This is a genomic window from Bacillus sp. FSL K6-0069, assembly GCF_038007785.1.
In the GTDB taxonomy this organism is placed as follows: domain Bacteria; phylum Bacillota; class Bacilli; order Bacillales; family Bacillaceae_G; genus Bacillus_A; species Bacillus_A mobilis.
Genome location: NZ_JBBOXN010000001.1, coordinates 995,686 through 1,457,058 on the forward strand (window position 1 = coordinate 995,686; position 461,373 = coordinate 1,457,058).

A 461,373-nucleotide genomic window follows, 5' to 3' on the forward strand; every position below is an offset into this window, starting at 1 on the left:
CCTAAGAAAAAAGTAGAGTTTGAAATAAAATCAGACGCTGAAAATGGGATCGAGTTGCCAATTTCCAACAACGTGAAAACTACATCTGTTTCAGGAACGAAGATTTGGAATGACAATAATAACAAGTTTGGCAAACGCCCAGAAAGCATCAAGGTTCAATTGCTTCAAAATGGAACAGAATTTAAAACAGAAGAAGTAAAAGCAGATAAAGAAGGAAACTGGACATTTAGCTTTAAAGATTTACCGAAGTACGATGGCCAAGGAAAAGAGTACGAGTACACAGTAAGTGAAGTAAAAGTGAAAGACTATGAAACAAAAGTAGAAGGAACGACGATTACGAATACTTACAAGAATACAGAAACAACAGAAGTAAATGGTAAGAAAGTATGGGAAGACTACGACAATAAGTTTGGTACACGCCCAGGAAGTATCAAGGTTCAACTGCTTCAAAATGGAACAGAGTTTAAAACGCAAGAAGTGAAAGCAGATAAAGAAGGAAACTGGACATTTAGCTTTAAAGATTTACCGAAGTACGATGGCCAAGGAAAAGAGTACGAGTACACAGTAGATGAAGTAAAAGTGAAAGACTATGAAACAAAAGTAGAAGGAACGACGATTACGAATATTTACAAGAATACAGAAACAACAGAAGTAAATGGTAAGAAAGTATGGGAAGACTACGACAATAAGTTTGGTACACGCCCAGGAAGTATCAAGGTTCAACTGCTTCAAAATGGAACAGAGTTTAAAACGCAAGAAGTGAAAGCAGATGAAAAAGGCAACTGGACGTTCAGTTTCAAAGATCTACCGAAGTACGATGAACAAGGAAAAGAGTACGAGTACACAGTAGATGAAGTAAAAGTGAAAGACTATGAAACAAAAGTAGAAGGAACGACGATTACGAATATTTACAAGAATACAGAAACAACAGAAGTAAGTGGTAAGAAAGTATGGGAAGACTACGACAATAAGTTTGGTACACGCCCAGGAAGTATCAAGGTTCAACTGTTTCAAAATGGAACAGAGTTTAAAACGCAAGAAGTGAAAGCAGATGAAAAAGGCAACTGGACGTTCAGTTTCAAAGATCTACCGAAGTACGATGAACAAGGAAAAGAGTACGAGTACACAGTAGATGAAGTAAAAGTGAAAGACTATGAAACAAAAGTAGAAGGAACGACGATTACGAATATTTACAAGAATACAGAAACAACAGAAGTAAGTGGTAAGAAAGTATGGGAAGACTACGACAATAAGTTTGGTACACGCCCAGGAAGTATCAAGGTTCAACTGTTTCAAAATGGAACAGAGTTTAAAACGCAAGAAGTGAAAGCAGATGAAAAAGGCAACTGGACGTTCAGTTTCAAAGATCTACCGAAGTACGATGAACAAGGAAAAGAGTACGAGTACACAGTAGATGAAGTAAAAGTGAAAGACTATGAAACAAAAGTAGAAGGAACGACGATTACGAATATTTACAAGAATACAGAAACAACAGAAGTAAGTGGTAAGAAAGTATGGGAAGACTACGACAATAAATTCAACACACGTCCAGGAAGCATCAAAGTACAATTGCTTCAAGGTGATAAAGTAATACAAGATACAAAGGTGGAAGCAGATAAAGAAGGTAATTGGAACTTCAGCTTCAAAGATCTACCGAAGTATGATGGACAAGGAAACGAAATTAAATACACAGTAAGTGAAGTAAAAGTTGACGGCTACGAGACAAAAGTAGAAGGAACAACAATCACGAACACGTACAAAAACACAGAAACAACAGAAGTAAGTGGTAAGAAAGTATGGGAAGACTACGACAATAAATTCAACACACGTCCAGGAAGCATCAAGGTACAATTGCTTCAAGGTGATAAAGTAATACAAGATACAAAGGTGGAAGCAGATAAAGAAGGAAACTGGACATTCAGCTTTAAAGATTTACCGAAGTATGATGGCCAAGGAAAAGAGTTTGAGTACACAGTAAGTGAAGTAAAAGTGAAAGACTATGAAACAAAAGTAGAAGGAACGACGATTACGAACACGTACAAAAATACAGAAACAACAGAAGTAAATGGTAAGAAAGTATGGGAAGACTACGACAATAAATTCAACACACGTCCAGAAAGCATTAAGGTACAATTGCTTCAAAATGGAACAGAATTTAAAACAGGAGAAGTAAAAGCAGATAAAGAAGGAAACTGGAACTTTAGCTTTAAAGATCTACCGAAGTACGATGAACAAGGAAAAGAGTACGAGTACACAGTAGATGAAGTAAAAGTGAAAGACTATGAAACAAAAGTAGAAGGAACAACGATTACGAACACGTACAAGAATACAGAAACAACAGAAGTAAGTGGTAAGAAAGTATGGAATGATAACGATGCAATAGATCGCCCAGCATCCATCAAAGTAGACTTATTACAGAATGGAAAAGTTATTGAAACGAAAGAAGTAAGCGTGGGAACAAACTGGAAGTACACGTTTGAAAAACTACAAGTGTATGATGCGAACGGATTAGCTTATAAGTATGAAGTGAAAGAACAACCAGTAGCGGGATATAAATCCGAAGTGAATGGTTATGACATCACAAATACAAAAATCAAGGACGAACAACATACAGATCCAAAAGATCCAAGCACAGATCCAAAAGATCCAAGCACAGATCCAAAAGATCCAAGCACAGATCCAAAAGATCCAAGTACAGATCCGAAAGATCCAAGTACAGATCCGAAAGATCCAAGCACAGATCCGAAAGATCCAAGCACAGATCCAAAAAATCCAAGTACAGATCCGAAAGATCCAAGCACAGATCAAAATGCAAATACAGAAAAAAATAGCGATTCAAAAGCCCCGCCTATTACAGAAAATGATAAGCCGACATTACTTCCTAACACAGGAGGAACATCTACAGAAAGTATTTCAATTCTTGTAGGTATGGTATTATTCGGTTTAGGGGGAATTCTATTCGCTCGACAACGAATCAAACAATAAAGAAATTTAGATTATTCACTGTAATTTAAGCTGTAGATTGTTATAGTTAGTTTATTAGAAAACTTCTTAGGCATGGACTCGGTATTTTACCGGGAGCATGCCTTTTATTTTTGTCTTAATTATTTCGTGTTTAAATGGAAGGCGTTTTTTATAAAATCACGATGAAAAATTTGTATTTTAAGAGCAACATGTGAAATGTAATAGGGTAAATACATTCACTATCTTAGTTGATGGTTTTATAATATTGAATTACAGGATTGTTTGCTTTAACAATTCAACGAGGACTTTTAGCTGTTTCTGTTTTTACGACTTGTATATAGAAAAAAAGAAATAGGGAAAATATCAGTTTCTGCAGTGTTCTTTCGTACTTGATTTTTGCTCTTGTATAACGATTCAAATGTAATTATATCAATGAAATAAAACGGTTAATTCAATGGATGAGTTTGGTGAAAATAGTAATGGAATTTGTTAAAAATGTCTTCTATATATTTTATTCTTCAAATAACTCCTGCTTCTCCACTCTAAATGATTTCACCTCATTCTAAAAAAAAATGTAGTTAAAAGTTTGGAACCAGATAATGAATAAGGCACATAAAGAAAAGGTACCTATATATAGGTACCTTTTCTAATAGTTTTTTAGCAGAAACAACTACATCCGATAATGATTAATAGAATAAATAATACAACTAGTAAAGCAAATCCTCCAGCGAAACCGCAGCCTTCGCCGCAACTACCACCATATCCCATAACAATAGTGCCTCCTTTAGATAAAAGGGTAAAACTAGGGTTCATTCCATGGATTTTAACGGGTTCACTTTACCTTATGTTTTAAAGAATGAATTGAGCAGGTCCTTTTGAAAATATAGAAAAGACGCCATTAGGCGCCTTCCTGTTAGGTAGATAAGACTTTAGTTTTCCAATCTAAAGAAATTTTGTATCAGCTCTTTGTGAGTATATCATAATATCCGATTGATTTATTATGCATTGTTACATACTTTTCTAACTCCCTCTATTTTCTATTTGATAAAATAAAATCCCAATATTACCAAAAGTTAAATAAATATTTCTACATATTCAAGATATTTACATAATTTACAAAAGTGATACAGTTGAGTTGTAAGCTATAAAAACTATTAAAGGGGGATTTATTATGTTTAAGAAATTAGTAGTAGGGCTATTGGCAACTGGTATTGCATTAACAGGAGGAATTGGGGCAGCTTCAGCTGATATACAAAAAGATGTGAGCTCTCCGAAGCAAGCAACATGCTCAATTCCTTATGAGTATTCTAATGGTAAATTCAAAAGAACTCTTTATTACTCAAATGGAGTATATGCTAATAGTTTTAATGAAAATGTTTGTGGTGGAACGATTACGTGGTATTTAAAACATGTTCAAAATGGAGTTGCTTTTTACGAAGGTAATTTAAAATAGTAGATTTTTTGAACCTCATTTATTGAGGTTCTTTTATTTTTAGTTTTTAAACTGATCCTCCATAAAAAAAGACACCTAAAGGTGCCTTTCTCCGACTTGAACCACGCTCATTTAATATAAACCTATCCGTATTATCCCTTTGTTATACATGTAAACACATCCTATAAAACAGAATCATCTATATACACCAGATTGTTAGTTTACAAAATACAAGAGATTTGAGATCAGTATTAGAGTGACGCCACACCTTCTGCAATGATTGATATGTTACGCCTTTCAAAAGAATCTGCTTTATAGAATGTATCCACAATTTATATTTTACTACATGTAATATTTATTTTGTGTAATTATTATAACTATGTATAATTGCATAAAGTTTATAAAAAAATGAGAGCATAATTTGGTATTGCTATCTCATTGCACAAAAGGGAATTTGTATCAAAATAATAGCATATTCTTAAAGTTTTTATATTGAGAAATAAAGAAAAGACACCCAAAGGTGCCTTCCTCCGACTTGAACCATCCTAATTTTAATAATATGTATTGAACTCCTATCAAAATCTTTTTTACATGTTAAGTAATATCGATCATCGAGAAAAAAGAAAAGGGGCTTTAAAATGAAAAGAATCATAAGCAGTTCAATTGGATTAATAATTACGGTCATACTATTAAATGGAGTAAATGCTCCAACAGACCAATCAAAGGTTAATACAACAAACGTTATACAATATACGCATGGAGAGCCGTGGGGCTGATGGAATATTGAAGTATAAAGAGTTATTAGATCAAAGTGAAGAAAAAGTAATTATTAGGTATATAGATGAAACGCTCAAATGAGCGTTTTTTTTATTTTATAATCAGATGTTTTATGTTCATATGTACCGCAGTAAAAGCTTATTCCTGACTTAAAAAAAGAGCCTCCACCGGAATGGTATTTGTATTAACTACAACCACATCTATCAAGAAAATTAGGTTTTTTCCACATGAAGGACATCTCGATTCTAGTATTTTATTCTTCAAATATCTCCGGCTTCTCCACTCTAAATGATTTCACCTCACCGCACTCTAAACAAAATGTAGTTAATAGTTTGGAACGTTTTCCCACTGAAAAGAGCCTACTAGAATCATCTTCACAAACATATGCATGATAAGCAAATCCAACTCTTCCTTCTTTAAATGTAGTAGAACCACAATTCTCGCATCGTTTATTTTTCATGCTACGAACACCTCTTTTGCTGTATTTTTAAGATAGAAGTAAAGCAACTTGGTTATACATGATGTTTTCGACATGATACAACATAGCCCTTTATATATTCGTAAGTAAAACAACATAATACCCCTATAACAATATGATTTTTTATATATCATTTAATGTATATCGGAAAAATAAGTATTAAAATATTGATTTTTATTATTCTGATGATTATAATAAATAAAAATCAAACAATTCTTATGTTGAGAAGTGGAGGGACAGGCCCTATGAAACTTCGGCAACCTCGTTTTAGACGAAAGGTGCCAAATCCTGCAGGTGAAAAAACACCTGAAAGATAAGAGCGGTTCACTTAGTCAAGAAGGCTACTCTTATTTCGATAAGAGTAGCTTTTTTTATGGCTAAAAGATAAAGGGGGAATAGGTAGTGGAGTACGGTTTTTGGTTACCGATTTTTGGGGGATGGCTTCGAAATGTAGATGATGAATCTATGCCGCCTACGTTTGAGTATGCAAAACAAACAGCGCAAGCAGCAGAACAATTAGGTTTTTCAACAACACTGATTGCAGAATTAAATTTAAATGATATAAAAGGTGTTTCAGCACCAAGTTTAGAGGCGTGGACAACTGCAGCAGCACTTGCAGCAGTGACAGATAAATTAGAGATTATGACAGCTGTAAGACCTGGATTCCACAATCCAGCAGTTACAGCGAAAATGGCAGCGAATATCGATCAATTAAGTAATGGTCGTTTTACATTAAATGTAGTTTCAGCATGGTGGGAAGAAGAAGCGAAACAGTACGGCGGAGTATTTACCGCGCACGATGAAAGATATGATCGTACAGAGGAATTTGTAACAGTTTTGAAGGGGCTTTGGAAGGAAGACGAGTTTTCTTATAAAGGGAACTTTTATGAGATTCAGCATACAAATTTAAGTCCAAAACCTGTGCAAAAACAAGGCATTAAGCTTTATGCAGGTGGTGAGAGTGAGCGAGGAAAAGAGGTCATTGTAAATCACGCGGATGCATATGTAATGCACGGTGGAACAGTGGAAGAAGTATCTGTGAAAATAGAAGATATGAAGAATCGTAGAAAGAAAGTTACAGAGGAGCCATTACAGTCATTCGGGCTTGCCGCTTACGTTATTTGTCGTGATACAGAAGAAGAGGCATTAGAAGAATGGAGACGCATAACGGATGTGAAAGACGATGCGTTAGGTTATGCGGGTTACCAAGATTTTGTGAGTAAATCGCAGTTGGAACAGCAAGTGAAGCTCAATGATTATTCCGTATCGAATCGCGGGTTACGTCCTAATTTAATCGGAACACCAGAACAAATTGCAGAAAGGATACTTGCTTTTGAAAAAGTGGGTGTGACGTTATTACTTTTACAATTTTCGCCACAGCTTGAAGAGATGAAACGATTTTCTGAAAAAGTGATGCCATTAGTTGAAGTGAAAAGAAAGGAATTGATTACAAATGAGTAAAATTTACATATTACATGAGAATAAGGAATGGACGGATCATTTAGTGAAAAGGCTGGAAGAACTGGAGTTACCGTATGAGGAATGGCTTTTAAATGAAGGAACACTTTCATTAGAACAAGAACCTCCAAAAGGTGTATTTTATAGCCGTATGAGTGCTTCTTCACATACGAGAGGGCATCGATATGCACCTGAATTAACTGAAGGTGTTCTTGCTTGGCTAGAGGGATACGGGCGCACAGTATTTAATGGATCACGTGCATTACGTCTTGAAGTAAGTAAATTGAATCAATACGCAGCATTAAGAAAATTTGGGATACAAGTGCCGAAAACAATTGGTGCTGTGGGCCGTGATCATATAGTAAAAGCAGCAAAAGTGTTAGGGGAAGTACCATTCATTACAAAGCATAACCGTGCAGGTAAAGGCCTTGGTGTTCAACTGTTTCATTCCATTGATGCTTTAGAACAATATTTGGATAGTCCGGCGTTTGAAGAGCCCATTGATGGAATTACTTTAATCCAGCAATATATTGAAGCGCCAGAGCCATATATTACACGTTGTGAGTTTGTAGGCGGTCAGTTTGTATATGCAGTTAAAGTAGATACATCAGAAGGGTTTGAGCTTTGTCCAGCAGATGCATGTTCGATTCAAGATGCTTTTTGCCCAGTGGGAGAAGAGAGTAAGACAGAAGCGCCAACAAAATTTGAAATTATATCAGACTTCCACGAGCCAATTATTGAACAATACAAAGAATTTTTGAAAGAAAATGAAATAACTGTTGCTGGTATTGAATTTATTCGCAGTGCGGATGGAACAATTTATACGTATGATATTAATACGAACACAAACTATAATTCTGACGCAGAGTCTGTAGCGAATCAATTTGGTATGCTTGAACTTGCCACATTCCTTGGAAGAGAATTAGAGAAACAAGTAGAGTCAGTTAAATAAGATATACGTTTCTAGTGAAAACCTTTGTTACAGTAATCGTGGTCGTATGACTAAGTTTAGGCTATCCAGATTCAGGTGTGCATGCGTTTGAAGTGATCTTTGCGGAGCAAAATAGTCCCAAATTCTTTTCGCTAAAAGTTCATGTCTTAAATTGATTTATCCCGCGTTAACGGACAGTAAAACTCCCACCTCAAAATTCAGTTGGAGCAAAGAAGTTAGGTGGGAGATCAACTGTCCGTAAACGTCCGATTGGTTCAACTAATAATCAGTGGGGGAGGAACAAAACCCCCACTGATTAAAGTTTCACTTTATTAAATAGAAATAATTAGTGGTAATATAAAGTGTTTTTTACCTAATAAACCTTTTGAATTCTAAATATTAACTCCAAAGTAATTCATTTCATAAATTTTAATTTTTCGCTAACACTGTTATTATTATTATTATTATTCCAATAAGTGTTGTGTTAATTAGTTATTTTCTGATAATATCTCTGTGTGTTTTACTCTAATAATTATAAAAAGGTGGTGTTTTCTTTATGTCAAACATGTTTCATAAAATTGGTGATGCGATTGAAAGGAGTATGTATTTTAAATCTTGTTTTTATATCTTAACAGGAGCTCTGCTTATTTATATTGGTTACATTGTAGGTAAGTGGGTGGGTTCTGCTGTATTTTAAAGTGAAAAAATTTTATTTAATCAAGAAAAAAGAATTTTTTCAAAAGGTGTATCAATATAAAATAAATATTAATTAAACGTAATATAAATGAATTAAGAATAGTATATATTATTCTTAATTCAGTATTAAATAAAGAAATGCCTAATTTAGCAGTATTAAGTAATGAGGAATTAAAAAACATTGATGTTTATGGTGTCTACAGCAGTTTTTTTACTGGTCACTTTACTGTGTATTACGTTATATTTTAAAACACACGATAAACGTTTTATGTATCATTATTTTTAACTTTTTTTGTTATTGGTACTTTTTCATAATTAAATGTCCAGTGGTTTATCGTAAACTAAATTCAGAAGAGCGTATATAAGAGAGAAAAGGCATTCATAAGAATGCCTTTTCTTTATCAATAGCCCGAGGAGAAGAGAATATACAGATTTTGATGTGGTACTTCTTGAGCAAATAGTTGTAATTCATTAGATACAGAAATAGACATACAAAAACAACATCTTTCCTATGATTCTACAGAAAGAATAGCGTATTTTTCATTTTGGGCATTTCTTTTTATTAGCTTGATAGCGTTGTGACAGTACCCCATGCCCGTCAAGCTAAGATTTTAAGATACCCCTAAACGAAAAATACACATTACTTGTTTCTATCATTGCTAGTATTTGTTGTGGGAGAAATTAGCTCAACAACATGGGCATGTATAGTGACCTCTAATAAGGTATTTTATTTAAAAATGCAGTCTATTTTTTCTCTATCGTAATCTAGAATCCAATTATTATATTTTTCATAAATACCTTGGATAGAATCAATTGAAGCCGCTATTAAATCCGCGCCTCTATCATCGTAAATATGAAAAATAGTACCTTTTTTGATATTTATAAAAAAGACATCATGAAGAATCTTCGGTTTTATTCCCATATCTTGATTACAAATTGCTTTTATCATTGTTGCATATTTAATATCAGATACTTTACATGTAAGAACAAACCTATGTGTTTTATATTTACCTTCCTCATCATCTTCCGGAAAAAGATAAGGGACTGTTATCCCATTTAATTTATACAAAACTTTTTTAGTTTTAATATAAGGAGAAAATACTTTTAGTTTATGTTTGAAAACTGATTTATTTCCAAAATCATCTATATTAGATACAATAATAATTTCATCTTCAGGAGCATGTAAGGCATTAAATAAACTAACTGCTCTTTCGTATACCTTTAGTAAATATGGACTTTTTGCATAGGCATGTTTTACTTCATAATTTATACCTAACTCGAATCTAATTCCAATCTTCCAATTATAAAACAACGACGGTTTTAACTCCAATTTAGGGAAATGTTCATTCATATAATCTTTTAGTAGCATATTTGCACCTCATTTCATTCTATATTTCTATAATAAAACATAGTAATAGGGAGAAAGCAGGTAACCTCCAGATTACCTACTTTTTCTAAAATAATTAATCTCTAAGAATTTTTCCATTTTTATCTAAAGTCGCTATTCTTTTCCCTGCTTTATTTAATAATTTGTAAAAGCTTCCACCGTGAGGATTATTACCTCGGTCTCTAACAATCATCCAACCTGATTTAGGATCTTTTAATCTTCCAGCAGTTTTAATTGTAAATTTCGATAGATTTACAGATTGTTGGCCTAATCTTATAGCAGCAGGTACTATTCGTAATATTGCCAAAACAATCGCTGGAATTACCGGTGCTAGGTACATTACATGATCTTGAACAACTTCAACTTCATTCGGATCAATATTTGCCATAACTTCTTCATAAGTTAGTTCTACTTCATTAGTGTAATTATATTCATCAGCATATCCTTTCGTAGGGGCTAATGACGTAATACCTAATGATAAAACTGAAGCCATAAGTATAGATTTGATAAATTTTTTCATTTGTATTCCCTCCAATTACTTTTTTTACTATATATCCAAATATTAATTTTAATAGAATTTAATTGCAAGTCTAGTTATCTATGTATTTTTTTGTTATGATCAACATGTAAATAATTGTAAATTTAACCAAGTTTATGATTATGAATGTTCAGAAAACTTTAAGTTTTAAACCTTACCTTTAGTAGGGGGGAATTATCTTTTTCTTATACTTGGCTTCACCATACATGCCAACCAACCTAAGGTTTTGTATTCCTCCCAAAATGAAATTGTTCTTACTCTACAGTTAATTATTCGGAAAAGTTAGCTCTTTTTTTACAAATTAGCACACATTTTCGTTCCTCGAATACATTTTATTCTTTGAATGTATCTGGTTTTTCAACTCTGAATGATTTTACCTCACCGCATTCTAAACAGGATGTGGTTAATAGCTTAGAACGTTTCCCTTCTGAAAAGAACCTACTAGAATCATTTTCACAAACATATGCATGATAAGCAGACCCAACCCTTTCTTCTTTAAATGTAGTAGAACCACAATTCTCGTATCGTTTATTTTTCATGCTACTAAAACCTCATTTGATTGATATTTATTTTGCTGTGTTTTTAAGATAGAAGTAAAGCAAATTGGTTATAAATGATGTTTTCGAGATGATAAGACCCCTTTATATATTCGTAAGTAAAACAACATAATATTAATACGGAAAAATATACTAATATGAGTTTTTGCATATTTCAAAAATTAGTGTATCCCTCAAAAAGTTTTAATTGTATAATATGTTTTGTCATATTATTTTAGATTTTTCGACAAAAAATAACATAAATAGAGAACGAATTGGGAGAAGGAATTATGTACACAAAACTATTAAAATCAATTACATCATTATCACTTATTGGTGGTGCTTTACTGTATACAAATGGCAGTGATGTGAGAGCTGCTGAGGCGGTTGTTTTTTCTGATGTGCCTACATCGCATTGGTCATATTCGGCGATTAAAGATTTAGCGAGTAAAAATATTATTTCCGGTTATGGAAATGGGATATTTGGTTTTGGAGATGTTGCAACGAGGGAGCAAGTTGCAGCTTTAGTGTACCGGGTTATGCTTCCGAATAAACAAGGTGGAACGTTTAGTAGCAATAATGCTCTTTATGTATTAAAGGACGGATCTAAGTTTAATAATCCTTATGGCGATATTAATCAAAACTCTACGATGTTTCCTGAGGAAATTTTAATGTTAACGAATGCAGGGGTATTTAAAGGGGATGAGAAAGGGAATTTTAGACCGAAAGATCCTGTGAATCGTGCAGAAATGGCACAAATTCTAACAAACGCTTTCCATCTTTCTGCGAAACAAAAGCATACATTTAATGATGTTCCAAGCGGTTATTGGGGTGAAAATGCAATTAGTGCGGTGCAATCAAACGGGATTGCTTCTGGTACAGGCGAAGGGAAATTTGAACCAACTAGTACGGTAAAACGTGAACAATATGCGCAGTTTTTATATAATACTTTGAAATATAAACAACCTGAAGTTGCGGTGCAAGATACAGGAGATGCAGCATTATTAGCGGCATTCAAAGATGAAGTGCAAAAGCGTATTAATGCGTATGAAACGAATATTACACTTCCATATAAAACGAAAAATAGTAATACAAAAGAAGTGATGAATACACTTTTTAACGCTTATAAAGAAGTGGCAAGTAAAAATGAGTATACAAATAATAATAGATCGAACGTTTCATATGGACTTTCTGGATCACCTGGTAATTATACGTTTACGTTAAAGATTACATACCGTGAAACGAAGGAACAAACGGAATATGTAATGAAGCAAGCAAAGGCGATTGTTTCTTCAATTACGCAAGTTGGAATGGATGACCACGAAAAAGTGAAGGCGATTCATGATTATGTCGTAAAGCATATTTCTTATGATACGTCTTATAAAGCTTATACAGCATATGAAGCACTCGTAAATCGTTCTGCGGTTTGCCAAGGTTACGCACTATTAACCTATCAATTATTAAAAGAAGCTGGAATTGAGAATCATTTTGTAGTAGGAACTGGAGACGGTCAGCCTCACGCTTGGAACTTAGTGAAAATCGAAAACAAATGGTATCACCTTGATACAACATTCGATGATCCAGTTCCAGATGAACAAGGCCGCGTAACGTATTCTTATTTCAACTTATCAGATGAGCAAATCGCAAGAAATCATGAGTGGAACCGCGGGGACTATCCGCAAGCTACAACAAATTATTATAGTACATTAACAAATAAAATTGCGGCAGGAGGTACGAAGATCCCTGCATATCAGCAAATTTTAAAAGATACAAAGTTAAATTATTTAGGAAATGAATACATCGCAAATAACTATAATGAATTCAAAAATAAAATGCAGCAACGTTATAACGAAAAGTCACCAAAGATTGAAATTCTCTATAAACAATCAATGGATGGTGCATTGCAAGATGTGAAAAAAGTAATTGGAGAAATCGGTTATCCGCAAGGAGCAAGCCGTGTTTCTTATAAAGCTGAACCGTATAATGCGAAAGAAGGATATTCTTTAGTGACGATTACGTTTATGTAAAAAAGCAACCTAGATTCCATGTTGGATCTAGGTTGTTTTTTTAACTTAATTTGACATATATAGTCTAACTGTATAAAATCAAACTATACAGTTTAACTATATAGTTTAGCTATATATTTATCGTTACATTGGAGGTCTTTATGAATAGAGATAAAAATTTACCATTAACGGAAACAACGTATTACGTTCTTTTAGCGTTATTAGAGCCAGCTCATGGATATTTAATTATGCAAAAGGTGGAGGAACTGAGTAATCATCAAGTGAAAATCGCAGCGGGTACATTGTATGGTGCGGTTGAAAATTTATTAAAACAAGGGTTAATAGAATCGGTAAAAAGTGAAGATAAACGAAGAAAAGTGTATGTCATTACGGAACGCGGGAAAGAAGTATTGCACTTAGACTTTATGAGAATGCAGCACATTATTGAGGTTACAAAGAGTTTATTACACGTATAGTTAGGGGGAAAACGATGATGTGGAGATTGAAATTCTTTTTAGACTTTGAGAAAGAGGAAAAATGGTTAGAAGAGATGGCTTTGAAAGGCTATCAACTAGAGAGCAATACATTCGGTTATACATTTAGATATACAGAGCCGGAAGATGCGACGATTAGAATAGACCATAGAGTATTTAGTAGAAAAAGTGAATTTATTAATTACTGCACGCTATTTGAAGATAGTGGATGGGAGCATATAGCTGGTAATCGGTGGACAGGTACGTACTATTTTAAAAAGATAAATGAAGAAAGTGAAGATGACATTTTCTCAGATCAAATGTCACGAGCGGGGAAGTATAAACGTCTATCTAAAACATTTTTAGAATTAGCGATCTGTTATTTGCCGATAGTATTCCTATTTATGTTTAATGACACGATTCATTTAGGAGCACTTGTAAATCCGAAAGAACTATATTTGACGCCAGGACTATGGGATAAGCAAGGTGTATCATTTCTATGGTCATTCTTATTTGAAACGCCATTTGCATTGATGAGAGGCTTTGCATGTTTGTTTATCCCTGCTGCAATTGTTATGTATTTAGTTTGCTCGTATAAAGCAAATCGGTTGTATGAAGAGAGAAGATGATAGAAGGGATCTCTTTAAAGCTGACGCTTTGTGGGGATTTTTTTGAGTTTGTAAATGGTATCTTTTTAAAATGGGTAAAGGAAAAGGATGTTTTATAGAGCATGCCTACAATTTAGAATTTACTACATGCATTGTTGTAAATATGTATAATTACATAAAAATTCAAAGGAAAAGAGAGTATACTTTCTTATTGTGTAATAAAGATAAGGCCCGCCTACGGAAATAGGCGGGCCCTTTTTTCATGTATAAAGAAAAGGTATATTCTAAGATGTCTTCTTAAAGAAATCCTTCATCATTTTCGCATCTTTCATGTTCACTGTCACACCTTCAACTTTATCTTTCTTCTCATCTTTAGCAATCGTAATTTGCTCCTTATTATCAGCCCATACAAGAAACTCTTCTTTCGCGTCATCTTTATATGTAACGGTAATAGTAGAATGCACAGACTCTCTCTTTTTTTGATCTAATGTAATTGATTTAGGAGTGCCTTTTTGAACTGCTGAAACGATTGATTGTATCATTTCTTCGTTATCTGTTTGAGATTTTGAAACGTTGTTATTTTTTGTGCTAAGTATTTCGATATCTGTAATATTTGCGGAGTTTAATTGAAAGGCATTTTGTTTCTGTTCTTGTTTAGTTTGTGGAGATTTGTCTGTAGCTGAGGTACTTGCACAGCCTATTAAAGCGAAAGATAGAGCGGTTAGAGCGCATATAGATATGATTTTTTTCATAGTATCCCTCCTTATGTTTAATTATAACAATTTTCTGTTGATTTAGGTAGTTATTGTAAGTAGATTTATTCTACTAGTTTTAGGATAGAAAAAATTCACATAACTTTTTTCATATTTTATGTTTAACATTTCGAAAATGGGTGTACTACATATAATATAACAAATAATTCATTTTAAAGGAGGAAGTTAAAGATGGAAACGAAGTATAGTAAACCTTTTGTATATGAATTTATTACGGAGAAAGAGGTCATGAATGCGGCGAATGATCTAGTGAAGAAAGGAATAGACCAAAAGGATATTTACGTATTAACACATGAGAAAGAAAGGACAGATAGAATCGCAGACAATGCAGATGTGAATACAATTGGGATAAAAGAGGAGGGACTTGGGACAAGCATTATTAACGTCTTTCAAAAAACGGGAGATCAGTTAAGAAATAAGATGCAAGAGTTAGGGCTTAATGAGGAAGAAGCTAACTTTTATGAAGAAAAACTGGATGAAGGAAAAATCTTGTTATTCGTTAAGGATTTAGAAAGAGTCGGTGAATGGTTACAAGAAAGAAGATGCATGTATACTCTTTAAATCTATAAATCTATTACGAAAAGGAGATTGTAAATATGAGTGAGAGCGGGCTAAAAGAACAAATTACGGGTAAGGTTGAAAAGACAAAGGGACAAGTAAAAGAAGGAATTGGTGAAGTTACAGATGATAGAGAGCTGAAAAATGAAGGGAAGTGGGAGAAGACAAAAGGAACGATAAAAGAAAAAGTCGGAAAAGTGAAACAAAAGATAAGTGATGGGTTGGATCATAAAGAATAATACATGTTCATCAAGCTTTGGTTACATACCAAAGCTTGATGAATCCAATATAAAACGAATATAGGAGGTTTAATTGTGGGACTTATTATTACGTGTATTGTAGGTGGACTTATTGGTGCGTTAGCTGGAATGATTACAGGAAAAGACTTCCCTTTAGGTATAGTTGGTAATGTGATTGCTGGATTAATCGGATCTTGGGTAGGTAGTGCGTTATTTGGTCACTGGGGTCCTGAATGGGGAGGCATTTTCGTTCTTCCAGCGTTATTAGGTGCAATCGTCTTTATTTTAATCGTTACATTCTTTTCTAGAATGCTGCGGAAAGCGTAAGTATGAGAATGAATGGTAATCTTAAGTTTATTATATATAGCTATAAAGTGAATGAACTGATAAATATACATAAAAAAGCATCCAATTAAACTAATTTGGATGCTTTCTTTATGTAATCTGCATAGGAATGAGTGGAGGATGAAGAACCCCCCACTCATTAAAATTATACTTTCTATTATGTATTAAACCATCGATACCTTTTTACAATTATTTATTCTTACAACTTGCCTTGGTTCTATATGAGATAAGTCCTCATCATTACCTATATCAACTACAATTGTATTCGTTAGTATGTTAATAATGGAACCAACTAATTTTGTAGCATGATCGTGTCGATAAGAAAATTGAACGAAATCTCCCTTTTTAAAGTTGTGCTCTTCCATAGATAGATCCCCCTAAAAATAATGTTTATACATTATACATACACAAATTTACAAGGTTTAAACATTTTGTAGTATTTTTTAAGTGTTAAGCTGAGAAAGATATAGAAAATTTATTTATAATTAAAATTAAAAAATATGTTTAAAACTAATTTTTATGGGTAATTAAATAGTAATAGTTTGAGATAAGGGGGCGGAAATGATGAATTTGGCAGTAAATATTTTGCAAAATGATTTAGGTTATACAGTACAACTTAATGGTGAGATTGATGCGTATACGGCATCAGATTTAAAAAATAAGATCATGCCTATTGCAAGCGAAAAAGAGGTTTATATTGTAGTAGATTTTAATGAGGTAGAGTATATGGATAGTACAGGTTTAGGTGTGTTTATAGCTCTATTAAAAGCAATTAAGAAAAATGATGGCAAACTAGAATTTATTGGTGTATCTAAAAGGTTAAAAAGATTATTTGATATTACAGGGTTAACAGAAATATTAAATTTGAATTCCGATTTTGAAAAAGTAGAAAGAAGGTGACTAGGGATGATGGAGAAATTTGAAAAGATAGAAATGAAAATTCCTGCAAAGGCAGAATATGTGGCTATTATTCGTCTAACAATGGCTGGTGTTGCGAATCGAATGGGCTTTGCTTATGACGATATAGAAGATATGAAAATTGCTATTAGTGAAGCTTGTACAAACATTGTGCAACATGCATATAAAGAAGACGTTGGAGAAATTACAATTGTCTTTGGTTTATATGAAGATCGATTAGAAATTATGGTCGCGGATAATGGGGTTAGCTTTGATTTCAGCACTTTAAAAAGGAAAGTTGGTCCGTATGATATTAATAAACCAGTAGAACATTTGCCGGAAAATGGTTTAGGTTTATATTTAATCAATACGTTAATGGATGATATACAAATTATGCATGATGAGGGCATGACAGTTTTAATGACAAAATATATACAAAGAGAGCAGGTGGAGAATGATGGAAATCCAATCTCAACCTACAAATCTTGCTAAAGAAGATGTTATTAAACTAATTGCAGACTTCCAACAAAACCAATGTGATGAAGCACAGGAAAGATTAGTTAATCACTATAAAAATCTCGTACATTCCATTGCATATCGCTATTCAAAAGGTGGACCGATGCATGAGGATATTATACAAGTAGGGATGTTAGGGCTCTTAGGCGCAATAAGAAGGTATGATTATTCGATAGGAAATGCTTTTGAGCCGTTTGCAATACCTACGATAGTAGGAGAAATAAAGAAGTATTTACGTGATAAAACTTGGGGCATTCATGTTCCAAGGCGAATTAAAGATTTAGGCGGGAAGATTAAACTTGCGATAGAGGAGCTAACAGATCGTTTGCAGCGTTCACCTAAGATTATAGAGATTGCGGATCATTTAGGACTATCCGAAGAGGAAGTGCTAGAAATTATGGATGCGAAAAATAATTATAGAGTATCTTCTTTAGATGATGTAGTCGAAAATTCATCTGATGGAAGTTCGGTAGCGAGAATTGAATCTGTAGGTGAAGTAGAGCAAGGATATGAAGAGACAGAAAGGCGTCTCGTTTTAAAGGATATTTTTAACGTATTAAATGATACGGAAAAGAGTGTTATTCATTATATATTTGGAGAAAATTTAAATCAAAAGGATACAGGGGAACGGTTAGGTATTTCACAAATGCACGTTTCTCGTATTAAAAGACAAGCGATAAGTAAATTGAAGCAAGCGGCATTTTTAGATACATAAAAATTTTAAATAATGATGTTTAAAACATGAGAAAAGGGGTAGTTATTAAGTATAGGAGGAGATATTAAAATGTCACACGATGTGAAAGAACTAATCGAAGGATTGAATGAAGATTTAGCAGGAGAATACTCGGCAATTATTATGTATAACCATAATGCAGCTACAGTTTCTGGTATATATAGACAAGTTTTAAAACCTTTCTTTGAATCTGAAATTAGTGATGAACAAGGACATGCCCTATATTTAGCGGAGAAAATTAAGACGTTAGGTGGTACACCTACTACGATCCCTTTACCAGTGAAACAAGTAGAAGATGTTAGAGAAATGTTAGAAGAAGCTAGACAATCAGAATATGAAACAATTAAGCGCTATGAAACGAGAAAAGAACAGGCAGCGAAATTAAATATGACAGAGTTAGTTGTAAAGTTAGAAGATATGATCGCAGATGAAACAAATCATATGGAAGAATTAGATCGTCTTTTAAGTGACAAAGCAATGGTGTTAAATTAATTTATAGAGTGAAAGAACAAACTCTCATTTCTAGGGGGTTTGTTCTTTTGCTGTATAAATATGTTTGAGTAGGAAATTTTCATTTTGTAACTGAGTATGCAATACTAGAAAAATAGAAAATGATAATCGATTTACATTTTAAATAAGAAAAGGGGAAATAACTTGTGTCCATTTTAATTGTCGATGATAATCCGGTTAACATCTTTGTAATTGAAAAAATTTTAAAACAAGCCGGATATCAGGATCTTGTATCGCTTAATTCTGCACAAGAGCTTTTCGAATACATCCATTTTGGAAAAGATTCTTCCAGGCATAATGAAATTGATTTAATACTATTAGATATTATGATGCCTGAAATTGATGGACTTGAAGTTTGTAGGCGATTACAAAACGAGGAGAAGTTTAAAGATATTCCTATTATTTTTGTAACAGCTTTAGAAGACGCGAATAAATTAGCTGAAGCGCTTGATATAGGCGCAATGGATTATATTACGAAACCGATAAATAAAGTTGAATTGTTAGCGCGTATGCGTGTAGCATTACGCTTGAAATCGGAATTAAATTGGCATAAAGAACAAGAAGAAAACCTTCGTAATGAACTAGATTTAGCTACACAAGTACAAAGAAACTTATTAAGTAGCCCATTACGAGAAGATCATATAAAAATTGAAGCAAGTTACTTACCTTCATTCAAACTAGCTGGAGATATGTATTATTGGTATAAAATCGATGAAAACCGCTACGGTATTATATTATTAGATGTGATGGGACATGGTATATCTGCTTCATTAGTTTGTATGTTTATTTCGTCTGTATTACGTGAAACGATTAAATGTTTAATCGATCCGGAACTTGTCATTAAAGACTTAAATAAATATATGACTCTTTTACATAATGAGAATGACAATATTCCATATTATTTTACAGCGATATACTTAGTAGTTGATACAGAAAAAAGAACCATTGAATATGTAAATGCAGGACATCCTGCTGGATATGTTTTAGTTGATGAAGAGAATGTAGTGGAACTAAATCGCGGGAGTTGTGCGGTAGGATTTTTTGATGAAATAAAAGTTGAAAAGACAGTTATATCTTTTGAGAAGAACGCTCAAATCGTATTGTTTACAGATGGTGTTCTTGAAGCAATTGCACATGATGAATTTGAGTCTGAAGAGAAATTATGTGCTTTTACAGAAAGAAAATGGGGAGATTTAGAAGAAGAGATAGCAGGGTTTTATAAGGAAGAACAGAAGAAAGCACAATCAGATGATATGTGCCTCATTATGATACAAACGAATGCGAAATAAAAAGCGTATGAAATCCAAACAGAGGATTTCATACGCTTTTATTGTATTTTTTGATAGATTTGTTCGTTCGGATTAAATTGGATATAATGCGGCATTATATGTGAAAAACGAAGAGTTTCTTTATTTCCTAAACATAGGAATCCATTGTGACCTAAACTTTCATAAAATAGTTGCTGTACTTGGTTTTGAAGTTCACTCGTAAAGTAAATTAAAACGTTACGGCAAAGTATAATATGAAATTCATTAAAAGATTGATCTGTTACTAAATTATGCTGCGCAAAAATAATGTTTTGTAAAAGAGAAGGATTAAAATAAGCGAAACGATTATCTGTTGAATAATAGTTAGAAAATGCTTGTGTACCGCCAGCTTGTAAATAGTTTTTCGTATAAGTTTGCATTTTATTTAACGGAAGGATAGCTTGTTTTGCTTTTTCTAACACATTTGTATTCATATCTGTTGCGTAAATAACAGCTTTTTCACTTAATCCCTCTTCATGAAGTAAGATGGACATGGATAATACTTCTTCACCAGTTGCACATCCGGCGTGCCAAATTCTAATTTCAGGATACTTTTTTAATTCAGGAATCACATGCTCTCTGAGCGCTTTAAAAAAGTTAGGGTTACGGAACATTTCAGTTACATTAATGGAGAAATCATTTAATAACTGTTCTAAAAACCCTTCCTCATGAATTACTTTTTCAATTAACCTTGAAATGGTTGGGATATTAGAGAGCTGCATTCTATTACAAATTCTTCTATAAATAGATGTGCGAGCATATTGGCGAAAATCGAAGCCAGATAGTTTAAATACCGCTTCCAATAGTAATTCAATTTCTAAGTTCGTACGCTTATCCATATCTACAGATGGATCAAAATTATAATACTTATTTTCCACTTAAACTAAACCTCACTTATTTTATTAACCATACACTCATTACTGAATAGAGTTGATGTAAATTTAATGGTTTACTTATATAATCTGAAGCGCCAGCAGATAAACATTTTTCTTTATCATTTGGCATTGCTTTAGCAGTTAATGCGATAATAGGTATTTCATGTAACCCTAAGTTCATTCGGATATGTTCCATCGTTTCATAACCGTCCATATTCGGCATCATAATATCCATTAAAATAAGGTCAATATTTGTATTGTTTTTTAGTATTTCTAAACACTCTATGCCGTTTTGTGCAGTAATAATGTTGGCATGTTGTTTTTTTAATGCATTTTGTAATGCAAATATATTTCGATGATCATCATCGACAATTAAAATAGTTTTCTCTTGGAAGACGTTATTTGTTTCTGGCGTCACGATAGTTTCCTCAACAACTTCAGCAGGAACAACATCTTCTATCGTTGCTGCAACTTCTAAATTGGATATTTGTATATCAGTTAACCCATTTGGAAGGTTAGGAATATATACGGTAAAAGTACTGCCTTCTCCTACATTACTCTCTAACGTAATCCAACCACCTAACAATCTAGCAAACTCTTTACAAATAGATAACCCTAAGCCTGTACCACCATATTTCCGAATTGTTGCGCCATCTGCCTGTTGAAAGGCTTCGAAAATAAGTTGATGCTGTTCTTTTGCGATACCAATACCAGTATCTTTTACCGAAATTGTCATCCAATCATTACTTATAGACTGCATATCATGGCTTAAATTCGTTGTTTCTATCGAATTGAAATGTAAAGAGACGGATCCTTTTTCCGTGAATTTAAATGCATTGGATAATAAGTTTTTAATAATTTGTTCAATCCGTTTTGCATCTGTATAAAACAAATCAGGAATAATATCACTGTCTTCAATCGTAAATTCGACATTTTTTTGTGCAGCTATATGTAAAAAGTTTTGCTGCATATTTGCTGCCATATCACTTATGTTCGTTGCTTCAAAAATGATGTCTAGTTTGCCGGCTTCTACTTTAGATAAATCTAGTATGTCATTAATTAAAGTAAGTAAATCTTTCCCTGATGAATGAATAACGGTTGCTAATTCAATTTCATCGTCGGATAAATGATTATCATGATTTTCTTTTAACATTTCAGATAATAGTAAAATACTATTTAACGGTGTGCGTAATTCATGTGACATATTTGCTAGGAATTCAGATTTGTATTTTGAGCTACGTAATAACTCACTTGCTTTTTCTTCTAATTCTGATTTAGTAATTTGTAAGTCAGCTGTCTTCTGCTCCGCCTCTTCCGTTCTAGACTCTAGTTGTTCATTCGTTGTTCTTAATTCTTCGGCTTGCATTTGTAGTTCTTCAGCTTGTGTTTGCAATTCTTCTGATTGAACTTGCAACTCTTCTGTCATTGCTTGTGATTCATGTAAAAGAGTTTGAATTCGCATACGTCCCATAATACTATGGATTGTTAAACCGAGGTTATCAACAGTTTGTTGAATTAAATCTTGATGTAAATCTGAAATGTCAGTTACACTTACTAACTCCATTACTGCAATCACTTCATCTTCAAATAAGATAGGGATAACTAGTAGGTTTTGAGGGCGTATTTCTAATAAGCCGCTAGTGACATAACGAAATTCTTCTGGTATTTCTCTAAGAATAAAGCTTTGCTTTTCTAAAGCACATTGCCCAATTAAACCTTCACCCATTTTAATGGATTGTTTCCCAACATCAGAACCTTGATCGGCGAAAGAAGCTTTCTTCACATAGTAGACAGTGTCTTCAATTTCTTCACGAACATAAAATGCACCGCAAGAAGTTTGCGTTTTTTGTATAATGCCACTAAGAATTTTGTTACCTAACATTTCGATAGAAGATACACCTTGATACTTTAAAATTAACTCTGCAAGCTCGGTTTGTAACCATTCTCTTTTCGATATTTCGTCTAGTAGATGATTCGTTGTATGAGCCAGATCTTTTATTTCATCATGAGTGTTTACATGAATTCTTTCAGTAATTTTTTCTTTAGAAGAAATGGATTTAATAGCTTGAATTACATTTTTAATCGTTTTTGTAATGGAATTCGAAATATAAAGTGAAATGATAATAGAAATACAAGAAAGTAAGAACAATAAACTGTATAACCAAATCTCTAATTTATTATTTTCAGTATCTAATTGTGCAGCTCTTTTTTTCGTTAGTTGCTCCTCAACACTACGGAAGTTCGTTACCTGCGATTGTAGTGACTGAATTTGAGTCGTATCGATTGCTTGTACGTTATTACTATTGCTATTTGTAATAAGTGGGTGAATCTCTTTATTAATCCAACTAGTAATGTTTTCATTAATCTGCTTTAACTTTTCTTGCTGAGAGGGGTTATCCTCTAATAGAGCAAAAAGATCTTGATAATCTTTTTCGTAATCCTTTTCCACAGCATTAAGGGATTGAACGTAATTTGCATCATTAGAAGTGATAAATCCTTTCGCTTTATTTTCAATTGTTAGCAATTCTTTCTCCACTTGATTCGTTAAATTAAGAACTTTAAAATCGTGATCAATAATAAAATTACGAGATTTTTGTAAACTGGAAATCTCATTGTTTAGCATAATGAAAGAAATAAGTAAGAACAAAATGATAACTAAATAACCAGCCATAATTTTGTAGCGAATACTAAATTTTGCTTTCGAGTTCATTAAAAATTCCTACCTTCAAGGTTATTAAGAGTTTTCAATCATAAAGAATAAAAAACGTAATATATATTATATCAGTTTTCTTAAGGCCAAACTAGAAATCCCCCTATTGTATTAGGGGGTCTCTTTTTGAATTGAGGAAATCATTTTGAAATATAAAACTATATATAAAAAGTAACAATCGAGGGAATAGGGGGGATAACAAAATTTTTAAGAAGGAAAGAGTGTTCTTAAAGCTTTTTTTGCATCTATTCCTTCAAAGACAAATAATACAAGTTCTTTCTTTTTGACAGTAAGGAAAAAAGATACTAATGTGCTTAAGTTTTTAATGGAAGTAAGTGTTCCGTGTTTACCTATAAATAAAGTTGTTTGAAATGTTGTCATTAAAGCATAAAAATGATGAATCTGCGTTATTGTAGGTGTTTCATTATAAAGAATAGTAGTAGATTGGATTGCATTCATCGAAATATTCCTTTCCGTATAGTAAGCATAACAATATAAACATACCCGTTTTAAAAAATGTTAAACATATAAATAAGAAAAAATATAATTATAGTTTTTTATGTTTAGAAAGGGTTACGAAGGGTATACATAAACTACAAAGAGATTGACTGAAGATGAATTGTAAGATTTCTAGTCTATAAAAATATACTTTTACTTTAAATAAAAAGGAGTCTGGTATACATGAATGAACTGATGATTGATATTACATTTGATTTAATTTACTTGTTAAGTAGTTCGCTTGTACTGCTTTTACTATTCGCTTTTTTCATAAATGGTTATGTTAATAAGAAGATTAGTGTATACAGAAATGAAGAAAGATAAAGATCCATGATATAAAACTTTAGGAGGTTAATAGTTATGAATGTAGATAGAAAAATAGTAGGTGTTTTTAGAACAATCGATGATGCGGCATTCGTTATTAATGAATTAAGTGATAAAGGATATCCAGCTGATAATATTTCAGCTATTGCAAAGGATCAAAAGGAAATTGAACATCTGGAAGAAAAATCGGGTGAAAAAGTGAATCATGAAACCGCACATAAAGCGGATATCTTTTCAGCGACAGGACTTGTGGCAGGAGGAGTAGCAGGCGGACTCGGAGGTTTATTAACAGGTCTTGGTGTACTTGCCATTTCTGGAATGGGTCCAATCGTAGCGGCAGGACCTATCGCAGCAGCTATTGGAGGAGCCGGTATTGGCGGAGGAGCTGGAAGTTTAATAGGAGCATTTATCGGCTTAGGAATCCCTGAGGAACATGCTAAGAAATATGAAGAATACATTTATGATGGAAATATATTAATTTTAGTAGATGCAAAATTAGATGATAAGTTAGAAATTTATAAAATATTTGATAAACATAATGCTTATAACTCCGATTTCTTTAAATAATATGTACGTCACATATTAAACATAGTGAATATCGTTTTTTGATCTTACAACTTTGGCGCGACCGAGGAGTCGTATGACTATAAGAGAGGAAGGGCTTATAGTAAAAGATCAAGTTTAAGAGAGAAGGGGTGTCTTATCGTGATTGTAAAAATATTAAAGGATAGTAGTAATAGCTTCCTTTGTACAGTTCAAAACAAAAATGGAGAGAAGTATGTGAAGAAATGGTTTCGTAAACAGAAAAACAAGAAAGAATTAGGGCGACCAACTTTTAAAGAAGTAGAAAAGGATTGGAAAGAAAATAGAGAATCATTTATGTATCCAAATGTAAAAGCGCTTTCTTAAACATAATGGGCGTTTTATTCTTACAAAATTGTCACACTCCTGTAAGGTAATTCAATAGATTAGATACTTTTTCCATGGCATAATAAAGACATAAGAAAGCTTATTCAAACTACAACTTATTAGGAGAGTGTCAGTCATGATTGTAACAACAACGTCTGGAATTCAAGGTAAAGAAATTATTGAGTATATCGATATTGTAAATGGTGAAGCTATTATGGGTGCAAATATTGTCCGCGATTTATTCGCTTCTGTTCGTGATGTTGTCGGTGGTCGTGCTGGTTCTTACGAAAGCAAGCTAAAAGAAGCTCGTGATATCGCAATGGATGAAATGAAAGAACTTGCAAAACAAAAAGGTGCGAACGCTATCGTTGGTATTGACGTAGATTACGAGGTTGTTCGTGATGGAATGTTAATGGTTGCTGTAAGTGGTACAGCTGTACGTATATAAGTAAAAAAACAGGCTCACCCCTTGAAGCTTATGCTTTGAGGGGATTTTTTTGTTTTATGACTAACGTTGACAAGAAATTATAATTACATATGTTCAAAGTGGGCAAAACGTTATTGTAAAAAATGCTAGGATTGCTCCTAGCATTTCGTGAGGGGGTATTGCACGGGAATTTAGATAATAAGCAGACACACTTGCTTATTTCAAATGTAGTATATATTGTTTTCAAAGGGAAAAGTAAGAAATACAACAATCTTTATATATGTTTAACGAAGGTGCTAATTATATGACAAATAATAAAATTGTTATTTAAGGTAAGAAAAGGTGTATAGGATGTGGAAGGTAAGGTGATAGCATTGATGCAAAAATAAAGGACAGTACATATTGTATATGACTACTATGTACTGTCCTAATTATTCTTTTTGGATTACGAAAAATTATCTCCTGTCTTACTATAAATTTCATAGGCGAAATAACCAAATAAATAGCCTATTCCAGATCCTAAACTAACTGAAAGCAGGGAGAAGTCCGGGAAAAACATGCCGAAAATCAAACTGATTATACAGCCGACAAGCATTCCTATAGGTATGAGACTATCTAATAAATTTTGAGCTTCTTTTGATTTTTTCTTACCTAATGTTCCTTCGTTATATTTACGTTCCATTCTTTTCATTACAAATACTACAATTCCACCAACTATTACAACAGGCGTGATTGCCGAAATGAACCACATGTTAGAAGCTCCTTTCGTTTTTTAATAAATTATACCATATATTAACATTTTTAATTTAAGCGGAGACAAGATCTTTTGCAGTTCTTTTCTTTTTGTTCATGACTAAAGTTAATAGGAATAAAATGAAGCTTAAAAGTGCCATTATAATAAAAACTTGCGTATAACCATTAAAGTAGTCACGAGCGATTCCTGCTAGGACAGGAATGAATCCGCCCATAATATATCCTCCTGACTGCATCATAGCAGTCCATGCACTCGCATCTTCTGAAGTTTTTGTTTCATATAGCGGCAGCATGAGAGCGAGTGGAAATACGCCGCCGAGCCCGATACCTAGTAGGATAGAAGGGATCCATGGTGTAGTTAGTGGGTAAATCATAAGCGATAAACCTACGAGTACAAAGGATATGCTCCCTAACAACCAAAGTGTTCTGTTTTTATAAATATCCGCTAATGTTGGAATTAAAAAGCTACATATCATTTGAATGAATGTAAAAACAGTTATAAGAGTACCCGCTTGTTCGCTACTCACACCCATACTTTGATTTGCTGGCGCAAGCCAAGTCGTAATGGAATAAAAGATTCCTGATTGTAGTCCGAAAAAGATTGTGAATAACCATGCTTTTTTATTTCTTAAAGGTAAGTTATTATTCCTTTTATCTTGTGTACTCATATGCTTTTTCCGTTTCATAACAGGATACCAAAATATAATGGCGATAATAGTAAGTACACCCCAAAAAGCGAGTGCCATATTCCAAGATCCTTTTAATACATGTTGTAAAGGAATCGTTAACCCTGCACTTAAAGAAGCACCAGTTCCCATACCTACTGAATATATGCCAATCATTAAGCCAATTTTCGTAGGGAATTTTTCTTTAATAAAACCTGATAGTAACGGACCTGCAAGTGCAATTCCAATACCGATAAATAAAGAGCTCGCGAATAATGTGGCAATGGAAAAGGTAAAAGCTCTCATACATGTTGCAAATCCAATTAAAATAAGACAAGTCATAATTGATTTTTCTGCCCCGTATTTCCTAATTACCTTCCCAGTCAGTAAGGCGAATGTCCCCATACAAAAAACAGGAATAGCTGTTAAAAAACTAACGGAAAAATTGCTTATGTGTAAGTCTTGTCGGATTGTTTCTAATACAGGTGAAACAGATGTAATTCCGATACGTAAATTAATGGAAACAAAAAATAGTGCTAGTATATACAAATAAGTTCGTTCTTGATGTTTCAATTTCATTTTCTCCTCTCTTAAACATCAGACGTTATTGAGTATATCATCTGATGTTTGTGTGTAATAGATAAGGAGCTTATTTCAGCTCCAAATTTTGAACAGCGTATGTTCGTGCCTCTTCAGTATTTTGTTTTAAAATCGCTTGGAATAACTTTTCATGAATGTCAGAGTTATCTTCATAGTTCGCTGTATTTAATATGAATTGGCTTAAAATGTGGCGAAGGGCAGGTACGAAAGATTGATACAAATCAAGTAGAACTTCGTTTTTGCTCGCCTTTGCAATGGCTAGATGAAACTGAATGTCTGCATCTATGTATGCTACATAATTTCCTTCTTGAAGGGCATTTTTTCTTTTACTCAAATGTCCTTTTAAGTATAAAAGATCCTCGTCACTTCGGCGTTGTGCCGCTAACATTGCTACTTCTTTATCTAACATATTTCGTGCTTCATACACATGATGTATATTAGCTGCTTGCAGTCGTTTTTCAAATGAATCTTGCGTTGTATTGAGTGAGACAATACGAGTACCTTGCCCTTGTCGAACTTCTAATATGCCAGCATGTACTAATATCTTTATGCTTTCTCGCAGCGTTGAACGTCCTACTCCTAACTCTTCCATTAATTGCGGTTCTGTAGGGAGGCGATCGCCAACTTCATACTCGCCAGAAAAGATTTTCTCTTGTAGACGTTCTAGCACTTCATCGACTAATTTCCGACGAGAAACTTTTGAAAAAGATTTCTTTTCGTTCATATTCATCTGCTCATCTCCTGTTATATTCATTTTTATGATAACCAATTTAAGTTCGGTTGACAATGTTATTTTTAGACAATGTAAGTATGGAGCAGAATGAGACTGTTGATATTTGAAAATTAAGAAATATGTTAAAATGTTGTAGATGAAAAGGTGAAGGGGGAACTTAAAGTTGGAATTTAATGTTGGAATATGTAATGAAATTAATGAGAGAATACAAGGAATAAAAGATGAAAGCGAAAAAGTGAATACAATCTTTTCTTGGTTAAATGAAGAGTTTGAATGGGTACAAACTGACTACGTGGAAAGGACAGTAGAAGAGATTTTAGCAAAAAGAGCAGGGAATTGTGCAGAACAGGCAAAGGTAGTTGAAAAAGTATTAACTCATATAGGAATAGAAACTAGGTGGATCTTGGAAATAAATTCTCATTCCGAAAGTATGGAAAGACAAAACTTTTCGCTTAATTTAATTGAAAAACATGGGGATTTCTATTCGATATTTGGTTGGAATCATAACGATCATAGGTGGCTCGAGTACTACAACAATAATCTCAAACAATGGATTCCTATTGATACAGCATTTGGTGTTTTGGATATCAATCATTGGTTAGAAAAGAGAATGAGTTTTACTAGAGAATCTATACCAACGACACAAAAAATAATCCCTTTTTGTATTGTTGCCTTAAGCGCAAAAAGGGATGTATCAGAGATATTATCAAACTTCTATCTTATTGATCAATTTGATAAATTTTATAATGGAACGTTAAGCGAAACAACAGTATGGGAGGAATGGAGATTAGTAATTAATAAACTAACCGAAGTAGGAATAGAAACCTATAGCGGACATAGGAACCTCCATAAATATCAAAATGAAATAAAACGTTTTACCAATTTGTATCTTAAATTAAAACAAGGAGTTTTAACGAATACTGTTATTTAAACGTATACGTTTCCTTTACATTCAATAACTCGTCAAAAACACTTTCCCTTTCGTTTTCTCAGCAGACTGCACGACATCAACCGCCGCTTTCACATCCGCTAAGTCATACGTAGAATGTACCGTCATAAAACGTAATTGCTTATTTTCCACTAAGCGAATTAAGTGACGAAACGTTTCTTGCCATTTATATGGTGAAGCTTCTTTATTCCAATGTCGTAAATGAAATATGTTCGCGTGTACTTTTGCTTTCGTGACAATCTCTGCCCAGTTCACTTGTATTCCTGATAGAAGACCGATCGTTAAAAAGTGCCCGTTTGGACGTAAGGAGAAAGCTAGTGCATTTCCATCTGGTCCTCCGATAGAGTCAATAGCAGCATCTGCACCAATCCCGTTTGTTAATTCCATAACGGTTTCATAAAGCGGGGCAGTGGAGGTGTCAATTACATACTCGGCACCAAGGCGCAGTAACTCTTCTGTATGCTTATTATTTCTTGTAACAGCAATTAATCGGAAGTTTAAAATTTGTGATAACTGCGCAAATAGATGTCCAATAGCGGATCCGCAAGCATTCACTAATAAAACGTCATTACTCTGTAAGTTTAACGTTTCTGTACAAGTAACCCACGCCGTAAGAGGATTAATATACATTTGTGCTGCTGTAAAATCATCGATAGAATCCGGAATAGGGACTACAAAATCAGCTGACGTCTTCACATACTCCTGCCAAGTACCTTCTCCGCGTAACGGTAAAACACGTTTACCAATAAGGTCTCTCGTAACGCCCGCGCCAACATCTTGCACAATACCGACACCTTCATAACCAGGTATGTTAGGTAACGGAATTCTATGAGCGTACGCTCCGGTAATGGGAATTAAGTCAGATGGATTAATCGGTCTAACTAACATACGGACTAAAACTTCATTATCTTTTAATGGCTCTATATTTTTATATTCGACTTGTAATACATCTTTTGGGTTGCCGAACTCATGAAATTGAATGTGTTTTCCGTGCAAGATAAAAGTGCCCCCTTAGTTTGATAGGGTTAATTATAGCATTTTTGGTTTGAGTGATTATTTCGTTATCAAAAAATAAAAGGGAACAGAAATTCGTTGTTTATCTACTTGGTAAAATCGATTTCTCCTGAATACATAGTAATATAAGAAAAAACGCTCTTGTGAGCGTCTTTTTCTAATTTGAGATAGATGTATCAGTATTGTTCTACTAGGTTACATAGTTCTCGTATAAAGTTTTCTCACACAAATGATCTGTGTATCAATTTGTTTTTGATATACAGATCATTTGTATGATAATTATTATAGATAATTGCTGAATGATAACCTTACATGAATGCCTTTAAAAGTTCTTGAACTAATGGAATTACTCCACCTACAAATTTTAAAACTGCCATTGCGATTTCCATATGAGTGCCTCCTTTTTTAATGGTAAGATGCAATAAATCTTTATACGCTTATTATAGTAAGCGTTTACAATTATATCAATGCATTTCGATATGCAATATTTCATATTTGTATTCTGTAATGGGGATGGGAAAAAGCCCCACTAATTAAAGTTTCACTTTATCAAAATGTAAGCTGCATCTTGTATAATATAATGGTGGAGGTCGAATATGAAAAAAATAAATTCAAATATAGATGTGGATACAAATGTATTGGAAGCGGTATTTATTCCAAGAAGGTTTATTGTTTTATGGATTACACTCGTATATATAGCTTCAATGCTTTTAGAATTTCGTAATAATATTCTCTCAATGGATAGTTTCTTCTTCACAATAATTATTGTTATTCATACTATCTTTCATTGGTATGCAAGTTCATTAAAGAATAGACAATTGTTGTATTTCTTTTTTGTACAACTCTTCATTGTGTTTCTTGCTGCATTTATTGTACCAAATGGTTCAATAGCTATTTTTGTTGGATTAACCCCTATTTTAATTGCCCAAAGTTTATATGTTTATAACAATATATTTAAAGTAATGGCAGTTTTTACTCTTATGTATTCCATATTTTGTATTGCGATTAGTATGAATTATGGTGTGAATAAAGTAGCTATTCTTATCTCTATGTTCCTTTTAGTACTAGCAATTATTATTCCTTTTTCTTATATTAATAAGCAGCAATATGATGCACGTAATCGTATACAGAGCTACATTCAAGAGTTAGAGTCTGCATATATGAGAGTAGAAGAGTTGACATTAGCTAATGAAAGGCAGCGAATGGCAAGGGATTTACATGATACATTAGCGCAAGGTGTAGCGAGCTTAATTATGCAATTGGAAGCAATAGACGCCCATATGCAAAAAGGGAATATAGGACGATCTCAAGAGATTATGAAACAAACTATGATAAGAGCGAGACAAACTTTACATGATGCAAGGTTGGTTATTGATGATTTGCGTCATACTACCAATTCATTTAATAAAGCAGTAGAGGAAGAAGTTCAACGTTTTTCTGAGGCTACGTCTATACAAGTGAGATTTACTATTCAAAGCCCTCCGCATATTTCAAGCTTAGTAAAGGAACATTGTTTATATGTGATTAGTGAATGCTTAACGAATATCGCAAAACATTCGCAGGCAACAGATGTAAATTTAAAAGTTGAATATATCGATAACCTTGAAAAACTTACTATTGAAGTTGAAGATAATGGAATGGGCTTTGACACTGGATCTATCGGTAAGAATCCTGGGCATTATGGATTAATTGGCTTAAATGAGCGAGTTCGATTGATTAATGGAGAAATACATATATTGAGTGAAAAGATGAAGGGTACGAAAGTGTGTATTCAAGTACCTATCAATAATGAAGGAGATAGCCATGAAGTATAACGTATTAATTGTGGATGATCATTTCGTTGTAAGAGAAGGTCTGAAATTAATAATAGAAACGAGTGATTCATTTCAAATTATAGGTGAGGCCGCAAACGGAGAAGAAGCCCTTTCTTTCATAGAAAAAAAGAAACCTGATGTTATTTTAATGGATTTAAATATGCCTAAAATGAGTGGTTTAGAAACAATTGAGGCTTTAAATAAAAAACAAAATCATACGCCGATTATTATATTAACTACTTATAACGAAGATGAATTAATGTTAAAGGGAATTGAGCTAGGAGCAAAAGGATATTTGCTAAAAGATACGGATCGTGAGAATTTGTTTCGAACATTGGAAGCGGCTATTCGAGGTGAGATTTTACTACAACCCAATATTATGGAAAAGATAGTGAATTATAAAAGGAAAGAAGTATATGCTGATAAGGTTGAAGAAAATAACTTAACAGAAAAAGAATTGTTTGTGTTGAAAGCTATTGCGCGTGGAAATAAGAATAAAGAAATTGCATTCGATATGGGAATAGCTGAGCGAACAGTAAAAGCGTATTTAACAAATATATACAATAAATTAGGTGTTAATTCAAGGTCAGAAGCAGTAGCTGTATCTATTGAAAGGAAGTTAATTCATTTTTAAAACATTATATATGCCCAATCGTACATTATAGGCTTGCCCTTTTGTACGATTTTTTTATTATTTTCTCATGTTATGCTTTAGAAAGTATGAGAGATTTAAGAACGCTCTAATTGCATTACACAGACGTTTTTAATGTGGGAAAGGAAGAAGAATAATTAAATGGCAACTTTGTTTTTAATTTCTGTAGTAATTTTCTTTATTTGGCTGCAAAGCAAACAAACAAAATTAAACTGGATACATATTATTACTTTTCTCATGATGATAGGGATTATTACTTATACGGCGCCGCAACCAATGAATAGAGATTTACAAGCAGAGTTATTGGCAGTTACGCTTTTTTCTTTCGCTATTGGTGTTTGGCAAGGTGGAGGAATTACAGTTTGTTATGAGGATGGAATTTTATATATTACAAATGGAAAACAGTATTCCATTTCATGGATTCTTTTAATAATCGGCAACATAATTATTATTAACACATTTGAAGGTGAATTTACATTTAATGGATTGTGGATTGTTTCGTGTAGTGTTGCCATTGCATCTGGGGTGAAAAATAGTATTCTATGTATTCTATACAAATTAACAGTGCGAAATTGAATGGAAAAAGGATATTTTTTTATATTAATATAAAAATTAATGCTGTAAGTTCATCGAAAGATTGTAGTTGATAAAAACGGGAAAGAAGAATGGGGGAGTTAGCGTAGATGTTTCTACCTATTACTATATTTGATAGGTTTATTTGGCTGGGGAATGTTGCTTCCTCTTCAGAAAAGATTAACCGGAATCTGGCGTTTTCGAGGGCTGAAGAAAGTAATGTTAATTTGTGTAAAAAGAAATGTATAGGTTCAATTCATAATATGCATCAAAAAATAACGATAGCTTCTGTGGAATATGGTCATAATTTTGTGTTGGGTCGTGCAGAACCTCATTCAACAATTGTCATAACAAGTGGTGGTATATATGTTGGAAGCGGACGGGTTAATAAGTATGGGGAATTTAAAGTAAGTACGAATGATTATCTAGAAAGAGATTTGGTAATAGAGATTCAGTTGATAATGGGTGGTTTTTATCAAGAGAGTATAACGGTAAAGATAGAACGTTAAGATAGGATTATTTCTTTTTTTCCACTATATAAAAAGGAAGCAACCGTAGTTGCTTCCTACATCAATTAAGCCGAAGCTCTCTTCATTCTCTCAAGTAAACTAGATAACACATGCGTACGATATGATTCTAGTTTTTTACCTTCATAAGTACGAATACCTAATTTTTTAAGTTCTTTTACATACCAACCTTTGCTTCCGAAATACATGTGATCGCTCCCCTTCAACTTTGTTTTTATTTGTTCTGATTGTACTTGGAGGTACAGGTAATATAATGAAGGAAATGAATTTCGCGCGAAAATGGTTAACTTTGTTGCAAAAGACATATATACTAAGGATAGTATATAACGAGGTGGGCAAGACGTGATTATAGAGAAGCACGAAATTCAAATTGACCAAATTACGAGCGGTAAAGTGAATATCTTTACTTTCTATAGAAATAGAAAGCAAGTTGATGATCATTTTTTACGATTGCAAGAACCATCGCTTACAGCAAACTACTTCTTCCATTTTCATTTTGATGCAGAGAGCTTGCATCTACTGCAGGAAGAGTTTCCGAGCGTATATCCGTACAACGGTAGTGAAACGATTCACGACTGGACGGAAAAGATGAAAGCAGAATTGCAACATCAGATCCAAACAGGAAAATGGAATAAGCGCGTACGTATCGGTAATCGCATTCTAGATGTGGTGTTTACGTGGTGTGACGAAGATATAGTAGAGTAAAAAGAAGCGGATGACGCTTCTTTTTTTAGCGCTGGAATAAAACGAGCTTACCTGCAGAAGATGTGCAGCGATGCGTTTTTTCATACAATCCTTTTTCTTGTAAAATAGATTCACCTTTTGCTTTCGCTTCTTTTTCAGTTGCCGCCTCGAATGATTCGTCTAATGCTTTTGAACCATCTTTTTCAAAGACTGTTAGAACGTATACTCCCATGAAAATCCCCTCCAATAATAAAAATCAGAATCTTATAACTATTTTGGCATAAATCACTAGAATATGCAAAGAAATATATGACATTGCGTGTTAAAATAAAGGGGAAGTTTTATGGGCACTAGATTTACTATTCGTAGTAAAGTACGGAAAAAGAAAGGATCGTTATTTGTGAAACAAGTGAAGTTTATACATGCGGCTGATTTGCATTTGGATAGTCCGTTTAAAGGGATGGAGATGAATGTACCGCAGTCTGTTTGGGAGAGAATGAAGCAGAGTACGTTTGAATCGTTCGAACGTATTGTTGATAAAGCGATTCAAGAGCGCGTTGATTTCGTATTGCTAGCCGGGGATTTGTATGATGCGGAGACGAGGAGTTTGAGAGCGCAAGTGTTTGTGCGCGAGCAAATGAAGAGACTTTCGCAGTACGATATCCCTGTTTTTATTATTCACGGTAACCACGATCATTTAGGGGGAAGCTGGGCAGCAATTGAGTTTCCGGAAAATGTTCATGTGTTTACGGAGCCTTATGTAGAAGAGAAATCATTTTATAAAAATGGTGAATTGTTAGCTTCTATTTACGGGTTTAGTTATTTGCAGCAAGCGGTAACGGATAATATGACAGCGCAGTATACGAAAATGAGTGATGCGCCTTTTCATATTGGTATGCTTCACGGAAGTGTGGAAGGAGATGCAGAGCATAATCGTTATGCACCGTTTCAAATTCGTGAGCTGAAAGAAAAGCAGTTTGATTATTGGGCTCTTGGTCATATACATAAACGTGAAATTTTATCAGAAGAGCCGTGCATTATTTATCCAGGTAATATACAAGGACGTCATCGTAAGGAAATGGGCGAAAAGGGCGCGTACCTGATTGAACTTACGAAACAAGGAACGCAATGTTCATTTTTCCATACGGCAGATGTTTTGTGGGATGAGATAGAAGTGAGTATCGATGGGCTTGAAACTGTCGATGAACTTATGACTGTGATATCAAGTGCGATGAGTGAATGCCGAAGAGAAGAGGAAGGGACATTATTAACTGTCATATTTACAGGACAGGGACCACTTTCTCCTTATTTACGTGATGAAAAACGTGTGGAAGAGATTTTTCATATTTTAGCAGCTGGAGAAGAGCGAAAAGATTTTGTATACGCGATGAAGTGGAAAAATGAGACGGTTTCGTTTGCGGAAATCGAGCGTTTGAAAGAGGAAAATCATTTCGTCGGTAGTGTGCTAAAGGAGTTAGAAGCTTTCACCAATATGGACGGCGTGTTGCGCACGATTTGGACATCTCCTGTAGCGCGTAATAGTATTGAATCTTTTACAGAAGAAGAGAAGAAAGAGATTCAAAAGGAAGCCGAAAATATTATTTTAGAGCAATTATTCCAGCAAGAGAGGGATAAGAAATGAGAATTGAAAAACTCCATATTTATGGGTACGGAAAATTAGAAAATGTGGAAATGGATCTGTCAATGTTGATGGTGTTGTACGGTGAAAATGAAGCAGGGAAATCGACAATTCGTTCATTTATGAAAAGTATTTTATTCGGTTTTCCAACGAGAGGACAGCGCCGTTATGAGCCGAAAGAAGGCGGCAAGTACGGCGGTGCGATGACTGTGCAAACAGAGAAGTACGGCCGTTTGAAAATTGAACGATTGCCAAAGACGGCAGCTGGCGAGGTGACCGTTTATTTTGAAGACGGGAAAACGGGCGGCGAAGAAATTTTACACGACATATTAAGCGGGATGAATGAAAACTTATTTGAATCGGTTTTTTCATTTGATATGCACGGTCTTCAAAATATTCATCAGCTTGGTGAAGCGGATATCGGAAATTATTTATTTTCAGCAAGCGCAGTCGGAAGTGATGCGTTATTACAGCTAGATAAAAAGCTAGAAAAAGAAATGGATCAGCGCTTTAAACCGAGCGGGCGTAAGCCAGAGATTAATGTATCACTGCAAGAAATGAAGAAGCTTGAAGAGAAGATGAAAGAATGGCAAGGGAAAATTGGCACGTATGAAAAACAGGTTGAGCAGTTAAAAGAAAGTGAAGAGAAGCTTGCTACTGTTCGCTTGGAAAAAGAGAGTGCAGAAAAACGAAAGCAAGATTATGAAATATTAGCAGCGCTTGAACCTCTCGTTATTGAAAAGCGTGCGCACGAGAAAGTGTTAGAAAACGAGAACGGGCAGTTTCCTGTAAACGGAATGGCGCGTTATGAAGCGATTAAGGCGAAGATGGAGCCGCTCCAATTACAAGTTGATTCACTCCATAAAAAAATAGAGAATGTGCAATTGGAAATGGAATCGATTCAAATAGATGAAGCGTTTTTGCAAAAAGAAAGTTATGTAGAAGAACTTCGTATGCAGCACATGTCTTATGAAAATGCACGACAAGAAATGCGCGATATGACAGGAACGATTACGAATATAAAAGAAGAGCTGACAGAATTAGAGCAACAAATCGGTGCTACGTTTGAAAGAGAAACAGTTCTTTCGTTTGATATGAGTTTGGCAACGAAAGAGTTAATTACGCAAACAGTGCAAAAGGCGCGTGAATTAGAAACGCAAAAAGCACAACTTGATGATCGTTTTAAAGTAGCGCAGGATCAATTAGAAGAACAAGAAGAAAATATAAGACAGATTAAGAAGCAAATGCTAGCGGATGAAGAGCGAAGTGCGTTAGCTGAGAAAGAGAAGTCGTTCCAAGATGCGGCGTTTATCGGCATGGGCGCAGAGAGAATGAAGCGTAAGTACGAGGAAAAAGCAGGAGCGGCTATGCAAAAGAAAAAGCAGTGGCAAAGCATTTGTCTTCTGTTACTTCTTATTAACACAGTCGTTTTATTTACAAGCTTATTTATAGATAACCGCCCGCTTTTATTTATTAGTGTCATTATTTTTGTAGGGATTGTTCTTGCACTTGTTTTATATAAAGATCCATCGAGTGGATTACAAGAAGAACTGCTTACTCTTCAGCAAAGTGCTGGCGGGAGACAAAGTGAAGAAGCGATGTCTGTGCGCTATGAGTTAGAAAAAGATGAAGAGATTCGGAAGTTATTTGAGCGTGAGTCTTATAAGTTGCAGCAAATGGAGCGAGCGTATGATAAAGTCGTTTCATCGTATGAGGAATGGGAGCGAGAAACGTTCCGCATTAGCGAACAAGTAAATGTGTATAAAATGCGCTATACGTTCCCTGAATTTTATACGTATGCGCACATATTACCAGCGTTTGAACGTATGGAAAAGATGCAGCAATTATATCGTGATTTAGAGAAGAAAAGTGAGCGCAAATCTTCATTGTATGAAATGATTTCGCATTTTGAACATAAACTAGAAACTGTTATCGGTAGTGCGGAGTATAGTAAGCTGCACGAGGCGCAAAGCCGTATGCAAAATGAGAAAGAAAAACGCCAAACTTGTAAGCAGCTAAAAGAGAAGCTTGCGGAATGGCAAGAAGAATATGCGTTCATGCAAGAGCAATTGAAACAACTGTTAGTAGAACGAGATAGTTTATGGCATATCGCACATTCTACAGATGAAGAGATGTTTTTAGAAGCAGGTAAATTTGCGGAAAAACGTGAAGATGCTGAGAAGCAAGTAGGGCGTTTATTACCGCAAATTGATCTATTAGAACAGCGTTTAACGAGTTTATCATTAGCTGAACATTATGAGGCTGACGGTTATGATGAGAAATTAAAGCAAGAAATGACAGCCGCGCAAAACTGTCTTACGAAGGAAAAAGAACTGACAGAGCGCATTACGAAGCATCGTATGGAAATTGCGAATTTAGAAGAAGGAAGTACGTACGGTGATTTAATGCACGAGTGGGAAATGAAAAAAGCGCAAGTGCGTGAACAAGTGAAGAAGTGGGCTGCGTATGCGGCCGCAAAGACAGTGTTAACGAAAACGAAGCAATATTATCACGAAGTACATCTTCCTCGTATTTTACAAAAATCAGAAGAGTACTTTGTGTACTTAACGGGCGGACGATATAGTAAAATCTTTTCACCGTCAGAGGCAGAGCCGTTCATTGTCGAGCGTAACGACGGTATACGTTTTTACAGTCATGAGCTAAGCCAAGCGACAGCGGAGCAGTTATATTTATCGTTACGATTTGCATTAGCGAAAACATTTGAGCATGATTATCCGTTTATTATTGATGATAGTTTCGTGCATTTTGATGCGGTAAGGACGAATCGTACGATTGAACTAATAAAGGAAATTGCGAAAGACAGACAAGTCATCTTCTTTACATGTCATGCGCATTTACTAACATATTTTACAGAAAAACAGATTATAAAATTAGTGCGTAAGCGTAAAGAAAATGAGTTGTAGTGTGCTATACTAAAAGTAACTGATATGGTGGAGGAATTCGAATGAAAAAGAAAATTGCAGAATATGAAGTTGGTGAACAAGTCGATGTTTTCTTGTTAATTAAAACAGCGACAAAAGGTCTAGCAAGCAATGGAAAGCCGTTTTTAACAGTAATCTTACAAGATCCAAGTGGAGATATTGAAGCGAAGCTATGGGACGTATCACCAGAAGTTGAGAAACAATATGTAGCGGAAACAATCGTTAAAGTAGCTGGTGACATTCTAAACTACAAAGGACGTATTCAATTACGTGTGAAACAAATCCGAGTTGCGAATGAAAATGAAGTAACGGACATCTCAGACTTCGTAGAAAAAGCGCCAGTGAAAAAAGAAGATATGGTCGAGAAAATTACGCAATACATATTCGAAATGAGAAATCCAAACATTCAACGTCTAACAAGACATTTATTAAATAAGCATCAAAATGAATTTTTAGAATATCCAGCAGCGACAAAGAATCATCACGAATTCGTATCTGGATTAGCTTATCACGTCGTATCGATGCTTGATTTAGCGAAAGCTATTTCAGCTCTATACCCATCTTTAGATAAAGACTTACTATATGCAGGCGTTATTTTACATGACCTTGGTAAAGTAATCGAATTATCTGGCCCAATTTCTACAACGTATACGTTAGAAGGAAATTTACTAGGCCATATTTCTATTATGGTGAACGAAATTGGTAAAGCAGCAGATGAGCTGAACATCGATGCAGAAGAAGTATTAATTCTTCAACACATCGTCCTTTCTCACCACGGAAAAGCAGAATGGGGTAGCCCAAAACCACCATTAGTGAAAGAAGCAGAAATTCTGCATTACATCGATAACTTAGATGCAAAAATGAACATGATGGACCGTGCATTAGGACGCACAAAACCAGGCGAATACACAGAGCGTGTCTTTGCACTTGATAATCGTTCGTTCTATAAACCGACGTTCCATAATTAATAATGTGAATAAAGTGGCCTCATTAAGTGTTAATACGCTTAGTGGGGCTGTTGTATAATGATAATAAAGTTATTGAATTTTGATTATTAAAAAGCTAAGAGCCTTACTACATTCTACGTAGCAAGGCTCTTTAAAGTTGTTTCAAATTACATCCATCTGTTCGTTCAAGTGTAACTATTCACAATTATTTGATATTATACAGGTGAATAGAAAGATAAATTAAAATTTAGTTTCGTAGTTGTAAAAGGAGGTTATTTATCCGACATTAACGGGCAGTAAAACTCCCACCTCAAAATTTGGCTGGAGCAAAGAAGTTAGGTGGGGGTCGGGCTGCCCGTAAACGTCCGATTGGTGAGGGCTGATTATAAGTTCACTTTATATTATTCTCTTATAATTTTCCAAAAAGGAGAGTTTATGAAAAAGATTATTGTTTTTGTATTAACGATATTTATATTATTCTCAAGATTTGCAACACAAAGTTATGCGTTGTCAGATTCGCAATCTGCGGCAATACAAGCGTTGCTAGATGATGCCTGTCGTATATCAGGTGTGCCGGGAATGTCAATCTCAATACTTGCTGATGATGAAGTGTTCTACTTTTCTTCAGGGTATGCAGACCGTGAAAAGGGGTTGTCTGCAAGTGAAAATACACTCTATGAGTTAGCCTCGGTCAGTAAAGCTTTTACCGGTATGGGTATTATGCTATTGGAAGAGCAAGGGCTGCTCTCAATGACTGACCCTGTCCAAAAATATTTACCTTGGTTTACATTAAAGTATCAAGGGAAACCTGTTGATATGCAAAATCTCACACTAAATAACTTTCTTCACCATACCAGTGGTCTAACAAATATTAGGCATCTTCAAAATATTCCACAAGGCAATACACCGGATATGTTGCAAAAGACTGTGGAAATGCTCGTGGATGCTGAATTGGCGTTCCCTCCCGGTGAACAGTATAACTATGGAACCGTTAATTATGACGTATTGGGTTTGGTTATTGAGATTGTGTCGCGACAAAGCTATGAAGACTTTATGAAGGAACAGGTATTTCAGCCGTTAGGTCTTCACCAGACGTATGTTTATAAAGAAGATGCTCAAGCCACTGGACAGTTGGCACAGGGCTACCGTTCTTCCTTTTTTATGACAACTCCATTTAAAGCTCCGGATTATGCTGGGAATAAACCCGCAGGCTACATCATTTCTAATACAAAAGATATGGCGCGTTGGATGGGCATACAGATGGGTATCGTGCAGGACATACCCGAAATATTTCACACGGTTATCGAAAAATCACATAGGGGTGATATGTCTGTTTCGGCTGTCAACGGTATGTATTATGCGGCAGGCTGGTCCGTAAACGCCGAACAAACGATTATAGAACACACTGGGGGCAATCCAAATTTCAGAACCGAAGTAGTCATACTGCCAAATGAACGAACAGCCGTCTCCTTGCTGAGCAACGGCACAAATACCAATACAAACATGGTACTAAAAGTTAAAGATATATTAGAAGGCAATCTAACTCAGTCATATGAAATAAGCGGCACACAGCTTTTGGATATCATTTTGTCGTCTATCACAATTATTCTTTGCCTATTGGCCGTTTTGCTATTTCTCTTAGGATTACGCAGAAGGAAAACGAATAATCAGCAGCCAATGACAAAAAAGAGAATAACCGTAACAGTTATTTTCCTGACCGCTACGATTGCCCTGGGTATACTGTGCTGTGCTTTCGATTGGTCAACAATACTTATGTGGCAAACATATAGTCTTCTTACAGCTTTGATTTCGTCAGCATTATTAACAGCAAGCATTACATGGTTTGTGTACACTCACCGATAAAATACCTCGCTCCTAAGATAAGCATAATGTTAAGTAATTAAATTTCGATTTATCCCGCTTTAATGAGCAGTAAGACCACATCTCCAAATTCAGCGAAAGCAAAGAAGTTAGGTGGGAGTCGGTCTGTCCGTAAACGTCCGATTGGTGAAGGCTAATAATCAGTGGGGGATGAAGAAAACCCCCACTGATTAAAGTTTCACTTTATTAAGAATGACATAAAATAGTTAAGAAGTACGCATGGGTTTAAAGAAGAGTTAGTAAAACATAGCTTGCCACTAGAATGGGAGTATATCAACTTTTTAGTTGAGTAACGCCAGTTTCAGAAAAAATATGTTAAGCAAAAAATACAATAAGCTGTCCATATGGGCAGCTTAGTTACATAATTCTCGATATTGGAAGTTGATCCTGTAGCGCTCTTTCTCGTAATTCACTATGTTTTCCAAAGAAAATAGCGAAAGGCAAGGCGATGAATACATTTACAAAATGACAAAACTGTAAGAATACACGAATGTTTGTAAGAAAGTTCGATGTTTTCCTTTTTCTTTTTTTATTATAGTGAAAAAGAAGAAAGAAATATTCTCTTATTTAGGAAAGGAAGATAATAATGATTGATCTATTAAATAAATGGATGTTAGAAAGTACAGGCAATTTCAATATCGTTGTAGGACTTACAGCACTTCTATTTTTGGGTTCAGTAATTGCACTTATTATTATTTACAAAAAAATTGGTAAACCAGATGAAAGAACAAATGCTATTTATTTAAAAATTACTTCTCGTATGTTTACTATTCAAATTCTAATGAATGCTATATTTATTTCTTTAGTTGGTAAAGATATTGAAAATTTCCGTCAAATCTTTATATTATTTGAAGCTTTTGTATTCTTTATTGGAGCTATTTATTCGTTTAAATTATATAAACAGGAATACAAATAATTCACTTATAAGAGACAATAAAAAAACAGTAGTGTATAAAATGAACTGCACCCCAATTGTTAGACACAGTCTAACAATTGGGGTGCAGTTCATTTTATTGTTCATTTTCAAAGGTAAACTTTTCATTTTTAGTTAACTGTATATTCTATACATATGAGGTTAACGTAACGTCTTATTCTCGGAAGTTATTCTACATTGTTCTTAAATAAACTTAATATTTGTTGAGCATCTGTATCCCTTATTATGTAATGTTCTAGATTTTTTTGTTCTTCATTATCTTGACGAGCAATTATAACTTTTTTATCCTCTAGCCAAATTAAATATGTTTCATTGGAACCATCTTGGTAATTTACATTCATTTGATAATCAATATTTGCTTTGGCCTCATCATCTAGCAAAAGAGGAATAACTCTTTCTCGATCCTTATCTATTCCTGTATGTTCCATGGATTTAATAATTTGATCAAACTGTAGATTTATAACTGCTTTTTTATTTTTTACCTTAGTGGATATAAGCTCAATGTTCTTTATTTCCTTTCCTTGAAAGAAAATAGGTTTACGATTTTCCTCTTGTTGTATGGAGGCAGTTTTTACTTTTGGTTGTTCAGTAGTAGATGTACTACCAGTGTTTGTCTCAGTCGAACAAGCGGATAGATATAGGAATAATGATAAGGTCAGTAATGATATATTTTTATTCATAAATTAACTCCTTTCTTTTATAGATAACATTCCTTTTCAACATGTAATAAACCTTTTTAAAGGGGAGAAGTTGTCTACTCTTCGTATGAATACTTTATCCCGCGTTAATGGACAGTAAAACCCCCACTGATTATTAGCCTTCACTTTATCATTCTCCAGTTCAAAATGTTATCCAATAAAAAAATATCTCGAATTTGAGATAAATTACTTGCTTTTTAATCACTTGAGATGTAAAGTGATAGTGACGAGAGTGATTGAGTCATATGAAAAACATATACTCAATTGCTTTCGATTGAAAAACGAAGTAACTTATTCAGTAAAAACTAAGATGAATTTACAAAAACATAATGAGAATAAATTGAAAAGCTAAGAAGCATATTATTTTTTAGGTATCACTTGACTAGTAAAATGAAACGGAGGAATTATCAATGTATGAAATTAAAGGGCATCATCACATTTCAATGGTTACAAAAAACGGAAGTGAGAATAATCATTTTTATAAAAACGTGCTTGGTTTACGCCGTGTGAAAATGACGGTAAACCAAGATGATCCATCCATGTATCATTTATTTTACGGAGATAAAACAGGAAGTCCAGGTACGGAACTATCATTTTTTGAAATGCCTTTAGTAGGAAAAACGTACCGCGGTACGAATGCAATTACGCGAATCGGATTACTCGTTCCTTCAGAGGAAAGTTTACATTACTGGAAAGAACGATTTGAGAAATTTGGTGTGAAACATAGTGAAATCACAACATATGCAAATCGTCCTGCTTTGCAATTTGAGGATGCGGAAGGTCTTCGTCTCGTGCTACTCGTTTCAAATGGAGAAAAAGTGGAGCACTGGGAAACGTGGGAGAAATCAGAAGTTCCTGCAAAGCATCAAATTCAAGGAATGGGTTCTGTGGAAATGACAGTGCGTAGACTTGATAAACTGGCGAGTACACTTACAGACATATTTGGTTATACAGAAGTTAGCCGAAATGACGAAGAAGCGATTTTCCAATCTATTAAAGGAGAAGCCTTTGGAGAAATCGTTGTGAAATATTTAGATGGTCCTACTGAAAAGCCGGGCCGCGGTAGCATTCACCATTTAGCGATTCGTGTAAAAAACGATGCAGAGCTAGCTTATTGGGAAGAACAGGTAATACAAAAAGGTTTCCATTCTTCAGGCATTATCGACCGTTTCTACTTTAAAAGCTTATACTTCCGCGAATCAAACGGAATCTTATTTGAAATTGCGACAGATGGACCAGGATTTACAGTTGATGGAGATGTAGAGCATTTAGGAGAAAAGCTGGATTTACCGCCGTTCTTAGAAGATCAGCGAGCAGAAATTGAAGCGAAATTAGCACCTATTGAAGAGAAATAATAGAAGAGAAAATAAAATTTAAAACCATTGGAGGAATATAAAATGAACCAATTAAAAGGAATTCACCACGTTACAGCAATTACAAGTAGTGCAGAAAAGAACTATGAGTTTTTCACTCACGTTTTAGGAATGCGTTTAGTTAAAAAAACAGTAAACCAAGATGATGTTCAAACGTACCATTTATTCTTTGCAGATGATAAAGGTAGTGCAGGAACAGATATGACATTCTTTGACTTCCCAGGTATTCCAAAAGGAGTACATGGTACAAATGAAATTTCAAAAACTTCATTCCGCGTTCCAACTGATGCAGCACTAGCGTATTGGGTGAACCGTTTTGACCGTCTTGAAGTGGAGCATACAGGAATTAAAGAGCAATTTGGTAAGAAAACTCTTTCGTTCGTTGACTTTGATGATCAACACTATCAATTAATCTCAGATGAACTTGATAACGGGATAGAATCAGGTACACCGTGGCAAAACGGTCCAGTTCCATTAGAATATGCAATTACTGGCTTAGGACCTGTATTTATTCGTATCGCAAACTTTAGTTTCTTTAAAGAAGTGTTAGAGAAAGTTCTATTATTTAAAGAGATTGCGCAAGAAGGAGAATTCTATTTATTTGAAGTAAACGAAGGCGGAAACGGTGCTTCTGTTATTGTGGAACATAATACGGTTCTTCCAGAAGCAAGACAAGGTTTTGGTACAGTGCACCATGCTGCATTCCGCGTAGAAAATCGTGCTGTATTAGAAGAATGGATTGAGAGAATCGGTAGCGTTGGCCTTCCGTCATCTGGATATGTAGATCGTCACTTCTTCGAGTCATTATACGCAAGAGTAGCACCGCAAATTTTATTTGAATTTGCAACAGACGGCCCAGGATTTATGGGAGATGAGCCATACGAAACACTTGGCGAAAAATTATCTTTACCTCCGTTCCTAGAGCCAAAACGTGAAGAAATCGAAAAATTAGTTCGTCCAATTGATACAGTAAGAAGCACGAAGGAATTTATTAAAGAGTAACAATAGAGATAGTAAGTAGGAGAGCAAGTAGTTTTAGCTGATCGCTGGAACTGCTTGCTTTTTTTATTTTCGCTTTATAAGTATTTTGCTAAAATGAATGTAAAACTGATGGAGGAATAGAATGACGAAAATAAGTGGGTATACTTGTAGATGCTGCGGTACATATCATGAAGAAGTTCCAACTAGCTATGGATCAGCAGCTCCTTTTTATTATTATGACGCTGAACCTGAAGAGCGAGAAGATAGATTTGAAATGAATGATGATTTATGCGTAATGGATGGAGAACATTTTTTCATTCGAGGAAGTATTGAAATTCCTATCATTGGTACAGATGAACATTTCATATGGGGTGTATGGGTTTCATTAAGTGAAGCAAATTTTGATAAGGTGAATGAATGCTGGGATAAACAAGAACTGTTAGAGCCGATGTTTGGGTGGCTTTCAACGGATTTACCATATGAGTTGGAAACAGTAAGCTTAAAAACGATGGTCCATCCAAGAGCCGATGGCATTCGTCCTTATATTGAACTAGAGCCGACAGACCATCCTCTAGCAGTGGAGTTTAGAGAAGGAATAACGCTGGAACGGGTACAAGAAATAGCGGAACAACTGTGTGTAAATAACGAGGATGATGAAAATTAAGAGTGGAAACAAAGTGTACTATTTCATAAACCTGTACTGGTTTTAAGGTATCCATAATGTGATCTAAATTAACTTGGATGTAATAAGATTGTTTTTATGGTTCTACTAATTCGGAAGTATTCAGGAAATCCATTTTTGATATATACTCTATTGTTTAACTTGAGCCGAGATATAATAAGAATCATGAAGCATTGTACTTAAAGTAACCTTAGTTCAGGTATTCGCTGAGCTAAGGTTATTTTTATTTGTAATTTCTTGCAACCATTTTAAAGCATATACAGTCTAATAGTTATATAAAACATAAATGGTAGATTTCTAAGGGGGAATTTAAAATGGAGCTGCTTATAAAGCTGGCTCAAAAAGGTGATGAGGAAGCCTTTATTGAGGCCATTGATATATTAATGCCACAAATGTATAAGGTGGCAAAAGCACGCTTGAAAAATGAAGAAGATATAGGGGATGCAATACAGGAAACGATTTTGTCTGCTTTTACGAATTTAAAAAAGGTAAAAGAACCAGGTTATTTTAAAACATGGATTACGAAAATATTAATGAATAAATGTAATGATATAGTGCGAAAAAATAAGGTTTTATATGTGGATGATTATGGGAAGGTGCAGGGAGATCAAGTCGTAAAAGAAAATATTGAACAAAAGCTTGAATTTGATAATATGCTTAGTTATTTAAGTGTGGAGTATCGATTAGTAATCGTACTCTATTATGTAAATAAATTTAAAACAAAAGAAATTGCAGAGATTTTAAATGAAAAAGAAGGAACGATTAAATCAAGACTACATAGAGCGAGGCAACAGTTAAAAGAATATTATTTAAAAGAAGACTGGGAGAGTATAAACAATGGGGGGAATTTAAAATGAATGATCAATTCGAGCATAAATTAGAGGAAGCATTAAATGATGATGTAACAATTCCTACTAGTGTTTTGAAGAAAAAAGAACTTGCTTTTGAAGCAATTAGAAAAAGTAAAAAACAAAAACAAACATCCTCTCATAAAAAAATATTGGCAGCAATGATAGCGGGGCTAACGATTGTTGGGGCAAGTGTCGGAGTTGGTGTGTATGGTGATTCAACATTAGCTGTGGTAAAGGAATTCTTCTTTGTGAAAGATCAGGGAGTTCAAAAAGCCGCAGACAATGGATATACGCAAAAAGTAGATGAGAATAATGTGATGAAAGATAATGGTGTTACAATCCAAGTTAAAAATGTACTGTATGATAAATCTAAAATAGCAGTTTCCTTACAATTGAAATTTGAAGATAAAAGTATAATAAGTAAAGTGACAGATTTAAGAATGAAGTATGATTTAACAGATGATAAAGGGCGATATATAGAGAAGGCAGAACATACAGAAGAGTTAACAAATGAAAATAGTAAGATGTTGGCAGGTAGTGAATGGAGTATTCAGGCAGGTGAAGAAGAGGGGGAAATAACTTATAATTTAATATTCCATCCTATGAATTCAATTGATACTATTGATAGTTTAAACTTTAATATTAGTTCTATATCTTTATTTGCGCCATTAGAAAATAAAGATGTTTCTTACAGGACAGAAGCAGAATCTCAATCAAATACTGTAAAAGAAAATATAGAAGATTGGCATAAGAATGGTATGCAACTTAATAAGGAGATTCAAGGGAAGTGGCAAGGGGGAATAAAATTAGACTCGAAGTTTAAAGGAAATCAAGAGATTCATTTCGTCCCTAAACAACAACCGGAGTCTGTAAGAATAGTGTCTGCAGAAGTACTACCAACAGGGACGAGTATTACATTTGAACGTGATACTTTTGGAGATGAGGAAGAAATAAAGCGTCAGATAAAAACAATTGATAGTGTAATTCTTATGGATGAAAAAGGGAAAACATATAAGTCAACGTTGAAGGGGTACTCAAGTGTTGGGGATAATGGGAAAACAATTAAAGTGAAAACGTTTGATGTTACTACTTTTGATAATGTGAATCATTTTAAAGTGTTAGTAAAAGATGGTGATGGAAAAGATGTTGTAATCGATTTAGTTCGTGAAGAGAAAAAATAAAGTGTACGATAAAAAACGCAAACTTCTAATCAAAGGAAGATTGCGTTTTTTAGTAACTAAAAGAAGTAAGGGACACCAAGTATAGTGACAACAAGCCTTTTTTCGGATAGGCAATAGTCCGGCCAATTAATTCGGTGATGAAAAGGAAGGTAGCACCAAACAGTGCTGAGCAACCAATTTTTGATGATTCATTCCAAAATATTAGCTCGCACGAACCAGGCTGCCCGTTAACGCAGATAAAATAATTGACTTACTTTAAATATGTAACTATAATAGTTACGAAATAACCATCACTAATGGCAGTGAGTAATATTTTTTTAATATAATTGTAACTATTGTGGTTACAATTAAAATTAATCATAAAACAACCAAATAATGTAAAAACTTTAAATAGCAACAAGAGAAAGGAGACGGGAATGTTGAAACGGTTTAAGTTTTATTTAGTTAGCGGTATTGTGCTCGTTTTGTTAATCGTATGTAACTTCGTTGATAAGCCAATTGCGAAGGTTGAAGAAGTGAAAGATACTGTTATGATGAAGCTGAATACGAAAGAGAGTATGGCGCAGATTGATGGACAGACGATTTATTTTAAGCAAATTGGCGTAGGGAAACCGCCGTTACTTATGCTGCACGGGTTTGGTGGTTCTTCAGATGGATTTAGTGATATTTATCCGGAACTTGTAAAGGACCACACGATTATAGCGGTTGATATTTTAGGATTTGGACGTTCTTCGAAGCCGGTTGATTTTCAGTATTCGTTTCCTGCGCAAGTGAATTTATATTATAAGTTAATGAAGAAACTCGGATACGATCAATTCGCAGTACTTGGTCATTCGATGGGCGGAGAAATGTCTCTAAATTTAGCGTATTTATATCCGGATGCAGTAACGCATCTCATTTTAGCGGATTCTACAGGAATAGAGTCTTTCCAGCAAAAAGAAAGTTATGAAGTGCCGCCGCTATCAACAGACTTACAAACTGTAACAGAGATTACGGATTATAATAAAAGTGCAGTGAAAAATAGTCGCGACGATAAAGAGCATTATGATCAGCTTACGAAAATGAGAGAGCGCCGCATCGCGATGGAAGCAGACAAAATTAAGGTGCCGACTTTAATTATATGGGGACGTCACGATAAGAGCGTTTCTTGGAAAAATGGTGAACTGTATCATCAGCTATTTACGAATAGTACGTTTCATATCATTGAAAAAGGATACCACGCACCGTTTCGTCAGGAACCAATCGAATTTATGGAATATGTACAAGCGTTCTTCGCGAAGAATCCACAATAAATTTTAAGCATAAATCCACTTCTTTCCTCATACAGTGAAACTAATAAGGCTTGTCTAAGGAAAGGAATGAAGTACAGTGGAAACTTTACCATGGTGGGTGTATCTTGTAATCGTAGGGATCGTATTAAGTGGCTACATGGTTTTATATACTTCAAAAAAAGAGCAAGAGATGGATAATGAGTTTATCGAAAAAGAAGGCGAAGTATATATGAAGCGTTTAGAAGAAGAGCGAGAGAAGCGGAATCAGGATAGTGATAAGGATTCGGTTTTGCTTTAATAGAAATTTTGAAAGGCTATCACCTAGTAGAATTTTATATCTAGGTGATAGCCTTTTTTTGCTGGAGGAGCAGTATATGTTCATCAAGCTAAGTTTATATAAGTTGAATTTTACATGTATACGAGATTCATCATGAACCTTTATTGATGGTATTTATATATATGTTTCCTCATAAGAATGGAACTAGCGCAGTATCTACAGGGGGGATTAACAATGCATAGGGATGAAACATCATTACATCCTGATACGGGTGTTACGTCTGTAATGTTTGTTGAACGTTCATTAAATGAAATTCGTTTTTGGTCTAGAATCATGAAGGAGCATTCCTTTTTTCTTCGCCTGGGGTTTAGATGCGAGGATACGCAACTAATCGAAGAGGCTAATCAATTTTATCGATTGTTTGAACATATTGAACAAATAGCGCATTCCTATACAAATGAAACAGATCCTGAGCAAATAAAAAGATTTAATTCAGAAGTACAACAAGCCGCGACTAATATTTGGGGATTTAAACGAAAAATTTTAGGATTAATTCTCACATGTAAATTGCCAGGACAAAATAACTTTCCACTTTTAGTTGACCATACAAGTAGGGAAGCTGATTATTTTAGAAAACGTTTAATACAATTAAATGAAGGTAAATTAGATGCTCTTCCTGATGCCATTATTAAAGAAAATGTTTTCTTTTTAAGGATTATGGCAGACCACGCTAAATTTATTGGTCATCTTCTTGATCCATCGGAAAGAAAGCTTGTAGATACAGCTCGGAATTTTAGTAATGATTTTGATGAATTGATGTATCAAGCAATTGACTTAGAATCTATGAAGCCACAATCCCAAACAGTCCCTCTTTTAGATCAATTTTTAGATCAAAATCGTGTGTCGGTTACATCTCTTCGGGATTTTAAGAAAACAGCACGTGATTTAATTGAGCAATGTAAAATAAAGAGTATCATTCATCCATTATTAGCAGATCATGTTTTCCGTGAAGCTGATAGATTTCTTGAAATCATTGATATGTATGATGTTCACCTTACAAATATTCAATCCCAACCTAGATATTAGAAGATAAGGAAAGATACTATTTTATTTTCAGTTGAGAAGTTAACAATTTATTGTAAGCTTCTTTTCTTTTTGATGAAAATGTTTAAAAATGAAACTTTACGTTATTCTTTCTGGAGAATGATAAGAAAGGATGGCGTATTTTTTATGCTTAATCTAGTCATCCGTTCATTGTATTATTGTTCGGGAAATTATTATAGAAGAAAAGTATATAAAACCAGCGTGATATAAAGTATGAAATAGCGCCATTTCAACATGTAACGCACAAGTTGCACAGCCAACGCAACGATAATTCGCTTTACTCTTCATCAGTTATTTGACCATACTAGACGTAGAGAGGTGATAAACACAGTATGATTTTTAGTGAACGCTTAAAACAAGAACGAGAAAAACGAAATTGGTCGCAACATGATTTGGCTGAAAAAATTCATGTAAGCAGGCAGTCTGTTTCAAAATGGGAGACGGGAAAGAACTATCCGAGCATTGAAATTATTATTCATTTAAGCGATCTGTTCGGTATTACGATTGATGAGTTGCTAAGGAGTGATGAAGAGTTGACGCAAAAAGTAATTAACGATAGCAAACAATTAGCATATCCAAAATGGAAGGTGTTTTTCGATAGTATATTCATGCTAGGAGTATTTTTGTTTCTTACTAAAATCGTTGTATGGACGTTAAATAAGTTTGCAGGAGCGAGCATTACAATTGTAGCGGACGCGCCGTATGTAATGAATTTTTTACCCCTCATCTTAATGGTTGTAGGTGGTATCGGATCTGATAAGTTGAAGAAAATATATAGATAGAGGAAATAATTCCCCCGCACTAGCTGTTCTTTCTACTCAAATTGTGTACTATAAAGGATAGGATGACATAAAGAAGGGGACATTTAGAATGGAATTTCATGAACAGAAGATTTTGCCGGCAGTGAGGCAAATTAAAGATTTGGAAAAGCTATTACATAGTTCGTATGAGTATATCGTTATTTTAGATATTCATGTCGGTCAATTGAAGAGCGTCGTGTCACTTGCGAAGCAATATTGTAAAAAGGTGTTTTTACATGTGGATTTAATTCATGGCTTGCAGAGTGATGGGCATGCGACGGAGTATTTATGCCAAGAGTTTAGACCGTACGGGTTACTTTCGACAAAGGCGAGTGTCATTATGAAGGCGAAGCAAAAGGGTGTTGTTTCCATTCAACGCATCTTTTTAATTGATTCTAGCGCGATGGAAAAGAGCTGTAATTTGCTAGAAAAGACGAAGCCGGATTATATAGAGGTGCTTCCTGGTGCGCTAACGGATGTGATTGCTGAAGTGAAAGAGCGTACGGGTGTCCCGATTTTAGCGGGTGGTTTCATTCGTACTGTGGAAGATGTTGAAAGAGCTTTAAATGCTGGTGCGACAGCGATTACGACATCAAAACGCGAACTATGGAAACATTACCAAAAAAAGTGACGAAAATGTGAATATTTACGTTGACACCGCTTTCATAAGAGGTTAACATTATAGACAAGTTAATAAACGTGACGGAGAAAAGTAGAGATCCACATTTCATTGTTTCTATATAAATTTATATAGAAGCGTGCAAAGCTGTGGGTCTTTTTCTTTTTACAAAAACGAATGGCCATTCATTTTACCTCTATCACATTTGGAAGCGTTTAAATTGATTGTGGAGGGATACTATGTCAGCATTTTTAGGAGAGTTAGTAGGGACTGCGTTGTTAATCTTACTTGGTGGCGGCGTTTGCGCTGGTGTAAGTTTAAAGAAATCGTTTGCGAAAGATTCTGGTTGGATTGTTATTACAATGGGCTGGGGCTTAGCAGTTGCTATGGCAGCGTATGCAGTTGGATCAATTAGTGGGGCACATTTGAATCCGGCTTTAACGATAGGATTAGCATTTAAGGGAGCGTTCCCATGGAGTGACGTACCAGGTTATATCGCAGCACAAATGATTGGGGCAATTATCGGGGCAGTTCTTGTATATTTACATTACTTACCACACTGGAAAGAAACAGAAGATCCAGGAACAAAATTAGGTGTATTTGCAACAGGTCCAGCAATTCCGAACACATTTGCAAACCTTTTAAGTGAAATGATTGGAACATTCGTTTTAGTATTTGGTATATTAGCAATTGGAGCAAATAAATTTGCAGATGGTTTAAATCCATTTATCGTAGGTTTCTTAATCGTAAGTATTGGTTTATCATTAGGTGGAACAACAGGATACGCGATTAACCCGGCTCGTGATTTAGGTCCGCGTATCGCACACTTCTTCCTTCCGATTGCAGGAAAAGGCGGTTCAAACTGGAAGTATGCATGGATTCCAGTAGTTGGTCCAATTTTAGGTGGATCACTTGCAGGATTATTCCATCAAGTTGTATTTGAAGGAAAACAAAATGTAGCACTTATTTATGTGATTATTGCAACTGTGATTGTACTAGCAATCTCTTATATGACAAGTAAAAAAAGTGAAAGCAATACAAATAGTAGAAAAGTAGCATAGGGGGAAACCGATATGAAAAAATATATTCTTTCTTTAGACCAAGGAACAACTAGCTCACGCGCAATTCTGTTCAATAAAAAAGGTGAAATTGTTCATTCAGCTCAAAAAGAGTTTACACAACATTTTCCAAAGCCAGGTTGGGTAGAGCATAATGCACAAGAAATTTGGGGATCTATTTTAGCGGTTATCGCAACTTGCTTAAGCGAAGCAGATGTAAAACCAGAACAAATCGCTGGTATCGGTATTACGAACCAACGTGAAACAGCAGTTGTTTGGGAGAAAACGACTGGAAAACCAATTTACAACGCAATCGTATGGCAATCTCGTCAAACAGTTGAAATTTGTGATGAGTTAAAAGAAAAAGGTTATAGCGAAACAGTTCGCGAAAAAACAGGTCTTTTAATTGACGCATACTTCTCTGGTACGAAAGTAAAATGGATTTTAGATAACGTTGAAGGTGCAAGAGAAAAAGCAGAAAACGGCGATCTATTATTCGGAACAATTGATACGTGGCTTGTATGGAAATTGTCTGGCGGTAAAGCGCACGTAACAGATTACTCAAATGCATCACGTACATTAATGTTTAACATTCACGACTTACAGTGGGATGATGAGCTTCTAGATATGTTAACAGTGCCAAAGAGCATGCTTCCAGAAGTACGCCCATCATCTGAAATTTATGGCGAAACAATTGACTATCACTTCTTCGGTCAAAATGTACCGATTGCAGGTGTAGCTGGTGACCAACAAGCAGCATTATTTGGACAAGCTTGTTTCGGTGAAGGTATGGCGAAGAACACTTACGGAACTGGTTGCTTCATGTTAATGAACACAGGTGAAAAAGCAGTAGCTTCTGAGCATGGCCTATTAACAACAATTGCATGGGGAATAGATGGTAAAGTGAACTACGCATTAGAAGGAAGTATTTTCGTAGCTGGTTCGGCAATTCAATGGTTACGTGACGGAATGCGCATGTTTAAAGATGCAAGTGAGAGTGAAGTGTACGCATCACGCGTTGCATCAACGGAAGGTGTATACGTTGTACCAGCATTCGTAGGTTTAGGTACACCGTACTGGGATAGTGAAGTACGCGGCGCTATGTTTGGTGTAACGCGCGGTACGACGAAAGAGCACTTCATTCGTGCAACACTAGAATCTTTAGCTTACCAAACGAAAGATGTATTATGCGCAATGGAAGCAGATTCAGGTATTGAACTGAACACATTACGCGTAGATGGCGGAGCTGTTAAAAATAACTTCTTAATGAAGTTCCAAAGTGATATTTTAGATGTTCCTGTAGAGCGTCCAGTGATCAATGAAACGACAGCTTTAGGTGCAGCATACTTAGCTGGTCTTGCGGTTGGATATTGGAAAAACCAAGATGAAATTAAAGAACAGTGGCATATGGACAAACGCTTTGAACCAACGATGGAAGCGGAAACAAGCGAAGAGCTATATGCTGGATGGAAAAAAGCAATTGAAGCAACAAAAGCTTTCAAATAATCATAAACAGTGTTATAATGGTGACAAGTTAATAATTCGGTAGGAGATTTGGAGAGACCACAACGCGCTATAGAGGCGAAATCTATAGCGGAGTTTGTGGTCTCTTTTTTCGTTATCAAAGGGAGGAATTACCATGAAATTTTCAAGTAAACAACGTAAAGACGTATTAAACGGAGTAAATAAACAAGAGTTAGATGTGATCGTAATTGGTGGAGGTATTACTGGTTCTGGTATTGCATTAGATGGGGCAACACGCGGGTTATCAACAATTGTGTTTGAAATGCAGGACTTTGCAGCAGGTACATCAAGTCGTTCAACGAAACTTGTACACGGTGGTCTACGTTATTTAAAACAACTTGAAGTGAAAATGGTAGCAGAGGTGGGGAAAGAGCGTGCGATCGTATATGAGAACGGTCCCCATGTAACAACACCAGAGTGGATGTTACTTCCGTTCCATACAGGCGGTACGTTCGGATCATTCAGTACATCAATTGGTCTTCGTGTATACGACTTCTTAGCAGGCGTAAAACGAAGCGAGCGCAGAAAAATGTTTAACCGTGAAGAAACATTAAACAAAGAGCCTCTTGTAAAACAAGAAGGATTAAAAGGCGGCGGTTACTACGTAGAATATCGTACAGACGATGCGCGTCTTACAATTGAAGTAATGAAAGAAGCAATTGAACGCGGTGCAAAAGCTGTTAACTACGCAAAAGTAGACAGTTTCTTATATAAAGATGGAAAAGTATGCGGTGTGCGTGTAATCGATTTACTAGATGGAGAAGTATATGAAGTGTACGGTAAGAAAATTGTAAACGCAGCTGGTCCTTGGGTAGATACACTTCGTGAAAAAGATAACTCGAAAAAAGGAAAAGTACTTCAGTTATCAAAAGGTGTTCACTTAGTCATTGATCAAAAACGTTTCCCATTAGGGCAAGCAATTTACTTCGATACACCAGATAAACGTATGGTGTTCGCGATTCCTCGCGGCGGAAAAACATACGTAGGTACAACAGATACGTTCTATGATAAAGACGCAGCTGTACCGCACATGACAACAGAAGATCGCACATACATCATTAATGCGATTAACTACATGTTCCCAAGCGTAAAAATTACGGAAAAAGACATTGAGTCAAGCTGGGCTGGTGTACGTCCGTTAATTTATGAAGAAGGTAAGAATGCATCTGAAATTTCTCGTAAAGATGAAATTTGGACTTCTGAATCTGGTTTAATTACAATCGCAGGTGGTAAATTAACAGGATACCGCAAAATGGCTGAAATGGTAGTAGACTACGTAACGAATCTATTACAAAAAGAAGGTCATAGTGCATATCCGAAGAGCGACACGAAACATATGCCAATCTCTGGTGGACATGTAAGTGGTTCACAAGGATTCCCAGCATTCGTTGCGAAAAAAGCAGGCGAAGGTACGAAATACGGTTTAACGACAGCACAAGCAGAAGAATTCGCGAAATTCTACGGCTCTAACGTAGACGTACTATTCGACTTAGCGAAAAAACATAAAGACGAAGCGAAAGAATACAACATGCCGCTAGACGTTCTAATCCCACTTGTATACGCAATGGATTACGAAATGACAGCAAAACCAGTTGACTTCTTCGTACGCCGCAGAGGCGCTGTATTCTTCAATATCCACTGGGTATACGAGTGGAAAGAAGCAGTAATCAACTACATGGCTGCGAAACTAGGCTGGAGCAAAGAAGAGCAAATGAAATACACTGCTGAATTAGAAAAAGCATTAACAGACGCTGTCATTCCTGTAGATCAACAAGAGCAGGCAGCTGCATTAGCATAAAATAGAAAACCGCCTGAAGGGGAGCCTTTAGGTGGTTTTTTTTTTTTTTTTTTTTTTTTGTGTGGTTTATTTCTCCAACTATGTTGCATAACGACATATGTTGTTATACGATGTATGTAAGGTGGTGGTATTGTTGGACAAAGAAATCTTGAAGGGAAGTATAGATATTTTATTACTTTCTATCATTGCAAAACGTGATACATATGGATATGAAATAGCTCAAAGTTTAAAGGATGCAAGTGAAGATTTGTATAGTATGGGGCAGGGAACTTTGTATCCAGCTTTAAAGCGATTAGAAAAAAAGGAATTTCTTGAATCTTATTGGAATCAATCTGAGAATGGGATGAAAAGGAAATTTTATACTATTACAAGTAAAGGGAAAAAAGAATTGCAGAAGAAAGTGAACTCTTGGGAGCGTGTAACATCATTAATTCAAGCTTGTCAGAAAGGAGTTATTTATGAGTGAATTTGATGAGTATATTAAGTCCATTTTAGCTTATTCAGAACTTAGTAATATTGAACAGGATGAGCTATTTCTAGAAATATATGATCACTTGAACAGCTTGAAAGAAGAATATATGGAACAAGGTATGAATGAAAAAGAAGCGGTGTATAAAGCGATTCAAAGTTTTGGCGAATCAAAAGTCATTGGTTTAGGGATTAATCAATCGGTATACGAAGTTCCTAGACCATTAAAGATATTATTAAAAATTTTATGTATTCCTTATATAATGATTTGTTTTATTGTCTTTTTAGGAACATTTATTTCGACTTCTACATTTGACTCTATTCGTAGTTTGACAGGTGGAACTGTCTATCATCCGATTGAATTTTGGCAGCAATTTTTACATATATCTGACTTAGAAACGTTATTACAACTTTTTGGAATAACACTTTGGCAAATTAAAGATTTTATTGCGCATCCGGGTCTGTGGGGGAACTCAACTTATTGGTTAATCGTTTTACAACATATAATATTGTTAGTTCCATTTGGATTTTTTGTTCCAGTATTGATTAATAAAGTGACTAATTATAAGAAGGCTTGTAAGTGGTATGTTATGACCTTTCTTGTTTGGGAGTTATTACATTTACTAACTTTATCTGATGTTTTTGATGTGTGGCGGATTGCTATAAATATGCTCGGTGCATCGATAGGATATCTTTTATTTATAAGCATGATACAAATGGATAATAAATTTAGGGCTATGCGCAAGAAGATATTTGAAAATTAACTTGCTATCGTGTAGTTAAAATTATATGAATTTAGCTTGATGATAATAGAGTATCACTGAAAACATAGGTACTATATAGTGAGAGGATTTTTATATTCGTAATAGGTGTTGTTTTTTGGTTATTGATACTGCTATGAAACGGGTGCATGATCCGTCTTTATTGGTGCTATAAATGATGATAAATACACAGCTGAACTAGAAAAAGCATTAACAGACGCTGTAATTCCTGTAGATCAACAAGAACAGGCAGCTCGTTAGCGTAAAATAGAAACCACCTGAAGGGGAGCCTTTAGGTGGTTTCTATTGTATCGCATTTTAATTTGTCTAGTTTTGAAGTTTATTTTTTCTTCTTAATAGACAACTTTGTAACAAATGGATGGTGATCTAGTTGAGCATTTGAAATGAATTTATTTAAGCAATTATCATTTTCAGAAACATATGTAGTGAATTTGGTTTCATCATCAGTTAACTTATGAAGTCTATTAAATACAGTTTCTAATTTATATAATCTTTTATCTTTAATTGTATAGTCATTAATTCCGTGTTTATACTCAGATAAAATGGATATGAAAGAATTATCTATCTTATTCCGTTTTAAACGAGAAATTGTAAATGGATTGGGTCTTTTAGTGTAAGAATCATGAAAAAATTTTTCAATGTATGTCATGCCGCGCCTACAGTCCTCGGTAGTTTCATTTTTAATATAATAATCTTTTTGAATTTTCTTGCCCTCTGGATTGATATAACAATAATCAATTTTAATAATATATGATTCTTTTCTATAGTGTTTGCTTCTGTTAATCCCGTTGTTGGAAAAATAAATCTGGATATGGCAATTATTTACAGATGGATCTTCTTTATCTATCTTTAATGAAATAGTATTAGGTTTGTCTTTTAAGGAAAAAGGTCTAAATTCACATATAGGAAAGATTAATTGATACCTTTTATGCAATAGTATTTTCTGTTCTGTGTTATAAGCTTTACGGTGGAACATCAACTCAGTTCTTTTTTGAGATACTATGTGCTCAAGTTTTTTTTCTTTTTGTTTGAATAGGCCTATGTTTTTTAGGAAGCTCATAATAGGTCCTGTAGGTCGTTGGTTTAATAAATCTTCATATTGTTCTTTGACCATTAGGTAATCTTTATGGCGTGCATCCAATTCTTGAACTGCATGTATTTCATTTTCGAGATTATAACGGCTGAATACTTGGTGAATATTAGAATTTACCTCTTTGCATTTTAATAGGGTTGCATTATCTAATTCTTCTGTTCTCTTTAATAAGGGAATAATATCCCTACTAAATGCATGTTCAAAATTGAATTGTGTAAATCCATATTCATAATAAGAATATATATTATCTATATCCTTCTGACATAGGTCTAAAAAATTACTTATTTCTAATTTAGTTAATCTATCTCGTTTAAATTTAAACTTAATATTAGCAAGAAAAGAATTTAATTGATTAAAACCAGAAAATGAGGGTAATAACTTTTGGAAGTATTCTTGTTCCTTTCTTTTTAAATCCGTTTCATCAGCCTCTTCTAAAATAATCATACGAAAGTCTTGTAATGTACAGTTGTTTTCTAGCATATATTTGAAAATTTTACAGGCTTTAAATTTCCCTTCGTAGTATGATTCGAACTCGGAGAAGAAGTATTCATAATACGTTTCATAAGAAAGTCTATTTAAAGACAGTATTTCGCAGAGATGCTCTTTATATCTTCTTTGTATATCTTTCGACTGTCCTATGTATATCGGAACAAATTTATCACTATCGAAGTTATCTATATATATCATATATATGCCGGTAACTTTATACTTCGTTTCGGGTGTAACCTCTCTATATGCATTATCTTGTATAAGTTGTTTTACTCGTTCCTTTACATGATCTATTGTTATTGTGTTACTTGCCACGATGTACCTCCCAAATAAAGCATTAATAATTTTATTTATTAAGTTTATCAGTTTTTTAACAGGTAACGTATGTTTTATATTATTTGTTTTGAATTAATCCATATTATGAGTGGAAAATCTCGATAAAGTAGTGAGAAGGAGGAGAGTTTCTAAATATTTGAATTACCGCATCGGTATCTTACAAGCCTTTGGAAACCGCATATGGAAGAGGAGTCGACTAAAGGAGTTCTCTTTTTAATTTAGCTGAGGGTATACCTTGCTAAAAGAAAAGCTTTCGGGTGCTGGTTTTGATAAAATATTTATGACAATCCAGAACGGCTAGAACACTACGATAAAACCCTTATTACAAACTTAAAAAGCGCCTTGGGAGAGAAGCGCTCTTTAAGTGAATGTATTGTAACGACATTCGGTTTATTATATGTAAGTTACTGAGGAAGTGTTTTATAAAAAACGTTATTGCCATCCGTATTTTTTATAAATTTATAAAACTTTTCCATACAGTGCGTCGTCTAATATATGGGAAGGAGGAAATGATGTGGATGAATTAACGGTAGAAGCGTTTGAAATAGAAGATAAGGAACTCCTTATCGATGAAATTATGAACAAGTATGGACAAGAAGTCCTGCAGCTTGTGTATTCATATGTAAATAATAAAGAAATCGCTGAGGATGTAACACAAGATATATTTGTGAAATGTTATAAATCTCTTCATACATACAAAGGGAAGTCGAATGTGAAAACGTGGTTATGGAGAATTGCGATTAATCAATGTAAGGACTATATAAAAAGTTGGTATAACAAAAAGGTGATTGTGACAGAGGATGAATTTGCTTATATGGGGGTTCAAAATGATAGTGTCGAACAAACTGTCATTCAAAATGTGGAGGACCGTGAGCTCGCTTCTGCAGTAATGGATTTACCGATAAAATACCGAGAAGTCATTTATCTATTTTATTATGAAGAATTATCAATTAAAGAGATTGCTATTGTAATAGACGTGAAAGAAAACACGATAAAAACGAGACTGAAAAAAGCGAAGGAGCTTTTGAAGAAAGGATTGGAGGAATAATCAAATGGAAGATCGATTAAAAGGCCTGCGAAAATCAATGAAGAATACAACGTTTAAACATTTGAGTTTTTCTGATCAACATCGAAAGCGGGTGCGCGAAAAAATCAATGCTTCAAACGAGAAGGAAGAGGATATCTCGTTAGCAATTTTACAACTCCTCAGTAATGAAAAAACAGGGTACGAATTGTCACAGCTACTACGAGGGAGAGGGATTCGAAAATTTGAAGGAAATGAAGGGTTTTTATATACCGTATTACATCGTCTAGAACAGAATCATTTTATCCAATCAAGTTGGGATCATGAAGGAGCGAAATATTATCAACTGAATGATAAAGGAAGAAAGATGCTGCGAAAGGCAGAAAAAAACGCTACGAAGGTACAATTTATATTAAAAGGCTTAGTACAGGAGTGAGGCGAAATTGAATAAAAAAGGAGATCGTTTTGTAAGCGAGGTTACGAATCATATTAAATCAAAAGAAGCAAAGAGCTTTGTAGCAACTGAACTAGATTTTCACTTAAAACAGGCAAAGAACACATGGATAGAAAAAGGATTAAGTGAGGAAGTTGCTGAAAATAAAGCGGTGGAACAAATGGGGAGTCCGATTAAACTTGGCCAGGAACTTAATAAACTGCATAAGCCAAAGGTGGACTGGTTCTTACTTATTTTATTAGTGGCTGCTATGGGGTTAGGGTTTTTGCCAATAATCGCTCTTGGGCATACGAACGATTTATTAATGAACAAAGTAATTTTTGTGATTCTCGGCATTGTAACGGCTGTTGGGATCATGCTACTTGATTACCGGAAGCTAGAGAGACTCGGGTGGCTATTTTATATAATTGGAATACTTATCTTGTTAGCTATAAAATGTTTTCCGACTGGTTACGTGATTGGGGAAGCAGTAATAAAAATTGGCCCCATCAAAATTGACTGTTTAATGACGATACCATTCTTTTTTCTAGCTTGGGCTTCTTTTTTCAATAATAGTAGGTTAAAATTTGTGCATCTTTTCATGTTGTACGTATTTTCTTTATATCTATTTCTAACTATATCAATTCTTTTACCAATTTTCATCTACACTACGATGGTATTCGTTATGCTTTGGTGGAGTAAGCTAGGAAAGAAAACGGCATGGCTCATTACAATGTTACCAATTTTTCTCTTTATTATTAGGGATTTATTTTCCTGGTCTGCCGTAAAAGAATACCGGATAGCTAGAATTTTAGGACTTATAAACCCAGCGCATGATCAATTTGATTTACGTTTACAAGAGGCGATGTCTTCAGCAGGTTGGTTTGGTACATATGGAAATATAAAGTCTATCCCCGCTACCCATACTGATTTTGTATTTGTGAGTTTGACTTACTATTATGGATATGTGCTTGCGTTAATTATTGTCTTAATTCTTTCTCTTTTTGCAGTAAGAATAATGAACATAGCTTATAGAATAAATGATGGTTATGGTAAATTGCTCCTCGTTGGTGGAGTGACTCTTTTTGTAATCCATTTTATTTGTAACGTTGGCATGATCCTCGGGATATTACCACGTTTTTCTATATCATTACCTTTTATTAGTTATGGATTAGTACCAACTCTGTTTCATGCATTTATAATGGGAATCGTGTTAAGTGTATATCGGCGTAAAGATATGCCGTTTAGAATGAGAAAAACACCTTGATGATTGAAGTGAACCCCGAAAACGGGACATCCATCAAAACGCCTAAACCATCTGTTCCTTATATTTTTTAGGGGATAGATGGTTTTATTTTTCTGGAATCCTCACAGCTTTTCTATACCTATAATGTAACGGTTCTAACTTAGTGATAAAATTCATAATATCTTCAAAATCCTTCCATTTATTCTCTATATAGATATTAGGTCGTTGTGCTATAATATATTCGGAATTAACTGAATAATGAGGAAGAAGGGGTTGTTGTGGAAACAAAGCTTTTAGAAACAGAGAAAAAATTTGATTCGAAGTCTCTCTTGGCTTTAGGGTTATTGATGATTACCGGAATTACATATCAGTTCTTAGGAAATGTTTTGGGAGATGCTATACCTAATGTATTAGGAATGATTCTTGAAGCTCTATGGAATCTTGTATTATGTGGAATTATTGGATACTATTTTTTAGGGAAAATATCGTTAGAGCAATTTAAACATTTTAAATTTAAGACATTGCTTTGGGGTTTACCTTTAGTAGTTATCGTAGGTGTAGGTTCCGGCGCTATATTCAATTACATTTTTGAACCAGCAACTAAAAATTCTGTTGCAGAAGTAATAAGTATTTCTATGATTTTATTCCGCGTACCATTTATGCTTATGGGCGAAGAGTTGCTTTGTACGAATGGAATTCTTGCATTACAAAAATTAGGGTTGAAATTCGGAACAGCATCAATCATATGTAGTGTCTTGTTCGCTTTATGGCATATTCCAGCTTATGGATTTGTGCCAATGCAGTTATTAATAACTATAATTCCAATTAGATTGGCACTAAATTATGTATGGAAAAAATCCAATAGTGTTTGGGTAAGTTGGATTTGCCATTATATTTATGATAGTTTAGCATTTATACAATTTTTTCTAAAATAAAAAATTCGAGTTTCGTGTGAACAGAAGTACATGTAAATATATTACTGCAAAATAAAACAAGTATGACCTCATCTAATATTTAGATGAGGTCATACTTGTTTAAAAAAAGAAACACCTTGATTCGCATCAAGGTGTAATAACTTCAAAACTCTCCGAATCAGCCCCAAGTATAAAAGGACTAACCTCGCCAACGCTATAAAGTTGTAATTCATGCATTGCGCGCGTACAAGCTGTGTAGAACAATCTACGAACGCTCTCATCACTATATACATCTTTAGAAGCATCGTAAATAATAACAGCATCAAATTCGATACCTTTCGCTAAGTAAGCAGGGATCACGACAATGCCTTGCTCATACTCGGCTGAGTTACTTTTCACAAGTTTAATATTTTCGATATGACGAAGAGCTTCGTAGGCAGCGGCGCTTTCAGCTGCAGATTTACATATAATTGCGATCGTATTGTGCTGCTCTTTTTGTAGGTCAGCAACTTTGGCAGTAATATGCTCGTGCAGCTGGCTGTCATTCGATACTTTCGTCACTGTAGGTTTCTCGCCGTCACGTTCAAAGGCGTGAATGTTCTTTCCTTCCGGTACGAGAGCACGTGTAAATTCAATAATTGGTTTTGTTGAGCGATAGCTACGAGTTAAGTTGATGCCGTTCGTTTCATCTGGTCCGTATAAGCTAGTAAGTGTGTTGAAATTCACTGCTTCACTCGCGTGGGCAAATATCGCTTGGTTAAAGTCTCCGAGTACAGTCATTCTTGCAGCAGGGAAGAGACGTTTTAAAAACTCAAATTGAAACGGTGAGTAATCTTGCGCTTCGTCTACGAGTACGTGTTTAATCGATCTATTCGTTTGGAAGCCTTCAATTAATTCTTTTAAAAGTAAAAATGGCGTTGCATCCTCGTAATATAGCTTTCCTTCATCAAGCATGTTTACTGTTAAGGAGCAAATGTCATCCCACTCTTTCGGTTTTTCCCCAGTAACCCATGATGCATCTGTGAAGAGTTGTTTATATATGCCTGTGAAATTGATGAAACGCAATGTTTGAACGCCTTTACGAAGTGGCTTCAATTTTTTACGGACAATCATACGTCCAAGTACTTTCGTTTCTTTCTCAAAATCATGAAAGGAGTTGTCGTCAAACTCGCCTTTTTTCTGTAAATATTTATAAGCCTTTTGGTATTCATCTTTACTAAGTAATTCAATTTCTTCTTCTACCCAAGGCTTTTTCAGTTCTGCTTTTTCAATTGCATCTATTTGTTTATTTAGCCAATCCGTTAACTTTTCAATTCGATTATGGAAGCGGAGGGAGGAGTCAGTGTTGTAAAACTGCTCAGTAATTTCTTTAGCAGAAACAATTAGCTTTCCTCTAAATTTCATTCCTCTAAATAGCATGCCTGAAGATTCAAGAGATTGTCTATACGCTCGAATCATCTCAAAAAATTGAGTAGATGCTTTAAATCGAATGCTCGCATTTCTTGTTTTATAGGTAGGGCTATCCGTTTCCGTTAACATATATTCTAATTGTTCATAAGGATCTTCAACGTCAAATGACTTGCTTAGTCTATGGTTTAAATATTCTTGGAATGTCACTTGCTGCATATTTTCTTCACCGAGTTCAGGTAGTACGTTAGATACGTAGCTGTTGAACATAGAGTTAGGGGAGAAGAGAATAATTTGATCAGCTTTTAACCATTCGCGATATTTATATAGTAAGTAGGCGATTCGTTGCAGGGCAGCTGACGTTTTACCACTACCAGCAGCTCCTTGCACGATAAGGAGTCGGCCTTCATCATGACGAATAATTTCATTTTGCTCGCGCTGAATTGTAGCAACGATGCTCTGCATATGTTTGTTCGTACCTTTTCCGAGCGCTTGTTGCAAGATTTCATCACCAATTGTAAGGCTCGTATCGAACATAGAATCAATCTCGCCATTTTGAATAATATATTGTAATTTTTTCTCCACATTACCGTGGATTACGCCGCCTGGTGTACTGTATTCAGCAGGTCCTGGTGGATAATCGTAGTACACACTCGAGATAGGTGCGCGCCAGTCATATATAAGAAAGTTTTCTCCGCTTGCATCAGTAAGTGTAGCGACGCCGATATAAATTTGATCCGCAGCAGATTCTCCTTCTTCTTTGAAATCAATTCGTCCGAAATAAGGTGCTTTATGCATACGTCTTAATGCGGCAAGTCGATTAAAGGTGTGCTTATGGGTAATTTGTGTGACAGCTAGTGACTGAGCTTGTTGTCTTAAGTTGATAACTGTTTCAAGATAATCATCGAAAGTATCAGTATTCACTTTCACGTCATCCCAAAAGTGTTTACGAATATGGATTACTTCTGCCCGGCGTCTGCCAGTTTCGTTTTCCAGTTTATTAATTTGCTCCGTAATCGTTTCTATTACGGTATCCAATCGTTTTTGCTCTAAATCAAGTTTTTTGTTCATACGTAAGCACTCCTTTAAAAGTGAAAAATAGAGGTTGACTGAAGATGTGTTTTGGTGTACAATTAAGATACGGATAAATACGTTCTGTATATTTTCGAAAACGTGTTTCTGTACTAATTTAACATAGTTTTTTCATTTAATCAATGACAATAAGATAAACCTTGGTTCCGTATGTGATGGAATCAAGGTTTTTTTGTGTAGATTATAGTCTGTTTCAGTTCGATTTTTAGCGTCTATTAGTTAAAAGGGGGAGAACCAAAAATCAATTTTGCGGTGGAACATATTCTCCGGTTGTTACATGAAAACCAGCAGCTTTCATTTTTGTCTGTTCTTTATTCCAGCCTATTACTAACATTAGGGGAATGTTCATCTTAGTGTCTTTTTTTAGCATGAAATTATAACCTTTTGCCCAATCTTTACCGGGATGGATACTACCGATTTTTAATGCTTTTTTTAGTAAATGGGGAGAATCGTAGTGAATATCTTCTAACTTTATAAACTCTTCTCTAGGATAAGGTGAATCACCATCTCGGGTGATATCTTGCGCTTCAGCAATTTTCCCCTCATAGATTGTGATTAAAAATAGCTTGTTCGTATCTGGCACTCCGAAATCAATATTCCAGTACTTTCTTTTACCGTTACTCCCAATTGACTTCTCGGGTTTATCTTTGTCTATATTAACCGCCTGTAAAAATTGAGCATTTTTATTCCATTTAAGTGCAGAGGGGTATGCCAACTCAATCGCTTGTTTTACTGATAATTCTTGATGCGCAGAGACTTCTAATGTATCTTTAACTGATTTTTTTGTAGAATGAGCAGATGTTTTCTCGGCGGTTCCAATAGAAAATATTATAAGTAAGAGGAAAAAGATTATTTTTTTCATTTCCGTACTCCTTTTTTAGATATATTCTTACCAAGCCTTTTTCATTTATCCTGTTGCTCGCAAATAGGAGGATAAAAATTACAAAATAAAAAAGCTCGGGCCGAAGCCCAAGCTTTTTTCACTTCATTATTTCTTTTCGTCTTTTTTAGCGTCAGCTTTTTGCTCTTTGAAAAGATCTTTTAAATCTTTATCGTCAACTTTTACGTCAGCTTTTTTGATTTCTTTCATCATAAGATCATTCATGAATTCGCCGTCTTGTGCTTTCTTCTGAACGATTTCTTTTTTGATGTCATCTTTAGATTGTTCGAAAGATTTTTCTGGTTCTTTAATGTCTGTTACTTTAATGATGTGGTAACCGAATTGTGATTTCACAGGCTCGCTTACTTCATCTTTTTTCAGTTTATAAGCAGCATCTTCGAATTCTTTAACCATTTTACCAGCGCCGAAGAATCCTAAGTCTCCACCTTTTTCTTTTGAACCAGTGTCTTCAGAGTATTGTTTTGCTAACTCTTCGAAAGATTTACCTTGTCCAAGTTCTTCTTTAACTTTTTTAGCAGTCGCTTCATCTTTTACAAGAATGTGGCTTGCTTTAATTTCAGGCTTGTAGTTATCTTTTAATTCTTTATCAGTGATTGTTTTCTCGATAGCTTTTTCTTGCGCTAATTGAGCACGCACACCAGTTTTTAAAGTTTCTTCTTTAATACCTTGTTGTTTTAATAGTGTATCAAATTGATCACCGTATTGTTTTTTCATTTCATCGAACTTTTTGTCTACTTCTTTGTCTTCAACTTTGTAGTTTTTAATAAGTACTTTTTCCATAACCATGTTGTTTAGTACTTGTTTACCAGCTTGTGTTTTCATTTGCTCGTAGAACTCGTCTTTTGTAATGTCACCAGCTTTAGATGTAACAATTTTGTCTGATGATGATGTTCCACATGCTGATAATGCGATTACACTTGTTGCGGCTAAGGCAAGCATAGCTTTCTTCATTCGATAAACACTCCTACTATTATGTATTTTTAATTTATCCTACCCAATGAATTTTAGTTCATAAGAGCCCGATTAAGTCTCACTGATACTTTTGCTTTTTGTATTGGTAAAGCGCGCTTAACAGGGCTTACCGAGGCTTTAGGATAAAGTTAAGATGCGTGTCATTTATTTCATAGTATAAGCAATATGTACAAAATTTAATATATCATATTTCGACTCGATTTCATATTGATAAAGAAAATTTAACCAGTATGTGTCAGATTTTGAAGGTGTTCCATATTGGGCGCATGCCGCATATACAGAAAAGAGGAGGGGATGGGGATGAATTCTCAACTTATTTTATTACTTGTACTGTTTATTTTATTGGTTATAGTAGGTATAATTTGCTTATAGAGGAAAAAAGTGAGGAAGGGGCTTCCTTCCTCACTTTCCATGAAATATAATTTCTATATAACTAGAAATTAATAAAATTGTTATACATACATTAATAACCCGAAAGACACCGGGTTGGCGGCTCGCAGCTATTTGTTTTCGTTCACACAGTGTATGTGTCATAAAATTCGTGTAAAATATAACAAGAAGTGCGAATGCGACAAAAACAACTGTTATAAGTGTCATGAGGCGAGACCTCCTTTTGGCTAAAATACATATACTTTATATATTGTATCATACGATATTTTGTTCGTGTTATAAAATTCAGAAATAGAAGACTTTGTGTTAGAAAGTGAGGGAGAAAATGGACGTTGTTAGAAGATTAGAACAAGCTGAATACTACGTAGACCTACTATTTAAAATGATTGATGAAGAAAAGTGTCCATTTTATTCTTTAATCATAAAGAAAAAAGCTCGCAAAAAAGATATTGAACATATACTAAATCTTTGTGAAATACTGAACGAGCAATATGTAGTGGAGAAAGCAGAAGGGCTTCTGTTGTTCGATGCGCTGTTAGATCAATTTGAAAAAGCGCTTCCACATCAGCTCGAAGTACACGAAACTGCGGAAGCGCTAGCAAAACAAGGTTTATTTAACCCGCTTATGAATGAATTCTTAAGCATGATTGCGAAAAAATAAATAGATTACTTCTTAACTAACTTCTGATCGGTTTCCGTAAAGTTCTCCTCAATATTCTCTAATGATTTCTCAAAAATATCGATGAAGTCTTGTCCGTAAATGTTACGCAAGATAGCGATAAGTTCGATATTTTCTGGGAACTTACCATAGAAATTACGAAGTGCAAGAGCCCCATTAAATACAGAGTTATTTTCAGGATCATACTCCTCCATTAAGCGAAGTAGTAATTCTTCCCCTTTGTCTGTAATCTCAATGTACGTATTTCGTTTATCATCTTCTTTTTTCGAGAATACAAGATAGCCGCGTTCTTCCAGCTTTTTCGAGAAGTTAAACGCCGTTGATACGTGCATAACTCCAAACTTAGCAATCTCAGAAATAGAAGCCCCTTTTAAATGATAAGCGATTGATAAAATATGATGCTCATTAATGTTTAAATCGTAAGGCTTAATCCACTGTTGCCAATCTTTCTCTACACATTTCCATAACGCTTTCGATAATTGAGCAATGCGTTGGCTGAAAATCATTGCTTCTTTTACCGAGTAATCTTTTTCTCCACTTTTCATTTACTCACCCACTTTAACATTCTTTTTCATTACTATCTATTATGCCAGTAAAATAAAAATTAATAAAGTCTTTTTGTGAGAATTGTGAAAATTTTTTGGAAAAATGACATTCTATACAAATCATGCATAACTATGGAAGCGTTTTATGAGTCGTGAATACATGCGTTGTCCATACATGTTAAGTGATAACATATATTGTAAATGCATAAAAACACGGCATATCTGTGTGATATGCCGTGTTAAGGTCAATTTATATAAAAAATATTTGTTATATGCAAAAAACTAAGCAGGAATTTGTTTACGCTTTTTCCGGAACAGCTTCTTGTAGTTTCTCAATTGATTTTTGAATGTCCAAAATCTCTTTCTCAATATGGCGTTTGTTTTGAGAAATGTCTTGCTTCCAGTTCGAAAGCGTGTCTTGCATATCGTCTTTTAATTCTTGAAACACTTCTTTACCTTCTGAAGCAGTTTCAACGATTTGACGTTTTAATAATTTTGTATCAGCTGTAATATCAGCTAAAGTCTTTTTAATATCAGTTCCTTTTTCTTTCAGCTTACCGCGCATAGCTTTACCAGAAGAAGGAGTAGAGAAAAGAACGGCTAGTCCAGCAACTGCTCCGCCGCAAATGACACCTGTAATAAAGGATTTAGCTTTTGACATAAAAGGAAACCTCCTTATTTTTTGTTCGTATTCATGATGTGAAAACATATGCATATCTTTAAGACAAGGGAAAAAAGTGTGCAGTGCACAGTCCCTGGCATCTTGAGTGGAGAAACAAGCCGTGCAATATGTAATCACTTTAGGAAAGTGGCTTGTTATGTATTACTTCTTATTATAGTGTCACTATTTCACACTATTTGCAATTGTACTTGCGATGTTTTGTAAATTTTCCATTGTGTATTCATTTTGATGTGATTTCCAAACAGCACCGAAACCATCGTTTTCACCGTAGCGTGGAATTAAATGAAGGTGGAAGTGGAACACAGTTTGTCCAGCTTTTTCACCGTTATTGTTAAGTAGGTTAAAGCCAACTGGATTAAACTCTGCTTTAATCGCATTTGCGATTTTCGGAACGACAGAAAAAATGTGTGATGCGATTTCTGGCGTTAACGCAAAAATGTCTTGTTTGTGAACTTTTGGAATAACAAGGGTATGTCCTTTTGTTACTTGACTAATATCTAAAAATGCAAGCACATGTTCATCTTCGTATACTTTTGAGCAAGGGATTTGCCCATCAATAATTTTACAAAAAATACAATTGTCCGCTGTATGATTCATTGATCTCATCCTTTCAAATATCCTTAGCCGTATTTTATCATAATTACATAAGAGAACAAACACGAAAAACAGGAAGCTGACTCAGCTTCCTGTTTTCTGAAGAGGGATTGAAAAAGCATTATCGTAATTTACGTTTCGCAGACACCTCATTTATTTAAGAAATGCACGGTAAATCGGCTAAAGTTTCTGCCGTAGACACCCCATTTTCAAGTGAAATGAATTGCAATCTTTATAAAGGGAAATTGTTTATTTTTTAAAACAGTATATGCTCTTTCGGAGACACCCCGTTTCTAAAATGAAACAAATGATCTGGTTATGTGTAAATTTCTTTGTCCAACATGGACACCCCATTTCATGATGACTTCACTATGTTGTTGTACTCATCAATTGGTGGTTGCTTTTTCAATGTGTTCCTTCTTCCTTAATTATGATGTCCGCTTTCGTAAAAATATATGCGAACAAATTTAAATTTTTTTTGAGGGCATCGATACTATGTAGTGCAGCGCTATTTTTGGTAAGATGAATATAGAATGAATACTAATGAAGAAAGTGGTGTCGTATGAGCGAGTTATTGCGTGTAGAAAATGTTACAGGAGGATATACGAAACGACCTGTACTAAAAGATGTTTCGTTCTCTGTGAATAAAGGCGAACTTGTCGGCTTAATCGGTTTAAATGGAGCGGGTAAAAGTACGACGATTAAACATATTATCGGTTTAATGGAACCGAAAAAAGGAACTGTCACAATTAATGGAAAAACAATTCGTGATGATATGACAGCGTACCGTTCTAGTTTTTCGTTCATCCCAGAAACACCAGTATTATATGACGAGCTAACGCTAGAAGAACATTTGAAGTTAACAGCGATGGCGTACGGTGTCGATGAAAAACAATACGAAGAACGTGTAGGACAACTATTACAAGAATTTCGTATGAAAAATCGTTTAAAATGGTTTCCATCTCATTTTTCAAAAGGGATGAAACAAAAAGTAATGATTATGAGTGCGTTTTTAGTGGAGCCATCTCTTTACATTGTGGACGAACCATTCGTTGGACTTGATCCGTTAGCGATTCAATCACTCCTTCAAATGATGGATCAAATGAAAAAGAGTGGCGCAGGTATTTTAATGAGTACACATATTTTAGCGACGGCAGAGCGTTATTGTGATTCATTCATTATTTTGCATCAAGGTGAAGTAAGAGCGATGGGAACATTATCTGAACTGCAATCACAGTTTAATATGCCAGGTGCAACGTTAGATGATATTTATATTGCATTAACGAAGGAAGAAGATTATGAATAGCACAGTATTATGGAAAGAACGATTTCGTCACTTTCTAAAAGAAGTTCGTACATATAGTAAATACGTATTTAATGATCATTTGAAATTTATTTTCGTATTTATCATCGGCGCAGGAGCGTATTATTACCAGCAATGGTTACAAACGTTAACAGCTTCGTTTCCGGCGGCGCTCGTTATGGCAGTGTTACTCGGTCTCGTATTAACGGCCGGATCCATTCAAACGTTATTAAAAGAAGCGGATCTCGTTTACTTACTGCCAGTTGAAGAAAAGTTAAAACCATACTTCACAAAGGCATTTCTCTTTACGTTTATGATTCAGTTATACATAATCGCAATCGTAGCGGCAGCGCTTGCCCCGTTATACTTCCAGCAAATGAAGCAAACAGGAGCGGCTTACATATGGATTGTACTCGCGTTTGTCATCGTAAAAGCGTGGAACTTATTCGTTGCATGGGAAAAGTCATTTTTAACAGATCAAAATATACAAAGAGCTGATTGGTTCATTCGTTTTATTTTAAACGGCTTATTTGTATACTTCCTTGTAGAACGTACTTCCGTTATGTTTATTGGCGGAACCGTCCTTCTCATGGTGTTATACCTCGTAGTACTGCATCAAATGGTGAAGGGAAAGCCACTAAACTGGGAGTATTTAATTTCTGAAGAAGGTAAGAAAATGATGCTGCTGTACCGCATCGCGAACATGTTCGTTGACGTACCAGCATTAAAAGAAAGAGTAGCACGTAGAAAATGGCTTGATTTCATTCTTTCAATGATCGGTGAAAAGCGTACCTATTTATATTTATATACGAGAACGTTTTTACGATCTGGTAACTATTTCGGCTTATATGTGCGTTTGCTCGCTCTTGGCGGAGTTATTCTTTACTTCATTCCGTTTTTATATGGACGATTTATCGTAAGTTTTATCTTCCTATACTTAATCGGTTATCAGCTCTTAACTTTATGGAAACATCACCGAATGAAGATTTGGCTTGATTTGTATCCGGTCGGGGGAGAAGAGAAGAAGAAAGATTTTCTTGTCTTATTAAATGCAATCCTTATTATCGGTAGCGTGATATTTACAGTTATATTTGCCCTTGCGACGAAAGATTTCATGATGACGGGAATTTTATTAGTCGTAAGCATAGTATTTAGTATCGGTTTCGTTTATCAATACGGGGCGAAACGTATTGAGCGTTTAAATTGAAGGGAATGAACCTATGATTACATATGAAGAGAAGGTTATAAAAGAATTGGAGCAGTGGAAAGCTACATTCATGAAAGATTCTTCTATGATGACACGGTTCTCTAAGAAAGTGCAGACGAAAGTACAACAGCTTATTCCGGCGAAAGTGCAAAAAGTATTAACAGAAACGATTCGGATGATGGTGCAAACGATTAGTGCTGGATCAAACTTTATAAAGCCGAAATTAAAAGAGACGAACTGGTCATTGCAAAGAAGAGACGATGAAGTACGTAAAAAAATGGATGAGTACAAAAAAATAGCAGCGGCAGAAGGAGCAGGGACGGGAGCTGGCGGTATTCTCCTCGGTCTTGCTGACTTTCCGCTTCTACTAGGCATTAAAATTAAATTTTTATTTGATGCAGCAACGTTGTACGGATTTGATACGAGTAACAAAGAAGAGCGCCTTTTTATCCTTCACGTTTTTCAGCTTGCCTTTTCCAGTGACGACCACCGAAAAGAAATATGGAAAGCAATCGAAACGTGGGATACAGAAGAAGAAAATCATATGGACTGGGAAAAGTTCCAAACAGAGTACCGAGACTATATCGATTTAGCAAAAATGCTTCAGCTCGTACCAATAATCGGTGCTCCGGTCGGCGCGTATGCGAACTATCAATTACTGCAAAGACTCGGAGAAGTGACGATGAATTGTTATCGTATGCGATTACTGAATAGAAATTAAAAAGAAAGCACTCTACATGTGTAATGTAGGGTGCTTTTTGTTATTTTTATTCATAATTTTCATCTTTTTACCAATAATATACAAATGGAGTTACTTTACTGTATTTAGGGGTGCAAATATGAAAGTATCAATATTTATCACTTGTGTGGCAGATGTTTTTTATCCAGAGGTCGGAAGTGATGTCGTCGAAATTCTTGAAGATTTAGGGTGTGAAGTGGATTTTCCTAAAAGCCAAACTTGTTGCGGACAACCTGCTTATAATAGCGGGTACGTGAAAGAAACGAAAACAGCGGCAAAACATATGATTGAAACCTTTGCTCATTCAGAGTATGTTGTGGCACCATCGGGTTCGTGCGCGATGATGGTTCATGAGTTTTCTACCTTATTTTCTGACAGTGAAATGGAATGGAAGAAAAAAGCGGAGGAGCTTGCGAAGAAAACGTATGAATTTACACAATTTCTCGTTGAAGTATTAGGGAAAGAAGACTTAGGTGCGGTGCTTCATAAAAAAGCAACAGTTCATACATCTTGTCATATGAGCCGATTAATGGGAATTAAAGAACCACCGCAAAAATTATTAAAGTGTGTCAAAGGACTGGAAGTAGTTTCGCTATCGCATAATTATGATTGCTGCGGATTTGGAGGGACATTTTCAGTAAAGATGCCAGAAATCTCTGAACAAATGGTCGATGAAAAAGTAAAGCATATTATGGAAACCGGTGCAGAGGTGTTAATTGGGATGGATTGTAGCTGCTTAATGAATATAAAAGGACGTTTAACACGCCAGGGCTATCCAATTGATGTAAAACATATTGCTCAAGTATTAAATGAGGACCGAAAATAAGAGGGGGATATACAGATGGGAATGAGAATTGGGAACGATCCCTTTCATAAGCGTACTGCAACCGGCATTGGCGATCCATTTATGCGGCAGGCTGTTAGGAAAGCGCAAGATGGTCTTAGGGGCAAGAAATTAAAAGCGACTGAGAGTCTTGGGAATTGGGAAGAATGGCGAGCTTTAGGAGAAGAAATTCGAAAGCATACATTAGAAAATCTTGATTATTATTTATATGAGCTAAGTGAAAATATTGAGAAAAACGGTGGTTTTGTTTATTTTGCCAAGACGGCAGAAGACGCAAGGGAATATGTAAAAGAAATTGTAAAAAAGAAAAACGCGAAAAAAATTGTGAAATCAAAATCGATGGTAACGGAAGAAATCAGTTTAAATGAAGCAATTGAAGAAGCTGGAGCGGAAGTGTTAGAAACAGATCTTGCTGAATTTATTCTACAAGTGAACGACCACGATCCGCCGTCACATATTGTTGTTCCGTGCCTCCACAAAGATAAAGAACACATTTGTGAAATATTTAAAACAAAGTTAAATTACACTGGCACATCTGACCCTACGGAAATGGCGAGGTTTGTAAGAGGCTATTTACGTGATGATTTCTTTGCAGCGGATATAGGAGTGACTGGATGTAACTTTGCGGTTGCAGAGTCCGGGTCCATTTCTATCGTGGCAAACGAAGGAAACGCAAGACTGACTACGACACTTCCGAAAACGTTAATTACCGTTATGGGGATGGAGCGTATTGTGCCAACATGGGAAGAGCTTGATGTGTTAGTAACACTTCTATGCCGAAGTTCTGTAGGACAAAAGTTAACGAGTTATATTACCGGATTAACGGAGCCTGGCGGGGCAGATGGACCTGAGGAATTTCATTTAGTCATTGTGGATAATGGCCGTTCTGATATTGTAGGGACAGAATTCCAAAGTGTACTGCAGTGTATTCGCTGCGCAGCATGTATTAATGTGTGTCCTGTATACAGGCATATTGGCGGACATGCATATGGCTCTATTTATCCAGGACCAATTGGAGCTGTGTTAACACCGCTTTTAGGGGGATATGATGAATATAAGGATTTACCTTATGCATCTAGTCTTTGTGGTGCTTGTACAGAAGCATGTCCAGTGAAAATCCCGTTACACGACTTATTAATTAAACATCGCAGCCGCATTGTAGAAGAAAAACGATCACCTGTAGCTTGGAACGCGGCGATGAAAGGTTTCGAAAAAGTAGTGAAGAGTCCTAGCTTATTTTCTTTTGCGGCGAAGAGCGCTCCGTATGCATTAAAACCTCTTGCGAAAGGTGATAAAATCGAGCGCGGCATTGGGCCGTTAAAAGCGTGGACGGATGCGAGAGATTTCCCAGTTCCGAAAAAACAACCGTTTCGAAAGTGGTTTGAAAAACACGTAAAGGAGAACGATGATGGCCATCCAAAATCGTGAAGAATTTTTACTCCAGTTATCAGAAAAGCTTGGTAGAAAACGTCCTGAAGCAGTGGAAAAACCGAAATGGTCTTTTGCCCCGCAGTGGACTGTTTTTGACGGACTCGCGCAAGACGAACTTGTATTACAGTTAATAGAGCACTGCGAAGTCATTCATACAGAAGTAAAGCGAACAACGAAAGAAAATCTTGTTGAATCATTGGGGTCTTTACTAAAAGAATGGAATATTACATCCGCTATGTATGCGAACGATGAGCGTTTTCATGAATACGGTCTTACGCCACTTTTCAAAAATGAAGGTGCAACACATTTTCGTATGTGGGGATCGGATCAGAAAGAAGAGGACATAGCATTTGCGAAAGCTGCTGACCTTGGTATTACGTTCAGCGATATGACCTTGGCAGAATCAGGAACCGTCGTACTATTTAATGACGGGTTAAAAGGAAGACATGTTAGCCTTCTTCCGGAGTCGTACATTGCAATTGTTCCTAAAAGTACGATCGTACCAAGATTAACCCAAGCTGCAAAACAAATCCATGATCAAAATGAAGCGGGGGAAAAACTACCCGCTTGTGTAAATTTCGTTTCTGGTCCATCAAATAGCGCAGATATTGAAATGAACCTTGTCGTAGGTGTACATGGTCCAATCCGAACAGCGTATATTATTGTGGATGATCAATAATGAAAATAGAAAGCACTGGCCGCTAATACAACCAGTGCTTTTCTTACTGATGAAAGTTAAAGACCAATCCCACTATAGCCGACTCCAGCTACGATTAATATGATAAAGAGCACAATGAGTATGATATAACCGCTACTAACGCCCTTACCATCTTGTCCAGCTTCACCGCCGCCAGTGCCACCACTACCGCCTTTACCGCCAAGTGCCATATGTATGTCCTCCTTATTGTTATATGTTGCTTTTACTTTATATTTTCTGCATTTACCAAAAAAAACCTTTTGCAATGTTAACTAACTTGCAAATCATTTCGTTTCATTTTATAATTTACTTACCGACCGGTAAGTAAAAAAAGTGAGGTACAGTATGACAAAGAATTTACAAACATCGCAAAACATTGTAGAGGCATCATTTAAACTTATGGCAGAGCATGGCATTGAGAAGATGAGCCTTTCTATGATTGCGAAAGAGGTAGGTATTTCAAAACCGGCTATTTATTATCATTTTTCTTCTAAAGAAGCGCTAGTTGATTTTTTATTTGAAGAAATTTTCTCTGGGTATCATTTCGTGAGTTATTTCGATAAAGGACAATATACGAAAGAAAACTTTGCAGAAAAGTTAATTGCCGATGGGTTACATATGCTCTCTGAGTATGAAGGGCAAGAAGGAATATTACGTGTTATAAATGAATTTATCGTAACTGCATCGCGAAATGAAAAGTATCAGAAACGTTTATTTGAAATACAAGAAGATTTCTTAAATGGTTTCCACGATTTATTGAAGAAAGGTGTGGAACTTGACGTTGTGTCACAACATGCAACAGAAGAAAATGCTCATACGTTAGCGCTCGTAATCGATAATATGAGTAATTACATGCTCATGGGATTCCAGTTAAAGTATAAAGAGATTTGGATTCGAAATGTGAAAAACGTAATGAAGGAGGAATAAAAGTGAAAATGCAAAAAAACTGGTGGCTCGGTTTTCTTGGATTCATTGGGATTTATAAAATACCAGGTATGATTGAAGCTTTTCAAGCGGATGGAAGTTGGATGAAGTTAATAGGGTTTATTTGGCTACTTTGGTTCGGATATTTTATTCCTGAGAAGAAAGATAAAGAAGAATAAATACTAATTTTCTGTAAAGTTATGTAAAATATAATTTGAGAGTATTCATATATTAGATTACTAGATTTGGAGTGGTTACATGGATCCATTGAAAAATGAAATTCACCCTGACATGGTCAAGGTGTGGAAAGTTCGTGCTGTAATGGAAGAAGGGATCGGTATTCTCGTCATTTTAGCTTACCTTTTCCTCATGATAAAGTTTGATTGGTGGGCGTGGATTTTGTACGTGTTAATCGGGTTAACGGTTGCACTAGCGCCACTGGAGTACTTCGTATTCCCGAAACTTCGTCAGCGCTATTATAGCTATCAACTAAATGAAGAAGAACTTGAAATTCAGCACGGTCTTTTCGTCGTAAAGCGTGTATTAGTACCGATGATTCGTGTACAGCACGTTACGATTGAACAAGGGCCGATTATGAGAAAATATGGCTTAGCACAATTACACATTTCAACAGCGGCAACTTCTCACAGCATCCCAGGCTTAACGATGTATGAAGCAGAAATGTTGAAAACGAAAATCGCAGAATTGGCGAAAGTGAGTGATGAGGATGTATAAGAGGCAGCATCCAATCACGATGTTATTAGAATTAAAAATAACAGACTTTATACCACTCATTATTTTCATGTTTAGCTTAAATGGAAAATTCCCGTTTTGGTATTTAATTCCCGCTGCATTCGGTTTACTCACCGTCTTTTCAGCGTTTGAAAAATGGTACTACACAACATATTGGGTTGAAAATAACGTATTACATGTGAAACAAGGGCTCTTTGTGAAGAAGGAGAGCTACTTAAATAAAGAACGTGTGCAAACAATTAATACAAGTTCTAACGTGTTATATCAAATGCTTGGCTTAAAGAAAATTCAAATCGAAACAGCTGGTGGGGGCGACGATGCAGAAGTTAGCTTAGCTGGTATTACAGCAGAAGAAGCAACAGAGCTTATTGCATTGCTAAACGAGCCAACTCCAGAAGTGAAAGCAGAAGAAACGTTAGACGAAGCAGTAGAACATACAGTAGAAAAAGAAATTGTTACAGAGGAAAAACAATCGACAGAATACAAGTTAACTTGGAAAGAGATTTTATTAGCGTCTGTTACATCTGGTCAGTTTGGACTATTATTCTCGTTAATCTTTTTCGTGTACCACCAAGTAGATGAGTACATTCCGAAATGGATAGAGAATGGCGTAAAGTCGTATGTAATGAAACATGATATATATGGCTGGATTTTCATGGTAGCCATTTTGATCGTCCTTTCGTGGATTATATCGACAATCGGTTATGCGCTAAAACATGGAGATTTCACAGTGAATCGAAGGAATGACGAAGTCCGCATTTCGCAAGGATTACTTGAGAAAAAAGAACTCGTCCTAAAATTGCACCGTATTCAAGGTATTACGATAAAAGAAAGTATGTTACGTCAGCCATTTGGTTATTGTGCTGTGCAAGTAGAAGTGATTCAAAGTAAAGGAATGGGTGACGAAAAAGAAAAAGTTACACTGCATCCTATCATTCGAAAAGATCGCGTACAACAGTTACTCGCACATTTACAACTACCATATGAACTGAATACAAACATTATTTCATTACCAAAAGCAGCATTACGCCGCTATCTCATTGATAGTCTCATCTTTTTCGCAATGCTAGCAATCCCGCTTATTGGAATAAGTATATACTCTGAAAAGCACTTCATCATGTGGGCATTAATTCCACTTGCGATCCTCATCTTTATACTGGGATACGCAACATTTAAAACAAATGGTTACGGTGTAAACGCAGAGCAAATTACGCTTGTATATCGCAGCGTCGGAAAATATACAGGACTTGTTAGAAGAAGACACGTCCAATCAATGGAAAAGACACAATCATATTTCCAGCGCCGTGCAAATCTATGTACGTATAAGTTCTCTAACGCATCATCGAATTATAAACTAGAGCATACGAGAGTAGAAGATGCGAAGAGAATGCAGGATTGGTATAAGAAGAAATTAAGTGAGAATTAAATAGAATGGCTCGTCTTTTGCGGAAGATGGGCTATTTTTTTATATAAAAATAATGAATAATATATGGGGAAGGAAAAGCGAGGTGAATGAGAGTGAGCAAATTTTTAATACCGTATTCATTTTCTATATTAAGTTTCTTTATTTCAGTAACGGCACTTGATTTATTTGATAGGATGGGAAGAAATGATGAGATGACTTCGCCGAACATAATTGGAAAGATAATTCAATCTACTGCGCAAATGGGAGTCCTTACATTGTATTTCGGAGTGCCAATTATTTTAGGTGGCTGTCTACTTGGGGAACTATTGTTTAGAGGTATCATTTTACGTTTTAAACTAAGCTATATTATATCTTTATTATTATATTTACTTTTAGCTGTTAGTATTGTTTCCGTAACGGTTGGAATTCCAACTACATATGAAGATTCTAATACTACTTTCATGGTAATAACTATGATTTGTGCTGTTACATTCTTTATGGGGCGGAATATATGGGAGAAAAAACAAGTTAACAATGGAGTGAAATAATGAAATACACATGTCCATGCTGCGGATATAAAACAATAGAAGAAGAACCACCAGGTACATATGAGATTTGCAATATATGTTATTGGGAAGATGATGAGGTCCAGTTTAACGATCCTGACTTTGAAGGCGGGGCGAATGAAGTCTCGTTAAGACAAGCACAGAAAAACTTTATTGCATTTGGTGCTTGTGAGGAAGCTTTTGTGAAATCAGTTAGAAAGCCGACTAGTGAAGATGTGAAGGATGCTAGTTGGAAGCAAGTTTGATAAGTAAAATGTCAGTGATATTTTAAAATGGATTAATCCAGGAAAAAATCCTGTTATTATTCAAACTCCTGAAAATGAACTGGCAAATTATTAATTTGATACTCTAAAAAATATAATTTATACGGCATTATTTAAAGCCTACTTTCATTAGCAGGCTTTTTGGTTAATCTCAAACGCTAATGGATTATTTCATTAAAAACTTGGATTTACGATACGTTAGGCGGGTTTCATAAATGGTTGTTTGTAGTTTTTGAGACTAATAAATAAATTGTTTAATACATAGGGATTAACGTGAATAAAATAAAAGGTCAATTTCTTTTCATGTAAAGAAGTTGGCTTTTTTATTTAGCTTTGCTTAGCGTAAGGGATTTTTGTTTCAGAGTATTTATTTTTCAACTTGATGATAATGAGGAGAGATACCTGTATGCTTTTTAAGGATTGGAACCTGATTATTGCCTGAAAATATAGACTGGGGAAAATAATGTAAAAAAACTATTGTATGTTTTAAAGTCTTATGTTACATTTGTGTTACAGAAAAGTTACAAAATGTAACTTATGTTACGGATTGTTTTCTTTTGTTTTTCAGTGTGTTACAAAGTGAGGATATGTAAAGCTAAAAAAATAGCAACCTAAAAATAGTTTTTCTATGTGTATAAGAGTGTGTGTAGTAAAGAGTCTGGTGAGATCTTTACGCACATTATTAAAATTCCTTTCTGTCTTTAAAAGAAGAAGAAAACCAACTACCAACTATTTAGGAGTTTTAAGTAATGATAGTAAATGAAATGTACTTCCTTTCCCACACACAAAGTACATCTTTATTTTCAGTCTAATTACTACACAGACTTTTATACATATGCTGTTATTTATTGTTTTAGGGATATATAGGAGGAGAAAAAATGAAAAAGTTATTAATGGTAATTGGACTTACGTTTTTAATGTTAGCTGGATGTAGCAATGGGAATTTTGACCAAGTAATGGATGAAGGAAAGACCGCGTTAACGAATAAAGAATATAAAAATGCCTTATCATCATTTGAAAAAGCGCTAGGTGAGAAAAAAGATGATTCAGATGCAATGATGCTTGTAGAACAAACGAAAATAATGATAGAAGCAATGAAGTTAAAAGAAGAAACAAAGGTAGAAGAATCAATCAAGTCATTTGAAAAAGTAGAGAACATGAAGAATGGAAATGCTACGCTTGTAAAACAAGCAAAGGAAGAACGCACAGCATTACTAGCCATCTTAGAGCAAAACAAGAAGTATAGCGAGCAACTGACGAAAAGTGAAGAGTTAATAAGTAAGAAAAATTATGCAGAAGCGAAAGAGATATTAAATAAGCTAGTTGCAGAAACAAAAGATAACAAAAAACTTGAAGAATATAATAAAAAAGCGGTAGGATTAGTTACTAAAATAAATGAAGAAGAAAAAACGGCAAAGAATGAAGCAGCAGCGAAAGCACAAAAAACAAATGTAGTAACGAATCAAAAGGTAGCAACAGAAAAGACTCAAAAAACTGAGGCAGAAAAAAATCAAAAGGTAGCAACAGAAAAGAACCAAAAAACTGAGGTAGAAAAAAATCAGAAGGTAGTAACAGAAAAGAACGGCAAAACTGAGACAGAAAAGAACCAAAAAGTAGAAACAGGAAAGAATCAAAATGCATTTACTTTTGAGAAAGCGAAAGAATATATTAAAAATGAATATAAAGAAGACTATGATTACACTCTAGAAAATACGCAAGTAGAGAATGGAAAGAAATATTATCAAATAAGAGTGCATACGACATATAAAGTAGAAGGTGCAGGTGGACCAGGATTTACTGGTGTATTTAAAGTATTCGAAGATGGTACAATCGTTGAACTGCACTAAATTGATGGAAAGTACACGATGAATCTGTACCCTTTGTAAAGGACATTTTGAGAAAAGGTTATCAATATAAAGAGGATGATTTCTGTATTCAACAGAGGTCATCTTTTTTTATTTCCATTGGTATTTATAATGATTGTAATACGTCATGTAGGAAATTTAAATGGAAGCATCGTTCATCCTAGAGATGTGCTGAAACTTGAAATTGTATCTAATTCAGCTTTTATTATGGTTGCTTATAATCATCTAAGCTTCTATCGATAAAAAGCTTGCAGAAATTATAAATGTATCATTTAAAGTGAGTAATCAAAATTGTGAAATTTATATAATTATATAAAATAATGGTATGATTATTAAGTTAGAAGAGATATTCATAATAGTAGGGGAGAGAGAGTTATGAAGCTTAGAGTTTTAGGAATTATATGTTCATGTTTTATTTTATTAGCTGCATGTGGGGATAAGACAGCTGAAAAGGCAATAGAACAAGGGAAATTGGCACTAGCTAATAAGGAGTATGACAAGGCGTTGGCATCATTTAGTTTAGCATTAGATGAAAAAAGTGACGAAGCAAAGGTTTTGCATACACAAACTAAAAAATGGATGGATGCAATGAAGGCAAAGGATGAGCAGAAATGGGATGAAGCGAATAAGCTTTTTGGAGAAGTAGTGGAAACTAAAGGTGGTATAAGCTCCCTTAAAGAAGATGCTAAAAAAATGAAAGGCGAGCTAAAGTCTAATAAGGACACCTTGGATACGTACAATAACAAATTATCTCAAGCGCAAGAACTAATAAATAATAAATCTTTAGATGAGGCTAAGCAACTATTAAGTACTGTTCAGCAAGAAACAGCAACAAATGAGAAATTAAAAGATCATAATCAAAAAGTTACGCAATTAATGGCGACAGTGGATATGGAACTTACAAAAATAGAGAGTGAAAAGAACCAAAAAGAAGCTGAAGAAAAAAAGCAGGCTGAAGAGAAAAAGCAAGTTGAAGAGAAAAAGCGTGCTGAAGAAGCAAAACAAGTTGATATAAAAAGTGATGAGGAAGCAATACCTTATGTAAGGAAAGCGTTAGAGAAATATTTAGCAGGTAATCCATTAAGTAAAGCGGATGTAAGAATTATGCCAGATTCAGGTATGAATACAGAACAAGGCTACGGTGGTAGAATATATGAGAATAAGGAAACTCATATAACACATATTGTAGATTATCATGTTAAATTTAATGGTTCTGTTACATTAATGACAACAGCTGGAGAAACGTACCAATATTAGTTAAAACTCCAACTATCATAGGAGTGACTAGTCTGCGTAATGTTAAATTAATAGCTGTTAAAATTGTTCTTTCAATTTTAACAGCTATTTTTATTTAGTTATATTTTGAGGGTATCTTTTCAAGTTTTGTTAGCATAAAAAAAAGGCATCTAGCAAAAGTACTAGATGCAAATAAAAACACAAGGGAAGATAAATATCCTCCCGTTTCCCGTAAGTAATTATATCAAAAAATTTATAAAAAACTAGCTTTATTTTTTATATACTATATGTGTAAAGCTATGAAATGATAAGATTACACTGTTTTCATAGTGTTTTATTAAAAAAAGGAGTTACGTATATGATTAATTTTAAACCAGAAAATTTGAATCAACTATTAAAAATAACGTTAATTAGTGCGAATAAATCTTATGATGCGATTAAAGACTATGAATTTACAGGAGAAGCAGTAGTATTCCGTATAGATTTCGAATATATTGACGTTTCTTTAATGATTGTAGATATATTAGGAAGATCAGCTTCTAAATTTAACATTTTGCCATACGCCCGTCCGAATACGAATGAAATAGATTATATTCAGTTTCATGTGTATGCGATTAATGAAGGGAATTTTAAAGAAATGATTGATACGATGTAAAAACTATAATTTTACAAAATTGTATATAAAACCTTAATTTCTGCTAATATATAATTAATAAATTCATATAATTGGAGTGATGAGATGCAGCCGTTAGAAAGGGAGATTCATTCTAATATGCTGAAAGTGTGGAGAATTCATGCTTTAATTGGGGCGGCAGTTATACTAGCAGTCGTAATTGCATATTTCTTTTTTATGATCAATTTTAATTGGTGGGGTTGGTTGTTTGGTTTGTTAGTAACAGGTGCTATTATATTTATCCCGCTTGATTATTTCGTCTTTCCAAATTTACGTCAACGCTATTATAGTTACAGATTAAATGAAGAAGAGATTGAGATTCAAAAAGGAATGTTCGTTGTAAAACGTGTACTTATTCCGATGATGCGCGTGCAGCACGTAACGATTGAACAAGGACCAATTATGAGAAAGTATAATTTAGCAGAATTACATATTTCAACAGCAGCAACTTCTCATAGTATTCCAGGCTTAACGAAAGAAGAAGCAGAGCAGCTGAAAAGACAAATTGGAGAACTTGCGAAAGTGAGTGATGAGGATGTATAAGAGGCAACATCCGATCACGATTTTATTAGGTATTCGAGTTGCGACTTTGTTACCTTTTATTTTTCTTGTTCTATTTAAATCAGATGGTCAAGTAGAACCTTGGTATTTCTTTCATCTCGTTCTTTTGGCCATAATATTTATTATGGCAATTTTCTCAGCTATAAAATGGTATTTCAAAGTGTACTGGGTTGAAAATAATATTGTACATATAAAGCACGGTGTGTTCGTTAAGAAGGAAAGTTACTTAAATAAAGAACGTGTGCAAAATATTAGTACGTCTTCTAACATCATTTATCAAGTGCTTGGACTGACGAAGTTAAACATAGAAGTAGCTGGCGGCGGTACTGAACCGGAAGTGATGTTAGCTGGCATTAGAGAAAGTGAAGCGAAGGAACTGATTTCTTTATTACATAAAGAGAGAAGTGTTGTGACTGAAGAAGAGCCCGCGACAGCAGAAAATAAGACAATTTATCAGTTAACAGCGAAAGAAATTTTATTCGCCTCTATTACATCTGGTAGATTCGGATTAGTATTTTCTATGTTAGTCATCATTTACACAGAGTTTAATGAATTTCTTCCAAAATGGCTCATCAATAAAGTAGAAGCGTATGTGATGGATAACGGTGTATATGAATTAATTGTTATGGCTGCGATTTTAATGGCGGTTTCGTGGGTCGTTTCGACAGCTGGTTATGCGTTAAAATATGCGAACTTTAAAATTGAGCGAAACAGAAATGAAATTCGCATCGTGCAAGGGTTATTTGATAAAAAAGAGTTTGTTTTAAAACTACACCGCATTCAAGCAATTACGGTGAAAGAAGGAATTCTCCGTCAGCCGTTCGGTTATTGCTCTGTCGAAGTGGAAGTTATTCAAAGTATAGAAGCAGCAGGGCAGGAAGTGATGTTACATCCTTTTATGAAAAAGAAAGATGTCCAGCAGTTACTTACATATTTGCAGTTACCGTATGAAATGGAAGAGGAAATCGTTCATTTACCGAAGGCCGCATTACGCCGTTACATAATAATGGGCTGGATTACAAGTGCTGTACTCGCAGTGCCAATTGCCGGTGCGAGTATATATTTTAAGCAAAATATGGCGTTATTCACGTTAATACCACTATTTATCATATTTACGTTACTCTCATACGCCCGGTATACAAGTGGTGGATATATGATACGAGACAATCAGTTAGTCATGGTATACCGTGGCCTTGCGAAATATACGGGGATCATGCGCAGAAGGCATGTCCAAGCAGTAGGATACAATCAATCGTATTTTCAAAAGAAAGACGAGTTATGTACAGCTGCCGTATCAGTGGCGGGGCATAGATATAAAGTGAAGCATATGCGAAAAAAAGACGCGCTTCGTATATATAATTGGTACAAAAAAAAAGGAAACACCGGTGCGTAATGGTGTTTCCTTTTTTGTGTCGTGATTTGTCGATAAGTCGATATATTCGAAAAATCGCCGATATAATTTCATGTACCGCAGCCTTGGAGCAACCACAGCACAAAACCCCTTAAACTAACACATCAAAAGTAGTCACAAATGACGGACGAGAGAAAATACTTTTTTGCTGTTCCGCATGTGGATGTGCTTGACCTTGTCCTTCTGCTTGTGCAGGGCGTTTTTTGTGAGCGTTTTCGAATGAACGTGATTCTGTCCAGTCTTTAAAGTTTTGCTCTGTTTCCCACATTGTTAAGATGACATATGTATCGTTACTTAATGGGCGTAGAACGCGAATTGCTTGGAAGCCTGGTTCGTTTTCGATAAGGCCTGCGCGGTTTTTAAAACGGTTTTCAAATACTGGGCGACCTTCGTCTGTGACAGAAATGTTGTTACAAACGATATAACCAGGTTGTCCTTTAAATTCGCCAACAGCGTCTAGTACGTCATAGCTAAGTGAGCCTTCTACAGATTCTTCTGTATTTTCTTTATAAAACATATCTTTTTCATTATTTTTTGCAGTGAAATGTGCTTGTTCTAGAGGTGTTTCGTATGAAATAATAGCCTTCATTTTAATGCCCCCTTAATTGTTTGTTTCTATTATATCAACTCTCTTAAAAAACTTCGAAGATTATATACATAAAGATACTTCTTTTTCAAATAATAAATGTACCATCATTTGGAAAGAAGGCCGATGTATGAAGAAAGTAAAGTGGACTTTATTAGGTGGATTAGCAACGCTTGTATTAGCGATTGTACTTTATAAACTTATTGTGTTAGCTGGTGGCTATATGATGGATGAAAAGCAGCTCGTTTTCCATTCTTCATCACGTATCGTTGACCAGAAAGGGAAAGAAATTACGAAATTATATGTAGAAAATAGAGACCTCGTACCAGTCGAGCAAATTCCAAAGCATGTCCAGCAGGCGTTTGTTGCGGTAGAGGATTCTCGTTTTTATGAACATCAAGGAATTGATTACCCGTCTATATTCCGTGCTCTTTATAAAGATACGTTAGCTGGAGATAAGGTTGAAGGCGGTAGTACGATTACGCAGCAACTTGCTAAAAACGTTTTTTTAACTCGTGAAAAAACAGTTACGCGCAAGTTGAAGGAAGTCGCAATTTCTCTTCAATTAGAGCAAAAATATACGAAGCAACAAATTCTTGAAATGTATATGAATCATATTTATTTTGGTCATGGGGCTTACGGTATTCAAGCTGCAGCAAAGTTGTATTTTAATAAAAATGTAGAAGATTTAACAGTAGAAGAGGGCGCAATGCTTGCAGGTCTTCCGAAGTCGCCAAACGGATATTCACCGTATTTCTCTCCAGAGAAAAGTAAGGAGCGCCGCGATCTCGTATTGTCACTTATGCATAAACAAGGCTATTTGACTGCCGAAGAAAGTGTACGTTATCAAGGGAAGACGATTGCGCTATATAAAAACTTAGATGAGAATGAGCTCGCATATATGCCGTATATTGATATGGTTATAGATGAAGCAGCTCGTTTATATGGATTGTCTCATCAAGAAGTACTCCGCGGAGGATATACGTTTGTCGTTCCGATGGATGAAAAGATTCAAAAGGTAGCGTATAACCAGTTTCAAGATGCACGGAATTTCCCTGGTAAAGAAGAGGGGGCGCAAGGTGCTTTTTTATTAATGGATAATCGTACGGGCGGAATTAAAGCGGCGATTGGCGGAAGAAAGTACGTCCCGAGAGGTTTTAATCGTGTTTTCGCAAAAAGACAGCCAGGTTCTGTGCTTAAACCACTTATTGTCTATGCACCAGCACTTGAAACGAAAAAGTATAATCCGTATTCTTTATTAACGAATGAAAGAAATTCATTTGAAGGCTATGAACCTCGAAATTACAACCATGCGTATTCGAAAGAAATGACGATGTACGATGCGATTTTAGAGTCAGCAAATGTACCAGCAGTTTCTTTATTAAATGAATTAGGGGTAGAAGAAGGAAAGCAATATTTAGAGAAAGGTAATGTTCATATTGCTGATACTGGGTTAAGTACAGCGCTTGGCGGATTGAAAAACGGTGTTTCAACATTTGAACTTGTGAAAATGTATCGTGCGTTTTTAGCAAATGGCGCTATTATTGAGCCGCACGTGATTGATAAAGTGTTCAATAGACACGGCGCAGTTATTGGAGAATCACCAAAAGTGGAAACGAAAATTTTCTCAAAACAAACGGCATGGTATATGACGAAAATGCTTGAAGGAGTTGTGAAGGAAGGGACAGCGAAAGCCGGTGTATATACCGGGGCGTTAGCTGGGAAAACAGGCACAACTTCCTTACCAAATGACGATAATGGAGCGAGAGATATGTGGTTCGTTGGCTATACACCAAATTTAGTAGGCGCTGTTTGGATTGGTTATGACCGTACGGATAAAGAGCATCAGTTGCAAGGAGAAAGTGCGTCAGCAACGAAATTGTTTAAGAAAATTTTAACGAAGGCAAATGTAGAACAGAAAGAGCAGTTTATGAAACCAGAAGGTGTGGAAACAATCGGTGCTCCAATTCGGCTGCGCAAAATTGAAGATGTGAAAATGAAATTAGCTTTTAGCCCTTTCGGTTTATTTAAAGCGAAATTAAGCTGGACACCACTTCCAGATGATAGAATTATGTATCGTATTTATAGAGTAGAAAACGGAGTCCATACGCATGTAGCAACTGTAAATGGTGCCGGGGAATATGAAGAAAAGTTCGTGAACATCTTTTCAAAACCGAGTTTTTACGTTGTGCCATATAACACACAAACGAATCGCGAAGGAGAAAAGTCAAAAGTAGCTAAACCATAGTTTTTCTCTGTGTTATAATAAGAATGTTGTGAAAATAGTAAGCGTTTTTAAGAATGTTTGTGTCAATTTAATGAACAACGTACATAATATTATGCATTTTGTTTTTACAAGCTGTATAGTAAAAAAAGATAAATATCGGAATAGAACGTATTTAGAGCAAAAGCATTGGCAAGGAAGGGAGCAAGGGTCTTGGTAAGAAATATAAATGAGACATTTTTAAAAGCATGTAGGGGGGAACGTACTGATTATGTACCAGCATGGTATATGCGTCAAGCAGGTCGTTCACAGCCGGAATATAGAAAGATAAAAGAAAAGTATTCTTTATTTGAAATTACACATAATCCAGAGTTATGTGCTTACGTTACAAAGTTGCCAGTTGATCAATATAACGTAGACGCAGCAATTCTTTATAAAGATATTATGTCACCACTACCTGCAATTGGTGTGGATGTAGAAATTAAATCAGGTATTGGCCCAGTTATTGATAATCCAATCCGTTCTTTACAAGACGTAGAAAAATTAGGGGAAATCAGTCCAGAAGATGACGTACCGTACATATTAGATACGATTCGTTTATTAACGACAGAAATGCTAGACGTACCGTTAATCGGCTTTTCAGGAGCACCATTTACATTAGCGAGCTATATGATTGAGGGCGGTCCATCTCGTAATTATCATAATACGAAAGCGTTCATGTATGCAGAGCCGAAAGCTTGGTTCGCTTTAATGGATAAGCTAGCAGATATGGTTATTACATATTTAAAAGCGCAAATTAACGCGGGAGCAAAAGCAGTTCAAATTTTTGATTCTTGGGTTGGAACAGTAAATGTAGCAGATTACCGCGTATTTATTAAACCAGCAATGGAGCGTATTTTTGCAGAAGTTCGTACGATGGGTGTTCCAATGATTATGCACGGCGTAGGAGCTGCACACTTAGTAAATGAATGGCACGACTTACCGCTTGATGTAGTAGGCTTAGATTGGCGCTTACCGATCGAAGAGGCACGCGCGCGTGGTGTTCATAAGGCGGTACAAGGTAATATGGATCCTTCATTCTTACTTGCGCCATGGTCTGTAATTGAAGAACATGTAAAAGGTATTTTAGATCAAGGGATGAAACAGCCAGGTTATATCTTTAACTTAGGACATGGTGTATTCCCGGAAGTAAATCCAGATACATTAAAACGTTTAACTACATTTATTCATGAATACTCTAAAGGGCAGTTAGCGAAGTAAAGGAGAATTGCTGTATGAAAAAGAAAATTGGTTTGCTTGTAATGGCATACGGAACGCCATATAAAGAAGAAGATATTGAACGTTACTATACACATATTCGTAGAGGAAGAAAGCCAAGTCCTGAAATGCTAGAAGATTTAACAGAGCGTTACCGTGCAATTGGTGGTATTTCTCCTTTAGCTACTATTACATTAGAGCAAGCTAAAAAGTTAGAGAAGCGTTTAAATGAAGTACAAGATGAAGTCGAGTATCATATGTATCTTGGCTTAAAACATATCGAACCGTTCATTGAAGATGCAGTGAAAGATATGCATAACGACGGTATACAAGATGCAATCGCACTTGTTCTTGCGCCGCACTATTCTACATTTAGCGTGAAATCGTATGTAGGACGAGCACAAGAAGAAGCAGAGAAACTTGGAAACTTAACAATTCACGGCATTGATAGCTGGTATAAAGAACCGAAATTCATCCAGTACTGGGTTGATGCAGTGAAAGGTATATATAACGGTATGTCAGAAGCAGAGCGTGAAAAAGCAGTATTAATCATATCTGCACATAGCTTACCAGAAAAAATTATTGCAATGGGCGATCCATATCCAGACCAATTAAATGAAACAGCTGACTATATTGCAAGAGGTGCTGAAGTAGCAAACTATGCAGTAGGTTGGCAAAGTGCAGGAAACACACCAGATCCTTGGATTGGTCCAGATGTACAAGATTTAACGAGAGAATTAAATGAAAAGTACGGTTATACTTCATTCGTATACGCACCAGTTGGATTTGTTGCGGAACATTTAGAAGTTCTATATGACAACGACTTTGAGTGTAAAGTTGTAACAGATGAAATTGGCGCGAAATATTATCGTCCAGAAATGCCAAATGCATCGGACGCATTTATTGACTCTTTAACAGACGTTGTATTAAAGAAAAAAGAATCTGTAATGTAAGAAGAAAGGGGGAGCCTGCTTGAGGAAAAAAGTTGTGATCGTCGGCGGAGGCATCACTGGATTAACAGCAATGTATAACTTACAAAAAAATATTCATGAAAAAAACTTGCCGATTGATACATTACTGATAGAAGCATCGGGTAAACTTGGCGGAAAAATTCAAACCGTTCGAAAAGATGGATTTACAATTGAGCGCGGACCGGATTCTTTCTTAGCACGAAAAGAAAGTGCAGCTAGATTAGTGAAAGAATTAGGTCTTGGCGATGAACTTGTAAATAATCAAGCCGGTCAATCATTTATCCTCGTAAACAATCGGTTACATAAAATGCCGAATGGATCAATGATGGGAATTCCAACGCAAATTACGCCGTTTCTATTTTCCGGGCTGTTCTCCCCAATTGGTAAACTAAGAGCTGGTTTTGATCTATTAATGCCGAGGTCAAAGCCAGTATCTGACCAATCACTCGGACAATTTTTCAGACATCGTCTTGGAAACGAAGTGGTTGAAAACTTAATAGAACCGTTACTATCGGGTATTTATGCAGGGGATATTGATGAAATGAGCTTAATGTCAACATTCCCGCAAATGTATCAGATTGAGCAGAAACATCGCAGTATTTCACTCGGTATGCGTACGCTCGCTCCGAAAGAAGAGAAAGCTGAACCGAAAAAGGGAATGTTCCAAACAGTGAAAACAGGTTTAGAATCTATCGTAAAATCTCTCGAAGCAAAGATGCATGAAGGTACGATAATAAAGGGAACTCGCATTGAAAAAGTTGCAAAACAGGGTGATGGTTATACAATTACTCTTAGTAACGGAAAAGAAATAGAAGCGGACGCCATCGTAGTGGCAACTTCGCATAAAGTATTGCCGTCCATGTTTGCTCAGTACAAGCAGTTTCGTTTCTTCCGTAATATTCCATCCACATCCGTTGCGAATGTGGCACTTGCTTTCCAAAAGTCTGCAATCCAGCGCGATATTAATGGTACAGGATTTGTCGTATCACGAAATAGCGATTACACCATTACAGCATGTACGTGGACGCATAAAAAATGGCCACATACAACGCCAGAAGGAAAAACGCTTCTTCGTTGTTACGTTGGACGACCTGGTGATGAAGCAGTTGTAGAACAAACAGAAGAGGAACTCGTTCAGCTCGTACTAGAAGACTTGCGAAAGACGATGGATATTACAGAGGATCCAGAATTTACAGTCGTAAGCCGCTGGAAAGAAGCAATGCCCCAATATACAGTAGGTCATAACGAGCGAATGAAGAAACTCACGACATTTATGGAGAAAGAGTTGCCAGGTATATACTTGGCAGGTAGTTCTTACGCTGGTTCTGGTCTTCCGGACTGTATTGATCAAGGTGAGAAAGCCGCAAAGCGTGTACTCTCTCATTTGGAGAAAGTAATGGATACTGAATTAATCGCGCAATAAAGTGAAACGCCTTCAATTATATTGAAGGCGTTTTGTTACTTATTCACCAATAAACATATATAAGTTATTTGGCTTTATAACAGCATCCCCTGCATAAATAATCCACTCTGTTAAGTTATCAAAATCTAACTGATAACTATTTCCTTCACTCATATCTTTTATAAAATATGGTTCATTAATGAGTATTCCTTGAATGAAATCTTCCGTAATTTCTTGCATTTCAAACCACATATGTTCACTTTTTCCTTCTTCGTAGGAGACACCAAACTTAGCGAGGAAACGAAAATCTTCATTCGATTGTTCAATGTGAAAAATGTTACTGAAATACCCGAAAGTATTCTTCGCATTGTAAGCCATACGATCGGTTTCACTATTTGTTTTATAGAACATGAGCCCTGTAGCTTCCTCGTGTTCTTGGAAAAAGCTTTCAATATATTCTTCTGAAGTATTAAATTTGAATAAGAGAACGGATGGAGATTGATGGTATTCATCTCGGTCATCCATACCGCCAAGAAATACGTTTTGCGCATCTATTGGTTGTAGTTTTACTTCTTCATCCTCAATTGAAGATAATTGATCCATACTCGTTTTATGCCCAATATAAGATAATCCTTTTTCCCATGGAACAGCTACTGTATGTATAGAACCTTGCTGACTATGCGCGATAACGATAGGCTCATTCATAGGGACTTGTCCATTTTCAACGGCGTTATTAGCAAACGTTTGAAAAAGATCGCCAATACCGTAGTAGGAAGAAATGCGATTTGGAATAATTAATTCTATTTCTGTTACGCCTGCTCTTAAAAGGCCATGTGTATGAAACCAATATTGCGTAGGCTCACCGTCTTTACCGTCTTCATAAACAGAATGAATAACGTATAAATCAGGAATGTCAGGCAACAATTCATTTTCAACGTGATATTCAATATAGCTTCTAGATATCACTTTCATTGCGGCACTTGAATCGATTACAAATAACAAGTCTGGAGCTAGGTTCCATAAAAACTGTAACTGCTGGAAAAAGCAGTCCAGCACATCGCCTACAAATAGCGTACGAGTGAAAATTTCAGTACCATAAGCAGCATCTTCAAAATGACGATCTACGATTGTAGAATCTTGTCTATTGTACATTTTATATTCTTCTGGGTCATTTGCCTCATCAATATGCAGTTCATACGGTATGATTGTTTCATCCATATGCAACTCAACAATAATGCTTGTCTCATCACTATAAACAATTTTCAATTCGTCAACTTTAGTAGCGATCGTTTCTAACCGCTGTTTTAACTGCTCAATTGTAATTCTAGTTGGTATAACGGCAATCATATCTGAAAAATGACGTTCTAATGTTCCATTCATAGCTGCGCGGTATGTTTCTGTTTGCACTTCCATCCAATCACTCCTATTCAAATGAATCCATTTTACATGCCAATAAAATTTCGATATTTTCTGTTTTCTCTCTCTAACATTATAGAGTGCATTCTTAGAAGGTGTAAAATTATTATTTTGTATTATAGTTTGAAAGCTTGTAAATTAAATAAATTTTTTGTAAAACTTGTCGAAGTATGGTTCTATATAACGAATCATTTGTTATGATAGACATGTTGGAAAAATATGAAATAGAGAGAGGAAAATGGCTGTGAAGAAATTGTTAAGTGTCTTTTTATCATTTATACTATTGCTTTCATTTACTGGAACTTTAGTACAAGCAGAAGAAACGACTTCTATGTCAGTAGAAAAAGCAATTCAAGTATTTAAGCAGCAAGGTAAAACGAAGGGGATAGTGGAAGGATATATTGTCGGATATACGCAAAGTCCTTCTAAATACACGAAAGATCCGGCTAAGTTTGATGATACAAACGTAGCAATTGCGGATTCGCCAAATGAAACGAATCCAGACAAAATCATGCCTGTTCAGTTGCCAAAAGGCGATGTGAGATCGGCAGTAAATGTGAAAGATCATCCTGAAAATATCGGGAAGAAAGTTAGTTTAACAGGGACGCTTGAATTATATTTTAGTAGTCCAGGTTTAAAATCAGTAACAGCTCATAAGTTTCAAGGGGAAGGACAAAACCGTGTTAGCGATGTAGTAGCTTCACCAGGTGGCGGAGAAGTTGCGAAGGGAACAGCGGTAACATTAACAACGAATACAGAAGGAGCAACAATCTACTATACGTTAGATGGCTCTAATCCTACAAATAAGGGTGTTCGTTATAACGGACAAATTGTAGTGGATGAAAATAGTGTAATTAAAGCAATCGCAGAGAAAGAAGGGCTTACTTCTTCAGCGATTTCAACATTTTCATTTATTATCGTAAATAATGAGCCAGTACGTATTCATGATATTCAAGGAAAATCACATATTTCTCCTTACAAAGGGAAGAAAGTATACAATGTGGAAGGCGTTGTAACAACGCTTGATAAAAATGGTTTTTATATAGAAGATAATCAGCCGGATAATGATCCAGCTACTTCAGAAGGTATTTATGTGTACAAAAAAGATGCGAATGTAGCGGTAGGGGACCTAATTCAAGTTGATGGAGAAGTAGAAGAATATGTTGGTCCAGGATATGCAGAAAGGTTTGACACAGATTTAACGACGACGGAAATTAAGGCGAGCCGCGTTGCTGTAATTGCAAAAGATCAACCTTTACCAGCACCGATTGTACTTGGAGAAAACGGTGTGAAAATCCCAGATCAAATTATCGATAATGATGCATTCGGTTTATTTGATCCAAATGAAGATGCAATCGACTTTTATGAAAGTATAGAAGGTATGCGCGTTACGATGCCAACGCCAAAAATTATTGCACCTCAGAAAAACGGAAATTTATATGTAACAGTAGAAAATGGCGGAAATAAAGTCGTAACAAAATACGGCACACCTGTATTAGATGACAATCAATTAAACCCAGAGCGTCTTTCTGTCAAAGTACCTCGTGATTATGTGGCAAAAGTAGGAGATACTTTCACTGGAGATATAACAGGTGTAGTCGGATATGATTACGGTTCGTTCCGCGTTTCGCCAATAACGGAATTACCATCTGTAGTGGACGGTGGATTTAAGCAAGTAGGGGCGAATATTCAGCCTCGTCTTGATAAGTTAACAGTTGCTACATATAACATTGAAAACTTCTCGGCGAATAAAAAAGAAACAACAGACGAAAAGGTAAAAGCGTTAGCGTATTCTATTAAATACAATTTAAAAATGCCAGATATTATCGGTGTAGAGGAAATGCAAGATAATAATGGATCAATTAATGACGGTACAACAGAGGCTTCATTAAGCGCAAAACGTATCATTGATGCAGTTCTAGAAATTCGCGGGCCAAAGTATGAGTATGTAGAAATTGCTCCGCATAATAATCTAGACGGAGGAGCACCAGGAGCGAATATTCGCGTCGGTTTCTTCTACAACCCATCACGCGTGAAATTAGCAGCAGTACCGAAGTTACTTGATAAAAATGTTGTTCGTATTGGAGACGAAAACCCATTATTTGAAAGTACACGTAAACCGCTTGCGGCAGAATTTACGTTCCAAGGACAAAACGTTGTTGTCGTTACAAATCACTTAAACTCAAAAATAGGAGATGCAACGCCATTTGGAAAAGTGCAGCCGCTCGTATTAAAGAGTGAAGAAAAACGAATTCAGTTAGCGCAAGAAGTAAATCAATTCGTACAAGGAATTCAGAAAAAGAACACGAATGCACCAGTTGTTGTGTTAGGGGATATGAACGATTTTGAGTTTGCTAAACCATTAAAAGCACTAGAAGGAACAAACTTAAAAAATATGTTAAACACAGTGCCGAAAGAGAACCGCTACACGTACATTCATGAAGGAAATGCACAAGTGTTAGATCATATTTTAGTAACAAACAACATCGCACCACACACAATTGTAGACCCAGTGCACTTAAACTCAAACATTATGAAAGAGCACGGACGTGTAAGTGACCATGATCCAGTACTTGCTCAAATTGATTTGAAGAAAGCTTCTTAAATGAGGGGAACGCTTAGGCAACTAAGCGTTCTTTTTTGTTTTTGTAGGGTCATAGAATGGTATAAAGAGGTGATTCCTTTTTATGTAATCTAGTGATAAAATTAATTGAACATTCAGTCTTTGTGAGGAGGGCAACGATGCCAGCACAAATAAATGGAAAATTAATGAATCAGTTAGCGATTTTATTTAGTATAATCGTCATGTTCCAATTTGTAGCAGATGTAACAGGACTTACTCAAAATTTAGATATCACGTATAACTTAATACATACAGCATCGTCCTATATAACATTTAGTTTGGCAGTCATTTTTACTTTAATAGGTGCAAGAAGAGAATTAAGTAAATATGCAATTATTTTATTATGTTCAGTTGTAGGTATTAAAGCGATTTATTTTGCGTTGTTCGTTATTTTATGGGGATTGGCAGGGACACCGTAAAGGGGGATGGTTACATGATAATAAGAGCGTAATTCTCTAAGCTAGCTTAGGGAATTACGCTCTTATTCGTTCAATGAATTAGTCTGAAATTGCTTGAAACGCTTTTCTACACCGATCTCTTTTTTGCAGTCTTCTTCTATATTTTTTTCTATCCCGCTTTACTCCTTGTATATACATGAATAAGCTAACGAGAAGGAAGAAGGTACATTGCATCGTTAAAATGTACGGTGACATGCCTTGTAATGGTTGCTTTGGGTCATATAAATGAAAAGGTGCTCCGCCTATTGTAGGGAATATTGTATTTAGCAGGACGTACGGAATGGAGGCAACTGCAAATGGAAAGAGAATCGCCATATAGTCTTTTTGTGACCATACAGATGCAGCCAGTCCTAAAAGGGCCATTAAACCTGCAAATAAAAAATTAATTCCGATATATACAGTAATGTAAGCGAGAGGTGCATCTAAATATAGGTTTGCGAACATCCCATCATCATTTATGATACCTGAACCAGCCGTAGGTGCTCCGTCTGGAATGGTTAATTTGCAAAATAATAGCGATAAGACGAATGGAAGTGTATAAAGAAATCCTCCGCAAAAAAACGTAACGATATATTTCGTTACTGAATAAGGAAATATAGAAATCCCTTTACTCACGAACGGTTTAAAACCATCTGATTTATCTGAATTGTAGCTTGTACTAAAGGGGAAACTCGCAATAACTGGCATTAATAGTAAATAAACATCCATTTCATTATCGCGAAATCCAATCCATTTTATATCTGTTGATATAGGACCATTCGCTGCGTCTCCTAAATAACGAATGACATAGTAATAGTGATAAATACAAATAAGAACGAATCCACTAAACATCATAATTAAAGAAATACGACTACAAAAAGCTTGCTTTATATTTAAACGAAGCGCACGCATCATGACTGAAAAAGCCTCCACTATTTTGATAAACTTGTCTATTTTCTATATTACTATTAAATGTAAAGATTTTCTTGTTTTTTTTATTTGATTATTTGAAAAAAGGGGAATTCGTTGTCGTTAAGTAAGGTTTAACAGAAATTGTATTTTCTAAAATATGGTTGACAATTAAGTATTACATTTGTAATCTTAATTGTAGATTACAAATGTAATACGAAGGAGTGAAATATATTATGACAAATCAATTACCTAAAATATCTGAAGCTGAATTAGAAATTATGAAAGTACTTTGGTCTAATTCTCCACAAACAGCGAATGAAATTATAGAAGAACTAGAAGATGCAATGGACTGGAAACCGAAAACAATTCGCACATTAATTAATCGGTTAGTACAAAAGGAAGCCGTTTCTTACCATCAAGATAAAGGGCGTATGTATGCTTATTATCCGTTAGTATCACAAGATAATTATTTACAAGTTGAAACGAAATCTTTGCTAAAGCGTTTTTGCGGCGCAGCGTTCAAGCCATTACTTGTTAATTTCTTAAAAGAGGAAAAATTGTCTTCAGATGATATTAATGAACTGAAACGCATTTTAGATGAAAAGACAGAGGAGAATAAGAGGAAGGATAGATAACGATGATAGACATGCTTATAAATGTATACCTTCCTCATTTATTTGATTGGCTTATAGAAACGTCACTTATGGCCAGTATATTAGTTGGATTTATTTTATGTATAAAAGTGCTATTTAGAAATAAGTTAACGCCCCGGTGGCAATATATGCTGTGGATCGTACTAATGATACGACTCCTTTTACCATGGTCACCGGATAGTTCCTATAGCATTTATTCACTCCTTTCGTATAGTTCTAGTGTGTCGGAAGTGATTCAAAAAAATACATCTTCACCTGAGAATACAGTGAATAACGAGATGAAACAGACAGTGGAATTAGAAACAAATTCTGAAACTGTGATAAAGAATAGTGAACCTGAAGTAAACGTGAGTGCGGAACAACAGACTACACTTTCTTTATACAAAATTGCTCTATATGTTTGGTTAGCTGGAGTAATCGTATTAGCAGTCATCACGTTTATTACAAATAGACGTTTATATTCTTACATAAAGAAACAACCAGATATTACGGATGAACAGGTCGTTACAGCGTTTAATCGCTGTAAGCAGTCTATGAAAATGAAGAAGGCAGTTTCATTACGCCTTGCAGGAAAGATTGCGAGTCCAACTGTGTTTAGTTTCTTCCGCCCGAAAGTATTACTATCAAAAAAACATATGAAAGCATTAAATGAGCAACAATTACAATATGTCTTTTACCATGAGTTAGCTCATATTAAAAGAAGCGATGTAGCTGTAAATTGGATTATGTACAGTTTAATCTTATTAAATTGGTTCAATCCAATTCTTTGGTACGCCTATTTCTGTATGAGAGAAGATCAAGAATTAGCCTGCGATGCATATGCGCTTACGTTTATAGATAAAGAGGAGCAAATTGCATACGGTCATACAATTATTACCCTTTTAGAACACTATTCCTATCAAGTACCAAGCCTAGCAAATTTAAGCAGAAATAAACGAACACTAAAAAGGAGAATCGTTATGATTAAAAAGTTCCAAAAGAAATCGTATCGTCTGTCTTTACTTGGCGTTATTGCTATAGCAGTTATAGCAGGGGGATTCTTATTGAATGCAAGGATAACCGAGGGAGATGAAAGACAGAAGGAAAAGGTTGTAGAAAACAAGCAATCTAAAGCGGCATTTGAAAAAGCGATAGAAACAGTATATGGTACACCAGAGAATGCAAGTAGAGAATGGGGTATGTCGATAAAGTCATATAAAAGAGATACAGATTTTTTGTATTTGGCAGAAAAGAATTTTACAAAAAAAGAATTTGAACAATATGTCCAATTATTTAAAGAGGCTAGGGAAATTCAGAAAAAAGCAATGGTTAAGAAAAATGTGCCTGAGAATTATGATGGAGATACAAAGGAAATGAATCTTAAACGCTTGAATAAACCTGATCAAGAAAGACTAGCTAGTATTCAGAAGAAATTAAAACCTTTTGATGATAAATTGCAGAAGTCTTTAACATATACTATGGAAGAAGCAAAAGAACATGTACCGTATCAAATTAAGAAGCCAACTTATATACCTGAAGGTTATGAATTAAAGAGAGAATGGGCTGATTCATATTTTGGAAGAGATGTAGAATTAGTTATTAAATCAGAATATACAAAAGGAAAATATGGTTTTACAATTTACCAGTCAAGGATGTATATGGATGGTAATGTTAATGGTGGCAAGGATCCACTACACTACATGATGCCTGGAGACGAGAATCTAGAAAGTTATAGTTTAGACGGGAAAGAAATGGTCTATAATAAATATTCTCAAGGAGAGAGTAAGTTAAAAGGACTCAAAATGTTTGTACCAGCACAAGGTAAGAATAGTGATTATCAAATTGTCATAGTAAATGATATTTTTACAAGAGATACAAAGATATACGAAGAGATAATTGATGATGATCTAACTAAGAAAGAGATGGAGAAAATATTACTTTCTATGTCAAAATAAAAGACAGTGTTCTTAAAACTTTTGTTTTAAGAACACTGTCTATTTTATTGAATTTCTAGTGGGATCTAGCCAGCAATTATTATGAATATATTCTTGCTTTCCATATAAGCATTCTTTTTGATACACTATGGACAGTATGATATACACTGACTGGAATTTTTTATACTGGAAATAATAAAAAAGAGAACTTGTATAGAATGTAAGCGTGTGGTAATATCAAAGATGTACTGATTGACTATATTATCCAATTGGTCATTTTTGGAGGTGACGATGTGGCGATAGATCGAAAACGTTCTATTATTGAAGCTGCAACAAAGTCTTTTTCAGCGTTCGGTTATAAAGCAACAACGATGGATCAAGTAGCGAAGTTAGCGAATGTAGGAAAAGGAACGATTTATACTTTTTTCAAAAATAAAGAAGAGCTATTTGGCGAAATTATTTCTAATTTAATTACAGAAATGAAGCAAGTTGCAGAAAATGCAATTCGTTCAGATGTTTCATTTTTTGAAAATGTACATAGAGCATTATATAGCATATTAGAATTCAGAAAAGAACATCAGCTCATGATTAAGTTAATTCAAGAAGAGCGCGATATGGGAACGAAAGAAGTACAAGAAGTGATGCAACAAGTAGATGTGGAAATCGTTTCTGTCATTCAATCGTATTTAAAGATTGCGATTGAAAAAGGTGAGATTAGCAAATGTGATCCAGAAATTACAGCATTTATTATGCTTCGCTTATACGTATCGCTTATTTTTGATTGGGAAAAAAATCATGAACCGCTAGAAAAAGAAAAAATTGCAGAATTATTTGAACTTTATTTATTAAAAGGATTGTCAAACTAAGATAATCCTTTTATTATTATAAAAAGTGACCATTTGAACGAATTGGTCATACATTTATTTTAGGGAGGGATAATAGAAATATTCACTTCATATGAAGGAACAGTTGCATAGTATAAATTCGGGGATAAGGCATATGTATGAATAGGTATAGCCTTTTTATTCGGGAGAAAATGACCGAATGAACAATTCGGTCATTCAGAAAAGGGGGAGAAATGATGAAATGGAATCAGTTACTTCGTAAAGAGTTTACTGAAATTATAAAAAGTAAAAAAATATTAATTCCAATTATCGCGGTTTTATTCGTACCAATTTTATATGCAGGTATGTTTTTATGGGCCTTTTGGGATCCATATAAACAGTTAGATGATTTGCCAGTGGCGGTAGTCAATTTAGATAAAGGTGCAGTATTTGATGGGAAACCAATTGAGGTCGGCAAAGGGCTCGTTGATAACTTAAAAGATAATACAAGTTTCAAATGGGAATTTGTAAGTGAAAAAGAAGCGAAAAAAGGAATGGAAGGTAGAAAGTATTACATGTTAGTACGCATTCCAGATGACTTCTCAAGTAACGCTACAACGTTATTAAAAGATGATCCAAAACCATTAAACTTAGAATATATTCCAAACGAAAGCTTAAACTTCTTATCTTCACAAATTGGCGGAACAGCCATTGAAAAAATTAAAGGTGAAGTATCAAGTACGTTAACGAAAACATATGCAGAGAAAATGTTTGATTCCATTCAAGACGTCTCAAAAGGATTAGCAGATGGGGCGGAAGGAGCAAATAAACTACACGACGGATCAAGTGAGCTACGTGATGGTTCAAGTAAAGTGACGGATGGCCTTCATACACTTCAAGGGAAGTCTGGAGAGATGAAGGATGGAGTTGGGAAATTAGCAGATGGATCTAATAAATTAGTAGATGGATCAGGCAAAGTAACAAACGGTTTAAATACGCTAAATAGCAAAACAGGTGAAATGCAGAATGGTGTAGGGAAATTACAAGATGGATCTCAGAAAGTAACAGCGGGTTTAAATACGTTAAATGACAAAACAAGTGAGATGCAAGTTGGTGTAGAGAAACTATTTGATGGATCAGGGAAAGTGACAGTGGGTTTAAATACATTAAATAGTAAAACAGGTGAAATGCAGAATGGTATAGGGAAATTACAAGATGGATCTGGAAAGGTGACAGCGGGTTTAAATACATTAAATAGCAAAACAAATGAAATGCAAAAAGGAATTAGCGAATTACGTGATGGATCTGAGAAAGTGACCGATGGTTTGAACAAATTAGTAAGTAAATCGGATGAATTAAAAACAGGAACAACCGATTTATCAAATGGTATGGGAGAACTTGTTGGAGGACAAAGTAGATTAGAGAAAGGGTCTCAAGAGATTCAAAAGGGTTTGCAGGAGTTAAATAGTAACGTACAAAATGCTGTTACAGGACTAGAGGAAATGCAGTCAAAAGTTCCGTCTACATTAAATAAAGTAAATGAGAAAATAAATGGGGCTGGAGAAAGCGTAAATCAATTAAATGAAATGACGCAGTCAACAGCAGGAGATGCAAAAACTGCAGCGCAAGATGTAGCGAGTTTGCAAAAACAAATTGAGAACTTGCCAAAAGAATATCAAGAACAGTTGCAACCATTTATAACAAATGTGGTAAAAAGTACAGCGGCAGTTCAGCAAAAAGCTACCGGCGTAGCAGGTGGAACAAATAAGTTAAACGACGAAGTGAAACAATTAAAAGGCGAAATACATGAATCAACAAATGGAATGCATAACAAACTACCGAATCCAGAAGGGTTTAAAGCTCTAACGGATGGTATTAAGAAACTAACGAACGCACAAAATGAATTTGTTAGTAATTTTCATGGGTTTGGTGAAGGTTTAGGTAAGGTAAAATTAGGTACTGATAAATTGAAAAACGGATCCGGCCAATTGATTGATGGTGCAAATCAATTAGTAGATGGATCTGGGAAGGTAACAGACGGATTAGGCGCATTATCTGTAGGAGCAAACCAAATGGCAGGTGGAATAAATCAATTAGCGGACGGTTCAAATCAAGTAACAGGTGGTTTAGGCACATTATCTGTAGGTGCAAGTCAAATGACCGGTGGAATAAATCAATTAGCAGAAGGTTCAAGCCAAGTAACAGGTGGTTTAGGCACATTATCTACAGGCGCAAGCCAAATGGCAGGTGGAGTAAATCAATTAGCAGAAGGTTCAAGCCAAGTAACAGGTGGTTTAGGATCATTATCTGTAGGAGCAAACCAAATGGCAGGTGGAGTAAATCAATTAGCAGATGGATCTAATCAAGTAACAACTGGCTTAGGTACTCTAAATGGTGGTCTAAATAAAATGTCAACAGGCTCAACCCAGCTAATCGACGGCGTAAATAAACTAGCAGACGGCTCTGGAAAAGTAACAGATGGCCTCGTAAAAGTAAACGATGGTTCAGGGGAACTTGCTGAGAAACTTGGCGAAGGAGCAGAAAAAACTGGTGAAGTAAAAGGAACCGATAAAACGTACGATATGTTTGCAAGTCCTGTAAAAGTGAAGACGGAGAAAATGGCGGAAGTTCCTAACTACGGAACTGGATTTACACCGTACTTCTTATCACTCGGTTTATTTGTTGGGGCATTACTATTATCTATTGTTTATCCATTACGTGATACAGTTGGCGTTCCGAAATCAGGATTTAGCTGGTTTATTAGTAAGTTCGGCGTGTTATTATCAGTCGGTATTATTCAAGCAATAGTAGCAGATGTTATATTGCTATTCGGATTAGGTGTAGAAGTACAAAGTATTCCGTATTTCATACTCTTTAGCATCGTTACAAGTTTAGCGTTTATCGCATTAATTCAATGTTTAGTAACAGCATTTGGTGATGCGGGGCGTTTCATCGCCATCATCACATTAATTATTCAGCTTACAACAAGTGCTGGAACATTCCCATTAGAATTGATTCCGAAGTTTTTACAGCCATTCAATGCTTGGTTGCCGATGACATATTCTGTATCCGGATTGAAAGCAGTCGTATCAAGCGGAGACTTTAACTTCATGTGGCAAAACATAGGAGTACTCATGATTTTCATCGTTGTGTTATCACTTGGAACAATTGCATCCTTAACTTGGATGCACAAACGACAATTTAGAAATATTGCTGAAAATCAATCAGTTGAAGCATAAATAAGGAACATAAAAAAGCACCGAAATGGTGCTTTTTTTATTAGTTTTGTTTTATTGGTTGAGAAAGTTCATTTGTTTTTCTGTTTTTACGGAACAAGTATATAACAATACTTATAAGAATAATTGTAGCTACAATCCACACAAATGGACCATATTTTTCAGCAAAAGTATATAGTTTCATATTACTAGCAATGTCCTCTTTTGTTTTTCCTATTAGAATTTCAGAACCACTATACCCTTCAAGGGTATCCCCCTTTTTTATGCCAAAAATAAGAGTGTCTGATTTGTTTTCTATTCCCGTATATCGGTATCCTTTACTTTTAATTGTTAATTGAGTATCATCCTTTTTTAGTGAGTAATCTTCAATGGAAATATCTTTTCCTGACAGTGTAATTGGTTCCATCGAAAAACGGATTTCTTTTAATGCAGGAAGAACCTCATTGTTTAGTAAGAGCTGCTTTGCAATATGTTGCTCTGTATCAATGTTTATCCAATTTGTTTTTCGTCGTTTATACGTATTAATTTCAAGGAGTGCGAATTCTTTATTTTGAAGTTTTTCCTCTGTAATAGGTTGCGCAGTAGTTAATGCTCCTTTTAATAAAATCACACCGTCTTTTGCAGATTGAAATGAAGAGACTTCTTTCGTTTCTTTTAATGTATTGATAGCACTTCTATAATCTTCTTTTCCTAAAAGAACAGCTCCTGTATGTACGGTTAAAATAAGATATAGAATACTTAATACTATAATAGCTTTTTTCACTATGTACCCTCCAAAGTATGTATAAGTTAATTGTAACATAATTTACCATTTTAATTTATTAATTTGAATAATAGGTTGCAAATGTAAAAGTGGTAAGTCAGTTTAAAGAAAGCGTGGATGAGAGTAGTAAAAATGAAAAGGAAGTTTAGGTATAAGAAAGGTGTATAACTGCACTTAAAGTGGATAAAATATTTTTTTCATTACGTAATAGTTATTTTGTATTCTCTAATATCATCCTTTTTTATTTGTAATACATTCTCTATAAAGATATTATTATATCGAGAAAGACCATACACCAAATATGCAACATTGCATATTTGGTGTATGGTCTTTTGAATATTACTCATCGTTGTTATTACTTCCAAAGGAGCATCTTTTCTTTAGTTCGCTTACAAATCTTTCGGGATCTTTCGGTGAGATTTTTACACTTCCCAAAACCCCCGATGTGTAAAAAATCTCATAACAATCTTTCGAAGAGAGAATACGATACCCAACTAAAATGTTATCTGTTTTTGAGATTTTCGTTATATGACCGTACGGAATCTTACTCCGAAATGGGCCACCTTTTATGAATAAGTAATCTTCATAGAATGTATATGTAATTGAAAAGGAGCACCATAATAGGAAACCAGAAGATAGAAAGAAAATAGATAGTAGAATGTATGCATCTGTTGTAGTAGCCTCATCATCAAATATGAGAGGAAGTATTGTTACAGCGCCAGTGGTGAAAATAGCGAAACTGATGATAGATAAGAAGAATGTATCCATTTTAGAGTGAAATGTCATTTGTAACCCTCCTTCTCCTTAATTTTACCATATTTCATATGTAGGGCTAAATAAAAGGACAGGAATTGCAACCATTTGAACAGAAGTATAGTACATAGGAGCTGATATGATGAAAGGAAATCTTACTTTTTATTTTATCTTAAATCCGCTAATCATCTTTCTTGTTTACGCCCTTTCACCTATCTTGTTTCATAAAGAAAGATATATAAATATGAAAGATGCACTAGGAATAATTTTAGTTTACTATGTGCTAATTAGCGGGTATTACCTTATGGATGTTATAAGTGAGAGAATGAAGAAGAATAGTAAGGACAAACAATAAATTTGTATTATATAAAAACCGATGGGGGATAACAACATGACCGAAAATGAAATCAAATTCAGAGATACGACGATTCGTAACTTTTTCGATAAAGAGGACCGTCTAAAATCGATTCCAGGTCAAAAGAAGAAAAAACTAGTATTGTTAGAGCATTTAATTAGCAAATTAAATGCTGAAAATCAATATACGGAAAAAGAAATTAATACATTCATAAAACAATATCACGATGATTTTTGTACAATTAGACGCGAGTTTATTGTACACGGGTTTATGGATCGAGAGGATAATATGTACCATATAAACGGGAGAGAAGTGTGGACGAAGTGGGAGGAGTTAAAATAAAAAAGCTCTGTTATGGAAAACAGAGCTTTTTATTATTTATTCGGATGTAAAATTTTAAAATCGTAGGCGTAAATGGATTTACCACCTTTAACAGATGTAATAATTTGATTCATATCTTTAATTTTAGTAGTTTTAATTTTTTTACCGGTTAATAGAGAGTACGTTTCTATAGAATATTTATGTTCTTGTTTTTCATTATAACGTAATACATATAATTGATCGTCTTCAAAATATGTTTGTTCATTATATCTAACGCCATCGGTTACATGGTAATCAATTTTGAATTTAAGATTGACTGCATATGTTTCTGTATTAAAAGTTATGACATCACCTAGTCCATTTATAAAAAATAATTCATTGTTATGTAGATAAGCGGAATTATTTTTTGTAAATGGTATGGAAGCTGTGGAATTCTCCTCGGAAGAAAGTAAAATTAAATCTTGTTTTAATGATTTTTTATCAATGCGTAATAAATATACTTTTCCTTTAATTGAATTATCATTCTCAATTAAAATCGTATAATAAAAATTTGAGTCACTTAAAATAGATGAGTAACTAGAATACGACATGTTTTTATCAAGATTAATTGTTGTAACATCTTCAAGATTCATAGTTGAATCATTAAATAATAATTTTTTTAAACTATGCTCATTTTTATCTATATCTTGAGTTAAAACTAAAACTTCATCTGTATTAACGCCAGAACTAATAAGATAATGAGGGATATTTCCTTTATGAATTTGCTTTTGATTACCATAAATTACATTTGAATCATAATTGCCAGTAGTGGAGTTACTGCCTGAATTGTAAATGTTAACAAATAAGTCTTGTTTTTTTAAATATATCCTTTGATCTCCTGTATGTTGGTATTTCATTTTATAATTTTTAAAATCTTCTCCAATAAATTTAATATTATCTTTACTTTCTAGTACGATTTCTTTTTTGTTATCAGATACACCTATTCCTCCGAGTTCTAAACCATTCATTTTATATCCATGTGCTTTTTCATTTTTATCGATGAATATCGCATAACTAATCCCTCTACCATCCATATCTTGATCGGCAGTCGAAGAGAGATAAATGACAGCTTGTTTATCTTTCAAAAAATCTTTTTTCTCAATATCTTCTTCAGATATTGAATTTACATTACTGTTTTTAAAGAAGAAAAAGTAGATGAGTGCTGCAATTAAAATTATGCTTAGAATAAGAACGATTATTTTTTTCACTGTTATGAGCTCCTTTTATAAGAAGAAGTGCAACAAATATAGTTGTTGCACTTTTTCTTCAGTATTAAATATTACGAATTGTTGAGGTTTGTTTTGCGTCACGAACATCTCGTGGATATACACCAGCACCGCCATCTTTATCTAAATCTAGTCCGCCATGAAGTTGATAAGCAGACCAAATTAGTTTAGAACAGTTTTTGGCCCCGTAATGGGTTGTACTTCTATTTGTAGCAAAATTATAAGAATATGAATCTTTACCTACACGATCTTTTGCCCACCATGCCGCATCATTTTTGTTTTGCCAAGATGTATTTACGGATTTTACTACCGCATCTCCTTTATCTACTTTACGGGATGTAGTACTAATTGTACGAACGCCATCATTTGGTACAGATTCTACGATTGTATTTGAACTATAATACATACCAACATGTCCATGATTTAAGTATGCAGTGTATGAACCCGTATAGAAGAAATCCCCCATATTGCTGTTCCCTACTGAAACTGTACCACCACTAGCTCCTAAAGTATTCATTTTTTTACTTGCTTCTTTTTTGCCTTGTTCTTCATCTGCTTTTAGCTCTTTATAAATCTGTTCAGAAACAGCTTCTTTTGTATTCCCAGTGTTGTTTGCTAATTCTTTAATACTAGATATTAGCTCTTGTGTACTTACATCGGGCTGCATCTTTTTGATTTCATTTAAGTAAGGTAAATCATCACTTTTTGCAAAAGAAGCAGTAGGTACAACCACAGCAGAAGTTAATAACCCCATTGTTAACGTTAGTGCATGTAGCTTTTTCGTAATCCATCCCCTTTGTGTAATTTATTTTTTTGGGAATTTTACCTGTATTTTATTTAAATGGTAAAATTCTCCTTAATGATAAGTGATAGTTTTATAGCTGTAAATCGCATTTTAGTAATTAATTGTTGAAAAAGTTTGGTTTGTAATAGGTTTGAAAAATAAGGATATTATGTTTTTAAGTGTAGATAAATTATATGGAAATGTATAATACAGTTTGTGTGAATATTTGTCTAAGGAATTAAAGGAGGGAACGATTATGGGGGGCTTTATAAAAATTATTCTTTAGTCGTACCATTTGTTATATTTCCTACGTTTCTTTGTTGAGAAATAAAAATAGTACTTTATTTGAACCCTCACTTTCAGTAATGTATATAATTGTCTCAATTCAGTTTTTCAACGTGGGCTCTTACAAATTAGTAGTTTACTTCTTATAGTTCCGCTTTAATAGTAACGATTAAAAAGATGACCAGGTAAATATCTGAGCCATCTTTAAAACATGTTATTCTTCCTCCCACTATATTTGTGGGAGGATTCCATTTTCATTTTATGAGAAATTATGAAATTGCGTTCTCTAATCGCTCTTTCTGACGAAGATGATGTGCGAAATGCATAGAAATAAGCTGGAACCATTCTGCTGCATGTAAGTAACCAAGCCCAGGATGTTCGACTTTACAATCACTTGGGATAGAAGAAAGTGTTGGCTCAATGTCTTTAACAATTGTAATTAATTCTAGAAGCTGTTTCTGTACGTCTTCTTTATTAGATGGGTTTTCAGGCGTATATCCAGGATGATCTGGTAATTTGATTTTTATGTCTGGGAAAGCTCCTATCATATATACCTTTTCTCCCATATCCGTTTTTTTATTAGTTGCAGAAGGCGCTTCAGTTCTGCATTTCGCGATTGCATCTAACTGCATGCGTGTAGCTGAAATTAAGTGATTATACATTTGACCGAGAGACCATTCCTCATGAGAAGGCTTCATCCTAAATTGTTCTATAGAGTACTTTTCTAATTCCTCTATGTAGTACGTTGCTAACTCTTCAAATTTCTTCATATCACTAACTCCTTTTTATGAAAATGTATTTGTTACTCCCTACTATAAAGAAGTAATGCTGACAACATTATGTCAGTAGTGAAATGCAACAATTAAAGTTTTAACATTTTCTTTGCTTCATCACGGATTTTCTCAGATAGAACATTTGGCTCAAGTACTTGCACTTGGCTTCCCCAGCTTAATACCCATTGAAATACTTCGTCTATGTTTCTCGATTTCAAAAAGACGTGAAAACCATTGTCTCTATGCTCGTATGAATCTATGAAGAAGTATCGTGATTCAATAATTTTATGTGCAATATGGGCTGGGAATAATAAATGAATCATCACAGTACGGTTGCTTTCAGGCTGATATTCTTGCAAAGAAAAGTCTTCGGGTTTTGTAAAGAATTCTTGTTCTCGCTGTAATTCCTCCATTCGATCTAAGCGGAAATTACGTATTTGTTCTCGCAGTAAACAATGGGCAACGACATACCAAATTCCTGAAATATTGACTAAGCCGTAAGGATGAACGGTCCGTTTTATTTTTGTAGTTTCTCTTGGTTTACGATAAGAAAAAGAGATAGCCTGTTCTTTTTGGATAGATTCTTGCAACAGGATAAGTTGTTTTTCAAGGTTTTCTTGTTCAGATTGTTTGTATGAAAATATAGGAGAAAGGAAACGGAAAGTCCCTCGTAACTCTCGGGCTTTCTTTTGTTGATCAGTAGGGAGGACAACCTCAAGTTTCTCTTTTGCCGATTTTACATGTACAGAGAATGAAGAAGTGAAAGTTTTCTCGATATAATCACCGCCTAATAAAAGAGTAACAGCCTCTTCAGACGTAAGCTGAATGGGTGGTAAGAAATAACCATCCATTAATGAATAACCTTGGCCAGGCATGGCGAAAAGTGGGACGCCAGATTCACCAAGTGCATCCATATCTCTATAAATCGTTCTTATACTTGTCTCAAATTTTTCAGCTAAGCTTTGTGCGGTAACAGTTTGTCTTCTTTGTAATTCAATTAATATAGCTAATAAACGATCCGTCCGATTCATGAAATATCCCCCTGTATCTTTTATAAATATGCCTACTGTAAACTTCTAAAAGCAGTATAAATTCTCCTCCCATTAACAGACTTTTCCCTATGTATAATATTAATATAGTAAAATCATAACAACCCATATTGCAGTTTCCAATAATATACTATATAATCAATTTAAGAAAACGTTTTCATGCAAAGGGGGAGAATTTCGTGTCGACTATAGAGGACGTGGCGAAATTAGCGGGGTTATCAAGGACAACGGTTTCTAGGGTGATTAACAATCATCCATATGTTTCAGATGAGAAGAAAAAAAGGGTTCAATTAGCAATGAAGCATTTAGGCTTTGTTCCTAATTCTGCGGCGAGAAGGCTTCGTAAACAAAAGACGGAAACAATTGCGGTGCTAGTTCCAAGGATTACAAATCCTTTCTTCAGTAGATTTATCGAAGCAATCGAGATTGCTGCTTCTGAACATAAATATAAACTGATTATTTGTCAAACAAGATATTTACCGGAAAAAGAGATGGAGTATTTACAATTATTATCTACGAAACAAGTAGATGGGATTATTCTATGTTCACTAGAAAATCCGTGGGAAGATGTAGAGCCATACTTACAGCACGGTCCAATCGTGTTATGTAATGAATATATTGAGGAAGCAAATGTTCCAACAGTGAAGTTTGATCATGCACAAGGAGCATACATAGCTGCTAAGCATGTGTTAGAACAAGGATATCGTAATCTTATTTTTTGCCGTGGAAACGAAACCAAGGTGGTTAGCCAACAGCGAAAAATGGGTTTTTTACGTGCCATAACAGAGAAGAGCCGCCAAGTAGAAGCGATCGATTTTCTTGAAAACGCTTTCTCTTGGGACGATGGAAAGAGAATATTCCATGAAGTATTAAAAGACAAAAAAAATCCTACCGCGATTTTGGCAGGAGGCGACGAGGTTGCAGCTGGAATTATTTCAGAGGCAAAACGCCATGACTGGAGCATTCCAGATGATCTCGCTGTTATCGGTTTTGATAATCAAATATTATCACAGATTACAGAGCCAGGTATTACGACAATTGAACAGCCAATCGATGAGATGGCCCGAAAAGTTGTCGACCTGATGATGGATAAAATCCATACGAAAAATTATCGACAAAAAGAATTGTATGAGTTTGAACTGGAGCTCTTGGTGAAAGGTTCAACGATGAAGAAGGATACGATGTTATTAGCCTAGTAGACTATGTCTGCTAGGTTTTTTTATGTTCATAAACTACTATTCTTCGTGAACGCAGTCATCACATTTGTTATGGTATGCTTCGTGTTGCTCATCAATTTCTTTCCCACAGTGCGCACAAGTTTTCGTCGGTAAATTTCTGAAAAACTCCATTGGTTGATCGATCATGTCAATCCCTCCATTTCCATTTCTTACTATCATTGTATTAGTACAAAAAATAAAAGTCAACAACTGTTTTATAACAAAATTGAAAATTAATGAAAAAGTTTAGGAAATGGATTATAGTTAACAATGTAGGATGTAAGTGAAACATGCATTCCTACTCGGTTTTAGAAAGGATGGATACATATGAAAATGACTGTTGTCGGCTTTTGGGGCGGCTTTCCAGAAGCGGGAGAAGCAACGTCGGGGTATTTGTTTGAACACGATGGTTTTCGTTTACTTGTAGACTGTGGTAGTGGTGTACTAGCACAGCTTCAAAAATATATAACACCATCTGATATAGATGCAGTTGTACTTTCGCATTATCATCATGATCATGTTGCAGACATTGGGGTATTGCAATATGCGAGATTAATTATGAGCGGGGCGAAGGGGCAACTACCGGAATTACCAATATACGGTCATACGTTTGACGAGAATGGATTCCATTCTTTAACGCATGAACCACATACGAAAGGAATCGCGTACAACCCAGAAGAAACACTTCCAGTTGGACCGTTCTCGATTTCATTCTTAAAAACTGTTCATCCTGTTACATGCTTTGCGATGCGTATTACAGCTGGTAGTGACGCTGTAGTATATAGCGCAGATTCCAGTTATATTCCTGAATTCATTCCATTCACAAAAGATGCTGACCTTTTCATTTGTGAGTGTAATATGTATGCACATCAAGAAGCGGCAAAAGCAGGGCATATGAATAGTACAGAAGTAGCAAGTATTGCGAAAGATGCAAATGTAAAAGAACTTTTATTAACGCACTTACCGCATACAGGCAACACATCTGATTTAGTAGCAGAAGCAAAACAAATTTTCAGTGGCCATATTACGCTAGCGCATAGTGGCTACGTATGGAACTCATGAGGTGATATGATGTTATTTATTGATAATAAAGGAATTACAGATCCTAGAATAAACTTAGCAATTGAAGAATATTGTGTGAAGAATTTAGATATTAACGAAACATATTTACTGTTCTACATTAACGAACCTTCTATTATCATTGGTAAAAACCAAAACACAGTAGAAGAAATTAATGCAGATTACGTAAAAGAACAAGGTATTCATGTTGTTCGTCGTCTATCAGGCGGAGGCGCAGTATATCATGATTTAGGAAACTTAAACTTCAGCTTTATTACGAAAGATGATGGAGACAGTTTCAGCAACTTTAAAAAATTCACAGAGCCTGTAACGAAAGCGCTTGGTAAATTAGGCGTAAATGCAGAACTAAGTGGTCGTAACGACATTTTAGCTGAAGGTAGAAAAATTTCAGGTAACGCGCAGTTCTCAACGAAAGGTCGTATGTTCAGTCACGGTACGTTATTATTTGACTCTGAAATCGATCACGTCGTATCTGCGTTAAAAGTAAAAATGGATAAGATCCAATCAAAAGGAATCAAATCAATCCGTAGCCGCGTTGCGAACATTACAGAGTTCTTAAACGAAAAAATGACGACAGAAGAGTTTAGACAACTTCTTCTAGAAACAATTTTCGAAGGGGAAACAGAAATTCCAACGTACGAATTAACAGAAAATGATTGGAAAGAAATCCATAAACTATCTGAAGAGCGCTACCAAAATTGGGATTGGAACTACGGAAAATCTCCGAAGTTCAACTTACAACATTCACACCGCTTCCCAGTTGGACAAGTTGATGTTCGTCTTGAAGTGAAAAAAGGAACAGTAACAGAATGTAAAATTTACGGTGACTTCTTCGGTTCACTAGATGTACATGACATTGAAAAGCGTCTAACAGGTGTACAATTTGATAAAGATGCATTCACTGCAGCTTTAGAAGGCGTAGATATCGTACGCTATTTCGGTAATATTACAACAGAAGATTTCTTACATTTATTCTTCTAAAAATGAGGGAGGCTACCGTAATGGGCAGCCTCTTTTTTTACGTAGATTGTCACGTTTTGTCGGTAAGTCGATATATTTTAAAAATCGCTGATATATTTCGAGTTGCGGTTGATATATTCGAAAAATCATCGATATAATTTCATTCACCATAAAATCACAGTACATTTGCCCCTCGTAAAGGAATATATATATTCAAAGGAGGCGGTTCGAAATGAAAAGAGTAATGTACGTTGTATTACTGCTCAGCTTCGTCATCGGAATGACAGCCTGTAACGATGAAACATCCTCAAGTCGTACACTTTTATCTATTGGAAAGCCAGCGAAGGATCATGTCATATATTTTACACATACAGATAACAAACGAAAGATAGATGATATACAAACTATGTTTCAAGATAAGAAATGGAAAAGAAATGAAAAGTTTAGTACAGTGAATAAAGCGCCAGATCTTGTCTTGTCGATAGATGAGGCCAATAACGGGTTACCGACATTATATGTTACATTGTTCTTTCATGAAAATGGAGCGGATGCAATCAACTTATATGGGGAGCATACGAGCTTGAATAAAGAGGAACTAAAAAAACTTAGCGAAAAGCTGAGTGCATATTATCCTGAAATGATTTTAGCCTTCGTTTCATCATTTGCTAACAAATGAAATTACCTTATACTTCCAAAGAGAGTCAACAGGAGGTGATCGTTGTATATGCAGTTAATGGAATATCACTTGCCACTTTAATTTTCTTTTAATATAATTAATTTAGAATTTTTAAATATTCTAAATTTTATAAAGGTGGGGTTTGTGTGAATCTCGTTCAATCTTTGGCTGAAACGGCGAAAAAGAAGGGGGATAAACCGGCTTATATATTTATGGATCAGTCGGTCTCGTATGACCAATTAAACAAAATGGTCACAAGGTTTTCTGGCAATTTAGCAGCAATGGGCATTGGAAAAGGGGACAATGTCGCATTAGTTGTTGGAAACTCACCACATTTTTTGGTCGGTTTATACGGAACAATGAAAGCTGGAGCAACTGTTATTCCAGTTAATCCAATTTATACAGCAGACGAAATGCATTACATTTTACAAAATGGAGATGTAAAAACAATCATCGTACTCGACGTCCTTCTACCTGTTATACAATCTCTTACAACAAGACTTCCTTCACTTGAAAACATCATCATATGCGAAACCTCATCAGATTTTAACCATACAGAAACCGAAAAAATGAAAACGTTTACTAGGATGGTAGGGGCTGGAGATTTAACTTACGAAGGCCCAGAGTTAGATGAAGAAGATGTAGCGGTTATTCTGTACACTTCAGGCACAACTGGAAAACCGAAAGGCGCTATGTTAACACATAAAAATTTATATAGTAATGCGAACGATGTGGCGTCGTATTTACAATTTACGGCTGCGGATCGCGTCGTTGCGGCACTGCCGATGTTCCATGTATTTTGTTTAACAGTGGCGGTCAATGCACCGATTGTGAACGGGGCGACTATTTTAATGTTACCGAAATTTAGCCCGAAAGAAGTGTTCCGTATTTGTCGTACGTATGAGCCAACGATTTTTGCTGGTGTACCGACAATGTACAATTATTTATATTTATTCGAAGAAGCAAGCGCAGAAGATGTGAAGACGCTTCGCCTTTGTATTTCAGGTGGTGCATCCATGCCTGTTGCTCTTCTGCAAAACTTTGAAAAACGTTTTGACGTTATCGTTTCAGAAGGATACGGTTTATCAGAAGCATCACCAGTTACTTGTTTTAACCCGCTAGATCGTCCGCGTAAACCAGGGTCGATTGGTACAAATATTTGGCATGTAGAAAATAAAATTGTGAACGAACTTGGGGAAGAAGTACCTGTTGGCGCAGTCGGTGAATTAATTGTTCGCGGACCTAACGTTATGAAAGGATACTATAACGCGCCAGAAGATACAGCAGCGACATTGAAAGACGGCTGGTTATATACAGGAGACTTAGCGAAAATGGATGAAGAAGGTTACTTCTATATCGTTGATCGCAAAAAGGATATCGTCTTAGTTGGCGGTTATAACGTATACCCTCGTGAAGTAGAGGAAGTATTATATACACACGAAGCCGTAGCGGAAGTTGTCGTAATTGGTGTTCCTGATGAAAACTTAGGAGAAGCAGTACGAGCTTACGTCGTTTTGAAACAAGCTCAAGTAACAGAAGAAGAACTGATGCATTATTGCACGTTACATTTAGCAAAATATAAAGTGCCAATGAGTATCGAATTTTTAACAGAATTGCCGAAGAATACGACGGGTAAATTGTTAAGAAGAGCGTTAAAAGAGAAAGCGATGCAAGTATAAAAATAGGGGCAACCATCTTGATGAAGAGGGTTGCCTTTGCATTTTTTAGAATTGATTAAGCTATAATCCCATATATTTAAAACGTAATATGACTAATAAGGAGGAGAGATACGTGGAACAAAAGGAATTACGTTTACGGAGAGTTCAATATCTTATTTGTGACATTATGGATGAAATGAACGCGGAAAGTAAGAAGAAAAACTTAGAAATACTGCAGCAAGTCATTGATCATCTTTCAGGTGCGATAGGTGATTTAGTTGATCCATCAAGCTCGTATTCTATCGATTATTTAGAACGGAAAGTTCATACGGCACATTATTTACTATTTAAAAATGAACGAAAGGCATATTTGTGTAGGAAATGATATTTTTTATGCTTTATTGATAATTATTATCAATTAGGTGGTTTTGTTGCGTTTATTCATATAAAAGTAGCTGATACATACGATGTTATTTTTAAAACTTATAAAGAGCAAACAAATGAAAATATGAAACTACCAAAAGAATTTGCTGACTTAAACAATCATTGGGGTGCGAAATACGCCAATATTTTAATCCAAGAAAACATTTCCATTGGAACAGATAATGGCTGGGCTCCAGATAAAGCGGTAAGTCGCGCGGAAGCAGCGCAATTTATTGCGAAGACGGATAAGTTAAAGAAATAAATTGAAACTGTAATCAGTGAGGGACGATCCTCACTGATTTTTATTTAGGAAGAAAAAACGAAATCCAAGTTGACACATATGAATTACGGAATTAAAATGAAAAGAAATCGAATAGAATAAAATACATGAGAAGCTAATCAGATAAACTGAAGGCGCACAATGTTCACTTTTGTGAATATATTGTGTGCCTTTTTCTATTATATAAACTAAGGGGGCTTAACAATGAAAAAGTGGGGTAAGACAGCGTTTATGAAAAGTACAGGTATTGTATTATCAGCAGTTGTGCTTTTATCAGGGTGTGGTTCGGCAACATCCACTAGTAATTCTGAAGGAAGTGGAGATAAAAAAACAGTTGAGCTGTTAAATGTTTCGTATGATCCAACTAGGGAATTATATCAAGACTTCAATAAAGAATTTGCGAAGTATTGGAAAGAGAAGAATGGGCAAACGGTAAATGTAAAACAATCACACGGAGGATCTGGAAGTCAGGCGCGTTCTGTTATTGATGGTTTAGAAGCCGATGTTGTTACGTTAGCGCTTGCTTATGATATTGATGCGATTAGCAAGAAGAAACTGTTAGCAGAAGACTGGCAGAAGCGATTTGCGGATAATTCAACTCCGTACACATCAACAATTGTATTTTTAGTGCGAAAGGGAAACCCGAAAGGAATTAAAGACTGGGATGATTTAACGAAAAAAGGTGTGTCTGTCATTACGCCTAATCCGAAAACATCAGGCGGAGCACGTTGGAACTATTTAGCCGCGTGGGGATACGCACTGAAAAAATATAATAATAGTGAAGATAAGGCGAAAGAGTTTGTTGGTCAAATTTATAAAAACGTGGAAGTACTTGATTCAGGAGCACGCGGAGCAACGACAACATTTGTTGAAAAAGGAATTGGAGACGTATTAATTGCGTGGGAAAATGAAGCGTTGTTATCACAAAAAGAACTTGGAAAAGATAAATTTGAAATTGTAACCCCTTCTATTAGTGTACTTGCGGAACCACCAGTAGCGGTTGTAGATAAAGTCGTTGATAAAAAAGGAACGAAAAAAGTAGCAGAAGGATATTTGGAATATTTGTACTCAGAAAAAGGGCAGGAAATTGCGGCGAAAAACTTTTATCGTCCTCGTAATGAAAAAGTAGCAGAAAAATACGCATCTCAATTTCCAAAGATTCAATTATTTACAGTAGATGAACTATTTGGTGGCTGGAAAAAAGCACAGGAAAAACACTTTAATGACGGCGGCGTATTCGATAAAATGTATCAAAAATAATGAGCGCTGCTAAAGGGGTATGAGGTGAAAGAAGATGAGAAAGAAACGTGTTTTACCAGGGTTTGGATTATCTCTTGGGTTTACAATGCTGTATATGAGTTTATTCGTACTTATACCACTTTCTATCGTATTTATTCAAACTTCACAGTTAGGTTGGAAGAAGTTTGTAGAGGTTATAACGAACGAGCGTGTGTTACATTCCTATCAAGTTAGCTTGACAACTTCATTTGCAGCGGCCGTTGTAAATGCCATTTTCGGCTTATTAATTGCTTGGGTACTCGTTCGATACACATTTCCAGGGAAACGACTATTAGATGGACTCATTGATTTACCGTTTGCCCTGCCTACAGCTGTAGCTGGTATTACACTTACCACTTTATATGCGGAAAATGGCTGGATTGGAAAAATATTAAGTGTGTTTCATATAAAAGTAGCATTCACACAATTTGGAATAATCGTTGCACTTACTTTTATCGGTTTACCATTTGTCGTTCGGATGGTGCAACCGGTACTGCAAAATATTGATAAAGAAATAGAAGAAGCGGCCTCGAGTTTAGGGGCATCACGCTTTCAAATATTTGTGAAAATCATTTTACCAGAAATCTTTCCCGCTCTTCTGGCGGGTTTTTCACTCGCATTTGCACGAGCATTAGGAGAATACGGATCTGTCGTTTTTATCGCAGGGAATATGCCGATGAAAACAGAAATCGCACCACTGATGATTATGACAAAACTAGAACAATATGATTATGCGGGCGCAACAGCTGTAGCGACTGTCATGCTTATTATTTCTCTCCTTTTCCTTCTTCTTATCAATATGATTCAAAGCTGGAGTAGAAGGCATGAACTGAAAAGCGAATAGGAGGGGAGAAAATGGAACCAACATTACTAGAAAAGAAAATAGTAAAAAGCAAATCACCTAAAAAAGAATCTAGGTTTGTACCAATTGTATTTATTACGACTACAGTTTTATTTTTATCTCTCTTTCTATTATTGCCGCTCATCACGATTTTTCTAAAGGCTTTTGAACGAGGGATTGATGTATACGTTGCAGCCGTAACAGATCAAGAAGCATTTTCGGCAATTCGGTTAACGCTTCTCGTTGCATGTATCGTCGTACCACTTAATACGATATTCGGGATAGCGGCTGCGTGGCTTATTACCAAATTTCAGTTTAAAGGAAAACAAATATTGCTTTCTCTTATTGAATTGCCATTTGCTGTGTCACCAGTTATCGCAGGATTAGTATTCGTTTTACTCTTCACACCGAGGGGGGCTCTGGGTGAATGGTTACTCGAACATGGAGTGAAACTCATTTTCTCTGTTCCAGGGATTATTATCGCAACAATCTTTGTAACATTCCCATTCGTTGCACGTGAATTAATTCCAATTATGCAAGCGCAAGGGAAAAGTGAAGAAGAGGCAGCGCTATCACTTGGCGCAAGCGGCTGGAAAATGTTTTGGCGCGTTACACTTCCAAATATAAAATGGGGTCTTTTATACGGCATGATCCTATGTAATGCCCGTGCTATCGGTGAGTTCGGAGCAGTTTCTGTTGTATCAGGTCACGTACGCGGCGTTACGAATACGATGCCGCTTCACATTGAAATTTTGTACAATGAATATCAATTTTCAGCAGCGTTCGCTGTGGCGACTTTAATGTCACTCATCGCTGTTCTTACGCTCGTTATAAAAAACTGGATTGAATGGAGAATGGAAAAACGACAATAAGGGGGGATTATGGTGAGTATTCAAATTCAAAATGTATCAAAGCAATATGGTACATTTCAGGCGCTAACAGATATTCATTTGGATATTCCAAAAGGCGAACTTGTCGCCTTATTAGGCCCGTCAGGTTCTGGGAAAACGACGTTATTACGAATTATTGCCGGATTAGAAGAAGCGGATGGCGGGTCTGTATCATTTGATGGGGAAGACTTAACGAGCATTCATGTGAAAAATCGGCAAGTTGGCTTCGTCTTCCAGCATTATGCGCTCTTTAAACATATGAATGTATTTGAAAATGTCGCTTTCGGCTTAAAGGTAAGAAAGAAAAGCTTAAGACCGTCAGCAGAGGTGATAGAAGAAAAAGTAACAGAACTATTGAAACTAGTAAAAATGGACGGTTTCGCCAAACGTTACCCAGCGCAACTATCTGGCGGACAACGACAGCGTATCGCACTAGCACGGGCACTTGCAGTTGAACCGAAAATTTTATTACTCGATGAACCGTTCGGTGCACTTGATGCAAAAGTGAGAAAAGAATTACGAAGATGGCTTCGGAAACTACATGACGAATTTCAAATTACGAGCGTATTCGTAACGCATGATCAAGAAGAAGCACTAGACGTTGCGGACCGCATCGTTGTAATGAATGAAGGGCGCATTGAACAAATGGGAACACCGGAAGAAGTATATGAAAACCCAGCAAGCCCATTCGTGTATGATTTTTTAGGGAATGTAAATTTATTTCACGGCCGCGTCCATAAAGGTAAGCTGAATGTAGGCTCAGTGGAACTAGAAGCACCAGAGCATAAGCACGTTTCAAACGTAGACGGAGTAGCTTACGTAAGGCCGCATCACTTATCCATCTCTCGTACGAAACAAAGCGTAGATGCAATCCCTGCAAAAGTATCATACTCTCACGCAGTTGGACCTGTCGTATATGTAGAATTAAAACGAGACGGAACAGATGAGTATTTAGAAGCAGAAATAAGTAAAGAACAGTTCAAACAGCTCAGCATTCAAGCGGGTGATGTTGTATACGTACAGCCGAAAGAAGTGAAGGTGTTTATTCCAGAGGATTTTGTTATTTAAGAGAGTTAAAATCAACAATCTATATTAATAAGAGGAAGCCTCCTAAAATATATTTTGGGAGGCTTCCTCTTTTGTTTGTAGTAACAACCTTTTCTTATATGAAATATAACAAGGAGAGGGCTGTCGTGTTCTAACAGTTATTAAGGAATATATTCTTAATACCTTCTATAAATAAAGGTATTACAGTTAAGGGAGGCACATTTACACCAGGAATATGAAGCTAAGTGTATTAGCTTCATTGAATGCTAGAACAAAATTGAAAGTGAAAATAAAAAGTTAGTTAAATAATGTTCATATTATGTCCCTAGCAAACAATAATAGATGCAATTATTGTTAATATTTAAATATATAACAAAAACAATTATCTGTCATGGTATTTATAAAATTGTTGTTAAATTGTCGGATTTTGTGCACGAAATCTTCAAAATTTAAAAACTACATTTACTTTACTCTTTCGTTTGTTTACATTGTGATATGTAACATTATATATGTTAAGAATATTTCAGCGAGGTGAGTTTATGGAAGCAAAGAAATGGTATAGGTACTTAATCCAACTGATCGTAGTTGCATTAATCATTACCTCCGTACCACTGAATGGATTGGCAGAAACGGCACCACCGTTTACACCATCTCCAAATTCAGAACAAAGTCCAGAAACAGAAAAGAAAGAGGAAAAGGAGTTACCAGCTCCACATCCAGATCAGTTAAAGAAGGATAAGGATAAAGCTAAAGCACAGACAAATCCGACTGAGATTGTAGAAGAAAGAACGGAAACAGAGAAAGTTTTCGATAATAATGATGGTACGTATACGAAAAAGGTATATACGGAACCGATTCATGTTGAGAAGAATGGAAAGTTAGAAGAGGTTTCAACGAAATTAGTAGAAGCACCAAATGAAAAGATTGTAACGGAAAACACAAAATTAGAACCAGAATTTGAAAAATCAGCACAAGATGGAAAATACGTTCAATTTAAAGTGAAAGATCATAATATTCAGTACAAATTAATGAGTGCAAATGGTGAAAAAGGTGAAGTGAAGCCGTCACCAGTTACTGCAACTCATGAAAATAATACAGTATGGTATAAAGGGATTTTCCCGAATATTGATTTAAAGAGTACGACGTTTAATGAAAATGTAAAAGAAGATTTTGTATTACGCGAGTATACAGGACATCATATTTTTACGTTTGCATTAGAAACAGATTTAACACCGAGCTTACAGGAAGATGGTTCAATCGACTTCCAAGATGAGAAAAAAGAAAAAGTCTTCACATTACCGAAACCGTATATGAACGATTCAAATGTGAATCAACAATCAGGTGAGGCTGTAACTTCAGATGCGGTTCGTTACAGTATTGAGAAGACAGATGAAAAAACATATACATTAACTGTTACCGCAGACCCGCAGTGGTTACAAGCACCAGAGCGAAAATATCCGGTATATGTAGATCCTTCTGTTGAACTAGGTAACTTTGAAAATGCTTACGCTGCAAGTGCCTATCCAACTGTCAATTATTCAGGAGGAAAACTTTGGGATTCCGGTCAAAATGCCTACACGTTAAAAGTAGGGTATTATGATGGATCATCTGGAACAAACTTTGCATTTGTTAAACCAAATGTTTCAAATTTAAAAGGTGCAAAGATTGAAGGTGCAACATTCCATGCCTATACAGTTTGGCATTATTATGCGAATCAACCAAATGGTGTTTGGTTAGATGAAGTTACAGGTAGCTGGAATATTGGCGGAGTGAACTGGAATAATAAACCGAACTCTGCAAATATTGCGCATGCTGATGTAACAAGAGGACAATGGGCAAAGTTTAATGTAACAAATACAGTAAAAGCATGGGTGGAAGGCACAAAACAAAATAACGGCTTTAAGCTACATGCAAATGGTAATGGTCAAAACCATTGGAAGAAGTTTATTGCAGCTGAAAACGGAAAAAATGCACCGTACTTGGAAGTGAAATATTCATACGCAAAACCGAATAAACCGAGAGTACAAACTTATTCAAACGGTAGTGGTAGTAGTTCAGGCCACTTAAATGTACAATGGGATGCTGTTCCAGGAGCGGATGGTTATAAAGTAGCAATATTTAATGGACATGGATATGATGAGATCGAAGTTGGAAATGTAACAAGTTGGACAACAAAAGATAAAAAAATATTCCCAACGCCAGAAGAGATTGCACAAGGCCGTTATTGGGTGCATGATGACGGAAAAGGTGCAGAAGCACCAGTCAATCCAGGACCAATTTATAAAAATGCATTTTTAGATAAAAGTCCGTATGGAGATTATAGTGGTGCACGTGGATATTGGGTTCGTATTATAGCTACCTACCCAACTGGTGAGGATAGTCCACTTTCTGATGAAGCAATTGTTTATATTCCATTGGAACAAGTAAAAAAGCCAGATGGTTCGGCCTATATCAATGCGACAGATCAAACAACTGGTTATGTAACATTGAAATGGGATGCAGTACCAGAAGCAGCAGGGTATAAGGTTTGGATTTATAACGGAAAAGATTACGAAGCGTTCGATGTAGGAAGTAAAACAAATTGGACAACGCAAAACGAGAAAATTTGGCCGACGAAAGATGAAATTGCGAAAGGTCAATATTTACTTCATCATGATAAAAAGGGAACAGAATTAGCGGTAGATCCATCACCTGTGTATAAGAATTCTGGTGGAATCTATACTGGTTTTAAAAATTACTGGTTCCGTGTAACAGCGTATAGTAAAGCCGGACATGCTGAAAGTGAAATTTCACATGAATTTGTACCTAAATTTGCTCAAGACTTTGGGTTTATAGGGATGCTTGATTATTGGGCATCTATTCCGGTTTTAAATGGACAGGTAAATGCTACAAATGGTAACTTTATCATGAGTGAGAAAGACATTACGTTATCAGGGCGCGGACCAGATGTATCAGTGGAAAGAACATATAATAGCCAAAGTAAAAAAGTAGGTTTATTTGGTACAGGTTGGTCTAGCGGATTAGAAGAAAGAATTTTGGCTGAAGGAAATGGAAACCTACTATTAATTTCAGCAGACGGAGCAAATATCACATTTACTAAAACCGGAGATAATAAGTATCAAGCTCCTACTGGTGTATATTTGGAAATTAAGCAAGTAACAGGCGGATATGAAATAAAAGATAAAGACCAAACGGTTACTTTCTATAAATCTGGAGATGCACAGGGACGTATTGAGTATACAAAAGATAAATACGGAAATACGACGACTTATGAGTATGATGGTGAATCACGTTTATCAAAAGTAAAGAATGCTTCTGGTAAAGAGTTATTAGTACAATATGATGGAAATAATAAAAAAGCAGCAAGAATAATCGGTCCAGATAACAAGACGATTACATTTAAGTATGATGGGGATTTACTCGTTTCTTCTACAACTCCAGAAGGAAAAGTATATAAATATGGATATGATAATGGACTGCTAACATCTATTTATGATCCGCAACATACCGATGCAAAGCCATATAAAACATCGTATGCATATGAGAATAATAGATTAGTAAAAATAACGGACCCATTAGGGAAAGCTACGACACTAGCATATAATACAGGTTCGAAGGAAGTTACATTAACGAATCCTAAAGGACGTAAGACTGTTTATACGTATAACGATGCTGGTAATCCAGTAAAAACAGTTGAAGATGTGGGGCGTCTGAATTTAACGACGACATATGAATATAGTGCAAATAATCTAGTCAAAACAACAACTCCTAAAAATCAAACAGAAACAGCGACCTATGACGGAAATGGAAATGTAACTTCTATTACTGATGAAATGGGTACTGAGAAGTTTGAGTACAATAAAGATAATGGGATTGTTAAAGCAACAGATAATGAGAATCGCGAAACAACAGTTGCTTATAAGGCTGCAAATACAGAAGTATCAGAAACAGACCAAGCGGCTCATACATCTTCTTTCACACAGCATGATAAATACGGTAATCCAATTGAAACAAGTAAAGAGTTAGGAACTGGGGAAAACTTGATTCAAAATCCGAGCTTCGAGATAAATGGCACGGATAAATGGGTACCAGTAAATCACAATAATTCTGGTTCTATCGCAAAAGATGCAACACCAGCTCCAGGAGGTCTTGGAGGAGAGTCATCACTTAAGATTACAACGAAAGCAACAAGTAATGAGTGGGGTTATACCGCAGCAATTCAAGAAGTAACACTAGAACCAAATACAACTTACACATTAAGTGGTATGGTGAAAACGGATTTATCTAACGGTGCTGCTTTCTTCAATGTACAGTCATTAAATGAAAACGGTGCTGGTATAGATGGTGGTTGGAACGATAATCGTCACAATAAAGTTGAAGGAACTAGGGATTGGGTTAACCGTCAAGTTACTTTTAAAACAACAGAGAAAACGAGAAAAGTAAAAATCTATTTACAAGTAGAAAATGGTGGTTCTTCTACGAGTGGTTCTGCATGGTTTGACAAGATACAATTGGAAAAGGGAGACGTTTCTTCTAGTTTTAATCCAATTACAAATAGTAGTTTAGAGAATATGACGGAGAAGGGTTGTATTCCAGGCTGGATCCGCGGAGATGGAACAAGTTGTGATCCAAAAGATACGTCCCATGAGCAAAGCTTTACAGGGGATTCGTCTATTGTAATAGAGCGTAGTCAATATGGTGGATCCGATGTTGGATATGCTACATGGGTGAATTTAAATCAGAAAACAGCAGCCCCTCTAACAGTAACAGGGATGTCTAAATCTGAAAATGTAGAAAATGATGCATCTGATAAGCTTTCGAAAGATTACTCTATTTGGGCAGATATATACTATCAAGACGGTAGTGGAGAGAATTATCAAGCAAAATTTCCAAGTGGTACAAATGATTGGAATCGTAGTGCCGTATTGATTCCAGCGAAAAAACCGATTAAAAACGTAGCAGTGTATGTTCTCTTTAGAAAAAATAACAAAGGAAAAGTTTGGTTCGATAATATTCGTTTACTAGAAGGTAACGCCCTTATTAAAAACGAGTACGACAACGACGGAAATGTTGTTGCAACGTATGATGAAGAAGGACAGAAGAACAGCTTCACATACGATGCATCAGGAAACAAAAAGAGCGAAACAGATGAAAAAGGAAATACAAAACTATATGATTACAACAAAGATAATCTATTAACAAAGGTTACATTAAAAAATGGTACCTCTGTAAATTATCGTTATGATCATAATGGAAACACAACAGAGAAATCTGTCATGTTTGGTGGGAAAACACAAACACACAAATATGAATATGATGTAGATAATAAAAATACAGTGTATATCGATGCGTTGAACCGTCGTATTGAAAATACGTACGATGAAAATGCAAACAAGATTAAAACAAAAATGCCAAACGGCTCTATTTTAGAATCTGTATATGATACAGCAGACCGTGTCATTGGTGAAAAACGCAATGGAAAAGATTCGTTTACATTTGAACGTGATCAAAATGGACAAGTTACGAAAGTGAAAGATCATGTCAATGGCGTAGAACGCACGAAAACATACGACAAGGCTGACCGCGTCACAAGCGCAACAGATAGCCGAGGCGGAAAAATTGACTGGGCATATCACGATAAAGCAAACAGTAAGACAGAAAAATTAAAAGAACAAACAGTAACGCAAGGTGGATATACAAATAAAGTATCGTATGACTACAACACGTTAGATCAAAACATTCGTGTGACAGACGGTTCTCAAACGTATCGATTTGATTATGACGATCAAGGAAATGTTCGTACGTATACAGCTGGTAATGGTTCCGGTTCGACATTCAACTATGACCATGCGAACAAAATTAAAGATTTAGTAGTAGGTACATCAAACAGTATTCTTCTATCTGAACGATATGAATATGACCAAGCGGGTAACCGTACGAAGATTAAACATGAAGGTGCGGGCGGAAAAGTAACGGAAACAAACTTTGTATATGACCCGATCAACCAACTATTAAATGAAGCATTGCCAAACGGAACAAGTAAATCTTACACATATGATGGATTTGGAAACCGTACGAGTGTTAAAGTTGTAGAGAATGGTAAAGAAACAAAGTCTATAGCGGCAACATTCAATGAAGGAAATCAACTTGTAAAATTCGGAAACGAATCGTTAACGTATGATGCGAATGGAAATCGTACATCAGATGGAAAGTACAAGTATACATGGAATGAAGATGACCAAATTGTAGCCATCACAAAACAAGGTGAAAGCAATGCCTTCGCAACGTATAAGTATGATGAAGATAATCGTCGTATTGAAAAGAGTGTAAATGGTCAAGTAACGCGCTACTTCTATGATGGAGATAGCATTAATCCGTTGTACGAGACGGATGGTAGTGGGACTGTACTTCGTCAATATGTATACTCTATGGATGGCGCACGTTTGGCAATGAAATCAAAAGGACAAACGTTATACTATCACTATAATCCTCGTGGTGATGTCGTTGCGATGACAGATCAAAATAGAGAAGTTGTAGCAACATATGAATATGATGCATGGGGTAACGTATTAAAGAGCGACGCAAAAGGTATCGCAGCAGAAAATCCATTTGGATATGCGGGATACATGTATGATAAAGAAATTGGCATGTATTACTTGATCGCGCGTTACTATAATCCAGACCATGGTGTGTTCTTATCGGTGGATCCTGATCCGGGTGACGAAGATGATCCGGTTACAATGAATGGGTATACTTATGGTGATAATAATCCGGCAATGATGACTGATCCAGATGGACATGCACCTTGGTTGGCTATAAATGCTGGTTTTGCAGCTTATGATGGGTATAAAGCTTATAAGTCTGGCGCAAGCAAAAAAGTAATTTTAAGAAAGGCTGCGTTAGGATTTGTAGGCGGTGGTAGACTCAAATACGCTGGAAAACTTACAAAAGCAATTGGAGGAGGTAGTTTTAATAGTGTAAATAAATTGAAAGGTACAAAATATGTAGGACACCATATGCCTCAAAATGCTTATAATAAGAGTATAGGTGTAAGTAGAGGTAAGGGACCAGCATTACTTATGACAAAGGCTGACCATAAGTTAACAAGAAGCTTTGCCGGTAAAGGAAAGGCTACCATGAGAATAGATAAAGGGTTAAATGCTAGGCAAAGATTGGCAAGAGATGTTTGGGATGTTAAACGTCAATTTGGAAGAAAATACAATTATGGTTTAAAGCAAACTGTAAGCTACGGACAAAAGTTATATCCTAAAAAAGGGAGATAACTAAATTTAAATTATAATAGTATTTCACAAATAATGGTTTGTGAAATACTATTATGTATCCTATAAAATAGGAGTTAAAAATAAGAATGGATAGCAAATCTTTTTATAAAGTAGGTGTTATGCGTATGGAAAGTATAGGTTTTAGAGTAAGATACGGTAAGGATAAACATAATCATTATTTTGGTGGAGAAACATGGGATATGCCTATATGTCCGCAATGTAATGAACAGGCACATCAAATATTTACTTTTGATTTAAACGATTTTCGATTAGAGGAACTTAGAACGAAAGAACTAACAGAATTGCCGTTAATCACTTGTTTAAATTGTTCCTTATATGAAGATGTACAAAATTTTAAAATAAATATAACGGAACGCTCTATACATACTATTAATCAAAGTGAGATGTTTGATTGGAAATATGAATTAATTGATAAGATACCAGTTCCTTTGCCGAAATATGATATGAAATTAATAACCATGGAGCATTATGATGTTCCCGGTGATGAAGATGAATATGACCAAGCTTTAGATGCTATAGGATCAGATTATATTTGCAGAATATTAGGAGAGCCTATATATATAGACGATTCTATAGAGGCAAATTGTCCTTGTTGCTCTAAAAGTATGAAATATGTGGCTATGGTGGCCGGAGAAGATTATGGGAATGAAGGGGAACTTACAGGAGGAATAAGCTTTCAAATAGGAGAGAGTTATTTATACTTTTACCTATGCAAAGAATGTCTAATCATACAAACTTCAATACAGAGCACTTAAGTTTGTTCCGCAGCCTTGTAGGTTTTATTTTAATTTAAAGGCAAGACACATAATTTATAAATTACGCTTTTGAAATTAGGCTGTTTGGAATTAAGAGTTTTAATAATTAATGGCAGGGTGAACTGTGTTTTTACATATTGAGTAAAAAAGAATTTGTATAAAAAATGAGCTGTAGTTTTACCTAGAATCATAAAAAAATATTCTAAAGGATTGTAAAGGAGTGTTTCTTACAGTGGAATCACAAATTATAATAGGAATACCTGGTCTATGGAAAAACAGGACAGAATTAGTACAAGAATTTGTTAGTAAAAGTATGGGATATATTTTAGCAGGTAACATCATACATCATATTGAGAAAGATATTGCTTTTGAAATTGATGTATATGATCACGATCCATCTTTAAGAGAAGCTTTTTTATATGCAAGTGGCGGTCGTTTTGACGAGGACTTACTTAGCAAGTTAGAGGAACATACTTATACAGTATATATTATTGCAAATGTGCAAAATATGCAGGAGTTAAAAGAAGTTATTGATGTAGGAAACGGCTTGTTAAATGCAGGCGGACTTGCTTTAAAAATTGAAACAACTGGTGTAGCGTATTCTAAAGATGAATGGCAGGAGCTTGTAGAAAATAAGGAGATATTCCCCATTTATTCGCATGTTGTAACTTTAATTGGAGATGAAGATGGTTATTATTCATGTGGAATGCAAGCATTCACTCTACCAGATGTAATTATACAAGGAGAGATAGAACCAGAAGCGGCTGGCGATTTATTAAATGATTTTAATTTATATAATATAGTCGAGCAGCCCGAATTAAGAGATGGAGATACAATTAGTTTTACGGAAAACTCCCCCGTGTATCGACTGTCTTACTCCACAGATTATCGCTATGAGCAAGAGGATCCATTCCATAATCCATGTGGATTATGGAAGTTGGAATTGGCTTAAGTGTATTAAAACTTAATCATAGAAACAGCTCAGTAGTCTAAGGAGACCTAATAAATATTATTAGGTCTCCTTTTTGAGGAGTATAAATTATCATGGTAGATAATCCATACGAATATATACATGTGGGATAAAGAAATCAGCATGTATTACTTATTACCCGTTACTATAATCCAGACCATGGTGTGGATTATCGATGGATCCTGATCCGGGTGATGAAGATGATCCGATTACAGTGAATGGGTATACGTACGGTGATAATAATCCGGTGATGAAAGTTGATCCAGATGGTCATGCACCTTGGTTACTTATTAATGCAGCTATAGGGGGATACAGTGCTTATCAGGCTTATAAGTCTGGGAAAAGTCGGAAAGAAATTTTATTAGCTGGTGCTGTTGGTTTTGTTGGTGGCGGAAAAGGAAAACTTGCAGCTAAGGTTGGTAAGAGCTTTAATACAGCTTATACTAGAAGAAAGGCTGTAAAACTTGCTTGGCAGCCGAAAATTGGTGGTCTTTCTGATGAGGAAGAATATTTTCAACCGTTTGATTTGTATAGCTTTCAACAACTATATGCTTCTAAAAAAATTCCTGATTCATATTTTGTCTTTGCAGATTCAATGGATTTGGGCACAATATATGCTATTAGCGAAGAGAATAGAGTATTAGAATTACATTTAAGAAATAAGAAAATTTTAAGAGATCTAGGAACCATGGATGAGTGGTTAGATTTATTATTAGAAGAGGCAATACGAATATAAGTAAATTTAATGAACGACTAAGATGGTACAATTAAAACGAGATTCAGCTGAAGAGAATTAATTTGTGAAATTTTGTTATAAAATAATAATCAGTGGGGGTTTTCTCCACTGATTATTATTTTACGTTATTAGTAGTATGAGAAAGGATGGTTTTCTTGAATTATCATAGTAAAATAAAACAGCTTTTAGAGTGTGTAAATTGTTTAGAAGGTAATGAAATTGAGTTAGATTGCGACGGAGAAGAAATTACAATAGAGTTATTTAATAGTGAAGAAATAGAAGAAGGACAGATTGGGTTCCGTATTACCGATAGTGGGGAAAGTTTAATAAGTGATGAAGAAGGATCTTGACAAGAAGGTTGGATTGTAATTGGCTTAGATTCATATATAGGAGATCCTATTTTTGTAGACACTAAAGATATAGAGTGTGCAGTGTACACAGCTGAACATGGAGAGGGTATTTGGACTCCCGTACTTGTAGCAGAAAGTATAGAACAGGTAATTCAAGTGGTTAAGGAGAAATAAATTGCTGAAGAAGGTATCTCAAAAGGTCATTAAAAATGCTCTTTTGGAGACACCTTCTTTCTTTATATAAATAGATTTTTATTGGCTATGAAATCATAAGAATAAACATTGTTTAATCACTATAATCCTTACATTGATGTTGTTGCAATGATAGATCAAAATAGAGAGGCTGTAGTTAATGAATGAAGATGCATGGATAATGTTTTGAAAAGTGATACAAAAGGTATCGTAGTAGATAGTATATCTTTATATAATGAAATTCGCTCATTACGAAGAACAGGGAATTAGGCACATAAAAAGACCTTTTCCATAAAGTGAAAAAAGGTCTTTTCATGTTACGGAAAGAACGAAAGGATTTTGTTATTTACATAAAAACCGAACCTCCATCTAAATGGCGGTTCGGTTTTCTTTATTTTTTCTCAACTAATTTCTTATTCTTCCAATCTAGTGTGAACAATTTATTAAATGTTTTTTGATCAACATCTTTTACGTTGTTTCCAACCCAGTTTGCAGTTCCGAATGTGTAGCCTGGACGAAGTTGGTAGTCGTCGGCGTGTTTTGTATAAGCGACTTGTAAGTTAGATTGGTCTGTATTTTTTTCAGAGATAACAACAGCAATCATACCAGGAGAGAAGCCGCTATTTGTTAACGCTGGTAGTTGATCCATCGGTATTAAATTACCTTTTGCATCAGATTCATATAAGTATGTGCGAGAGTACATGAACAGTTGGTTTCCGTATAAAGAATGGTAGGAATCACGTGTGTAAATACCCCAGTTTTGATTGTTATATCCGTTAAAGAATACGTTCCATTTTACGTTTTTATTTGTTTGGTCAATTAAATTTGTTTTATAACTTGTTTGTTTATAGCTTACAGAGTCAGACCAAGTTACTTGGCCAGTTGCACCCGCTTCAGCACTAGGGCCATTTGGTGTTACAGAAGCTTTAACAGAACCGCCAAGTTGATAAGATACACTAGATGTTACAGTCGTTTCTTCTACAGCATTTGTAGGTGCTACGTTAAAGAAACGAGCGCTATTATCTTGAAGATTAAAGGCAATATCATATTGTGAAGGATAGCGTAATGTTGCACTAGCACCAGGGATTGGGTAGTTATCAATAGGCGCACTACTTATAGTAGGATTTGCTTTTATAAAACTACCAGTTGTATTAATAACAGCAATCTGTTTATCAGCACTTGGATCATCGATAAAAGTGACCTTTAAAGACATTGTCATATTGTCAGCTTGATCATTATTAAATGTATTATAGCTCGTATGTGTTTTTGCATTTTGTCCGATATCTGTTACAACTTGTGACGTCGTGTGAGCGTAAGCAGCAGGTGTTGAAAGTGCTAAAGCGCTACTAGCAAAAACAGCAGATAATGCTAAACATTTTAAATATGTTTTAGAACGTTTAATACAATCACTCCCTTTTATTTTTGTCGATATATGTCGTATTTCGTTTATATCGTAACATGAAAATAAAACGGAAGGGATGGTTATGCATAATTGCATAGGTGAGTTTTGGATAATAAAATTTTATGAATCCTTATCAAGGGAATCGCTGCTGTATTGTTTATATATTCCTCTTCATCAATTCCCCAACTTGCATCGCAACATACTCAACATCATTATCAATTTCATCCAATACGTAAGATTCCAAAATGCCCATGACAGCTGTTCCTAAAAATTTTAAAACGATATGTTTATCGATGTTTTTATTTACTGACGTATTCGTGTTTAGTTTTTTTTCTAGTTCTCCCATGATGAATGTTAGGAACTTTTTCTGAAATGATAATGTGCTATTGCTTCTAAATAACGATGCGAAAAATGGTTTGTGTTCTTTGAAGTATTCAAACCATATGACAGTTCCTTCTATATAACCTTTTGTTTGTTTTATATCGCATATTTCTCTTAATTGATTTAAATGGTCGTCCACAATTTTGTCTAATAAATTGTATTTATCTAGGTAGTGTAAGTAGAAAGTTTTTCTTCCGATGTTCGCTTTTTCTGTAATGTTTTTTACTGTAATTTCGTCAAAGCCATCTTCAATTAACATTTCGATAAATGCGGATTGAATGGCGTTTTGTGATTTTATAATTCTTCTATCGATTTTCTCCATATGATGTTCCTCCGTTATTGATACACATATTTCGTTATGTGTGTATTATCACCCAAATGCGTAAATGTGGTCATTGAAACAAGTGGTTGCTCGTTTTATTATAAATATACACGTGAGTATTAACTCTCACAAGTGTAAATTTATAATAAAGTAAGGGTGGTTTTATATATGGCAGTTACGAAGAGAAATGTACGTTTTTATGCAAGAGGATTACAAGTTGCAGGTATTTTAAATATTCCTGTAGGTGCTGAGGAAAAGAAACAAAATGCAGCGATTGTTTGTGTGCATCCAGGTAGTAGCTGTAAAGATCAAACAGCAGGATTATATGCGGAGAAATTAGCAGAACAAGGTTATGTAACGCTTGTGTTTGATGCATCGTATCAAGGTGAAAGTGAAGGTGCACCGAGATATATGGAAGAACCAGCTGCACGCGTTGAAGATATTCGCTCAGCAGTAGATTATGTAACTACTCTTCCTTATGTAGATGAAGAACGTATCGGTGTGTTAGGTGTTTGTGCAGGCGGTGGTTATGCGGTAAATGCTGCAATGACAGAGCGCCGTATTAAAGCAGTTGGCACAGTTGTTGGTGCAAATATCGGCCGATTAAATCGTGAAGCTGATCCAATTGGGGTGTTAGAGGCGATTGGTAAACAACGTACTGCTGAAGCACGCGGAGCAGAGGCAATGATTACGAACTGGATTCCTAAAAATAAGGAGGAATTAAAGGCAGCAAGTATGACGGATATAGATATTGTAGAAGCAGTTGAGTATTATACAACACCGCGAGGGCAAAGTGTTAACTCTCCAAATAAGTTAAACTTTACGAGCATGGGATCGGTAATTGGTTTTGATGCGTTCCATTTAGCAGATACATTATTAACACAGCCGTTGCAAATTATTGTCGGCAGTAAGCAAGGTGCATTCAGTTCTTATAAAGATGGTCATGAGCTGTATGAGAAAGCAGCTTCAGAGAAAAAAGATTTACTTGTTGTGGAAGGGGCGAGTCATTACGATTTATACGACCAACCAGAACCAGTAAAAATTGCAGTTGAAAAATTAACAAGTTTCTATAACGAAAATCTGTAAAAGTAATTTTGTTTTGAATTGCACCTCTAATTGTTAGGTTTGCATCTAGCAGTTAGAGGTTTTTATTATGAAGATTGCTGTGCTTAATATTTACGTTAAACGTGCATAACAAGATATAATAGAAGAAATCAAGAAGGAGGCTGGCTGTGAAAAATCTTCGTTATTTCAATATATTTACTATGTTAATTGTATACACACTACTCATGTTTTACATCGGCTGGAACGGGTGGGTTTGGCTTCATACGGTGTTCGGCTGGGAATCTTGGGGATATTACGCTTTCGTAGTCGGTTTTATTTCATATGCGTACATTCTTGTGCAAGTGTTTAAGTTTTTGCCATTTCTACGAACGGTCGGTTCAATTTGGTTTGCGGTCATACAATACGCGCTTATGTTGTTGCCACTTGCTGATATTACAGTTTTCCTTCTACAGTTTGGGGTGGAGAAAGAGACGGCAATTATTTGGATAGGAACGGCCGTGTTACTTGCGTTCATCTTTATTTTTGCATATGGGGTATTCAACGCATATAGCCCAGTAGTAAGAAAATATGAGGTGCACATACCGAAAAAGGTAGAGGGACGTAAAAGCTTACGCATTGCGATGGCTTCGGATATGCATTTCGGTAAATTATCGGGCGTTGCGCATTTAAAAAGACTTGTCCGTCATGTAAATGAGATGGAGCCTGATATTATTTTACTGCCAGGAGATATTATCGATGATCATCCAGGTGTGTTCATTCAAAAAAATATGGGACCAATTATGAAACAAATGAAAGCCCCACTAGGCGTATATGGTGTGTTAGGAAACCATGAATATTACGGACGAGCGGTTCCGGAATTTTTACAAGAGATGGATAAGATTGATATTCGTATTCTGTTAGATGAAGTGATTACAATTGAAGATGATTTTTATATCGTTGGAAGAAGAGATAAAACAGAGCGAGATCGCCAAAGTTTTGAAAGTTTAATGAGTACGGTAAATAAATCTATGCCTGTTATTGCAATGGATCACCAACCATTTGAGTTGAAACAAGCAGCGGATACTGGCGTCGATTTACTATTATCCGGTCATACGCACCGCGGACAAATGGCGCCGAATCATATTGTAACGAGAAGAATGTACGAATTAGACTGGGGATACGCACAAAAAGGTGCATTCCACGCGATTGTTTCTTCTGGTTTCGGATTCTGGGGACCACCGCTTCGACTTGGAAGTAGATCTGAGATTGTGCAGGTGGAAGTTACGTTTGAGTAGTGTTATAAAATTTTACTTATTTAGAAGTAGAATCACATACGCAGTAAGCTGAAATTTTCATCCGTTACTAGGATTTGAATTGTAAAAAAAGGATTATACATGACTCATATGTATAATCCTTTTTTGTTTCGCAATCGCGCCCGTTACTTGAATAAAATTTCAATTAGTTGTAGTGGATGTGCATTAATTAGTCCATGGACAATAATAATTGCCCATACTTTACGATAACGTGCCCACAAATATCCAAGGAATAGACCTACGATACCAAGGTTCACAATAACTGTAGCGGTATCAATATCCCAATGACCAGAGCCGTGTAATGCAATATGCCAGCTCGCCCATAACAATGAGGTAAGAAGAATAGCCGGCCAAGTGCCTAGTAATAATTCCAAACGTGTTTGCAACCAAACCCTATAAAAAAACTCTTCCAGTACACTATTTATAAGAAAGCCTACAAGTAAAATTAATATTAAAACCATGGGTTCCATTTTAGCCGAAACAAATGGTGTAGAGAATGTAGAAAAGAAGTTGAAGTATCCCCATATTATAATGACAATAAGTGGTGTAAAACGATACCATTTATGATTCTCTATTGATTTCATAGATTTTAGTTTCTCTTTTTGGGGATTACTTTTATAAAACAAAAGAAGCATGAATGGCGTGAATAATAATAAAATGATTTTAAATATCATAAACCAAAATTGTAATGCCATCCCTTCAAAATTCGTGGTGAGAAGACTAATTGTGAAGAGGGATCCGCTCAAGAACAAGACAATAGCTTGAATCTTGATGCGCCTTTGTTCAAACTGTTGAAGAGGATTATAGTTTTTATGATGAAACGGTAAGAAACGGATAAGGAGTATACCGATCATAACAGGGACCCACTTGTGCCAAAAAGGCACCGTACCCGTATGATCACCACTATAACGAATATTTGTTTCGCCAATCCATATAAGCCAAAGGGATGAAAGCAAAATGACAAGTACACATAATCCACCAATTAACTTCCCCATTTTTGGAAAATAACTGTCCATAGATTCCCGACCTTTCGTACTATAACTGTAAAACTAGTTTTTTCTAAAATCATACGTATCCGTCTCTACATGTAATTTATGTTTATTAATCATTACTGTATGATTGTCTAACCACTGTGCAGTTGCATCTTCTTCACGATAATTCCAGTATATATTTTTCGTGTTCATAAATTTTTTATTATTTGCTACAAGCTCTCCTCGTATAGCAAAACTAGTCGTTGCGCCGCCGTTATGCCTGTATATATGTAAAGTATACGTTTTATCTGGGGATTGTATGGATTGAATCTGTTCACCGCCTGAAAGCCCAGATAAAGTGAAGAATTTCCAATATCCTAAACTAATTAATACAATAATGATGAATAGAATGGTGAAGAAAATCTTTTTCATGCTCCCCCTCTTTCCCTTAATAGCTATACCTGTATTAAATCAAAATAGAATAAAACTGGCAATGTTATCCTTTTTATTCACCAGGATATGTCCGTTTCTATTTCTATCGTTCTGTTCATGATTTGGAATGAAAGTCCCCATATTTTTCGATAAAAAAAGGCTCCATATAAGGAGCGCTCAATAAAAATAAATGAATTAAAAGAAATAACAGACATGTATAATATACAATAATAATAACTAGATATCAATATATTTAAATTTATCATTTTTATTGATGTCGATTTCATAAAAAAGGTACGATTAGAAGACTCTGCTGAAATAAAGTGAAACTTTAATCAGTGGGGGGGTTCTTCATCCCCCACTGATTATTAGTTGAACCAATCGGATTTTTATGGGCAGCCCGACCCCCATCTAACTTCTTTGCCTTCGCTGAATTTTGAGATGGGGTCTTACTGCCCATTAAAGCGGGATAAAGGGGGATTATAAGTGGTTATATCAGATGTTATATACGGTGAGTTTAAAGTAGATCAAGTAGTAGAAGAATTAATTTTAAGCAAGCCTGTGCAAAGGTTGAAAGGCATCCATCAAAACGGTGCAAGTTATTTAATGAGCGAGAAATGGAATGTAACGCGCTTTGATCATTCAGTTGGTGTTATGTTGTTAGTGAAAAAACTAGGTGGTTCAGTAGAAGAACAAATTGCAGGTTTACTGCATGACGTATCACATACTGCTTTTTCCCACGTGATTGATTACGTTTTTCATAATGAGGGTGAAAGTTATCATGAAGAGATATTTAGTTCTGTCGTGAAAAACTCAGAAATTCCAGCGATCCTTGCGAAGTATGGTTATAACTATGAAGATATTTTATTAGATGATTCGAAGTGGACATTACTGGAAAGGTCAGCACCAGAATTATGTGCAGACCGAGTGGATTATACGTTACGAGATATGTATACATATGGGTATGTTTCTTTAGAAGAAGTTCACAGTTTTTTAGAAGATGTCATCGCTGTAGATGGGAAAATGGTTGTTCAAAGTGTCGAAATGGCAGAATGGTTTACAGAAACGTATTATAAAGAAGTAATCGATTTCTTTATGAACCCAATGAATATTTACGGAAACGACATGTTAGCTAAGACGTTAAAGTTAGCTCTTCATAAAAAGGTTATTCATGCAGATGATTTCCTTCTTGAAGATGAGTCGCTTATTTCAAAATTGCAGCAATGTAACGATCGAGAAGTACATGCTTTATTAAGTAAAGTCCATCCAAATGTAAAAGTAATAGAAGATAGAAACGATTATGATTTGTATCAGAAAAATAAAGTCCGACTCATTGATCCGCCATTACTTCATGAAGGTGAAGTTGTTTCATCGTCTGTCGTATCAGAAAACATAAGGCAGATGAGCGAAATTGCTTATGAAAAAGCGGTGAGAGGGATGTATGTGAAAGTGATTTCGAATTAACAGAAAGAAGGTATCATCACATAAGATGATACCTTCTTTCTATTTATCTAATATCTTCCACTCATTTCCCCAGTCCTTCATCGCGTCAAAAATAGGACGGAGTGTTTCCCCTTTTTTTGTTAGTGAATATTCCACGTGAGGTGGCATAGTTGAATAAATTGTTCTCTTTATAATATTTTCTTGTTCAAGTTCTTTTAAGCGAAGAGAGAGTGTGCGTGGGCTAATGCCACTTAGACGTCTTTCAAGCTCAGCAAAACGTTTAGGACCATAAAATAAATCTCTTAAAATTAAGAAAGTCCACTTTCCACCTATTACAGACATTGTTTTTTCAATGGGGCATTTTAATAAAATCTCTTCATTTACATTTTCCATATAAACGCTCCTTACTATATAAAAGTATAGGTACTATATATAAAATCAGTACTTTTATAATTAAAGTACTTTCTTTATTATAGTTCTAAAGGAATATATAGGTAAATTACTAGTTTTTGAGAGGGGAGTTAGCAAGTGAATGGAGTGGCTAGTAGAAATTTAGATGTTCAAACAAAAGAGAAATCAGGTATCGTCATTTTAATAACTTTGGCAATGGGTTTTATTATGGCAACATTAGACGTAACGGTAGTAAATGTTGCAGTGGTGAATATTCAAGAAACATTAGGACTGACATTATATAGTTCAACATGGATTGTCGACGGATATATTTTATCTTTTGCGGCATTATTACTCGCTGGAGGGGCATTGGCTAACCAATATGGAGCAAAAAATATGTATATGGTTGGTTTAATCAATTTTGTATTCGCATCTTTTTTATGTGCGATGGCCACAAATGGGAACACCCTCATTATCGGCCGATTACTTCAAGGCGTTGGAGCGGCTTTATTTATGCCAAGTTCACTTAGTTTATTAGTAGTATCATTTCCGGATGAAAAGAAGAGAGCTAAGATGTTTGGTATATGGTCGGCAATTGTATCTATTGCTTCTGGTACGGGCCCTTTTATTGGTGGCATTTTAGTAAATACATTTGGCTGGCGAAGCATTTTTATTATAAACCTTCCAATCGGGATGGTCGGTATTTTAATGGCCTTTGTAATTATTCCAAATGTTTTATCGAAACAGGAGAAAATAAATGTAGCAAATCATTTAATCGGTATAATTACAATAACATTATTGGCGTTTACTCTAATTGAAGGTCCAAGTTATGGATGGTCCTCGTTTCAAATATTAGGAGGAGTAGTGGGAACGGTATTGACTGCTATTCTCTTTGTTTATGCAGAACGAAAATCAAAAAACTCGGTTGTACCAAGAGTATTGTTCCAGAACGAGACGTTTTCCTCAGCAAATATAGTTGGATTTCTATTAAACTTTGCTTTATTTGGCGGCATATTTATGTTTGGGCTCTTTTTGCAAAAAGCATATGGAGCAAGCCCGTTTGTAGCAGGACTACAACTATTGCCAATGATGAGTGTATTTGTTATTGGAAATTTATTATTTGCGAAAATGGTGACTAAGTTTGGTTCAAAGTTGCTATTATTTATAGCGTTATTTATAGCTAGTATAGGATCTTTATTATTAATGCTTGTAGTAAATAATGTGAGTTATATAGGAATTGCATTCATATACAGTATTGTTAATCTTGGAATCGGTATAGCAGTGCCTGCCATGACTACCATCGTAATGAAATCTGCCGGTCGTGAAAATGGAAATATGGCCGGGGCAACTTTAAATGTAAATCGTCAAATTGGTGCATTAGTTGGTATAGCAATTATGGGAATCATTCTAAATGAATCATCAAGTTGGTACAGTGGAGCAAGCTATAGTTTTTTAGTTATTGGGCTTTCCTATCTATGTGCCGCATTTTTAGTTTGGAAGTTTGTGGAGAGGAAATAAAATAGAAAAAGGAGAGCATCATTTTTAGATGCTCTCCTTTTCTCATTAATAATCAAACCAATTCCAAACCTCAATATCTCCAAGAGTCGCATAACGAACGTGCGACGAGTTTTGTAATTTTAATAACTCTTTCGACGGGCCAGTAATGACCATGCCGTATACTTTAACGCCGTTATCTTTTACATACTGATAGCGCTTATCTAAGTTCAGGTCTTTTTCACGAGTCCGAGTAGCTTCACTCACAGTTTTTTTATGTTCAGAAAGAATGCGCATCATTTCGATTACTTCATCTTCTTTTGTTTTCGGTTGCTCTGCTTCACTATCAGGAAGGTCTATATGTTCTCGAAATCCGATAATCTCTCCGCTATGCAAGATAAAATCGTCTTCATTTATTCTTTCTTGTCCTGTGTCTAAAGCGTACCATAAAGGAGTTGGCGGCATTTCTTGTGCTTCAAATGCGCTATATAGAATTGATTCGACTTCTTGTAACGTATAAGGTTTGTCAAAAGATATCGCTACTTCTGCAACGGTTCCCTCATGTATTTTTCCAAGTGTATCCCAAACTTTTTTAGATGATTTTTTCAAAGAAGCTTCTTCCTTAATTTTTGGATGAACAAAGGAAAGTTTTTTTGAATAGGCTCTGTTTTCCCAAGATGGATTTTTGACAGTAACAGACGATAAGAAACTACGTGTTGTTACTGTACCAATTGGAAATTCTTTTTTACCGATTGTTTTATAGAAATTCATTTCGTTTTCTGTACGGAAAAAGGGTTTAACCTTCGTACTTTCTCCAACGGAACGACTATTTGGCATTGTTGCTTCTAGTGCGAGTGCTGGAATCTCATCTACTTCAGCTAATTTTTTCATATTATAGAAGTAAAAAGATGATGAAAAATGACCAACAAAATAGATTGCTATACAAACAGCAAGGACAAAACTAACGGTTTGCCAACGCTGTTTCCATTTTATTTTCCAAAACGGGACTTTAAGATTTTGTGGAGGTAGCCTTTTCTTTATTGGTTCACTCTTCGAAAGCAACTCATCTAAGTAAACTTCACACTCTTCACATGTCTCAATATGACTCTCTAACAGTTCTTGTTCATCATGCGTGAGCGTTCCGTTTTCGTACTTCTCCCATAGTTTTTTAAACTCTGTACAACCCATCCTGATCACTCCTTTATGCTTTTCGTTTCTTTTCGTCCCCTGTGTAATTCAATTTTCACTTTCGCTAGTGTGAGACCAGTCATTTCGGCTATTTCCTTATACGAGAATCCGTAGTAATCTCGTAGTAGCAGGACATTTCGTCTTTCAAGGGGAAGGGATGATAAGCTGTCTAACCAACTAGCAATCTCGTGTTTTATAAAATAAGAGTGCTCTGTACTTGGTACGTTTGGTAAATGGAATTCTTCAACTGTCGTTGTTTTATATCTTTTTTCTTTTCGATACCAATCGATAAAGGCGTTGTAGGCAATCGTAAATAACCACGGCCTAATCTCTTCTCCTTTATAATAATCAATATGGACGAGCATTCGGTAAAATGTTTCTTGCATGAGATCTTCCGCGTAGTGGGAATCTCCGGTTAGGGAGAGAAGATAGCGAAATAAGTCGTGCATATGCTCGGAGTAAATGTCTTCTAATGACTGTTTGCGTTTCACTACATTTCCCTCCCTTCATACATAACAACGAAATACATATAAAAAAGTTACAATTTTTTATGGAATTATAGTAAAAAACGTCAAGAATTGGATAGGATTCTCTTTTATCATAATACATATAAGGCGGGTGAACAGAGATGGAAAGCTATGAAACACAAATTCAAAGGTCAATTGATTATATTGAAGAAGATGTCATGGAAAAACAGACGCTGCGTAATTTAGCACGTATTGCAGGTTTTTCTGAGTCGCATTTTCATCGTGTATTTCAGGCGTTAGTAGGCGATACAGTAATGGAGTATGTTCGAAAGAGGAGGTTAGCCCGGGCAGCTTATCAACTTTCTCATACGGATGAAAAAGTTATTGATATCGCGTTTGAGCATGGCTTTCAATCTCATGAAACGTTCACGAGAGCCTTTAAAAAATTATTTCAAATGACACCGAGTGAATATCGAAAACAAGAAATTGAAACACCGATGTATTACAGTGTGAATGTAAAGCAAAGAAAATTAAATCCGTATTTAGGAGGCATACAAATGGAATATCGTATTGTAAATAAACCAGAATTTTTAGTGGCGGGTTATGAACTGAAGACGACAAGTAAAGAAGGGAAAAACCATCAAGACATCCCAGCATTTTGGCAAGAATATTTACAGAAAGATCTTGGAACAACGATTCCGAATCGTAAAGATACGAGTCAATGGGTAGAGCTTGGATTATGTACTGATTTTAATTTAGAAACAGGGGACTTCACTTATATAATTGGAATGGAAGTTACAGGCTTTGAAAATGTACCAAATGAAGTTGCGAAGCGTACTTTCCCGGCAGCGACATACGCCGTGTTTACAACACCGAAAGTTCCTCATGAAGAGATGGTATCGTCTATTCACCAAACGTGGAATGCCGTATTCTCAGAATGGTTCCCGCATTCAGGATACGAACATTGCGGCGTTAATGAATTTGAACTATACGATGAGCGTTCCCATGCAGATAAAAGTGAGTTCGCTCAAATTGAACTTTGGATACCGGTGAAGAAAAAATAATAGAGTGAGAGCGAGTCATTGAGAAATGGTTCGCTTTTTTATAAAGGGGGAAATGGGAAGATGTTCAAAAAACTAGAATGTGTATCTATACATACGAAGGATATAGAAAAATCCGTTTCTTTTTATAAAGAAATGGGAATGAAGCAAAACTGGGTTATAGAGAGAGAATTAGAAGAAGGGGTTATTTGGACGTTAATAGGATTGAAGTTTCCAGATGAGAAAAGTTCGTAGTTAGTAATAAGCAATCATCCGGATATTAATTTTATAGAAGTCGAAGTATTAGTAGAAGATGTGCAACAAACGTATGAAAGTTTAAAAGATAATAAAGATGTAAAATGGATTCGCGAACCATTTCCAACAGAATCAGGACATGTTGCGGTAATGGAAGCACCTGATGAGAATGTGTTTGTATTGGTAGGAAAATAGCTGAAATATGGAGTGACCTTTCATAGTGAGTTGTGAAAGGTTATTTTTATGAGTGGATTGTTAAATTTGTATTGTTTTATCTGTAATACATTTGAAAATGGTAAAATAAAATAGCAATTAAATATTGCGGGTGGAAGGTTATGCCCTTTCTTCATTTGGTGAAGAAAGGAGGTGTAATCGTATGGAATTTCTTTTGCAAATTTTGTTGGAAATCACAAAAACTATAGCTAGAGAAGGTATAGTTATGGGATTTAAGAAATTAACGGCAAAAAAGCGCAAAAAGAAGACCACCCGTCTGCCTGCGAAGCGTGGGAAGTCTTCTAAGCGCAAATAAGCTTTAGTTGCAACCTTCCACCTTGCGGTAATTAGTTGCAGTGACGGGGTGTTGGAAGCACCTCGTCTACTTCATTTTATGCAAAACTTAGTTAGTTTATACTTCTATTTATAGTATAACAGTTTAGAAATGTATTTGTTAATAGTTTTATTTTTGCTTTGTATAGTAGTAGGTTATTATTGTCGATATATCTAGAAAATCGCCAATATAATTTCATATACCGCCGAACTATCGCAATAAGCAAGAATAAAAGGCGAGTAACATAATTTCATTTACCATCAAACTCCCTCATAAGAAAAGACGCCACATAGCGCCTATTCTACGAATGAAACGGGAACACAAGTATAATCGTCGTTCCTTTTCCAAGTTCGCTATCAATCGAAATCGTTCCGTTATGAGCATGAACGAGCTGTTTCGTAATGGCGAGGCCAAGTCCTGTTCCAATGTTACTTTCTTCTGTATTTGTTCCTCTGTAATAGCGCTCAAAGAGAAGCTCTTTCGTTTTATCATCCATTCCTTTTCCGTTATCTGAAATAGAGAGTGTAAATGAAGTAGCGTTTTGGGAAAGTTTTACGCTGACATTTGTCGTTTCATTATTATGTTTTACAGCGTTTACGAGTAAGTTTTCGATAATACGCTGGAACCATTTTTCTTCAATGAAATATTGAATTTTGTTTGAGCTTGGTACGAATTCAATATTTTGATTTTGAAGTGTCGGATTATTAATGAATTGTAATAATACTTTTTGGACGAATTGATTCATTTCAATATTTACGTGCTGCGCAGGAAGACTGTTATTTTTTAATTGATACGTTAAACTTAAGTCATCAATTAATGTCGTCATATATTGAGATTTCTCTTTCATAACGCTGCCAAATTGTTGAATGTCACGATCAGTCCAGTTGTACTGCTGTGATTCTAGTAATAATGCGTAGCCATATATAGAGCTAAGTGGCGTTTTTAAATCATGCGTGAGACCGGTAATCCATTCTTCACGTGTTTGCTGCAATACTTGCCTCATTGCATCATTTTTTTTAAGTGTAATAGAAAGATGCTCTAGTGAATTTGTCACATCACTAAATAAGCGGAATGACCATTTTTCTTTACCGGATCGCCGGAACCTGACAGGTTTCCCTTTTTTACTAACAGGTTCTTCGTACTTTCCACCAGCTATATTCTTAAGCCAGCGCATCGCATGCAATAACGGTTTTCCAAATTTATTACCGTACCAAATAGAAAGAATGACTAAATAAACAAATACGATAAGCAGGATTAATCCGCATCCGATTAGAAACTTTTTAGCAAATACATCTTCTATTTCATCATCTGGGTAGTAGTGCTCATTTTTGGCAGTTACAACGAGAAGATGATTGCTATTTGTGTCGTAAAAGCTAGACGTGTTTTCTTTATGATTCCACGGTTCTTTTGCGTTAAGAGCAGCTTGTATGGCAGAAAACGTTTTTTTCTTTCCATCTGGATAGGAGAATACTTCTTCGCCGCCACTATTAAAGATTTGAAGCGTTGCTTTTTCTTTAGAAAGTAACTGTTTTTCTTCTTCTGTTAATGTGAATGTATCCGTAGATACAGAAGGGTGCTCTTTCTGGATTGATTTCAGTAATTCATTGCTTTTTAACGTACCGCCGTAAATAACAAGTACGTTTTTTTCTTCTAATTCAATTTCCCAATATGTAAATGTATAAGGGCTTTCTATGTGATTCTGTATATATGAGAATAAAGATGTTTTCGTATAAGATGTCGGTACGTCATTTGGCGTATTAAAGTGATAGAGAACTTTTCCGTTTTCCTCTACAACTTGAATCCAATCATTTTTCTCTTTAATTAAGTCTTTTACTTCAGCTTTTAATGAAATATCGCCATCTTCTGAAGAAATATATCTTGCAATCACAAAATTATCAGAGTCTGGAATGTTCGGTTCGTATGAAGTACTCGTAACAAGAAAAATTAAATAAGTGAAAGCAGCTACTACAGCAATTAGTAGTGTAACCAAAACAAATACGTGTTGCATAATAAACTGGATAATAAGTCGTTTATTAAAGTTCATATCGTCAACCTACTTTGTAATGAACTTATAGCCAAGTCCGCGAACAGTTTTTATATATTCTGGTTTACTTGGATCTTGTTCAATTTTTTCACGTAGTTTTCGAATGTGGACCATAACGGTATTGTCATCGCCATTGTAGGCAGGTGCTCCCCAAACTTTTTCGTATATTTCTTCCTTCGAAAATACGTAGTTCGGATTCTCGCAAAAGAAGAGTAATAGCTGAAATAGCTGGGCGGAACATTCGACAACCTGTCCACCTACTGTAAGTTCTGCGGAATATCGATCAATTTCAAATCTGCCAAATGAACTGGAGTGTGCTTTTTGTTCATTGGGTACTGCTTGTTTCATATGTCTACGGAGTTGTGCTTTCATACGAGCTACTACTTCAAGTGGATTAAATGGCTTCGTAATATAATCATCTGCACCATGTGAAAATCCGGATATTTTATCTAAATCAGATGTTTTAGCTGTGAGGAAGAAGATAGGGCAATCTGTTTTTTGGCGAATGATCGGACAAATATCAAAACCAGATTGTCCAGGAAGCATGACATCTAAAATAATTAAATCGTAATCGTTTTGCTCAGTGAGAGATAACGCTATTTCAGCGGATGTTGCAGTTGTAATATGAGAAAAACCTTCTTTTTCAAGAATGGTAGTTAGTAATTGTAAAATTGCTGTTTCATCATCAACGAGCAAAATATTTGCTTCATACATAAAAATCCCTCCTAATTTCCTCGAATATCATATCATCTTTCTATAACTTATGGAATTTTTAAGGAAATTTTAAGGTTTTCTTTCGCAAAAAATTAAGAATCAAATGATATGATAAAAGTAACATAGGGGAGGAGATGAGTGTGAATCCGTTTCAAACGATGCGAGCTAGATATTTTTTAATTGTATTTGCACTATTAACTTTAGTTGCAAGAGCCAGTAATGAATTGATAGAAAATACATTTCATATGCAAAATTCTACTTTTATAAATATTCTTATATTCTATATCCTTCCGATTACGTGGATTTATTATGAGTATAGAAAACACCGTGTTTCCTTTTCATTATTTATTAATAAAAATGAAACATTTAACCTGGTGCAAGTTTTATACATCGCACTTATGTTAGGCGTGTTTAGTTACGGATATCTTATTTTGTACATGTATAGCTTTGCATGGATTACACCAGAATTTATTATGAACGCGTTACGTGAACCGATTATAGATAGCACAGGGGGATTTGTATATCAGTTTATTATGGTCGTATTCATCGCACCAATTATTGGTGAGTTTGTTTTTCGGGGATTTTTGCTGCAACGCTTTGCAGCAAAATGGGGAACGAGTATAGCAATCATTGTAGTAGCGATGTTGTTTGCGTTGTTACATGTTGATTTCCTAGGTGCAGTAGTATTTAGCGTTGTACTATCAATCGTATATATTCGTACGAATAGTTTACTTATGCCAATTGCGATTCACATGTTAAACAATGCGTTTGTAATCGGTGCATCTTTTTTAATAAATAAAGAAGAGATAATGAGTTTTGCAGATTTCTCAAATTATACGACGTTCTTTCCAGGACTTATTATTTTTATAACGGGATTAAACTTAGTACTCATCTTTTTATTTGTTAACCGCAAATATTGGAGTAAAGAAATGCCAGCTATATATGTAGAGCAGGAAAAGAGTTTTTCAGACGTAGTGGAGGGTAAGTAAGATGAAGAAAACGTTTGAAAAAATATTGAAAGAAATTATAGAGTCTACGTCTCTTACAGATATGTGTGATAAAAGCGTTTGTCATTGGGTACAACCTGTAGTAGATACGATTGTGTTTCCAGAGTATTACTTATTTTCTAGTACTCATTTAAAAGAAAATATTATTTCTCTTCTTATTGTGTTAGGGGTTTTGCTACTATTTGGTCTAATTGTAGAAGAAATGATGAAGCGCATCTTCAGAAGGAATAAAGAGAAGTATGTGTGGGTTCATAAAGTATTCGAGAAAGTAATAGTGGCTTTCCTTTTGTTTTATAGTATGAAAACAATCATTTACTTTATAGCTTTGAAACATCATTAATTCGAAATTTGAAAGGGATGTATAAAATTATATGAATGAAACAATATCATCAAATAAGTTTTTTTATTTGATTGTGCTTAGCATAGTGTTGATAACGACAGTCAATGTTATTCTTCGCTGGGAGGAAGCTTATTTCTTTATGTATTTAGCACTCCATTTGTTAGGAATATTATGTATAAGCGGCGGAATAGTTGCTGAAAAAAAGAGTGAAGAAAGCGTTAATTATATGTGTGTGACCGGTCTTATTTTACTTTTAGCAGTGCAAGGTATTATGAAATATAGTTCTTTTTCTCTGCAAGATTTTAGTTTATTAGTGGATGTACTTCCTTAAGGGGGACACGTTATGTTATCTAAGAAGCAAATAGGATACGTACTAGTTTTAATTGGATTTTTTACGCTTATTGTAACGACTTTGTTTTTTCAAGACTATGAATATATACGCTATATAAAAGGCGCTGGTTTAATATGTTGGGTTGTAAGTACGTTTCTTATCCCAGAGTATGAACCGAAGAAAGTGTCTAAAGGTAGGTAAAACTCTTCTTTTTGTAGAAGAGTTTTTTTATATAAATAGAAGATTCTCGAGCAATTCGCGTAATAAGCTTGTTCTAATTTAGCATGTACGAACTTACAATAATAATAGACAGGCAGCATAGAGGAGGGAATAGCGTGAGGAAGGTTATTGGGTGGTCGCTTTTTTTGTACGTTGGGTTTGCGGTGCTTATATATTGGTATTTATTTGGATGGAATCATGAACTGATTCCGGACATGTATAAAGGAACAAAGGCAGATCCAGAAACGTTTATGAATGCAAGGGAGCTTACGCTAAGCCAAGATTATTCGCGCGTGAAAAATTTACTGTACTTTTTAGCGACGCCTCTGGAATGGATTATTTTATTATTTGTACTTGTGCTCGGTGTTTCAAGAAAGTTTGAGAAATGGTCGAAGGAAACGACGAAAATAAGTGTCCTGCAAGTTGCGATTTATTTCTTTTATTTATCATTACTCACAACAGTTCTTGCCCTGCCGATGCAATGGATTAGCCGAAAAGTGTCCGTTGATTACGGCATTTCAACGCAAAGTACACAAAGCTGGATAAAAGATCACGTTATCGGTTTTTGGGAAAGTTATGCGACGATGTTAATTGTAGTTACCGTTCTATTATGGCTTATCCGTAAATTCCCGAAGAGATGGTGGCTAGCAGGCTGGGCGCTCTCTGTACCATTTACAATCTTTTTAACATTTATACAGCCTGTTGTAATTGATCCACTGTATAACGACTTTTCGACGCTAAAAAATAAAGAATTAGAAACGAAAATCTTAGCGATAGCAGACAAAGCTGACATTCCTGCTAAACACGTGTATGAAGTAAATATGTCAGAGAAAACGAATGCGTTAAATGCATATGTAACAGGAATTGGCCCTAACGCCCGTATTGTAATGTGGGATACAACGCTTAAGCAATTAAAAGATAAAGAGATTTTATTTATAATGGCCCATGAAATGGGGCATTATGTTATGAAACATATATATTGGGGTGTTGCGAGTTATGTGTTGCTATCGTTTATAGGGATGTTTCTCATTAGCCGTATTATAAATATGTGCATTCGAAAATGGGGAGATACGCTGCAAATTTCAAAAGTAGCATGTTTCTCAATTTTACCTTTATTTTTCTTAATTTCTTCTGTACTCTCTTTTGCATCACAGCCAGCAACAAACTATGTTTCTCGTATAGAAGAACGAGCGGCAGATCAATATGCTTTAGATATGACGAAAGATGGGGCATCTGGTGTAAAAACGTTTCAATATTTATCAAAAACGAGTTTAAGCCAAGTAAATCCGCCTGCATTAGTGAAGTTTTTCTTATACACACATCCACCAATTTTTGAAAGAATTCATACGTTTGAACAATATGAAAAAGAAAAGAAGCAGTAGTGTACTGCTTCTTTTTGTGTCAATAAAATGAAATTTTAAAATGTAAAGGAGTTCACAAAGAGATTGTAGAATTTTTAATATATAGCACCTTAGATGTGACAGCTTCCTTTTTGAAATAAGAAAGAAGGAGGTATAAAGCAGAAAGGTAGTCGAAATGTTTCTTCTAGAAGATTTGCATTTTATCTTACATTCACCAACAAATTAATACTCCTGAAATAATGAAGTTCATTTTATTTGAAGATACTTCATATGTAGTATGGATAACTTCGTATTATCTATTATTTTTCTATTTAACATAAAATAGAAATAGGGAGAGAGGACAATGAAGAAAAAAATATTGGGTGTAATGATGATTGCGACAATGGTAGGCGGTATATTTGCAGGAACGAATGTGGCCCCTGTAAAAGCGGAAGAATATCCGGAAATGATCGTATTTGATGATGTTCCATACGGATTTTGGGCATATGATGCTATTTTAGATTTAGCTTATAATAAAATAATAGTTGGATACGGAAATGGAAAGTATGGTGTTGGAGATCTTACAACACGTGAACAAGTGGCTGGAGTTATTTACAAAACACTTGAAATGAAAGACGAAGGGGCAATAGCGAATCCATACAAAGATATTTCCAGCAGTTCAACTGCTTTCCAAAAGGAAATTTTAGCGTTAACAAAACGTGGCGTTTTTAAAGGTGATGCGAACGGAAACTTTAGACCGAAAGCACCAATTACTCGAGCTGAAATGGCAGTAGTAATTCAAAAGGCATATACTTTCGAAGCAAAACAAAAGCACACATTTAAAGATGTACCAAAAGGACATTGGGCAGAAGAGGCAATTAGTGCACTGCAATCTAATCAAGTTGTGACAGGGACTGGAAAAGGGATATATGAATTAAATCGCCCTGTACCGAGAGAACAATATGCTCAGTTTATAAACAATGCGATTATTCATTATCATTTGAAAGAGGATTGGAAATAGAGTGAAACAAAAAGCACAAATAGAACGATTTGTGCTTTTTGTTTGTTTATAAGAGAATTATTATTCGGTTTTATGTATTTTTATTATTATACATAAGCTTTATAATCACCCCCGTAAAAAAGACATGATGTGTAATATGATTCACAAAAACGCCACGAAATCTGTCGAAAAATCTATTGTCACTATACCATTTGTTATGTATATTTTTAAAAAAACATATACATATTGGGGAGATAATTTGATGAGCAAAAAATTATTAAAAACAGTTACGGCATTAACAATTATGGGTGGGGTGTTATTCTCAGCAGAGAGTAACAATGTAAAAGCGGAAAGTGCACCGTTACAAAATACAAATCCAATTGTATTTAAAGATGTACCAAAAGGACATTGGTCAGAAGAGGCAATTCATAATTTAGCGGCAAACGAAATTATTTTTGGATATGGGGATGGAATTTTCGGTTTTGGAGATGACGTAACACGTGAGCAAGTTGCAGCTTTAATTTATCGTGTGTTTGATATAGAAGAACAAGATGAATATGAAAACCCATATGGGGATATCGATGAAAACTCGACAAACTTTATTGAAGAGATATTAGCTTTAACGGAACTAGAAATTTTCATAGGAGACGAGCATGGGAACTTTAGACCGAAAGCAACGTTAACGCGTTCAGAAATGGCGCAAGTTCTTACGAATGCTTTTGACTTACAAGCAAAGGGATCTCATACATTTAACGATGTTTCAGCAAATTCATGGGCAACGAATGCAATTAGTGCGATACAAACAAATGGTATTACGGCGGGAATCGGAGAGAATAAATTTGGTCCGTCTATGAAAGTAACAAGAGAACAATACGCTCAGTTTTTATATAAAGCAATGTTGCATAATCCTGAAGAAGAACAGCAATACAGTTCAACTAATTAAAATGGAATTCTAAAAAGGTCATTGTTGTATAACAGTGGCCTGTTTTGTATGGAATAAAGTGCGAAAGAAAGGCATTTTGAAAAAAACGAAATGAATTTTCAAAAAAAAACTTCCTTTTCTGAAGATTTGTTATATAATATAAAACATAAAATCAAATCTGTTATAAAACAGTTTAAGAAGGGGATGCTAATATGTCGACGCAAACTTCACGGGTTACATTACCCGGAGAAATGTTACCAGCGTACAACGAAATATTGACACCTGAGGCGCTTAGTTTTTTGAAGGAATTACATGAAAATTTCAATGAGCGCCGCATAGAACTTTTACAAAAGCGTGCGGAGAAACAAAAGAGAATTGATGCAGGAGAGTTTCCGAAGTTTTTAGAAGAAACAAAGCGCATACGTGAAGCGGATTGGACAATTGCCAAGTTGCCAAAAGATTTAGAGGATCGCCGCGTAGAGATTACTGGACCAGTAGATAGAAAGATGGTTATTAATGCTTTAAATTCAGGAGCACATCTTTTTATGGCAGACTTTGAAGATTCGAATTCACCAACTTGGGAGAATGCAATTGAAGGCCAAATAAACTTACGAGATGCAGTTCAGGGAACGATTTCACATAAAAATGAAAACGGCAAAGAGTATCGTTTAAATAGTAAAACAGCAGTATTAATTGTGCGCCCAAGAGGATGGCATTTAGAAGAAAAACATATGCAAGTTGACGGGAAGAATATGTCTGGTAGCTTAGTAGATTTTGGAATTTATTTTTTCCATAATGCGAAAGCTCTTTTAGCAAAAGGAAGCGGTCCATACTTTTACTTACCGAAACTGGAAAGTCATTTAGAAGCAAGGTTATGGAATGATGTTTTCGTATTTGCTCAAAAATATATCGGTATTCCAAACGGAACAATTAAAGCAACGGTACTACTGGAAACGATTCACGCTTCGTTTGAAATGGATGAAATTTTGTATGAACTTAAAGATCATTCTGCTGGGTTAAATTGCGGAAGATGGGATTATATTTTCAGCTTTCTAAAGAGTTTCCGTAATCATAATAAATTTTTACTTCCAGATAGAGCGCAAGTCACGATGACGGCACCGTTTATGCGCGCGTATTCTTTGAAAGTTATTCAAACGTGTCACCGCCGTAATGCACCAGCTATTGGAGGAATGGCAGCGCAAATTCCGATTAAAAACAATCCAGAAGCAAATGAAGCAGCTTTTGAAAAAGTGCGTGCAGATAAGGAGCGCGAAGCTTTAGACGGCCATGACGGGACTTGGGTTGCCCACCCGGGACTTGTACCAGTCGCGATGGAAGTATTTAATCACATTATGAAAACACCGAATCAAATTTTTAGAAAACGTGAAGAAATACATGTTACAGAAAAGGATTTATTAGAAGTACCAGTGGGAACGATTACAGAAGAGGGACTTCGCCTAAATATTAGCGTAGGCATTCAATATATCGCATCTTGGTTAAGTGGACGGGGAGCAGCACCAATTTATAACTTAATGGAAGATGCGGCAACAGCGGAAATTTCTAGAGCACAAGTATGGCAATGGATTCGCCATGAAGGTGGAAAGCTAAATGACGGTCGTAATATTACGCTTGAACTGATGGAAGAGCTAAAAGAAGAAGAGCTAGCAAAAATAGAAAGAGAGATTGGTAAAGAAGCCTTTAAGAAAGGGAGATTCCAAGAGGCGACAACGTTGTTTACAAATCTCGTTCGGAATGATGAATTCGTACCATTTTTAACATTACCAGGTTATGAAATTTTATAAAAATTGAAAAGGGGATGGAACAAATGAAAAACGAAAGAATCGAGAAATTACAAGAGAGCTGGGAATTAGATACGCGTTGGAAAGGGGTCACACGTCCATATTCGGCAGAAGATGTAATTCGCCTGCGCGGATCGATTGATATTGAACATACATTAGCGCGCCGCGGTGCTGAAAAGCTTTGGTCATCGCTTCATACGGAAGATTACATTAACGCACTTGGCGCATTAACAGGGAACCAAGCGATGCAGCAAGTAAAAGCTGGACTAAAAGCAATTTATTTAAGTGGGTGGCAAGTAGCAGCAGATGCGAACCTTTCTGGACATATGTATCCAGACCAAAGTTTATATCCAGCGAACAGCGTACCTGCTGTAGTAAAACGAATTAATCAAACGCTGCAACGTGCGGATCAAATTCAGCATATGGAAGGAAGCGATGATACAGATTATTTCGTACCGATTGTAGCAGATGCAGAAGCAGGATTTGGCGGACAATTAAACGTATTCGAACTGATGAAAGGTATGATTGAAGCAGGTGCATCAGGTGTGCACTTTGAAGATCAATTATCCTCAGAGAAAAAATGCGGCCATTTAGGCGGAAAAGTATTATTACCGACGCAAACTGCGGTGCGTAATTTAATTTCGGCACGCCTTGCAGCAGACGTAATGGGAGTACCAACCATTATTGTTGCAAGAACAGATGCGGATGCAGCAGATTTAATTACGAGCGATATTGATCCAGTTGATAAAGCATTTATTACAGGAGAAAGAACTCCAGAAGGATTTTACCGTACGAAAGCGGGTCTTGATCAAGCAATTGCACGTGGTTTAGCATACGCTCCTTATGCAGACCTCGTTTGGTGTGAAACGTCTGAACCGAATTTAGAAGATGCAAAACGATTTGCAGACGCAATTCATAAAGAGCATCCAGGGAAATTACTTGCATATAACTGTTCACCTTCATTCAACTGGAAACAAAAACTAGATGAGAAAACAATTGCGAGTTTCCAAAAAGAAATCGCATCTTACGGTTATAAGTTCCAGTTCGTAACACTTGCTGGATTCCACTCATTAAACTACGGCATGTTTGAATTAGCACGTGGCTATAAAGAGCGCGGCATGGCAGCGTACTCTGAACTACAACAAGCAGAATTCGCAGCAGAAAAACACGGCTACTCCGCAACACGTCACCAACGCGAAGTAGGAACAGGTTACTTTGATGAAGTAGCACAAGTTATTACAGGCGGTACTTCATCAACGACAGCGCTAAAAGGATCTACAGAAGAAGCACAGTTTACAAAATAAAGTGAAGGGGCCCCTTTTAAAGGGTGCCCCTTATTATTTTCGAAACGATTCGAGAGTAAATGAAAATATATCGACGATTATTTCAATATATCGACGATTCGACAAAGGATATCGACTTACCGACAAAAAAAGACAATATGATTACATCCACTCAGCTCCATGATCACGAATAAACGCCATATCTTTTTCATAATGCTCTAAATGTCCTTCATCAATCATTCTTTGGAAATTCACATCGCCTTCTTGTGCTTTTCTTTTCATATATGTACATAACGCTTCTAATCGTAGTAACACCATTCCTAAGTAATCTTCGTCCATACTTTTACCATAGGACTGGACAAACAATTGCACTCTTTCTTTCATACGATCAGCATGTTGTGCTGATTCATAATGAACTGCCTCGCCTGATTCTGTATAATACACTCTACTTAAAGGCACACAAGTATAAAGTGTATAAGCGATATCCCAAATTCTTGGACCAGGAGCAGCAACATCGAAATCAATAATGCCTACTGGTTTTTCTTGATTAAAAATAATATTGTATATGGCAAAATCGTTATGGCATACAACTTCAATATTATTTGGAGTACAATCCATCGGTTTCCAATCATCTAATAAAGGAAAATCACTTACAGCATCATGGTACAGGCGAAGCATCTTTGCTATTTCTTTTAAAACATCATTAGACCGCATATATGCTTTTAACGGATAATTCCCAGCTTCTCCTTCAATAAAGGATAAAATTTCTCTATCTTTTTCATCTACACCTAAAAACTTTGGAGCATGATGAAACCCTTTGTTTTCTAAGTGTTGTAATAATGTATGAATGTTTGCACTACCTGGCTTTAATTCTCGCCGAACAGTATTTTTAGAACGATACACATTTGATACATTTCCCCCTGTAAGCTTTTCTTCGTTGGCGTAGTTTGACATATAATCCCCTCCAATATAATTATATTGTAACACTTCAGAACAAAGGTGTAATCGCATTCAAATGATGTGTGTGTTCATTTTAAAGTGAAATCCACACATACTAAAATCAATTATTTACGAATGTACAATCCAGTTGATTTGTCAGTTATTTTCAAAAAAAGATTGTACATTTCATTTTAAGTATGCTATGATGAAGTCAGTTGAATAGTTAAATTAAGCAATCCATATATTATCAAGTGCCGAAAAACGAACGAGAAAAAGTATGTGAGAACTAGTTTATGTTTCGTGTTTGATAATGTGTGGATTCTTTTTTTAGACAGGAAGACTAAAATAAATTGTGTTTTCTTTAGGAGGAAATAATTATGGCAGTAACAGGACAAGTAAAATGGTTTAACAACGAAAAAGGATTCGGTTTCATCGAAGTTCCAGGCGAAAACGATGTATTCGTACATTTCTCTGCAATCGAAACTGAAGGTTTCAAATCTTTAGAAGAAGGTCAAAAAGTTAGCTTCGAAATCGAAGAAGGTAACCGTGGACCTCAAGCTAAAAACGTAATCAAACTATAATTTTATAGTTTATTATGGAAAAAAGGGATGGCTGCTGCCATCCCTTTTTTTGTTATAATATACGATGGAATAGTATACAAAACGAAGAAGAGTAAAAGGCTTTCCAAAATGGAAGGCCTTTTACTCTTCTATTCCAATCTGTTTCTTTTCGCGTTTCTTACACTCAGGGCATTTCGATTTTCGAAAAGGCTTTACGAAGAATAGTAGAATGAAAAATAAGCCGAATATAATGCTGGATGAGTTTTTCACGATCACAATGCTGCTATTTTTCATTTGAATCGTTGGTTGAATTTCTTTTTCTTCCATAGTGGACCTCCATATATTGGATTTATCTTTTAATTATAGCAAAGTTAATTGTCGTAATGATGCGAAATGAGGAAGCAGTTGTAAATATTTATAGATAGTATAAATACATTTTGTATCGGTTTTTTATTTAAAAATCACTATATAATTATTTTATAATTTAAAAGATGTTTGATAAATGATAAAGTATTGTAAAAAAGCGGAATCTGTAAACCATTTCCTTTTCATAGATGCTAAAATTATATATGCAGCTGCTAATATAAATGGAAAAAAGGAGACAGTAGAATATGGAAAGTAAAGTAGAACGTTATGTTGAAAACTATGTGGTAAATAAAAATACAATGGCCTTACTTCCTGTTATTCTAAGTGAGAAGAAAATTGTTACACGAGTTGTTGAGAGGGAAGATTCCTTTTTCGTATTTCAAAAGCCTCTAGATATTATAGAAAGAAGTTGCCGCAAGCATGGTTCTAGTTTCTTAGGCAGAAAAGAAGGAACGAAAGAGTTAACTCATATTACACATAAAGCACCGATTGCGATTAGTCCGACAGATCAACTTTATTTTTTCCCCACTTATTCATACTCTAGAAAAGAGTGCGCTTGGTTGTCTCATTTTTATATTGAAAGTAATAAAGAGTCAAAGGACGGAAATGTTATTGTTAGATTTATAAATGGCTTTGCTGTGAAATTAGAAATATCAAAAAGTAGTTTTGAAAATCAACTAAATCGTACGGCAAAATTGCGTACTGAATATGAAGATCGTAGGAAAAAACAAGGGAGCCCCTGTTTTAAAGAGATAGATCAAAGGGAGGAATCAACATTGAGGCCAGCTTATGAGAAAGTGTATTTTGTTAGAGAAGAGGATGTATGAGAGGAAAAGGATGGGGTGACTCATCCTTTTTTGATTTTATCCCGCTTTAATGGGCAGTAAGACCCCCACCTCAAAATTCAGCGAAAGCAAAGAAGTTAGGTGGGGGGCGGGCTGCCCATTAAAGTCCGATTGGTGAGGGCTAATAGTCAGTGGCGGATGAAGAAAACCCCCACTGATTAAAGTTTCACTTTATTATATATATCGTCACGCTGTAAGCTTCATAAAAAAAGAAAATTCGGAAGGTTTTGTTCTTTAGTGGTTTGGAATAGTGTAAAATTACATTAACAGTGTAATTTTACTTCATATATTTATTGCACTGTTAATATATATCATTTTACATTAGTGGCATACATGATATTGCTTACCTTATTGTATAAAAAGGAGATGGTATGTTGAAAAGGACTATGTTATTTTGGGCGCAATATATTCTTGTTTTGCCTATACTATTGCTTACCTTTATGTTTACTGGTTTTGTTGGTAGTCAGTTAATGATAGGGGCTGACAAACAATATTTTATTTTTACGCCTCAAAATGCAACAGAATATAGTCAAATTAGTGAAATTGATAAATTCCTATTTTCTTTTTCAATTCAACCAGCTGTCACCATAGTATTTCTACTGTCGATCGTGTATGTACTGACACTTCTTGTTTTTCAAATTATGGAATGCAAGAAGCAAAGAAAGATATTACACAGCTTGCAATATATGATTCTTATCCCAATTTTTCTTTACGTGTGGTTAGGAACGATGAAGTTTTCCGCAGTTGATTTAACGTGGATAGATAATTGGAAAGATTATCTTATATTCACTCCTGCAACTATAACGAATGAGCAAGATATATATATGATTGATAAGTTTCTATACAAATTTCGAATGTTACCTATTGGGAGTACAGTATTAATACTATCTTTTATATACATGTTGATCCTAATTGTGATTGACAGTGTACGTTTGTTGAAAAAATGTAAGAAATAGCAAATAGAAAAGGATCATTGTTTGAAGGTAAATGATCCGCTGCTACTTATTTTTGTATAGGTAGAAATAACCCTACATGCAGTAGGATTATTCTTATGAAAAAGATTAATTATTACTTTCTCTATTTTCTTCTTTTTTATAATAATCATTGAGTGATAATCTGGGCACATTGTCTAAACTGACTTCATATCTTGTCGAATATTGATAGATTATCATAGCATAATAATGAAGGAATTCTAATGAAAGATATGGAAACTTAATAATTACATCTCCATATGTCGTATCTACCATTTCCTCTTTCATATAAGCGATGATACAGTAGAGGTAGTACTTAGAGTAAAGGGGTAAAGTGTAGAATGGATTTTCAGACAATCAAAGAGTATTTTTCACCAGAAAATATGGATCATATTGTTGAAAGTTATAAAGCGTTCGGACCACTTCTTGGTATTGGTTTACCGATGATAGAAGCGTTGATTCCGGCATTGCCACTCATCGTATTTGTACTGGCGAATGCTGTTGCATTTGGATTTTGGCTCGGTTTTCTTTATTCTTGGCTTGGATCAGTAATAGGTGCTTTACTTGTGTTTTTCATTATCCGCCATTTTGGCCGAAGTCGTTTCTTTTCTTTTGTAAATAAGCATGAGAGAGTACGGAAGGCAATGGGATGGATTGAAAGGAAAGGGTTCGCGCCGATTTTCGTTATATTTTGTTTTCCGTTTACACCGTCTGCGCTTATAAATGTTGTTGCTGGTTTATCTCGCATTAGTATAAAACAGTTTGGCCTTGCGCTCGCATTCGGAAAGCTTGTGATGATTTTTATTTTAACGTATATCGGTCATGATTTAATGTCATTTATTCATAATCCGGTGAAATCAGTCATTGTAGTGATTGGTATTTTTATTTTATGGTATGTCGGCAAGAAAATTGAAGTAAAGTTGGAACTACATTAAGAATAGTCTTCTTTGTAAAGGAAAGCTTCATTATTAAAGGATAAGGGGAGAAGCGGATGAAGAAAACTTTGAAAAAAGAAGGCATAGAGTGGATACGAACAATTTTAATTGGTGTATTATTAGCTGTATTTTTTCGAACGTTTTTCTTTTCAACGTACGTTGTAGAGGGGAAGTCAATGATGCCGACATTGCAAGATGGCAATATGCTCGTTGTAAATAAGGTGAGTTATCAAGTGGGGGACTTGAACAGGTTTGATGTTGTTGTGTTTCATGCGAATAAAAAAGAGGACTATGTAAAACGAATTATCGGTTTACCTGGGGATCAAATTGAATATAAGCATGATAAACTGTATATAAACGGACAATTCGTGGATGAACCTTATTTAGAGACGTATAAGAAAGAGATAAATGGACGACAACTAACAGGTGATTTTAAACTAGAAGAGTTGACGAAAGAAAAGTCGGTGCCACCTGGATATATTTTTGTAGTAGGCGATAACCGTCTCGGAAGCTGGGATAGTAGACACTTTGGATTTGTAAAAGCTGATACAGTTGTCGGTAAAGTTGATTTACGATATTGGCCAATTAAAGAGGTGCAAACGAATTTTTCAAAAGGTTGATATAATAGGTAGAAGTATAGTAAAAGACAAACTACTCCGTTTGTCTTTTTTCGTGTCCTATAATACAATTATAGTAGCAAACTAACGTTCGTTATGTAAGTGAAAGGTGGGGTTACATGTCACTTCGATTTGTGATTGGTAGAGCGGGAAGTGGAAAAAGTACACTTTGTTTACACGAAGTGCAAGAAGAGTTAAAGCAACGTCCAAGAGGGGAAACAATATTATATCTTGTGCCAGAACAGATGACATTCCAAACGCAGCAGGCGTTAATTGGTAGTGAGGATGTTAGAGGTTCTATTCGGGCACAAGTTTTTAGTTTTTCACGGTTAGCGTGGAAGGTGCTGCAAGAAGTTGGCGGAGCGAGTCGTCTTCATATTGATGAAGCGGGCGTACATATGTTACTTCGTAAAATTGTAGAGTCTCGTAAAGATGGATTATCAGTGTTCCAAAAAGCAGCGGAGCAAAACGGTTTCTTTGAACATCTTGGTAGTATGATTGCGGAGTTTAAACGTTATAACGTGACGCCATCTAACGTATATGAAATGTGGCAACAATTAGATGCACATAGTAGCAGTGCCGAACAAAAGTTATTAGCGAATAAAGTGTATGATCTACAACTATTATATGATGATTTTGAACGTGCTTTAATCGGAAAATATTTAGATTCAGAAGACTACCTGCAATTGCTAGTGGAAAAGCTTCCGCAATCTGAATATGTAAATGGGGCTGAAATTTATATAGATGGATTCCATTCGTTCTCACCGCAAGAACTAGAAATTGTAAGACAGCTTATGATTTGCGGAGCGAGAGTTACGATCACGTTAACGATAGATGAAAAAACGTTAGCGCAGCCAGTAAATGAACTAGATTTATTTTATGAAACGACATTAACGTATGAAAAAATAAAGCAAGTAGCACGTGAAGAGAAGATAGAAATTGAAAAAACGATTCCACTTATGGAACAACCACGTTTTCATTCGCAAGCATTAGCGCATTTAGAAACGCATTATGAAGCGCGTCCGAATGAAAAGTTTTACGGGGAAGCAAGTGTAACGATTCATACAGCAGCGAATTTACGAGCTGAAGTAGAAGGTGTTGCCCGTGAAATTCGTAGACTTGTGGCGGATGAAGACTACCGTTACCGAGATATTGCGGTTCTTCTTCGTAATGGAGAAAGTTATTACGATGTGATGCGAACGTTATTTACAGATTATAATATCCCGCACTTCATCGATGAAAAACGCCCGATGTCACATCATCCGCTAGTAGAATGTATTCGTTCTGCACTAGAGATTATTAGCGGGAATTGGCGTTATGATGCAGTGTTTCGCTGCGTGAAAACAGAGCTTTTATATCCATTAGACGTAAGAAAAGAAACGATGCGCGAAGAGATGGATGAGTTTGAAAACTACTGTTTAGCGTACGGTGTACAAGGGAAGAGATGGACTTCAGAAGATCCGTGGATGTATCGCCGCTATCGTTCTCTTGACGATACAGACGGGATGATTACAGACAGTGAACGTGAAATGGAAGAGAAAATAAATCGACTACGCGACGTTGTAAGAACGCCTGTTATTCGTATGCAAAAAAGATTGAAGCGTGCGGGAACAGTTATGCAAATGTGCGAAGCTGTTTACTTATTTTTAGAAGAGCTGGACGTTCCGAAAAAACTAGAAGCATTACGTGTTCGTGCAGAAGAGAGCGGAGATTTCTTATTTGCGACAGATCATGAGCAAGTATGGGAAGAAGTAATGAGTCTTCTTGATACGTTCGTTGAAATGCTAGGCGAAGAGAAAATGTCACTTTCTATGTTCACAGACGTTATGTCGACAGGTCTTGAGGCGCTTCAATTCGCAAACATTCCGCCGTCATTAGACCAAGTGTTAATTGCGAATATTGATCGTTCTAGATTATCAAATGTGAAAGCAACATTTGTCATTGGCGTGAATGAAGGAGTAATTCCAGCAGCACCTATGGATGAAGGTATGCTGTCTGATGAAGAAAGAGATGTTCTTAGTGCTGCAGGTATCGAATTAGCACCAACGACGAGACAAACTTTATTAGAAGAACAGTTCGTTATGTACCAAATGGTAACGAGAGCGACTGAGAAATTATATATTTCTTGTCCGCTAGCAGATGAAGAAGGAAAGACGTTACTTGCGTCTAGCTTTATTAAGAAAATAAAAAGAATGTTCCCTGATGTGAAAGATACATTTATTACGAATGACGTAAATGATTTATCACGTTCGGAACAAATTTCATACGTAGCAACGCCAGAAGTAACGTTGTCATATGTAATGCAGCAACTTCAAACGTGGAAGCGATACGGATTTGAAGGGAATTTAGACTTTTGGTGGGACGTATATAACTTCTACGTTACTTCAGATGAATGGAAGCAAAAAAGTAGCCGCGTATTATCAAGCCTATTTTACCGAAATCGTGCGCAAAAGCTAAGTTCAGTTGTAAGTAGAGATTTATACGGAGACACAATAAAAGGAAGCGTCTCTCGTATGGAACTATTTAACCGTTGCGCATATGCTCATTTCGCGCAGCACGGTTTATCATTAAGAGAGCGTGATATTTTCAAGCTGGATGCACCGGATATTGGCGAGCTATTCCATGCAGCGCTGAAGAGAATTGCAGACAGGCTATTACGTGAAAACCGTACTTGGGCGGATTTATCAATAAAAGAGTGTGAGCATCTTTCTGCTGTAGTAATAGAAGAGATTGCACCGTTATTACAAAGACAAATTTTATTAAGTTCAAACCGTCATTTCTATTTAAAGCAAAAACTACAACAAATCATTTTCCGTACCTCAATCATTCTTCGTGAGCACGCGAAATCAAGTGGTTTCGTACCAGTTGATTTAGAAGTGCCATTCGGTATGGGCGGTACAGGATCACTTCCGCCAATGGAATTCTCATTACCAAATGGTGTGAAGATGGAAGTAGTTGGCCGTATTGACCGTGTTGATAAGGCAGAAGATGAAAGTGGTACGTTCCTACGTATTATTGACTATAAATCAAGCTCAAAAGCATTAGACTTAACGGAAGTGTATTACGGATTGGCACTTCAAATGTTAACGTATTTAGATGTTGTTACTTCAAATGCACATACGTGGATGAAAAAAGGTGGCACGGCTTCACCTGCTGGTGTACTGTACTTCCATATTCATAACCCGATTGTTGAGATGAAGGGTGATGCATCTGAAGCGGAAATTGAGAAAGAAATTTTAAAGAAATTTAAAATGAAAGGACTCGTGCTAGGCGATGCTGATGTTGTTCGTTTAATGGATAACAAACTTTCAACAGGAAGCTCTGATATTATTTCTGCGGGTCTGAAAAAAGATGGTAGCTTTAGTGCGCGTTCGAGCATTGCAAGTGAACAAGAGTTTAACGTATTGCAAAAATACGTACACCATACGTTTGAAAATATCGGAAAAGATATTACAGAAGGCGTTATCGATATTGCTCCTTACAAAAAGGGGAATAAAGCGGCATGTACGTTCTGTAACTTCAAATCTGTTTGTCAGTTCGATGAATCACTTGAAGATAATCAATTCCGTACGCTAAAAGATATGAAAGATAGCGAAGCGATGGAGAAAATTAGAGAGGAGGTTGGCGGAGAATGATTGAAAATTGGCCTAAAAAACCAGAAGGTAGTCAGTGGACAGATGACCAGTGGAAAGCAGTTGTAGCGAACGGACGTGATATTTTAGTCGCAGCAGCAGCTGGATCAGGGAAAACAGCAGTATTAGTTGAACGTATTATTAAAAAGATTATAAGTGAAGAAAATCCAGTCGATGTCGACCGCCTGCTCGTAGTAACATTTACGAATGCAGCGGCGCAAGAGATGAAAAATAGAATTGGGGAAGCGTTAGAAAAAGTATTAATTGATGAGCCAAGCTCTCAGCACGTAAGAAAGCAGCTGAGCTTATTAAATAAAGCATCTATTTCGACGATCCATTCCTTTTGTTTACAAGTAATTAGAGGATACTACTACATGCTTGATGTTGATCCTCGTTTCCGCATTGCGAATCAAACAGAAAATGAATTATTAAAAGAAGAAGTATTAGATGACATATTAGAAGCAGAGTATGGAATTGAAGATAATACGATATTCTTTGAACTCGTTGATCGTTATACGAGTGATCGTAGTGATGATGACTTACAGCGTATGATTTTAGCGCTTCATACAGAATCAAGAGCGCATCCAAATCCGGAAAAATGGCTTGATAAATTAGTAGAAGCATACGACGTAGAAGGAAAGACAATTGAAGATTTAGTGTATGCTTCTTACTTATTAGAAGATGTGAAATTCCAGCTTGAAACAGCGGAACAACATATTCGTAAAGCGACTGAACTCGCAATGCTTCCTGACGGCCCGGCGCCTCGCGTTGAAACCTTGCAAGCTGATGCGGTTTTACTTGGAACGTTATCATTAGCTGCTCGTAAATCGTGGACAAGTGTGTATGAGGCGATGAAAAACGTATCGTGGCAAACGTTAAAGCGTATTAAGAAAAGTGATTACAACGAGGATGTTGTAAAACAAGTAGATTCTCTTCGTAATAAAGCGAAAGATGAAGTGAAGAAATTACAAGAAGAGTTATTTAGCCGCAAACCTGAAAGTTTCTTACGAGATTTTCAAGATATGCATCCTGTATTAGAAAAACTCGTACAGCTTGTAAAAGTATTTACAGAGCGCTTCCAAGCGATGAAGCGAGATAAAGGAATGGTCGATTTCACCGATTTAGAGCATTTCTGTTTACAAATTTTAAGTGAACAAAGTGAAAACGGTGAAATGAAGCCATCAGCAGTAGCGCTTCAATATCGTAATAAATTTGCTGAAGTACTAGTCGATGAATATCAAGATACGAACTTTGTACAGGAATCTATTATTAAATTCGTAACGAAAGATTCTGAGAGTGAAGGAAACTTATTCATGGTAGGTGACGTGAAGCAGTCGATTTATCGTTTCCGACTAGCAGAGCCAGGTTTATTCTTAGGAAAGTATAAACGCTTCACACAAGAAGGATCGGGCGGCGGAATGAAGATCGACTTAGCGAAAAACTTCCGTAGTCGTCATGAAGTGTTAGCAGGTACGAACTTTATCTTCAAACAAATTATGGGCGAAGAAGTCGGAGAAATCGACTACGATGCAGACGCTGAATTAAAGTTAGGTGCTAGCTATCCAGAAGGTGAAGATGTAGCGGCAGAACTACTATGCATTCAGCGAACGGAAGAAGAAGTGCAAGAAGGTGAAGAAGGTGCAGAAGTAGAAAAAGCGCAACTTGAAGCTCGCCTTATGGCGCAGCGCATTAAAGCGATGGTTGATTCAGGTTATGAAGTGTATGACCGTAAAAATAATAGTATGCGCCCTGTACAATACCGCGATTTCGTTATTTTACTTCGCTCGATGCCGTGGGCGCCGCAAATTATGGAAGAGTTAAAGCTGCAAGGAATTCCAGTATACGCTGATCTTGCGACTGGTTACTTTGAAGCGACAGAAGTAAATATTATGATGAACGTATTCCGCGTGATTGATAATCCGATGCAAGATATTCCGCTTGCAGCTGTGCTTCGTTCACCAATCGTTGGATTAAATGATGAAGAACTTGCGACGCTTCGTGCTCACGGAAAGAAAGGTTCGTTTTATGAAGTCATGAGCTCATTCTTAAAAGGGGCACCGCTTGAGGAAGAACAAGAACTACATGATAAATTAGAGTGGTTCTATAATTTACTGCAAGGATGGCGTGAATTCGCGCGCCAACAGTCACTTTCTGATTTAATTTGGAAAGTATACGGTGAGACAGGTTATTACGACTTTGTTGGCGGTTTACCAGCTGGAAAGCAAAGGCAAGCAAACCTACGTGTACTTTATGACCGCGCAAGACAATATGAAGCAACATCGTTTAGAGGATTATTCCGCTTCTTACGCTTTATTGAGCGTATTTTAGAACGCGGTGACGATATGGGTACGGCGAGAGCTTTAGGTGAACAAGAAGATGTCGTTCGTATTATGACGATTCATAAAAGTAAAGGATTAGAGTTCCCAGTCGTGTTTGTTGCGGGGCTTGGTCGTCGTTTTAATACACAGGACTTAATGAAACGCTTCTTACTTCATAAAGACTTCGGTTTCGGTTCGCAATTTATCGATCCTCGTAAACGTATTAAATATACGACATTATCGCAACTAGCAATTAAGCGTAAAATGAAAATGGAGTTAATCGCGGAAGAAATGCGCGTATTATACGTAGCGTTAACGCGTGCAAAAGAGAAGTTAATTTTAATCGGAACGGTTAAGGATGCAAATAAGGAAATGGAAAAATGGCTTGATGCGAGGGAGCATAGTGAATGGTTATTACCAGATCATATACGTGCCGGAGCGTCTTGTTATTTAGACTGGATTGCACCTTCATTATATAGACATCGTGATAGTGAAATGCTTCTTGAATTAGGACAAGGGAGTATTCCAGGTGAAATTTATGACTATGACACGAGCTGGAAAGTCGAAGTTGTAGACGGTAGCACGTTACTTGCGCCAGAACCGGTTCAAGAAGAGAAACAAGAATTACTAGAAGCACTTCGTGAGAAAAAAGCTGTTCCTCTGCAAAGTGAACGAAAAGAAGAAGTGTACGATAGATTAATGTGGAAGTACGGATATGAGGAAGCTACATCTCACCGTGCGAAACAATCTGTTACGGAAATAAAGAGAAATTATCAATCTGAAGAAGGTAGCGATAATGCCTTTATTAAAAAAATGCGTGCGCCAATTAAAACACGTCCTCGTTTTATGGAGAAAAAAGGATTAACATACGCTGAAAGAGGTACGGCAGTTCATGCTGTCATGCAACATGTTGATTTGAAGAAGCCGATTACAGAAGAAGTAATTCGGGAGCAAATTAGTGGCATGGTTAATAAAGAACTATTAACATTCGAACAAGCCGAAGAAATAGCAATCGAAAAAGTCATTTCATTCTTTGACAGTGACCTAGGTAAAAGGGTATTAGCGGCGAAAAGTGTTGAGCGTGAAGTACCATTTACGATGATGCTTGCAGCAGAAGAAGCATATCAAGATTGGCAAGGGCAGAGCGGGGAATCAATTCTTGTCCAAGGGGTTATCGACTGTATGATTGAAGAGGAAGACGGCATTACGTTAATCGACTTTAAAACAGATACGATTGAAGGGAAATTCCCAGGCGGATTCGAGCAAGCGAAGCCAATTTTAGAAGATCGATACAAAGTACAGCTTTCGTTATATGCAAAGGCACTTGAGAAAAGCTTGCAACACCCAGTGAAAGAGAAATGTTTATACTTCTTTGATGGCAATCATGTTGTCGAAATTGAAGAATAGAGGGACTTGAAAATGGCAACGGAAAAAACGTTAAGAACGTGTGAAAAAGGACATGAATACTATAAAAGTAGTGACTGTCCAACTTGCCCGACTTGTGAGAAAGAGAGAACGCCGAAAGAAGGTTTTCTCTCTCTTCTATCAGCACCAGCAAGACGGGCATTAGAACATCATGGCATTCACACTGTAGAAGAACTCTCACGATATAGTGAAAAAGAAATTTCGAAATTGCATGGGATGGGACCTGCATCTATGCCGAAGCTTAGAAAGGCTTTGGAGGAAGCTGGGTTATCATTTAAATAAAAAGATAACTTCCTTAGTCCTTATAAAAAACGTACCGTTGCATGCTTCTTAAAACGGGACGCAAAAGAGAAGAGTAGTGCAAAGACTACTCTTCTTTTTTCTCTTGTTTTTCAATTTCTCGGTTACAGATTTCTCAGGATCTTTTATAAGTTTCCTAAGTTCTCCAGAACGTCCAAAATCATCTTCAAAATTCTCTGTAGTACTAATATGGGCTATAAACCATAATTTCACATCTTTATTTATATAACCTTTCAATCTAGGAACACCCATTGGACTAACATCCCGTTTTGTAAATGTAATCGTTTTTACATCCTTAATATTATAATGTATATACTTTTCGACTCTTTCTTCTTGCACTTTCCAAAGCTTTTCTTCTTGTTCTTTATGTTTTAAGTATTCCATAGTAAAATACCCTCCTGCTATAATGAAAATAACAAATGTAAAAATTACCAATTTATTTTTCATAGGATATCCCCTTGAGTTTGAATATAGTTAAAATATACCATGAAACGAGTTGGGACCTAATTTGCTGCACCAAATATTTATCGTTTGCTTAGTGATATAGCAAAAAAAACGGGCTATAGGACGCAAAAAAGAAGAGTAGTGCAAAGACTACTCTTCTCTTTTCTCTTGTTTTTCAATTTCAGATACAGATTTTGCTGGTTTTTTTATCAATTCATCTAATTCTCCAGAACATGTGAATTTGTCTTCAAAGTTTTCGGTCGTGCTTATACGTGCTATAAAATCTAATTTTTCATCATTGTTTATATAACCTTTTAATCTAGGAACACCCATCGGACTTACACTGTGTTCCTTAAATGTAATTGTTTTTACATCCTTAATATTATAATGTATATACTTTTCTACTCTTGCTTCTTGCACTTTCCAAAACTTTTCTTCTTGTTCTTTATGTTTTAAGTATTCCATAGTAAAATACCCTCCTGCTATAATGAAAATAACAAATGTAAAAATTACCAATTTATTTTTCATAGGATATCCCCTTGAATTTGAGTATAGTTAAAATATACCATGAAATGAGTTGGAACATATGAATGAATTTAAAAAGAATCCAATTGCGACAGATGAAGATTATTTTGAGCTATCAGATCAAGTTTATGATGACGAAATTTTAAAAAAGGGAGCAAAAATAACAGGATTTAATGGTCGGGAATGGAAAATTATAGAAACGATAGATGCAGATAAAGAGAAAATAAAAAACGGATTGCAAGCAATCGCTGTAGTGCCTGCAGAAGAATATAAACTAAATAAAAAATATTACGAAAATATAATCTATTCATTCCGTGGAACAGAGTTCGGGAAATTTGATGGAGACTTGTCTACAGACACATTTCAGATTTCAGCTGGGATGAAAAAAAACTTAGGTATGGTAGATGGAAAGGTACAAAATCTACCTACATCATTTGATAGTGCGCTAGAATTTGTAGATAAAGTGAATAAAAAATATGAACCAACTTCTGTTCATACTACCGGACACAGTAAAGGGGCCGCAGAAGCTCAATATGTAGCTGCAGAGAGGAATTTCTATACAACAACATTTGCTGCACCAAATATTTATCGCTTACTTAGTGATAAAGCAAAAAAACGGGTAGATGAAGGTGTCATGGAAAATAAGGCCGTAGATTATACACATAAAAAAGATGCTGTAGGAAATTTTGAACAGTTCGGAGCACCTATGATTGGTAAACAATTTACAACAAAAAGTAATGGAGTAGATAGAGTTCTTGCAGTGTTATTTATGGGGGAACATCCTATGAAGACTTTTAAAGATATGTTCCGTAAAAATGGTAGTGTCCGATTAGAGTTAGAGCCTGATGAAATTATGAAACATGCAAGAGAATTACAACAATTAGGCGATGTATTATCTACTGTAATTAGAAATATAGAGGAGTTTCAACAAAAAGAAGCGGAGGGAATCTCACAATTAAAAAGAAAATTAAAATATGAAACACAACCAGGTGGGAAATATCATCTTTTAGCAGAATATGAAATAGACGATGCAATTCGAGAAGTCGCAAAAACAACTCAAAATGGCCAAGAATGTTTTTATAATGTACAACTTGCAGAAGAATTAATACATAATTTAAAAAAGAAACAAAGAGAATTACAACAGTTTGGGGAAGATATTATCTATGCAGCTAATTCATTAAGAGACAAAGATGGTCAATTAAATAAAAATTTCAAAGGATTAGTAAGGTGAGGGTTGAAAAATGAATTTCATTGAAGAAATAAGAAAAATAGAAAGTCAAATTGCTAATACAACAGGGGACTTAGCCAATCAAATGATTGATGAATTACAAGCCACTAAAAAACAACTCGAAAGACAAATGGAGCGCGTAATGCTAAAAACAGAGGTAGACTTGAAATCGTTAGATATTATAAAGGAAGACAACCTTACTTTACAAAAAAATATTAGGGAATTTCACGTTCTACAAACTAGTATCCGTAATATAGCATCAAAATTAGAAGGAAGTTTTGAAAGTAAAACAGGTACTGCAATACAAGAAGTATTAAAAAAATATGAAAAAGAAACAGCCCATAATCTATTAAATCAATATGTTCAACTATCAAATAGTTGTGGGAAAAGATGACGTATTTTTCTTGATCATCCTAGTCCAGTGCTTAGCAGGTTCTGTTAAGATATGAGTAAGAATGAGGCGCGGTTTGTACTAGAGACCAACGGAGCAACTTCCGGGGGCTTCATGAAATATGAATCAAGGAGTTTTTGTTTGAGTATGCCAAACAATACGGGGTTTTATTCAAAAATCAAAAAAAGTGTCTCTGATGCCAAAGGCAGCGGAGACACTTTTTTTACTGTCTACCTATAGAGGTACTGCAAAGGAACACCTCTTTTTTTACGCTGTTCCAATCTGATCTTGATCGGCCACATCAGAATCAAACGTATTTGTTGCACTAACGCCGCTAAAAGTATTCACGACAAATCCAACATTGGAAGCTCCGGATCCATTATAAGCTTTCGTATTTTCTTTCGGAGATACGTTATAAAAATCCCCTAAATTAAAAGAACCATTACTGTTTTGAACGACGAGATTTCCAACAACGGAAGGCATACCATCCACCTACTTTACTAAGCTTTTTAATTACTATATGAATTATGGAGCGGAAGGTTCATCAGTAATATATTGGCGGATTTGCATAATACGAGAGTTATTGAAAGCATAATCAACATTTCCGATTTGAAAGCAACCAGAATTTAAAAGTGTTCGTAATTCAACGTCATTCACTTCAATAAAAGGACATTCATTGACAATGTTTAATTTTACATCTGTCGTTCGTTTTGGGATTGTGACGTGTTCATCTGTAAAAATTTCAAATGCATCTAAGCGACCTTCGCCTTTTATATAACAAGGAATTTCCCGGTGGACGGCAAGAGCCCTACTTTTTAACTCCATTTGATTTGCATCTCCAACTTGGAACACGGCAGTAATCCCTAAAGAAATAATAGAAACATTTTGGACAACAGACACATGATGTAACATAATTTCTCAGTCTCCTTAACCTGGAGTAGGAGGGACATCTGTTACTAACGGTACAAACGGCCCCTCTGTTACAGTTTCAAATGGTGTATCAAGAATAGAAGATAGAATGAGGAGGTTCGCATCCCCAATTAAAAAGAGTGCAGATGACGATACACCGTTCATTTTAATCTGGCCGACCTTTAATTCACGATTTACAACGTTAAGATTCATACATACTTACTCCTTTCGGAAATTGCCCGGTATGTGTTGAATAAAAGAGAGGAAGGCTTTGTCGATATCATGTTTCATTGCTTGAATAATAATATCTCGTAAATAGTCTGGGTCTGTTGAAATTCCTTCATATGATTGCGCTTGTGTTAAATAATAAGGAAGTCTATGCTCCATCTGTTTTTTTATGTCATCAACCATCATTTGTCGATACATTTCATCGAGCGGCGTTCTCTCTTCTTGTTCAAAATGGAGAATTCGATTATATGCTTCTTCATCTAAGTAACGATGCATTTCTTGAAGAATCCCTTGGTAAAAGTCTGGATTTGTGTCAGTCTCAGGATTAACCTTCAAAGTTTCTGTATCTACTTGGAAATCTTCAATTTGCTGTCCTTTTGCTGAAAATGGGTTTAAACCAATATTTAAAGTGCCATTTAAGTTTTCTACTTTTAATTGATCGAATTTGTATTCCACTTTTCCTACAGAAGAGGAGGGGCGATTTTTTAATTCGTTAAGCTCTTTTTGGAGCTGACGCACTTGTTCTTCTAAATTCAGAATGGCTGCTTGTTGTGTTTGAAGAGCTTGCTGAAGTTGGTGTAAGTAAGTATATATATCTTGATTCATTTGTGAAACCTCCTTTTCAATAGGGAGGGTAAATATATTCCTGCTATATATTTATGACAAGGATGTCTTAAGAAGAACTAGTTGATGGTTTGATAGAAATAATTTGTCCTTTCGCCTGTAATGGGCGAAGGGGTTCTGTAAATCCGCCAGTATTAGAGAACTTAGATAGAGCTTTAATACTTCCAGCAGTACCAATTTGAAATACAGAAGAGGTTGTAATGCTATCAATTTTAATGCTGTTAATGATGATGCTTTGGTTTACGTAAAAATTCAATGCAATCGCCTCCTCTAAGTTGAACCAATTATCGCTTGATCAATTACATCGGAGTCATTAACAGTCGTTGCGCTTTGATAATTGTAGACAGAAACGTTATCTCCAACATTAAAAGAGCCGGCCCCGGCGAAAGCGCGTGAATAACTAATAGGCCTAATCGCAAATACATCTCCAATATGAAAAATACCACTTGATCCAATATTGACGATACGAATATGTCCGACCATAGCTGGCATACAAAACACCTTTCGTTTTTAAAATTTTCTTTTCTACTATTGTATGGGCGTTTTCAATAAAATGTGTGTTTTTTTGAAATAAAAGAAACACACGCGTTATTGCGTGTGTGTATCGAGTGTTTGATTAGGGTGAAAATCCGTATGTACATGCCAAATTGCATTTAAGAGCCTGTCCAGTTCTTGGCTACAATCTACTGTTTTTTGAGAAGTCATTCCATAGCGTTCAGCAAAATAAATCATTTTTTCACGTTTTTTTTCAATCGCTTGCTCAAACATTGAAATCGGCTCCATCTCTAAATGAAATTTTTAGTATATATGTAGTACATATTATACAAAAACCCCATAAAAAAGAAATGCTTTCGCTAAAAAAAGTAAATTTTCTACATTTTATGTCAAATGTAAAGGGGTAACAAATAGGATAGGAGAAGAATATTGTAAAAATTAGCGTGCATGAGAAGGTTTTTTTCTTACGGATGCGAATACAATTAAAGGGTAACTAACTGTTACGATTTATTTAACCAATTATAACCAAAGTTAATTAAATATATCAGTAAGCCCAGCTAGTCAAGTGATTGGCCAGTAGTGAGGTTTAACTGCAGGCAATCCCTAAAGCTGATTGAACTACAACGTGGCTAGAAATGGTAAGCGTGAATGTTGCGAGAGTAGAAAAATCAATCAGATGATTAAGGAGTTGACTTCTGATGATATTGGCGAAGAAAGTCAGACTGATTCCAACGCCTGAACAAGAAAAAGTGCTTAGAAATCATGCCGGTGCTGCAAGGTTCGCTTATAACTATTGTAAAAGAATGAGTGATAGATACTATAAGCTATTTGGAAAATCTGTTTCACAGTTAGCTTTACAAAAACGATTTACAAAGATCAAGAAGCGAAAGAGATATGAGTGGTTAAAAGACATCAATGCACAAGTTCCCAAACAGGCTTCAAAAGATTTTGATACGGCGAGAAAACATTCGTTCAAAAAGTACAAAAATGGTTATCACACTTCTTATAAATCCAAAAAAGATGTAATCCAAGGATTTTATGCCAATTATGAAAGACTGATTATGGGAAAGAAAGTAGTTCATATTCAGTCTATTGGAGAAGTGAAAACAAGCCAACAACTACCAAGAAATAAAAAACCATCCAATCCAAGAGTTACCTTTGATGGTCGTCACTGGTGGATTAGTGTAGGGTTCCAAGAAGACTTTGAATCACAAGAACTAACGAAAGAGTCGATTGGTGTGGATGTTGGTTTAAAAGAGCTGTTTGTAGCTTCTAATGGTACGAAAGAACGAAATATAAACAAAGATGCTAAGGTTAAAAAACTTTTGAAAAGGAAAAAGTCAGCACAAAGAGATATGTCTAGGAGATTTAAAAAAGGTGTAAAAATTCAATCTGCCGGATATGAAAAAGCGAAAGCTGAGCACCTGCGGTTATCTAGGAAAATTATGAATATCCGAAATAACCATATCCATCAAGCAACAGCTAACTTGGTGAAAACCAAACCAATGAGGATTGTTGTGGAAGACTTATCTATCTCAAACCTGTTAAAAAACAAAAAACTATCGAAAGCATTTTCATTTCAAAAATTAAACTTCTTCTTTCAATGTTTATCATACAAGTGCGAGAAGTACGGCATTGAATATGTAAAGGCTGATAAATGGTTCGCTTCAAGCAAGATTTGCTCATGTTGCGGAGTTAAATATGACCATTCAGTTCAACCAGAAGGACAGTGGAGTTTAAAGATTCGTGAATGGTGTTGTGCTTCGTGCAATAGCGATCACGATAGGGATGTAAATGCTGCGATAAATTTATCAAGATGGGTAAAATTAAATGCTTGATAATAGGAGGTAACGATACTGCCTCGTGTGGAGTGTAATACCCCTCGTCCCTTTGGGGCTGCGAGAACACGATGAAGCACTAACTTGTGTAAATTTGATTGAATTGTATAGATTTAGTTAAATTTATCGTATCGGTATGAGTTTTAGGATGGAGAGTGGAAATATTGCGTTTGGTAACGGCAAAAAAAGATGAAAAGGTATTTGTAGGTATTGTGGATGAAGAAGAAAAAAAGGTATTGCACTTAAGAGAAGCACAAAGGCAAAAGGGGGAAAAGGTTACAATCCCCATTACAATGCTAGAGTATATTGAAAGAGGGACCACATGCTTTGAGAAAGTATGTGAAATTGTAAATTGGGCAAAAGAGCATGGAGAAACCGCGTATTATCCGTTAACTGAGGTGAAAATATTAGCACCGATTCCAAGACCAAGGAAGAATATTCTTTGCGTTGGAAAAAACTATCGTGAGCATGCGATAGAAATGGGCGGAGTAGAATCCATTCCGGAAAATATAATGATCTTTACGAAAGCGCCAACGACAGTTATTGGCATGGATGAAAAAATTAATAGTCATCCCCACGCAACGAATGAACTAGACTATGAAGGAGAACTAGCTATCATTATCGGTAAGCGAGGGAAACAAATAAAAAAAGAAAAAGCGCTTGAGCATGTGTTTGGTTACACCATTATAAATGATATAACTGCTCGCGACATTCAAAGGAAGCATAAACAATTTTTCCTTGGAAAAAGTTTCGATACATTTTGTCCGATGGGACCGTATCTAATTCATAAATCAATGATTGAAACGCCAAATGCGTTACACATTGAAACGGTAGTAAACGGGGAAGTAAGGCAAACTTCAAATACAAATAAAATGATTTTTTCAATAGAAGAAATTATTTCAACGATAAGTAAAGGCATGACGTTAGAACCAGGAGATATTATCGCAACAGGAACGCCGGCTGGAGTCGGAAAAGGTTTCACACCACCGAAGTTTTTGCATGCTGGTGATGAAGTTGTCATTACAGTAGAAGGAATTGGTACTTTGCGAAATGTAGTGAAATGAAAAAAGAGCTATCTTATCGAAGATAGCTCTTTTTTATGGTCTTGGGTTATAGAGGTAATCAATAATAGAAAAAATGTAAAGACCAATGAATGCAAGTGTACAAATGCCAAATAGTATAACGGTAAGTGCACTTTTTTCTCGTCCAAAACCAATGATGGTAAGAATAACAGCAGTCCAAAATGATGCTTTCAGTAGTGTGAATGTAGTAGAAGTTGAGTAGTTAATAAGCAATGTTGTGGAAAGTAGGAAGCCAAAGAATGTAACTAAAATAAAAGATGTCGCCAAATAGTTAATGTGTTTGCCGTACCTTAATAACATATCGAATCTCCTTTACAATTTTAAAAGGCAGAAAATTACAACTTTATTTTAGTATAAATCAATATAAAAAGAAAGAGGTTGTCCCAACATGTAGGACAACCTCTCTATTATTACGATAATACCGCTTTAATTTTTTGGAATGCCCACTCTAAATCTTCTTCAGAGATTACTAGAGGTGGTGCGATACGAATCACATTTTCGTGTGTTTCTTTACATAATAGACCAGCTGCTTTTAGTTGTTCACAGTAAGGACGAGCTGGCTCGTTTAATTCGATACCGATGAATAAACCTTTACCACGAACTTCAGTGATCATTGGGTTATCAATCTCTTTTAATTGCCCAACTAATTTTTCACCTAATTGAAGAGAACGCTCTGTTAATTTTTCTTCTTCTAACACTTCAAGAGCTGCGATAGAAACAGCACATGCAAGTGGGTTACCACCGAATGTAGAACCGTGAGAACCTGGCTCGAATACGCCTAAAATGTCGCGGTTTGCTGCTACGCAAGAGATTGGGAATACGCCGCCGCCAAGTGCTTTACCAAGTATGTACATGTCAGGAGTTACATTGTCCCAATCACAAGCAAATACTTTACCAGTACGGCCTAAACCTGTTTGGATTTCATCTGCTACAAATAAAACGTTTTCTTTTTTACATACTTCAAGAGCTTCTTTTAAGTAACCAGCTGGTGGGATGTTAATTCCTGCTTCACCTTGGATAGGCTCTAAAATGAATGCAGCTGTATTTGGTGTAATAGCAGCTTTTAACGCTTCTAAATCACCGTAAGGAATTACGATAATGCCAGGAAGCATTGGACCGAATCCACGCTTGTACTCTTCGTTTGAAGACATAGAAACAGCACCCATTGTACGGCCGTGGAAGTTATCTTCACAAACGATAATTTCAGCACGATTTGCTTCTACTTTCTTCACATCATAAGCCCAGCGGCGAGCTGTTTTAATTGCAGTTTCAACAGCTTCTGCACCTGTATTCATTGGAAGTACCATTTCTTTATTAGTTAGTTTCGCAACTTTTTCGTACCAAGGACCCAATTGATCGCTATGGAAAGCACGAGAAGTTAACGTAACACGATTAGCTTGGTCAATTAAAGCGTTAATAATTTTTGGGTGACGATGACCTTGGTTTACTGCAGAATATGCACTTAATAAGTCCATATAGCGGTTTCCTTCAGGATCTTCTACCCAAACGCCTTCTGCTTTAGAAATAACGATTGGAAGTGGGTGATAGTTATTTGCCCCGTATGTGTCTGTAAGTTCGATAATATCCTTAGTTTGAATCATGATTGTTCCCCCTTTTGTTATTACAAGAAGTTTGTAAATACTCTAAATATTATATCATTTAAATGTAAAAAAGCGAAACATTTCCTGAAAATAAATGAACATGTTATCATATAGAGTGAAAAAGTGTGAAAAGAGGAGGTAAGGGATACGATGGTACATATGCATATTACAGCATGGGCGTTAGGTTTAATTTTATTCTTCGTTGCGTATTCACTTTATTCAGCAGGGAGAAAAGGTAAAGGTGTACATATGGGGCTTCGTCTAGTGTATATCTTCATTATTGTGACAGGATTCATGTTGTACATGAGTATTGTGAAGACAGCAACAGGTAGCATGCACATGTGGTACGGCATGAAAATGTTAGCTGGTATTTTAGTTATCGGTGGAATGGAAATGGTTCTTGTAAAAATGAGCAAAAACAAACCAACAGGGGCGGTTTGGGGCTTATTTATTGTTGCGTTAGTAGCGGTAATATACTTAGGACTAAAATTACCACTTGGCTGGTACGTATTTAAATAAAAATAAAACCACCTTATAATCTCAAATATTTGGGAGATAAGGTGGTTTTTTTATTTTATGTCGCATCGATATGCAACTCTTCTCCGTTTGCTTTCGTAAAACGAAACATGTTTTTATTTGACGTAGCGTGACGAACGAAAGGATGCTGCAATGTACAAATCATTTCTTCGTTATCGAACAAAAGAATATTTACTCCTTCGCGCGTTTCCTCTTTCGGTAAGAAAGATAAATAATTATGACAATACATGCAATCATATAAAGAGTAGTGAAGGGATTGTAATGATTCCGTTAATAACGTAAAGACAGAGTCAGGTAATTCCTCAAGCCATTCTGTATAGCTAAGAAGTAATTTCTTTCGAATTCGTATCATTTCCCCGTTTTGCAGGTGGTGCTGTTCGTTTGCAATTTGTAATACATCTTGTTCATAGAAACGAGCTGGTAGCCAGTTGTTGTTATATAAAATCTCAAAACCATCTTCGGCAATATCTTCTAATAAAAATGCTTCATCATTTTCATCATCAAAGAATACCCATTCATTGTTTATATATTCTACATTACCGACTGTATGAGCGCGAGGCTGGTTATATAAAATATGGTTACGTTGTATCATACACGATTTCTCCTTTATGAAAAGTAGTTATTTCTGTTATAGACAGTTCGTGCATTCTTTATAACTAGACACATCTAGACATAGGTGGGCATACAATAAAACACGTTTTACTGAGTGAAAATGCTATTCCATATGTGGATAGTAGGTTATCGTCAAGTTTTTCGTTTTTTTTGATCCGCACCTTGTAGGGTGGGGATTACTGCTCGTTTAGGAAAAGAAATAGGATGGAAGGATGATTTATATGTGCGGGATTACAGGATGGGTGGATTATAAACGCTCATTAGAAGGAGAACGGGACGTCGTTACGAAGATGGCTGAGACGTTAGCAAAACGTGGCCCAGATGATAATAAAGTTTGGATTAAAGGCAATGTAGCATTTGGGCATAAACGGTTAATCGTTGTGGACCCTGAGGGCGGGAAACAACCGATGACTTGTTTAAAAGATGAAACGAATTATGCAATTTGTTATAACGGTGAACTGTATAACACAGAGGATATTCGAAAGGAATTATTAAGAAGAGGATATACGTTCAAAGGGCATTCTGATACGGAGGTGCTATTAGCGTCGTATATGGAATGGAAAGAAGAATGTGTCGATCATTTAAACGGTATATATGCGTTTGCCGTATGGGATGAACAGAAAGAACAAGTATTTATTGCGCGAGATCGATTAGGTGTAAAACCGCTATTTTATAAATACGATAGTGGACGATTACTATTTGGTTCAGAGTTGAAAGCGATACTGGCTCATCCAGATGTGAAGGCGGAAGTAACGTTAGAAGGGTTATCCGAAATATTCGGTCTTGGACCATCTAGAACGCCTGGTCATGGTATTTATGCTGGTATAAAAGAATTACGTCCAGGTCATGCGATGACATTTTCAAAGAACGGTTTATGTATATGGAGATATTGGAATGTGGAAAGTAAAAAACATGAAGACTCCTTTGAAGAAACAGTAGAGAAAACGCGCTTTTTATTACAAGATGCGATTACAAGGCAGCTCGTTTCTGATGTACCACTATGCACTTTTCTATCAGGCGGTGTAGATTCGAGCGCTATTACAGCAATTGCTGCGAAAGAATATGCAAGGTCAGGAAAAGGGCAATTACACACATATTCTGTTGATTATGAAGATAATGATAAATACTTTAAAGCGAATGCGTTTCAGCCCAATTCAGATGCGCCATTTATTCATTTGATGACGGAGACGTTTCAAACAATCCACCATCGTTGCGTCATTTCAAATGAACAATTAGCACAGTATTTAACAGAAGCAGTACTCGTTCGTGATTTGCCTGGTATGGCAGATATCGATTCGTCATTATTATGGTTTTGCCGTGAAATTAAACAAGATTTTGTCGTCGGTTTATCTGGGGAATGCGCAGATGAAATATTTGGTGGTTATCCGTGGTTTTATAGAGAAGATGATTTACAATCGAGTGCCTTTCCGTGGATGCGCTCTACAGAAGCACGTGAACAACTGCTAAAGAAAGAATGGAGAAATAAATTAAATTTACAACAATATGTACAGCAGCGTTATGAAGAATCCATTCAAGAAGTTCCTATTTTAGAGGGAGAAAGCCCAATTGAAGCGAAGAGACGACAACTATTTTACTTGAACATGGTATGGTTTATGACAACATTATTAGACAGAAAAGACCGTATGAGTATGGGGGCAAGCTTAGAAGTACGCGTTCCATTTGCGGATCACCGACTTGTCGAATATGCGTGGAATATTCCTTGGGAAATGAAAATGTATAAAAACCGCGAAAAAGGTCTATTGCGTAAAGCGTTAGAAGGGTTACTTCCAAATGACATCTTATATAGAAAGAAGAGCCCATATCCGAAAACGCATAATCCGCACTATACGAAAGCAGTAACAGTATGGCTACAAGATTTATTAACGGATAAAGGATCAATTTTGCACGAGTTATTTGATAAAGAGCAATTGAGCGGCTTGATTGAGTCAGGTGGCAGTGCATTTCAATCGCCTTGGTTCGGTCAATTAATGACTGGGCCTCAGCTTTTAGCTCATTTAGCGCAAATTCACGTTTGGTTTAAAGAATATGGGGTAAATATTAAGGAATAGAAGAAAAGCGACTTACTTTTATGTAAGTCGCTTTTTATTAAATAAAGTGTCAAATAAAATTCAAAATTATATTAGAAATAATACTTATTTATAATAATTATTTTGACGTACTTATTATTAATTGTTATAATTGGAAACAAATGTTCTTGAAAAAGATTCTCATTTATCCCGCTTTAATGGGCAGTAAGACCCCCATCTCAAAATGCAGCGAAAGCAAAGAATTTAGGTGGGGGTCGGGCTGTCCATTAAAGTCCGATTGGTTCAACTAATAATCAGTGGGGGATGAAGACCCCCCACACTGATTAAAGTTTCACTTTATAAAATTGAGGTGTTATATAGATGACAAAGAAAAAAATAGGTTTACTCGTAATGGCGTATGGAACGCCCGAATCATTAGATGATGTAGAAGCGTACTATACACATATTCGCCACGGGCGTAAGCCTTCAGAAGAAGCACTCCAAGACTTAATCGGGCGCTATAAAGCGATTGGTGGAATTTCGCCACTTGCAAAAATTACGAAAGAGCAGGCGCATAAATTAACAGATTCAATGAATAATATATTTACAGAGTATGAATTTACTTGTTATTTAGGATTAAAACATATAGCTCCATTTATAGAAGATGCAGTTGAAGAGATGGAGCGTGATGGAATTGAGCAGGCGATTAGTATCGTATTAGCACCGCATTATTCTACATTTAGTATTAAAGCGTATAATGACCGTGCTATTCGTCTTTCGGAAGAAATCGGTGGTCCTTTTATTGAACCGATTGAACAATGGTACGATGAACCGAAATTTATTTCGTATTGGGCAGAGCAAATAAAAGAAACATTTACAAAGATTGAAAACAAAGAAAAAGCTGTGGTAATTTTTTCAGCACATAGTTTACCAGAGAAAATTATTGCAGCAGGAGACCCTTATGTGGAGCAATTGCAACATACAGCGGATTTAATCGCAGCAGCTGCAAATATTCAAAACTATACAATTGGTTGGCAAAGTGCCGGAAATACAACGGATCCATGGATTGGACCGGATGTACAAGATTTAACGAGAGATTTATTTGAAGAGCATGGATATGAATCTTTCATATATTGCCCAGTAGGCTTTGTGGCAGAGCATTTAGAAGTTTTATATGACAATGATTATGAATGTAAAGTTGTAACTGATGAATTAAACGTGGCATATTTTAGACCAAATATGCCAAATTCACAACCTGTATTCATCGATTGCTTAGCTGAAATTGTTTCCAAGAAAATGAAGGAAATAGTTGACAAGAACTTAGTTTTGAATAATAATTAGTTTATAATAATTTTAAATAAATAATAATTCCTAAAAGATAAAGAGGAGGATCCCCCTGATGAATCCAAATAATCGCTTAACAACAAACCAAGGTGCTCCGGTTGGAGATAACCAAAATTCTCGTACGGCTGGTCGCCGTGGACCGGTATTATTAGAAGACTATCATTTAGTAGAAAAACTGGCGCACTTTGATCGTGAACGTATTCCAGAACGCGTTGTACATGCACGTGGTGCAGGTGCTCACGGTGTATTCGTAACGAAAAACAGCATGAAGCAATATACAAAGGCAGCATTTTTACAAAATGAAGGAACTGAAACGCCTGTATTTGTTCGTTTCTCAACGGTTATTCATGGTCAAGGTTCTCCAGAAACAGCTCGTGACCCACGCGGATTCGCTGTTAAATTTTATACAGAAGAAGGAAATTACGATATTGTAGGTAACCATTTACCGGTCTTCTTCATTCGTGATGCAATTAAATTCCCTGATATGGTGCATTCTTTAAAACCAGCACCTGATACAAATATTCAAACGCCAGATCGTTACTGGGATTTCATGACGTTAAGTCCAGAATCTACACATATGATGACATGGGTGTTCTCTGATTACGGTACGCCAGCAAGCTATCGCGAAATGGAAGGTTTCGGTGTCCATTCATTTAAATGGATTAATGCAGAAGGTAAAATCGTCTACATTAAATATCACTGGAAACCACAGCAAAGTGTACGTAACTTAAGCGCAAAAGAAGTGCAAGAAGTACAAGGAAAAGACTTCAACCATGCAACTCGTGACTTGTTCGATGCAATCGAAAAAGGAAATTATCCGAAGTGGGATTTACACGTACAAGTGATGCAACTAGAAGAAACGGATTCTTTAGATTTCGATCCATTAGATCCGACGAAAGTTTGGCCAGAAGATCGCTTCCCATTAATTGAAGTAGGGACAATGACGTTAAATCGTAACCCGAAAAACTTCTTCGCAGAAGTAGAACAAGTGGCGTTCTCTCCAAGTGCAACTGTAAATGGTATTGAACCATCTGAAGATAAATTATTGCAAGGTCGTTTATTCTCTTATCCAGATACACAGCGTTACCGTCTTGGAGCAAATTATTTACAAATTCCAGTAAACTGCCCGTACGCAGCTGTTCATAATCAACAACGTGATGGTGCGATGCAAATGAATCAAAATCCATCTACAATTAACTACGAACCGAGCCGTCATACTGAAAATCCAGTTGAAGACCCGACTTACCGCGATTCAACTATGAAAGTAGAAGGCTACGTATCTCGTGAAAAAATTGACAAACCAAATGATTTCAAACAAGCAGGTGAGCGTTACCGTTCATTCTCTAAAGAAGAGCAAGATAACTTAATTGCAAACTTAACAAATGACTTAAAAGACGTAAATGAGCGCACGAAATTACTAGCTGTTTGTAACTTCTTCCGTGCAGATCAAGAGTACGGAATGCGTTTAGCGCAGTCTTTAAATGTTGATATTACGCAATATGTAGGGAATGCTCCGAAATAAATAGGAAAAGACGACTGTTTAACAGTCGTCTTTTTTGTGTAAAAGATGTTTTACATGCGGAGCGAAAGATGTTAAATTGTTATCAAATAAGTTTTACATATAAGAGGTGTATTTTGATGGATGTTTTGATTTTTATTATTGCGTTAAGCGTCTTTTTATTTGTAGTGTTTGCTATTATAAAAATGTTTATAGCAATTGGGAAACAAGGTGATGAGCGTGCTACGTTTATAAAAAATAAAGCGATGGCTGAGACGTTTCAAATTGCGATGGGGCTAATGGTACTTGAGATGATCCCGTTTATTTATCATCGTTTTAATGAAACGGTAGGAACGCCGTTTAATCCAGTTCGCTTTTTAGCTGTAATAGCGATTGCATTTCTTATTATTTTAAGTACGAATAAAAGAAAGTACGGCGATTCGTAAGTTACGCCGGGGCAGGGTATTTTTCGGGTTCATTATGTCGGAATTTGTTGATAAATCGATATGTTGTGTCGAAGCGTCGATATATTGAAAAAATCGTTGATATATCCGGAGAATCGCCGATATATTCACTGTAATACTAGGTGGGGTATACCGCCAACAAGTACAATAAAAAGAGATGCAATCTACTACCAATAGATTGCATCTCTTTTTTTAGTTCACCCGCTCCGTATACTCATAAGCTTTCTCCCCGTGCATCGAAATATCAAGTCCCATATGTTCTTCGTGTTCGTCTACCCGAACAGGGAGGAAGAAGTTGATTGCTTTAATAATGGCATACGTCATGATGATCGTGAATGCATATGTTGCGCCGATTGCTACAAGTTGTTTAAACAGTAAAGCCGCGTTTCCGTAAAATAATCCGTTAGCGCCATCACTGTTTACCGTAGTAGTTGCAAATAGTCCTGTCGCAATGCCACCCCAAGTTCCGCCGATGCCGTGGCATCCGAATGCATCAAGTGTATCATCGTATCCGAATTTTGTTTTTAAGAAAAAGACTGCTCCGAAGCATAATACGCCGCCAATTGCTCCGATAAGAAGAGCTGAGAAAGGTGTAACGAACCCGCAAGCTGGTGTAATAGCGACTAGACCGGAAACAACTCCGCAAGCAGCTCCCATCGCAGTCGGTTTTGATTGGAAGAACCATTCTGAAAGCATCCAAGTTAATGCGGAGGCAGCTGCGGCTATATTTGTATTAATAAATGCGGTTAAAGCTACATCATTTAAAGATAATGCACTTCCGACGTTAAAACCGAACCAGCCGAACCATAGTAAGCCTGCGCCTAACATCGTAAATGGTAAATGGTGAGGAGACGAACCGTTTATGTTTTTTCGTTTTCCGAGAAAAATAGCTAATACAAGGCCAGCCACGCCAGATGTAATATGAACGACATTACCACCAGCGAAGTCTAACGCGCCAAGCTCTCTAAGCCACCCGCCAACGCCCCATACCCAATGAGCGACAGGATTGTAAACGATTGTTGTCCATAGAAGGATGAAAATAAGGAAAGCGGAAAATCGCATTCTTTCGGCGAATGCACCTGAAATTAAAGCAGGAGTTAAAATGGCGAACATGAGTTGGAACATCATAAATAAGTTGTGAGGAATAGTAGATGAGTAGTCTGGATTTGGTGCGTAGGTAACGCCGTTTAAACCGAACCAATCGAGTGTACCGATAAGTCCGTGCCAATCTGGTCCGAATGATAAAGAATAGCCGATCACAATCCACTGAATCGAAACGATAGCCATTGCGCTATAACTATGCATTGTCGTACTGAGTACGTTTTTACTGCGAACCATGCCCCCATAAAAAAGTGCCAATCCTGGTGTCATTAACATGACCATTACTGTCGTTACAAACATAAAAACCGTATCTCCTGTATTCATTCTCTCTCCTCCTATAATGTTAGAAAAAATAACATCAACTTGTTATGTTTTATATCATATTCGAAATGAAACGTAAAATCAACTAAAAATTCAGAAAACTTTATACTTCATGTCAGGAAATCTGACATGAAGTATTTTACGGAGAAAGAAATCAACGTATGCGATTCGTCCGAATAATTGGTATAATATTCTTACAATTAAAAAACATGGGGGATGCGTGTGAGGAAAATACGGACTAGGAAACTATTCATTTGTTTTTGTTTAGCTGTCGTTTTGTTTGTACCAATACATACGTTTGCGGATGAAAAAAGAGAGTGGCGAGACGAAGTTATCTATTCCATTATGATTGATCGCTTCAATAATGGAGAACCGAAAAATGACAAACAGTTAGAAGTTGGCAATTTGGAAGGATATCAGGGTGGAGATATAAGAGGGATTATAAAAAGACTGGATTACATAAAAGAAATGGGCTTTACCGCTGTTATGCTTTCTCCGCTTTTTGAAAGTGGAACGTATGATGGGTTAGATGTGCGTAATTTTCAAAAGGTAAATGAACATTTCGGAACAGAAAATGATGTGAAAGAACTTGTACAAAAAGCGCACGCAAAAGGAATGAAAGTTGTACTTCAATTTCCACTTGGGGAAAATGAACAACAAGTCATCGAGGCGATGAAATGGTGGGCTAAAGAAGTTGATTTGGATGGAAGTTATGTGATACATAGTGAAAAAAAGTCGGATGCTTTTTGGGATGGCGTACAAAAAGACATGCAAGCGATAAAGAAAGATTTTCGTATTATGACAGAGGGAGATAGTGAGTATAACAAAAAAATAGTAGAATCGTTTTCGAAAGCGGATGTATCGGTGAAACCTTTATATGATGTGAGTAAAAAAGACGGGGAATCAATTATATTTTTAGATAATCAAGATACAAAAAGATATGCTCGTATTGCAAAAGAGCATATGAATTATCCGCCATCTCGTTTGAAACTAGCTCTCACATATTTATTAACATCACCGGGTATTCCGAATTTTTATTACGGGACTGAAATTGCATTAGATGGAGGAGATACTCCGGATAATAGACGATTAATGGATTTCAAATCAGATGAAAAATTTATGCAGCACATAACGAAACTGGGTGAACTTAGACAAACGAGATCATCTCTACGACGCGGTACGTTTGAACTTTTGTATGATAAAGATGGAATGAGTATACTAAAACGAAAGTATAAAGATGAAGTCACATTAGTAGCGATTAATAATACGAAAGAAACACAAAAAGTGGCTGTACCTGTAAGTACGATTGGTGAAAAACAAGAATTAAGAGGATTGTTAGAAGATGAAATTATAAGAGAAGAAAACGGAAAGTTTTATCTCGTTTTAAAGCGTGAAGAATCAAATGTGTATAAAGTTAACGGGGAAACAGGCGTGAATTGGTTATTTATCTCCTTAATAGTCGGTGTGAATGTATTATTTATTGCGTTTTTAGTTGCGGTTAAAAAGAGACGGAAATGAGTATCGGATGTGTTGTTCTTAATAAGTACGAAAATAGGCTAAGGAGAAGATTGTCTCCCTAGCCTGTTTTTGTGTGGAGTGAAACCCTCTCCTCGAAATTCAGTTGAGCAAAGAAGTGAAAAGACATTGAGAACAAACAATAATTGCAACTATACTGATTTTACATTACATTACATTAAAGGGTGAAAAATATTCTGATACTCATTGAGGGCTATATTTGAGGAGGAACAATGGAATTTTACGATTTGGGTATTACCATTAAAGAACTTAGAATGAAAAAGAATATATCACAATCTGAATTGTGTCATGGAATATGTTCACAAAGTCAAATTAGTAAAATAGAAAAAGGTATGATTTATCCATCTAGTATATTGTTATATCAGTTATCTGAAAGACTTGGTATTGATCCAAATAATATTTTCGCACTAACTCAAAACAAAAAACTAAAATATGTAGAAAATGTAAAGTATGTAATGAGAGATTGTACAAAACAAAAACAATATAATGAACTTTACGAAATAGTGAAACAAGAGAAAAACGAAAATAATTTCCAGTTAAAAGAAGATAAACAATTTCTAATATGGCATGAAGCAATTGCTATATTTTATGTAAATAAATCAATAAAAACTGCTTTAAATCTTTTACATAGTGCGTTAAAACTAACTGTAACGAATGGTAATTTTTTATCAGAAAGAGAAATAGATATTATGCAGTCAATGGCTATATTTCATTGGGCAAATAAAGAATATGAAAAGAGTATTACTATATTAAGAAGATGTTTAACTAATTTTAATAAGTTAGATTTTCCTAGGGATAAAGAGATTAAATTAAAAATTATTTTTAATTTAGCAAAAATTTTAGGTCATGCAAATCAACATGAAGAGGCAATAAAATACAATGATATGGGTATTACATTAGCTATTAATTTAAACACTTTATATTTATTAGGTGAATTATATTATGGAAAAGCTTGGAACATGCTAAAACAAAAACAATATAATGAAGAAGATGTAGCTGATAACATGAAAAAAGCATTATTTATATTTGAACTAACAGAAAAAGAAAATCTAATAAAAATAGTTAAAGAAAATTATTTTGAAAATCAAAATAAAAAAATTACTCATAATTTCTGATGAACATCGTATTATTTTCTATAAAAAAAGGCATCTTATGGTGTCTTTTTTTATGACTTATACTATTAAATTGCATTATATATGTTTCTTATACCAAGCTTTGTTGATGTATTTACACTTCGCAGGTGTTGAAGTTTTAGACTTATCATTAAGCGTATCCATATTATTAGAACATCCTGCAATATGTAGGCAGAATGTAGTTAATAAAAAACATAGTATTAATTTCTTCAAATAACCACTTCTAACTCTTTTTTAATTAACATTTTTTCATAAAATAAATTCCTTACTAATTTTACATCACATGAAAGGGTGGAAAATATTCTTATACTCATAAATTGTTACATTTGAGTGGGGCGGGAGGTTTTTTCCTCGATTTTCAAAAGGGCCTTCTTGATTTATGCATAATAATCAAATCCCCATTCTAATTATCCGATTGCGATGTAATATTCTCCCTACACGCTAAAAAGAAAAACATCCTCTACACAGAGGATGTTTTTCTTTTTAGCGGTAGTTAATGAACTGTACGTCAATCGGTAAGTCAGCGCTACGAACTGCTGCGATAACTGCTTGTAAGTCATCACGGCTTTTCGCTGTAACACGTACTTGGTCATCTTGTACTTGTGTTTTTACTTTTAATTTCATCTCTTTAATGATGTTGTTAATTTTTTTAGCGTTATCTTTATCGATACCTTGTTGAAGTGTTGCGCGTTGGCGAACAGTGTTACCAGTCGCAGCTTCAACTTTTCCGTAATCCAAGTTTTTAATTGGAACGTTACGCTTTACAAGTTTAGCAATTAGAACGTCTTTTACTTGGTCTAATTTGAACTCATCGTCAGAAGTTAAAACTAGTACTTCTTTTTCTAATTTAATATCACTTTTACTTCCTTTAAAGTCATATCGGTTTTGGATTTCCTTTAATGCGATGTTAATTGCGTTTGTTACTTCAGGTAATTCTACTTTCGAAACGATGTCAAAAGAACTCTCTTTTGCCATAGTTAGCACCTCCAAATAAATTTCTAATCTTTTTATGTACTGTACATACTAAAGTATAGCTGAAAACGAGCTTAGACTTAAGTGTTTTCATACTTATAATCATGTAACCTCATTTTATTATAGTGAATTTTGGGCAGTTGGACAAATAAAGGGGAAATCGTGTTATAATTAACTTTTGTTTGGAATGATAAAAAAGATAATTTTATCCCGCATTAACGGGCATTCAGTTAGAGCAAAGAAGTTAAGTGGGAGATCCACTGCCGTAAACGCCCGATTGGTGAGGGTTGATAATCAGTGGGAAGGAACAAAACCCCCACTGATTAAAGTTTCACTTTATATAGAGAAGGGAATTAAAAAATATGTATTTACAATTAGGAGCGATTGAACAGGTAACTGTTTTACGCGAAACGGAAATCGGATATATGGTTGGGAATGAAGAAGAAGAAATTTTCCTACATAAAAACGAATTAGTTGGAGAAATTGAAGAAGGCGATAAGATTGATGTATTCTTATACCTTGATCATCAAAATCGTGTTTCAGCAACAATGAAGGAGCCACTTATTACGACTTTTGATTGGAACTGGGTAAAAGTTGTAGAAGTTATCCCTAGTTTAGGTGTGTTTGTTGATATTGGTGTATCAAAAGATATACTAATCCCAGCTGATGAGTTCCCGATTTACATGCCAGTATGGCCAGAGGTTGGAGACGAATTATATTGTACGTTAAAACTAACGAATCGTGATCGTCTTATTGCTCTTCCGGCAAGAGATAGTGATATGCAAGAAATTATCGTAGATGCGACACCATCTATGCGTAATAAAAACGTAAATGGACGTGTGTATCGTTCACTTCAAGTTGGTTCATTCATACTAACTGATGAGCATTTCCGTGCTTTCTTACACCATACTGAAAGAAAAGAACAAGTACGTATCGGTGAACGTGTAACGGGCCGTATTATTGACGTAAAAGATGATGGTACAATTAACATTTCACTTCTTCCTCGTAAAGAAGAAGGAATGGAAGATGATGCTGCTGTAATTTATGCATATATGGAAGAACGAGGCGGAGCAATGCCGTTTTGGGATAAGAGCCACCCAGAAGACATTAAAGAACGCTTCAACATGAGTAAAGCTGCATTTAAGCGCGCGCTTGGTAAGTTGATGAAAGAAGAAAAGATTTATCAAGAAGAAGGCTGGACGTACTTTAAGAAGTAAATGAAATAAAAAGCACCGTCTTATTTTGTCATAAAAAATAAGACGGTGCTTTTTTTAATTTCCTTGCTCATGCGCAAGAGTAAACGTATCTTCCAAGTCACTATCATTTATTTTAATATTTGCCTTTTTTAATTCCTTTTGTATTAATTTGTGACTGAATGTAGGGTCGGCCATACGTTCTGCTTCCAAGTTTTTACGGATGGAGTCTTTCACTTCATCGTAAGGTTGTAAATCTTTTTTACCAGTTAGTTTAATAATGTGATAGCCATTTGGTGATTTGACGGGTTCACTAATTTGGTCGATTTTTAGCTTGTAGGCAGTTGTTTCAAATTCAGGTGTCATTGTACCGGAATGGAAGTATCCAAGGTCTCCGCCTTTATCTTTTGATAGTAGATCTTGCGATTCTTGTTTTGCTAATTCTTCAAATGAAGCACCAGCATCTAATTTTTTCTTTATTTCTTTCGCTTCATTTTCGTCACTTACTAAAATGTGACTCGCTTTAATTTCTGGCTTATAGTGATCTTTCACGTCTTTTTCTGTAACACTTTTCTTAATCGCTTCATTCATAGCAAGTTTGAACTTGATTTGATTTTTGAAATCAGCTTCATCTTTTAAACGATTGTTTTCTAGTACAGTTGCGAATTGATCGCCATATTGCTTTTTCGCTTTTTGTACTTCTTTATTTACATCATCGTCAGATACTTTATATTTTTTCGTGATAACGTCTTGCGCCATCATTTCGTATAACATGTCTTTTCCGTAACGATCTTTCAACTGCTTTTCGAAGTCGCTCTTCGTAATGGCTGAGTCTGTTGCCGTAGCGACTGTAGCTGAGCTGTTTTTTTGTCCACAAGCAGCTAGCATTAATATACTTATTAGTGCAGTAATAATGAAAATGTGTTTCCCTCTCATGCCAACACCTCATCCGAATATGTTATCGCTATTGTAGAATATAGAAGTGAACATGAAGTGAATTTTCAATGTTTTTTCCTGTGAAATGTAAAAAAAGTACATCAACAATACTGTTGATGTACGATGGAATCAAAGGTGATCGGTCTTTTTAGAATAGGCACGTTTACCTTGCTGAATATTTTTTTGTTCTTGCTCATTTTTTTGCGTACGCTTTGCATTATTATCGCGTGCTTTTTTGTCGTTATCGCTCGTATGTGGCATATGTATCAACTCCATTTCTAAACGTTGTACGTTTATCATTTCCTTTTTCGTAAAGACTATGTATAGCAGTGCATTCATGAATAATAAGGGTGGATTAGAAATGGATTTGAAGTTGAATTATACCGAACTTATAAAGAAGTTAATCGTTGTAATCGTCGCAGGTTTGTTAAATGCGATTGGAATGAATTTATTTTTGACGCCGGCGAAAGTGTACGCGAGTGGATTTGCTGGGTTGTCTCAATTGTTATCGCAAATATTAGGTGACTTTTTATCTATTCACATATCAACGGGGGTATTGTTTAGTTTGTTTAATATTCCTGTCGTTATTTTAGCGTGGAAGAAGGTTGGAAAGGCCTTTACTTTCTTTAGTTTTCTTTGCGTTATCTTTATGACTTTGTTTTTAGAAATTATTCCAGTTAGAGCGGTTTCAAACGACATCATATTGAATGCGATTTTTGGCGGGATTATTTCAGCAATCGGGGTAGGTATGGCGTTGAAGTGGGGGGCTTCTACAGGTGGTTTAGATATTATCGCCATGATTTTATCTAAAATAAAAGACAAGCCCGTTGGTACATATTTTTTCTTCTTTAATGCACTAATTATTATCGCTGCTGGCTATGTGTATGGCTGGGAAAAAGCGTTATATACTTTGGTGACTTTGTATGTATCAACGCGAATTATCGATGCGATTCATACGCGGCATGTGAAGATTACAGCATTAATCGTTACGAAGAATGGGACAGATGTACGAAAGGCGATTCATTCACGCTTAGTGAGGGGGATTACAACTATCCCAGCAACAGGTGCTTATACAAATGAAAATAAGGAAATGTTAATGATTGTTATTACTCGTTATGAACTGTATGAATTAGAGAGGGTTATTAAACAAGTGGACCCAGGTGCATTTACCAATGTACTGCAAACGGTCGGGGTGTTTGGATTGTTCCGAAAAGATTAAAGAGGACCAAAGCTGGTCCTCTTTTTTAATGCAAATTCGTAATGTTTTGCAACTGCTCCTGCATTTCACGTAGCTGAACCTTTTCAGCTGTTGAAGAGTTCGCATAAGCAGAATGCAAAGCGTTTTTTGCTCTATATACGAGATCTTGTTGCTCAGCACCGCTTGAACAAGTTACGGCGTTTGCAACAGCATCTCTAGCTTGTTGGAATAGTAAGTTCCCCATTTAAACCCCTCCAAAAGAAGAGTTACTTCTCGCTTTTTCTGCCTCAGCTAATGTACCACGGTACGGGAATCTTGCATCATGCTTCATAACAGCATCGGCTCCTTGTTGGATAAAACGTTTTGATTTGTTCTTTTTACCCATTCGAAAAACCCCCTTTATTTAGCTGAAAACAATCGACGCGCTGACTTGTGCGTCTAATAATAGTATGAGCGTTTGGCGAGAAACTATAAGCAGGGAATTTTTAGATTACAACCCAAGTACCTCTTCTAAATATAGTGCAATACCATCTTCTTCATTCGTTAACGTCGTATGGTTTGCGAGTGATTTTAATTCAGGAATAGCATTACCCATTGCGATGCCGTGACCAGCAAATTCAATCATTTCAAAGTCGTTATCTTCATCACCGAAAGCGATAATTCGCTCTTGTGGAATGTTGTAATGACTAGAAATTTTTTGTAATCCGACAGCTTTATTTAACCCGCTTTTTACAATTTCAATAATCGGCCAAGGTGCGCCCCATTTTCTATGATCGATTACTTCAGCATGCATATCAGTTAAATGTTGACGAATTGCGCTAGAATGTTCGTCATGTGCGTCAATTAATAAGCAAGTTGGATGATCGTTTAAAGTATTTAATAAGTCTCCTGTAAAAATCTTTGGAGAACCGAATTCGAAAATATGTTTTTTATCTTCATCAATTTCACGAACATACACATCGTCCATTACTTCAGCGTATATATTTTTTACACCAAAATCAAAGCAAGCTCGGACAATTTCTTGGGCTGTTGCTAGCTCAAGAGGAGAGTGATGTGTTCCCCATTTTGAATCAAGAGGATGATGTACGTAAGCACCGTTAAAGTTTACGATGGGTGTATTCAGACCAAGTTCTTTATAGTAATCAAAACTAGCACGGAATGGACGCCCTGTTGAAATAACGACAATATGTCCTTGTTCCTTTGCTTTTGTAATTGTATGTTTCGTTCGAGTGGAAATTATTTTGTTGTCTGTCAATAAAGTGCCGTCTAAGTCTAATGCGATTAAATGTTGTTTATTCATAATTTCACCTCTTATAATAATTTTTTTGTTTCTATCTGTATTTCCGTTTTTAATATGCAGAAATAAGAGGTTAAGCTGGGTGAGAACACCGAAGATGGAAACTTCACTATATATCCATCTTACGTCGCAAAGCGCTACGGTGTCTACTATTTCTCGCTGGAAATTAAGAAAAGTCAACGTCTTTTTAGAAAGTTCAAACAAAGTTTCTTTCATTATGTACAAATTGTGAAAAGGGTTACATTGCTCGTGTGAGGAAGCTTATAATGAACATGTAATCTTCTCGTATATGTTTGACTCTCCTTTGAAACTGGCCTATAGTAGGTTGGTTTCTTTTTTTTCTACAAATAGGAACGAAATTCCTTCCTAAGCTTGTGTCATTCATGTATATGTACAAGAATGAAATGTAGTACTTGTTTCCTAAACATGACAGAAAAGCTTTCTTTGAAAATGGATATACTAATGAGGCAAAGACGTCATGGAAGGAGAATGGAAATGGGACAAAATCGCAGGTTTCGTTCTGGACAAAAAGCGCCAAATGATGGGATTTATGTAGAGATTGGTGAAACAGGAAGTATGGTAAAAGATCCGCAAATGGTGAAATTAACTGCCGGTGAAAAGTTTCCAGATAACACAAATCATAACCGTCAGTGGACATATAAAAGAAGACCGTAACAGAAGCCGCAATCATTATTGCGGCTTTTTTGTTATGGGGCATTGTGTAATTACATTTACCTTAACTTTTTAACTTGTATAATGAATGCACTCATTTTCTTTTTTCAATAATAAGTTTGAAAATACATAAGCAAAATTATTGTATAAAAAAGTCAGTTGGCGTATAATCAAATCAAAGGTCAAAGAAAGTCAAACATTTGGAGGACTGTAAAGATGGACTTAAATCAAATGACAACAAAAACACAAGAGGCGATTATGAGTGCCCAATCTTTAGCGGTATCTCATCATCATCAAGAAGTAGATACTGTTCATCTCTTGTTTACATTATTAGAAGAGCAAGATGGGTTAGCAGTGCGTATTTTTCAAAAAATGAATGTCGATATAGAAGCGTTAAAACAAGGAGTAGAAAGTTTAATTAAGAAAAAGCCTTCTGTAACAGGAAGCGGTGCAGAAGCAGGTAAATTATATATAACAGGTGCTCTGCAACAACTGCTTGTAAGAGCAGGAAAAGAAGCAGAGAAATTGCAAGATGACTATATTTCAGTTGAACATGTACTGCTTGCTTTTTCTGAAGAAAAAGGCGATATAAATCAATTACTTACAAGATTTCATATTACGAAAGATAACTTATTACAGTCTTTAATGACAGTTCGGGGGAATCAAAGAGTGACTAGTCAAAATCCAGAAGCAACTTATGAAGCGTTAGAAAAATATGGCCGTGATTTAGTGGCGGAAGTAAGAGCGGGGAAAATTGACCCTGTTATCGGCCGTGATAGTGAAATTCGTCGCGTAATTCGCATTCTTTCACGTAAAACGAAAAACAACCCGGTTTTAATTGGTGAGCCAGGTGTTGGTAAAACAGCAATCGTCGAAGGATTAGCGCAGCGTATTGTGAAAAAGGATGTACCAGAAGGGTTAAAAGATAGAACAATCTTTGCATTAGATATGAGTGCGCTTGTAGCTGGAGCAAAATTCCGTGGTGAGTTTGAAGAGCGCCTGCAAGCTGTATTAAATGAAATTAAAAAGAGTGAAGGCCGCATCTTATTATTCATTGATGAACTTCATACAATCGTCGGCGCTGGTAAAACAGAAGGTGCGATGGACGCAGGAAATATGTTAAAGCCGATGCTTGCGCGTGGTGAACTGCATTGTATCGGGGCGACAACATTAGATGAATATCGTAAATATATTGAGAAAGATCCAGCGCTAGAAAGACGTTTCCAACAAGTATTAGCAGAAGAACCAACTGTTGAAGATACAATTTCCATTTTACGTGGTTTAAAAGAGCGTTTTGAAATTTATCATGGTGTAAATATTCATGACCGCGCGATTGTAGCAGCATCTGTTTTATCAGATCGATATATTTCGGATCGTTTTTTACCAGATAAGGCAATTGATCTTGTTGACGAAGCATGTGCAACGATTCGAACAGAGATTGATTCTATGCCAACAGAATTAGATGAAGTAACGCGCCGCATTATGCAGCTGGAAATTGAAGAAGCAGCTCTTGGAAAAGAGAAGGACTTTGGTAGCCAAGAACGTCTAAAAACGTTGCAACGTGAATTATCGGATTTAAAAGAAGTTGCAAGTGGTATGAGAGCGAAATGGGAGAAAGAAAAAGAAGATATTCACAAAGTTCGTAACTTACGTGAACATTTAGAGCGTCTGCGCCGTGAATTAGAAGAAGCAGAAGGTAATTACGATTTAAATAAAGCAGCGGAACTTCGACATGGGAAAATTCCTGCAATTGAAAAAGAGTTAAAAGAAGCAGAAGAAATGGGCGCACATAATAAACAAGAAAATCGTTTATTACGTGAGGAAGTAAGTGAAGAAGAGATTGCTGATATTGTTTCACGCTGGACTGGTATTCCGGTCGTAAAACTCGTTGAGGGTGAACGTGAGAAATTACTACGCTTAGAGCAAATTTTATCAGAGCGTGTCATCGGGCAAGAGGAAGCGGTAAGCTTAGTATCAGACGCAGTTCTTCGTGCACGCGCTGGTATTAAAGATCCGAATCGTCCGATTGGTTCCTTCATCTTCTTAGGACCGACAGGTGTTGGTAAAACAGAACTTGCAAAAACGTTAGCACAGTCTTTATTCGATAGTGAAGAGCAAATGATTCGTATCGACATGTCTGAGTATATGGAGAAACACGCTGTGTCACGCTTAATTGGTGCGCCTCCTGGATATGTTGGATATGAAGAGGGCGGTCAATTAACAGAGGCGGTAAGACGTAAACCGTATTCCGTTATTTTATTAGACGAAATCGAAAAAGCACATCCAGAAGTATTCAACATTTTATTACAAATGTTAGATGATGGACGCATTACAGATTCGCAAGGACGTACAGTAGACTTTAAAAACACGGTTATTATTATGACTTCAAATATTGGATCTGCTCATTTGTTAGATGGATTAGAAGCAGATGGCTCTATTAAAGAGGAATCAAGAGAACTGGTAATGGGGCAGTTAAGAGGACATTTCCGACCAGAGTTCTTAAACCGTGTCGATGAAATTATTTTATTCAAACCTCTTACAACGAATGAAATTAAAGGTATTGTTGATAAAATTGTAAAAGAATTACAAGGTCGTTTAGCTGACCGTCATATTACAGTAGAATTAACAAATGCAGCGAAAGAATTTGTTGTAGAAGCTGGCTTTGATCCAATGTACGGAGCTCGTCCATTAAAACGATATGTACAGCGTCAAGTTGAGACGAAATTAGCGAGAGAATTAATTGCAGGAACGATTACTGACAATAGTCATGTAGTGGTTGGAGTAGAAAATAACGAATTAGTCGTTCATGTGAAATGAGAATAGGTTGTGGAGGAGGTTTTCTCCACAGCCTAATTAAAAAAAGCACTTTTAAGTGCTTTTTTTATTGTTTATGGACTCTGGTGCAATTTCATTATCGTTTTTGGTGTAGTAATTTTCATCGTGGTAGGGCAAAGCTAAGTGCTCCAATGTTTTTTCATTTTCGAGACAAATAATCTTCAATTCGTATCCTTCAAAATCAGTTGGATAGAACACATCTTCACTTTGATTTTCAGTTAATGCTACATCAATCATATCCCTCAATTGTTCTAGTCCTTTTTTGTTACCGATAATTATAGCTTGATCATGCCACATTTGTTGGCCGTAAATACTGCAAATCTTATAATTTTTGAAATTCATAACATTACTACTTTATATTACGATATGGTCTTTTTAAATAAGAGAATAATGCTTTTTGTCCTTATATTAGTTATTTAACCGTTAAAGGATGATAAAGGATTTTTTATCTATGTAAAAAAAGAGTTCGGATAAAATCCGGACTCTTTTTTTAGTGTTGTTCTACTGGCTCGTTTGGAATTGCAGCTGAAATTGCTAGTACTAATACCGCAAGAACAACTGAGAAAATAGACGCTTGGTTAAAATCGTATGTACCGCCAGTCATAGAGCCGATTACGTAGCTCATCATATGTACAAGCGCGAACGACCAAATAAATGCCCAAATGAAACGCATATTTTACACCTCTATTCGTTCAATCTGTCCTTATTGTAACACAATTGAAAAAAGAATATAGAAAAATATTTGTAGATTTTTCAACGCAAATTTGCATTCCGTTCATACATTATAGAAGAGTACTTTTATACGTTTAGAAAATAAGGCGGGGGAAAAATGAGTATTACGGAACGTTTTTTTTACTTAGAAAAAGAGCCATGTGTCATTTATTTACCGGAGAAGCCAAATGGATTTTCTGTAATGCTTCTTGGTGATTACAACTACTTTATTGAGAATGGTACAAGTTTATGGACACAGCATGCAGGTAGATCTTATTTTTTACATGGCCTTATTGAGGAAGGCTACACGGTCTTTTCTTCTAATTTATACGGAAGACATTGGGGAAACGACCAATCTGTTCGTCTAGCAAAACGCTTATATGACGTTGTTTTGAGAAAAGAGACATTAAATGCGAAAATGCACATTATGGCAGACGGTATGGGGGCACTTGTAGCACTTGAAATGATGAACAAATACCCTGAATGTATACGCTCAGTCATTATGTTAAATCCGTGTTTAGATTTACCAGAATATGTGGAGTTTGAGAAAGAGCATAAGTTTTTTTACAAAAGATTAGTGAAGGAATTAAGTTTGGCGTATGATTCCAAAGAAGAAGAATTGGAGTCCAAAATAAATAAGAAAACATTTACGCTTCTTCCGTCTTGTGTACCTGTTAAAGTTTTCGTATCAACACAAGAAAAAAGAGGAAGAAAACAGTTGTTACGTAAATATGAGAAAATGAGGCAATTCAATCAATGCGATACTTCTGTCTTATTCCATCTGCAAGATGTGAAATATAAAATGGTTAGGCAAACGACTGATTTCTTTAAAAAATATGAAGAAGAATTGTGAAGCTCCCATATACATAAATGAGGAGCTATTTGTTTCAAGGAGAAAGGGTTGGTGGTATGGAGCGCGTGCTAATTGTAGGTGCACTTACGTTTGTAGGTTATCACCTTGTGAATAAAATGATGGCAGAAGAAGTAGAAGTGTACGGTCTTGATTTTGATGAATTCGAGAATATGACAAAAATTAATGAAGAGAAGTTATTGTTAATTGGGCGAAATGCGTTATTTACGTATTACTCGATAAGAGATGAAGATGGATGGAAATCAGTAGAAGGAGAGAAGTTCGATACGGTTTACTTTTGCCTGTATGAGCCAAATCAACAAAGTGGCTTTCGGAATGAAAGGGTCATATTACAGTATTTAAAGCGGATTATAAGATTGTGTGCAGAACATAAAGTGAAATTAAATCTAATTTCTTCTATTAAAGTAGGAAACGCAGATGAATCTGAAAATAAACGTTTATTTTTGAAAGTGGAAGAAGGATTGAAAAAAGGAGAGGTACAGTATAGTGTATTTCGAGTTCCTACATTATATGGGCCGTGGCAACCATCTTTTATGATGTATCATCAGCTCATTTTATCAGAACTGGATGAGAAAGAGTGCCATTATGCGAGTGAGGAAAACGGAAGTGATCTACTGTACGTGGAAGATGTATGTGAATACTTATGGGAAAATGGAATGAACGAGGAGCATCTCGGTATATACAATTTACTTAGTGGTAAAAAATCATTATGGAAAAAAGGTATGAACCTTTTACGTGCAGAGGATAAAGTGAACAAAGAGAATGAGGAAGAAAGAGATGATACTGTCGAGATTATTTCGATAAAAAGAAATACTCCGTTAGAATACGGTTTAAATAAACAATTGGCACATATGAAAAAATATAAAGAGTTATACGAAGGATAGCGAGCGTGTTACACTATGTATGTGAAAGTTTTAATGGAGAGGAAGAACATAATATGAATGAGAAAAGCATGCAATTTTTACAAATCGCAATGAAGCATTTACCAGAAGCAAAGGCCATTTTAGATGATAATGGAATTGCGCTTGATATGGAGAAAGCACAACCAGTATTAGAGTTATTAATGAAAGTTATGAACGAAGCATATGAGCTTGGGAAAGCAGATAAAGAATAAAACCTTCTTTTTTAGATGGAGGAGAGGCCCGAACCGTAAGTAGAAGCGGTTTGGGCCTTTTTATATTTCAAAAGAAACAGGAAAGGTATGTTTCTGTTTCTTTTAATAAACAATAAAGTGAATAATGCCTAGCTTTATGTTTTAGCTGAAATATATTCTAGACAAAAATACATTTATGTTTTAAAATTAGTACCAAGTCATAATAATTGATATAAAACGGAGGGCTGCGATGTGAACGTGGGCATTTTAGGGATCGGAAGATATGTGCCAGAAAAAGTAGTCACAAATCACGATTTAGAGAAAATAATGGATACATCCGATGAATGGATTCGTACGAGAACGGGAATTGCAGAAAGACGCATTGCCGATGATACAATAGATACTTCATATATGGCCGTAGAGGCTGCTAAAAAAGCACTTGAAGATGCAGGGGTTAGCGGAGAAGATATCGATCTTATTTTAGTGGCGACAGTAACACCAGATCGTGCGTTTCCAGCAGTAGCTTGTGTCATCCAAGAAGCGATTGGAGCGAAACATGCAGCTGCAATGGATGTAGGGGCAGCATGTGCTGGTTTTATGTACGGAATGATTACAGCGCAGCAATTTATTCAAACGGGAACTTATAAAAATGTATTAGTAGTTGGTAGTGATAAACTTTCTAAAATTGTAGACTGGAATGATCGCAATACAGCAGTACTATTTGGAGACGGAGCCGGTGCTATCGTAATGGGGGCTGTTTCAGAAGGAAGAGGCGTTCTATCTTTCGAATTAGGAGCAGACGGAAGTGGCGGTAAGCATCTATATCAAGACGAGTATGTTATGATGAATGGCAGAGAAGTCTTTAAATTTGCCGTTCGTCAACTTGGTGAATCTTGTCTTCGTGTGCTGGATAAGGCTGGTCTTACGAAAGAGGATGTGGATTTCTTAGTACCGCATCAAGCGAATATTCGTATTATGGAATCTGCAAGAGAGAGATTAAATTTACCACAAGAAAAAATGAGTATGACAATTGAAAAGTTTGGTAATACATCAGCTTCTTCAATTCCAATTGCAATGGTAGAGGAATTGCAAAACGGACGTATTCAAGATGGTGATTTAATTATACTTGTTGGTTTTGGCGGCGGATTAACATGGGGAGCAGTCGCTCTTCGTTGGGGTAAATAAGGACTGAGAGAAAAAAAGGAGTGTATTTTGTATGGAAAAAAAGAGGGTCGTAATTACAGGACTAGGAGCTGTTACACCGGTCGGTACAGATGTTGAAACAGCGTGGGAAAACATTAAAAAGGGTGTATCTGGAATCGGACGACTTACAAGAATTGATCCGGAACTATTTCCAGCAAAAGTAGCAGCAGAAATTAACGACTTTGAAGTTGAGAAATATATTGATAAAAAAGAAGCGCGCCGTATGGATCGCTTTACACAATATGCAGTAGCAGCAGCGAAAATGGCAGTTGCAGATGCAAAGCTTGAAATTACAGAAGAAAACGGACCTCGAATTGGTGTATGGATTGGTTCTGGTATTGGCGGTATGGAAACATACGAAGAACAATTTAAGATTTTTACTGAGAAAGGCCCGCGCCGCGTGAGCCCATTCTTCGTACCAATGATGATCCCAGATATGGCAGCAGGTCAAGTATCGATCGCAACAGGAGCAAAAGGAATTAACACTTGTTCAGTAACAGCTTGTGCATCTGGTGCAAACTCAATTGGTGATGCATTTAAAGCGATTCAGCGCGGTGATGCTGATGCAATGATTACAGGCGGAGCAGAGGCGCCGTTAACAAGTATGGCATTCGCAGGATTTAGCTCAGCGAAAGCATTAACATTCAATGAAGATCCAGCAACAGCTTGCCGTCCATTCGATAAAAACCGTAGTGGTTTCGTAATGGGTGAAGGTTCAGGTATTTTAATTCTTGAAGAATTAGAGCACGCATTAGCTCGTGGTGCTCACATTTACGCGGAAATCGCTGGTTACGGTGCAACTGGTGATGCGTTCCATATTACAATGCCAGCTCCTGGCGGTGAAGGCGGCGTGCGTGCAATGCGTCAAGCTTTAGCAGATGCAGGTCTACAGCCAGAAGATATTGATTACATTAATGCGCACGGTACAAGTACAGATGCGAATGAAAAGTATGAAACGATGGCAATTAAAGAAACGTTCGGTGAGCACGCGTATAAAGTAGCAATTAGCTCAACGAAATCAATGACAGGTCACTTATTAGGAGCAGCTGGTGCTGTTGAAGCGATCTTCTCTATTAAATCAATTACAGACGGAGTAATTCCTCCAACAATTAACTATGAAACACCAGATCCAGAATGTGACTTAGATTACGTACCGAATAATGCGAGACATCAAGAAGTAAACGCGGTTTTAAGTAATTCACTAGGATTCGGTGGTCATAACGCAGTATTAGTATTTAAATCGTATAAATAATAGATGAAATAAGGAGTTTTTTCGTAGCATATTGCGAAAAAACTCCTTATTTATTTTTACGCCTTTTCCTCCTTTTGCATATACATAAGAAAAAGGAGGGATAAAGATGGGGATTGTTGAAACTGCCGAGTGGTTACATCTATATTATGGACGGCCAGAAAAGTTGTGTGAGAAGTTTACGAAGTATATCCCGTTGCCAAAAGAAAGATTGTACCGCTTTTTAATTTCTAAAGGTATGTATCGCCCGGTTATGCGAGGAGAACAAGAGATTAAAGAGTTAGAGAAAAAGGAAATCTGGAAAGAGTTAAGTATGGAGTATGAGAAACTGAAAAATTGGTTGAAAGGTCCGGATGTCCCTGTCTTTATTTTATTATCAGATTCTTATAATCGAACTGTACAAGAAGAGTATAACGGCAGGGCTGGATTATCTATGCGTCACGTTATTTTCTTATTCGTATGCGGACGGAATTCGGTAGAAGAATTAAAAGTGTTATTGGCTCATGAATATCATCACATATGCAGGTTACATCAAATTGAGACGAAAGAAACAGAATATACATTACTTGATACGATGATTATGGAAGGGCTAGCTGAGCAAGCAGTAACGGAAAGATATTCAGAAAAAAACAATGCACCGTGGACGACGTATCTTTCAAAAGAAGAGGCTATTTATTATTGGGAAAACGTTGTACACGAAAGAATAAGTATAAAACGAGGAACAAGGGAGCATGACATCTTATTAAATGGATTTCATTCTTATCCGAAGATGCTTGGCTATACTCTTGGATTTCATATTGTCAAAGATTGTGTAACTTCAGAAGGAGAAGATACGCTTTCTTTATTACCTATAGATGCAAAAGAAATATTGGATAAAGCAAATACATTCCATATATAAAAAACAGGATCTCTATTTCCTGTTTTTTTTAGTATTAATAGAAGAAAAAATAATAATTAGAATATATTTCCTTAGGTGGAATAAAGTTAAGAAAAATTGAACATAATGATTGATACAAACAGTAGTGAAGTGAGGGGTAGTGAATGTTATATCTACATGATGTATGGGTAAATTGGTTTGAAGGTGAAGAAAATGGGTATAACGTTTGTCATTTTTACGAATGGCGGAAAGATGATACGATTGAGCTATTAGATCAAGTGCCATTATTAAAAGTAGATGCCACATTATATCATTACATCGAGAACGAATTGTTAGAGCTTCCGCAAAAAATGTTGGAAGACGTACATCATAAGGCTTATATTCGTAAAAATCATGAACGTTTGCAGCAAGAGTATTGCTTTGTAGTTACAGATGGAAAAGGAATTATTGCGATCGACACAATTGGTTACAATGTGCCAATTCGAAAGAGTAGACTTATACCGCGCCAAGAGCAGATGGTATATGAGATGGTAGAAAACGTACAAGCAGAAAAGTATGAGTTCCAAGTAGAAGAAATGGAAAAAGAACATCATATTTTATCACCATCACCTTTCATTATGAATGGCTTAACTCGTAAAGAACGACAGCTTAAACAATTATTATTTATGGCGTTAGATCAATTACATACAACGAAAAATACAGCAGAAATTCGCTATTGGTTCACAGAGTGGGATCCATCAGCATACGGAATGGTTCAACATATGGAATTTGAAGATATTTGGGCTAAACTGTATGATGAAGCGAAAACAGGCTGGTCTGAGAAGCACGAGCAATTATGTGAGCGTCTCGTAAAAGGACAGCCATTCTTTGAAAAGTTATGGGAAATGGAAAACGAGCAGAAGGTAAATTAAAAAACCGCCAATTGGCGGTTTTTTTATTTGTTGTAACTTGGCTTCAGCGAGCTCTTCGTGTCTAAGAACCTTCCCCACGAGAAGGTAAAAAGCACCTTCTGTGGGAAAGAACCTTAGCCGTCAGGGCTAAACAGTCGCCTCCGCTTTATAAGTTACCTACGTTTTCTACTTAACCCCATTGCGTTTTCTACTTTGCGAAGTTGTTTGAATGCAACGCGGTTTGCTTTTTCTGCACCTTTGTCTAGAATTTCGTCTAGTTCTGGTGAGCTGATTAGTTCGTTATATTTGTCTTGGATTGGACGAATTGCATCTACGACTACTTGTGCTAGGTCGCCTTTGAAGTCTCCGTATCCTTTTCCTTCGTACATTGCTTCGATTTCTTCTACTGTTTTTCCAGAGAATGAAGAGTAGATTGTTAATAAGTTAGAGATTCCAGGTTTGTTTTCTTTATCAAATTTCACAATACCTTCAGAGTCTGTTACAGCACTCTTAATTTTCTTTTCAATTGTTTTCGGTTCATCAAGCATACTGATCATTGATTTTGGATTCGGATCAGATTTACTCATTTTCTTCGTAGGCTCTGTTAATGACATAACGCGAGCTCCTACTTTTGGAATACGAATTTCAGGAACAGTGAACACTTCACGGAAGCGTTTGTTGAAACGCTCTGCTAGGTCACGTGTTAATTCCATATGTTGTTTTTGATCATCACCAACAGGTACGATTTCAGTGTTGTAAAGTAAAATATCAGCAGCCATTAATGGTGGGTACGTTAGTAATCCAGCTGGAACTGAGTCTCTACCTGATGCTTTATCTTTATATTGCGTCATACGCTCTAATTCTCCAACGTAAGCAACTGATTGCATAATCCATCCTAGTTGAGCGTGTGCTGGTACTTCTGACTGTACAAATAAAGTAGCTTTTTCAGGATCAATGCCGCATGCTACATAAAGCGCAGCAAGACTGCGGATGTTTTTACGAAGTTGTACGGGATCTTGAGGTACTGTAATCGCATGTTGGTTTACAATACAGAAATAACAGTCGTGTTCATTTTGAAGCTCTGTAAATTGCTTCATAGCTCCTAGATAGTTTCCAAGTGTAATCGTTCCACTCGGCTGAATACCAGAAAAGATAACTGACATAAGTAATTCCTCCTAAATTTGAATGCGTGATAGGGAAGAGAAGGCAAACAAAAAAGCCCATTCATCCCAAAAAACTATAGGGACGAATGGACCGCGGTACCACCCTAATTATTTCACTACTGTGAAATCTCTCTAATCCATAATAACGTTTGGATATAACGCCAAAGCCTACTACTTTCGGTTCGGTTTGGTGCTCAAAAGCCCATTCCACACTGCGCAATTACTTGTTCGCACCAGCCACAAGCTCTCTGAAATTGCCTCAATATGTACTCTTCTTTATCATCGCATACATATAAATTTATTTATTGTTACCTGAGCTCTTTTAATATGAAAGAACTAAAGTTTTATAACAAAATGTTTTGCTGATTATTATATCATATGGGATAGTGTTTGCAAACTACATCAAAATAGTAAAGCTAATGAGGGTCGAGAACAACCCAAGAACGATACCTGTAATACAAATTGGATACGTCCATTTGAATGAATATGTTTTATAAATACGTTCTTTCTTATCGGCAGGTTCCTCTACTTCTTCAATTAAAGACTCAATTTTTTTGTTCGTACCAAACACTCTTTGGAATGCGTAAATTGTTACATTGAAAAATCCATTTTGAAATATGAATAAAAAACCGCCGACAAGAATAAAAAGTAGTGCGGCATAAAACGATATATTGACAAAATTCAACAAAAATTGCGATGAAATGAGGATTGCGCCAATACTAGAAGCGATTATCGCTATGAAAATTAGTATACAAGTATGAAAAAAAACTTTATTCAAAATGTTCCCCTCCGTCAAAATATTACTAGAATTATTATACTATAAAAGCTATAATATGTACTAGAATTAATTTTTTGAAAATTATACGCAATTAAAGGTCTGATTTCAAGATGATGGTAGCAATGTTAACGTATCCCTTTACAAAAAAATAAAAAAATAAACATTTTATTAAAAATTTTAACAAAAAAACAAAAAACTATATTCACAATTGTTATATTATATGTATAATGAAAATTGTAGAAACTTGGAGATTATTCTTTCAATTCTACTTTTTTACAAGTGAGGGTACAGGAAGTGCAATTAGGGGAGGCAACACAACATGAAGAAAAAGATACCGTTATTACTTGCATCGACGTTGACGGTCAGTATGTTAGGAGCTTGTAGTTACCAAAAAGAGGATAATAAAGCAGGCGCAAAAGAAAAATCCTCAAACAAGCAAGTGTTAAATCTAACCGAGACAGCTGAAATTCCAACCATGGATACGACGTTATCAACAGATGCAGCATCTTCTAACATCATGAATAACACAATGGAGGGATTATATCGTCTGGGGAAAGACGATAAACTTGTTCCAGGTGTCGCTAAATCTTATGAGAAATCAGAAGATGGCAAAAAGTATGTGTTCAAGTTACGTGAAGATGCGAAATGGTCTAATGGTGAACCTGTAACAGCGAAAGACTTCGTTTATTCTTGGCGAAGAGCTGTAGATTCAAACACAGGTGCCAAGTTTGCTTACATACTATTTGATGTTAAAAATGCGGAGAAAGTTAACAAAAAAGAATTGCCAGTTGAAGAGCTTGGTGTAAAGGCAATTGATGATCATACACTTGAAGTGGAATTAGATAACCCTGTTCCTTATTTTGTAAGTTTAACAGTCTATCCAACATTGTATCCTTTGAATGAGAAGTTTGTAACAGAACAAGGAGCAAAATTTGGATTAGAGTCCAATACGACACTTTATAATGGTCCATTCGTATTAAATGAATGGAAGCATGAACAAAGTTTCCAACTTAAGAAGAATCCAACGTATTGGGAAAATAAAGAAGTAAAACTTGAGGAAATAAACTTCAATATTGTTAAGGATCGTTCAACTGCTATAAATTTATATGAAACGAAAGCAATTGATCGTGTAGTCTTAACATCAGAGTTTGTAGACAAATACAAATCAGATGCTGACTTTAAAACGATTAAGAGACCATCTACACAATTTATTCGCTTAAATGAAAAGAATAAATTTTTAGCAAATAAAAATATCCGAAAAGCAATTGCAATGTCCTTTGAACGTGAAAATATAGGGAAAGTTATCTTAAACGATGGTTCAGAGGGGATATATGGTTTTGTTCCGAAAGGCTTAGCAAAAGGTCCGAATGGAAAAGACTTCCGTGAAGAGAACGGAAAGCTTATAAAAGAGGATATTAAAGAAGCTCAAAAATATTGGGAAGCTGGTAAAAAAGAACTTGGTGTAGACAAAGTAGAGTTAGAGCTATTAAACTTTGATACTGATGATGCTAAAAAAATCGGAGAGTATTTAAAAGGTCAATTTGAAAAGAACTTACCAGGTTTAACAGTTTCAACAAAAATGCAGCCATTTGCACAAAAATTAAAACTTGAAGCAAGTGGAGATTATGCAATGTCATATGCGGGATGGAGTCCAGATTATATGGATCCAATGTCATTCCTTGAAATGTATACGACAGGTAATGCACAAAACAAAGTAAATTATGCAAACCCAGCGTATGATGATTTAATTAAAAAAGCGAAAACAGAAGTTGATGTACAAGCTCGTTGGGATGCATTATTACAAGCGGAAAAACAACTGCTTGAAGATGCAGCGATTGCTCCAGTATATCAACCAGGAAAAGCTTATTTACAACGTGGCTCAATTACTGGCCTATTAGAACATAAATATGGCGGAGAATTTAGCTATAAGTGGGTTGAACTCAAAAACTAAAAATGGTTTCCATCATGAATAAGGGTATATGCCTATGATGGGCGTATGCTCTTATTTTAAAAAAATAAAAGTAAGAATATTTTAAACTATCTTATTGCTTTTGAGAAAAACGGGGAGGTGCTTGACTATGGGACGTTATGTATTAAAACGTTTCGTGTACATGGCTTTGACATTATTTTTAATTACTACACTGACTTTCTTTTTGATGAAATTACTTCCGGGTTCTCCGCTTAAAAACCAGGAGAAACTATCACCGGCACAAAAAGAAATCATTCTTGAAAAATATGGCTTAAATGATCCAGTACCAGTTCAATATGCACGTTACTTAGGTAACTTAGCAAAAGGTGATTTAGGGGTATCATTCCAATATGATAACCGTCCAGTAACAGATATGATTGTGGATCGCATTGGACCATCAGCACAACTTGGTTTACAAGCGATTATATTAGGAACATTTATCGGTTTAATTTTAGGAATCGTTGCGGCACTTCGTAACAATACGTGGGTCGATTATGGGGCGACAATTATTTCCGTACTCGGGATGTCGGTACCATCGTTCGTATTCGCCGCATTACTACAATATTTCGTAGGGGTAAAACTTGGGTGGTTCCCAGTAGCATTCTGGAAAGGACCAGAGTTTACCGTAATGCCTACAATCGCTTTATCGATGGCAGTTATCGCAACAATCGCACGTTTCGCTCGTGCAGAGTTAATTGAAGTTATGCAAGCTGACTACATTTTAACAGCGAAAGCGAAAGGAATTAGCCAAGGCGTTATCATTATCAAACACGCACTTCGTAACGCGTTAATTCCAGTTGTAACAATTTTAGGACCAATGGTTGCAGGATTAATTACAGGGACATTAGTTATTGAGCAAATTTATGCTGTACCAGGACTAGGGGAACAGTTCGTTAAATCTATTACAGTGAATGACTATACAGTTATTATGGGAACTACAATTTTCTATAGTGCGATTTTCATCTTAGTTATTTTCATTGTCGATATTTTATACGGAATTATTGATCCTCGTATTCGTTTAGCGGGAGGGAAAAAATGATGAAAGATGTACAAAAATTATCTCCAGATTTATTTCAACAAGCCAATCAAAATAATGTGGATAATGAAGTCATTGCCCGTCCAAGCTTAACGTTTTGGCAAGATGTAAGAAGACGTTTGTTCCAACATAAAGGAGCAATGTTTGGTTTCATTTTATTAGCGCTTATTATATTACTAGCAATTTTAGGACCGATGGTAAGTAAGCACTCGTATAAAGAGCAAGATTTAGGTCGTGCGAAATTACCACCGAAAATTCCTGTTATTGAAAATGTTCATTGGCTACCATTTGACGGTACAGATCAATATGGTGTTGACCAATATGAAAAACGTGATATTAAAGAGTATTTCTGGTTCGGTACAGATGACCTTGGACGCGATTTATGGACAAGAACATGGGAAGGTACGCGCGTATCATTATATATCGCTCTTTTAGCAGCAGCAATTGACTTAGTAATTGGGGTTGCATATGGAGGTATTTCAGCGTTCTATGGCGGTAGAGTAGATAATATTATGCAACGTATTATGGAGATTATTAACGGTATTCCATACTTAATCATCGTTATTTTAATGGTAATCATTATGGGATCTGGTATATGGTCAATTACACTCGCAATGGCGATTACAGGTTGGATAGGGATGTCGCGTATCGTTCGTGGACAAATCCTGAAATTAAAAAATCAAGAATACGTATTAGCATCTCGTACATTAGGTGCAACAAATACACAGTTAATTGTAAAACACTTAATCCCGAACGTAATGGGACCAATTATCGTAATGACAATGTTTACAATTCCAACAGCAGTGTTTGGTGAGGCGTTCTTAAGCTTTATCGGTTTAGGTATTCAGCCACCATTCGCATCACTTGGTTCTCTTGTAAACGATGGTTATAAATCAATTCAAACGTATCCACATATGATGTTCATCCCAGCGGTTGTCATCAGTATGTTAATCTTAGCATTCAACTTAATGGCAGACGGATTACGCGACGCGTTAGATCCAAAAATGCGTAAGTAAAAGAGGGGAGAAGTAAAAATGAAAACATTGCTAGAGGTAAAAGATTTGCAAGTCTCCTTTGATACACATGCAGGTGAAGTACAAGCTGTACGCGGTGTTACTTTTGATTTGAAAAAAGGAGAAACATTAGCGATTGTAGGAGAATCTGGTTCTGGTAAATCAGTTACTTCTAAAGCGTTAATGGGATTAATTCCGAATCCTCCAGGACGTATTAAAAACGGTGAAATCGTATTTGAAGGTCGTGACTTAACGAAATTAACAGAAAAAGAAATGCAACAAGTGCGCGGTAAAGATATCGCGATGATTTTCCAAGATCCAATGACATCATTAAATCCAACGATGACAATTGGAAATCAAATTATGGAAGGCCTTATTAAACACCAAGGGATGAGTAAAGCAGATGCACGTAAAGTTGCGTTAGAATTAATCGACCTTGTAGGTATTCCGAATCCAGAAGCGCGCTTAAAACAATATCCTCACCAATTCTCAGGTGGTATGAGACAGCGTGTAGTTATTGCGATGGCGTTAGCTTGTAACCCGAAATTATTAATTGCCGATGAGCCGACAACAGCGCTAGACGTTACAATTCAGGCGCAAATTTTAGAACTTATGAAGGACATTCAGCAAAAAACAGAAGCAGCAATCATTTTCATTACGCATGATTTAGGTGTAGTGGCAAACGTTGCGGACCGCGTAGCAGTTATGTACGCTGGTAAAGTTGTTGAAATTGGAACGGTTGATGAAATTTTCTACAATCCAAAACATCCGTATACTTGGGGCCTAATCGCATCTATGCCAAGTTTAGATGGTTCAGAAGAAGAGTTATATGCAATCCCTGGAACGCCTCCAGATTTATTAAAGCCGCCAAAGGGAGATGCTTTTGCACCACGTAACCCGCAGGCGCTGAAAATTGATTTTGAAATGGACCCACCTTTATTTAAAGTAAGTGATACACACTACGCGGCAACTTGGTTACTTCACGAGCAAGCTCCAGAAGTAAGACCGCCGGCAGTTGTGGAAAAACGCATTCTTCAAATGAAAGCAGGTGAACAACATGACTAAACAACGTGAGAAATTAATTGAAGTAAAAAATGTAAAGCAGCACTTCGACGTGAGTGGTGGTGTTGTCAAAGCGGTTAATGATATTTCATTTGATATTTACCGCGGAGAGACATTTGGTCTTGTAGGAGAATCAGGTTGTGGTAAATCTACAACTGGAAGAACGATTATTCGTTTATATGATGCAACTGCTGGTGAAGTATTGTTCGATGGTGAAAATGTACATGGTAAAAAATCACGCGCACAACTGAAGAAGTTCAACCGTAAAATGCAAATGATTTTCCAAGATCCATATGCATCATTAAACCCTCGTATGACAGTAGGGGATATTATTGCAGAAGGTATTGATATTCACGGACTAGCAAAAGGCAAAAAAGAGCGTATGGACCGTGTTCATGAATTATTAATCACAGTTGGTTTAAATAAAGAGCACGCAAACCGTTTCCCGCATGAATTCTCAGGTGGACAACGTCAACGTATCGGTATCGCTCGCGCACTTGCTGTAGAACCGGAATTTATCATTGCCGATGAGCCAATCTCAGCACTTGATGTTTCAATCCAGGCGCAAGTTGTAAACTTACTGAAAAAGTTACAAAAAGAAAAAGGGTTAACATACTTATTCATTGCCCATGATTTATCAATGGTAAAATACATTAGTGACCGAATCGGCGTAATGTACCGTGGTCAAATCGTTGAGCTAACAACAAGTGAAGAGTTATATGCGAATCCAATTCATCCATATACGAAATCACTATTATCAGCAATTCCGCTCCCAGATCCAGATTATGAGCGCAATCGTAAACGTATCGTATACGATCCATCTCAGCATGATTATGCTAGCGAAGCACCAACAATGCGTGAAATTCGCCCAGGACATTTCGTATTATGTTCTGAAGCGGAGTATAAGAAATATAAAGAGATTTATCAATAAGAAAGAGAGTCATTCTTCTATGATGAGGGGTGGCTCTTTTTTTTATGGATTGAAGAAAGTGAAGGGATAAATTTGCTTTAATATTAGATTATTTCTATTTTGAGACTAGAAAAAAGAATATTGACGAATTGAAGATAGAAATTGAAAAGTATAATTAAAAAAGCTGTTCCAACAATTTGTTGGAACAGCTTTTCTCCAATGCAAATTTCATTTACAAATGACTGCATCTCAATTAAACGAGCATTACTGTGCCTGAACAGAAACAATCTCTTCTTGTTCTTCAGGTTTAACGAGTGCATAACGTTCCCACGCTCTACTTTTCCAGCGGAAGAACATAATGATGGCACGTGTCCATTCATCAATAGCAATCGCTAACCAAATACCAACGAGCCCCATATCTAAATGGAAGGCGAAAAAATAACCGAGTGGTAAACTCATTAACACCATAGAGAACGCTCCGATTAAAACTGGGTACTTTGCATCACCAGCTGCGCGAAGTGAATTGATAATGACGATGTTCATCGTACGTCCCGTTTCAAGTAGTACACTAAGTAAAAGAACTGATGCACCTAACGTAATAATGTGCGGATTATCTGTGAATAGTCCCATTAATTGTGTACGGAATGTAATGACGAGAGCGACCATACATAAAGTGACTCCAATTGCCCACTTTACACTTTTCCATACGCGTTCATACGCTTCGTCTTTTTCCCCACCGCCAACGAGGCGTCCGATAATAATGGCTGTTCCCATACCGATCGCAATCGCGAATAAATAAGTGAACATAGAAATGTTCGTAGCGTATTGTCTCGCCGCTAATGATTCCGTTCCTAAGTATGTTGCATAGTATAAGAAGACAATTTGGCAAGCTTGATACATAACTTGCTCAAATGCAGATGGAATCCCGATTTTTAAAATTTTCCCGATGTATTCTTTTGATAAGGTGAAGTAATATTGTAATTTCACACGGTATTCCATAACGCGGTACAGTAACCAGAAGAAAACGATAAGTGCGATTAATCTGCTGACAGCAGAAGAAATGGCAGCCCCTTGTACACCGAGCTCTGGGAAACCAAATTTTCCGAAAATGAGTACGTAGTTTCCAGCGATATGAATAATATTCATTCCAAGTGAAATAAACATCGCTTGCTTTGTGAAGCCATGTACGCGGATAATTGCGGCTAATGAATTAATAATAGCTTGAAGGAAAATAGCGCCTCCGACGATGGATAAATAGTTTTGCGCATACATGAGTACATCGCCTTGTAAGTTCATTGCCATCATCATATGTTTTGAAAATAAAAGAAAACCAGCGCTTATAATGAGTCCGACCACTAAATTTAATGTGACGGCTAAAGCTGATATTTTAGATGCTTCCATAAAACGTTTGGAACCGAGGTATTGAGATACGACGATAGCTGCGCCGTTCCCGATGACTTCTAGTACCAAAATAGCGATATGGAGATATTGATTCGCTGCACCAACCCCAGATACAGCATCGTCTGATAATGCACTTAACATGAAAGTATCAGCGATCCCCATTAACATAAATAGAAAAACTTCTAGAAAAATAGGCCATGTTAATAGGAATAAACTTAATTTCTCTGTCGGCCCGTTTTTTGCCTGAATTGCTGTCATGTCCGTCCCCTCTTTACCGATATCTATTTTTAGCAAAATGTATCGTAACATACTTTCTTATCCTTTGCACTCATTTTAACCTACATATCTTTATTATGAAGAGAGTGCTATTTTATGATAAAAAGAGAAGGATAATTATGCACAAAGTATTATAAAATATAAAATTTATTTTTCTCTGATAATTTAGAAAAATATAAAAATTATTATTTTCAACACTTTAGTAAGGATAATCAACAATATGAAACGTTTACAAAGGTTTGTTTTTTAACAGAAAATTTTAATAAAATAGAAATATAAATATACAAAAAATATATTTGTATGTATAATATGAATTGTTAGAACATATATATATTTCTATTTGTTTGAAAATGAAAGGGCTAACATTTTTTTGGAGGGTGGAAGTATGAAAAAAAAGATACCAGTTTTTGTAGCGTCAACAGTAGCGATGAGCATGATGTTAGGGGCATGTAGCTACCAAAAAGATGAACCGCAAGCGAACGCAAAAGGGGATAGCGGGAAAAGCGGTGCGAAGCAAGTTATTAACTTAATTGAAACACAAGAAATTCCAACGATGGATCCAGCGTTATCAGCTGATGCAGTTTCTTCAAGAGTAATGACTAATACGATGGAAGGCTTATACAGTTTAGGGAAAGATGATAAGCTAGTTCCTGGTGTAGCGAAGGAATTCCAAAAGTCAGAAGACGGTAAAAAATATACATTTAAGTTACGTGAAGACGCAAAATGGTCAAATGGTGAGCCTGTGACGGCGAAGGATTTCGTATACGCATGGCAAAGAGCGATTAACCCAGATACAGCTGCGAAATCAGCGTACATTATGTATGATATAAAAAATGCAGAGAAAATTAATAAAAAAGAGATGAGTCCAGATCAATTAGGCGTGAAAGCGATTGATGATCATACATTAGAAGTGGAATTAGACAATTCAATTCCATACCTTGTAGATTTAATGGTATATCCAATCTTCTATCCTGTGAATGAAAAGTTTGTGAAAGAGCAAGGTACGAAGTTTGGTTTGGAAGCGAATACAACACTTTATAACGGACCATTTACATTAAGTGATTGGCAACATGAACGTAGCTTTAAAATGACAAAGAGCGCGTCATATTGGGACAATAAAGAAGTGAAGATTGAGGAAGTAAACTTTAATATTGTAAAAGATACGTCTACGCCAATTAATTTATATGAAACAAACGCAGTCGATCGAGCGACGTTATTAGCAGAGTTCATCGATAAATATAAAGGAAAACCGGATTTCCAAACAGTAGAAGATACATCTGTATTCTTCCTTCGTTTAAATCAAAAAGACCCAGCTTTAGCAAATAAAAATATTCGTAAAGCAATTTCACTTGCTTTTGAACGTAAGCCGTTCGTTGATACATTATTAAATAACGGTTCTAAGCCAGCAACAGGATTAATTCCTGATAACTTCATTAAAGGGCCAGATAAGAAAGACTTCCGTGCTGTAAATGGAGATATTGTAAAACCAAACGTGAAAGAAGCGAAGAAGTATTGGGAAGCTGGTAAAAAAGAACTTAGTAAAAATGAAATCGAATTAGAGTTATTAAATGAAGATGTTGAATTATCGAAGAAAACAGGTGAATATTTAAAAGGTGAGTTAGAAAAGAATTTACCAGGTTTAACAGTGAAGATTAAACAACAACCATTTGCGCAAAAACTAAAACTAGAAGATGCGGGCGATTATGTGATGTCATTCTCTGGATGGAGTGCAGACTTCCCAGATCCAGTTACATACCTTGATATGTTTGTGACGGACGGATCGCAAAATAAAATGAAATACTCTAATCCGAAATATGATGAAATTATCATGAAAGCGAAGAAAGATGGAAGCGATGTAAATGCCCGTTGGAAAAACTTATTAGAAGCAGAGAAAATGTTACTTGATGACGCTGCGATTGTTCCAGTATATCAACGTGGTAGAGCATATATACAAAGAGAATCAATTAAAAATATGTACAACCATAAATATGGCGGTGATTTAAGCTTTAAATGGGCGTCAGTAGAGAAATAAGAAAAAAGCAGGTGATTGCCTGCTTTTTTTAATACGTACGTTTCTTATAAATACCTTTCCCGCCAACTTGATTCCAGCCGGATTGCACATCCAAACTTTTATTAACAAACTTCATCTTTTCTTTTCCGCCAAAGAGTTTTTCACCAATGCTATTTGTAATGACACCAATCAATGCTGTTATTCCGATGATGAGGGCAGCAACCGTGACAAAATCAATAAAAAAAGCAATCATTTGCAAATTCCCCCTTTGCCTGTCTGTATGTTTATTGTATGAGATAAAAGACAAAAAAGAAAGAAATGTCAGAAAAATAACGGATTTATTTTAGAAATCGTATAGACACGAATGAGAATGTTTGTTAAAATAAGAACAAATGTTCCTTTTCATTCTCACTTGTATAGTCTTACATTTCTTAATTGATTTATCAAGAAAAGGTAAGAAAACGTTCTCTTTTTCATAGGAAAGATTCTGGAACAATAACTATATATCATATGAATAATCTATGAAAAGCAAGCGTTAAGAGGGTTGGAGGTATTGTTAAAGTACAGATAAAGCGAGTGTGATCATGTTACATAGCAGTGGAATACACGGAAGAGTTTTCTCAATTAGAAGGAAATTTACTGTATATTTCTTGCAAAATCTATTGTATAATGATTATAGAAGTTACTTATTAAAAGTAATTGTTGTTTGCTAAAAGTTGTTGCTTACATGAAATGCGATTTTTGCACTTTGTTTTAAGACAAGGTATCGCAAAAAATGGCTGAATTTAGAAATTTAAACTGTAATTAGTACAGAATTTGTACTCTTTAAGGAGAGTGAGCTTTGTATGGTAACATTATATAGTTCTCCAAGCTGTACGTCTTGTAGAAAGGCGAAATTATGGCTAGAGGAAAATCATATTCCTTATACAGAACGTAATATTTTCTCAGATCCATTAACGATTGAGGAAATTAAAGAGATTTTACGTATGACAGAAAGCGGAACGGATGAGATTATTTCTACTCGTTCGAAAGTTTTCCAAGAATTAAATGTAAACTTAGAGTCTTTACCACTTCAAGATTTATATAAGATGATTCGTGACTATCCAGGGATTTTACGTCGTCCAATTATGATTGACGAGAAACGCCTTCAAGTAGGTTACAATGAAGACGAAATCCGCCGTTTCTTACCACGTACTGTAAGAACGTTCCAATTACGTGAAGCACAGCGTCTTGTAAATTAATTATAATAATATGAAAACCTTCTACTTATTATATAGTAGAAGGTTTTTTTTAATGTTTCACATTTCGTAATCGAACTTGTTGCACGATAATACCGATGCATAAAATGGTGAAAATAAATAAGTAAGGAATGCTTGCAGTGAAACTTGGGTTGTTATGAAAAAAGGTTGCAAGTCGGTCTTCATGTGTGACCATTTTTCCTGCTGTATAGGCGAGAATCGCTGCCCCGCAATAAATGAGGAATGGAAAGCGTTCCATAAGTATTAAAATAAGTTTGCTGCCCCAAATAATAATCGGGATAGAGATGAGTAAGCCGATTATTACGAGTAATAATCTTCCATGAGCTGCCCCTGCAATGGCAATAACGTTGTCAAATCCCATAACAAGGTCCGCGAATACAATTGTACGCACAGCTTGAAATAAAGTTGTTTTTCCTTGAATAGAAGAAAGATCGTTGCTATTATCGGTTAGTAAATTTACTGCAATTAATGTAAGTAAAACGCCGCCGATAAGTTGCAGAAATGGAATGTCGAGTAAATAGACAGCTAGTATAGTAAGGAGAATTCTTAGTACGATTGCTAAAAGAGTACCAATCAAAATGGCTTTATTTCGTTTCGATTCAGGTAAATTTCGGCTAGCTAGTGCGATAACGATTGCGTTGTCACCACCTAGTACAACATCGATACCGACAATCATTAGTACAGATGTTAAAAACTCTAAGTCCATTCGTCTGCCTCCATTTATGATGTTTTAATAAGCGAACTATATGTATGTGGTGAAGAGAGAGTAAATCATCTTCTCTAATAAAAGTTTCACTTTATTACAGTGTACGGTGGAAGGTGGAAATGTATGTCCAAATTTTTTGTGAGTAAGAAATCGCTATAATGATATATTTGTTTAGACAATCGAATAAAGATAGGCATATAACTATTTTTGTAAAATAAATCGATTTTATTTCCATTCTGGAGAATCTTATCATAAAATGAGAGTACAAGAATCTATTGATTTGTCATATGAGTGGGGAATCCCTTCATAACAATTCCAAACAGGAAGGGAGAGTTGTATTTTGGATATTGAAAGAATTAATGACCATACGATGAAATTTTTTATTACGTACATTGATATAGAGGATAGAGGGTTTAATCGTGAAGAGATTTGGTACGATCGCGAACGAAGTGAAGAGCTCTTTTGGGAGATGATGGACGAAGCTCGTGATCATGACGATTTCTTTATTGATGGGCCGTTATGGATTCAAGTGCAAGCAGTCGATAAAGGGATTGAAGTACTTGTAACGAAAGCAGAGCTTTCAAAGGATGGACAAAAGTTAGAACTACCAATAGGTGTAGATAAAATCATAGACATTCCTCTAGATGAAGGCATTGAATCATTATTCCAGCAAGAATTAGTGGAAGAGGTAGAAGAGCAAGCAGGAACAAACTTTAACGAAGATGGTACGTTTGGCTTTTTAATTAAGTTTAATGATTTTGAAGATGTTATTTCATTAAGTCACCGTCTTATCTTTGAAGATATAAAAGATGAGCTGTATTCATTTGAGAACCGCTATTATGTATATGTGGAATTCGATGAAGTGCTACATGATGAAGAAGAAATCGATCGTATTTTAAGTATTGTTTTAGAGTACGGAGAAGAATCAACTTTAACAATTCATCGTGTAAGTGAGTATGGGAAACAAATTGTGAAAGAGCATGCGCTTGAAACAATTCGCAATAATTTTCCTGCTAAAACGTAGGCCGATTTCTGTAGTATGAAATCGGCTTTTTATATGAAGAATAGGAAAGCTTTCTTAGTAAGGAGGTAAGAGATGAAAAATACGTTAAAGTTGATTTTCTTTGTTTTACTATTGTTCGCATTATTTGTTTCGTTACGTATGTTTATTGATGTAGCATTTTATTCGGATGTGATTGGGATAAAAGATGTGTCGATCCTAGGTATTATTAGTATTTTATTTACAGTATCTGCATTTTTAATTGGCTGCGTGATTTTCTTAGAGAACCGTCATCCGTCAAAAACACTTACATGGCTCATTGTGTTAGGTATTTTTCCGGTATTTGGATTCTTCGCTTATTTATTATTCGGACAGAACTTTCGGAGGAAGAGAATGTTCCAAAAGAAGGCGTTGCTCGATGAACAAGCGTTTTTACAATATAAGGGACATGAAGATTATGAAGAACGGATTTTGCGCAATCATAAGCATCAAGAGCTGTTATTCCGTTTAGCGGACCGCTTAGGCGCTTTAAATATTTCATTTCAAACTGAAACGAGAACATTAACAAATGGAGATGAAACGTTTCAGGCCATTTTAGATGGATTAAAACGAGCGAAACATCATATTCATATGGAATATTACATTGTGCGTGATGATAAGCTTGGAACAGAAATTAAAGATATTTTAATACAAAAATCAAAAGAAGGCGTAGTTGTTCGTTTTTTATATGATGCGGTTGGAAGTTTTAGATTATCGAATTCGTATATTGAAGAATTAAACGACGCAGGTGTTGAAATGATTCCATTTTTCCCTGTGCGCTTTCCGATTTTAAACGATAAGATTAATTATCGAAATCACCGAAAAATCGTTATTATTGATGGGAATGAAGGATTTGTAGGTGGATTAAATATTGGTGATGAATATTTAGGGAAGGATAAGTACTTCGGCTTTTGGCGAGACACGCATTTATATTTGCGTGGTGAAGCTGTTCAAAGCTTACAACTTATTTTCCTTCAAGATTGGTTTTATATGACTGGTGAGGCTGTGCTAGCCCCTGAATATTTACAAGCGAAAGCAGTTGAGGGGGATCATTGGGGAGGCGTGCAGCTCGTTGCAGGTGGACCGGATAATAAATGGGAAACAATTAAACATTTATATTTTGCCATGATTTCTTCTGCACGGAAATCCATTTGGATTGCGACGCCGTACTTCATTCCAGATGATGATATTTTATCCGCATTAAAGGTAGCTGCACTTGCTGGTATTGATGTTCGTTTATTAATGCCGAGTAAGCCTGATAAGCGCACCGTCTTTTACGCATCGAGATCGTACTTCCCAGAGCTTTTAGATGCAGGGGTAAAAATATATGAATATGAAAAAGGTTTTCTCCATAGTAAAGTTGTCATTGTCGATTCTGATTTAGCTTCAATTGGGACAGCTAATATGGATATGAGAAGTTTTCATTTGAACTTTGAAGTAAATGCCTTTTTATATGATACAGACAGCATTCGAAAACTCGTTCAAGACTTTAAAGAGGATATAGAAGAATCAAGTGAAATTCATGTCGATCGTTTTCATAAAAGGCGTCTTCATAGACGGATTGTGGAATCGACGTATCGATTATTATCACCTTTATTATAAAAAGAGATGTCCCAAATTGGGACATCTCTTTTTTAAAAGGAATTTGTAATAAGTTGTAGAATATAAGGAGCTGAAAGGGTGTGATTCTGATGTTTATCGCTAAAAGAGAAAACGGAGAAAAAATTCATCTACTCTATCATCATGATGAAGAGCTTTTACATCGTATGCGTAAAAGGGAAAGCTTCTTTTGCATAGCTTGCGGGAAAGAAGTGCAAATGAAATTAGGGAAACAAAAAAGTTGGCATTTTGCTCATAAGAAAATGGACGCGTGTCTTGCCTTTTATGAAGCGGAATCTATGTATCATATGCACGGTAAAGAATTGTTATATAGGTGGTTCAAACGTCAAAGCTTCCCCGTATATATAGAGCACTATCTTCCAGAAATCCAGCAACGACCAGATATTTTTATAGAGAGAGCGGGGAGAACAATTGCGATTGAATATCAATGCGCAAATCTTTCTATAGAGCAGCTGTACAAACGAACCTATTCGTATTGGCGAGTTGGTATACAGGTCATTTGGATTATTGGTGGAAATCAATTGAAAAAGCAATCAGCATATTGGATAAAATTCTCCTCCCTTATGGCTTTCTCCTTACAATCTTATCCTCAGCCATTTCTTATTTTTTTCTGTCCGAAACAAAAATTATTTATGAAATGCGCGTTTCTCACTTCATTTTCTACAAGCATCTCTTTCTCACATATTATATATTTACCAACTGAAACGACTACTTTTGAAATGCTCTTTTCTCCCGTTTCTTTCCGAAAAGAAACATTAGGTGAGGAATGGAAACAGCGAAAGAGCTACTTTCGGAAAAATGCTTTACCCATTTGGAATTACAATCATAAGTCACTATTACGCCTCTTATATCAATGTAAATGTACCCCAGCAAATTTTCCTTCTGAAATTGGTGTGCCGCTCCCGTCCTCAATTGCTTTTCAAACAAATCCATTTATATGGCAAGCTTTTCTATATATGAAGTGTATAGGTGAGCTTGCGGTAGGCGATTGTATTTCCCTCGGGTATGTGTGTAGTTATGTGAAAAAGTATACGAAAAGGCGTATGCTCCCGTACTTTTCACAGCATATATGGAAAGTGGCAGTTACTGAATATATGGTATTTCTATGTTATGCAGGTGTATTGCAGAAAGTGGGGACTTATAAGTACCGGAAAAAAAGAGGTGTAGTTATGCTGAAAACAGAGGAGGAAGTTATGAAATATGATGAAATTTGCTTAGCGTATGCCTTATCTTTATTTGAGGCAAAGTACAACATGAGAGAAGGAAAAGGGGATATAATAAAGACTGATCGTGAAGGAATTACATAAGAAAAATCGAATTGTATGTAAGTAGAGATATTTAAAGGAGGGCTTAAAGGATGTCTGAACAAAACACAGCAAAAACATTACCAGATCGCAAAGAGATTGAAGAATCAAGTACGTGGCGATTAGAAGATATTTTCCAAACAGATGCAGAATGGGAAAAAGAATTCCAAGCCATTAAAGAGCTATTACCGAAGTTAACTGAATTTAAAGGGAAACTTGGTGACTCTGCGAATAATTTACTTGAAGCATTGCAATATGAAGATGAAATTTCAATGCGATTAGGTAAGCTATATACATATGCACATATGCGTTACGATCAAGATACAACAAACTCTGTGTATCAAGCGTTAAATGACCGCGCGACAAATTTATATTCACAAGTATCTAGCAGCACAGCATATATTGTGCCGGAAATTTTATCGATTTCAGAAGATACACTGCAAACATTCTTGAAAGAAAATAGAGACCTAAGTGTATATGAACATGCATTAGAAGAAATTACGCGACAACGCCCGCACGTATTATCTGAAGCGGAAGAGGCTCTATTAGCAGAAGCATCTGAAGTAATGAGTGCATCAAGTAATACATTTGGTATGTTGAATAATGCGGATTTGAAATTCCCATCTATTAAAGGTGAGGATGGAGAAGAAGTAGAAATTACACATGGTCGTTACATTCAGTTTTTAGAAAGTGATGATCGTCGTGTGCGCGAAGATGCATTCAAAGCTGTATATGAAACGTACGGAAAATATAAGAATACATTTGCAAGTACGTTAAGCGGAGCTGTGAAACGTAATAATTTCAACGCCCGTGTTCGTAAATACGATTCTGCACGTCAAGCGGCATTAAGTAATAATAATATTCCTGAAGCTGTGTATGATCAACTTGTTGAATCTGTAAATGATAATTTACATTTGCTACATCGTTACATTGATATTCGTAAGCGTGCACTAGGGCTTGATGAGCTTCATATGTATGATTTATATACACCACTTGTACCAGAAGTGAAAATGAACGTGAAGTATGAAGAAGCACAAGACATGTTATTAAAGTCTTTAAACGTGCTTGGTGATGAGTATGTTGACATTTTAAAAGAAGCATATGAAAATCGCTGGGTAGATGTGTATGAGAATAAAGGAAAACGAAGCGGAGCATATTCATCTGGTGCATACGGAACAAATCCGTATATTTTAATGAACTGGCATGATAATGTAAATAATTTATATACACTTGCTCATGAGTTCGGTCATTCTGTGCATAGTTACTACACAAGAAAAACGCAGCCGCACGTATACGGTGATTATTCAATCTTCGTTGCAGAAGTAGCATCAACTTGTAATGAAGCGCTTCTAAACGATTATTTATTAAAAACGACAGAAGATAAGAAAGAGCGTCTATACTTATTAAATCATTATTTAGAAGGATTCCGTGGTACTGTATTCCGTCAAACGATGTTCGCAGAGTTTGAGCATATTATTCATAAGAAAGTACAAGAGGGACATGCGGTTACGCCAGACATGTTAACGGAGATCTACTATGATTTAAATAAGAAATATTTCGGTGATTCTTTAGTAATCGATGAAGAGATTGGTTTAGAGTGGTCTCGTATTCCGCACTTCTACTACAACTATTACGTATATCAATACGCAACAGGATTTAGTGCAGCAACAGCTCTATCTAAACAAATTTTAGAAGAGGGGCAACCAGCAGTAGAACGTTACATTAATGAGTTCTTAAAGGCAGGAAGCTCAGATTATCCAATTGAAGTGCTGAAAAAAGCTGGAGTAGATATGGCATCTCCAGAACCGGTAAAAGAAGCATTGCAAGTGTTTGAAGAGAAATTAAATGAATTAGAAGCATTATTATTTGAAGAGAAGTAATAGTAAAGACGAGGCATTTACCTCGTCTTTTTTGTTTTGAATATTTTTGTCGATATTTGTCGAAAAAATAAAGTGAATTTCTTTGTTTTTTCTAAATTAGAAGGCAATTTTGCGATTTTTTTTGTAGTTAAAACCCTTTAAATCGTTTTTTATGGTTGAAATAAGAGAGAGCGATGACAATGACTCCAAATAAAAGAGGAAAGGCAATAATTTTAGGAAAAGCTTGTAGTAGAGAGAGGATGTACAAGAAAAAAGAAACGATGACAGCTAGTAAGAGAAGTAAAATATATGTTTTTTTCATACAGAACACCTCCAAAATGGCTTTTTTATAGCTTATTCAGAAATGAAAACGTTTAGAATGTGACAAAAGTGTGAAATTCGACAAAAGGGGTTGTCATCTGACGTCGAATCTTGTAATATAATAAGCGTGAACGAATTCACATACAAACATATACCCCTTTGTTTGAACGTGAAAATTTCTCCCATCCCCTTTAATATTTTTATAAGCCGTAAAGAAAAAGACCTGGTGTTTTACACCAGGTCTTTTTCTTTTGCTATCCATTTCCAATAACGCTCACATTTTACGTCAATCATTTGTACTTTTCGTTTTAGTTGTAATTTTTTCAGTTCGCGCTCGATTTCTTGTTGCGAGCAGTCATATATAAATGCTACTTCTTTTGAAGAGATAAATTGCGTTGCTTCTAATAAAACTTCTAAAGGTGGTAATGGCTCTGGCTCAATTTCACATTTTACAAGTTCTTTCAATAATTGTACGTATACGTCGTAAGAATAAGTTCCAGCGATTTTAATACCTTCTTCATCTGAATTCGCATGAAAAAATACGAGAGAAGGTATTTCTGTAATATGCATCTCATTTGTGAATTTTAAGTCACATTGGAAAGCTTTTTTTGCGCTAGTGGAATGTAGGTCTTTTTTAAATTCTTCTACATCAATACCGCTATCTCTTGCACATGCAAGTAATAATTCACAATCAGGGTTTGATACATTTTCAAGGAAAATGTATTCTTGGAGTTTTCGCAAAAACTTCGAACCTGCTTTTCGGCCCTGCAACTCCGCTGCCTTAATTGCCATCGAAACTAAATAGGGTGTTGACGATGCCTCTTGCATATGTACCTTTCCATCACATGAAAAACCTTGTAAACTTGTTGTCTTTTCCCACACAAATCGAATATTAGCAGGTTTATTCCATTTGTGTGAGGAAGCGTTCGTTCCGTCCACTTTTCCTGTTACGATATGACGAATAGAGAAGTATTTCCCGTATTCAAGCCATAGTTTAATAATAAAGGGCTCAATTTCCCAGCAATCTTTACAAAGTGGATCAATAAATAAATATGCTTCTACAGACTTATGCTCACATGCGGAAGGAGATGGCATATTGATATGCTTTGCTTCCTGCTTATCCATTACACTTCACCTGTTTCGTTTGGAGTATTAACCATATGCTGAGCAGTTAATGCTAAACGTTCAAAAACAAACTCTCTTATATGACCGTGCACTCCTGTGTCATCCATTGCTTGCTCCATACATGATAGCCAAGCCTCTGCTCGTTTTGGAGTAATCTCAAACGGAAGATGGCGTGCTCTTAACATAGGATGACCATGTTCTTCAGTGTACAAATTAGGACCACCAAAATATTGCGTTAAAAATTGTTTCTGCTTCCTAGCGGTTTCTGTTAAATCATCCGGGAAGATGGGAGATAGGTCAGGGTGTTTGCTGACATAGGAATAAAATGTGTCTACTAATATTGCAATGCATTGTTCACCGCCAATTGCTTCAAATGGTGTCATCGGTTGCTTGCTCATCCTTTATAAACTCCTTTTTCCATGAAATGTATATCTATTGTAGCAATGGAATGTTCCAGAGGGCAAATAAATAGCCTTCATAACGTTCTTTGCTTATTCTACAGATGTAAAAGAATCTTTTCCTTTTAAAAAGTGAGATATATCCACTAGTAGAACGTATTCACTAGTGGAATTTTCACTTTAGCGTGCTTTGTTTTGTTTGGCAAGGAAAAAGCGTTTTACTTTATTATTTGTATGACGGATTGGTATGTCGTGCTGCTTTAATAAATGAATAAATGCAGCTTTGCCTGTTTCCTCATCTTGCACTTCAAATTCAATTTCATAATCATCGTGATTGTAATAGAAACTATGATCAAAGACAAGTGTTCCGCCTTCAAATAGCGTTTCGGCTCTTTCAGTTGTTAAACTGCCCATATAAGTTAAAGCGGAAACAGGAATTTGTAATTTGTGTAGTTGATCCATTACAGCCCCTGAAATGATTACGTTTGTTTCCATCATCATTCTTGCGGCTTCTTCTGTTACGACTTGATGCGTTTCCAACAAGCCGACTTCTGCAGGTTGTTTCAATGTTAATGTATAAGTTTCTCCTTTATGACGAATACGAAGTGCAGAGCCAGCTTCTTTTAATGAGAAGCCCGGTGTTTCAAAGTAGTGATTCACCTGTTTCGTAAATACCTCAATAGAGAATGATTTACATAATGTATCGAATTCTTCTTCTGTAACAATATTTTTAAATTCAATTTCAATTTCTTGTGTCATTGTATGCGCTCCTTTTGAAAAATAATTCTTTACACATTATCGCTTTTTCACAAATTTGGTTCAATGTTTTATTTGTTTGCGTCCATGTTATGATACAATAATACTGTTAAGTAAGACAGGAAGTTGAGATGGAGGAGTTAGAGCATGCAAAATAAAATTCAAGTTAAGAGCGTAGAAAAGAGAGAGAATGCTCTTATTTTTTGTGCGGAAAATAATGAAATAGAGGTAAAGGAGTTAAGTGCGCGTAATCACGTACTTGTAGACTCAGACAATTTATCATTTTTATATATCTTAGAAAACGAATCATCTTTCATTTATGTAAGTATTCCGCACACATGCTGGGAAGCAATGCATGAAGCAATGAATAAAGATATGGCAATGTTCGTTCGTGTGAATGACGTTGAAATGGAATTAGAAAGTTTAAAAGAAGAAGTAGAATATTTAGTTGAAAATATTGAAGGTAATGCAAATTACGGTGAAGAACTAGTAACTGCTGTAGAAAAAGTATTTCTATAAGCAAATGGATTGATTTTGGTGGTGGTTGAAATGAATCGAAATTGGGAAGAATTTTTAGCACCTTACCATCAAGCGGTGGCAGAGCTGAAAGTGAAACTAAAAGGAATGCGTACTCAATTTGCAATGTTAACAGAGCATTCTCCAATTGAGTTTGTAACAGGAAGGGTAAAGTCGGTTGCAAGTATTATTGATAAAGCGGAGAAGAGAAATGTACCGCTAGATCGGCTAAGAGAAGATATGCAAGACATCGCAGGCCTTCGTATGATGTGTCAATTTGTTGATGAAATTAAGCCTGTTGTAGAATATCTTCGAAAACGAAATGACTTTGAAATCGTGGAAGAACGTGATTATGTCACGCAAAAGAAAGATAGCGGTTATCGTTCTTATCACGTTGTCATTAGTTACCCAGTTCAAACGATTCAGGGAGAAAAAAAAGTATTGGTAGAAATCCAAATACGCACGTTAGCAATGAATTTTTGGGCAACAATTGAGCATTCTTTAAATTATAAATATAGTGGACGTTTTCCTGAAGATATTAAAATACGCTTGCAACGCGCAGCGGAAGCCGCGTTTTTATTAGATGAAGAAATGTCTTCTATTCGTCTTGAGATTCAAGAAGCGCAGAAAGCTTTTTCAAGAAAACAAGAAACGAAAGATTCCGAATCATAAACTAAAGGGTGTTGGGCGATGAAATTTACAATTATGTCAAAGGGAGATCAATCATCAGATACATTGGCAGGCACGATGAAAGAGTACTTGCTAGATTTTGGATTTATAATGGATGAAAAGGAACCCGATATTGTAATTTCTGTTGGGGGGGATGGAACGCTTTTATATGCGTTTCATCGTTATTATAATCGATTGGATGAAACAGCATTTGTTGGTGTACATACAGGGCATTTAGGTTTCTATGCAGATTGGTTACCGACAGAAGTAGAGAAATTAGTAATTGCAATTGCTAAAACACCATTCCAAGTGGTGGAATATCCACTTTTAGAAGTGATTATTCGCTATGTGAATGGGAGTAAAGAGTCACAGTATTTGGCGATGAATGAAGCAACTGTGAAAAGTGCGGAAGGTACATTAGTAACAGAAGTGGAAATACGCGGAGAGTACTTTGAAACGTTCCGCGGGGATGGCCTTTGTATTTCTACTCCTTCTGGAAGTACTGCGTATAATAAGGCGCTTGGCGGAGCGATTATTCACCCTTCTATTGAAGCGATTCAAATTGCAGAAATGGCATCTATTAATAACCGTGTGTTTCGTACTGTAGGGTCGCCACTCGTACTGCCGAAGCATCATACATGTGTGTTGAAGCCGGCTGCAGGAATGAACTTACAAATTACGGTGGACCATTTAACGATGGTGCATCAAGATGTGAAATCAATCCAGTATCGCGTTGCAAACGAGAAAGTACGATTTGTTCGTTTCCGTCCATTCCCGTTCTGGAAACGAGTTCGTGACTCGTTTGTGGCAGATAAATAGAAAGGGTTTATATATTTGAACAGATTTACATTGAAATGGGATATAGAATCGGCTGAAGAGGGAACTTTAGTTAGAGAATTTTTAAAAACAAAAGGGATTTCTAAAGCGGCATTAACGGATATAAAATTTCACGGCGGAGCTATTGAAGTAAATGATCAACATGCGAGCGTTCGTCATCAGTTGCAAGCTGGTGAAGAATTACGTGTCTTTTTTCCAGTGGAGGAAAGAAGTGAAGGGATGATTGCGGAAGATATCCCTTTATGTATTGTATATGAAGATGATGCGGTTCTTGTCATAAACAAAGAGGCGAACATGTCAACGATTCCGTCTAGAGAACATCCGGCAGGGAGTGTTGCAAATGCGCTCTTATCTCATTATGATAAGCAGCATCTTGCAAGTACAGTGCACATCGTAACAAGGTTAGATCGTGATACTTCAGGGCTTATGCTCATTGCGAAAAACCGTTTCGTGCATCATCTTTTATCGAAACAGCATCAACAAAAAGCTGTGAAAAGAACATATGAAGCAATCGTTCATGGTGAGATGACCGAACGAGAAGGAACAATTGATGCACCGATTGGACGAAAATCGGATAGCATTATTGAGCGAATAGTTTGTGAAGATGGGCAAAGGGCAGTTACTTATTTTAGAGTGATGGATAGCGCCAATCATAAGACGCATGTATCACTTGAGCTTGAGACAGGAAGAACGCATCAAATTCGTGTACATATGGCTCATATAGGACATCCGTTACTTGGCGATACTTTATATGGTGGGAAAAGGGATGAAATGAAACGACAAGCACTTCACAGTACATCATTGACGTTTTATCATCCTGTTTTAGAGAAGGAAATGTCTTTCACTACAACGATTCCAAGCGATATGCAGGAGGTAGTAAGGCATACTTAAAAAGGGAACAAAATTCTTATGTAATGAAGAATTTTGTTCCCTTTTTTCTTAGCGGAATAATATTAAAATTTGATTTTCACCCGTGCGCTTTATAACGAAAAATCCACTTTCGGATTTTGTTGCAATGCCATCGTTATTTGGACGACAATATCCATGCGTTTCGCAAGTGCCGTCATCGCGTACTAGCATTTGTCCAATTAATCCGACAGGAAGCCACTCGGCACGATCTTTTCTTGCTATATATTTGCAAGCTGGATCCCATTCTGTATTTAAAAGAGGTTGTATGTCTTGCGATTCCGCACATACATATTGACGTTTTCCAAAGCTATCTGTTTTGTAGCGTTTCTGCCAACTTAAAGCACCGCTATTTCCTATAAGTGCCGGGGTTGCGCTAGATATTCCTAAAATGAATGAATCGTTTGAAGTAGCGATCCGAATTTTTTCTTCGCTACTAAATGTAACGAAATAACCTACATCAATAAGATTATTGTCTGCTGTTTCAAACATTTGTGCAAAATCAGTTCCACTTGCATTGTAAGAAGCGCCATCAATATACATTTCCCCATTATGAGCAAGCCACTTTGCACCAATATGACGATCGGTTTCATTTGTACCGTTAGCAATAAACCAAGAATAAGATTCTTCTGCTGTGCCGAAGCGCCCCATAATATGGCTACCTGCAAAATGAGCCGTTGATGTATGATTACCTTCCGCATGAGAAGAGAATCCGTTAGCGATAGTCGCGGTTCCTTCTGCATGTGCTGCTTCGCCTAAAGCGATTGTATGTTTACCTTCCGCATGAGAATAAGATCCGCCTGCTGTCGTTTCACTTCCTTCACTATGGGAACTATGTCCAGTTGCTTTCGTTTTTGATCCTTCTGCATGAGAGAAAGAAGCTTTTGCATGTGTAAGAAGCCCTTCTGCATGTGAAGCTGTCCCCTCTGCATGAGAGTGAAGCCCCTCTGCATATGCATACCGCCCACCTTTTTTTACTTTTGTATTTTCAGGTGTAGGGGTTTGAATTATGATCGTTTTTTCCGTTTGTATATCATTGGATGGTGCTAATGCTTCTTTTATTTTCTTTACTTGATTGATAATAGCAGCTGGAATTTCTACTTCTGTTTTTTGATTTATTGCTACAGGTGTATTTTCTTCTATATTTTTCTCTGTTTGCTCAGAGGGCACAATCTGTTCATTATGAGTAGAGAGAGGTTTATTTTTTTGTTGCATCTTTGTTTTTCTATTATCAATTATGCGGCTCATTACAGCATTTTCTAAAGAGACATATTTTGGTCTAGCTTTGTTTTTTTGGGATGCCTCTTGTCCTTCCAGTTCTTCTAAAGCTGCAGCTCGGATGCTGCACCAGTTGTTAATTCCGTACATGGGCAGATAAAAAGGCGGGCATTTTCTTTTTTGTTTAGAAGATTTTTTCTTCATTCTGTCACCTCCTGCGACAGTATATGCCGTGTAATTAAAAAAAGATGCACTTTATCGCATCTTTTTTTAATTACTTTACCTAGTTTTTATAGGAGAGCGGCCTAAATGATATGGTAATCTCTCGTAAGTTATGAAATTGGGCGAAACTTCTCTGGGACAAAAGGTAGGGAGGAAGGGACGGAAACAGTCTCCATTTCGGGATAACGTAATCCAGTTAAACTCCCGCCAAATACAGCACCAGTGTCAATATTAATTGTATGATTTACAAAGCGAGGTTCTTTTACAGGTGTATGTCCATATATAATCCAAGCTTGTCCTTTATATTCCTTTGCCCAGTCGCGACGGACAGGAGAGCCGTCAGCATGTTTTTCACCTGTAATATCGCCATATAATACAAAGGTTTGTACTTTTTTATCTTGTCTTCCTATGTAATCTTGCCGAATTCCGGCGTGACATACAATTAACCTTTTTTCATCGAGTATGTGATATAAAGGAGATTGCTCATAAAGTGTGATGAATTTTTCCTTTATAATATTCTGTTTATGAGAAGGCAGTGCTTCATATTCGGCAACTGTTGTTTCGAGTCCATGAGCGATTGATACGTTACGCCCGAGGAAAAAGCGGTATAGTTTATTACAGTGATTTCCTGGAGCATAATAAGCTACTTTTTTATTTATGACAAGTTCCCATACAATTTCAATCATACGTAATGAATGAGGACCGCGATCTGTAATATCACCAACAAATGCAAGCTTACGTTGATCAGGGTGAATCGGCAGGTCACTATTCCACTTATATCCGAGTTTCATTGTTAAATCTTGAAACTCTTGGAAGCATCCGTGAATATCCCCTATAATGTCATATTTCATATTTAAACCTCCATCATATTTTCCATTAGTATATCTAAAAAAGGATAGAGATAAAGTGAAACTTTAATCAGTGGGGGTTTTCTTCATCCCCCACTGATTATTAGCCCTTACCAATCGGACATTAATGGGCAGCCCGATCCCCACCTAACTTCTTTGTTTTCGCTGAATTTTAAGGTGGGGGTCTTACTGCCCATTAAAGCGGGATAAAAATATACCGTTTTTGTACTTCATTTAAACATAAAGATTTTCGTCCTTGAGCGAACGTTTAAAACAAATCCAATCGCTATCATGTACGTGAGTAAGGAACTTCCTCCGTAGCTCATAAGGGGTAGTGTGATTCCTGTAATAGGGAGTAACCCGATGGTCATCCCGATATTTTGAAATACTTGAAAAGTAAACATTCCGATTGTACCAGCGCAGATGTAACTACCAAAAGGATCATTACTTTCTAGAGCGATATGAATCATGCGGAAAATAAGTAGGAAAAAAAGTGCAATAATAACACTTGCGCCTAAAAAGCCGAATTGTTCAGCGACATTAGTGAAAATAAAATCTGTATGTGGTTCGGGAAAGTATACTTGTCCATTTTCCCAACCTTTTCCTTGCATTTCTCCTGATCCAGTAGCTAAGAAAGCTTGTCTTAATTGATAGCCTTGCGCATCATATTTGTATGGAGCTAACCAGCCGTAAAAGCGATTTAGTTGATATTCTTGTAAAATGTGTGCTTTAAAGAATGTTGTATGAGTAAAAAAAATATAAGTTAATGTAACGCCAGCTGCAGAAATACCAGAAACTAATCCGAAAATAAAGCGCCAACGTATACCAGAAACTAATATCATTGCTGCGAGCATAGCTGAAATTACCATCGTGTTTCCTAAATCAGGTTCCTTTGCAATAAGTAGCAGAGGTGGCAAACTTGTTGCACATATTTTTCCGAGTAATAAAAAATCATCGTGTATTGTTCGGAAAAAATATTTCTCATTGTGATTTGCTATAATTCGTCCGGTGACGAGAATTAAAAACAATTTCATAATTTCAGAAGGCTGGAAATTTCCGATGCCTGGGAGCCTGTACCAAGCGGTCGCACCTTTAATTGTGACGGCACCTGGTACTTGAAGTTCTAGTCCGATGAGTAGTACCAATGCAAAGCTATATAAGTACCAAGCAATTTTTTGATAACGATCGAAATCAATAATCATAATAACACCAATGGCTATAAATCCAATGAAGTACCATTGGATTTGCTTTAATACAAAATTTACGCTTTGCAAAAATGGTGGTAAAGAAGCTTGTGCACTTGCAATTGCAAAGCAACTAACAGTCCCAATGGCAAATAAGATGAATAGTAATACGTAGTCTATTTGATATTGAGAATTTGGATCTTTCAATGTATGTATTCCTTTCTATCGCCTAGTAAGTATATGGATCATGTCATGATAAAAATAATATACAAGCAGACTATGCATACATTTATTCCACTATTTATGGGAAGTCATACATCACGAGGAAGGAATAGCACCTCCCTTGTGATAGACTATATTGCACGGAGCTCTTTTGTAATGATATGTAAACAATAAGAAAGACGTGCATGTGTATTTATATCTGGAATGAGGTTTGGAAATAGATTATAAAATTTGACCGCATTTTTATACCATCCGTAAGCTCGTATCAACCCCTTTTTATAATATTTGGCGTCTTGCAAGAAACCATACTTTTTCGAGGTTAAAACGAGCTGAGAAAAATCTTCGCAGCCTTCAAGGAATTTATGATGTACTTGCTGTCCAGTATGAAGGCGGAATGAACTTAAGGGCTCAGTGATATACATTGCATCACCTTTTGAAAGTAAACTGATCCAAGAGGCCATATCAACACTACAGCCATATTTTCTGCCATGTAAGGTGCCGAAAGGTTCTGTTAATAGGCTTTTTCTAAAAAGTACGATTGTAGGTTCGCCGATAATATTTTGTCCTGCTATAAGCATACGGTTTCCAAAATCTTTCCCATTTAGTAGTGTATCTTCATCATATAATTTTTTCATGGAGGGATGTTGTTCAATTGTATCTCCATTATCATTAATCCAAGTGCGATAGGATGTGATAAGTGCGAGATTTTTATTTAAGTCTTGTTGGAAATGAAACATCATTTTTTCGATTTTATTATTATAAAATATATCATCGTCCATTAAGAAATTTATGTACTCTCCATTTGACCGTTCTAAGAGCATAAGGGCGTTATGAAATTGTCCAAGAGTAGAGCTATTTCGAATGTACGTTATATGTTTATACTTATGTAAATAATGTCGGTATATTAGCTTTTCTGTTTCATTATTTGTACTATCGTCTCCTACAATAATTTCGATATTTGAATACGTTTGTGCTAATGCGCTTTCTAGAGCAATTTTAAAATAATGTGGTCGATTATAGGTGGGAATCAAGATGGAAACGAGAGGCGAATTTTTTGTATTATTCATATACAACTACCTTTCAGAAATTTTTTGTGTAAGAATAATATCTTGATAACTTGTATGTTCAGTTCTGCTACACCATGAACCATAATGGGGGGGAGTCTGTACTTCTAGTCCATACTTATTTAATAGGGTATGAATATCTTCCTCAGGATAGGCAACTGCGAAATTCGGGATGTCTTTATTAAGAACATAGCAATTGTCCATTTGATGATAAAAACCTAACGTACTTAATCCTGCATTTAAGTAATAGGAAGAGTCAGAATTAATTAAAAAGAAAGTAATAAAACATCTCCCATCTTTTTTCAAAACTCGTGAAATCTCACATACGTAATGTTCTAATTCTTTCGGAAGGAGATGGGTAAATACAGACGTTAAAAAAATAAAATCGAATGAATCATCTTCATAGGGGAACTTGTATTGGGAAGCATCTTCTTTTCCTTCGGGGTTATAGAATTGATTATATATATCGACATGTTCAAAATGAAAATTGTTGCGGCGTGTTGAAATGTTATTTTTGCACCATGTAATTCCCTCATTGAATAAATCAAATCCATAATAAGCGCCATCATCACTTAAATAATTCATTAATGGAACTGCCATTCGGCCGATACCGCATCCTATATCTAATACTGTTTCATTTGAGTTTAAGTTTCCAATTTCAATAAAATACTGCATAAACTCTTTTCCAACTTCTTCAAAGTTACCACCTACATATTGAACGAGTTCTGGGGGTGGAATTAATGTGATTTTTTTCTCATTTTCGTTCATACATTCACTCCGTCCTTGTAGTAAAGTAGGGGATTTATAAATCAATCTATAGTGAGGGGAACTTTACACAATTAGCTCTTATGAATAAGTAGTGTGATAGAACCCCTCAAAAAATAAAATTCTATTCTTTTCGCCAATAAATACCGAAATCATCAATTTTCGTAATAGGAGCTTTTAAGTTTCTTTCATTTCTGAAATCTGTTACAGCCTCTGCGCATGTTACTAATCCGTAGTCATCAATAATAATATAGCCGCCTGTTGAAACTTTATCGTATAAGTTTACAAGACTATCCATCGTTGATTCATACATATCACCATCAAGGCGAGCAATTGCAATTTTTTCTACCGGTGCTGAAGGTAAGGTATCTTTAAACCAACCCTTTAAAAATTTCACCTGATCATTTAATAAATCGTATTTTCTAAAGTTTTCTTGCACTGTTTCTAAAGAAACTCGTAAGTAATCGAATGTGTGCAAATAATCACCGTAATCTTTCGGATATTGTTCTAGGTTAGGTGCTGGTAGACCTTCAAAAGAATCGGCGACCCACACAGTACGATCCGTAATATTGTTTGCCTGTAAAAAACCATTCATAAAAATGCATGATCCTCCGCGCCATACACCAGTTTCAATAAAATCACCTTCTATATTTTCCCTGACAACAGTTTCCATAGCCTCATGTAATTGATTCATACGTTTTCGACCAACCATACTGTGTGCTGCTCTTGGCCAATCCATGCCGCCTTGTCGTTCACTTTTTGAAACGCTAGGATCAACGATTTTTAAATTGTGATTTTCTACGTACTGCTTAAGAAATAAAGGAAGTGGAACTGTAACTGGTTCATATGATAGTTCTTTAGATATATGTAGAGAAGCAGGTAAGTATGGTTCGTATTCTAACCATATTTCAAATAAAATTGTTTTCTTTAATAACTCAAGATAAAGCTGGACAGCAGATTTATTTTCCATATAAGTGCCTCCTGCGGAATGTCATATAACATTATGATTATGTAGAAAAGAAAGATTTCATGATTGAATTTACCAATGAAAAAGCAGTAAAACTGATATCAGTTTTACTGCTAAGTACAAAATTAAGCGATTTTCTCAATAATAATGGATGCACTTGTACCAAGAGCTAGTGATAATCCAATTCCTGTAACAATTGCTTCAACGAGTGATGGTGTTGTAGTAATTTGTGTAATGGCTTGGATAACGATAGGAGCTCCAAGTGAAATTAAGCTTGTGCCCCCACCCGGTACATTCACTCCATTAACTTGAATTGAAAGACTTCCTAATAAACTTACTGCTGCTGTATAAGCAATAACAGTAATTTTGTAGAATCCAGCTTCACTAATTACGAAAGTATCGGGATCCATTTGAGAAATTGCTGTACCAAAACTAGATCCAAGAGTATTAAATGGTACAGGATCATTAACGCCAAGAGCTAAAGAAACTGTAGCTGAGTTAAAGGCATACAATCCTGCTGGAAGTCCTAATCCAGAAGGTCCAGTTGGCCCAGTAGGTCCGGTAGTACCAGTTGGCCCAGTCGCACCAGTGTCTCCAGTTGGCCCAGTAGATCCAGTCGTACCAGTGTCTCCAGTTGGCCCAGTAGGTCCGGTAGCGCCGGTGTCTCCAGTCGGTCCAGTCGGTCCAGTCGGTCCAGTCGGTCCAGTCGGTCCAGTCGGTCCAGTCGGTCCTGTCGGTCCAGTCGGTCCAGTCGGTCCAGTCGGTCCAGTCGGCCCAGTCGGCCCAGTCGGCCCAGTCGGTCCAGTCGCACCAGTAGATCCGGTAGCGCCAGTAGAACCAGTAGGTCCAGTTGGCCCGGTAGGAAGAGTAAACGGCGGTATTGGTGGTAATGTTGGTCCTACAAGATTAGGGTCAAATGCACTAGCTGATAAAGATTCATCGGGATTTAATCCATCTGAATAATTATTATTTGACATAAATTCACCTCCATAAAGCGTTCATTATATAGTAGATGCAAAACCGGAAGAAAATGACACGGACATTTGAATTATTGAAAAGAAATCTTAAACTACTTGTGCAAGTTAAAAAAATGGAAAGTTTATTGTATGTATAACATATGATTGATTTGGAAGAGGGTGATTATGTTGAACAAGCAAGGAATTACAATTAGTTTATGTATGATTGTTCGAGATGAGGAAAATACAATAGGTCGATGTTTAGACGCAGTAGAAAAAATTGTTGATGAAATTATTGTAGTTGATACAGGTTCTATTGATCGAACGAAAGAAATTGTAGCTCAATATACCTCTAACATATATGACTTTTCATGGATTAATGATTTTGCGGCAGCTAGAAATTTTTCTTTTTCGAAAGCAACGCAAGAATATATATTATGGCTAGATGCTGATGATGTGTTATTAGAAGATGCTCAAGAGGCATTGACCCTATTAAAAAGAGAATTAGATTCTAATGTGGATGCGGTTTCGATGCCTTATCATCTTGTAATGGATTGTAACGGAAAACCTTTATATTGTACAAAAAGATATCGACTTGTAAAGCGTGAAAAACAATTTCAATGGTTTGGAAAGGTGCATGAGTATTTAGCAGTTTTTGGTGAGACTTTTAATAGTGATGTTGCGATTACACATAAAAAAGAAAAGAAAGTAACGAACCGTAATTTGAAAATTTTTCAAGATACTGTAGCAGCTGGAGAAGAATTGAGTCCGAGAGATTTGTTTTATTACGCGAATGAATCTATGGATAATCAAAAATATGATGATGCAGTTCTACTATATGAAACCTTTCTTAATCAAGACGAAGGTTGGTATGAAGAGAAAATTTATGCTTGTGGTAAATTAGGAGATTGCTATGCAAAGCTTGGAATGTGGGAGAAGGCCGTTGAATCTTGTGTAAAGTCATTTCGGTATGATGTCCCTAGAGGAGAGAATTGTACAAGAATAGGATATGTATATATGGAACAAGAAAAATACAATGAAGCAATTTTTTGGTTTAAACTTGCAACAGAAGTGCCAATGGCAACAGAGAGTCCTTTTCACAGTCCAGCTAGCTACACATGGATCCCTTATTTACAAATGTGTATTTGTTATAGCAAGTTAGGAGAGCAAGATAAAGCTTATTATTACAATGAATTAGCAGCTTCTTATGTTCCGAATAATGCTGCAATTGAATATAACCGCAAATATTTTCGGAGTGTTTTTGATAAACAATATAAATCGTTATAGGTTGCTTTTTTTAGAAATAGCTTATCATGATTCTAACTATAATAGATTGGTTATATAGTAAAGTATCGGTACATGTATAGATTTCATATGAGGTTTATATATCAAATTCAATTTGCATAAGGAGTGTGTGAAATGAATTCTCCAAAAAATTCTTTATATGAAGAAAAGTCTGGGCATTATTATAATGCAGTGAATCCGAATTTATTAAAGCATATAAAAAAGGAATGGAAAGAAGTTCTTGATATTGGTTGTTCGAGTGGTGCATTGGGAGCGGTCATAAAAGAAAACGGTACACGTGTATCAGGAATTGAGGCATTCCCAGAGGCGGCGGAACAAGCGAAAGAAAAACTAGATCATGTTGTTTTAGGCGATATAGAAACAATGGATATGCCGTATGAGGAAGAGCAATTTGATTGCGTTATATTTGGAGATGTATTAGAGCATTTATTTGATCCGTGGGCTGTAATAGAAAAAGTAAAACCATATTTAAAGCAAAATGGTGTAATTTTGGCTAGTATACCGAACGTTTCTCACATCTCAGTATTAGCTCCCTTACTCGCTGGAAATTGGACGTATACAGAATATGGTTTATTAGATAAAACACATATTCGTTTCTTTACTTTTAATGAAATGCTACGAATGTTTTTAAAAGCAGGTTATTCGATTAGTAAAGTAGATCGTGTATATATTGATCATAAAATATATGAACCGCTTATTGAAGAACTATATGGAATTTGTAAAAAATATCGTCTTGGAAGTGGCTTCATGGCTGAGACGGTTGTATTTCAATATATTATTGAAGCAGAAAAATCGCAATTATGAGTGCGGCAGAGAAAACGATATTATTTGTTACGTGTATAAATGATCGGAAACTGTATGCACAATGTGCGCGACATATATTACAATTGGCAGTTCCTCCAGGGTACACGATACAATTTATGCCGATTCGAAACGCAGAAAGTATGACGAGTGGATATAATAAAGCAATTTCGCATCCAGCGAAATATAAAATATATATACATCAAGATGTTTTTATTGTAAATGTAGGTTTTTTATATGGATTACTTCAATTGTTTCAGGAACATGAACATCTTGGGATGATTGGTATGGTTGGAGCTCAATATGTTCCTCCAAATGGAACGTGGAATATAGGCAGGGGAATTGTTGGGAAAGTAATTGGTTATATGAATGATTTATTTTATATGGCAAGTCAAGAAAGGCCGTACCATGAGTCAAAAACATTTATACCAGTTGAATGTATTGACGGTTTATTAATGGCAACGCAATACGATATTCCGTGGCGAGAAGACTTGTTTGATGGGTTTGACTTTTATGATGTATCTCAATCATTTGAATTTAGAAAAGCTGGCTATACAGTTGGGGTTCCTGTACAGCGTGATGCGTGGTGTATTCATTATCATTTTGATGTGAATATGACCAACTATGAAAAGTATAGAAAGATATTTGTGGAGCACTATATGTCAGATGTAAATCAAGACGAATAGAGGGGCTACAAGATGAAGGATCATACAATATTAGTCGTTGTTTGTATAAATAATGAAGATTTATTTGAACAATGCGAGAGACAAATAAGAAATCTTTTTGTTCCCCCTGGTTATGTCGTACAAATTTTTCCGATACGAGATGCGAAAAGTATGGCAAGTGCATATAACCGAGCACTTTCATATCCCGCGAAGTATAAGGTTTATATACATCAAGATACTTACCTTATTAATCGAGAGATGTTTTATACACTCATTTCTCTTTTTAAAGATAACGAAAAACTTGGTTTAATTGGCGTAGCTGGTGCCCAGTTTTTACCGAGCAACGGGATATGGTGGGAAGGGAAAAATTTAGTGGGGAAAGTGATTGAATACAGAAGACAAAATTATCAATTGTTAAATTTAGATCAGCTGTTTTATGGGAATCAATCATTTATGTCAGTTCAGGCAATTGATGGATTATTAATGGCCACACAATATGATATTCCGTGGCGAGAAGACTTGTTTCAAGGATTCCACTTTTATGATGTGTCGCAGTCTTTAGAATTTCAAAAGGCGGGTTATTTAATTGGTATCCCTAATCAAGCGAATTTATGGTGTATTCACTACAATGGGGATGAGTTTGATGCGGATACATATGAGAAGTATCGGAAAGTGTTTGTAGAACATTACAAAGATATACTATCTCCATCATAAGGGAGAGATGTAGGATGAAAGGAATTATTTTAGCAGGTGGAACTGGATCGAGATTATATCCAATAACGAAAGTAACGAATAAACATTTGCTTCCTGTTGGACGTTATCCAATGATTTATCATGCGGTATATAAGCTGAAACAATGCGATATTACAGATATTATGATTATCACAGGGAAAGAGCATATGGGAGATGTTGTTAGTTTCTTAGGAAGCGGTCAAGAGTTTGGTGTGTCTTTTACGTATCGTGTGCAAGATAAGGCTGGGGGAATTGCACAAGCATTAGGACTTTGTGAAGATTTTGTCGGGAAAGATCGTATGGTAGTTATATTAGGAGATAATATTTTTTCAGATGACATTCGTCCGTACGTTGAAGAGTTTGCAAATCAAAAAGAAGGTGCGAAAGTACTGCTGCAATCTGTAGATGATCCGGAGAGATTTGGCGTAGCGCACATTCAAGACAGAAAAATAGTTGAAATTGAAGAAAAGCCGAAAGAGCCGAAAAGTTCCTATGCAGTTACAGGAATTTATTTGTACGATTCGAAAGTCTTTTCTTATATAAAAGAATTAAAACCTTCCGCAAGGGGAGAACTTGAAATTACAGATATCAATAATTGGTATTTAAAACGAGAGGTACTTACTTATAATGAAATGGGCGGTTGGTGGACTGATGCGGGAACTCATGTTTCTCTTCAAAGGGCGAATACGTTAGCACGGGATATAAACTTTGGTAAACAGTTTAACGGAGAATAGGTGAGAATATGAAAGTTGTAGAAACAAACTTTATCGACGCAAAATTGTTAGAACCGAGGTTATTTGGAGATGAGCGTGGCTTTTTTACGGAAAGCTATAATAAGAAGGTGCTAGAAACATTAGGAGTTACGTATTCATTTGTACAGGATAATGTTTCTTATTCAGCAGAAGCGGGAACGATTCGGGGATTACACTTTCAAAAAAATCCGAAAGCACAAACGAAACTTATTCAAGTTATGCAAGGAGCAATCTATGACGTTATCGTTGATTTGCGAAAAGATTCACCAACGTTTAAACAGTGGAGAGGATATATTTTAAGCGCGGATAATCACCGGCAATTATTAGTGCCAAAAGGATTTGCACACGGCTTTTGTACACTTGTCCCGCATACGATTGTTATGTATAAAGTAGATGAGTATTATAGCGCTGAGCATGACTCAGGGTTACTTTGGGAAGATAAAGAATTAGCAATTCCATGGCCGGTAACAAGTCCTATTTTGTCTGATAAAGATCGAATATTACCGTTACTCCAGGAATGTGAAGATAGCTTTTGAGTAGGAGAGTTGTTATATGAATATATTAGTAACAGGTGGGGCCGGATTTATTGGAAGTAATTTTGTTTATTACATGTTACAAAGCTATGAAACATATAAAATTATTAATTTCGATGCATTAACATATAGCGGGAATTTAAATAACGTGAAGTCTCTTCGAAATCATCCGAATTACTCTTTTGTAAAAGGGGAAATTCAAAACGGAGAGCTGCTGGAGCATGTTATTAAGGAGCGTGACGTACAAGTAATTGTCAATTTCGCAGCTGAATCACATGTGGACCGTAGCATTGAAAATCCGATTCCTTTTTATGATACAAATGTAATTGGGACAGTCACCTTATTAGAATTAGTAAAAAAATATCCACATATTAAACTCGTGCAAGTATCAACAGATGAGGTGTACGGCTCTTTAGGGAAAACAGGGCGATTTACCGAGGAAACCCCGTTAGCTCCAAATAGTCCATATTCTTCAAGTAAGGCGAGCGCCGACATGATAGCTTTATCTTATTATAAAACATATCAATTACCAGTTATAGTAACGCGTTGCTCCAATAACTATGGACCGTATCAATATCCTGAAAAGTTAATTCCGTTAATGGTTACGAATGCGTTGGAAGATAAAAAATTACCGTTATATGGTGATGGATTAAATGTAAGAGATTGGTTACATGTAACGGATCATTGTAGTGCGATTGACGTCGTTCTGCATAAGGGACGTGTAGGGGAAGTATATAATATAGGTGGAAATAATGAAAAAACAAATATAGATGTTGTGGAACAAATCATGACTCTCTTAGGAAAAACGAAAAAAGACATTGCGTATGTTACAGACCGTTTAGGACATGATCGTCGTTATGCGATTGATGCACAAAAGATGAAGAATGAGCTCGGGTGGGAACCGCAGTATACGTTTGAACAGGGGTTGAAAGAAACGGTGGAATGGTATGAACATCATATAGAATGGTGGAAACCACTAAAAGAAAAGTAAGGGGCATATAAATGAAAGAACGGATTATCATAACAGGAGCAAACGGTCAATTGGGAAAGCAGCTACAAGAAGAGTTAAATCCTGAAGAATATGACATATATCCATTTGATAAAAAGTTACTAGATATAACAAATATATCCCGAATGCAGCAAGTGGTACAAGAAATAAAGCCACATATCATTATTCATTGTGCAGCGTATACGAAGGTTGATCATGCAGAGAAAGAACAAGATATTGCGTATAGAATAAATGCAATAGGAGCTCGAAATGTAGCGGTTGCTTCCCAATTAGTAGGGGCGAAGTTAGTTTATATTAGCACTGATTATGTATTTCAGGGCGACAGACCGGAGGGATACGATGAATTTCATAATCCGGCGCCGATAAATATATACGGAGCTTCTAAGTATGCGGGAGAGCAGTTCGTTAAAGAGCTACATAATAAATACTTTATCGTTCGTACATCGTGGTTATATGGTAAGTATGGAAATAATTTTGTGAAAACGATGATGCGATTAGGTAAAGAAAGAGAAGAAGTATCTGTTGTAGCAGATCAAATCGGTTCTCCTACTTATGTGGCGGATTTAAATGTAATGATTAATAAGCTCATTCGTACTTCTTTATACGGTACGTATCATGTGTCAAATAGAGGTTCATGTTCTTGGTTTGAATTTGCAAAAAAAATATTTTTGGATGCAAATATGAAAGTGAATGTATTACCTGTTTCAACCGAAGAATTTGGATCAGCGGCAGCGAGACCGAAATATTCTATTTTCCAACATAACATGCTACGATTAAATGGTTTTTCACAAATGCCTTCTTGGGAAGAAGGATTAGAGCGGTTTTTTATAGAAACAAAAAGTCATTAACAAAATTTAAGTTAATGACTTTTTTGTTTGCCTTTAAGAGGTTTTATGGTACTATAATTATAGTATCAGGTACTAATAACAAGTATAAGCAATTCTGGGAGGATATATCATGGAACTATTACAAGGGAAAACATTTGTTGTTATGGGCGTTGCGAACCAAAGAAGTATTGCGTGGGGAATTGCTCGCTCTTTGCATAATGCAGGTGCAAAATTAATATTCACATTTGCAGGAGAACGTTTAGAGAGAAACGTTCGTGAATTAGCGGACACATTAGAAGGACAAGAATCACTTGTATTACCTTGTGATGTAACAAATGATGAAGAACTTACAGCTTGCTTTGAAACAATCAAGCAAGAGGTTGGTACAATTCACGGTGTTGCACACTGTATTGCTTTTGCAAATCGTGATGATTTAAAAGGTGAATTTGTAGATACTTCTCGCGATGGATTTTTACTTGCACAAAATATTAGCGCATTCTCTTTAACAGCTGTAGCAAGAGAAGCGAAGAAAGTAATGACAGAAGGCGGAAATATTTTAACGTTAACATACCTTGGCGGCGAGCGCGTTGTGAAAAACTATAACGTTATGGGTGTTGCGAAAGCTTCATTAGAAGCAAGCGTGAAATATTTAGCTAACGATTTAGGCCAACATGGCATTCGCGTTAACGCTATTTCTGCAGGACCAATTCGTACGTTATCTGCAAAAGGTGTAGGCGACTTTAACTCAATCTTAAGAGAAATTGAGGAGCGCGCACCACTTCGTCGTACAACAACTCCAGAGGAAGTTGGGGATACAGCAGTATTCTTATTCAGTGATTTAGCACGCGGCGTAACAGGAGAAAACATTCACGTTGATTCAGGGTATCATATCCTAGGATAAATATAATAGTAATTTTTAAAGGACAATCTCTACATGTTGAGATTGTCCTTTTTATTTGTTCTTAGAAAGAACGATTTTTAACGAAAGTTCTTACTACGTTATGAATATAACTATAATAGTACACGATTTATTCAGCTACGTATGGAAGTGGGAGGGACGAGTGTGAAGAATAAAAATAAAAGTTCAACAGTTGGAAAACCGTTGTTATATATTGCGCAAGTCAGTTTGGAACTTGCTGCACCGAAAATAAAAAGGATTATCTTAACAAACTTTGAAAGTGAGGATCGAAGAGAAGAACGTAATAGAAATGAAAATGAAAATAGAAATGAAAATGCTGTAAGTAGTGCTGTGGAAGAGGTAATAGAACAACAAGAGCAGCAAGTAGAAGAAATAGAAGAAGAGGAACAAGTACAAGAGCAGCAAGAACAGCAAGAGCCAGTGAGAACAGTCCCGTATAATAAATCATTTAAGGATATGAATAATGAAGAGAAAATTCATTTTTTATTAAACCGCCCTCATTATATTCCGAAAGTAAGGTGCAGAATAAAAACGGCTACCGTTTCTTATATTGGATCGATCATCTCGTATCGTAATGGAATTGTAGCTATTATGCCACCAAATAGTATGAGAGATATTAGGTTAGCTATAGAAGACATCAAATCAATTGATATGGCCGGCTTTTAAATATGTAAAGGTGGTAGAAAGCTTCTACCACCCCAATAGTTTTTTAGTTCACTTTATTTATTAGATAGAAACGTCGCGTAAGCACTGGATTGCACAGAAACAGCTTAAATCAACAGTGATGCAAGTAGATGTTGATACTAGTCGTGCATTTGGTACAGCTAAAAACGTACAAATTGGGTCGTCGCCAGGTGGTACAGTAGATCCATCACCTAATACAACAGTTAACACACGTAGTACAGCACAGCTATCATCGTCTACACTTTCTACACGGAAAATTGGGGATTGGCAGCTAGTAAGGCTTGCAGATGGTGCAAATGCTTCAAATGGTGTTCCAGCTTTTGTGTATAAAATAAAAGGGCGTGTATTCGCTACTGATGCCGTGTTGTGTGCGCCTAAAAATGGAATTTCACAACCAGATCCACATGTTGTCGTAGAACAATCTTGTAATTCATTGATGAATTTTACAACGTCAACTACACAATGAGAAGAGCTATGGTGTTTATTTTCGTTACAACTCATTAATGTCACTCCTTATCTTCTTGTTTGTATTTACATTAATAAGATATTGGAGTCGAGGAGATTTGGTCACAATCTCAAGACCTTTTTTTTTAAATAGGCGAAAGAAGATAAGGGAAGGTGGAATCATGCTGTTTACAAGTTGGCTTTTATTTTTTATTTTCGCGTTAGCTGCTTTTAGGCTCACTCGTTTAATTGTTTATGATAAAATTACAGCCTTTTTGCGGCGACCGTTTATTGACGAATTAGAGATTACAGAGCCGGATGGAAGTGTATCAACTTTTACAAAAGTAAAAGGTAAAGGATTAAGAAAGTGGATTGGTGAATTATTAAGCTGTTATTGGTGTACGGGTGTATGGGTTAGTGCTTTTTTATTAGTTTTATATAATTGGATCCCTATCGTTGCAGAGCCGTTACTTGCATTATTAGCTATTGCAGGTGCAGCAGCAATTATTGAAACGATCACAGGATATTTTATGGGAGAATAATATATTTTTATAATATGAGAGAAAGCGGAGTTTAAAAGAATGAGGGAACGGAAATAAAGAGTTGTTCATATAGTAAATAGACAGAATTGACAGTAGAGGAGATGTTTGCTGTGAGCAATAATCCAAGGCAAAATTCATATGACCTGCAGCAATGGTATCATATACAGCAACAACACCAAGCGCAACAACAGGCATATCAAGAACAATTACAGCAACAAGGATTTGTGAAGAAAAAGGGATGTAATTGTGGGAAAAAGAAGAATGTAATAAAACACTATGAAGAATGAAACACTCATGTTACTGTGAGTGTTTTTTATTATATATAAAAAGCGGTATTTCAAAGGAGAAATACCGCTTTTTACTAGCTAATTTGTGCAACTGTTAATGCTGCAGCACGGATGTCCACAGTTCCAAGCAGTTCAACTGGCACAATTTGAATTAAGTCACCAGGGTTTAAGTTAATAAGAATAACACCACTGGATACATCTACTTCACCAGTACCAATAACGTTAGAACGAACCGCTGTACCTGATCCAGGAATAATGTTAGCCGGCGTACCTAATGATAAGAAGAAACGACCAGCTTCTGGTGCTGTAGGAACGTTATCAAGACTAATTGTTAATGTATAACTGATTTGATAAATACCAGCTACTTGAATTCGAATGCCATCTCCGACACTTACTGTATTATTTATTACAGGAACAGTAATGTTTGGGTTTGGACTTACGCTAGGTAATAGTAATGGTGTGAATAATGAAGCAAACTGAGGGCCGGAAGCGTTGAAAGCAAAACCGAAGGCAGGTAGTGTACTAGCTGGTTTCGCCTCACAATCAATGTTAGGAAATTCGCAATCAGAAGAGAACATGTTTTTCACTCCTTTATCTGTTTCTACTTTCAGTTAATGAAAAGGACAGGTTCTATGTTCTAGACAAGTTCCCAATTTTATGAAAAATACATAATAATACCTTTTAAGCATGGATTGGGTGGCAGAAAACTCTGCCACCCAATCCATGCTTAAATTAGTATTCAGTTTTATATAGAAACATCGCGTAAGCATTGAATAGCGCAGAAGCAACTTAAATCAACAGTAAGACAAGTAGAGCTTGATACGAGTCGTGCATTTGGTACAGCTAAAAACGTACAAATTGGGTCATCACCAGGTGGTACAGAGGTACCATCACCTAAAACTACAGTCAATACACGCAATACAGCACAGTCATCATCATCTATACTTTCTACGCGGAAAATTGGAGATTGGCAGCTAGTAAGGCTTGCAGATGGTGCAAAGGCTTCAAAAGGTGTTCCAGCTTTTGTGTATAAAATAAAAGGACGTGTATTTGCTACTGATGCATTGTTATGTGCACCTAAAAATGGAACTTCGCAACCAGATCCACATGTTGTCGTGGCACATTCTTGTAATTCATGTATAAAACGAACGACATTTGATACACAATTGAAATCAAAATCATGTTGATTATCTTCGTTACAATTGCAGCTCATTATGTTCACTCCTTATCGTGAGTTCTGACATACACTATTACAATATGAATGGGATATGGTTGATATTACGTTAATTCTTATGATAAAAACAGGGAATTTATATAGTAGGGATGTACATAATGCAATATGAAAAAAAGACATCCTTATTTAGTGGATGTCTTTTCAGGTAAATCTTTTCGCGCAGTATATAAAAAACGAGAGATATCTAATTTTTTTCCTCTGAAAAATTGCGGAGAGGAAATGTAAAGTTCTTCTTTCGCACGTGTAATTGCGACATAAAGTAATCGACGTTCTTCTTCTAAAGCTTCAGAAGTCTCTGTAACACGATCATTGGCATCTTTTAAAGAAGAAGTATGAGGAAGAATACCATCGCTCGCTCCAAGTAAAAAGACGCATGGAAATTCAAGACCTTTTGCGTTATGAATAGACATAAGCGAAACAGCATTTTTTTCCGGCATTGTTTTTAATGCTTCCATTTCTTTTTGACCTTGAATTGCTTCATCAATAAATTGTAAGTATGCTGGAATATCGGTGAAACGAGTTGCAGACTCCATTAATTCTTCTAACATTTCTTCTTGTATATCTTTATGCATCGTAAAGGAAGAGCGATCATTACTTTGTAAGTACTCTAAATACTTTCCTTTACCATGAATAATTTCTTTTAATGCTTTTTTCGGTTCTAATTCTTTTATAAATTTAATAAAATCGATACGCTCATTTACCTTTTTCACTTGAAAAGGTTTTAAGCTCGGATTTAATAATAAGAAATGAAGAAGAGAAGGGAAACGGCCCTCACCATATTTCCATTGTTCACGCTCAATAAATGAAATACAATCATCACGCCCAATATACATCGTTGGTAATATATTGGAAAGTGATTCTAATCGAAACGGTTCAATCACGAGTCTTAAATGATCTAATACAGGCTTAATTAAAGAATGTTCATAAAATGATTGACTCGCCCCGTGCTTAATAAACGGGATTTTGTGAATGGTAAGCTGATCAAGTAACGAACGGCTTACAGAATGTGTGCGGTACAGTAAACAAAAATCTTTAAAGTTACGTTCGCCGCTATCTACTTTTTCTTGAATGAGCTGCAAAATTTGATTTGCTTCATCAAGAGTCGTAGCAGGTCTTGCGTAAAAAGGTTGTACACCTTCTTCGCGCACAGAATATAGCTCTTTATCAAAACGTTCTTGATTTAGTTTGATAACTTCATTTCCAAGTCCGACGATAAAAGGATTGGATCGATAATTTGTATTCAGTGCGATAATCGTAGTGTTATCAAATTCCTTTGGAAAAGATAAAATAATTTGGTGACTTGCTCCTCGCCAACCGTATATCGCCTGGTCGTCATCACCTGCGATAAATAAATTATTTCTTGGCGTGGCTAACAATTTTACAATTTCATATTGTGCATACGATGTATCTTGGAACTCATCTACTTCAATATAGTGGAAACGTTGTTGTAATTGGGTAAGTAAAGGAGCGTTATTTTCTAACATATAATACGTTTCTAATAAGATGTCATCGAAATCAATATAATTATATCGTTGTTTCACTTCTTCAAAACGCTCGTATACTTCTTTAAATTCTTGTTCAACGGGTGTTTTTGCTTTTACATCTTTCGGACGATTCAATTTGTTTTTCTCAAGTGAAATCATAGCGAGCATCGTTTCAGCATCATAATCGTCTTTTAAGCGTAATTCTTTTAAAATTTTCTTTATCATAATTTGCTTATGTTTTTCGTTTGCTAAAATTTGTTGATTATATCCTTGACTACGAAGCAATTTTAAAAAGACAGAGTGGAATGTACCAGCAACAACGTAGCTACTTGCAGCACGATTCATACCTGGTAAATTCGCTACACGATTTCGGATTTCTTCAGCTGCTTTTTGTGTAAATGTAAGTAATAAAATATTGCGCGGATGAACTTGTTTTACATTTACTAAATAACCTACGCGAGTTGTTAAAACAGACGTTTTCCCGCTTCCAGCACCAGCTAATGTAAGGACAGGGCCTTCTGTCGTTCGCACGGCTTCTAATTGTTTTTCATTTAAAAATACATTTTGTTGCTCGAGAGCGCGGAAATACGCTGCATCCGCATCTTCTTCCATAATTAAATGGGTAGATGTTTTCGGAATATGATATGTTGCACGCGGAATATCAGCGTGCGTTAATGATTTTTGTGAAAATTTTTCTTGTGTCATATATTCACCTTCAAAACTATAGCATCAACATTTAACTTTAGCGGAAGAAAAAGAAAATAGCAATGTAAAAAACAGGAGGGGATACCTCCTGCTTTCAAATTACAATTCTTTTATCATAACGATGTGAGGAATATTTGCTTCCATGAATACATCAGAATTTGTTACATATCCAAGTTTCTTATAGAAATCTTCAGCATGTGTTTGGGCGTGCAGCTTTAATTTTGGTAGCGAGTTTTCCTTCGCGTGCGCTTCAAGTGCATCCATAACAATTTTTCCAATGCCTTTTTTACGATGAGAAGCCAGTACGCAAATGCGTTCCATTTTTCCTATTCCATCCAGTATGCGAAAACGACCAGCGCCAACTGGAACATCATTATCATATATAACAACGTGTGTTGAAGCTTCTTCAAACTCATCATACTCTTCTGCAGCAGAAACTTGTTGTTCATTCACAAATACTTGCTTACGTACAGAGAATGCGTCTCTTAGTTGTTCGTCCGTTTGTACGATCTGTGCGTGCAAATTAGTTGTGCCCCTTTCCAAGGTGGAATGTTTCGTGTACAGTCCATGTTCCGTTTTCTAATTGATATAGAAGATGGAAGCGATCGATCGGTTGTTCATAATAGAAATCTTTCATGCGTAATCGACCTAATACATCAGCATGCTCTGCATCTGATAAGCCTTGTCCGATTGTTAAATGAGGTACGAAAGCATATTCGCGTTCTTGTGTAAAGAATTCACTATGCATTTCTTCATTTAAGAAAGTAAGTTCAGGTGTTTTTTCTACTTTAAAATAAAGAACATTATTAACAGGTGCGAATGAACCAACTTTTCCGACGTGAAGGGTGAAAGGGTTCGTTTTACTTGCGATTGTATGTAACTCATTTACAATCGATTCTAAGTGTTCATCTTGCGTCTCAAAGGGTGTTTTCAATGTAATGTGTGGCGGAACTAATGCGTAGTGCGGATCATAACGTTTACGCAATCCGTTCGCTTTATCTTGAATCATTTTAGATGGAAAAATTACAATGCCTAATTTCATGTTCCAATTCCTCCCTTTGTAAGTCTAGTTAGATTTTGAGAAAAACAAATCTCTCTATCTATTATATCAAATTATTCTGAATACTGCTCTCTATTATTTCATTGATAGAATATGAGAGAAAGCTTTTGGTAAATCAGTTTGCCAATATTTCCACGTGTGGTTACCTTCAAACTCCTCGTAATGCGTGATGAAATTTCTATCTGTCAGAAGCGTATTGAGCTCACGGTTCGGCCCTACGAAATCAGATACTTGTCCATCCGTGCGCTTTACAGCTGTTTCTTCTGTCCCAATAACGTGATAAAGGTCTAGCGCCTCCGGGTTTTTGAAGTCTTTTGCTAAGTTCATCACTGTTTCATCCACAAATGGTGATTGCATAACGACTTTACCGAATGTATGCGGATACATAAGTGCGGTCATGAAGGAAACTGTTCCGCCAAGAGAATCACCAATTAACACACGACCTTTTCCCATTTGGTACGTTGGATAATTTTCATCGATATATGGTGCAAGTTCATGAGCAAGGAAACGAATATACGCAGCGTTTTTCACGTCATTTGGGAAATATTTTTCTTTACGATCGTGTACATTTTTATATGGAATACCGACAATAATTGTACGGTCAATTTCTTCAGTTTCACGAAGGCGCTCAATTACACGGTGCGCTTTACCAAGCTGAAAATAATCTCTACCATCTTGTGCAATTACAACTGTATGTTTGTGCAGTGGTGTGTAATTTACCGGTAAGTAAACGAGAAGTGTAACATCTTCTTGAAGTGATGCACTATAAAATGAAATTTCTTCAATTCTCCCGATTGTTTGATTCATGTAGATCCCCCTAAATAAAAATTTACTGTAATGATTGTAAGAGCGACGCTTGTAGTGAAAAAGCAAGAAATATTCACTAATAGGTGCTTTCGTTTCTATTTTACCATAATGGTACGAAGAATCTAAAAAATTAGTATTTAAGTTATGAAAGAAAACGGATATAATGAAGTGGGATTTTTGACAGGTGAGAGGGGAGACGGAATTTGAAACAAGAAAGATCAATCGCACTACCATTAGCCATTTCCATTATAGCCATTTCATTCGCAGCAGTTTTTGTAAAGATGTCCTCAGCACCATCTTCCATATTAAGTATGTACCGATTATGGATTATCGTACTTATTATGCTGCCTATCGTTTGGAAAAAGCGAGAAGAATTTAGTAAGATTCAACTAAAAGATTGGGGATTTTTAATTGGATCTGGTTTCTTTTTAGCACTTCATTTTCTATTATGGTTTGAATCTTTAAAGCATACGACAGTTGCTAGTTCGACGATTATTTTAGCGCTTCAACCAATCTTATCTTTAGTTGGAGGTTTTTTCTTATTTAAAGAAAGAACAACATACTCAGCTATTGCAACAATGGGAATTGCGATATTAGGCGTAATGTGTATTGGTTGGGGAGATTTAGGGCTAAGTGAACAAGCAATTTATGGAGATATATTATCCTTTTTAAGTGTAATAGCGGTTGTCGGTTATTTATTTATCGGGCAAACGACAGTAAAGAAAGTATCACACTGGATTTACAGCTTTACAGTTTTTGCATTCGCAGGTATTTTTATGGGGATTTATAATATAGTGTTGCAAGTGCCTTTTACAGGTTATACGAAGTGGGATTGGACCGTTTTTCTTTTACTTGCGGTTGTTCCGACAGTGTCACACGTCATTAATAATTGGTTATTAAACTACGTAAATGCAACAACAATTTCAATGAGTATTTTAGGAGAACCCGTTGGAGCATCTATACTAGCGTTCTTCTTACTCGGTGAAAGACTAAATGTAATGCAAATTATCGGTAGCATGCTCGTATTGTTTGGTGTATCTGTTTTCTTACTACAGCAACAAAAACGAACAGCAAAAAATGTAGTAAACGAGCCGGCGTATACACAGGAATTATAATGTTAGAGGAGAAAAGAGAAGTTGTGATACTTCTCTTTTTGTTTTATAGAAATACAGAGGAAGAAGGGGGAGGGAAATGGAAGAAATATTAAAGAAGTATATGCAGAAACTTACAACACTAAGTGAAGAAGAGCAACACATGATCCTCAGTGAATTACAAATTGAAAAATATAAAAAAGGAACAGTGCTCCTAAGGCAAGGAGATGTCCCTTCGAAATGTTATTTTGTATTAAAGGGATGCATTAGGCAACATTGTATAGATGAAACAGGGAAAGAGGTTACATCAAATTTTTATACAGAAGAACAAGCAATCGTAAATTTTAATCATCATAAACAAGATAAATCATCCTCGCATACGTTAACGTGTTTAGAAGATTGTCTAGTTGTAGTTGGCGACCTGCATAGTGAAAAGGACATGTATAAGAAATATTCACAATTAGAAGAAATGACACGGCAAATGATTGAATATAACTTCGGTGAGGTACAAGAAGAACTTTCCTTATTTATTGCATCGACACCAGAAGAGCGCTACAAATCATTATTACAAAAACGACCTCATTTAATCAATCGTGTTCCTCAATATCAATTGGCAAGTTATCTAGGTATTACGCCAGAATCATTAAGCAGAATTAAGAAAAGACTCAAACAGTAGTGTTTTTTCCACCTCTAATCAATAGCCATATACTAAATCCGAGTTCACCTGCAATCATTGGCAATTGGAACAGTGTTTGTATGATTGAAATCACCGTATCGTATTGTGAAAACATCGTATTCATGACGTGAATGACGATATAACCGATAGACGCGAAGAATAGTAGTATACTAATCCATTTCGGTATATGTTTAGATAGGAAAGCTACATAACCTAAAACGAAAAGATGTAAACCGAAAATGATTAGCCCTACAGACCAAATGTATTCGAATGCACTGAGAGACAACATCACATATGTTTCTGGATTCGCAATCGTACTTTTTGAAAGTAGCAATGCCAATATTAGATTGAATATGGCGATTCCAAGTATCGCTGTATACATAAGACGAAGCAAGGCAGCTAGTAATGAGAGGCTAGTATGAATCGGTTTTAGAAAGAAATAAAGAGCCCACGCGGCGATAATATCAGTAATAAAAATGATAATCCAACCGAAGATTTCCGCTTTGAAAAGCGAATGTGAAGTTTGGATATTATGGAATGTCGCGCTCATGTCCTCTTGTACAACGAGATTTTCATGAACAAAGCCGTAAGAAAAAAATGCAATGAATGCCATAACAAGAAGAGAAAAGCCAGCAAATAAAGCATACTTTCGTTCAGTCATAATACGTCCTCCTATTCTAATGTTGTTTTCATTGTAAAAGGGAAGAGGAGGAGAATCATTGACTTAAATCAAGAGAGGGGAAGTGTAATGGAATTTCCATCAAAAAAAGATGTATGGTTATATCCGATTTTTTTCGTTGTCATTGGAGCGTGTTTTGCTCCCTTATTTGCAGGGAGAGAGTATTTTCTTTTATTTTTTACAATTCCATTAGCCATATTATTTATTTGGAGTTGGTTTTCGACAAGATATATCGTCGGAGAAGAAACAATTACGATTAAATCCGGTTTCGTTAAAAAGCGCATATTTATCCCGCTTTAATGGGCAGTAAGACCCCCACCTCAAAATTCAGCGAAAGCGAAGAAGTTAGGCGGGGGATCAACTGCCCATAAAAGTCCGATTGGTTCAACTAATAATCAGTGGGGGATGAAGAAAACCCCACTGATTAAAGTTTCACTTTATACGAGATATACAACAAATTTCAAATACGAAAAATCCAGTAGCAGCTCATGCCTTATCATTTGATCGACTTGAAATTATTTATGGATCACATCAAACAGAAATTATTTCTCCTAAAGATAAAGAGCAATTCATCAATCTCGTTACAAGTAAAAATTCATACATTGAAACAAAGTAAAAGAGTGGCTATGTAGCCACTCTTTTACTTTGGATTTGTCATATAAGGTTGTACATGAATCATGCATAGGTCACGGAACTTTCCTTCAGCAGTTGTGACAATTACGACTGCTCTTCCGGCACTTTTTCCAGTAATCGTTACCGTATCACCTTTTGGATATATTGTGATAACATCAGCATTCATATTTGTCCAAATAAGTTCTGTATTCGTTGCTTGCACTGGCAAAACAGAAGCTGATAACTCAGTGCTTTGTCCAGTTCTTACTTTCAACTTATTTTTTTCCATATGAACACCAATGACTGAAATAACAGAAGGAGCAATTGTAATTTTTGGTGGATTAGGTTGTATGTTTAAACAAGACGCAGAAGTATTTGTGATAGGTGAAAATTTTCGTGTTTGTTGTTGCTGGAAAGCTGCTAACATGTTGGAGTCCCCTTTCTGTATAAGTGCTGATAGTACTACTATAAAGGATTAGTGTTATGTTTAATTTAACGAAACATAAAGAAATTGTTAAATTCGAGCAGAAGATTGTCGAACTTTGATATAAAGAAAGCTCTGCTGTTACGATAGCAGAGCTGTTCCTTTATAGATTATGACTATGTTGTTTTTCGAAATCCTCAAATTGCTCTTCAACTTCTTTTGAAGGTTGTGTTAGTAAACTAACGATTACGATTACTAGTAAACTAATAGTGAAACCAGGAATCATTTCATATAAGAATTCTTTTAAGAATTCGAATTGAGTCCAAATAATTACTGTAGCGGCACCAGAAATCATACCAGCAAGTGCGCCCCACTTCGTCATACGTTTCCAATATAAGCTTAATAAAATAGCAGGTCCGAATGAAGAACCAAATCCAGCCCAAGCGTATCCAACAAGAGCTAAAATCGTATCATTTTGTTTAAACGCTAAAGCGCACCCAACTAATGCAATAACAAGTACAGCCATACGACCGACGAATACAAGTTCTTTATCAGAAGCAGAACGTTTAAAGAATGTACGATATAAATCTTCTGTTATAGCACTAGAAGTAACAAGTAATTGAGATGAAATTGTACTCATAATCGCTGCTAAAATAGCTGCTAATAAAAATCCAGTAATAAGTGGATGGAATAAAATCTTTCCAAGCTCAAGGAAAATTGTTTCTGGGTTAGATAATGTTAACTCTTGTTGTGAGTAGTAAGCAATACCGATAAGGCCAGTAAACATAGCTCCGACAACAGAGAAAATCATCCAGCTCATACCAATTCTTCGTGCGCTTTTAATCTCTTTTACAGAAGAAATTGCCATAAAGCGTACGATAATATGAGGTTGTCCAACATAACCAAGGCCCCATGCAAATAAAGAAATCATTCCTAAAGTAGAGGCTCCTTTAAAAATATCTAAACGTGTTGGATCTACAGATTGAATTGTATCAAATGCAGGTCCAAGTCCGTTCGAATTCATAATTGTTACGATAGGAACAAGAATAAGAGCAATTACCATAATGATTCCTTGTACGAAGTCTGTCCAACTTACTGCTAAGAAACCACCAAATAATGTGTAAGCGACAACAACGCCTGCAACAATGAATAATCCAACGTGGTAGTTCATACCAAATGAATTTTCAAATAATACAGCGCCTGAAACTAATCCTGAAGCTACATAAAAAGTAAAGAAAATCATAATAACAAGTCCGGATACTAAGCGTAGCATGTGAGATTGGTCTTGGAAGCGGTGTTCCAAAAATTCTGGGATAGTAATAGAGTTGTTTGCAATTTCAGAGTAGGTACGTAAGCGAGGAGCGACATAAAGCCAGTTTGCGTATGCGCCTAGTGTTAGGCCGATCGCAATCCAACTACTACTTAATCCAACGCTAAACATTGCACCGGGTAATCCCATTAAAAGCCAACCACTCATATCGGATGCTCCAGCACTTAATGCTGTTACTGCGGGGCCTAGTGTACGCCCGCCAAGCATATAATCTGTTAAGTTGGACGTTCGTTTATAGGCGAAATAGCCAATTACTAACATCCCGAGCATGTAAATAGAGATAGAAGTTAAAGTTAACATCTGCGTACTCATGAAGTTCCCCTTCCTTTTGTCATGTCTTTTGATGCGTTATGCATATTTATAATCTATCATGATTATTCTGAAAAATCCATACAGAAATACGAATTTTCAGAAATGTAAGCGTTTTTTGACATCATTTTACTTTTTTAATATATAATATTCATACAAAAAAACCTTATTTTTAATAGAGTATTTATTATATTTACATAAAAAGAGGTTGTTTTGTCAATATAATATTGAAAGGAGAGAAAAATAAAATTCTTTTAAAAGTATTGACTTATGAAAAAAGTTAGGTCTATAATGAGTGCAACTTAAAAAAATGCAAGCGTTGATGAAGAAGAGTACACATGATGAACATGTCAGAGAGCTGATGGTTGGTGCGAATCAGTATGGGATTGATGTGGAATGGGCTTCGGAGCTTCCAAACCGAAACGAAAGAAGTAGGCTTTGGCGACATGATCTCATCGATACAAGAGACACGTATTGTTTTTGATACGGTAAAGTGCGTTACATTTGTAACGAATTAAGGTGGCACCACGGGAGTACCCGTCCTTTTTATAGGATGAGTACTCCCTTTTTGTGTACAAAAAATTAAATAAATGAAATCGTTGAAGTAAGAAGAGTACGTATATTGGAGACGTTACAGAGAGCCGGGGATAGGTGGGAGCCCGGTGCGGTGCCATATACGGAATGGGCTTACGAGAGGTATGCTGAACAATTATTTTCAGTAGGCAACCCGGGTTCCGCCGTTACAAGGATAAGGTATATATTTTGTACCTGAACAAAGCGGGATGCTTTTGCATCCAACATGAGGTGGTACCACGGTAAATTTATCGTCCTCTACATATTTTCGATATGTAGAGGACTTTTTTTATTTTTCAGGGTGAGGTGAAGGACATGATGACGAAAGAAGAATTTATGAAACGAAAAAGAGAAGAAAAAACATTTTTAGTAATTACCGAAGAAGAAGGAGATAGCATTACGCCAATTTCTTTATATAGACGTATGAAGGGAAAGAAAAAGTTTTTATTAGAAAGCTCCCAGCTTCATCAAGATAAAGGACGCTATTCTTACTTAGGGTGTAATCCATATGGCGAAGTGAAAAGTATTGGTACGGAAGTAGAACGAACGATTTACGGCCAAATAGAAAAACTGCAAGGTAACGTACTACAAGTGTTAGAAAAAGAAATCCGGTCAGCTCAAGTAGACAGTCCATTCCCGTTTTGCGGGGGAGCAGTTGGTTATATTGGCTACGATGTCATCCGGCAATATGAAAACATTGGAGCAGATTTACACGATCCATTAAATATTCCAGAAGTACACCTTTTACTGTACCGTGAGTTTATCGTGTATGACCATTTACGCCAAAAATTATCTTTTGTATATGTATGCAGGGAAGAAGATGCAGCTTCTTATGAAGAAGTATATGAAAGATTGCAAGTATACAAAGAGGAAGTACTGAGGGGAGAAGAAGCGGAAGTAACTGAAATAATATCAACATTATCATTCACTTCTTCTATAACAGAAAAAGAATTTTGCGCGATGGTAGAAACGGCGAAGGAATACATTCGAGCCGGGGACATATTCCAAGTTGTATTATCTCAGCGTTTGCAAAGTGAATGTATTGGTGATCCTTTCGCCTTATACCGAAAACTTCGAATTGCAAATCCGTCACCATATATGTTCTATATCGATTTTCAAGATTATGTTGTACTCGGTTCTTCGCCGGAAAGTTTGTTATCGGTAAGAGAGAATAAAATAATGACGAACCCAATTGCGGGTACGAGGCCGAGAGGGAAAACGAAGCAGGAAGATGCGGAAATTGAAAAAGAACTGTTAGAAAATGAGAAAGAACGAGCGGAGCATATGATGCTTGTGGATCTTGGAAGAAATGATATAGGAAGAGTGAGTGAAATTGGCTCAGTTACGATAGATAAATATATGAAAGTAGAGAAATACTCCCACGTCATGCACATTGTATCTGAAGTTTACGGAACATTGCGAAAACAGATGAGTGGATTTGATGCATTAGCGTATTGTCTACCAGCAGGAACAGTGTCAGGCGCTCCGAAAATTAGAGCGATGGAAATTATAAATGGGCTAGAGAATGAAAAAAGAAATGTGTACGCGGGTGCAGTTGGATACGTTAGTTTTTCAGGGAATCTTGATATGGCGCTTGCGATTCGAACGATGGTCGTCAAGGATGAGAAAGCATACGTTCAGGCAGGAGCGGGAATTGTTTATGATTCAGACCCAGTAGCTGAATATGAAGAAACGTTAAATAAAGCGAGAGCACTATTGGAGGTAATGAAATGATTGTACTGATTGATAATTATGATTCATTCACATATAACTTGTATCAACTGTTAGGTGAATATGAAGAAGATATTGTTGTCGTAAGGAATGATCAAATAACGATAGAACAGTTAGAAGGGATGAATCCAACAGGAATTGTGCTTTCACCAGGACCAGGAAAACCAGAGGATGCTGGTATTTGTATCGAAGTGATTCGTCATTTTTATAAGAACGTTCCCATATTAGGTATTTGCCTTGGCCATCAGGCGATTATATCAGCATTTGGAGGAGAAATTGTTCGAGCGGATCGCATTAAACACGGAAAAACCTCTCGTGTGAAACATAACGGAACGTCAATTTTTTCATACGTTACCCAGCCGTTAACAGCGATGCGCTACCATTCCCTTGTTGCAGCGCAAACGAATTTGCCACAGTGTTTTGACATACTAGCGACAGCGATGGATGACGGAGAAATTATGGCAGTTCGTCACAATTATTATCCGCTATTTGGATTACAGTTTCATCCGGAATCAATCGCAACAGAAGAAGGCGGAAAGTTAATACGTGCCTTTTTAACAGAAGTGAAAGAGGAGGAAAGAGTATGAATAACTATCTTCGTAAATTAGTGGAGGGACAACATTTAACCGAAGAGGAAATGTATAGAGCAGGGCTTCTGTTATTAAATGAAAACATATTGGAAAGTGAAATTGCAGCTTTCTTGGTACTACTGAAAGCGAAAGGTGAAACAGCAGAAGAAATATACGGCCTCGTTCGAGCTCTTCGTGAAAAGGCATTACCGTTTTCGAACCATATACAAGGAGCGATGGACAATTGCGGGACAGGTGGTGACGGTGCCCAAACATTTAATATTAGTACAACATCGGCATTTGTACTGGCAGGAGCTGGCGTAAAGGTTGCAAAACACGGTAACCGAGCTGTTTCTAGTAAAACGGGAAGTGCAGATTTATTAGAAGAACTCGGTGTAAATATTAGCAGTACGCCAAACGAAATTGACTATTTATTAGAGCATGTCGGGATCGCATTTTTATTCGCACCAGCGATGCATCCAGCATTAAGGCGCATTATGAAAATAAGAAAAGAATTAAACGTGCCAACGATTTTTAACTTAATTGGTCCTTTAACAAATCCGGTGAATTTAGAAACACAATTTGTCGGCATTTATAAACGAGATATGTTACTCCCAGTTGCGCAAGTATTACAGAAACTAGGCAGAAAACAAGCGCTTGTCGTAAACGGAAGTGGATTTCTAGATGAAGCATCATTGCAAGGCGAAAATCGTGTTGTCATTTTAAAAGATAATGAAATAGTAGAAACGAGTATTGAACCTGAGAAGTATGGTTTTTCAATAGTGAAAAATGAAGAGATTAGAGGCGGAGATTCGAAAGAAAATGCAAAGATTACGCTCGGGGTGTTAAGCGGAGAAAAGAGTGTTTACCGCGATACTGTTTTATTCAATGCAGGTCTAGCTCTTTTCGCAAATGGAAAAGCGGAAACGATTGAAGAAGGAATTACACTAGCGGCACATAGTATTGACTCAGGAAAAGCATTAGCCAAACTAAACTTATTAATTGCAGCAAGTCATGAAAAATTAGAAAGGGTGAATTAAAGTGGGGACGATTTTAGACAAAATTGTAGACCAAAAGAAAAAGGAAGTTGCGACATTATATGAAACATATACACCATTAGAAGGAAGTAGAAAGACACATTCACTTGTAGAAGCATTACAGCAGTTTACTGTCATTGCAGAAGTAAAGCGGGCATCACCATCAAAAGGAGATATCAATTTACACGTTGATGTACGAAAACAAGTAAAAACATATGAAGACTGCGGCGCAGGAGCAGTTTCTATTTTAACAGACGGTCAATTTTTTAAAGGATCGTTTCATGATTTACAAACGGCAAGAGCAGAAAGTAACATTCCGCTTTTATGCAAAGATTTCATAATCGATACGATTCAAATTGATAGAGCGTATGAAGCTGGCGCAGATATTATTTTACTAATCGTAGCGGCGTTAACGAAAGAGAAGTTAAAAGAGTTGTACAGCTACGTACTAGAAAAAGGATTAGAAGCAATTGTTGAAGTTCATGATGAACAGGAATTAGAAATTGCGATCCAATTAAACCCGCACGTTATCGGTATTAACAACCGTAATTTAAAAACATTCGAAGTCGATTTAAGCCAAACAGAAAAGCTTGGAAAACGATTAAACGAGGAGAAATTACTTTGGATTAGTGAAAGCGGGATTCATTCAAAAGAAGATATTATTCGCGTCAAACGAGCTGGAGCGAAAGGTGTATTAGTTGGAGAAGCACTTATGACATCATCTTCTATTCGTACCTTTTTTGAAGATTGTAAGGTGAATATATGAAAGTGAAAATTTGCGGCATCACTGATGTTGAAACAGCAAAACGTGCTTGTGAATACGGAGCTGATGCACTCGGATTCGTTTTTGCAGAAAGTAAGCGAAAAATTACCCCGGGGCTAGCGAAAGAAATCATTCAGGAGATTCCAGCAAACGTATTAAAGGTCGGTGTTTTCGTAAATGAATCAGTAGAAGCGATCCAGAAAATTGCAGATGAATGCGGGTTAACGCATGTGCAACTACATGGGGATGAAGATAATCACCAAATCAGAAGATTGAATATTCCGTCTATAAAATCGCTCGGAGTAACTTCAGAGGACGATATGAAAAACGCTCAAACATATGAAACGGATTATATATTGTTTGATAGCCCGAAAGAAAAGTTTCACGGAGGAAATGGAAAGAAATTTTCATGGGAACTACTTGTGCATATGCCAAAAGAGTTGCGAGAGAAAACGATATTAGCTGGTGGATTAAACGCTCTTAATATAGAAGAAGCGATTCGAACTATTCAGCCGTACATGGTCGATGTAAGTAGCGGAGTAGAGACAGAAGGAAAGAAAGATCTAAAGAAAATAAAACAATTTATTAAAAAAGCGAAGGAGTGTTCCAAATGAACTACGCATATCCAGATGAAAAAGGTCACTACGGTATATACGGGGGACGATACGTTCCAGAAACGTTAATGCAATCTGTATTAGAACTAGAAGAAGCATATAAAGAAGCGATGCAAGATGAAGTGTTTCAAAAGGAATTAAATCATTATTTAACAACGTACGTCGGAAGAGAAACACCGCTTTATTTCGCTGAAAATATGACGAAGTATTGCGGCGGTGCAAAGATTTATTTAAAACGTGAAGATTTGAACCATACAGGAGCTCATAAAATTAACAATACAATCGGTCAGGCACTTCTTGCAGTACGAATGGGCAAGAAAAAAGTTGTCGCTGAAACAGGGGCTGGGCAACACGGAGTGGCAACCGCTACTGTATGTGCCCTACTCGGATTAGAATGCGTCATCTTTATGGGAGAAGAAGATGTGAGGCGTCAAAAATTAAATGTGTTCCGAATGGAATTACTCGGAGCGAAAGTAGAAAGTGTAGCAGCAGGTAGCGGCACATTAAAAGATGCGGTAAACGAGGCGCTTCGCTACTGGGTTTCACATGTGCATGATACACACTACATTATGGGATCTGTTCTCGGACCGCATCCATTCCCGCAAATTGTTCGAGATTTCCAAAGTGTAATTGGGAAAGAAACGAAAAAACAATATGAAGCGTTAGAAGGGAAATTGCCAGAGGCAGTCGTTGCTTGTATTGGCGGTGGTAGTAATGCGATGGGCATGTTTTATCCGTTCGTACACGATGAAGAAGTCGCTCTTTACGGCGTTGAAGCAGCTGGAAAAGGCGTTCATACAGAAAAGCACGCAGCGACTTTAACGAAAGGAAGCGTTGGTGTTTTGCACGGATCGATGATGTACCTTCTGCAAAATGAAGAAGGACAAATTCAAGAAGCGCATTCTATTTCAGCAGGACTTGATTACCCGGGTGTTGGCCCAGAACATAGCTTGCTAAAAGATATTGGCCGTGTTTCTTATCATTCCATTACTGATGATGAAGCGTTAGAAGCATTTCAATTGTTAACGAAAAAAGAAGGGATTATTCCGGCTTTAGAAAGCTCGCACGCTGTCGCATATGCATTAAAATTAGCGCCGCAAATGAAGAAAGAAGAAGGACTTGTCATTTGTTTATCTGGCCGCGGCGATAAAGATGTAGAGAGTATAAAACGTTATATGGAAGAGGTGTAAAAAATGGGAGTAGAAAAAATTACAGCAGCGTTTGAAAATGGTAAGAAAGCATTTATTCCGTACGTAATGGGCGGAGATGGTGGCCTTGAAAAATTAAAAGAAAGAATTCGTTTTTTAGACGAAGCAGGAGCAAGCATCGTTGAAATCGGTATTCCGTTTTCAGATCCAGTCGCAGACGGTCCAACGATTCAAAGAGCAGGGAAACGAGCGCTAGATAGCGGTGTAACAGTAAAAGGCATTTTTCAAGCATTAATAGAGGTAAGGAAAGAAGTACAAATTCCATTTGTACTCATGACATATTTAAATCCAGTACTCGCATTCGGAAAAGAACGATTCATAGAAAACTGTATAGAAGCAGGGGTAGACGGTATGATCGTTCCGGATTTACCGTATGAAGAACAAAATATTATTGCTCCGTTACTTCGAGAGGCAAACATTGCGCTAATTCCACTCGTTACAGTAACGAGCCCAATTGAGCGAATCGAAAAAATTACGAGTGAATCAGAAGGGTTCGTCTACGCCGTTACAGTAGCGGGCGTAACAGGAGTACGTCAAAACTTTAAAGGTGAGATTCATAGTTACTTAGAAAAAGTAAAATCACATACACATTTACCGGTCGTGGCAGGTTTCGGTATTTCAACAAAGGAACATGTAGAAGAAATGATTACAATATGTGATGGAGTAGTCGTTGGAAGTAAAGTTATTGAGCTGTTAGAAAATGAAAAGCGAGAAGAAATATGTGAATTAATACAGGCAACAAAACAAAAAGAAGAGGCATAAGTCTCTTCTTTTTGTTTTACGTAATAAATGTTAAAATATACAGAAAATACATATAACTTAGAGGGTGAGAAAGCATGCTAAGACGGAAAATACTATATCTTCTATTAACTGTACCACTATACGCTTGGCTCATTAGCATGACAAAAATAGAGTTGATGGCTCTATTTTTAGGATATGTATTCATTTTTTCCAACTTAAATCGTATTCAAGAGCAATCTATTTTAGAAATATGTATATTTTCGATTAGTATAGAACTATTTAGTATCGTTTCGATTGTATTATTAAATGAATTATTTCTCTGGATCCATTCATTTGAATTAATGAAATTTGGAAATGTTGTATTGCAAGTAATATGTGCTTATATTGTGTTTGTTGTGTTAGACAAAATAGTCGGACAGCAGAGCGTTTTTCAGGATAAAAGAAAATGGGAGTGAAAGGAGTCATTTGGCCCCTTTTTTGAATCTGTTGTAAAAACAATTGAAAATTATGACATCTGTTATATAATAGTTAAAAATTGTATTTTTAATGAAAAGAGATGATAACATGGCCATATTGTTGGCACTTATCCCAATTATGATGATTTTCATTTGTTTATTTTTATTTAAACAAACGTCATTACGGTCCTCTTTAATTGCTTACGTTGTGTCTGTTGGAATCGTTTTACTCTCGCCAACGTTTCGATTAGGGATAAGTGAAACTGTTCACGCAACGATTAAAGGTTCGTTAATTTGTTTTATTGTCGGGTACGTTTTGTTTTTCGGTATTTTTTTATTTCACCTCATGAACAAAATGGGGTACATCGATCAAGTAGCACGTTTTTTAGAAGAAGTGACGCACGATCGTTTATTACAAATGCTTCTTATGTGTTTTGGTATTTGCCCACTAATTGAATCGGTAAGTGGATTCGGAATTGGTTTCATGGTTGCAGCACCTATCTTTCTATCATTAGGCTATAAACCGTTTCAAGCTGTACTGCTCTCATTTATCGGTTTACTAGCCAGTTCGTGGGGGGCAATGGCAACTGGTACGATTATCGGTTCGCAGCTTATAAATATGCCGCTTACAACGCTTGGCACAAATACGGCACTATTAAGCATCCCGATGTTTGCCTACTTCGTCATTCTTTCTTTACACGTTGTTGGTGGTTGGCAGGCTGTTATTGAAAAGTGGAAAGAAGGAATCGGTTTCTTTCTATTATTTTCTCTCGGAATCTATCTTTCTAACGCATACGTAAGTGTTGAACTAGCAGGTATATTAAGTTCTATCGTTACCATTGCATTTGGCTTTCTTATCATAAAACTAAAAGGAAAAAGTGGGAAAAATCTTATAACAGAACATGCGGCAGCAACGGAGAGAGAAGTATCCATTATCAAAATTATTAGCCCTTATATATTTTTAACCGTTTGTATTTTGCTTTCTCGCCTCGTACCGGCATTACATGATGTATTCAGATCATATGCAGTCCTTGATTTAAAATCATACTCTTACAAATTAGAAATGCTGTATTCACCAGGGTTTTGGCTCGGTATGACTTGTTTATTTACTATTATTTTCTTCCGTATTCCATCTCATATTATTAAACAATCACTCTCGCAAACGATAAAACAATGGATTCCTTTTGCGATTACGACGACGATGTTTATCGCTATTTCAGAACTAATGGGTGCATCTGGCATGCATTCATTGCTTGCAAAAACAGCTGGTGAAACATTCGGTACATTTTTCGTTTTCGTAGCTCCGTTTATCGGTGGAATCGGTGGCTTTTTAACAGGTAGTAACGCAGGATCAAATGCGATGTTCATAAAACTACAAATGCAAACTGCGCAAAACGTAGCACTCCCGTGGCAATACGTCACAACTCTGCAAAACACCGCATCGTCAGTAGCGACAATCGCTTGCCCGTCACGTATTACATTAGGTGCGTATTTATGTAACATCCCATATCGTGAAAATGAACTATTAAAGAAGACGACGTTAATGATTTTTGGGGCGGTGTTGCTCGTAGTGGTGGAGGTTATTGTTTGGTATATGTTGAGAAAATAAGAAATCCTCCTGAGAAAGGAGGATTTTCTTTTTATATGGATAATGCCTTAAGTATGAAAATCTTCTACTAAATGAATAGGAGATGAAATGTATGCCCTTAAAAAATTATGGTGTGTTAAAAGGTACCGTTATACAATCTAAGATCGGAAAAGGGAAAACTCCTCATTATCAAGTTCATTTACAAGGTGAAGTAGAGTATCGTATTGCAATTAACGTAAAATCGCAAAGTTATCCGTCAGAAGTTTTATATTTTGCGAGTAACAATATTAGGTCAGAGGCGATTCATATTTTACCGACATTACCATTTGGTTTTACGGAAGTAAAAAATAATGAGCCGAAAGTGGCTTTAGATTATGTAAGAGGAAATCTATTTGACTCAAAACAAATGATTCCTTTACCTCCCGAAAAAGCAGGAACAGATAATGATTTAAACGAAAAAATAGAACGTTATATAAAACGAGCGATAGAAGAAAAGGCAATTATTTATGCGTTCGGTGAAAGATGGGGACCAGAAGAAAATACACCTGATTCTTACTTTCATTTCGAGCCAGGAAACGGTATACACGATATTCATATGAATCAAGGGAATGTAGAGAAATGGAAAGGTGATAATGGTATATGGCAAGACGGAGGAATAATCATTCACTTTGAAAAGGAAGAAGAATGGGCTGGTATCTTTCTTGCCTTCCAGTCGCAGTCATGGTGTACAGATGACGAGGGACATGCTCGTGTTCCGGTTGAGCATTGTGATTATAAGGGGAATAATTGAGGAGAGGAGGGCGTTCAAAACGAACGCCCTCCTCTTATTTTATAAAATCCAAAACTAACAAGTGTAGAAATACAAGAGAACAGCAGTGCTACACTAGAAAACGCAATGAGGTACATATTATACTTCATCACTTTGCCAATGAGCTGGTTACTGTCGTACTGAAATAGTCCTGCGATTATGTTGAATAAAAATAATACGATAAACATGACGATCACACCGTCTATTGATCCTTTAATATCTGGTTTACTTAAAGCGATATGTGCAGAAATACAAATGGCGATAAATAAAAATAGCCAAAAGGAAGGATTCAATAAATTACTTATTGTAAATAAGCTTTTCAATAATACGAACGTCGACAAGAGCATGTTTTGAACCATTTCTATATTAATAGAAGTAGAAGCAATTGTTTTTTCGAGAGTTGTATTAAATAAGAAATATGAATTTGGTACGAAATAGCGCATTAAAAGGATTAACGCAGTAATACCAGAAATAATAGGACCGATTCCAATGAAGAAGTTCCCAATTCGTTGATATACACTTTTTTGATTGTATTGATGTTGTACGTAGCCTAAAGCACCTTGACTTGTATCTGTTGGGAAAAACTGCGTTGCTACAATTTTATGACGAAATAGTACACACATAATGGCATGTCCAAGTTCGTGAATAGGGACACCGATCCAAGCCGTTAAAAGGAATCCTTTTCTTCCGAAAGCTCTCGACCAATACATGCGTGTGAGAGATTCTAAATAGCCTAATAGAAAACCAATTACAATGATAACGCCAATTAAAGAAAATAATTGGATTACGCTTGTAAGGAGTATTTGAAAAATTGAGTTTACCAATTCCATTGCCAGTCATCCAATCTGTTAAAAATGTTATTTGTTCTGTTTCATAATAGCATTATTTTTCAAGATTGCTAGCATATATATTTTCATTTGAAAGAAGGATTTCATAATCTTTTTCTTGTAGTCATGTTTTATGTCCAAAGTCATATATTGAATTTGTAACACCCTATATGGTATATGCTCAAGGAGGGATGAGAGAATGAAATGTCCGGCGTGTCAGACGGAAAATGCAGCAGAGGCAAAGTTTTGCGGGAATTGTGGACATTCGTTGACCGAGGAAGCAGTAGCGAGTGGTGCACAGGAAGAAGGTGAGCAACAAGCACGCGTAGCACCAGCAAAGGAAACTCGACCAAATGAAACGGTAGAGCAAGCGAAGCGGTTTGCAAGTGGCTATTTTCAGTTCTTTAAACATGCTTTCAAAGCACCGACAGCGATTATGAAAAGCGGCAAGGTTGAAGTACGAAATGGAATTGTAAGTCTTGTTCTTATTTGTTTTTTAGGGGCATGTATTTTTTATAGAATGATGAGTGCTGCAGCAGCTGTTACGAAAACATTTGCACCAGATATACCTACTCCTACATTCTTTTTGGACTCTGTAACGGTCTTTTTATTTTTACTAATTTTAACTTTATTTGTCGGATTTATTATTTTTGTAAGTGGGAAGATGATGAAATCATCTTTTTCGTTTCTTGAAGTATTCGGTATATGGGGAACGATAGCGACACCAGCTATTGCTATATTAGTGCTTTCTTTTCTTTTTAGTTTTTTATTAATCTTTTTCTTACCAATCTTATTAGGGCTGGCTACAACGTATATGGGAATTAGTATAATTGTAGCTACAGTAAAATTAGATAACGGTGGATTAGATCTTGTTTACACTCTTCTTATCGCAAATGTTTTCATCGGAATTGCAACGTTTATCGTGTTTTGGTCTTACATAAACACGATAATTCAAACCTTTACACAGGGATTAACTGGCCTCTAAAGAAAAGGTGGATGAATGTATGTACAAAGTGTGGGACTCAGTTTGAAGATTGAATCTTATAATGTTGAACTGAACAAATCAAGAGAATAGAACATATGAAAAAGGTACAGTGCATAACTGTACCTTTTCTATGTTTTTTTAGCTGGACCAGGATCCCTTGAGAAAAAGATATGAAAGAGGAATGTGACTTTGCTTGCCCCTCCTGACGTACTTGCTTGCACATCAGATAAAGAGCTAGACGTTAAAGCAGCTTCGGAGCGAGGAGGGACGATTATGTTGAGAGCATCATCTGATTCTGATGATATAGTAACTGTTATTGTATCCTCAGAAAAATTTAGAATCTTAACAGTACCGACTGGGAAAATCGATTTGCCAGCGTGTGATGCAGAAGCGAAGCGAGTCGCTTTCCAAATAGTTTGTGGGAAAGTGTCATTGTCAGATAACCAAGCGCGAGCGCTGTATAAAGTTGTACTAATGGTAAACTCTTGTTCAAGCGGGAGGGCGGGTCTCGGTTCTATCGGTTCCTCTGGAAGCTGGACGAGAAGGCCAGCGCACATATATGTTTCACCTACTTTCCATAGCTACTGTTATAGCATATTAAACATGTTGTTTATAAGACACGACGATTACCTATTCAGGCATAGGTTTGTGCACTAAATTTGAAGATGAAATTCTCTTTCTTTACAATGGAAGTAGGTGTTATTTCTATAAAATATGGAAAACGTAAAGAGTATGTAAAAAAGAAGGAGTGGTAAAGTGAACTATGTTATTATTGGCGGAGATGCAGCTGGTATGAGTGCAGCTATGCAAATTGTTAGAAACGATGAAACTGCAAATGTTGTGACGTTAGAAAAAGGTGAAATTTATTCGTACGCGCAGTGTGGATTACCGTATGTCATTAGTGGTGCTATCGCGTCAACGGAAAAATTAATTGCGCGTAATGTAAAGACGTTTCGTGATAAATATGGAATTGATGCGAAAGTGCGACATGAAGTAACGAAAGTAGATACGGAAAAGAAAATCGTGTACGCAGAACATACGAAGACGAAGGATGTTTTTGAATTTCCGTACGATCGATTATTAATTGCAACTGGAGTGCGTCCTGTTATGCCAGAATGGGAAGGTCGAGAGCTACAAGGCGTTCATCTTTTAAAAACAATTCCAGATGCTGAGCGCATATTAAAAACGTTAGAAACAAACAAAATTGAGAATGTAACCATTATTGGTGGCGGTGCGATTGGACTGGAGATGGCAGAAACATTCGTCGAACTTGGTAAGAAAGTAAGAATGATTGAGAGAAATGATCATATCGGTACGATTTATGATGCAGATATGGCTGCATATATACATAAAGAAGCAGATAAACATCATATTGAAATTTTAACGAATGAAAATGTAAAAGCATTTAAAGGAAATGAAAGAGTGGAACAAATTGAAACAGATAAAGGAACATATAAAGCAGATCTTGTTTTAGTGTCAGTTGGAGTGAAGCCAAATACTGATTTTCTTGAAGGAACAAATATACGTACAAATTATAAAGGGGCAATTGAAGTAAATGCATATATGCAAACGAATGTACAGGACGTATATGCAGCTGGTGATTGCGCAACACATTACCACGTTATAAAAGAAATTTATGACCATATCCCGCTTGGAACGACTGCGAATAAACAAGGGCGACTCGCTGGACTGAATATGCTGGATAAGCGAAGAACCTTTAAAGGTACGTTAGGTACAGGTATTATTAAATTTATGGATTTGACGCTCGCAAGAACAGGCTTAAATGAAAAAGAAGCGAAAGGGCTAAACATCCCGTATAAGACGGTTAAGATAGATTCAACAAATATGGCCGGTTATTATCCAAGTGCTAAGCCACTTTATTTGAAATTATTATATCGCTCTGACACGAAACAATTATTAGGTGGACAAGTAATTGGAGAAGAAGGTGTGGATAAACGGATTGATGTGATCGCAATGGCACTTTTCAATAAAATGAGCATTCATGAGTTAGAAGATGTTGACTTGAGTTACGCACCACCATATAACAGTGTTTGGGATCCAATTCAGCAAGCGGCAAGGCGAGCAGAATAGCACTTTTTAAGTGCTATTTTTTTCGTTAAAGGGGAATCATCATTTTTGTCGAATGAAGAGGATTGGAAATAGTTACGTACAAGGAAGGGGATCACTAAAAATGTTTGTAACACTTCAAATAGTTCAAGAATCAGAAAAAGAAATATTGCGTAATTTGTATGCACTATATCTTCATGACCTCTCGACATTCACTCCTAATATAACGATTGGGGAAAATGGATTTTTTGAATACGAAGATTTACACATGTTTTGGCAAAATGACGGAATCAATCCGTATTTTATAAAAGCTGAAAATAGTATTGTAGGATTTTTATTATTGTTGGAACGCCCGTTTTTGAAGAAGGAAAACGACTTTGGCATAAATGACATTTTCATATTGAATCAGTACAAGGGAAAAGGAATCGGTAAAAGAGTTATTGAGAATGTATTAAAAGAGAAAAGAGGACAATATTTCGTTATCGAACTTGTGAAAAATGTACGAGCAGTTTCTTTTTGGAAGAAAGTATATAGGGAGCTAAACATCGAATTTGATGAGAAAACACAGTTAATCGATGATGAAGAATGTCTCGTTCAAACGTTTAAAATATAATGAAATCGATGCTCCTAGTATATTACTTTGAAATTTAACTTTATCCCGCGTTAACGGACAGTAAAACGCCCACCTCAAAATTCAGTTGGGGCAAAGAAGTTAGGTGGGAGTCGGGCTGTCCGTAAACGTCCGATTGGTGAGGGCTGATAATCAGTGGGGGATGAACAAAACCCCCACTGATTAAAGTTTCACTTTATTTCGAATATACCATTCGCCCTTGAAAACATAGTACTTATCGCTTATATTTTCATATAGTATTTATTTTTAAATAAAGCAATGAACGAACCAGGAGGCACAGTATGGCAATTAACATGAAAACAATCGAAGAATGGATTGCTGAATCAAACGCAAGACAAGAAGAAGACTTTGGACATGTTGTGGAAGAGATGAAAGAAGTATGCGTCGGACTTGATAATGCGACATTAATTTATACGAAAAACGTATTTTGTTTTGGTAAGAAAGTAGAAGTATTGTTCTTCTTCCAAGACCATGTCGTGATCGGACAAGAAAAAGATGAGTATGTTGAAATTGAAAAATTAAAGTATGATACGATTACAAATAGTAACTTAAAAACAAATGACAAAAATACAACGTTACAATTAAAGTTTGCTAACGGACAATCTATCCATTTAGATAGTTTAAATGATAACTACGGTACGAAAAATTGGTTATTTGCAAGACAAATTAAGAGTATTTTTAAGTTAATCTAGTAAAAAGCAGACCTCAAAGGGCCTGCTTTTTTATTTGTTTCCTATCACACAAAGGCATCCTCTTTCTTCGTAACATTTCACACTTTTAAATCCTGTTTTATAAAATAGGTTTATTAATTCTTCATTCGTTTTACATTTCTCCATATGATATTGAATTTTGAAAGTTTCAGCGACTAATAAAAAGGATCCGTTCGGTTGTAGGACGCGAAATATTTCTTTTATATCTTGTTCCACATCAGGCCAAAAGTAGTGTGTTTGAAAAGCGGTTATGAGATCGAAGAAGTTCGTATGATAGGGAATAGAAGAGACACTTGCTTGTTGAACAATGACTTTTTGGTTTTGAACATCTTTTATATTCGTCTGTATAGAATTTTTTACAGCTTGATCGGAGTAATCAATTCCGTGTATTTTGCCAAACGGAACTCGCTTTGAAAGAGTATGTATTGTTTTACCGCCGCCACAACCGATATCTAATATGATTGCATCTGTCTGTATATGTATTTTCTGTAAAGCCCAATTTGTTAGCCTCGTATGTGCACTGTTCATAATACAAAGCATGGAAGAACCAATCGTTCCGCGAGGATTTTTTGCTTGCTGGATTAATCGTTGTAAAATACTCAAGTTAAACTCTCCTTTTATGTGAGAATATATACTTATTTCGCTTTTTATAAATTAAGTCCTTTAAAAAAGCACGCCGTTCACCGGCGTGCTTCTAATTACGCAAATCCCCTTTTAACCAATTCCGCGCTCGATACGCCCCGACAGGAATTTGAATGAGAGACGTTTCATTTCCCACATCTATCCCGTACAACTGATCACATGAATTTGTATCAAAACTTAGTAATGGATGCCCGCCCATTCCCATCGCAGTCGCTGCAAAAACGAGTTTATGAACAAGGATACCAGCTTCCATTTGGTGAATACGGTATCCTCTATAGCCTAATGCATTTGTATAGTAATCTTTCTTTCCGATTACATGTAGGCAAAGCGGTACTTGAAAAAGATTTACGTTATCCATCGTCATACTAGATTGAAGGGGATAACGAAGGTCTCCATATCGAAGTGGTTGTATGGAATGTGTTTTACTGTTATAAGCGTAAGCACCGTTGTCTATATCTTTTACGTTATAAAAACATCCATATAAGGAGACACGTGCATTTTCATTTATATACTGACCATCAAGGTCGTTGTAATAAGGGAAGGAGAGGCTCGCTTCTTGTAGTAAAGTAGCGAGCTCTGCTGCATCCCATTTCGTTAAAGTAAAGTCAGCATCAGGGGAATATCGTTCTTTACAAAGTTGTAAGAAATCATATGATAACCGATCTACTTTCGGCAACTGTACAGCGTGCGCATGATGTTGATAGTGCTCTTCATGATGTAGTGTTTGGAAGTGTGCTGTCGATTCAATCATAGAAGCTTCATTTATTTTTGTTATCATAGGATGTTTATCTACTTCCTTTGATCTAACGAAATGTTCGTGTGCTAACGGCGGAATTTGCTGCAGTAATTCATGAGAAGTAACCGTGTTAGTATCATGATCACCATTGTGAAACCAATCATTCTGCGGTTCTGTACTTAAAGGAACAACGGCATACACACTTTCTTCGCCTTCTGACAGTCCGAGTAAATGATTGATTGCACGGTCTAGAAATTGAAAATATACGCCATTTGTGTAACCGAATTGTTTGGCACATGCAAGTAATTGTCCGATGAGAACACCACTATCTAGCCCTTGAAGCCGATATGAAAAATTATTGTATTTAAAGTAGTTTTTCCAAAACATAGTGGATACAAATGCAGCACAAAAACAAGAATGTAAGTTACAACGATTGCCAAGTGCTTCCGAAAGATAAGAATCGAAATTTCCTTCGCGAAGTAAAATAAGTCGGTGATGCGCGGCGTCGTAATGGTAAATCCCGTCTGGATAATCGTCAATTTTTAAATATATATACAATTCATTTGGATATAAAGCACCGCCGGAAGGGATAGATCTTCGGAATAAAATTTTCTCGCTATTTAGCTGACATAATTGTGTTAAACCAAATGAGCACCAAAGGTAATGACCAATCTCCTTCAAAGTAGGTGTAGTAGAAGCGTTAGGTAAAGATAATGGGATTTCTAAAGGGAGAGGGATGACAGGTACATTTCGATATAATTTATAAGGGAGCGGTGCATCTTCCCAGTCCACTTCATGATTCGGCATAATTTCATCGATTGAAAAATGGAGATGATGTAAAAAAGTATCCAGCTGCATAGAATCCCTCCTTTACTATGGAAACGGATGCGGATGTGGATTTAATTGTTCATTCGTTAAAGGCTCAGCGCTATATCCAAGCGTCATCGGTACGGTATACACTCTATCCAGTCCTGTAACCCGAGTAAGATGGTGACCGAACGTCATCGGTAGCATGCCTGGAATAATGACTTTTACACAATGTAATCCGTTTTTTTCTATAAGAGGTACTGTTTGATCTACAACGATTACCTCAAGTCCAGCTTGTTCTAGACGTTTTAAAAGTTGATGAAGATCGGATGTTAAATCTAGATCAACTGATTGTAACCTGTTCATTTCTTGGAACGTTTGCACCGGTGCATCGTCACGTAAAAGAAAGTGAAGACGTTCTTCCGCTTCTTTCAATCCGTACAACATACTATGGTCTCCCATTTGGCTAACGAGATAAGGGTCTTGTAAGCAGTTTTCGTAGTGCTCTCTTTTTTGTTCAAGCTCATCATCTGTTATTAGTAACATGCCTGCTATTTCATGGATGGCACTCTTTAAAGCGCGGACAGGGTCTAAATGAGAGCCTCCCGCACAAACGACGTTCATTCCATGTTCACGCGTATTTTTCGCAATTACCCATAAGCTTGGGATGCCGTGTTCCATCGTTGCGTTAAAAGCATGTAACTCATATCCAGTAATCGTGTACAGCCGCTGAATCATTAATTGTAATTCCGTATCGTTTGCTGAACTAAGATCAAGGCGTGGAAGAGGTAATTCAGCATACCAAGTGAGCAAAAAGGCGTCACGCTCTACAATTTCTAAAATGCCGTGAAAAATTGCTTCTTCTAAACTACTACCAATGGCACATCCATTTGATGTTTCATATACGTAAGCATCTCGATGACCGAGGCTATAATAAGCGATTGATTCAGGAACTAAAATCGGCTGGTTTTGTAATAAAGAGTAGCCCCACACCCAGTTTTGTTCATAGTCAGGATCAAACGGTTTAAATGGAAAACTATTACGATTATAATGTTCACTTGTATGTACACCGAGCGAGAGGGGATTCAGTGCATGATCCTCTAACTCACGAAAACTGCCGTGTACATTTGTCTTTTTTCCTCGAGGTGACATACCACAATATCGTTCTAAACCTTCTAAAATAGCAGTTGCTTCACTTATTGCAAATGAATGAGTTCGGCCTGCAACACCTTCATTTCCAAACATTAATGGCATGTTTATAATAACGTCAGCGAATGGTAATAAAGAATGCTGCATTTTTCCGTTTAACATACCGACCCGATAATCTAAATAATCTCTCGTTAAAAATGTGTTTAGTTCATGAATGGAACGACAGCGATATGTTGCTTCGCTTGTTTTTAAGCTCGGTTGTAACGAAATCGTTGCTGCATCTGCTGTATCATCAGGCAAATTGCTACATACAGGGCAGAGCGGATCGGGAAGAAAAGAATGCCGCGTACATTGCAGTGTTTGTAAGTTTAGTAAAATGAGTTCATGTTCTAAAGAAGAATGGTGATGAGTTAATATTTTCTCTGTTTCTGCACGAATAAGATGGCACATTTGTAACATACCATTTTGGGTGGCGCGTACATCACGCCTTGTGACATTATCTGCCTTTAACGCATATTTACGCTGTAGTTCCCACATTTCTTGTTGGTCAAAGCCAGCGATAAATCGGCGTCCATCAGAGCAGTTGGAACAGCCAGTTGCAAGAGGATGAATGTAAGGACCGATAATACCTTCACCAAATGAAGTGAATGCACGTAGCCATGGAATATGATTCGATCGAAACATTAGCTCGGCATCATGATGAATAGAAGAAGGAGAGCCATCATGTAGTACGAGAGCGAGATGAATATTTTCAGGGAGTTCTTCTGTAAGGTTATGTTGACGAATGATAGAATATTGTTTGCATAGTTGATCATGTACATAGTTTGCAAGTAAGCCATCTCCTATAAGCAATATATTTTGAGTCATAGACTGTCCTCCTTTGCAATTAATACCCCGTACACACCATCTAAGTTTTCTTTCAAAAATGGTTCAATAGCTAAATCAAACACGAATGGATAAAAATTATGTTCTTCTAAATGTTGCAAGGCAAGCTGTACAGATTGCGTGCTTGGAATTTCTTCTTCTGCTTGTATTTCTAACCTAAAAGAATCCGTGTCATATAAAATAATAGAGGATTCCGGTAAGATATTAGCTCTGTATGAAGTCTCTTCATTTTGAATATGAAGAAGGGATAGTTGTAGTGCGTTTCGTAACGCTAACGTTGTATTAATATTAGATGCACCGTACCATCGATCATTTATACCGACCCAAACGACTGGAAAGCTGAGAATCTCTTCACTTACTGCTATTTTAGGTGTTTCATGAATTGTAGCGAGAGCATTGTAATAGAATCTACAATGTTTATCATGAATTTCGGTTAAGTCGACCGTCGTAATTTCTTCTAGCATATGTGACTGCCGTTCATACAATTTATTGTTTAAATGTTGTTGTAGCGCCCGGTATACACCTTCTGTCATCGTTTCTCCAGCGCCAATACCGATATCATTATGTTCAGGAATAAGGCGGTGCATAATTTCCGCTACATAAGTTTCAATTCCTGCTAAACCAGCTTCTCGGCGTGCTTCATTATGAGTCAAACCACCACAAGTCATAAGAGGCAGGAGGGAAGCAGGACCATCTGATAATGGGTTAGCTACTTGAATATTGCATTGAGATAACGGTAATTGATATAAATCTTGTTCATCCCATACATGGAATAAACCAGCTTCTTTAGAAGTTAATGAGTCGAAAAAGCGGAATAAATCAGTCGAGGTATGTTGGCTGGACCGATGTTCAAGTTGTTCAGAAAGATTTTCTATCGTATCAATTGTAAAACTTTCATCAGTTGCGAGAGGATGTTTTATAAAAGGATGCCATGTTCCTTCGAGTGTTTCGTAATTTAATAAAAAGAATTGTGGTTCTTTTTCTCGGTAAGAATCATCAGCGACATGCTTAAGTAATTCAAATACGATTACATTTGCTAACATTGCAGATGGAAGTGGAGAAAAGGATGCTGATGAATGTTCATTTTGTAAAGTCGTTTCATGTAGCCGGTGCCATGCGGACTCCCAGCATTCTTCATGATTAGCTGTTACAATAGGACCAGCTATACCAAGTGCTGATAAACAGACGGCTGGTATGAAGTTCTTTCCTATTTCTCTACAAATCGTGTGAACTGTTCTTAAACCTTCAATATCTCCATTTTGAGAAACGTACAAAATCCAGTCGAAAGGCTCGAACACTTCATGCAGGGGACGATCAATTGTCGTATCAATTTCTTGAACAAGTACAGTATCATCAACTTCATATGCAAGTTCTACTAGCTCATGAATGCGGTCGTAATTTGTTTCCTCATAATCTGTAACAAGGTAATGAAAGGTAGGTAATCCTGATTCTAATAAAGAAGAAACTAAGGAAGTAAGCATATCTCCAGAACCAATTATAAGGACGTTTGCCCCGCGATACCTTTCGAATTTTAGAGCGCCTGAATGAGAATCAGCTTCTAAAAATTCAATTTGTGAAGCGTATCTATCAAGTAATGCGCTATTTAATTCATGAGGTGCATCTTGACTTACATCCCGAACGAAACCATTTTCATATAAAATCTCTCCGATTTCCAATACACGATTTTGATAGGGGAGAGGGAGACCGTCCGTTATTTCTGCTAAAGAGTAATTACCGTCAAACATTGGCATTAATTTCTCAATCCAGTTGTAAATTCCATCACCGTCCATACGAAATGAACTGGCGTTATTTCGAAAATAGACACCCCCGTTTGAGTCGGGGAGGAAGAAAGTATCCTTATTAGCTTTAAGTTTTGCATCAATTGGAAGGTTACTCATTTTAATCCTCCTTACGTTTTAAGCATACATTATTAGCTTATGTTATGAAATTTGTCCCGTATGAACGCAATAAAGTGAAACTTTAATCAGTGGGGGGTCTTCATCCCCCACTGATTATTAGTTGAACCAATCGGACTTTAATGGGCAGTTGATCACACACCTAACTTCGTTGCTTTCGCTGAATTTTGAGGTGGGGGTCTTACTGCCCATTAAAGCGGGATAAAAAAAGGCTGTAGAATGATTCATTCTACAGCCTTTAATCGATTATTAATCTATCAACCTTCTAATAATAATGATTTTGGATCTTCAAGCATATCTTTAACAGCAACAAGGAAGCTAACTGCTTCTTTACCATCAACAATACGGTGATCGTAAGATAAAGCGATGTACATCATTGGACGGTTTTCCATACGTTCTGCATCAATTGCAACTGGACGTACTTGGATTTTGTGCATTCCTAAAATACCAACTTGCGGACTGTTTAGGATCGGTGTTGACATTAGAGAACCGAACACACCACCGTTTGTAATTGTGAATGTACCACCTTGTAGTTCTTTTAATGAAAGTTTGTTGTCACGTGCTTTCATACCTAAATTACGAATTTCACTTTCGATTTCAGCGAAGTTTAATTGGTTAGCATCGCGTACAACTGGAACAACTAATCCATCTGGAGCTGCTACTGCAATACCGATATCATAGAATTTTTTGATGATAAGCTCGTCACCTTGAATTTCAGCATTTAATAATGGGAATTGTTTTAATGCTGCAACAACTGCTTTTGTGAAGAATGACATGAAGCCAAGACGTACATCATGTTTTTTCTCGAAAGCATCTTTACGCTCTTTACGTAATTCCATGATTGCAGTCATATCAACTTCGTTAAATGTTGTTAACATTGCAGATGTTTGTTGAACTTCTACAAGGCGTTTTGCAATTGTTTGACGGCGGCGGGACATTTTCACGCGCTCAACTGGTTTTTCGAATTCCGTTTTTGCAACTGGAGCAGGAGCTGGACTTTTTGGAGCAGCTGGTGCTTCTTTTGGTGCAGCAGCATGAGCTTGTACATCGTGTGGTCTCACACGTCCAAGTGGATCTGTGCTACGTACGTCATTTAAGTCGATTCCTAATTCACGAGCCATTTTTCTAGCAGCTGGTGATGCGATAGGACGGTTCGTATTTGGTAAACCTTGTAAAGTTGCAGCTTGCTCAGTAGTTGGAGCCCCAGCTTTCGGTGCTTCAGTTGTTTCTTGTTTTGGTTGCTCAGCCACTGGTGCAGGTGTACTTACTGCAACTGGTGCTCCGTTTGCATCTAAAATTGCGATAGTTGCGCCAACTTCAACTGTATCCCCAGGTTCGCCTAGTAACTTCGATACAATACCTGAATCTTCTGCAATGATTTCTACATTGACTTTATCAGTTTCAAGCTCAACAACGCTGCCACCTTTCTCAACTTTGTCGCCTACGTTGATAAGCCATTGTGAGATAGTTCCTTCAGTAATAGATTCTGCAAGCTCAGGTACTTTAATTTCGATCATTTTAAATGTCCTCCCCTTATTTGCCTAACGGTGTGTTTTTTCTTCTTTTGTCTTCGGTAATCTCCATTTGTTAGCCCGCCCCCCCGGGGCAGAATATCTGCCCGGGGAGCAAGCTAGAAACTTTCATTGTTACTTTTTAGTTGCTGAAAACTTCAATTTCTTGTTTATCTTGACGGAAGTTATACTTCACATCTAAAGCGTGTGCAACAATTAGTTCTTGCTCAGCTTTGTGAGCGAATGGATCGCCGCCAGATGGGCTAGAGCGATCTGGGCGTCCAATGTAACCTGTTTTCACTTTATCTCCAGCAAGTTCGAACAGAATTGGAGCCATGTAATGCCATGCGCCCATATTACGAGGCTCTTCTTGAACCCAAATAATTTCTTCTAAGTTTTTAAAGCGTTTAATAATAGATTGAACTTTCTCAGCAGGGAATGGGTACAGCTGTTCAATACGAACGACATGAACTTCATCTAAGTTGTATTCATGTTTACCAGACTCAATTTCTGCTGCTAAGTCAATCGCCATTTTACCTGTGCTTAAAACAAGACGTTTTACTTTGTTTGGTTTTGTGCCAAGGTTTTCTTGTTCTAGAGCAGGTTGGAAACGTCCTTCGCTTAACTGACTAGCAGTTGAAAGCGTAAGTGGGTGACGTAATAAACTCTTCGGCGTCATCAATACTAACGGTCGAACAGCTTCTGTTCCTAAGATAGATGCTTGACGACGTAAAATATGGAAGTATTGTGCCGCGCTCGTTAAGTTTGCAACTGTCCAGTTATTCTCAGCAGCTAACTGTAAGAATCGCTCTGGACGTGCACTAGAGTGCTCTGGTCCTTGACCTTCATAACCGTGTGGTAATAGAAGAACTAAACCGGATTTTTGACCCCATTTTGCTCTTCCAGCTGAAACATATTGATCAAATAATGCTTGCGCAGTATTTGAGAAGTCACCATATTGCGCTTCCCACATAACAAGAGTTTCTGGAGCGAATACGTTATAACCATACTCGTAACCAACAACAGCAGCTTCTGATAACGGACTGTTATGAACAGAGAAGGATGCATTAATGTTTGGTAAGCGATGCAATGGTGAATATGTTTCATTTGTATCCGTATCGTGTAATACGATATGACGGTGTGCGAATGTACCGCGCTGTGAATCTTGACCAGTTAAACGAATTGGCGTACCTTCTTGTAAAATAGAAGCGAATGCTAATGACTCAGCAAGTGCCCATTCAATTTTACCGTTCTCTTCAAGAGCATCTTTACGGCGCTCAAGAATTTTCTTCACTTTTGGATATACGTTAAAGCCTTCTGGCCAAGATAGTAGACCTTCATTAATTGCGCGAAGTGAGTCAATCTCAACACCAGTATCAATTGGCTGAATGCCTTTTGCAACAACATCTGGCACTTTAACATGAATTGTTGCATCGCTCGTATCAGCTGGTGGTACTTGTGCATAGTCAGATTTTAATTGCTCTTGTATAAACTGTGTAATTGTTTCAACCTCATCTGCATTTAGAACACCAGCAGTTTGTAATTGGTCTGCATAAATCGCTCTTACAGTTGGGTGGTTTTTAATCTTTTTGTATACTTGTGGTTGCGTAACTGCTGGGTCATCCATTTCGTTATGACCGTAGCGGCGGTAACCAATTAAATCGATTAAGAAGTCTTTTTTGAACAATGTACGATATTGAATTGCAAGGTTAGCAGCAGCAAGACAAGCTTCTGGATCATCAGCGTTCACGTGAACAATTGGAATATCGAAACCTTTTGCAAGGTCACTTGAATATTTCGTAGAACGAGAATCATAACTATCAGTTGTAAAACCAACTGCATTGTTTGCGATAACATGAATTGTTCCGCCTGTTTGATACGCGTTCAATCTGCTTAAGTTCAATGTTTCAGATACAATACCTTGACCAGGGAATGCAGCATCACCATGAACTAAAATTACGAATGATTTTGAAGTGTCTTGTTCTGGAAGACCAGATTTTTTACGATTCTCTTGAGCCGCACGTGCGAAACCTTCCACAACAGGGTTAACGAACTCAAGGTGACTCGGGTTATTTGCTAATGTAACGCGAGTGCTAACTTCTTCGTTACTAACGACTTGTTCTCTACCTAAATGGTATTTCACGTCGCCAGTCCAGCCAGAGTTAGCCACTGCGCCTTCTATTTTTGCATGTTTGAACTCAGCAAACATGTGACTATATGGTTTTTCTAATACGTGTGCAAGTACGCTTAGACGACCGCGGTGAGCCATACCAATCATGACATCTTCTACGCCGCTTTTAGCACCTTCTAGCACAATTTCATCTAGAACAGGTACAAGCATATCAACGCCCTCGATAGAGAAACGCTTTTGCCCAACGAATGTTTTATGCAAGAATTGCTCGAAACCTTCAACAGCTGTTAAACGTTTTAAAAGAGCAGTTCGTTTTTTATTTGATAGTGGTTGACGCAATGAATTTGATTCCACCATTTGATGCAACCACGCGCGTTCTTCACTATCTTGTATATGAGAAAATTCATAAGCTAAAGATTTTGTATAAACATCTTTTAATCTATGAATTACATCAAGTGCAGTGTGAATACCTTCTGGTGCATCTTGCCATACTGTCTTTGCTGGAATCGCTTTCAAGTCAGCATCGCTCAATTCGTTCATTGCTTTCTCAAGAAGAGATTGTCCATTTGCAGCATCTTCCATCGGATTGATGTGAGCCAACGTATGCCCGAAAGAACGAATCTGTTCAACAAGCTGAACGACTTTAAGAATTTTTTCAATGTTCCCTGTGTTTTGAGGAGAAAAATGTGTTGCTGTGTTGTCCCCTGTTACGACATCATCTTGAAACGAAGGAGCTCCAAAAATTTCAAAAAGCTCTTGTAATTCCGGATCAACAGAACCTGCTCCAGTTACGTAAAGATCATACTGCTCAATAACATAACCAAGGTTCGGACCGTGGAACTTGGCCCAAGGGTTTGTCGTTGTATTCTTCCTCGTCATTTGTTTAAACCTCCCAATGCATATAATCCTTTTTCCATACAAAAAGGTGCATTTTGCTCTTTTCAATAATTGATGAACCAATAATCAATGTAAATGTTTTCTTTACTCTTATGTTATTACAATAATTTACATAATACCAAACACTATTACTTATCTGTTTTGTAAAAAAACATTCACAATAACTTATCACCCAAGTTAATCTTTCATGTTATAAAGTAATTTTACAGAAAAATGGGGTGGATATATTTGGTATACCTACACAAATAACTAAAATTGTTGCATGTAAATATAAGTATAATAGTTAGAATGTTTTGATAAAAATGAGTTCGAATTATGTATATTGAAATAATAAGCGCTTTCATTGATATTATACAACAATATAACGGAATATAGTATAAAAAATAAAAAATTATGAATTTATCGTAAACTTTATTTAGATAGTGTTAAATATCGAAAGGAAAGTGAAGGATTTCTACAAAAAAAGTTGCTAAACATAAAAAATGCTTCATAAACAGTTAGTTTCTATAAATATGACGAAAAACACCGTAAAACGGGTAACGTATTTCGTGGAATAAAGAGATAAATGAAATATTTTGAAAGGATAAAACAAATAGGGAGATATTAAATTTTTAAAAAAGAGAGGAGGAGATATAGTAACAATTATTTACAGTGTTCCGCGTTTCATTTCAAAATAGACGTGTTGAAACTGAAAAAGTTTCTTCTATATAAATAGAATGAAAAATGAACAAAACAAATGTAAAGGAAACTTGACGTAAAGCTTACTTTACATATATACTCGCTATAAGGGAGGAGGGAGAAATTTCCTTGGAAAATAAAATGGTCGAATACCGCAAGAAATTTGGATTATCTCAAGAAAAATTGGCTGAGAAACTTGGAGTTTCCAGACAAACCATCATTTCAATTGAAAAGGGAAAATATGATCCATCACTTCCGTTAGCATTTGAAATAGCGAAAACATTTCAGACAACGATAGAACACGTATTTATTTATGAAGGAAAAGAAGAGGGGGAATAGGGATGAATTATTCACAAAAGTACTTTGTAATCATGGGAATTATATTTCTATTTATGAGTGGATTTATGATATTAACAGGTATAATGACGCATTCTGCACCACCAGAAATGACTTATCCATTGCTTGGGATGATGATTATGAGTTTCTGCCTAAGCTACTTACACCCACAATTTAAAGAAAAAGATGAACGGATGAAACTTATTCGTTATAAAGGAATGTTCTTCAGCTTCTTTGCGCTAACGGCATATTACCTTCTTTTTTCTATCGGTTTAAATCTACACGTAATTACACTATCTGCGGTTGAACTATTAAACATACTAATGGCACTTACGATGAGTACCGTTTTTATCTCATTTGTTGTTTTAGCGAAAAGATATTAAGATGGAAGAGAGAAAGGAAGATTAACATATGCAAATGATCTATGCTTTTGGCATTGGAATTGTATTATTTTTAGCCGTATTCTTATTTATTCGTAAAGACGTTCAAGGTGGGACGTTAACGAAAAGAGGCTTTTATAAAATGATCGGCTGTTTAGTCGTTATGTTTATAGCGATCATCGTAATGATCGTTTTAATAAATCAATCACTATAGAATGAACCTTACTTGAGTAAGGTTTTTCTTTTCGTTATAAAATCATAAAATTTCCAATATATCCATTTACTACATATAATGGATATTATATAATTTAATAAGATGATAGATAGAGAGCATATTATATGAATAAAAAAACTATCTTCTTTTTATTAACATGTCTACTACTTATAGCTAGTATTACTTATATAATATGTAATAAACGCGAACCAGTGCCACCTATGTTAGTATGGGAGGGTCAGGAATACTATGTAACGCATGAACCTGCCGAAGCTGAAAAAGTTGGACAAAGGCTCGGAGAAGTAACAAAGAAAATCGAAACAAGTAAAAAACCTACGGAAAACAGTGAATCCAACATATTACAAGAAAAAACAGAAGTATTCACAATGATAGAAGAAGAAAAAAATCCTCACTCACCTTTAATCATAAAGGAGCCTTATAGTGACGAATATAGAGTAGCAAGACCGATGTTACAAGTACTATAAAGTGAAAAGGAGCCCCATATGCAGACAGTAACTTCATATCCATGGTCGTTAAGAAAAATGTTTGTTTTTTTCTTTTGCTTCATCCTTCCACCAATCGGTGCGATTTATATTTTGATGAATAGAGAAGCACTACAAAAGAGAGACTTCATTTTATACGTATTATTTGCTGCTATTAATCTATCGCTTTGGTTATCGCTTATGATCTTTGATCGGAGTATGTGGATGGTAGCGGGGCATTATGTGCTTGGAGCAATTGTTATTGTATTTTCGAATATGAATAAGAGATAAGCCAGCAATCTTAAAGTTGCTGGTTTTTATTTTGCTATTTATAATGAAGAAACAAATTTTTAATAGAGAGTAGTGGGCTTTATGAGATGGAAAGAGCGGACGTTTGAAAAAATAGAAACGAATGACTCATCTGCTGAGAAAATTATTAACACGTTTAAGGAGCAAAACTTAAATGGTGGCGCAATAATAAGCTGTTTTAAAGTACATAACGAAAATTTTTTTAAAGAAATACCACATTTGAAAGATGGGTACGAGCACTTTTTTAGAAGAATCTTCAACTCTTTAGATATAATACATAACTTAGAAGAGTTAAAAATACATACATCAGAAAAATATAAGTTTCAATTTCAATATAGAAGCGCAGTAATGCTTGATGGGAGTATTGCATTTCAAATCATAAGAGGAGGAGCATATAAGTGCTTTCCGGATAGAATGGTAATGGCGAAGCAAATAGCGAGCGATGTATGTCAATACATGTTCCAAGAGCGTTATGAGGATATCATAGTGTTCGAAAGTCATGCTCCTTGGACAGATTGGTTTTACGATGTTGCGTGGGATGTTACTTGGATGGTATTAGATAGTAAGGAGCAGAAAATGTGGCTCATTTGTGCTACGGATACGGATTGATAGAAGAGGGCCTTGTAGGAATGTTGCAAGGCTCTTTATCTTTTGGGAATGAATGGAAAATGAATCATATAAATGCTATACTAAAAAATGTTTGTAATGTCAGTTTCATACTATTGTATAATGATGACTTACTAGAAAAGATAAGAGGAGAATGAACGTGAAAAAGATACAAAAATTATTGCTGTTAATGATGGTAGTAGGATTAACAGTAGGTGTTTTAGCAGGGTGTGCAAACCCGAAAGATACGACAGAAGAATTTTTAACTGCGATACAAAAAGGTGATGTAGAAAAGGCTCGTACATTTGTTGAGAGTGACAAAGAATTTAATAAACTAAATGAAAAAACAGATGATGCTGAGGCAAAAGCGATGCTAAGTGCAATTACGAAAACTTTTAAATTTGAAAAGCCGGAAGAAGTATCGAAAAAAGATGACAAAGCAGAAGTGAAAGTGAAAATTACATCTGCAGATCTATCCGTTGCTGTAACAAAAGCAGTGGGAGAAGTTATGCCAATGGCTTTCGCTAGCGCCTTTAGTGAAGACAAAGAACAATCTGAAAAAGCAATCGAAAAAACGATGACATCAGCAATCGTCAAACACTTATCAGATAAAGATGCAATCATGGCAACTCGCGAAGTTACATTGAACTTAAAGAAAAACAAAGATGGCGACTATAAAATCGTTGCGGATGATAACTTGAAAGAAGTATTGTTTGCTAATGCGAAGTCTTTGGAGAAGATGTTTGGTGGGAAGTAATTAGCTTAGATAAAAAAGAGAAACCATATCACGTAGAAGGTTGATATGGTTTCTCTTTTTTTATGACCCCGGAGAGGCTCGAACTCACGACCTCCACCCTGTCAAGGTTTGACAGTGAGTATAGGGTATCATTATATGTATAATTGTTGATAATTTAACGTTTCCGATAACTCTATTAACACAATTATACATATTTGATTGAAACCCTACAAGGGATTTTAACAACAATATTTAAATTGATAACCAGTAGGGTGATGCTTACCATTCTTTAAATAATGTTGAATTGTATTTCGTGGGATATTCAAATTTCGACCCGCTTCGGAAATGGATCGAAACGTAATTTCTTCATTTTCTTTCATTGCAACAATTTGTTTTTGTTGTTTTTGATATGCCATTTTCCAGTTTTCATCTTTAGTCATAACAACACAATTTTCAAGAGAATATATATTACCACCGTTTAAATCTTTGTCCAGTTGGTAGTCACGACTATATAATAAATGTCCATTTAGCATTCGATTATCAATGTCATACACGAAGTTATCGAAATCGTGCCATCTTTCAGCAACTGTTACGCCCTTGGCACCGTAATATTTGTAATTTCCGTTTGTTTTACTATAACATCTATCCTTCATATTTTTCCATGTTTGATATAGTGGATGTTTCTTTTTGTTTGTCATGTTAATTCCTCCAATACTAATGTAGTAGTATTGTATTGAGAAAAAATGATTTGTCAGACAGAACCAAACAAAAAAATGACCGTTCAGATTCGTTTATAACGTGTCCCTAAAAACATTTTAATGTTATTTATCGTGAATACGGTAGAATTCGAAATACGTCAAAATACGACGTTTGGTTAAATTACCACCCATCATATCGACAGGTGGCATATATTTTTACTTATTCCACATACCTAACGATAAATCAATTAATTCAAATATTTCATTATTAGGTAAAAAACAAATTACATAACGTTCTCCAGTTTCTTCATCAATAACAATTTCATTATCAAATTCGATATATTCCGTCGTGTGTCTGTCGTCAAAATTTCTGTAATCAACAGAAATTGTGTTTTGGAACAGGTCAAATTCTGGACTTAAATTTTCATACATTTCATCTAAACCGACATTATCTTCTAATAGTTGCATGAATTTTTCTAAGGCATCTTCGAGCGTTTCATCAAATAAATCAAATGTATACATACCGTTGTACCAACAATGACCGCTAATAACATCATTGAAAATTTTATTTAAAACACTGTCTGTTGTGTTAAATGCTTTTGATTCAAATACATCCCATTTCTTTTTGTTCTTTTCTTTTCTTTTGGCGTGTAAAACATATCCATCATTTGAAACTTCAATAATATGATTTAATCGGAATTTCTTATCCATAGACACGATTTCAATTTCAATTTTTTCATCAGTTGTAATGAATGAAGATTTATCTCCATAACACACCAATTTGATTCCTTTTTCATTAATTGCTTTTACCATTTCGTTTAATTTTTTCATTATGATCTTCTCCATTCGATTTATGATTTATTTTTTGTTTTTGTTTTATTGACCGTCAACTCATGGAGTCAACGGTCATGTATTTTAAATTAAGCGTTTAAAGTGATGTTAAATTCAATCATGTTCATTAGAGTCACAATTGAATTCATTTCTTCACCGTCTAAAAGTAATTTCCCATTTACGAAATCGACATCAAATTGGTCTTGATATTCTCCGTAAGTGCTAAAAATTTGGACGGTTCCTTCAGCAAATGCCAATGTGTGTACGAAATTTTCACTTTCATCGTGTGCCCATTTATCTACTAATTCAATTAGTTCCAACCATCTTTTTGCTTTTTCTACATTTGTAATATTTCCACTTTCGATTTCATCGAGCAATTCCACTTTATGAGCAACTTCTTCTTGTTTAAGGTATGGTAATTCTTCAAATGGACACGTCGTATCGGTTTCTTCTTCTAATACCTTTAAAATGTCTTCCATTGTTTTGATTTCTTTCGCTACTGTTTTCATAATTTATATTCCCCTTTTGGTTGTTTGATTTTTTTGTTGTGACATCGTTTCGACGTCGTTTACATGACTATTGTATTGATTTCGTACGATTTGTAAGGCAGCTATATATATTTTTTTCTTTTATATTTTTCTTTCATATAATGTATCGTTTAAATGTTCGTTTTTCATTACACCGCTATTGTAGTGTGAATATCTAAAACGTAAAGCAAAGATCGAAACTTTTTTAAAATTATTTCTCCGAGTCGACTTTCTTCATATATAAACACAACAAAAAAACACCAACTCTAATGAGTCGGTGCTTGTGATAATTTATTTTAATGTATGTATCGCAAATTCAATCAACATATTCAAACCGATAGCCCGAACGATGTTCGACACCTCTTCTTAAGCAATCATGAACATATTGTTTTGGCATGTTAAATTTTTTCCCAGCATCAACAATGGAATCAAATTCGATTATTTTAGAACCTTTAACGGCTATAATTCGTCGTTTGCTTGGATACATGCTCCTTTTTATACTTGCAATTGATTGAGCGCACGATTTACACAATGGCACTCTTTCTCTTGTAATATGAGATTCGTATCGCCTTTCAATTGTGTTTTCACACTCCGCATTACAACATTTAGTTACAAAAACAGAACTTACGCCCGTATCTTCACCTATAGAAACAATATCAAATCCGCTTATCGTCATATTGTTAATCATTTTCTCCATAAACATCGGTCTTGATATTTTTAACAAATCATTTTCTTTGGCAAATTTTACGTTTGGGATATGTAATGTTATGTTTCCTTCTGAAGTTTCATACGTTTTAACAATTGGTGATACTATATACATATTGCATTCCTCCATGAATTTTAATTTAATTCATTCGTGTAATTGGAGGTATTCGTGTAATTGTCGAACTTTGTCTTTTTCAATATATTTTCTATAATATCAATAAATAAAAACACTGTAAAGAGAAATTTTCTGAATATTAATATTCAATACATTTTATGGAAATTACAGGTATCCTATAAAAACGGAGCACACCTAACGTAGTAACCTGATTACTACCTTGTATATACGCTTAGTATGTGTATGTGTAAGGATGGTCACAATGTGACTCCCCTTGTAGGTTCGTAATAACGATACGACCCTTTATGAAATATCAAAGGTTCGAAAGATTGTTTCTACCCTTGAAATAACAAAAAAGGTGTACCCCCATAATAGGGTACACTTCATTTCATATTCTTCAACCATTCTTCACGTTGTATTCGACGTTCCTCACGTTCTTGTTCAATTTTGATAGTATCACTATCTTTATGAAACAAATCGCACCACACGGTCATAGCAAACCAAGTCATCATTATTACAACTGACAGAAATAACAAGATCATCTCAATTCGTGATTTCATGGTTTAAATAATTTAGCGTATATTTCATCGTTTCGTTTATTTATTTCCATCATATCTCGTATCAGTTCAGGAGTTTCGACAAAAACATATATTTGGAATCTATCATCTTTTCTATTACGCATTGTATGATTCAAGTCGTGACCCAATCGTATTAATTCAATCGCTAAAGTTTTTTTGTATATATTCTTTAGTGGTTTTTTCTTTTTCATTTGTATTTCTCCTTTAGAAATTTCATGGTTATTTCAGAATGTCAAACATTTCTTGAGACATTTTTTGACAAAATAGGTCACTCGTGAATCACGAGACACCTCGTCTGCAGGTTAACCGAGCATTTTAAATTATCTGAAGCAGACCGGAACACTATTCCGTTCAGGTCAATCATCTATTGGGTTGGAACTTAGCCCTCAAAATTATCAATTCTTCAAGTTTATTTTCCAAATCTTCACGTAGGAACAAACTGGTACACCCCATTTTCTTCAAAGGCGTTATCTTTCCATTCTTAATCATGTTTGACAGTCTCGCTCGTGATATTCCCAATATTTCAAGAGCCTCAGGTGTCGTTAAAATATTTGCCTTAGCCCATTTCCGCTTATCAAATTTTTGTAATATGTATTCATCGTTCATAATATCGCTCCTTGTATAAAATAAATCCGACGTGCAAAGTTTGCACATCGGAAAATCCAGAAGTGCATAACTTACACTTCTAAATTCTTAACGTGCATGGTTTGCACGTTGAATCTAACATTGTTTCAAACAATGTTAAAAATCAAGCATCTAACGACCATTCAATTTGATATGGTTGTTCGTAATCAATTTCATCATATGATTCTTCTTCATTGCATAACTCTTCGAGAAATTCCGCCACATCACTATAATGTTGTGAAATCAATTCTATTAGAAATGTAGCATTACGTTCTTTCAATATTTTAGCGGTCATTTCTAAATCGTCTATCAGATTGTATTGTTCGTTTGGGTCAAGATACCATTTCAAATACGCATGTATCATTGGTATATCGTTAGTCGAATAATACGCCATCAACATGTTAATCATCGCTTTAATGGTTCGCCTGTTTATATCAAGCACCACGTAGAATGTCCTCTATTTGTTGAGCAGCCAAATTATCGAACAATCGTATTATATTTAGCAAATCACAACTTCTCGTTTGTTCAAATATCTCCGCTAGTAGTTTCGTATCATTCAATAGTCCGTGTTCTATATACATTTCTAACGTTCTAATTCCCATTTCAGAGTCCTTGTGTACATAGAATAAAGTCGTTAGAGCGGAAATTGCAGAATGTACATTTTGTCGTTTCATTTATATCACCTTCCATATATTGGTAAATTATTAATTTCATTATATGTCTCTATGAACCTACTGACAAGAAGAAATCACGCCATTGATCTAGTAGGTCACTTGGTGAACACCCTAAATTTATAGTAGGTCACCACATGAACACCTAGTAGGTCACTTAGTAAACACCCTCTAGGTCATATGGTGAACACCTAGTAGGTCACCAAGTGAGCACTAACTATACTTATATAACTACACTTAGTAACTATACTTATAAAACAAAACTTATATACTCCTCGAAAACTGGCGTTTTCTCCGTGTGTCGTTCTTCTTCTTTTTGTTTTCTTTAAGGTCTATATAATGAAGAAAAAAATAATCCCAACAAAATGACCGAGCCATGTTTACAAATTTTAAAAAGTCAATACAATAGTCGTGTGTTAAAAACGACATCAAAAAAAATTGAAAAAGATGTCGAAATAACACTTACTTTCACGTCGACTACGTACATATATATTAGGACGACTTTTAGGAGGTTTAAAAATGAAAAACAAAACTATTAAAAAAGAAAAGACAAAAACAACATTACATTTGTTGCTTGAAGATAAAGAAAAGGCATTTGAAAAAGCAGGAAAATTGGGGCGTACATTCAGCGTTTACATTTCGGATTTAATACGTGCCGATACGAAAAACGATAACAAAATTGAAAATTAATATTCAAAAATATAAAATCAAACAAATCAAAAGGAGAAATAATCACCATGAAAAAATTAACAAGAATTGAAAAAGAACGTTTATTAAGAGAAGCATTAATTGAAATCGCACCATTACTTGAAGATGTTAAAGAATACGAATTAAACCCAAAAGAATATGAAAAAAATCATGACACATTTGAAGTGATTACAAAATTGCAGAAATCTATCGAGGTGTTTCATATACTGGAAAAATACGAGAAACTTGCAAATGATAAATTCTTATTTTTTAATAAAAAGTTAATTTGGGAAATGTTAAATGATTTGGGGTATCAACATTTAGGACATGTTCTCCATAAATTTATTTTGTGTGGTACTAAAGATGCTACAAAAAATGGCATCGGTAAAATTATCACAAAATTAGGAATTGCAACAATATTATTTGCTGGAGCGAGTTATTTTATTCAGCCTTATGACATTAATACATGGGATTGGTTCTTTACAGTTATGTGTTTAACATTTGGATTTAGCACTTTAGATTCGGCATTCAAAAAGAACCTGTAAATCAGGTTCTTTCATTTTTTATTAAAAGGAGCGATTTAAATGAAGTACGTTGATGTTTTTAAGAAATCTCTTGCAGATGAATTAAAAAAACGAGGGCATGTCCCTTCCAAAACAAGACCGAATTGGAAAATACCAAAATTCGAGGTCTATGTATTTGAAAATACAGTTGCATTCAGCAATGATATGAAGCAACTCACAGGAATCACAACAAAATAAATTAATAAATAGGGAGTTTGTACAAATGACAACTAAAGAAAATTATTTATTGAACCCAAATTTTGACCAAAACAAATTTTATCAAATGCGTAAAACAATGTTTAAAGAAGACCGAATCATGAAGGATAAACGAGGAAAACACAACGCAGTATTGTTATACGGTGGAATTGAAGACAAGATCAATTTATCGAAAAAAACACATTTAGAAAAAGGCGATAGTAGTTTTATGACTCTTGATGGTGAATACTATTGTGTTTATCCAGTGAAAACCGCAAAAGAAGAGTTTGATATTAAACAAGGAAAATACGGTCAACATAAAGCATTGTTACGAGATGCAGGGTTGATTCATTACGAACCACAAGAAGAACAAAAAGAAGGATATGCTTCAAAAATCACATATACACCTTGGGATATTTGGGTGCAACAAAACGGATTATATTCTGATGGCGAATGGGTAATTCCACCGTCGATTGATGATTATTATAATCCAACTGACATTGTAACGGTGCAACCAACTATTACACCAATATCATATGATGAAGTACAACAACCTATTGGTGAACTTGATAAACCAATTACAGAGGAAGACATTGCTGAATATGACGAACTGATGAAACAAGCACATGCACTGGCAGTTCAATTTTATAAAGCACAACGTATGCCTGAAGTAACATCAATCGTTGAAAAATATTTAGGTGAAGGTAACAAATTAAATGAAACAATTGTTAAGGACTTACCATTGGTACGTCAAATATATGCAGATATGGAAAATCAATTTGCATCTGAAGTAATAAACAATTTATAAAGTTGAATATTTATATTCAATTATTACACTAATACAATTATATACCCCCCCGTATGTTTTGGAAGAAAAAATTAAGAAGAGCAGAGGACCAGTTGTACCCTCGTTCACACGACGACTCACATTTTCCGAAACTGTTTTTCTTGAAATTAATGTAAAAGGAGCAGATCGAAATGCAAGACCCACGAACAACAGCACGTAATGAAAGAACACCATTAAAATTAGCAGCACTAATGGATGAAACAATGGATTTCAATGATACATTTGAACCAATTAAAATAAATCCACCAAAGCACTTAAATAAACATGCAAAGAAATACTACAAAATCATTGCAGAAGAACTACAAAAACTTGGTACATCAAATACATTCGATGAAGCACATTTAACCAATCTAGCATTTGCATTAGGAACTATTAAAGAATGCCAGTTGGAAATTGATGAATACGGAACATTTGTCGATGGTTTACATGGTAGAAAAGAAAATTCAGCGTACAAATTATGGGCAACCGCAACACAAAAATCTATCGAATTAATGAAAGAATTGAATCTCTCAGCATCAACACGACGAATGCTCCAAGAATCAACAAATAATGAAGAGTTGGATTTATCATGAAGCAACTTGAACAATATTTCACTGAAGAATTTCTAAAAACATATGACCATTACGAACTACACATTGATAAATTCCGTAAAGTTATTAATCACCCCAAAGTCATTGAACCATTGGATTATTTGCTGAATGTTGAACCACAGGTGGGCGTATCATACGAAACGTATTTGTACGTTAAAGCGGTGTATTGCAAATTGAAAAAGAATACAAAAGCCCTCGGTGATATTCAAGAATATTGGGATGTATTTGTTAAAGAATAAATATAAAAAAATTGTTATTTTTACCTTACTTTTTATCGAGCAATGTATATATGTTATGAGGGTCACTAAACATGACTTTCACTGTTCTTGCATATGTACAAATTTCCCCGTTAGGTTATTTGTAATCGTCCCGTCTTTATCGGAAAAAAGGCGGGATATTTTTTTGAAAGGAGTTATATAAATGGCATTTCTTGATAAAAGTTTAATCCCAATCGTTGGTGATGAAGAATATCACAGGATTTTAGGGTTAATGGAATTGAAGGAAGCGAAATCATTTCGCTATCATGACAATAAAGGCAAACAACATAAATTAACACAAAAAGAAGTGTTAAAACGTGTGAACAGGCGTTTAATGAAGCACAATCCCAAACAACAATCACCATATAAATTATCGTGGATTAAAAAATGGTGGAATGAATTTGAATGATTTCCGTTATAGCAATTATCATCGTTTTATTTCCCCACGGTGATAACTGGTGTAACGGAAATTACACCACAAGGTAAATGTTGAAAGGTAACTGTTATTTCCATTTCCGTTACTCTTTTTCTGACACCTTCTTTAATTTGATAATTCTTTTCGATAGCTTTTAGTGTCAACAAAGTGCTTATTGTTGGCACGATAAAGCAATTGAAAAATTCTTTTAAGCGTAACGTGATGTTACGTCTTTTTTATTTTATACGAAAGGATATGAAACGATGGGATTTTTAAACCTATTTGAAAAACGTAGTACCGAAGAAAAACCAACATTTGGTGGCGTTGAAATCACCTCAAGAAGTTCAAGGGCAAGCGTCAATGAAAAGACGGTGATGCAAATTCCAACTGTTGAGGCATGTGTAAGTTTAATCGCAAATACGATTTCAAGTTTGCCGATTGATTTAAAACAACAAAATGCAGATGGATCAATTGAAAAAGTCACAGAAAAAGATAAACATGAACGTGTTTATTTATTGAACCAAGAAAACGAAGAAAATATGTCTTCTCGAGATTTCATAAAAAACATGGTCAAAGATTATTTATTGCATGGACAAGCATATGCGTATAAACGATATGAAGTTGAGGACGTAATCCACGGTGAAGCATTATTAAAATTACACGAATTAAATTATTTGCCAGCAAAGAGCATGTTAGTTGCAAACAAATATCATGATGGCATCAAATACACAGATGCTAATTATCAATTAACCACATTTACAGGTCAACACATCGGTGAAAACGAACGAAAAATATTTAAGTCCAATGAATTATTACGCATATTGAACAATCCAGTTAACGCATTTGAAGGTGAAGGTCTTTTGATTCGTGGAGAAAAAATTTTCCAACAAGCTTTAGATGAAATGGAATACACAAATGGCATTTATGAACGTGGAGCGTTACCACTTGGTATTCTAAAAACAACCGCTCGTTTATCTCAAGCGGGAATTGATAGTTTAAGAAATGCTTGGGCTAAGTTATATGGCGGTGTTAAAAATTCTGCCAAAACAGTTGTTTTAGAAGAAGGTATGGGTTTTGAAAAAGTATCAATGAATCCTGATGAAATGCAAATGAATGAAACAATAGATAAAACCGAATCAAGAATTTGTAAATTGTTCGGTGTACCTGAATCTATGATTAGTGCCAAAGCGAATAAATACAACACTGTCGGACAAAACAGTTTACATTTCCTTAAACACACCCTTGCTCCTATTTTGGTTGCTATCGAGCAATCACTTGATAGACAACTTTTGACGGATACAGAGAAAAAGAAAAAAGGTTATTTCTTCCGATTCGATACAAGCGAGTTATTACGTGCTACCGAAAAGGAACGCACGGAAACCGTAGCAATCGGTCTTGAAAAAGGACTACTTACAATCAATGAAGCACGTGCCAAATTGGATTTACCAAACATTGACGACGATATGCTTGTTTTTGGATTACAACATGCTTTATATAATCCAAAAACGAAAAAATGGAAAGTTCCAAACATGGACGGTGGCACAGAAAACAACACAGGAGATGAAGTTAATAATGAATGAAAAAATTGAACAACGAAGTTTCAGCCTGTCAGAGGTTAACGAATCATCTGATGGGTTATTTGTGCGTGGACTGGTTAATAAAAGTGGTGCTTGGTCACAAACGCTATACGACAAACACGGTAAACCATTTATCGAACGTGTAATGCCAAACGTATTTGCTCGTGCGTTACAACGTGCTAAAGATGTAAAACTTTTAAACGAACATGACAAAAACATGTTATTGGCTCGTACAAAAGACGAAACTTTGAAACTTAAAGAAACATCACGAGGTTTGGAAATGGAAGCAAACCTTGTTCCTAGCAAACTTTCAGAACATATTCACGCTTCTATCAAACGAGGGACTTTGAGCAATATGTCATTCGGCATGGTCGTTCTCGATGATGTATGGACGCAAGAAAATGGCATAGATAAACGCTCCATCACTGACTTGGCATTATACGAATGCTCAATCGTTTCAGATGGTGCTTATGAAGATAGCACCATTGAAGCACGTTCAAACGATATTCGTCAGGACGTTGAAGTACCAAATATTGAGGAAAGAGGTCAGAAATTTATGAATTTAGATTCAATGTCAATCAAACAACTCGAAGAACGTAAGCAAGAATTGCTTTTCGAAGCGAACGAAATCGAGCAATCAAAAACAACCGAACAACGTTCATTCACTCCTTCCGAACAGTTACGTCAAGAAGCGATTTTAAGCGAAGTTCAAAAAATTAAAGACAAGATCAATTCTGTTGAATCAAGAAACCAATCACAAAGAAAAGAGGAAATTATTATGAATACAACACAAAATGCTTTTGAAACAGAAAAACGAGGATTAGAACAATTTTTACGTCGTCAAGAAGGCGAAGAATTACGTGATATTACAACAGGTAAAGCACCTGGTTCATTAATTATCCCAACAACTTTATCAGATTATATCGTTGAAAAATTAACGGAAAACGCTCCATTATACGCTCGCACACAAAATTTTACACCTGTAAGTGGTAAACTGGACATTTTACGTGAAAAATCAACTGGTACGGCTGGATGGTTTGGAGAAGGTCAAAACATTAATTTAAATGATTTTACAATGGACAAAATCACCCTTGAACAAAAACGTGTTGGTACAGCTATCGAATTATCTCAACAATTAATCAATGATTCTGGTATTGACGTTGTTGGATACGCTACAAAATTATTAACACGTCGTTTAGGTTTAACTGTTGATAACGCTATTTTAATTGGCGATAAAACAAAAGGTGAATTTGAAGGTATTTTAAACGATGTAACAGTCCCTGAAATTACAACAGAATCATCTAACGCTATCACGGCTGATGAATTATTAACATTGAGCAATTCTATGCACCCTGACTATGTTAAAAATGCAGCATTCGTAGTTTCTCGTCAAACGTTCAACATGATTGCGAAGTTAAAAGACGGAAACGGTCACTACCATTTAGTTAAAGATGTTGCTGAAACTGGTGTAACTTACAGATTATTTGGTCAACCAATATTAATTAATGAAACAATGCCTTCTCCAGAAGCTGGACAACGTGCTGTTTTATTCGCTAACTTTGAAGAAGGTTATGCTACAATTACGAAAAAAGAGCAAACATTAAAGTACATTGATAACGATACTGCAAATGCTTTAAAAGGCACAAATACAATCGTATTAGATGCATATATGGATGGAAAAGTGTTAAATCCAAAAGCGCTTGTATGTTTAAAAATGAAGTCCGCTTAATGTAAACTCTAGGAGTCGAGAAATCGGCTCCTATTTTTTTTATGTAAAATCAGCATTTTATTAGATTATCAAAGGTCAATTTCTTTTCACAATGCTATTGTAGTGGATTGTTTTCGATTGTAAAGCAAACATATGAAAAAAGTTTTAACTTTTTTTATGTGGCTTCCTTACAAACCCGATCCATCCCCTATAATAGTAGTATAAGTTGCATTTGTTTGCCTTCCCAAACAATGTAATCCATATCAATCTTCCGTAAACAAACTCGGTTCGAGATAGTGAATAACAAATTCAGGTATATGTTGCTACGACCACACATCATTTATTTGGTGTGTGGTCATTTTTTTTGTTTATGTATATTATCGTTCATATATTATTTTGGATTTGCGCTTTAATGCGTTGCTAACGGTTAAATACCATGTTCTCTTAGATGTGTTCCAACGTTTAAGAGATAAAAACGAATGCCAGTCCAATTGGTATATTGCCTGTAGCGAAACATCTTCATCAAATAATACAATAATGGCGTATTCGAAAAGTTGTTCCTGTGGCATATCGGAGTCAGGGTCATTGAGACCATTAAACACTCCTGTCATTTTGGTACGTGTGGCTTTTATACTATAACGTTCATTTGTATCACTAATGGCATCTATGTGTTTCATTCCTATTTCCACCATACGCAAATTTGGTAGGTGTGGCGAATTACAGTAATGTTCAATTGCCACAGTTTCTCCCATGTCTCCCACAAAATTATTTGTCCTCGTAGCACCACGCTTTTTAAACATCTTCATTAATTTACTATATTCTCCTAAACATTCAGCGATTGTCATACATTCATATTCTTCTTCAGATGGCATACATATCACCTCTTATATGGCATATATCATTATTACCACATTAAGGAAAAAATGTCATTCAAACGACTGTTCGTTGAATATTAATATTCAATACATATTTTGTAAATTGCATTTATTATTCGCTAAATACCTCTAAAGTACCATCTTATATATATTATTAAGTTGGCAAGTTCTAGGTACTATACGGTTTTATTCGTGCAGCCATTCATAAAAGAATTGATTCATTGGATTATCATATGTTTTTTCTCCACGACGGAATGAAATATGGTGTATTACATTATTGATTGCTCCACGGATATAAGCCCGCAAACTATTGATTCCACGTTTATTTTTAATTCCATCAATCACCTTTAGGAACAATTTCCTACTGATTCCGTTTTTACGTGCATACACATATTCATCATGAATAATTTCGTTTTGTATAACGTCCTCTTGTTTAACAATACTAGTATCTATAACTTTATTAGGATTAGAAAAATAAACTATGGAATGATTAGAAAAACTTTTAGAAGGCGATTCAGCAATATCATGAAATTCCGCACTATCATTGCATTGCTCCGTTTGTTCACCGTTTGACACTACCGTTTGCGGTTCATCATTTAATCGTAAATTTTCTTTACTATTGGCTTGTGGAATCAGCGTAAATACTAGTGAAGCAAACTGTTCTGATACATTACGATTTTGTTCAATTTGAATTAAATCAGCACATTTGTCCTTAATTTTCTTTAGGTTACGTGAAATAGTAGAAGCGGTAACACCACATTTAATTGCAAGGGTAGAGTTCTTTTGTGATACTACGAATGAGCCTTTTGCGTATGCTTGTTGTGAAATTGCCTCGATAATAGTAAACAAGGTGGATCGGTTTTTAACGTTCAGTCGTTCAAGCAAACGTTTCTGAATGTGGTTGATTTCATTTTTAATACACATGTAGTATTCTCCTTTTCATGGAGAAGAAACTTTGCTACAATTAAATAAGCAAGTCCTTCTCGGATTTGTCGTGAACCGTTTAATCCCAAACTTTGGTCGGTGGGGGAGTAGACGGTTTTATTTTTATTTCCTTCTATTATTTCGTTTACGATTGATTACATTTTCACTTCCGAAAAATCCATGAGTAGCATGTTTCTCTTGAACGGTGGTATCCGCTAAATGGCTATATATGAGCACTGTTCGTAAGTCAGCATGTCCAAGGATTTTCCTCAATGATTCAACGTCACCAGAAGATGATAAATAATGTGTAGCCGCTGAATGACGTATCAAATGTAAATAGAAGCGTTTTTTTATTTTTGCTTCGATGGCGTATTTCCGCATATCACGTAATACATTGTTTTTACTTAACATACGACCGCTTAATGATAGGAAAATTAAATCATCAACATCATCTTCAAATGCTTCATTTTCTTCGAGCAATTGCATAAGCAAACGATATGTTTTTTTGGATAATGGTACAGTACGGGTTTTGCGTGATTTGGCATTATTGGATTGAATAATTACCGCTCGATTTGTATGGTCAATATCTGATGGCGATAATAACAATGCTTCAGTGATACGAAACATGCCATCAACGAGAAGGTGTAATAATACGTAATCACGAAAATGTTTGAAACTCTTATTAGAATACGATTTCGCCACTTTCAATAAGTTGTTTAATTCATCAACTGAGAGAATATCAATTTGTGTGTTATCTTTACGAAATCCTTCAAATTTATTGAATGGATTTTTGCTGATGATTTCTTGACGTAAACACCAATTGATGAATGTTTTCAAACGCTTGATTCTACTGGAAATCGTTTCATCCGCTAATCCAACAGTTTGAGCACTTTCAGGCACGTAAGCATGACCATCAAAACGTACATATTCATTTTTTAACCAGTAGACCCAGTCGGAAATGAAGTTTGTTGTAATGTCAGTCATATAAAATGTTTGAGCATTTTGTGTTTCATGAAATGCTTTAATACTATTAAACATAAGAAGGAATTGATTCAATGATTTGGGGCGTAAATTCTGTTTAACTTTGCTATCAACAAATCTTTCGAATACACGTTCAACAGAATCTTCTTTTGAAATTTTGCTAGTTTTTCGTTTGTGGGGTTGTCGTTTTTTTACGATTTCTTTTTCAGTGAAGTATGTTAAAGACATAAAAAAACCTCCTTCATTCTCATTTAGAGTTAAAGGAGGAGCTTCAATCAAAACTTGAGCGGTGCTCACCGATAGTTTTGGTCAAAATATGAAATTATCAACAGTTGATACAATAGGATATGACCCCGGAGAGGCTCGAACTCACGACCTCCACCCTGTCAAGGTGGCGCTCTCCCTGCTGAGCTACGGGATCTTCAAAAATGTATATGTAACAGCATCTTTAATCTTTATGCTAAAGCAATTATATAAAATTAACTGAAATTTTACAATATTTTTATATTTAATTTTTGAAGGGAAAGTAACTGGAATTATGCTAGTAGTGTATTAAGGAATACATAAGTAGAGAATATAATGAAAAATCGGTTCGAATAAAGCGGTTATATTATTTTTTTCGATACCAATCCAAAGGATCCTCATCACTTAAATCGACAAGAAAAGGGAATACGAAATGTAAAGGTAAACTTATAAGTTCTGGCATAGCGTTCACTGTTTTCTTTGATACATACTGCCTCCCAAAACAATACGGGCAATCTTTTTCAAATGTCACGAGTATCGACCATACGTCTTTTATTGTCCATTTCGTTTTACAATACGTACAACGCGCCATAGAGTTCCTCCTCATGTTACGTTTTCTTCTAGTATATTCTATTGTAAGAAAGTCATTTGTATTTGGTGTGATAAAATGGAAGTTGTTTTGTTTTTATATGGATCTATTCAGTCATTTATGAGCAATTACATATCGTTTCATATTTTTGCATGGTGATAGATTTTCAGTTTCAATATGCAAACTGGCCAATATATCCTTTTTACAATTTACTCAAAATCATGTATAACAGAGATACAAGATTATTTTACCCCGCTATTTGCGGGCGGTAAGATCCCACCTCAAAACTCAGCGAAAGCAAAGAGGTTAGGTGGGGGATCAACTGCCCGTAAAAGCCCGATTGGTTCAACTAATAATCCGTGGGGATGAAGAACCCTACACGGATTAAAGTTTCACTTTATAATTATTCAGAAGTAGAGGGAGAATTATTGTAATGGTAAGGAAAACGTTCAAGATGCGTGTATCTAGAAATAGAACGATTTCGATTAATGGCTCGATTCTTGATGTGGATGTTACACATGATGAGTTTTTACAAGAGTTTGTTGAGTGGGTCGATTCTAAAGGCTGGTCGTTTATGGGGATGACAGATGAGATTACACCCGAGGAAGCTAGTCAAAATTTAATAGATTCATTGATTGATGAGAAGGATAAGAAAGAGTAATTCCTTCTTATTTTTTATTGTATATTTATGTTCTTTATCGTAAAAGTATGATATAGTAAAAAACAGTGAATGTTCTTCCAATTTAATACAAATTACATATAGATTGGTAGATTCAGTTTTTTAGCTATGAGAGTAGAGTGAAAAGGGAGAGTCATATGGTAAATTTTAAGAAAATTTTGGCTTTTATTACCGTTATTTGTTTATTTTTTTTGACACCTATGACGTTACGTGCTGAGACGAATGTTGGAGTGAATCCAGAGCAAGTGGCACCACCACCTGCGGAAGGACCGAATGTTTTTAGTCAGTTTGCAACTACGATTGATGCGAAAACAGGAGATGTTTTGTATGACAAAAATGCACATCATCGCGCATTTCCAGCGAGTATGACGAAAGTGTTAACAGCAATTTTACTTATGGAGCATACGAAGCCAGAGGATCAATTTACGTTTTCACAATTAGCATTAGATCAAGAGAAGAGTAATTATCAAATTGAGTTTCAACCTGGTGAGACGATTAATCGTAATACTGCGCTCATGATTTTAATGGTACTGAGTGCGAATGATGTGTCGTATGCGATTGCAGAGCATATTGGCGGAAGTGTTGAGAATTTCGCTCATATGATGAATGAGAAAGCGAAGCAATTAGGGGCTACAGATAGTCACTTTGTCACACCAAATGGATTGCATGATCCGAATCATTATACAACACCATTTGATATGGCTATGATTACGAGAGGTGTGCAAAAGTATCCTGAAATTTTGCAAGCGATGAATACGAAAAGAACGACAGTTACGACATCTAGGCAGACGGTGTCTATTTTTAACAAGTCTACTTATTTTGAAAATCCATATAGCATTGGCGGGAAGACGGGTTTTACAAATGAAGCGCGCAATACACTCGTTTTATTAAATGAGAAGGATGGAAATCGTATTATAAATGTAGTAATGGCTTCTCAAAGACCTGAAATTTATGAAGATTTGAAGCAGATGGCGGACTATTCTTTCGGTCAATTTGTGAAGCAAACTGTACTAGATAAACATAGCTGGCATCAAAAGGCAACGTATTTAAATAAAGATATCGATAGCGAGCTTGAAAAAAGTGCAGAGCTTATGCTTAAGAAAGATGAAGGAAAAAATGTGAGGACGATTTTCCGTGCGGCCTCATTAGATAAAGATTCTTTATATCATAAAGGAATTCATCGTGGTGAGGTAGTTGGTGCAGTTGACATTACTAAAAATAATCAAACAATTGCGACGATAAATGTTCTTTCAAAAGAAAATGTTACTTTTGTGATGCCTAAAAAAGATACGGCTGAGCCTGAAGTAAATGAATCAAATGTGAAAATAATAAGCATTGGGATAGGCGCCGCTGTACTATTTGGAGCCATTTTATTTGTAGTGCTACGCCGAAATACAAAAGGAATGAAATCAGAAGAAAAATAAATTACTAGTTAAAAGGCTGTGAAGAGACTTTGTCACAGTCTTTTTTATATATTAAAAATAACTAATAATTGTAAATTTTCTTATTGCATTTATGTATCGTTCGTTATATTATTTAGTTGTGTTCTTGTTAGAGAACGAATTGAGTATTATATACTCCAAATAATATAAAACAACGGAGAGGGAGAGAGACGATGAAATTAATTTGGAAAGTGATTAGCAACGTTATCTCATTTGTTTTATTTGCATTAATGGTTTTTCTAGCTTTTGTAGTTATTTCGTCAAAAGCGAGTGGCGGAGATCCAACAGTGATGGGATATCAATTTAAATCAGTGTTATCAGGATCGATGGAACCGACATTTTTAACAGGATCAATCATTGCGATAGAGCCGACGAAAGATGGTTCTAAATATCAAAAAGGTGATGTTATTACCTTTAAAGAGAAAGATGAAAAAATTATCACTCACCGTATTATCGGTGTGAAAGATACAAATGGAAAAGTAACGTATGAAACAAAAGGGGATAACAACAACGGACCTGATTTAGAACCAGTACGTGCGGAGAATGTCATTGGGAAATATGCAGATATTACAGTTCCTTATGCAGGGTATGCATTAAATTATGCTAGTTCAAAGGCTGGAGCTGCATTGCTTCTTATTATTCCAGGGGTCTTTTTACTAGGCTATTCCGCGATTTCTATTTTTGGCGCGATTCGTAGTATTGACGGAGAAAAGAAAGAGAAAAAAGTAGAACAATCCGTCTAGTTCGTTTGGTTATACATTCCGTTTAGGAAGTTAACAAATATATAGAATAAGGGGATATGGACATGACTTTAAAGAAAAAATTAGGTATGGGTATCGCATCAGCTGTATTAGGAGCTGCATTAGTTGGCGGAGGAACATTTGCATTTTTCAGTGATAAAGAAGTGTCAAACAATACATTTGCGGCTGGTACACTTGATTTAGCAATCAATCCAACAACAGTTGTTAATGTATCGAATTTAAAACCTGGCGATACAATTAAAAGAGATTTTAAACTAGAAAATAAAGGATCTTTAGATATTAAAAAGGTTCTATTGAAAACAGATTATAAGGTAGAAGATGCGAAGGGCGACAATAAAGATGATTTTGGTAAACATATTAAAGTAACATTCTTAAAAAATGTAGACAAGCATGAAACAATTGTAAAAGAAACAACGCTAGATAAGTTGAAGGGTGACACACTTACAGCGGTAGATAATGATTTAGCTGCTTGGTTCTGGGATGAAAAAGGTATTTCAGCAGGTAAATCTGATAAATTCACAGTGAAATTCGAATTTGTTAATGATACAAAGAAAGACCAAAATGAATTCCAAGGCGATAAACTAAATTTAACTTGGACGTTTGATGCACAACAAACAGAAGGTGAAGCAAAATAATATGAAAAAGGGCTATCAAATGGATAGTCCTTTTTCTATTTTTCTAGTATATAGCTATCATTTTGTATCGTTCTTTATTATAATAAAAATAACGTTCTGTATAGAGAACATCTTGTTCGATGGGAGAGATTAAGATGCTGAAAACACCTCGCAAATTAAAAAAGATGCTTATATTGCCTTGTATGTGCTCTATTACGTTTTATTTAGGCTCTCAAATAATGACGTATACAGAAGCTGCATTTATTCATGAAACGAAAGTGGAAGCCGCTTTTTCTACAGCGATTATATTTCCAAAAACAGTTGATACGTTAAAAGAGGAAGCTGAGAAACATAAACAGTCTATTGAACATGAGTATGGAGAAATGAAGGGGAAGCTGACAGTAACTTCTATAGAAGAAATAGAACAGGCAATTGTAGTATGGCAACAAGGACGTGAGAAAATTGCTTCTGAAGAGGAAGCGCTGCAAAATGTATATACTGCAATAGAAGCTCCTTATAATCAAATACAAGAAGAATTAAAAGTGAATAAAAGTGAATCGATTCAACAAGTGGCCGTATATGTGAATGAAGGTTTTCGCAGTATAAAAGAGAAGCGCGATTATATTGTGAAAGAAGCTAGTTTGCAAGCCATTGATGGACAAATTCAGGCTCTACAACAACTATTAAAAGATGAAACAGTAAAGAAACAGAATGAAAAAGAAGAACAGAAGAAAGCAGAAGAGCAGAAGAAGGTAGAAGAACAGAAGAAAGCAGAAGAACAGAAGAAAGCAGAAGAGCAGAAGAAGGTAGAAGAACAGAAGAAAGCAGAAGAGCAGAAGAAGGTAGAAGAGCAGAAGAGAGTAGAAGAGCAGAAGAGAGTAGAAGAGCAGAAGAGAGTAGAAGAGCAGAAGAGAGTAGAAGAGCAGAAGAAAGTAGAAGAGCAGAAACAAGTAGAGACCGCTAAAAATCCTGAATAAGGAACTCATAATGAGAAGCTGTCAATATAAAGTGACTCCTGTTATAAAAAAGAATGATGTATATGAGTGTGAGGGAGTATTTTCCCTCGCACTTATTCCGTGTCTTAAAATATACACGGAGGAATTCAGAAAAATCAAAATAATATTGAGAAATAAAAATAATTGAAAATATCAATAAATATTTGTTGTATTTCTAGAGTGTTGTTCGTTATAATGAACTTAAGGTTTTTAAAAGAGAACAAAAAATTAGCTAAGCTAATATAGTTTTCTTTATATCTCTTATTGAAAAATAAGAGACAAAAATATAAAAAAACAGCTAGGGGGAATTGATTGTGAGTCTGAAAAAGAAATTAGGTATGGGAGTTGCATCAGCAGCACTGGGGTTATCTTTAATTGGTGGAGGAACGTTTGCATTCTTTAGCGATAAAGAAGTATCAAATAATACATTTGCAGCTGGGACGTTAGATCTTACATTAAACCCTAAAACGCTTGTAGATATTAAAGATTTAAAACCAGGGGATTCTGTTAAGAAAGAGTTCGTATTAAAGAACGGTGGAACGTTAGATATTAAAGAGATTAAACTAGGGACAACGTATGACATAACGGATGCTAAAGGCGATAACGCGGGAGAAGATTTTGCTAAGCACATTAATGTGAAATTCATTTGGAATTGGGATAAAGGAAGTCAGCCTGTATATGAAACAACATTAGCAGACTTAAAAGATGCAAATCCAGATGTAGTAGCGAAAGAAATCTTTTCTCCTGAGTGGACAGAAAACGGTGGTTTAGCAGCTGGTGATGAAGATTACTTATGGGTGGAATTTGAGTTCGTAGAGAATGACAAGGATCAAAATAAATTCCAAGGTGATGCATTAAACTTAGAATGGACATTTAATGCTAAGCAAAAAGATGGCGAAGAAAGATAATAAAAAAGCGGGTATCCCCCGCTTTTTTTTATAAAGAAAAAAGAAGTGCCGGTTGTAAGCACTTCTTTCTATTTATTATTTTTGATCGTGCTTCCACTTTGTAAATTCAAGAAATTCACGAAATTGTTCTTTGGAGACACCTGAGCTCATCGCATCTTTAACGAGTTGTGTCCATTCGGAGTCTAAATGATTTTCCTTTGTTGTTTCATCATGAAGTAGAGTATCAACTGGAATTTGTAGAACTGCTGAGATTTTTTCAAGAAACTGAATGGAAGGGTTTTTTTGTAAATTTCGTTCTATAGAACTAATGTAAGATTTAGCAACGCCAGCTTTTTCGGCAAGTTCAGTTAATGAAATACCTTTTTGTAAACGAAGGCGTTTTATACGTTCTCCAATCATATTTGCGCACCTTTCTATCAATATGTCGTCGTCTTATGATGTCATTATTATAACATAAACTTCGTTAAAAAGAACAAACCTATTGAGCCTGACTTGATGGCTTCATACGTTGGAAAAATTGCTCGATGTCTTGCATGGCGATACCAGCGTCTAGAGCTTCAAGTATTAAATCAATCCATTCTTGATCCAGTGCGTCTGTCTTATCTTTGTACAAGTATAATTCCTCCCTAATTATCGGTCATAATTGCTGCTACAGAATACATGATAATGCAATCGAATTTTGTGTTTTATGCATCGAATTATCAAATATTGTGTAGATGAAACAAAGATAAAATCCCCATTAAACTCCCTCTATGGAAATTATAAATTGTTCGATAGAAACTTTCAATATTTTCAGAAAACATTGTTGAATTGTGATATATTCGTATGCTAACTATGGAATTTTTACAAATATATTAAAAACATTACATAATATGACTAAATATTGAAAAAATATTGAATTTTTAATAAAATTCAATTTGTAATACATATTATTTATTAGGGGAGGAAATAAGGGATGAACAAGAAACCGTTCAAAGTTTTATCATCAATTGCTTTGACAGCTGTATTAGGTCTTTCATTCGGAGCAGGTGGCCAGTCTGCATATGCTGAAACACCTGTAAATAAGACAGCTACGAGCCCAGTTGATGATCATTTAATTCCGGAAGAACGTTTAGCAGATGCGCTAAAAAAACGTGGGGTAATTGATTCGAAGGCTTCAGAGACAGAAACAAAGAAAGCTGTCGAAAAATACGTAGAGAACAAAAAGGGTGAAAATCCTGGGAAAGAAGTATCAAATGGGGACCCACTTACGAAAGAAGCATCTGACTTTTTAAAGAAAGTGAAAGATGCGAAAGCAGATACGAAAGAAAAATTAGACAAACCAGCAACAGGAACACCTGCAGCGACAGGTCCAGTTAAGGGTGGTCTAAATGGTAAAGTACCAACTTCTCCAGCAAAGGGAAAAGAATATAACGGTGAAGTTCGTAAAGATAAAGTACTCGTTTTACTTGTAGAGTACGCTGACTTTAAGCATAACAATATTGATAAAGAACCTGGTTATATGTATACTGACGATTTTAACAAAGAACACTATGAAAAAATGTTATTCGGTAATGAGCCATTCGCATTAGAGGATGGAAGCAAAATCGAAACGTTTAAACAATATTACGAAGAGCAATCTGGCGGTAGTTATACAGTAGACGGAACAGTTACAAAATGGTTAACAGTTCCTGGTAAAGCTGCTGATTACGGTGCAGATGGTGCGACAGGTCATGATAATAAAGGACCAAAAGGACCACGTGATTTAGTAAAAGATGCATTAAAAGCTGCTGTAGATAGCGGTATTGATTTATCAGAGTTTGACCAATTCGATCAATATGATGTAAATGGCGATGGAAATCAAAAACAACCGGACGGTTTAATCGATCACTTAATGATTATCCATGCGGGTGTTGGACAAGAAGCAGGCGGCGGTAAATTAGGTGACGATGCAATTTGGTCACATCGCTGGACTGTTGGACCAAAACCATTCCCAATTGAAGGCACACAAGCTAAAGTTCCATATTGGGGCGGAAAGATTGCAGCATTCGACTACACAATTGAACCAGAAGATGGCGCAGTTGGTGTATTCGCACATGAATATGGTCATGATTTAGGTCTTCCAGATGAGTATGATACAGACTATACTGGTGACGGTGAACCAATTCAAGCTTGGTCTGTTATGAGTGGCGGAAGCTGGGCGGGTAACATTGCAGGAACAACGCCAACAAGTTTCTCACCGCAAAATAAAGAGTTTTTCCAAAAAACAATCGGTGGTAACTGGGCAAATATCGTAGAAGTAGATTACGAGAAATTAAATAAAGGTATCGGTCTAGCAACATATTTAGACCAAAGTGTTACAAAATCAGCAAGACCAGGTATGATTCGTGTTAACTTACCAGATAAAGATATAAAAACAATTGCGCCAGCATTTGGTAAGCAGTATTACTACAGCACAAAAGGTGACAATCTTCACACAAAAATGGAGACGCCGCTGTTCGATTTGACAAATGCAACGACTGCGAAATTCGATTTCAAGTCATTGTATGAAATTGAAGCAGAGTATGATTTCCTTGAAGTGCATGCTGTAACAGAAGATGGCCAACAAACATTAATCGAAAAACTTGGTGAGAAAGCAAATAGTGGCAATGCACATTCAACAAATGGAAAATGGATTGACAAATCATACGATTTAAGTCAATTCAAAGGTAAGAAAGTAAAATTAACATTTGAGTACATTACAGATGGTGGTTTAGCATTAAACGGTTTCCTACTTGATAATGCATCACTAAATGTAGACGGTAAAGTAGTATTCTCTGATGATGCAGAAGGTACACCGCAGTTCAAATTAGATGGATTCGCTGTATCTAATGGAACAGAGAAGAAAAAACATAACTATTATGTAGAGTGGAGAAACTATGCTGGTTCAGATAACGCATTGAAATATGCTCGCGGTCCAGAATACAACACAGGTATGGTTGTATGGTATGCAGACTCAGCTTATACAGATAACTGGGTTGGTTTACATCCAGGACATGGTTTCCTTGGCGTAGTTGATTCTCATCCAGAAGCAATTGTTGGAAATTTAAATGGTAAACCAACAGTGGCAAGTAGTACACGATTCCAAATCGCTGATGCGGCGTTCTCATTCGATAAAACGCCAGCTTGGAAAGTTGTATCTCCAACGCGCGGAACGTATACGTATAATGGCTTAGCAGGCGTACCGAAGTTTGATGATTCGAAAACGTATATTAACAAACAGATTCCAGATGCAGGACGTATTTTACCGAATCTTGGCCTGAAGTTTGAAGTAGTAGGACAAGCCGATGATAATTCTGCAGGTGCTGTTCGTTTATATCGTTAATACAGTAAAACTACCGAAAGATTTTCTTTCGGTAGTTTTTTTGTGAGCAATGAATTTTATATACAAGAAAAAATTATATATAATGTAACTTTACGAATAGAAATTTATTATATATGAAGTCTATATAAATAATGAAAGAATTGGATAAAAATAGTGGGAGAAGGTGAATGAATGAGTGTTTCTTCTATTGTAAATAAACAAAAGGCATATTTTTATAATGGCCATACGAGAAGTATAGAAGTGAGAAAGAATAATTTGAAGAAGCTTTATAAAGGCATTCAGCGCTTTGAAGAAGAAATATTTCAGGCATTGAAATTAGATTTAAATAAGTCAGTTCATGAGTCGTTTACAACGGAAGTTGGATATGTATTAAAAGAAATTTCTTTTCAATTGAAGCATATTTCATCGTGGAGTAAACCGAAGCGAGTTCGAACAGCACTCACTCATTTTGGATCAAAGGGGAAAGTCGTGCCTGAACCGTACGGTGTGACACTTATTATTGCACCGTGGAACTATCCGTTTCAATTAGCAATTGCACCTCTTGTAGGAGCGCTGGCGGCTGGAAATACAATCATTTTAAAGCCGTCAGAGCTAACGCCAAACGTTTCCAAAGTACTTACGAGAATGTTAGAGGAATTATTCGAAGAAGAGCTTGTAGCGGTAGTAGAAGGCGGTGTAGAAGAGAGTACGGAATTGTTAAAGGAACCGTTTGATTATATGTTCTTTACAGGTAGTGTCGGCGTTGGAAAAGTTGTGATGGAAGCAGCAGCGAAACGGTTGACACCACTCACGTTAGAACTTGGCGGAAAAAGCCCATGTATTGTACATAAAGATGCAAAAATAGATGTAACAGCAAGAAGAATTGTGTGGGGGAAATTTTTAAATGCAGGGCAAACGTGTGTAGCGCCTGATTATATGTATGTGCATACTTCGGTGAAAGAACAGTTAATCGAGGCATTACGACACGAAATTGCGGAGCAGTATGGAAAAAATCCACTGAACAACGACAATTATGTACGAATTGTGACTGAACGTCATTTTGAACGTTTATGTACATTTTTGAAAGATGGTAAAACGGTAATCGGCGGGAACTATAAAAAAGAAACGTTACATATAGAACCAACAGTGTTAACGAATGTTACATGGCAAAGTACTGTTATGGAAGATGAAATTTTTGGTCCGATTTTACCAATTATAGAATACGACAACATAGAAGAGGTAATTGGCACAATTCAGCAACATCCGAAGCCGTTAGCGTTATATGTATTTTCTGAAGATAAAGAAGTACAAAAGAAGGTGACGAGTAATATTTCATATGGCGGAGGCTGTATTAATGATGTTGTCTATCATCTTGCAACGCCATATTTACCTTTTGGAGGCGTCGGAAGTAGTGGATTAGGTAGTTATCATGGGGAAGAAAGTTTTCGGACTTTTTCACATTATAAAAGCATTTTAGCCCAATCTACGGCATTCGATATGAAAATTCGTTACTCTTCTACAAAAAGTGCTTTAAAATTCATACGAAAGTTGTTAAAATGATGATGGTGTTTATCAGTAGGCGTAGCCGTATGATAATAGCCCCTTCGCAATGGAAGGGGTTTTTCTGTTCGACACATGTATCGTGCGAAAATGAATCAAACATACTACATAAAGAATAGAAGAGAACGCTGCTAAACAATCGTTTTTGTTTGGATCGAAACAAAAAATAGTCTATAGAACATAAATATTTATTCATGAATATAAAAATTTAAATTTAAGGTAGATAGGACGGGAAAATGAAAAAGATTATTAAAGTTGAAGCAGTAGAAAAACATTTTGGAAATCAAGTGATTATCCCACCTCTTTCTTTAGACATTAAAGAAGGGGAATTTTTAACGATTTTAGGGCCGAGTGGTTGCGGGAAAACAACGTTACTTCGTATGATCGCAGGTTTTGAAACGCCAACTAAAGGGAATCTTTTATTAGATGATGAAAAGATTAACGATTTGCCGCCATATAAGCGTCATATGAACTTAGTGTTCCAACATTATGCGCTATTCCCACATATGAATGTGGAGAAAAATATTTGTTTCGGTATGAAAATGCAGAAAGTACCGGCAGCAGAGCAGAAAGAGCGTGCTGAAGAGGCAATGCGTTTAACGCAGTTACTTGAGTTCCGTAATCGTAAACCTGCAAAGCTTTCTGGTGGACAGCAGCAGCGTGTAGCAATTGCGAGAGCGATTGTAAATAACCCGCGTGTATTATTACTAGATGAGCCACTTGGAGCGTTAGACTTTAAGTTAAGAAAAGATTTGCAACGTGAATTGAAAAACTTACAACGTAATTTAGGAATTACGTTCATATACGTAACACACGATCAAGAAGAAGCGATGAGCATGAGTGATCGCATTGTCGTTATGAATAAAGGACATATTGAACAAATTGGAACGCCGAAAGAAATTTACAATAAGCCGAAAACAATGTTCGTTGCGACATTTATCGGTGAAAATAATATTGTGAAAAACGGGGAAGGCTATGTAGCAATTCGCCCTGAAAACGTAAAGGTACGTTCGGTTGAAGAGCCGATTTTAAAAGAATACCATCTTGGACATATTGAAGACGTTGAGTTTGTTGGAAATATGGAAAAGCTGTATGTACGTGACGAGAAAACATCAGAATTACTAATGGCATATCAAACTGCTGAAGAAGCAGCGCAGTGGAGCATTGGAGATAATGTATACGTAGGCTGGGAGCAAGAGGACGAGGTGACCTTAAATTGAAAAAAGGGAAATTACTCGCACTACCGACAGTCGCGTGGCTGTTAATCTTCTTCCTAATTCCCCTTCTGTTTGTATTGGCATTTGCCTTTATGCAGCGCGGGGCATATGGGACAGTGGAAATGCAATTTACATTAGAGAACATAGCGCGTGTGTTTGACCCATTATATATGGGGACGTTATGGGAAACAGTGAAAATTGCGGTTATTACGACAGTACTATGTTTACTGATTGGTTATCCATTTGCATATACAATTACAATTGTTGATCGTAAATATCGTTCCATTCTTTTATTATTGGCAACGATCCCGTTTTGGATTAACTTCCTTGTTCGTTCATACGCATGGATTGTTATTTTACGTTCACAAGGTCTTGTAAACACATTGCTATTGAAACTAGGTATTATTAGTGAACCTTTAAATTTACTATATAATACACCTTCTGTAGTACTCGGAATGGTCTATTCTTTATTACCATTTATGATTTTACCGGTGTATGCAGCGATTGAGCAGCTTGATAAGCGTAAGCTAGAAGCAGCTTATGATTTAGGTGCAACACCAGCAAAGGCATTTTGGAATGTAACAGTACCAATGACGATGTCAGGGATTGCTACTGGTTCTATTTTAGTGTTTGTTTCTTCTATCGGAATGTTTGTTGTATCAGACGTTATGGGTGGATCGAAGGTAGCATTAATCGGAAACGTAATTCAAAATCAATTCTTAGGAGCGCGTGACTGGCCGTTTGGATCTGCGTTATCTATGATTGTTGTTCTATTCTCTGTTCTGTTAATTTACTTATATTATCGTGCAACGAAAGTATATAAATATGATGGGAACGGAGGGGAATAGGCAAAGATGAAGAAGTTTTTAGTTTCTTATTCTTGGTTAATTTTATTGTTCTTGTATTTTCCAATGATGGTTTTAATGGTATATTCCTTCAATGATTCTCGCATTAATGCGGAATGGGAAGGCTTTACACTTCATTGGTATACAGATTTATTTCAAAAGCAAGATGTTATTGATGCGTTTGTAAATAGTATGACGATTGCGATCGTAACGACGATTGTAACGACAGTTCTTGGTGTGATTTTTGCAATTGCATTACATCGTTATAAATATCGTTATGAAGGGGCTATTAACGGTCTTGTGTATTTACCAATTTTAATTCCTGATATTTTAATGGGATTATCTTTACTTATCTTATTTAGTCAATTAGGTATGGAACTTGGCAAAACAACAATTATTATTGCGCACATTACATTTAGTATTTCATTTGTTGTCGTTATTTTAGCAGCACGTCTTTCTGGTATGGGACGTGATTTAGAAGAGGCTGCAAATGATTTAGGAGCAACGCCGTGGCAAACGTTCCGTTATGTAACGTTCCCAGCAATTGCACCAGGAGTTATTTCAGCTGCATTATTAACATTCACATTATCAATTGATGATTTTGTAATTAGTTTCTTCGTATCAGGACCAGGATCAACAACATTGCCATTATACATTTACAGTATGGTTAAGCGCGGAGTATCACCAGAAATTAATGCACTTTCTACAATTTTAATTGTAGCTATCGTAGGATTAATGGTTTTATCTGAAATCTTCCGTAACAAAGGTGCAGATGGTGAAGAAAACTCTGGAGGACACCTTCCTTTATAATACGAACGATATAGAAAGTACGAGGGGGTAATAAACCGATGAAATTAATGAAAAGATTAGCCGGCGCAGCAATTAGCTTTAGCCTTGTTGCCGGTGTACTTGCTGGTTGTGGTGAAAAGAAAGAAGAATTAAACATTTATAGCTGGGCTGACAATTTTGATGAGCAAGTGCTAAGAGATTTTGAAAAGAAATATAACGTGAAAGTTAACTATGATAAGTATGCAAGTAACGAAGAAATGCTTGCGAAATTACAAGCTGGTGGCGCGAAGTATGATTTAATTCAGCCATCTGATTACATGGTTAAAACAATGGCAAAAATGGACTTATTAGCGCCGTTAGATAAAAAGAATATCCCAAATATCGAAAATATGATTTCTAATTTCAAAACACCTGCGTTTGATCCAGAGAATAAATATTCTTTAGTATATACTTGGGGTGTAACAGGGATTGCATACAATAAAAAGTATGTGAAAGAAGCTCCTACAAGCTGGGCTGACCTATGGAATGAGAAATATAAAGGGCATGTAACTTTATTAAATGATTCTCGTGAAGTGTTAGGAATGGGTCTTAAAAAGCATGGATTTTCAAACAGTACGAAAGATGATGCACAGTTAAAGACAGCAGCAGATGATTTAAAGAAGCTACTTCCAAACTTATTAGCATTTGATACAGATAATATTAAACAAAAATTCATTACAGAAGATGCTTGGATCGGAACAGTTTGGTCTGGAGATGCAGCATTTATCGCAAAAGATAATAAAGATGTAGAGTACGTTGTACCAAAAGAAGGTGGCACAATTTGGGCTGATACGTTAGCGATTCCAAAAGGTGCGAAAAACAAAGAGCTTGCAGAGAAGTTTATGAACTACTTATTAGATGAAAAAGTAAGTGTGAAAAACTACGAGTCAATTGGATACAGTAATCCTAATGAAAAAGCTCATCCTCTACATAGTAAAGAATATCGTGAAAACCATATGATTTTCTTAACGAAAGAGGAATTAGATCGTACAGAATGGCTTGTTGATGTAGACGATAAGCTAAAAGACTATGATCGTTACTGGACAGAGTTAAAAACAAAAGGTAAATAAGTAAGAAAATGCGGTTTCTAAAGTAGAAATCGCATTTTTTCATAGTAGGAGGAAATTGTTTGAACAAGAAGTTATATCAATATGAGGTAGTATGTATCGTTTTATTACTTGCTGTATTTGGCATTGTTGCTTGGCGAGTACATGTGGGTGGCGTTACAGTGATGGATACATATGTCCGAGGGTTAGTAAAAGGATTACAAACAGAAGATTCGCTTACATTTTTCTCATACTATACAAAAGTAGGGTCTGCAATTGGGATCGTAACTACGCTCGTTATAAGTTTACTTGTTTTTTGGAGAAAACGTTATTATGCTGCGATGATCGTGTATCCAGTTGGTATTTTAATAACGCATCTTGTGAATAAAGGGATAAAAGAAATTGTGAAAAGAGAACGTCCGTCGTTAAATGAAGCATTGGATGCACTTGGATATAGTTTCCCTAGTGGGCATGCAATGTTATCTATTATGACATTCGGGTTTCTGGCTTATATCATTGCGGCAAATCTGAAGAGTGTAACAGGGAAATATGGTATAACGATCTTGATGGGAATAGTCATTGTATCGATTGGGTTAAGCAGAGTTATTTTAAATGTACATTATCCAACTGATATTTTAGCTGGTTATTGCGTAGGTGGTATTTTGTTAATTATAGCGATTTACTGTCATCGTTTACTTACCGAGAGATTGGGGCTTAATAAAGAGAGATAAAGTGAAACTTTAATCAGTGGGGGGTTTCTTCATCACCCGCCTAAATTCTTTGCTTTCGCTGAATTTTGAGGTGGGGGTCTTACTGCCCATTAAAGCGGGATAAAAAACGTCTAGAAAAACTATCATTATAGTGTTTCTAGACGTTTTTTGTTTGTCCGAAGATGTGATACAGTATAAATGACAATTGAATTATTTAAAGTAGGTGAAAATGTGTGAAGACAAATGTACATAAAGTAGATAAGTGGGGGAAGTTAGGAGCTTTTTTGTATCAGTTTCGTTATACAGTAATTGTAGCATTACTATTGCTTGCGATCGCACTTGGTATTTTTGCTCCAAAGCTACCAGGAGTATTAGGTGGTGACGGTTTCCAAACAGAAGGGGACTATCAAAAAACGAAAGAAATTTTAGATAAAGATTTTAAGCGGTCTCAAGATACACTTTTACTCGTTTTTGAAAAAAATATAGGTGTTTCACATGAAGAATTTCAAAAGCAAGTAGAGGGAGTTGTAAAAAATATACAAGAGAAAGAGACTTATGAATCTTTCCATCACCCAGTGCAAAATAAAGAAATGTTACAAGATGATATCGGTTATGCGACAATTTTATTTTCCGGGAAAACAAATAAGGAACGAATGGAAAAGACATTACAATTTGCTGATAAAATCGAAAAGGAAAGTAATGCAGCGTTAAAAGTAACGCCTACAGGGTTTCCAAAAATTAATAAAGAGATTAATGAAAGAACGCAAAATGATTTAAAAGTAGCAGAAATGATTGGGTTACCGATTGCATTTCTCGTATTACTATTTTCATTTGGTAGCCTTTTGGCATCTATTTTACCAATTGTAAATGGGGCACTTAGTGTTATTAGTACGATGGGCATATTATACTTTATAGGTGTCGATAAGGAACTATCTATCTTTGTGTTAAATGTTGCACCGATGATTGGACTTGCGCTATCTATTGATTTTGCGCTATTATTTGTAAATCGTTTTCGAGAGGAAGTTGCAAAGCGAACGGTAAAAGAAGCGATAGCAATTACATATCAGACAGCAGGGCGTGCAATTGTATTTTCAGGATTATGTGTATTTGTTGGATTATCCGGTTTGTTTTTCTTTAAGATTGATTATATTCAGTCTGTCGCAATTAGCGGAATGATTGTTGTGATTATGAGTATTTTATTTTCACTCACACTTCTTCCGGCGCTATTATCATTAATTGGGAAACGAATATTAAAAAAGAATCAAGTAGCACATACACCGGCAAAGGCGTGGCGTAAATTTGCACAATTTGTAATGAAACATCCAATTGCGATGATTATTGTCGTTACAACATTTATTGTTATTTGCTTATTACCATTACGGACAGCTAATTTGCAGTTCCCTGACGTGGAAGCTCTACCTAAACAAAGCGATACAAGAATTGCATATGAGAAGTATGAAGAAGCATTTAATAAAACGGCAAAAACACATGCTGATGTTACGTTAGTGGTAGAGACGAAAAAAGATATAAAAGAAAAAGAAAGTTTACAAAAGGTTGAAGAAGTCGTTCAAAAGTTAAAAGATGATAAGAAAGTGCATGAAGTAAGAAGTTTATATGACGGGTTAACAGGTATGAAAGCAGATCAAGTTACTGGAATGTTAGCGTCGCCAGAAGCAGCGAAACTAGCTCCTGTATTTGAAGCATATACAAAAGGGAATAAGACGACGATAGAAGTCTTTCTAAAAACGAAACCACGTACTGAAACTGCTAAACAGTGGGTTCGTGATTTTAAACAAAATTATAAAGAAACAGATGTTACGTATTATTTAGGTGGGATGACGACGTTCCAACAAGAGTTAGAAGATGAAATTAAAGATAAAGTTGCAATTGGTATGTCTGTTATATTTGGATCGACCTTTGTTATATTATTATTTGCATTCAGATCTATACTCATTCCGATTAAGGCAATTATTATGAATATACTTAGTTTAAGTGCAACAATCGGAATTGTTGTTTGGTTATTTGAAGGTGGGCATTTTGGTTTAGAAGCGAGTCCGGTTCTATTTGTCTTACCAATCTTCATTTTCGGTCTCGTATTTGGGCTTAGCATGGATTATGAAGTCTTTCTTATTTCACGTATTCATGAATTGTATGAAGAAACAGGAGATAATGATCAAGCAACGTTAGAAGGACTTGTGTCAACAAGTAGGATCATTACATCAGCTGCGTTAATTATGATTGTTGTAACTGGTGCGTTCGCCTTTACTGATATTCTACCAGTAAGGCAAATGGGGCTTGGCGTTGCATTAGCGATATTCCTTGATGCAACAATTATTCGTCTTATGCTCGTACCAAGTTTAATGAAATTGTTTGGAGACTGGAACTGGTGGTTACCATTTCGAAAGAAAAGAGAAAAATCATCGTAAAAAATACTCATCTATAAGATGAGTATTTTTTTATGAATAGCAAGGCCTACATTTTGCAAATAGTATGTGATAAGAAGATTACATATAAGTAGGTGAAGGCAATGTTTCGTTATTTTAAGTTTAAGCTAAATGATACAGTACAGTTTGCAGAAAACGATGGGCATATGTATCGCATTGTCGGTTATCGATTAGAAAAAGGATTTTATCCAAAAGATGAATGGACTCATATTATTTATGAATTACTGAGAGATTTTGATGGATATACGATGGATGCGGAAGAGGAGGAACTTGTAAAGGTCATTCAAGTAGAGGATGAGTATTACAAAATACAAGAGGTATCGGGCTATCGTTATCCAGTAAAAATGAAGCAAAAACAACACGTGATGAAAGTAGAAAAGATGGATGATTTATTAGATACGTATAATGATTATAAAAGATTGGCGGATTTCTTTAAAGATTTATCGTATGAGCAAAAAGCGGAAGAAGTATTGCAGGAAATGAAAAGGCGTAGAGCGTGAGGGGCAGTCTACTATAAGACTGTCCTCTATTTTTGACGGTGCATCAAAATGTATTTTCCGTTACAATGAGAGAATCAATAGAAATAAGGTGATACAGTATGGAAACGAAGAAAAAGGGCGAATGGTGCGAAATTACTGTTCCAGCGAAATGGAACGGCATAAGTATTGATTCGTTATTAAAAATAGAATGGGAAATACCGAAAAAGTTGTTACATCAGCTTCGTATGGAAAAAGGTGTTACCGTTAACGGGGAACAAAGAAGATGGAATGAGCTTTTAAAAGAAGGCGATAAGTTGCAAGTTCATATGTTTGTGGAGGAAGAATACGATGTAGAGCCTGAATATGGTGAATTACATGTAGTATATGAAGACGATCACGTACTCATCGTAAATAAGCCTGAGAAGATGGATACACATCCTGCTGAAAAAGGTGGAACGGGAACACTTGCAAACCTTGTTGCCTTTCATTTTCAAATGCAAGGTTTAGAGACGAAGGTTCGTCATATTCATCGGTTAGATAAAGATACGACAGGCGGTGTCGTGTTTGCTAAACATAGAATTGCTGGTGCAATTATGGATCGTTTATTAATGGAACGAAAAATTAAAAGAACATATGCGGCGCTTGTGGAAGGAAAAGTAAAAGGTAAGCAAGGAACCATTGACGCAGCGATTGGAAGAGATCGTCATCATGCGACGAGACGACGTGTTTCTCCAAAAGGAGATCAAGCAATCACATATTATGAAATAGAGAAGTATTTTAAAAAACAAAATGTTACGCTCGTAACGTTACAATTAGAAACTGGTAGAACTCATCAGATTCGTGTTCATATGAGCTATCATGGTAATCCATTAGTTGGAGATGTATTATATGGCGGACAAACGAAACATATGGCAGGGCAAGCATTACATGCGATGAAGATTCATTTCTTACATCCAATTACGAAAGAAGAGATCGAAGTGGATGTACCATTTCCTGCAAAATTAAATAATACAATGAAAGAATTTCAAAGAATGAATGCGTAAAGTGTAGGGTTAAGTTTGAGAAAAGTAGATTTTTGCAGGAATTTCTCTAAAAGAAGCGAAGCCGTTAAGAGAAAAGAGAGGTGAGAATCACTTGATCAAATATAAATATATATTAGGAATATTTTTCGCTTGTCTTTTAGTTACTCTATGCCTCTATCCATATTTACCGAATCTTATGGCAATACATTGGAATGAAAATGGTGAGCCGAACGAGTTTATGAGTAAACAAGTTGTTATAGCATTTATTCCTTGTCTTATTATTTTTTTACATGGCTTCGTGTATATTATTTCACATAATATATATAAATTTAATGAAGGTGAGCATGTCATTATAAGTGGATTTCTAAAGACGATTACTTTATTTATGGTGTTTATCCATATGCTCATTCTCTTTATTAATTTTGGAAGTAGGATAGCCTTTCAGACAGGACTAACGATTGGAATTAGTATGTTTCTTTTTATGCTTAGTAAAGGCTTTAAAACAGTTAAGAGTACGAAAAAAGACCCAATTAAATTACAAAAAATTCGTTTAGTGAGTAGGCGGATTTTTCAAGTGATGGCATGTAGTATATTGTTTTCACTGTTTTTGGACTTGAAGTGGGGATTTTACGTGTTACTTAGTGTAATAAGCTGTGGCTCTATTTTGTTTATGTTTTACATAATGTACTCATACATAATAGAAAGTTATGAAACGTAAAAAAGAGTCTTCTCATTATGAGAAGACTCTTTTAATCTATTTACTTCGTAATAAATTGTTGTGTCCAGTAGTTGCCGCTTTCTACATAGCCAACACCGATGTGAGTGAAGCTGTTATTTAAGATGTTTGCACGGTGTCCAGCACTGTTCATCCAAGCTTGTACTACTTCTTCAGGTGTACGTTGGCCTTGAGCGATGTTTTCACCTGCAGATTTATAAGAAATACCAAATTTCTTCATCATGTCAAACGGAGATCCGTAAGTAGGGCTGTTATGATCAAAGTAGTTGTTTTTTTGCATATCTTCAGATTTAATACGTGCTACTTTGCTTAATTCAGTGTCGATTTTTAAAGCTGATAAACCTTGTTTTGCACGCTCAGCGTTTGTTAATTCAACAACACGTTGTTCGAACTCGCTTAAAGATTTTGCTTCTTCAGCAGGCTTTTGCTCAGCTGGTTTTTGTTCAGCCGGTTTTTGAGTATTGTTGTTTTCAGCCGGTTTTTGAGCTTCTGGTTTTTGAACTTCTTCAGCAGGCTTTTGCTCAACTGGTTTTTGCTCAGCAGGCTTTTGAGTTTCTGGCTTAGCTGTTGGTTGCTCAGTTACAACATTTTCAGTAGGTTGTTGACCAGGAATATAGCAATTTGGTTGGAAGTTTCCTTGTTGCCATTGTGCTAATGATTCTACGCCCATAGATTGTAAGAATGCTTGTAATTCTTGTTGGCTCATTTGCTTCATCATTACTTTTGAATGCTGAATATTTTGAACCTTTATGTTAGATGGTTGTACTGTTGCAGCTTGTGCATCTAGAGAAGATACTCCTAATGTAAGAGCTGTTGCAGCAGCTACAGATAATAAAACACGCTTTTTCATGATGTGTGTCCCCCTATGTAAAGTTTTAATTTGTTTTCACACGATTTGTTTTTGACAGCCTGTCTGACTGACAAATTCATCGTAGCATAGATTTTGCGAGAAAAAAGATGGAAAAAAATTCATAGGCTTTAAAATTACCTAATTTATCCTAAGAAGGGAAAAGAGAAAAAATAAGAGAAACATAGAGTATAAAAGGAATTTTCAGCATTTTTATACTATGTTATAGGAGGGAATTTTTGGATAGATTTACCTAAATAGAAAATGAAGAATCCTATTGTATCAATGGTTTGAGAGGTTTTTTGAGGAATATACTGGATTGTTTTTTACAAAACTGTAATGTTTCTGTTGTTCTTTTTTATAATAAAGTAACATATTTTTAATGTTGTAGCAGACAAAAAAGCGGCTATCTCTTTACGTAGACGAAGGAGATAGCCGTTTTCTTATTATTACGTATGTTACGAGTTATTACGAGTTGGTTTCAATTGCTTCTAATAATAAATCTACAATGTGAATTCCTCTCATTTTATGAGAAAGGCCTTCTCGCTCAATGCCTAATTTCATTTGTAATAAACAACCTGGGTTTGCAGTAACAATGGTTGCTGCTTCTGTTTCATGTACACGGTCCATTTTGTAATCTAGAAATTCCATTGATAACTCTGAATGAACAATATTGTAAATACCAGCAGAACCACAGCAGCGATCCGCATCTTTCATTTCACGGTAAGTTGCGCCTTGAATTGCTTCTAGTAACATGCGAGGTTCTGAAGATGTTCGCATAACATTGCGTAAATGACAAGAGTCTTGATACGTAATAATTTGCGGTGTGAGTCGTAAGTCATTCCGTTTATGGAAATCCAGTTCTACTAGAATAGCAGTAATATCTTTAATTTTAGAAACAAACTGCTTCGCACGTTCAGCCCACTGTGGATCGTCTTTTAAAAGATAATCGTAGTCTACGAGATAAGCTCCGCAACCACCAGCATTCGTAATGATATAGTCGATGTTTAAATCTTCGAAGGCTTTTATATTGCGTTTCGCTAATTCTTTTGCTCCACTTTTCTCACCAGCATGTCCATGTAATGCCCCACAGCAACTTTGTGTTTTCGGAATAACGATATCACAACCAGCTAACTGAAGTAGTTTCATCGTTGCATTATTTGTTTCTAAAAACATCGTATCCATTAAACAACCTGTGAAGAATGCAACTTGTTTCTTCTTTGTACTTTCAGCAGGTAAAAATGCAGGACGATCTTTCATTTCTTTCATTTTTGGGACTTTTGGTAAAACGAGATCCATCGTTGCAAGTGTTTCAGGGAATAACTTCATAATTCCTGTTTTATGTGTTAGCGTTTGTAAACCGGAACGTTGGTAAAATCCGATTAATCCTGTTAATGTTCTCATTCGATTTTGATGCGGGAATAGTCCTTCAAAAACGACTTTACGAACAGCTTTCACTGGCACGGAGAACTTTTTATTTTGATTTATAATATCACGAGTTTCTTCTAATAAATGTCCATAGTTCACACCTGATGGACAAACAGGTTCACAAGCGCGGCAGCCAAGACAAACATTTAATGTGTTTTCAACATCTTCATCTGGCTCAATTAAACCGTCAACGACCGCTTTCATTAATGCGATACGTCCACGTGGTGAATGTGATTCTTTATATCCAGATTGAATATAAGTAGGACAAGTTGGTAAGCAGAAACCGCATCGCATACAGTTTAGTAGTTCATCTTCACTTAATCGTTCTTTAAATTCCTTTTGAATGTTTTCTTTATTTAATGTTGTCATCGCTCAACCACCACTCTTTTACGAGTGTCCTTCGCGAACATCTTTCCTGGATTCATAATGTTATTTGGATCGAAGGCTTGTTTAATCCCTTGCATAGCAGCAATACCTTCTTTACCTAATTTCATTTCTAAATACGGAGCTTTCATCGCACCAACACCATGTTCACCAGTAATCGTGCCGCCAAGTTCAATTGCTTTTGCAAATATTTCAGCAAATGCTTGTTCAGCCCGGTGCATTTCTTCTTCATTACGAGCATCTGTCATACAAGTTGGATGTAAGTTACCATCACCAGCATGCCCAAATGTACAAATAGGAATATTATATTTTTTTGCAATGGCATTAATCGCTTCAACCATTGGAGCGATTTGTGAACGTGGTACCGTTGCATCTTCCAGTATTGTAGTAGGCTTTAATCTTGCCAGTGCTGATAGTGCACTACGGCGAGCTGTCCGAAGCGCATCTGCTTCTGCTTCATCTTTTGCAACGCGAACATCAACTGCATTCATAGAGCGACAAACGTTAGCCATTTTTTCAATATCTCGATTGACAACTTCAGGCGGACCATCTTGCTCAATTAATAAAATTGCTTTTACGTCAGTTGGTAAACCGATTTGAGCAAACTCTTCAACTACTTCAATTGTTGGTTGGTCTAAAAACTCGAGTGTTGCTGGAATGATTTTATTTGCAATAATAGAAGAAACAGCACGTGCAGCTTCATTAATATCTTCATAGAGCGCAAGCATCGTCTTCTTCGTTTCAGGCATCGGAACAAGTTTTAATATCGCTTCTGTTACGACACCAAGTGTTCCTTCAGAACCGATAAATAATCGAGTTAAATCGTAACCAGCTACATCTTTTGCTAATTTACCGCCAGTACGAATAATATCGCCATTCGGTAAGACAAGTTCAAGACCCATCACATAATCACGTGTTACGCCATATTTTAATCCGCGTAAGCCACCTGAGTTTTCATTAATGTTACCGCCAATTGTAGAAATTTTCATCGAGCTTGGATCTGGTGGATAAAATAAACCTTTTTCTTCTACCGCTTTAATAATATCAAGCGTAATCACACCAGCTTGTACTGTGATTGTTAAATTCTCTTCATCAATTTCTAAAATGTTATTCATATGACGGAAGATAAGGACGATACCGCCTGCAAGTGGACATGTTCCTGCGCAAAGGTTTGTTCCAGAGCCACGAACATATACAGGAATGTTGTGAGTGTTACATACTTTTAACACTTCTGCTACTTCATTTGTATTACGAGGAGCAATGACAGCATCAGGCATTGCTTGGAAGTTTGGAGTGGCATCATAACTATACGTTAAACGCCCCATATTGGATGTATCTACATTATCTTCGCCAACAATGGATACGAATGAATGAATAATTTGCTTTTCTAACATTGGAAATCCCCCTCAAACTGTTAACGTATTTAGTCATTATAAAAAACGTTGTCACAGTGCTTTCATTATAATGATAAAAAAGTTGGGGGATTCTTTCTATGTATAATCATCTAAAGATCACTCTATTTTATCGTTCTTTTTTGTATGATTATCTAATAAGAGGAGCGAGAAGTATAGAATATGTAAGTCTTTGAATTGTTTCGGATCAAGTCCTGTATGCTCCTCGACCTTTTTAAGTCTGTAATGCAATGTGTTAATGTGTATATGTAATTGTTCAGCTGTTTGTTTATAGGATTGGTTATAATCGATAAATAAGCGTAAAGTGTGCATAAGCTCAGGAGATGATAGTAAGTTTTCAATCGTGCGCCTTAGAAACTGTTCCCGCGTTTCTGCAGAAATATCTTGTAAGCACATTTCTAAACGTAAATCTTCATTAAATACAATTTGTTTCGTTTCAAGTGATACGGAAAGAGCTTGCAATGCTTGTTCGTACGATAAGTTCATATTGCTTGGCGTAACGGACTGTCCAATCCCGATATATAAAGGAATAGAAAACGAATTTTCACAGTCTTGTTTTAATCGTGTTAAAAATTGATACGTTTGTTCTTTGGAGCTCGTGGCTGTAAATAAAATGAATCGATCATTTCCCCAGCGAACAAATAGATGCTCCTTTGTTAATAGATTGCGTACGTGTTGCCAAATTTTACGCTGAAGCATCGTGTCATTTTGATCGATAGAGAACAAAATAAGTTGTTTCTTCTTATATAAATCAATACCAAGTGTTTTTGCGCGATCGAGAAAGCCTGGAGACCAGTCTGTATTTTGAAGCCAATCAAAGACAAACGCTTCATAAGAACGGTGTTCAAGTTCTAGTTGTTCTAAAAAGTAGTTTTCATGAATGAGTAGTTCGGTCATTTTACGTAATATTTCTCCGTATTGTGAAATGTTTTCAGGTTCGCCTGTAATTCCAATGACACCAATTACTTCGTCATGGAATAGTAAGGGGAGGTTCATACCCGCCTTTACACCTTGCAAACGTCGTTCATCTTCTTTTGTAATAATGACAGTTTTCTTTTGTTTTGCACATCGGAGTGCGCCTTCATGAAACTGACCGATTCTTTCTACATCTGTACTTGCGATAATAACGCCTTCTATATTAATGATAATAATATTTTCTTTAATTAGTCTGCGTACTTCTCGTACAATTTTATTCGCTAAATCAGGAAAAAGCATAATTTGCACACCTCAAATTCTATTTGTTGTACATTATATATGTAAATGAAGTAAGAAAGGAAAATTTCACACTTTCCACACATTTATTTGTTATTTTACAATTATAACGAAATCATCCGAAGATGGAGGGAATCTTTTGAGAAAGTATGTTTTTCTTCTCTGTTTTTTATTTCTATTAGTAGGGTGTCAAGGAAGTACATATACACCGATTGCTAAAGATAAAAGTGTTATGATAACAACGAATATAAAAGAAGGTAGTATCAGTTTTGTTGATAAACAAACTAAAAAGTTAATTACGACATGGGAACTTAATGAACCAATGGCAGGAGTTGCACTACTTCCAAACGGCGAGGATATACTTGTATATGGCAAGCAGTTAGAGTACATGTATGTATATTCACTAGCAGAGGGACGGCAAGTGGACAAGTATAAAACTGGAAAAGGCATTGTAAATGTGATTGTATCCGAAGATAAAAAGCAATTATTTGCTGCCGATCAAACTGCCCAAAAGGTAAGGTTCTTTACGATAAAAGGGAAAGAGACAGGGAGTGTATCAACAGGAAAAGGACCGATAACGATGGTAGAGTACCATAACCAGTTATCTGTATTAAACTTTTATGATACGAAGCTAACGACAATTGATACAAAGAAAAAAGAAGTGATACAATCCTTTATGATTCCCCCAGCATCAACAGGAGCGACAATTAGCCCAGATGGGAAAGAAATATGGATTGGGGGACATGGTGATGGAAATCAAGTCAATGAAAAAGTATTAGTATATTCATTGCAGAGCGGAGAAATGGTACGTTCTTTACATGCTCCGTTTATGCCTGTGAATATAACGAAGGATAATAAGTATGTATATGCATTAAGTCACGGTTCGAATACGCTTAGACAGTTTGATGTTAGCACGTATAAAGAGGTAGCCTCTGTAGAAATAGGGTCGAACCCATTTGCATTTTTGAAGAGCGGAGCAGAAGGATACGTAGCAAGCTATGATAGTGATGAAGTGTGTGTCATAGATATGAAGAATTTGAAAATAAAACAAACAATTAAAGTCGGAAAAGGGCCGTTTCAACTCATAGAGAGGGAAGGGAAGAACAATGAGTAAATATAGGGTGCTAGTTGTAGATGATGAAAGTGATATGAGGCAGCTCGTTGGAATGTATTTAGATAATTTCGGATACGAGTGGGGAGAAGCTGAAAATGGAAAAGAGGCGCTAAAAAAATTAGAGACGGATCATTATGATTTCGTTGTATTAGATATTATGATGCCAGAGATGGATGGACTTTCAGTTTGTAAAGAAATTAGAAAAACATCAGATGTACCAATTATATTTTTAACAGCAAAAGGTGAAGAGTGGAATAGGGTGAACGGCTTACGTATGGGAGCAGATGATTATATTGTAAAGCCATTTAGTCCTGGAGAACTAATTGCTCGTATGGAAGCTGTGCTAAGACGTTATACAAAGCAAGAGCAACAAGAGGAGATTCAGTTTGGACCAATCCTTATTAATGAAAAAAGTAGGAAGATTGAGGCAGGTGGTGAGCCGATTTCTCTTACAGTAAAAGAGTTTGATTTACTCTATTTTCTTTGCCAACATACAGGACAAGTATTTAGCCGGGAACAATTGCTGGAAAAGGTATGGGGATATGATTATGCCGGAAGTACAAGAACAGTAGATACGCACGTGAAAACGATGCGTTTGAAGCTTGGAGAAAGTGGAAACTACATTCAAACTGTTTGGGGTGTAGGCTATAAATTTGAGGTGTAACGTATGTTTACGATGGTACAGAAGCTTTGGCTGACAGTAGTATGTGCAGTATTTGTAACAGTTTCCTTTCTTTATTTTGTATCTTTATACTCGTATGAAAAACTATACGTTGATAATTTAAAAGATTCATTAGTAATGGAAGGGAAGGGTCTTGCTGCCCAATATGATAAGCGTGAAGGAATAGGAACTTTTGAAGAGAAAGTACGAGCATTTGATCAAATATCTAGTTCAGACGTTCTTTTCGTATCAAACCCACGTGATTTAAGCGCATGTTTACCTTTTGATGTGCATCATCATTCTCTTATAAGTGAAGGGGACAGGCAAACATTATTAGATGGAAAAACGGTGACAAAGATAGGGTATGAGGAACATTTTGACCGTAATATTATGGGGGTTGTCATCCCTGTTTTAGAAAATAAAAAGTTAGTTGGCATTGTATATTCTTATATTCCTTTAAAGAGTATAAAAGACTTAATATATGATATGGGCCTTATTTTAGCGCCATTAGCACTTGCTATGACTTTACTAACAATATGGATTGGTAGAAAAATTATTATCGCTATTACGAGACCGCTTTCGCAAATGGAACGAGTGGCAAATCATTTAGCTACGGGAGATTTCTCAGAACGAATTACAATTTCTTCCGAAGATGAAATTGGACGATTAGGAAAAGCATTTAATAAAATGGCAAATTCTTTAGAGACAGAAGACGTAAAGCGTAAGGAATTTTTAGCTAACGTTTCGCATGAACTAAGAACACCGCTTAGTTATATAAAAGGATATAGCGAGGCTATTTTAGATGGTGTAGCGAAGGGACCACAGCAGGAAAAAGTAACACAGCTCATTCATAAAGAAGCAGATCGAATGCAGCGCCTCGTTCATGATTTATTAGATTTAGCACAATTAGAAGGTGAACATTTTCCGTTAAAGAAACAACCTATCGTTTTTTCACAACTCATTGAAGATGTGTTAGATACGTATGAGATTAAGTTTATAGAAAAGAAAATTCGTATTTCAACAAATTTAAATCCAGAAATCATTGTAATGATTGATGAGGATCGTATGCAACAAGTTCTTCATAACGTGTTAGATAATGCGATACGGTATACAAATCCAAACGGGGATATTATGATAACGCTCATGCAGATAGATGATTACTGTGAATTGAACATAAAAGATACAGGAATCGGTATTGAAACAGAGCATTTAGAAAATCTTGGCGAACGTTTTTACCGCGTTGATAAAGCGAGAAGTCGTCAACATGGTGGAACAGGTTTAGGCCTTGCTATTGTCAGACAAATTGTTCATATACATGATGGACAGTGGCGAATTGAAAGTGAAAAAGGGAATGGAACGATGGTTAGTATTAAATTGAAAATACAACTTGAAGAAAGCATGTTCTAACGTGAAGGACATGCTTTTCTTCATGAATACATATAAATTAATATCAAATAAATATTAAAAATTTGACGATTTTATGAACAAAACATTTGTACTTCTTACCAATTCGTTCTAAAATAGTTATGATGCAAAGTTCTTATAAATCGTTTCAATTGTTGTTTGGAAGATACTGAGGTGATTTAACTGGAGTACAAATCTATTAAACCGAAAAAAATTTACGAAGAAGTATCTGAAGCTATTTTAACAATGATTAAAAATGGTACGTTAAAACCTGGTGACAAACTACTTCCTGTACATCAATTAGCTGAGCAGTTTCAAGTTGGTAGATCTGCTGTTCGTGAAGCGTTAAGTGCGCTAAGAGCAATGGGCTTAATTGAGATGAAACAAGGAGAAGGTACATATGTGAAGAATTTCGATTCTTCTTCATTAACAAAATCATTAAACAATAAACTATTAATGAAGAAAGAAGATATTTTGAACTTATTAGAAGTACGAAAGGTGCTTGAAGTGGGGGCAGTTCGAGCAGCTGCGGCAAAGCGTACGGAAGCTAATTTGCAAAATATGAAGCATTGGTTAGATGAAATGGCAAAGAACATTGGAGATGAAAAAGCTGGCGAAAAAGCAGATTTTCAGTTCCATATGGGAATTGCGGAGTCTTCGCATAACAACATTTTGCTTGAACTCATGAATCACGTTTCAGAGATGATTGCTGAAACAATTGGTGAATCAAGACGCATTATTTTATATGGTGAACAAACAACATCAGAACGACTTATAGAAGAGCATCAAGTTATATATGATGCAGTGTTAAAGCAAGATATAGAATTAGCGCAGCAAGCAATGCTAGATCATTTAACAAATGTAGAACATATTGTCACAGGTAAAAACGATATAAATTCGTAATTTAATCTTTTAAAAATCAAATTTTTTGATAAAATAGAGAGAGATTAAGTAAGCGTTTTCTTTAGAAGAGGGAGAGGATAGGCCATGGTTGAGCCTATTTCTTCTTTTCTTAGTCATCTGATGACCATATGTTTGTTGGTGGAGTTGTAAAAAGGGGGAGTAATAATTATGAAAGTTACTTTATTTGTTACTTGTTTAGTCGATATGTTTGAAACAAACGTCGGCAAAGCAACAGTTGAAGTGTTGGAGCGTTTAGGTTGTGAAATTGAATTTCCAGAAGCACAAGTTTGTTGTGGGCAGCCTGCTTATAATAGTGGCCATGTAGAAGCAGCAAAAGAAGCGATGAAACATATGATTGAAACTTTCGAAGATGCAGAATATATCGTTACACCATCTGGTTCTTGTGCGACAATGTTTCATGAGTATCCGCATGTTTTTAAAGATGATCCGAAGTGGGCTAAACGTGCACAAAAGGTTGCTGATAAAACATATGAATTGACACAATTTATTGTAGATGTTTTAAAAGTTACAGATGTTGGTGCAAGCTTACCAGGGATCGCTACTATTCATAAATCTTGTCATATGACACGCCTGCTTGGAGTAAAAGAGGCGCCAGGAATTTTATTATCAAACGTCAAAGGATTAACTGTGAGAGAACTGCCAAACGAGCAAAATTGTTGTGGGTTTGGGGGAACGTTTTCAGTGAAGATGACTCCAATTTCTGAGCAAATGGTAGATGAAAAGGTAGATAGTGCAATGGAAACAGGTGCTGATTATTTAATCGGTGCAGATTGTGGGTGTTTGTTAAACATTGGCGGACGTATTGAGCGTTTAGGAAAAGAAATAAAAGTAATGCATATTGCTGAGGTACTGAATAGTCGCTCATGAAGGGGGAACATAAGCTATGTCTATGAAAATCAGTGAGAAAAAATTTAATGATCGCGTTGGCGATGGAATTCAAGATTCGTTTATGCGCGGAGCAGTATCTTCTGCACAAACGCGCTTATATACGAATCGCTTAAAAGCAGCGGACGAATTAGGAAATTGGGAAGAGTGGCGTGAACTAGGTGAACAAATTCGCCAACATACGTTAGAAAATCTTGATTATTACTTAATGCAGTTAAGTGAAAATGTATCAAAAAGAGGCGGACATGTGTACTTTGCGAAAACGAAAGAGGAAGCAGCAAAGTATATTCAAGACGTTGCAAAAAAGAAACAAGCGAAGAAAGTTGTAAAATCAAAATCAATGGTAACTGAAGAAATTAGTATGAATCATGCCCTTGAAGAGATTGGCTGTGAAGTGTTAGAAAGTGACTTAGGAGAGTATATCTTGCAAGTAGATAACGATCCACCTTCACATATTATTGCGCCTGCACTTCATAAAAATAGAGCTCAAATTCGTGATGTATTTAAAGAAAAACTTGGCTATGAAAATTCTGATGATCCATACGAAATGACAAAGTTTGTTCGTAAACAACTTCGTGAGAAATTTATGGATGCAGAAATTGGTGTGACAGGTTGTAACTTCGCTGTTGCAAATACGGGATCTCTTTGTTTAGTAACGAACGAAGGTAATGCCGATCTTGTTATGTCGATTCCGAAAACTCAAATTGCAGTAATGGGTATGGAACGTATGGTTCCGACAATGGAAGAATTAGATGTTTTAGTTGGTTTACTATGTCGTAGTGCAGTAGGGCAAAAATTAACAAGTTATGTAACTGTAGCGGGACCAATTCAAGAAGAGGAAGTAGATGGACCTGAAGAATTCCACTTAGTTGTTGTTGATAATGGCCGATCTCAAATTCTTGGATCGGAATTCCGATCAGTATTGCAATGTATTCGTTGTGCTGCTTGTGTTAACGTATGTCCTGTATATCGTCACGTTGGTGGACATTCATATGGCTCTATATATTCAGGACCAATCGGTGCAGTATTAACTCCACTTTTAGGCGGATATGACGATTACAAAGAGCTTCCTTATGCATCTAGTTTATGCGGAGCATGTACAGAAGCTTGTCCAGTAAAAATACCATTGCATGATTTATTATTAAAACATCGTCAAGTAATTGTTGAGCAAGAAGGACGTGCTCCACTTGCAGAAAAATTAGCAATGAAAATGTTTAGTATGGGTGCTTCGTCAGCAGCTTTATATAAAATGGGATCAAAAATGGCACCAGCAGCAATGAGTCCATTTACATCTGGTAACCGTGTATCAAAAGGTGTTGGGCCACTTAAAAACTGGACAGATATTCGTGAATTCCCGGCTCCAAGTAAAGAACGATTCCGTGATTGGTATAAAGATCATAAGAAAGGCGGGGACAAATAATGACAGGATTAATTCAAAACCGTGAGTCCTTTCTAGATAATATTGCAAAAGAACTTGGACGTGAGCGGAAAACGGAAGGTGTAAAGCGTCCAGCGTGGAAAAGTAATGTGAATGTAGAAACGCTAAAAGATTATTCACAAGAAGAATTGTTAGAAGTATTTAAAAATCAATGTACAAACATTCATACAACTGTAGTGGAAACGACAAACGACCGTTTACGTGAAGATATTCAAAAAGTAATCGTGGAAAACGGCGGGGGACCTATTATGTTATCGGCAGATGAACGTTTTGATTCTTATGGATTGACTTCTTTATTTAAAGAAGAGCTTCCAAAGCAAAATGTTGAAGTGAATGTATGGGATCCTGAGAAAAAAGAAGAGAATATGCGTATCGCAGAAAGAGCGAATATTGGAATCGCATTTAGTGATTATACTTTAGCTGAATCTGGTACGATTGTTGTACAAAGTCATAAAGGTCAAGGTCGTTCTTTACACTTTTTACCGACTGTTTACTTTGCTATTATTCCACGTGAAACACTTGTGCCTCGTATTACACAAGCAGTTCAGGATATGAACACACGTGTAGAAAATGGTGAGACGGTGGCATCTTGTATTAACTTTATTACAGGGCCTAGTAACTCGGCAGATATTGAAATGAATCTTGTTGTCGGCGTACATGGACCATTAAAAGCAGTATATTTCATCGTATAAAAGAGGGGAAAGCAGGCCAGAAAATGGCCTGCTTTTTTAATAGAATAGAGATAATATGAAGTAGAATTTCTCTCCTTTTTTTGCTATGTTCTTCTGGAAAGGAGAGGAAGGGATGTTCACTTATTTATATGCATTGTTAGTGGGGATGGTGTTTGGTTCTTTTTTTATGGTAATTGCGATGAGAGTTCCACTAGGTGAGTCTATCATTACCCCGCGTTCACATTGTCATTATTGTAAGTATGTGCTAAAGCCAAAAGAATTGATCCCAATCATTTCATTTTGTATACAGAGGGGACGTTGTACGAATTGTAAGAGGAAGATTTCAATTTTGTACGTAGTATTTGAACTTGTAACCGGAATGATATTTCTTCTTACTGTATATATGATTGGGATGGAACGAGAGCTTATCATCATTTTATCGCTATTTTCATTACTTCTTATTATTTCAGTTACAGATTACATATATATGTTAATCCCAAATCGTATTTTAGCTTGGTTTGCCTGTTTACTCATTTTAGAATGTCTTTTTGTACCGTTAGTAACTTGGACAGATAGTATAGTTGGTAGTGGCGTTATATTCATTTTGTTATATTGCATGCAAAAGATATATCCAGAAGGACTTGGTGGAGGGGATATAAAATTACTTTCGCTACTTGGGTTTATAGTGGGACTGAAAGGGATTTTTATGATTTTATTTTTAGCATCTTGTTTTAGTCTTTGTTTCTTTGGAGTTGGTATAGTATTAAAACGTATGAAAATGAGGAGCCAAATTCCGTTTGGTCCTTTTATTAGCCTTGGGGCAATATGTTACATGTTAGTCACGTATACAAAATAGAGAGGGGATAGAACATGAATGTATATATGGATGATCAAAGAAGTTGTCCGTACGGGTATGTACCCGCCACTACAGTAGAATGTGCTTTGCAAATGGTTCGGGATTATGAGGTGAATATTCTTTCCCTTGATTTTAACATGGGTTGGGGAGAAAGAAATGGATTAGATTTTGTAGAGGCATTTTGTAAAGAGGGTTTATATGTAAATGAAATGCACCTTCATACGAATGATGTCATCGGTATGGACAAGATGAAACAGAGGATTAATAAGGGAAAGGAAGAAGGGGAAATTAATCCTCACCTTGTTGTTAAATATGTGGGGAGCTAAAAACTCCAAAGTAAAACTTTGGAGTTTTTAATGTTTCATATGAGCTTGCAACGGAATGATCTCTTCTTGTTGAGCTGCTACTAATTCAGTTTCTTCTTGTTTTACGTCAGGTGCTTTCTTTGTTAAGTAATGATAAACCATACCGACAAATACAGACCCGCCAATAATGTTACCGATTGTAACTGGAATTAAGTTATGGATAGCACCTGCAAAAGAAATTGTCTCCGGATGCGGTGAAACTAAAGATAAAGCAAACAGTGATAAGTTTGCAATGCTATGCTCGTAACCAGATAAGAAGAATGTGAAAACGAGTAGCATCATCATCATAATTTTTGCTGTATCACCTTTCACCTGAGAAGGTAAGAAACACGCAAGACATACAAGCCAGTTACATAAAATTGCTTTAAAGAATAATTGCATTGTAGGTGTATTCATTTTTCCTTCTACTACTTTATTCATGAAATGACCGTGATCAATTGCTTCGAAAATTCCAGTTGCATAAAATAGTAAGGCAAAGAATAAAGCTCCAGCTAAATTCCCTGCATAACAAGCGACCCAGTTACGAAGTGTATCAGAAATCGTTGTTTCTTTTCTTAAAGTTGCTACTGTGAAGTACATTGTGTTTCCAGTAAATAATTCAGCGCCGCCATATATAATTAGTACGAGGGCAATTCCGAAAAACATAGAAGCAGCTAAATAAGTTGCTGGTGAATCAGCAATGTGAAAAAAGTTACCTAATTTAAAACATAGTACAATAATAAAACCGATATAAATACCAGCAAGTGCAGCACGAATGAAATATTGCATCGGGTTTGTATCTAGCATTTGTTTTTTGCTCTTAGCCAGTTTGACAACATAATCTAATCCTTGTTCTAGCATGAGTAATACGCTCCTTTAGTACATCATCTATAAATACTCCTTATATGAATAAAGTACATGGATTCGGTCGCAGTTTCAATAAGTTTGTGCAATGTTTCACAAAAAGGACATACATACGTTAAGAAAACGTTTACAAAAGGTAGTATAATAGAAATTTTTCTGGACATGGAAGGGGAGAAGGGAAAAAGAAAAAGCGCTGTAATTACAGCGCTTTTTCGTCTAAATTCTTTTCTACTTTTACTTCTACCTCTTTTGAGAAGAACCAACCGCCAACTGCGATTCCAACTAATACAATCCAGAATGTAAGCTTCCATGGCGTAGATTCTGGGAATGAATGCGGAATTACATTTAATGCAGGGTGTGCTAATGTATAGACTGCTAGTTTCACACCAACCCAACCTACAATTAAGAATGCAGCAGTTTCAAGTCCTGGCTTACGTTTTAAGATTTGTACGAAAGCAGTTGCTGCAAATCGCATAATGATTAATCCGATAAGTCCACCTACAAAGATAACAACGAATTGCCCAGTATCAAGACTACCAATTGTACCTAATCCTGTTTTTGGTAAAGTCATTGCTAATGCAACAGCAGCTAAAATTGAATCAACTGCGAAGGCGATATCAGCAACCTCAACTTTAAATACAGTCCACCAAAAGTTCTCTTGTTTTTTCTTTGCTTCTTTTTCTTCTGATTCTTCATCCGTATTCTTTTTAACATACGTTTTAAATAAGTGATTACCAGCGATAAACATAAGGTAAATGGCACCGATTGCTTGCACTTGCCATACGTCAACTAGGAACGAAATCATAAATAATGATCCGAAACGGAAAACAAATGCCCCCGCTAATCCGTAAAATAGTGCTTTCTTTCGTTTTTCTTCTGGTAAATGTTTTACCATAATTGCAAGAACAAGAGCGTTATCAGCTGCTAAAATCCCCTCTAGTGCAATTAGGATGAGTAATACCCAACCATACTCCAATAATAATGATACATCCATGTACATTCTCCTCTCATTTCTATAAGTACTAAATAAGTGAAGAATTTCCCCACTATTTAGTTTCCCCATACTCCTGCCTATTAACTTTGGAAGAATTTGGTAATGAATACAAAAAAGACCTCTGCCGTTAATAGGCAAAGGTCTTGCTAGACATATGTAATGAAAATGCCAACAAAGCCGGAAGAACTAAGTTCTACGTAATGACGACTTTGTTTCCAAGAAATATTCTTGGACGCTACTCCCCTTTGGAGATATGCTATTGTACTCTCATTATATGGATAATTTATACGGTTGTCAACCTGTTAAAATATCTTCATTCGGATATTTTATTTTTCGGTTCTTTTTACGTGCAAATGAAAAAGCCAATGTTAAAGGTCCCATCTTCCCGAAAAACATCATAAAGATGATAATAGCTTTTCCGATCATAGTTAAGTGTGGTGTGAAATTCATACTAAGACCGACAGTCCCAAATGCTGAAAATACTTCGAAAGCACTCATCAATAGAGGAACTCGCTCAGTAATACTTAAAATTAAAATAGCAAAAAAGATAAATGAAATAGAAATAATAGTGATGGTCAATGATTTGACAATGAGAGTATCTTTAATAGATTTTTTAAACACGACAATATCATCTTGTTCTTGTAAAAATTTAAATACCCCAAAAAACATGATTAAAAAGGTTGTTAACTTAATTCCACCACCGGTTGAAGCACTACCAGCGCCAATAAACATAAGGAGCATCATTAATAGTAGGGAAGGCTTTGATAATGCAGAAATATCAACTGTATTAAACCCGGCGGTACGCGTTGAAACCGCCTGGAAATAAGCGGCCATTCCTTCTTCAAATGGGGTAAATCCTCTCATAGAAAGAGAATTGTGGAACTCGAATATGAAAATAAAAATAGTCGCAATAATATTGACGATTAGAGTAGAAGAGAGCATAAGTTTTGAGTGTAATGTAAGGTTTTTAAAATTTTTCTTTCTTTTTATATCTATAATTACTGTAAAACCAATCCCCCCTAAAATAATGAGGGAAGAAATAACGAGATTGACAAGAATGCTATGAGAATGGGACATTAAATTATCGCTCCACACAGAAAAACCAGCATTGTTAAAAGCAGAGATTGAATGAAAAAAGCTATAATAGATCCCTTTAGCAATACCGTATTTTGGTACCCATTCAAAAGAAAGAATCAAAGTAGCGATACATTCGACTGTAAAAGAGAATAAAAATAATGCTTTGGCAAGACGAATGACGCCACCAATGTTCGTTTGATTTAACGCTTGTTGCAATAAAATTCGATTTTGAAGACCAATTTTTCTGCCGAGCATAATCGCAATTAAAACGGCAAAGCTCATAATGCCAAGTCCGCCCACTTGTATAAGTGTTAAAATGACACATTGGCCAAATAAGGTAAATACTTTCCCTGTATCCACAACACCAAGCCCTGTAACCGTACAAGCAGAAACTGTTGTAAATAAAGCATCGAGCCATGAAATAGACGTTGTTGTAGCAATTGGTAGCTTTAATAAGCATGTACCGATAATGGATAACATAATAAAAGACAAAGTAAGAACACGGGGAGGACTCATGCGAATGTTAATCCGTTTCATGTCACGTATCGTTCCTTTCAGTTTACTCTTACTAGTATGTGAAAAAACACGATTATGTATGTTAACAATAGAAAGAGGCAGAGAATATCTGCCTCTAAGCCATATGTTATAGTATTATCCACGTAATTGTTGTTGAGCTAAAGCAACAAGTCGTTTCGTTACTTCACCGCCAACTGAACCGTTAGAACGAGATGCTGTATTAGAACCTAAGCTAACACCAAATTCTTGTGCAATTTCATATTTAAATTGTTCAAGCGCTTGTTCTGCACCTGGAACTAGTAATTTGTTTGTTTTTACCATGTTGATACACATCCTTATGAGTAGTCCAGTTCAGCTAAGTACTTATCTGAACTGGTAACGTTATTTTATGTGGAAACGACGTACTCATACGCGGAAGTAATCGGTGTGATTAGAAGTTATTGGATAGAAAAAAGAGTAGCAAATTTGCTACTCTTTTTTCAGTATTGTCGCTGTACCTTCCACGACAATATCATCTGATTGATTATATATGTTTGTTTGCAACGTAATGATTTTTTTATCGTCACGTTTTTTGATGACTTCTGCCACAACGCGAAGTGTATCGCCAATTTTGACAGGAGCACGGAATGAAACGTTTTGAGATAAATAAATCGTGTTTTTGCCAGGGAGTTTCGTTCCAAGAATCGTCGAAATGAAACTGGAAACGAGCATGCCATGAGCAATACGTTCTTTAAACATTGTCGTTTTTGCAAAAGAATCTAAAATATGAATAGGATTCACATCTCCAGTTAATTTTGCAAAATTGATAACGTCCTCATCCGTAATCGTTTTTGTAAGGGATGCTTGATCACCGACTTGAATCTCATCATAACGAAGCTCCGGAACAGTTTGTGCTTCTTGAAATGGATTCATTTGGGCCTCCTTCTTTTCCATATCGAAAAATGCCAGCCATCTTGATGTAGTAGGAGGAAGAAAGAGTTTTGTTTGTGCTGCAGTTAGCTCCCACATTTTTCTTACTTGATGGAAGTAAATAAATTTTTTGAGTTTTCCTCGAACTGCTTTGCGAGTTCTAGTTGTTTGGACTTGAACTCTCCCAAAAAAACTTCTAACTGTTTTTGAACCTCTTCACGTTGTACTTGTTGTTGTTCAATAAATTGTTTTGTTGTTTCTTCAAATTGACCGCTAGTTTGAGTAATAATAGACAACGATGTTTTCGTAGGAGAAACAGTAAGTTGGTGCATTTGAGTAGAAAGTTCATTCCATTTCCCTTGCCACTCGTTAATTTGATCATTTAAGGAGTTTCCAGTTAATTGCTTCACGTAATCTGTATATTGGTTATTGAACTGAGCAGTGAATTGTTGTAGTTCTTTTTCTAGTTCATCTACTCCTGATGTTAATTTATGCAAAGCGTCTTGTTGTTGTTTTAAAGTTTCTAAAGTAAGTTGCTCTAATTGTTTCCCAGCTGAAGAGAAGAGGGAAAGAGATTGAGACCAGTTTTTCCAAAATGCATCGACTAATTCGTATGGCTTAGTTTCCATTGTTTGACCTCCAAATGTTTTTTTGCATATTGTGAACGCAGATTACTCTGCTGTACCACCAGGTGAAGATGAAGAATCCTTTTCATCCTTTTCTGGAGAAGTAGAAAATGGAAAGAATGCATTGGTGTATAACGTAAAAAACGTCCGCAACATATTTTGATAATGTTCAAAAGAAGTCGCACATGTTGTTAAATATTGCTCTCCATATTCTGTTAAAGAATAAATTCGTTTCGCTGGCCCGCCTTCGCTTGTATCCCAAGTAGAAGAAATAAGGTTTTCTTTTTCTAACTTGCGCAATGTTCTATACACATTACCTTGGTCAACAGAAGAAAAGCCGATGTCCATTAGCATTTGAATGAGTTTGTAACCATGAAGACTCCAGTCTTTTAGACAGAGAAGTAAGAAAGGAACTAAGAAGTTTTTTGGCATGGAGTTTGGTTGTTTCGCTTGGTTTTTTTCCAAACTTTCTGGGTGTTCTGGTTCATTATGTAGCATGATTGTGCATCACCTCATGAATCAGTTAGATGGAATTTTTTGCTTATAAGTGCAATTTACACCTATCTGTTTTTAATGTCAACACATTTATTGGAAAATAAAGAAAAATAAAATATAGACTTGAAGTTTTATTCAGAATATTAGAAAATAGTGAATAGGTTGAATTGTTTCAAAAACAAAAAAGGGAGTGTAGGCGAAGTGATTGATCAAAAATTCGATCCATTGCAAGCATGGAAAAATGCTTATGAACAAACCGAAACATTTTGGGGAAAAGCGCTCAATGAAACAATTAAAACAGAAGAATATTCTGCTTGGATGGGCAGCGTTCTAGACTTGAATTTGTTTTATCAAAAAGCGTTAAATGATACAACAAAAAGTTATTTAGAACAGGTGAATGTGCCTACGAAAGAGGATATCGCTAGAGTAGCTACGCTTGTTATCAACTTAGAAAATAAAGTTGATAACATTGAGGAAGTTCTAGAAGAGAAAGTGGATTCATTAGGACAAGCTCCTACATTAAAGCGTGATGTTACGAAAGTAAAACAAGATATTCGCACATTAGAAACGAAAGTTGATCAAATTTTGGAATTGCTAGAAAAGCAAAATGCAGTACTAGCGAAACTACAAGTACCTGTAAAAGAAGAAGTAAAGCCTGCGAATAAGCCAGAAAATAAAAAATGATAATAGCGTTTGTTTATAACTTGTAAAAGGGAAGGGAGAATCTCTTTTTCATGTATAAACATCGAAACATAATTAATATATGGACTCTATTCATATGAGTACCAAAATGATTCATAACAATCGTTCACAAATTCATTTAAGGGGGAAAAGAAATGGTTCAATTAAATGGCAAAGTAGCAATCGTAACAGGTGGGGCAAAAGGAATTGGAAAAGCAATTACAGTAGCATTAGCACAAGAGGGAGCAAAAGTAGTTATTAACTATAACAGCAGTAAAGAAGCAGCTGAAAACTTAGTAAATGAATTAGGAAAAGAAGGACATGACGTTTATGCAGTTCAAGCGGATGTTTCGAAAGTAGAAGATGCAAACCGACTTGTAGAAGAAACTGTGAATCATTTTGGTAAAGTTGATATTCTTGTTAATAATGCTGGTATTACAAGAGATCGTACATTCAAAAAGTTAAATCGTGAAGATTGGGAGCGCGTAATTGACGTGAACTTAAGCAGCGTATTTAATACGACAAGTGCTGTACTTCCATACATAACGGAAGCTGAAGAAGGAAGAATCATTAGTATTTCTTCTATTATTGGTCAAGCTGGTGGATTTGGACAAACAAACTACTCTGCAGCAAAAGCAGGTATGTTAGGATTTACAAAATCATTAGCGTTAGAACTTGCAAAAACAAATGTAACTGTAAACGCAATTTGCCCAGGATTTATTGATACTGAAATGGTAGCAGAAGTACCAGAAGAAGTACGTCAAAAAATCGTTGCGAAAATCCCGAAAAAACGTTTTGGTCAAGCTGATGAAATTGCAAAAGGTGTAGTATACCTATGCCGTGACGGTGCGTATATCACAGGTCAGCAATTAAACATTAACGGTGGATTATACATGTAATGAAGTAAGAAAAAAGTGCATATCCATAGCAGGAATGCACTTCTTTTTTTTAGAAAGAAATCGACCAAAAAGGAGATAGAAAAATGACTACATTCGTAACGGAATGGGAAAAGCAATTGGAGTTGTACCCAGAAGAATATCGTAAAGCATATCGCCGTGTGAAAAGAGCGAGCGAAGTTTTATTACGCGAACCAGAACCACAAGTTGGTTTAACACCGAAAGAAGTTATTTGGACGAAGAATAAAACGAAGCTGTATCGTTACATTCCAAAACAAGAAAAAACACAGAGAGTTCCAATCCTATTAATATACGCACTTATTAATAAACCGTATATTATGGATTTAACTCCAGGAAATAGTTTAGTGGAATATTTAGTAGATCGTGGTTTTGATGTGTATATGCTTGATTGGGGCACATTTGGTTTAGAAGATAGTCATTTGAAATTTGATGATTTCGTGTTCGACTATATTGCAAAAGCAGTGAAAAAAGTAATGCGAACTGCGAAATCGGACGAGATTTCTTTACTTGGTTATTGCATGGGTGGAACGCTAACTTCTATTTATGCAGCACTTCATCCACACATGCCAATTCGCAACTTAATCTTTATGACAAGTCCTTTTGATTTCTCTGAAACAGGATTATACGGTCCTTTATTAGATGAGAAATATTTCAATTTAGATAAAGCGGTTGATACATTCGGAAATATTCCGCCAGAAATGATTGATTTCGGAAATAAGATGTTAAAACCAATCACAAACTTTGTAGGTCCATATGTCGCTTTACTCGATCGTTCAGAAAATGAGCGCTTCGTCGAAAGCTGGAAATTAGTTCAAAAGTGGGTTGGTGACGGTATCCCATTCCCAGGTGAATCATATAGACAATGGATTCGCGATTTTTATCAAAATAATAAATTAGTGAAAGGTGAACTCGTTATTCGCGGACAAAAGGTAGACCTTGCAAATATTAAGGCGAATGTCTTAAATATTTCTGCGAAACGTGATCATATCGCACTGCCATGCCAAGTAGAAGCGTTGCTAGATCATATTTCTAGTACAGATAAACAATACGTATGTTTACCAACGGGACATATGTCGATCGTTTACGGTGGAACAGCGGTAAAACAAACATATCCGACGGTTGGAAATTGGCTGGAGGAGCGTTCTAATTAAAAATAAAAAAATCCAACTAGCGTATGTTAGTTGGATTTTTTTATGGGAAATAACAAAACATAGAAAGGAGAAATTTATATTTTAGGAGTATAATTATGAAACTTATGACTGGTAAGTTGTTTTGGAATACAGGAGTTTCTATACCTTGTTATCCATCGTTAGAAAATGATATGATATGTGATGTGCTTATAGTCGGAAGCGGAGAAGCAGGTGCTCATATAGCGTATTCGTTAGCGAAAATTGGAATGCGTGTTACGCTCATTGAAAAAAGAGCAATCGCATGCGGTAGCACAGCTGCTAATACAGGTTTACTCCAATTTCTTCATGATAAATCGTTAACCTCACTGATCCATACATTTGGTGAAAAAAAAGGGGTACGAGCATATAAGCTTTGTTACGAAGCGTTACGGACAATGGAGCAAGTTGTACCGACTCTCGATATTGATCCCCAGTTTATTCCGCGAAGTAGTTTGTATTATGCAAGTAGCAATGAGGACGTATCGTTTTTACAAGAAGAATATAATACGTTACGCCATTATGGATTCCCGGTTGAATATTTTACCGATTCACATATGATGAAGAAGTATTCATTCACAAAACAAGCAGCGTTATATTCGCATGGTGATGCTGAGGTGAACCCGTATTTATTGGCGCATAGCCTTTTGCATAAAGCAAATCAAATGGGTGCTACTATACTTGAGCATACAGAGGCTGTACATATAAAAAAACGCCAAAATGATTTAATTTGTTATACGAAAACAGGAAATAAAGTTGTAGCAAAGAATATTATTATGGCGACGGGTTATGAAGCACTTTTCGGAAAGAAAGAAAAAAATACAACAGTGGAAACATCATATGCAGTTGTGACAAATAAGGTAGATTCGTTTGAAGGTTGGCACGAACGATCATTAATTTGGGAAACAGCACGGCCTTACTTATATTTTCGAACGTATGAAAACCGTATTATTGTAGGTGGATTAGATGAAGCGATGCAAATTCAAACAATCGGTGATACGAAATTATTGCATAAGCGTGATCTCCTTATTAACATTGTAAAAGAGATGTTCCCGCAGTATAAGAATATACAAGCAGACTACTATTGGGCGGCAGCATTCGGTGGTAGTCATGATGGTCTCCCTATTTTAAAAGAAGACAAAAAGATACATAATTTGTTTTATGCATTACCGTATGGAGGTAATGGAACTGTGTATGGAATGGTATTTGCCAAATTATTTGAGCAGTTATTTACAAATAAAGAAAGTGAAGATTTTTCTTTATTTAATCGATAGAAAAAAGGTAGCGAAGTGATGGAATGAGAGATATAAAAAAGTTTTTACAAAAATTACGTCCTGTACAACTCATTGTTTTGTTTTATTTATTAGCAGTAGTTGTATCGGTGATATTGCTTAGTTTCCCGTTTGTTACGAAGGCTGGTGTGAAATGGACATTTATTGATGCCCTCTTTACATCTGTTAGTGCGGTAAGTGTTACGGGATTGTCTGTTGTTACGATTTCAGATACATTTACTACGGCGGGAATTATTATGTTAGCCCTTATTTTACAATTAGGCGGCTTAGGAATTATGGCACTTGGTACGTTCGTTTGGATTATAACAGGGAAAAAGATTGGTTTGCAGAGAAGAAGGCTCATTATGGCAGACCATAATCAAGGGAATTTATCAGGACTTGTAGAATTGATGCGTTCGATTTTAATTGTAATTATTTCGATAGAACTTATTGGAGCAATATTATTAGGTACAAGATTCTTACTTTACTTTCCAACTTGGCAAGAAGCTTATTTTCACGGTTTCTTTGCGGCTGTTAGTGCAACTACGAACGGCGGATTTGATTTGACAGGACAATCACTAATTCCATATAAAAAAGATTACATTGTTCAAATGATTCATATGTTGCTTATTATTTTAGGAGCGATTGGTTTCCCTGTATTAATGGAAGTGAAACAATTCCTTAGTAAAAGGAAACAGCAACTATTTCGCTTTTCATTATTTACAAAATTGACGACAACAACATTTTTTGCGCTCGTTGTCGTTGGAACAATCATGATTTTTTTACTAGAACGAAATCATTTTTTAGCAGGAAAGTCATGGCATGAAACAGTTTTCTATACATTATTCCAATCTGTGACGACGCGAAGTGGTGGACTTGCTACAATGGATATACTTGAATTGTCACAACCGACGCTTTTATTTATGAGTATATTAATGTTTATAGGAGCATCTCCAAGTTCGGTTGGGGGCGGAATACGTACAACAACATTTGCTGTTAGCATATTATCGTTATACACTTTTGCAAGAGGCGGAAGAACGGTTAGAGTCTTTAAACGTCAGCTACATGAAGAGGACGTGCTGAAAGCATCTGTCGTTATGACGATGGGGATTTTATTATGTGCCACAGCGCTATTTATTTTATCTATTACGGAAAACGTACCGCTTATGAGTTTAATTGTTGAAGTGTGTTCGGCTTTCGGGACGACAGGCCTATCGACAGGTATTACGCCAGATTTAACAACGGTTGGTAAACTTGTACTCATTGTACTTATGTTTATCGGGCGTGTCGGTATTTTAACATTTATACTAGCTAGTGGTGGAAGAGAACAGCCACCTCGCTACAAATACCCGAAAGAGAGAATTATTATTGGATAATATGAAACCATTCTACCTACGTTAGGTAGAATGGTTTTTTAGTCGTTAATGCCAAATTGCGGATGCATAAAAGCATCCTTCTTATTAGTTACTTCTTTTTTTAGCAACTCTTGATTTTCTTCTGAAATCCACCCAATATCATTTGTAGGATGGATCCATTCTTCTCCAGCCATAATGGCAGGATCTACTTCATCACTCCAATTGTGAAGTGGACTATTCTCGGAATCATATTTACTGTCTCCGATTACGACGTCATATTGATTTATGAAAGGTTGTTGCATCTTCTTCCCTGTTCCTTTAAAGGATGGAAAATTCATTTGATGCGGGAGCGTTTCATCTAAAATTGGTGACTGAATTTTATCTTTCTTCTTCATAATAATCGCTCCTTTTTATAATGTTTTCTTCATAGGTAGTATTTCCATCTAGCAGTTCTTATGTACTTGTTAACACTTGCCAGTAATAATTATTGTGTGTTGATTCAAACTAGAGTAGAAGTGAATCCTTGAGAGCAGGTGAATGTATTGGTAAAAAGAAAAGTGAAACAAAATGCGGCAATCAACAATAATAAAACTCCGAAAGAAAGCTTACCAGATGCAGAATTTGCATTAGAGTATGAAGGAGAAAATAGCGCGAAGTATGCAAATCGTAATTCAAAAAAAGGTAAACAAAAATGAGGCGTTTTTTACAAACGCCTCATTTTTTTGTGGGATTATAAAGGTTTTTTTAATTATTTGTAAATTTAGTGTTCATTATTAGCAGAAAAATGCGAAAAAACATAGAAGTAGCAACGTATTACACAAAAACAAACAACAAACAAAAGATTAATGTTGGTTTAATACTGCTTTTACACTAGTTGTTTATATTTGAATTGTACATAAGATTTATAAAAGGAGAGAGAGACAGTGAAAAAAACAATCTTTAAAGCTGTAGCGACTGGAATGGTATTTTCGTTATTAATGGGGTGTGGTGCAAAGAAAGAAGAAAGTGCTGGGGCAAAAGTGAAAGATGATAAATTATCTGGATCATTGACTGTTTACACAGCGATTGAAGAAGAACTTGTACCAATTTATCTTGATTCTTTTAAACAGAAGTATCCAGATGTAAAACTGAACATTGTTCGTGATTCAACTGGAGTTATTACAGCGAAATTGCTAGCTGAAGGAAAAAATACACAAGCAGATGTTGTATGGGGAACAGCAGCGTCTAGTCTACTAGCTTTAGATAAAAAAGATATGTTAAAAGGATACTCTCCAAAAGGAGCAGATCGTGTTCTCACGCAATTTAAAGATGATAAGCAACCAGAAAAATGGGTAGGTAATACGGCATTTATGACGGGGATTGCTGTAAATAAAGAAGAATTAAAGAAGAAAAATTTACCGATGCCAGAATCATATGAAGACTTAACGAAACCAGAATATAAAGGAACGCTTGTTATGCCACATCCGGCTTCTTCTGGAACAGGATTTTTAACAGTTTCTGCATGGTTACAAATTATGGGTGAAGATAAAGGCTGGGATTACATGAAGAAACTTCATGATAATATGGCAACTTATACTCACTCAGGATCAAAACCAGCGAAATTAGCAGGCGCGGGTGAATATCCAGTGGGCGTATCAATGGTTTATAGTGCTTTGAAAGAGAAACAAAAAGGTGCACCAGTTGAAGTTGTATTGCCGAAAGAAGGATTAGGATGGGAAGTAGAAGCGAACGCACTTATTAAAAAAGATAATGCAAAAAATGAAAAATTAGCGCAAGCATTTTTAGATTGGGCAATTACTGATGATGTAATGAAGTTATACTTCGAGAAAAATGGATTTGCGACAATTAAAAATGATTATAAACTTCCAGATGGATTCCCTAAAGATGTAACAGAAAAGTTATACAAAAAGAATGACTTTAAATGGGCAGCAGAAAATCGCGATAAAATTTTAGAAAAATGGGAAAAAGAGTTTGGCCAAAAAGCAGAACCGAAAAAGTAAGTGAGTGGGAGAGAGAAAAAATGAGCGAATATTTATCAATTCAACACATTCAAAAACAGTTTGATGCATTTACAGCGTTAAAAGATATTTCTTTTACTGTGAAAAAAAATGAGTTTGTATGTTTATTAGGCCCAAGTGGTTGTGGGAAAACGACATTGCTTCGAATTTTAGCAGGGCTAGAAGAGGCAACAACAGGTAGTATAGCTGTCAATGGAAAAGATATTACAGCATTACCTCCTGGAAAGAGGAACTTCGGAATGGTGTTTCAATCGTATGCATTATTTCCGAATTTAACAGCACTTGAAAATATTGAATACGGCTTAAAGACAAAAAAATATGGAAAAGCAGAAGTAAAAGAGAAAGCGCTAGAGGCGTTGGAACTAGTTGATTTACTGAATGTAAAAGATAAATATCCTGCTCAAATGTCTGGTGGACAACAGCAGCGAGTGGCACTTGCACGTGCACTCGCTCTGTCTCCGGATATTTTGTTACTGGATGAGCCGTTATCTGCTTTAGATGCAAAAGTACGTGAAAAGTTACGTAGAGAAATGCGTGATTTGCAAGAAAAAGTAGGAGTAACAACTATTATGGTCACGCATGATCAAGAAGAGGCATTAACGATGGCTGATAAAATTGTTGTAATGAATCATGCGGAAATTATGCAGATTGGAACACCAGAGGAGATTTATCAAAGACCAGCCAATCCGTTTGTGGCAGATTTTATTGGTTCTATTAATTTCTTTTCGAAAAATAATGAAGAGCATGCAATTCGTCCTGAACATGTAACAATTGTACAAAATGATGGTATTAAAACGGTTGTGGAAAGTATGGAATTTCGTGGATCTGTATATCGGACGGAAGTGCGAGTAGTAGAAGAGAAAACACATCTTTATAACGAGAAAATTGTAGTGGATATATTGGCATCAGAAGTAGAAAAAACCGCTATTAGAAAAGGAAAGCCGATTCAAATCTCTTTCTCAGAAAATCATATGTTGTCATATGGAAAGAAGGTCATTGTATAGATGGAGATGTTAGAAAATTTCAAGGTAGAAAGTACGAAAAAAAAGATTAAGAGACGTATTGGTAAAGAAGAGTGGATACAAAGACTATTAATTATTGGTATGCTTCTTGCTTTTTTGATCATGCTTGTATTACCTCTATTACAATTGTTTACACAAGCTTTTTACGATAAAGATGGAGCTTTCATTGGTGTTGCGAATTTCAGTAAATATTTCACAACACCAACGCTAGTTCAATCATTACAAAATACGATATGGATTTCGGGCGCGACAACAATTATTGCAGTGGCACTCGCTTTCGCTTATGCCTATGCGATTGCTCGTACGAATGTGTTTGGGAAGCGTGTATTTCAATATGTCGCGTTGTTACCACTATTCGCACCAACGATGATGCACGGTATCGCACTGACATATTTATTTGGTAATCAAGGGTTAGTAACGAAAGGAATGTTTGGTTTGTTTGAAGGGATACAAATCCCTTTATATGGACCAGTAGGAATTGTGATGGCTGAAGTCATGTATACATTTCCGCAAGCATTTCTTATATTATTAATTGCTTTTCAAGGCTCTGATTATCGTTTATATGAAGCTTCTAATATGTTAGGAGCGAGTAAAACAAAGCAATTTTTCACTGTTACTTTACCTAGTGTAAAGTACGGATTAATTAGTGCGATGTTCGTTGTGTTTACACTTAGTTTCACTGATTTTGGGGCACCAAAAATTGTTGGCGGACAATATAATGTACTTGCTACTGATGTATATAAGCAAGTAATTGGGCAACAGAATATGCCAATGGGTGCAACTGTCGGAATGATTTTATTAATCCCTGCTATATTTGCATTTGCAGTTGATCGTATTACACAAAGAAAGCAGGCGAATCTCTTATCTTCCAAATCAGTACCTTACAGAATAATAAATAATAAGAAACGAGATGTTATTTCATTCGTATATTGTAGCATAGTAACACTTATGATCATTCTATTATTTGTGGCAGTTGGTATTGCGGCAAGTGTGAAAGTATGGCCATATAATATGAGCTTTACATTTGAGCATTTTAACTTTTCTAGTTTAACAGGAGATGGACTTGAAGCGTTTAAAAACAGCGTAATTGTTTCAGCAATCACAGCGGTTATTGGAGCGGTTTTAACATTTATGTTCGCTTATGCGATTGAGAAAATAGATCAGCTACAATTTTTCCGAAAAGCAGGTTACTTTTTCTCTATCGTCCCTTTAGCGATACCAGGTTTAGTGCTTGGGTTAGGCTATGTCTTCTTCTTTAGTCAACCAACCATACAAATCTTTGGACTTTCCGTAACGAATCCGTTTCATTCTTTATACGGAACAATCGCTGTGCTAGTACTAGTCAATATTATTCATTTTTATTCTGTAACATTTGTTACGGCAACAACAGCTTTAAAGAAATTAGATCGAGAGTTTGAACTTGTTTCACAGTCGATGGGAATTCCGTTTTATAAAACATTCTTTCGAGTAACAGTACCGATGTGTTTACCGGCGATTTTAGAAATGGTAATGTACTACTTCGTAAATTCAATGGTAACTGTATCGGCAGTCGTATTCCTATATGCAGCTGATTTTAAACTAGCTGCTGTATCAATTGTAAACATGGATGATGCAGGAAATGTAGCACCAGCAGCTGCCATGAGTGTACTTATTGTTGTTACAAATATTGTAGTAAGAGTTGTATATGAATGGGGAACGAAAGCACTTCGTAACCGAACTTCACAATGGCAAAAAAGATAAATAAGAAGGGTGATGGATTGAATGAAAATAGAAGCAATTATTTTTGATTGGGCGGGTACGACAGTTGATTATGGATGTTTTGCACCACTGGAAGTATTTATGGAGATTTTCCATAAACGCGGTGTTGAAATTACTGCAGAAGAAGCTCGTAAGCCAATGGGGTTATTGAAAATTGATCATGTTAGGGCATTAACAGAGATGCCTCGTATTGCGAGTGAGTGGAATCGTGTTTTCGGACAATTACCAACAGAAGCAGATATTCAGGAGATGTATGAAGAATTTGAAGAAATTCTCTTCGCTATTTTACCGCGCTATGCGTCGCCGATTAATGGAGTAAAGGAAGTGATTGCTTCTTTACGTGAAAGAGGAATTAAAATTGGTTCAACGACTGGTTATACGAGAGAAATGATGGATATTGTAGCAAGAGAAGCAGCGCTACAAGGGTATAAACCTGATCTTCTTGTAACGCCAGATGATGTTCCAGCGGGTCGTCCATATCCGTGGATGTGTTATAAAAATGCTATGGAACTTGGGGTATATCCAATGAATCATATGATAAAAGTTGGAGACACGGTATCGGATATGAAAGAGGGAAGAAATGCTGGAATGTGGACAGTTGGTGTCATTCTTGGCAGTAGCGAGCTTGGTTTAATGGAAGAAGAAGTGGAGAATATGGATTCGATAGAACTTCGTGAAAAAATAGAAGTAGTTCGCAATCGTTTCGTTGAAAATGGAGCGCACTTTACGATAGAAACGATGCAGGAACTCGAAAGCGTAATGGAACATATCGAGAAACAAGAACTTATTATTTCATAAAAGGGGAATAGGATCATGACTGAAAATCACTACTTATTATTAACACCAGGACCATTAACGACAACAAAAACGGTAAAAGAAGTTATGTTATACGATTGGTGTACGTGGGATGCTGAATATAACACGATGGTGCAAGATGTAAGAGCTAAACTTGTATCGTTAGCAACGAGGGAAGAAGAGAAATATACGACTGTTCTCATGCAAGGAAGCGGTACGTTTTCAGTTGAAGCAGTAATCGGTTCTATTATTCCTAAAAATGGAAAATTGCTTGTTTGTACAAATGGTGCGTACGGTAAGCGAATTGTACAAATGGCAGAGATGTTACATATAGATGTGGTGGTTAGTCAAACGGAAGAATGGGAGCCTACTAATATTGCAGAAGTAGAAAAGATATTACAACAAGATAAAGAGATTACACATATTGCAGTTGTTCATTGTGAAACAACAACAGGTATTATCAATCCAATTGTAGATGTATGTAAATTAGGGAAGCAATATGGAAAAGTAACACTAGTTGATGCAATGAGTAGTTTTGGTGGCATTGAAATAGATATTGCTGAGTTGCAAATTGACTTTCTAATTAGTAGTGCGAATAAATGTATTCAAGGGGTTCCTGGGTTTGGCTTTGTTATTGCAAAGCGAGATGAATTGTTGAAATGTAAAGGGCAGGCACGTTCATTATCATTAGATTTATACGATCAGTGGGAGACGATGGAAAATCAAAATGGAAAATGGCGTTTTACGTCACCTACACATGTTGTACATGCTTTTTATCAAGCACTACTTGAATTAGAAAAAGAGGGCGGAGTAAAAGCGCGTTACAATCGATATTATAACAATCAAAAACTATTAGTGAATAGAATGAGAGAAATCGGATTTAAGTCACTAGTAGATGAAAAATATCAATCGCCTATTATTACATCTTTCATTTATCCAGAAGAGTGGTTTGATTTTGGGCAGTTATACAATGAATTAAAGCGCGATGGATTTGTTATTTATCCAGGTAAAATTTCAAAAGTTGATACATTCCGCATTGGAAATATCGGTGATGTACATGAGGCAGATATTAATCGTTTAGTTGATAGTATTGCTAAAGGAGTTGTTATAGGTTGAAAGTATTTTGCTTAGGTGGAGCAGGTAAAATTTGTCGTGAAGCAATTTTAGATTTAGTGCAATTTTCATCTTTTGAGACGATTACAGTAGCTGATTTTAATGAAGAAGAGGGCCTGAAAGTAGTAGAATGGCTCAACGATCCTCGCGTTGATTTTGTGAAAGTAGATGTAACGAATCATGAGGATACGGTTGCAAAAATGAAGGGCTATGACATTGTAATGGATGGCACGACTATAAAGCTAAATGGTTTGTCAACTCGATGTATTGCAGAAGCAGGTTGTCACGGTGTGAATTTGAATGGGTTTGGTGAAGAAAATGACTCACATTCTATATTTGTTCAAAACGGAAAAACATGTTTACCTGGTTTTGGTATGACGCCAGGTGTAACGCAAATGATGGCAATGCATGCAGCAAATCAGCTAGATACTGTAGAATCAGTTCGTGTCAGCCACGGTTCGTATCGCCCGATTGCTTTTTCTGCATCAATTACAGAAACAACGACATATGAATACGATCCACATTTACCATCGCGTACGGTGTATGAGGATGGTGAGTTTAAGCAAGTACCTCCGTTTGCGCGTCCGAGAGAAATAGAATTACCGGCGCCCTATGGTAAGGCAACGCAGTATATAATCCCGCATTCTGAAACGATTACGTTAGCAAAAGCACTGAAAAATAAAGGCGTCAAACTGATAGAGACGAGAGGGACTTGGCCAAAGCAAAATATGCAACTCGTACGTGCGTTATATGATTACGGTATATTGCGTAATGATCAAGTTGAAATAAATGGAGAAGAAATCGGTATTATGGATTGTATTTCGAAGTATTTATTGCAATCGAAAGAGGGACAAGAAACAGAAATTTATGGTTATGCACTTCATGTAGAAGTAATAGGTATGAAAAATAATGAGAAACAAAGGCACGTATTATATCATACACACCCGTTATCTGATGGATCTGTTGTAGGATGGGAAAAATTAAGAGCTTATACGAGAAACGTCGGTATTCCGTTTGGGATTGCTACAGAGTTAATCGCAAATGGAAATGTAAATAAAGTTGGTGTTGTGACACCTGAGGAAGCTTTTGTAAAGCCACAAATTATTTTTGATGAACTAGTAAAGCGTGGTATTCATATTCATGAAGAAGTTTTTACTGAAAAAGAAAGTTATAACTTTGTATAAGTAAGGTAGTTTATGAGGTAGAAATCAATGGGGTGAGGCTATGTCTGTAGTAGGTGAAGAAAGAAAGCGAACTATTCTTGAGAAGGTAGAGTTTAAAGGGAAAGTAAAAGTTTCAGAGTTAGCGAGAGAGTTTGCTGTATCGACAGAGACGATACGTCGTTATTTAGAAGAATTGGATCGCGAAAAGAAGTTGAAGAAAGTGTATGGTGGAGCCGTCCAACTTCCGGGAGCTGGAATAGAGGCACCAATGTTAGAACGAGAGATGCTGCATATAGAAGAGAAGAAGAGAATTGGGTATAAAGCAGCAACGTTTGTGGAAGATGGAGATGTGATTGCGATTGATGACGGAAGTACACCTCTTCAAATGGTGCCATATCTTGTTCACCGTAAAAATTTAACGATTGTAACAAGTTCATTTCCAGTAGCAACACAATTAATTTCTTCTATTAATAAAAAGATGTTTCACGGTGAAGTTTTATTTATTGGTGGAAAAGTATCTCCAAAGCATTCACGTGTGTCAGGGTCTATTTCACAGCAAGTAATCCAGCAATTTCATTTTCATAAAGCATTCGTGTCGATTGATGGATTGTTACCTGGTTTTGGGGTTTCTAGTTTTGAATTAGAAAAGGCGAAACTGTCAGAAGCGATGCTGAAATTAGCTGAGAAAACATATATTTTATGTGATCATACAAAAGTAGGGGTAAAAGGAAATTACCGAATAGCAGCATTTTCGCGTATTCAACATGTAATTTGTGATAAGAAAATGCCTTATAGTTTTGAAGAGGAAGTCAAAAAGCATAATATTCAATGGACGATTTGCTAAATAAATTGAACTCCCACCTGATTTTGAGGTGGGAGTTTTACTATCCGCAAAAAACGGGATAAAAGATTTGGATTTATGCAAAAAGTGGACACATTTTCTCATCTCTTTCATATAATTTACCAATACAAAAAAAGTTGGTCGAAGGAAAGAAGGGGAAAGTATGTCAGAACGGATATATAATAAACTTGTATTGTATGCAAATATTTTGCAAAAAATTGGTTTTATTAATGAAAAAGAAAAAAGTGAAATTCTTCATACGATAAGTAAAAAGGCCCTCTGAATAAAGGGCCTTTTTATTATTTTCTTTGGAAATATAAATTTAATGTAATATTCTCATTGACAATGATAATGAGATTCATTATCATTTATTTGTAGGTAAATGATAAGTGTTATCAATTAAAATATATATGATAGGGGATATTATTTTGAAAAAAAAATATATGAAGGCGTTAGTAGTAGCGACAACATTAGCAATTCCATTTGCTGCATACTCTACTCCAGCATTAGCAGCACTAAAAGTTGAAGCAAATCAATCGGTCGTAGCAGCTAGTGAACGTACATACGATACTGAGATTAAAATATATAAGGACCAAAAAGACGAGCCATCTATGGTTTCTCAATATATAAAAGATCCTAAAGTAGCGATTGCAGACGGGAAAAAAATTGTTACTGTAACAATACAAGATAGCGATTATTTTCAATATCTTAGAATAGAAGATAAAAACCAACCAGGTGTATTTCATGATGTGAAAGTTTTGTCAGAAGATAAGAGGAAAAATGGAACGAAAGTAGTTCAATTTGAAATTGGCGAGTTTGAGAAGAAGCACAATATGCAAATGCATATACTTATTCCGGCTATTGGATACGATCACAAATATCAAGTTCAATTTGAAATAAAAGATCCAACTGTAGGTGACAAAGAAGCAGAGAAACCAGATGATAACTCTAATTCAGGCAATACGGGAACGGATAATCCAGTTGATAATCAAAATATGATAACAGATAACAAATTAAGAGAACTTGTTAATAAAAAAGTATTTAATAGAAAAGATTTAAATACACCAATTACGAAAGAAGAGTTATTACAAGTAAAGGACTTGTTTTTAAATACGAATGAGATTCTTGATTATAGTGCATTAAAATATATGCCAAATTTAAAATCTTTAACAGTTGCGAATGCAAAGATAACAGATCCGTCGTTCTTTGCGAACTTAAAGCAATTAAATCATTTAGCTTTGCGTGGTAATGAATTTTCAGATGTAACGCCACTTGTTAAGATGGATAATTTAGAATCTCTTGATTTAAGTAATAATAAAATTACAAACGTTGCACCATTAGTTGAGATGAAAAATGTAAAAAGTTTATATCTATCAGGAAACCAAATAGAAGATGTAACAGCATTATCGAAAATGGAACAACTAGATTACTTGAATTTAGCAAATAATAAAATTACGAATGTTGCTCCATTAAGCGCGTTGAAAAATGTAACATACTTAACTTTAGCTGGTAATCAAATCGAAGATATTAAACCGTTATATTCATTACCTTTAAAGGACTTAGTATTAACGCGTAATAAAGTTAAAGATTTATCGGGTATTGATCAAATGAATCAATTAAATAAATTATTTATCGGAAAAAATCAAATAGAAGATGTGACACCACTTACTAAAATGACTCAACTTACAGAACTAGATTTACCTAACAATGAGTTAAAAGATATTACGCCATTATCTAGTTTAGTAAACTTACAAAAACTTGATTTAGAAGCAAATTATATTTCAGACTTATCGCCAGTCAGTAAGTTGAATAAGTTAGTATATTTAAGTTTTGTTGCAAATGAAATCCGCGATGTTAGACCAGTAATCGAACTAAGTAAGAAAGCTTATATTAATGTTCAAAACCAAAAAGTTTTTCTAGAGGATACAGAAGTAAATAAAGAAGTAAAAGTACCTATATACGAAAAAGACGGCGAGGTATCTACAAAAATCCGTTTGAAGAGTGATGGTGGTACGTATAGTAATGGTGTAGTGAAATGGAACACACCAGGTGAGAAAGTATATGAGTTTGGAGTGAAAGACCCATTTGCGGATACAGGCATTTTCTTCACTGGTTCTGTGATTCAAAAGGTTGTAAATGAAAAAGTAGCCGAAGAAGTAATAGAGTTTAAAGATGTACCAAAGGGTCATTGGTCAGAGAAAGCAATTAATCATTTAGCGAAAGAAAAATTATTTGTAGGCTATGGAAATGGAAAATTTGGATTTGGTGACAATATTACGCGCGGTCAAGTAGCAGTTTTAATACAAAAGCACTTGAAACTGGAGCGTAATCTAGAACAGAAAGCGAAGTTCACAGATACGAAAGGGAATGCATATGAAGGGGGCTATTGAGGCAGTTGCACAAGCTGGAATTATGACTGGATACGATAATGGTCAGTTCCGCCCAGAAGGAATATTAACTCGATATGAAATGTCAGTAGTATTACAAAAAGTATTCCAGTTAAAGGGAAATGAAAAGAGTGTAGAGAGCTTTATTGATGTACCAACTGGTCATTGGGCAGAAGGATATGTGAAAGCGTTAGCGGATAATAATATATCAAAAGGTGATGGAAAAGGAAACTTTTTAGGTGATGATTTCGTAACACGTGAACAATATGCACAGTTTTTATATAACGCGATAAAGAAATAAAAGATGAGAAAATACGTTATTCTTTGATTTAATAAGAATAACGTATTTTTTATGTACAAAATGAAATAGGCAATAGACAGGAGTATAGATATATGAATGGCCCATTTTAAAGAAGAGCTGTGAAACTATATTGACAAAAAGGCGTTCTCGTGTGATAATTCAATTAAATTTTTAGAATAATCAAAAAATATTCCTTTTACATAGAAAGGATTCGAACATTATATAAATATTATGCCGGGGGTGACGAAATGTTATTTTTTCTAAAGAAATGGAATGAATTAAAAGATGTGAAATCTGAATTGGCACTTCGTGATTGGTTTTATGGTACAAAAATTAGTTTATCACTTTGTACGTCAAAAGAGCCGTTAACTTTTTTAGTAAACGTTGAGGGAAGAGATAAAGGGTTATTTTCAGAAGAAGACTTTATTGTTGTTAATTGTATGTGTGAGCCAGTATTTGAAAATGAAGAAAAACCAGCTGTAGAATCGTTTATGCATGCGGATATTTATAAAAAGAGTAGTGCAGAATGTATTTTACAAGTGCAGACTGTAGATAGCCATTTAATATCAGAGTTATATGGAGAAGAAGGGGAAGTAACATTTGATAAACGTAGCGTGGAACGTGTTTTTGGAAAAGAAGGTATAACAGAAATGACAATTCCCATTGTAGAAGATGAGAAAAAATTTGCTGATTTATTAGAAAATAATGTACCGAATTTTATTGAAGGTGGAGGAGTAGTTCTTGTTCATAATTATGGCATGATTGTGTGGGGGAAAACTCCAGAAGAAGCGAAAAAATGGCTAGAGGGTATAGAATATTTAATGAATTACCATGTAAAGTTGTTAATGATAAAAGGTGCAAAGAGCTCTGTTATATAAAATGTTTGTGATGTCGTTACAAGCCAATAAACAAATGAAAGCGTTTTAAAAATAATTTTACTCATAAAATATAGGTCTCCTTATTATATATAGATTACATGTTGACATGTAAGGAGGAACATATTTTGCGAGTTAAATATCATTTTCTGCCAAAACAGCAAGTAACATTTTGCAAAATAAGCGATTCAGGTGAAGAGGCTTTGCACATTATGAATGAAACGGGATTTCGAGCAATCCCTGTATTAGCAGAAGATGAAAAGAAATTCATGGGGATTATTTATAAAGTAGATCTTTTAGAAAAAAAGTGTGAAAGTGGATTAGAGAAATTAAGTACGGAACATATGCTGGAAGATTCCTCTGCATGTATTTTTGAAAAGGATTCTTTTTTTAGAGCATTTTATGTTATTCGTCGACTTCCATTTTTAGCAGTGTTAAATGACTATAATGAATTTGTCGGTATCTTAACGCATTCCAATATATTTGATGTTATTGAAGATTCATTCGGTATGCGGACGGGTGGTTATATATTAACAATTGCAACACAAGATTGTAAGGGAACGATTAAAGAACTTGGGACATTGTTGAAAGCTTTTAATATCGGCGGACTATTTACACTAGATAACGGTGATCAATATATTCGCCGCGTTATCGTAAATATAGCAGATGAGTTAAATGAAAAAAGATTGAAGCAATTAATCGAAAAAATAGAGAAAAAGGGATTCAGGGTGAGCCATGTAGATTATATTTAAGGTGGAAAGGAAAGGTACCAATTTGCTATATGCAGATTGGTACCTTTTTTAGTGTGAGTAATGAATCTTATTTTGAAACAGGCGGCGGAGATAATGCTAAATCAGATAAGAAAATAAAATCTGCATGTTCACGAATGTTAGGAATAGAAGACTCTATAACACGTGATGTAATTTCACCTGGAGGTCCAACGTGTCCGATAGCTACCATAATTGGTTTTTCTTGAATTTTTTTAATGAGCAATTGGGCTTGTTTGGAAATATGCGCCGCTGTATACACATCATCAAAAAATAATTGGTTTTCAATGATAGGCACTCCTAATTCTTTCCCGATTTTTGGGACAACACTCTTAGGATTTGTTTTGCTATCTAAATAAAATAAACCGTGTTTTTTACAAGCTGCAAGTATAAGCCTTACAATTCTTTCGTCTGCAGTCACTTTTGATCCCATATGATTGTTCATCCCAATTGCATGTGGTACTTCTTGAATCGCTTGTTCGAGTCGGTTATTTATTTCTTCGTCGCTTAAATCAGTTGTAATTGCTTTTGGTCCAAGCCATTCTTTTTTACCTTTAATAGGTTCCATTGGCATATGTATAATAACTTCGTGCCCTTTCTTATGAGCCGCTATCGCATCTTCCTTTGTGGAAGGGAGAAAAGGCATAACGGCAACAGTCAGTGGAATAGGAAGTGATAACATTTTATCAGTCCCCTTCATATTATTGCCGAAGTCATCAATGACAATAGCAACTTTGTTTGTATGAGCCTTTGCTTGAACAGGAAATAAGAAGGATGGTAAAAACATAGTAAATATAAGCAATGCAATCGTATATTTGCGCATATAAATATTTCCTTTCTATTTTATCCCGCTATTTACGAGCGGTGAGGAATGAACAAAATCCCCAATGATTAAATTTCACTTTATCAATCATCATTATGTTTTGCGTTTTTATGTAAATTAAACAAAAAATGTCGAAGAAAAGTATATGGAAAATAGAAAATCCGCTATTTAATTGGTATTTGTAAAAAAAGAAGATGAAAAAAATGTCTATTATTGCGAATGTATTTACAAAGATAGAATAATTTGTAATAATTCTCAAAGTGAGGGTAAAGATTTGTAAATTACAGGGAGAAAATGTTAAATTTTCTGATTCTTCAAATTCAAATATGATTAAGTAGTTAAAAGGCCGATGGAGAAGTGAAGTAGAGAGCATGGAAGTATAATAAGGGGGATATGAATGTTTACTGTAAAAAGGAAGTACACATTAGAAAAGCTTTCACGTGATATTCATATGAAACGTGAAGAAATGATTCAATTAGGTTTAACGAGTGGGTTAAATAGTATGGAGACGATTCAAGTGAGTCAAGAATTGGACAAGCTTATTTTACAGTACCAGTGCTATAAAGAAAAACAAACACCAAAATGGTTATCAATTATAAAGGTACCTATTTTTCAAATTGGGTATGAAGGGAAATCGAGTAATTTTTGGCGAATGCTTGTAGCTGGTTTTATGAAATAAGTATAATTACCCTTTTGGGAGAAGGATAATTATACTAGGTGTAACGGAATTTCGATATGAACTGTCGTTCCTTCGTTTTCTATACTGTCGATAAAAATATGCCCATTGTACATCTCTACAATTCGTTTACATATGACAAGTCCAAGACCTGTTCCAGTATCTTTATTAGTAAAGAACGGATGAAAGAGGTGTTTTTGAATATGTTTTGGAATCCCTTTTCCAGTATCTTTAATTTGCAATTGTGCGTGTGTTTCATTGTTCGTTACGGAAATAGTTAGTGTGTCACCAGAAGTCATGGCTTCAATTGCATTTTTTGTAATGTTTAAAACCACTTGTTTCATATGGTCTTTTGAGCAACGGATATGAACAGGATGGTCTGGCAAATGTAAATTGAATATAATGTTATGTAGATTCGCCTCAGATTGAATAATTAATGCTACCTCATTTAGAATGTTTCTCACATCATATGTTTGTTCAATGATTGCAGTTGGCTTTCCAAGAATAAGAAATTCGCTTACAATTTCATTAATCCGTTCTATTTCTTGTTCGATGACGGAAAAATAGAACTGATCTTGTTCATCTTTATATTTTTCTTTTAATAGAGCGACGAGTCCTTTAATTCCGGTAAGTGGATTACGGATTTCGTGGGCTGTACTAGCTGCAAAAGTGCCAACCAATTCAATTTTTTGTAGTTCGTTTTGTTGTCTTTCCAGTTTTGTTTGGCGTTTTAACAACATATATTGAGCAAGTAAAAATAAAATAGACATTAAAAATAAAGTAGCTATACACTCTATTGAAACCCACTGATATAATGTTTTTTGATGGATAGGCAATGGAGAAACAGAGACCTTCCAATTTAATCTTTGGAGTGGGGTAGTAAGCATATTAGAATGCGCATCACTTGTTTCGTTATTATCATCGGTGAGAAAAACTACATCATACTTATCAGTTACTTCAAAATGGTATTGTGGCTTAATGGCATTTAAAGATGCTGAAATGTAGTCAAAGCGTAAACTTGCTAACAATAAGCCTGATAGCTCCTTCTGTTTATTGAAAATGGGAGAAGCAATTATAATAGCTTGATGCCCAAGAACACGATCTGTAATGACTGATGATACAGTTGTTTTCTTCGTCTGTAACGCGTCTTGAATATATTTACGATCTGAGACATCAATAGGTGGTTGGTCGCCTTCAGATGCGACTGTAATGATACCTTCTGGTGTAGCGTAATATAGACCAGAAAAGCGTGCATCGTTTTCATCAGTATCATGTACAATTTGTTTTACTCCATTTATATTTCCAGTCTCGGTTCCTACGACTTTTGAGAGCATTTCTAATGCGGAAATTGCTTCACCAAGATGATGATCTAAATAGTCTCTATATAAAAAGAGAACCGTGTGAGCAGATAGTTTGTTTTCCTGTTTCATTTTATACGAATGATATGAATAAAATGTAGCACCAATCCCTATCGTTGGTAGGATAACAAGCAATATATATAAAACGATGCTGTGGAATTTGACTTTCAAATTTGGTACTCCTTCTTTTTTATTATCATTATATATAAACTATGTTAAAATTGTCATGTTTTTATTCAAGAATCATTCATAATATATTTGGGGAGAGGTAATGAATGAGTGAATACTCATTCGGAATTTACATGAAGTACTAAACTGTTTTTCTTTTTATTACTGAGAATTTAAGTGAAGGGTTGAAAGTTGTATGACATCAAATAATGAACGAGAAGATATTTCTCAATCTCTAAAAGTATTTATTGCATTATCTCGTGTACATCGTTCTGTTATGGATACTACAAATAAATCTATACAAAGTAACGGGTTAAATCCAACTGAATTTGCTGTATTAGAACTGCTATATCATAAAGGTGGTCAACCACTTCAGCAAATTGGTGAGCGTATTTTAATAGCGAGTGGCAGCATTACATATGTTGTAGATAAGCTAGAGAAAAAGGGACTAGTAAAGAGAATTCCGTGCCCGAATGACAGACGTGTTATTTATGCACAATTAACTGAGTCTGGAGAGAACTTTATTGCTTCTATTTTTCCAGGGCATGAACAAGTTATACATCAGTCTTTTGAAATGTTAACGAAAGAGGAAAAGGATGAATTACTTGATCTATTAAAAAAGATTGGAAAGTATGAAAAGTAATAGTATGTTCCAAAGGAGCTTTGGATAATGAAATCCAAGGCTTTTTTGTTTATATGTAATTATGACAGGATCTGCCGTATTTTGCTGAAGAATAAGAGGAGATTTGTAAGTAAGCATTGAATTATAGTAAGGATGCACATAATGGAGAGGAGGCTCGTTCATGTCATTTAAAGACTATGAATATAAACGGCCAAATATTGAAGAATTAAAAGAGAAGTTTACTGTTGCTTTAGAGAAGTTTGATAACGCCAAAACGGTAGAAGAGCAAAAACAAGTCATCAATTCAATTAACGAAATTCGCAACGACTTCGGTACAATGGGGAATCTTTGTTACATTCGTCATTCTGTTGATACGACAGATGCCTTTTATAAGGAAGAGCAAGATTTCTTTGATGAATTCTCTCCAGTTGTACAAGGATATGGTACAAAGTATTATCATGCGTTAATACATTCTCCATTCCGTGAAGAATTAGAAGCGTATTATGGAAAGCAATTATTTGCTTTAGCGGAGTGTGATTTGAAAACATATTCTGATGAAGTCGTGAAAGATCTACAATTAGAGAATAAATTGTCTTCACAATATACGCAGTTATTAGCATCTGCAAAAATTGACTTTGCAGGAGAAGAAAGAACGTTATCACAGCTTATTCCATTTATGCAAGGGAAAGAAAGAAGTGAACGTAAAGTAGCAAGTGAAGCATATTACGGATTTTTAGCTGAGAATGAGGAAGTGTTAGATCGTATTTATGACGAGCTTGTTAAAGTGAGAACGAAAATTGCCAAATCTTTAGGTTTCAAAAACTTTGTTGAACTTGGATATGCAAGAATGTACCGTACAGATTATAATGCGGAAATGGTGGCGAATTATCGTCAGCAAGTACTTGATTATATTGTTCCAGTTACAACGGAATTAAGAAAACGACAACAAGCACGTATCGGTGTAGAGAAGTTAGCGTATTACGACGAAAACTTTGAGTTTGCTACTGGTAATCCAACTCCAAAAGGAGATGCGGATTGGATTGTTAATCATGGGAAAACGATGTATAAAGAGTTATCGGCTGAAACGGATGAATTTTTCAATTTCATGCTAGATAATGATTTATTAGATTTAGTTGCGAAAAAAGGAAAAGCTGGTGGCGGATATTGTACATATATTGAGAATTATAAAGCTCCATTTATTTTCTCGAACTTCAACGGAACATCTGGCGACATTGATGTATTAACACATGAAGCTGGTCATGCTTTCCAAGTATATGAAAGCCGTAAGTTTGAAATTCCAGAATACAATTGGCCAACGTATGAAGCATGTGAAATTCATTCTATGAGTATGGAATTCTTTACATGGCCATGGATGAAGTCATTCTTTGAAGAAGATGCAGATAAATATTATTTCTCTCACTTAAGTTCAGCACTTCTGTTTTTACCGTATGGTGTATCTGTTGATGAATATCAACATTATGTATATGAAAATCCAGAAGCATCACCAGAAGAGCGTAAGACAGCATGGCGTAATATAGAGAAAAAGTATTTGCCGCATCGTGATTATGAAGATAATGATTATTTAGAGCGCGGTGGTTTCTGGCAACGTCAAGGACATATTTATAGCTCGCCGTTCTACTATATCGACTACACATTAGCACAAATTTGTGCACTGCAATTTTGGAAACGTGCAAGAGATAATAGACAAGAGGCGTGGGAAGATTATGTAACGCTGTGCCAACAAGGTGGAAGTAAATCATTCTTGGAATTAGTAGAAGTTGCAAATTTAACATCACCATTTGCTGAAGGTTGTGTGAAAAGTGTCATTACAGAAATAGAAGCGTGGCTACATGCGATTGACGACACAAAATTGTAAAAAACATGCGCTTTTTTTCACATGTTTAACATCGACATAGCGAGAAAATGATGAGATAATAAAAGAAAATTCAGAATACTAAAAGGTGTTTCTAATAGGAGCACCTTTTTTCACCAACAAAAAGGGGGAAAGAAGTATGCTTCAATCTAATATGGATGTGAGTTTAGAAAGTTTGTTGAACTCGTTACAGTCTACCCGAAGCACGCTATTATCAGAAATTGAAATGTTAAATGATACAGAAGTGAATGTAAAACCGCGCCGTGATAAATGGAGTATTATTCAAATTTTGCATCATTTACATTTAGTTGAACAATCCGTCACGTCTGCCCTTGTATATGCTTTACAAAAAAATGAAAGAAACACGACTCCATTTAAAGACCTCCAACTTACACTTGATCGCACACATAAACGAGAAGCTCCTCAGCAAATGCAACCAACAGAAACGTTAATGAAAAAACAGCAAGGAATTCAATTACTAGAACATTCACGACAAGAACTATTACACGCACTTCATAGTGTGCTAGATGAAAAAGATCTATTTGAAAATGGATTAAAGCATCCGGTTTTTAATGATCTGAATTTGTATCAGTGGGTTCAATTTCTTGATTTGCATGAACAAAGACATCTTACGCAGTTAAAAGAGGCGAAACACGCAATTTTACAGCGATAATTAGAAGGAAGTGGGAGACCACTTCTTTTTTGATACGTGCATAGTTTTCTTTCTTATTTTGGAATACTACATGGAGAAAGAATAGAAGGAGTTGAAAAGTATGTCCAACAAAAAGAAAGAAGAAGAGCGTGCTTGGAAAGCACGTAAAGAAAATCAAAAACCACATGGAAAAGTGAAAGCCTTTGCTGAATTAGTTGAAGGAACAGAAAAAACGTGATGATTATTTCATCACGTTTTTTGTATGAGCGGAAAAGTTAATAAAAAGGTTGTACCAGTTCCTTTTTCGCTTATAATATCAATTTTTCCATTCATAGCTTGCACAACACTGAATACGACCATCATTCCAAGACCAGTCCCTTTTTCTTTCGTTGAGTAGAAAGGGGATCCAAGTCGTTTTACTTGTTCTTGATCCATACCAACTCCGGTATCTTTTATATATAACTGAATACGCTTATGATCAGGAACTAATGTGAAATAAAGATCACCGCCTTTTGGCATGGCCTCAATGCAGTTTTTTAAAATATTTAACAAGCATTGATTTAGTTTTTGTTTTTCTCCCGCGATAAAAAAAGAAGTGCTTTGCTTTATATAATGAGTACGCACATTTGCTAAATTAGCAAGCGGTGTAATTAACGCTAATGCGTGTAGTAGTTCTTCTTCTAACTGTAATGTTTGTTCTTTTTCAATACTTGGTTTTGCAAAGGTTAAATAATCTGTAAGAACGTGATTTGCTTGTTCGATTCCGTTGATGGCTATATCGATATATAATTTTCGCTCCTGTTCAGTGCATGTATCTGATTGTAAAAGTTGCAAAAACCCTTTCGTTGAAGTTAATGGATTGCGAATTTCATGAGAGATAGAAGCGGCCATTTCACCAATTAAATGAAATTTTTCAGCATTCATAAGTTCGTTTTGTAGACGAACTTGAGTTTGTAATATATGTAGTAAATATAAAATAAGGATTGTACCAAGTATCGTACATAACTCATACACAATAATATGTGGTATATAATCAGACTTATTTGTAACTTTTGAAAGAAAGAATGGTATCCAACTAAAGCCGTATGTGAGACTGTAGATAATAGCAAGTGTTATTTTTATACGATTAGAAGTTCGATTGAAAACTTTGTATGTAAATAGTAGGACAATAAATAGAAGGATAGAACCGATAAGCGATGGAAAAACACCTATTCCTCCTAATAAGAAGCGGTATATATTTAATACAATTAATATAGATCCACCGGCAATAGGACCTCCTGTTAATGTACCGACAATTAATACGATATGGCGCATATCAAATTGAAATCCATAATTTGTTTTTGCTCCGAAAGTAATACATAGTATGGTAGCGAGGCAACATAATGCAATAAATATAGCTGAATTTAATTTAGGAGAACGTTTCCCTTTTTGATTCCAAAATAAATGGAATACGAGCATGGTAACAAGGATGAATAATATATTTAAAAAGAGATAAATAATAAAGGGTTTCAGTAGGGTGCCTCCTCTCTTCTCACATTAAATTAATCATACTATAAAATGAAAGAAATGAAATGAGAAATAGCGGAAAAGTCAGAAAATTTTTCTGGTAGTATACAATATGTTACAATAAGCTTTGTCAATGAAAGAAGGAATTCCGTGCATTGCACGGGAGAGGTTCGCGAACTCCCTCTATAAAAAACTATGGAAACAACAATATCTTTAGGTATTGTTTTGTTTTTTTATTGTGACAGTTCAAGAACGTTCTTTCTTCTTATTCGTAGTAGAGAAGGAGAATGAGTGAAATGAAAAAAGAAAAGGCAGTTGTTGTTTTTAGTGGAGGACAAGATAGTACGACATGTTTATTTTGGGCAATAGAGCAGTTTGCAGAAGTAGAGGCTGTAACGTTTAATTACAATCAACGTCATAAGTTAGAAATTGATTGTGCAGCAGAAATTGCAAAAGAGCTAGGAATTAAACATACGGTACTTGATATGAGTCTATTAAATCAACTTGCTCCAAATGCGTTAACGAGAACGGATATGGAGATTACACATGAAGAAGGTGAATTACCATCGACGTTTGTAGATGGACGAAATTTACTATTCTTATCATTTGCTGCTGTATTAGCAAAACAAGTTGGAGCACGTCATATTGTAACGGGTGTATGTGAAACTGATTTTAGTGGTTATCCAGATTGCCGTGACGTGTTTGTGAAATCGTTAAACGTTACTTTAAATTTATCCATGGATTATCCGTTCGTAATTCATACACCACTTATGTGGATTGATAAAGCGGAAACATGGAAATTATCAGATGAGCTTGGAGCATTCGAGTTTGTTCGAGAAAAAACATTAACATGTTATAACGGAATCATTGGTGATGGTTGCGGTGAATGTCCAGCATGTCAACTTCGTAAAGCAGGATTAGATACGTACCTACAAGAGCGCGAAGGAGCGAGTAACTAATGGATAACTTCTTTGGATTTCGTATCGTAGAAAATTTGCAAAAAATGGACAAGGATATTCAGCGTAAACAGCTTAAATATCATAATAAAAGAGTAATGGTCAGCAAGGAATTTACATTTGATGCAGCACACCATTTACACTGTTATGAAGGGAAATGTAAAAACTTACATGGTCACACATATAAAGTTGTATTTGGTATTAGTGGATATGTGAATGAAATAGGTCTTGCGATTGACTTTGGAGATATAAAAGAAATTTGGAAGAATGAAATAGAAATTTATTTAGACCATCGTTATTTAAACGAAACGTTACCAGCGATGAATACGACTGCTGAAAACATGGTCGTTTGGATTTACGAAAAGATGGCAGAAGCATTAATAAAAGATAATCGTGTGAACGAATATAAAGGAGCTCGCGTTGAATTTGTTCGTCTTTTCGAGACGCCAACTAGTTATGCGGAAGTAAGACGGGAGTGGATGCTCGATGAGTAAAATCCCTGTCTTAGAAATATTTGGTCCGACTATTCAAGGTGAAGGGATGGTTGTGGGACAAAAGACGATGTTTATCCGTACAGCAGGTTGTGATTATAGCTGTGCATGGTGTGATTCTGCTTTTACGTGGGATGGATCAGCTAAGGATCAAATTAGACAGATGACAGCAGAGGACGTTTGGAATGAGCTTGTAGAAATTGGTGGCGAAAAATTTTCTCATGTTACGATTTCAGGTGGAAATCCAGCATTGTTGAAAAATATTGAGTTTCTTCTTTCTATATTAAAAGAGAATGGAATGCGGACGGCAATCGAAACACAAGGGAGTAAATGGCAAGATTGGTTACTTCAAATTGATGAGATAACGATTTCTCCAAAACCACCAAGTTCGACAATGAATACTGATTTTCAGAAGTTAGATGCAGTTATTCAGAAACTAGCAGGAAAAGATATTAGTTTAAAGGTAGTAGTATTTGACGACTATGACTTTGAGTATGCAGTTAAGATGCACGAACGTTATCCAGATGTACCATTTTTCTTACAAGTAGGGAATGATGATACAAAAACAGTGGATGATGCGATGCTGATTAAGAAATTATTAGATAAGTATGAGTGGCTTATTGATAAAGCTGTAAATTGTAAAGAGATGAATGATGCAAAAGTATTGCCGCAGCTTCATGCGTTAGTATGGGGAAATAAACGCGGAGTATAATGAGAAGGGATGTTTAAAATGGCAGGAAGATTAGATGAAGATTTAAAAGATGTAACGTTACTAGGAAATCAAAATACAAAATATTTATTTGAATATAGCCCAGAAATTTTAGAGGTATTTGATAATAATCATCCAAACCGTGATTATTTTGTGAAATTCAATTGCCCTGAATTTACAAGCTTATGTCCGAAAACAGGCCAACCAGATTTTGCGACAATTTATATTAGCTACATTCCAGAACAAAGAATGGTAGAGAGTAAATCTTTAAAGCTATATTTATTTAGTTTCCGTAATCACGGTGACTTCCACGAAGATTGCATGAACGTTATTATGAATGATTTAATTAAATTAATGGATCCACGTTACATTGAGGTATGGGGTAAGTTCACACCACGTGGAGGGATTTCAATTGATCCTTACTGCAACTACGGTCGCCCAGGAACGAAATATGAACAAATGGCAGACTACCGCATGATGAACCATGATCTATATCCAGAAACAATTGATAATCGTTAATATATAATAGAAAGAAAGGATCTGTATAACATACAGATCCTTTCTTTCTATTATATTATGCATTTTGATTAATGACAGTATAGTTTTTATGACTGACAACTGTAAGAGGTTCCATATCTAGTTCTCTAAAATTTTCCATAATTGTTATATCTACAATAACGGAGTTTTGATTTACTTTTTGAACACGGCCTTGCATTCCACCTTTAAATTCAATGATATCTCCAGTTTCTGCGATCTGCATAAGCAACTCTCCTTGTTACAGTTTTCCCAAAAAAGAATAATTTTGGTTTTTTTTATTTCTTCCTATTTTGAACCATATTGTCCAGTTTGTAAATGTTTCCAAAGTAAAAATTCGAAAAATATTCACATTTTGTAAGAAAATATGCAAGAACTCCATGTTAATAGAAAAAAAGAACGGTTTAAATGCGAACATCTTTATATGGGGGTATAATAAAAAATATACAATAACCTACTAAAGTGGGAGAAATTAGAGGCGGTAAAATGATGTTTGAATTTGTGGGGAGTGTTATAGCATTAACTTTATTTGTATTTTCTTATATAAATTTAAAAAAGATTCGTCATCATGAAACGACTATATATTTTGATGGGATGGATGGTATACATGCTGGGGTCACAAATGAGAGTGGCGGGGATATGTAAAGGTGTATAACTTTCTTTTTTTGCGTGGTATGATATTAAAAAATAGTACATAATAGAGTTCGTAAGTGATGAATGGAGAGTGGAAAGAATGAAGATTTCTTTTATTCGTCATGGTCGCTTAGATCGTACTATAGAACCAATGACGGTTACATCCTTTCATGCATGGATGAAAGGATATGACTTACATACTACAACAGAACAAGCACCTATACCAATGGAAACAAAGGAAGCGGTTGAAGCAGCAAAATTGATTGTAACGAGTGATCAAAGGTGTGCTGTACAGTCAGCAGCTGAATTAATGGATTCTTTATCCTTTATGCAAAATTCTCTTTTTAGGGAAGCTGAAGTTCCGACGAGTTTTTATGCTCCGAAATGGTTGAAATGTAAACCTAGCGTATGGATGTTTATCGGACGAACATTATGGATACTTGGTTACCATAAAGATGTTGAGTCTTATAAGGAAGTAAGAGCGCGGGCAAGGCAAGCGGCTTACTTATTACATCGTTACGCCCTCGTACACGGAAGTATTGCTCTTATAGGTCATAATTATGTGAATGCAATGATTGGTGCGGAACTGAGAGCAATGGGATGGTCCGGTTCGCCTATTTTACATAGGAAGCCATGGGGATGTACAATCTATACATTCCACGAAGCGATGGATGGTAATGCGTTACATACAAATTTAACATAAAAGCACACGATTTATATAAATCGTGTGCTTTCTTTTTAAGATATAGAAACTTTGATGTTTAATGTTTTTACAAGATGTGCATAAGGTTCGCCTACGAGCATAACGATTTGATCTTTTTTATAACCTAGCTTCTCGTATAGTGAATAGGCACGTTTGTTTTCTAAATTAACAAGTAATGCGATTTTTTCATACACCTTTTCAGTTGCATGGATTTCAGCAGCTTCAATTAATTTAGAACCAATGCCTTTTCCGCCATATGCACTTGAAACTGATAATGTATCAATGTAATATTCATCAAGTTCAGCTTCTTTTTCTAACGTAATCGATTCATCTTTATGTAATTCTCTTAAGTAATGTACAATTGGTGTATCAAGTGTTGTTGCTTCACTACCGTGATAAGCGACAATAACTCCAACTGCATCCCCGTCTTGCTCATATACAAAACAGTTTTCGTAGCTCAGTCGATTTCTCTCTTTTGAGAACCATGTTTCAAGTCCTAGTAATACTTCTGTCTCAACTGTGCTACCAGTGATTTTTTCAGCAATTTCGTGCAGAGCGTTATACAATAAAGGCGCAATTGCCTTCGCATCTGTCTTTTTTGCTTTCCGAATCATAGTATCCCTCCTAGTTCTATTTGTATATTGTAGCATAGTGGTATGGAACTTTGCATAATTGAATGTCGAAATGTTTGATATAGAGAAGTAGCTATGTTAGTATATGATATTTAGTGGACATATAGTAAAGTGATATCGTTTGCAAATAATGAAAATGAGATGAAGGTATAGCATCTGGATAATTTTACAGTTGTTGACCTAAAGAATATACGATAAAATAAAATATTGCATAGAGGTGAAATACATGGATGAGCAATTAGCAAATACAATTTTGGATCAGCTGAAAAATGGTGAAATAAAGGAGTATGTTGCAACGAAAGATGTATTTTATACGTTTAGGAAAGTTGTAGTAGGGCGTGAAGATTTTAAACATATTATTGGGAACGCGCAGCGCGGCGGACAAGTAATTTATACATATTCAGAAACGCCACGTTCGTAACTAGAAGACTATAGGGGAGGAGAATTATGGGCGATTTTAAACAAGGCATATTACCGCATTGGGATTATATGTGGAAAGACAGAGCCGGCAATAGGTTTATGGGGATGGTTATGTACCCAGAGAAACGAAAGTGTTCGGAAAAAATGCTTCGAAAAATAAAAAGAGCATATGAAGAGGCTATAGAAATTAAAGTAACTGTACAAGTTCAACATACATATCAGTACGTAGAAGGAATGATTGTGCACTTTGATGAAGAAGCTCCTGTATGTACAATGATTGATAAAGATGAAAATCCACATCATATATTTGTAAAAGATATTTTGCGTATTGAGCACTCTGAATAATCTTTTCATAAATAAGTTGAATTTCCATAGTAATAATCTTTTTCTATAATAGTTATCTTTTAGTATGTAACGCGAACCGAAAGTATATGTATAATATTTAATAAACTAAAATTGATAAATGTAATCGTTTTTTAGAACAGATTATCGTTTCATGTCTGTTCTTTTTTGCGTGATGCTGGAGAAATATATTCCTCCAGCATTTGCCGTTTTATGACAAAATATATTGGTAACTTTTTTAAAAATAAGGTTAAATTCGTTGACAACTTTTTTGAAAAGCACTTTATTGACATGAGTTTTAGAATGTTGTTTCATAGTCATTGTATTGAAAAAAATCGACTATCTTGTCGAAAAGTAAAATTTAAAAAAAGAAAGAATTTATACATATATCTTGTGTCTTATTTTGAAACGTAATACAATATATAGAGAAATCAAGAAGCAACATACAGAGAGTATAGATTGGAGAGGGAGGGTCGGAAATGATAGTTGCATATGATTCTATGACAGGAAACGTGAAGCGTTTCATTCACAAATTAAATATGCCGGCCGTTCAAATTGGTGAAGATCTAGTAATAGATGAAGACTTTGTTTTAATTACGTATACAACAGGTTTTGGCAACGTACCAGAACGTGTTTTAGAATTTTTAGAGCGCAATAATGAAAAATTAAAAGGCGTATCTGCAAGCGGCAATCGTAACTGGGGAGACATGTTCGGTGCAAGTGCTGACAAAATTTCTGCTAAATATGAAGTGCCTATTGTATCAAAATTTGAGTTATCAGGAACAAATAACGATGTAGAATATTTTAAGGAAAGGGTGCGGGAGATTGCGACACATTGAACTGAATAATGAAATCACGCAAATGCAGGACGGTTTTTATCAGCTTCATAAAGATAAAGAGGCATTAGAAGTCTTTATGGAAGAAGCTAGAGAGAATACCGTTCATTTTAATAGCGTGGCAGAGCGAATGGAGTATATGAAAGAACATGATTACTATTACAACGTTCTGGACGAGTATAGCTTGGAGGAAGTAGAAGAGGTATATAACATCGCTTATGGTGAAAACTTCGAGTTCCAATCTTATATGGCAGCATCTAAGTTCTACAAAGATTATGCGTTAAAAACAAATGATCAAAAACAATACTTAGAAAGCTATGAAGATCGTGTAGCAATTGTTTCATTATACTTAGGACGCGGTGATGTTGCGAAGGCAAAACACTTCGCAAGCATGATTGTAAAACAAAACTACCAACCAGCGACACCAACCTTTTTAAATGCGGGACGAAGCAGAAGAGGAGAAATGGTGTCTTGTTTCTTGTTAGAGATGGATGATAGCTTAAATTCAATCGGCTTTAACATTAATACTGCAATGCAATTATCGAAAATTGGTGGGGGAGTAGCTTTAAACTTATCTAAGCTACGCGCACGTGGTGAGCAAATTAAAGGTATCGATAATGCTGCAAGTGGTGTAGTACCTGTTATGAAATTACTTGAAGATTCGTTTTCATATGCGAATCAGCTTGGCCAACGAAAAGGTGCCGGCGCAGTATACTTAAACATTTTCCATTGGGATATTATTGAATTCCTTGATACAAAAAAAATAAATGCCGATGAGAAGAGCCGTATTCAGTCTCTATCAATCGGAATTATCGTTCCAAGTAAGTTCTTTGAGCTTGCTGAGAAAAACGAACCTTTCCATGTTTTCGCGCCTTATACGGTGTATAAAGAATATGGTAAGCATCTAGATGATATTGATATCGATGAAATGTACGATGAATTAATGAGCAATCCGAAAGTGAAGAAGAAGCCGCTAGATATTAGTGCACGTGATATGCTTATTAAAATTGCTATGATTCAACTTGAGTCTGGTTACCCATACTTAATGTTTAAATCAAATGCAAATAACCAACATCCACTGAAGGATATTGGAACTGTGAAGATGTCGAACTTGTGTTAAATATGTAGCACCTTCTAGTAGAAATGCTAGTCGAAAACTCCGTTAAACGGGGAAAGCCTCAAATTTGAGGTAACCTACCGTGCTAAATCTTATCTTAGAATGAAAATATAAAAATTCAGAATGTATCTTATTATTTTGTATAGCAGAGTTATGGGACAACATAAAGTAATAAGAGACTTTCTGAAGTATTAAGATAAGTAAAAGCCTAACGACTATCCCTTATGGGAGTAGAGCGCAAGCGATTGGCGTTCGAAAAGCGGAGCACCTAATCAGGTAATGCTGTAGGTGATGATATAGTCTGTCCTGTATGGTGACATACAGCGGTTGCTTGAGCAACGGACTGAGGAGTAGCGAACTCGGTTGAACATTCGAGACAGAAATCTTCCAGCTTCAAGAAACTTCTGAAATAAATGATTACGGTACAGACGACATTATCCGCCGTGATATTAACTGTAACTTAGGATCGTTAAATATCGTAAATGTAATGGAAAATAAAGAAATTCGTGAAGCGGTTCATGCGGGAATGGAAGCTTTAACAGCTGTTTCTGATATGACGATTATTCCGAATGCACCAACTGTGAAAAAAGCTAATGATGAGCTTCATTCAGTTGGACTTGGTGCCATGAACTTACACGGATATTTATCAAAAAACAAAATCGCATATGAAAGTGCTGAAGCGAAAGAGTTCGCTCGTACATTCTTTATGATGTTAAATTACTACTCTATTGAGAAAAGTATGGAAATCGCTAAAGAAAAAGGCGAAACATTTAAAGACTTCGATAAGTCTGATTATGCAAATGGCACATACTTTGAAAAATACGAAACGACAGATTACAGCCCAGTAACTGAAAAAGTTCAGCAACTATTTGATGGAATTCATATTCCAACAAAAGAAGATTGGACAAGTTTAAAAGAGCAAGTGAAGAAGAATGGATTATATAATTCATACCGTCTTGCTATCGCTCCAACACAATCTATCAGTTACGTTCAAAATGCAACTTCAAGCGTAATGCCGATTGTAAGTCAAATTGAGTCAAGAACGTATGCGAATGCGACAACATATTATCCAATGCCGTATTTATCAAAAGATACGTTCTGGTACTATAAATCTTCTTACGATATGAATCAGTTTAAATTAATTGATTTAATCGCAGAAATCCAAGAACATATTGACCAAGGAATTAGTACAATTCTTTACGTTAATAGTGATATTTCAACACGTGAATTAGCACGTTACTACATCTATGCACATAAAAAAGGCTTAAAGAGTCTGTATTATACGAGAACACGTAAGTTAAGCGTGGAAGAGTGCGTAGCTTGTACCGTTTAATATAAAAAGTGAGACAGCATGAGCAGGGTTTTCTGAACCCTGCTCATGCTTAGTTATCAATTTTTCATGTTTATTTAGAGAAGGGGCGATTGAATGCGTGCGGTAAACTGGAACAAAAAAGAAGATGATTTTAGTTTAATGTTTTGGAAGCAAAACATCGCTCAGTTTTGGACAGAAGAAGAAATCGCGGTATCTTCTGACAAAAATACTTGGGCACAATTATCAAAAGAAGAGCAGGTTGCTTATAAGCGTGTATTAGGTGGTTTAACACTTTTAGATACGAAACAAGGTGGCGAAGGGATGCCACTTGTACTTGTTCATCTTGAAAATTTACAAGCGAAAAGTGTATTAGCTTTCATGGGAGCTATGGAAGAAGTACATGCGAAGAGTTACAGTCATATTTTCACGACGTTAGCTACTGAAGAAGAAATTGATGATATTTTTGAATGGGTAGACAATCATCCATTACTTGAGAAAAAAGCTGGTATTGTTACTAGTTACTATCGTCGTTTATTAAAGCCTGAAGTAACGAAAAAAGAATTATACATGGCAATGGTAGCCAGTGTGTTCTTAGAAAGTTACTTATTCTATAGTGGATTCTTCTATCCACTTTACTTAGCAGGTCAAGGAAAACTAACGGCAAGTGGTGAAATTATTAACTTAATAATTCGTGATGAGTCAATTCACGGCGTATTCGTCGGTATTTTAGCACAGCAACTCTTCGCAGAACTTTCTGCAGAAGATCAACAAGAAGTGCAAAAAGAAACGCAAGAGTTATTAATGGAACTATATGAAATCGAAATGGCATACACAGAAGAAATTTACACTTCTATCGGTCTTGTAGAGGATGTAAATCGTTTCGTTCGTTACAATGCGAATAAAGGACTTATGAACTTAGGACTTGAGCCGAAGTTTGAAGAAGAAGAAATTAACCCAATCGTTTTAAATGGTTTACGTACAGATACGAAAAACCATGACTTCTTCTCTGTAAAAGGAAATGGTTACGTAAAAGCAACGAACGTTGAAAAGTTATCTGACGATGACTTCGTGTTTAATTTTTAATATATAATCATAAAGAAAAGCTGTCTTATTCATTGATAAGACAGCTTTTCTTTATGAGTTTGTTTACATAACGCTATTATTTCAGTATAACAATTTCTGTTTAAAAAGTGCTATCCAGCTAATGGATAGCACATTTTTGTAATTAAATGGGTATTTACAATTCTTTTGTATCAGTGTATTATTTAACTAGTACACCGATACAAAAGGAGGGAAGAAATGAAAATAGAGTTTTCTCCAAATACACCAATTTACATTCAGGTAATGGAATACATAAAAAAAGAAATTGTAACAGGGCATTTATTGCCTGGTGATAAAATTCCCTCTGTACGTGAATTAGCGAGTGAATTACAAGTAAATCCAAATACGATTCAGCGTACATTTCAAGAGCTAGAACGGGATGGAGTTGTTGTAACGCGTAGAGGAATGGGACGATATGTAACGAATGAAGGGGAGAAAATTATGGAGCTGCGAAAAGAGATGGCGAAAGAATTACTTCATTCTTTTATAGATGGAATGGACAATTTAGGTTTTTCAGAAGAAGAAATTCTTACAATCCTTCGTTCTTCATTACATGAGAAGAGGGAGGAGAGCGAATGACAGAGTTATTAAAAATAGAGAATTTATGGAAGAGATACGGATTAAAAGTAGTGATCCGTGAATTAAACATAGAGATTACGGAAGGGAAAATTATAGGACTCGTTGGGGATAACGGGAGCGGGAAAACGACGTTATTGAAAATGATTGCCGGTCTGCAGCATCCTTCTCAGGGGAGTATTACAATCGCTGGTAAAAAGGTCGGATTAGAAACGAAAGAAATTGTTTCTTTTATGTCGGATAAACCAGTATTTGATGATTGGATGACGGTAAAAGATTCTTTATTTTTCTATCGAGATTTTTATAAAGACTTCGACATTCAAAAAGCGGTAGATACAATTGCAGAATTTAAAATACCGTTAGAAGAAAAAATTACAGCTTTATCAAAAGGTATGGTTGAAAAGCTACAAATTATTTTAACATTTTCGAGAAAAGCAAAGTTATACGTACTAGATGAACCGCTTGGCGGAATTGACCTTGTTTCTAGAGAACACGTATTAGAGCTTATTTTACAGTTTTATCGCGAAGACTGTACGATAATAATCGCGACTCATTTAATAAATGAAGTTGAAAATATTTTTGATGAAGTAATCTTTTTAAAAGATGGAGAAATTGTGTTGTATGAAAATGTAGAAGAGTTACGTTTTCAGAGAGGAAAAGCTGTCACAGATGTGTTTAAGGAGGTGTTTAGTAGATGAAGCCGAGCTTAATATACATGTACAATATAAATAAAAAGCAAATAATTATTTCGTTGCTATCATTTATATTCATTATCGCTGTAGCTTTCGTAAGTTTGGGGAATTATATTAAGCAAGAATCAGGAGAAGTAAGACAAACAATTATAGTTATTTTCGTTATTCTAGTATATATAATCTTCTTAGCAATGATAGTTATTCAGGCAGTGTCTGCATTTGGAAAAATGACTGAAAGCACATTATTTCGGTTAACATCGATATCCGGTAAAAAGATTGTTTTAGCAATATTGGTATACGCTGTAATTTATTTACTTATTTTCGAATTAATAGGTTCTATTTTTTTATATGGTATTTCTATGAAAATAATAAAAGGTACAGAGCTCTATGAAGTATTATTTACTCAAAGTGTATTCAATCCACTAAAGCACCTCTTTAGTACTATGTTATATGTATTTAATTTATCTAGCATATTGCTAGTATTACTTTTTTCAGTAGCAAGCGTTAAAGTGTTTTCGTTAAAAAAGAAGAAGTTAAAATATCCAATGGTATTTTTCTTATTTTTACTAGTAACAAAATTATTAGGTGCTATATATGGAATGTTGGGCGGGCTTGCACCTACTGCGCCTTTAATAACAAAGTTAGTGTATATAGATGAATCATCAGAAGCAAATGTGTTTCTCTATCCAGAAAAACTTATGAATGTATATAGTATTGCTTTTTCAATCAGTATATTTGTTTTACTTGTTTATATAACAGGTCGCATAATTGATAAAAAACTAGAAGTCTAAAGGAGGAATCAACATTGGGAAATGTAGTAGTAAAGTTAGAGAATGTTCGAAAAAAGATTGGTGGAACGGAAATTATCCGCGGTTTATCATTTGAAGTTCATGAAGGGGAAGTGTACGGGTTTCTTGGACCGAACGGTAGTGGTAAAACGACGACAATTCGTATGATGACAGGTCTTATATCAATGACAGAGGGCGATATTACAATTTGTGGTCATAGTATTCGCACGGAGCGTGAAAAGGCGCTAGAGCAAATTGGAGCGATCGTAGAAAATCCTGAACTATATGATTATATGACAGGAATGCAAAACTTAAAGCATTTTGCGAACATGGCAATTACATCAATTAGTAAAGAGCGCATTGCTGAGATTGTAAAGCTTGTTGAATTAGAGCATGCGATTCATAAAAAGGTGAAAACATATTCACTTGGTATGAAACAACGTTTAGGAATTGCACAGGCATTACTTCATCAGCCGAAAATTTTAATTTTAGATGAGCCGACAAATGGATTAGATCCAGCTGGTATTCGTCAAATTCGTGATTATTTACAGCGTTTAGCGAAAGAAGAGAATATTGCCGTAATCGTATCAAGTCACTTGTTAAGTGAAATTGAACTTATGTGTGATCGTGTCGTTATTATTAAGCAAGGTGAGTTTGTACAAGAGTACAACTTACATGAACAAGCGAAACATGATGAGACAGTCGTCGTAGCGTTTGAAGTAGATCAAGTACAGAAAGCAAATGAAATCATTAAAGGTAAGGCGCAAGGAAATGTAATTGCAGTATCTGTAACGAAAGAAGAAATTCCACAACTTGTAAAAAGACTTGTGAATGATGATGTGCTTATATACGGAGTTACTGTTCAAAATAAAACGTTAGAGGATGAGTTCTTAGCGATTACAGGGGGAGTGAAAGCGTAATGTTTAAATTAATTCAAAATGAATTTTTAAAGTTGCATGCGAAAAAAGGTATGTATATTTTAATTGGTGCCATTGCAGTATTGGAGATTTTGGGAGTTTTAGCGATGCTGAAATGGGGAGACGGAAGTGAATTTAAAGGATCATATTTAGATTTTGCAAGTTCAGAGATTGGTTTAATTACTTTGTTTGCAACAATCTTTGGAATTACGATTGCTTCTCGTATGATTACGGATGAGTTCCAAAAAGGTACAATTAAGCAGTTATTAATCCGTCCAAGAAAACGAATTACAGTTTTATTCTCTAAGTATATTACAGTGTTACTTACTATAGTATTTATCATATTTGCTAGCACGTTCATTGCAATGATTATTGGCGGAATTGTAATGGATGGTAGTAAAACAGAATTAACGGTAGGAATCGTAATGAAATCTACTTTATATCAAGTGCTTTCACCATTCTTCTTTGCGACGCTTGCATTTTTCTTAGCAAACGTATTTAGAAAGTCTGTATTACCATTAATTATTACGATGTTCCTCTTCTTTTTACAAGGACCAATTAATATGGTATTGATGATGTTTGCAAAAGGTGTAGCTAAATTTGTAGTGTTTTTCCATTTAAACTTAAGTGTGTACGATAGCAATAAACTAGTAAGTGGCGGAACGGAACCAACATTTACAGAGTTTACCTTTACAACTTCATTCTTACTTGTAGCTGCATACTTTATTGTATTACTTGTAGCATCAAGTGCATTATTCCAAAAACGTGACGTATTATAATAAAAGAAATCCCCGCTTGTAAAACGGGGATTTTTATTACATAACTTTCTCTTAAATTTCAATTTAAAAAATGATTACTATATGTTGTTTGGGAGAATTTAAGAAAAATAGGAAGATTTTCAACTATATTCATATTATAATTTAATTATCACACCATTTATTTTTACTATCTTTGGGGGTGTTCTATATGCACTATGCATTTTCACGTATAAGACTGCGCAGTTTTTTTGGATGGATGATTATAGGATTGTTCCTTACGATAATTCCATTAGGTCTAGCAAACGTTTCTGAGAATACGATGGAAGTTATTTCACAAATAACTGTATTTTTTGTATTTCCGTTATTTTGGTTATACGTAAAAACAAATAAAAATAATGTTGTATTTAACAGCTTTTTTGATAAGCCAGGACGTTTACCGTGGGGATTAATTGTATTAGCAACGATAATGGGAATGATTTTTTCAGTTGGTATATCTCATATTCAATTTTACATATTAGCACATACGTTACCGAATTTCTTAGTTACTATGTTAGAAGACGGAAACGTTATTAACACGAGTAACGTATATATGACGATATTTACTTTCATTTCAGCATGTGTGTTAGCACCTATTATGGAAGAGGTTATTTTTAGGGGCTTCTTTTTACAGCGAATGGCTTATAAATGGGGAATCAAAAAAGCTGTAATCATATCTTCATTTATTTTTGGTCTAGGACATTTTGATGTGATTGGTGCGTTCATGTTTGGTGTTGTAATGTGTCTATTATACATAAAGACGAAAAATATATGGACGAATATCGCTGTGCACGCTCTAAATAATTTAATTGCAACAAGTATGCAATTTGTCGGTGGAGAAGAGAGTAGTGCAATTTCAATTCCTGAATTACAAGCGCAAAGTAATTTATGGATCGGTATCGGTCTTACAGTTGTTGGGTTACTTTGGTTAATTCCTTATGTTTGGAAACAATGGCGTACAGTAAAAGAAGTAGGTGTGCCGCCGATACGTTTTATAAATGAGGAAAAAGTGGTGAATGCATTACAAGAAAATGAAGCGTATAGTCAAGTGATCGTAACAGATAGACTGATGGCTGTAGAGCTACCAGATGAGGCTGTGAATAAGCTTCGATTAGAAGAAAATGATTATGTAACAGTATCTGTAGAAGAAGATAAAATTGTTATAAAGAAAGCGCATAATAGATAATTAAAAAGTAGCTCTATAGGAGCTACTTTTTAATTTGTAATAATTTCTACACGAAAATTATTACCGTTCTTTACATATTTAATATCTGTAACGATACGGACTGTTTTTAAAATCTCCACTTTTTCACCAATGCGAGGGATAGTCGGAACATTGTCCCAAATGCCAAGCAAGTCATCTAATTGTGCCGTTTTTTCATAAAACCAGATTTTCAATGTAAAGCCCCTTTCTCGAACTTTATGTATTTTAATACATAATATATTATTTTTATTCTTATTGTAAGGGGTTTTTATATATTTTATGAATAAAAATAAATTAATCTTCTGGGAATATATGTTCAATATCAGGAGTAAGAGATACTTCTGATAATACGATATGAGAAACAGTCGTTGCATATGAAGAAACATCATTGATAAATTCTTCAAGTTCAACGAGTGAAGGAACAGAAATTTTTACAATGTAGCATAAGCTTCCTGTTACTCGGTAACAAAAACTTGCAGATGGATAAGACTGAATAAACTGTTGCATACGTGTTGTATCACCATTTTTTAAAGTGATTTCTAAAATACAATCTAAAACAAGTCCTGCTTTTTTATAATCGATATCGATTGTGTACTTTTGAATCACGCCCTCACTTTCGAGTTTACGAACACGTTCTGCAGTAGACGGAGCAGATAAGTTTATTCGTTTTGCCAATTCGCGCATTGAAAGGCGACTATCATTATATAATTCATTTAAAATTTTTCGATCTACACGGTCTAGTTGCATTTGTAAATATACCCCCAGTAAAATGATAATTTTTGTAAAGTAAAAATATAAATTAAGATTCATATGAAATGTAAAGTGAACTTTATTTATTTTACAATAAAACAGAAAGAATTAGGAGGGGAAATGATGGAGAGAATTTCATTATCAAATGTAGGAGATACAAAGTTTCAAAAGTTATTAGGGCATAATCCAGATCTATTACATTCATGGAGTATGGTAGAGAACACATTGTATAGTAAAGGAACTCTTTCGGCAGAGCTGAAGGAGCAAGTAAGAAGAACATTAGCGTACGGGAATGAATGTCCGTACTGTATGGCAAAGGGAAGGCCTGATGATATGCAAAAGGTAGAAGAAATGAGTGTAGCCGTTACTTTTGCACATACATTTGTTCATGACAAAAAGGCGATAGATGATAATATGTTTCATGTGTTGAAACAATATTGGACGGAAAAAGAAATTGTAGAGCTTTGCGCTTATATTTGTTTTATTACTGCATCACAACAGCTTGGTTTTTTGTTTCAATTACAGCCGAATGAAGGAGAAAATAATGACTAATCAAATAGCACTTATCATAATTGATGTACAAAAGGCGTTTCAGTTACCATATTGGGGCCAGAGAAATAATCTTTTTGCTGAAGAAAACATAGGAATTTTGTTAGAAGGATGGAGAAAAAGGAAACAACCAGTTTTTCATATTCAACATGTAAATAAAGAAAATGCTCAGTCGATGTTTTATGAGGGAGCGGAAACGGTAAACTTTAAAGAAGAAGTGCAGCCACTACCAGGTGAAGTGATTATTCAGAAATCTGTTAACAGCGCGTTCATTGGGACAAATTTAGAAGAGCAATTAAGAGAGAACAAATGTAATGCAGTAGTGGTTGTAGGATTAACGACAAATCATTGTGTGGAGACTACGACACGAATGGCAGGGAATTTAGGGTTTACAACGTATTTAGTGAGTGATGCAACGGCGACTTTTAACCGTAAAGGTCTAGATGGTAAAGAGTATAATGCAGAGGATATTCACAATATGACACTTGTAAATTTACATGAAGAGTTTGCTACGATTGTGACGACAAAAGAAGTGTTAAAATTATTTTAAGAAAATAATTGCGAATTATGTAGAAAAAAATAAGAATATTTCGTATAATCTAAGTACAATCATTTTGAAATAGGGGTGGCATCATATGGAGCAAATTCCGGTAAAGAGAATAGAAGAAGTACTTGTTATAGCAGGGGACGATAAACAGAAGCAAAAGGAATTTTATGAATTGCTCTTATCTACTGAGTTTTATGTTGCTGGTTCACTAGAAGCAGAGGACGGGGCAACAGAAGGAATACTTCGTTTGCGTCATTTCCAAGGAGAGGGTAGATGGATCGTTCCGTTCTTTACACAAATGGAATTTGTAAAAGACGTTTTGCCAGAAGGAACGCCCCTTATTACGATACGTGGGAAAGAGTTATTTGGTGGCATTGAGAAAGATGCTACAGCAGTATTAAATGTTGGAACTGAGATAAGTAAAACATTTATTCCAGAAGAAATTGCAGATATCGCATCTGGACGAATTTTTAATTATTATAAATAAAAGGAAAAGCGGAATCGCTTTTCCTTTTTAATTTGAGAACGGAGTGGCTACGCCAGAAGAAATAGAGAGTGTTTTATTATTTGTACTTATGGTCGCTGTAGCTCCAAGAGGAATCCCGATATTTGGGCTTATATGTCCAATCGGTAAACCGAATAGAACAGGTATATGATAGGGTGCGAAATATTCATATAGTATTGTTTGCAATGATTGAGATGGTTTAGAAGGAGTGCAGTCGTGACAACTTGTAAAAATAACACCACTACATTCATTAAATTTTCCAGATAAAAGTAGCTGATTTAACATACGATCAATGCGATACGGTTCTTCCCCGATGTCTTCAAGTAACAAAAGTTTATTCGCCGTATTTATCTCATAAGGTGAGCCAATTATACTCGTTAACACAGCTAAATTGCCTCCCGCTAATGTGCCTGTAACTGTACAGGAAGAAGTAGGTACGATACATTCTGAAGCAGATAAGATGGTGGAATACGGATGGAATAGTTGATTGAAAGAAGATAAAGAGAGAGAATCTACACCTTTTCCTAACTCTTCCACCATTGGACCGTGAAAAGTAACGAGCTTTGCATAACGTGAAAAAGCAGTATGTAAAGCTGTAATATCGCTATATCCCCAAAAGATTTTTGGATTTTGCCGAATGATTTCATATTGAATGTGAGGAAGGAGACGAGCACTTCCGTAACCACCTCGTGCACAGAAAATAGCCTTTACTTCATGATTTGAAAATGCTTCATGTATATCATCAAGGCGAACTTGATCACTTCCAGCTAAATATCCATATTTCTCATAAACACTTTTTCCGATTACTACAGATAAACCCATTTCTTGTAATACGTTTACACCTTTTAATACATTTTCAATTGTTGGTGGACCGGACGGGGCAATAACCATTACTGTATTACCTTGTTGTAACGCATTTGGATAAATCATCGTTTTCAGCCTCCTTCACTTTCAATATATTCGCTTCATAGGAAGTTCAACCCTTGTAAAAGAAGGGGAAAGTTTGTCAAATAAAGAAGATATAAGGGGAATAGGAGGAGGAATAATGTTTACAAGTCGAGTGTTAAATATATTACAAATTAAGTATCCAATCATTCAAGCAGGTATGGCAGGTGCGATTACGACGCCTGAGCTTGTTGCAGCTGTAAGTAATAGCGGAGGATTAGGAACAATTGGAGCAGGTTATATGAGCCCTGAACAAATTCGTGACGCAATTTATAAAATAAGGGAACGAACGGATAAGCCTTTCGGTGTTAATTTACTGTTAACGAAAGAGATACAGATAGAAGAAGAGAAGGTAACCTTGGCAAAGGGATTACTTAGCGGAGTAAATAAAGAATTGGGTATAGAGGAAGAAGAGACGATAAAGCTTCCGAAAAGCTATAAAGAACAATTACAAGTGTTAGTAGAAGAAAACGTACCAGTCGTTAGCTTTGCATTTCAAACGTTAGAAAAAGAAGAAATAGATGACTTAAAAAGAAGAGGAATAAAAGTCATCGGAACAGCTACTCATGTGAGAGAGGCGAGGGTGCTTGCTGAATTAGGAGTAGATATTATTGTCGGTCAAGGTAGCGAGGCAGGAGGGCATAGAGGAACATTTATCGGGAAAGAACAGCACGCTATGATTGGGACATTCGCATTAATTCCGCAGTTAGTAGCAGCAGTCCCGCATATACCAATTGTAGCAGCGGGTGGTGTAATGAACGGGCAAGGGCTTGTTGCGGCATTTACACTGGGGGCAGAAGCTGTTCAAATGGGATCAGCCTTTTTAACGAGTGATGAAAGTATTACGCATGATGTGTATAAAGAAGCAGTTTTACATAGTACAGATACGAGTACAACTGTGACCCGTGCGTTTTCCGGGAAATATGCACGGGGTATTCGTAATGAATTTATAGAGAGACATGAAGGGAAAGAAGAAGGGCTTCCGATGTATCCAGTGCAAAATGTATTAACTTCTAAAATACGCCAAGAAGCAGCGAAACAAAATAAAGGAGAATACATGTCGCTTTGGGCAGGGCAAGCGTCATCATTAGCACGAATAGAATCAGCTCAGCATGTAGTGGAGCGAGTTATGAAAGAAGCAGAGAATGTAATCGAACAATTTCAAAATGTATATAGAAAAAGACCACTTGAATAATTCAAGCGGTCTTTTCATTAGTTTGCTTTATAAAATTGTTGGATGGCTTCATCGATATAAACCCAGCCTTTCCAACCTAAGTGCATATGATCTTTTAAGAAGTATTTATCATACTCATGATTTGAGAAGTCGGCAATTGGATAGCCAGCTTTCTCAATTTGCTCATGAACTTTCTTGTAGTATAATTCGCGACGTTCTTTCGGGAAGCCAGCGTAATCATACCAAGGACCTTTTACAGGAACAGAAATGAAGAGTGGTTTTGCACCAGATTGTTTTAGTAAATCAAGTACAATTTGTAAATCTTCATATTCTGGCGATTGATCATAAGCATCATTTTTTAAATAGCCTTCACGTTGCTTTAATTTCTTCTTAATCTTGCTGTTGAAGTAATCATCTTCGATACCGTATTCGTTAGAACTTGATTCTACTGCACCAGTTTGATCTGCATGTTTACGAGCTTCTTCCCAATTCATTTGTTTTAATGAAGGGTCAAGTTTTTCTTTATGCGGTTTAATATCGAACATTGCTGTAAATAAATCTTTACGATCTAAAATGTTACGATAAATATAAGCGAAAGGTTTAGCAGCAAGTGCTTTTACTTTATGCTTTGTATCATCATAAACGATACCTTCAAGCGAAATTTTTAGTAAAGTTTCTTTCTTAACAATCTCAAAGTTTAATAAACGTTTTGCAATTTGTTTTTTCATTTCAGGCTTTAGGTCATCATTGAAAAGTAAGTGATAGCCTTGTTGTTTTGAAAAGTTAGGTGCAAAGTGTGTTTCATCAATACCTTGTGGTACAAACCATTGAGGAGAAAGAACGAATACCATTTTCTTATCTTTCAATTGATCCATTGTAGATGCAAAGTTTAACACATGTACAAGGTCTTGTGTTCCTCCGCGTCCAAGAAGGAATGGTGTGAACCCTTCAGGCTTTACTTTGAAATAATTTGATGGATGGAAAGCATCCATACGTGCGAATTCCGATGAACCGTACATCGGAAGGTATTTCGGGTCTGCTAACATCTTTTGCTGTAAAATCATACTTTGAATCTTTTCTTCTTTTAAAGAAGTGGCAGCTTGTTCTACTTTTTCATCACTTAAAAGTGGAAGTAGGAAGCGCGTTGGAATAAGTAAGAATACAGCAAAAAGGGCCAATGCTAAAAGCATCGGACCAAATTTTGCTTTGTTCATCGGATTTCTTCCAACTTCTTAATAACCATGTTTGGTGTAGCCCACTCGTCACGGTCAAAATCAGAAATAGAAACTTCAATATCTAAACGCTCTTGGAATTCAACTAATAAAGATACTACAGCGAAAGAATCAAGAATACCTTCTTCAAATAATTGAACATCTAAGTTTTCTTTCACAATATCGTTTTCACATACTTCTTCTAAAATATCTAATACTTGCTCTTTGAATTCTGCCATTTTTAAAATCTCCTTTATATCCGAAATATATTATATGTGCAACTTCTTATTAGTATAAGAAGGGTGCATTAAAAGTATCTGTTAAGGTGTCCAGAGAAAATTAGGAAACCGAAACATACAACGTGGAACGTAATTACAATCGCAAGGACGTGTGTAAATTTATTGTTTGGCCAAAACTTATGCTTCTTGTTTTTTCGTTCGAAAATATCGAATAAAATAAACAGTGCGGCATGATAGAGACCATAAATAACATACTGCGCAATGGCGCTTCCTTGGATGTGCCAAATTCCCATAATGAAGAAGTTTAAAAAGGCACCGATATACGAAATTGTGTAACGGTTCTTGATTAACTTTTTCTTCGTTGCAAAAAAGACGAAACGCATGTAAATAAAATCACGGAACCAGAATGATAAACTCATGTGCCAGCGGTTCCAGAAGTCTTTAATGTTACGACTAAGGAATGGCTTATTAAAGTTTTCTGGCGTTTTAATTCCCATCATGTAACTGATACCAATTACGAACGCACTATAACCTGCAAAGTCAAAGAATAATTGCATGCTAGTAGCGTACATAAAAATCACATTAGATAAAAGTGTATCTTGATTGGCGAATACTGCCTTAACAAGATATGTTGTTATCAAGTGCGCGATTATAAACTTATACAGAAAACCTTGGAAAATACGGTTAAGCCCTGTATATAGTAATTTTTGATATTCCTCAGCACTAGGTGGCTTTTGGATATCTTTTTGGAATCTACGGTAACGATCGATAGGCCCACTTGAAATCGCAGGGAAGAATAAAACAAACTCCCAGAAATTAAAGAAGGAAAGTTCTTTAATTAAATTATCACGAACTTCAAAGACCATTTGTACAGCTCTAAATGTTACGTAAGACATACCTGCGAAAACAATAAAATGTAATTCAGGTACAAATGGTGCGACCTTTGCCAAAATAAGTGGCAAAATCGATAAAATAACAGCTATACAAAACATGAATGTACTATTATTTTGTTTTCTTAAAATTAAATAGCCTTTAATCAGGGCATATTGCCAAATAATAAATACGGCTAACATAATCGCTTGCTTCGGTTTATCCGAGAAGATAATAGCAATCATGACTAATGTTAAAACGGCATTATATTTACGCAACATTTTACCTTTTAATCCAGCTATGATAGTAGGTATTAATAAAATGCCCACTATAGCGAAAAAATAAAATGATCCATATGCGGTCATGCTGTAACCTCACTCAATAATTTTTTGCGATCTACCTTTCCATTTGGTGTCATTGGAATAGAAGATTGATACATGAATTTACGTGGAATCATGTAGTTTGGTAATCGCTCATTGAGTTCTTTTTTAATTGCAGATGTTAATTTGAATTCTTTTTCAAATGAATGTTCTCCAGGAACAACAACCGCTAATAAATAATCGTATTTCTCACCTTTTTTAATTGGAACGATAACTGCTCCTTCTACGTAAGAACACGCACGAAGGTGATGCTCAATTTCTTCTAATTCCATTCGATAACCATGCAGCTTAATTTGGAAATCAAGACGACCATTATAGAATAGAAGACCATTTTCAACATAGCCAGCATCGCCTGTTTTATAGGCGCGCTCACCGTCAATCATAGTAAATGCTTTTTCTGTTAATTCAGGGCTTCCTAAATATCCAACGCTTACGCTTGGACCGACAATTACGATTTCACCTTTTTCACCATCAGGTGCAATCGTGCCATCTTCTTTCATAATAAGAAGGCGGCAGTCTGATTTACAGTAGCCAACTGGAAGTGATTTGTATTGATCAAGTACTTCTTCTGTAACGTGAATACCTGTTACAGCGACAGTAGCTTCTGTTGGACCGTACGTATTCATAATTGTCGCTTTCGGGAAACGCTCAATTAATTTTCTAGCCACTTCGTTTGGTAACACTTCACCGCAGAATAAGAATGTTTTCATGTTTGGTAGCATACTCTCAGAGAAAGATGCTTCCATTAAACACATTTCTGCGAAAGATGGTGTTGAAGTCCATACTTGTATATCCGATTGCTCTAAAGAAGCAAACAAGTCTTTTGGACGTGCAATCATATCTTTATCGATTGCCCAAAGTGTACCACCTGTTACTAATGATGGGTAAATATCCATGACAGATAAATCGAATGAGAAAGGTGCTTGGTTTAAGAATACTTGCCCTGTTTGTAAGTTGAAATCTTCTACAGCCCATTTTGTAAAGCTTACAAGGCAGTTATAAGTAATCTGAACCCCTTTCGGATTACCTGTGCTTCCTGATGTGTAAATAATGTAGAAGTTCTCATCACCTTTTACCGCATGTTCAGGATTTGGAGTTTTCCCTTTATGAGTAAAGAAAATATCTTTTAAGTTGTCTTCACTTACAATGCGAACTGGTAAATCAGTTACAGTTACTTCTGTTCCTGATAAAAGTAGTTTCGCACCAGAATTTTCAGCGATACGTTGTACACGATCAGCTGGGATAGATAAATCTACAGGAATATAAGCATGTCCAGCTTTTACACATCCTAAAAAGTTAATAATCATTTCAGGTTGCATATGGCCATACACCATAATTGGTGAACGATCATCTGGATACTCAGAAGAAATCCAATGTGCTAACGCATCAGAATCTTCCTTTAATTGTTTGTACGTAATTTTCGCATCTCGCCAAACAAAAGCAGTTTGATCAGGCGTTTCAATAGCCCACTTTTCAATTTGTTCTAATAACTTCATAACGTTCCCACCCTAGAATTCATTGTAAATAAATGTACTTGTGTTTGTATCATGGAATCCATACAACCAAAGTAATGCAAATAAAATTGCAAGGTAATAAACCGTCTTTGCAACCCATTGTGTGAGTGGTCGAGACCATATCTCTTTTAATCTTTCCATGTCTTTCCCTCTCTTAATGAAATGATAGCTCTTTGTAGGTATCATGTCCTACATTATTGTGAAAAAAACAAAATTCCACATTTTAGGTAAAAATAAGTCAAAAGGCTCTTTTCTGATATTAGCACTAAATACTAAAAAAGAAAATCCCTAACTTAGCAATTATATTACATTCAGCATCAATTTGTAACGGGTTTGACATGTAAAAAGAAAGTGGATTGTGTGAATACATAAAAGTGGACTAAAAGAATACGTGAAAATATAAGATTTGTTACTAATTAATTGGTAGAGAGTGAACAAACTTTAAGTTTCTAAATCTTTTTAAAAGGAGGAAATTATCATGAATAGAGTGTGGAAGAGTCTTATTTCAGAAGAAAATATCGTGAAATGGAGAAGGCATTTCCATAAGTATCCGGAATTATCATTTCATGAAAAAGAAACTTCGCAATTTATATATGATACATTATGTTCATTTTCTTCTTTTGAAGTAACGAGACCGACGAAGTATAGTGTACTAGCAATTAAAAGAGGAACGGAACAAGGGAAAGTGATTGCGATTCGAGCTGATATAGATGCTTTACCAATTCAAGAGGAGACAGGGAAAACTTATACGTCTGTGAATAAAGGAATGATGCATGCATGTGGGCATGATGCTCACGCAGCTATCTTGTTAAGTACAGCAGAAGTGCTATCACATATAAAGGAAGATTTTGCAGGTGAGATTCGTCTCTTCTTTCAGCACGCAGAAGAGGTGTATCCTGGCGGCGGACAAGAAATGGTTGAGGCAGGTGTGATGGATGGTGTGGATTATGTAATAGGTTTACATGTTATGTCAGGACTTGAGAGCGGGAAGATAGGGATTGCGTATGGACCGATGATGGCAGCACCAGACGTATTCACAGTTGAAATTCAAGGGAAAGGAGGGCATGCGGCGAGGCCAGAAGAAACGATAGATCCTATTGCTATCGGAGCGCAGATTATTACAAATTTACAACATATCGTATCAAGGAATACAAGTGCTTTCATGCAAAGAGTTGTTTCAGTTACACAGTTTCATGGGGGAATGGCTGATAATATTATTCCTAGTGCAGCAACTTTAATGGGAACTGTTCGTTCATTTAATCAAGCGTTAAGGGTGGAAGCAGAGGAGAAAATTGAGAAAATCGTAAAAGGCATTATAAAGGCACATGGAGGGGAGTATACATATACGTATCGATATGGATATGATCCTGTTATTAATGATGAATATATTACGAAAGTAGTAGAAGAAAGTGCACTACATTTGTTTGGGAATGAGCGTGTTGTGAAGCTTGAACCTTCTATGGGAGGAGAAGATTTTTCAGCATATTTAAGAAAGGCACCGGGTTGCTTCATTAAATTGGGGACGGGGAATGAAAAGATAGGTACTTGTTATCCACATCATCATCCAAAATTTGATGTAGATGAATCAGCTTTAATTTATGGAGTGGAATTATTTTTAGAGACAGCGATAAGACTACTAAAATCATAGAAAAGTATAAAAAAAGGCAACTGCGCTCTATCGCAGTTGCTTTTATTTCTTTCCGTCAGAGAGGGCTGAGAAAGAACTATGCTCATTTATAGTATATGAATAGCTAACGGACAAGCTTGTACATTTTCATCATTTTTTTAAAAATAGTTATTGACATTGATAATCACTGTCAATTAATCTAAGGGTAGTTGAAATTGATAATTATTATCAATAGGATGGGTGCGACATGTTAATGAGAAAAAATTTTCACCTTCTGCGGAGGGGATTAAAAGATAAAAATAAAGATGTTGATCAGCATATGGAATGGCAAAGAAATGTAATTCGTTCTGAATATGTAGATGAGAAGAGTACACTTCCAACAGAAAAAGAGATACAAGGTAAAAGGAGAGATACAGTTGAGTAAGTTAGTAATGATTTTTGCAAGTATGAGTGGAAATACAGAGGAAATGGCTGATCATATTGCAGGTGCCATTCGTGAAACGGAAAATGAAATTGAAGTTATCGATATTATGGATTCACCAGAAGCTTCTATACTAGAACAGTATGATGGAATTATTTTAGGTGCTTACACTTGGGGAGATGGTGATCTTCCTGATGATTTCTTAGATTTTTATGACGCAATGGATTCTATTGATTTAACTGAGAAAAAAGCAGCAGTATTCGGATCATGTGATTCAGCTTATCCGAAATACGGCGTGGCGGTTGATATTTTAATAGAAAAGCTACAAGAGCGCGGAGCGGCAGTTGTGTTAGAAGGACTAAAAGTAGAATTAACGCCAGAAGATGAAGATGTAGAAAAATGTTTACAGTTTGGAGCTGAATTTGTAAAACACCTTTCTTAATGGCAGAAGGGAGATGAAGAGCAAGTGCATGAGAAAATCGCAATCAAAACGATGACAGATTATCATTTGTATGATTTTATGCGTTGTCCGCATAAATTTTATTTTCGTCATATAAAAAGAAGAGAACCTTCTTCGTTTGAATGGCAACAAATCGCACAAATGATTGTGAATCGAATTATTAACGAATATTACACACTACCTGCGGGCCAACAAACGAAAATCGTACTTTTAATATTAATAGAAAAGTATTGGAAAAAAGTCAGGATTAATATGTTTGCTTCAAAGACGGAGTATTATATTGTATTAGCGAAGTTAACGGATCATTTATTACAGTTTGTTGAAAGAGATGATAGTCAAACACCGCCGTTATTTTTATATGAAAAATTTCAAACATATATGGAAGAGTTAGGTGTCCACATGTCATTGACATTAGAAGTTGGTGAGTGGAGTACTGAGTCGTTTGTAATTAAAAAGTATGTTATCGATGCGGATGAGGAAATGCTTGCTCTTTGTCAAAAGTTAATGACAGTATTCAGTTATAAAGCTTTCGGCATTCTTCCCGGAAAAATTGAAGTTATTAATTTAATAGAAGGAACTAAGTACGAGTACGTTCCGAAACAGGAAGATATTATAAATGGAATGGCTGATTTATCTAGAATGAAAGCAATGTTGCAACAACCTGAGCATTATACGGAGCGTCATTTTCGTTCTGAGTGTATAAGTTGTGCATTTCGTAGCGAATGCCAAGGGGAAGAAGTAAAGAAAGAAGCGAAGCAGAAGCAAAATATCGTACATTAAAGGATGCAATGTTGCATCCTTTTTTGTTATTGACATGAAAAGCTTTTCATCATTTACCGTATATTTGTAGCAGATTTTAATAAAGTGAAACTTTAATCAGTGGGGGTTTTCTTCATCCCCCACTGATTATTAGTTGAACCAATCGGACTTTTAAGGGCAGCCCGACCCCCGCCTAACTTCTTTGCTTTCGCTGAATTTGGAGGTGGGGGTCTTACTGCCCATTAAAGCGGGATAAAGGGAGGAATAATCAATGAAAGATGAAACGAAAGTATTTCAATGGTTAAAAGAACAGAATGCTCCTTTTGGAATTCAACTGCAAATTTTACAAGCATTTCAACTGTATCAAGTCATTGTTGAAATGGATAAAAAGTTAATGATGTATGAGGAGAGAGAGTATAGGGAGAGAATGTAATCTCATCCCTGTAGTATTAATTTCAGTTGTTCTGTACCCGCTAGGAATGCAAGTTCATTCTTTGTTTCAAAGTTATAAATAATAGTATGTAGTAAAGGACTGTATTGATAAAAACTCGTGATGCGGTGAATGAGTAATGGGTCATCGTGTGAAATAAGCGTACTGTAGTGTTCATAAACTGATGTAGTAAATTCACGTCCGAAATCATAATATAGCCCAGCAAAATCAAAAGCAGGATCGCCAATTTGAGCATCACCAAAATCGATAATCCCTGAAATGTTTTTGTTCTTCTTATTAAATAAAATGTGATGATGTGTAAAATCAGCGTGAATAATTGTATTTTGAAAAGTGGTTGTATCGATAAAAGTAAAGAAATTTTCGAATAACCGATTTAAAGATGATTTCTGTAACGAAGTAAAACTATTAGTAACATACTGATTTAAATTAGCTTGTAGCTCTTTCCAGTAGGTAAGTGTTTTTTCAACAGGGAGTTCTAACGTTGTACCTTGTTTTAAAGGAATACTATGTAGGGTTGCAAGGAAGGTAGCTAATTGTGTAATAATAGTTTTTAGTTCTTTATCCTCAAGTTTGATTACTATGTCTGTTTTTAATGGTTCACCCTGAATGAGTGTATAGTAGCTACAAAGTGGAACCGCATCAGCATCATTTCTATATAATAGGCGATACTGTGGAACCTCAATTTCATGTAGCGAATGAGAGAGAATGATGCACAGTTCTTTTTCTAACGGAATGCGCATTGCATATTCCTGTTTTCGAGGGAAACGAAACAGTAGTTCATCATTTACGATAACCGCTACATTATCCCAGCCTTCTTCATTTTGTTTATAGGAATGTATAGAAAGATTAGGCAAAGCTTCTTTTATATACTGTTTGTAAGAGTCCATAATTGTTCCTCATTTCCAAGTTAAGTTATTCCACTTCATAATATCGGAATTTTCTTTCTATATGTTAAAATATAACTATCATTATGAAGAAGGGCGGGAGTATTACGAAGAAAAGACTATTCATCATTTCTCTATGTATCGCTTTTGGATTGTTTTGGTCATATAAAGAGGAGGTTTTTGCTAACTATAAACCGATTGATCAGTACGGGTTAAACAAGGGATTACAGAACAAAAGTATAGAAAATTTAACTCATAATGAAATGAAAAAGGTAGGAGAACATTTTGTGACAGAGCAATTATCTGTGTTTGAGTTTAATAATAAAGAAGATGTGAAACGAAAAGGTGAAGAAATATTTTTAAATAGAGGGTATGACCGATTAATAGAAAATTATTATCCAAATCGTTTTCAGGATTTAGAGTATAAATTTATAAACGAGGATATAAGTGAAGTGACGGATGAAGGTTTTCTCTATAAAACTGTAGCATACGTTGCGGGTACTGAAAATGGTAAGAGAAGCGAAATGAAATTGAATTATGAAATGAAAATTGTAAAGGTTAATAATATATTTAAAGTGTTAGAACAAAAAAAGTATGTACAATAGAGTGAAACATGAATAAGTGTCAAAAATAGCCAATAAAAAAATCCCCCAGTTCTTTGAGGGATTTTAAAGGTTTTCATTTTGTTGACCAAGTTCTTTTTGCGCAATATATAAATTTCCTTGTTCGACTTGTTTCAGAGTAAGAACAGAATCACCTGCATACCCTTTTTCTGTTTTTACAGTACTTTTCGTATGATTGGAATTTTGTTTCTTCATATAATATGTCACCTTTCCTTAAAAATAAACAAAAATGATAAGCACAAGTAGTACAGCAGCGAAAATGGTAATACCCATTAAAAAAGAAGTGTTTTTATTTTTAGGTGGCTTATGTACATCTTGTCGATATCCAGGTGAAATTTCAGGGGCGAATTCTTCATCGAATGATTGCTTTTTTTCTTTTTCGTCCATATGTATCCACCTTTCTTTTTCATTATGTTATACGTTCAAAGAAAAAATATGCATAAAGAAAACCGCCCCTCTATCATGAGCGGCGGTTTTCTGTTGTATATTTTCTTTGAACTTGAAAGAGACGGACAAGAAGGAAGATAGCACCAAATGCTAGACCGATAATAAGACCGATCCAATATCCTTTTGCTGCCCAGTCAGTATACGTTGCTAATATGTAACCGAGAGGGAGACCTATTACCCAATAAGCGATTAATGTCATAATTAAGGAAACATTTACGTCTTTATAACCACGTAGTGCCCCTTGTACAGGAGTTGCAATTGCATCTGAAATTTGAAATAAAATCGCAAATATGAGAAATTCTTTTGCTAAATGATGTACTTGTATATCTGTCGTATAAATAGAAGCAATTTCATCATCAAAGAAGTAGAGAAGAATTGAATATAATAGGGCAAATGCAAGTGCTAAGCCAATTCCAATAAATCCATATTGTTTTGCGTTATTATATCGCTTTGCTCCAACTTCGAATCCAACAGCGATGGTCATTGCCATTGCTAAACTTAAAGGAGTCATATATAACAAGGAAGCGAAGTTCATAGCTGCTTGATGCGCTGCGATTGTTGTCGTACTAAAATTACTCATCATAAGTGTCACTGCAGCGAAAATACTCGTTTCAAAAAAGATAGCAAATCCGATAGGGACGCCAAGTTTTAAGAACTCTTTCCAACTTGAAAGAGAAGGACGATATAATTGTTTAAAGATATGGAAAGATGCGAAAGGCTCTTTCGTACGAATAATAATAACGGTAATAATTAAAATACACCAATAGGTTGCTGCAGAAGCAATTGCTGCTCCGACACCACCGAGTTTTGGAAAACCGAAATGACCGAAAATTAATACATAATTTAATACTACGTTAATTGGTAATGATAGTAATGTAATGATCATTGTTGTGCGAGTTTTTCCTAATGCATCAATAAATCCGCGTAAAACAGTGTAAGTAAATAAAGGGATAATTCCAATTGCAATAATACTTAAAAATTGTGCCGCAATACGTTCCACAGGTTCTTCCAGGCGCATGCCGTTTAAAATAGGTGAAACAGCGAAGAAACCGATAAGGATGACCACGAAACTAGCACAAATTGCTAAATATACTGCTTGTATGACAACTTGGGGCACATCCTCTTTTTTCTTTGATCCAACGAGCTGCGCAACAATTGGAGTAGTAGCCATTAAAATTCCTGTTAATCCGGTACTAACGGGAAGCCATATACTTGTTCCGATAGCGACACCTGCTAAATCAATAGGACTCGCGTGCCCTGACATTGTCGTATCAAAAAAGCTCATTGCAAATAATGACATTTGTGTTACGAAAATCGGGAAAAATAGTAATACAAATTGCTTTAATTTTTGTGAGAATGAATTAGTTTCTTTCATAAAAGCCCCTTTCCGCATAAAAACAAACCCTCACTATCATACAATTTAATTAAAAAATAGAAAAGAAATACGCGCTTCGAACATATGGAAGCGATAAAAAAAGGATGCACATTGAAAAGGGATAAGGTATTATGATAAGGTGTGAAAAAATTACATATTCGTTATTAAGGAGGCACTACTCGTGGCTGATTGGTTTATTGGAATAATCATGGGTGCTGTTGAAGGTTTAACAGAGTTTTTACCAGTTTCATCAACAGGACATATGATTTTAACAGGTCATTTACTTGGATTTGACGATGAGAGAGCGAAAGTTTTCGAAGTTGTTATTCAATTGGGATCGATTTTAGCAGTTGTTGTTATATTTTGGAAGCGTCTATGGTCTTTAGTAGGTATAGGGAAAGTAACAGAGGGACCATCGTTAAATTTATTACATATTATTATCGGGATGATTCCTGCCGGCGTACTTGGCGTATTGTTCCATAGTGCGATTAAAGAAGTTTTATTTGGGCCAGGCCCAGTTGTCATCAGTTTAGTGGCTGGTGGTATTTTAATGATTGTTGCTGAGAAGTTTTCGAAACCAAGTACAGCAAGAACATTAGATGAAATCACATATAAGCAAGCTTTTACAATTGGAATGTTCCAATGTTTAGCGCTTTGGCCAGGATTTTCTCGTTCTGGTTCTACAATAAGTGGTGGTTTATTAGCTCGCGTGTCACATACAGCGGCGGCTGAATATACATTTATTTTAGCAGTACCAATGATGGTAGCTGCAAGTGGTTTAGATTTAATTAAAAGCTGGGATATATTAAGTACGGCTGATATCCCATTATTTGCAACAGGATTTATTACAGCATTCATTGTTGCGATGCTTGCAATTGTTTCATTCTTAAAATTATTAGCTCGTGTAAAACTAACACCGTTCGCTTACTACCGTTTCATTTTAGCTGCGGTATTCTATTTCTTCTTCATTATGTAATAAAAAAACTGCCGAGTTCGGCAGTTTTTTTATTTTACTACTTTTTCCATCATACTTTCCATTACATGTTCCCAAAGAGAAGTATCATCCGCTAATGTAGCACGGAAGTTAGCGTACATTTCTTTTTGTTTTTCCTCGAATGTTGGATCTTCTTTTTCAGGCAATGTAGCGCGCATAGAAGTTACTAATTCTTGTACTTTTGGAGCGCGTGGTCCCCAAACGGCTTGTTCATTTCCATCTTTATCAATGAAAATAAAGATTGGAATGGCACGTGCTGTTCCATTTGTTAAATATTGATCCATTAATTCTAAGTTTTCATCGCGAATTAATAATCTCATATCAATATTTGCAACTTCAGAAATTCGTTTCATAACAGGTACGCATAAAAGAGCGTCACCACACCAATCAGCAGTTAATACGATAACACGCCAGCCATCATTTTGGCGTTCTTCTAATACAGGAAGTAATTCATTTGGAATTAAAAAGTTATTGTAAATGTGTAGTAGCTCGTATTGATTTACTTTCATTTCATTCACATATGTATCAAAGGACATACCTTTATCAGCCCATTGTTGTAAGTTCATAAGTAACACCTCTTTAGTATGATTTGTTTTCATTGTACCAATTTTTATATAGAAAAGCTTGTATTCTTACTCTTTCTTGTCGCTTAATAATGTATTTACTAGGAAAAAGAATAGTACGACACATAATTCAGCTATGTTGGACAGTTGTACGCTCTCTATCCAATCGTCGGCAGTATGAATGACGAACCAATCTAACGTAATTTCAATGATTGCAAAAAGGGTAATAGCCAGCCAATTTGGCATGTTTCTTGTCATTGGGTATAGCAACGCCTTGAGGAAACCGAATATAAAGAATGTAATACCGTCTAAGAAAGTGATTAATAAAAAAATAGAAGTAAAGCAGTGCGTGATCTATACTCTATACCTGTCATATGAAAGATTCCTACATATACAAAGAAAATAAATGCAAAAATTATAATGAGAAATAGAATAACAAAACTAATAATCAAAGTCTTATCTTTTAGATTAAGATTAGAAAATTTTTCTTCTTCACTCACTACCTCATCTCCTTTTTTTGGAAATTTAATTTTATTGTATCATGAAATGTATATTAAAAAACTACGAATTATGGGAAAATAAGGTGACAAAAAGTAAGATTTCATGTAAAATTATTAATAAGGTTTTTATTTAACTAAATGAAATAAAAGGAGCTGTCAAAATTGTCTCAAAATCGAGAGCAATTAATGGAAGAACTATCGACAAATGTGTTTGCTATGTTTCGCACGTTGCGTAATGATATTGGAAAAATATTTGGTGGTTACATACCGTGGAATGAGTTCATCGTCCTTAGAATATTGAACCGTACGAATAAAGAAATGGTATCACGTGTAGCTAACGAATTAAATGTATCGAATAGTCATATTACAGCTGTTACAGAAAAATTAATTAATAAAGGCTTTGTAACCCGTTCACGTTCTACATCAGATCGCAGAGTTGTATATTTAGAGATTACAGAGCAAGGAAAAGATTTGGTTGCGAAAATGGAAGGGGAGAAAAAGAAATATTTACAAGAAAGATTCTCCGCCCTTTCAGAAGAAGAAATGAATATCATGATATCTATTTCTAAAAAACTTATTTAATTCGTTATAAATAAGAAAACGCTTACATTGAAAAGGAGAAGACCTTCCTTATATGAGGAAGGTCTTCTTTCGTATGTAAAAGATTATAAAAAAGAAAATATGTAACATACTACTAGTAAAGGAAGGGGGCAAAAATATGACAAATCGAAATGGTAGTAAAGGGAGCGGAAATCAAGGCTCACCGAAATCAGGTCAATTTCAGCAAGAGTTTAGCACTGAATTTGAGACTGGTAATGATAACAAAGGAAAAGAATATCGTTCGAAAAAAGGAAGTAAATCAAAAAAGGAGTGAATCATTTCACTCCTTTTTTGATTTAAGATGCTGCAGATTGATCCGTATTATATTTTTCTTCTGATTTTGCGACAATCATTGCGCAAATCGCATCGCCAGAAATATTTACAGCTGTTCGTGACATATCTAGAATACGGTCAATACCGATAATTAAGGCAATACCTTCTACTGGTAGATTTACTTGATTTAAAACCATCGTAAGCATTACAAGTCCAACGCCTGGTACACCAGCAGTACCGATACTAGCTAGTACAGCAGTTAATACGACGACAGCTAATTGGGACATAGTAAGCTCAACTCCATATACTTGAGCGATAAACACAGTTGCTACACCTTGCATAATGGCAGTACCATCCATATTGATAGTTGCACCTAGTGGTTGTACAAAAGAACTTATCGCTTTTGGAACACCAAGTTTTTCTTGTGCTGTTTTCATTGCAAATGGAAGAGATGCATTAGAGCTAGATGTACTAAATCCAATTGCCATTACTGGTCCGAAATGTTTAAAGAAACGGACAATGCTTTCTTTTGCTAATACCTTTAATAATCCACCATAGACGAAGACGCCGTGAATAATAAGTACTAGCATAACGACAATCATATACTTGAACATCGCAGCGACGCCTGCAAGACCCATTTTACCAACGGATGAAGCGAGCAATCCAAATGTACCGATTGGAGCTAATTTCATAACGAGATTAACAAGATACATCATTAATTCGTTGCCCTGTTCAAGTAATGAATGGATACCTTGAACTCGTTTTCCTAAAATAGCGATACCGAGTCCGATTAGTACGGCAAAAGCAATAATTTGTAACATGTTTCCATCAGCCATCGCTTTTGCTGGGTTATCTGGTACGATATTGAGTAGTGTATCGACGAAAGATGTTTCGGTTTTTGCACCTTCATATTTAAGCCCTTCGGTTTTAAAGTTACCACCAGATCCTGGTTGTATAATCAGTGCAAATGTAACTGCAATAGAAATGGCAACGGCTGTAGTGACAAGAAAGAATGAAATTGATTTTAAGCCGATTCTTCCAAGTTGTTTCGGGTCTCCAAGCCCAGCAGCCCCAAGCACGATAGAAATGAACACAACAGGAACAACTAGCATTTTAATGAGTCGAATAAACAATTGACCAAGTGGATTGAACACATATTGATTTAATGGTTCAAAAATGGATGGTGCAGCTAAATTTAAAGTGAGTCCGACAACTAAACCGAGAAATAATGCAATTAAGATTGCTTTTGTTTGTTTCAATATAACCCCCCCTTATTTTTGTGAAATTACTTTCTACATTAATTGTACCGAAAAACTACCTATTTTGACAATATTTTCTGAATATTTTGTATAAAAATATCTATTTAAATATAGATTGCTTTTGCTAGAGTAAGCAAAAAAATCGGGAAATCTAGTTAGAAAACAAAATAGACCATCACATAGGATGGTCTAGGGAAGGGGACAATTTATGTCAATTTAATTAGGGATGGAAGCCATTCAAAGACACTGGGGAATGTCTTATAAATTAGGGAGGAATAGCTTCGATACATATACTATAAAAGGTGGATGTGACCCCTATGTGAACATAGGGTGAAAGAGAGAGGGAGTTTTACATAAAGGATAAAGTAAACAAAGAAATAAGACCATCACAAATGATGGCCTAAGGAAGGGGACAATTTATGTCAATTTAATTAGGGATGGAAGTTGTTCAAGACACTGGGGAATGTCTTATAAATTAGGGAGGAACAACTTCGATACATATACTATAAAAGATGGATGTGACCGGGGTGTGAACATAGGGTGAAAGAGAGAGGGAGTTTTACATAAAGGATAAAGACAAAAAAATAAGACCATCACATAAGAGATGGTCAAGGAAGGGGACAATTTATGTCAACTTAATTAGGGATGGAAGCTATTCAAAGACACTGGGGAATGTCTTATAAATTAGGGAGGAACAGCTTCGATACATATACTATAAAAGATGGATGTGACCTTGATGTGAACATAGAGTGAAAGAGAGAGGGAGTTTTACATAAAGGATAAAGACAAAAAAATAAGACCATCACATAAGAGATGGTCAAGGAAGGGGACAATTTATGTCAATTTAATTAGGGATGGAAGTTGTTCAAGACACTGGGGAATGTCTTATAAATTAGGGAGGAACAACTTCGATACATATACTATAAAAGATAGATGTGACCTTGGCGTGAACATAGAGTGAAAGGTATGAGGATTTGAGAAATGATACATATAACATGATTGTTGCGAGAGTTATAGAGTGAGAATAAATAGAATAGAAAGTGTCTCGTCATAAAATGAAATAAAAGTTGAAAACTATGAAAAAAAGGATTATGCTCAACTATATTATGAGAATATAAGGTTTATCCCGCTATGTAAGGTTTGTTATAAGCTTTTAGTTATGAGGAGAAAAAGGGAGTTAGTGAATATGGAAGTAACGAAAAGACAAGGGTTGTATAATCGTTTTATACGATTAAATCCACCACAAATATTAGCATTAGGTTTTTTCTGCTTAATTGTGGTTGGCGGTTTGTTATTAAAGTTACCATTCGCAACGAAAGTACATATTAGTTGGGTAGATGCTTTCTTTACGGCAACGTCAGCAGCAACTGTAACGGGATTGGGAGTAGTAGATACTGCAAGTACGTTTACGATGTTTGGCGAGATTGTTATTATGTTTTTAATTCAAACAGGCGGTTTAGGTCTTATGACAATTGCCATTTTAATTGTTTGGGTATTAGGTAAAAAAATCGGATTACGCCATCGATTATTAATTGGAGAGGCATTTAATCAGACAAATATAGGTGGTCTTGTAAAATTAGTAAAACGTGTCTTTATATTTTCAATTTGTATTGAGTTGATTGGAGTCATCTTTTTATCATTTCGCTTTATTCCAGAGTTTGGTTTTGGAAAAGGTGTATACTATAGCATTTTTCACGTGATTGCATCTTATAATAATGCTGGATTTGCTCTATGGCCGGATAACTTAACAAGGTATGTAGGAGATCCTATTATTAATATAGGGATTTGCTCTTTAATCGTAATAGGTGGTCTCGGTTTTACTGTATTAATTGATATATGGTATAGCCGTAGTTTTCGAAAACTATCGCTTCATTCCAAAATTATGATTGTTGGAACAGTAGCGTTAAATGTTATAGCGATGATTGTGATTTTTGTATTGGAATATAATAATGTGAAGACGTTAGGGAATTTACCTTTAAATGAAAAGTTATGGGCTTCTTTTTTCCAAGGTATTACTCCTCGTACTGCTGGATTTAATACAGTTGACTACGGGGGTATGGAAGAATCATCTATATTATTTACGATGGTTTTAATGTTTATTGGTGCAGGAAGTGTATCAACGGGTGGAGGGATTAAATTAACAACGTTTGTTATTTTAGTTACATCTGTCCTTTCTTTCTTTAGAAAGAAAGAGGAAATCGTATTATTTCAGCGCACAATAAAAATGTCGACAGTAACGAGAGCGTTAGCTATTGCTGTTGCCAGTCAAATCCTCATTTTTGCAGCTGTATTTGTATTAATGCTTACAGAAAACTTCAGCTTTATTCAGTTACTATTTGAAACAATTTCAGCGTTCGGTACAGTAGGGTTAACGATGGGGATTACTGCAAAGCTATCAGCGTTTGGAAAATGCATTATTATGTTTGTTATGTTTTGTGGATTAATTGGACCGTTAACACTTGTGTTTTCTTTAGCGCGACCAGCAAAACAAAAAATTAAATATCCATCGGAAGATGTATTTACAGGATAAGGTATCCCGCATAAGCGAGATACCTTTTTCATTTTAAAAAAGGGAGAACAATAATCCGATAAGTGCTACTCGGAATAAAATTGCAATGAGTGCTGCAATTCCGCCGACAATCGCAGCGATACCACCAGTTACAGTAGCTCCGCGATTATAAGCATAAATCCCTAGTAATACAGAAACAAGACCAAATAATGTTGGGAAGGTAAAGAGTGATAAGATAGATAAAGCAAGAGCGATAAAGCCAGCAGTTGATCCAGCGGCCGACGATCTTACATCATCTTTATGATCTTTCTCATCGTAATCATAATCAATGCGCTGTGGTGCAACCTCAGCTGCATATTCTTCGTTATAATCACTATCTATTCTATCCCTTTTTTTATACTCATCAAATTTCTCAGTCAAAGTCATGACTCCTTTCATAACAAGGTTCAATAGTAGTATGTTTCTCTTTTTCTTTTTTATCCCGCTTTAATGGGCAGTAAGACTCCCACCTCAAAATTCAGCGAAAGCAAAGAAGTTAGGTGGGGGATCAATTATCCATAAGAGTCCGATTGGTGAGGACTAATAATCAGTGGGGGATGAAGAAAACCCCCACTGATTAAAGTTTCACTTTATCCGAGTATGTACAGGAAGTAATATCCATTTAGAAGGAAGAAATTGTTTTTTTGAAATAGGAAAAGTTAGTATGACTTCCTCTATTTTGGAAAGTATAAAAAAGAATAAGAAGGAAAGGGTGCAATACATAATGGAACATCCAATTGAAAATTTAATGAAAACAGCAATGACAAATTTAAAAGAGATGGTAGATGTAAATACAATTGTCGGAAGCCCAGTTTCAACGGCTGATGGAAATGTAGTATTAACAGTATCTCAAGTGGCTTTTGGTTTTGGTGCCGGCGGAAGTGATTTTAAAGGTGATTTTATTTCTGAAAAACATAATAACGGACAAGGGCAACATAAAGAGAACAAGCAAAGTCATCCATTTGGAGGCGGAAGCGGGGCTGGGGTTTCTATTAGTCCAGTTGCTTTTTTAGTAGTTGGTTCTAACGGTGTGCAAGTATTGCACCTCAATAGTAGTACGCATTTAATTGAAAAGGCTTTAAATACTGTACCAAGCACTGTAGATAAATTTGTAAATGGTCGCCAAAAGTGAACTTGCATTTTTTAGGAATTATGATATATTAGAAAAAGTGCGCTTTAGGATGATCGGAATAATTGAACTGTAAATATATATGATGTGTGGAATAAGGGAGAGGAATTTATGATTAATATCAAAAACTTAGTAGTTGGCTTATGTATGTTAGTAAGCGGTTTTGTTGTATATGTAATAAAAGAAAAAGCTCCATTCTAAAACAGACAAACCGTTACTGTCTGTTTTTAATTTGTAAAAAATGTTGACAAGTTATTGTATTGGTGTTAAAATTTTAATTCGTGTCTCGGTTACAGCTAGTGTAAAGTAAATAAATCTTATAAATATAATACGAAAAGTTTGCGAAAGATCGGGTAGTCTTACCAACAACTTTTGTGAACAAACCCTATAAATTATAATTGTAGGCTTTATAGGTATACTAGTGAATCAAGGAGCGGTCATTGGAACCGTGATGATGAGAGAGAGGTAGGGCTTTCATCCAGTATATGTTACTTTCCCGTTAGGTGAATATAAAAAAGAGGACTCCTTTTCAAAAGGAGTCCTCTTTCTTTTTTAAGTGCGGCTCTCAACTTGCTGACAAATTTCATCTGTTGTTAAACCATGAGCTGTAATTACCGATCCCTTAATAGATGTATCTGCAATACCCATCATATTGGAATCTTGCCCAGTTACAACACAACAATCGCACCCTTGTGCATCATGTTCGGAGTGAAGGGTAACGACCTCATGTCCCTGTTGCTTAAGAGCTTGTTGAACATCTGTTAATGAGTTTTCAACGCCGATTCTAGCCATAATTCTCACCTCCTACCATCTAGTTGCTAGTATGCTCAAGTACATCGCATATATTTATGCAAAGACGGTAGGAAGCCTATATTTATTCTGTTATTGAAGGATAGCTTAATTAACGTATCACTTTATCCCGCTTTAATGGGCAGTAAGACCCCTACCTCAAAATTCAGCGGGGGATCGGGCTGCCCATTAAAGTCCGATTGGTGAGGGCTAATAATCAGTGGGGGATGAAGAAAACCCCCGCTGATTAAAATTTCACTTTATTTAGTCGTTATATACACCAGTAAGCATTTGACTTACGAATTGATCGTTTAAAGTATCTTGGGCGGAAGAAGTATTTGAATGAATGTCGATTGAAGCAATAAAATTATTATGTTCTTTATTATTTGGTTCTACCTCTACATAATTATCGAATTTACAAAAACCTTTCGTATCCATTAGATCAAATAGTTGAAGCATTTCTACTACCTCTTGTCTCGTTCCTTTAATTTGTACACACGCCATATTGATTTCCTCCTTCATTTTGACAAATTGTTTTTTAAAAATAGGATTATGATTGCGAGATGAAAAATATGAATGTTATTTTTAGACAGCGTTATTTTTCTTATTTTCCCCCTTTTTCAGCAAAAGTCGTTGTATATTCCCGAATTTATAAAAACGGACGTCCGTTTATTGAATACAATAGATTCGTATCAATTGATGAAAATCCTTCTTTTAAACAAATATTTTTTTTAGTGGAATTTGGCGAAAAAAATTTTTTGACTTTTTGTAAACGTTAACAATGCTGTCAAATCAATATAATCAAAGATGTACGTACGATTAAAAATTATAAATTTTCTAAAAATTCACTTGATTTATTTAGAAAGGAGAGTAAACTAGGAAACAATAAAAAATTCATAGAACATAGGAGGCGCTTTCCAGTGAATGAGCAATGGATTTTCTTAAATGGAGAATTTGTTCCAAAAGACGAAGCAAAAGTTTCAGTATATGATCATGGTTATTTATATGGAGATGGAGTATTTGAAGGAATTAGAGTTTATAGCGGTAATGTTTTCCGTTTGAGAGAGCATCTTGTCCGGTTATATGAATCAGCAAAATCCATCATGTTAGAAATTCCATATTCTTTAGATGAAGTAACGAATATTGTTGTTGAGACGATTCGACAAAATAAATTATCTAATGGATACATTCGCCTTGTTGTATCGAGAGGTGCAGGAAATCTTGGATTAGATCCTGATTCTTGTAAGAAACCGAATGTAGTCGTAATTGCAGAACAACTATCTTTATTCCCACAAGAATATTATGAAAAAGGGATTCCGGTTGTAACAGTTGCAACGCGCCGAAACCGTCCAGATGTTTTGTCGCCTCAAGTAAAATCACTAAATTACTTAAACAATATTTTAGTTCGTATTGAAGCGAAATTAGCTGGAGTACAAGAAGCACTTATGTTAAATGATCAAGGATACGTAGCTGAAGGCTCAGGAGATAACGTGTTTATTGTAAAAGGAAATAAATTAATTACACCACCAAGTTCTGCTGGAGCGTTAGAAGGTATTACACGAAACGCTATTTTAGAAATCGGTGAAAAACTTGGATATGACGTTAGAGAAGAATTATTTACAAGACATGATGTATATGTAGCTGATGAAGTATTTTTAACAGGAACGGCTGCTGAAGTAATTGCTGTTACGACAGTAGATGGTAGAACGATTGGTTTAGGGCAAACAGGTCCACATACGAATCGTTTATTAGAAGAATTCCGAAAGTTAGTTATAGAAGATGGAGAGAAAATTTACGAAGAAAATAAAGTTGGATAACAACTTTTTATAACATAAGAAAGCGTTGAGAGGGAGGAGTAGTTGATTGTGAAGCCTCACAGAGAGTCGGTGGTTGCTGAAAACCGATGGTTCACGTCGACGAACATCGCCCTTGAGTGCTAAGCTGAAGCATTTGTCTAGGCTTAGACGGTAGCTCCGTTATTAGCTAGACCCATTAATGGGTCACTGAGGCAAGAGTATTCTTGCGAAGAAGGGTGGTACCGCGAAATCTTTCGTCCCTTCAGCACATAGCTGGAGTGTGGACGTAGGATTTTTTTTATTGATAAAAGTTTTCAAAAAGGGGGCTTATAAAAACAATGTCTTCAAAAACGGAAGAGAAACTGGCAACTGGTGCACAGCTATTGTTAGAAGCGCTAGAAAAGGAAGGAGTAGAAGTGATTTTCGGTTATCCTGGTGGTGCTGTTTTACCTCTTTATGATGCACTCTATGACTGTGAAATTCCGCATATTTTAACAAGGCATGAGCAAGGTGCTATTCACGCCGCTGAAGGGTATGCCAGAATTACTGGTAATCCAGGGGTTGTTATTGCAACGAGTGGACCAGGTGCTACAAATGTTATTACAGGTCTTGCAGATGCCATGATTGATTCGTTACCACTTGTTGTATTTACAGGGCAAGTAGCAACAACGTTAATTGGAAGTGATGCTTTCCAAGAAGCGGATATTATGGGGCTTACGATGCCGGTGACAAAGCATAACTATCAAGTGCGAAAAGCTTCAGATTTACCTCGAATTATTAAAGAAGCATTTCATATTGCTAGAACAGGAAGACCAGGCCCAGTCGTTATTGACCTTCCAAAAGATATGGTGGTAGAGCAAGGGGAACGATGTAATGACGTACAAATGGATTTACCAGGATACAACCCGAATTATGAACCGAATCTACTCCAAATAAACAAATTATTACAAGCAATTAGTGCTGCAAGTAAGCCGTTAATTTTAGCTGGAGCAGGTGTATTGCATGCGAAAGCATCAAAAGAGTTAACAAGTTTTGCTCGTAAATATGAAATCCCAGTTGTGCATACTTTACTTGGTCTTGGAGGCTTTCCGCCAGATGATGAACTTTTTCTGGGAATGGGAGGAATGCATGGTTCATACACAGCCAATATGGCGTTATATGAATGCGACTTACTTATTAATATAGGTGCAAGATTCGATGATCGGCTTACTGGAAATTTAGCTTATTTTGCTAAAGAGGCGACTGTTGCGCATATCGATATTGATCCAGCAGAAATCGGAAAAAATGTGCCGACTGAAATTCCTATTGTTGCAAGTGCTAAGCTAGCGTTGGAAGTATTACTTCAACCGGAAGGAAGGAAAGAAAATCATCATAATTGGCTTTCCTTATTAAAGAGTAGAAAAGAAAAATATCCACTATCTTATAAACGGAATTCGGAAAGTATTAAGCCTCAATACGCAATTGATATGTTATATGAACTTACGAAAGGAGAAGCGATTGTAACAACAGATGTTGGGCAACATCAAATGTGGGCCGCACAATATTATCCGCTGAAAAACCCAGATAAATGGGTAACTTCTGGAGGATTAGGAACGATGGGCTTCGGATTTCCAGCAGCAATTGGGGCACAAATTGCAAAGCCTGATGAACTAGTTATCGCAATTGTCGGTGACGCTGGATTTCAAATGACGCTGCAAGAATTAAGTGTGTTAAAAGAACACTCCTTACCTGTTAAAGTGTTTATTTTAAATAATGAAGCTTTAGGAATGGTAAGACAATGGCAAGATGAATTTTATAACAAAAGATATTCGCACTCTTTATTATCGTGTCAACCAGATTTCGTCGCTCTTGCGAATGCGTATGGCATAAAAGGAGTTCGCATAGATGATCCACTTCTTGCAAAGAAGCAAATACAGCATGCGATTGAATTACAAGAACCGGTCGTAATTGATTGCCGTGTACTTCAATCAGAAAAGGTAATGCCGATGGTTGCGCCAGGGAAAGGTGTTCACCAAATGGAGGGAGTGGAAAAAAGGTGAAGAGAATTGTTACAGCGACAGTTCGAAATCAAAGTGGTGTGTTAAACCGAATTACAGGTGTTATGACACGAAGGCATTTTAATATTGAAAGTATTTCAGTAGGTCATACAGAATCATCGGACATATCACGGATGACGATTGTTGTACACGTTGAAAATGAGCAGCAAGTTGAGCAGTTAATTAAACAACTTCATAAGCAAATTGATGTTCTGAAAGTATCAGATATTACGGAAGAAGCGATGATCGCAAGAGAACTTGCACTTATTAAAGTCGCAACATCAGTAGCAAGAGCAGAATTATATAGTTTAATTGAACCGTTTCGAGCCGCTGTAATAGATGTTGGGAAGGATTCCATAGTTGTGCAAGTAACCGGTACGCAGGAGAAAGTAGAAGCATTAATTGAATTACTTCGTCCATACGGTTTGAAAGAAATTGCTAGAACAGGTGTAACAGCATTTACGCGTAGTATGAAAAAACAAGATAAGCAAGTTATGTTAATTCAATAATCATTTAAATATAGGGGGAAATGAAAATGGCAAAAGTTTATTATGAGAAAGATGTAACGGTAAATGTATTAAAAGAAAAGAAAGTAGCAATCATCGGATATGGCTCGCAAGGTCATGCGCATGCGCAAAATTTGCGTGATAACGGATTTGATGTAGTAGTAGGTTTAAGAAAAGGTAAGTCTTGGGATAAAGCGAAAGAAGATGGATTTTCTGTATATACAGTAGCAGAAGCAACGGAGCAGGCTGATTTAGTAATGATTTTACTACCGGATGAACTGCAGCCAGAAGTATATGAAGCGGAAATTGCACCAAATTTACAGGCAGGAAATTCTCTCGTTTTTGCACACGGATTTAATGTTCACTTTGATCAAGTGAAACCACCAGCTAATGTAGATGTATTTCTAGTAGCGCCTAAAGGTCCAGGGCATCTTGTACGCCGTACGTTTGCTGAAGGCGGAGCCGTACCTGCATTATTTGCCGTATACCAAGATGCGACAGGAGTTGCGACTGAAAAGGCACTTTCTTATGCTGATGGAATTGGAGCGACGAGAGCGGGCGTATTAGAAACGACGTTTAAAGAAGAAACAGAAACAGATTTATTTGGAGAGCAAGCTGTACTTTGCGGCGGAGTAACTGCGCTAGTAAAAGCTGGATTTGAAACGCTAGTTGATGCAGGATACCAGCCTGAACTTGCATATTTTGAATGTTTACATGAACTAAAACTAATCGTTGACCTTATGTATGAAGGCGGACTTGAAAATATGAGATATTCAGTTTCAGATACAGCGCAGTGGGGCGACTTCGTATCAGGACCACGCGTTGTAACGGAAGATACGAAGAAAGCGATGGGTGCAGTGCTAGCCGAAATTCAAGATGGTACATTTGCAAGAGGCTGGATTGCAGAGCATAAAGCAGGAAAACCGAATTTCCATGCTACAAATGAGAAAGAGAATGAACATGAAATCGAAGTAGTTGGACGTAAATTACGTGAAATGATGCCTTTCGTACAGCCGCGAGTAAAGGCAGGGGTCAAATAATATGAAGCAGATTTTGTTCATGGATACGACGCTACGTGATGGCGAACAATCACCAGGAGTGAATTTAAATGAACAAGAGAAATTGCAAATTGCAAGGCAATTAGAGAGATTGGGTATTAATGTCATGGAGGCTGGCTTTGCAGCAGCTTCCGAAGGGGATTTTCAATCGGTAAAACGCATCGCAAATACGATTCAAAATGCTACAGTTATGAGTTTAGCTAGAGCGAAAGAAAGTGATATTCGAAGAGCATATGAAGCGGTGAAAGGTGCTGTATCTCCTCGTCTACACGTATTTTTAGCTACGAGTGATATTCATATGAAGTATAAACTTTGTATGTCAAAGGAAGATGTATTAGATAGTATTCATCGCTCGGTTACACTTGGGAAATCGTTATTTCCGACAGTACAATTTTCTGCAGAAGATGCGACAAGAACAGCAAGAGATTTTTTAGCTGAGGCAGTAGAAGTTGCGATTCGTGCAGGAGCAAATGTAATTAATATTCCAGATACAGTTGGATATACGAATCCAGAAGAATATTATTCTCTTTTTAAATACTTACAAGAATCCGTTCCTTCATATGAAAAAGCAATTTTCTCTTGTCATTGTCACGATGATCTTGGAATGGCTGTAGCCAATTCATTAGCTGCGGTTGAAGGTGGAGCATTGCAAGTAGAAGGAACAATTAATGGAATTGGAGAAAGAGCAGGGAATGCGGCGTTAGAAGAGGTCGCAGTTGCTCTTCATATTAGAAAAGATTTCTATAAAGCGGAGTCTTCTATGACGCTAAAAGAAATTAAAGCGACGAGTACATTAGTAAGCAGATTATCAGGTATGGTCGTACCGAAAAATAAAGCGATTGTTGGAGCAAATGCATTCGCTCATGAATCAGGAATTCATCAAGATGGTGTATTAAAAGAAGTGACAACGTATGAGATTATTGAACCAGAGCTAGTAGGCGAATCTCAAAATCTATTTGTACTTGGAAAACATTCTGGACGTCACGCGTTTACAGAAAAAATGAAAGAGCTTGGCTATGAATTTACAAAGGAAGAACGAGATGCGGTGTTTGAAGCGTTTAAAAAATTAGCTGATCGTAAGAAGGAAATTACGGAGGAAGATTTACGTGCACTTATGCTTGGTGAAGCAGCATTTGCAGCTCAGCAATATACCATTACGCAACTGCAAGTACATTTCGTATCAAATAGTACACAATGCGCGACAGTTGTGCTAAAAGATGAGGAAGGAAATGTATACGAAGATGCAGCTACTGGCTCTGGTAGTATTGAGGCAATTTATAATGCAATTCAAAGAATTTTAGGATTAGAATGTGAATTGGCGGATTATCGCATACAATCTATTACACAAGGTCAAGACGCACTAGCTCATGTTCATGTTGAATTAAAAGAAGGAACGCATCAAGTATCAGGTTTTGGTGTCGCGCAAGACGTATTGGAAGCGTCGGCGAGAGCATATGTCCATGCGGCGGGGAAATTAAAATCTTTTATCCAGCTTGTGAAATAAGTGGTTGATAGGTGAGAGAAGCTTTCCTCACCTATCAAATTAAAGTTCTGAAAATTCAGTTAAAAGGAGTGTTGAAATTGGAAAAACGTATCGTTTGTTTAGCTGGTGATGGTGTTGGCCCGGAAGTTATGGAAAGTGCGAAGGAAGTATTGCATATGGTAGAGAGATTATATGGGCATCGTTTTCATTTGCAAGATGAGTACTTTGGTGGGAGTGCTATCGATTTAAATGGGCAACCATTACCACAACGAACGCTTGCCGCCTGTTTAGCAAGTGATGCAGTTTTACTAGGAGCAGTTGGTGGACCAAGGTGGGATAGTGCGAAAGAAAGACCAGAAAAAGGATTGTTAGCTTTAAGAAAAGGACTCGGCGTATTTGCGAATGTTCGCCCTGTAACGGTAGAAAGCGCAACGGCACATTTATCGCCATTAAAAAAGGCTGATGAAATTGATTTCGTTGTCGTTCGTGAATTAACAGGCGGAATTTATTTTTCTTATCCGAAAGAACGAACGGACGAAGTAGCAACCGATACACTTACGTATCATCGTCATGAAATTGAACGTATCGTTTCATATGCTTTTCAATTAGCGAGCAAGCGGAAGAAGAAAGTAACATCGATTGATAAGGCGAATGTTTTAGAGTCTAGTAAACTATGGCGAACTGTGACAGAAGAAGTAGCACTTCGTTATCCAGGCGTTGAACTAGAACATATTTTAGTAGATGCCGCTGCGATGGAATTAATTCGAAATCCAGGACGGTTTGATGTAATTGTAACGGAAAATTTATTTGGAGATATTTTGAGTGACGAGGCTTCCGTATTAGCTGGATCATTAGGGATGCTTCCATCAGCAAGTCACGCGGAAAAGGGACCTTCATTATACGAGCCTATTCACGGATCAGCACCGGATATTGCCGGGAAAAATAAGGCGAATCCAATTGCAATGATGCGCTCTGTTGCAATGATGCTTGGGCAATCGTTCGGATTAACGAGAGAAGGGTGTGCAATTGAAGATGCAATTTCTGCAGTCCTTACATCAGGGAAATGTACAGCAGATATCGGGGGGACTGAAACGACAACTTCATTTACGAAGGCGGTTATGCAGGAAATGGAAGAGCAAGCGTTAGTAGGGAGAGGGAGATAATGGGGAAAAGGTTGCTAGATAAACTATGGGAAAGACATATAGTTACGACAAACGAAAATGGGTTGGATTTATTATATATCGATCTTCATCTTGTCCATGAAGTAACGTCACCGCAAGCCTTTGAAGGCTTGCGGCTTACAAATCGAACGGTCCGTAGACCAGATTTAACATTCGCAACGATGGATCATAATATTCCAACGAAAGATGTTTGGAATATTACCGATCGTATTGCGAAACAGCAACTAGATACACTTCGTGAAAATTGTAAACAATTTCAGGTACCGTTAGCGGATATTGGAGATGAAGAGCAAGGGATTGTTCATGTTATCGGACCAGAACTTGGGCTCACGCAGCCAGGAAAAACAATTGTTTGTGGTGATAGTCATACAGCAACACACGGTGCGTTTGGCGCGCTAGCATTTGGCATTGGCACGAGTGAAGTGGAACATGTATTGGCGACACAAACGTTATGGCAACGTAAACCGAAAGCGATGGGCATTGAGTTAAAAGGGAAATTACAGAAAGGTGTTTACGCGAAAGATATTATTTTGCATCTCCTTTCGAAGTACGGTGTAGCAGTTGGAACCGGATACGTAATGGAGTTTTACGGAGAGACAATTGGAGCTATGGAGATGGAAGAGAGAATGACGCTTTGTAATATGGCAATTGAAGGAGGGGCAAAGGCTGGTATTATAGCACCAGATGAAAAAACATTTACTTATGTAAAAGGACGTCAATATGCACCGAAAGACTATGAAACTTTCGAGAAAAAATGGTCTGAACTGTATACAGATTCAGATGCGATTTATGATTTACATATTTCAATTGATGTGGCGGATTTAGCACCGTACGTTACGTGGGGAACAAACCCGAGTATGGGTGTTCGTATTGATGAAAAATTGCCAGAAAAGCATGATGCAAATGATGAAAGAGCATTTTCTTATATGGGATTAAGCCCAGGACAAAGTACGTATGACATTCCAGTTCAGCATGTTTTTATTGGATCTTGTACAAATTCTAGGCTCTCTGATTTAGAAATTGCTGCTTCTGTTGTGAAAGGGAGAAAGGTAAAAGAAGGTGTGCGAGCACTCGTTGTGCCTGGATCGAAAAGAGTAAGAGAAGCTGCGATGCAAAAAGGGCTACATCACATCTTTGAAGAAGCAGGATTTGAATGGAGAGAGCCTGGATGTTCAATGTGTCTTGGAATGAATCCAGATCAAGTACCTGAGGGAGAACATTGTGCTTCCACTTCAAACCGCAATTTTGAAGGAAGACAAGGAAAAGGAGCGCGAACACATTTGGTTAGCCCAGCAATGGCGGCAGCAGCTGCGTTATATGGTCATTTTGTTGATACTAGAAAGGAGAGTTATGATGGAGCCATTTCGTATTCATAAAGGTACTGCCGCAGTACTGATGAATGATAACATTGATACAGATCAAATTATTCCGAAGCAATATTTAAAGAGAATTGAAAGGACGGGATTTGGAAAATATTTATTCGATGAATGGCGTTATGATAATAACCGCCATGAAAACCCTAATTTTCCACTTAATGCACTAGATAGAAAAGGAGCAAGTATATTAATTACAGGTGATAATTTTGGTTGCGGTTCTTCAAGAGAACATGCTCCATGGGCGCTTGTTGATTATGGTTTCCGTGTTATTATCGCTGGCGGGTTTGCAGATATTTTTTATATGAATTGTATGAAAAATGGTATGTTACCAATTGTAATGGATAAAGAAATGCGAGAACAAATTGCTAAAACGGATGCGAGAGAACAAATAGAAGTAGATTTAGAGAATGAAGTCATCACAACGAGTACGCACAAGTTTCATTTTACAATCGAGAAAATGTGGAAAGAGAAATTATTAAATGGTCTAGATGAAATTAGTATTACAATGCAATATGAACAAAAAATTGTAGAATATGAAAGGGAAGTAGCTTTATATTAAGAAATAACGGAATGTTCGAAATGTATTTACATTCAGAATTAAGTATTATATACTATGTAAAAAATCAGAGGAGAAAGGGAGTAAGTATTATGAATATCGTGCAACCTATTGAAATGCTTACACAACTACATCATCATACATAAAGCCCTTGAACCTAGCGTGAAAACGTGTAGGCACAAGGGTTATTCCCGTTGTACCTACACTCTACTAAAGAGCCTTGTAGGTATTTTGTCTACAAGGCTCTTTTTATTTTCGGTTTAGGTGAATGAAATAGGCATACATTAGAAAGGGAAAGGTGTGAGAATTTAGATGACAAAATGGAAACGTGCAAATCCAAATGGAACGAGAGATTATTTATTCGAAGAATGTACGTTAATTGAAGAAGTGGAGCAAAAATTAAGACGTACTTTTTTAGAGCGAGGTTATGAGGAAATAAGGACACCAACAATAGAATTTTATGATGTGTTTGCCTTTCAAAATAGACCGATAGATGAAGAAAAGATGTATAAATTTTTTGATGAAAAGGGACGGATTATCGTCTTGCGTCCAGATATGACAATTCCTTTAGCGAGAGTGATGGGAACGCAGAGGTGGGATACGCCGCTAAAACTGACGTATGGCGGGAATGTATTTCGGGCGAATGAGTCTCTTACTGGTAAATATAATGAAATTATACAAAGTGGTATTGAAATTATTGGGATTGATAATGTAAGAGCTGAAATTGAATGTGTTATAAGCGTCATTCAATCACTTCAAAAGGTGAAGGTGCAATCTTTTACAATAGAGATTGGGCAAGTGCAGTTATATAAATGTATTGTCAAAAAGCTCTCCATTCATGAGGAAGAAGAGAGAGTACTTAGAACATATATTGAAAGTAAAAATTATGCTGCTCTATCAAATTTTATTAGAGAAAAGAAATTAGATCGATGTGATGAAACAGTAAGATTACTTGAGAAATTACCAAGGTTATTTGGGAATTTAGAAGTAATTGAGGAAGCGGAAAAACTCGCCTCAAGTAATGAAATGAAAATGGCCATCGCAAGAGTGAAAGAAATATATGTAGCCATTGAAAAACTAGGCTATGGATCTTACATATCAATTGATTTAGGTATGATCCAACATCTAGATTACTATACAGGAGTTATTTTCAAAGGGTATATATATGAAATTGGAGAAGAAATTGTTAGTGGTGGAAGATATGATGAGTTAATTGGAAATTTTGGAGAAATGCTGCCGGCTGTTGGACTCGCGGTGCAAGTCAATCAAATTGTGAAGGCGCTGCAAGAGCAGCAAGAAGCATATGAACGAAAGAGAATAGATATAATCATTCATTATGAGTTAAATAGATTAGCAGAAGCGGAAAGATTAAGAAGTTTACTTCAAAAGGACGGGAAAAAAGTAGAGCTATCCTTATTCTCTAATGTAAACGACACCTTTCAATTTGCAAGAAAAAACCAAATAGTAACGGTCGTTGAGGCGAAGAATGAATCATTAGTGGAATATGTATGGAAAGAGAAATGGATAGTCCAGAAAGAAGGAGAGACCTCATGCGTAACATTCAAATTGCGTTAACGAAAGGGAGATTAGAAAAGCATGTGATTCCACTCTTTGAGCAAATTGGAATTGATTGTTCAGAGCTCAAAAATAAAGGGCGAAAGCTTGTCTTTCAAAGTAAGAATACAGATATCTCATTTATTTTAGTGAAAGCATTAGATGTTGCTACTTATGTAGAACATGGAGTAGCGGATATTGGGGTCGTTGGAAAAGATATTTTAATGGAAAATGAGAAAGATATTTATGAAATGTTGGATTTAGGAGTAGGCGTGTGTAAGTTTTGTGTGGCTTCTATTCCTACTTATAACCCGAAGAGCTACCGGAAGAAACGTATTGCAACGAAATATCCCCATATTACTTCTAACTATTTTCATGATAAAGGAGAGGATGTAGAAATTATTAAAATAGAAGGTTCTGTAGAAATCGCTCCTATTCTTGGATTGGCAGATGCAATTGTTGATATTGTTGAAACAGGAACAACATTACAAGAAAATGGACTCATTGTATTTGAGGAAATGTATTCTATATCTGCTCGAATGATTGTAAATAAGGCTGCATTAAAAACTAAAAAAGACGAAATATTCAGTATTGTAAATATGATGGAGCAAGAAATTTTGTCAGGAAAATAGGGGGACTTGAAATGGAGATCGTTTGTGAAGATTTTCAAAAGGCGTTATCGAAAATAAAATTGCTACGAGAAAACGCTAATATAATAGAAGAAACTGTTCAAAGAAGTGTAAGAGAGATCGTTCAAAATGTAAGGGAGAATAGGGATGAGGCCCTATCTTTTTATACAAACAAGTTTGATGGTGTGGAGATGAAAGAGTTTCGTGTAAGTGAAGAAGAAATAAAACGAGCGAGTATGTTCGTAGAAAATTCATTTTTAGAAGCGTTACAAGAGGCGAAGAAAAACATTATATCGTATCATGAAAAGCAAAAAAGGCAATCTATATTCGATTGCGAGAATGAAGGCATCATTAGGGGACAAATCATTCGGCCATTAGAAAATGTAGGAGTATACGTGCCAGGCGGAACTGCTTCCTATCCTTCATCGGTATTAATGAATGTATTACCAGCGAAACTCGCTGGTGTGAAAAAGATTGTAATGGTAACACCGCCGAGAGAAGGAGGAATTGATCCACATATTTTAGTTGCTGCAAGTCTTGCAGGGGTAGATGAAATTTATATGATAGGTGGTGCGCAAGCAATTGCTGCCTTAGCATACGGGACGGAATCGATTCCGAAAGTGGATAAAATAGTTGGACCAGGAAATTTGTACGTCGCTCTAGCGAAACGAGAAGTATATGGAATAGTAAATATCGATATGATTGCTGGACCGTCAGAAATTGTAGTTATTGCTGATGAAACCGGCAATGCAAAATATATTGCTGCTGATTTACTATCACAGGCAGAGCATGACGAGAGAGCGACAGCAATTTGTATTACAACGAATATAGAGTTAGCAAAAGAAGTAGAAAAAGAGATAGAAAGACAGTTAGAAACATTACCAAGAAGCGAAATTGCACGTGAATCGATAAATAGAAATGGAGCCATTTGTATCGTTCCCTCTTTAGATGAGGCACTGCAATTATCGAATGAAATCGCCCCGGAACATTTAGAGTTACATATAAAAGAACCGATGAATGCACTAGCTTACGTGAAACATGCAGGATCTATCTTTCTTGGACCATATGCGCCGGAACCACTTGGCGATTATGTAGCAGGACCGAATCACGTGTTACCGACAAGTGGAACGGCAAGGTTTTTCTCACCGTTATCAGTTGATGATTTCGTGAAAAAATCAAGCTTTTTGTCTTATACAGAGGAAGCGTTAAGAGATGTACAACATCACATTGTAGAACTTGCGAATAAAGAAGGGTTACATGCGCATGCGAGAGCAATTCAAATAAGATTTGAGGAGGAGGAAGAATAATGCGTGAGTCTAGTCAAATACGTGAGACGACAGAAACAAAAATAAAATTAAGTTTGCAGCTTGATGAAGGAAAGGATGTTTCTGTACAAACGGGAGTTGGATTTTTTGATCATATGCTAACTTTATTTGCAAGGCATGGAAGATTCGGTTTGCAAGTGGAGGCGGAAGGCGATGTGTTCGTTGATGCACATCATACAGTTGAAGATGTTGGAATTGTGCTCGGAAATTGTTTGAAAGAAGCATTGCAAAATAAAGAGGGGATTAACCGTTATGGCTCTGCTTATGTACCAATGGATGAATCTTTAGGTTTTGTCGCAATTGATATAAGCGGACGCTCGTATATTGTATTTCAAGGAGAATTAACAAATCCGAAGCTAGGGGATTTTGATACAGAACTAACAGAAGAATTCTTTAGAGCAGTTGCTCATGCTGCAAATATTACGTTACATGCCCGCATTTTATATGGAAGTAATACACATCACAAAGTTGAAGCATTATTTAAAGCATTTGGTCGAGCGCTTAGGGAAGCAGTTGATAAAAATACCAACATTACTGGTGTAAATTCAACGAAAGGGATGTTGTAATTGATTGCTATTATAGATTATGGAATGGGAAATATTCGTAGTGTAGAACAAGCATTAAAATATATTGGAGCAGAGTACATCGTAACGAGTGATAAAGAAGAAATTTTTAAAAGTGATGGAGTGATTTTACCAGGAGTAGGTGCATTTCCAAAAGCGATGGATGTATTGGAAGAAAAAGATTTAGTGTGTGTATTAAAAGAAGTCGGGCGTTCAGGAAAACCGCTTCTAGGCATTTGCTTAGGAATGCAGCTTTTATTTGAAAAAAGTGAAGAACTACAAGACTGTAACGGATTAAGTTTATTACCAGGTGTTATTCGAAAGCTAAAAGTCCCTTATAAAATTCCACATATGGGATGGAATGAGTTAAAGAAAGAGGGGGAAATAGCGCTTTGGAATGGAGTAGAGGACGGTTCTTTCGTATATTATGTTCACTCTTATTACGCAGATTGTCCAAATGAAATTGTATATGGAATAAGTGAATATGGATTGAAAGTACCTGGTTTTGTAGCGAAAGGAAATATATACGGCGCACAGTTTCATCCTGAAAAAAGTGGTGACATTGGGATGCAAATGTTGAAAAATTTCAAAGGGGTGGTAGAAGCATGGAAATCTTCCCAGCTATCGATTTAAAAGAGGGGCGATGCGTTAGACTGTATCAAGGAGAGTTTAGTAAAGAAACAGTAATGAATGAAGACCCGGTTGCGCAAGCAATTGTATTCGAAAAATCAGGAGCGAAAACACTGCATATTGTTGATTTAGATGGTGCAATTGCTGGTGAGTCAGTAAATTTGCTCGTTATTGAAAGGATTTGCAAGGCAGTACGTATTCCAGTGCAAGTAGGAGGAGGTATTCGATCACTTGTAGCGGTAGAGAAGTTATTGTCAGTAGGTGTAGATAAAGTGATTTTAGGAACAGCTGCTCTTTATGATAAGACATTTTTAGAGGAGGCGGTTCGTCTATATAAAGAAAAAATTATTGTTGGAATTGATGCGAAAAATGGTTTCGTAGCAACGAGAGGCTGGCTTGATGTGTCTGAAATTTCTTACATTTATTTAGCGAAGCAAATGGAGAACGTAGGTGTTCAAACGATTGTGTTTACAGACATTTCGAAAGACGGGACACTTGCAGGGCCGAATGTAGAGCAATTGGAGTTACTACAAAAAAGTGTTGCTATTCGTCTTATTGCTTCTGGAGGAGTGGCATCTATTCAAGATGTGAAAAAATTAAATGATATGAATATATACGGCGTCATAATTGGTAAGGCTCTTTACGAGAAAACGATTAATTTAGAAGAAGTGTTAGAGGTAACAAAGTTATGTTAGCGAAACGCATTATTCCATGTCTAGATGTGAAAGAAGGGCGAGTCGTAAAAGGTGTAAATTTTATAGGATTACAAGACGTCGGTGATCCTGTTGAAATAGCTGCTTTATACAATGATGCGGGAGCAGATGAAATTGTATTTTTAGATATTACGGCAACGCATGAAGGACGAAAAACAATTATCGATGTTGTAGAACAAACAGCTTCGAAAGTATTTATTCCTCTTACAGTTGGCGGGGGGATTTCAAGTGTTAAAGATATGTACAATTTACTAAGAGCTGGAGCAGATAAAGTTTCAATTAACTCAGCGGCAGTGCGAAATCCAAAGCTAATCAAAGAAGGGGCAGAACACTTTGGCTCACAATGTATTGTCGTCGCAATTGATGCTAGAAAAATAGCAGAAGATAAGTGGAATGTATATGTGAACGGCGGAAGAGTTGATACGGGAATGGATGCAATTGAATGGGCAAATCGCGTTACCGGGCTAGGGGCAGGCGAAATTTTGTTAACGAGTATGGATGCAGATGGAACGAAAAATGGATATGACCTTCGTTTAACAGAAGAAATTTCAAAAAGCGTTTCCGTACCAGTCATTGCGTCAGGCGGGTGCGGCCATGTTAATCACATTATAGAAGTTTTTCAAAAGACAACAGTTGATGCAGCGTTAGCGGCATCCATCTTTCATTATGGTGAGGCAACAGTGCAGGACGTAAAGAGAAAATTAAGAAATGCAAACGTTGAGGTGCGGTTATGAAACCAAACTTTTCAAAAGGATTACTACCAGCAGTTGTAATGGAAGAAGGTACAAAAGAGATTTTAATGCTAGCTTATATGAATGAAGAAGCATATGAAAAAACGCTAGAAACGAAAAGAACATGGTTTTATTCTCGTTCAAGAAGGTCGTTATGGAATAAAGGAGAAACATCAGGAAATGTCCAATATGTGCAATCTCTTTATCTAGATTGTGATCAAGATTCAATCGTTGTTGTCGTAAAACAAGTAGGACCTGCTTGTCATACAGGAGAGAAAACGTGTTTTCATTACAAAATTATATAGGGGGATACATATGGGAAACGCCTTTACATTACTATTTGAAACAATTGAAGAACGAAAGAGAAATCCACTTCCTGAATCGTATACAAATTACTTGTTTTCAAAAGGAGAAGATAAAATTTTAAAGAAAATTGGTGAAGAATGCACGGAAGTAATTATCGCATCTAAAAATAATGATAAAGAAGAATTAGTGAAAGAAATGGTGGATGTATTGTATCACTGCTTCGTTTTATTAGCCGAAAAAAATATATCATTTGAAGATGTTATGGAGGAAGTGACAGAAAGAAATGGGAAGCTTTCGCGAGTAGGGGACAGAAGAGACATAGATACATTATAAGGGGGAATATAGATGAAGGTGGATTATCACATTCATTTAGAAGAAGGGCCATATTCAATAGGGTGGTTAGCTAAAATAAATGAATCATTGCAACAGTATGAACCGCTTAAAGAAGAAAAACATTCTATGGAATGGCTTGTGAAAACACAAGAACGCCTGCAAAGACGTGTGAAAGAAGGGCCATTTACAACGAAATGGATTGATTTATATTTAGAAGAAGCTTTGCGAAAAGGTATAAAAGAAGTTGGTATTGTCGATCATTTATACCGTTTTTATGAAGCGAAAGAATACTATGAAAGATATGTCGATATTAGTGACTCTAAGCTCGGTCGTTTACAGAAGGAATGGCTAGATCAAGTAAGGGTAGCATCACTACATGATTTTACAAAGGCAATAGAAGAAGCGAAAGAACGTTGGAGTAAACGAGGCGTGACGCTTAAACTTGGAATTGAAGCGGATTATTTTATTGGTGGTGAACAAGAATTACAATCTTTACTAGCATTAGGAGACTTTGATTATGTAATTGGTTCTGTCCATTTTTTAAATGGCTGGGGATTTGATAATCCAGACACGAAAGAATATTTTAAGGAGCATAACTTATATGCTTTATATGATACGTTTTTCAAAACGGTTGAGTGTGCAGTTCGCTCTCAGTTATTTGATATAATAGCTCATCTTGATAACATAAAGGTATTTAATTATCGGTTAGATGAGAATGAACAACTTTCGTATTATAAGGACATTGCGCGTGCATTAGTAGAAACAAATACGGCAACGGAAATAAATGCAGGCTTGTACTATCGATATCCTGTGCGCGAAATGTGTCCGAGCCCACTATATTTACAAGTACTAGCTAAGCACGAGGTTCCGATTACTCTCTCCTCAGATGCTCATTATCCGCATGACTTAGGAAAATATGTGGAAGAGAATATAAAGACGTTACGCAGTCATGATATTTCACACTTAGCTACCTTTACGAAACGAGTAAGAACGATGAGATTACTGGAAGAAGAAGTATCCATTTCAAAATAATCACGATTTTTTGATGAAAACCCTCCTTTTTGTTCAAAATAAGAAAGAATAAAAAGGAGGGTAAGAAATGGCGAAACAACAAAATAAACAAAATGTACAAAGTGTACAGCAACAAGCGTATACTTCTGAAACGAATGCTACATCTCAATCCGTTATTGAGGAACAAATTAGTGATACAGTTGCAGAAGGAACGATCGATGTGAAGCTTGGAAAAGAATCGCAAGAAAAAGCATAAGAAGAGGGGAGACTTGCATCTCCTCTTTTTTTATGGAAAAGTGTCGATTTTCAAAACTATAATCAAATTCCTTGGTTTTTATATGTGGATTTCTTACAATGAAAGATAAGAGGTATCTTATTTTCTATAGAAGAGGTGTTAGTAGTGGCGAAAATATTAGTAGCAGGAAAAATTCCAGCAATCGGATTAGAACTATTAAAGGATCATGATGTAGAAATGTATGATAAAGAGGCTTTAATTTCTTTAGATGAATTAACAGAGCGTGCAAAAGATAAAGATGCATTGTTGAGCCTACTTTCTACAAAGGTGACAAAAGAAGTGATTGATGCGGCACCTAATTTGAAGATTATTGCAAACTACGGTGCTGGTTACGATAATATTGATTACTCGTATGCTGGAGAAAAAGGGATTGCGGTAACGAATACACCGAAAGTATCAACTGAAGCGACAGCAGAATTAACATTTGCACTTCTTTTAGCAGCTGCACGTAGAATTCCGGAAGGTGATACGTTATGTCGTACAACTGGATTTAACGGATGGGCACCATTATTTTTCTTAGGCCGTGAAGTACATGGGAAAACAATTGGAATTATTGGCCTTGGAGAAATCGGAAAGGCAGTTGCAAAGCGTGCGAAAGCGTTTGGAATGAATGTTTTATATACAGGGCCAAATCGAAAACCTGAAGCTGAAAGTGAACTGGAAGCAACATATGTAACATTGGAAGAATTATTACAAACAGCAGACTTTATTACAATTAACTGTGCGTATAATCCGAAATTGCATCATATGATTGATGAAGAACAGTTTAAAATGATGAAGAAAACAGCGTATATTGTAAATGCTTCACGTGGACCAATTATGCATGAAGCGGCACTTGCTCAAGCATTAAAAACGAATGAAATTGAAGGGGCGGCTCTTGATGTATTTGAATTTGAACCGAAAATTATTGAAGAGCTAAAAGAATTAAAGAATGTAGTGCTTGCTCCTCACGTAGGAAATGCAACATTCGAAACGCGTGATGCGATGGCTGAAATGGCAGTAAGAAATATTTTAGCCGTATTAAAAGGTGAAGAGCCTGTAACACCTGTAAATCAAAAAGCAGTAGTTACAAAATAAAAAGAAACCTTCCGAAATCGGAAGGTTTCTTATTTTTCTTTATTTGCTCTTTTAGACGGTCTTTGTCTAAGAAATTGAGATAGCATATACAAAATATATAGTGGAATAGCAATGAATAAGAAAACAGAAAAGTTACCGATCCCTGTTTGGTACATTGTGATAATGCTTCCAACTAAAAATAGTGTAATAATGATGCTATATCGTGGAAGTGGTACATCTTTTAAACTTGGGATACGAATGCGGCTCACCATTAAAAATGCGAACGTTACAAAGACTGTAATAAGAACGATTTTTGGAATGATATGTGAAAATAATGTTAAGAAAGCAACAAGCCCTCCCGCTGCTGTAATCGGTACCCCAGTGAAATATTTCATTGAAGTAGAAGATGGTGTTACATTAAATCGTGCTAAACGATATGCTCCGAAAAGAGGGAATAGTCCCGCTATGTATAGTCCGATGATTCCGTAATTGGAGAAAGATGTGTAATACATAAGAACAGCAGGTGCGGCACCAAATGTCACGACATCCGCAAGTGAGTCAAGCTCTTTTCCCATTTGTGAATCAACGCGTAATAAACGAGCAACACGCCCATCAAGACTATCTAACATCATCCCGATAAGTACTAAAATAGCAGCTGATTTATAATATCCTAAAGATGCATAGCCGATTGACAAGAATCCACTATATAAATTTCCGAGCGTAAATAAGTTTGGAATAGCTGCTCTATACAAAATCTGATCCCTTGCTTTCTGTAATAAATTCTTAATTAGTGTATGAAATTTTACTTATTTTATCATACCATAAATTTCTTCCTCATACGAAAGAAATTCCCAATTTGTGAAAGATTTCATAGAAGAATGATTTGAAAAATAAGTAAAAAAAGAAGCAACTTTTATAAAGTTGCTTCTAGTACTACTCAAATTTTGTTGTCATTGTTCCAGTTTTATAACGATTGTTAGGATCGAAACGCAATAAATCTCCATAAATGAGTTTATCGGAGAGTTTCAATTCAGTTTTTGCTTTTTCAATATTTGGTTGGCATAATGAAATGTCAGCTTGTTCACCTGTATTTCGTTTATAGCACATGTTTTTTGTATACACATAATCTTCCGAAACGAAGCTACCATCACGCATTACCATAAGTGGATCTTTCTCTTTAATAAATAAGTCAGTTCCAAATTCAACGGATTGATTTGTTTTAATACCAAGTAAATGAAGTAGCGTTGGTTTAATATCAATTTGACCAGATACTTTAGAAATGACTTTTCCTTCTTGACCAGGTACATGAATAATGAGAGGGACGCGTTGTAATTGCATAGAATCAAACGGTGTAATAGAGTCTTTTCCAAGGAACTGGGCCATAGCAGCATTATGGTTTTCTGAAATGCCGTAATGATCTCCATAAATGACAATAACAGAATTATCATACAGTCCTTCATCTTTTAACTGTTTAATAAATAATTTAAGAGCTTCATCCGTGTAACGAACGGTTGGGAAGTAGCGGTTTACAACACCACTTTCCGAATTAAACTCATCAACATATTGATCTTCTGGATTTAGAAGAAATGGAAAATGGTTTGTTAAAGTAATAAATTTTGTATAGAACGGTTGTGGTAAAGATTTTAGCTTTGGAATCGATTGTTCAAAGAACTCTTTATCTTTTAATCCCCAGCCGACAGACATTTGTTCTGTGCCTACGTAATCATTTAAATTAAAGTAACGATCATATCCGAGCGCAGGATACATTACATCACGATTCCAAAACGTTTTATCGTTTGAATGGAAGACAGCAGAAGAATATCCGTATTTCTTTAATTGCTCTGGTGTAGCTGTATATTCATTTGTTGCGTGAGTAAAGAATACAGAACCGCGGTCTAACGGATAAAGTGAATTTTCAACGATAAATTCAGCATCAGAAGTTTTACCTTGTCCCGTTTGATGATAGAAGTTATCGAAATAAAAACTATCTTTAATAAATTCATTTAAAAATGGAGTAATTTCTTTTCCATTTATTTTTTTATTAATAACAAAACTTTGTGTAGATTCCATGGAAATCAAAATAACATTTTTACCTTTTGCAGCTCCAAATAAGTTTTTATCAACTTGCTTATCTTTTGAGTCTGTATAGTTTTTAATTTCAGAGAACCCATCTCCACTTGCAAATACACGTTCAGCTGAAGATTTAGATTGAAGTGTAATATCAAATAGATGATATGTGTATAAACCTAAATTTTTCACGACTGTTTGACGATCAAATGAGCGTGAGAACATTTGTGGTTTATAAATAACGGAAACAACAATTTGTAGTGCTAATAAAGCTGTTACACCGCTAAAGAAAGTTCGCTTCTCAGAGCGTGAAAGTGGCGTCTTGTCACAAAATGCCGGGAATTTACGTGAAAGAAACATTAAAATAATCGCATCTGCAAATAAAAGTAATGTTTTGTACGTAAAGAGTTCTTTTATACTCGTCCCTAAATCAGCCATATTATTTGTTTGGAATAAAACTGGGAATGTAACGAAATCGTTATAAAACCCATAAAACATTGCATTTCCAAATAAAATAAAGGACAGTATAAAACTGATTCCAACTATAATGCGGTTTCGGTGTTTAGATGCAAATAAAGCAAAACCGAAAAATAAAAGTAACGCAGCTAGTGGATTAATAAAAAGCATAAATTCTTCAAAGAAATTATCGATTTTAATATCAAATGCTAGCTTGTACACAATATATGTTTTTATCCATAATAAAACGACTGCAACGAGTGCAAATCGCAGTTTTGGAAACAGACGTTGTAGCATAATATACTCCTCTCCTAAAAAGCATGACCGTTCTTGTGAGCTGGTTTGATTAGCACCTCATTTTATATATACGAACAGTCCTTTATTATTATGTTTATTATACTATGAGTATCATTATACGAAAATAAAAGAGAGTTGTGGGCTTTTTTATAATAATTGAGTAGAAAAAGGGCAGTAGGAGACAATAAAACGGAGTTTCTATGTATGATTATTATCGTGTGCAGAAAGAATCGTGTAACAATACGGAGGTTATCATGCGAAAATTATTATATTTTATAGTATGCAGTAGTGTTATACTTTTTGCTTCACCAAGTGTGTCGGTAGCCCAATATGATGCACCTCTTATGGAAGATGCCCTTTATTCTGTTTTGTTTCCGAAAATAAATAAAGCAATTGAAAAACAATATGGGAGCTTAAAGCCTTATCAATGTCCTAAAATTATTAGTTTAAAAAAAGTATATAGCGGTACATATTTATTTCAAGCGGTTATTGAAGTGACGAAATATGAACAGGTTGGTGGGAAAATTGTTCCGCCATTTGAAAAAGTAACAATTACTTTTAATAACGAAGAAGGCGAATGGGAAGTGACAAAGATTTTAGTAAAGCGCTTACCAAATGATACGAAATTAAACTGTAAAAAAACAATATAAAAAATTGTTTGACAAATAAAATGGTCCTTTGGTATTGTTAATAGCAACAATTAGATGTTTGAAAATTAAATAGACTTACCTCATCTACTCTCAAAGGTAGAGGCCGCAATAGGAAAGAGTAAGCTATGGGAGATTTAATGGAATCTGCGATCATAGGTTGAAAGGGACTATTGCCGAAATATAAGAATAACCATCTTATTCATATATTGGGACTACATTGAATAAATGTAGTACTGTCATAAGATTTCTTTTATGGAGAGCTATTTGGAGATGTTGATGCGGTTTCTTATTTTGAGGAGATAACAACTCGTTTATTTTTTCAATATATATTTTTCCTAATAAGAAACGCGTGTGAACATTGTTCCGCGCGTTTTTTGTCTATCTAAAAGCGTGCTGCAATGAATAGAAGATTGGGGTTATGAGTTTTAGAGGAAATAAGGGAGGAATTCAAATGTATTTACACGGCACAAGCCGAATCAATGGGCAAGGACACTTAGAAATTGGAGGGTGCGATACGACGCAGCTAGCAAAACAATACGGAACACCACTTTATGTATACGATGAAGAGTCTATTCGAGGAAAGTGCCGCGCGTTTCATCGTGCTTTTAAAGAAAGTGGGTTCTCTTATCAAGTAGCATATGCAAGCAAGGCGTTCTTGTGCATGGAGATGTGCCGAGTAGCTCGTGAAGAGAATATGTCATTAGATGTTGTTTCTGGAGGGGAATTATATACTGCGCTTCAAGCGGGATTCCCAGCATCGCGTATTCATTTTCACGGCAATAATAAAACAGAAGAAGAGATTGTGATGGCACTTCAGGCGAATATTGGTTGTTTTGTTGTCGATAATTTCTTAGAGTTAGAAATTTTGCATGATTTAGCAGTGCAACATGGGAAATTTGTGAACATATTAATCCGTGTAACGCCTGGAGTAGAGGCGCACACACATGAATATATTACAACAGGTCAAGATGATTCGAAATTTGGGTTTGGAGTTTCAAATGGTCAAGCGATGCAAGCAATTGAGCTTGCTTTACAAAAATCAAATTATGATGTGTTAGGAATTCATTCACATATCGGATCGCAAATATTTGAAACAGCTGGATTTGTTCGAGCGATTGAAGTTCTTCATCAATTTTTAGAAGAAGTGAGAGAGAGCGCGAACTATGTAGTAAAAGTATTAAATGTGGGCGGAGGATTCGGAATACGCTACACAGAGTCAGATACACCATTAACTCTCGAGACATATGTGCGAGCTGTAACAAGTGCAGTGAGGGAACAGTTTACAGTATGTAATTATCCCTTGCCGGAAATATGGGTTGAACCAGGCCGTAGTATTGTAGGTGATGCTGGAACGACAATTTATACAGTTGGATCTGTGAAAGATATTCCTGGTATTCGGAAATATGTATCAGTGGATGGTGGAATGACTGATAATTTAAGACCTGCTTTATATAACGCTCGTTATGAAGCGATGTTAGCGAATCGAGGAAATGATGAGAACGAGGAAGTCGTTTCGATTGCTGGGAAGTGTTGTGAGAGTGGAGATATGTTAATTTGGGATATTACTCTACCGAAAGTTGCTTCTGCCGATTTATTAGCAATTTCTTGTACAGGGGCATATGGGTACTCGATGGCAAATAATTACAATCGGATTCGTAGGCCAGCTGTTGTCTTCGCGAAAGGCGGCACATCACAAATTGTTGTAGAGCGCGAAACATATGAAAATATTATTGGGAACGATCGCATACGTATTAAAGAATTTGTGTAAATGGGGAAAAGGAGTTGTTCGGATGGGCAATTCCTTTTTTGTAAAAATAAATTAATTAAAATATATCGGAAAACTAGGATTGAAAAAAATCAGAATTGTGATAAAATACAAATACAAAGCTTATCAAGAGAAGCGGAGGGAACTGGCCCGAAGAAGCTCGGCAACCTGCTTATAGAAAGCAAGGTGCTAAATCCAGCAAAATGGAATCCATTTTGAAAGATAAGGTAAAATATATTACCGAACAGTCTTTTCGAAATGGGAAAGATTTTTTTTATGAATAAAAAGGGGGGCTGTTCGCGTGAGTGTACGGGGACATTTTGAGGAAGTGTCTGAGAAAATTGAAGCGATGCTTGCTGATATGAAATATGGTTCAATTACAATTGTTGTGCAAGATGGAAAAGTTATTCAATTAGAGAAAAGTGAAAAGGTACGTTTAAAGTAAAAAGCGCTGACTAGAAAAACTAGAGGCGGTTTTAACCTATTTTGATTAGGTTAAAACCGTCTTTTTGCTTTTACAGGGGGAAAAAACATGTTGACGTATGAAACGTGGGAAGAAAATAATGTTTCATTTTCAGAAGAAGATGAAACAAAAGGCGCGCTATCTGTTTTAAGTTGGGCTTATAAAGAATATGAAAGTGAAATTGTATACGCATGTAGCTTTGGAGTAGAAGGGATGGTATTACTGCATCTTATAAACCAAGTAAATCCATCTGCTAAAGTTGTATTTTTAGATACAAATGTTCATTTTCGAGAAACGTATGAATTAATTCAAAAAGTGCGGGAACGATTTCCTTTATTAAATATTATAGAAAAACAACCGGAACTTACACTTGATGAACAAGCGAAGTTGCATGGTGAGAAATTATGGGAAAGTAATCCGAACCTTTGTTGTAAAATTAGAAAAATTTTACCGTTAGAAAAATCGTTAGCAGCGGAAAAAGCGTGGATATCGGGCTTAAGGAGGGAACAATCAGAAACGCGTAAGCATACAAAGTTTATAAATCAAGATCATCGTTTTCAATCTATTAAAGTTTGTCCACTCATTCATTGGACGTGGAAAGAAGTATGGCGATATGTATACAAACATAGCTTGCCGTATAACCCGCTGCATGATATTGGGTATCCAAGTATTGGGTGTGAGAAGTGTACGTTACCTGTAGGTGAGGGTGGCGATTCGAGAGATGGTAGATGGTCTGGGAAAGTGAAAACAGAATGTGGTCTTCATTACCAATAAGATGAATTCGAAAATAAAGCTAAGAGAGGGTATAGAGAATGAGTACAAGAAACGAATTAATAAATCGTATAGACGAGACTTACGACGTATCACAAATCGAAAAAGAAATTCAACTAGACAACATTGCGTTAAGTGATTTAGAGCTATTAGCGACAGGGGGATATAGTCCGCTCACTGGTTTTTTAGGAAAGAAAGACTATGATTCGGTCGTAGAAACGCTTCGCTTAGCAAACGGAAGCGTATGGAGTATACCAATTACATTACCGGTAACGGAAGAAGTGGCAGAAAGTCTAAAAGCTGGAGAAGAAGTAAAGCTTGTTAATAGTGGAAATGTATATGGTGTCATTCAAATAGAAGATATTTTTGTACCTGATAAAGAGAAAGAAGCATTACTTGTATATAAAACGACGGATGAGGCTCATCCAGGAGTGAAAAAATTATATGAACGACCGAACGCTTATGTCGGTGGAGCGATTATTCTTACGAAACGATTTGAAAATAATCAGTTTCCTTCTTATCATTTAGATCCAATTGAAACGAGGGAAGAATTTAAAAAACGTGGTTGGAAAACAGTAGTCGGATTTCAAACGAGAAACCCGGTACATCGTGCTCATGAGTATATTCAAAAATCTGCTCTTGAAATTGTAGACGGTCTCTTTTTGAATCCGCTCGTCGGGGAAACGAAGTCGGACGATATTCCTGCTGATGTAAGGATGGAAAGCTATGAAGTATTACTTCAAAACTATTATCCGAAAAATCGTGTCTTTTTAGGTGTATTTCCTGCAGCAATGCGTTACGCAGGGCCGAGAGAAGCGATATTCCATGCATTAGTTAGAAAGAATTTTGGATGTACCCACTTTATTGTAGGGCGCGACCACGCTGGGGTAGGAGATTATTACGGTACTTATGAAGCGCAAGAAATCTTTACAAACTTTACAGTGGAAGAGTTAGGGATTACACCGCTATTTTTTGAACATAGTTTTTACTGCACGAAATGTGAAGCGATGGCTTCGACGAAAACATGTCCGCACGGAAAAGAGGATCATGTCATTTTGTCAGGTACGAAAGTAAGAGAGCTATTAAGAAACGGTGAGGTTCCGCCGAGTACATTTAGTCGTAAAGAAGTAGTGGAAGTGCTAATTAAAGGTTTGAAAAAAGAAGTAGTAACAGAATAGGGAGAGAATGAGATGGATACAAATATTACTTGGCATACAGCATCTGTTTCAAAAGATGAGAGAAGAGTAAAAAATGGGCATCATAGTTTTGTCATTTGGTTTACTGGTCTATCAGCTTCAGGTAAATCTACGGTGGCGAACGCGGTTGCTCGTAAACTATTTGAAAAGAATATTGGAAACTATGTACTAGATGGTGATAATATACGCCACGGTTTAAATAAAGACTTAGGTTTTTCTGAAAGTGATCGTATGGAAAATATAAGAAGGATTGGCGAAGTGGCGAAGCTATTTGTAGATCAAGGTACTGTTGTTCTTACCGCGTTTATTTCACCATTTCGAGTAGACCGAAAACAAGTGAGGGATTTATTAGCTGCAGATGAGTTTATAGAAGTGTTTGTAAAGTGCCCAATTGAAGAGTGTGAGAAGCGTGATCCGAAAGGGCTTTATAAAAAAGCAAGACAAGGTGATATTAAAGAGTTTACTGGTGTTGATTCACCGTATGAGGAACCAGAGCAAGCAGAATTAATTGTAGAAACGCACAAGTATTCTATTGAAGAATGTGCAGAACAAATCGTGAAGTACTTACAAGAGCGTAGTTTTATATAGGGGGATTAAAAAATGAGTTATGAAAAAGTATGGGCTAACAATGAAAAATTAAATCAGACTGAGAAAAATAAATTAAAAAAAGATGGATTGGAAATCTTTAATGATATTCCTTACTATGCAGAGAATGGCTTCGAATCTATTCCGAAAGAAGAGTGGGACGCATTCAAATGGGCAGGGTTGTATTTACAAAGACCGAAAGAAGCTGGTTATTTTATGATGCGTGTAAATATTCCTTCAGGGATTATTACGAATGCACAGGCAGAAGTGCTTGCTTCTATCGCTGAGGATTACGGGCGTGACGTAATAGATATTACAACAAGACAGGCGATTCAGTTTCACTGGTTAGAAATTCATCAAATGCCTGATATTTTTAAACGATTAGCAAGAGTTGGATTATCTTCAGCTGGAGCTTGTGGTGATATAACGCGTAATATTACAGGGAATCCACTTGCTGGCATTGATGCAAATGAGCTGTTTGATACAACTGGTATTGTGAAAGAGGTATATGACTATTTCCAACATAATGAGGAGTTTTCTAACTTACCACGTAAATTTAAAATGTCTATTAGTTCTAATATTTATAATTCAGCAAACGCAGAGATTAACTGTGTTGCATTTACACCTGCTACGAAAGAAATAGATGGTGAGAAAAAAGTTGGTTTTCATATAAAAGTAGGCGGTGGATTATCAGCTCGTCCATATTTAGCTGATGAATTAGATGTATTTGTTTTACCAGAAGAAGTGAAGGCGGTAGCAATTGCGATTGCTACGATATTCCGTGATTTTGGATACCGTGAAAAACGTCATTTAGCTCGTTTGAAATTTCTTGTTGCAGACTGGGGAGCAGAGAAATTTAAAGAGAAACTAATAGAGTATACAGGACCATTGCAAAGTAAAGGGGAAAGTGCTCTAAAAGGCTGGAATGCGGGATACTTTTATGGAGTTCAAGATCAAAAACAAGATGGCCTTAAATATGTAGGTTTTAATGTACCGGTAGGACGTCTACATGCAGATGAAATGTTTGAGATTGCGAGAATTGCTAAGCAGTATGGAAATGGACAAATTCGCACATGTAACTCGCAAAACTTTATTATTCCGAATGTTCCGCCAGAAAATGTAACGGGTTTATTAAATGAACCATTGTTTGAAGTAATATCAGCAAGTCCGAAATCGTTTATTGGTCATGCGGTTTCTTGTACTGGTATTGAATATTGCAATCTTGCATTAGTAGAAACGAAAGAAAGATTACGCAAAATCGCCGAATACTTAGATACACAAATTGCACTCGATGTTCCGGTTCGTATTCATATGGTAGGATGCCCGAATTCATGTGGTCAACGTCAAATTGCTGACATTGGATTACAAGGGGTGAAAATGAAAACGAAGGAAAAAGGGATTGTTGAAGCATTTGAAATATACGTAGGTGGAACGTTGTTAGATGGCGGTGCTTACAATCAAAAGTTAAAAGGGAAAATAGATGGCGAGGATCTACCTGATGTACTTGCATCATTTATAAGTTATTTCAAAGAGAATAAATTACCAGCTGAAACGTTTTATGATTTTGTTGGTCGTATCGGTGTAGACACACTACAAATAGCGTTAAATACCGTGTTAGAAGAAGTACTAGCGTCTTAGGAGGGACAATATGGATTTATATCGATTTGAAGCCGTGTTAGTGAATAGTATTGTTCCGATTGTTGTTGTTGCTCAAAGTGAAGAACAGGCATTTAAGCTCGCGGAGATGGAGCTTGAAAAGCATTTTTTACCGCTGCCAGAAGTAAAGGAAATTTCTCTATTTGAAAAAAAGAAGATTCGAAAAGGGGCGGCATTTGTTATTCATGAGTAGGGAACAGGTAATAGGAAATGATGAAAACTTCCATTCGTATATAAGGATGGAAGTTTCACTTTAATAGTAGAAATGAGGAGAGATGATGGGGAAGGTTTATATCGTTGGAGCAGGTCCTGGTGATCCAGATTTAATTACTGTGAAAGGATTAAAATGTATTGAGAAAGCAGACGTTATTTTATACGACCGTCTCGTAAATAAAGAGTTGCTTTCATACGCAAAGTCTGAAGCGGATTTAATTTATTGCGGAAAACTGCCAAATTATCACACGATGAAGCAAGAGACAATTAACACGTTTCTTATTAAATACGCGAAAAAAGGAAAAGTTGTAACGAGGCTAAAGGGCGGGGATCCATTTGTATTTGGTAGAGGGGGAGAAGAAGCTGAAGCATTAGCGAAGCAAGGTGTACCGTTTGAAATTGTTCCTGGTATTTCAGCTGGAATAGCTGCTCCTGCTTATGCTGGTATTCCAGTGACGCATCGTGATGCGAGTGCAAGTTTTGCTATTGTGACGGGGCATAGGAAAGAAGATGCTGAAGAGGAAGTGAAGTGGGAACATTTAGCGAAAGGTGTAGAGACGTTAGCCGTATATATGGGGGTTAGTAATTTGCCCTACATATGTGAACAACTGGTGAAACATGGAAAAGATACAAGTACGCCTGCTGCTATTATTGAGAGGGGAACGACTTCTATGCAGCGCACAGTTGTCGGGACGCTAGGAACAATTGTAGATGTCGCGAAAAAAGAACAAATTCAAAATCCGAGCATGATTGTAATTGGAGAAGTGGTCCGTTTTAGAGAAAAAATCCATTGGTTTGAGAAGCAGACAGAAAGTGCGTATCAAGTAAGCGGAGTGTTATAAAATGAAAGCCATCTTATATATATGTCATGGAAGTCGTTTGAAAGCAGCTAAAGAAGAAGCGGTTGCATTTATTACGTCATGTATGAATCGTGTAGAGGCAAGTATTCAAGAAGTTTGTTTTTTAGAGTTAGCGAGTCCAACTATTGATGAAGGGTTCCGTACATGTGTGAACCGTGGTGCTACAGAGATTATTGTTATTCCGGTTTTTCTATTAGCGGCAGGTCACGTGAAAAAAGATATCCCGTTTGAATTAGAAAAGTTAAATAATCAATTTTCAAGTGTTAAAGTGACCTATGGTAATCCGTTTGGTGTATCAGAAACACTCGTTAAATCAGTGTATAACGGAAGTGGGATCGAACAGGAAGAGACGAATGAAGTGACGTTACTTCTCGTTGCAAGAGGGAGTAGCGATCCTGAAGTATTAAAGGATATAAACTGGATCGCTTCTTTATTTCAAACGGAAGAGAAAATTAAAAAAGTAGAGGTTTGCTATTTAGCAGCTGCCGAGCCGAAATTTGAGGAGAAGTTAAAGGAAGTTGTAGAACGAAAAGAAAAGAACATTGTTGTGCTGCCTTACTTGTTATTTACCGGTTTACTTATGAAACATATTGAAAAAGAAGTGCGCCAATATGAGTCGGATGAGATAAAAATAAGTCCGTATTTAGGAAAGAATGAAGCGTTTCAATATATGTTAATTCAGAAAACGAAGAAATTATTGAAGGGAGATCAATATGTATCCACTTACAGTGCGAGTTGAGAAGAAACGTGTTGTTGTCATTGGAGGAGGAAAAGTCGCGGGATTCAAAATTATTCCTTTATTAAAACAAGGTGCGGATATAATTGTGATAAGTCCTGAATTGGATGCGAATTTAGTGAAACTTGTGGAAGAAAAGCAAATTCGTTGGTATCAAAGGGAGTATGAAAAAAGTGATATTCAAGGTGCTTTTTTAGTTGTTGCAGCGAGTGGTGATGCTGTATTAAATGAACAAGTTGCTGAAGATAGTGCAGAGAATCAATTAGTAAATGTTATTACGAACCCGGAAAGTGGGAATGTTCATTTTCCGGCGGCGATTCATCGTGGATTACTGAATGTGGCTGTTTCTACTGGAGGAGCGAGTCCGAAACTTGCAAAAAAAATCCGTGATGATATCGCAAATAAATATGATGAGGCGTATGAATCATATCTTGATTTTTTATACGAAGTTAGAATTAAAGTGAAAGAATTACAAATAGAGAAACAGCAGAGAAATATATTGTTGCAAGAAGTATTAAAGTCGGTATATGTTCAAAATGAACAAAAAAGAGAATTGTTTTTACAAGAATTAGAGAGAAGAGTTCATATAGGATAATGAAGAAATTGTACTTTACAACTATAAAAATATAATTTATAATCACAAGTAACTTCAATAGATAAAATCGATGAGCAAGAAGAGTACGTATATTTGATACGGTCAGAGAGCTGGGGTAAGGTGTGAGCCCGGTACGATAAAATATACAGAATGGGCTTGCGAGAGGTATGTTGAACATTGTAGTAGGCAACCCGGGTTCCGCCGTTAAAAGGATAGAGTATCGGAATTTTTCCTGTACTTGAACAAGTGGGATTTATCAATCCAATTGAGGTGGTACCACGGTATTTACATTACATATATCGTCCTCTACATGCATATTTGCGTGTAGGGGGCTTTTTTATTTTCTAAAGGAGGTGTGCGAGTATGAAATGAAAGTGTATAATTAATAAAAGTTTAAATATTCAGAAAAGGAGAAATTATGATGAAAGAAACACAGCAATGGACGTCGAAAATAGGCTTTGTACTCGCAGCAGCCGGAGCCGCAGTAGGTCTTGGTGCCATATGGAAATTTCCATATGTTGCAGGTAATGGTGGGGGAGGCGCATTCTTCCTTGTATTTCTACTATTAACTTTATTTATAGGTATGCCGCTTCTTTTAGCTGAATTTGTTATTGGACGTAGTACGCAAAAAGAGGCAGTTACAGCATATAAAGTATTGGTGCCAAATAGTAAGTTATATCCTTGGATTGGTCGTATGGGAGTTGTTACTTGTTTTAGTGTACTATCTTTTTATAGTGTTGTAGGTGGATGGATTTTACTGTACTTATATTATAGTGTTACAGGAAGCTTCTGGAATGGTGTTGTTGATTACGGGAAATTATTTGGTGAAACGATTTCAAATCCAGTAAGCGCGATTGGAGCGCAATTTATTTTTATGCTTTGCACTATTTTTGTTGTAAGTAAAGGTGTAGAGAAAGGGATAGAAAAAGCAAGTAAGTATATGATGCCGCTATTATTTATTTTGTTTATTGCGATTATAGTTCGTGCTTTAACACTTGATGGTGCTTTTGCTGGGGTAGAGTTCTTCTTAAAACCAGATTTTTCAAAGCTGACAGCAGATACGATTTTATACGCGATGGGACAATCGTTCTTCTCGCTAACAGTAGGTGCTTCAGTAATGGTCACGTATAGTTCATATTTAAAGAAAGAAGAACATTTAGCTAAATCAGCAACATCTATTGTAAGTTTAACTGTTTTTATTACAGTGCTTGCAGGATTAGCAATTTTCCCAGCGATTTTCGCATTAGGCGTTAAGCCGACTGAAGGACCAGGACTACTGTTTATCGTCCTTCCAGCAGTATTTGCGAAAATACCATTTGGACAATTTTTCTTCATTATGTTTTTAGTTTTATTCTTCTTTGCAACGTTAACATCTGCGATTTCTATGCTTGAAATTGTAGTAGCATCTGTTGCGAAAGATAATGAGAAAAAGCGTCCGTCAGCATCATTATTAATTGGTATTCTTATTTTTGCAGTTGGAATCCCGTCAGCATTATCGTTTGGAATTATGAGTGATGTGAAAATATTTGGTAAGACATTCTTTGATTTCGTCGATTTTTCGGTAAGTAATGTATTACTGCCGCTTGGCGTACTAGCCATCTCGCTATTCGTACCAAATAAAATGAGTAAAGAAATGCTAATGAAAGAATTAGAAGTTACAGAAACGAAAGGGAAAACATTATTTAACATTTGGTTCTTCTTGCTTCGTTATGTTATTCCGGTAACTGTAATTATTGTATTTTTAAATGCGATAGGCGTATTTAAAATGTTTGCATAAAAAAAGACGGAGAATTCTCCGTCTTTTTATTGTGTTGGAGGTGTATTTAATAAGCGATTGTATGCTTTGTAGGCTGTGACGACTGCGAGGAATGATCCGATTAAAAATAACGCTGAACCGCCAAACGTAAATATCCGGCCGATATATGTCTCTCTAGCTTCTTCTATTTCTTGTAGCAATTGTGTATTCATAGTTGATCACCCCGTAAACTATAGGCATTTAGTTATAGTCTATGTGGAAAGCCTATATTGTGTGAAGTATAAATAAAAAACTCGGTATGCACCGAGTTTTTTTCTATAATCCGATATAAGGAGATGGATCAACTGCATTTGTTTTGCCGACATTCCATTCTCCAAGGTGAAGCTCGAAGTGTAAATGTTGTCCGTATGATTGGCCAGTGTTCCCCATAAATCCGAGTTGAGTACCTTGTTTTACAGTTTGTCCATTTGATACAGAACGGCTACTCATATGAGCATATACTGTTGTGTATGTTTTTCCGTTTATACGGTGAGATAAGTACACAACATTTCCATAACTAGATGATAATTCTGAGCGAATAACGACGCCATCTGCAGCGGCTATAATTGGAACAGTTCCTGAAGCTGCGATATCGATTCCTTTATGGTTATCTATAGAGCGCACGCCAAATCCAGAAGTTTTTGATCCGGCTGCTGGTTTAATAAAACCGCCAATATTTGTATCGTGTGGTGTTGGAGCTGCTTGAGCTGTTTGAGCAGATGTAGTAGCTTGTTTGCGAGCTTCCTCTGCCTTACGTGCCTCTTCAGCCTTACGAGCTTCTTCCGCACGTTTTTCTTCTTCAATTGCTTTTTGAACGGCTTGACGCTGATTTTCTAAAATACCTTTAGATTCTTCTAACCCTTCAATCTCTGAATCTACTTTTGCTACTTTCGTATGTAGATCGCTAATAAATGTTTGCTGCTGTTGTTGATTCGTTTGCAACTCTTGTTGTTTTTGAACTAATTTCTGTTCAGCTTCTTTTAGTTGTTGCTCTTTTTTCTCAACAGCCTCTTTTTCTTTCGTTACAGCATTTTGATCAGTTGTTTGTTTTTTCACAATATCAGTATCGTTGTTTAAAATTAAGCTTACAGAGTACATATTATCAACAAGATCAGCGATATTTGTAGAAGTTGTTATTACCTCTGTAATAATATTTGTACGAGGTTTTTCTTGCATAGATTGTAAACGTTGCTTAATAACTTCCTGACGTGTATCTATGTTTGTTTGTAATTGCTCTATATGTTTCTTTTTTTCAGCAATTACTTGTTGTGTTTTACTAATTTCTTTTTTTGTATCGTTTAATTCAGCTTCGTTTTTATTAATAGAAGTAGTTAAATCGTCAATTTTCTTTTGTAATTCTTGAATTTCTTTTTCTATTTGGTCTTTCTCAGCTGATTTATTTTGTAAGTCATTTTGTTTTCCTTCTAATTCAGATTGAATATTAGATAATTTATCTTGATTCGTTTCAGCGTATACGGGTGAAAGTAGCGGAGAAACAAAAATCGTTCCTGCTGCTAAAACACTAAACGCTGCAAATTTCTTTTTCATGGTTGTCTGGCTCCTTTCCCTATGAATGTTATATATCATAAGAAGAAGAGTGTCTATCGTTGTAATCATAATGTAAAGAAAATTTTATAAAATTGCTAAGTTTTGTCGGAATTTATCATCTTTTAATGATAATTGTCATGTTGGATGCACTTTTTTGTTCGTGTAACAAGGATGTATTTTTTGGTTTTTGTTGTAAAATAAAGGGAAAAATATTTGTTTTATATAATTAATTAGTAGATAGGAATCCAATAAAACACTGATAAGGAATCGTTCTCATGTGAGGTTTTCTGACATGGGTTTTGTTTTTGTCAAGAAAATTATTTGCGTTCGGGCAAACTTATTTTGTTGTCAGATTTTAAATTTTGATTTATGATTTTTAACAGGGACAAAATGTAGTGAATTGTCGAATAATATGTAATACTCTTAATTTCAAGTTTTATAGATATAGAATGAGAGGTAGAGTGACACATCGAAGAGGGGGTTACAACAAGTATGAAAAGAATAGGACTTGCATGGCAAATATTAATTGGTCTTGCGCTAGGTATTGCAGTTGGGGCGATTTTCTTTGATAATCCAGCTGTTGTGAAGTACTTACAACCAATTGGTGATATTTTTATCCGATTAATTAAAATGATCGTTGTACCGATTGTTGTAGCAAGTATTGTTGTTGGGGTTGCTGGTGTTGGCGATGTTAAAAAACTAGGTCGACTAGGCGGAAAAACAATTATTTATTTTGAAATTATTACAACACTTGCAATTGTTGTGGGTCTATTAATAGCGAATATTTTCCAACCAGGAAAAGGCGTAAATATGGACCAGTTAACAAAGACAGATATTTCGAAATATACACATACGACAGAGCAGGTACAAAGTCATTCATTTGCAGATACATTTGTAAATATTGTTCCAACGAACATTATGAAGTCATTAGCTGACGGAGATATGCTTGCTATTATCTTCTTCTCTGTATTATTTGGTTTAGGTGTAGCAGCAATTGGTGAAAGAGGAAGACCGGTTCTTCAATTTTTCCAAGGTGTAGCTGATGCAATGTTTTACGTGACGAACCAGGTTATGAAATTCGCACCATTTGGTGTATTTGCACTAATCGGTGTTACAGTTTCTACATTTGGTCTTGCGTCATTAATTCCATTAGGTAAATTACTAATTGTCGTCTATGGAGCAATGATCTTTTTCGTTGTAGTTGTCTTAGGACTTACAGCGAAAATATTTGGAATTAACATTTTCCAATTCTTTAAGATTTTAAAAGACGAACTGATCTTAGCATACTCTACAGCAAGTTCAGAAACAGTTTTACCGAAAATCATGGAGAAAATGGAGAAGTTCGGTTGTCCGAAAGCAATTACATCTTTCGTTATTCCGACAGGCTATTCATTTAACTTAGATGGATCAACTTTATATCAAGCAATTGCGGCTATTTTCTTAGCGCAAATGTACGGTATTGACTTATCTATTTCTCAACAAATTACATTATTACTTGTATTAATGGTTACATCAAAAGGTATTGCGGGTGTACCGGGCGTATCGTTTGTTGTATTATTAGCAACACTTGGTACAGTAGGTATTCCAGCTGAAGGTTTAGCCTTCATCGCTGGTATTGACCGTATTTTAGATATGGCTCGTACAGCAGTTAACGTTGTAGGTAACTCTTTAGCAGCTGTAGTTATGTCTAAGTGGGAAGGTCAGTATGATGCTGAAAAAGGACAGGCCTATTTGAAAGAAATTTCTAATAAGCAAGCAGCTTAATTATAATTTGAACAAGCTCTCACATAATATGTGGGGGCTTTTCTATATAGAAGGGAAGCGGACGTAATGAAACGTAAATATGGTGACGGTTCTTCGTGGAAGCGACTAATAGAGAAAGATTATACAGTTAAGCAAATAGAAGAGGGAATGCTAGGAATACTGGAAATAAAAAAGGTGAGAGAACCTAGTTGTAAAGAATATGATGGTAAAGAACTTTGTATTGCGGGGAATCAGTATACGTGGATTCAATATTTCGTAGACGGGAAAAACTTTGCGATTACAGCTATGTTAGATGATCAGAAAAAATTAGTGCAATATTATATTGATGTGGCGAAAGAATATGAAATAGACGATCGTGGTTTACCTTATTTTGATGATTTATATTTAGATGTAGTGTTATTACCGAGCGGTAATATTTATGTACTAGATGAAGATGAGTTAGAGGATGCTTATCAAAGTGGCGATGTTACAAAAGAAGAGTATGAGTTAGCTTGGTACACTACGAAATGGATCATAGATGCAATAAAAAATAGTGAATTTTATTGGATTTCAATATTGGAAGAAGAAATCAAAAAGTTAAAATGATTATTGTATTCAAATTTTTGCATAATTACCAAAAAAATCTATACAAAAAATAATTGACTTTTGTTTTGTAAGCGAGTAAAGTTAGGGAAGAAATTATTATTAAAAAATAAATATGAAACCTTCTTATAAAGAGAGGCGGAGGGACTGGCCCTACGATGCCTCGGCAGCGGACTCGATTTCAGAGTGCTGTGCCAAATCCAGCAAGCATGTGCTTGAAAGATGAGAAGAGCGTTTCTTATAGATGTATAAGACCTCTTCTCATTGGAAGAGGTCTTTTGTTATTCATTAGAAAAAGGTTGAAACTAGGGAGAGATGGTACTTTGAAAGAAACGAGAGGAAATGGTTTGGCTTTATTACCACTTGGGATATTTTTGGCGCTATTTATTGGTTCTGGAATTATTACAGGTGATTTCTATAAATTGCCGATACTTGTAGCAATTTCAATTGCTGTAGGGGTCGCTTTAGCAATGAATCGTAAAGAAAGCTTTAATGTAAAAGTAGAACGATTTGCTAAAGGTGCAGGCAACCCAGATATTATGATTATGGTTCTAATTTTTGTGCTTGCAGGAGCGTTTTCTGAAACAGCAAAAGGGATGGGTGGCGTTGATTCTACAGTTAACTTAGCGTTATCCATTTTACCGCAAGGATTTATCGTAGCTGGAATTTTTGTTATAGGGGCATTTATTTCATTAGCGATGGGAACTTCAATGGGAACAATTGCGGCATTAGCACCAATTGCTGTAGGTATTAGTGGGCAAACTGATATCTCAATTGCACTTACGATGGCGACAGTTGTTGGCGGAGCGATGTTTGGTGATAATTTATCATTTATTTCAGATACAACAATCGCAGCTGTACGTTCACAAGGAACAGAAATGAAAGATAAGTTTAAAACGAACTTTTTAATTGTATTGCCAGCAGCGATTATTACAATTGTATTATTAGTAATCATTACTTTAGGAAGCGATACGCAGGTTAAAGCACATAGCTTTGACTGGATAAAGATTTTACCGTATGCAGGAGTACTTATTACAGCGCTACTTGGTTGGAATGTACTTATTGTGTTAACTGGTGGGACTGTATTATCCGGCGTTATCGGTCTTTTAGATGGAAGTTACACGTTAGAGAGTTTCTTTAAAAGTGTAACGACTGGAATGGGCGGTATGATGGAGTTAGTATTACTTGCTATTTTAATTGGCGGTATGGTCGAACTGATTCAATATAATGGTGGCATTCAATATTTAATGAATATTTTAACGCGTAACATTCGTTCGAAAAAAGGAGCAGAGTTCGGTATCGCTGGCTTAGTGGGGATGACGAATATGTGTACAGCGAATAATACGATTTCTATTATCTTTACAGGCCCACTTGCGAAAAACATTGCAGATCAATATGAAATTGATCCTCGTAAATCAGCGAGTGTATTAGATCTTTTCTCATGTTGTGTGCAAGGATTAATTCCGTACGGTGCCCAAATGTTAACGGCAGCAGGATTTGCGGCGTTATCTCCGGTTGAATTGTTACCATATGCGTTTTATCCAATCTTAGTTGGAGTATGTGGAGTCATTTCTATATTAATTGGTTTCCCGAGGTTTTCTAAAGTGACGGGAAAGAAAGAGTATCATAAAACAGCATAATGAAAAATGAAGTTTATGAATCGTAACGAAAGCCGTACAGAGAATATTCTCTGTACGGCTTTTTATGTGCGATAAAAAAGTGAATCAGCTTATCTTACCGTATGTTTTTACAAAAGGCTGAATGTAACTCGGTCTTAAGTCTGAGTTAAAAACGGTTCTTAAGCTCGTTATGGAAAGATGAAAAAATAGTTAAGATAAGAGTATCAAATCGAAGGGAGGCAAGCACAAGATGAAACAATTTCTAGCGTTTATCGCGGCTGGTATTTTAGCTTTAATTGCTCTTGGCAGTCTTGCTGGTATTATAGGGTTCGCAATTGGAGCAGGAGTTGTGTACTGGAGCTATAAATCATTTGTGCGAGCACAATCATTTTTTGGAAAGTTAGCTTGGGGTATTGTTGGTTTGATCGGCTTGTCCATCGCCCTTTCTCATTCCCCAGCACTAATCGGTATCGCAGCATTAGTAGTTTTATACTACGGATACCGTGAGTGGAAAAAAGAAAAAAATGTAGTTGTTGATTCTGCACCAGAAAGTTCTAAACCATATAGCAACTTTGAAGATGAGTGGAACAAGTTAATGAAAAACTAATAAAAAATTAATAAAAATCAAATTAAATTTATAAAGTAGAAGAGAGGAAGATTATAATGAAACAATCTTTATTCGGACGTGTACGCGATGCAATTTTAGCAGATTTTCATAATGTGTTAGATGAGAAAGAAAGAAAAAATCCAATCGCTATGTTAAACCAATATTTACGCGATAGTGAGCGTGAAACAACAAAAATTGAGAAGTTAATTCAGCGTCATAAAACATTAAAATCTAATTTCGCTCGTGAGCTTGAGCAAGCACGTTATTTCGTTAATAAAAGATCAAAACAGGCTATCATCGCTCAAGAAGCAGGCGAATTACAGTTACACGAACGTGCATTAGAAGAAGTAGCTTATTATGAAGGGCAAGTAACTCGTTTAGAAGAAATGTATGCAGGTGTTGTAGAGCAAATCGATGAATTAGAGCGTCGTCTTTCTGAAATGAAAAACAAATTAAAAGAAATGCACGCAAAGCGTATGGAACTAATGGCGCGTGAAAATATGGCACATGCAAATCGTCGTATGAATACAGCGATGCATAAAATGGATGAAAACAATCCGTTCTTACGTTTTGAAGAAATTGATGATCATATTCGTGACTTAGAAACTCGTATAAATGAGGAGCATGAACGTGACACATTTGATATGAAGATTGCAAAGCTTGAGCGTGAAATGAAAGAAAAGAATGATGTATCGTTAACGAAAGAGTTAACAAAATAATAGTAGTATATTATAAAACAGGCTTATGATATAGTGATAGGAGAAAAGGTGTTGGAAAGCAATGCCTTTTCTTCTATGTATATGTGAAAAGAAGGGGGGAGCTGAAATGAAGAAGCATTTTTCAAAAACACAATTAATGGGGATGCTCCTCATCATATTTGGATTCGGTCTTTTTCTTGATATGATACTTGGACATTTTGAACCAGGTGGTCTCATTTTTGCATTTATTATGCTTATGTTTGGAAGGCATTATCGTAAAAAGAATCGTTACGTACGGGGAAATGTATTTTTATTTGTTGGTGGTATCGTATTTTTATTCTTCTTATTTTCTTCAGCAGCATTTGTTCTTGTCGTATTTGCTTGTTTAGCTTTAATTGGTTATCAACTGATTCAACAAGGACATCAGCAAAAAGCAATGAAGGTTGAAATTAAAGAAAAAGGGATTATAGACGAGGAGAAGCAAATATATCGTACAGAACCGTATTTAAAAAATATGTTTGTAGGGAATATACGAATGATGGATCATATTTATGAACTTGAGGATATTAATGTTCAATATGGTGCTTGTGATGTGGAAATAGATTTAACAACTGCTATGATCCCAGAAGGGGAGACGGTAATTGTTATTCGCGGTGTCGTTGGTAATATCCGTTTATATGTGCCATATGATATTGAACTGTCTTTAAATCATTCTGTTCTTGTCGGACGTGTGCTTCTGCCAGGTCATGAAGAAACAGGATTTAACCGCAATGTTACATTTAGAACAGAGCAGTATAAAGAGGCTCCTCGTCGTATTAAAATTATTTCTTCGCTTGTCGTAGGCGATACGGAAGTGAGGAAAGTATAATGAAAAAACAAAAAAATATTTCGTGGATGTATATTCGTTATTCTATGTTGTCCTCTGTGAGTATCGCACTTATTTGTACAATTGTATATGTATGGAAAAGCGAGCAACAAGTGTATGATTTATTATGGAAGGAATCCATCGCTTCTGTTCCAATTGGCTTGTTTATTATGACTACAAGTTTACTTATTGGGGGAATTGTAGGATATGCAATCGGTTACTATATAGAGCAGCGTATACAAGGATTAAATACGTTTCTATTTGAAGTAGAGCGAGGGAATTTTCCGAGCGATGTTTCGTTTACGGCAGATGATGAATTTCATGAAGTGGAACGAAAAGTAATCGTTTTGGCTCGTCGATTAGAGGAGCAAGCTGGACTCTTTCAAAAAGTAACGAATGAACGAGCTCATTGGAATGAAGAGATGAGACAAGAAGCGATTTCCCAGGAAAGGCATCGATTAGCGAGGGAGCTGCATGATTCTGTAAGTCAGCAGCTTTTTGCAATGTCAATGATGATGTCGGCTATTAATGAACAAGTAGCTGAAATTCCAGAAATGACGAAAAAGCAGTTGCAGCTTGTTGAAAATATGGTTGTAAATGCACAGTCAGAAATGAGAGCATTGCTTCTTCATCTACGCCCAGTGCAGTTAGAAGGCAAGAAACTAACAGAGGGTATAGAAGAATTATTAACAGAACTGTCTAGAAAGCAACATATGAAAATTGAATGGTTAATTGAACCAATTCAATTAAAAAAGGGTGTAGAAGATCATTTATTCCGTATTGTACAAGAGGCGCTGTCTAATACTTTAAGGCATGCGAAAGCAAAGAAAACGGAAGTACGTCTACGCAAAATTGAGCAATATGCAATATTGAAAATTATTGATGATGGTGTCGGTTTTAAAGTAGGGGTTAATAAAGCTGGTTCGTATGGCTTAAGATCAATGCAAGAGCGAGTTCATGAAATTGGTGGTACATTAAAAGTACTTAGTTTTCCAAATAAAGGTACACAAATAGAAGTGAAAGTACCGATTATGATTGAGAGAGGGGGAGAGTCATGATAAAAGTATTATTAGTTGATGATCATGAAATGGTTCGAATGGGTGTATCAGCATATTTATCAACGCAACCAGATATTGAAGTAGTTGGAGAAGCTGAAAATGGAAGAAAAGGTTCAGAGTTAGCTTTGCAATTAAGACCAGATATTATTTTGATGGACCTTGTCATGGACGAGATGGATGGGGTTGAAGCAACACGTGCTATTATTCAGGAATGGCCAGAAGCGAAAATTGTAGTTGTAACGAGCTTTTTAGATGATGAGAAATTGTATCCTGTTATTGAGGCGGGAGCGACTAGTTATTTATTAAAAACATCAAGAGCGAGTGATATAGCAGACGCTGTACGAGCTACTTATGATGGAGAAACGGTATTAGAGCCAAAAGTTACTGGTAAAATGATGTCTCGTATGCGTCAGAAGAAAGAACAACCTTTGCATGAGGAGTTAACAGAAAGAGAGTCTGAAATTTTGTTATTAATTGCAGAGGGGAAAAGTAATCAAGAGATTGCGGATGAGCTATTTATTGCACTTAAAACGGTAAAGACACATGTAAGTAATATATTAAATAAATTAAATGTAAGTGATCGTACGCAGGCGGTTATTTATGCGTTTAGACATCAATTGACGAAATGATAAAGTGAAACTTTAGGCAGTGGGGGTTATCCCCACTGCTTATTAGTTTGCGCCAAATCTTTTTATTGACGTTAATTAATGTAAGCGTTATCATTAAGTTGTTAACAGTACATACAAAGGGGAGAATGTATATGTTAGTTCAAACTATATTTGGCATGGATAAGTCTAAAAAATTAGGGGATTATGTGAACGCATTGCAAGCGCTTTGTGAAAAATATAATGTGGAAACAGATAAAATTGCAATTGTTGAGGCGACAGAAGAGTACTATTTATTTTTAGTGAAACAAGAAGATTGCTACGATGTTGTCAAAGTAGAAACAGTGGATACAAATATCGACTATTATACGAAAGCTTATAAAATAAGTAGTTTTAACCATACTGCTTTTCAAATGTAAAAAACTCCCGAAAGGGAGTTTTTTTAGGATGCTTTTACTTCATGAGATTCGTTTAGTAAGGGCACTTTTTTCGCACCGCTTAACTTAGCGATTATAAGGCCGATAAGAGCTCCGGCTAATGCTGGTATGAGCCAGCCGATTCCTTCATTATATAAAGGGATGAATTCAAAATATGGAGTGATAAATGAAACTGAAATACCACCTTGTTTTAATCCATCAAATATGCTTACGAATGCTGCTCCAATTAAAGCACCTACATAAACAGAGCGATATCCACCGAAATATTTATGAAGTAATGATAGTAGAACAAGAACAATTGCAATTGGATATACAACAAGTAGAATTGGAACAGAGATGGCAATGATTTTTGTTAATCCTAAGTTGGCAACTAATAATCCTAATGCACAAATGATGCTCGCGAATGTTTTGTATGAAAATTTAGTCAATAAGGTTGAAAAATACTGACTACATGCAGATACAAGTCCAACACATGTCGTTAAGCAAGCGAGTGTAACGATAAGAGATAATAGAAGTAAACCGTATGGACCGAATAATTGTTGTACGATAACAGTAAGTAATTGTCCTCCATTTTTTGCATATCCGAGAGAGACGCTAGTTGCACCGAGCCAGCCAAGTGCACCATATACAAGTACGAGACCAGTAGCGGCAATAAGTCCTGCTTTCGCTGTCGCGATGGCAATGGATTTACGATCCTTTACACCTTTAGAGCGAATGGCATTTACAACGATAATTCCAAATGCAAGCGCAGAAATAGTATCCATCGTTAAGTATCCTTCCATAAAGCCTTTGAAGATTGGAGAAGTTTGATACTCTTGCATTGCAGGTCCTGATTGCCCGAGTGGTGTAAATACACTTTTAACAAATAATAAGAAAATAGAAAGTAATAAAATAGGTGTTAATATATTTCCGATGCGATCGACAAGTTTGGATGGATTTAAACTAAGCCAAAATACGATAGCGAAGAAGACGACCGTGTATAAAAATAGTGCTAGGTTACTAGAGCGAATTGTTTCTGGTAAGAAAGAACTAACGCCCATTTCATAAGCGACATTCGCAACACGTGGAATTCCCATAGAAGGACCGATTGCGATGTATACAACTACAGTAAAGAAAATTCCGAATAATGGGTGAACATGACTTGCGAGTTGCTGCATACCGTTTCCTGATAAAGAAATTGCAATCACAGTTAATAATGGTAAACCGACTCCTGTTAGTAAAAATCCAATCATTGCCGGCCAAAAATTTTCACCTGCATTTTGTCCAAGCATGGGAGGGAAAATTAAATTACCTGCCCCAAAAAATAAAGAAAATAGCATAAGACCCGTGAAAAAAATGTGTTTTTTTGATACAGTGTTCATTGTTTTTCCTCCTTTTTTAAATTCATTTGTAAGAACACAAAAAACTCGTCCCTAAAGAAAGGGACGAGTTATATTTACCCGCGATACCACCCTAATTTATACATGTAGAAATGAGTCTATATGTATACGGCTTTACAACGTACAACATGATACGTGTTCCTTGTAACGGGGGACAGCCGGTAAGAACTTACTGTAACATTCGGTTCTACTTCTCGGAGATGATTTTCGGCTACGCACTGAACGTTGGCTTTCAGCAATTCGCCAACTCTCTGGGGGACAGTCCTATAACGTACTCGTTCTCGTCAATGAATTTTTATTCAAGTATTCTGACAGTATTGTTGCATGTTTTTTTTTGAAAGTCAATATATTTTTTGAAAGGCATATTTACATACGGAAATATTCAATGTGATATTCGTTGATGTGAAGGGAATGTTGGATTGTAAAATGGGAGTAAAAATTTGTAGAGAATTGTAAAAATTGTAGAGAAAGTTGATATTTATAGGAGTAAAGAAGGTATTGTTTAAATTTACAGAGAATAATACAACAATCCACTTGCTGGAAAGAACAAACCAAAAGAGGTGACTGAAATGCTTGCGATGGGAGTATTATTTGGCATTATTGCTATAATTGGTTTTATGTGGTTATATTATTCGCGTTCGTTTAAACAAGCAGAAGTTTTACTCTTTCAAAAAGGTAGTTTGTTGACAAGTCAGTCTAGATATTTAGTATGTCCGAAGTGTGGAAGTGCACAGGCCAGAAGTGGAGGATATCAAGAGTGTTGCAAAATTAGATTATGAAAGAAGGAAGCCTCACATTATTTTGTGAGGCTTCCTTCCTTACAATTTCATGGCACTCCAAATTGTCCATCGATCTCTTTCAATGATAGGAGAGGTATTTTGTAAGGCGGTCTGGACCTGCTGTAGAAGTTGAGAAAGTTCATGATCTGTTAATTCGTATAGAATAGATCGACCTGTTCGAGGTGATAAATCTTGTAACAATGCTTCTATAGAATCATGTATTTTGCGTACTTCCCATTGTGTTTGAGTAGGGAACACGTGAAGGAAATATTTTTGTAATTCTTGTTGTATCGTGGTAGTTTTTGGTCTCCTTTTTGCTTCTATTTCAATAAGTTTTGGAAAGATGGAGAAAAAATACCCACGAATGTGTTCGGAGCTTCCTGGAATTGTACAATCTTCAATGGTGCGGTCTTGTACAATGAGTACACCGTTTTTCTTTAATATACGAGAAGCTTCACCTAGAAATGTAGGAATGTCTTGTAAATGATGAATAACTGCGCGCGAAATCACAATGTCGAATGTTTCATTAGGATATGGGACGCTATGTGCATCACCATGAATGAAAGAAATGTTTGGAAAACCGCTACAATTTTCTTTTGCTGCCTGTAATATTTCTTTTGAAAAATCAAGCCCAATAACACTTTTTGCTCCCATAAAGGCGAGTTCTTTCGTATAAATACCGCCACCACAGCCGATATCAATTATTTGCTTGTTTTGTATATTTGTAATACTTTTGATCATTTCACCCCAAGAAATATGGGCGTTTCGCTGTGCGTATGTGTATTTATTATTTGCATCGTGAAAATTAATGGACATGAAAAAGACCTCCTTTCAATGCTTAGTATAGCGTATTTTATAGTGTGTCATGTTTTTGTTTTTTGTATGAAGAGTATAAGGATTTCTTATTGTAAAGGGAGGTAATAACAGTAAATAAGAATCTATAAAAATTTACAATTACAGGTTTTATATTTTACAGAATTCAACCTATAATATTTTCAGGTGATGAAAAGGGGGGGGAAAGGATGAAAACAACACGTACTTGTAAAATCAATTCTATTACAAAAGAACAAACGGAAGCTTTAATTACTTTGATCCGTACGTTCGAAAGTGCAAAACGATATAGTTTTAATCGTTTGATTGAGGGCGAAAACGAGAAAGAATTGATAAAAAAACTACAACCTAAATATTTGTTAAATAAACGTTTTTGTGAAGATGCGATTTTACAAGCGCAAACGATCCTTTTCTCTCAAAAAGAACTTCTTCCTGTTTACCTAGAAAACAATCAAAAAAAGTTAGAAAAGACGTTACAAAAAATAGATGATTATGAACGCGGCAAAAAAAGACCTAAACAAGTTGCATTAGAAACTTGTTTAATTGGCTTAAGAAAACGAAAACAAAAATTAGAACAAAAAATTGAAATGTATGCAAAACATATTAAAAATAAAACATTACCTCCTATTATTTTTGGTGGGCGGAAAAATTTCTATGAAAGAATGAAAAACAAGATATCCAATCAAGAATGGAAAGATTTGCGGACACGACAATTATATTCTCGTGGAGATAAAAGCAAAAAAGGGAATTTGAACATGCGCATTACAGTTGATGACTGTGGGCAAGGATGGTTAGAAATTGCAAATCCATTAGGACGAACAAATGGAAAAACAAAAAGCCCACGAATCAAAGTTCCGATTATCATTCCATATCATTTTTATCATCAAATCACAAATGTCGTTATGGGAAAGCAAATCGGTGTAAATCCAAAAGGAAAACCGATTATAGAGCATCAAAAATATAGTGTAGAAATCATTCGTAAACAAAATGAATTTTATGTAAATATTTCGTTTGATGAAACAGAAATAGGTCGTGTACTAGATTTCAAGGAAACACCACAATCAGATGTAATTGCAGGAATTGATGTAAATCCGGGCCGCATTGCAGTTAGTTTATGTACAAAACAAGGTAATTTTAAAGGGTCAAAAATTTTTTATCTACACAATCTGAATGCGTTTTCAACAAACAAACGCGCCACGATAATTGGACAAATCGTACAACAAATTAAAACATGGTTGTTGGAAAACAATGTAGGTGGAATTGTTTTAGAAGATTTAAAGTTTCAACAATCTCATGATACTGATAAATACAGTAATCGTAATTTCCATCAATTTACGTATAAAAAGATGTTGAACAGTTTAATTCGTATGTCTCTTTGTAACGGATTTTCTGTTAAAACAGTAAACCCCGCTTATACAAGTGTGATTGGAAAATTAAAATACAGTAAAAATTTCGGTATTAGCGTTCATGAAGCAGCCGCCTTCACGATCGCAAGACGTGGATTAGAATTGCAAGAACAATTACCAAAAGAGATTATATTATTATTAAAAAACCAAATTACAACAAAACTGCGTATTCTTGTTGCTTCCATGGAAGAAAGTAAAAAGAATACGCAAAAAGTATATAAAAAATGGTTACAAACAATTCAAATGTGGAAAGAATATCACAATTGGAAATTGTGGAGCATTCTTCACAAAACTGTTTATATGAGCAATCAACAATTCGTATTTAAAATTTAAATGAGAAGGGGGGTACTGGTTTATTTCTTATAACCTCTTGCATACTACTGACTTGGATGAATGGTAGTATGCAAGGACAGATCGTTCCTAACAGGAACCTGCCGTCATTCTTTCACAATAGGTGGATGAAAAGGTCACAACCCTTACGGACAGGAAAAAGGTGAGATTCCTTTTCGGTAGTTGGCATTTGACTTGGTTCGCCAACAATTTATAGATTTTTATAAGAATTTTAAACCAGGATTAAGTTGAAAAGGAAATATGTAATGTTGTTGTTTGCTATGTTACTAGCATCTTGTAGTCAAGTTGAGCAAAAAAAAGAAACAAAAAAAGTAGAAGAGACGGTGAATGAAGTGAAAGAAACAATAGGGGTAACCGTTATACAAAAAAAACATAAAGAGAAAAAGTTACAGGAATCAGAAGCTAAGTTAGTAATAGACATTATAGATAAAGCGGAAAAACAAGACGTAACAGGTAGTTTTGGTGAGCCGGAATATGAAATACAAATTAGTAGAGATGGAAAAAAAGAAACCTATTATGCGTGGCTAAGAGGAGAAGATAGACGAGGGTGGTTACAATATAAGAACGCTATGTACATGCTAGATAAAAAAGATACGGAAAAGCTGTTAGCTATATTTCCAAATGTTTCAGAACAAAAAGAAGATGAGACGCAGGCAGGTCCTTTAGCGGAAGTAACAAAAAAAGATTTGCAGATTACCGCGTTTCATATTAAAGCAGGTGATCAAAAAGTGAATTATACGGTACGGTATACGATTTCACAATCACTATACAACAAGTTAGAGAAGGAACAAGAATATTATTTGCAAGTCATTTTCCCAGAAAAAGTTCAAAAATTAATTGGAGCAAAAGAGAGTGAAAAAATTTTAGGAGAAAAGGTAAAGGAAGGGTATAAACAGTATGAATTGCATGCTATTGTGCAGGTAAAAGATGCTTCAGAATCACAATTAAAGGCATTAGAAACATATTATGAAAATTACGATTTGAAAATATTAAATAGTAAAAAAGAGAAAATAGGTGTTTTTCAAAATATCATTCAAATTGTTAAAGAGTATGGTGAAAAAATGAATTTACAAAGATAAAGTGAAACTTTAATTACGGGATGAATGTAAAGTCTATATGGCCTTTCCTAGGAAATGATAATAGAGAGGGGGAGTCCCCTCTCTATTACTTTGCTTTTGCAGATGGCTCATTCATTGATTTTCGTGTAATAAGAAAAGAAATCATAAGAGCGGAGAGGATGATTAAAGCAATAAATACGTGATTTGGCAACAAATCTAATAATAATACGTAGCTAACGGTATAAAAAATAAGAGTTGAAGCTAAAAACGATAGAGCGCCTATTATGAGAGATTGTAAATTCATTTGTATACACCTCCTTTTATTTATATTTTTGGCTAAAAATGGATTAAATAAACATTATTTCTAACGATAGAAAAAAATATGTCATAATAGAGAAAGAACCAGCTTTAATGAATAAATATGATTCATTAATGAGAGATAAAGGAGAGGAATATGAAAAATAATAAAAAAGGATTATGGGGAATTATTGTTGCCATAGGTTTATTTTTACTTTCTAAGTTAAAGTGGGTATTTGCAATTTTTAAATTAGCAAAGTTTTCAACAGTATTTAGTATGTTTCTATCACTTGGTGCATACGCAGTTATATATGGTTGGAAATTTGGAGTAGCGCTCATTTATTTGTTGTTTATCCATGAAATGGGCCATTTATGGGCTGCGAAAAGAAAAGGTATACCAACATCACCAGCAATATTTATTCCATTTATGGGTGCTCTTATTGGGATGAAAGAGATGCCGAAAAATGCGAAAGATGAAGCTTACATCGCCTATATGGGGCCCCTTTTCGGATTGTTGTCATTTTTACCTGCAATTCCACTTTATATAATAACGAAAGAGCCATTTTGGGCATTAATTATTTTGCTTGGAAGTATGATTAACTTTTTTAACTTGATCCCAGTTTCTCCATTAGATGGTGGACGAATTATCTCAGTTGTAAGTACAAAGATTTGGGGAGCAGGTCTTATTGTATTGCTCGGTTATTCCATTTACTTTAAAAGTATTTTGGGAGGATTTATTGTTATTATCGGCTGTATGGAATTATATAGAGTAATAAAGCGAGATGAGCCGATTAAGGAATTAGGATATAGAATTGATGGAATGAAAGAATATGTTGCAAGGCTTGAAGAGGAGTTAAAAGAAACGGGTGCAGTGCATCGGAATATATATATGATGCAACATGAAATAAATGTATTAAGACAAAAAGAAAGAGAGAAAGAATTAAAAACAGGAGAACTTCAAAAAATTGAAGTGTTAGAGTACCTTTTACCAAAGTTTGAGCCACTTGATTATGTTCCATATGAAGAGGAAAAAGAAACACATACAATTCATATAAGAGAAGTATTTGAAATGTCAGAAAGAAAATTACAGGAATGGAATACAGAAAAGAGTCAACAGGAAAACTATTATAAAGTGGATATGAAAACGAAATGGACGGTATTTGCTTGGTATATCGGATTAATGGCTATACTCGGTTACACAGCTTATGAAGGGTATATGGTTTTACAAGAACATTTGCCAACGAGGAATGTCTAGAAAAATATTGTCGAAATGATAGGAAGAATTTATACAGGAATTGGATTTCTACGAGAGAATGTTACAAGTATAGTACTACATTGTAATATCTCTAGTAGAGAAGGGGTTCTGTATATGAAGAAATTGTTACGTGTATTCGGGATTATTATCGTGATGATCATTGCGAGTTATAGTCTTATGAAAGTACTGTTACATTATGCGAATAAGCCTGCTGAGGTAAAGACGATAGCTCAAATAGAAGATGTACAAGAAGAGACAAAAGTACTGGATTTTATTCGTATGACACATGAAAGTTATAATAATTTCTTAAATTATGGTAAAGCGGAGAATTATACAGAAGGGGACTGGAACCAATTGAAACAATGGTTTCAACAACAAGAATCGTCTTTGAAAAATATACATACAGAAATAAAGAATGAAAAAATAAAACGTGATGTAAATAGAAGCTATGAAATTGCAAAAAAAGGTGTGGAACTTCAAAATATGGAGTATGTAGTTTATGCGCATCGTGTATACCATGACTTGGATATTATCGTAAATAAATATAGAGGTGAAACGAATATCTGGGGGTATACAGAGTTTGGAGATGGGAAAGATATAAGGATAATTGAACAAGCGATACAGTCCAAATAATAATAAGCTAGCTAGCATTCTAGTTGGCTTATTTTCTTTTGTAAGTGCAATGTTCATATATTTTTCACAAAAACACCGTGTGAATAGTGATTAAAATCACAATATGTACTATACAATTCAGTTAAACTAAAAACAGTTAAGGAAATAGAGGAGTGGGATACAATGTTAAGTGCAAAAACAATTGAAATCGTAAAGTCAACAGTACCATTATTACAAGAAAAAGGCGTTGAAATTACAACGAGATTTTATGAAATTTTATTTTCGGAACATCCGGAGTTATTGAATATTTTCAATCATACAAATCAGAAAAAGGGAAGACAACAACAAGCGCTAGCAAATGCCGTTTATGCAGCTGCAACGTACATTGATAATTTAGAAGCTATTATTCCAGTTGTAAAACAAATTGGTCATAAGCATAGAAGTTTAGGTATTAAAGCGGAGCATTACCCGATTGTAGGTACATGTTTACTACGCGCAATTAAAGAGGTTGCAGGTGCACCTGATGAAGTTTTAAATGCATGGGGAGAAGCTTATGGTGTCATTGCTGATGCATTCATTAGCATTGAAGCAGAGATGTATGAAGAAGCGGCACATAAAGAAGGTGGATGGAAAGATTTCCGTAACTTTGTAGTTGTTAAAAAAGTAAAGGAAAGCGATGTTATTACGTCATTTTATTTAAAACCTGAAGATGGCGGGAAAGTTTCTGCATTCATCCCAGGACAATATGTAACGATTCAAATAAATATCGAAGGTGAAACATATACACATAATCGTCAATATAGCTTATCAGATGCTCCTGGAAAAGAATATTATCGTATTAGTGTAAAGAAAGAAAAAGGTGTAGATACACCGGATGGTAAAGTATCTAACTACTTACATGATCATGTGGAAGAAGGGGATATGTTACCGGTAAGTGCACCAGCAGGAGATTTCGTATTAAATATGGATTCAACTTTACCAGTTGTACTAATTAGTGGTGGAGTAGGTATTACTCCGATGATGAGTATGCTAAATACGTTAATTGAACAAGACTCAACACGTAATGTATGTTTTGTTCATGCGGCGATAAATAGTAATACACATGCAATGAAAGAACACGTTGAGGCAGTAGATAATGAATATGAACAAGTTAAAGCATACACTTGCTATTCTGCACCAACTGAAAAAGATTTGGAAATGAAGAACTTTGATAAAGAAGGCTTCATTGAAGCTGAATGGTTAAAAACTATTATCCCGACAACGGAAGCAGAATTTTATTTCTGTGGTCCCGTACCATTTATGAAACATGTAAATGCTGCACTAACTGATTTAGGTGTGAAACAAGAGCATATTCATTATGAATTTTTCGGTCCAGCAGCAAGCTTACAATAAGGTGGATTTGAATAAGCGAAAAACGAGGTATTATTTTACCTCGTTTTTTATTTGTTCTCGTAATAGTCGATTTACCGTTTCACGGCGTATACCAATCAGTTGGCCGATTTCAGTTTGCGTTAAGATTTCATATATAGGAATGTCACCTAAATATAGTGTGAACCATTCTTGTAAACGATGAAGACGTTCTTTCGGAGAGACGGTTGTCAATTGATCGATACGCTGCTGCATCATTCTTAATTTTGATTGTAATTGCATAGCAATATTTGCGTATGATGCGGGATTTGCCTGAAGTTGATCGTACCATTCACTACTAATGATAGATTCAACTTCTGTTTTCATTAAAGCGATTGCTGTACCGTGATACTCCTTCGGTGAAATTAAAGAATGGTGAGGTATCGTTTCACCTGGAACAATAATGTTGAATAAAAATGGTGTTCCATCTTCTTCGATCCTTACTACTTTTAATAAGCCTGTTTTTATAAAATATAAAGGACCGTCCTCGCCTTGACGGAATAGTACATCTCCTTTGTGTAGAATCAATGTTAGCCCCCCCTTTAAACATTTCTATTTCTTTTATTGTAGCGTATATGTATAAAGACAATATGCTATTTAAACAGCAATTTCATTGACGAAATGTATGCTATTACAGTAGTATACTATTTAGTGTGTAATAGTACTAGCAATGAATACGCTGTAGGGGGTTTAGTATATTGTTAGATGCGATAAAAATGACGGATATGAGAATTCCGGCGAATGCTACCATTCATGTAGAAGAGATGAAAGGTGGAGTCGTATTATCCGTTGAAGTAGACGGCCAAATTATTTATACGATGGCTTATGACGAAGAAACAGATAGTTATGCTGAATTATATGATCGAAACGATAAGAGGGCGTGCCAAGTACATGAGGATTTTATGGGATGGTCACTTCTTCATTAAAAAAGATGTCAATATGACATCTTTTTTTATTAAACCGATAGAATATACAAAGAAATGAAATATAAGGATAAAATTTGTAATAAATGATTTTGCATTGTTAGCACTTTGTAACTGCAAGTAAACTATTTTTTCGCTATCATAAAGATAACAGTCGCAGTTATAGGAGTGGTCAACTTGAAGAAAGTACATATTTCAAATTATATGCTATTATGTGTTTGTTTAATTTTATTTGTTCTCTTAGGAGGATTTTTATATTCATGTGTATAAAAAAAACGTATTCTAAAAGAACACGTTATAAAAAAGAAGTAATAATTAATCTAGTCCCGAGAATAATTAATGTGATACGTAATAAATTAATTACGGCTTTACCACTTAATTTTGTATTGATATAAGCCCCGATTTTTCCGCCAATCCATGCACCAGGAATAAGAATTAATGCATAAATCCAGCTGACATTTCCAAGGGAGATGTGCGTTGCAGAACTTACAATGGCTGATAGAAATACGATAAACATCGAAGTTGCTACAGCGATATGTGCTGGGAATGCAAAAAGCAGCATCATTGCTGGAACAAGTAAGGCACCGCCACCAATTCCAAATAACCCAGATATAAAACCAACTATAAAGGCGATAAAGATAGCGAGAAGCGGTGGAAATTGATAGTGTACAGTGTTTCCTTCGTTATCTGTAAAAGAACGTTTAATTACCGTCATATTTGATAAAGAAAGAGGGTTTAATTTGTCTCGTAACATAAGAAGAATAGAGACAAAAATAAGGAAAATCCCAAAATATAAAGAAAATGTATCTTGGTTTAAAAATTTGTTTGCCCACGAGCCGATGATACCACCAGGGCCACTCCCGATAAATAAAATAAGTCCACTTTTGTAATCTACTCGTTTATGCTTCATATAAGTAAGGGTGGAAGATAGTCCTGTGAAAACGACTGTTACCATTGAAGTTCCTACTGCAAGTTGTGGTGATAGACTGTGTAATCCGATTAATAACGGAACAATAATAATTCCGCCACCAAGCCCGACTAGACTCCCGACTGTCCCGGCGATTAGCCCGATGAAAAGTAACATGATGTATTCCAAAATTGCCAACTCCTCTATATAACTTATCCACCAATTATTATACACGCTTTTTCATAAGAAAAAGGTTTGTTCACAAAAAAGTCGTCTTCCTAGAAAAATAAGGAAGACGACTTTTGATTAAAAGATCAAGTGTAATAAAGAGTAGAATAAAGCAGCTAAAGAAGCTGAAATAGGAAGTGTGATAACCCAAGTAATTAACATGCGTTTTGCAGTTCCCCATTTTACACCTTTTACACGATGAGAAGCACCAACCCCTAAAATAGAAGAAGAGATAACGTGCGTCGTACTAACTGGTAAGTGAATGAATGTTGCACCGAAAATAACAAGTGATGATGATAAATCGGCAGCTACACCATTTACAGGACGAATTTTCATAATTTGTCCACCGACAGTTTTAATAATTTTCCATCCACCGACAGAAGTACCAAGACCCATTGCAATCGCACAAGATAATTGTACCCAGAACGGGATGTCGC

Annotated in this window: 489 protein-coding genes, 1 tRNA gene, 12 pseudogenes, 6 riboswitches and 6 other annotated features (2 of these 514 cut by a window edge); of the genes and pseudogenes, 336 read left to right on the plus strand and 166 right to left on the minus strand. The window is 35.7% G+C overall.

Translation table 11 applies throughout. The features are described 5' to 3' along the window. Positions 1–2,985 carry the 3' portion of a Cna B-type domain-containing protein gene (locus MHB74_RS05070; protein ID WP_340843955.1) on the plus strand. Its footprint begins 1,176 nt before the window's first position, so the window shows 2,985 of its 4,161 coding nt (coding positions 1,177–4,161); its start codon lies beyond the left edge, outside the window; the stop codon is at positions 2,983–2,985. Positions 2,986–3,621: 636 nt separating this feature from the next. On the opposite strand, the gene MHB74_RS05075 is transcribed toward MHB74_RS05070, so the two are convergent. Further along, positions 3,622–3,732, minus strand: a complete 111-nt coding sequence (locus MHB74_RS05075) for a YjcZ family sporulation protein (RefSeq protein WP_000540371.1) — start codon at positions 3,730–3,732, stop codon at positions 3,622–3,624. A 403-nt stretch (positions 3,733–4,135) separates the two neighbouring features. Here MHB74_RS05075 and MHB74_RS05080 point away from each other — a divergent pair, with 403 nt between their 5' ends. Then, a complete protein-coding gene (locus MHB74_RS05080; protein ID WP_061680502.1) occupies positions 4,136–4,417 on the plus strand; it encodes an LCI fold-containing protein in 282 nt (93 codons plus the stop codon). A gap of 617 nt (positions 4,418–5,034) precedes the next feature. Further along, on the plus strand, positions 5,035–5,172 hold the full coding sequence (locus MHB74_RS05085) for a Phr family secreted Rap phosphatase inhibitor (protein WP_000821340.1): 138 nt from the start codon (positions 5,035–5,037) through the stop codon (positions 5,170–5,172). Between the two features lie 254 nt (positions 5,173–5,426). On the opposite strand, the gene MHB74_RS05090 is transcribed toward MHB74_RS05085, so the two are convergent. Next, entirely contained in the window at positions 5,427–5,633 is a 207-nt protein-coding gene (locus MHB74_RS05090) for a hypothetical protein (protein ID WP_000792082.1), read from the minus strand. A 231-nt stretch (positions 5,634–5,864) separates the two neighbouring features. Beyond that, positions 5,865–5,971, plus strand: a riboswitch (SAM riboswitch). An 82-nt stretch (positions 5,972–6,053) separates the two neighbouring features. Here MHB74_RS05090 and MHB74_RS05095 point away from each other — a divergent pair. The 3 genes from MHB74_RS05095 (at position 6,054) to MHB74_RS05105 (ending at position 8,737) form a co-directional block, all read left to right on the plus strand. Then, entirely contained in the window at positions 6,054–7,112 is a 1,059-nt protein-coding gene (locus MHB74_RS05095) for an LLM class flavin-dependent oxidoreductase (RefSeq protein WP_061680503.1), read from the plus strand. Further along, positions 7,105–8,061: an ATP-grasp domain-containing protein gene (locus tag MHB74_RS05100; protein ID WP_061680504.1), complete on the plus strand. Its 957-nt coding sequence runs from the start codon at positions 7,105–7,107 to the stop codon at positions 8,059–8,061. Before MHB74_RS05095 ends, MHB74_RS05100 begins: the two co-directional genes overlap by 8 nt. A 535-nt stretch (positions 8,062–8,596) precedes the next feature. Further along, the gene (locus tag MHB74_RS05105) at positions 8,597–8,737 is read left to right on the plus strand and encodes a hypothetical protein (RefSeq protein WP_170957612.1); all 141 of its coding nucleotides are present in this window, start codon (positions 8,597–8,599) and stop codon (positions 8,735–8,737) included. A gap of 726 nt (positions 8,738–9,463) precedes the next feature. On the opposite strand, the gene MHB74_RS05110 is transcribed toward MHB74_RS05105, so the two are convergent. From MHB74_RS05110 to MHB74_RS05120, 3 genes are all read right to left on the minus strand, one after another. Beyond that, positions 9,464–10,105, minus strand: coding sequence for a DUF3885 domain-containing protein (locus MHB74_RS05110; RefSeq protein WP_061678668.1), 642 nt, complete (start codon positions 10,103–10,105; stop codon positions 9,464–9,466). 94 nt (positions 10,106–10,199) lie between these two features. Continuing rightward, positions 10,200–10,643: a hypothetical protein gene (locus MHB74_RS05115; protein WP_061139925.1), complete on the minus strand. Its 444-nt coding sequence runs from the start codon at positions 10,641–10,643 to the stop codon at positions 10,200–10,202. Between the two features lie 350 nt (positions 10,644–10,993). Then, a complete protein-coding gene (locus tag MHB74_RS05120) occupies positions 10,994–11,200 on the minus strand; it encodes a hypothetical protein (protein ID WP_061678669.1) in 207 nt (68 codons plus the stop codon). Between the two features lie 287 nt (positions 11,201–11,487). Between MHB74_RS05120 and MHB74_RS05125 the strand changes: the two genes are divergently transcribed. The 3 genes from MHB74_RS05125 (at position 11,488) to MHB74_RS05135 (ending at position 14,305) form a co-directional block, all read left to right on the plus strand. Next, a complete protein-coding gene (locus tag MHB74_RS05125) occupies positions 11,488–13,224 on the plus strand; it encodes an S-layer homology domain-containing protein (protein WP_061678670.1) in 1,737 nt (578 codons plus the stop codon). A gap of 140 nt (positions 13,225–13,364) precedes the next feature. Next, a complete protein-coding gene (locus MHB74_RS05130; RefSeq protein WP_001078066.1) occupies positions 13,365–13,679 on the plus strand; it encodes a PadR family transcriptional regulator in 315 nt (104 codons plus the stop codon). A gap of 14 nt (positions 13,680–13,693) precedes the next feature. Continuing rightward, the gene (locus MHB74_RS05135; RefSeq protein WP_061678671.1) at positions 13,694–14,305 is read left to right on the plus strand and encodes a DUF2812 domain-containing protein; all 612 of its coding nucleotides are present in this window, start codon (positions 13,694–13,696) and stop codon (positions 14,303–14,305) included. A gap of 263 nt (positions 14,306–14,568) precedes the next feature. Here the strand turns inward: MHB74_RS05135 and MHB74_RS05140 are convergent, their stop codons facing one another. Further along, the gene (locus MHB74_RS05140; protein WP_061678672.1) at positions 14,569–15,036 is read right to left on the minus strand and encodes an LptM family lipoprotein; all 468 of its coding nucleotides are present in this window, start codon (positions 15,034–15,036) and stop codon (positions 14,569–14,571) included. Between the two features lie 192 nt (positions 15,037–15,228). Between MHB74_RS05140 and MHB74_RS05145 the strand changes: the two genes are divergently transcribed. The 3 genes from MHB74_RS05145 to MHB74_RS05155 all read left to right on the plus strand — a co-directional run bounded on the left by MHB74_RS05145 (position 15,229) and on the right by MHB74_RS05155 (position 16,181). Next, positions 15,229–15,618: a general stress protein gene (locus tag MHB74_RS05145; RefSeq protein ID WP_061678673.1), complete on the plus strand. Its 390-nt coding sequence runs from the start codon at positions 15,229–15,231 to the stop codon at positions 15,616–15,618. A 35-nt stretch (positions 15,619–15,653) separates the two neighbouring features. After that, positions 15,654–15,854 carry a CsbD family protein gene (locus MHB74_RS05150; protein WP_061678674.1) on the plus strand — a complete coding sequence of 67 codons (201 nt, stop codon included), beginning with the start codon at positions 15,654–15,656 and terminating at the stop codon, positions 15,852–15,854. A gap of 75 nt (positions 15,855–15,929) precedes the next feature. After that, positions 15,930–16,181 carry a GlsB/YeaQ/YmgE family stress response membrane protein gene (locus MHB74_RS05155; RefSeq protein ID WP_000522903.1) on the plus strand — a complete coding sequence of 84 codons (252 nt, stop codon included), beginning with the start codon at positions 15,930–15,932 and terminating at the stop codon, positions 16,179–16,181. A 182-nt stretch (positions 16,182–16,363) separates the two neighbouring features. On the opposite strand, the gene MHB74_RS05160 is transcribed toward MHB74_RS05155, so the two are convergent. Continuing rightward, positions 16,364–16,564 (minus strand): hypothetical protein, encoded by a 201-nt coding sequence (locus MHB74_RS05160; RefSeq protein WP_061678675.1) that lies wholly within the window; start codon positions 16,562–16,564, stop codon positions 16,364–16,366. Between the two features lie 196 nt (positions 16,565–16,760). On the opposite strand from MHB74_RS05160, the gene MHB74_RS05165 reads away from it, so the two are divergent. The 5 genes from MHB74_RS05165 (at position 16,761) to MHB74_RS05185 (ending at position 20,144) form a co-directional block, all read left to right on the plus strand. After that, complete coding sequence (locus MHB74_RS05165) at positions 16,761–17,099, plus strand: STAS domain-containing protein (RefSeq protein WP_061678676.1); 339 nt, start codon at positions 16,761–16,763, stop codon at positions 17,097–17,099. Positions 17,100–17,105: 6 nt separating this feature from the next. After that, complete coding sequence (rsbW, locus tag MHB74_RS05170) at positions 17,106–17,588, plus strand: anti-sigma B factor RsbW (RefSeq protein WP_061678677.1); 483 nt, start codon at positions 17,106–17,108, stop codon at positions 17,586–17,588. Next, positions 17,551–18,327 (plus strand): RNA polymerase sigma factor SigB, encoded by a 777-nt coding sequence (sigB, locus tag MHB74_RS05175; RefSeq protein WP_061678678.1) that lies wholly within the window; start codon positions 17,551–17,553, stop codon positions 18,325–18,327. Before rsbW ends, sigB begins: the two co-directional genes overlap by 38 nt. A 69-nt stretch (positions 18,328–18,396) precedes the next feature. Further along, positions 18,397–18,837: a ferritin-like domain-containing protein gene (locus tag MHB74_RS05180; RefSeq protein WP_061678679.1), complete on the plus strand. Its 441-nt coding sequence runs from the start codon at positions 18,397–18,399 to the stop codon at positions 18,835–18,837. Positions 18,838–19,001: 164 nt separating this feature from the next. Next, positions 19,002–20,144: a fused response regulator/phosphatase gene (locus tag MHB74_RS05185; protein ID WP_061678680.1), complete on the plus strand. Its 1,143-nt coding sequence runs from the start codon at positions 19,002–19,004 to the stop codon at positions 20,142–20,144. A gap of 38 nt (positions 20,145–20,182) precedes the next feature. Here MHB74_RS05185 and MHB74_RS05190 read toward each other — a convergent pair whose 3' ends face one another. The 3 genes from MHB74_RS05190 to MHB74_RS05200 all read right to left on the minus strand — a co-directional run bounded on the left by MHB74_RS05190 (position 20,183) and on the right by MHB74_RS05200 (position 24,206). Beyond that, positions 20,183–21,040: a CheR family methyltransferase gene (locus MHB74_RS05190; RefSeq protein ID WP_061678681.1), complete on the minus strand. Its 858-nt coding sequence runs from the start codon at positions 21,038–21,040 to the stop codon at positions 20,183–20,185. Positions 21,041–21,056: 16 nt separating this feature from the next. After that, positions 21,057–23,747 carry an ATP-binding protein gene (locus MHB74_RS05195; RefSeq protein ID WP_061678682.1) on the minus strand — a complete coding sequence of 897 codons (2,691 nt, stop codon included), beginning with the start codon at positions 23,745–23,747 and terminating at the stop codon, positions 21,057–21,059. A 207-nt stretch (positions 23,748–23,954) separates the two neighbouring features. Then, positions 23,955–24,206, minus strand: a complete 252-nt coding sequence (locus MHB74_RS05200; RefSeq protein ID WP_061678683.1) for a hypothetical protein — start codon at positions 24,204–24,206, stop codon at positions 23,955–23,957. Between the two features lie 222 nt (positions 24,207–24,428). Between MHB74_RS05200 and MHB74_RS05205 the strand changes: the two genes are divergently transcribed. The 4 genes from MHB74_RS05205 to MHB74_RS05220 all read left to right on the plus strand — a co-directional run bounded on the left by MHB74_RS05205 (position 24,429) and on the right by MHB74_RS05220 (position 25,926). Then, positions 24,429–24,569, plus strand: coding sequence for a hypothetical protein (locus MHB74_RS05205; protein WP_081110292.1), 141 nt, complete (start codon positions 24,429–24,431; stop codon positions 24,567–24,569). 36 nt (positions 24,570–24,605) lie between these two features. After that, positions 24,606–25,136 carry a general stress protein gene (locus MHB74_RS05210; protein ID WP_061678684.1) on the plus strand — a complete coding sequence of 177 codons (531 nt, stop codon included), beginning with the start codon at positions 24,606–24,608 and terminating at the stop codon, positions 25,134–25,136. A 138-nt stretch (positions 25,137–25,274) separates the two neighbouring features. Continuing rightward, positions 25,275–25,478 carry a DUF4028 family protein gene (locus tag MHB74_RS05215; RefSeq protein WP_061678685.1) on the plus strand — a complete coding sequence of 68 codons (204 nt, stop codon included), beginning with the start codon at positions 25,275–25,277 and terminating at the stop codon, positions 25,476–25,478. A gap of 136 nt (positions 25,479–25,614) precedes the next feature. Next, on the plus strand, positions 25,615–25,926 hold the full coding sequence (locus MHB74_RS05220) for a YbjQ family protein (protein ID WP_000637510.1): 312 nt from the start codon (positions 25,615–25,617) through the stop codon (positions 25,924–25,926). A 424-nt stretch (positions 25,927–26,350) separates the two neighbouring features. On the opposite strand, the gene MHB74_RS05225 is transcribed toward MHB74_RS05220, so the two are convergent. From MHB74_RS05225 to MHB74_RS05235, 3 genes are all read right to left on the minus strand, one after another. Beyond that, positions 26,351–26,656, minus strand: coding sequence for a hypothetical protein (locus MHB74_RS05225; protein ID WP_061678686.1), 306 nt, complete (start codon positions 26,654–26,656; stop codon positions 26,351–26,353). A 55-nt stretch (positions 26,657–26,711) separates the two neighbouring features. Further along, complete coding sequence (locus MHB74_RS05230) at positions 26,712–27,902, minus strand: MFS transporter (protein ID WP_061678687.1); 1,191 nt, start codon at positions 27,900–27,902, stop codon at positions 26,712–26,714. Between the two features lie 70 nt (positions 27,903–27,972). Next, entirely contained in the window at positions 27,973–28,653 is a 681-nt protein-coding gene (locus MHB74_RS05235; RefSeq protein ID WP_061678688.1) for a FadR/GntR family transcriptional regulator, read from the minus strand. Between the two features lie 166 nt (positions 28,654–28,819). On the opposite strand from MHB74_RS05235, the gene MHB74_RS05240 reads away from it, so the two are divergent. Next, entirely contained in the window at positions 28,820–29,587 is a 768-nt protein-coding gene (locus MHB74_RS05240; RefSeq protein WP_061678689.1) for a transglutaminase-like domain-containing protein, read from the plus strand. A 21-nt stretch (positions 29,588–29,608) separates the two neighbouring features. Here the strand turns inward: MHB74_RS05240 and MHB74_RS05245 are convergent, their stop codons facing one another. Then, on the minus strand, positions 29,609–30,601 hold the full coding sequence (locus MHB74_RS05245; protein WP_061678690.1) for a zinc-dependent alcohol dehydrogenase family protein: 993 nt from the start codon (positions 30,599–30,601) through the stop codon (positions 29,609–29,611). A gap of 326 nt (positions 30,602–30,927) precedes the next feature. Continuing rightward, positions 30,928–31,112, minus strand: a pseudogene (locus tag MHB74_RS05250) (hypothetical protein). A gap of 103 nt (positions 31,113–31,215) precedes the next feature. On the opposite strand from MHB74_RS05250, the gene MHB74_RS05255 reads away from it, so the two are divergent. The 4 genes from MHB74_RS05255 (at position 31,216) to MHB74_RS05270 (ending at position 34,167) form a co-directional block, all read left to right on the plus strand. Further along, positions 31,216–32,433, plus strand: coding sequence for a sensor histidine kinase (locus tag MHB74_RS05255; protein ID WP_061678691.1), 1,218 nt, complete (start codon positions 31,216–31,218; stop codon positions 32,431–32,433). Next, the gene (locus MHB74_RS05260; RefSeq protein WP_000876838.1) at positions 32,423–33,067 is read left to right on the plus strand and encodes a response regulator; all 645 of its coding nucleotides are present in this window, start codon (positions 32,423–32,425) and stop codon (positions 33,065–33,067) included. Before MHB74_RS05255 ends, MHB74_RS05260 begins: the two co-directional genes overlap by 11 nt. Before the next feature lie 159 nt (positions 33,068–33,226). Next, positions 33,227–33,661 (plus strand): hypothetical protein, encoded by a 435-nt coding sequence (locus MHB74_RS05265; protein WP_061678692.1) that lies wholly within the window; start codon positions 33,227–33,229, stop codon positions 33,659–33,661. 107 nt (positions 33,662–33,768) lie between these two features. Next, positions 33,769–34,167, plus strand: coding sequence for a hypothetical protein (locus MHB74_RS05270; RefSeq protein WP_061678693.1), 399 nt, complete (start codon positions 33,769–33,771; stop codon positions 34,165–34,167). Positions 34,168–34,232: 65 nt separating this feature from the next. Here the strand turns inward: MHB74_RS05270 and MHB74_RS05275 are convergent, their stop codons facing one another. Beyond that, a complete protein-coding gene (locus tag MHB74_RS05275) occupies positions 34,233–34,373 on the minus strand; it encodes a YflJ family protein (RefSeq protein WP_000273537.1) in 141 nt (46 codons plus the stop codon). Positions 34,374–34,527: 154 nt separating this feature from the next. Here MHB74_RS05275 and MHB74_RS05280 point away from each other — a divergent pair, with 154 nt between their 5' ends. Next, positions 34,528–34,890, plus strand: coding sequence for a hypothetical protein (locus MHB74_RS05280; protein ID WP_000582797.1), 363 nt, complete (start codon positions 34,528–34,530; stop codon positions 34,888–34,890). A gap of 25 nt (positions 34,891–34,915) precedes the next feature. Here MHB74_RS05280 and MHB74_RS05285 read toward each other — a convergent pair whose 3' ends face one another. Continuing rightward, entirely contained in the window at positions 34,916–35,101 is a 186-nt protein-coding gene (locus MHB74_RS05285) for a YhzD family protein (RefSeq protein ID WP_000539551.1), read from the minus strand. 168 nt (positions 35,102–35,269) lie between these two features. Here MHB74_RS05285 and MHB74_RS05290 point away from each other — a divergent pair, with 168 nt between their 5' ends. The 4 genes from MHB74_RS05290 (at position 35,270) to MHB74_RS05305 (ending at position 42,260) form a co-directional block, all read left to right on the plus strand. Next, positions 35,270–36,511, plus strand: a complete 1,242-nt coding sequence (locus MHB74_RS05290; RefSeq protein ID WP_061678709.1) for a metallophosphoesterase family protein — start codon at positions 35,270–35,272, stop codon at positions 36,509–36,511. Continuing rightward, positions 36,508–39,432, plus strand: a complete 2,925-nt coding sequence (locus MHB74_RS05295; protein ID WP_061678694.1) for an ATP-binding protein — start codon at positions 36,508–36,510, stop codon at positions 39,430–39,432. Before MHB74_RS05290 ends, MHB74_RS05295 begins: the two co-directional genes overlap by 4 nt. Before the next feature lie 41 nt (positions 39,433–39,473). Continuing rightward, positions 39,474–40,418, plus strand: coding sequence for a 3'-5' exoribonuclease YhaM (gene yhaM, locus MHB74_RS05300; protein WP_000726647.1), 945 nt, complete (start codon positions 39,474–39,476; stop codon positions 40,416–40,418). Between the two features lie 414 nt (positions 40,419–40,832). Next, positions 40,833–42,260, plus strand: a complete 1,428-nt coding sequence (locus tag MHB74_RS05305; RefSeq protein WP_061678695.1) for a serine hydrolase domain-containing protein — start codon at positions 40,833–40,835, stop codon at positions 42,258–42,260. Positions 42,261–42,656: 396 nt separating this feature from the next. On the opposite strand, the pseudogene MHB74_RS29190 reads toward MHB74_RS05305, so the two are convergent. Beyond that, positions 42,657–42,725, minus strand: a pseudogene (locus tag MHB74_RS29190) (transposase); the annotation flags it as partial. A 139-nt stretch (positions 42,726–42,864) separates the two neighbouring features. Here MHB74_RS29190 and MHB74_RS05310 point away from each other — a divergent pair. Further along, positions 42,865–43,194 carry a hypothetical protein gene (locus MHB74_RS05310; RefSeq protein ID WP_061678696.1) on the plus strand — a complete coding sequence of 110 codons (330 nt, stop codon included), beginning with the start codon at positions 42,865–42,867 and terminating at the stop codon, positions 43,192–43,194. Positions 43,195–43,379: 185 nt separating this feature from the next. On the opposite strand, the gene MHB74_RS05315 is transcribed toward MHB74_RS05310, so the two are convergent. Continuing rightward, a complete protein-coding gene (locus MHB74_RS05315) occupies positions 43,380–43,892 on the minus strand; it encodes a hypothetical protein (protein ID WP_061678697.1) in 513 nt (170 codons plus the stop codon). A 428-nt stretch (positions 43,893–44,320) separates the two neighbouring features. On the opposite strand from MHB74_RS05315, the gene MHB74_RS05320 reads away from it, so the two are divergent. From MHB74_RS05320 to MHB74_RS05330, 3 genes are all read left to right on the plus strand, one after another. Then, the gene (locus MHB74_RS05320) at positions 44,321–45,265 is read left to right on the plus strand and encodes a ring-cleaving dioxygenase (protein ID WP_061678698.1); all 945 of its coding nucleotides are present in this window, start codon (positions 44,321–44,323) and stop codon (positions 45,263–45,265) included. Between the two features lie 42 nt (positions 45,266–45,307). Beyond that, positions 45,308–46,285 carry a ring-cleaving dioxygenase gene (locus tag MHB74_RS05325; RefSeq protein WP_061678699.1) on the plus strand — a complete coding sequence of 326 codons (978 nt, stop codon included), beginning with the start codon at positions 45,308–45,310 and terminating at the stop codon, positions 46,283–46,285. 121 nt (positions 46,286–46,406) lie between these two features. Further along, a complete protein-coding gene (locus tag MHB74_RS05330; RefSeq protein WP_061678700.1) occupies positions 46,407–46,928 on the plus strand; it encodes a DUF2199 domain-containing protein in 522 nt (173 codons plus the stop codon). Positions 46,929–46,947: 19 nt separating this feature from the next. Here MHB74_RS05330 and MHB74_RS05335 read toward each other — a convergent pair. Then, positions 46,948–47,110: pseudogene (locus MHB74_RS05335) on the minus strand (IS4 family transposase); the annotation flags it as partial. A gap of 150 nt (positions 47,111–47,260) precedes the next feature. Between MHB74_RS05335 and MHB74_RS05340 the strand changes: the two are divergent. The 12 genes from MHB74_RS05340 (at position 47,261) to MHB74_RS05400 (ending at position 58,661) form a co-directional block, all read left to right on the plus strand. Next, positions 47,261–47,803, plus strand: coding sequence for an RNA polymerase sigma factor (locus MHB74_RS05340; RefSeq protein WP_061678701.1), 543 nt, complete (start codon positions 47,261–47,263; stop codon positions 47,801–47,803). After that, complete coding sequence (locus tag MHB74_RS05345; RefSeq protein ID WP_061678702.1) at positions 47,800–48,978, plus strand: DUF4179 domain-containing protein; 1,179 nt, start codon at positions 47,800–47,802, stop codon at positions 48,976–48,978. Before MHB74_RS05340 ends, MHB74_RS05345 begins: the two co-directional genes overlap by 4 nt. 419 nt (positions 48,979–49,397) lie before the next feature. Continuing rightward, positions 49,398–50,270, plus strand: a complete 873-nt coding sequence (locus MHB74_RS05355) for an alpha/beta fold hydrolase (protein ID WP_061678710.1) — start codon at positions 49,398–49,400, stop codon at positions 50,268–50,270. A 76-nt stretch (positions 50,271–50,346) separates the two neighbouring features. Then, positions 50,347–50,547, plus strand: coding sequence for a sporulation YhaL family protein (locus MHB74_RS05360; protein ID WP_000449229.1), 201 nt, complete (start codon positions 50,347–50,349; stop codon positions 50,545–50,547). Between the two features lie 213 nt (positions 50,548–50,760). Next, positions 50,761–51,612, plus strand: coding sequence for a DUF2935 domain-containing protein (locus MHB74_RS05365; RefSeq protein WP_061678703.1), 852 nt, complete (start codon positions 50,761–50,763; stop codon positions 51,610–51,612). Positions 51,613–51,962: 350 nt separating this feature from the next. Continuing rightward, positions 51,963–52,412 carry a helix-turn-helix domain-containing protein gene (locus tag MHB74_RS05370; RefSeq protein ID WP_061678704.1) on the plus strand — a complete coding sequence of 150 codons (450 nt, stop codon included), beginning with the start codon at positions 51,963–51,965 and terminating at the stop codon, positions 52,410–52,412. Between the two features lie 88 nt (positions 52,413–52,500). Beyond that, complete coding sequence (gene glpP / locus MHB74_RS05375) at positions 52,501–53,061, plus strand: glycerol uptake operon antiterminator GlpP (protein ID WP_061678705.1); 561 nt, start codon at positions 52,501–52,503, stop codon at positions 53,059–53,061. Between the two features lie 227 nt (positions 53,062–53,288). Then, a complete protein-coding gene (gene glpF / locus MHB74_RS05380) occupies positions 53,289–54,110 on the plus strand; it encodes a glycerol uptake facilitator protein GlpF (RefSeq protein WP_061678706.1) in 822 nt (273 codons plus the stop codon). A 12-nt stretch (positions 54,111–54,122) separates the two neighbouring features. Then, complete coding sequence (gene glpK, locus MHB74_RS05385) at positions 54,123–55,613, plus strand: glycerol kinase GlpK (protein WP_061678707.1); 1,491 nt, start codon at positions 54,123–54,125, stop codon at positions 55,611–55,613. A 133-nt stretch (positions 55,614–55,746) separates the two neighbouring features. Next, a complete protein-coding gene (gene glpD / locus MHB74_RS05390; RefSeq protein ID WP_061678708.1) occupies positions 55,747–57,429 on the plus strand; it encodes an aerobic glycerol-3-phosphate dehydrogenase in 1,683 nt (560 codons plus the stop codon). Between the two features lie 133 nt (positions 57,430–57,562). After that, positions 57,563–57,895, plus strand: a complete 333-nt coding sequence (locus MHB74_RS05395; RefSeq protein ID WP_016104079.1) for a PadR family transcriptional regulator — start codon at positions 57,563–57,565, stop codon at positions 57,893–57,895. Continuing rightward, positions 57,888–58,661 (plus strand): VanZ family protein, encoded by a 774-nt coding sequence (locus MHB74_RS05400; protein WP_061676582.1) that lies wholly within the window; start codon positions 57,888–57,890, stop codon positions 58,659–58,661. Before MHB74_RS05395 ends, MHB74_RS05400 begins: the two co-directional genes overlap by 8 nt. Positions 58,662–58,998: 337 nt before the next feature. On the opposite strand, the gene MHB74_RS05405 is transcribed toward MHB74_RS05400, so the two are convergent. After that, positions 58,999–60,576: a hypothetical protein gene (locus tag MHB74_RS05405; RefSeq protein ID WP_061676581.1), complete on the minus strand. Its 1,578-nt coding sequence runs from the start codon at positions 60,574–60,576 to the stop codon at positions 58,999–59,001. 535 nt (positions 60,577–61,111) lie between these two features. Between MHB74_RS05405 and MHB74_RS05410 the strand changes: the two genes are divergently transcribed. The 4 genes from MHB74_RS05410 to MHB74_RS05425 all read left to right on the plus strand — a co-directional run bounded on the left by MHB74_RS05410 (position 61,112) and on the right by MHB74_RS05425 (position 64,235). Then, positions 61,112–61,645 carry a sigma-70 family RNA polymerase sigma factor gene (locus MHB74_RS05410; RefSeq protein WP_061676580.1) on the plus strand — a complete coding sequence of 178 codons (534 nt, stop codon included), beginning with the start codon at positions 61,112–61,114 and terminating at the stop codon, positions 61,643–61,645. Between the two features lie 4 nt (positions 61,646–61,649). Continuing rightward, positions 61,650–62,057, plus strand: coding sequence for a PadR family transcriptional regulator (locus tag MHB74_RS05415; RefSeq protein WP_061676579.1), 408 nt, complete (start codon positions 61,650–61,652; stop codon positions 62,055–62,057). A gap of 7 nt (positions 62,058–62,064) precedes the next feature. Next, positions 62,065–63,321: an FtsW/RodA/SpoVE family cell cycle protein gene (locus tag MHB74_RS05420; RefSeq protein ID WP_061676578.1), complete on the plus strand. Its 1,257-nt coding sequence runs from the start codon at positions 62,065–62,067 to the stop codon at positions 63,319–63,321. Positions 63,322–63,578: 257 nt separating this feature from the next. Then, positions 63,579–64,235, plus strand: coding sequence for a CPBP family intramembrane glutamic endopeptidase (locus tag MHB74_RS05425; RefSeq protein ID WP_061676577.1), 657 nt, complete (start codon positions 63,579–63,581; stop codon positions 64,233–64,235). Positions 64,236–64,361: 126 nt separating this feature from the next. Here MHB74_RS05425 and helD read toward each other — a convergent pair whose 3' ends face one another. From helD to prsA (MHB74_RS05440), 3 genes are all read right to left on the minus strand, one after another. After that, positions 64,362–66,692 (minus strand): RNA polymerase recycling motor HelD, encoded by a 2,331-nt coding sequence (gene helD / locus MHB74_RS05430; protein ID WP_061676576.1) that lies wholly within the window; start codon positions 66,690–66,692, stop codon positions 64,362–64,364. 262 nt (positions 66,693–66,954) lie between these two features. After that, on the minus strand, positions 66,955–67,575 hold the full coding sequence (locus MHB74_RS05435; protein ID WP_061676575.1) for a hypothetical protein: 621 nt from the start codon (positions 67,573–67,575) through the stop codon (positions 66,955–66,957). A 126-nt stretch (positions 67,576–67,701) separates the two neighbouring features. Further along, positions 67,702–68,565 carry a peptidylprolyl isomerase PrsA gene (prsA, locus tag MHB74_RS05440; RefSeq protein ID WP_061676574.1) on the minus strand — a complete coding sequence of 288 codons (864 nt, stop codon included), beginning with the start codon at positions 68,563–68,565 and terminating at the stop codon, positions 67,702–67,704. 279 nt (positions 68,566–68,844) lie between these two features. Here prsA (MHB74_RS05440) and MHB74_RS05445 point away from each other — a divergent pair, with 279 nt between their 5' ends. Further along, positions 68,845–68,958, plus strand: coding sequence for a hypothetical protein (locus MHB74_RS05445; RefSeq protein ID WP_002007073.1), 114 nt, complete (start codon positions 68,845–68,847; stop codon positions 68,956–68,958). A gap of 30 nt (positions 68,959–68,988) precedes the next feature. Here MHB74_RS05445 and MHB74_RS05450 read toward each other — a convergent pair whose 3' ends face one another. Beyond that, a complete protein-coding gene (locus tag MHB74_RS05450; RefSeq protein WP_000172690.1) occupies positions 68,989–69,183 on the minus strand; it encodes a hypothetical protein in 195 nt (64 codons plus the stop codon). A 118-nt stretch (positions 69,184–69,301) separates the two neighbouring features. On the opposite strand from MHB74_RS05450, the gene MHB74_RS05455 reads away from it, so the two are divergent. Beyond that, entirely contained in the window at positions 69,302–69,637 is a 336-nt protein-coding gene (locus MHB74_RS05455) for a DUF1878 family protein (protein WP_061676573.1), read from the plus strand. A 5-nt stretch (positions 69,638–69,642) separates the two neighbouring features. Here the strand turns inward: MHB74_RS05455 and MHB74_RS05460 are convergent, their stop codons facing one another. The 3 genes from MHB74_RS05460 to MHB74_RS05470 form a co-directional block, all read right to left on the minus strand. Continuing rightward, entirely contained in the window at positions 69,643–70,200 is a 558-nt protein-coding gene (locus MHB74_RS05460; RefSeq protein WP_000834921.1) for an HTH-type transcriptional regulator Hpr, read from the minus strand. Between the two features lie 298 nt (positions 70,201–70,498). Continuing rightward, a complete protein-coding gene (locus MHB74_RS05465; RefSeq protein WP_000030296.1) occupies positions 70,499–70,861 on the minus strand; it encodes a YtxH domain-containing protein in 363 nt (120 codons plus the stop codon). A 183-nt stretch (positions 70,862–71,044) separates the two neighbouring features. Beyond that, positions 71,045–71,479, minus strand: coding sequence for an HIT family protein (locus MHB74_RS05470; RefSeq protein WP_001016840.1), 435 nt, complete (start codon positions 71,477–71,479; stop codon positions 71,045–71,047). Positions 71,480–72,038: 559 nt separating this feature from the next. Between MHB74_RS05470 and ecsA the strand changes: the two genes are divergently transcribed. The 6 genes from ecsA (at position 72,039) to MHB74_RS05500 (ending at position 77,679) form a co-directional block, all read left to right on the plus strand. Continuing rightward, complete coding sequence (gene ecsA, locus MHB74_RS05475) at positions 72,039–72,782, plus strand: ABC transporter ATP-binding protein EcsA (protein ID WP_001292604.1); 744 nt, start codon at positions 72,039–72,041, stop codon at positions 72,780–72,782. Then, positions 72,775–73,986 carry an ABC transporter permease EcsB gene (gene ecsB, locus MHB74_RS05480; protein WP_061676572.1) on the plus strand — a complete coding sequence of 404 codons (1,212 nt, stop codon included), beginning with the start codon at positions 72,775–72,777 and terminating at the stop codon, positions 73,984–73,986. The genes ecsA and ecsB overlap by 8 nt, the downstream gene beginning before the upstream one ends. A gap of 13 nt (positions 73,987–73,999) precedes the next feature. Beyond that, entirely contained in the window at positions 74,000–74,707 is a 708-nt protein-coding gene (ecsC, locus tag MHB74_RS05485; RefSeq protein ID WP_000634133.1) for an ecs operon protein EcsC, read from the plus strand. Positions 74,708–74,825: 118 nt separating this feature from the next. Next, the gene (locus MHB74_RS05490; RefSeq protein ID WP_061676571.1) at positions 74,826–75,551 is read left to right on the plus strand and encodes a (Fe-S)-binding protein; all 726 of its coding nucleotides are present in this window, start codon (positions 74,826–74,828) and stop codon (positions 75,549–75,551) included. Positions 75,552–75,566: 15 nt separating this feature from the next. Then, the gene (locus tag MHB74_RS05495) at positions 75,567–76,997 is read left to right on the plus strand and encodes a LutB/LldF family L-lactate oxidation iron-sulfur protein (protein WP_061676570.1); all 1,431 of its coding nucleotides are present in this window, start codon (positions 75,567–75,569) and stop codon (positions 76,995–76,997) included. Beyond that, the gene (locus MHB74_RS05500) at positions 76,978–77,679 is read left to right on the plus strand and encodes a LutC/YkgG family protein (RefSeq protein WP_061676569.1); all 702 of its coding nucleotides are present in this window, start codon (positions 76,978–76,980) and stop codon (positions 77,677–77,679) included. The genes MHB74_RS05495 and MHB74_RS05500 overlap by 20 nt, the downstream gene beginning before the upstream one ends. A gap of 56 nt (positions 77,680–77,735) precedes the next feature. On the opposite strand, the gene MHB74_RS05505 is transcribed toward MHB74_RS05500, so the two are convergent. Then, positions 77,736–77,888, minus strand: coding sequence for a sporulation protein YjcZ (locus tag MHB74_RS05505; RefSeq protein ID WP_081110117.1), 153 nt, complete (start codon positions 77,886–77,888; stop codon positions 77,736–77,738). 154 nt (positions 77,889–78,042) lie between these two features. On the opposite strand from MHB74_RS05505, the gene MHB74_RS05510 reads away from it, so the two are divergent. The 7 genes from MHB74_RS05510 (at position 78,043) to MHB74_RS05540 (ending at position 83,455) form a co-directional block, all read left to right on the plus strand. Next, a complete protein-coding gene (locus MHB74_RS05510) occupies positions 78,043–78,624 on the plus strand; it encodes a TetR/AcrR family transcriptional regulator (RefSeq protein ID WP_061676568.1) in 582 nt (193 codons plus the stop codon). A 2-nt stretch (positions 78,625–78,626) separates the two neighbouring features. Then, on the plus strand, positions 78,627–78,800 hold the full coding sequence (locus tag MHB74_RS05515; RefSeq protein ID WP_061676567.1) for a hypothetical protein: 174 nt from the start codon (positions 78,627–78,629) through the stop codon (positions 78,798–78,800). A gap of 79 nt (positions 78,801–78,879) precedes the next feature. Beyond that, positions 78,880–79,356 carry a PH domain-containing protein gene (locus MHB74_RS05520; RefSeq protein WP_061676566.1) on the plus strand — a complete coding sequence of 159 codons (477 nt, stop codon included), beginning with the start codon at positions 78,880–78,882 and terminating at the stop codon, positions 79,354–79,356. Further along, positions 79,349–80,800 (plus strand): PH domain-containing protein, encoded by a 1,452-nt coding sequence (locus MHB74_RS05525; RefSeq protein ID WP_061676565.1) that lies wholly within the window; start codon positions 79,349–79,351, stop codon positions 80,798–80,800. The genes MHB74_RS05520 and MHB74_RS05525 overlap by 8 nt, the downstream gene beginning before the upstream one ends. A 92-nt stretch (positions 80,801–80,892) precedes the next feature. Next, positions 80,893–81,327, plus strand: a complete 435-nt coding sequence (locus MHB74_RS05530; RefSeq protein WP_061676564.1) for a hypothetical protein — start codon at positions 80,893–80,895, stop codon at positions 81,325–81,327. Beyond that, the gene (locus tag MHB74_RS05535) at positions 81,327–81,590 is read left to right on the plus strand and encodes a CPCC family cysteine-rich protein (RefSeq protein ID WP_061676563.1); all 264 of its coding nucleotides are present in this window, start codon (positions 81,327–81,329) and stop codon (positions 81,588–81,590) included. The genes MHB74_RS05530 and MHB74_RS05535 overlap by 1 nt, the downstream gene beginning before the upstream one ends. Positions 81,591–82,486: 896 nt before the next feature. Continuing rightward, positions 82,487–83,455: a hypothetical protein gene (locus MHB74_RS05540; RefSeq protein WP_061676562.1), complete on the plus strand. Its 969-nt coding sequence runs from the start codon at positions 82,487–82,489 to the stop codon at positions 83,453–83,455. A gap of 69 nt (positions 83,456–83,524) precedes the next feature. On the opposite strand, the pseudogene MHB74_RS05545 reads toward MHB74_RS05540, so the two are convergent. Next, positions 83,525–83,605 (minus strand): annotated as a pseudogene (locus MHB74_RS05545) (IS3 family transposase); the annotation flags it as partial. On the opposite strand from MHB74_RS05545, the gene MHB74_RS29195 reads away from it, so the two are divergent. The 5 genes from MHB74_RS29195 to MHB74_RS05565 all read left to right on the plus strand — a co-directional run bounded on the left by MHB74_RS29195 (position 83,585) and on the right by MHB74_RS05565 (position 87,336). Next, on the plus strand, positions 83,585–83,716 hold the full coding sequence (locus tag MHB74_RS29195) for a JAB domain-containing protein (protein ID WP_412783797.1): 132 nt from the start codon (positions 83,585–83,587) through the stop codon (positions 83,714–83,716). The pseudogene MHB74_RS05545 and the gene MHB74_RS29195 overlap by 21 nt on opposite strands. 132 nt (positions 83,717–83,848) lie before the next feature. Next, the gene (locus MHB74_RS05550; RefSeq protein ID WP_061676561.1) at positions 83,849–84,730 is read left to right on the plus strand and encodes a hypothetical protein; all 882 of its coding nucleotides are present in this window, start codon (positions 83,849–83,851) and stop codon (positions 84,728–84,730) included. A gap of 337 nt (positions 84,731–85,067) precedes the next feature. After that, entirely contained in the window at positions 85,068–85,364 is a 297-nt protein-coding gene (locus MHB74_RS05555; protein ID WP_061676560.1) for a hypothetical protein, read from the plus strand. Positions 85,365–85,448: 84 nt separating this feature from the next. Then, positions 85,449–85,925: a PH domain-containing protein gene (locus tag MHB74_RS05560; protein WP_061676559.1), complete on the plus strand. Its 477-nt coding sequence runs from the start codon at positions 85,449–85,451 to the stop codon at positions 85,923–85,925. After that, a complete protein-coding gene (locus tag MHB74_RS05565; protein ID WP_061676558.1) occupies positions 85,918–87,336 on the plus strand; it encodes a PH domain-containing protein in 1,419 nt (472 codons plus the stop codon). Before MHB74_RS05560 ends, MHB74_RS05565 begins: the two co-directional genes overlap by 8 nt. A gap of 109 nt (positions 87,337–87,445) precedes the next feature. On the opposite strand, the gene hmoB is transcribed toward MHB74_RS05565, so the two are convergent. After that, positions 87,446–87,943, minus strand: a complete 498-nt coding sequence (hmoB, locus tag MHB74_RS05570; protein WP_061676557.1) for a heme-degrading monooxygenase HmoB — start codon at positions 87,941–87,943, stop codon at positions 87,446–87,448. 127 nt (positions 87,944–88,070) lie between these two features. Between hmoB and MHB74_RS05575 the strand changes: the two genes are divergently transcribed. The 4 genes from MHB74_RS05575 to hemY all read left to right on the plus strand — a co-directional run bounded on the left by MHB74_RS05575 (position 88,071) and on the right by hemY (position 93,815). Further along, entirely contained in the window at positions 88,071–90,188 is a 2,118-nt protein-coding gene (locus tag MHB74_RS05575; protein WP_061676556.1) for a transglycosylase domain-containing protein, read from the plus strand. Between the two features lie 189 nt (positions 90,189–90,377). After that, complete coding sequence (gene hemE / locus MHB74_RS05580) at positions 90,378–91,424, plus strand: uroporphyrinogen decarboxylase (protein WP_061676555.1); 1,047 nt, start codon at positions 90,378–90,380, stop codon at positions 91,422–91,424. A gap of 14 nt (positions 91,425–91,438) precedes the next feature. Continuing rightward, complete coding sequence (gene hemH / locus MHB74_RS05585; protein WP_061676554.1) at positions 91,439–92,374, plus strand: ferrochelatase; 936 nt, start codon at positions 91,439–91,441, stop codon at positions 92,372–92,374. 19 nt (positions 92,375–92,393) lie between these two features. Then, positions 92,394–93,815 (plus strand): protoporphyrinogen oxidase, encoded by a 1,422-nt coding sequence (hemY, locus tag MHB74_RS05590; protein ID WP_061676553.1) that lies wholly within the window; start codon positions 92,394–92,396, stop codon positions 93,813–93,815. Between the two features lie 39 nt (positions 93,816–93,854). Here hemY and MHB74_RS05595 read toward each other — a convergent pair whose 3' ends face one another. After that, complete coding sequence (locus MHB74_RS05595) at positions 93,855–95,207, minus strand: DUF4026 domain-containing protein (protein WP_061676552.1); 1,353 nt, start codon at positions 95,205–95,207, stop codon at positions 93,855–93,857. Between the two features lie 241 nt (positions 95,208–95,448). On the opposite strand from MHB74_RS05595, the gene MHB74_RS05600 reads away from it, so the two are divergent. Next, entirely contained in the window at positions 95,449–97,815 is a 2,367-nt protein-coding gene (locus MHB74_RS05600) for a DUF6359 domain-containing protein (protein ID WP_061676551.1), read from the plus strand. Between the two features lie 137 nt (positions 97,816–97,952). Beyond that, a complete protein-coding gene (locus MHB74_RS05605; RefSeq protein ID WP_061676550.1) occupies positions 97,953–98,252 on the plus strand; it encodes a hypothetical protein in 300 nt (99 codons plus the stop codon). Between the two features lie 78 nt (positions 98,253–98,330). Here the strand turns inward: MHB74_RS05605 and MHB74_RS05610 are convergent, their stop codons facing one another. Further along, complete coding sequence (locus MHB74_RS05610; RefSeq protein ID WP_061676549.1) at positions 98,331–99,185, minus strand: hypothetical protein; 855 nt, start codon at positions 99,183–99,185, stop codon at positions 98,331–98,333. A gap of 230 nt (positions 99,186–99,415) precedes the next feature. Between MHB74_RS05610 and MHB74_RS05615 the strand changes: the two genes are divergently transcribed. From MHB74_RS05615 to MHB74_RS05630, 4 genes are all read left to right on the plus strand, one after another. Further along, positions 99,416–99,817, plus strand: a complete 402-nt coding sequence (locus MHB74_RS05615; protein ID WP_044792665.1) for a BlaI/MecI/CopY family transcriptional regulator — start codon at positions 99,416–99,418, stop codon at positions 99,815–99,817. Positions 99,818–99,819: 2 nt separating this feature from the next. Further along, the gene (locus tag MHB74_RS05620) at positions 99,820–101,769 is read left to right on the plus strand and encodes a M56 family metallopeptidase (RefSeq protein ID WP_061676548.1); all 1,950 of its coding nucleotides are present in this window, start codon (positions 99,820–99,822) and stop codon (positions 101,767–101,769) included. Between the two features lie 272 nt (positions 101,770–102,041). Continuing rightward, positions 102,042–102,614: a TetR/AcrR family transcriptional regulator gene (locus MHB74_RS05625; RefSeq protein WP_000963378.1), complete on the plus strand. Its 573-nt coding sequence runs from the start codon at positions 102,042–102,044 to the stop codon at positions 102,612–102,614. Between the two features lie 215 nt (positions 102,615–102,829). After that, a complete protein-coding gene (locus MHB74_RS05630; protein WP_061676547.1) occupies positions 102,830–105,811 on the plus strand; it encodes a YhgE/Pip domain-containing protein in 2,982 nt (993 codons plus the stop codon). A 40-nt stretch (positions 105,812–105,851) separates the two neighbouring features. Here MHB74_RS05630 and MHB74_RS05635 read toward each other — a convergent pair whose 3' ends face one another. Both MHB74_RS05635 and MHB74_RS05640 read right to left on the minus strand, forming a co-directional pair. Next, entirely contained in the window at positions 105,852–106,610 is a 759-nt protein-coding gene (locus MHB74_RS05635) for a hypothetical protein (protein ID WP_061676546.1), read from the minus strand. 300 nt (positions 106,611–106,910) lie between these two features. After that, entirely contained in the window at positions 106,911–107,357 is a 447-nt protein-coding gene (locus MHB74_RS05640) for a PH domain-containing protein (RefSeq protein ID WP_061676545.1), read from the minus strand. 109 nt (positions 107,358–107,466) lie between these two features. Here MHB74_RS05640 and MHB74_RS05645 point away from each other — a divergent pair, with 109 nt between their 5' ends. Both MHB74_RS05645 and MHB74_RS05650 read left to right on the plus strand, forming a co-directional pair. Beyond that, entirely contained in the window at positions 107,467–107,679 is a 213-nt protein-coding gene (locus tag MHB74_RS05645; protein WP_061676544.1) for a hypothetical protein, read from the plus strand. Positions 107,680–107,715: 36 nt separating this feature from the next. Further along, a complete protein-coding gene (locus MHB74_RS05650) occupies positions 107,716–108,021 on the plus strand; it encodes a DUF2087 domain-containing protein (protein ID WP_061676543.1) in 306 nt (101 codons plus the stop codon). Positions 108,022–108,053: 32 nt separating this feature from the next. On the opposite strand, the gene MHB74_RS05655 is transcribed toward MHB74_RS05650, so the two are convergent. From MHB74_RS05655 to MHB74_RS05670, 4 genes are all read right to left on the minus strand, one after another. Then, entirely contained in the window at positions 108,054–109,247 is a 1,194-nt protein-coding gene (locus MHB74_RS05655) for a hypothetical protein (RefSeq protein WP_061676542.1), read from the minus strand. A gap of 64 nt (positions 109,248–109,311) precedes the next feature. Further along, on the minus strand, positions 109,312–110,019 hold the full coding sequence (locus tag MHB74_RS05660) for a hypothetical protein (protein ID WP_061676541.1): 708 nt from the start codon (positions 110,017–110,019) through the stop codon (positions 109,312–109,314). A 584-nt stretch (positions 110,020–110,603) separates the two neighbouring features. Then, positions 110,604–111,104, minus strand: coding sequence for a DinB family protein (locus tag MHB74_RS05665; RefSeq protein ID WP_061676540.1), 501 nt, complete (start codon positions 111,102–111,104; stop codon positions 110,604–110,606). Between the two features lie 92 nt (positions 111,105–111,196). Further along, positions 111,197–112,138, minus strand: a complete 942-nt coding sequence (locus tag MHB74_RS05670) for a helix-turn-helix transcriptional regulator (protein ID WP_061676539.1) — start codon at positions 112,136–112,138, stop codon at positions 111,197–111,199. A gap of 197 nt (positions 112,139–112,335) precedes the next feature. Here MHB74_RS05670 and MHB74_RS05675 point away from each other — a divergent pair, with 197 nt between their 5' ends. Continuing rightward, positions 112,336–113,352 (plus strand): LacI family DNA-binding transcriptional regulator, encoded by a 1,017-nt coding sequence (locus MHB74_RS05675; RefSeq protein WP_000103724.1) that lies wholly within the window; start codon positions 112,336–112,338, stop codon positions 113,350–113,352. A gap of 39 nt (positions 113,353–113,391) precedes the next feature. Here MHB74_RS05675 and yhfH read toward each other — a convergent pair whose 3' ends face one another. Further along, a complete protein-coding gene (yhfH, locus tag MHB74_RS05680) occupies positions 113,392–113,520 on the minus strand; it encodes a protein YhfH (RefSeq protein WP_000567010.1) in 129 nt (42 codons plus the stop codon). Positions 113,521–113,700: 180 nt separating this feature from the next. On the opposite strand from yhfH, the gene MHB74_RS05685 reads away from it, so the two are divergent. The 15 genes and pseudogenes from MHB74_RS05685 (at position 113,701) to MHB74_RS05755 (ending at position 132,795) form a co-directional block, all read left to right on the plus strand. Then, positions 113,701–114,435, plus strand: a complete 735-nt coding sequence (locus tag MHB74_RS05685; RefSeq protein WP_061676538.1) for an MBL fold metallo-hydrolase — start codon at positions 113,701–113,703, stop codon at positions 114,433–114,435. 9 nt (positions 114,436–114,444) lie between these two features. After that, positions 114,445–115,434, plus strand: coding sequence for a lipoate--protein ligase (locus MHB74_RS05690; protein ID WP_061676537.1), 990 nt, complete (start codon positions 114,445–114,447; stop codon positions 115,432–115,434). Positions 115,435–115,645: 211 nt separating this feature from the next. After that, a complete protein-coding gene (locus tag MHB74_RS05695) occupies positions 115,646–116,089 on the plus strand; it encodes a hypothetical protein (protein ID WP_061676536.1) in 444 nt (147 codons plus the stop codon). A gap of 146 nt (positions 116,090–116,235) precedes the next feature. After that, a complete protein-coding gene (locus tag MHB74_RS05700; RefSeq protein ID WP_061676535.1) occupies positions 116,236–117,768 on the plus strand; it encodes a fatty acid--CoA ligase family protein in 1,533 nt (510 codons plus the stop codon). 112 nt (positions 117,769–117,880) lie between these two features. Next, entirely contained in the window at positions 117,881–118,132 is a 252-nt protein-coding gene (locus tag MHB74_RS05705; RefSeq protein ID WP_061676534.1) for a hypothetical protein, read from the plus strand. Positions 118,133–118,231: 99 nt separating this feature from the next. Continuing rightward, positions 118,232–118,432, plus strand: a pseudogene (locus tag MHB74_RS05710) (S-layer homology domain-containing protein); the annotation flags it as partial. Between the two features lie 222 nt (positions 118,433–118,654). Next, on the plus strand, positions 118,655–119,710 hold the full coding sequence (locus MHB74_RS05715) for a sulfate ABC transporter substrate-binding protein (RefSeq protein ID WP_048545285.1): 1,056 nt from the start codon (positions 118,655–118,657) through the stop codon (positions 119,708–119,710). 34 nt (positions 119,711–119,744) lie between these two features. After that, on the plus strand, positions 119,745–120,572 hold the full coding sequence (gene cysT, locus MHB74_RS05720) for a sulfate ABC transporter permease subunit CysT (protein ID WP_061676533.1): 828 nt from the start codon (positions 119,745–119,747) through the stop codon (positions 120,570–120,572). 11 nt (positions 120,573–120,583) lie between these two features. Beyond that, positions 120,584–121,441, plus strand: coding sequence for a sulfate ABC transporter permease subunit CysW (cysW, locus tag MHB74_RS05725; RefSeq protein ID WP_061676532.1), 858 nt, complete (start codon positions 120,584–120,586; stop codon positions 121,439–121,441). Between the two features lie 12 nt (positions 121,442–121,453). Beyond that, entirely contained in the window at positions 121,454–122,527 is a 1,074-nt protein-coding gene (locus MHB74_RS05730) for a sulfate/molybdate ABC transporter ATP-binding protein (RefSeq protein WP_048545357.1), read from the plus strand. Positions 122,528–123,045: 518 nt separating this feature from the next. Continuing rightward, complete coding sequence (locus tag MHB74_RS05735; RefSeq protein ID WP_061676531.1) at positions 123,046–129,789, plus strand: DNRLRE domain-containing protein; 6,744 nt, start codon at positions 123,046–123,048, stop codon at positions 129,787–129,789. Between the two features lie 125 nt (positions 129,790–129,914). Continuing rightward, the gene (locus MHB74_RS05740; RefSeq protein WP_061676584.1) at positions 129,915–130,565 is read left to right on the plus strand and encodes a hypothetical protein; all 651 of its coding nucleotides are present in this window, start codon (positions 129,915–129,917) and stop codon (positions 130,563–130,565) included. A 232-nt stretch (positions 130,566–130,797) separates the two neighbouring features. After that, a complete protein-coding gene (locus tag MHB74_RS05745) occupies positions 130,798–131,517 on the plus strand; it encodes a DUF4261 domain-containing protein (protein ID WP_061676530.1) in 720 nt (239 codons plus the stop codon). Between the two features lie 193 nt (positions 131,518–131,710). Beyond that, on the plus strand, positions 131,711–132,271 hold the full coding sequence (locus tag MHB74_RS05750) for a hypothetical protein (protein ID WP_257144610.1): 561 nt from the start codon (positions 131,711–131,713) through the stop codon (positions 132,269–132,271). A 146-nt stretch (positions 132,272–132,417) separates the two neighbouring features. Further along, positions 132,418–132,795: pseudogene (locus MHB74_RS05755) on the plus strand (hypothetical protein). A 409-nt stretch (positions 132,796–133,204) separates the two neighbouring features. On the opposite strand, the gene cytK2 reads toward MHB74_RS05755, so the two are convergent. Continuing rightward, entirely contained in the window at positions 133,205–134,215 is a 1,011-nt protein-coding gene (gene cytK2 / locus MHB74_RS05760; RefSeq protein WP_061676583.1) for a beta-channel forming cytolysin CytK2, read from the minus strand. A gap of 157 nt (positions 134,216–134,372) precedes the next feature. Continuing rightward, positions 134,373–134,918, minus strand: a complete 546-nt coding sequence (locus tag MHB74_RS05765) for a TetR/AcrR family transcriptional regulator (protein ID WP_061676529.1) — start codon at positions 134,916–134,918, stop codon at positions 134,373–134,375. A gap of 168 nt (positions 134,919–135,086) precedes the next feature. Here MHB74_RS05765 and MHB74_RS05770 point away from each other — a divergent pair, with 168 nt between their 5' ends. Together MHB74_RS05770 and MHB74_RS05775 are read left to right on the plus strand one after the other, a co-directional pair. Beyond that, positions 135,087–136,004 carry an alpha/beta hydrolase gene (locus MHB74_RS05770; RefSeq protein WP_061676528.1) on the plus strand — a complete coding sequence of 306 codons (918 nt, stop codon included), beginning with the start codon at positions 135,087–135,089 and terminating at the stop codon, positions 136,002–136,004. Positions 136,005–136,150: 146 nt separating this feature from the next. Then, positions 136,151–137,257 (plus strand): metallophosphoesterase, encoded by a 1,107-nt coding sequence (locus MHB74_RS05775; RefSeq protein ID WP_061676527.1) that lies wholly within the window; start codon positions 136,151–136,153, stop codon positions 137,255–137,257. 143 nt (positions 137,258–137,400) lie between these two features. Here the strand turns inward: MHB74_RS05775 and MHB74_RS05780 are convergent, their stop codons facing one another. Further along, positions 137,401–138,291, minus strand: coding sequence for a CPBP family intramembrane glutamic endopeptidase (locus MHB74_RS05780; protein WP_061676526.1), 891 nt, complete (start codon positions 138,289–138,291; stop codon positions 137,401–137,403). A 33-nt stretch (positions 138,292–138,324) separates the two neighbouring features. After that, positions 138,325–138,678 (minus strand): DUF5412 family protein, encoded by a 354-nt coding sequence (locus MHB74_RS05785; protein WP_061676525.1) that lies wholly within the window; start codon positions 138,676–138,678, stop codon positions 138,325–138,327. A gap of 486 nt (positions 138,679–139,164) precedes the next feature. On the opposite strand from MHB74_RS05785, the gene MHB74_RS05790 reads away from it, so the two are divergent. Then, positions 139,165–140,142: an HD domain-containing protein gene (locus MHB74_RS05790; protein ID WP_061676524.1), complete on the plus strand. Its 978-nt coding sequence runs from the start codon at positions 139,165–139,167 to the stop codon at positions 140,140–140,142. Between the two features lie 39 nt (positions 140,143–140,181). On the opposite strand, the gene MHB74_RS05795 is transcribed toward MHB74_RS05790, so the two are convergent. Then, the gene (locus MHB74_RS05795) at positions 140,182–140,514 is read right to left on the minus strand and encodes a winged helix-turn-helix transcriptional regulator (RefSeq protein WP_061676523.1); all 333 of its coding nucleotides are present in this window, start codon (positions 140,512–140,514) and stop codon (positions 140,182–140,184) included. A gap of 135 nt (positions 140,515–140,649) precedes the next feature. Here MHB74_RS05795 and MHB74_RS05800 point away from each other — a divergent pair, with 135 nt between their 5' ends. Continuing rightward, positions 140,650–142,029, plus strand: coding sequence for an MFS transporter (locus tag MHB74_RS05800; protein ID WP_061676522.1), 1,380 nt, complete (start codon positions 140,650–140,652; stop codon positions 142,027–142,029). 45 nt (positions 142,030–142,074) lie between these two features. Here MHB74_RS05800 and MHB74_RS05805 read toward each other — a convergent pair whose 3' ends face one another. Both MHB74_RS05805 and MHB74_RS05810 read right to left on the minus strand, forming a co-directional pair. Further along, on the minus strand, positions 142,075–143,193 hold the full coding sequence (locus MHB74_RS05805; RefSeq protein WP_061676521.1) for an anti-sigma factor: 1,119 nt from the start codon (positions 143,191–143,193) through the stop codon (positions 142,075–142,077). Between the two features lie 5 nt (positions 143,194–143,198). Beyond that, a complete protein-coding gene (locus tag MHB74_RS05810) occupies positions 143,199–143,684 on the minus strand; it encodes an RNA polymerase sigma factor (protein WP_061676520.1) in 486 nt (161 codons plus the stop codon). A 137-nt stretch (positions 143,685–143,821) separates the two neighbouring features. Here MHB74_RS05810 and MHB74_RS05815 point away from each other — a divergent pair, with 137 nt between their 5' ends. The 3 genes and pseudogenes from MHB74_RS05815 (at position 143,822) to MHB74_RS05825 (ending at position 145,484) form a co-directional block, all read left to right on the plus strand. Next, positions 143,822–144,724 (plus strand): AraC family transcriptional regulator, encoded by a 903-nt coding sequence (locus MHB74_RS05815; RefSeq protein ID WP_061676519.1) that lies wholly within the window; start codon positions 143,822–143,824, stop codon positions 144,722–144,724. Between the two features lie 60 nt (positions 144,725–144,784). Continuing rightward, positions 144,785–145,150, plus strand: a pseudogene (locus MHB74_RS05820) (VOC family protein). Between the two features lie 181 nt (positions 145,151–145,331). Continuing rightward, entirely contained in the window at positions 145,332–145,484 is a 153-nt protein-coding gene (locus tag MHB74_RS05825; protein WP_000394950.1) for a hypothetical protein, read from the plus strand. A gap of 319 nt (positions 145,485–145,803) precedes the next feature. Here MHB74_RS05825 and MHB74_RS05830 read toward each other — a convergent pair whose 3' ends face one another. Together MHB74_RS05830 and MHB74_RS05835 are read right to left on the minus strand one after the other, a co-directional pair. Then, on the minus strand, positions 145,804–147,546 hold the full coding sequence (locus tag MHB74_RS05830; protein WP_061676518.1) for a sensor histidine kinase: 1,743 nt from the start codon (positions 147,544–147,546) through the stop codon (positions 145,804–145,806). Positions 147,547–147,555: 9 nt separating this feature from the next. Then, the gene (locus MHB74_RS05835; RefSeq protein ID WP_061676517.1) at positions 147,556–148,260 is read right to left on the minus strand and encodes a response regulator transcription factor; all 705 of its coding nucleotides are present in this window, start codon (positions 148,258–148,260) and stop codon (positions 147,556–147,558) included. A gap of 140 nt (positions 148,261–148,400) precedes the next feature. On the opposite strand from MHB74_RS05835, the gene MHB74_RS05840 reads away from it, so the two are divergent. The 9 genes from MHB74_RS05840 to aceA all read left to right on the plus strand — a co-directional run bounded on the left by MHB74_RS05840 (position 148,401) and on the right by aceA (position 156,522). After that, positions 148,401–149,249 (plus strand): CPBP family intramembrane glutamic endopeptidase, encoded by an 849-nt coding sequence (locus MHB74_RS05840; RefSeq protein ID WP_061676516.1) that lies wholly within the window; start codon positions 148,401–148,403, stop codon positions 149,247–149,249. A gap of 1 nt (position 149,250) precedes the next feature. Continuing rightward, on the plus strand, positions 149,251–149,607 hold the full coding sequence (locus MHB74_RS05845; RefSeq protein WP_061676515.1) for a hypothetical protein: 357 nt from the start codon (positions 149,251–149,253) through the stop codon (positions 149,605–149,607). Between the two features lie 31 nt (positions 149,608–149,638). Continuing rightward, complete coding sequence (locus MHB74_RS05850; RefSeq protein WP_061676514.1) at positions 149,639–149,938, plus strand: hypothetical protein; 300 nt, start codon at positions 149,639–149,641, stop codon at positions 149,936–149,938. A gap of 12 nt (positions 149,939–149,950) precedes the next feature. Next, complete coding sequence (locus MHB74_RS05855) at positions 149,951–150,139, plus strand: hypothetical protein (protein ID WP_016088942.1); 189 nt, start codon at positions 149,951–149,953, stop codon at positions 150,137–150,139. A 134-nt stretch (positions 150,140–150,273) separates the two neighbouring features. Beyond that, the gene (locus MHB74_RS05860) at positions 150,274–151,539 is read left to right on the plus strand and encodes a M48 family metallopeptidase (protein WP_061676513.1); all 1,266 of its coding nucleotides are present in this window, start codon (positions 150,274–150,276) and stop codon (positions 151,537–151,539) included. A gap of 322 nt (positions 151,540–151,861) precedes the next feature. Next, complete coding sequence (locus MHB74_RS05865; protein WP_061676512.1) at positions 151,862–152,518, plus strand: S-layer homology domain-containing protein; 657 nt, start codon at positions 151,862–151,864, stop codon at positions 152,516–152,518. A gap of 136 nt (positions 152,519–152,654) precedes the next feature. Next, complete coding sequence (locus MHB74_RS05870) at positions 152,655–153,440, plus strand: S-layer homology domain-containing protein (protein ID WP_270401527.1); 786 nt, start codon at positions 152,655–152,657, stop codon at positions 153,438–153,440. Positions 153,441–153,631: 191 nt separating this feature from the next. Beyond that, complete coding sequence (gene aceB, locus MHB74_RS05875; protein WP_061676510.1) at positions 153,632–155,221, plus strand: malate synthase A; 1,590 nt, start codon at positions 153,632–153,634, stop codon at positions 155,219–155,221. Positions 155,222–155,244: 23 nt separating this feature from the next. Continuing rightward, the gene (aceA, locus tag MHB74_RS05880) at positions 155,245–156,522 is read left to right on the plus strand and encodes an isocitrate lyase (RefSeq protein WP_061676509.1); all 1,278 of its coding nucleotides are present in this window, start codon (positions 155,245–155,247) and stop codon (positions 156,520–156,522) included. 141 nt (positions 156,523–156,663) lie between these two features. On the opposite strand, the gene MHB74_RS05885 is transcribed toward aceA, so the two are convergent. Further along, positions 156,664–157,455, minus strand: coding sequence for a phosphotransferase (locus tag MHB74_RS05885; protein ID WP_061676508.1), 792 nt, complete (start codon positions 157,453–157,455; stop codon positions 156,664–156,666). A 362-nt stretch (positions 157,456–157,817) separates the two neighbouring features. Here MHB74_RS05885 and cspA point away from each other — a divergent pair, with 362 nt between their 5' ends. After that, complete coding sequence (gene cspA, locus MHB74_RS05890) at positions 157,818–158,021, plus strand: RNA chaperone/antiterminator CspA (RefSeq protein ID WP_000301522.1); 204 nt, start codon at positions 157,818–157,820, stop codon at positions 158,019–158,021. A gap of 120 nt (positions 158,022–158,141) precedes the next feature. Here cspA and MHB74_RS05895 read toward each other — a convergent pair whose 3' ends face one another. After that, positions 158,142–158,327: a hypothetical protein gene (locus MHB74_RS05895; protein ID WP_061676507.1), complete on the minus strand. Its 186-nt coding sequence runs from the start codon at positions 158,325–158,327 to the stop codon at positions 158,142–158,144. A gap of 284 nt (positions 158,328–158,611) precedes the next feature. Between MHB74_RS05895 and MHB74_RS05900 the strand changes: the two genes are divergently transcribed. The 7 genes from MHB74_RS05900 (at position 158,612) to MHB74_RS05930 (ending at position 169,391) form a co-directional block, all read left to right on the plus strand. Then, entirely contained in the window at positions 158,612–159,193 is a 582-nt protein-coding gene (locus MHB74_RS05900) for a competence protein ComK (protein ID WP_061676506.1), read from the plus strand. 389 nt (positions 159,194–159,582) lie between these two features. Next, positions 159,583–160,167, plus strand: coding sequence for a DUF4306 domain-containing protein (locus MHB74_RS05905; RefSeq protein ID WP_061676505.1), 585 nt, complete (start codon positions 159,583–159,585; stop codon positions 160,165–160,167). A gap of 356 nt (positions 160,168–160,523) precedes the next feature. Then, positions 160,524–161,117, plus strand: coding sequence for a TVP38/TMEM64 family protein (locus MHB74_RS05910; RefSeq protein ID WP_061676504.1), 594 nt, complete (start codon positions 160,524–160,526; stop codon positions 161,115–161,117). A 56-nt stretch (positions 161,118–161,173) separates the two neighbouring features. Continuing rightward, the gene (lepB, locus tag MHB74_RS05915; RefSeq protein WP_061676503.1) at positions 161,174–161,737 is read left to right on the plus strand and encodes a signal peptidase I; all 564 of its coding nucleotides are present in this window, start codon (positions 161,174–161,176) and stop codon (positions 161,735–161,737) included. 116 nt (positions 161,738–161,853) lie between these two features. Continuing rightward, positions 161,854–165,369: a helicase-exonuclease AddAB subunit AddB gene (addB, locus tag MHB74_RS05920; RefSeq protein ID WP_061676502.1), complete on the plus strand. Its 3,516-nt coding sequence runs from the start codon at positions 161,854–161,856 to the stop codon at positions 165,367–165,369. Then, entirely contained in the window at positions 165,366–169,091 is a 3,726-nt protein-coding gene (gene addA / locus MHB74_RS05925; protein WP_061676501.1) for a helicase-exonuclease AddAB subunit AddA, read from the plus strand. The genes addB and addA overlap by 4 nt, the downstream gene beginning before the upstream one ends. Positions 169,092–169,103: 12 nt before the next feature. Beyond that, entirely contained in the window at positions 169,104–169,391 is a 288-nt protein-coding gene (locus MHB74_RS05930) for an RNA polymerase alpha subunit C-terminal domain-containing protein (RefSeq protein ID WP_061676500.1), read from the plus strand. Between the two features lie 48 nt (positions 169,392–169,439). Here the strand turns inward: MHB74_RS05930 and MHB74_RS05935 are convergent, their stop codons facing one another. Further along, positions 169,440–169,856 (minus strand): DUF1433 domain-containing protein, encoded by a 417-nt coding sequence (locus MHB74_RS05935; protein ID WP_270401531.1) that lies wholly within the window; start codon positions 169,854–169,856, stop codon positions 169,440–169,442. 147 nt (positions 169,857–170,003) lie between these two features. Next, positions 170,004–170,381 (minus strand): DUF1433 domain-containing protein, encoded by a 378-nt coding sequence (locus MHB74_RS05940; protein ID WP_270401533.1) that lies wholly within the window; start codon positions 170,379–170,381, stop codon positions 170,004–170,006. A 58-nt stretch (positions 170,382–170,439) separates the two neighbouring features. Between MHB74_RS05940 and MHB74_RS05945 the strand changes: the two genes are divergently transcribed. Next, on the plus strand, positions 170,440–171,609 hold the full coding sequence (locus tag MHB74_RS05945) for a hypothetical protein (protein WP_061676291.1): 1,170 nt from the start codon (positions 170,440–170,442) through the stop codon (positions 171,607–171,609). A gap of 10 nt (positions 171,610–171,619) precedes the next feature. Further along, positions 171,620–172,000: a hypothetical protein gene (locus MHB74_RS05950; protein WP_061676292.1), complete on the plus strand. Its 381-nt coding sequence runs from the start codon at positions 171,620–171,622 to the stop codon at positions 171,998–172,000. Between the two features lie 264 nt (positions 172,001–172,264). Here the strand turns inward: MHB74_RS05950 and gerPF are convergent, their stop codons facing one another. From gerPF to MHB74_RS05985, 7 genes are all read right to left on the minus strand, one after another. After that, the gene (gerPF, locus tag MHB74_RS05955; protein WP_001141570.1) at positions 172,265–172,480 is read right to left on the minus strand and encodes a spore germination protein GerPF; all 216 of its coding nucleotides are present in this window, start codon (positions 172,478–172,480) and stop codon (positions 172,265–172,267) included. A 42-nt stretch (positions 172,481–172,522) separates the two neighbouring features. Continuing rightward, positions 172,523–172,909, minus strand: a complete 387-nt coding sequence (locus tag MHB74_RS05960) for a spore germination protein GerPE (protein ID WP_061676293.1) — start codon at positions 172,907–172,909, stop codon at positions 172,523–172,525. A 15-nt stretch (positions 172,910–172,924) separates the two neighbouring features. Beyond that, a complete protein-coding gene (gene gerPD, locus MHB74_RS05965; protein WP_001052807.1) occupies positions 172,925–173,119 on the minus strand; it encodes a spore germination protein GerPD in 195 nt (64 codons plus the stop codon). A gap of 6 nt (positions 173,120–173,125) precedes the next feature. Beyond that, entirely contained in the window at positions 173,126–173,740 is a 615-nt protein-coding gene (gerPC, locus tag MHB74_RS05970; protein WP_061676294.1) for a spore germination protein GerPC, read from the minus strand. Positions 173,741–173,807: 67 nt separating this feature from the next. Beyond that, positions 173,808–174,014, minus strand: a complete 207-nt coding sequence (gene gerPB, locus MHB74_RS05975; protein ID WP_001012508.1) for a spore germination protein GerPB — start codon at positions 174,012–174,014, stop codon at positions 173,808–173,810. Between the two features lie 14 nt (positions 174,015–174,028). Next, the gene (gerPA, locus tag MHB74_RS05980; protein WP_001111187.1) at positions 174,029–174,250 is read right to left on the minus strand and encodes a spore germination protein GerPA; all 222 of its coding nucleotides are present in this window, start codon (positions 174,248–174,250) and stop codon (positions 174,029–174,031) included. Between the two features lie 96 nt (positions 174,251–174,346). Next, positions 174,347–174,526: an aspartyl-phosphate phosphatase Spo0E family protein gene (locus MHB74_RS05985; RefSeq protein ID WP_000462840.1), complete on the minus strand. Its 180-nt coding sequence runs from the start codon at positions 174,524–174,526 to the stop codon at positions 174,347–174,349. A 425-nt stretch (positions 174,527–174,951) separates the two neighbouring features. On the opposite strand from MHB74_RS05985, the gene MHB74_RS05990 reads away from it, so the two are divergent. Continuing rightward, the gene (locus tag MHB74_RS05990) at positions 174,952–176,091 is read left to right on the plus strand and encodes an RNA-guided endonuclease InsQ/TnpB family protein (RefSeq protein WP_340843961.1); all 1,140 of its coding nucleotides are present in this window, start codon (positions 174,952–174,954) and stop codon (positions 176,089–176,091) included. A gap of 164 nt (positions 176,092–176,255) precedes the next feature. Further along, positions 176,256–177,155, plus strand: coding sequence for a fumarylacetoacetate hydrolase family protein (locus MHB74_RS05995; protein WP_061676283.1), 900 nt, complete (start codon positions 176,256–176,258; stop codon positions 177,153–177,155). Positions 177,156–177,188: 33 nt separating this feature from the next. On the opposite strand, the gene MHB74_RS06000 is transcribed toward MHB74_RS05995, so the two are convergent. Further along, positions 177,189–177,473 carry a hypothetical protein gene (locus MHB74_RS06000; protein ID WP_060629921.1) on the minus strand — a complete coding sequence of 95 codons (285 nt, stop codon included), beginning with the start codon at positions 177,471–177,473 and terminating at the stop codon, positions 177,189–177,191. 110 nt (positions 177,474–177,583) lie between these two features. Further along, positions 177,584–178,774, minus strand: coding sequence for an ornithine aminotransferase (rocD, locus tag MHB74_RS06005; protein WP_000616654.1), 1,191 nt, complete (start codon positions 178,772–178,774; stop codon positions 177,584–177,586). A gap of 150 nt (positions 178,775–178,924) precedes the next feature. On the opposite strand from rocD, the gene MHB74_RS06010 reads away from it, so the two are divergent. Further along, the gene (locus tag MHB74_RS06010) at positions 178,925–179,293 is read left to right on the plus strand and encodes a YisL family protein (RefSeq protein ID WP_061676282.1); all 369 of its coding nucleotides are present in this window, start codon (positions 178,925–178,927) and stop codon (positions 179,291–179,293) included. A gap of 55 nt (positions 179,294–179,348) precedes the next feature. Here MHB74_RS06010 and MHB74_RS06015 read toward each other — a convergent pair whose 3' ends face one another. Then, entirely contained in the window at positions 179,349–179,903 is a 555-nt protein-coding gene (locus MHB74_RS06015) for a DUF2777 domain-containing protein (RefSeq protein ID WP_061676281.1), read from the minus strand. 241 nt (positions 179,904–180,144) lie between these two features. On the opposite strand from MHB74_RS06015, the gene asnB reads away from it, so the two are divergent. The 4 genes from asnB (at position 180,145) to MHB74_RS06035 (ending at position 185,238) form a co-directional block, all read left to right on the plus strand. Further along, positions 180,145–181,992 carry an asparagine synthase (glutamine-hydrolyzing) gene (gene asnB, locus MHB74_RS06020; protein ID WP_061676280.1) on the plus strand — a complete coding sequence of 616 codons (1,848 nt, stop codon included), beginning with the start codon at positions 180,145–180,147 and terminating at the stop codon, positions 181,990–181,992. A gap of 339 nt (positions 181,993–182,331) precedes the next feature. Continuing rightward, positions 182,332–183,291 carry a ferrochelatase gene (gene hemH, locus MHB74_RS06025; RefSeq protein WP_061678711.1) on the plus strand — a complete coding sequence of 320 codons (960 nt, stop codon included), beginning with the start codon at positions 182,332–182,334 and terminating at the stop codon, positions 183,289–183,291. Between the two features lie 58 nt (positions 183,292–183,349). After that, entirely contained in the window at positions 183,350–184,816 is a 1,467-nt protein-coding gene (gene katB, locus MHB74_RS06030; RefSeq protein ID WP_061678712.1) for a catalase KatB, read from the plus strand. 116 nt (positions 184,817–184,932) lie between these two features. Next, on the plus strand, positions 184,933–185,238 hold the full coding sequence (locus MHB74_RS06035; RefSeq protein WP_061678713.1) for a hypothetical protein: 306 nt from the start codon (positions 184,933–184,935) through the stop codon (positions 185,236–185,238). 210 nt (positions 185,239–185,448) lie between these two features. On the opposite strand, the gene MHB74_RS06040 is transcribed toward MHB74_RS06035, so the two are convergent. After that, positions 185,449–186,681 (minus strand): ammonium transporter, encoded by a 1,233-nt coding sequence (locus MHB74_RS06040; protein WP_061678714.1) that lies wholly within the window; start codon positions 186,679–186,681, stop codon positions 185,449–185,451. Between the two features lie 213 nt (positions 186,682–186,894). Here MHB74_RS06040 and MHB74_RS06045 point away from each other — a divergent pair, with 213 nt between their 5' ends. Together MHB74_RS06045 and MHB74_RS06050 are read left to right on the plus strand one after the other, a co-directional pair. After that, positions 186,895–188,196, plus strand: coding sequence for an alpha-amylase family glycosyl hydrolase (locus MHB74_RS06045; RefSeq protein ID WP_061678715.1), 1,302 nt, complete (start codon positions 186,895–186,897; stop codon positions 188,194–188,196). 230 nt (positions 188,197–188,426) lie between these two features. Continuing rightward, positions 188,427–189,329, plus strand: coding sequence for a helix-turn-helix domain-containing protein (locus MHB74_RS06050; protein WP_061678716.1), 903 nt, complete (start codon positions 188,427–188,429; stop codon positions 189,327–189,329). Between the two features lie 501 nt (positions 189,330–189,830). Here MHB74_RS06050 and MHB74_RS06055 read toward each other — a convergent pair. After that, positions 189,831–190,322, minus strand: coding sequence for a YajQ family cyclic di-GMP-binding protein (locus tag MHB74_RS06055; RefSeq protein WP_061678717.1), 492 nt, complete (start codon positions 190,320–190,322; stop codon positions 189,831–189,833). Positions 190,323–190,681: 359 nt separating this feature from the next. On the opposite strand from MHB74_RS06055, the gene MHB74_RS06060 reads away from it, so the two are divergent. After that, positions 190,682–191,536 (plus strand): CvfB family protein, encoded by an 855-nt coding sequence (locus MHB74_RS06060; RefSeq protein WP_000281274.1) that lies wholly within the window; start codon positions 190,682–190,684, stop codon positions 191,534–191,536. Between the two features lie 54 nt (positions 191,537–191,590). Here the strand turns inward: MHB74_RS06060 and prsA (MHB74_RS06065) are convergent, their stop codons facing one another. Then, complete coding sequence (gene prsA, locus MHB74_RS06065; protein ID WP_061678718.1) at positions 191,591–192,448, minus strand: peptidylprolyl isomerase PrsA; 858 nt, start codon at positions 192,446–192,448, stop codon at positions 191,591–191,593. Between the two features lie 129 nt (positions 192,449–192,577). Beyond that, entirely contained in the window at positions 192,578–192,709 is a 132-nt protein-coding gene (locus MHB74_RS06070; protein WP_001120851.1) for a DUF3941 domain-containing protein, read from the minus strand. Positions 192,710–192,809: 100 nt separating this feature from the next. On the opposite strand from MHB74_RS06070, the gene MHB74_RS06075 reads away from it, so the two are divergent. Beyond that, on the plus strand, positions 192,810–193,667 hold the full coding sequence (locus tag MHB74_RS06075; RefSeq protein ID WP_061678719.1) for a YitT family protein: 858 nt from the start codon (positions 192,810–192,812) through the stop codon (positions 193,665–193,667). Between the two features lie 25 nt (positions 193,668–193,692). On the opposite strand, the gene MHB74_RS06080 is transcribed toward MHB74_RS06075, so the two are convergent. The 3 genes from MHB74_RS06080 to MHB74_RS06090 all read right to left on the minus strand — a co-directional run bounded on the left by MHB74_RS06080 (position 193,693) and on the right by MHB74_RS06090 (position 194,946). Further along, positions 193,693–193,890, minus strand: coding sequence for a DUF3813 domain-containing protein (locus MHB74_RS06080; RefSeq protein ID WP_000527404.1), 198 nt, complete (start codon positions 193,888–193,890; stop codon positions 193,693–193,695). Further along, on the minus strand, positions 193,891–194,031 hold the full coding sequence (locus MHB74_RS06085; protein WP_000516816.1) for a hypothetical protein: 141 nt from the start codon (positions 194,029–194,031) through the stop codon (positions 193,891–193,893). It lies immediately after the preceding gene. 105 nt (positions 194,032–194,136) lie between these two features. Further along, complete coding sequence (locus tag MHB74_RS06090; protein WP_061678720.1) at positions 194,137–194,946, minus strand: Cof-type HAD-IIB family hydrolase; 810 nt, start codon at positions 194,944–194,946, stop codon at positions 194,137–194,139. Between the two features lie 492 nt (positions 194,947–195,438). Between MHB74_RS06090 and MHB74_RS06095 the strand changes: the two genes are divergently transcribed. Both MHB74_RS06095 and clpB read left to right on the plus strand, forming a co-directional pair. Continuing rightward, on the plus strand, positions 195,439–195,618 hold the full coding sequence (locus MHB74_RS06095) for a YjzC family protein (protein WP_061678721.1): 180 nt from the start codon (positions 195,439–195,441) through the stop codon (positions 195,616–195,618). 213 nt (positions 195,619–195,831) lie between these two features. Continuing rightward, entirely contained in the window at positions 195,832–198,432 is a 2,601-nt protein-coding gene (gene clpB, locus MHB74_RS06100; RefSeq protein WP_061678722.1) for an ATP-dependent chaperone ClpB, read from the plus strand. A gap of 51 nt (positions 198,433–198,483) precedes the next feature. Here the strand turns inward: clpB and MHB74_RS06105 are convergent, their stop codons facing one another. Continuing rightward, positions 198,484–198,792, minus strand: a complete 309-nt coding sequence (locus MHB74_RS06105; protein WP_061678723.1) for a hypothetical protein — start codon at positions 198,790–198,792, stop codon at positions 198,484–198,486. A gap of 148 nt (positions 198,793–198,940) precedes the next feature. Next, positions 198,941–199,123, minus strand: a complete 183-nt coding sequence (locus MHB74_RS06110) for a YjzD family protein (RefSeq protein ID WP_061678724.1) — start codon at positions 199,121–199,123, stop codon at positions 198,941–198,943. A gap of 156 nt (positions 199,124–199,279) precedes the next feature. Between MHB74_RS06110 and MHB74_RS06115 the strand changes: the two genes are divergently transcribed. The 7 genes from MHB74_RS06115 to MHB74_RS06145 all read left to right on the plus strand — a co-directional run bounded on the left by MHB74_RS06115 (position 199,280) and on the right by MHB74_RS06145 (position 205,365). After that, positions 199,280–200,014, plus strand: a complete 735-nt coding sequence (locus MHB74_RS06115) for a hydrolase (protein ID WP_061678725.1) — start codon at positions 199,280–199,282, stop codon at positions 200,012–200,014. Positions 200,015–200,043: 29 nt separating this feature from the next. After that, complete coding sequence (locus MHB74_RS06120; RefSeq protein WP_141658069.1) at positions 200,044–200,916, plus strand: NAD-dependent epimerase/dehydratase family protein; 873 nt, start codon at positions 200,044–200,046, stop codon at positions 200,914–200,916. Between the two features lie 53 nt (positions 200,917–200,969). Beyond that, the gene (locus MHB74_RS06125; protein ID WP_001986215.1) at positions 200,970–201,146 is read left to right on the plus strand and encodes a ComZ family protein; all 177 of its coding nucleotides are present in this window, start codon (positions 200,970–200,972) and stop codon (positions 201,144–201,146) included. A gap of 231 nt (positions 201,147–201,377) precedes the next feature. Continuing rightward, on the plus strand, positions 201,378–202,310 hold the full coding sequence (gene fabH, locus MHB74_RS06130; RefSeq protein ID WP_001100533.1) for a beta-ketoacyl-ACP synthase III: 933 nt from the start codon (positions 201,378–201,380) through the stop codon (positions 202,308–202,310). Between the two features lie 31 nt (positions 202,311–202,341). Beyond that, the gene (gene fabF / locus MHB74_RS06135) at positions 202,342–203,580 is read left to right on the plus strand and encodes a beta-ketoacyl-ACP synthase II (protein WP_000412652.1); all 1,239 of its coding nucleotides are present in this window, start codon (positions 202,342–202,344) and stop codon (positions 203,578–203,580) included. 106 nt (positions 203,581–203,686) lie between these two features. Continuing rightward, positions 203,687–204,475, plus strand: a complete 789-nt coding sequence (locus MHB74_RS06140) for a DUF2268 domain-containing protein (RefSeq protein WP_061678726.1) — start codon at positions 203,687–203,689, stop codon at positions 204,473–204,475. Positions 204,476–204,618: 143 nt separating this feature from the next. Continuing rightward, positions 204,619–205,365 (plus strand): YjbA family protein, encoded by a 747-nt coding sequence (locus MHB74_RS06145; RefSeq protein WP_000966126.1) that lies wholly within the window; start codon positions 204,619–204,621, stop codon positions 205,363–205,365. Between the two features lie 152 nt (positions 205,366–205,517). Here MHB74_RS06145 and trpS read toward each other — a convergent pair whose 3' ends face one another. Both trpS and MHB74_RS06155 read right to left on the minus strand, forming a co-directional pair. Next, positions 205,518–206,507, minus strand: coding sequence for a tryptophan--tRNA ligase (gene trpS, locus MHB74_RS06150; protein WP_061678727.1), 990 nt, complete (start codon positions 206,505–206,507; stop codon positions 205,518–205,520). A gap of 75 nt (positions 206,508–206,582) precedes the next feature. Then, positions 206,583–206,799: a binding site (T-box leader), on the minus strand. A gap of 105 nt (positions 206,800–206,904) precedes the next feature. Then, positions 206,905–207,285, minus strand: a complete 381-nt coding sequence (locus tag MHB74_RS06155; protein WP_061678728.1) for a DUF3899 domain-containing protein — start codon at positions 207,283–207,285, stop codon at positions 206,905–206,907. Between the two features lie 319 nt (positions 207,286–207,604). Between MHB74_RS06155 and MHB74_RS06160 the strand changes: the two genes are divergently transcribed. The 5 genes from MHB74_RS06160 (at position 207,605) to MHB74_RS06180 (ending at position 213,296) form a co-directional block, all read left to right on the plus strand. Further along, positions 207,605–209,236 carry a peptide ABC transporter substrate-binding protein gene (locus tag MHB74_RS06160; RefSeq protein WP_061678729.1) on the plus strand — a complete coding sequence of 544 codons (1,632 nt, stop codon included), beginning with the start codon at positions 207,605–207,607 and terminating at the stop codon, positions 209,234–209,236. 127 nt (positions 209,237–209,363) lie between these two features. Further along, positions 209,364–210,293 carry an oligopeptide ABC transporter permease gene (gene opp3b / locus MHB74_RS06165; protein WP_000534165.1) on the plus strand — a complete coding sequence of 310 codons (930 nt, stop codon included), beginning with the start codon at positions 209,364–209,366 and terminating at the stop codon, positions 210,291–210,293. Then, a complete protein-coding gene (gene opp3C, locus MHB74_RS06170) occupies positions 210,290–211,306 on the plus strand; it encodes an oligopeptide ABC transporter permease (protein WP_048559566.1) in 1,017 nt (338 codons plus the stop codon). Before opp3b ends, opp3C begins: the two co-directional genes overlap by 4 nt. Before the next feature lie 18 nt (positions 211,307–211,324). Further along, a complete protein-coding gene (locus MHB74_RS06175; RefSeq protein ID WP_000854348.1) occupies positions 211,325–212,368 on the plus strand; it encodes an ABC transporter ATP-binding protein in 1,044 nt (347 codons plus the stop codon). Then, positions 212,361–213,296, plus strand: coding sequence for an ABC transporter ATP-binding protein (locus tag MHB74_RS06180; protein WP_000166352.1), 936 nt, complete (start codon positions 212,361–212,363; stop codon positions 213,294–213,296). The genes MHB74_RS06175 and MHB74_RS06180 overlap by 8 nt, the downstream gene beginning before the upstream one ends. Positions 213,297–213,539: 243 nt before the next feature. Here the strand turns inward: MHB74_RS06180 and MHB74_RS06185 are convergent, their stop codons facing one another. Then, positions 213,540–214,985, minus strand: coding sequence for an MATE family efflux transporter (locus tag MHB74_RS06185; RefSeq protein WP_061678730.1), 1,446 nt, complete (start codon positions 214,983–214,985; stop codon positions 213,540–213,542). A 352-nt stretch (positions 214,986–215,337) separates the two neighbouring features. Here MHB74_RS06185 and MHB74_RS06190 point away from each other — a divergent pair, with 352 nt between their 5' ends. Next, positions 215,338–216,984, plus strand: coding sequence for a peptide ABC transporter substrate-binding protein (locus MHB74_RS06190; protein WP_061678731.1), 1,647 nt, complete (start codon positions 215,338–215,340; stop codon positions 216,982–216,984). A gap of 28 nt (positions 216,985–217,012) precedes the next feature. Here MHB74_RS06190 and MHB74_RS06195 read toward each other — a convergent pair whose 3' ends face one another. Next, a complete protein-coding gene (locus tag MHB74_RS06195; protein WP_000559978.1) occupies positions 217,013–217,216 on the minus strand; it encodes a hypothetical protein in 204 nt (67 codons plus the stop codon). Positions 217,217–217,808: 592 nt separating this feature from the next. On the opposite strand from MHB74_RS06195, the gene spx reads away from it, so the two are divergent. Continuing rightward, entirely contained in the window at positions 217,809–218,204 is a 396-nt protein-coding gene (gene spx, locus MHB74_RS06200) for a transcriptional regulator Spx (RefSeq protein ID WP_000258267.1), read from the plus strand. 49 nt (positions 218,205–218,253) lie between these two features. Here the strand turns inward: spx and MHB74_RS06205 are convergent, their stop codons facing one another. Then, positions 218,254–218,928: a TerC family protein gene (locus MHB74_RS06205; RefSeq protein WP_061678732.1), complete on the minus strand. Its 675-nt coding sequence runs from the start codon at positions 218,926–218,928 to the stop codon at positions 218,254–218,256. Between the two features lie 340 nt (positions 218,929–219,268). On the opposite strand from MHB74_RS06205, the gene mecA reads away from it, so the two are divergent. The 4 genes from mecA to pepF all read left to right on the plus strand — a co-directional run bounded on the left by mecA (position 219,269) and on the right by pepF (position 224,771). Continuing rightward, on the plus strand, positions 219,269–219,952 hold the full coding sequence (gene mecA, locus MHB74_RS06210) for an adaptor protein MecA (protein WP_000350711.1): 684 nt from the start codon (positions 219,269–219,271) through the stop codon (positions 219,950–219,952). Positions 219,953–220,024: 72 nt separating this feature from the next. After that, positions 220,025–221,569 (plus strand): cardiolipin synthase, encoded by a 1,545-nt coding sequence (locus MHB74_RS06215; protein ID WP_000799208.1) that lies wholly within the window; start codon positions 220,025–220,027, stop codon positions 221,567–221,569. Between the two features lie 80 nt (positions 221,570–221,649). Beyond that, entirely contained in the window at positions 221,650–222,894 is a 1,245-nt protein-coding gene (locus MHB74_RS06220; protein WP_061678733.1) for a competence protein CoiA, read from the plus strand. 50 nt (positions 222,895–222,944) lie between these two features. Beyond that, positions 222,945–224,771 (plus strand): oligoendopeptidase F, encoded by a 1,827-nt coding sequence (gene pepF / locus MHB74_RS06225; RefSeq protein WP_061678734.1) that lies wholly within the window; start codon positions 222,945–222,947, stop codon positions 224,769–224,771. Between the two features lie 127 nt (positions 224,772–224,898). Here pepF and MHB74_RS06230 read toward each other — a convergent pair whose 3' ends face one another. The 4 genes from MHB74_RS06230 to MHB74_RS06245 all read right to left on the minus strand — a co-directional run bounded on the left by MHB74_RS06230 (position 224,899) and on the right by MHB74_RS06245 (position 227,353). After that, positions 224,899–225,072, minus strand: coding sequence for a hypothetical protein (locus MHB74_RS06230; protein WP_081110297.1), 174 nt, complete (start codon positions 225,070–225,072; stop codon positions 224,899–224,901). A 230-nt stretch (positions 225,073–225,302) separates the two neighbouring features. Beyond that, on the minus strand, positions 225,303–226,196 hold the full coding sequence (locus MHB74_RS06235; protein ID WP_000360655.1) for a ClpXP adapter SpxH family protein: 894 nt from the start codon (positions 226,194–226,196) through the stop codon (positions 225,303–225,305). Next, positions 226,196–226,594, minus strand: a complete 399-nt coding sequence (locus MHB74_RS06240; RefSeq protein ID WP_061678735.1) for a globin domain-containing protein — start codon at positions 226,592–226,594, stop codon at positions 226,196–226,198. The genes MHB74_RS06235 and MHB74_RS06240 overlap by 1 nt, the downstream gene beginning before the upstream one ends. 180 nt (positions 226,595–226,774) lie before the next feature. Next, a complete protein-coding gene (locus MHB74_RS06245; RefSeq protein WP_061678736.1) occupies positions 226,775–227,353 on the minus strand; it encodes a CYTH domain-containing protein in 579 nt (192 codons plus the stop codon). Positions 227,354–227,497: 144 nt separating this feature from the next. Here MHB74_RS06245 and MHB74_RS06250 point away from each other — a divergent pair, with 144 nt between their 5' ends. The 4 genes from MHB74_RS06250 to MHB74_RS06265 are packed head-to-tail and all read left to right on the plus strand — an operon-like array spanning position 227,498 to position 230,263. Next, a complete protein-coding gene (locus MHB74_RS06250; protein WP_016088885.1) occupies positions 227,498–227,869 on the plus strand; it encodes a UPF0738 family protein in 372 nt (123 codons plus the stop codon). A 30-nt stretch (positions 227,870–227,899) separates the two neighbouring features. After that, positions 227,900–228,538: a GTP pyrophosphokinase gene (locus tag MHB74_RS06255; RefSeq protein WP_001081480.1), complete on the plus strand. Its 639-nt coding sequence runs from the start codon at positions 227,900–227,902 to the stop codon at positions 228,536–228,538. Positions 228,539–228,556: 18 nt separating this feature from the next. Continuing rightward, a complete protein-coding gene (locus MHB74_RS06260; protein WP_000673186.1) occupies positions 228,557–229,354 on the plus strand; it encodes an NAD kinase in 798 nt (265 codons plus the stop codon). Positions 229,355–229,369: 15 nt separating this feature from the next. After that, the gene (locus MHB74_RS06265) at positions 229,370–230,263 is read left to right on the plus strand and encodes an RluA family pseudouridine synthase (RefSeq protein ID WP_061678737.1); all 894 of its coding nucleotides are present in this window, start codon (positions 229,370–229,372) and stop codon (positions 230,261–230,263) included. Positions 230,264–230,311: 48 nt separating this feature from the next. Here MHB74_RS06265 and MHB74_RS06270 read toward each other — a convergent pair whose 3' ends face one another. The 7 genes from MHB74_RS06270 to MHB74_RS06300 form a co-directional block, all read right to left on the minus strand. Then, complete coding sequence (locus MHB74_RS06270; RefSeq protein WP_061678738.1) at positions 230,312–231,700, minus strand: peptidase G2 autoproteolytic cleavage domain-containing protein; 1,389 nt, start codon at positions 231,698–231,700, stop codon at positions 230,312–230,314. 128 nt (positions 231,701–231,828) lie between these two features. Next, positions 231,829–232,569, minus strand: a complete 741-nt coding sequence (gene prpE, locus MHB74_RS06275; RefSeq protein WP_061678739.1) for a bis(5'-nucleosyl)-tetraphosphatase PrpE — start codon at positions 232,567–232,569, stop codon at positions 231,829–231,831. 227 nt (positions 232,570–232,796) lie between these two features. Continuing rightward, entirely contained in the window at positions 232,797–233,957 is a 1,161-nt protein-coding gene (locus tag MHB74_RS06280) for an FtsW/RodA/SpoVE family cell cycle protein (RefSeq protein WP_061678740.1), read from the minus strand. A 146-nt stretch (positions 233,958–234,103) separates the two neighbouring features. Further along, complete coding sequence (locus tag MHB74_RS06285) at positions 234,104–235,039, minus strand: glycosyltransferase family 2 protein (protein WP_061678741.1); 936 nt, start codon at positions 235,037–235,039, stop codon at positions 234,104–234,106. A 6-nt stretch (positions 235,040–235,045) separates the two neighbouring features. Beyond that, positions 235,046–235,804, minus strand: a complete 759-nt coding sequence (locus MHB74_RS06290) for a class I SAM-dependent methyltransferase (protein WP_061678742.1) — start codon at positions 235,802–235,804, stop codon at positions 235,046–235,048. Between the two features lie 121 nt (positions 235,805–235,925). Next, on the minus strand, positions 235,926–236,771 hold the full coding sequence (locus tag MHB74_RS06295) for a TylF/MycF family methyltransferase (RefSeq protein WP_061678743.1): 846 nt from the start codon (positions 236,769–236,771) through the stop codon (positions 235,926–235,928). A 122-nt stretch (positions 236,772–236,893) separates the two neighbouring features. Then, entirely contained in the window at positions 236,894–237,745 is an 852-nt protein-coding gene (locus tag MHB74_RS06300) for a BclA C-terminal domain-containing protein (protein WP_340843962.1), read from the minus strand. A gap of 165 nt (positions 237,746–237,910) precedes the next feature. Between MHB74_RS06300 and MHB74_RS06305 the strand changes: the two genes are divergently transcribed. The 10 genes from MHB74_RS06305 (at position 237,911) to MHB74_RS06350 (ending at position 245,933) form a co-directional block, all read left to right on the plus strand. Next, positions 237,911–239,011: a glycosyltransferase gene (locus tag MHB74_RS06305; RefSeq protein WP_061678745.1), complete on the plus strand. Its 1,101-nt coding sequence runs from the start codon at positions 237,911–237,913 to the stop codon at positions 239,009–239,011. Between the two features lie 132 nt (positions 239,012–239,143). After that, positions 239,144–239,833: a class I SAM-dependent methyltransferase gene (locus tag MHB74_RS06310; RefSeq protein WP_061678746.1), complete on the plus strand. Its 690-nt coding sequence runs from the start codon at positions 239,144–239,146 to the stop codon at positions 239,831–239,833. After that, a complete protein-coding gene (locus MHB74_RS06315; protein WP_061678747.1) occupies positions 239,830–240,516 on the plus strand; it encodes a glycosyltransferase family protein in 687 nt (228 codons plus the stop codon). Before MHB74_RS06310 ends, MHB74_RS06315 begins: the two co-directional genes overlap by 4 nt. 12 nt (positions 240,517–240,528) lie before the next feature. Beyond that, the gene (locus MHB74_RS06320) at positions 240,529–241,209 is read left to right on the plus strand and encodes a glycosyltransferase family protein (protein WP_061678748.1); all 681 of its coding nucleotides are present in this window, start codon (positions 240,529–240,531) and stop codon (positions 241,207–241,209) included. Between the two features lie 14 nt (positions 241,210–241,223). Beyond that, complete coding sequence (locus tag MHB74_RS06325) at positions 241,224–241,961, plus strand: sugar phosphate nucleotidyltransferase (RefSeq protein ID WP_061678749.1); 738 nt, start codon at positions 241,224–241,226, stop codon at positions 241,959–241,961. Between the two features lie 8 nt (positions 241,962–241,969). Then, positions 241,970–242,515, plus strand: coding sequence for a dTDP-4-dehydrorhamnose 3,5-epimerase (gene rfbC, locus MHB74_RS06330; RefSeq protein ID WP_061678750.1), 546 nt, complete (start codon positions 241,970–241,972; stop codon positions 242,513–242,515). 16 nt (positions 242,516–242,531) lie between these two features. Beyond that, positions 242,532–243,503 carry a dTDP-glucose 4,6-dehydratase gene (gene rfbB / locus MHB74_RS06335; RefSeq protein ID WP_061678751.1) on the plus strand — a complete coding sequence of 324 codons (972 nt, stop codon included), beginning with the start codon at positions 242,532–242,534 and terminating at the stop codon, positions 243,501–243,503. 11 nt (positions 243,504–243,514) lie between these two features. Continuing rightward, complete coding sequence (rfbD, locus tag MHB74_RS06340) at positions 243,515–244,369, plus strand: dTDP-4-dehydrorhamnose reductase (protein WP_061678752.1); 855 nt, start codon at positions 243,515–243,517, stop codon at positions 244,367–244,369. A 109-nt stretch (positions 244,370–244,478) separates the two neighbouring features. After that, the gene (gene fabI / locus MHB74_RS06345) at positions 244,479–245,249 is read left to right on the plus strand and encodes an enoyl-ACP reductase FabI (protein ID WP_002158869.1); all 771 of its coding nucleotides are present in this window, start codon (positions 244,479–244,481) and stop codon (positions 245,247–245,249) included. A gap of 141 nt (positions 245,250–245,390) precedes the next feature. Then, entirely contained in the window at positions 245,391–245,933 is a 543-nt protein-coding gene (locus MHB74_RS06350; protein WP_081110298.1) for a CotO family spore coat protein, read from the plus strand. 60 nt (positions 245,934–245,993) lie between these two features. On the opposite strand, the gene exsY is transcribed toward MHB74_RS06350, so the two are convergent. Continuing rightward, entirely contained in the window at positions 245,994–246,452 is a 459-nt protein-coding gene (gene exsY, locus MHB74_RS06355) for an exosporium assembly protein ExsY (protein WP_061678754.1), read from the minus strand. Positions 246,453–246,577: 125 nt separating this feature from the next. Here exsY and MHB74_RS06360 point away from each other — a divergent pair, with 125 nt between their 5' ends. Continuing rightward, complete coding sequence (locus tag MHB74_RS06360) at positions 246,578–246,937, plus strand: DUF1360 domain-containing protein (RefSeq protein WP_000899662.1); 360 nt, start codon at positions 246,578–246,580, stop codon at positions 246,935–246,937. 101 nt (positions 246,938–247,038) lie between these two features. Beyond that, positions 247,039–247,224: a hypothetical protein gene (locus tag MHB74_RS06365; RefSeq protein ID WP_061678755.1), complete on the plus strand. Its 186-nt coding sequence runs from the start codon at positions 247,039–247,041 to the stop codon at positions 247,222–247,224. 74 nt (positions 247,225–247,298) lie between these two features. Here the strand turns inward: MHB74_RS06365 and exsF are convergent, their stop codons facing one another. The 6 genes from exsF to MHB74_RS06395 form a co-directional block, all read right to left on the minus strand. Then, on the minus strand, positions 247,299–247,802 hold the full coding sequence (gene exsF / locus MHB74_RS06370) for an exosporium protein ExsF (RefSeq protein WP_061678756.1): 504 nt from the start codon (positions 247,800–247,802) through the stop codon (positions 247,299–247,301). Positions 247,803–247,969: 167 nt separating this feature from the next. Next, positions 247,970–248,437 carry a spore coat protein CotY gene (cotY, locus tag MHB74_RS06375; protein ID WP_061678757.1) on the minus strand — a complete coding sequence of 156 codons (468 nt, stop codon included), beginning with the start codon at positions 248,435–248,437 and terminating at the stop codon, positions 247,970–247,972. A gap of 143 nt (positions 248,438–248,580) precedes the next feature. Continuing rightward, on the minus strand, positions 248,581–250,647 hold the full coding sequence (locus tag MHB74_RS06380; protein WP_000191180.1) for an ATP-dependent helicase: 2,067 nt from the start codon (positions 250,645–250,647) through the stop codon (positions 248,581–248,583). Between the two features lie 99 nt (positions 250,648–250,746). Beyond that, positions 250,747–251,169 carry a GNAT family N-acetyltransferase gene (locus tag MHB74_RS06385; protein ID WP_061678758.1) on the minus strand — a complete coding sequence of 141 codons (423 nt, stop codon included), beginning with the start codon at positions 251,167–251,169 and terminating at the stop codon, positions 250,747–250,749. A 1-nt stretch (position 251,170) separates the two neighbouring features. Then, positions 251,171–251,689, minus strand: a complete 519-nt coding sequence (locus tag MHB74_RS06390) for a YjcG family protein (protein WP_061678759.1) — start codon at positions 251,687–251,689, stop codon at positions 251,171–251,173. 93 nt (positions 251,690–251,782) lie between these two features. Beyond that, positions 251,783–252,514, minus strand: a complete 732-nt coding sequence (locus tag MHB74_RS06395) for an alpha/beta hydrolase (RefSeq protein WP_061678760.1) — start codon at positions 252,512–252,514, stop codon at positions 251,783–251,785. 203 nt (positions 252,515–252,717) lie between these two features. On the opposite strand from MHB74_RS06395, the gene MHB74_RS06400 reads away from it, so the two are divergent. Continuing rightward, positions 252,718–253,629: a DMT family transporter gene (locus MHB74_RS06400; protein ID WP_061678761.1), complete on the plus strand. Its 912-nt coding sequence runs from the start codon at positions 252,718–252,720 to the stop codon at positions 253,627–253,629. 76 nt (positions 253,630–253,705) lie between these two features. Continuing rightward, complete coding sequence (locus MHB74_RS06405) at positions 253,706–254,281, plus strand: Crp/Fnr family transcriptional regulator (protein WP_061678762.1); 576 nt, start codon at positions 253,706–253,708, stop codon at positions 254,279–254,281. Here the strand turns inward: MHB74_RS06405 and MHB74_RS06410 are convergent. Then, complete coding sequence (locus MHB74_RS06410; protein WP_061678763.1) at positions 254,271–254,942, minus strand: DUF4386 domain-containing protein; 672 nt, start codon at positions 254,940–254,942, stop codon at positions 254,271–254,273. The genes MHB74_RS06405 and MHB74_RS06410 overlap by 11 nt on opposite strands. An 87-nt stretch (positions 254,943–255,029) precedes the next feature. Here MHB74_RS06410 and MHB74_RS06415 point away from each other — a divergent pair. Together MHB74_RS06415 and MHB74_RS06420 are read left to right on the plus strand one after the other, a co-directional pair. Continuing rightward, a pseudogene (locus tag MHB74_RS06415) lies at positions 255,030–255,245 on the plus strand (PH domain-containing protein); the annotation flags it as partial. Positions 255,246–255,396: 151 nt separating this feature from the next. Continuing rightward, positions 255,397–255,576, plus strand: a pseudogene (locus MHB74_RS06420) (PH domain-containing protein); the annotation flags it as partial. A gap of 24 nt (positions 255,577–255,600) precedes the next feature. Here MHB74_RS06420 and MHB74_RS06425 read toward each other — a convergent pair. Together MHB74_RS06425 and putP are read right to left on the minus strand one after the other, a co-directional pair. Then, positions 255,601–255,999 carry an Ig-like domain-containing protein gene (locus MHB74_RS06425; RefSeq protein ID WP_061678764.1) on the minus strand — a complete coding sequence of 133 codons (399 nt, stop codon included), beginning with the start codon at positions 255,997–255,999 and terminating at the stop codon, positions 255,601–255,603. Between the two features lie 160 nt (positions 256,000–256,159). Then, entirely contained in the window at positions 256,160–257,638 is a 1,479-nt protein-coding gene (putP, locus tag MHB74_RS06430; protein ID WP_061678765.1) for a sodium/proline symporter PutP, read from the minus strand. Positions 257,639–257,945: 307 nt separating this feature from the next. Next, positions 257,946–258,183, plus strand: a binding site (T-box leader). A gap of 42 nt (positions 258,184–258,225) precedes the next feature. Further along, positions 258,226–258,470, plus strand: a binding site (T-box leader). A 53-nt stretch (positions 258,471–258,523) separates the two neighbouring features. Between putP and trpE the strand changes: the two genes are divergently transcribed. From trpE to MHB74_RS06480, 10 genes are all read left to right on the plus strand, one after another. Further along, the gene (trpE, locus tag MHB74_RS06435; protein WP_061678766.1) at positions 258,524–259,942 is read left to right on the plus strand and encodes an anthranilate synthase component I; all 1,419 of its coding nucleotides are present in this window, start codon (positions 258,524–258,526) and stop codon (positions 259,940–259,942) included. Continuing rightward, positions 259,939–260,526: an aminodeoxychorismate/anthranilate synthase component II gene (locus MHB74_RS06440; protein ID WP_061678767.1), complete on the plus strand. Its 588-nt coding sequence runs from the start codon at positions 259,939–259,941 to the stop codon at positions 260,524–260,526. Before trpE ends, MHB74_RS06440 begins: the two co-directional genes overlap by 4 nt. Then, positions 260,523–261,548: an anthranilate phosphoribosyltransferase gene (trpD, locus tag MHB74_RS06445; protein ID WP_061678768.1), complete on the plus strand. Its 1,026-nt coding sequence runs from the start codon at positions 260,523–260,525 to the stop codon at positions 261,546–261,548. The genes MHB74_RS06440 and trpD overlap by 4 nt, the downstream gene beginning before the upstream one ends. Before the next feature lies 1 nt (position 261,549). Further along, positions 261,550–262,311, plus strand: a complete 762-nt coding sequence (gene trpC / locus MHB74_RS06450) for an indole-3-glycerol phosphate synthase TrpC (protein ID WP_061678769.1) — start codon at positions 261,550–261,552, stop codon at positions 262,309–262,311. Beyond that, positions 262,308–262,922 (plus strand): phosphoribosylanthranilate isomerase, encoded by a 615-nt coding sequence (locus MHB74_RS06455; RefSeq protein ID WP_061678770.1) that lies wholly within the window; start codon positions 262,308–262,310, stop codon positions 262,920–262,922. The genes trpC and MHB74_RS06455 overlap by 4 nt, the downstream gene beginning before the upstream one ends. Continuing rightward, positions 262,919–264,112: a tryptophan synthase subunit beta gene (gene trpB / locus MHB74_RS06460; protein ID WP_061678771.1), complete on the plus strand. Its 1,194-nt coding sequence runs from the start codon at positions 262,919–262,921 to the stop codon at positions 264,110–264,112. The genes MHB74_RS06455 and trpB overlap by 4 nt, the downstream gene beginning before the upstream one ends. A 3-nt stretch (positions 264,113–264,115) precedes the next feature. Next, positions 264,116–264,892: a tryptophan synthase subunit alpha gene (gene trpA / locus MHB74_RS06465; RefSeq protein ID WP_061678772.1), complete on the plus strand. Its 777-nt coding sequence runs from the start codon at positions 264,116–264,118 to the stop codon at positions 264,890–264,892. 74 nt (positions 264,893–264,966) lie between these two features. Further along, a complete protein-coding gene (locus MHB74_RS06470; protein ID WP_061678773.1) occupies positions 264,967–265,326 on the plus strand; it encodes a DUF4029 domain-containing protein in 360 nt (119 codons plus the stop codon). A 109-nt stretch (positions 265,327–265,435) separates the two neighbouring features. Further along, positions 265,436–266,935 (plus strand): L-lactate permease, encoded by a 1,500-nt coding sequence (locus MHB74_RS06475; RefSeq protein WP_061678774.1) that lies wholly within the window; start codon positions 265,436–265,438, stop codon positions 266,933–266,935. A 91-nt stretch (positions 266,936–267,026) separates the two neighbouring features. Next, positions 267,027–267,704: a DUF2278 family protein gene (locus MHB74_RS06480; protein WP_061678775.1), complete on the plus strand. Its 678-nt coding sequence runs from the start codon at positions 267,027–267,029 to the stop codon at positions 267,702–267,704. Between the two features lie 14 nt (positions 267,705–267,718). Here MHB74_RS06480 and MHB74_RS06485 read toward each other — a convergent pair whose 3' ends face one another. Next, complete coding sequence (locus MHB74_RS06485) at positions 267,719–268,552, minus strand: hypothetical protein (RefSeq protein WP_046958289.1); 834 nt, start codon at positions 268,550–268,552, stop codon at positions 267,719–267,721. A 196-nt stretch (positions 268,553–268,748) separates the two neighbouring features. Between MHB74_RS06485 and MHB74_RS06490 the strand changes: the two genes are divergently transcribed. After that, a complete protein-coding gene (locus tag MHB74_RS06490; RefSeq protein ID WP_000650078.1) occupies positions 268,749–269,534 on the plus strand; it encodes a zinc ribbon domain-containing protein in 786 nt (261 codons plus the stop codon). 128 nt (positions 269,535–269,662) lie between these two features. Here MHB74_RS06490 and MHB74_RS06495 read toward each other — a convergent pair whose 3' ends face one another. Beyond that, positions 269,663–270,091 (minus strand): hypothetical protein, encoded by a 429-nt coding sequence (locus tag MHB74_RS06495; RefSeq protein WP_061678776.1) that lies wholly within the window; start codon positions 270,089–270,091, stop codon positions 269,663–269,665. Between the two features lie 199 nt (positions 270,092–270,290). Between MHB74_RS06495 and MHB74_RS06500 the strand changes: the two genes are divergently transcribed. The 3 genes from MHB74_RS06500 (at position 270,291) to MHB74_RS06510 (ending at position 272,924) form a co-directional block, all read left to right on the plus strand. After that, the gene (locus tag MHB74_RS06500; protein ID WP_061678777.1) at positions 270,291–271,625 is read left to right on the plus strand and encodes an FAD-dependent oxidoreductase; all 1,335 of its coding nucleotides are present in this window, start codon (positions 270,291–270,293) and stop codon (positions 271,623–271,625) included. A 100-nt stretch (positions 271,626–271,725) separates the two neighbouring features. Next, complete coding sequence (locus MHB74_RS06505) at positions 271,726–272,214, plus strand: GNAT family N-acetyltransferase (RefSeq protein ID WP_061678778.1); 489 nt, start codon at positions 271,726–271,728, stop codon at positions 272,212–272,214. A 299-nt stretch (positions 272,215–272,513) separates the two neighbouring features. Further along, on the plus strand, positions 272,514–272,924 hold the full coding sequence (locus tag MHB74_RS06510) for a DUF3908 family protein (protein WP_061678779.1): 411 nt from the start codon (positions 272,514–272,516) through the stop codon (positions 272,922–272,924). 30 nt (positions 272,925–272,954) lie between these two features. Here MHB74_RS06510 and MHB74_RS06515 read toward each other — a convergent pair whose 3' ends face one another. The 6 genes from MHB74_RS06515 to odhA all read right to left on the minus strand — a co-directional run bounded on the left by MHB74_RS06515 (position 272,955) and on the right by odhA (position 283,598). Then, positions 272,955–273,545, minus strand: a complete 591-nt coding sequence (locus MHB74_RS06515; RefSeq protein ID WP_061678780.1) for a class I SAM-dependent methyltransferase — start codon at positions 273,543–273,545, stop codon at positions 272,955–272,957. A gap of 91 nt (positions 273,546–273,636) precedes the next feature. Beyond that, positions 273,637–275,178, minus strand: coding sequence for a SagB family peptide dehydrogenase (locus MHB74_RS06520; RefSeq protein WP_061678781.1), 1,542 nt, complete (start codon positions 275,176–275,178; stop codon positions 273,637–273,639). A 15-nt stretch (positions 275,179–275,193) separates the two neighbouring features. Beyond that, on the minus strand, positions 275,194–277,143 hold the full coding sequence (locus tag MHB74_RS06525) for a TOMM precursor leader peptide-binding protein (protein WP_061678782.1): 1,950 nt from the start codon (positions 277,141–277,143) through the stop codon (positions 275,194–275,196). Further along, positions 277,140–279,059 (minus strand): putative thiazole-containing bacteriocin maturation protein, encoded by a 1,920-nt coding sequence (locus MHB74_RS06530; RefSeq protein WP_061678783.1) that lies wholly within the window; start codon positions 279,057–279,059, stop codon positions 277,140–277,142. Before MHB74_RS06530 ends, MHB74_RS06525 begins: the two co-directional genes overlap by 4 nt. A gap of 275 nt (positions 279,060–279,334) precedes the next feature. Continuing rightward, on the minus strand, positions 279,335–280,594 hold the full coding sequence (odhB, locus tag MHB74_RS06535; RefSeq protein WP_061678784.1) for a 2-oxoglutarate dehydrogenase complex dihydrolipoyllysine-residue succinyltransferase: 1,260 nt from the start codon (positions 280,592–280,594) through the stop codon (positions 279,335–279,337). Between the two features lie 136 nt (positions 280,595–280,730). Further along, positions 280,731–283,598, minus strand: coding sequence for a 2-oxoglutarate dehydrogenase E1 component (gene odhA, locus MHB74_RS06540; protein WP_000197139.1), 2,868 nt, complete (start codon positions 283,596–283,598; stop codon positions 280,731–280,733). Positions 283,599–284,423: 825 nt separating this feature from the next. Here odhA and MHB74_RS06545 point away from each other — a divergent pair. The 7 genes from MHB74_RS06545 to MHB74_RS06575 all read left to right on the plus strand — a co-directional run bounded on the left by MHB74_RS06545 (position 284,424) and on the right by MHB74_RS06575 (position 287,378). Beyond that, on the plus strand, positions 284,424–284,633 hold the full coding sequence (locus MHB74_RS06545; protein WP_000428506.1) for a helix-turn-helix transcriptional regulator: 210 nt from the start codon (positions 284,424–284,426) through the stop codon (positions 284,631–284,633). A 2-nt stretch (positions 284,634–284,635) separates the two neighbouring features. Beyond that, a complete protein-coding gene (locus MHB74_RS06550; protein WP_061678785.1) occupies positions 284,636–285,013 on the plus strand; it encodes a hypothetical protein in 378 nt (125 codons plus the stop codon). 28 nt (positions 285,014–285,041) lie between these two features. Further along, positions 285,042–285,224, plus strand: a complete 183-nt coding sequence (locus MHB74_RS06555; protein WP_061678786.1) for a DUF3976 domain-containing protein — start codon at positions 285,042–285,044, stop codon at positions 285,222–285,224. Between the two features lie 125 nt (positions 285,225–285,349). Further along, complete coding sequence (locus MHB74_RS06560) at positions 285,350–285,709, plus strand: hypothetical protein (RefSeq protein ID WP_061678787.1); 360 nt, start codon at positions 285,350–285,352, stop codon at positions 285,707–285,709. Between the two features lie 18 nt (positions 285,710–285,727). Beyond that, entirely contained in the window at positions 285,728–285,997 is a 270-nt protein-coding gene (locus MHB74_RS06565) for a hypothetical protein (RefSeq protein WP_061678788.1), read from the plus strand. 81 nt (positions 285,998–286,078) lie between these two features. Further along, complete coding sequence (locus MHB74_RS06570; protein WP_061678789.1) at positions 286,079–286,624, plus strand: hypothetical protein; 546 nt, start codon at positions 286,079–286,081, stop codon at positions 286,622–286,624. Positions 286,625–286,781: 157 nt separating this feature from the next. Beyond that, entirely contained in the window at positions 286,782–287,378 is a 597-nt protein-coding gene (locus MHB74_RS06575) for a hypothetical protein (protein ID WP_061678790.1), read from the plus strand. Positions 287,379–287,596: 218 nt separating this feature from the next. On the opposite strand, the gene MHB74_RS06580 is transcribed toward MHB74_RS06575, so the two are convergent. The 8 genes from MHB74_RS06580 to MHB74_RS06615 all read right to left on the minus strand — a co-directional run bounded on the left by MHB74_RS06580 (position 287,597) and on the right by MHB74_RS06615 (position 292,109). Then, positions 287,597–288,055, minus strand: a complete 459-nt coding sequence (locus MHB74_RS06580; RefSeq protein ID WP_061678791.1) for a hypothetical protein — start codon at positions 288,053–288,055, stop codon at positions 287,597–287,599. 216 nt (positions 288,056–288,271) lie between these two features. Continuing rightward, positions 288,272–288,886: a hypothetical protein gene (locus MHB74_RS06585; RefSeq protein ID WP_061678792.1), complete on the minus strand. Its 615-nt coding sequence runs from the start codon at positions 288,884–288,886 to the stop codon at positions 288,272–288,274. An 89-nt stretch (positions 288,887–288,975) separates the two neighbouring features. Then, the gene (locus tag MHB74_RS06590) at positions 288,976–289,395 is read right to left on the minus strand and encodes a hypothetical protein (RefSeq protein WP_061678793.1); all 420 of its coding nucleotides are present in this window, start codon (positions 289,393–289,395) and stop codon (positions 288,976–288,978) included. A gap of 334 nt (positions 289,396–289,729) precedes the next feature. Further along, positions 289,730–290,233 carry a hypothetical protein gene (locus MHB74_RS06595; RefSeq protein WP_061678794.1) on the minus strand — a complete coding sequence of 168 codons (504 nt, stop codon included), beginning with the start codon at positions 290,231–290,233 and terminating at the stop codon, positions 289,730–289,732. 556 nt (positions 290,234–290,789) lie between these two features. Further along, complete coding sequence (locus MHB74_RS06600; RefSeq protein WP_061678795.1) at positions 290,790–291,002, minus strand: hypothetical protein; 213 nt, start codon at positions 291,000–291,002, stop codon at positions 290,790–290,792. A gap of 169 nt (positions 291,003–291,171) precedes the next feature. Then, positions 291,172–291,417 (minus strand): helix-turn-helix domain-containing protein, encoded by a 246-nt coding sequence (locus tag MHB74_RS06605; RefSeq protein WP_061678796.1) that lies wholly within the window; start codon positions 291,415–291,417, stop codon positions 291,172–291,174. 142 nt (positions 291,418–291,559) lie between these two features. Beyond that, positions 291,560–291,844 (minus strand): hypothetical protein, encoded by a 285-nt coding sequence (locus MHB74_RS06610; protein WP_141658070.1) that lies wholly within the window; start codon positions 291,842–291,844, stop codon positions 291,560–291,562. Between the two features lie 25 nt (positions 291,845–291,869). Beyond that, positions 291,870–292,109, minus strand: coding sequence for a hypothetical protein (locus MHB74_RS06615; RefSeq protein ID WP_061678798.1), 240 nt, complete (start codon positions 292,107–292,109; stop codon positions 291,870–291,872). Positions 292,110–292,625: 516 nt separating this feature from the next. Between MHB74_RS06615 and MHB74_RS06620 the strand changes: the two genes are divergently transcribed. The 9 genes from MHB74_RS06620 to MHB74_RS06660 all read left to right on the plus strand — a co-directional run bounded on the left by MHB74_RS06620 (position 292,626) and on the right by MHB74_RS06660 (position 298,966). Continuing rightward, positions 292,626–292,796: a hypothetical protein gene (locus MHB74_RS06620; protein ID WP_270400925.1), complete on the plus strand. Its 171-nt coding sequence runs from the start codon at positions 292,626–292,628 to the stop codon at positions 292,794–292,796. Between the two features lie 47 nt (positions 292,797–292,843). Beyond that, entirely contained in the window at positions 292,844–293,338 is a 495-nt protein-coding gene (locus MHB74_RS06625; protein ID WP_061678799.1) for a hypothetical protein, read from the plus strand. A 39-nt stretch (positions 293,339–293,377) separates the two neighbouring features. Continuing rightward, complete coding sequence (locus MHB74_RS06630) at positions 293,378–293,554, plus strand: hypothetical protein (protein WP_270400923.1); 177 nt, start codon at positions 293,378–293,380, stop codon at positions 293,552–293,554. Between the two features lie 25 nt (positions 293,555–293,579). After that, complete coding sequence (locus MHB74_RS06635; RefSeq protein ID WP_061678800.1) at positions 293,580–294,359, plus strand: hypothetical protein; 780 nt, start codon at positions 293,580–293,582, stop codon at positions 294,357–294,359. A 170-nt stretch (positions 294,360–294,529) separates the two neighbouring features. Further along, positions 294,530–294,970 carry a P27 family phage terminase small subunit gene (locus MHB74_RS06640; protein ID WP_061678801.1) on the plus strand — a complete coding sequence of 147 codons (441 nt, stop codon included), beginning with the start codon at positions 294,530–294,532 and terminating at the stop codon, positions 294,968–294,970. Further along, positions 294,967–295,227, plus strand: a complete 261-nt coding sequence (locus tag MHB74_RS06645) for a hypothetical protein (RefSeq protein ID WP_061678802.1) — start codon at positions 294,967–294,969, stop codon at positions 295,225–295,227. The genes MHB74_RS06640 and MHB74_RS06645 overlap by 4 nt, the downstream gene beginning before the upstream one ends. A gap of 181 nt (positions 295,228–295,408) precedes the next feature. After that, a complete protein-coding gene (locus tag MHB74_RS06650; protein WP_061678803.1) occupies positions 295,409–295,654 on the plus strand; it encodes a hypothetical protein in 246 nt (81 codons plus the stop codon). Between the two features lie 269 nt (positions 295,655–295,923). Then, positions 295,924–297,240 carry a phage portal protein gene (locus tag MHB74_RS06655; RefSeq protein ID WP_061678804.1) on the plus strand — a complete coding sequence of 439 codons (1,317 nt, stop codon included), beginning with the start codon at positions 295,924–295,926 and terminating at the stop codon, positions 297,238–297,240. Then, positions 297,233–298,966, plus strand: a complete 1,734-nt coding sequence (locus MHB74_RS06660) for a phage major capsid protein (RefSeq protein ID WP_081110303.1) — start codon at positions 297,233–297,235, stop codon at positions 298,964–298,966. The genes MHB74_RS06655 and MHB74_RS06660 overlap by 8 nt, the downstream gene beginning before the upstream one ends. Positions 298,967–299,322: 356 nt before the next feature. Here MHB74_RS06660 and MHB74_RS06665 read toward each other — a convergent pair whose 3' ends face one another. From MHB74_RS06665 to MHB74_RS06685, 5 genes are all read right to left on the minus strand, one after another. Next, entirely contained in the window at positions 299,323–299,817 is a 495-nt protein-coding gene (locus MHB74_RS06665) for a DUF6998 domain-containing protein (RefSeq protein WP_061678805.1), read from the minus strand. 189 nt (positions 299,818–300,006) lie between these two features. Then, entirely contained in the window at positions 300,007–300,744 is a 738-nt protein-coding gene (locus MHB74_RS06670) for a hypothetical protein (protein ID WP_061678806.1), read from the minus strand. Between the two features lie 123 nt (positions 300,745–300,867). Next, entirely contained in the window at positions 300,868–301,953 is a 1,086-nt protein-coding gene (locus MHB74_RS06675; RefSeq protein ID WP_270400922.1) for a tyrosine-type recombinase/integrase, read from the minus strand. Between the two features lie 120 nt (positions 301,954–302,073). Beyond that, a tRNA-Val gene (locus tag MHB74_RS06680) sits at positions 302,074–302,146 on the minus strand. Between the two features lie 189 nt (positions 302,147–302,335). Next, on the minus strand, positions 302,336–302,560 hold the full coding sequence (locus MHB74_RS06685; protein ID WP_061678808.1) for a hypothetical protein: 225 nt from the start codon (positions 302,558–302,560) through the stop codon (positions 302,336–302,338). 430 nt (positions 302,561–302,990) lie between these two features. On the opposite strand from MHB74_RS06685, the gene MHB74_RS06690 reads away from it, so the two are divergent. From MHB74_RS06690 to MHB74_RS06715, 6 genes are all read left to right on the plus strand, one after another. Continuing rightward, positions 302,991–303,218, plus strand: coding sequence for a hypothetical protein (locus MHB74_RS06690; RefSeq protein ID WP_000251865.1), 228 nt, complete (start codon positions 302,991–302,993; stop codon positions 303,216–303,218). A gap of 155 nt (positions 303,219–303,373) precedes the next feature. Further along, positions 303,374–304,660 (plus strand): D-alanyl-D-alanine carboxypeptidase family protein, encoded by a 1,287-nt coding sequence (locus MHB74_RS06695; RefSeq protein ID WP_061678810.1) that lies wholly within the window; start codon positions 303,374–303,376, stop codon positions 304,658–304,660. A gap of 191 nt (positions 304,661–304,851) precedes the next feature. Then, positions 304,852–305,421, plus strand: a complete 570-nt coding sequence (sipW, locus tag MHB74_RS06700) for a signal peptidase I SipW (protein WP_061678811.1) — start codon at positions 304,852–304,854, stop codon at positions 305,419–305,421. Between the two features lie 62 nt (positions 305,422–305,483). After that, positions 305,484–306,074 (plus strand): CalY family protein, encoded by a 591-nt coding sequence (locus MHB74_RS06705; protein WP_061678812.1) that lies wholly within the window; start codon positions 305,484–305,486, stop codon positions 306,072–306,074. 119 nt (positions 306,075–306,193) lie between these two features. Next, positions 306,194–307,030, plus strand: coding sequence for a DUF4047 domain-containing protein (locus MHB74_RS06710; RefSeq protein WP_081110304.1), 837 nt, complete (start codon positions 306,194–306,196; stop codon positions 307,028–307,030). A gap of 332 nt (positions 307,031–307,362) precedes the next feature. Then, on the plus strand, positions 307,363–307,956 hold the full coding sequence (locus tag MHB74_RS06715; protein ID WP_061678814.1) for a CalY family protein: 594 nt from the start codon (positions 307,363–307,365) through the stop codon (positions 307,954–307,956). A 75-nt stretch (positions 307,957–308,031) separates the two neighbouring features. Here MHB74_RS06715 and MHB74_RS06720 read toward each other — a convergent pair whose 3' ends face one another. Continuing rightward, positions 308,032–308,355: a helix-turn-helix domain-containing protein gene (locus MHB74_RS06720; RefSeq protein WP_061678815.1), complete on the minus strand. Its 324-nt coding sequence runs from the start codon at positions 308,353–308,355 to the stop codon at positions 308,032–308,034. Positions 308,356–308,434: 79 nt separating this feature from the next. Beyond that, the gene (locus MHB74_RS06725) at positions 308,435–308,569 is read right to left on the minus strand and encodes an anti-repressor SinI family protein (RefSeq protein ID WP_000276219.1); all 135 of its coding nucleotides are present in this window, start codon (positions 308,567–308,569) and stop codon (positions 308,435–308,437) included. Positions 308,570–308,911: 342 nt separating this feature from the next. On the opposite strand from MHB74_RS06725, the gene inhA1 reads away from it, so the two are divergent. The 11 genes from inhA1 (at position 308,912) to MHB74_RS06780 (ending at position 322,147) form a co-directional block, all read left to right on the plus strand. Then, complete coding sequence (gene inhA1 / locus MHB74_RS06730) at positions 308,912–311,299, plus strand: M6 family metalloprotease immune inhibitor InhA1 (RefSeq protein ID WP_061678816.1); 2,388 nt, start codon at positions 308,912–308,914, stop codon at positions 311,297–311,299. Positions 311,300–311,470: 171 nt separating this feature from the next. Next, positions 311,471–312,838: an aldehyde dehydrogenase gene (locus MHB74_RS06735; protein ID WP_061678817.1), complete on the plus strand. Its 1,368-nt coding sequence runs from the start codon at positions 311,471–311,473 to the stop codon at positions 312,836–312,838. Between the two features lie 236 nt (positions 312,839–313,074). After that, positions 313,075–314,058, plus strand: coding sequence for a spermidine/putrescine ABC transporter ATP-binding protein PotA (gene potA / locus MHB74_RS06740; RefSeq protein WP_000720323.1), 984 nt, complete (start codon positions 313,075–313,077; stop codon positions 314,056–314,058). After that, entirely contained in the window at positions 314,055–314,903 is an 849-nt protein-coding gene (gene potB / locus MHB74_RS06745; protein WP_061678818.1) for a spermidine/putrescine ABC transporter permease PotB, read from the plus strand. Before potA ends, potB begins: the two co-directional genes overlap by 4 nt. A 6-nt stretch (positions 314,904–314,909) precedes the next feature. Continuing rightward, positions 314,910–315,710 (plus strand): spermidine/putrescine ABC transporter permease PotC, encoded by an 801-nt coding sequence (gene potC / locus MHB74_RS06750; protein ID WP_061678819.1) that lies wholly within the window; start codon positions 314,910–314,912, stop codon positions 315,708–315,710. 38 nt (positions 315,711–315,748) lie between these two features. Continuing rightward, positions 315,749–316,798: a spermidine/putrescine ABC transporter substrate-binding protein PotD gene (gene potD / locus MHB74_RS06755; RefSeq protein WP_061678820.1), complete on the plus strand. Its 1,050-nt coding sequence runs from the start codon at positions 315,749–315,751 to the stop codon at positions 316,796–316,798. Positions 316,799–316,857: 59 nt separating this feature from the next. Further along, the gene (locus tag MHB74_RS06760; RefSeq protein WP_061678825.1) at positions 316,858–317,505 is read left to right on the plus strand and encodes a phosphatase PAP2 family protein; all 648 of its coding nucleotides are present in this window, start codon (positions 316,858–316,860) and stop codon (positions 317,503–317,505) included. 212 nt (positions 317,506–317,717) lie between these two features. Continuing rightward, entirely contained in the window at positions 317,718–319,910 is a 2,193-nt protein-coding gene (locus MHB74_RS06765; RefSeq protein WP_061678832.1) for an MMPL family transporter, read from the plus strand. 101 nt (positions 319,911–320,011) lie between these two features. Further along, positions 320,012–320,428, plus strand: coding sequence for a hypothetical protein (locus tag MHB74_RS06770; protein WP_061678834.1), 417 nt, complete (start codon positions 320,012–320,014; stop codon positions 320,426–320,428). A gap of 98 nt (positions 320,429–320,526) precedes the next feature. Then, positions 320,527–321,450: an RluA family pseudouridine synthase gene (locus MHB74_RS06775; RefSeq protein ID WP_061678835.1), complete on the plus strand. Its 924-nt coding sequence runs from the start codon at positions 320,527–320,529 to the stop codon at positions 321,448–321,450. Positions 321,451–321,541: 91 nt separating this feature from the next. Then, a complete protein-coding gene (locus MHB74_RS06780; RefSeq protein WP_061678837.1) occupies positions 321,542–322,147 on the plus strand; it encodes a DUF1648 domain-containing protein in 606 nt (201 codons plus the stop codon). 40 nt (positions 322,148–322,187) lie between these two features. Here MHB74_RS06780 and MHB74_RS06785 read toward each other — a convergent pair whose 3' ends face one another. The 4 genes from MHB74_RS06785 to MHB74_RS06800 all read right to left on the minus strand — a co-directional run bounded on the left by MHB74_RS06785 (position 322,188) and on the right by MHB74_RS06800 (position 327,451). After that, the gene (locus tag MHB74_RS06785) at positions 322,188–323,015 is read right to left on the minus strand and encodes a CAP domain-containing protein (protein WP_061678839.1); all 828 of its coding nucleotides are present in this window, start codon (positions 323,013–323,015) and stop codon (positions 322,188–322,190) included. Positions 323,016–323,480: 465 nt separating this feature from the next. Next, the gene (locus MHB74_RS06790; protein WP_061678841.1) at positions 323,481–324,809 is read right to left on the minus strand and encodes a (Fe-S)-binding protein; all 1,329 of its coding nucleotides are present in this window, start codon (positions 324,807–324,809) and stop codon (positions 323,481–323,483) included. Further along, positions 324,806–326,218, minus strand: coding sequence for a glycolate oxidase subunit GlcD (gene glcD, locus MHB74_RS06795; protein WP_061678843.1), 1,413 nt, complete (start codon positions 326,216–326,218; stop codon positions 324,806–324,808). Before glcD ends, MHB74_RS06790 begins: the two co-directional genes overlap by 4 nt. A 117-nt stretch (positions 326,219–326,335) precedes the next feature. Beyond that, the gene (locus tag MHB74_RS06800; RefSeq protein ID WP_061678844.1) at positions 326,336–327,451 is read right to left on the minus strand and encodes a CdaR family transcriptional regulator; all 1,116 of its coding nucleotides are present in this window, start codon (positions 327,449–327,451) and stop codon (positions 326,336–326,338) included. Positions 327,452–327,587: 136 nt separating this feature from the next. Between MHB74_RS06800 and MHB74_RS06805 the strand changes: the two genes are divergently transcribed. From MHB74_RS06805 to MHB74_RS06845, 9 genes are all read left to right on the plus strand, one after another. Then, entirely contained in the window at positions 327,588–328,562 is a 975-nt protein-coding gene (locus MHB74_RS06805) for a YncE family protein (RefSeq protein WP_061678845.1), read from the plus strand. Then, positions 328,555–329,226, plus strand: coding sequence for a response regulator transcription factor (locus tag MHB74_RS06810; protein ID WP_061678846.1), 672 nt, complete (start codon positions 328,555–328,557; stop codon positions 329,224–329,226). The genes MHB74_RS06805 and MHB74_RS06810 overlap by 8 nt, the downstream gene beginning before the upstream one ends. Positions 329,227–329,229: 3 nt before the next feature. Continuing rightward, entirely contained in the window at positions 329,230–330,630 is a 1,401-nt protein-coding gene (locus tag MHB74_RS06815; RefSeq protein ID WP_061678847.1) for a sensor histidine kinase, read from the plus strand. Positions 330,631–330,840: 210 nt separating this feature from the next. Further along, positions 330,841–331,530, plus strand: coding sequence for a FadR/GntR family transcriptional regulator (locus MHB74_RS06820; RefSeq protein WP_257144608.1), 690 nt, complete (start codon positions 330,841–330,843; stop codon positions 331,528–331,530). A gap of 168 nt (positions 331,531–331,698) precedes the next feature. Beyond that, positions 331,699–332,418 (plus strand): (Fe-S)-binding protein, encoded by a 720-nt coding sequence (locus MHB74_RS06825; RefSeq protein ID WP_061678849.1) that lies wholly within the window; start codon positions 331,699–331,701, stop codon positions 332,416–332,418. Positions 332,419–332,434: 16 nt separating this feature from the next. Further along, positions 332,435–333,856, plus strand: a complete 1,422-nt coding sequence (locus MHB74_RS06830; RefSeq protein WP_000061923.1) for a LutB/LldF family L-lactate oxidation iron-sulfur protein — start codon at positions 332,435–332,437, stop codon at positions 333,854–333,856. After that, positions 333,856–334,566 carry a LutC/YkgG family protein gene (locus MHB74_RS06835; RefSeq protein WP_000147206.1) on the plus strand — a complete coding sequence of 237 codons (711 nt, stop codon included), beginning with the start codon at positions 333,856–333,858 and terminating at the stop codon, positions 334,564–334,566. The genes MHB74_RS06830 and MHB74_RS06835 overlap by 1 nt, the downstream gene beginning before the upstream one ends. A 112-nt stretch (positions 334,567–334,678) precedes the next feature. Next, on the plus strand, positions 334,679–335,401 hold the full coding sequence (locus tag MHB74_RS06840; RefSeq protein WP_061678850.1) for a prepilin peptidase: 723 nt from the start codon (positions 334,679–334,681) through the stop codon (positions 335,399–335,401). Positions 335,402–335,415: 14 nt separating this feature from the next. After that, positions 335,416–335,727: a cyclic-phosphate processing receiver domain-containing protein gene (locus MHB74_RS06845; RefSeq protein ID WP_061678851.1), complete on the plus strand. Its 312-nt coding sequence runs from the start codon at positions 335,416–335,418 to the stop codon at positions 335,725–335,727. 27 nt (positions 335,728–335,754) lie between these two features. On the opposite strand, the gene MHB74_RS06850 is transcribed toward MHB74_RS06845, so the two are convergent. The 7 genes from MHB74_RS06850 to phaQ form a co-directional block, all read right to left on the minus strand. Continuing rightward, a complete protein-coding gene (locus MHB74_RS06850) occupies positions 335,755–336,606 on the minus strand; it encodes a formate/nitrite transporter family protein (RefSeq protein WP_061678852.1) in 852 nt (283 codons plus the stop codon). Between the two features lie 202 nt (positions 336,607–336,808). Then, positions 336,809–337,603, minus strand: coding sequence for a TerC family protein (locus tag MHB74_RS06855; protein WP_061678853.1), 795 nt, complete (start codon positions 337,601–337,603; stop codon positions 336,809–336,811). A gap of 90 nt (positions 337,604–337,693) precedes the next feature. Then, positions 337,694–337,859, minus strand: a riboswitch (yybP-ykoY riboswitch). A gap of 38 nt (positions 337,860–337,897) precedes the next feature. After that, complete coding sequence (locus tag MHB74_RS06860; protein WP_061678854.1) at positions 337,898–339,217, minus strand: TrkH family potassium uptake protein; 1,320 nt, start codon at positions 339,215–339,217, stop codon at positions 337,898–337,900. 114 nt (positions 339,218–339,331) lie between these two features. Beyond that, positions 339,332–339,517 carry an alpha/beta-type small acid-soluble spore protein gene (locus MHB74_RS06865; protein ID WP_000241212.1) on the minus strand — a complete coding sequence of 62 codons (186 nt, stop codon included), beginning with the start codon at positions 339,515–339,517 and terminating at the stop codon, positions 339,332–339,334. Positions 339,518–339,664: 147 nt separating this feature from the next. Further along, positions 339,665–340,108, minus strand: a complete 444-nt coding sequence (locus MHB74_RS06870; RefSeq protein ID WP_001067916.1) for a MaoC family dehydratase — start codon at positions 340,106–340,108, stop codon at positions 339,665–339,667. A gap of 101 nt (positions 340,109–340,209) precedes the next feature. Beyond that, positions 340,210–340,734, minus strand: a complete 525-nt coding sequence (gene phaP, locus MHB74_RS06875) for a polyhydroxyalkanoic acid inclusion protein PhaP (protein WP_061678855.1) — start codon at positions 340,732–340,734, stop codon at positions 340,210–340,212. Between the two features lie 42 nt (positions 340,735–340,776). After that, entirely contained in the window at positions 340,777–341,229 is a 453-nt protein-coding gene (gene phaQ, locus MHB74_RS06880; protein WP_000903018.1) for a poly-beta-hydroxybutyrate-responsive repressor, read from the minus strand. Between the two features lie 198 nt (positions 341,230–341,427). Here phaQ and phaR point away from each other — a divergent pair, with 198 nt between their 5' ends. The 5 genes from phaR (at position 341,428) to MHB74_RS06905 (ending at position 346,637) form a co-directional block, all read left to right on the plus strand. Beyond that, positions 341,428–341,910: a polyhydroxyalkanoic acid synthase subunit PhaR gene (gene phaR / locus MHB74_RS06885; RefSeq protein ID WP_000566960.1), complete on the plus strand. Its 483-nt coding sequence runs from the start codon at positions 341,428–341,430 to the stop codon at positions 341,908–341,910. A gap of 152 nt (positions 341,911–342,062) precedes the next feature. Continuing rightward, the gene (locus MHB74_RS06890; RefSeq protein WP_000250414.1) at positions 342,063–342,806 is read left to right on the plus strand and encodes an acetoacetyl-CoA reductase; all 744 of its coding nucleotides are present in this window, start codon (positions 342,063–342,065) and stop codon (positions 342,804–342,806) included. Positions 342,807–342,889: 83 nt separating this feature from the next. Then, entirely contained in the window at positions 342,890–343,975 is a 1,086-nt protein-coding gene (gene phaC, locus MHB74_RS06895; RefSeq protein WP_000206842.1) for a class III poly(R)-hydroxyalkanoic acid synthase subunit PhaC, read from the plus strand. Positions 343,976–344,070: 95 nt separating this feature from the next. Further along, on the plus strand, positions 344,071–345,264 hold the full coding sequence (locus MHB74_RS06900; RefSeq protein ID WP_061678856.1) for an NAD(P)/FAD-dependent oxidoreductase: 1,194 nt from the start codon (positions 344,071–344,073) through the stop codon (positions 345,262–345,264). Positions 345,265–345,287: 23 nt separating this feature from the next. Next, complete coding sequence (locus MHB74_RS06905; protein ID WP_061678857.1) at positions 345,288–346,637, plus strand: TrkH family potassium uptake protein; 1,350 nt, start codon at positions 345,288–345,290, stop codon at positions 346,635–346,637. Positions 346,638–346,675: 38 nt separating this feature from the next. On the opposite strand, the gene MHB74_RS06910 is transcribed toward MHB74_RS06905, so the two are convergent. Beyond that, entirely contained in the window at positions 346,676–347,011 is a 336-nt protein-coding gene (locus MHB74_RS06910; RefSeq protein ID WP_061678858.1) for a DUF3905 domain-containing protein, read from the minus strand. A 147-nt stretch (positions 347,012–347,158) separates the two neighbouring features. Here MHB74_RS06910 and MHB74_RS06915 point away from each other — a divergent pair, with 147 nt between their 5' ends. From MHB74_RS06915 to cbpA, 11 genes and pseudogenes are all read left to right on the plus strand, one after another. After that, entirely contained in the window at positions 347,159–347,311 is a 153-nt protein-coding gene (locus MHB74_RS06915) for a hypothetical protein (RefSeq protein WP_000240799.1), read from the plus strand. A 228-nt stretch (positions 347,312–347,539) separates the two neighbouring features. Then, the gene (locus MHB74_RS06920; RefSeq protein ID WP_061678859.1) at positions 347,540–348,616 is read left to right on the plus strand and encodes a putative 2-aminoethylphosphonate ABC transporter substrate-binding protein; all 1,077 of its coding nucleotides are present in this window, start codon (positions 347,540–347,542) and stop codon (positions 348,614–348,616) included. A 20-nt stretch (positions 348,617–348,636) separates the two neighbouring features. Continuing rightward, positions 348,637–349,638, plus strand: a complete 1,002-nt coding sequence (locus tag MHB74_RS06925; protein WP_061678860.1) for a putative 2-aminoethylphosphonate ABC transporter ATP-binding protein — start codon at positions 348,637–348,639, stop codon at positions 349,636–349,638. Continuing rightward, a complete protein-coding gene (locus MHB74_RS06930; protein ID WP_061678861.1) occupies positions 349,639–351,396 on the plus strand; it encodes a putative 2-aminoethylphosphonate ABC transporter permease subunit in 1,758 nt (585 codons plus the stop codon). 21 nt (positions 351,397–351,417) lie between these two features. Further along, positions 351,418–352,212: a phosphonoacetaldehyde hydrolase gene (phnX, locus tag MHB74_RS06935; RefSeq protein ID WP_061678862.1), complete on the plus strand. Its 795-nt coding sequence runs from the start codon at positions 351,418–351,420 to the stop codon at positions 352,210–352,212. Positions 352,213–352,227: 15 nt separating this feature from the next. After that, positions 352,228–353,325: a 2-aminoethylphosphonate--pyruvate transaminase gene (gene phnW / locus MHB74_RS06940; protein ID WP_061678863.1), complete on the plus strand. Its 1,098-nt coding sequence runs from the start codon at positions 352,228–352,230 to the stop codon at positions 353,323–353,325. Next, positions 353,322–354,506, plus strand: a complete 1,185-nt coding sequence (locus MHB74_RS06945; protein WP_061678864.1) for a saccharopine dehydrogenase family protein — start codon at positions 353,322–353,324, stop codon at positions 354,504–354,506. Before phnW ends, MHB74_RS06945 begins: the two co-directional genes overlap by 4 nt. 40 nt (positions 354,507–354,546) lie before the next feature. Next, complete coding sequence (locus MHB74_RS06950; protein WP_000117658.1) at positions 354,547–355,329, plus strand: DeoR/GlpR family DNA-binding transcription regulator; 783 nt, start codon at positions 354,547–354,549, stop codon at positions 355,327–355,329. 425 nt (positions 355,330–355,754) lie between these two features. Then, positions 355,755–358,014 (plus strand): annotated as a pseudogene (locus MHB74_RS06955) (NEAT domain-containing leucine-rich repeat protein). A gap of 248 nt (positions 358,015–358,262) precedes the next feature. Next, positions 358,263–358,892, plus strand: a complete 630-nt coding sequence (locus tag MHB74_RS06960) for a class II aldolase/adducin family protein (RefSeq protein WP_061678866.1) — start codon at positions 358,263–358,265, stop codon at positions 358,890–358,892. Between the two features lie 125 nt (positions 358,893–359,017). Further along, complete coding sequence (gene cbpA, locus MHB74_RS06965) at positions 359,018–359,641, plus strand: cyclic di-AMP binding protein CbpA (RefSeq protein ID WP_061678867.1); 624 nt, start codon at positions 359,018–359,020, stop codon at positions 359,639–359,641. A 67-nt stretch (positions 359,642–359,708) separates the two neighbouring features. Here cbpA and MHB74_RS06970 read toward each other — a convergent pair whose 3' ends face one another. Further along, on the minus strand, positions 359,709–360,479 hold the full coding sequence (locus tag MHB74_RS06970; protein ID WP_061678868.1) for a divergent polysaccharide deacetylase family protein: 771 nt from the start codon (positions 360,477–360,479) through the stop codon (positions 359,709–359,711). Between the two features lie 397 nt (positions 360,480–360,876). Between MHB74_RS06970 and MHB74_RS06975 the strand changes: the two genes are divergently transcribed. Beyond that, complete coding sequence (locus tag MHB74_RS06975) at positions 360,877–361,158, plus strand: aspartyl-phosphate phosphatase Spo0E family protein (protein WP_000495532.1); 282 nt, start codon at positions 360,877–360,879, stop codon at positions 361,156–361,158. 29 nt (positions 361,159–361,187) lie between these two features. On the opposite strand, the gene MHB74_RS06980 is transcribed toward MHB74_RS06975, so the two are convergent. Next, positions 361,188–362,684, minus strand: coding sequence for a DUF3149 domain-containing protein (locus MHB74_RS06980; protein ID WP_061678869.1), 1,497 nt, complete (start codon positions 362,682–362,684; stop codon positions 361,188–361,190). 193 nt (positions 362,685–362,877) lie between these two features. Here MHB74_RS06980 and MHB74_RS06985 point away from each other — a divergent pair, with 193 nt between their 5' ends. The 4 genes from MHB74_RS06985 (at position 362,878) to MHB74_RS07000 (ending at position 366,066) form a co-directional block, all read left to right on the plus strand. Then, positions 362,878–363,324 (plus strand): MarR family winged helix-turn-helix transcriptional regulator, encoded by a 447-nt coding sequence (locus MHB74_RS06985; protein ID WP_000203340.1) that lies wholly within the window; start codon positions 362,878–362,880, stop codon positions 363,322–363,324. Between the two features lie 160 nt (positions 363,325–363,484). Then, positions 363,485–365,179 (plus strand): M3 family oligoendopeptidase, encoded by a 1,695-nt coding sequence (locus tag MHB74_RS06990; RefSeq protein WP_061678870.1) that lies wholly within the window; start codon positions 363,485–363,487, stop codon positions 365,177–365,179. Between the two features lie 136 nt (positions 365,180–365,315). After that, positions 365,316–365,849, plus strand: coding sequence for a DinB family protein (locus MHB74_RS06995; protein ID WP_061678871.1), 534 nt, complete (start codon positions 365,316–365,318; stop codon positions 365,847–365,849). Positions 365,850–365,949: 100 nt separating this feature from the next. Next, a complete protein-coding gene (locus MHB74_RS07000) occupies positions 365,950–366,066 on the plus strand; it encodes a DUF6254 family protein (protein ID WP_000066280.1) in 117 nt (38 codons plus the stop codon). A gap of 11 nt (positions 366,067–366,077) precedes the next feature. Here MHB74_RS07000 and kinB read toward each other — a convergent pair whose 3' ends face one another. After that, positions 366,078–367,286 carry a sporulation sensor histidine kinase KinB gene (kinB, locus tag MHB74_RS07005; protein ID WP_061678872.1) on the minus strand — a complete coding sequence of 403 codons (1,209 nt, stop codon included), beginning with the start codon at positions 367,284–367,286 and terminating at the stop codon, positions 366,078–366,080. A 207-nt stretch (positions 367,287–367,493) separates the two neighbouring features. Next, positions 367,494–367,537, plus strand: a riboswitch (PreQ1 riboswitch). A gap of 93 nt (positions 367,538–367,630) precedes the next feature. Between kinB and queC the strand changes: the two genes are divergently transcribed. From queC to queF, 4 genes are read left to right on the plus strand one after another with little or no spacing between them, the layout of a single operon-like run. Further along, a complete protein-coding gene (queC, locus tag MHB74_RS07010) occupies positions 367,631–368,293 on the plus strand; it encodes a 7-cyano-7-deazaguanine synthase QueC (RefSeq protein WP_000711596.1) in 663 nt (220 codons plus the stop codon). Continuing rightward, entirely contained in the window at positions 368,293–368,784 is a 492-nt protein-coding gene (gene queD / locus MHB74_RS07015; RefSeq protein ID WP_048526811.1) for a 6-carboxytetrahydropterin synthase QueD, read from the plus strand. The genes queC and queD overlap by 1 nt, the downstream gene beginning before the upstream one ends. Then, the gene (gene queE, locus MHB74_RS07020; protein ID WP_061678873.1) at positions 368,777–369,493 is read left to right on the plus strand and encodes a 7-carboxy-7-deazaguanine synthase QueE; all 717 of its coding nucleotides are present in this window, start codon (positions 368,777–368,779) and stop codon (positions 369,491–369,493) included. The genes queD and queE overlap by 8 nt, the downstream gene beginning before the upstream one ends. A gap of 18 nt (positions 369,494–369,511) precedes the next feature. Continuing rightward, a complete protein-coding gene (gene queF / locus MHB74_RS07025) occupies positions 369,512–370,009 on the plus strand; it encodes a preQ(1) synthase (protein WP_000918895.1) in 498 nt (165 codons plus the stop codon). A 55-nt stretch (positions 370,010–370,064) separates the two neighbouring features. Here the strand turns inward: queF and MHB74_RS07030 are convergent, their stop codons facing one another. Continuing rightward, a complete protein-coding gene (locus MHB74_RS07030; protein WP_001165081.1) occupies positions 370,065–370,250 on the minus strand; it encodes a YkvS family protein in 186 nt (61 codons plus the stop codon). Positions 370,251–370,510: 260 nt separating this feature from the next. Between MHB74_RS07030 and MHB74_RS07035 the strand changes: the two genes are divergently transcribed. Together MHB74_RS07035 and MHB74_RS07040 are read left to right on the plus strand one after the other, a co-directional pair. Beyond that, entirely contained in the window at positions 370,511–370,669 is a 159-nt protein-coding gene (locus tag MHB74_RS07035; protein ID WP_270400939.1) for a hypothetical protein, read from the plus strand. A gap of 88 nt (positions 370,670–370,757) precedes the next feature. Further along, positions 370,758–371,360 (plus strand): hypothetical protein, encoded by a 603-nt coding sequence (locus MHB74_RS07040; protein ID WP_061678874.1) that lies wholly within the window; start codon positions 370,758–370,760, stop codon positions 371,358–371,360. Between the two features lie 35 nt (positions 371,361–371,395). Here MHB74_RS07040 and MHB74_RS07045 read toward each other — a convergent pair whose 3' ends face one another. Further along, positions 371,396–371,974: a GNAT family N-acetyltransferase gene (locus MHB74_RS07045; RefSeq protein ID WP_061678875.1), complete on the minus strand. Its 579-nt coding sequence runs from the start codon at positions 371,972–371,974 to the stop codon at positions 371,396–371,398. Between the two features lie 244 nt (positions 371,975–372,218). Here MHB74_RS07045 and MHB74_RS07050 point away from each other — a divergent pair, with 244 nt between their 5' ends. From MHB74_RS07050 to MHB74_RS07105, 12 genes and pseudogenes are all read left to right on the plus strand, one after another. Next, positions 372,219–372,413: a hypothetical protein gene (locus MHB74_RS07050; protein WP_000344283.1), complete on the plus strand. Its 195-nt coding sequence runs from the start codon at positions 372,219–372,221 to the stop codon at positions 372,411–372,413. 26 nt (positions 372,414–372,439) lie between these two features. Continuing rightward, on the plus strand, positions 372,440–372,757 hold the full coding sequence (locus tag MHB74_RS07055) for a hypothetical protein (RefSeq protein ID WP_061678876.1): 318 nt from the start codon (positions 372,440–372,442) through the stop codon (positions 372,755–372,757). 476 nt (positions 372,758–373,233) lie between these two features. Beyond that, the gene (nrdI, locus tag MHB74_RS07060; RefSeq protein WP_000634376.1) at positions 373,234–373,593 is read left to right on the plus strand and encodes a class Ib ribonucleoside-diphosphate reductase assembly flavoprotein NrdI; all 360 of its coding nucleotides are present in this window, start codon (positions 373,234–373,236) and stop codon (positions 373,591–373,593) included. Further along, positions 373,580–374,707 (plus strand): annotated as a pseudogene (locus MHB74_RS07065) (ribonucleotide reductase N-terminal alpha domain-containing protein); the annotation flags it as partial. The gene nrdI and the pseudogene MHB74_RS07065, both read left to right, overlap by 14 nt. Positions 374,708–375,089: 382 nt before the next feature. Continuing rightward, entirely contained in the window at positions 375,090–376,040 is a 951-nt protein-coding gene (locus tag MHB74_RS07070) for a ribonucleotide reductase (protein WP_306472068.1), read from the plus strand. Between the two features lie 93 nt (positions 376,041–376,133). Then, entirely contained in the window at positions 376,134–377,102 is a 969-nt protein-coding gene (nrdF, locus tag MHB74_RS07075; RefSeq protein WP_001203019.1) for a class 1b ribonucleoside-diphosphate reductase subunit beta, read from the plus strand. Positions 377,103–377,318: 216 nt separating this feature from the next. Next, on the plus strand, positions 377,319–377,699 hold the full coding sequence (locus MHB74_RS07080; protein WP_000687513.1) for a GntR family transcriptional regulator: 381 nt from the start codon (positions 377,319–377,321) through the stop codon (positions 377,697–377,699). Beyond that, positions 377,696–378,394: an ABC transporter ATP-binding protein gene (locus MHB74_RS07085; RefSeq protein WP_061678877.1), complete on the plus strand. Its 699-nt coding sequence runs from the start codon at positions 377,696–377,698 to the stop codon at positions 378,392–378,394. The genes MHB74_RS07080 and MHB74_RS07085 overlap by 4 nt, the downstream gene beginning before the upstream one ends. Further along, entirely contained in the window at positions 378,391–379,179 is a 789-nt protein-coding gene (locus MHB74_RS07090; RefSeq protein WP_061678878.1) for a hypothetical protein, read from the plus strand. The genes MHB74_RS07085 and MHB74_RS07090 overlap by 4 nt, the downstream gene beginning before the upstream one ends. Before the next feature lie 14 nt (positions 379,180–379,193). Continuing rightward, positions 379,194–380,096, plus strand: a complete 903-nt coding sequence (locus MHB74_RS07095) for an ABC transporter ATP-binding protein (protein WP_061678879.1) — start codon at positions 379,194–379,196, stop codon at positions 380,094–380,096. Then, positions 380,096–380,872 carry an ABC transporter permease gene (locus tag MHB74_RS07100; protein WP_061678880.1) on the plus strand — a complete coding sequence of 259 codons (777 nt, stop codon included), beginning with the start codon at positions 380,096–380,098 and terminating at the stop codon, positions 380,870–380,872. The genes MHB74_RS07095 and MHB74_RS07100 overlap by 1 nt, the downstream gene beginning before the upstream one ends. 187 nt (positions 380,873–381,059) lie before the next feature. Continuing rightward, on the plus strand, positions 381,060–382,073 hold the full coding sequence (locus MHB74_RS07105) for a CPBP family intramembrane glutamic endopeptidase (RefSeq protein WP_061678881.1): 1,014 nt from the start codon (positions 381,060–381,062) through the stop codon (positions 382,071–382,073). Between the two features lie 29 nt (positions 382,074–382,102). Here the strand turns inward: MHB74_RS07105 and MHB74_RS07110 are convergent, their stop codons facing one another. After that, positions 382,103–382,285: a DUF3913 family protein gene (locus MHB74_RS07110; protein WP_000707104.1), complete on the minus strand. Its 183-nt coding sequence runs from the start codon at positions 382,283–382,285 to the stop codon at positions 382,103–382,105. 100 nt (positions 382,286–382,385) lie between these two features. Further along, positions 382,386–382,838 (minus strand): Lrp/AsnC family transcriptional regulator, encoded by a 453-nt coding sequence (locus MHB74_RS07115; RefSeq protein WP_061678882.1) that lies wholly within the window; start codon positions 382,836–382,838, stop codon positions 382,386–382,388. Positions 382,839–382,901: 63 nt separating this feature from the next. Between MHB74_RS07115 and MHB74_RS07120 the strand changes: the two genes are divergently transcribed. From MHB74_RS07120 to MHB74_RS07130, 3 genes are all read left to right on the plus strand, one after another. Further along, positions 382,902–383,393, plus strand: coding sequence for a carboxymuconolactone decarboxylase family protein (locus MHB74_RS07120; RefSeq protein ID WP_097816708.1), 492 nt, complete (start codon positions 382,902–382,904; stop codon positions 383,391–383,393). Then, entirely contained in the window at positions 383,386–383,940 is a 555-nt protein-coding gene (locus tag MHB74_RS07125; protein WP_061678884.1) for a cysteine hydrolase family protein, read from the plus strand. Before MHB74_RS07120 ends, MHB74_RS07125 begins: the two co-directional genes overlap by 8 nt. A gap of 85 nt (positions 383,941–384,025) precedes the next feature. Continuing rightward, a complete protein-coding gene (locus MHB74_RS07130) occupies positions 384,026–384,424 on the plus strand; it encodes an SseB family protein (RefSeq protein WP_061678885.1) in 399 nt (132 codons plus the stop codon). 27 nt (positions 384,425–384,451) lie between these two features. Here MHB74_RS07130 and MHB74_RS07135 read toward each other — a convergent pair whose 3' ends face one another. Then, on the minus strand, positions 384,452–385,372 hold the full coding sequence (locus MHB74_RS07135; protein WP_061678886.1) for a S66 peptidase family protein: 921 nt from the start codon (positions 385,370–385,372) through the stop codon (positions 384,452–384,454). 115 nt (positions 385,373–385,487) lie between these two features. Between MHB74_RS07135 and MHB74_RS07140 the strand changes: the two genes are divergently transcribed. After that, positions 385,488–386,582, plus strand: a complete 1,095-nt coding sequence (locus MHB74_RS07140; RefSeq protein WP_061678887.1) for an NAD(P)H-dependent flavin oxidoreductase — start codon at positions 385,488–385,490, stop codon at positions 386,580–386,582. A gap of 17 nt (positions 386,583–386,599) precedes the next feature. Here MHB74_RS07140 and dltD read toward each other — a convergent pair whose 3' ends face one another. The 5 genes from dltD to MHB74_RS07165 form a co-directional block, all read right to left on the minus strand. Continuing rightward, complete coding sequence (dltD, locus tag MHB74_RS07145) at positions 386,600–387,775, minus strand: D-alanyl-lipoteichoic acid biosynthesis protein DltD (RefSeq protein ID WP_061678888.1); 1,176 nt, start codon at positions 387,773–387,775, stop codon at positions 386,600–386,602. After that, positions 387,772–388,011: a D-alanine--poly(phosphoribitol) ligase subunit DltC gene (gene dltC / locus MHB74_RS07150; protein ID WP_000807310.1), complete on the minus strand. Its 240-nt coding sequence runs from the start codon at positions 388,009–388,011 to the stop codon at positions 387,772–387,774. The genes dltD and dltC overlap by 4 nt, the downstream gene beginning before the upstream one ends. A 68-nt stretch (positions 388,012–388,079) precedes the next feature. Then, positions 388,080–389,246 carry a D-alanyl-lipoteichoic acid biosynthesis protein DltB gene (gene dltB / locus MHB74_RS07155; RefSeq protein ID WP_048544963.1) on the minus strand — a complete coding sequence of 389 codons (1,167 nt, stop codon included), beginning with the start codon at positions 389,244–389,246 and terminating at the stop codon, positions 388,080–388,082. Then, complete coding sequence (gene dltA / locus MHB74_RS07160; protein WP_000770523.1) at positions 389,243–390,757, minus strand: D-alanine--poly(phosphoribitol) ligase subunit DltA; 1,515 nt, start codon at positions 390,755–390,757, stop codon at positions 389,243–389,245. Before dltA ends, dltB begins: the two co-directional genes overlap by 4 nt. Before the next feature lie 12 nt (positions 390,758–390,769). Continuing rightward, positions 390,770–390,916 carry a teichoic acid D-Ala incorporation-associated protein DltX gene (locus tag MHB74_RS07165; RefSeq protein WP_000440293.1) on the minus strand — a complete coding sequence of 49 codons (147 nt, stop codon included), beginning with the start codon at positions 390,914–390,916 and terminating at the stop codon, positions 390,770–390,772. 337 nt (positions 390,917–391,253) lie between these two features. Between MHB74_RS07165 and amaA the strand changes: the two genes are divergently transcribed. The 5 genes from amaA to MHB74_RS07190 all read left to right on the plus strand — a co-directional run bounded on the left by amaA (position 391,254) and on the right by MHB74_RS07190 (position 394,475). Beyond that, positions 391,254–392,423, plus strand: coding sequence for an N-acyl-aliphatic-L-amino acid amidohydrolase (gene amaA / locus MHB74_RS07170; RefSeq protein ID WP_061678889.1), 1,170 nt, complete (start codon positions 391,254–391,256; stop codon positions 392,421–392,423). A gap of 226 nt (positions 392,424–392,649) precedes the next feature. Further along, a complete protein-coding gene (locus tag MHB74_RS07175) occupies positions 392,650–392,826 on the plus strand; it encodes a hypothetical protein (protein ID WP_061678890.1) in 177 nt (58 codons plus the stop codon). Then, positions 392,819–393,265, plus strand: a complete 447-nt coding sequence (locus tag MHB74_RS07180; RefSeq protein ID WP_061678891.1) for a flavodoxin — start codon at positions 392,819–392,821, stop codon at positions 393,263–393,265. Before MHB74_RS07175 ends, MHB74_RS07180 begins: the two co-directional genes overlap by 8 nt. A 24-nt stretch (positions 393,266–393,289) precedes the next feature. Beyond that, positions 393,290–394,063, plus strand: a complete 774-nt coding sequence (locus MHB74_RS07185) for a hypothetical protein (protein WP_061678892.1) — start codon at positions 393,290–393,292, stop codon at positions 394,061–394,063. Positions 394,064–394,313: 250 nt separating this feature from the next. Then, the gene (locus MHB74_RS07190) at positions 394,314–394,475 is read left to right on the plus strand and encodes a hypothetical protein (RefSeq protein ID WP_016088745.1); all 162 of its coding nucleotides are present in this window, start codon (positions 394,314–394,316) and stop codon (positions 394,473–394,475) included. 2 nt (positions 394,476–394,477) lie between these two features. On the opposite strand, the gene MHB74_RS07195 is transcribed toward MHB74_RS07190, so the two are convergent. Further along, positions 394,478–395,380: an aminoglycoside phosphotransferase family protein gene (locus tag MHB74_RS07195; RefSeq protein ID WP_061678893.1), complete on the minus strand. Its 903-nt coding sequence runs from the start codon at positions 395,378–395,380 to the stop codon at positions 394,478–394,480. A gap of 83 nt (positions 395,381–395,463) precedes the next feature. On the opposite strand from MHB74_RS07195, the gene MHB74_RS07200 reads away from it, so the two are divergent. Beyond that, on the plus strand, positions 395,464–395,982 hold the full coding sequence (locus MHB74_RS07200; RefSeq protein ID WP_061678894.1) for a hypothetical protein: 519 nt from the start codon (positions 395,464–395,466) through the stop codon (positions 395,980–395,982). A 63-nt stretch (positions 395,983–396,045) separates the two neighbouring features. On the opposite strand, the gene MHB74_RS07205 is transcribed toward MHB74_RS07200, so the two are convergent. From MHB74_RS07205 to MHB74_RS07215, 3 genes are all read right to left on the minus strand, one after another. Beyond that, on the minus strand, positions 396,046–396,195 hold the full coding sequence (locus MHB74_RS07205; protein WP_061678895.1) for a hypothetical protein: 150 nt from the start codon (positions 396,193–396,195) through the stop codon (positions 396,046–396,048). 18 nt (positions 396,196–396,213) lie between these two features. After that, positions 396,214–396,387: a hypothetical protein gene (locus MHB74_RS07210; protein ID WP_000343557.1), complete on the minus strand. Its 174-nt coding sequence runs from the start codon at positions 396,385–396,387 to the stop codon at positions 396,214–396,216. Positions 396,388–396,460: 73 nt separating this feature from the next. Continuing rightward, entirely contained in the window at positions 396,461–397,822 is a 1,362-nt protein-coding gene (locus tag MHB74_RS07215; protein WP_061678896.1) for an MATE family efflux transporter, read from the minus strand. Between the two features lie 181 nt (positions 397,823–398,003). On the opposite strand from MHB74_RS07215, the gene uppP reads away from it, so the two are divergent. After that, positions 398,004–398,798: a bacitracin resistance undecaprenyl-diphosphatase gene (gene uppP, locus MHB74_RS07220; protein WP_061678897.1), complete on the plus strand. Its 795-nt coding sequence runs from the start codon at positions 398,004–398,006 to the stop codon at positions 398,796–398,798. A gap of 29 nt (positions 398,799–398,827) precedes the next feature. On the opposite strand, the gene MHB74_RS07225 is transcribed toward uppP, so the two are convergent. Both MHB74_RS07225 and MHB74_RS07230 read right to left on the minus strand, forming a co-directional pair. Then, entirely contained in the window at positions 398,828–399,415 is a 588-nt protein-coding gene (locus MHB74_RS07225; RefSeq protein WP_002070995.1) for a thioredoxin family protein, read from the minus strand. A 33-nt stretch (positions 399,416–399,448) separates the two neighbouring features. After that, positions 399,449–399,879 (minus strand): annotated as a pseudogene (locus tag MHB74_RS07230) (regulatory YrvL family protein). 162 nt (positions 399,880–400,041) lie between these two features. Here MHB74_RS07230 and MHB74_RS07235 point away from each other — a divergent pair. Both MHB74_RS07235 and MHB74_RS07240 read left to right on the plus strand, forming a co-directional pair. Then, positions 400,042–400,461, plus strand: coding sequence for a MarR family winged helix-turn-helix transcriptional regulator (locus MHB74_RS07235; protein WP_000081442.1), 420 nt, complete (start codon positions 400,042–400,044; stop codon positions 400,459–400,461). Between the two features lie 136 nt (positions 400,462–400,597). Next, positions 400,598–400,753 carry a hypothetical protein gene (locus tag MHB74_RS07240; protein ID WP_000184933.1) on the plus strand — a complete coding sequence of 52 codons (156 nt, stop codon included), beginning with the start codon at positions 400,598–400,600 and terminating at the stop codon, positions 400,751–400,753. A 22-nt stretch (positions 400,754–400,775) separates the two neighbouring features. Here MHB74_RS07240 and MHB74_RS07245 read toward each other — a convergent pair whose 3' ends face one another. Beyond that, positions 400,776–402,011: a dicarboxylate/amino acid:cation symporter gene (locus MHB74_RS07245; RefSeq protein WP_061678898.1), complete on the minus strand. Its 1,236-nt coding sequence runs from the start codon at positions 402,009–402,011 to the stop codon at positions 400,776–400,778. 1,186 nt (positions 402,012–403,197) lie between these two features. On the opposite strand from MHB74_RS07245, the gene MHB74_RS07250 reads away from it, so the two are divergent. Further along, positions 403,198–404,541 carry a TrkH family potassium uptake protein gene (locus tag MHB74_RS07250; RefSeq protein ID WP_000454120.1) on the plus strand — a complete coding sequence of 448 codons (1,344 nt, stop codon included), beginning with the start codon at positions 403,198–403,200 and terminating at the stop codon, positions 404,539–404,541. Between the two features lie 33 nt (positions 404,542–404,574). Here MHB74_RS07250 and MHB74_RS07255 read toward each other — a convergent pair whose 3' ends face one another. After that, entirely contained in the window at positions 404,575–404,958 is a 384-nt protein-coding gene (locus MHB74_RS07255; RefSeq protein ID WP_141658068.1) for an imidazole glycerol phosphate synthase, read from the minus strand. Positions 404,959–405,223: 265 nt separating this feature from the next. On the opposite strand from MHB74_RS07255, the gene ytfJ reads away from it, so the two are divergent. Then, entirely contained in the window at positions 405,224–405,691 is a 468-nt protein-coding gene (gene ytfJ, locus MHB74_RS07260; RefSeq protein ID WP_061678666.1) for a GerW family sporulation protein, read from the plus strand. 108 nt (positions 405,692–405,799) lie between these two features. After that, positions 405,800–405,889 carry a hypothetical protein gene (locus MHB74_RS07265; RefSeq protein WP_000608225.1) on the plus strand — a complete coding sequence of 30 codons (90 nt, stop codon included), beginning with the start codon at positions 405,800–405,802 and terminating at the stop codon, positions 405,887–405,889. A gap of 351 nt (positions 405,890–406,240) precedes the next feature. Here MHB74_RS07265 and MHB74_RS07270 read toward each other — a convergent pair whose 3' ends face one another. Beyond that, positions 406,241–406,480, minus strand: coding sequence for a YkuS family protein (locus MHB74_RS07270; RefSeq protein ID WP_061678665.1), 240 nt, complete (start codon positions 406,478–406,480; stop codon positions 406,241–406,243). Positions 406,481–406,741: 261 nt separating this feature from the next. Continuing rightward, entirely contained in the window at positions 406,742–406,981 is a 240-nt protein-coding gene (locus MHB74_RS07275; protein ID WP_000752504.1) for a DUF3911 family protein, read from the minus strand. A gap of 59 nt (positions 406,982–407,040) precedes the next feature. On the opposite strand from MHB74_RS07275, the gene MHB74_RS07280 reads away from it, so the two are divergent. The 21 genes from MHB74_RS07280 (at position 407,041) to MHB74_RS07380 (ending at position 425,636) form a co-directional block, all read left to right on the plus strand. Further along, positions 407,041–407,256 (plus strand): hypothetical protein, encoded by a 216-nt coding sequence (locus tag MHB74_RS07280; RefSeq protein WP_071722330.1) that lies wholly within the window; start codon positions 407,041–407,043, stop codon positions 407,254–407,256. A gap of 141 nt (positions 407,257–407,397) precedes the next feature. Continuing rightward, entirely contained in the window at positions 407,398–408,294 is an 897-nt protein-coding gene (gene ilvE, locus MHB74_RS07285; RefSeq protein WP_001005497.1) for a branched-chain-amino-acid transaminase, read from the plus strand. A gap of 16 nt (positions 408,295–408,310) precedes the next feature. Then, positions 408,311–408,538, plus strand: a binding site (T-box leader). 73 nt (positions 408,539–408,611) lie between these two features. After that, complete coding sequence (gene ilvB / locus MHB74_RS07290; RefSeq protein WP_061678664.1) at positions 408,612–410,312, plus strand: acetolactate synthase large subunit; 1,701 nt, start codon at positions 408,612–408,614, stop codon at positions 410,310–410,312. Then, entirely contained in the window at positions 410,309–410,818 is a 510-nt protein-coding gene (ilvN, locus tag MHB74_RS07295) for an acetolactate synthase small subunit (RefSeq protein WP_000822948.1), read from the plus strand. The genes ilvB and ilvN overlap by 4 nt, the downstream gene beginning before the upstream one ends. A gap of 26 nt (positions 410,819–410,844) precedes the next feature. Continuing rightward, the gene (gene ilvC, locus MHB74_RS07300) at positions 410,845–411,855 is read left to right on the plus strand and encodes a ketol-acid reductoisomerase (protein ID WP_061678663.1); all 1,011 of its coding nucleotides are present in this window, start codon (positions 410,845–410,847) and stop codon (positions 411,853–411,855) included. A gap of 1 nt (position 411,856) precedes the next feature. Next, positions 411,857–413,377, plus strand: coding sequence for a 2-isopropylmalate synthase (gene leuA / locus MHB74_RS07305; RefSeq protein ID WP_061678662.1), 1,521 nt, complete (start codon positions 411,857–411,859; stop codon positions 413,375–413,377). Between the two features lie 77 nt (positions 413,378–413,454). Beyond that, complete coding sequence (gene leuB / locus MHB74_RS07310; RefSeq protein ID WP_061678661.1) at positions 413,455–414,519, plus strand: 3-isopropylmalate dehydrogenase; 1,065 nt, start codon at positions 413,455–413,457, stop codon at positions 414,517–414,519. Next, positions 414,519–415,913 (plus strand): 3-isopropylmalate dehydratase large subunit, encoded by a 1,395-nt coding sequence (gene leuC / locus MHB74_RS07315; protein ID WP_061678660.1) that lies wholly within the window; start codon positions 414,519–414,521, stop codon positions 415,911–415,913. The genes leuB and leuC overlap by 1 nt, the downstream gene beginning before the upstream one ends. Further along, positions 415,891–416,472 (plus strand): 3-isopropylmalate dehydratase small subunit, encoded by a 582-nt coding sequence (gene leuD / locus MHB74_RS07320; RefSeq protein WP_061678659.1) that lies wholly within the window; start codon positions 415,891–415,893, stop codon positions 416,470–416,472. The genes leuC and leuD overlap by 23 nt, the downstream gene beginning before the upstream one ends. Before the next feature lie 309 nt (positions 416,473–416,781). Next, positions 416,782–418,044, plus strand: coding sequence for an ATP phosphoribosyltransferase regulatory subunit (gene hisZ / locus MHB74_RS07325; RefSeq protein ID WP_061678658.1), 1,263 nt, complete (start codon positions 416,782–416,784; stop codon positions 418,042–418,044). Continuing rightward, the gene (hisG, locus tag MHB74_RS07330) at positions 418,020–418,655 is read left to right on the plus strand and encodes an ATP phosphoribosyltransferase (RefSeq protein ID WP_061678657.1); all 636 of its coding nucleotides are present in this window, start codon (positions 418,020–418,022) and stop codon (positions 418,653–418,655) included. The genes hisZ and hisG overlap by 25 nt, the downstream gene beginning before the upstream one ends. 11 nt (positions 418,656–418,666) lie before the next feature. Continuing rightward, positions 418,667–419,959, plus strand: coding sequence for a histidinol dehydrogenase (gene hisD, locus MHB74_RS07335; protein ID WP_061678656.1), 1,293 nt, complete (start codon positions 418,667–418,669; stop codon positions 419,957–419,959). After that, positions 419,959–420,543 carry an imidazoleglycerol-phosphate dehydratase HisB gene (gene hisB, locus MHB74_RS07340; protein WP_061678655.1) on the plus strand — a complete coding sequence of 195 codons (585 nt, stop codon included), beginning with the start codon at positions 419,959–419,961 and terminating at the stop codon, positions 420,541–420,543. The genes hisD and hisB overlap by 1 nt, the downstream gene beginning before the upstream one ends. Next, positions 420,544–421,173, plus strand: a complete 630-nt coding sequence (gene hisH, locus MHB74_RS07345) for an imidazole glycerol phosphate synthase subunit HisH (RefSeq protein ID WP_048544924.1) — start codon at positions 420,544–420,546, stop codon at positions 421,171–421,173. After that, a complete protein-coding gene (gene hisA / locus MHB74_RS07350) occupies positions 421,146–421,865 on the plus strand; it encodes a 1-(5-phosphoribosyl)-5-[(5-phosphoribosylamino)methylideneamino]imidazole-4-carboxamide isomerase (RefSeq protein ID WP_061678654.1) in 720 nt (239 codons plus the stop codon). Before hisH ends, hisA begins: the two co-directional genes overlap by 28 nt. Beyond that, positions 421,859–422,617, plus strand: coding sequence for an imidazoleglycerol phosphate synthase cyclase subunit (hisF, locus tag MHB74_RS07355; RefSeq protein WP_061678653.1), 759 nt, complete (start codon positions 421,859–421,861; stop codon positions 422,615–422,617). Before hisA ends, hisF begins: the two co-directional genes overlap by 7 nt. Beyond that, entirely contained in the window at positions 422,614–422,919 is a 306-nt protein-coding gene (gene hisI, locus MHB74_RS07360; RefSeq protein ID WP_061678652.1) for a phosphoribosyl-AMP cyclohydrolase, read from the plus strand. The genes hisF and hisI overlap by 4 nt, the downstream gene beginning before the upstream one ends. 10 nt (positions 422,920–422,929) lie before the next feature. Next, positions 422,930–423,253 carry a phosphoribosyl-ATP diphosphatase gene (hisE, locus tag MHB74_RS07365; RefSeq protein ID WP_061678651.1) on the plus strand — a complete coding sequence of 108 codons (324 nt, stop codon included), beginning with the start codon at positions 422,930–422,932 and terminating at the stop codon, positions 423,251–423,253. Positions 423,254–423,265: 12 nt separating this feature from the next. Next, positions 423,266–424,285, plus strand: coding sequence for a histidinol phosphate phosphatase domain-containing protein (locus tag MHB74_RS07370; protein ID WP_061678650.1), 1,020 nt, complete (start codon positions 423,266–423,268; stop codon positions 424,283–424,285). Between the two features lie 67 nt (positions 424,286–424,352). Further along, on the plus strand, positions 424,353–424,520 hold the full coding sequence (locus MHB74_RS07375; protein ID WP_061678649.1) for a DUF4025 domain-containing protein: 168 nt from the start codon (positions 424,353–424,355) through the stop codon (positions 424,518–424,520). Positions 424,521–424,664: 144 nt separating this feature from the next. Then, entirely contained in the window at positions 424,665–425,636 is a 972-nt protein-coding gene (locus MHB74_RS07380) for an NAD(P)-dependent oxidoreductase (RefSeq protein WP_061678648.1), read from the plus strand. A 29-nt stretch (positions 425,637–425,665) separates the two neighbouring features. On the opposite strand, the gene pssA is transcribed toward MHB74_RS07380, so the two are convergent. Together pssA and MHB74_RS07390 are read right to left on the minus strand one after the other, a co-directional pair. Continuing rightward, positions 425,666–426,367: a CDP-diacylglycerol--serine O-phosphatidyltransferase gene (pssA, locus tag MHB74_RS07385; RefSeq protein ID WP_000285414.1), complete on the minus strand. Its 702-nt coding sequence runs from the start codon at positions 426,365–426,367 to the stop codon at positions 425,666–425,668. 181 nt (positions 426,368–426,548) lie between these two features. Then, positions 426,549–428,435 (minus strand): LTA synthase family protein, encoded by a 1,887-nt coding sequence (locus MHB74_RS07390; RefSeq protein WP_061678647.1) that lies wholly within the window; start codon positions 428,433–428,435, stop codon positions 426,549–426,551. A gap of 254 nt (positions 428,436–428,689) precedes the next feature. Here MHB74_RS07390 and MHB74_RS07395 point away from each other — a divergent pair, with 254 nt between their 5' ends. The 12 genes from MHB74_RS07395 (at position 428,690) to MHB74_RS07450 (ending at position 439,702) form a co-directional block, all read left to right on the plus strand. Then, the gene (locus MHB74_RS07395) at positions 428,690–429,085 is read left to right on the plus strand and encodes a DUF3888 domain-containing protein (RefSeq protein WP_001228835.1); all 396 of its coding nucleotides are present in this window, start codon (positions 428,690–428,692) and stop codon (positions 429,083–429,085) included. A gap of 89 nt (positions 429,086–429,174) precedes the next feature. Continuing rightward, positions 429,175–429,356, plus strand: a riboswitch (Lysine riboswitch). A gap of 180 nt (positions 429,357–429,536) precedes the next feature. Further along, a complete protein-coding gene (gene lysA, locus MHB74_RS07400) occupies positions 429,537–430,853 on the plus strand; it encodes a diaminopimelate decarboxylase (RefSeq protein ID WP_061678645.1) in 1,317 nt (438 codons plus the stop codon). 117 nt (positions 430,854–430,970) lie between these two features. Beyond that, positions 430,971–431,079: riboswitch (SAM riboswitch) on the plus strand. Positions 431,080–431,151: 72 nt separating this feature from the next. Next, entirely contained in the window at positions 431,152–431,295 is a 144-nt protein-coding gene (locus MHB74_RS07405; protein WP_061678644.1) for a YezD family protein, read from the plus strand. 87 nt (positions 431,296–431,382) lie between these two features. Then, the gene (locus MHB74_RS07410; protein WP_061678643.1) at positions 431,383–432,087 is read left to right on the plus strand and encodes a phosphoadenylyl-sulfate reductase; all 705 of its coding nucleotides are present in this window, start codon (positions 431,383–431,385) and stop codon (positions 432,085–432,087) included. Positions 432,088–432,125: 38 nt separating this feature from the next. After that, a complete protein-coding gene (gene sat / locus MHB74_RS07415) occupies positions 432,126–433,262 on the plus strand; it encodes a sulfate adenylyltransferase (RefSeq protein WP_061678642.1) in 1,137 nt (378 codons plus the stop codon). 12 nt (positions 433,263–433,274) lie between these two features. After that, on the plus strand, positions 433,275–433,868 hold the full coding sequence (gene cysC, locus MHB74_RS07420) for an adenylyl-sulfate kinase (RefSeq protein ID WP_061678641.1): 594 nt from the start codon (positions 433,275–433,277) through the stop codon (positions 433,866–433,868). Between the two features lie 12 nt (positions 433,869–433,880). Beyond that, positions 433,881–435,503, plus strand: coding sequence for a nitrite/sulfite reductase (locus MHB74_RS07425; RefSeq protein WP_061678640.1), 1,623 nt, complete (start codon positions 433,881–433,883; stop codon positions 435,501–435,503). A gap of 10 nt (positions 435,504–435,513) precedes the next feature. Beyond that, positions 435,514–435,714, plus strand: coding sequence for a DUF3906 family protein (locus tag MHB74_RS07430; protein ID WP_000366917.1), 201 nt, complete (start codon positions 435,514–435,516; stop codon positions 435,712–435,714). A gap of 85 nt (positions 435,715–435,799) precedes the next feature. Next, positions 435,800–436,576, plus strand: coding sequence for a uroporphyrinogen-III C-methyltransferase (cobA, locus tag MHB74_RS07435; protein ID WP_061678639.1), 777 nt, complete (start codon positions 435,800–435,802; stop codon positions 436,574–436,576). A 1-nt stretch (position 436,577) separates the two neighbouring features. Then, positions 436,578–437,333, plus strand: coding sequence for a sirohydrochlorin chelatase (locus MHB74_RS07440; RefSeq protein ID WP_061678638.1), 756 nt, complete (start codon positions 436,578–436,580; stop codon positions 437,331–437,333). Further along, a complete protein-coding gene (locus tag MHB74_RS07445) occupies positions 437,308–437,925 on the plus strand; it encodes an NAD(P)-binding protein (RefSeq protein ID WP_001973399.1) in 618 nt (205 codons plus the stop codon). The genes MHB74_RS07440 and MHB74_RS07445 overlap by 26 nt, the downstream gene beginning before the upstream one ends. Positions 437,926–437,986: 61 nt before the next feature. Continuing rightward, positions 437,987–438,235 (plus strand) — a binding site (T-box leader). A gap of 111 nt (positions 438,236–438,346) precedes the next feature. After that, on the plus strand, positions 438,347–439,702 hold the full coding sequence (locus tag MHB74_RS07450) for a sodium-dependent transporter (protein ID WP_000665452.1): 1,356 nt from the start codon (positions 438,347–438,349) through the stop codon (positions 439,700–439,702). Between the two features lie 26 nt (positions 439,703–439,728). Here the strand turns inward: MHB74_RS07450 and MHB74_RS07455 are convergent, their stop codons facing one another. Further along, on the minus strand, positions 439,729–439,893 hold the full coding sequence (locus tag MHB74_RS07455; RefSeq protein ID WP_168216097.1) for a hypothetical protein: 165 nt from the start codon (positions 439,891–439,893) through the stop codon (positions 439,729–439,731). Positions 439,894–439,996: 103 nt separating this feature from the next. Beyond that, positions 439,997–441,268: a murein hydrolase activator EnvC family protein gene (locus MHB74_RS07460; protein ID WP_061678637.1), complete on the minus strand. Its 1,272-nt coding sequence runs from the start codon at positions 441,266–441,268 to the stop codon at positions 439,997–439,999. A gap of 492 nt (positions 441,269–441,760) precedes the next feature. On the opposite strand from MHB74_RS07460, the gene gltP reads away from it, so the two are divergent. The 9 genes from gltP (at position 441,761) to MHB74_RS07505 (ending at position 449,485) form a co-directional block, all read left to right on the plus strand. Further along, positions 441,761–443,032 (plus strand): glutamate/aspartate:proton symporter GltP, encoded by a 1,272-nt coding sequence (gltP, locus tag MHB74_RS07465; RefSeq protein ID WP_061678636.1) that lies wholly within the window; start codon positions 441,761–441,763, stop codon positions 443,030–443,032. Between the two features lie 66 nt (positions 443,033–443,098). After that, entirely contained in the window at positions 443,099–443,617 is a 519-nt protein-coding gene (locus MHB74_RS07470; protein ID WP_061678635.1) for a DUF402 domain-containing protein, read from the plus strand. A gap of 120 nt (positions 443,618–443,737) precedes the next feature. Further along, positions 443,738–443,843, plus strand: a riboswitch (SAM riboswitch). A 94-nt stretch (positions 443,844–443,937) separates the two neighbouring features. Beyond that, positions 443,938–445,254 (plus strand): Na+/H+ antiporter NhaC family protein, encoded by a 1,317-nt coding sequence (locus MHB74_RS07475; RefSeq protein ID WP_061678634.1) that lies wholly within the window; start codon positions 443,938–443,940, stop codon positions 445,252–445,254. Between the two features lie 229 nt (positions 445,255–445,483). Then, a complete protein-coding gene (locus MHB74_RS07480; protein ID WP_000808634.1) occupies positions 445,484–445,840 on the plus strand; it encodes a lmo0954 family membrane protein in 357 nt (118 codons plus the stop codon). 56 nt (positions 445,841–445,896) lie between these two features. Continuing rightward, complete coding sequence (locus MHB74_RS07485) at positions 445,897–446,559, plus strand: PspA/IM30 family protein (protein WP_061678633.1); 663 nt, start codon at positions 445,897–445,899, stop codon at positions 446,557–446,559. 106 nt (positions 446,560–446,665) lie between these two features. Next, complete coding sequence (gene liaF / locus MHB74_RS07490; protein ID WP_000716092.1) at positions 446,666–447,406, plus strand: cell wall-active antibiotics response protein LiaF; 741 nt, start codon at positions 446,666–446,668, stop codon at positions 447,404–447,406. After that, on the plus strand, positions 447,406–448,461 hold the full coding sequence (locus tag MHB74_RS07495; protein ID WP_000744332.1) for a sensor histidine kinase: 1,056 nt from the start codon (positions 447,406–447,408) through the stop codon (positions 448,459–448,461). Before liaF ends, MHB74_RS07495 begins: the two co-directional genes overlap by 1 nt. Further along, positions 448,458–449,090 (plus strand): response regulator, encoded by a 633-nt coding sequence (locus MHB74_RS07500; RefSeq protein WP_000598709.1) that lies wholly within the window; start codon positions 448,458–448,460, stop codon positions 449,088–449,090. The genes MHB74_RS07495 and MHB74_RS07500 overlap by 4 nt, the downstream gene beginning before the upstream one ends. 56 nt (positions 449,091–449,146) lie before the next feature. Then, positions 449,147–449,485 (plus strand): DUF3922 domain-containing protein, encoded by a 339-nt coding sequence (locus MHB74_RS07505; RefSeq protein ID WP_116758376.1) that lies wholly within the window; start codon positions 449,147–449,149, stop codon positions 449,483–449,485. 23 nt (positions 449,486–449,508) lie between these two features. Here the strand turns inward: MHB74_RS07505 and brnQ3 are convergent, their stop codons facing one another. Continuing rightward, a complete protein-coding gene (gene brnQ3 / locus MHB74_RS07510; RefSeq protein WP_061678631.1) occupies positions 449,509–450,864 on the minus strand; it encodes a branched-chain amino acid transport system II carrier protein BrnQ3 in 1,356 nt (451 codons plus the stop codon). A gap of 56 nt (positions 450,865–450,920) precedes the next feature. Then, positions 450,921–451,179, minus strand: a binding site (T-box leader). A 272-nt stretch (positions 451,180–451,451) separates the two neighbouring features. On the opposite strand from brnQ3, the gene MHB74_RS07515 reads away from it, so the two are divergent. Then, the gene (locus MHB74_RS07515; protein ID WP_061678630.1) at positions 451,452–451,661 is read left to right on the plus strand and encodes a hypothetical protein; all 210 of its coding nucleotides are present in this window, start codon (positions 451,452–451,454) and stop codon (positions 451,659–451,661) included. A 39-nt stretch (positions 451,662–451,700) separates the two neighbouring features. On the opposite strand, the gene MHB74_RS07520 is transcribed toward MHB74_RS07515, so the two are convergent. Next, positions 451,701–452,477 (minus strand): class I SAM-dependent methyltransferase, encoded by a 777-nt coding sequence (locus MHB74_RS07520; protein ID WP_061678629.1) that lies wholly within the window; start codon positions 452,475–452,477, stop codon positions 451,701–451,703. Between the two features lie 206 nt (positions 452,478–452,683). On the opposite strand from MHB74_RS07520, the gene MHB74_RS07525 reads away from it, so the two are divergent. Continuing rightward, complete coding sequence (locus MHB74_RS07525; protein ID WP_098375442.1) at positions 452,684–454,231, plus strand: IS200/IS605 family accessory protein TnpB-related protein; 1,548 nt, start codon at positions 452,684–452,686, stop codon at positions 454,229–454,231. A 245-nt stretch (positions 454,232–454,476) separates the two neighbouring features. After that, the gene (locus MHB74_RS07530; protein WP_061680312.1) at positions 454,477–455,328 is read left to right on the plus strand and encodes a hypothetical protein; all 852 of its coding nucleotides are present in this window, start codon (positions 454,477–454,479) and stop codon (positions 455,326–455,328) included. Between the two features lie 85 nt (positions 455,329–455,413). On the opposite strand, the gene MHB74_RS07535 is transcribed toward MHB74_RS07530, so the two are convergent. Next, a complete protein-coding gene (locus MHB74_RS07535; RefSeq protein ID WP_001053353.1) occupies positions 455,414–455,611 on the minus strand; it encodes a hypothetical protein in 198 nt (65 codons plus the stop codon). Positions 455,612–455,761: 150 nt separating this feature from the next. Between MHB74_RS07535 and MHB74_RS07540 the strand changes: the two genes are divergently transcribed. The 3 genes from MHB74_RS07540 to hmpA all read left to right on the plus strand — a co-directional run bounded on the left by MHB74_RS07540 (position 455,762) and on the right by hmpA (position 458,863). Beyond that, on the plus strand, positions 455,762–456,859 hold the full coding sequence (locus MHB74_RS07540) for a site-2 protease family protein (protein ID WP_061680311.1): 1,098 nt from the start codon (positions 455,762–455,764) through the stop codon (positions 456,857–456,859). A gap of 114 nt (positions 456,860–456,973) precedes the next feature. Then, positions 456,974–457,492, plus strand: coding sequence for a hypothetical protein (locus MHB74_RS07545; RefSeq protein WP_061680310.1), 519 nt, complete (start codon positions 456,974–456,976; stop codon positions 457,490–457,492). 162 nt (positions 457,493–457,654) lie between these two features. Next, positions 457,655–458,863 carry an NO-inducible flavohemoprotein gene (gene hmpA / locus MHB74_RS07550; protein ID WP_061680309.1) on the plus strand — a complete coding sequence of 403 codons (1,209 nt, stop codon included), beginning with the start codon at positions 457,655–457,657 and terminating at the stop codon, positions 458,861–458,863. 30 nt (positions 458,864–458,893) lie between these two features. On the opposite strand, the gene MHB74_RS07555 is transcribed toward hmpA, so the two are convergent. Continuing rightward, positions 458,894–459,406, minus strand: a complete 513-nt coding sequence (locus tag MHB74_RS07555; RefSeq protein ID WP_061680308.1) for a Crp/Fnr family transcriptional regulator — start codon at positions 459,404–459,406, stop codon at positions 458,894–458,896. Positions 459,407–459,576: 170 nt separating this feature from the next. Between MHB74_RS07555 and MHB74_RS07560 the strand changes: the two genes are divergently transcribed. Then, complete coding sequence (locus tag MHB74_RS07560) at positions 459,577–459,804, plus strand: hypothetical protein (protein WP_061680307.1); 228 nt, start codon at positions 459,577–459,579, stop codon at positions 459,802–459,804. A 292-nt stretch (positions 459,805–460,096) separates the two neighbouring features. On the opposite strand, the gene MHB74_RS07565 is transcribed toward MHB74_RS07560, so the two are convergent. Then, positions 460,097–460,897 carry a sulfite exporter TauE/SafE family protein gene (locus MHB74_RS07565; RefSeq protein ID WP_000455763.1) on the minus strand — a complete coding sequence of 267 codons (801 nt, stop codon included), beginning with the start codon at positions 460,895–460,897 and terminating at the stop codon, positions 460,097–460,099. Positions 460,898–461,014: 117 nt separating this feature from the next. Next, positions 461,015–461,373: the 3' portion of an inorganic phosphate transporter gene (locus tag MHB74_RS07570; protein WP_061680306.1), read on the minus strand. It continues 640 nt past the right edge of the window; 359 of the gene's 999 nt are visible here — the last part of the coding sequence; its start codon lies beyond the right edge, outside the window — the gene reads right to left on this strand; its stop codon occupies positions 461,015–461,017.

Coding starts and splice junctions, on each gene's coding strand:
- MHB74_RS05075 (WP_000540371.1), bottom strand. CDS start 3,732: ATGGGATATGGTGGTAGTTGCGGCGAAGGCTGCGGTTTCGCTGGAGGA.
- MHB74_RS05080 (WP_061680502.1), top strand. CDS start 4,136: ATGTTTAAGAAATTAGTAGTAGGGCTATTGGCAACTGGTATTGCATTA.
- MHB74_RS05085 (WP_000821340.1), top strand. CDS start 5,035: ATGAAAAGAATCATAAGCAGTTCAATTGGATTAATAATTACGGTCATA.
- MHB74_RS05090 (WP_000792082.1), bottom strand. CDS start 5,633: ATGAAAAATAAACGATGCGAGAATTGTGGTTCTACTACATTTAAAGAA.
- MHB74_RS05100 (WP_061680504.1), top strand. CDS start 7,105: ATGAGTAAAATTTACATATTACATGAGAATAAGGAATGGACGGATCAT.
- MHB74_RS05105 (WP_170957612.1), top strand. CDS start 8,597: ATGTCAAACATGTTTCATAAAATTGGTGATGCGATTGAAAGGAGTATG.
- MHB74_RS05110 (WP_061678668.1), bottom strand. CDS start 10,105: ATGCTACTAAAAGATTATATGAATGAACATTTCCCTAAATTGGAGTTA.
- MHB74_RS05115 (WP_061139925.1), bottom strand. CDS start 10,643: ATGAAAAAATTTATCAAATCTATACTTATGGCTTCAGTTTTATCATTA.
- MHB74_RS05120 (WP_061678669.1), bottom strand. CDS start 11,200: ATGAAAAATAAACGATACGAGAATTGTGGTTCTACTACATTTAAAGAA.
- MHB74_RS05125 (WP_061678670.1), top strand. CDS start 11,488: ATGTACACAAAACTATTAAAATCAATTACATCATTATCACTTATTGGT.
- MHB74_RS05130 (WP_001078066.1), top strand. CDS start 13,365: ATGAATAGAGATAAAAATTTACCATTAACGGAAACAACGTATTACGTT.
- MHB74_RS05135 (WP_061678671.1), top strand. CDS start 13,694: ATGATGTGGAGATTGAAATTCTTTTTAGACTTTGAGAAAGAGGAAAAA.
- MHB74_RS05140 (WP_061678672.1), bottom strand. CDS start 15,036: ATGAAAAAAATCATATCTATATGCGCTCTAACCGCTCTATCTTTCGCT.
- MHB74_RS05145 (WP_061678673.1), top strand. CDS start 15,229: ATGGAAACGAAGTATAGTAAACCTTTTGTATATGAATTTATTACGGAG.
- MHB74_RS05150 (WP_061678674.1), top strand. CDS start 15,654: ATGAGTGAGAGCGGGCTAAAAGAACAAATTACGGGTAAGGTTGAAAAG.
- MHB74_RS05160 (WP_061678675.1), bottom strand. CDS start 16,564: ATGGAAGAGCACAACTTTAAAAAGGGAGATTTCGTTCAATTTTCTTAT.
- MHB74_RS05165 (WP_061678676.1), top strand. CDS start 16,761: ATGATGAATTTGGCAGTAAATATTTTGCAAAATGATTTAGGTTATACA.
- rsbW (WP_061678677.1), top strand. CDS start 17,106: ATGATGGAGAAATTTGAAAAGATAGAAATGAAAATTCCTGCAAAGGCA.
- sigB (WP_061678678.1), top strand. CDS start 17,551: ATGATGGAAATCCAATCTCAACCTACAAATCTTGCTAAAGAAGATGTT.
- MHB74_RS05180 (WP_061678679.1), top strand. CDS start 18,397: ATGTCACACGATGTGAAAGAACTAATCGAAGGATTGAATGAAGATTTA.
- MHB74_RS05195 (WP_061678682.1), bottom strand. CDS start 23,747: ATGAACTCGAAAGCAAAATTTAGTATTCGCTACAAAATTATGGCTGGT.
- MHB74_RS05200 (WP_061678683.1), bottom strand. CDS start 24,206: ATGAATGCAATCCAATCTACTACTATTCTTTATAATGAAACACCTACA.
- MHB74_RS05205 (WP_081110292.1), top strand. CDS start 24,429: ATGAATGAACTGATGATTGATATTACATTTGATTTAATTTACTTGTTA.
- MHB74_RS05210 (WP_061678684.1), top strand. CDS start 24,606: ATGAATGTAGATAGAAAAATAGTAGGTGTTTTTAGAACAATCGATGAT.
- MHB74_RS05220 (WP_000637510.1), top strand. CDS start 25,615: ATGATTGTAACAACAACGTCTGGAATTCAAGGTAAAGAAATTATTGAG.
- MHB74_RS05225 (WP_061678686.1), bottom strand. CDS start 26,656: ATGTGGTTCATTTCGGCAATCACGCCTGTTGTAATAGTTGGTGGAATT.
- MHB74_RS05230 (WP_061678687.1), bottom strand. CDS start 27,902: ATGAAATTGAAACATCAAGAACGAACTTATTTGTATATACTAGCACTA.
- MHB74_RS05235 (WP_061678688.1), bottom strand. CDS start 28,653: ATGAATATGAACGAAAAGAAATCTTTTTCAAAAGTTTCTCGTCGGAAA.
- MHB74_RS05255 (WP_061678691.1), top strand. CDS start 31,216: ATGAAAAAAATAAATTCAAATATAGATGTGGATACAAATGTATTGGAA.
- MHB74_RS05260 (WP_000876838.1), top strand. CDS start 32,423: ATGAAGTATAACGTATTAATTGTGGATGATCATTTCGTTGTAAGAGAA.
- MHB74_RS05265 (WP_061678692.1), top strand. CDS start 33,227: ATGGCAACTTTGTTTTTAATTTCTGTAGTAATTTTCTTTATTTGGCTG.
- MHB74_RS05270 (WP_061678693.1), top strand. CDS start 33,769: ATGTTTCTACCTATTACTATATTTGATAGGTTTATTTGGCTGGGGAAT.
- MHB74_RS05275 (WP_000273537.1), bottom strand. CDS start 34,373: ATGTATTTCGGAAGCAAAGGTTGGTATGTAAAAGAACTTAAAAAATTA.
- MHB74_RS05285 (WP_000539551.1), bottom strand. CDS start 35,101: ATGGGAGTATACGTTCTAACAGTCTTTGAAAAAGATGGTTCAAAAGCA.
- MHB74_RS05295 (WP_061678694.1), top strand. CDS start 36,508: ATGAGAATTGAAAAACTCCATATTTATGGGTACGGAAAATTAGAAAAT.
- yhaM (WP_000726647.1), top strand. CDS start 39,474: ATGAAAAAGAAAATTGCAGAATATGAAGTTGGTGAACAAGTCGATGTT.
- MHB74_RS05305 (WP_061678695.1), top strand. CDS start 40,833: ATGAAAAAGATTATTGTTTTTGTATTAACGATATTTATATTATTCTCA.
- MHB74_RS05310 (WP_061678696.1), top strand. CDS start 42,865: ATGATTGATCTATTAAATAAATGGATGTTAGAAAGTACAGGCAATTTC.
- MHB74_RS05315 (WP_061678697.1), bottom strand. CDS start 43,892: ATGAATAAAAATATATCATTACTGACCTTATCATTATTCCTATATCTA.
- MHB74_RS05320 (WP_061678698.1), top strand. CDS start 44,321: ATGTATGAAATTAAAGGGCATCATCACATTTCAATGGTTACAAAAAAC.
- MHB74_RS05325 (WP_061678699.1), top strand. CDS start 45,308: ATGAACCAATTAAAAGGAATTCACCACGTTACAGCAATTACAAGTAGT.
- MHB74_RS05330 (WP_061678700.1), top strand. CDS start 46,407: ATGACGAAAATAAGTGGGTATACTTGTAGATGCTGCGGTACATATCAT.
- MHB74_RS05340 (WP_061678701.1), top strand. CDS start 47,261: ATGGAGCTGCTTATAAAGCTGGCTCAAAAAGGTGATGAGGAAGCCTTT.
- MHB74_RS05345 (WP_061678702.1), top strand. CDS start 47,800: ATGAATGATCAATTCGAGCATAAATTAGAGGAAGCATTAAATGATGAT.
- MHB74_RS05365 (WP_061678703.1), top strand. CDS start 50,761: ATGCATAGGGATGAAACATCATTACATCCTGATACGGGTGTTACGTCT.
- MHB74_RS05370 (WP_061678704.1), top strand. CDS start 51,963: ATGATTTTTAGTGAACGCTTAAAACAAGAACGAGAAAAACGAAATTGG.
- glpP (WP_061678705.1), top strand. CDS start 52,501: ATGGAATTTCATGAACAGAAGATTTTGCCGGCAGTGAGGCAAATTAAA.
- glpF (WP_061678706.1), top strand. CDS start 53,289: ATGTCAGCATTTTTAGGAGAGTTAGTAGGGACTGCGTTGTTAATCTTA.
- glpK (WP_061678707.1), top strand. CDS start 54,123: ATGAAAAAATATATTCTTTCTTTAGACCAAGGAACAACTAGCTCACGC.
- glpD (WP_061678708.1), top strand. CDS start 55,747: ATGAAATTTTCAAGTAAACAACGTAAAGACGTATTAAACGGAGTAAAT.
- MHB74_RS05400 (WP_061676582.1), top strand. CDS start 57,888: ATGAGTGAATTTGATGAGTATATTAAGTCCATTTTAGCTTATTCAGAA.
- MHB74_RS05415 (WP_061676579.1), top strand. CDS start 61,650: ATGGAAGATCGATTAAAAGGCCTGCGAAAATCAATGAAGAATACAACG.
- helD (WP_061676576.1), bottom strand. CDS start 66,692: ATGAACAAAAAACTTGATTTAGAGCAAAAACGATTGGATACCGTAATA.
- MHB74_RS05435 (WP_061676575.1), bottom strand. CDS start 67,575: ATGAAAAAAATAATCTTTTTCCTCTTACTTATAATATTTTCTATTGGA.
- prsA (WP_061676574.1), bottom strand. CDS start 68,565: ATGAAGAAAGCTATGCTTGCCTTAGCCGCAACAAGTGTAATCGCATTA.
- MHB74_RS05450 (WP_000172690.1), bottom strand. CDS start 69,183: ATGACACTTATAACAGTTGTTTTTGTCGCATTCGCACTTCTTGTTATA.
- MHB74_RS05455 (WP_061676573.1), top strand. CDS start 69,302: ATGGACGTTGTTAGAAGATTAGAACAAGCTGAATACTACGTAGACCTA.
- MHB74_RS05460 (WP_000834921.1), bottom strand. CDS start 70,200: ATGAAAAGTGGAGAAAAAGATTACTCGGTAAAAGAAGCAATGATTTTC.
- MHB74_RS05465 (WP_000030296.1), bottom strand. CDS start 70,861: ATGTCAAAAGCTAAATCCTTTATTACAGGTGTCATTTGCGGCGGAGCA.
- MHB74_RS05470 (WP_001016840.1), bottom strand. CDS start 71,479: ATGAATCATACAGCGGACAATTGTATTTTTTGTAAAATTATTGATGGG.
- ecsA (WP_001292604.1), top strand. CDS start 72,039: ATGAGCGAGTTATTGCGTGTAGAAAATGTTACAGGAGGATATACGAAA.
- ecsB (WP_061676572.1), top strand. CDS start 72,775: ATGAATAGCACAGTATTATGGAAAGAACGATTTCGTCACTTTCTAAAA.
- ecsC (WP_000634133.1), top strand. CDS start 74,000: ATGATTACATATGAAGAGAAGGTTATAAAAGAATTGGAGCAGTGGAAA.
- MHB74_RS05490 (WP_061676571.1), top strand. CDS start 74,826: ATGAAAGTATCAATATTTATCACTTGTGTGGCAGATGTTTTTTATCCA.
- MHB74_RS05495 (WP_061676570.1), top strand. CDS start 75,567: ATGGGAATGAGAATTGGGAACGATCCCTTTCATAAGCGTACTGCAACC.
- MHB74_RS05500 (WP_061676569.1), top strand. CDS start 76,978: ATGGCCATCCAAAATCGTGAAGAATTTTTACTCCAGTTATCAGAAAAG.
- MHB74_RS05505 (WP_081110117.1), bottom strand. CDS start 77,888: ATGGCACTTGGCGGTAAAGGCGGTAGTGGTGGCACTGGCGGCGGTGAA.
- MHB74_RS05510 (WP_061676568.1), top strand. CDS start 78,043: ATGACAAAGAATTTACAAACATCGCAAAACATTGTAGAGGCATCATTT.
- MHB74_RS05520 (WP_061676566.1), top strand. CDS start 78,880: ATGGATCCATTGAAAAATGAAATTCACCCTGACATGGTCAAGGTGTGG.
- MHB74_RS05525 (WP_061676565.1), top strand. CDS start 79,349: ATGTATAAGAGGCAGCATCCAATCACGATGTTATTAGAATTAAAAATA.
- MHB74_RS05535 (WP_061676563.1), top strand. CDS start 81,327: ATGAAATACACATGTCCATGCTGCGGATATAAAACAATAGAAGAAGAA.
- MHB74_RS05540 (WP_061676562.1), top strand. CDS start 82,487: ATGAAAAAGTTATTAATGGTAATTGGACTTACGTTTTTAATGTTAGCT.
- MHB74_RS29195 (WP_412783797.1), top strand. CDS start 83,585: ATGATTGTAATACGTCATGTAGGAAATTTAAATGGAAGCATCGTTCAT.
- MHB74_RS05550 (WP_061676561.1), top strand. CDS start 83,849: ATGAAGCTTAGAGTTTTAGGAATTATATGTTCATGTTTTATTTTATTA.
- MHB74_RS05555 (WP_061676560.1), top strand. CDS start 85,068: ATGATTAATTTTAAACCAGAAAATTTGAATCAACTATTAAAAATAACG.
- MHB74_RS05560 (WP_061676559.1), top strand. CDS start 85,449: ATGCAGCCGTTAGAAAGGGAGATTCATTCTAATATGCTGAAAGTGTGG.
- MHB74_RS05565 (WP_061676558.1), top strand. CDS start 85,918: ATGTATAAGAGGCAACATCCGATCACGATTTTATTAGGTATTCGAGTT.
- hmoB (WP_061676557.1), bottom strand. CDS start 87,943: ATGAAGGCTATTATTTCATACGAAACACCTCTAGAACAAGCACATTTC.
- MHB74_RS05575 (WP_061676556.1), top strand. CDS start 88,071: ATGAAGAAAGTAAAGTGGACTTTATTAGGTGGATTAGCAACGCTTGTA.
- hemH (WP_061676554.1), top strand. CDS start 91,439: ATGAAAAAGAAAATTGGTTTGCTTGTAATGGCATACGGAACGCCATAT.
- MHB74_RS05595 (WP_061676552.1), bottom strand. CDS start 95,207: ATGGAAGTGCAAACAGAAACATACCGCGCAGCTATGAATGGAACATTA.
- MHB74_RS05600 (WP_061676551.1), top strand. CDS start 95,449: ATGGCTGTGAAGAAATTGTTAAGTGTCTTTTTATCATTTATACTATTG.
- MHB74_RS05605 (WP_061676550.1), top strand. CDS start 97,953: ATGCCAGCACAAATAAATGGAAAATTAATGAATCAGTTAGCGATTTTA.
- MHB74_RS05610 (WP_061676549.1), bottom strand. CDS start 99,185: ATGATGCGTGCGCTTCGTTTAAATATAAAGCAAGCTTTTTGTAGTCGT.
- MHB74_RS05615 (WP_044792665.1), top strand. CDS start 99,416: ATGACAAATCAATTACCTAAAATATCTGAAGCTGAATTAGAAATTATG.
- MHB74_RS05620 (WP_061676548.1), top strand. CDS start 99,820: ATGATAGACATGCTTATAAATGTATACCTTCCTCATTTATTTGATTGG.
- MHB74_RS05630 (WP_061676547.1), top strand. CDS start 102,830: ATGAAATGGAATCAGTTACTTCGTAAAGAGTTTACTGAAATTATAAAA.
- MHB74_RS05635 (WP_061676546.1), bottom strand. CDS start 106,610: ATGTTACAATTAACTTATACATACTTTGGAGGGTACATAGTGAAAAAA.
- MHB74_RS05640 (WP_061676545.1), bottom strand. CDS start 107,357: ATGACATTTCACTCTAAAATGGATACATTCTTCTTATCTATCATCAGT.
- MHB74_RS05645 (WP_061676544.1), top strand. CDS start 107,467: ATGAAAGGAAATCTTACTTTTTATTTTATCTTAAATCCGCTAATCATC.
- MHB74_RS05650 (WP_061676543.1), top strand. CDS start 107,716: ATGACCGAAAATGAAATCAAATTCAGAGATACGACGATTCGTAACTTT.
- MHB74_RS05660 (WP_061676541.1), bottom strand. CDS start 110,019: ATGGGGTTATTAACTTCTGCTGTGGTTGTACCTACTGCTTCTTTTGCA.
- MHB74_RS05665 (WP_061676540.1), bottom strand. CDS start 111,104: ATGAAGAAATTTGAAGAGTTAGCAACGTACTACATAGAGGAATTAGAA.
- MHB74_RS05670 (WP_061676539.1), bottom strand. CDS start 112,138: ATGAATCGGACGGATCGTTTATTAGCTATATTAATTGAATTACAAAGA.
- yhfH (WP_000567010.1), bottom strand. CDS start 113,520: ATGATCGATCAACCAATGGAGTTTTTCAGAAATTTACCGACGAAAACT.
- MHB74_RS05685 (WP_061676538.1), top strand. CDS start 113,701: ATGAAAATGACTGTTGTCGGCTTTTGGGGCGGCTTTCCAGAAGCGGGA.
- MHB74_RS05690 (WP_061676537.1), top strand. CDS start 114,445: ATGTTATTTATTGATAATAAAGGAATTACAGATCCTAGAATAAACTTA.
- MHB74_RS05695 (WP_061676536.1), top strand. CDS start 115,646: ATGAAAAGAGTAATGTACGTTGTATTACTGCTCAGCTTCGTCATCGGA.
- MHB74_RS05715 (WP_048545285.1), top strand. CDS start 118,655: ATGAAAAAGTGGGGTAAGACAGCGTTTATGAAAAGTACAGGTATTGTA.
- cysT (WP_061676533.1), top strand. CDS start 119,745: ATGAGAAAGAAACGTGTTTTACCAGGGTTTGGATTATCTCTTGGGTTT.
- cysW (WP_061676532.1), top strand. CDS start 120,584: ATGGAACCAACATTACTAGAAAAGAAAATAGTAAAAAGCAAATCACCT.
- MHB74_RS05735 (WP_061676531.1), top strand. CDS start 123,046: ATGGAAGCAAAGAAATGGTATAGGTACTTAATCCAACTGATCGTAGTT.
- MHB74_RS05740 (WP_061676584.1), top strand. CDS start 129,915: ATGGAAAGTATAGGTTTTAGAGTAAGATACGGTAAGGATAAACATAAT.
- MHB74_RS05750 (WP_257144610.1), top strand. CDS start 131,711: ATGGATCCTGATCCGGGTGATGAAGATGATCCGATTACAGTGAATGGG.
- MHB74_RS05765 (WP_061676529.1), bottom strand. CDS start 134,918: ATGGAGAAAATCGATAGAAGAATTATAAAATCACAAAACGCCATTCAA.
- MHB74_RS05770 (WP_061676528.1), top strand. CDS start 135,087: ATGGCAGTTACGAAGAGAAATGTACGTTTTTATGCAAGAGGATTACAA.
- MHB74_RS05780 (WP_061676526.1), bottom strand. CDS start 138,291: ATGGACAGTTATTTTCCAAAAATGGGGAAGTTAATTGGTGGATTATGT.
- MHB74_RS05785 (WP_061676525.1), bottom strand. CDS start 138,678: ATGAAAAAGATTTTCTTCACCATTCTATTCATCATTATTGTATTAATT.
- MHB74_RS05795 (WP_061676523.1), bottom strand. CDS start 140,514: ATGGAAAATGTAAATGAAGAGATTTTATTAAAATGCCCCATTGAAAAA.
- MHB74_RS05805 (WP_061676521.1), bottom strand. CDS start 143,193: ATGGGTTGTACAGAGTTTAAAAAACTATGGGAGAAGTACGAAAACGGA.
- MHB74_RS05815 (WP_061676519.1), top strand. CDS start 143,822: ATGGAAAGCTATGAAACACAAATTCAAAGGTCAATTGATTATATTGAA.
- MHB74_RS05825 (WP_000394950.1), top strand. CDS start 145,332: ATGGAATTTCTTTTGCAAATTTTGTTGGAAATCACAAAAACTATAGCT.
- MHB74_RS05830 (WP_061676518.1), bottom strand. CDS start 147,546: ATGAACTTTAATAAACGACTTATTATCCAGTTTATTATGCAACACGTA.
- MHB74_RS05835 (WP_061676517.1), bottom strand. CDS start 148,260: ATGTATGAAGCAAATATTTTGCTCGTTGATGATGAAACAGCAATTTTA.
- MHB74_RS05845 (WP_061676515.1), top strand. CDS start 149,251: ATGAAGAAAACGTTTGAAAAAATATTGAAAGAAATTATAGAGTCTACG.
- MHB74_RS05850 (WP_061676514.1), top strand. CDS start 149,639: ATGAATGAAACAATATCATCAAATAAGTTTTTTTATTTGATTGTGCTT.
- MHB74_RS05855 (WP_016088942.1), top strand. CDS start 149,951: ATGTTATCTAAGAAGCAAATAGGATACGTACTAGTTTTAATTGGATTT.
- MHB74_RS05865 (WP_061676512.1), top strand. CDS start 151,862: ATGAAGAAAAAAATATTGGGTGTAATGATGATTGCGACAATGGTAGGC.
- MHB74_RS05870 (WP_270401527.1), top strand. CDS start 152,655: ATGATTCACAAAAACGCCACGAAATCTGTCGAAAAATCTATTGTCACT.
- aceB (WP_061676510.1), top strand. CDS start 153,632: ATGTCGACGCAAACTTCACGGGTTACATTACCCGGAGAAATGTTACCA.
- aceA (WP_061676509.1), top strand. CDS start 155,245: ATGAAAAACGAAAGAATCGAGAAATTACAAGAGAGCTGGGAATTAGAT.
- MHB74_RS05885 (WP_061676508.1), bottom strand. CDS start 157,455: ATGTCAAACTACGCCAACGAAGAAAAGCTTACAGGGGGAAATGTATCA.
- cspA (WP_000301522.1), top strand. CDS start 157,818: ATGGCAGTAACAGGACAAGTAAAATGGTTTAACAACGAAAAAGGATTC.
- MHB74_RS05895 (WP_061676507.1), bottom strand. CDS start 158,327: ATGGAAGAAAAAGAAATTCAACCAACGATTCAAATGAAAAATAGCAGC.
- MHB74_RS05900 (WP_061676506.1), top strand. CDS start 158,612: ATGGAAAGTAAAGTAGAACGTTATGTTGAAAACTATGTGGTAAATAAA.
- MHB74_RS05905 (WP_061676505.1), top strand. CDS start 159,583: ATGTTGAAAAGGACTATGTTATTTTGGGCGCAATATATTCTTGTTTTG.
- MHB74_RS05910 (WP_061676504.1), top strand. CDS start 160,524: ATGGATTTTCAGACAATCAAAGAGTATTTTTCACCAGAAAATATGGAT.
- lepB (WP_061676503.1), top strand. CDS start 161,174: ATGAAGAAAACTTTGAAAAAAGAAGGCATAGAGTGGATACGAACAATT.
- addB (WP_061676502.1), top strand. CDS start 161,854: ATGTCACTTCGATTTGTGATTGGTAGAGCGGGAAGTGGAAAAAGTACA.
- addA (WP_061676501.1), top strand. CDS start 165,366: ATGATTGAAAATTGGCCTAAAAAACCAGAAGGTAGTCAGTGGACAGAT.
- MHB74_RS05930 (WP_061676500.1), top strand. CDS start 169,104: ATGGCAACGGAAAAAACGTTAAGAACGTGTGAAAAAGGACATGAATAC.
- MHB74_RS05935 (WP_270401531.1), bottom strand. CDS start 169,856: ATGAAAAATAAATTGGTAATTTTTACATTTGTTATTTTCATTATAGCA.
- MHB74_RS05940 (WP_270401533.1), bottom strand. CDS start 170,381: ATGAAAAATAAATTGGTAATTTTTACATTTGTTATTTTCATTATAGCA.
- MHB74_RS05945 (WP_061676291.1), top strand. CDS start 170,440: ATGAATGAATTTAAAAAGAATCCAATTGCGACAGATGAAGATTATTTT.
- MHB74_RS05950 (WP_061676292.1), top strand. CDS start 171,620: ATGAATTTCATTGAAGAAATAAGAAAAATAGAAAGTCAAATTGCTAAT.
- gerPF (WP_001141570.1), bottom strand. CDS start 172,480: ATGCCTTCCGTTGTTGGAAATCTCGTCGTTCAAAACAGTAATGGTTCT.
- MHB74_RS05960 (WP_061676293.1), bottom strand. CDS start 172,909: ATGTTACATCATGTGTCTGTTGTCCAAAATGTTTCTATTATTTCTTTA.
- gerPD (WP_001052807.1), bottom strand. CDS start 173,119: ATGAATCTTAACGTTGTAAATCGTGAATTAAAGGTCGGCCAGATTAAA.
- gerPC (WP_061676294.1), bottom strand. CDS start 173,740: ATGAATCAAGATATATATACTTACTTACACCAACTTCAGCAAGCTCTT.
- gerPA (WP_001111187.1), bottom strand. CDS start 174,250: ATGCCAGCTATGGTCGGACATATTCGTATCGTCAATATTGGATCAAGT.
- MHB74_RS05985 (WP_000462840.1), bottom strand. CDS start 174,526: ATGTTTGAGCAAGCGATTGAAAAAAAACGTGAAAAAATGATTTATTTT.
- MHB74_RS05990 (WP_340843961.1), top strand. CDS start 174,952: ATGATATTGGCGAAGAAAGTCAGACTGATTCCAACGCCTGAACAAGAA.
- MHB74_RS06000 (WP_060629921.1), bottom strand. CDS start 177,473: ATGTTATTAAGGTACGGCAAACACATTAACTATTTGGCGACATCTTTT.
- rocD (WP_000616654.1), bottom strand. CDS start 178,774: ATGATTCAAACTAAGGATATTATCGAACTTACAGACACATACGGGGCA.
- MHB74_RS06010 (WP_061676282.1), top strand. CDS start 178,925: ATGGTACATATGCATATTACAGCATGGGCGTTAGGTTTAATTTTATTC.
- MHB74_RS06015 (WP_061676281.1), bottom strand. CDS start 179,903: ATGATACAACGTAACCATATTTTATATAACCAGCCTCGCGCTCATACA.
- asnB (WP_061676280.1), top strand. CDS start 180,145: ATGTGCGGGATTACAGGATGGGTGGATTATAAACGCTCATTAGAAGGA.
- hemH (WP_061678711.1), top strand. CDS start 182,332: ATGACAAAGAAAAAAATAGGTTTACTCGTAATGGCGTATGGAACGCCC.
- katB (WP_061678712.1), top strand. CDS start 183,350: ATGAATCCAAATAATCGCTTAACAACAAACCAAGGTGCTCCGGTTGGA.
- MHB74_RS06035 (WP_061678713.1), top strand. CDS start 184,933: ATGGATGTTTTGATTTTTATTATTGCGTTAAGCGTCTTTTTATTTGTA.
- MHB74_RS06040 (WP_061678714.1), bottom strand. CDS start 186,681: ATGAATACAGGAGATACGGTTTTTATGTTTGTAACGACAGTAATGGTC.
- MHB74_RS06045 (WP_061678715.1), top strand. CDS start 186,895: ATGCGTGTGAGGAAAATACGGACTAGGAAACTATTCATTTGTTTTTGT.
- MHB74_RS06050 (WP_061678716.1), top strand. CDS start 188,427: ATGGAATTTTACGATTTGGGTATTACCATTAAAGAACTTAGAATGAAA.
- MHB74_RS06055 (WP_061678717.1), bottom strand. CDS start 190,322: ATGGCAAAAGAGAGTTCTTTTGACATCGTTTCGAAAGTAGAATTACCT.
- MHB74_RS06060 (WP_000281274.1), top strand. CDS start 190,682: ATGTATTTACAATTAGGAGCGATTGAACAGGTAACTGTTTTACGCGAA.
- prsA (WP_061678718.1), bottom strand. CDS start 192,448: ATGAGAGGGAAACACATTTTCATTATTACTGCACTAATAAGTATATTA.
- MHB74_RS06070 (WP_001120851.1), bottom strand. CDS start 192,709: ATGCCACATACGAGCGATAACGACAAAAAAGCACGCGATAATAATGCA.
- MHB74_RS06075 (WP_061678719.1), top strand. CDS start 192,810: ATGGATTTGAAGTTGAATTATACCGAACTTATAAAGAAGTTAATCGTT.
- MHB74_RS06080 (WP_000527404.1), bottom strand. CDS start 193,890: ATGGGGAACTTACTATTCCAACAAGCTAGAGATGCTGTTGCAAACGCC.
- MHB74_RS06085 (WP_000516816.1), bottom strand. CDS start 194,031: ATGGGTAAAAAGAACAAATCAAAACGTTTTATCCAACAAGGAGCCGAT.
- MHB74_RS06090 (WP_061678720.1), bottom strand. CDS start 194,946: ATGAATAAACAACATTTAATCGCATTAGACTTAGACGGCACTTTATTG.
- MHB74_RS06095 (WP_061678721.1), top strand. CDS start 195,439: ATGGGACAAAATCGCAGGTTTCGTTCTGGACAAAAAGCGCCAAATGAT.
- clpB (WP_061678722.1), top strand. CDS start 195,832: ATGGACTTAAATCAAATGACAACAAAAACACAAGAGGCGATTATGAGT.
- MHB74_RS06105 (WP_061678723.1), bottom strand. CDS start 198,792: ATGAATTTCAAAAATTATAAGATTTGCAGTATTTACGGCCAACAAATG.
- MHB74_RS06110 (WP_061678724.1), bottom strand. CDS start 199,123: ATGCGTTTCATTTGGGCATTTATTTGGTCGTTCGCGCTTGTACATATG.
- MHB74_RS06115 (WP_061678725.1), top strand. CDS start 199,280: ATGAGTATTACGGAACGTTTTTTTTACTTAGAAAAAGAGCCATGTGTC.
- MHB74_RS06125 (WP_001986215.1), top strand. CDS start 200,970: ATGAATGAGAAAAGCATGCAATTTTTACAAATCGCAATGAAGCATTTA.
- fabF (WP_000412652.1), top strand. CDS start 202,342: ATGGAAAAAAAGAGGGTCGTAATTACAGGACTAGGAGCTGTTACACCG.
- MHB74_RS06140 (WP_061678726.1), top strand. CDS start 203,687: ATGGGGATTGTTGAAACTGCCGAGTGGTTACATCTATATTATGGACGG.
- MHB74_RS06145 (WP_000966126.1), top strand. CDS start 204,619: ATGTTATATCTACATGATGTATGGGTAAATTGGTTTGAAGGTGAAGAA.
- trpS (WP_061678727.1), bottom strand. CDS start 206,507: ATGTCAGTTATCTTTTCTGGTATTCAGCCGAGTGGAACGATTACACTT.
- MHB74_RS06160 (WP_061678729.1), top strand. CDS start 207,605: ATGAAGAAAAAGATACCGTTATTACTTGCATCGACGTTGACGGTCAGT.
- opp3b (WP_000534165.1), top strand. CDS start 209,364: ATGGGACGTTATGTATTAAAACGTTTCGTGTACATGGCTTTGACATTA.
- opp3C (WP_048559566.1), top strand. CDS start 210,290: ATGATGAAAGATGTACAAAAATTATCTCCAGATTTATTTCAACAAGCC.
- MHB74_RS06175 (WP_000854348.1), top strand. CDS start 211,325: ATGAAAACATTGCTAGAGGTAAAAGATTTGCAAGTCTCCTTTGATACA.
- MHB74_RS06180 (WP_000166352.1), top strand. CDS start 212,361: ATGACTAAACAACGTGAGAAATTAATTGAAGTAAAAAATGTAAAGCAG.
- MHB74_RS06185 (WP_061678730.1), bottom strand. CDS start 214,985: ATGTTACGATACATTTTGCTAAAAATAGATATCGGTAAAGAGGGGACG.
- MHB74_RS06190 (WP_061678731.1), top strand. CDS start 215,338: ATGAAAAAAAAGATACCAGTTTTTGTAGCGTCAACAGTAGCGATGAGC.
- MHB74_RS06195 (WP_000559978.1), bottom strand. CDS start 217,216: ATGATTGCTTTTTTTATTGATTTTGTCACGGTTGCTGCCCTCATCATC.
- spx (WP_000258267.1), top strand. CDS start 217,809: ATGGTAACATTATATAGTTCTCCAAGCTGTACGTCTTGTAGAAAGGCG.
- MHB74_RS06205 (WP_061678732.1), bottom strand. CDS start 218,928: ATGGACTTAGAGTTTTTAACATCTGTACTAATGATTGTCGGTATCGAT.
- MHB74_RS06215 (WP_000799208.1), top strand. CDS start 220,025: ATGAAAAATACGTTAAAGTTGATTTTCTTTGTTTTACTATTGTTCGCA.
- pepF (WP_061678734.1), top strand. CDS start 222,945: ATGTCTGAACAAAACACAGCAAAAACATTACCAGATCGCAAAGAGATT.
- MHB74_RS06230 (WP_081110297.1), bottom strand. CDS start 225,072: ATGAAAAAAACATATATTTTACTTCTCTTACTAGCTGTCATCGTTTCT.
- MHB74_RS06235 (WP_000360655.1), bottom strand. CDS start 226,196: ATGGATAAGCAGGAAGCAAAGCATATCAATATGCCATCTCCTTCCGCA.
- MHB74_RS06240 (WP_061678735.1), bottom strand. CDS start 226,594: ATGAGCAAGCAACCGATGACACCATTTGAAGCAATTGGCGGTGAACAA.
- MHB74_RS06245 (WP_061678736.1), bottom strand. CDS start 227,353: ATGACACAAGAAATTGAAATTGAATTTAAAAATATTGTTACAGAAGAA.
- MHB74_RS06250 (WP_016088885.1), top strand. CDS start 227,498: ATGCAAAATAAAATTCAAGTTAAGAGCGTAGAAAAGAGAGAGAATGCT.
- MHB74_RS06255 (WP_001081480.1), top strand. CDS start 227,900: ATGAATCGAAATTGGGAAGAATTTTTAGCACCTTACCATCAAGCGGTG.
- MHB74_RS06260 (WP_000673186.1), top strand. CDS start 228,557: ATGAAATTTACAATTATGTCAAAGGGAGATCAATCATCAGATACATTG.
- MHB74_RS06270 (WP_061678738.1), bottom strand. CDS start 231,700: ATGAAGAAAAAATCTTCTAAACAAAAAAGAAAATGCCCGCCTTTTTAT.
- prpE (WP_061678739.1), bottom strand. CDS start 232,569: ATGAAATATGACATTATAGGGGATATTCACGGATGCTTCCAAGAGTTT.
- MHB74_RS06285 (WP_061678741.1), bottom strand. CDS start 235,039: ATGAATAATACAAAAAATTCGCCTCTCGTTTCCATCTTGATTCCCACC.
- MHB74_RS06290 (WP_061678742.1), bottom strand. CDS start 235,804: ATGAACGAAAATGAGAAAAAAATCACATTAATTCCACCCCCAGAACTC.
- MHB74_RS06295 (WP_061678743.1), bottom strand. CDS start 236,771: ATGGAAAATAAATCTGCTGTCCAGCTTTATCTTGAGTTATTAAAGAAA.
- MHB74_RS06300 (WP_340843962.1), bottom strand. CDS start 237,745: ATGTCAAATAATAATTATTCAGATGGATTAAATCCCGATGAATCTTTA.
- MHB74_RS06305 (WP_061678745.1), top strand. CDS start 237,911: ATGTTGAACAAGCAAGGAATTACAATTAGTTTATGTATGATTGTTCGA.
- MHB74_RS06310 (WP_061678746.1), top strand. CDS start 239,144: ATGAATTCTCCAAAAAATTCTTTATATGAAGAAAAGTCTGGGCATTAT.
- MHB74_RS06315 (WP_061678747.1), top strand. CDS start 239,830: ATGAGTGCGGCAGAGAAAACGATATTATTTGTTACGTGTATAAATGAT.
- MHB74_RS06320 (WP_061678748.1), top strand. CDS start 240,529: ATGAAGGATCATACAATATTAGTCGTTGTTTGTATAAATAATGAAGAT.
- MHB74_RS06325 (WP_061678749.1), top strand. CDS start 241,224: ATGAAAGGAATTATTTTAGCAGGTGGAACTGGATCGAGATTATATCCA.
- rfbC (WP_061678750.1), top strand. CDS start 241,970: ATGAAAGTTGTAGAAACAAACTTTATCGACGCAAAATTGTTAGAACCG.
- rfbB (WP_061678751.1), top strand. CDS start 242,532: ATGAATATATTAGTAACAGGTGGGGCCGGATTTATTGGAAGTAATTTT.
- rfbD (WP_061678752.1), top strand. CDS start 243,515: ATGAAAGAACGGATTATCATAACAGGAGCAAACGGTCAATTGGGAAAG.
- fabI (WP_002158869.1), top strand. CDS start 244,479: ATGGAACTATTACAAGGGAAAACATTTGTTGTTATGGGCGTTGCGAAC.
- MHB74_RS06350 (WP_081110298.1), top strand. CDS start 245,391: ATGGAAGTGGGAGGGACGAGTGTGAAGAATAAAAATAAAAGTTCAACA.
- exsY (WP_061678754.1), bottom strand. CDS start 246,452: ATGAGTTGTAACGAAAATAAACACCATAGCTCTTCTCATTGTGTAGTT.
- MHB74_RS06360 (WP_000899662.1), top strand. CDS start 246,578: ATGCTGTTTACAAGTTGGCTTTTATTTTTTATTTTCGCGTTAGCTGCT.
- MHB74_RS06365 (WP_061678755.1), top strand. CDS start 247,039: ATGTTTGCTGTGAGCAATAATCCAAGGCAAAATTCATATGACCTGCAG.
- exsF (WP_061678756.1), bottom strand. CDS start 247,802: ATGTTCTCTTCTGATTGCGAATTTCCTAACATTGATTGTGAGGCGAAA.
- cotY (WP_061678757.1), bottom strand. CDS start 248,437: ATGAGCTGCAATTGTAACGAAGATAATCAACATGATTTTGATTTCAAT.
- MHB74_RS06380 (WP_000191180.1), bottom strand. CDS start 250,647: ATGACACAAGAAAAATTTTCACAAAAATCATTAACGCACGCTGATATT.
- MHB74_RS06390 (WP_061678759.1), bottom strand. CDS start 251,689: ATGAAATTAGGCATTGTAATTTTTCCATCTAAAATGATTCAAGATAAA.
- MHB74_RS06395 (WP_061678760.1), bottom strand. CDS start 252,514: ATGAATCAAACAATCGGGAGAATTGAAGAAATTTCATTTTATAGTGCA.
- MHB74_RS06405 (WP_061678762.1), top strand. CDS start 253,706: ATGGAAGAAATATTAAAGAAGTATATGCAGAAACTTACAACACTAAGT.
- MHB74_RS06410 (WP_061678763.1), bottom strand. CDS start 254,942: ATGACTGAACGAAAGTATGCTTTATTTGCTGGCTTTTCTCTTCTTGTT.
- MHB74_RS06425 (WP_061678764.1), bottom strand. CDS start 255,999: ATGTTAGCAGCTTTCCAGCAACAACAAACACGAAAATTTTCACCTATC.
- putP (WP_061678765.1), bottom strand. CDS start 257,638: ATGAGTACGCAGATGTTAACTTTAACTTCTATCTCTATTTACATGCTC.
- trpE (WP_061678766.1), top strand. CDS start 258,524: ATGATGACGAAAGAAGAATTTATGAAACGAAAAAGAGAAGAAAAAACA.
- MHB74_RS06440 (WP_061678767.1), top strand. CDS start 259,939: ATGATTGTACTGATTGATAATTATGATTCATTCACATATAACTTGTAT.
- trpD (WP_061678768.1), top strand. CDS start 260,523: ATGAATAACTATCTTCGTAAATTAGTGGAGGGACAACATTTAACCGAA.
- MHB74_RS06455 (WP_061678770.1), top strand. CDS start 262,308: ATGAAAGTGAAAATTTGCGGCATCACTGATGTTGAAACAGCAAAACGT.
- trpB (WP_061678771.1), top strand. CDS start 262,919: ATGAACTACGCATATCCAGATGAAAAAGGTCACTACGGTATATACGGG.
- trpA (WP_061678772.1), top strand. CDS start 264,116: ATGGGAGTAGAAAAAATTACAGCAGCGTTTGAAAATGGTAAGAAAGCA.
- MHB74_RS06470 (WP_061678773.1), top strand. CDS start 264,967: ATGCTAAGACGGAAAATACTATATCTTCTATTAACTGTACCACTATAC.
- MHB74_RS06475 (WP_061678774.1), top strand. CDS start 265,436: ATGGCCATATTGTTGGCACTTATCCCAATTATGATGATTTTCATTTGT.
- MHB74_RS06480 (WP_061678775.1), top strand. CDS start 267,027: ATGCCCTTAAAAAATTATGGTGTGTTAAAAGGTACCGTTATACAATCT.
- MHB74_RS06485 (WP_046958289.1), bottom strand. CDS start 268,552: ATGGAATTGGTAAACTCAATTTTTCAAATACTCCTTACAAGCGTAATC.
- MHB74_RS06490 (WP_000650078.1), top strand. CDS start 268,749: ATGAAATGTCCGGCGTGTCAGACGGAAAATGCAGCAGAGGCAAAGTTT.
- MHB74_RS06495 (WP_061678776.1), bottom strand. CDS start 270,091: ATGTGCGCTGGCCTTCTCGTCCAGCTTCCAGAGGAACCGATAGAACCG.
- MHB74_RS06505 (WP_061678778.1), top strand. CDS start 271,726: ATGTTTGTAACACTTCAAATAGTTCAAGAATCAGAAAAAGAAATATTG.
- MHB74_RS06510 (WP_061678779.1), top strand. CDS start 272,514: ATGGCAATTAACATGAAAACAATCGAAGAATGGATTGCTGAATCAAAC.
- MHB74_RS06520 (WP_061678781.1), bottom strand. CDS start 275,178: ATGCAGCTGGATACTTTTTTACATCATCTCCATTTTTCAATCGATGAA.
- MHB74_RS06525 (WP_061678782.1), bottom strand. CDS start 277,143: ATGACTCAAAATATATTGCTTATAGGAGATGGCTTACTTGCAAACTAT.
- MHB74_RS06530 (WP_061678783.1), bottom strand. CDS start 279,059: ATGAGTAACCTTCCAATTGATGCAAAACTTAAAGCTAATAAGGATACT.
- odhB (WP_061678784.1), bottom strand. CDS start 280,594: ATGATCGAAATTAAAGTACCTGAGCTTGCAGAATCTATTACTGAAGGA.
- odhA (WP_000197139.1), bottom strand. CDS start 283,598: ATGACGAGGAAGAATACAACGACAAACCCTTGGGCCAAGTTCCACGGT.
- MHB74_RS06550 (WP_061678785.1), top strand. CDS start 284,636: ATGAATTATTCACAAAAGTACTTTGTAATCATGGGAATTATATTTCTA.
- MHB74_RS06555 (WP_061678786.1), top strand. CDS start 285,042: ATGCAAATGATCTATGCTTTTGGCATTGGAATTGTATTATTTTTAGCC.
- MHB74_RS06560 (WP_061678787.1), top strand. CDS start 285,350: ATGAATAAAAAAACTATCTTCTTTTTATTAACATGTCTACTACTTATA.
- MHB74_RS06565 (WP_061678788.1), top strand. CDS start 285,728: ATGCAGACAGTAACTTCATATCCATGGTCGTTAAGAAAAATGTTTGTT.
- MHB74_RS06570 (WP_061678789.1), top strand. CDS start 286,079: ATGAGATGGAAAGAGCGGACGTTTGAAAAAATAGAAACGAATGACTCA.
- MHB74_RS06580 (WP_061678791.1), bottom strand. CDS start 288,055: ATGACAAACAAAAAGAAACATCCACTATATCAAACATGGAAAAATATG.
- MHB74_RS06585 (WP_061678792.1), bottom strand. CDS start 288,886: ATGAAAAAATTAAACGAAATGGTAAAAGCAATTAATGAAAAAGGAATC.
- MHB74_RS06590 (WP_061678793.1), bottom strand. CDS start 289,395: ATGAAAACAGTAGCGAAAGAAATCAAAACAATGGAAGACATTTTAAAG.
- MHB74_RS06595 (WP_061678794.1), bottom strand. CDS start 290,233: ATGTATATAGTATCACCAATTGTTAAAACGTATGAAACTTCAGAAGGA.
- MHB74_RS06600 (WP_061678795.1), bottom strand. CDS start 291,002: ATGAAAAAGAAAAAACCACTAAAGAATATATACAAAAAAACTTTAGCG.
- MHB74_RS06605 (WP_061678796.1), bottom strand. CDS start 291,417: ATGAACGATGAATACATATTACAAAAATTTGATAAGCGGAAATGGGCT.
- MHB74_RS06610 (WP_141658070.1), bottom strand. CDS start 291,844: ATGATTAACATGTTGATGGCGTATTATTCGACTAACGATATACCAATG.
- MHB74_RS06615 (WP_061678798.1), bottom strand. CDS start 292,109: ATGAAACGACAAAATGTACATTCTGCAATTTCCGCTCTAACGACTTTA.
- MHB74_RS06620 (WP_270400925.1), top strand. CDS start 292,626: ATGAAAAACAAAACTATTAAAAAAGAAAAGACAAAAACAACATTACAT.
- MHB74_RS06625 (WP_061678799.1), top strand. CDS start 292,844: ATGAAAAAATTAACAAGAATTGAAAAAGAACGTTTATTAAGAGAAGCA.
- MHB74_RS06630 (WP_270400923.1), top strand. CDS start 293,378: ATGAAGTACGTTGATGTTTTTAAGAAATCTCTTGCAGATGAATTAAAA.
- MHB74_RS06635 (WP_061678800.1), top strand. CDS start 293,580: ATGACAACTAAAGAAAATTATTTATTGAACCCAAATTTTGACCAAAAC.
- MHB74_RS06640 (WP_061678801.1), top strand. CDS start 294,530: ATGCAAGACCCACGAACAACAGCACGTAATGAAAGAACACCATTAAAA.
- MHB74_RS06645 (WP_061678802.1), top strand. CDS start 294,967: ATGAAGCAACTTGAACAATATTTCACTGAAGAATTTCTAAAAACATAT.
- MHB74_RS06650 (WP_061678803.1), top strand. CDS start 295,409: ATGGCATTTCTTGATAAAAGTTTAATCCCAATCGTTGGTGATGAAGAA.
- MHB74_RS06655 (WP_061678804.1), top strand. CDS start 295,924: ATGGGATTTTTAAACCTATTTGAAAAACGTAGTACCGAAGAAAAACCA.
- MHB74_RS06660 (WP_081110303.1), top strand. CDS start 297,233: ATGAATGAAAAAATTGAACAACGAAGTTTCAGCCTGTCAGAGGTTAAC.
- MHB74_RS06665 (WP_061678805.1), bottom strand. CDS start 299,817: ATGCCATCTGAAGAAGAATATGAATGTATGACAATCGCTGAATGTTTA.
- MHB74_RS06670 (WP_061678806.1), bottom strand. CDS start 300,744: ATGTGTATTAAAAATGAAATCAACCACATTCAGAAACGTTTGCTTGAA.
- MHB74_RS06675 (WP_270400922.1), bottom strand. CDS start 301,953: ATGTCTTTAACATACTTCACTGAAAAAGAAATCGTAAAAAAACGACAA.
- MHB74_RS06685 (WP_061678808.1), bottom strand. CDS start 302,560: ATGGCGCGTTGTACGTATTGTAAAACGAAATGGACAATAAAAGACGTA.
- MHB74_RS06690 (WP_000251865.1), top strand. CDS start 302,991: ATGGTAAGGAAAACGTTCAAGATGCGTGTATCTAGAAATAGAACGATT.
- MHB74_RS06695 (WP_061678810.1), top strand. CDS start 303,374: ATGGTAAATTTTAAGAAAATTTTGGCTTTTATTACCGTTATTTGTTTA.
- sipW (WP_061678811.1), top strand. CDS start 304,852: ATGAAATTAATTTGGAAAGTGATTAGCAACGTTATCTCATTTGTTTTA.
- MHB74_RS06705 (WP_061678812.1), top strand. CDS start 305,484: ATGACTTTAAAGAAAAAATTAGGTATGGGTATCGCATCAGCTGTATTA.
- MHB74_RS06710 (WP_081110304.1), top strand. CDS start 306,194: ATGGGAGAGATTAAGATGCTGAAAACACCTCGCAAATTAAAAAAGATG.
- MHB74_RS06720 (WP_061678815.1), bottom strand. CDS start 308,355: ATGATTGGAGAACGTATAAAACGCCTTCGTTTACAAAAAGGTATTTCA.
- inhA1 (WP_061678816.1), top strand. CDS start 308,912: ATGAACAAGAAACCGTTCAAAGTTTTATCATCAATTGCTTTGACAGCT.
- MHB74_RS06735 (WP_061678817.1), top strand. CDS start 311,471: ATGAGTGTTTCTTCTATTGTAAATAAACAAAAGGCATATTTTTATAAT.
- potA (WP_000720323.1), top strand. CDS start 313,075: ATGAAAAAGATTATTAAAGTTGAAGCAGTAGAAAAACATTTTGGAAAT.
- potC (WP_061678819.1), top strand. CDS start 314,910: ATGAAGAAGTTTTTAGTTTCTTATTCTTGGTTAATTTTATTGTTCTTG.
- potD (WP_061678820.1), top strand. CDS start 315,749: ATGAAATTAATGAAAAGATTAGCCGGCGCAGCAATTAGCTTTAGCCTT.
- MHB74_RS06770 (WP_061678834.1), top strand. CDS start 320,012: ATGTTTCGTTATTTTAAGTTTAAGCTAAATGATACAGTACAGTTTGCA.
- MHB74_RS06775 (WP_061678835.1), top strand. CDS start 320,527: ATGGAAACGAAGAAAAAGGGCGAATGGTGCGAAATTACTGTTCCAGCG.
- MHB74_RS06785 (WP_061678839.1), bottom strand. CDS start 323,015: ATGAAAAAGCGTGTTTTATTATCTGTAGCTGCTGCAACAGCTCTTACA.
- MHB74_RS06790 (WP_061678841.1), bottom strand. CDS start 324,809: ATGACAACATTAAATAAAGAAAACATTCAAAAGGAATTTAAAGAACGA.
- glcD (WP_061678843.1), bottom strand. CDS start 326,218: ATGTTAGAAAAGCAAATTATTCATTCATTCGTATCCATTGTTGGCGAA.
- MHB74_RS06800 (WP_061678844.1), bottom strand. CDS start 327,451: ATGCTTTTTCCTGATTTAGCGAATAAAATTGTACGAGAAGTACGCAGA.
- MHB74_RS06810 (WP_061678846.1), top strand. CDS start 328,555: ATGAGTAAATATAGGGTGCTAGTTGTAGATGATGAAAGTGATATGAGG.
- MHB74_RS06815 (WP_061678847.1), top strand. CDS start 329,230: ATGTTTACGATGGTACAGAAGCTTTGGCTGACAGTAGTATGTGCAGTA.
- MHB74_RS06825 (WP_061678849.1), top strand. CDS start 331,699: ATGAAAGTTACTTTATTTGTTACTTGTTTAGTCGATATGTTTGAAACA.
- MHB74_RS06830 (WP_000061923.1), top strand. CDS start 332,435: ATGTCTATGAAAATCAGTGAGAAAAAATTTAATGATCGCGTTGGCGAT.
- MHB74_RS06835 (WP_000147206.1), top strand. CDS start 333,856: ATGACAGGATTAATTCAAAACCGTGAGTCCTTTCTAGATAATATTGCA.
- MHB74_RS06840 (WP_061678850.1), top strand. CDS start 334,679: ATGTTCACTTATTTATATGCATTGTTAGTGGGGATGGTGTTTGGTTCT.
- MHB74_RS06845 (WP_061678851.1), top strand. CDS start 335,416: ATGAATGTATATATGGATGATCAAAGAAGTTGTCCGTACGGGTATGTA.
- MHB74_RS06850 (WP_061678852.1), bottom strand. CDS start 336,606: ATGCTAGAACAAGGATTAGATTATGTTGTCAAACTGGCTAAGAGCAAA.
- MHB74_RS06855 (WP_061678853.1), bottom strand. CDS start 337,603: ATGGATGTATCATTATTATTGGAGTATGGTTGGGTATTACTCATCCTA.
- MHB74_RS06860 (WP_061678854.1), bottom strand. CDS start 339,217: ATGAAACGGATTAACATTCGCATGAGTCCTCCCCGTGTTCTTACTTTG.
- MHB74_RS06865 (WP_000241212.1), bottom strand. CDS start 339,517: ATGGTAAAAACAAACAAATTACTAGTTCCAGGTGCAGAACAAGCGCTT.
- MHB74_RS06870 (WP_001067916.1), bottom strand. CDS start 340,108: ATGAATCCATTTCAAGAAGCACAAACTGTTCCGGAGCTTCGTTATGAT.
- phaP (WP_061678855.1), bottom strand. CDS start 340,734: ATGGAAACTAAGCCATACGAATTAGTCGATGCATTTTGGAAAAACTGG.
- phaQ (WP_000903018.1), bottom strand. CDS start 341,229: ATGCTACATAATGAACCAGAACACCCAGAAAGTTTGGAAAAAAACCAA.
- MHB74_RS06890 (WP_000250414.1), top strand. CDS start 342,063: ATGGTTCAATTAAATGGCAAAGTAGCAATCGTAACAGGTGGGGCAAAA.
- phaC (WP_000206842.1), top strand. CDS start 342,890: ATGACTACATTCGTAACGGAATGGGAAAAGCAATTGGAGTTGTACCCA.
- MHB74_RS06900 (WP_061678856.1), top strand. CDS start 344,071: ATGAAACTTATGACTGGTAAGTTGTTTTGGAATACAGGAGTTTCTATA.
- MHB74_RS06905 (WP_061678857.1), top strand. CDS start 345,288: ATGAGAGATATAAAAAAGTTTTTACAAAAATTACGTCCTGTACAACTC.
- MHB74_RS06910 (WP_061678858.1), bottom strand. CDS start 347,011: ATGAAGAAGAAAGATAAAATTCAGTCACCAATTTTAGATGAAACGCTC.
- MHB74_RS06925 (WP_061678860.1), top strand. CDS start 348,637: ATGAGCGAATATTTATCAATTCAACACATTCAAAAACAGTTTGATGCA.
- MHB74_RS06930 (WP_061678861.1), top strand. CDS start 349,639: ATGGAGATGTTAGAAAATTTCAAGGTAGAAAGTACGAAAAAAAAGATT.
- phnX (WP_061678862.1), top strand. CDS start 351,418: ATGAAAATAGAAGCAATTATTTTTGATTGGGCGGGTACGACAGTTGAT.
- phnW (WP_061678863.1), top strand. CDS start 352,228: ATGACTGAAAATCACTACTTATTATTAACACCAGGACCATTAACGACA.
- MHB74_RS06950 (WP_000117658.1), top strand. CDS start 354,547: ATGTCTGTAGTAGGTGAAGAAAGAAAGCGAACTATTCTTGAGAAGGTA.
- MHB74_RS06960 (WP_061678866.1), top strand. CDS start 358,263: ATGTTATTTTTTCTAAAGAAATGGAATGAATTAAAAGATGTGAAATCT.
- MHB74_RS06970 (WP_061678868.1), bottom strand. CDS start 360,479: ATGCGCAAATATACGATTGCATTGCTTATATTTACTATGTTTTTACCA.
- MHB74_RS06975 (WP_000495532.1), top strand. CDS start 360,877: ATGTTTACTGTAAAAAGGAAGTACACATTAGAAAAGCTTTCACGTGAT.
- MHB74_RS06985 (WP_000203340.1), top strand. CDS start 362,878: ATGACATCAAATAATGAACGAGAAGATATTTCTCAATCTCTAAAAGTA.
- MHB74_RS06990 (WP_061678870.1), top strand. CDS start 363,485: ATGTCATTTAAAGACTATGAATATAAACGGCCAAATATTGAAGAATTA.
- MHB74_RS06995 (WP_061678871.1), top strand. CDS start 365,316: ATGCTTCAATCTAATATGGATGTGAGTTTAGAAAGTTTGTTGAACTCG.
- MHB74_RS07000 (WP_000066280.1), top strand. CDS start 365,950: ATGTCCAACAAAAAGAAAGAAGAAGAGCGTGCTTGGAAAGCACGTAAA.
- kinB (WP_061678872.1), bottom strand. CDS start 367,286: ATGCTCGTATTCCATTTATTTTGGAATCAAAAAGGGAAACGTTCTCCT.
- queC (WP_000711596.1), top strand. CDS start 367,631: ATGAAAAAAGAAAAGGCAGTTGTTGTTTTTAGTGGAGGACAAGATAGT.
- queD (WP_048526811.1), top strand. CDS start 368,293: ATGGATAACTTCTTTGGATTTCGTATCGTAGAAAATTTGCAAAAAATG.
- queE (WP_061678873.1), top strand. CDS start 368,777: ATGAGTAAAATCCCTGTCTTAGAAATATTTGGTCCGACTATTCAAGGT.
- queF (WP_000918895.1), top strand. CDS start 369,512: ATGGCAGGAAGATTAGATGAAGATTTAAAAGATGTAACGTTACTAGGA.
- MHB74_RS07030 (WP_001165081.1), bottom strand. CDS start 370,250: ATGCAGATCGCAGAAACTGGAGATATCATTGAATTTAAAGGTGGAATG.
- MHB74_RS07035 (WP_270400939.1), top strand. CDS start 370,511: ATGATGTTTGAATTTGTGGGGAGTGTTATAGCATTAACTTTATTTGTA.
- MHB74_RS07040 (WP_061678874.1), top strand. CDS start 370,758: ATGAAGATTTCTTTTATTCGTCATGGTCGCTTAGATCGTACTATAGAA.
- MHB74_RS07045 (WP_061678875.1), bottom strand. CDS start 371,974: ATGATTCGGAAAGCAAAAAAGACAGATGCGAAGGCAATTGCGCCTTTA.
- MHB74_RS07050 (WP_000344283.1), top strand. CDS start 372,219: ATGGATGAGCAATTAGCAAATACAATTTTGGATCAGCTGAAAAATGGT.
- MHB74_RS07055 (WP_061678876.1), top strand. CDS start 372,440: ATGGGCGATTTTAAACAAGGCATATTACCGCATTGGGATTATATGTGG.
- nrdI (WP_000634376.1), top strand. CDS start 373,234: ATGATAGTTGCATATGATTCTATGACAGGAAACGTGAAGCGTTTCATT.
- nrdF (WP_001203019.1), top strand. CDS start 376,134: ATGCGTGCGGTAAACTGGAACAAAAAAGAAGATGATTTTAGTTTAATG.
- MHB74_RS07080 (WP_000687513.1), top strand. CDS start 377,319: ATGAAAATAGAGTTTTCTCCAAATACACCAATTTACATTCAGGTAATG.
- MHB74_RS07085 (WP_061678877.1), top strand. CDS start 377,696: ATGACAGAGTTATTAAAAATAGAGAATTTATGGAAGAGATACGGATTA.
- MHB74_RS07090 (WP_061678878.1), top strand. CDS start 378,391: ATGAAGCCGAGCTTAATATACATGTACAATATAAATAAAAAGCAAATA.
- MHB74_RS07100 (WP_061678880.1), top strand. CDS start 380,096: ATGTTTAAATTAATTCAAAATGAATTTTTAAAGTTGCATGCGAAAAAA.
- MHB74_RS07105 (WP_061678881.1), top strand. CDS start 381,060: ATGCACTATGCATTTTCACGTATAAGACTGCGCAGTTTTTTTGGATGG.
- MHB74_RS07115 (WP_061678882.1), bottom strand. CDS start 382,838: ATGCAACTAGACCGTGTAGATCGAAAAATTTTAAATGAATTATATAAT.
- MHB74_RS07120 (WP_097816708.1), top strand. CDS start 382,902: ATGAAATGTAAAGTGAACTTTATTTATTTTACAATAAAACAGAAAGAA.
- MHB74_RS07125 (WP_061678884.1), top strand. CDS start 383,386: ATGACTAATCAAATAGCACTTATCATAATTGATGTACAAAAGGCGTTT.
- MHB74_RS07130 (WP_061678885.1), top strand. CDS start 384,026: ATGGAGCAAATTCCGGTAAAGAGAATAGAAGAAGTACTTGTTATAGCA.
- MHB74_RS07135 (WP_061678886.1), bottom strand. CDS start 385,372: ATGATTTATCCAAATGCGTTACAACAAGGTAATACAGTAATGGTTATT.
- MHB74_RS07140 (WP_061678887.1), top strand. CDS start 385,488: ATGTTTACAAGTCGAGTGTTAAATATATTACAAATTAAGTATCCAATC.
- dltD (WP_061678888.1), bottom strand. CDS start 387,775: ATGAACAAAGCAAAATTTGGTCCGATGCTTTTAGCATTGGCCCTTTTT.
- dltC (WP_000807310.1), bottom strand. CDS start 388,011: ATGGCAGAATTCAAAGAGCAAGTATTAGATATTTTAGAAGAAGTATGT.
- dltB (WP_048544963.1), bottom strand. CDS start 389,246: ATGACCGCATATGGATCATTTTATTTTTTCGCTATAGTGGGCATTTTA.
- dltA (WP_000770523.1), bottom strand. CDS start 390,757: ATGAAGTTATTAGAACAAATTGAAAAGTGGGCTATTGAAACGCCTGAT.
- MHB74_RS07165 (WP_000440293.1), bottom strand. CDS start 390,916: ATGGAAAGATTAAAAGAGATATGGTCTCGACCACTCACACAATGGGTT.
- amaA (WP_061678889.1), top strand. CDS start 391,254: ATGAATAGAGTGTGGAAGAGTCTTATTTCAGAAGAAAATATCGTGAAA.
- MHB74_RS07175 (WP_061678890.1), top strand. CDS start 392,650: ATGTTAATGAGAAAAAATTTTCACCTTCTGCGGAGGGGATTAAAAGAT.
- MHB74_RS07190 (WP_016088745.1), top strand. CDS start 394,314: ATGAAAGATGAAACGAAAGTATTTCAATGGTTAAAAGAACAGAATGCT.
- MHB74_RS07195 (WP_061678893.1), bottom strand. CDS start 395,380: ATGGACTCTTACAAACAGTATATAAAAGAAGCTTTGCCTAATCTTTCT.
- MHB74_RS07200 (WP_061678894.1), top strand. CDS start 395,464: ATGAAGAAGGGCGGGAGTATTACGAAGAAAAGACTATTCATCATTTCT.
- MHB74_RS07205 (WP_061678895.1), bottom strand. CDS start 396,195: ATGAAGAAACAAAATTCCAATCATACGAAAAGTACTGTAAAAACAGAA.
- MHB74_RS07210 (WP_000343557.1), bottom strand. CDS start 396,387: ATGGACGAAAAAGAAAAAAAGCAATCATTCGATGAAGAATTCGCCCCT.
- MHB74_RS07215 (WP_061678896.1), bottom strand. CDS start 397,822: ATGAAAGAAACTAATTCATTCTCACAAAAATTAAAGCAATTTGTATTA.
- MHB74_RS07225 (WP_002070995.1), bottom strand. CDS start 399,415: ATGAAAACAAATCATACTAAAGAGGTGTTACTTATGAACTTACAACAA.
- MHB74_RS07240 (WP_000184933.1), top strand. CDS start 400,598: ATGACAAATCGAAATGGTAGTAAAGGGAGCGGAAATCAAGGCTCACCG.
- MHB74_RS07250 (WP_000454120.1), top strand. CDS start 403,198: ATGGAAGTAACGAAAAGACAAGGGTTGTATAATCGTTTTATACGATTA.
- MHB74_RS07255 (WP_141658068.1), bottom strand. CDS start 404,958: ATGAAAGGAGTCATGACTTTGACTGAGAAATTTGATGAGTATAAAAAA.
- ytfJ (WP_061678666.1), top strand. CDS start 405,224: ATGACTTCCTCTATTTTGGAAAGTATAAAAAAGAATAAGAAGGAAAGG.
- MHB74_RS07265 (WP_000608225.1), top strand. CDS start 405,800: ATGATTAATATCAAAAACTTAGTAGTTGGCTTATGTATGTTAGTAAGC.
- MHB74_RS07270 (WP_061678665.1), bottom strand. CDS start 406,480: ATGGCTAGAATCGGCGTTGAAAACTCATTAACAGATGTTCAACAAGCT.
- MHB74_RS07275 (WP_000752504.1), bottom strand. CDS start 406,981: ATGGCGTGTGTACAAATTAAAGGAACGAGACAAGAGGTAGTAGAAATG.
- MHB74_RS07280 (WP_071722330.1), top strand. CDS start 407,041: ATGAAAAATATGAATGTTATTTTTAGACAGCGTTATTTTTCTTATTTT.
- ilvB (WP_061678664.1), top strand. CDS start 408,612: ATGTCTTCAAAAACGGAAGAGAAACTGGCAACTGGTGCACAGCTATTG.
- ilvC (WP_061678663.1), top strand. CDS start 410,845: ATGGCAAAAGTTTATTATGAGAAAGATGTAACGGTAAATGTATTAAAA.
- leuA (WP_061678662.1), top strand. CDS start 411,857: ATGAAGCAGATTTTGTTCATGGATACGACGCTACGTGATGGCGAACAA.
- leuC (WP_061678660.1), top strand. CDS start 414,519: ATGGGGAAAAGGTTGCTAGATAAACTATGGGAAAGACATATAGTTACG.
- leuD (WP_061678659.1), top strand. CDS start 415,891: ATGGAGCCATTTCGTATTCATAAAGGTACTGCCGCAGTACTGATGAAT.
- hisZ (WP_061678658.1), top strand. CDS start 416,782: ATGACAAAATGGAAACGTGCAAATCCAAATGGAACGAGAGATTATTTA.
- hisG (WP_061678657.1), top strand. CDS start 418,020: ATGCGTAACATTCAAATTGCGTTAACGAAAGGGAGATTAGAAAAGCAT.
- hisD (WP_061678656.1), top strand. CDS start 418,667: ATGGAGATCGTTTGTGAAGATTTTCAAAAGGCGTTATCGAAAATAAAA.
- hisB (WP_061678655.1), top strand. CDS start 419,959: ATGCGTGAGTCTAGTCAAATACGTGAGACGACAGAAACAAAAATAAAA.
- hisA (WP_061678654.1), top strand. CDS start 421,146: ATGGAAATCTTCCCAGCTATCGATTTAAAAGAGGGGCGATGCGTTAGA.
- hisF (WP_061678653.1), top strand. CDS start 421,859: ATGTTAGCGAAACGCATTATTCCATGTCTAGATGTGAAAGAAGGGCGA.
- hisI (WP_061678652.1), top strand. CDS start 422,614: ATGAAACCAAACTTTTCAAAAGGATTACTACCAGCAGTTGTAATGGAA.
- hisE (WP_061678651.1), top strand. CDS start 422,930: ATGGGAAACGCCTTTACATTACTATTTGAAACAATTGAAGAACGAAAG.
- MHB74_RS07370 (WP_061678650.1), top strand. CDS start 423,266: ATGAAGGTGGATTATCACATTCATTTAGAAGAAGGGCCATATTCAATA.
- MHB74_RS07375 (WP_061678649.1), top strand. CDS start 424,353: ATGGCGAAACAACAAAATAAACAAAATGTACAAAGTGTACAGCAACAA.
- MHB74_RS07390 (WP_061678647.1), bottom strand. CDS start 428,435: ATGCTACAACGTCTGTTTCCAAAACTGCGATTTGCACTCGTTGCAGTC.
- MHB74_RS07395 (WP_001228835.1), top strand. CDS start 428,690: ATGCGAAAATTATTATATTTTATAGTATGCAGTAGTGTTATACTTTTT.
- lysA (WP_061678645.1), top strand. CDS start 429,537: ATGTATTTACACGGCACAAGCCGAATCAATGGGCAAGGACACTTAGAA.
- MHB74_RS07410 (WP_061678643.1), top strand. CDS start 431,383: ATGTTGACGTATGAAACGTGGGAAGAAAATAATGTTTCATTTTCAGAA.
- sat (WP_061678642.1), top strand. CDS start 432,126: ATGAGTACAAGAAACGAATTAATAAATCGTATAGACGAGACTTACGAC.
- cysC (WP_061678641.1), top strand. CDS start 433,275: ATGGATACAAATATTACTTGGCATACAGCATCTGTTTCAAAAGATGAG.
- MHB74_RS07425 (WP_061678640.1), top strand. CDS start 433,881: ATGAGTTATGAAAAAGTATGGGCTAACAATGAAAAATTAAATCAGACT.
- MHB74_RS07430 (WP_000366917.1), top strand. CDS start 435,514: ATGGATTTATATCGATTTGAAGCCGTGTTAGTGAATAGTATTGTTCCG.
- cobA (WP_061678639.1), top strand. CDS start 435,800: ATGGGGAAGGTTTATATCGTTGGAGCAGGTCCTGGTGATCCAGATTTA.
- MHB74_RS07440 (WP_061678638.1), top strand. CDS start 436,578: ATGAAAGCCATCTTATATATATGTCATGGAAGTCGTTTGAAAGCAGCT.
- MHB74_RS07445 (WP_001973399.1), top strand. CDS start 437,308: ATGTATCCACTTACAGTGCGAGTTGAGAAGAAACGTGTTGTTGTCATT.
- MHB74_RS07450 (WP_000665452.1), top strand. CDS start 438,347: ATGAAAGAAACACAGCAATGGACGTCGAAAATAGGCTTTGTACTCGCA.
- MHB74_RS07455 (WP_168216097.1), bottom strand. CDS start 439,893: ATGAATACACAATTGCTACAAGAAATAGAAGAAGCTAGAGAGACATAT.
- MHB74_RS07460 (WP_061678637.1), bottom strand. CDS start 441,268: ATGAAAAAGAAATTTGCAGCGTTTAGTGTTTTAGCAGCAGGAACGATT.
- gltP (WP_061678636.1), top strand. CDS start 441,761: ATGAAAAGAATAGGACTTGCATGGCAAATATTAATTGGTCTTGCGCTA.
- MHB74_RS07470 (WP_061678635.1), top strand. CDS start 443,099: ATGAAACGTAAATATGGTGACGGTTCTTCGTGGAAGCGACTAATAGAG.
- MHB74_RS07480 (WP_000808634.1), top strand. CDS start 445,484: ATGAAACAATTTCTAGCGTTTATCGCGGCTGGTATTTTAGCTTTAATT.
- MHB74_RS07485 (WP_061678633.1), top strand. CDS start 445,897: ATGAAACAATCTTTATTCGGACGTGTACGCGATGCAATTTTAGCAGAT.
- liaF (WP_000716092.1), top strand. CDS start 446,666: ATGAAGAAGCATTTTTCAAAAACACAATTAATGGGGATGCTCCTCATC.
- MHB74_RS07495 (WP_000744332.1), top strand. CDS start 447,406: ATGAAAAAACAAAAAAATATTTCGTGGATGTATATTCGTTATTCTATG.
- MHB74_RS07500 (WP_000598709.1), top strand. CDS start 448,458: ATGATAAAAGTATTATTAGTTGATGATCATGAAATGGTTCGAATGGGT.
- brnQ3 (WP_061678631.1), bottom strand. CDS start 450,864: ATGAACACTGTATCAAAAAAACACATTTTTTTCACGGGTCTTATGCTA.
- MHB74_RS07515 (WP_061678630.1), top strand. CDS start 451,452: ATGCTTGCGATGGGAGTATTATTTGGCATTATTGCTATAATTGGTTTT.
- MHB74_RS07520 (WP_061678629.1), bottom strand. CDS start 452,477: ATGTCCATTAATTTTCACGATGCAAATAATAAATACACATACGCACAG.
- MHB74_RS07525 (WP_098375442.1), top strand. CDS start 452,684: ATGAAAACAACACGTACTTGTAAAATCAATTCTATTACAAAAGAACAA.
- MHB74_RS07535 (WP_001053353.1), bottom strand. CDS start 455,611: ATGAATTTACAATCTCTCATAATAGGCGCTCTATCGTTTTTAGCTTCA.
- MHB74_RS07540 (WP_061680311.1), top strand. CDS start 455,762: ATGAAAAATAATAAAAAAGGATTATGGGGAATTATTGTTGCCATAGGT.
- MHB74_RS07545 (WP_061680310.1), top strand. CDS start 456,974: ATGAAGAAATTGTTACGTGTATTCGGGATTATTATCGTGATGATCATT.
- hmpA (WP_061680309.1), top strand. CDS start 457,655: ATGTTAAGTGCAAAAACAATTGAAATCGTAAAGTCAACAGTACCATTA.